Source organism: Pseudomonas sp. LBUM1668, from assembly GCF_059695715.1.
Genome location: NZ_CP166787.1, coordinates 1,602,035 through 2,063,407 on the forward strand (window position 1 = coordinate 1,602,035; position 461,373 = coordinate 2,063,407).

At 58.8% G+C, this 461,373-nt stretch carries 388 protein-coding genes, 5 tRNA genes, 1 other RNA gene, 3 pseudogenes and 1 riboswitch (2 of these 398 only partly in view); of the genes and pseudogenes, 237 read left to right on the forward strand and 160 right to left on the reverse strand.

From position 1 onward, the window contains the following. From scpB to rluB, 3 genes are all read left to right on the forward strand, one after another. A protein-coding gene (gene scpB / locus ACA061_RS07160; protein WP_497300978.1) for an SMC-Scp complex subunit ScpB crosses the window boundary here: on the forward strand, positions 1-964 show its 3' portion. The gene continues 38 nt to the left of window position 1, outside the view; the window shows 964 of its 1,002 coding nt (coding positions 39-1,002); its start codon lies off the left edge, out of view; the stop codon is at positions 962-964. A gap of 106 nt (positions 965-1,070) precedes the next feature. Further along, positions 1,071-1,262, forward strand: coding sequence for a DUF1289 domain-containing protein (locus ACA061_RS07165; protein WP_007919669.1), 192 nt, complete (start codon positions 1,071-1,073; stop codon positions 1,260-1,262). Between the two features lie 154 nt (positions 1,263-1,416). Continuing rightward, the gene (gene rluB / locus ACA061_RS07170) at positions 1,417-2,634 is read left to right on the forward strand and encodes a 23S rRNA pseudouridine(2605) synthase RluB (protein ID WP_150594291.1); all 1,218 of its coding nucleotides are present in this window, start codon (positions 1,417-1,419) and stop codon (positions 2,632-2,634) included. A gap of 232 nt (positions 2,635-2,866) precedes the next feature. Here rluB and ACA061_RS07175 read toward each other — a convergent pair whose 3' ends face one another. Further along, on the reverse strand, positions 2,867-3,832 hold the full coding sequence (locus ACA061_RS07175) for a M29 family metallopeptidase (RefSeq protein WP_497300980.1): 966 nt from the start codon (positions 3,830-3,832) through the stop codon (positions 2,867-2,869). 72 nt (positions 3,833-3,904) lie between these two features. Then, entirely contained in the window at positions 3,905-4,042 is a 138-nt protein-coding gene (locus ACA061_RS07180) for a hypothetical protein (RefSeq protein WP_042558177.1), read from the reverse strand. Between the two features lie 893 nt (positions 4,043-4,935). Between ACA061_RS07180 and ACA061_RS07185 the strand changes: the two genes are divergently transcribed. Beyond that, positions 4,936-6,357, forward strand: coding sequence for an amino acid permease (locus ACA061_RS07185; protein WP_150602958.1), 1,422 nt, complete (start codon positions 4,936-4,938; stop codon positions 6,355-6,357). Here ACA061_RS07185 and ACA061_RS07190 read toward each other — a convergent pair. Next, positions 6,343-6,537, reverse strand: a complete 195-nt coding sequence (locus ACA061_RS07190; RefSeq protein ID WP_497300983.1) for a hypothetical protein — start codon at positions 6,535-6,537, stop codon at positions 6,343-6,345. The genes ACA061_RS07185 and ACA061_RS07190 overlap by 15 nt on opposite strands. Between ACA061_RS07190 and arfB the strand changes: the two genes are divergently transcribed. Continuing rightward, complete coding sequence (gene arfB, locus ACA061_RS07195; protein ID WP_095122751.1) at positions 6,536-6,949, forward strand: alternative ribosome rescue aminoacyl-tRNA hydrolase ArfB; 414 nt, start codon at positions 6,536-6,538, stop codon at positions 6,947-6,949. The two genes, ACA061_RS07190 and arfB, sit on opposite strands and share 2 nt — an antisense overlap. Here arfB and ACA061_RS07200 read toward each other — a convergent pair. The 6 genes from ACA061_RS07200 to phhA form a co-directional block, all read right to left on the reverse strand. After that, positions 6,946-8,145, reverse strand: a complete 1,200-nt coding sequence (locus ACA061_RS07200; RefSeq protein ID WP_497300985.1) for an MFS transporter — start codon at positions 8,143-8,145, stop codon at positions 6,946-6,948. The genes arfB and ACA061_RS07200 overlap by 4 nt on opposite strands. A gap of 102 nt (positions 8,146-8,247) precedes the next feature. Next, on the reverse strand, positions 8,248-8,430 hold the full coding sequence (locus ACA061_RS07205) for a hypothetical protein (protein ID WP_042558181.1): 183 nt from the start codon (positions 8,428-8,430) through the stop codon (positions 8,248-8,250). 72 nt (positions 8,431-8,502) lie between these two features. Beyond that, positions 8,503-8,634 (reverse strand): hypothetical protein, encoded by a 132-nt coding sequence (locus tag ACA061_RS07210; RefSeq protein WP_263480689.1) that lies wholly within the window; start codon positions 8,632-8,634, stop codon positions 8,503-8,505. Between the two features lie 312 nt (positions 8,635-8,946). After that, entirely contained in the window at positions 8,947-10,140 is a 1,194-nt protein-coding gene (locus ACA061_RS07215) for an amino acid aminotransferase (RefSeq protein WP_210700862.1), read from the reverse strand. After that, positions 10,140-10,496 (reverse strand): 4a-hydroxytetrahydrobiopterin dehydratase, encoded by a 357-nt coding sequence (locus tag ACA061_RS07220; protein ID WP_042558183.1) that lies wholly within the window; start codon positions 10,494-10,496, stop codon positions 10,140-10,142. The genes ACA061_RS07215 and ACA061_RS07220 overlap by 1 nt, the downstream gene beginning before the upstream one ends. Before the next feature lie 110 nt (positions 10,497-10,606). After that, positions 10,607-11,398 carry a phenylalanine 4-monooxygenase gene (phhA, locus tag ACA061_RS07225; RefSeq protein ID WP_150602955.1) on the reverse strand — a complete coding sequence of 264 codons (792 nt, stop codon included), beginning with the start codon at positions 11,396-11,398 and terminating at the stop codon, positions 10,607-10,609. 372 nt (positions 11,399-11,770) lie between these two features. On the opposite strand from phhA, the gene ACA061_RS07230 reads away from it, so the two are divergent. The 51 genes and pseudogenes from ACA061_RS07230 (at position 11,771) to flhB (ending at position 69,190) form a co-directional block, all read left to right on the forward strand. Next, positions 11,771-13,333, forward strand: a complete 1,563-nt coding sequence (locus ACA061_RS07230) for a sigma-54-dependent transcriptional regulator (protein ID WP_210553713.1) — start codon at positions 11,771-11,773, stop codon at positions 13,331-13,333. A 275-nt stretch (positions 13,334-13,608) separates the two neighbouring features. After that, positions 13,609-14,349: a flagellar basal body rod protein FlgF gene (locus ACA061_RS07235; RefSeq protein WP_150618486.1), complete on the forward strand. Its 741-nt coding sequence runs from the start codon at positions 13,609-13,611 to the stop codon at positions 14,347-14,349. A 45-nt stretch (positions 14,350-14,394) separates the two neighbouring features. Then, positions 14,395-15,180, forward strand: a complete 786-nt coding sequence (flgG, locus tag ACA061_RS07240; protein ID WP_042558187.1) for a flagellar basal-body rod protein FlgG — start codon at positions 14,395-14,397, stop codon at positions 15,178-15,180. A gap of 52 nt (positions 15,181-15,232) precedes the next feature. Then, positions 15,233-15,928, forward strand: coding sequence for a flagellar basal body L-ring protein FlgH (flgH, locus tag ACA061_RS07245; protein WP_150602952.1), 696 nt, complete (start codon positions 15,233-15,235; stop codon positions 15,926-15,928). A 27-nt stretch (positions 15,929-15,955) separates the two neighbouring features. Continuing rightward, on the forward strand, positions 15,956-17,044 hold the full coding sequence (locus ACA061_RS07250) for a flagellar basal body P-ring protein FlgI (protein ID WP_224450856.1): 1,089 nt from the start codon (positions 15,956-15,958) through the stop codon (positions 17,042-17,044). 11 nt (positions 17,045-17,055) lie between these two features. Next, positions 17,056-18,345, forward strand: a complete 1,290-nt coding sequence (flgJ, locus tag ACA061_RS07255; RefSeq protein ID WP_210553712.1) for a flagellar assembly peptidoglycan hydrolase FlgJ — start codon at positions 17,056-17,058, stop codon at positions 18,343-18,345. Positions 18,346-18,368: 23 nt separating this feature from the next. After that, on the forward strand, positions 18,369-20,414 hold the full coding sequence (gene flgK / locus ACA061_RS07260; RefSeq protein ID WP_210553711.1) for a flagellar hook-associated protein FlgK: 2,046 nt from the start codon (positions 18,369-18,371) through the stop codon (positions 20,412-20,414). Positions 20,415-20,427: 13 nt separating this feature from the next. After that, positions 20,428-21,996, forward strand: a complete 1,569-nt coding sequence (locus tag ACA061_RS07265) for a flagellar hook-associated protein 3 (protein WP_150618489.1) — start codon at positions 20,428-20,430, stop codon at positions 21,994-21,996. A gap of 108 nt (positions 21,997-22,104) precedes the next feature. After that, complete coding sequence (locus ACA061_RS07270; RefSeq protein ID WP_497300990.1) at positions 22,105-25,707, forward strand: glycosyltransferase; 3,603 nt, start codon at positions 22,105-22,107, stop codon at positions 25,705-25,707. A 230-nt stretch (positions 25,708-25,937) separates the two neighbouring features. Next, positions 25,938-28,988, forward strand: a complete 3,051-nt coding sequence (locus tag ACA061_RS07275; protein ID WP_497300992.1) for a beta strand repeat-containing protein — start codon at positions 25,938-25,940, stop codon at positions 28,986-28,988. Positions 28,989-29,272: 284 nt separating this feature from the next. Beyond that, on the forward strand, positions 29,273-30,046 hold the full coding sequence (gene rfbF / locus ACA061_RS07280; RefSeq protein WP_210553709.1) for a glucose-1-phosphate cytidylyltransferase: 774 nt from the start codon (positions 29,273-29,275) through the stop codon (positions 30,044-30,046). After that, on the forward strand, positions 30,028-31,110 hold the full coding sequence (gene rfbG, locus ACA061_RS07285) for a CDP-glucose 4,6-dehydratase (protein WP_150602941.1): 1,083 nt from the start codon (positions 30,028-30,030) through the stop codon (positions 31,108-31,110). Before rfbF ends, rfbG begins: the two co-directional genes overlap by 19 nt. Beyond that, positions 31,107-31,667 carry a dTDP-4-dehydrorhamnose 3,5-epimerase family protein gene (locus tag ACA061_RS07290; protein ID WP_210553708.1) on the forward strand — a complete coding sequence of 187 codons (561 nt, stop codon included), beginning with the start codon at positions 31,107-31,109 and terminating at the stop codon, positions 31,665-31,667. Before rfbG ends, ACA061_RS07290 begins: the two co-directional genes overlap by 4 nt. Continuing rightward, complete coding sequence (locus ACA061_RS07295) at positions 31,664-32,890, forward strand: methyltransferase domain-containing protein (RefSeq protein WP_497300995.1); 1,227 nt, start codon at positions 31,664-31,666, stop codon at positions 32,888-32,890. The genes ACA061_RS07290 and ACA061_RS07295 overlap by 4 nt, the downstream gene beginning before the upstream one ends. Then, a complete protein-coding gene (locus tag ACA061_RS07300) occupies positions 32,887-33,744 on the forward strand; it encodes an NAD-dependent epimerase/dehydratase family protein (RefSeq protein ID WP_497300997.1) in 858 nt (285 codons plus the stop codon). The genes ACA061_RS07295 and ACA061_RS07300 overlap by 4 nt, the downstream gene beginning before the upstream one ends. 64 nt (positions 33,745-33,808) lie before the next feature. Beyond that, positions 33,809-34,543 carry a cephalosporin hydroxylase family protein gene (locus ACA061_RS07305; protein ID WP_150618496.1) on the forward strand — a complete coding sequence of 245 codons (735 nt, stop codon included), beginning with the start codon at positions 33,809-33,811 and terminating at the stop codon, positions 34,541-34,543. A 56-nt stretch (positions 34,544-34,599) separates the two neighbouring features. Further along, positions 34,600-37,515 carry a glycosyltransferase family 2 protein gene (locus tag ACA061_RS07310; protein ID WP_497300999.1) on the forward strand — a complete coding sequence of 972 codons (2,916 nt, stop codon included), beginning with the start codon at positions 34,600-34,602 and terminating at the stop codon, positions 37,513-37,515. A 29-nt stretch (positions 37,516-37,544) separates the two neighbouring features. Further along, positions 37,545-38,546 (forward strand): UDP-N-acetylglucosamine 4,6-dehydratase (inverting), encoded by a 1,002-nt coding sequence (gene pseB, locus ACA061_RS07315; protein WP_210553704.1) that lies wholly within the window; start codon positions 37,545-37,547, stop codon positions 38,544-38,546. Continuing rightward, entirely contained in the window at positions 38,543-39,706 is a 1,164-nt protein-coding gene (gene pseC / locus ACA061_RS07320) for a UDP-4-amino-4,6-dideoxy-N-acetyl-beta-L-altrosamine transaminase (RefSeq protein ID WP_497301002.1), read from the forward strand. The genes pseB and pseC overlap by 4 nt, the downstream gene beginning before the upstream one ends. A 6-nt stretch (positions 39,707-39,712) precedes the next feature. Further along, positions 39,713-40,408 carry a pseudaminic acid cytidylyltransferase gene (gene pseF, locus ACA061_RS07325; RefSeq protein WP_497301004.1) on the forward strand — a complete coding sequence of 232 codons (696 nt, stop codon included), beginning with the start codon at positions 39,713-39,715 and terminating at the stop codon, positions 40,406-40,408. Beyond that, positions 40,405-41,535 (forward strand): annotated as a pseudogene (gene pseG, locus ACA061_RS07330) (UDP-2,4-diacetamido-2,4,6-trideoxy-beta-L-altropyranose hydrolase); the annotation flags it as partial. The gene pseF and the pseudogene pseG, both read left to right, overlap by 4 nt. An 11-nt stretch (positions 41,536-41,546) precedes the next feature. Further along, the gene (gene pseI / locus ACA061_RS07335) at positions 41,547-42,599 is read left to right on the forward strand and encodes a pseudaminic acid synthase (protein ID WP_497301006.1); all 1,053 of its coding nucleotides are present in this window, start codon (positions 41,547-41,549) and stop codon (positions 42,597-42,599) included. Between the two features lie 226 nt (positions 42,600-42,825). Then, a complete protein-coding gene (locus ACA061_RS07340) occupies positions 42,826-43,752 on the forward strand; it encodes a ketoacyl-ACP synthase III (RefSeq protein ID WP_150602930.1) in 927 nt (308 codons plus the stop codon). A gap of 87 nt (positions 43,753-43,839) precedes the next feature. Beyond that, positions 43,840-45,129 (forward strand): motility associated factor glycosyltransferase family protein, encoded by a 1,290-nt coding sequence (locus ACA061_RS07345; protein ID WP_497301008.1) that lies wholly within the window; start codon positions 43,840-43,842, stop codon positions 45,127-45,129. Next, positions 45,126-45,392 (forward strand): hypothetical protein, encoded by a 267-nt coding sequence (locus tag ACA061_RS07350; protein ID WP_497301010.1) that lies wholly within the window; start codon positions 45,126-45,128, stop codon positions 45,390-45,392. Before ACA061_RS07345 ends, ACA061_RS07350 begins: the two co-directional genes overlap by 4 nt. Positions 45,393-45,635: 243 nt before the next feature. Continuing rightward, entirely contained in the window at positions 45,636-46,487 is an 852-nt protein-coding gene (locus ACA061_RS07355; RefSeq protein ID WP_150618503.1) for a flagellin domain-containing protein, read from the forward strand. 73 nt (positions 46,488-46,560) lie between these two features. Continuing rightward, positions 46,561-46,917, forward strand: a complete 357-nt coding sequence (locus ACA061_RS07360) for a flagellar protein FlaG (protein ID WP_042558211.1) — start codon at positions 46,561-46,563, stop codon at positions 46,915-46,917. Between the two features lie 82 nt (positions 46,918-46,999). Beyond that, positions 47,000-48,460: a flagellar filament capping protein FliD gene (gene fliD / locus ACA061_RS07365; RefSeq protein ID WP_150618504.1), complete on the forward strand. Its 1,461-nt coding sequence runs from the start codon at positions 47,000-47,002 to the stop codon at positions 48,458-48,460. Positions 48,461-48,590: 130 nt separating this feature from the next. Then, entirely contained in the window at positions 48,591-48,986 is a 396-nt protein-coding gene (fliS, locus tag ACA061_RS07370; RefSeq protein ID WP_150618505.1) for a flagellar export chaperone FliS, read from the forward strand. A 10-nt stretch (positions 48,987-48,996) separates the two neighbouring features. After that, entirely contained in the window at positions 48,997-49,293 is a 297-nt protein-coding gene (gene fliT / locus ACA061_RS07375) for a flagellar protein FliT (protein ID WP_042558214.1), read from the forward strand. Between the two features lie 172 nt (positions 49,294-49,465). Continuing rightward, on the forward strand, positions 49,466-50,941 hold the full coding sequence (locus ACA061_RS07380; RefSeq protein WP_150602923.1) for a sigma-54 dependent transcriptional regulator: 1,476 nt from the start codon (positions 49,466-49,468) through the stop codon (positions 50,939-50,941). 110 nt (positions 50,942-51,051) lie between these two features. Next, entirely contained in the window at positions 51,052-52,260 is a 1,209-nt protein-coding gene (locus ACA061_RS07385) for a sensor histidine kinase (RefSeq protein WP_150602922.1), read from the forward strand. A 5-nt stretch (positions 52,261-52,265) separates the two neighbouring features. Continuing rightward, a complete protein-coding gene (gene fleR, locus ACA061_RS07390) occupies positions 52,266-53,657 on the forward strand; it encodes a sigma-54-dependent response regulator transcription factor FleR (RefSeq protein ID WP_150618507.1) in 1,392 nt (463 codons plus the stop codon). A gap of 127 nt (positions 53,658-53,784) precedes the next feature. Continuing rightward, positions 53,785-54,114: a flagellar hook-basal body complex protein FliE gene (gene fliE, locus ACA061_RS07395; RefSeq protein WP_150602920.1), complete on the forward strand. Its 330-nt coding sequence runs from the start codon at positions 53,785-53,787 to the stop codon at positions 54,112-54,114. A 15-nt stretch (positions 54,115-54,129) separates the two neighbouring features. Beyond that, positions 54,130-55,917 (forward strand): flagellar basal-body MS-ring/collar protein FliF, encoded by a 1,788-nt coding sequence (gene fliF / locus ACA061_RS07400; RefSeq protein WP_150602919.1) that lies wholly within the window; start codon positions 54,130-54,132, stop codon positions 55,915-55,917. Beyond that, on the forward strand, positions 55,910-56,929 hold the full coding sequence (fliG, locus tag ACA061_RS07405) for a flagellar motor switch protein FliG (protein WP_016984305.1): 1,020 nt from the start codon (positions 55,910-55,912) through the stop codon (positions 56,927-56,929). The genes fliF and fliG overlap by 8 nt, the downstream gene beginning before the upstream one ends. A gap of 4 nt (positions 56,930-56,933) precedes the next feature. Next, the gene (gene fliH, locus ACA061_RS07410) at positions 56,934-57,740 is read left to right on the forward strand and encodes a flagellar assembly protein FliH (protein ID WP_210700847.1); all 807 of its coding nucleotides are present in this window, start codon (positions 56,934-56,936) and stop codon (positions 57,738-57,740) included. Further along, positions 57,730-59,088: a flagellar protein export ATPase FliI gene (gene fliI / locus ACA061_RS07415; protein ID WP_042558221.1), complete on the forward strand. Its 1,359-nt coding sequence runs from the start codon at positions 57,730-57,732 to the stop codon at positions 59,086-59,088. The genes fliH and fliI overlap by 11 nt, the downstream gene beginning before the upstream one ends. Before the next feature lie 6 nt (positions 59,089-59,094). Next, complete coding sequence (gene fliJ / locus ACA061_RS07420; RefSeq protein WP_115147823.1) at positions 59,095-59,544, forward strand: flagellar export protein FliJ; 450 nt, start codon at positions 59,095-59,097, stop codon at positions 59,542-59,544. A 156-nt stretch (positions 59,545-59,700) separates the two neighbouring features. Next, positions 59,701-60,006 carry an STAS domain-containing protein gene (locus tag ACA061_RS07425; protein ID WP_150618510.1) on the forward strand — a complete coding sequence of 102 codons (306 nt, stop codon included), beginning with the start codon at positions 59,701-59,703 and terminating at the stop codon, positions 60,004-60,006. A 5-nt stretch (positions 60,007-60,011) separates the two neighbouring features. Next, entirely contained in the window at positions 60,012-61,715 is a 1,704-nt protein-coding gene (locus tag ACA061_RS07430) for an ATP-binding SpoIIE family protein phosphatase (RefSeq protein ID WP_150618511.1), read from the forward strand. Positions 61,716-61,746: 31 nt separating this feature from the next. Beyond that, positions 61,747-62,094 carry an Hpt domain-containing protein gene (locus ACA061_RS07435; protein WP_497301017.1) on the forward strand — a complete coding sequence of 116 codons (348 nt, stop codon included), beginning with the start codon at positions 61,747-61,749 and terminating at the stop codon, positions 62,092-62,094. Between the two features lie 104 nt (positions 62,095-62,198). Beyond that, on the forward strand, positions 62,199-63,566 hold the full coding sequence (locus ACA061_RS07440) for a flagellar hook-length control protein FliK (protein ID WP_497301019.1): 1,368 nt from the start codon (positions 62,199-62,201) through the stop codon (positions 63,564-63,566). A gap of 225 nt (positions 63,567-63,791) precedes the next feature. Then, on the forward strand, positions 63,792-64,295 hold the full coding sequence (fliL, locus tag ACA061_RS07445; RefSeq protein ID WP_150602913.1) for a flagellar basal body-associated protein FliL: 504 nt from the start codon (positions 63,792-63,794) through the stop codon (positions 64,293-64,295). Between the two features lie 9 nt (positions 64,296-64,304). Then, entirely contained in the window at positions 64,305-65,273 is a 969-nt protein-coding gene (gene fliM / locus ACA061_RS07450; protein ID WP_007920032.1) for a flagellar motor switch protein FliM, read from the forward strand. A gap of 55 nt (positions 65,274-65,328) precedes the next feature. Continuing rightward, positions 65,329-65,778 carry a flagellar motor switch protein FliN gene (gene fliN, locus ACA061_RS07455; RefSeq protein ID WP_042558227.1) on the forward strand — a complete coding sequence of 150 codons (450 nt, stop codon included), beginning with the start codon at positions 65,329-65,331 and terminating at the stop codon, positions 65,776-65,778. After that, positions 65,779-66,234, forward strand: a complete 456-nt coding sequence (gene fliO, locus ACA061_RS07460; protein ID WP_150602912.1) for a flagellar biosynthetic protein FliO — start codon at positions 65,779-65,781, stop codon at positions 66,232-66,234. Further along, positions 66,234-66,992 (forward strand): flagellar type III secretion system pore protein FliP, encoded by a 759-nt coding sequence (gene fliP, locus ACA061_RS07465; protein WP_016984314.1) that lies wholly within the window; start codon positions 66,234-66,236, stop codon positions 66,990-66,992. The genes fliO and fliP overlap by 1 nt, the downstream gene beginning before the upstream one ends. After that, positions 66,989-67,258, forward strand: coding sequence for a flagellar biosynthesis protein FliQ (gene fliQ, locus ACA061_RS07470; RefSeq protein WP_042558229.1), 270 nt, complete (start codon positions 66,989-66,991; stop codon positions 67,256-67,258). Before fliP ends, fliQ begins: the two co-directional genes overlap by 4 nt. A gap of 3 nt (positions 67,259-67,261) precedes the next feature. Beyond that, on the forward strand, positions 67,262-68,047 hold the full coding sequence (gene fliR, locus ACA061_RS07475) for a flagellar biosynthetic protein FliR (protein WP_103305378.1): 786 nt from the start codon (positions 67,262-67,264) through the stop codon (positions 68,045-68,047). Positions 68,048-68,050: 3 nt separating this feature from the next. After that, positions 68,051-69,190 carry a flagellar biosynthesis protein FlhB gene (gene flhB / locus ACA061_RS07480; RefSeq protein ID WP_150618514.1) on the forward strand — a complete coding sequence of 380 codons (1,140 nt, stop codon included), beginning with the start codon at positions 68,051-68,053 and terminating at the stop codon, positions 69,188-69,190. A gap of 250 nt (positions 69,191-69,440) precedes the next feature. On the opposite strand, the gene ACA061_RS07485 is transcribed toward flhB, so the two are convergent. From ACA061_RS07485 to ACA061_RS07495, 3 genes are all read right to left on the reverse strand, one after another. After that, the gene (locus ACA061_RS07485; RefSeq protein ID WP_497301023.1) at positions 69,441-69,800 is read right to left on the reverse strand and encodes a DUF6124 family protein; all 360 of its coding nucleotides are present in this window, start codon (positions 69,798-69,800) and stop codon (positions 69,441-69,443) included. 506 nt (positions 69,801-70,306) lie between these two features. Then, the gene (locus tag ACA061_RS07490) at positions 70,307-70,600 is read right to left on the reverse strand and encodes a hypothetical protein (RefSeq protein WP_497301025.1); all 294 of its coding nucleotides are present in this window, start codon (positions 70,598-70,600) and stop codon (positions 70,307-70,309) included. 17 nt (positions 70,601-70,617) lie between these two features. Further along, a complete protein-coding gene (locus ACA061_RS07495; protein ID WP_497301027.1) occupies positions 70,618-73,788 on the reverse strand; it encodes an Ig-like domain-containing protein in 3,171 nt (1,056 codons plus the stop codon). Positions 73,789-74,018: 230 nt separating this feature from the next. Here ACA061_RS07495 and flhA point away from each other — a divergent pair, with 230 nt between their 5' ends. The 14 genes from flhA to ACA061_RS07565 all read left to right on the forward strand — a co-directional run bounded on the left by flhA (position 74,019) and on the right by ACA061_RS07565 (position 88,509). Continuing rightward, positions 74,019-76,148, forward strand: coding sequence for a flagellar biosynthesis protein FlhA (flhA, locus tag ACA061_RS07500; protein ID WP_150601170.1), 2,130 nt, complete (start codon positions 74,019-74,021; stop codon positions 76,146-76,148). An 11-nt stretch (positions 76,149-76,159) separates the two neighbouring features. Continuing rightward, on the forward strand, positions 76,160-77,500 hold the full coding sequence (gene flhF, locus ACA061_RS07505) for a flagellar biosynthesis GTPase FlhF (protein ID WP_047300277.1): 1,341 nt from the start codon (positions 76,160-76,162) through the stop codon (positions 77,498-77,500). 116 nt (positions 77,501-77,616) lie between these two features. Continuing rightward, entirely contained in the window at positions 77,617-78,447 is an 831-nt protein-coding gene (gene fleN / locus ACA061_RS07510; RefSeq protein WP_016771060.1) for a flagellar synthesis regulator FleN, read from the forward strand. After that, positions 78,444-79,184, forward strand: coding sequence for an RNA polymerase sigma factor FliA (gene fliA / locus ACA061_RS07515; RefSeq protein ID WP_007920004.1), 741 nt, complete (start codon positions 78,444-78,446; stop codon positions 79,182-79,184). Before fleN ends, fliA begins: the two co-directional genes overlap by 4 nt. 167 nt (positions 79,185-79,351) lie before the next feature. After that, positions 79,352-79,723 (forward strand): chemotaxis response regulator CheY, encoded by a 372-nt coding sequence (locus ACA061_RS07520; protein ID WP_008072643.1) that lies wholly within the window; start codon positions 79,352-79,354, stop codon positions 79,721-79,723. A 22-nt stretch (positions 79,724-79,745) separates the two neighbouring features. After that, on the forward strand, positions 79,746-80,534 hold the full coding sequence (locus tag ACA061_RS07525) for a protein phosphatase CheZ (RefSeq protein ID WP_497301029.1): 789 nt from the start codon (positions 79,746-79,748) through the stop codon (positions 80,532-80,534). Positions 80,535-80,571: 37 nt separating this feature from the next. Further along, positions 80,572-82,809: a chemotaxis protein CheA gene (locus ACA061_RS07530; protein ID WP_150618518.1), complete on the forward strand. Its 2,238-nt coding sequence runs from the start codon at positions 80,572-80,574 to the stop codon at positions 82,807-82,809. A 49-nt stretch (positions 82,810-82,858) separates the two neighbouring features. Next, the gene (locus tag ACA061_RS07535) at positions 82,859-84,010 is read left to right on the forward strand and encodes a protein-glutamate methylesterase/protein-glutamine glutaminase (RefSeq protein ID WP_210553691.1); all 1,152 of its coding nucleotides are present in this window, start codon (positions 82,859-82,861) and stop codon (positions 84,008-84,010) included. Beyond that, positions 84,010-84,750, forward strand: a complete 741-nt coding sequence (locus tag ACA061_RS07540; protein ID WP_150601175.1) for a flagellar motor protein — start codon at positions 84,010-84,012, stop codon at positions 84,748-84,750. Before ACA061_RS07535 ends, ACA061_RS07540 begins: the two co-directional genes overlap by 1 nt. A 15-nt stretch (positions 84,751-84,765) precedes the next feature. Further along, a complete protein-coding gene (gene motD / locus ACA061_RS07545) occupies positions 84,766-85,656 on the forward strand; it encodes a flagellar motor protein MotD (RefSeq protein WP_150601176.1) in 891 nt (296 codons plus the stop codon). A gap of 43 nt (positions 85,657-85,699) precedes the next feature. Further along, entirely contained in the window at positions 85,700-86,488 is a 789-nt protein-coding gene (locus ACA061_RS07550) for a ParA family protein (RefSeq protein WP_150601177.1), read from the forward strand. Between the two features lie 117 nt (positions 86,489-86,605). Then, positions 86,606-87,556 (forward strand): CheW domain-containing protein, encoded by a 951-nt coding sequence (locus ACA061_RS07555; RefSeq protein ID WP_497301032.1) that lies wholly within the window; start codon positions 86,606-86,608, stop codon positions 87,554-87,556. A gap of 74 nt (positions 87,557-87,630) precedes the next feature. Then, positions 87,631-88,116 carry a chemotaxis protein CheW gene (locus ACA061_RS07560; RefSeq protein ID WP_108226832.1) on the forward strand — a complete coding sequence of 162 codons (486 nt, stop codon included), beginning with the start codon at positions 87,631-87,633 and terminating at the stop codon, positions 88,114-88,116. Continuing rightward, positions 88,117-88,509 (forward strand): DUF2802 domain-containing protein, encoded by a 393-nt coding sequence (locus tag ACA061_RS07565; RefSeq protein WP_497301034.1) that lies wholly within the window; start codon positions 88,117-88,119, stop codon positions 88,507-88,509. Between the two features lie 101 nt (positions 88,510-88,610). Here the strand turns inward: ACA061_RS07565 and ACA061_RS07570 are convergent, their stop codons facing one another. Together ACA061_RS07570 and fliK are read right to left on the reverse strand one after the other, a co-directional pair. Beyond that, positions 88,611-88,940 carry an EscU/YscU/HrcU family type III secretion system export apparatus switch protein gene (locus tag ACA061_RS07570; RefSeq protein WP_047300283.1) on the reverse strand — a complete coding sequence of 110 codons (330 nt, stop codon included), beginning with the start codon at positions 88,938-88,940 and terminating at the stop codon, positions 88,611-88,613. Next, entirely contained in the window at positions 88,937-90,511 is a 1,575-nt protein-coding gene (gene fliK, locus ACA061_RS07575; protein ID WP_497301036.1) for a flagellar hook-length control protein FliK, read from the reverse strand. Before fliK ends, ACA061_RS07570 begins: the two co-directional genes overlap by 4 nt. Positions 90,512-90,708: 197 nt before the next feature. Here fliK and ccmA point away from each other — a divergent pair, with 197 nt between their 5' ends. From ccmA to ACA061_RS07635, 12 genes are all read left to right on the forward strand, one after another. Further along, positions 90,709-91,344 (forward strand): cytochrome c biogenesis heme-transporting ATPase CcmA, encoded by a 636-nt coding sequence (ccmA, locus tag ACA061_RS07580; RefSeq protein ID WP_497301038.1) that lies wholly within the window; start codon positions 90,709-90,711, stop codon positions 91,342-91,344. Beyond that, positions 91,341-92,009 (forward strand): heme exporter protein CcmB, encoded by a 669-nt coding sequence (gene ccmB / locus ACA061_RS07585; protein WP_007919970.1) that lies wholly within the window; start codon positions 91,341-91,343, stop codon positions 92,007-92,009. Before ccmA ends, ccmB begins: the two co-directional genes overlap by 4 nt. A gap of 97 nt (positions 92,010-92,106) precedes the next feature. Further along, complete coding sequence (locus ACA061_RS07590; protein WP_150601182.1) at positions 92,107-92,862, forward strand: heme ABC transporter permease; 756 nt, start codon at positions 92,107-92,109, stop codon at positions 92,860-92,862. Continuing rightward, complete coding sequence (gene ccmD, locus ACA061_RS07595; RefSeq protein WP_007959239.1) at positions 92,859-93,035, forward strand: heme exporter protein CcmD; 177 nt, start codon at positions 92,859-92,861, stop codon at positions 93,033-93,035. Before ACA061_RS07590 ends, ccmD begins: the two co-directional genes overlap by 4 nt. Beyond that, on the forward strand, positions 93,032-93,487 hold the full coding sequence (ccmE, locus tag ACA061_RS07600) for a cytochrome c maturation protein CcmE (protein ID WP_150601183.1): 456 nt from the start codon (positions 93,032-93,034) through the stop codon (positions 93,485-93,487). The genes ccmD and ccmE overlap by 4 nt, the downstream gene beginning before the upstream one ends. Before the next feature lie 3 nt (positions 93,488-93,490). Next, a complete protein-coding gene (locus tag ACA061_RS07605) occupies positions 93,491-95,479 on the forward strand; it encodes a heme lyase CcmF/NrfE family subunit (protein WP_150618525.1) in 1,989 nt (662 codons plus the stop codon). Then, positions 95,476-96,012 (forward strand): DsbE family thiol:disulfide interchange protein, encoded by a 537-nt coding sequence (locus tag ACA061_RS07610; protein WP_150594234.1) that lies wholly within the window; start codon positions 95,476-95,478, stop codon positions 96,010-96,012. Before ACA061_RS07605 ends, ACA061_RS07610 begins: the two co-directional genes overlap by 4 nt. Continuing rightward, positions 96,009-96,479 carry a cytochrome c-type biogenesis protein gene (locus ACA061_RS07615; protein ID WP_150601186.1) on the forward strand — a complete coding sequence of 157 codons (471 nt, stop codon included), beginning with the start codon at positions 96,009-96,011 and terminating at the stop codon, positions 96,477-96,479. The genes ACA061_RS07610 and ACA061_RS07615 overlap by 4 nt, the downstream gene beginning before the upstream one ends. Next, a complete protein-coding gene (gene ccmI / locus ACA061_RS07620; protein ID WP_150618526.1) occupies positions 96,476-97,675 on the forward strand; it encodes a c-type cytochrome biogenesis protein CcmI in 1,200 nt (399 codons plus the stop codon). Before ACA061_RS07615 ends, ccmI begins: the two co-directional genes overlap by 4 nt. A 24-nt stretch (positions 97,676-97,699) precedes the next feature. Beyond that, positions 97,700-98,104, forward strand: coding sequence for a hypothetical protein (locus ACA061_RS07625; protein ID WP_150601188.1), 405 nt, complete (start codon positions 97,700-97,702; stop codon positions 98,102-98,104). Between the two features lie 208 nt (positions 98,105-98,312). Further along, the gene (locus ACA061_RS07630; protein ID WP_210553686.1) at positions 98,313-98,525 is read left to right on the forward strand and encodes a type II toxin-antitoxin system HicA family toxin; all 213 of its coding nucleotides are present in this window, start codon (positions 98,313-98,315) and stop codon (positions 98,523-98,525) included. Then, positions 98,525-98,929 carry a type II toxin-antitoxin system HicB family antitoxin gene (locus ACA061_RS07635; protein WP_150601192.1) on the forward strand — a complete coding sequence of 135 codons (405 nt, stop codon included), beginning with the start codon at positions 98,525-98,527 and terminating at the stop codon, positions 98,927-98,929. Before ACA061_RS07630 ends, ACA061_RS07635 begins: the two co-directional genes overlap by 1 nt. A 68-nt stretch (positions 98,930-98,997) precedes the next feature. Here ACA061_RS07635 and ACA061_RS07640 read toward each other — a convergent pair whose 3' ends face one another. The 9 genes from ACA061_RS07640 to gcl form a co-directional block, all read right to left on the reverse strand. Continuing rightward, positions 98,998-100,185 carry an MFS transporter gene (locus ACA061_RS07640; RefSeq protein ID WP_150601193.1) on the reverse strand — a complete coding sequence of 396 codons (1,188 nt, stop codon included), beginning with the start codon at positions 100,183-100,185 and terminating at the stop codon, positions 98,998-99,000. A gap of 462 nt (positions 100,186-100,647) precedes the next feature. Further along, a complete protein-coding gene (locus ACA061_RS07645) occupies positions 100,648-101,646 on the reverse strand; it encodes a sulfate ABC transporter substrate-binding protein (protein WP_042558269.1) in 999 nt (332 codons plus the stop codon). Positions 101,647-101,822: 176 nt separating this feature from the next. Then, complete coding sequence (locus ACA061_RS07650; RefSeq protein WP_497301043.1) at positions 101,823-102,647, reverse strand: ion transporter; 825 nt, start codon at positions 102,645-102,647, stop codon at positions 101,823-101,825. A gap of 21 nt (positions 102,648-102,668) precedes the next feature. Further along, positions 102,669-103,583 (reverse strand): urea transporter, encoded by a 915-nt coding sequence (locus ACA061_RS07655; RefSeq protein ID WP_150618432.1) that lies wholly within the window; start codon positions 103,581-103,583, stop codon positions 102,669-102,671. Between the two features lie 230 nt (positions 103,584-103,813). After that, a complete protein-coding gene (pyk, locus tag ACA061_RS07660; protein WP_042558272.1) occupies positions 103,814-105,229 on the reverse strand; it encodes a pyruvate kinase in 1,416 nt (471 codons plus the stop codon). Next, positions 105,226-106,500 carry a glycerate kinase type-2 family protein gene (locus ACA061_RS07665; protein ID WP_497301046.1) on the reverse strand — a complete coding sequence of 425 codons (1,275 nt, stop codon included), beginning with the start codon at positions 106,498-106,500 and terminating at the stop codon, positions 105,226-105,228. The genes pyk and ACA061_RS07665 overlap by 4 nt, the downstream gene beginning before the upstream one ends. Positions 106,501-106,670: 170 nt before the next feature. Further along, the gene (locus ACA061_RS07670) at positions 106,671-107,564 is read right to left on the reverse strand and encodes a 2-hydroxy-3-oxopropionate reductase (RefSeq protein ID WP_497301048.1); all 894 of its coding nucleotides are present in this window, start codon (positions 107,562-107,564) and stop codon (positions 106,671-106,673) included. Positions 107,565-107,696: 132 nt separating this feature from the next. Further along, on the reverse strand, positions 107,697-108,479 hold the full coding sequence (gene hyi, locus ACA061_RS07675; RefSeq protein WP_150618434.1) for a hydroxypyruvate isomerase: 783 nt from the start codon (positions 108,477-108,479) through the stop codon (positions 107,697-107,699). 141 nt (positions 108,480-108,620) lie between these two features. Continuing rightward, complete coding sequence (gene gcl / locus ACA061_RS07680; RefSeq protein ID WP_150618435.1) at positions 108,621-110,396, reverse strand: glyoxylate carboligase; 1,776 nt, start codon at positions 110,394-110,396, stop codon at positions 108,621-108,623. A gap of 269 nt (positions 110,397-110,665) precedes the next feature. Between gcl and ACA061_RS07685 the strand changes: the two genes are divergently transcribed. After that, positions 110,666-111,106, forward strand: a complete 441-nt coding sequence (locus ACA061_RS07685; protein WP_210553682.1) for a GlcG/HbpS family heme-binding protein — start codon at positions 110,666-110,668, stop codon at positions 111,104-111,106. A 209-nt stretch (positions 111,107-111,315) separates the two neighbouring features. Then, positions 111,316-111,774 (forward strand): REP-associated tyrosine transposase, encoded by a 459-nt coding sequence (locus tag ACA061_RS07690; RefSeq protein ID WP_210553681.1) that lies wholly within the window; start codon positions 111,316-111,318, stop codon positions 111,772-111,774. 102 nt (positions 111,775-111,876) lie between these two features. Here ACA061_RS07690 and ACA061_RS07695 read toward each other — a convergent pair whose 3' ends face one another. Continuing rightward, positions 111,877-112,482 carry a TetR/AcrR family transcriptional regulator gene (locus ACA061_RS07695; protein ID WP_042558279.1) on the reverse strand — a complete coding sequence of 202 codons (606 nt, stop codon included), beginning with the start codon at positions 112,480-112,482 and terminating at the stop codon, positions 111,877-111,879. A 135-nt stretch (positions 112,483-112,617) separates the two neighbouring features. On the opposite strand from ACA061_RS07695, the gene ACA061_RS07700 reads away from it, so the two are divergent. Continuing rightward, positions 112,618-113,532 (forward strand): DUF808 domain-containing protein, encoded by a 915-nt coding sequence (locus ACA061_RS07700; RefSeq protein WP_210553680.1) that lies wholly within the window; start codon positions 112,618-112,620, stop codon positions 113,530-113,532. 137 nt (positions 113,533-113,669) lie between these two features. Here ACA061_RS07700 and ACA061_RS07705 read toward each other — a convergent pair whose 3' ends face one another. Beyond that, the gene (locus ACA061_RS07705; protein WP_150601202.1) at positions 113,670-114,458 is read right to left on the reverse strand and encodes an MlaA family lipoprotein; all 789 of its coding nucleotides are present in this window, start codon (positions 114,456-114,458) and stop codon (positions 113,670-113,672) included. After that, positions 114,451-115,749, reverse strand: coding sequence for a serine/threonine protein kinase (locus ACA061_RS07710; RefSeq protein ID WP_150601203.1), 1,299 nt, complete (start codon positions 115,747-115,749; stop codon positions 114,451-114,453). Before ACA061_RS07710 ends, ACA061_RS07705 begins: the two co-directional genes overlap by 8 nt. A gap of 224 nt (positions 115,750-115,973) precedes the next feature. Between ACA061_RS07710 and ACA061_RS07715 the strand changes: the two genes are divergently transcribed. Further along, positions 115,974-116,342: a hypothetical protein gene (locus tag ACA061_RS07715; RefSeq protein ID WP_150601204.1), complete on the forward strand. Its 369-nt coding sequence runs from the start codon at positions 115,974-115,976 to the stop codon at positions 116,340-116,342. 122 nt (positions 116,343-116,464) lie between these two features. On the opposite strand, the gene ACA061_RS07720 is transcribed toward ACA061_RS07715, so the two are convergent. Continuing rightward, entirely contained in the window at positions 116,465-118,060 is a 1,596-nt protein-coding gene (locus ACA061_RS07720) for a glycoside hydrolase family 17 protein (protein ID WP_497301052.1), read from the reverse strand. A 287-nt stretch (positions 118,061-118,347) separates the two neighbouring features. Here ACA061_RS07720 and ACA061_RS07725 point away from each other — a divergent pair, with 287 nt between their 5' ends. From ACA061_RS07725 to ACA061_RS07735, 3 genes are all read left to right on the forward strand, one after another. After that, positions 118,348-119,199, forward strand: coding sequence for a glycine betaine ABC transporter substrate-binding protein (locus tag ACA061_RS07725; protein WP_150601207.1), 852 nt, complete (start codon positions 118,348-118,350; stop codon positions 119,197-119,199). A 248-nt stretch (positions 119,200-119,447) separates the two neighbouring features. Beyond that, entirely contained in the window at positions 119,448-119,759 is a 312-nt protein-coding gene (locus ACA061_RS07730; RefSeq protein ID WP_042558286.1) for a DUF485 domain-containing protein, read from the forward strand. Next, positions 119,756-121,414 carry a cation acetate symporter gene (locus ACA061_RS07735; RefSeq protein WP_150601208.1) on the forward strand — a complete coding sequence of 553 codons (1,659 nt, stop codon included), beginning with the start codon at positions 119,756-119,758 and terminating at the stop codon, positions 121,412-121,414. The genes ACA061_RS07730 and ACA061_RS07735 overlap by 4 nt, the downstream gene beginning before the upstream one ends. 974 nt (positions 121,415-122,388) lie before the next feature. Here the strand turns inward: ACA061_RS07735 and gltA are convergent. Continuing rightward, entirely contained in the window at positions 122,389-123,678 is a 1,290-nt protein-coding gene (gene gltA / locus ACA061_RS07740) for a citrate synthase (RefSeq protein WP_150594210.1), read from the reverse strand. A 362-nt stretch (positions 123,679-124,040) separates the two neighbouring features. On the opposite strand from gltA, the gene sdhC reads away from it, so the two are divergent. The 12 genes from sdhC to ACA061_RS07800 all read left to right on the forward strand — a co-directional run bounded on the left by sdhC (position 124,041) and on the right by ACA061_RS07800 (position 138,602). Next, the gene (gene sdhC, locus ACA061_RS07745; protein WP_150601209.1) at positions 124,041-124,415 is read left to right on the forward strand and encodes a succinate dehydrogenase, cytochrome b556 subunit; all 375 of its coding nucleotides are present in this window, start codon (positions 124,041-124,043) and stop codon (positions 124,413-124,415) included. Continuing rightward, entirely contained in the window at positions 124,409-124,777 is a 369-nt protein-coding gene (sdhD, locus tag ACA061_RS07750; protein ID WP_007977503.1) for a succinate dehydrogenase, hydrophobic membrane anchor protein, read from the forward strand. Before sdhC ends, sdhD begins: the two co-directional genes overlap by 7 nt. A gap of 3 nt (positions 124,778-124,780) precedes the next feature. Next, positions 124,781-126,553, forward strand: coding sequence for a succinate dehydrogenase flavoprotein subunit (gene sdhA, locus ACA061_RS07755; RefSeq protein ID WP_150601210.1), 1,773 nt, complete (start codon positions 124,781-124,783; stop codon positions 126,551-126,553). A gap of 11 nt (positions 126,554-126,564) precedes the next feature. Next, positions 126,565-127,269 carry a succinate dehydrogenase iron-sulfur subunit gene (locus ACA061_RS07760; protein WP_150601211.1) on the forward strand — a complete coding sequence of 235 codons (705 nt, stop codon included), beginning with the start codon at positions 126,565-126,567 and terminating at the stop codon, positions 127,267-127,269. A 251-nt stretch (positions 127,270-127,520) separates the two neighbouring features. Next, on the forward strand, positions 127,521-130,352 hold the full coding sequence (locus ACA061_RS07765; protein WP_150601212.1) for a 2-oxoglutarate dehydrogenase E1 component: 2,832 nt from the start codon (positions 127,521-127,523) through the stop codon (positions 130,350-130,352). Between the two features lie 42 nt (positions 130,353-130,394). Beyond that, complete coding sequence (odhB, locus tag ACA061_RS07770) at positions 130,395-131,621, forward strand: 2-oxoglutarate dehydrogenase complex dihydrolipoyllysine-residue succinyltransferase (protein ID WP_150618444.1); 1,227 nt, start codon at positions 130,395-130,397, stop codon at positions 131,619-131,621. Positions 131,622-131,718: 97 nt separating this feature from the next. After that, the gene (gene lpdA / locus ACA061_RS07775) at positions 131,719-133,155 is read left to right on the forward strand and encodes a dihydrolipoyl dehydrogenase (RefSeq protein ID WP_129391073.1); all 1,437 of its coding nucleotides are present in this window, start codon (positions 131,719-131,721) and stop codon (positions 133,153-133,155) included. Positions 133,156-133,338: 183 nt separating this feature from the next. Continuing rightward, positions 133,339-134,505, forward strand: a complete 1,167-nt coding sequence (sucC, locus tag ACA061_RS07780) for an ADP-forming succinate--CoA ligase subunit beta (protein ID WP_007919879.1) — start codon at positions 133,339-133,341, stop codon at positions 134,503-134,505. Further along, positions 134,505-135,386 carry a succinate--CoA ligase subunit alpha gene (sucD, locus tag ACA061_RS07785; protein WP_042558294.1) on the forward strand — a complete coding sequence of 294 codons (882 nt, stop codon included), beginning with the start codon at positions 134,505-134,507 and terminating at the stop codon, positions 135,384-135,386. The genes sucC and sucD overlap by 1 nt, the downstream gene beginning before the upstream one ends. A gap of 503 nt (positions 135,387-135,889) precedes the next feature. Further along, positions 135,890-137,203 carry a branched-chain amino acid transport system II carrier protein gene (brnQ, locus tag ACA061_RS07790; RefSeq protein WP_150601214.1) on the forward strand — a complete coding sequence of 438 codons (1,314 nt, stop codon included), beginning with the start codon at positions 135,890-135,892 and terminating at the stop codon, positions 137,201-137,203. A gap of 260 nt (positions 137,204-137,463) precedes the next feature. Continuing rightward, positions 137,464-138,204 carry a DUF599 domain-containing protein gene (locus tag ACA061_RS07795; RefSeq protein ID WP_150618445.1) on the forward strand — a complete coding sequence of 247 codons (741 nt, stop codon included), beginning with the start codon at positions 137,464-137,466 and terminating at the stop codon, positions 138,202-138,204. After that, positions 138,201-138,602 (forward strand): MAPEG family protein, encoded by a 402-nt coding sequence (locus ACA061_RS07800; protein WP_150601216.1) that lies wholly within the window; start codon positions 138,201-138,203, stop codon positions 138,600-138,602. Before ACA061_RS07795 ends, ACA061_RS07800 begins: the two co-directional genes overlap by 4 nt. A 77-nt stretch (positions 138,603-138,679) precedes the next feature. On the opposite strand, the gene ACA061_RS07805 is transcribed toward ACA061_RS07800, so the two are convergent. Beyond that, complete coding sequence (locus ACA061_RS07805) at positions 138,680-138,916, reverse strand: hypothetical protein (protein ID WP_007959016.1); 237 nt, start codon at positions 138,914-138,916, stop codon at positions 138,680-138,682. Positions 138,917-139,074: 158 nt separating this feature from the next. Here ACA061_RS07805 and ACA061_RS07810 point away from each other — a divergent pair, with 158 nt between their 5' ends. From ACA061_RS07810 to ACA061_RS07825, 4 genes are all read left to right on the forward strand, one after another. After that, on the forward strand, positions 139,075-139,551 hold the full coding sequence (locus tag ACA061_RS07810) for a PaaI family thioesterase (protein ID WP_210553677.1): 477 nt from the start codon (positions 139,075-139,077) through the stop codon (positions 139,549-139,551). Next, positions 139,548-140,000: a PaaI family thioesterase gene (locus tag ACA061_RS07815; protein ID WP_497301059.1), complete on the forward strand. Its 453-nt coding sequence runs from the start codon at positions 139,548-139,550 to the stop codon at positions 139,998-140,000. The genes ACA061_RS07810 and ACA061_RS07815 overlap by 4 nt, the downstream gene beginning before the upstream one ends. A gap of 82 nt (positions 140,001-140,082) precedes the next feature. Then, positions 140,083-141,987, forward strand: a complete 1,905-nt coding sequence (htpG, locus tag ACA061_RS07820; protein ID WP_150618448.1) for a molecular chaperone HtpG — start codon at positions 140,083-140,085, stop codon at positions 141,985-141,987. Positions 141,988-142,055: 68 nt separating this feature from the next. Further along, on the forward strand, positions 142,056-142,784 hold the full coding sequence (locus ACA061_RS07825; protein WP_150618449.1) for a dienelactone hydrolase family protein: 729 nt from the start codon (positions 142,056-142,058) through the stop codon (positions 142,782-142,784). A gap of 93 nt (positions 142,785-142,877) precedes the next feature. Here ACA061_RS07825 and ACA061_RS07830 read toward each other — a convergent pair whose 3' ends face one another. Then, positions 142,878-143,744 carry a pirin family protein gene (locus ACA061_RS07830; RefSeq protein ID WP_150601221.1) on the reverse strand — a complete coding sequence of 289 codons (867 nt, stop codon included), beginning with the start codon at positions 143,742-143,744 and terminating at the stop codon, positions 142,878-142,880. A 61-nt stretch (positions 143,745-143,805) separates the two neighbouring features. Next, the gene (locus ACA061_RS07835) at positions 143,806-144,222 is read right to left on the reverse strand and encodes an OsmC family protein (protein ID WP_042558302.1); all 417 of its coding nucleotides are present in this window, start codon (positions 144,220-144,222) and stop codon (positions 143,806-143,808) included. A gap of 127 nt (positions 144,223-144,349) precedes the next feature. Between ACA061_RS07835 and ACA061_RS07840 the strand changes: the two genes are divergently transcribed. Both ACA061_RS07840 and ACA061_RS07845 read left to right on the forward strand, forming a co-directional pair. Continuing rightward, a complete protein-coding gene (locus ACA061_RS07840) occupies positions 144,350-145,396 on the forward strand; it encodes an amidohydrolase family protein (RefSeq protein ID WP_497301062.1) in 1,047 nt (348 codons plus the stop codon). Between the two features lie 137 nt (positions 145,397-145,533). After that, positions 145,534-147,159 (forward strand): methyl-accepting chemotaxis protein, encoded by a 1,626-nt coding sequence (locus ACA061_RS07845; RefSeq protein WP_150618451.1) that lies wholly within the window; start codon positions 145,534-145,536, stop codon positions 147,157-147,159. Between the two features lie 183 nt (positions 147,160-147,342). Here the strand turns inward: ACA061_RS07845 and ACA061_RS07850 are convergent, their stop codons facing one another. From ACA061_RS07850 to purM, 3 genes are read right to left on the reverse strand one after another with little or no spacing between them, the layout of a single operon-like run. After that, complete coding sequence (locus ACA061_RS07850) at positions 147,343-148,056, reverse strand: DUF3108 domain-containing protein (RefSeq protein ID WP_042558305.1); 714 nt, start codon at positions 148,054-148,056, stop codon at positions 147,343-147,345. A gap of 8 nt (positions 148,057-148,064) precedes the next feature. Further along, positions 148,065-148,715 carry a phosphoribosylglycinamide formyltransferase gene (purN, locus tag ACA061_RS07855; RefSeq protein ID WP_210553673.1) on the reverse strand — a complete coding sequence of 217 codons (651 nt, stop codon included), beginning with the start codon at positions 148,713-148,715 and terminating at the stop codon, positions 148,065-148,067. Then, positions 148,715-149,773 carry a phosphoribosylformylglycinamidine cyclo-ligase gene (gene purM / locus ACA061_RS07860; RefSeq protein WP_497301065.1) on the reverse strand — a complete coding sequence of 353 codons (1,059 nt, stop codon included), beginning with the start codon at positions 149,771-149,773 and terminating at the stop codon, positions 148,715-148,717. The genes purN and purM overlap by 1 nt, the downstream gene beginning before the upstream one ends. Positions 149,774-150,142: 369 nt before the next feature. Between purM and ACA061_RS07865 the strand changes: the two genes are divergently transcribed. The 5 genes from ACA061_RS07865 to ACA061_RS07885 all read left to right on the forward strand — a co-directional run bounded on the left by ACA061_RS07865 (position 150,143) and on the right by ACA061_RS07885 (position 154,833). Further along, complete coding sequence (locus ACA061_RS07865; protein WP_497301067.1) at positions 150,143-151,201, forward strand: DUF2066 domain-containing protein; 1,059 nt, start codon at positions 150,143-150,145, stop codon at positions 151,199-151,201. Between the two features lie 34 nt (positions 151,202-151,235). Further along, positions 151,236-152,309 (forward strand): AI-2E family transporter, encoded by a 1,074-nt coding sequence (locus tag ACA061_RS07870; protein ID WP_497301069.1) that lies wholly within the window; start codon positions 151,236-151,238, stop codon positions 152,307-152,309. A 218-nt stretch (positions 152,310-152,527) separates the two neighbouring features. Then, a complete protein-coding gene (gene hda, locus ACA061_RS07875; RefSeq protein WP_150601228.1) occupies positions 152,528-153,232 on the forward strand; it encodes a DnaA regulatory inactivator Hda in 705 nt (234 codons plus the stop codon). A gap of 226 nt (positions 153,233-153,458) precedes the next feature. After that, positions 153,459-154,076 carry a C40 family peptidase gene (locus ACA061_RS07880; protein ID WP_150601229.1) on the forward strand — a complete coding sequence of 206 codons (618 nt, stop codon included), beginning with the start codon at positions 153,459-153,461 and terminating at the stop codon, positions 154,074-154,076. Positions 154,077-154,296: 220 nt separating this feature from the next. Next, positions 154,297-154,833, forward strand: a complete 537-nt coding sequence (locus ACA061_RS07885; RefSeq protein WP_150601230.1) for a C40 family peptidase — start codon at positions 154,297-154,299, stop codon at positions 154,831-154,833. Positions 154,834-154,968: 135 nt separating this feature from the next. Here ACA061_RS07885 and ACA061_RS07890 read toward each other — a convergent pair whose 3' ends face one another. Further along, positions 154,969-156,282 carry a PQQ-dependent sugar dehydrogenase gene (locus tag ACA061_RS07890; RefSeq protein WP_497301072.1) on the reverse strand — a complete coding sequence of 438 codons (1,314 nt, stop codon included), beginning with the start codon at positions 156,280-156,282 and terminating at the stop codon, positions 154,969-154,971. Positions 156,283-156,348: 66 nt separating this feature from the next. Next, positions 156,349-156,933, reverse strand: a complete 585-nt coding sequence (locus tag ACA061_RS07895; RefSeq protein WP_150601232.1) for a hypothetical protein — start codon at positions 156,931-156,933, stop codon at positions 156,349-156,351. A 163-nt stretch (positions 156,934-157,096) separates the two neighbouring features. Further along, a riboswitch (cobalamin riboswitch) is annotated at positions 157,097-157,322 on the forward strand. Positions 157,323-157,403: 81 nt separating this feature from the next. Between ACA061_RS07895 and cobO the strand changes: the two genes are divergently transcribed. The 14 genes from cobO to ACA061_RS07965 all read left to right on the forward strand — a co-directional run bounded on the left by cobO (position 157,404) and on the right by ACA061_RS07965 (position 169,002). Further along, positions 157,404-158,015, forward strand: coding sequence for a cob(I)yrinic acid a,c-diamide adenosyltransferase (gene cobO, locus ACA061_RS07900; RefSeq protein WP_047300314.1), 612 nt, complete (start codon positions 157,404-157,406; stop codon positions 158,013-158,015). Beyond that, the gene (locus ACA061_RS07905) at positions 158,012-159,475 is read left to right on the forward strand and encodes a cobyrinic acid a,c-diamide synthase CobB (protein ID WP_497301075.1); all 1,464 of its coding nucleotides are present in this window, start codon (positions 158,012-158,014) and stop codon (positions 159,473-159,475) included. Before cobO ends, ACA061_RS07905 begins: the two co-directional genes overlap by 4 nt. Further along, complete coding sequence (bluB, locus tag ACA061_RS07910) at positions 159,472-160,122, forward strand: 5,6-dimethylbenzimidazole synthase (protein ID WP_150601234.1); 651 nt, start codon at positions 159,472-159,474, stop codon at positions 160,120-160,122. The genes ACA061_RS07905 and bluB overlap by 4 nt, the downstream gene beginning before the upstream one ends. Next, positions 160,119-161,027 (forward strand): adenosylcobinamide-phosphate synthase CbiB, encoded by a 909-nt coding sequence (gene cbiB, locus ACA061_RS07915; protein WP_150601235.1) that lies wholly within the window; start codon positions 160,119-160,121, stop codon positions 161,025-161,027. The genes bluB and cbiB overlap by 4 nt, the downstream gene beginning before the upstream one ends. After that, a complete protein-coding gene (gene cobD / locus ACA061_RS07920) occupies positions 161,020-162,012 on the forward strand; it encodes a threonine-phosphate decarboxylase CobD (protein ID WP_497301078.1) in 993 nt (330 codons plus the stop codon). The genes cbiB and cobD overlap by 8 nt, the downstream gene beginning before the upstream one ends. Further along, on the forward strand, positions 162,009-163,460 hold the full coding sequence (locus tag ACA061_RS07925; protein WP_497301080.1) for a cobyric acid synthase: 1,452 nt from the start codon (positions 162,009-162,011) through the stop codon (positions 163,458-163,460). The genes cobD and ACA061_RS07925 overlap by 4 nt, the downstream gene beginning before the upstream one ends. Before the next feature lie 138 nt (positions 163,461-163,598). Beyond that, positions 163,599-164,120 carry a bifunctional adenosylcobinamide kinase/adenosylcobinamide-phosphate guanylyltransferase gene (gene cobU, locus ACA061_RS07930; RefSeq protein WP_497301082.1) on the forward strand — a complete coding sequence of 174 codons (522 nt, stop codon included), beginning with the start codon at positions 163,599-163,601 and terminating at the stop codon, positions 164,118-164,120. Beyond that, positions 164,117-165,172, forward strand: coding sequence for a nicotinate-nucleotide--dimethylbenzimidazole phosphoribosyltransferase (cobT, locus tag ACA061_RS07935; protein ID WP_497301084.1), 1,056 nt, complete (start codon positions 164,117-164,119; stop codon positions 165,170-165,172). The genes cobU and cobT overlap by 4 nt, the downstream gene beginning before the upstream one ends. Next, positions 165,169-165,744, forward strand: coding sequence for an alpha-ribazole phosphatase family protein (gene cobC, locus ACA061_RS07940; RefSeq protein WP_497301086.1), 576 nt, complete (start codon positions 165,169-165,171; stop codon positions 165,742-165,744). The genes cobT and cobC overlap by 4 nt, the downstream gene beginning before the upstream one ends. 1 nt (position 165,745) lies before the next feature. Beyond that, on the forward strand, positions 165,746-166,477 hold the full coding sequence (locus ACA061_RS07945) for an adenosylcobinamide-GDP ribazoletransferase (RefSeq protein WP_210553662.1): 732 nt from the start codon (positions 165,746-165,748) through the stop codon (positions 166,475-166,477). Between the two features lie 124 nt (positions 166,478-166,601). Further along, positions 166,602-167,006, forward strand: coding sequence for a MarR family winged helix-turn-helix transcriptional regulator (locus tag ACA061_RS07950; protein WP_042558324.1), 405 nt, complete (start codon positions 166,602-166,604; stop codon positions 167,004-167,006). 52 nt (positions 167,007-167,058) lie between these two features. After that, a complete protein-coding gene (locus tag ACA061_RS07955; RefSeq protein WP_150601242.1) occupies positions 167,059-168,267 on the forward strand; it encodes an MFS transporter in 1,209 nt (402 codons plus the stop codon). Continuing rightward, the gene (locus tag ACA061_RS07960; protein WP_263480683.1) at positions 168,264-168,386 is read left to right on the forward strand and encodes a hypothetical protein; all 123 of its coding nucleotides are present in this window, start codon (positions 168,264-168,266) and stop codon (positions 168,384-168,386) included. Before ACA061_RS07955 ends, ACA061_RS07960 begins: the two co-directional genes overlap by 4 nt. Before the next feature lie 55 nt (positions 168,387-168,441). Then, positions 168,442-169,002, forward strand: a complete 561-nt coding sequence (locus ACA061_RS07965) for a glutathione peroxidase (RefSeq protein WP_150601243.1) — start codon at positions 168,442-168,444, stop codon at positions 169,000-169,002. Positions 169,003-169,196: 194 nt separating this feature from the next. On the opposite strand, the gene ACA061_RS07970 is transcribed toward ACA061_RS07965, so the two are convergent. The 3 genes from ACA061_RS07970 to ACA061_RS07980 form a co-directional block, all read right to left on the reverse strand. Next, the gene (locus ACA061_RS07970) at positions 169,197-170,468 is read right to left on the reverse strand and encodes an OmpP1/FadL family transporter (RefSeq protein ID WP_150601244.1); all 1,272 of its coding nucleotides are present in this window, start codon (positions 170,466-170,468) and stop codon (positions 169,197-169,199) included. Between the two features lie 146 nt (positions 170,469-170,614). Then, entirely contained in the window at positions 170,615-171,097 is a 483-nt protein-coding gene (locus ACA061_RS07975) for a hypothetical protein (protein ID WP_150618464.1), read from the reverse strand. A 267-nt stretch (positions 171,098-171,364) separates the two neighbouring features. Then, positions 171,365-171,589: a hypothetical protein gene (locus tag ACA061_RS07980; protein ID WP_042558329.1), complete on the reverse strand. Its 225-nt coding sequence runs from the start codon at positions 171,587-171,589 to the stop codon at positions 171,365-171,367. A gap of 1,037 nt (positions 171,590-172,626) precedes the next feature. Between ACA061_RS07980 and ACA061_RS07985 the strand changes: the two genes are divergently transcribed. After that, the gene (locus ACA061_RS07985; protein WP_150618466.1) at positions 172,627-172,950 is read left to right on the forward strand and encodes an SEL1-like repeat protein; all 324 of its coding nucleotides are present in this window, start codon (positions 172,627-172,629) and stop codon (positions 172,948-172,950) included. Positions 172,951-173,125: 175 nt separating this feature from the next. Further along, on the forward strand, positions 173,126-174,490 hold the full coding sequence (locus ACA061_RS07990) for a DNA recombination protein RmuC (protein ID WP_162184597.1): 1,365 nt from the start codon (positions 173,126-173,128) through the stop codon (positions 174,488-174,490). 76 nt (positions 174,491-174,566) lie between these two features. Here ACA061_RS07990 and ACA061_RS07995 read toward each other — a convergent pair whose 3' ends face one another. Together ACA061_RS07995 and ACA061_RS08000 are read right to left on the reverse strand one after the other, a co-directional pair. Beyond that, positions 174,567-178,037 (reverse strand): hybrid sensor histidine kinase/response regulator, encoded by a 3,471-nt coding sequence (locus ACA061_RS07995; protein WP_497301090.1) that lies wholly within the window; start codon positions 178,035-178,037, stop codon positions 174,567-174,569. Positions 178,038-178,339: 302 nt separating this feature from the next. Next, positions 178,340-178,882 (reverse strand): TetR/AcrR family transcriptional regulator, encoded by a 543-nt coding sequence (locus tag ACA061_RS08000; protein WP_042558333.1) that lies wholly within the window; start codon positions 178,880-178,882, stop codon positions 178,340-178,342. A gap of 91 nt (positions 178,883-178,973) precedes the next feature. Here ACA061_RS08000 and ACA061_RS08005 point away from each other — a divergent pair, with 91 nt between their 5' ends. The 4 genes from ACA061_RS08005 (at position 178,974) to ACA061_RS08020 (ending at position 183,781) form a co-directional block, all read left to right on the forward strand. Then, positions 178,974-180,173 (forward strand): MFS transporter, encoded by a 1,200-nt coding sequence (locus tag ACA061_RS08005; protein WP_150618469.1) that lies wholly within the window; start codon positions 178,974-178,976, stop codon positions 180,171-180,173. A gap of 52 nt (positions 180,174-180,225) precedes the next feature. Beyond that, complete coding sequence (locus tag ACA061_RS08010) at positions 180,226-180,537, forward strand: cupin domain-containing protein (protein ID WP_210553659.1); 312 nt, start codon at positions 180,226-180,228, stop codon at positions 180,535-180,537. A 118-nt stretch (positions 180,538-180,655) separates the two neighbouring features. Next, the gene (locus tag ACA061_RS08015; RefSeq protein WP_210553658.1) at positions 180,656-181,807 is read left to right on the forward strand and encodes a TDT family transporter; all 1,152 of its coding nucleotides are present in this window, start codon (positions 180,656-180,658) and stop codon (positions 181,805-181,807) included. A 99-nt stretch (positions 181,808-181,906) separates the two neighbouring features. Then, positions 181,907-183,781 carry an MFS transporter gene (locus ACA061_RS08020; RefSeq protein WP_497301093.1) on the forward strand — a complete coding sequence of 625 codons (1,875 nt, stop codon included), beginning with the start codon at positions 181,907-181,909 and terminating at the stop codon, positions 183,779-183,781. A 122-nt stretch (positions 183,782-183,903) separates the two neighbouring features. On the opposite strand, the gene sugE is transcribed toward ACA061_RS08020, so the two are convergent. The 3 genes from sugE to rdgC all read right to left on the reverse strand — a co-directional run bounded on the left by sugE (position 183,904) and on the right by rdgC (position 186,377). After that, the gene (gene sugE, locus ACA061_RS08025) at positions 183,904-184,218 is read right to left on the reverse strand and encodes a quaternary ammonium compound efflux SMR transporter SugE (RefSeq protein ID WP_095191834.1); all 315 of its coding nucleotides are present in this window, start codon (positions 184,216-184,218) and stop codon (positions 183,904-183,906) included. 118 nt (positions 184,219-184,336) lie between these two features. Next, positions 184,337-185,302, reverse strand: coding sequence for a bile acid:sodium symporter family protein (locus tag ACA061_RS08030; RefSeq protein ID WP_210700812.1), 966 nt, complete (start codon positions 185,300-185,302; stop codon positions 184,337-184,339). Positions 185,303-185,456: 154 nt separating this feature from the next. Then, a complete protein-coding gene (gene rdgC, locus ACA061_RS08035) occupies positions 185,457-186,377 on the reverse strand; it encodes a recombination-associated protein RdgC (RefSeq protein WP_042558339.1) in 921 nt (306 codons plus the stop codon). A gap of 159 nt (positions 186,378-186,536) precedes the next feature. Here rdgC and ACA061_RS08040 point away from each other — a divergent pair. From ACA061_RS08040 to ACA061_RS08060, 5 genes are all read left to right on the forward strand, one after another. Then, a tRNA-Val gene (locus ACA061_RS08040) sits at positions 186,537-186,612 on the forward strand. Between the two features lie 19 nt (positions 186,613-186,631). Further along, positions 186,632-186,708: transfer RNA gene (locus tag ACA061_RS08045), tRNA-Asp, on the forward strand. A 191-nt stretch (positions 186,709-186,899) separates the two neighbouring features. Next, positions 186,900-186,975: transfer RNA gene (locus ACA061_RS08050), tRNA-Val, on the forward strand. 19 nt (positions 186,976-186,994) lie between these two features. After that, positions 186,995-187,071, forward strand: a tRNA-Asp gene (locus tag ACA061_RS08055). 207 nt (positions 187,072-187,278) lie between these two features. Next, positions 187,279-188,640 (forward strand): hypothetical protein, encoded by a 1,362-nt coding sequence (locus ACA061_RS08060; protein WP_497301095.1) that lies wholly within the window; start codon positions 187,279-187,281, stop codon positions 188,638-188,640. Here the strand turns inward: ACA061_RS08060 and ACA061_RS08065 are convergent. Both ACA061_RS08065 and ACA061_RS08070 read right to left on the reverse strand, forming a co-directional pair. Next, positions 188,579-189,769, reverse strand: coding sequence for a catalase family protein (locus tag ACA061_RS08065; protein WP_497301097.1), 1,191 nt, complete (start codon positions 189,767-189,769; stop codon positions 188,579-188,581). The genes ACA061_RS08060 and ACA061_RS08065 overlap by 62 nt on opposite strands. Then, a complete protein-coding gene (locus ACA061_RS08070) occupies positions 189,766-191,574 on the reverse strand; it encodes a di-heme-cytochrome C peroxidase (RefSeq protein WP_497301099.1) in 1,809 nt (602 codons plus the stop codon). Before ACA061_RS08070 ends, ACA061_RS08065 begins: the two co-directional genes overlap by 4 nt. 270 nt (positions 191,575-191,844) lie before the next feature. Here ACA061_RS08070 and bamJ point away from each other — a divergent pair, with 270 nt between their 5' ends. The 8 genes from bamJ (at position 191,845) to ACA061_RS08110 (ending at position 200,447) form a co-directional block, all read left to right on the forward strand. After that, positions 191,845-192,561 carry a BamJ family beta-barrel-assembly machinery protein gene (gene bamJ, locus ACA061_RS08075; RefSeq protein ID WP_042558398.1) on the forward strand — a complete coding sequence of 239 codons (717 nt, stop codon included), beginning with the start codon at positions 191,845-191,847 and terminating at the stop codon, positions 192,559-192,561. 294 nt (positions 192,562-192,855) lie between these two features. Next, positions 192,856-193,311, forward strand: a complete 456-nt coding sequence (locus tag ACA061_RS08080) for a YkvA family protein (protein ID WP_150618477.1) — start codon at positions 192,856-192,858, stop codon at positions 193,309-193,311. 112 nt (positions 193,312-193,423) lie between these two features. After that, the gene (locus ACA061_RS08085; RefSeq protein WP_042558400.1) at positions 193,424-193,765 is read left to right on the forward strand and encodes a helix-turn-helix domain-containing protein; all 342 of its coding nucleotides are present in this window, start codon (positions 193,424-193,426) and stop codon (positions 193,763-193,765) included. After that, positions 193,762-194,133 carry a hypothetical protein gene (locus ACA061_RS08090; protein WP_003223109.1) on the forward strand — a complete coding sequence of 124 codons (372 nt, stop codon included), beginning with the start codon at positions 193,762-193,764 and terminating at the stop codon, positions 194,131-194,133. Before ACA061_RS08085 ends, ACA061_RS08090 begins: the two co-directional genes overlap by 4 nt. Beyond that, positions 194,134-194,541 carry an SEL1-like repeat protein gene (locus ACA061_RS08095; RefSeq protein WP_497301102.1) on the forward strand — a complete coding sequence of 136 codons (408 nt, stop codon included), beginning with the start codon at positions 194,134-194,136 and terminating at the stop codon, positions 194,539-194,541. A gap of 233 nt (positions 194,542-194,774) precedes the next feature. Continuing rightward, positions 194,775-199,559, forward strand: a complete 4,785-nt coding sequence (locus ACA061_RS08100; RefSeq protein WP_497301104.1) for an RHS repeat-associated core domain-containing protein — start codon at positions 194,775-194,777, stop codon at positions 199,557-199,559. Beyond that, a complete protein-coding gene (locus ACA061_RS08105) occupies positions 199,556-199,927 on the forward strand; it encodes a hypothetical protein (protein WP_497301106.1) in 372 nt (123 codons plus the stop codon). The genes ACA061_RS08100 and ACA061_RS08105 overlap by 4 nt, the downstream gene beginning before the upstream one ends. After that, the gene (locus tag ACA061_RS08110) at positions 199,920-200,447 is read left to right on the forward strand and encodes a hypothetical protein (RefSeq protein ID WP_497301107.1); all 528 of its coding nucleotides are present in this window, start codon (positions 199,920-199,922) and stop codon (positions 200,445-200,447) included. Before ACA061_RS08105 ends, ACA061_RS08110 begins: the two co-directional genes overlap by 8 nt. 73 nt (positions 200,448-200,520) lie before the next feature. Here ACA061_RS08110 and ACA061_RS08115 read toward each other — a convergent pair. Continuing rightward, positions 200,521-202,310: pseudogene (locus ACA061_RS08115) on the reverse strand (bifunctional diguanylate cyclase/phosphodiesterase). Between the two features lie 134 nt (positions 202,311-202,444). Next, the gene (locus tag ACA061_RS08120) at positions 202,445-204,529 is read right to left on the reverse strand and encodes a carboxy terminal-processing peptidase (RefSeq protein ID WP_191627742.1); all 2,085 of its coding nucleotides are present in this window, start codon (positions 204,527-204,529) and stop codon (positions 202,445-202,447) included. 138 nt (positions 204,530-204,667) lie between these two features. Between ACA061_RS08120 and ACA061_RS08125 the strand changes: the two genes are divergently transcribed. After that, positions 204,668-205,630: a zinc-binding dehydrogenase gene (locus tag ACA061_RS08125; RefSeq protein WP_497301108.1), complete on the forward strand. Its 963-nt coding sequence runs from the start codon at positions 204,668-204,670 to the stop codon at positions 205,628-205,630. 96 nt (positions 205,631-205,726) lie between these two features. Here the strand turns inward: ACA061_RS08125 and ACA061_RS08130 are convergent, their stop codons facing one another. From ACA061_RS08130 to ACA061_RS08155, 6 genes are all read right to left on the reverse strand, one after another. Then, a complete protein-coding gene (locus ACA061_RS08130) occupies positions 205,727-206,380 on the reverse strand; it encodes an HAD family hydrolase (RefSeq protein WP_150618533.1) in 654 nt (217 codons plus the stop codon). Between the two features lie 34 nt (positions 206,381-206,414). Continuing rightward, positions 206,415-207,404 (reverse strand): ABC transporter ATP-binding protein, encoded by a 990-nt coding sequence (locus ACA061_RS08135; protein WP_150601267.1) that lies wholly within the window; start codon positions 207,402-207,404, stop codon positions 206,415-206,417. Next, on the reverse strand, positions 207,401-208,201 hold the full coding sequence (locus tag ACA061_RS08140; RefSeq protein ID WP_150595597.1) for an ABC transporter permease: 801 nt from the start codon (positions 208,199-208,201) through the stop codon (positions 207,401-207,403). Before ACA061_RS08140 ends, ACA061_RS08135 begins: the two co-directional genes overlap by 4 nt. Continuing rightward, the gene (locus ACA061_RS08145) at positions 208,188-209,024 is read right to left on the reverse strand and encodes an ABC transporter permease (RefSeq protein WP_162184598.1); all 837 of its coding nucleotides are present in this window, start codon (positions 209,022-209,024) and stop codon (positions 208,188-208,190) included. Before ACA061_RS08145 ends, ACA061_RS08140 begins: the two co-directional genes overlap by 14 nt. Positions 209,025-209,029: 5 nt before the next feature. Then, positions 209,030-209,836, reverse strand: a complete 807-nt coding sequence (locus tag ACA061_RS08150; protein WP_210553645.1) for an alkaline phosphatase family protein — start codon at positions 209,834-209,836, stop codon at positions 209,030-209,032. Between the two features lie 133 nt (positions 209,837-209,969). Further along, the gene (locus ACA061_RS08155) at positions 209,970-211,037 is read right to left on the reverse strand and encodes an ABC transporter substrate-binding protein (RefSeq protein WP_150601271.1); all 1,068 of its coding nucleotides are present in this window, start codon (positions 211,035-211,037) and stop codon (positions 209,970-209,972) included. Positions 211,038-211,387: 350 nt separating this feature from the next. Between ACA061_RS08155 and ACA061_RS08160 the strand changes: the two genes are divergently transcribed. Further along, positions 211,388-212,101, forward strand: coding sequence for a UTRA domain-containing protein (locus tag ACA061_RS08160; protein ID WP_047300343.1), 714 nt, complete (start codon positions 211,388-211,390; stop codon positions 212,099-212,101). Between the two features lie 495 nt (positions 212,102-212,596). Here ACA061_RS08160 and ACA061_RS08165 read toward each other — a convergent pair whose 3' ends face one another. The 8 genes from ACA061_RS08165 to minC all read right to left on the reverse strand — a co-directional run bounded on the left by ACA061_RS08165 (position 212,597) and on the right by minC (position 220,821). Then, a complete protein-coding gene (locus ACA061_RS08165; protein WP_497301109.1) occupies positions 212,597-213,931 on the reverse strand; it encodes an amidohydrolase in 1,335 nt (444 codons plus the stop codon). A 66-nt stretch (positions 213,932-213,997) separates the two neighbouring features. Next, positions 213,998-216,151: a mechanosensitive ion channel family protein gene (locus ACA061_RS08170; protein ID WP_150618537.1), complete on the reverse strand. Its 2,154-nt coding sequence runs from the start codon at positions 216,149-216,151 to the stop codon at positions 213,998-214,000. A gap of 77 nt (positions 216,152-216,228) precedes the next feature. Beyond that, complete coding sequence (locus ACA061_RS08175) at positions 216,229-216,405, reverse strand: hypothetical protein (protein WP_191627743.1); 177 nt, start codon at positions 216,403-216,405, stop codon at positions 216,229-216,231. Positions 216,406-216,572: 167 nt separating this feature from the next. After that, positions 216,573-217,862 (reverse strand): M18 family aminopeptidase, encoded by a 1,290-nt coding sequence (locus ACA061_RS08180; protein WP_497301111.1) that lies wholly within the window; start codon positions 217,860-217,862, stop codon positions 216,573-216,575. Between the two features lie 171 nt (positions 217,863-218,033). Beyond that, complete coding sequence (locus tag ACA061_RS08185) at positions 218,034-218,669, reverse strand: RluA family pseudouridine synthase (RefSeq protein WP_016982865.1); 636 nt, start codon at positions 218,667-218,669, stop codon at positions 218,034-218,036. Between the two features lie 178 nt (positions 218,670-218,847). Further along, complete coding sequence (gene minE, locus ACA061_RS08190; protein ID WP_003223146.1) at positions 218,848-219,102, reverse strand: cell division topological specificity factor MinE; 255 nt, start codon at positions 219,100-219,102, stop codon at positions 218,848-218,850. Further along, the gene (gene minD / locus ACA061_RS08195; protein ID WP_042558418.1) at positions 219,102-219,914 is read right to left on the reverse strand and encodes a septum site-determining protein MinD; all 813 of its coding nucleotides are present in this window, start codon (positions 219,912-219,914) and stop codon (positions 219,102-219,104) included. Before minD ends, minE begins: the two co-directional genes overlap by 1 nt. A gap of 169 nt (positions 219,915-220,083) precedes the next feature. Continuing rightward, complete coding sequence (minC, locus tag ACA061_RS08200; protein ID WP_210702102.1) at positions 220,084-220,821, reverse strand: septum site-determining protein MinC; 738 nt, start codon at positions 220,819-220,821, stop codon at positions 220,084-220,086. A gap of 117 nt (positions 220,822-220,938) precedes the next feature. Between minC and ACA061_RS08205 the strand changes: the two genes are divergently transcribed. After that, the gene (locus tag ACA061_RS08205) at positions 220,939-221,871 is read left to right on the forward strand and encodes a lipid A biosynthesis lauroyl acyltransferase (protein WP_042558420.1); all 933 of its coding nucleotides are present in this window, start codon (positions 220,939-220,941) and stop codon (positions 221,869-221,871) included. 35 nt (positions 221,872-221,906) lie between these two features. After that, the gene (locus ACA061_RS08210) at positions 221,907-223,079 is read left to right on the forward strand and encodes a patatin-like phospholipase family protein (protein ID WP_150618538.1); all 1,173 of its coding nucleotides are present in this window, start codon (positions 221,907-221,909) and stop codon (positions 223,077-223,079) included. 201 nt (positions 223,080-223,280) lie between these two features. Here ACA061_RS08210 and ACA061_RS08215 read toward each other — a convergent pair whose 3' ends face one another. The 8 genes from ACA061_RS08215 to puuE all read right to left on the reverse strand — a co-directional run bounded on the left by ACA061_RS08215 (position 223,281) and on the right by puuE (position 231,581). Next, positions 223,281-224,066, reverse strand: coding sequence for an outer membrane protein OmpK (locus tag ACA061_RS08215; RefSeq protein WP_150601278.1), 786 nt, complete (start codon positions 224,064-224,066; stop codon positions 223,281-223,283). 373 nt (positions 224,067-224,439) lie between these two features. Further along, a complete protein-coding gene (locus ACA061_RS08220; RefSeq protein ID WP_150618539.1) occupies positions 224,440-225,225 on the reverse strand; it encodes an outer membrane protein OmpK in 786 nt (261 codons plus the stop codon). A gap of 160 nt (positions 225,226-225,385) precedes the next feature. Continuing rightward, positions 225,386-226,744 (reverse strand): nucleobase:cation symporter-2 family protein, encoded by a 1,359-nt coding sequence (locus tag ACA061_RS08225; RefSeq protein ID WP_150618541.1) that lies wholly within the window; start codon positions 226,742-226,744, stop codon positions 225,386-225,388. 298 nt (positions 226,745-227,042) lie between these two features. Beyond that, positions 227,043-228,356: a urate hydroxylase PuuD gene (locus tag ACA061_RS08230; protein ID WP_047300351.1), complete on the reverse strand. Its 1,314-nt coding sequence runs from the start codon at positions 228,354-228,356 to the stop codon at positions 227,043-227,045. Positions 228,357-228,406: 50 nt separating this feature from the next. Next, positions 228,407-228,910 carry an ureidoglycolate lyase gene (locus ACA061_RS08235; protein ID WP_034151759.1) on the reverse strand — a complete coding sequence of 168 codons (504 nt, stop codon included), beginning with the start codon at positions 228,908-228,910 and terminating at the stop codon, positions 228,407-228,409. A 147-nt stretch (positions 228,911-229,057) separates the two neighbouring features. Further along, positions 229,058-230,053, reverse strand: a complete 996-nt coding sequence (gene alc, locus ACA061_RS08240) for an allantoicase (RefSeq protein ID WP_042558426.1) — start codon at positions 230,051-230,053, stop codon at positions 229,058-229,060. Positions 230,054-230,142: 89 nt separating this feature from the next. Then, the gene (uraD, locus tag ACA061_RS08245; RefSeq protein ID WP_497301113.1) at positions 230,143-230,658 is read right to left on the reverse strand and encodes a 2-oxo-4-hydroxy-4-carboxy-5-ureidoimidazoline decarboxylase; all 516 of its coding nucleotides are present in this window, start codon (positions 230,656-230,658) and stop codon (positions 230,143-230,145) included. Continuing rightward, positions 230,655-231,581 (reverse strand): allantoinase PuuE, encoded by a 927-nt coding sequence (puuE, locus tag ACA061_RS08250; RefSeq protein WP_497301115.1) that lies wholly within the window; start codon positions 231,579-231,581, stop codon positions 230,655-230,657. The genes uraD and puuE overlap by 4 nt, the downstream gene beginning before the upstream one ends. A 442-nt stretch (positions 231,582-232,023) precedes the next feature. On the opposite strand from puuE, the gene uraH reads away from it, so the two are divergent. After that, positions 232,024-232,377 carry a hydroxyisourate hydrolase gene (gene uraH, locus ACA061_RS08255; protein ID WP_497301117.1) on the forward strand — a complete coding sequence of 118 codons (354 nt, stop codon included), beginning with the start codon at positions 232,024-232,026 and terminating at the stop codon, positions 232,375-232,377. Between the two features lie 142 nt (positions 232,378-232,519). Here uraH and ACA061_RS08260 read toward each other — a convergent pair whose 3' ends face one another. The 9 genes from ACA061_RS08260 to ACA061_RS08300 form a co-directional block, all read right to left on the reverse strand. Continuing rightward, positions 232,520-236,047 (reverse strand): calcium-binding protein, encoded by a 3,528-nt coding sequence (locus ACA061_RS08260; protein WP_497301118.1) that lies wholly within the window; start codon positions 236,045-236,047, stop codon positions 232,520-232,522. 317 nt (positions 236,048-236,364) lie between these two features. Continuing rightward, on the reverse strand, positions 236,365-238,227 hold the full coding sequence (locus ACA061_RS08265; protein ID WP_497301120.1) for a hypothetical protein: 1,863 nt from the start codon (positions 238,225-238,227) through the stop codon (positions 236,365-236,367). Positions 238,228-238,279: 52 nt separating this feature from the next. After that, a complete protein-coding gene (locus ACA061_RS08270) occupies positions 238,280-239,974 on the reverse strand; it encodes a hypothetical protein (protein WP_210553635.1) in 1,695 nt (564 codons plus the stop codon). A gap of 287 nt (positions 239,975-240,261) precedes the next feature. Further along, the gene (locus ACA061_RS08275) at positions 240,262-241,695 is read right to left on the reverse strand and encodes a hypothetical protein (protein WP_497301122.1); all 1,434 of its coding nucleotides are present in this window, start codon (positions 241,693-241,695) and stop codon (positions 240,262-240,264) included. A gap of 570 nt (positions 241,696-242,265) precedes the next feature. Next, positions 242,266-243,816: a hypothetical protein gene (locus ACA061_RS08280; protein ID WP_210553633.1), complete on the reverse strand. Its 1,551-nt coding sequence runs from the start codon at positions 243,814-243,816 to the stop codon at positions 242,266-242,268. 241 nt (positions 243,817-244,057) lie between these two features. Beyond that, positions 244,058-245,977 carry a hypothetical protein gene (locus ACA061_RS08285; RefSeq protein WP_497301124.1) on the reverse strand — a complete coding sequence of 640 codons (1,920 nt, stop codon included), beginning with the start codon at positions 245,975-245,977 and terminating at the stop codon, positions 244,058-244,060. A 497-nt stretch (positions 245,978-246,474) separates the two neighbouring features. After that, positions 246,475-247,107, reverse strand: coding sequence for a LysE family translocator (locus ACA061_RS08290; protein WP_150618550.1), 633 nt, complete (start codon positions 247,105-247,107; stop codon positions 246,475-246,477). A gap of 89 nt (positions 247,108-247,196) precedes the next feature. Beyond that, positions 247,197-248,546 carry an NCS2 family permease gene (locus ACA061_RS08295; RefSeq protein ID WP_042558436.1) on the reverse strand — a complete coding sequence of 450 codons (1,350 nt, stop codon included), beginning with the start codon at positions 248,544-248,546 and terminating at the stop codon, positions 247,197-247,199. A gap of 317 nt (positions 248,547-248,863) precedes the next feature. Then, positions 248,864-249,310 carry a MarR family winged helix-turn-helix transcriptional regulator gene (locus ACA061_RS08300; protein WP_210702094.1) on the reverse strand — a complete coding sequence of 149 codons (447 nt, stop codon included), beginning with the start codon at positions 249,308-249,310 and terminating at the stop codon, positions 248,864-248,866. 82 nt (positions 249,311-249,392) lie between these two features. Between ACA061_RS08300 and ACA061_RS08305 the strand changes: the two genes are divergently transcribed. Next, positions 249,393-250,559: an aminotransferase-like domain-containing protein gene (locus ACA061_RS08305; RefSeq protein ID WP_497301126.1), complete on the forward strand. Its 1,167-nt coding sequence runs from the start codon at positions 249,393-249,395 to the stop codon at positions 250,557-250,559. A gap of 165 nt (positions 250,560-250,724) precedes the next feature. Here the strand turns inward: ACA061_RS08305 and ACA061_RS08310 are convergent, their stop codons facing one another. From ACA061_RS08310 to ACA061_RS08350, 9 genes are all read right to left on the reverse strand, one after another. Further along, entirely contained in the window at positions 250,725-251,096 is a 372-nt protein-coding gene (locus ACA061_RS08310) for a glutathione S-transferase N-terminal domain-containing protein (RefSeq protein WP_150618553.1), read from the reverse strand. Between the two features lie 103 nt (positions 251,097-251,199). After that, on the reverse strand, positions 251,200-251,745 hold the full coding sequence (gene folE, locus ACA061_RS08315) for a GTP cyclohydrolase I FolE (RefSeq protein ID WP_010456659.1): 546 nt from the start codon (positions 251,743-251,745) through the stop codon (positions 251,200-251,202). Between the two features lie 22 nt (positions 251,746-251,767). After that, the gene (locus ACA061_RS08320) at positions 251,768-252,922 is read right to left on the reverse strand and encodes a tyrosine-type recombinase/integrase (RefSeq protein ID WP_497301914.1); all 1,155 of its coding nucleotides are present in this window, start codon (positions 252,920-252,922) and stop codon (positions 251,768-251,770) included. Next, a complete protein-coding gene (locus tag ACA061_RS08325) occupies positions 252,817-253,458 on the reverse strand; it encodes a hypothetical protein (RefSeq protein WP_497301127.1) in 642 nt (213 codons plus the stop codon). The genes ACA061_RS08320 and ACA061_RS08325 overlap by 106 nt, the downstream gene beginning before the upstream one ends. Then, positions 253,455-253,877 carry a hypothetical protein gene (locus ACA061_RS08330; protein WP_497301128.1) on the reverse strand — a complete coding sequence of 141 codons (423 nt, stop codon included), beginning with the start codon at positions 253,875-253,877 and terminating at the stop codon, positions 253,455-253,457. Before ACA061_RS08330 ends, ACA061_RS08325 begins: the two co-directional genes overlap by 4 nt. Before the next feature lie 19 nt (positions 253,878-253,896). Further along, a complete protein-coding gene (locus ACA061_RS08335; RefSeq protein ID WP_075948748.1) occupies positions 253,897-254,253 on the reverse strand; it encodes a pyocin activator PrtN family protein in 357 nt (118 codons plus the stop codon). Between the two features lie 158 nt (positions 254,254-254,411). Then, positions 254,412-254,693 carry a phage antirepressor KilAC domain-containing protein gene (locus ACA061_RS08340; RefSeq protein WP_497301129.1) on the reverse strand — a complete coding sequence of 94 codons (282 nt, stop codon included), beginning with the start codon at positions 254,691-254,693 and terminating at the stop codon, positions 254,412-254,414. A 10-nt stretch (positions 254,694-254,703) separates the two neighbouring features. Then, positions 254,704-255,294 carry a hypothetical protein gene (locus ACA061_RS08345; RefSeq protein ID WP_497301131.1) on the reverse strand — a complete coding sequence of 197 codons (591 nt, stop codon included), beginning with the start codon at positions 255,292-255,294 and terminating at the stop codon, positions 254,704-254,706. A 253-nt stretch (positions 255,295-255,547) separates the two neighbouring features. Next, entirely contained in the window at positions 255,548-256,297 is a 750-nt protein-coding gene (locus tag ACA061_RS08350) for an XRE family transcriptional regulator (protein ID WP_497301132.1), read from the reverse strand. A gap of 100 nt (positions 256,298-256,397) precedes the next feature. Here ACA061_RS08350 and ACA061_RS08355 point away from each other — a divergent pair, with 100 nt between their 5' ends. The 7 genes from ACA061_RS08355 (at position 256,398) to ACA061_RS08385 (ending at position 262,038) form a co-directional block, all read left to right on the forward strand. Then, positions 256,398-256,622 (forward strand): helix-turn-helix transcriptional regulator, encoded by a 225-nt coding sequence (locus tag ACA061_RS08355; RefSeq protein WP_045123078.1) that lies wholly within the window; start codon positions 256,398-256,400, stop codon positions 256,620-256,622. A 319-nt stretch (positions 256,623-256,941) separates the two neighbouring features. After that, the gene (locus ACA061_RS08360) at positions 256,942-257,460 is read left to right on the forward strand and encodes a phage regulatory CII family protein (RefSeq protein ID WP_009049401.1); all 519 of its coding nucleotides are present in this window, start codon (positions 256,942-256,944) and stop codon (positions 257,458-257,460) included. Then, complete coding sequence (locus ACA061_RS08365; RefSeq protein WP_116254822.1) at positions 257,453-257,677, forward strand: TraR/DksA family transcriptional regulator; 225 nt, start codon at positions 257,453-257,455, stop codon at positions 257,675-257,677. The genes ACA061_RS08360 and ACA061_RS08365 overlap by 8 nt, the downstream gene beginning before the upstream one ends. Then, positions 257,667-259,886: a VapE domain-containing protein gene (locus ACA061_RS08370; RefSeq protein WP_497301135.1), complete on the forward strand. Its 2,220-nt coding sequence runs from the start codon at positions 257,667-257,669 to the stop codon at positions 259,884-259,886. The genes ACA061_RS08365 and ACA061_RS08370 overlap by 11 nt, the downstream gene beginning before the upstream one ends. After that, positions 259,879-260,238 carry a PA0613 family protein gene (locus ACA061_RS08375; RefSeq protein ID WP_134023329.1) on the forward strand — a complete coding sequence of 120 codons (360 nt, stop codon included), beginning with the start codon at positions 259,879-259,881 and terminating at the stop codon, positions 260,236-260,238. The genes ACA061_RS08370 and ACA061_RS08375 overlap by 8 nt, the downstream gene beginning before the upstream one ends. Before the next feature lie 536 nt (positions 260,239-260,774). Beyond that, complete coding sequence (locus ACA061_RS08380; RefSeq protein WP_497301136.1) at positions 260,775-261,107, forward strand: phage holin family protein; 333 nt, start codon at positions 260,775-260,777, stop codon at positions 261,105-261,107. Between the two features lie 328 nt (positions 261,108-261,435). After that, on the forward strand, positions 261,436-262,038 hold the full coding sequence (locus ACA061_RS08385) for a terminase small subunit (protein ID WP_497301137.1): 603 nt from the start codon (positions 261,436-261,438) through the stop codon (positions 262,036-262,038). A 58-nt stretch (positions 262,039-262,096) separates the two neighbouring features. Here ACA061_RS08385 and ACA061_RS08390 read toward each other — a convergent pair whose 3' ends face one another. Further along, positions 262,097-262,966, reverse strand: coding sequence for an HNH endonuclease (locus ACA061_RS08390; protein WP_497301138.1), 870 nt, complete (start codon positions 262,964-262,966; stop codon positions 262,097-262,099). 793 nt (positions 262,967-263,759) lie between these two features. Here ACA061_RS08390 and ACA061_RS08395 point away from each other — a divergent pair. Next, positions 263,760-264,713: a hypothetical protein gene (locus ACA061_RS08395; protein ID WP_497301140.1), complete on the forward strand. Its 954-nt coding sequence runs from the start codon at positions 263,760-263,762 to the stop codon at positions 264,711-264,713. A gap of 430 nt (positions 264,714-265,143) precedes the next feature. Further along, on the forward strand, positions 265,144-265,773 hold the full coding sequence (locus ACA061_RS08400) for a hypothetical protein (protein ID WP_497301142.1): 630 nt from the start codon (positions 265,144-265,146) through the stop codon (positions 265,771-265,773). 391 nt (positions 265,774-266,164) lie between these two features. Here the strand turns inward: ACA061_RS08400 and ACA061_RS08405 are convergent, their stop codons facing one another. The 4 genes from ACA061_RS08405 to ACA061_RS08420 form a co-directional block, all read right to left on the reverse strand. Continuing rightward, on the reverse strand, positions 266,165-271,039 hold the full coding sequence (locus ACA061_RS08405; protein ID WP_497301143.1) for an RHS repeat-associated core domain-containing protein: 4,875 nt from the start codon (positions 271,037-271,039) through the stop codon (positions 266,165-266,167). Further along, positions 271,039-271,776: a DUF4123 domain-containing protein gene (locus ACA061_RS08410; RefSeq protein ID WP_497301144.1), complete on the reverse strand. Its 738-nt coding sequence runs from the start codon at positions 271,774-271,776 to the stop codon at positions 271,039-271,041. Before ACA061_RS08410 ends, ACA061_RS08405 begins: the two co-directional genes overlap by 1 nt. Beyond that, positions 271,766-273,808, reverse strand: a complete 2,043-nt coding sequence (locus ACA061_RS08415; protein WP_497301145.1) for a type VI secretion system Vgr family protein — start codon at positions 273,806-273,808, stop codon at positions 271,766-271,768. The genes ACA061_RS08410 and ACA061_RS08415 overlap by 11 nt, the downstream gene beginning before the upstream one ends. 134 nt (positions 273,809-273,942) lie before the next feature. Beyond that, positions 273,943-274,458 (reverse strand): Hcp family type VI secretion system effector, encoded by a 516-nt coding sequence (locus tag ACA061_RS08420; RefSeq protein ID WP_034154636.1) that lies wholly within the window; start codon positions 274,456-274,458, stop codon positions 273,943-273,945. Between the two features lie 557 nt (positions 274,459-275,015). Here ACA061_RS08420 and ACA061_RS08425 point away from each other — a divergent pair. The 3 genes from ACA061_RS08425 to ACA061_RS08435 all read left to right on the forward strand — a co-directional run bounded on the left by ACA061_RS08425 (position 275,016) and on the right by ACA061_RS08435 (position 286,436). Next, the gene (locus tag ACA061_RS08425; RefSeq protein WP_497301147.1) at positions 275,016-278,828 is read left to right on the forward strand and encodes an SIR2 family protein; all 3,813 of its coding nucleotides are present in this window, start codon (positions 275,016-275,018) and stop codon (positions 278,826-278,828) included. Between the two features lie 175 nt (positions 278,829-279,003). Continuing rightward, a complete protein-coding gene (locus tag ACA061_RS08430) occupies positions 279,004-280,047 on the forward strand; it encodes a hypothetical protein (protein ID WP_497301148.1) in 1,044 nt (347 codons plus the stop codon). A 341-nt stretch (positions 280,048-280,388) separates the two neighbouring features. Beyond that, on the forward strand, positions 280,389-286,436 hold the full coding sequence (locus ACA061_RS08435) for an ATP-binding protein (RefSeq protein WP_497301149.1): 6,048 nt from the start codon (positions 280,389-280,391) through the stop codon (positions 286,434-286,436). A gap of 771 nt (positions 286,437-287,207) precedes the next feature. Here the strand turns inward: ACA061_RS08435 and ACA061_RS08440 are convergent. Both ACA061_RS08440 and ACA061_RS08445 read right to left on the reverse strand, forming a co-directional pair. Continuing rightward, on the reverse strand, positions 287,208-287,459 hold the full coding sequence (locus tag ACA061_RS08440) for a hypothetical protein (protein ID WP_497301150.1): 252 nt from the start codon (positions 287,457-287,459) through the stop codon (positions 287,208-287,210). A 10-nt stretch (positions 287,460-287,469) separates the two neighbouring features. Further along, positions 287,470-288,141, reverse strand: coding sequence for a hypothetical protein (locus tag ACA061_RS08445; protein WP_497301151.1), 672 nt, complete (start codon positions 288,139-288,141; stop codon positions 287,470-287,472). A gap of 359 nt (positions 288,142-288,500) precedes the next feature. Here ACA061_RS08445 and ACA061_RS08450 point away from each other — a divergent pair, with 359 nt between their 5' ends. After that, on the forward strand, positions 288,501-288,764 hold the full coding sequence (locus tag ACA061_RS08450) for a CopG family ribbon-helix-helix protein (RefSeq protein ID WP_497301153.1): 264 nt from the start codon (positions 288,501-288,503) through the stop codon (positions 288,762-288,764). Continuing rightward, positions 288,727-289,017 (forward strand): type II toxin-antitoxin system RelE/ParE family toxin, encoded by a 291-nt coding sequence (locus tag ACA061_RS08455; protein WP_497301155.1) that lies wholly within the window; start codon positions 288,727-288,729, stop codon positions 289,015-289,017. Before ACA061_RS08450 ends, ACA061_RS08455 begins: the two co-directional genes overlap by 38 nt. Positions 289,018-289,244: 227 nt before the next feature. Here the strand turns inward: ACA061_RS08455 and ACA061_RS08460 are convergent, their stop codons facing one another. The 6 genes from ACA061_RS08460 to ACA061_RS08485 form a co-directional block, all read right to left on the reverse strand. Then, complete coding sequence (locus tag ACA061_RS08460) at positions 289,245-289,463, reverse strand: hypothetical protein (protein ID WP_497301157.1); 219 nt, start codon at positions 289,461-289,463, stop codon at positions 289,245-289,247. A gap of 393 nt (positions 289,464-289,856) precedes the next feature. Further along, on the reverse strand, positions 289,857-291,527 hold the full coding sequence (locus ACA061_RS08465) for a tetratricopeptide repeat protein (protein WP_497301158.1): 1,671 nt from the start codon (positions 291,525-291,527) through the stop codon (positions 289,857-289,859). 213 nt (positions 291,528-291,740) lie between these two features. Continuing rightward, entirely contained in the window at positions 291,741-293,291 is a 1,551-nt protein-coding gene (gene gapS1, locus ACA061_RS08470; RefSeq protein WP_497301160.1) for a GapS1 family protein, read from the reverse strand. Between the two features lie 413 nt (positions 293,292-293,704). Next, positions 293,705-294,262, reverse strand: a complete 558-nt coding sequence (locus ACA061_RS08475; protein ID WP_150618554.1) for a Smr/MutS family protein — start codon at positions 294,260-294,262, stop codon at positions 293,705-293,707. 73 nt (positions 294,263-294,335) lie between these two features. Further along, complete coding sequence (locus tag ACA061_RS08480; protein ID WP_042558444.1) at positions 294,336-294,656, reverse strand: hypothetical protein; 321 nt, start codon at positions 294,654-294,656, stop codon at positions 294,336-294,338. Between the two features lie 130 nt (positions 294,657-294,786). Further along, the gene (locus ACA061_RS08485; protein WP_053118675.1) at positions 294,787-295,377 is read right to left on the reverse strand and encodes a cysteine hydrolase family protein; all 591 of its coding nucleotides are present in this window, start codon (positions 295,375-295,377) and stop codon (positions 294,787-294,789) included. Between the two features lie 239 nt (positions 295,378-295,616). On the opposite strand from ACA061_RS08485, the gene prmB reads away from it, so the two are divergent. Then, positions 295,617-296,525, forward strand: coding sequence for a 50S ribosomal protein L3 N(5)-glutamine methyltransferase (gene prmB, locus ACA061_RS08490; protein WP_150618555.1), 909 nt, complete (start codon positions 295,617-295,619; stop codon positions 296,523-296,525). Positions 296,526-296,608: 83 nt separating this feature from the next. Here the strand turns inward: prmB and ACA061_RS08495 are convergent, their stop codons facing one another. Then, a complete protein-coding gene (locus ACA061_RS08495; RefSeq protein WP_150618556.1) occupies positions 296,609-297,400 on the reverse strand; it encodes a hypothetical protein in 792 nt (263 codons plus the stop codon). Between the two features lie 131 nt (positions 297,401-297,531). After that, positions 297,532-298,485, reverse strand: coding sequence for an alpha/beta hydrolase (locus tag ACA061_RS08500; RefSeq protein ID WP_210702091.1), 954 nt, complete (start codon positions 298,483-298,485; stop codon positions 297,532-297,534). Between the two features lie 130 nt (positions 298,486-298,615). Between ACA061_RS08500 and aroC the strand changes: the two genes are divergently transcribed. The 5 genes from aroC to mtnC all read left to right on the forward strand — a co-directional run bounded on the left by aroC (position 298,616) and on the right by mtnC (position 302,838). Next, complete coding sequence (aroC, locus tag ACA061_RS08505) at positions 298,616-299,707, forward strand: chorismate synthase (protein ID WP_210553627.1); 1,092 nt, start codon at positions 298,616-298,618, stop codon at positions 299,705-299,707. A gap of 34 nt (positions 299,708-299,741) precedes the next feature. Next, complete coding sequence (locus ACA061_RS08510) at positions 299,742-300,887, forward strand: MFS transporter (protein WP_150618559.1); 1,146 nt, start codon at positions 299,742-299,744, stop codon at positions 300,885-300,887. Further along, positions 300,884-301,510: a methylthioribulose 1-phosphate dehydratase gene (locus tag ACA061_RS08515; protein WP_150649604.1), complete on the forward strand. Its 627-nt coding sequence runs from the start codon at positions 300,884-300,886 to the stop codon at positions 301,508-301,510. Before ACA061_RS08510 ends, ACA061_RS08515 begins: the two co-directional genes overlap by 4 nt. Positions 301,511-301,604: 94 nt before the next feature. After that, complete coding sequence (locus ACA061_RS08520; RefSeq protein WP_150601299.1) at positions 301,605-302,150, forward strand: 1,2-dihydroxy-3-keto-5-methylthiopentene dioxygenase; 546 nt, start codon at positions 301,605-301,607, stop codon at positions 302,148-302,150. A gap of 4 nt (positions 302,151-302,154) precedes the next feature. Continuing rightward, positions 302,155-302,838: an acireductone synthase gene (mtnC, locus tag ACA061_RS08525; RefSeq protein ID WP_497301162.1), complete on the forward strand. Its 684-nt coding sequence runs from the start codon at positions 302,155-302,157 to the stop codon at positions 302,836-302,838. Between the two features lie 172 nt (positions 302,839-303,010). Here mtnC and ACA061_RS08530 read toward each other — a convergent pair whose 3' ends face one another. Beyond that, the gene (locus tag ACA061_RS08530; protein ID WP_150601301.1) at positions 303,011-303,289 is read right to left on the reverse strand and encodes a DUF3509 domain-containing protein; all 279 of its coding nucleotides are present in this window, start codon (positions 303,287-303,289) and stop codon (positions 303,011-303,013) included. A 383-nt stretch (positions 303,290-303,672) separates the two neighbouring features. On the opposite strand from ACA061_RS08530, the gene ACA061_RS08535 reads away from it, so the two are divergent. From ACA061_RS08535 to ACA061_RS08580, 10 genes are all read left to right on the forward strand, one after another. Next, positions 303,673-305,511, forward strand: a complete 1,839-nt coding sequence (locus tag ACA061_RS08535) for a long-chain-acyl-CoA synthetase (protein ID WP_497301163.1) — start codon at positions 303,673-303,675, stop codon at positions 305,509-305,511. 96 nt (positions 305,512-305,607) lie between these two features. After that, the gene (locus ACA061_RS08540) at positions 305,608-306,126 is read left to right on the forward strand and encodes an ankyrin repeat domain-containing protein (protein WP_150618585.1); all 519 of its coding nucleotides are present in this window, start codon (positions 305,608-305,610) and stop codon (positions 306,124-306,126) included. A 152-nt stretch (positions 306,127-306,278) separates the two neighbouring features. Next, entirely contained in the window at positions 306,279-306,809 is a 531-nt protein-coding gene (locus ACA061_RS08545; protein ID WP_150618584.1) for a hypothetical protein, read from the forward strand. Between the two features lie 71 nt (positions 306,810-306,880). Beyond that, positions 306,881-307,072, forward strand: a complete 192-nt coding sequence (locus ACA061_RS08550; RefSeq protein WP_150601305.1) for a PLDc N-terminal domain-containing protein — start codon at positions 306,881-306,883, stop codon at positions 307,070-307,072. Between the two features lie 218 nt (positions 307,073-307,290). Then, positions 307,291-308,166, forward strand: coding sequence for a polyamine aminopropyltransferase (gene speE, locus ACA061_RS08555; RefSeq protein ID WP_497301165.1), 876 nt, complete (start codon positions 307,291-307,293; stop codon positions 308,164-308,166). Positions 308,167-308,370: 204 nt separating this feature from the next. Further along, the gene (locus ACA061_RS08560) at positions 308,371-308,604 is read left to right on the forward strand and encodes a hypothetical protein (RefSeq protein WP_150601307.1); all 234 of its coding nucleotides are present in this window, start codon (positions 308,371-308,373) and stop codon (positions 308,602-308,604) included. Positions 308,605-308,814: 210 nt separating this feature from the next. Beyond that, entirely contained in the window at positions 308,815-309,162 is a 348-nt protein-coding gene (locus ACA061_RS08565) for a ribonuclease E inhibitor RraB (protein ID WP_042558460.1), read from the forward strand. A 539-nt stretch (positions 309,163-309,701) separates the two neighbouring features. Next, positions 309,702-311,111, forward strand: a complete 1,410-nt coding sequence (locus ACA061_RS08570) for a circularly permuted type 2 ATP-grasp protein (RefSeq protein WP_497301166.1) — start codon at positions 309,702-309,704, stop codon at positions 311,109-311,111. Between the two features lie 12 nt (positions 311,112-311,123). Next, positions 311,124-312,074, forward strand: a complete 951-nt coding sequence (locus ACA061_RS08575) for an alpha-E domain-containing protein (protein WP_007914063.1) — start codon at positions 311,124-311,126, stop codon at positions 312,072-312,074. Continuing rightward, the gene (locus ACA061_RS08580; protein ID WP_150601309.1) at positions 312,071-312,874 is read left to right on the forward strand and encodes a transglutaminase family protein; all 804 of its coding nucleotides are present in this window, start codon (positions 312,071-312,073) and stop codon (positions 312,872-312,874) included. Before ACA061_RS08575 ends, ACA061_RS08580 begins: the two co-directional genes overlap by 4 nt. Positions 312,875-312,991: 117 nt before the next feature. Here the strand turns inward: ACA061_RS08580 and ACA061_RS08585 are convergent, their stop codons facing one another. Further along, positions 312,992-313,813 (reverse strand): c-type cytochrome, encoded by an 822-nt coding sequence (locus tag ACA061_RS08585; protein ID WP_497301167.1) that lies wholly within the window; start codon positions 313,811-313,813, stop codon positions 312,992-312,994. A 585-nt stretch (positions 313,814-314,398) separates the two neighbouring features. Between ACA061_RS08585 and ACA061_RS08590 the strand changes: the two genes are divergently transcribed. The 3 genes from ACA061_RS08590 to ACA061_RS08600 all read left to right on the forward strand — a co-directional run bounded on the left by ACA061_RS08590 (position 314,399) and on the right by ACA061_RS08600 (position 318,588). Further along, positions 314,399-315,604, forward strand: a complete 1,206-nt coding sequence (locus tag ACA061_RS08590) for an acetyl-CoA C-acetyltransferase (RefSeq protein ID WP_150618579.1) — start codon at positions 314,399-314,401, stop codon at positions 315,602-315,604. A gap of 24 nt (positions 315,605-315,628) precedes the next feature. Beyond that, positions 315,629-317,773, forward strand: coding sequence for a 3-hydroxyacyl-CoA dehydrogenase NAD-binding domain-containing protein (locus tag ACA061_RS08595; RefSeq protein ID WP_497301168.1), 2,145 nt, complete (start codon positions 315,629-315,631; stop codon positions 317,771-317,773). A 92-nt stretch (positions 317,774-317,865) separates the two neighbouring features. Then, positions 317,866-318,588: an amidotransferase gene (locus ACA061_RS08600; RefSeq protein ID WP_150618577.1), complete on the forward strand. Its 723-nt coding sequence runs from the start codon at positions 317,866-317,868 to the stop codon at positions 318,586-318,588. A 105-nt stretch (positions 318,589-318,693) separates the two neighbouring features. Here ACA061_RS08600 and ACA061_RS08605 read toward each other — a convergent pair whose 3' ends face one another. From ACA061_RS08605 to ACA061_RS08615, 3 genes are all read right to left on the reverse strand, one after another. Next, positions 318,694-319,665 (reverse strand): magnesium and cobalt transport protein CorA, encoded by a 972-nt coding sequence (locus ACA061_RS08605; protein ID WP_150601314.1) that lies wholly within the window; start codon positions 319,663-319,665, stop codon positions 318,694-318,696. A gap of 133 nt (positions 319,666-319,798) precedes the next feature. Next, positions 319,799-320,521 (reverse strand): lysophospholipid acyltransferase family protein, encoded by a 723-nt coding sequence (locus tag ACA061_RS08610; protein WP_150618576.1) that lies wholly within the window; start codon positions 320,519-320,521, stop codon positions 319,799-319,801. A gap of 215 nt (positions 320,522-320,736) precedes the next feature. Further along, positions 320,737-321,426 (reverse strand): crotonase/enoyl-CoA hydratase family protein, encoded by a 690-nt coding sequence (locus ACA061_RS08615; RefSeq protein ID WP_042558469.1) that lies wholly within the window; start codon positions 321,424-321,426, stop codon positions 320,737-320,739. Between the two features lie 295 nt (positions 321,427-321,721). Between ACA061_RS08615 and ACA061_RS08620 the strand changes: the two genes are divergently transcribed. The 7 genes from ACA061_RS08620 to ACA061_RS08650 all read left to right on the forward strand — a co-directional run bounded on the left by ACA061_RS08620 (position 321,722) and on the right by ACA061_RS08650 (position 324,421). Then, positions 321,722-321,811 (forward strand) — tRNA-Ser (locus ACA061_RS08620). 153 nt (positions 321,812-321,964) lie between these two features. Beyond that, complete coding sequence (locus ACA061_RS08625; RefSeq protein ID WP_047300625.1) at positions 321,965-322,285, forward strand: YbjQ family protein; 321 nt, start codon at positions 321,965-321,967, stop codon at positions 322,283-322,285. A gap of 163 nt (positions 322,286-322,448) precedes the next feature. Next, complete coding sequence (locus ACA061_RS08630) at positions 322,449-322,634, forward strand: hypothetical protein (RefSeq protein WP_150601316.1); 186 nt, start codon at positions 322,449-322,451, stop codon at positions 322,632-322,634. Positions 322,635-322,961: 327 nt separating this feature from the next. After that, positions 322,962-323,333, forward strand: coding sequence for a glycine zipper domain-containing protein (locus tag ACA061_RS08635; RefSeq protein WP_497301169.1), 372 nt, complete (start codon positions 322,962-322,964; stop codon positions 323,331-323,333). A 137-nt stretch (positions 323,334-323,470) separates the two neighbouring features. After that, positions 323,471-323,896 (forward strand): glycine zipper domain-containing protein, encoded by a 426-nt coding sequence (locus tag ACA061_RS08640; protein WP_150601317.1) that lies wholly within the window; start codon positions 323,471-323,473, stop codon positions 323,894-323,896. Positions 323,897-324,019: 123 nt separating this feature from the next. Beyond that, on the forward strand, positions 324,020-324,190 hold the full coding sequence (locus tag ACA061_RS08645; protein WP_210702085.1) for a hypothetical protein: 171 nt from the start codon (positions 324,020-324,022) through the stop codon (positions 324,188-324,190). An 87-nt stretch (positions 324,191-324,277) separates the two neighbouring features. Then, positions 324,278-324,421, forward strand: a complete 144-nt coding sequence (locus tag ACA061_RS08650; RefSeq protein ID WP_497301170.1) for a hypothetical protein — start codon at positions 324,278-324,280, stop codon at positions 324,419-324,421. Between the two features lie 7 nt (positions 324,422-324,428). Here the strand turns inward: ACA061_RS08650 and ACA061_RS08655 are convergent, their stop codons facing one another. Both ACA061_RS08655 and ACA061_RS08660 read right to left on the reverse strand, forming a co-directional pair. After that, complete coding sequence (locus tag ACA061_RS08655) at positions 324,429-324,734, reverse strand: contact-dependent growth inhibition system immunity protein (RefSeq protein ID WP_497301171.1); 306 nt, start codon at positions 324,732-324,734, stop codon at positions 324,429-324,431. A 121-nt stretch (positions 324,735-324,855) separates the two neighbouring features. Then, positions 324,856-325,284, reverse strand: a complete 429-nt coding sequence (locus ACA061_RS08660) for a DUF6896 domain-containing protein (RefSeq protein WP_497301172.1) — start codon at positions 325,282-325,284, stop codon at positions 324,856-324,858. 395 nt (positions 325,285-325,679) lie between these two features. Here ACA061_RS08660 and ACA061_RS08665 point away from each other — a divergent pair. After that, a pseudogene (locus ACA061_RS08665) lies at positions 325,680-325,929 on the forward strand (diguanylate phosphodiesterase); the annotation flags it as partial. Positions 325,930-325,979: 50 nt separating this feature from the next. Here the strand turns inward: ACA061_RS08665 and ACA061_RS08670 are convergent. Continuing rightward, complete coding sequence (locus ACA061_RS08670; RefSeq protein ID WP_497301173.1) at positions 325,980-326,390, reverse strand: hypothetical protein; 411 nt, start codon at positions 326,388-326,390, stop codon at positions 325,980-325,982. A 7-nt stretch (positions 326,391-326,397) separates the two neighbouring features. Continuing rightward, positions 326,398-331,284 (reverse strand): RHS repeat-associated core domain-containing protein, encoded by a 4,887-nt coding sequence (locus tag ACA061_RS08675; RefSeq protein ID WP_497301174.1) that lies wholly within the window; start codon positions 331,282-331,284, stop codon positions 326,398-326,400. 246 nt (positions 331,285-331,530) lie between these two features. Between ACA061_RS08675 and ACA061_RS08680 the strand changes: the two genes are divergently transcribed. Next, a complete protein-coding gene (locus ACA061_RS08680; protein WP_150616756.1) occupies positions 331,531-332,226 on the forward strand; it encodes an HAD-IA family hydrolase in 696 nt (231 codons plus the stop codon). 84 nt (positions 332,227-332,310) lie between these two features. On the opposite strand, the gene ACA061_RS08685 is transcribed toward ACA061_RS08680, so the two are convergent. Beyond that, positions 332,311-333,057, reverse strand: a complete 747-nt coding sequence (locus tag ACA061_RS08685) for a 3-oxoacyl-ACP reductase family protein (protein WP_150616755.1) — start codon at positions 333,055-333,057, stop codon at positions 332,311-332,313. 127 nt (positions 333,058-333,184) lie between these two features. Between ACA061_RS08685 and ACA061_RS08690 the strand changes: the two genes are divergently transcribed. Then, positions 333,185-334,108 (forward strand): LysR family transcriptional regulator, encoded by a 924-nt coding sequence (locus ACA061_RS08690; protein WP_210701525.1) that lies wholly within the window; start codon positions 333,185-333,187, stop codon positions 334,106-334,108. A 132-nt stretch (positions 334,109-334,240) separates the two neighbouring features. On the opposite strand, the gene ACA061_RS08695 is transcribed toward ACA061_RS08690, so the two are convergent. The 3 genes from ACA061_RS08695 to ACA061_RS08705 all read right to left on the reverse strand — a co-directional run bounded on the left by ACA061_RS08695 (position 334,241) and on the right by ACA061_RS08705 (position 337,872). Next, positions 334,241-334,969 (reverse strand): aspartate/glutamate racemase family protein, encoded by a 729-nt coding sequence (locus ACA061_RS08695; RefSeq protein WP_150601325.1) that lies wholly within the window; start codon positions 334,967-334,969, stop codon positions 334,241-334,243. A 52-nt stretch (positions 334,970-335,021) separates the two neighbouring features. Then, positions 335,022-336,560 (reverse strand): NCS1 family nucleobase:cation symporter-1, encoded by a 1,539-nt coding sequence (locus ACA061_RS08700; RefSeq protein WP_497301176.1) that lies wholly within the window; start codon positions 336,558-336,560, stop codon positions 335,022-335,024. Between the two features lie 577 nt (positions 336,561-337,137). Further along, entirely contained in the window at positions 337,138-337,872 is a 735-nt protein-coding gene (locus ACA061_RS08705; RefSeq protein ID WP_150616752.1) for a phosphoadenylyl-sulfate reductase, read from the reverse strand. Between the two features lie 164 nt (positions 337,873-338,036). Here ACA061_RS08705 and thrH point away from each other — a divergent pair, with 164 nt between their 5' ends. Then, on the forward strand, positions 338,037-338,654 hold the full coding sequence (gene thrH / locus ACA061_RS08710) for a bifunctional phosphoserine phosphatase/homoserine phosphotransferase ThrH (RefSeq protein WP_150601328.1): 618 nt from the start codon (positions 338,037-338,039) through the stop codon (positions 338,652-338,654). Positions 338,655-338,751: 97 nt separating this feature from the next. Here the strand turns inward: thrH and pabB are convergent, their stop codons facing one another. The 4 genes from pabB to rloA form a co-directional block, all read right to left on the reverse strand. Further along, on the reverse strand, positions 338,752-340,095 hold the full coding sequence (gene pabB, locus ACA061_RS08715; RefSeq protein ID WP_497301177.1) for an aminodeoxychorismate synthase component I: 1,344 nt from the start codon (positions 340,093-340,095) through the stop codon (positions 338,752-338,754). Between the two features lie 212 nt (positions 340,096-340,307). Then, positions 340,308-341,294 (reverse strand): alpha-L-glutamate ligase-like protein, encoded by a 987-nt coding sequence (locus ACA061_RS08720; protein ID WP_150601330.1) that lies wholly within the window; start codon positions 341,292-341,294, stop codon positions 340,308-340,310. Beyond that, entirely contained in the window at positions 341,294-342,829 is a 1,536-nt protein-coding gene (gene rloB, locus ACA061_RS08725; protein WP_150601331.1) for an osmotic stress tolerance membrane protein RloB, read from the reverse strand. Before rloB ends, ACA061_RS08720 begins: the two co-directional genes overlap by 1 nt. A gap of 5 nt (positions 342,830-342,834) precedes the next feature. Then, positions 342,835-343,371, reverse strand: coding sequence for a retropepsin-like aspartic peptidase RloA (rloA, locus tag ACA061_RS08730; protein WP_016983749.1), 537 nt, complete (start codon positions 343,369-343,371; stop codon positions 342,835-342,837). Positions 343,372-343,728: 357 nt separating this feature from the next. Between rloA and ACA061_RS08735 the strand changes: the two genes are divergently transcribed. The 6 genes from ACA061_RS08735 (at position 343,729) to prpD (ending at position 352,317) form a co-directional block, all read left to right on the forward strand. Beyond that, complete coding sequence (locus ACA061_RS08735; protein WP_181818557.1) at positions 343,729-344,451, forward strand: GntR family transcriptional regulator; 723 nt, start codon at positions 343,729-343,731, stop codon at positions 344,449-344,451. Beyond that, complete coding sequence (prpB, locus tag ACA061_RS08740) at positions 344,448-345,338, forward strand: methylisocitrate lyase (protein ID WP_150601332.1); 891 nt, start codon at positions 344,448-344,450, stop codon at positions 345,336-345,338. The genes ACA061_RS08735 and prpB overlap by 4 nt, the downstream gene beginning before the upstream one ends. Before the next feature lie 136 nt (positions 345,339-345,474). After that, positions 345,475-346,602, forward strand: a complete 1,128-nt coding sequence (gene prpC, locus ACA061_RS08745; protein ID WP_150601333.1) for a bifunctional 2-methylcitrate synthase/citrate synthase — start codon at positions 345,475-345,477, stop codon at positions 346,600-346,602. A gap of 198 nt (positions 346,603-346,800) precedes the next feature. After that, positions 346,801-349,395, forward strand: a complete 2,595-nt coding sequence (gene acnD, locus ACA061_RS08750; RefSeq protein ID WP_497301178.1) for a Fe/S-dependent 2-methylisocitrate dehydratase AcnD — start codon at positions 346,801-346,803, stop codon at positions 349,393-349,395. Positions 349,396-349,449: 54 nt separating this feature from the next. Further along, on the forward strand, positions 349,450-350,640 hold the full coding sequence (gene prpF / locus ACA061_RS08755) for a 2-methylaconitate cis-trans isomerase PrpF (RefSeq protein WP_497301179.1): 1,191 nt from the start codon (positions 349,450-349,452) through the stop codon (positions 350,638-350,640). A gap of 192 nt (positions 350,641-350,832) precedes the next feature. Then, positions 350,833-352,317, forward strand: coding sequence for a 2-methylcitrate dehydratase (prpD, locus tag ACA061_RS08760; protein ID WP_497301180.1), 1,485 nt, complete (start codon positions 350,833-350,835; stop codon positions 352,315-352,317). Between the two features lie 90 nt (positions 352,318-352,407). Here the strand turns inward: prpD and ACA061_RS08765 are convergent, their stop codons facing one another. Further along, entirely contained in the window at positions 352,408-353,322 is a 915-nt protein-coding gene (locus ACA061_RS08765; protein WP_210701775.1) for a DMT family transporter, read from the reverse strand. A 113-nt stretch (positions 353,323-353,435) separates the two neighbouring features. Here ACA061_RS08765 and ACA061_RS08770 point away from each other — a divergent pair, with 113 nt between their 5' ends. Further along, positions 353,436-354,851 (forward strand): aminotransferase-like domain-containing protein, encoded by a 1,416-nt coding sequence (locus ACA061_RS08770; RefSeq protein WP_497301181.1) that lies wholly within the window; start codon positions 353,436-353,438, stop codon positions 354,849-354,851. Positions 354,852-354,944: 93 nt separating this feature from the next. Here the strand turns inward: ACA061_RS08770 and ppsR are convergent, their stop codons facing one another. Next, positions 354,945-355,763, reverse strand: a complete 819-nt coding sequence (ppsR, locus tag ACA061_RS08775; protein WP_042558495.1) for a posphoenolpyruvate synthetase regulatory kinase/phosphorylase PpsR — start codon at positions 355,761-355,763, stop codon at positions 354,945-354,947. A gap of 174 nt (positions 355,764-355,937) precedes the next feature. Between ppsR and ppsA the strand changes: the two genes are divergently transcribed. The 8 genes from ppsA (at position 355,938) to ACA061_RS08815 (ending at position 364,187) form a co-directional block, all read left to right on the forward strand. Beyond that, a complete protein-coding gene (gene ppsA / locus ACA061_RS08780; RefSeq protein WP_150594597.1) occupies positions 355,938-358,313 on the forward strand; it encodes a phosphoenolpyruvate synthase in 2,376 nt (791 codons plus the stop codon). 185 nt (positions 358,314-358,498) lie between these two features. Beyond that, positions 358,499-359,488, forward strand: a complete 990-nt coding sequence (locus tag ACA061_RS08785) for an alpha/beta fold hydrolase (protein ID WP_210553606.1) — start codon at positions 358,499-358,501, stop codon at positions 359,486-359,488. Between the two features lie 229 nt (positions 359,489-359,717). Beyond that, on the forward strand, positions 359,718-360,209 hold the full coding sequence (rraA, locus tag ACA061_RS08790) for a ribonuclease E activity regulator RraA (RefSeq protein WP_100847899.1): 492 nt from the start codon (positions 359,718-359,720) through the stop codon (positions 360,207-360,209). 21 nt (positions 360,210-360,230) lie between these two features. Further along, the gene (cmaX, locus tag ACA061_RS08795) at positions 360,231-361,226 is read left to right on the forward strand and encodes a divalent cation transporter CmaX (protein ID WP_497301182.1); all 996 of its coding nucleotides are present in this window, start codon (positions 360,231-360,233) and stop codon (positions 361,224-361,226) included. 63 nt (positions 361,227-361,289) lie between these two features. Further along, positions 361,290-361,538: a hypothetical protein gene (locus ACA061_RS08800; RefSeq protein WP_008076827.1), complete on the forward strand. Its 249-nt coding sequence runs from the start codon at positions 361,290-361,292 to the stop codon at positions 361,536-361,538. Between the two features lie 2 nt (positions 361,539-361,540). Beyond that, entirely contained in the window at positions 361,541-362,365 is an 825-nt protein-coding gene (locus ACA061_RS08805) for a mechanosensitive ion channel family protein (protein ID WP_008048604.1), read from the forward strand. Between the two features lie 89 nt (positions 362,366-362,454). Beyond that, on the forward strand, positions 362,455-363,045 hold the full coding sequence (sigX, locus tag ACA061_RS08810) for an RNA polymerase sigma factor SigX (RefSeq protein ID WP_150601341.1): 591 nt from the start codon (positions 362,455-362,457) through the stop codon (positions 363,043-363,045). Positions 363,046-363,152: 107 nt separating this feature from the next. Next, complete coding sequence (locus tag ACA061_RS08815; protein ID WP_150601342.1) at positions 363,153-364,187, forward strand: OmpA family protein; 1,035 nt, start codon at positions 363,153-363,155, stop codon at positions 364,185-364,187. Positions 364,188-364,261: 74 nt separating this feature from the next. On the opposite strand, the gene cobA is transcribed toward ACA061_RS08815, so the two are convergent. The 8 genes from cobA to ACA061_RS08855 all read right to left on the reverse strand — a co-directional run bounded on the left by cobA (position 364,262) and on the right by ACA061_RS08855 (position 375,924). Then, complete coding sequence (cobA, locus tag ACA061_RS08820) at positions 364,262-365,029, reverse strand: uroporphyrinogen-III C-methyltransferase (protein ID WP_497301184.1); 768 nt, start codon at positions 365,027-365,029, stop codon at positions 364,262-364,264. 14 nt (positions 365,030-365,043) lie between these two features. Beyond that, a complete protein-coding gene (locus ACA061_RS08825; RefSeq protein ID WP_497301185.1) occupies positions 365,044-367,758 on the reverse strand; it encodes a nitrate reductase in 2,715 nt (904 codons plus the stop codon). Beyond that, the gene (gene nirD, locus ACA061_RS08830) at positions 367,758-368,075 is read right to left on the reverse strand and encodes a nitrite reductase small subunit NirD (protein ID WP_042558503.1); all 318 of its coding nucleotides are present in this window, start codon (positions 368,073-368,075) and stop codon (positions 367,758-367,760) included. The genes ACA061_RS08825 and nirD overlap by 1 nt, the downstream gene beginning before the upstream one ends. Further along, positions 368,072-370,525 carry a nitrite reductase large subunit NirB gene (nirB, locus tag ACA061_RS08835; protein WP_150616740.1) on the reverse strand — a complete coding sequence of 818 codons (2,454 nt, stop codon included), beginning with the start codon at positions 370,523-370,525 and terminating at the stop codon, positions 368,072-368,074. Before nirB ends, nirD begins: the two co-directional genes overlap by 4 nt. A gap of 379 nt (positions 370,526-370,904) precedes the next feature. Continuing rightward, a complete protein-coding gene (locus ACA061_RS08840) occupies positions 370,905-372,578 on the reverse strand; it encodes a bifunctional protein-serine/threonine kinase/phosphatase (protein WP_497301187.1) in 1,674 nt (557 codons plus the stop codon). 7 nt (positions 372,579-372,585) lie between these two features. Then, positions 372,586-373,797 (reverse strand): nitrate/nitrite transporter, encoded by a 1,212-nt coding sequence (locus tag ACA061_RS08845; RefSeq protein WP_042558506.1) that lies wholly within the window; start codon positions 373,795-373,797, stop codon positions 372,586-372,588. Positions 373,798-374,121: 324 nt separating this feature from the next. After that, positions 374,122-374,697 (reverse strand): ANTAR domain-containing response regulator, encoded by a 576-nt coding sequence (locus ACA061_RS08850; RefSeq protein WP_042558507.1) that lies wholly within the window; start codon positions 374,695-374,697, stop codon positions 374,122-374,124. A gap of 15 nt (positions 374,698-374,712) precedes the next feature. Then, positions 374,713-375,924 carry a CmpA/NrtA family ABC transporter substrate-binding protein gene (locus ACA061_RS08855; RefSeq protein WP_150601347.1) on the reverse strand — a complete coding sequence of 404 codons (1,212 nt, stop codon included), beginning with the start codon at positions 375,922-375,924 and terminating at the stop codon, positions 374,713-374,715. A 235-nt stretch (positions 375,925-376,159) separates the two neighbouring features. Between ACA061_RS08855 and ACA061_RS08860 the strand changes: the two genes are divergently transcribed. Further along, positions 376,160-377,182, forward strand: a complete 1,023-nt coding sequence (locus ACA061_RS08860) for a quinone-dependent dihydroorotate dehydrogenase (RefSeq protein WP_150616737.1) — start codon at positions 376,160-376,162, stop codon at positions 377,180-377,182. A 264-nt stretch (positions 377,183-377,446) separates the two neighbouring features. On the opposite strand, the gene rmf is transcribed toward ACA061_RS08860, so the two are convergent. After that, complete coding sequence (gene rmf, locus ACA061_RS08865; RefSeq protein WP_003223300.1) at positions 377,447-377,662, reverse strand: ribosome modulation factor; 216 nt, start codon at positions 377,660-377,662, stop codon at positions 377,447-377,449. A gap of 531 nt (positions 377,663-378,193) precedes the next feature. On the opposite strand from rmf, the gene rlmKL reads away from it, so the two are divergent. Both rlmKL and ACA061_RS08875 read left to right on the forward strand, forming a co-directional pair. Then, on the forward strand, positions 378,194-380,464 hold the full coding sequence (gene rlmKL / locus ACA061_RS08870) for a bifunctional 23S rRNA (guanine(2069)-N(7))-methyltransferase RlmK/23S rRNA (guanine(2445)-N(2))-methyltransferase RlmL (RefSeq protein WP_150616736.1): 2,271 nt from the start codon (positions 378,194-378,196) through the stop codon (positions 380,462-380,464). Between the two features lie 147 nt (positions 380,465-380,611). Next, positions 380,612-382,996 carry a sensor domain-containing diguanylate cyclase gene (locus ACA061_RS08875; RefSeq protein ID WP_497301188.1) on the forward strand — a complete coding sequence of 795 codons (2,385 nt, stop codon included), beginning with the start codon at positions 380,612-380,614 and terminating at the stop codon, positions 382,994-382,996. Between the two features lie 92 nt (positions 382,997-383,088). Here the strand turns inward: ACA061_RS08875 and dacB are convergent, their stop codons facing one another. Beyond that, entirely contained in the window at positions 383,089-384,549 is a 1,461-nt protein-coding gene (dacB, locus tag ACA061_RS08880) for a D-alanyl-D-alanine carboxypeptidase/D-alanyl-D-alanine endopeptidase (protein WP_150601351.1), read from the reverse strand. A gap of 234 nt (positions 384,550-384,783) precedes the next feature. Here dacB and ACA061_RS08885 point away from each other — a divergent pair, with 234 nt between their 5' ends. Beyond that, positions 384,784-385,128 (forward strand): YggL family protein, encoded by a 345-nt coding sequence (locus ACA061_RS08885; protein WP_150601352.1) that lies wholly within the window; start codon positions 384,784-384,786, stop codon positions 385,126-385,128. 120 nt (positions 385,129-385,248) lie between these two features. Here ACA061_RS08885 and ACA061_RS08890 read toward each other — a convergent pair whose 3' ends face one another. Continuing rightward, positions 385,249-386,439 carry a benzoate/H(+) symporter BenE family transporter gene (locus ACA061_RS08890; protein ID WP_150601353.1) on the reverse strand — a complete coding sequence of 397 codons (1,191 nt, stop codon included), beginning with the start codon at positions 386,437-386,439 and terminating at the stop codon, positions 385,249-385,251. 341 nt (positions 386,440-386,780) lie between these two features. Here ACA061_RS08890 and ACA061_RS08895 point away from each other — a divergent pair, with 341 nt between their 5' ends. Further along, complete coding sequence (locus tag ACA061_RS08895; protein WP_042558515.1) at positions 386,781-387,545, forward strand: GntR family transcriptional regulator; 765 nt, start codon at positions 386,781-386,783, stop codon at positions 387,543-387,545. Positions 387,546-387,728: 183 nt separating this feature from the next. Here the strand turns inward: ACA061_RS08895 and guaD are convergent, their stop codons facing one another. The 4 genes from guaD to xdhA all read right to left on the reverse strand — a co-directional run bounded on the left by guaD (position 387,729) and on the right by xdhA (position 393,893). Further along, the gene (gene guaD, locus ACA061_RS08900; RefSeq protein ID WP_497301189.1) at positions 387,729-389,033 is read right to left on the reverse strand and encodes a guanine deaminase; all 1,305 of its coding nucleotides are present in this window, start codon (positions 389,031-389,033) and stop codon (positions 387,729-387,731) included. Between the two features lie 13 nt (positions 389,034-389,046). Then, positions 389,047-389,904 carry a xanthine dehydrogenase accessory protein XdhC gene (gene xdhC, locus ACA061_RS08905; protein ID WP_150601355.1) on the reverse strand — a complete coding sequence of 286 codons (858 nt, stop codon included), beginning with the start codon at positions 389,902-389,904 and terminating at the stop codon, positions 389,047-389,049. Positions 389,905-390,046: 142 nt separating this feature from the next. Then, positions 390,047-392,446, reverse strand: coding sequence for a xanthine dehydrogenase molybdopterin binding subunit (gene xdhB, locus ACA061_RS08910; protein ID WP_150616732.1), 2,400 nt, complete (start codon positions 392,444-392,446; stop codon positions 390,047-390,049). Further along, the gene (xdhA, locus tag ACA061_RS08915) at positions 392,439-393,893 is read right to left on the reverse strand and encodes a xanthine dehydrogenase small subunit (protein ID WP_497301191.1); all 1,455 of its coding nucleotides are present in this window, start codon (positions 393,891-393,893) and stop codon (positions 392,439-392,441) included. Before xdhA ends, xdhB begins: the two co-directional genes overlap by 8 nt. Positions 393,894-394,160: 267 nt before the next feature. Here xdhA and ACA061_RS08920 point away from each other — a divergent pair, with 267 nt between their 5' ends. The 6 genes from ACA061_RS08920 (at position 394,161) to ffs (ending at position 403,591) form a co-directional block, all read left to right on the forward strand. After that, positions 394,161-394,820: a GntR family transcriptional regulator gene (locus tag ACA061_RS08920; RefSeq protein ID WP_042558520.1), complete on the forward strand. Its 660-nt coding sequence runs from the start codon at positions 394,161-394,163 to the stop codon at positions 394,818-394,820. Positions 394,821-394,822: 2 nt separating this feature from the next. Next, complete coding sequence (gene smc, locus ACA061_RS08925) at positions 394,823-398,311, forward strand: chromosome segregation protein SMC (protein WP_497301192.1); 3,489 nt, start codon at positions 394,823-394,825, stop codon at positions 398,309-398,311. Positions 398,312-398,570: 259 nt separating this feature from the next. Beyond that, entirely contained in the window at positions 398,571-399,431 is an 861-nt protein-coding gene (gene zipA / locus ACA061_RS08930; protein ID WP_497301193.1) for a cell division protein ZipA, read from the forward strand. Between the two features lie 163 nt (positions 399,432-399,594). Continuing rightward, positions 399,595-401,952: an NAD-dependent DNA ligase LigA gene (gene ligA, locus ACA061_RS08935; protein WP_497301194.1), complete on the forward strand. Its 2,358-nt coding sequence runs from the start codon at positions 399,595-399,597 to the stop codon at positions 401,950-401,952. 187 nt (positions 401,953-402,139) lie between these two features. Further along, positions 402,140-403,306, forward strand: coding sequence for a zinc-binding metallopeptidase family protein (locus tag ACA061_RS08940; protein WP_497301196.1), 1,167 nt, complete (start codon positions 402,140-402,142; stop codon positions 403,304-403,306). 188 nt (positions 403,307-403,494) lie between these two features. Continuing rightward, an RNA gene (gene ffs / locus ACA061_RS08945) (signal recognition particle sRNA small type) lies at positions 403,495-403,591 on the forward strand. Between the two features lie 211 nt (positions 403,592-403,802). Here ffs and ACA061_RS08950 read toward each other — a convergent pair. Next, on the reverse strand, positions 403,803-404,552 hold the full coding sequence (locus ACA061_RS08950; protein ID WP_497301198.1) for a substrate-binding periplasmic protein: 750 nt from the start codon (positions 404,550-404,552) through the stop codon (positions 403,803-403,805). A 145-nt stretch (positions 404,553-404,697) separates the two neighbouring features. Here ACA061_RS08950 and dnaX point away from each other — a divergent pair, with 145 nt between their 5' ends. From dnaX to ACA061_RS08975, 5 genes are all read left to right on the forward strand, one after another. After that, positions 404,698-406,821: a DNA polymerase III subunit gamma/tau gene (gene dnaX / locus ACA061_RS08955; RefSeq protein ID WP_497301199.1), complete on the forward strand. Its 2,124-nt coding sequence runs from the start codon at positions 404,698-404,700 to the stop codon at positions 406,819-406,821. Between the two features lie 68 nt (positions 406,822-406,889). Beyond that, entirely contained in the window at positions 406,890-407,228 is a 339-nt protein-coding gene (locus tag ACA061_RS08960) for a YbaB/EbfC family nucleoid-associated protein (RefSeq protein ID WP_042558527.1), read from the forward strand. 292 nt (positions 407,229-407,520) lie between these two features. Next, a complete protein-coding gene (gene curA / locus ACA061_RS08965) occupies positions 407,521-408,555 on the forward strand; it encodes an NADPH-dependent curcumin/dihydrocurcumin reductase (RefSeq protein WP_150601365.1) in 1,035 nt (344 codons plus the stop codon). Positions 408,556-408,621: 66 nt separating this feature from the next. Then, positions 408,622-409,224, forward strand: coding sequence for a recombination mediator RecR (gene recR, locus ACA061_RS08970; protein ID WP_150601366.1), 603 nt, complete (start codon positions 408,622-408,624; stop codon positions 409,222-409,224). Positions 409,225-409,378: 154 nt separating this feature from the next. Then, positions 409,379-410,527: an acyl-CoA dehydrogenase family protein gene (locus ACA061_RS08975; RefSeq protein ID WP_497301201.1), complete on the forward strand. Its 1,149-nt coding sequence runs from the start codon at positions 409,379-409,381 to the stop codon at positions 410,525-410,527. A 90-nt stretch (positions 410,528-410,617) separates the two neighbouring features. Here the strand turns inward: ACA061_RS08975 and ACA061_RS08980 are convergent, their stop codons facing one another. Both ACA061_RS08980 and fnr read right to left on the reverse strand, forming a co-directional pair. Next, positions 410,618-411,166, reverse strand: coding sequence for an adenine phosphoribosyltransferase (locus ACA061_RS08980; RefSeq protein ID WP_028621413.1), 549 nt, complete (start codon positions 411,164-411,166; stop codon positions 410,618-410,620). Between the two features lie 78 nt (positions 411,167-411,244). Continuing rightward, positions 411,245-411,979 (reverse strand): fumarate/nitrate reduction transcriptional regulator Fnr, encoded by a 735-nt coding sequence (gene fnr, locus ACA061_RS08985; RefSeq protein ID WP_150601368.1) that lies wholly within the window; start codon positions 411,977-411,979, stop codon positions 411,245-411,247. Positions 411,980-412,133: 154 nt separating this feature from the next. On the opposite strand from fnr, the gene ACA061_RS08990 reads away from it, so the two are divergent. Next, positions 412,134-412,616, forward strand: coding sequence for a hypothetical protein (locus tag ACA061_RS08990; RefSeq protein WP_150616722.1), 483 nt, complete (start codon positions 412,134-412,136; stop codon positions 412,614-412,616). Here the strand turns inward: ACA061_RS08990 and hemN are convergent. The 6 genes from hemN to ccoG all read right to left on the reverse strand — a co-directional run bounded on the left by hemN (position 412,613) and on the right by ccoG (position 419,630). Further along, the gene (gene hemN, locus ACA061_RS08995; RefSeq protein WP_497301203.1) at positions 412,613-413,995 is read right to left on the reverse strand and encodes an oxygen-independent coproporphyrinogen III oxidase; all 1,383 of its coding nucleotides are present in this window, start codon (positions 413,993-413,995) and stop codon (positions 412,613-412,615) included. The two genes, ACA061_RS08990 and hemN, sit on opposite strands and share 4 nt — an antisense overlap. A 177-nt stretch (positions 413,996-414,172) precedes the next feature. Further along, positions 414,173-414,856, reverse strand: coding sequence for a sulfite exporter TauE/SafE family protein (locus ACA061_RS09000; RefSeq protein WP_497301204.1), 684 nt, complete (start codon positions 414,854-414,856; stop codon positions 414,173-414,175). After that, entirely contained in the window at positions 414,849-415,061 is a 213-nt protein-coding gene (ccoS, locus tag ACA061_RS09005; RefSeq protein ID WP_042558535.1) for a cbb3-type cytochrome oxidase assembly protein CcoS, read from the reverse strand. The genes ACA061_RS09000 and ccoS overlap by 8 nt, the downstream gene beginning before the upstream one ends. Before the next feature lie 22 nt (positions 415,062-415,083). Continuing rightward, complete coding sequence (locus ACA061_RS09010; RefSeq protein WP_497301205.1) at positions 415,084-417,534, reverse strand: heavy metal translocating P-type ATPase; 2,451 nt, start codon at positions 417,532-417,534, stop codon at positions 415,084-415,086. 129 nt (positions 417,535-417,663) lie between these two features. Continuing rightward, on the reverse strand, positions 417,664-418,203 hold the full coding sequence (locus tag ACA061_RS09015) for a FixH family protein (RefSeq protein WP_150616718.1): 540 nt from the start codon (positions 418,201-418,203) through the stop codon (positions 417,664-417,666). Positions 418,204-418,214: 11 nt separating this feature from the next. Beyond that, on the reverse strand, positions 418,215-419,630 hold the full coding sequence (ccoG, locus tag ACA061_RS09020) for a cytochrome c oxidase accessory protein CcoG (RefSeq protein WP_150616717.1): 1,416 nt from the start codon (positions 419,628-419,630) through the stop codon (positions 418,215-418,217). A 643-nt stretch (positions 419,631-420,273) separates the two neighbouring features. Between ccoG and ACA061_RS09025 the strand changes: the two genes are divergently transcribed. Beyond that, positions 420,274-421,290: a metallophosphoesterase family protein gene (locus ACA061_RS09025; RefSeq protein ID WP_497301206.1), complete on the forward strand. Its 1,017-nt coding sequence runs from the start codon at positions 420,274-420,276 to the stop codon at positions 421,288-421,290. A gap of 74 nt (positions 421,291-421,364) precedes the next feature. On the opposite strand, the gene ccoP (ACA061_RS09030) is transcribed toward ACA061_RS09025, so the two are convergent. From ccoP (ACA061_RS09030) to ccoN (ACA061_RS09065), 8 genes are all read right to left on the reverse strand, one after another. Beyond that, positions 421,365-422,348 carry a cytochrome-c oxidase, cbb3-type subunit III gene (ccoP, locus tag ACA061_RS09030; RefSeq protein WP_150616715.1) on the reverse strand — a complete coding sequence of 328 codons (984 nt, stop codon included), beginning with the start codon at positions 422,346-422,348 and terminating at the stop codon, positions 421,365-421,367. Next, entirely contained in the window at positions 422,345-422,530 is a 186-nt protein-coding gene (locus tag ACA061_RS09035; protein WP_003175465.1) for a CcoQ/FixQ family Cbb3-type cytochrome c oxidase assembly chaperone, read from the reverse strand. The genes ccoP (ACA061_RS09030) and ACA061_RS09035 overlap by 4 nt, the downstream gene beginning before the upstream one ends. Before the next feature lie 5 nt (positions 422,531-422,535). After that, entirely contained in the window at positions 422,536-423,144 is a 609-nt protein-coding gene (gene ccoO / locus ACA061_RS09040; RefSeq protein WP_150601379.1) for a cytochrome-c oxidase, cbb3-type subunit II, read from the reverse strand. Continuing rightward, the gene (gene ccoN / locus ACA061_RS09045) at positions 423,144-424,586 is read right to left on the reverse strand and encodes a cytochrome-c oxidase, cbb3-type subunit I (protein ID WP_042558542.1); all 1,443 of its coding nucleotides are present in this window, start codon (positions 424,584-424,586) and stop codon (positions 423,144-423,146) included. The genes ccoO (ACA061_RS09040) and ccoN (ACA061_RS09045) overlap by 1 nt, the downstream gene beginning before the upstream one ends. 484 nt (positions 424,587-425,070) lie before the next feature. Beyond that, entirely contained in the window at positions 425,071-426,021 is a 951-nt protein-coding gene (gene ccoP / locus ACA061_RS09050; RefSeq protein ID WP_497301207.1) for a cytochrome-c oxidase, cbb3-type subunit III, read from the reverse strand. Continuing rightward, entirely contained in the window at positions 426,018-426,233 is a 216-nt protein-coding gene (locus ACA061_RS09055; protein ID WP_497301208.1) for a cbb3-type cytochrome oxidase subunit 3, read from the reverse strand. Before ACA061_RS09055 ends, ccoP (ACA061_RS09050) begins: the two co-directional genes overlap by 4 nt. Before the next feature lie 3 nt (positions 426,234-426,236). Then, positions 426,237-426,845: a cytochrome-c oxidase, cbb3-type subunit II gene (ccoO, locus tag ACA061_RS09060; protein WP_042558545.1), complete on the reverse strand. Its 609-nt coding sequence runs from the start codon at positions 426,843-426,845 to the stop codon at positions 426,237-426,239. 10 nt (positions 426,846-426,855) lie between these two features. Continuing rightward, complete coding sequence (gene ccoN, locus ACA061_RS09065) at positions 426,856-428,280, reverse strand: cytochrome-c oxidase, cbb3-type subunit I (protein ID WP_150601382.1); 1,425 nt, start codon at positions 428,278-428,280, stop codon at positions 426,856-426,858. A gap of 94 nt (positions 428,281-428,374) precedes the next feature. Here ccoN (ACA061_RS09065) and ACA061_RS09070 point away from each other — a divergent pair, with 94 nt between their 5' ends. Both ACA061_RS09070 and ACA061_RS09075 read left to right on the forward strand, forming a co-directional pair. Then, positions 428,375-429,055 (forward strand): alpha/beta family hydrolase, encoded by a 681-nt coding sequence (locus tag ACA061_RS09070; protein WP_150616710.1) that lies wholly within the window; start codon positions 428,375-428,377, stop codon positions 429,053-429,055. 1,391 nt (positions 429,056-430,446) lie between these two features. Beyond that, on the forward strand, positions 430,447-430,812 hold the full coding sequence (locus ACA061_RS09075; RefSeq protein ID WP_150601384.1) for a DUF6124 family protein: 366 nt from the start codon (positions 430,447-430,449) through the stop codon (positions 430,810-430,812). Between the two features lie 808 nt (positions 430,813-431,620). Here ACA061_RS09075 and ACA061_RS09080 read toward each other — a convergent pair. From ACA061_RS09080 to inhA, 3 genes are all read right to left on the reverse strand, one after another. Further along, positions 431,621-433,186, reverse strand: coding sequence for a methyl-accepting chemotaxis protein (locus tag ACA061_RS09080; protein WP_150601386.1), 1,566 nt, complete (start codon positions 433,184-433,186; stop codon positions 431,621-431,623). A 102-nt stretch (positions 433,187-433,288) separates the two neighbouring features. Next, positions 433,289-434,080 (reverse strand): CPBP family intramembrane glutamic endopeptidase, encoded by a 792-nt coding sequence (locus ACA061_RS09085; RefSeq protein WP_210553581.1) that lies wholly within the window; start codon positions 434,078-434,080, stop codon positions 433,289-433,291. Between the two features lie 177 nt (positions 434,081-434,257). Beyond that, positions 434,258-434,944: an isonitrile hydratase gene (inhA, locus tag ACA061_RS09090; protein ID WP_150616706.1), complete on the reverse strand. Its 687-nt coding sequence runs from the start codon at positions 434,942-434,944 to the stop codon at positions 434,258-434,260. Positions 434,945-435,033: 89 nt separating this feature from the next. On the opposite strand from inhA, the gene ACA061_RS09095 reads away from it, so the two are divergent. After that, positions 435,034-436,029 (forward strand): GlxA family transcriptional regulator, encoded by a 996-nt coding sequence (locus ACA061_RS09095; protein WP_497301211.1) that lies wholly within the window; start codon positions 435,034-435,036, stop codon positions 436,027-436,029. Positions 436,030-436,068: 39 nt separating this feature from the next. Here the strand turns inward: ACA061_RS09095 and ACA061_RS09100 are convergent, their stop codons facing one another. From ACA061_RS09100 to ACA061_RS09110, 3 genes are all read right to left on the reverse strand, one after another. Next, positions 436,069-436,458 carry a hypothetical protein gene (locus tag ACA061_RS09100; protein ID WP_497301212.1) on the reverse strand — a complete coding sequence of 130 codons (390 nt, stop codon included), beginning with the start codon at positions 436,456-436,458 and terminating at the stop codon, positions 436,069-436,071. 379 nt (positions 436,459-436,837) lie between these two features. Next, positions 436,838-438,664: a glycoside hydrolase family 15 protein gene (locus ACA061_RS09105; protein WP_497301213.1), complete on the reverse strand. Its 1,827-nt coding sequence runs from the start codon at positions 438,662-438,664 to the stop codon at positions 436,838-436,840. Further along, positions 438,657-439,457: an SDR family oxidoreductase gene (locus tag ACA061_RS09110; protein ID WP_497301215.1), complete on the reverse strand. Its 801-nt coding sequence runs from the start codon at positions 439,455-439,457 to the stop codon at positions 438,657-438,659. Before ACA061_RS09110 ends, ACA061_RS09105 begins: the two co-directional genes overlap by 8 nt. A gap of 242 nt (positions 439,458-439,699) precedes the next feature. Between ACA061_RS09110 and ACA061_RS09115 the strand changes: the two genes are divergently transcribed. From ACA061_RS09115 to ACA061_RS09140, 6 genes are all read left to right on the forward strand, one after another. Further along, a complete protein-coding gene (locus ACA061_RS09115; protein WP_210701579.1) occupies positions 439,700-440,872 on the forward strand; it encodes an MFS transporter in 1,173 nt (390 codons plus the stop codon). A gap of 71 nt (positions 440,873-440,943) precedes the next feature. After that, positions 440,944-441,684, forward strand: coding sequence for a thioesterase II family protein (locus tag ACA061_RS09120; RefSeq protein ID WP_497301216.1), 741 nt, complete (start codon positions 440,944-440,946; stop codon positions 441,682-441,684). Between the two features lie 39 nt (positions 441,685-441,723). Next, entirely contained in the window at positions 441,724-442,707 is a 984-nt protein-coding gene (locus ACA061_RS09125; protein WP_497301218.1) for a TauD/TfdA family dioxygenase, read from the forward strand. 188 nt (positions 442,708-442,895) lie between these two features. After that, positions 442,896-446,297, forward strand: coding sequence for an amino acid adenylation domain-containing protein (locus tag ACA061_RS09130; RefSeq protein WP_497301220.1), 3,402 nt, complete (start codon positions 442,896-442,898; stop codon positions 446,295-446,297). Then, complete coding sequence (locus ACA061_RS09135) at positions 446,294-454,120, forward strand: amino acid adenylation domain-containing protein (protein WP_497301221.1); 7,827 nt, start codon at positions 446,294-446,296, stop codon at positions 454,118-454,120. The genes ACA061_RS09130 and ACA061_RS09135 overlap by 4 nt, the downstream gene beginning before the upstream one ends. Before the next feature lie 13 nt (positions 454,121-454,133). Further along, positions 454,134-461,373: the 5' portion of a non-ribosomal peptide synthase/polyketide synthase gene (locus ACA061_RS09140; RefSeq protein WP_497301223.1), read on the forward strand. 5,087 nt of this gene lie beyond the right edge of the window; the window shows 7,240 of its 12,327 coding nt (coding positions 1-7,240); the start codon lies at positions 454,134-454,136; its stop codon lies off the right edge, out of view.

Consider the following 461,373-nt stretch of genomic DNA (forward strand, 5'->3'; position numbering starts at 1 on the left):
TGAAGCCTTTCTGTTGGCCTCGGGAAAGCCGCAATCCCTTGAGCGCCTTTTTGAACTGTTCGAAGAAGGCGAACGACCTGAACCGGCAGTCTTCAAGAAAGCCCTGACCCTGTTGGGCAAGTCCTGCGAGGGCCGGGCGTTCGAGCTCAAAGAGGTCTCGTCCGGCTATCGCTTGCAGATCCGCGAGAAGTTTTCGCCGTGGGTCGGGCGCCTGTGGGAAGAGCGGCCGCAGCGTTATTCCCGGGCCTTGCTGGAAACCATCGCGCTGATCGCCTATCGCCAGCCGATCACCCGTGGCGAGATCGAAGATGTACGGGGCGTGGCGGTCAACAGCAACATCGTCAAAACCCTGCTCGAACGCGAATGGATCCGCGTCGTCGGCTACCGCGATGTGCCCGGCAAACCGGCGATGTTCGCCACTACCAAGGGTTTTCTCGATCACTTCAACCTGAAAAATCTGGAAGATCTGCCACCGCTGGCCGAATTGCGCGAGATGGAAGCCGACCCGATCCTCGATTTCGACGATGCCCCGGTGCCGCAAGGCTTGCAGGAACTGGCCGACGCCAGCGCCGAGCCAGAGGAAGAGAAAGAGGAGACCAGTTTCCATACGCTGTTGCTGGAGCTGGACAGCATGGAGGAGGGGATCAAGACCGACTTCGACGATTTGTTGCGTGATGGCGCCGATGTCGAAACGCCGTCGACCGAAGCAGAAACCCAGATCGAGCCCGAGATCAAGCCCGAGATCGCCGAGCCGACGATTGAAGTTGAACTAGAAGAAGAGCCGCAAGCCGAACCTGAAGAGGACATTCTGGGAGTAGCCGAAGCACGGGAAAAACTGCTCGCTGCCGTGGCGGCTCTGGAACAGTCCGCGCCAGAACCCGAACCGGAACTCAGCGAAGAAGAAGCCGAAGCCCGTGCCCTGGCCGAAGCCATCGAAGCCGAACGCCGCGAGTTCGAGGACTGAGGTGAAGCTGAAAAGATCGCAGCCTGCGGCAGCTCCTACAGGGTTACGCATTCCAATGTAGGAGCTGCCGAAGGCTGCGATCTTTTGATCTTTCAAAGGTGCCCTGATGAGCTCAACCAAAGACCCCTGCATCAGCCTCTGCAAATTCACCGACGACATCTGCCTCGGTTGTGGGCGCAGCAAGCGCGAAATCAAGGCCTGGAAGAAACTCGACAAGGACGACAAGCGCACCGTACTGGCCGAAGCCGCGTTGCGCCTGATCAAACTCGGTGGCGCCGGTCGGCGGAAAAAGAAATAACCTTGGCCTGATCGACTAGTCTCTGATGCGCGATGCCGCACATCCGCGTATGATTCGCGACCCTTCGCCGATCCCTTCGGTGAAGAACCCAGATTTTTATGCTTCAGACGCCCAGCTCAGGACGGCTGAACAGACCACACCGGGAGGTGCCCAGATGAGTGACATCAATCAGAAAGACGACCAGGAAATCGGCCCAGCAGGCGAAAAACTGCAGAAAGTCCTCGCCCGTATCGGCGTCGGCTCGCGCCGTGACGTGGAAGCCTGGATCACCCAGGGCCGGATCAAGGTCAATGGCAAAGACGCCACCCTCGGTCTGCGCGTCGACATTCTCGACGCCATCACCATTGATGGCAAAGTGATCAAGCGTGAAGAAGCTGCCGAATCGGTGCGCCGCGTGATCATGTACAACAAACCCGATGGCGAGATCTGCACCCGTGACGACCCGGAAGGACGTCCGACCGTGTTCGACAAGCTGCCGCGTCCGAAAGAAGGGCGCTGGATCAACATCGGTCGTCTCGACATCAACACCACCGGTTTGCTGATGTTCACCACTGATGGTGAGCTGGCCAACCGTCTGATGCACCCGTCCTACGAGATGGACCGCGAGTACGCCGTACGTGTACGCGGTGAAGTCGATGACGAAATGATCGAACGTCTGAAGGCAGGCGTGGTGCTGGAAGACGGTCCGGCCAGGTTCACCGACATCAAGCAGGCGCCGGGTGGCGAAGGCTTCAACCACTGGTATCACTGCGTGGTGATGGAAGGTCGTAACCGTGAGGTTCGTCGTCTGTGGGAATCCCAGGGCCTGGTGGTCAGCCGTCTGAAGCGCGTGCGTTTCGGTCCGGTGTTCCTCAACTCCGATCTGCCGATGGGCCGCTGGCGCGAAATGAGCCAGTACGAAGTCGACATTCTGAGTGCTGAAGTGGGTCTGACACCGGTTGCGATGCCGCAACTGAACGCCAAGAGCAAAGACAAGCTTGAGCGTTTGCAGCGCAAATCGTCGCGCCCGATGGGCAAGACCGAGCGCGTGCGTACGCTGCGTCCAGCCGCTGGCGCTCCGACCGGCCCGCGTCCATCGCGCGAGCCGCACATCGAAGGCGAGCGTCCGGCCCGCAAGCCGGTTGCCCGTGACGGCGAGCGCGCTCCGCGTCCGGCCAACGGTCGCACCGAGCGTGGCGAACGTGGTGCACCTGCCGGTCGTGGCACGCCAGTGGCGGATCGTCCAGCGGACACCACCAACAAGCGTCCGGCCAAGCCTGCACCGAAGCGTCCGGGGATCAAACTGGCCGACGACAAGCCATCGGGCAAGCGTCGCGGCGCACCGGCAGGTTCCGGCCAGCGTCCGGGTTTCGGTCGCAAGAAACCGGAATAAGGCAGCTGTGAGCTTCTAGCGACAAGCTTCAAGCTGAAGCAGAAACGCCAACCGCAGGGTTGGCGTTTTTTTTCGTCTGGCGAAAGGTATGTGGTGCTTTTGAGGGCCTCATCGCTGGCAAGCCAGCTCCCACAGGTTTTTGTTGCGTTGCATAAATCCTGTTAACACCGCAGATCCCTGTGGGAGCTGGCTTGCCAGCGATTAGGCCAATGCAGCCCGATGATTTCCAGGATCAGAACACAAACCGCCCATCAAACACCGGCTTGTCATCCAGCGCCAACACCCCTCCGGAGAAGATCAGGTCCAGGTGATGGCTGCCCTTGGCCCCGCCACCGAGCCCCAGATGCAAGCCACAATGGCGTTCCTCGAACCCGGCGTTGCGCGCATACAGGTCTTTCACGCCTTCGTTGGTGCCAATCCCCAGTTCCTCGATGCGCCGGTTCGACGGATTCGCATCCAGGTATTTGTTGAAGTCATGCTCCAGGCCCGGCACATCCGTGGCGATGCGGCTGATGGTCGAGTTTTCGATCCACAGTTCCAGCGGCGATTCCAGCACGCCGTACTTGCGCGCAAACGGAATGGTGCTGAGGAAGGTGCCCTTGAACTTCACATGGCCGTTGATTTCTTCGCTGTGGGTGGCGATTTCACCGGGGGCCAGGTCGAAGTTGCCGACGCCGTTGATGTCGGTCCACTTCTTGATGCTGCTCAGCGGCGCTTCAAACCGTGAGCCGTGGTCATCGGTAAAGCTCAGCGTGGTGGCATGCGACATGCGCTGGATCAAATGGCTGTTCAGGCCCGCGATGCGTTGCGGGGTAACGCTGAACGTATCGTAAAAATAATCGCCGTAATCCTTGAACAGCAGCGACTTCTTCCAGTTTTGCGCCATGACCGCTTGCAGCGCGCGGACAAACTCCGGGCCGTCGGGGCGCGGGTTGGGCAGGGTGGAAGAGTCGTAGAAGAAAATGTACAGATCGCTGTCGGTAATCGCCGAAGTCAGCGCTGCGGTGCTATCCAGGTCCAGTCGCCGGGCGCTGAAGCTGAAACGCGGATGATCGCCGGCCTGTTCGGCGATCGCGCCGGTCAGGGCTTCGTAATCAGCGGTGTGGCCGAGCAATACCTTCGCCGAGTCGAGGCCGGCGAGGGCTGGATGATGTTCGAGGTAGTAAAGGAAATGCGAGATCGCGCGGGGCTTATCCATGAGTCCTCCCTGACTGACCGTGAAGAAAGTGGCAGGCACGACCGGCCGGATCGTGCCTGCCCGGTGATGTCTTTACAGAGGCCACATCGCCGTGCCGAACGGAACGACCGCGTCGGCTTGCATCATTTCTACGGCGGCCTCGTGGGTCGGTGCTTCAAACCATTCGTCCAGTTGCAGTTCGCTATCCAAGTCTTTTTCCAATGCTTGCATGGTCGATCTCCTAGATGACTTTCACGGTTGTGACTGGCCGGTCGAGTTGGCCGGCAAGACGTGAAGAACCTAGTTCAGGGATTTTTATAATGCAAAAAATCATTCATTTAATTTTTAAATAGACTTTTTATTCTGTTTTTTGACAGCGGTTTTCTTATTTAAAAACAAAAAACTAAAAGGGCGGATTCGTTAGCAAGCTAGCGACCGTCAATTTGCAGACGTCTGACAGAAATTTCTGAATTGGAAACTCTTCGTTACGGACTGTAAATAAATGTTTACGAAAACAGCGATAAAGCCCAGTGAAAGGAGGCTGTTATCAAGGCTGTAAGGAAAACCTGCCGAAGCCCCATCGGTCGCGGGCTGCGCAAGGCTCTGGCGCGCTTGTTTCAGAGGCGTTTGAAGGGTGAGATGCGCCTCATGCCTGCCGTGCAGGTGCATAACAAGAAGGAGGCGCAATGAACGCCGTGACTGATTTCCACTTCTCACCGTGGGACGATTTTTCCACCGTTCCCGTCGATGGCCCGCAAAGGCCTGACTCAATTTTTGCAGCCGCTCGAGCGTCTCGAGGCGGACACACGCAATCCCGGCAACCGACACGCTGATCCAGCGGGGTCTGGCGGCAGGGGGTTAGCGGTGTACAATGCGCCGCGTTTTAACTGTGACCCTCTGCGTAATCGCATGAATCTCAAGGCTATCCGCCTTGTTCACTCCGCCGCGCCACAAGCGTGTCGGGTTCGATTTCGTCACAGATAAAAACAAACAGGTGACGCATGACCGTTGTAAAAAAGCTGAACTCCTGGTGCCTGCGCTGGGGTTTGATCGGGGCTGCCTGAAATCGCAACCTTGCAGCAACGTCTACTGAACATCATCAAACCTTGCGTGAGACCTTTTTCATGAGTGGACAACCCTCGCAATCAGGCGAGCTGAAACGCGGCCTGAAAAATCGACATATTCAACTGATCGCCCTCGGTGGCGCGATCGGTACCGGATTGTTCCTCGGCTCGGCCGGGGTCCTGAAATCCGCCGGCCCGTCGATGATCCTCGGCTACGCCATCTGCGGCTTCATCGCCTTCATGATCATGCGCCAGTTGGGCGAGATGATCGTCGAAGAGCCGGTGGCCGGTTCCTTCAGCCATTTCGCACACAAGTACTGGGGCGGCTTCGCCGGTTTCCTGTCGGGTTGGAACTGCTGGATTCTGTACATTCTGGTGGGCATGTCGGAGCTGACCGCGGTCGGCAAGTACATCCACTACTGGGCGCCGGATATCCCGACCTGGGTGTCCGCTGCCGGTTTCTTCGTGCTGATCAACCTGATCAACCTGGCCAACGTCAAAGTCTTCGGTGAAGCCGAATTCTGGTTCGCGATCATCAAGGTCGTGGCGATTGTCGGCATGATTGCCCTCGGCAGTTACCTGCTGGTCAGCGGCAACGGTGGCCCGCAAGCCTCGGTCAGCAACCTGTGGTCGCACGGTGGTTTCTTCCCCAACGGCGTCAGCGGTCTGGTGATGGCCATGGCGATTATCATGTTCTCGTTCGGCGGCCTGGAAATGCTCGGTTTCACCGCGGCCGAGGCCGACAAGCCGAAAACCGTGATCCCGAAAGCGATCAATCAGGTGATCTACCGGATCCTGATTTTCTACATCGGCGCCCTGGTGATCCTACTGTCGCTGACCCCATGGGACAGTCTGCTGGCAACCCTCAACGCTTCCGGCGATTCCTACAGCGGCAGCCCGTTCGTGCAGGTGTTCTCGATGCTCGGCAGCAACACCGCCGCGCACATCCTCAACTTCGTGGTGCTGACCGCTGCGCTGTCGGTATACAACAGCGGCACCTACTGCAACAGCCGTATGCTCCTGGGCATGGCCGAGCAGGGTGATGCGCCGAAAGCACTGGCGAAAATCGACAAGCGCGGCGTGCCGGTGCGTTCGATTCTGGCCTCCGCGGCGGTAACGCTGGTGGCGGTGCTGCTCAACTACCTGATCCCGCAGCATGCGCTGGAACTGCTGATGTCGCTGGTTGTGGCGACCCTGGTGATCAACTGGGCAATGATCAGCTTCTCGCACTTCAAGTTCCGCCAGCACATGAACAAGACGAAGCAGACACCGTTGTTCAAGGCGCTGTGGTATCCGTACGGCAACTACGTTTGCCTGGCGTTCGTGGTGTTCATTCTCGGCGTGATGCTGTTGATCCCGGGCATTCAGATCTCGGTGTACGCGATTCCGGTGTGGGTCGTGTTCATGTGGGTCTGCTACGTGATCAAGAACAAGCGTGGCGCGCAGCAGGCGCTGCACGCGGCGGGTTCAGCTGCGAAGTAAGCAAGCGGCACAAACAACAAACCCGGCCAATGTGCCGGGTTTTTTGTTGCCTTTGTAGGAGCTGCCGCAGGCTGCGATCTTTTGGCTTTTAATCACCAAGATCAAAAGATCGCAGCCTTCGGCAGCTCCTATAGGGTTGATGGCGTATCCTGCACGCTCTGAATACGGACGCTTTTCCATGCTGGTGATTTCCAACAATGTGCATCTGCCGGATGCCGAGATCGAATTGACGGCCATTCGCGCCCAAGGCGCTGGTGGGCAGAACGTCAACAAGGTCTCCAGTGCCATGCACTTGCGCTTCGACATTACGGCCTCGTCCTTGCCCGAGTTCTACAAGGAACGGTTGCTGGCGCTGCGCGACAGTCGCATCACCAGCGACGGCGTGTTGATCATCAAGGCCCAGCAATACCGCACGCAGGAAGCCAACCGGGCCGATGCGCTAGAGCGTCTGGTGGAGTTGATCCTCAGCGCCACCAAAGTCGAGAAGAAGCGTCGCCCGACCAAGCCGACCCTCGGTTCAAAGAAGCGCCGGCTCGAATCGAAAACCAAGCGCGGCAGCATCAAGGCCGGGCGCGGCAAGGTGGATTTTTAGTCTTCGCGGTATTTCGCGGTGTGCTTGTACAGATACACGCTCAGCGCCAAACCGCTCAGTGAGGCGAGGGCGGCGAACAGGAAGATCGAGGCGAAACCGAAACCGGCAGCAACGGCGCCGGCAATTGGCCCGGTGATCCCCAGCGACAGGTCGATGAACAGCGAGTAGGCGCCGACTGCCGCGCCACGGCTGGAGGCTGGCACCAGATTCACCGCTTCCACGCCCAGCGCCGGGAACACCAACGAGAAACCGAAACCGCTCAATGCCGCCCCCGCCAATGCCCAATGCGCATCGGGCGCCATCCACAGCAGCAACAGTCCCAATGTTTCTACCGACAAACAGGCAATCGCCACGCGGAAGCCGCCGAGGCGATTGATCAGGTTGCCGAACAGCAGCCGCGCGCCGATGAAACTGGCGCCGAACAGGCTCAGGCACAACACCGCGTTGTCCCAATGCTGCGTGGCGTAATACAGGGTGATGAAGGTGGCGATGGTGCCGAAACCGATCGAGCCGAGTGCCAGTCCGCAGCCGTGCGGAAAAACCCGCCCAAGCACATGCATGAACGGCAAGCGCTCACCGGCCACCACCGGGGCGGCGGTTTTCGGCCACGCCAGCAGCAAGCCCAGCGCGGCCAGCAAGATGATGCTTACGCCCATGCTCCACAAACCCAATCGACTGACCAGCCACACGCCTAACGGCGCACCGATGGCGATGGCACCGTAACTGGCGATGCCATTCCACGAGATGACTTTGGCGGTGTTCGCCGCGCCGACGCGGCCGATGCCCCAGCCAATCGAGCCGGAGCCAACCAGGCTTTCCGCGCTGCCCAACACCAGGCGCCCGATCAACAGGCTGATCAGGCTAAGCATCGGCAGGTTTGGCGTCCACGCGGAAATCAGCATGAACACGCCGCTAAGGCCACAACCGGCCAGGCCATACATGACGGCCAGTTTGCTGCCCTTGTTGTCGATGATCTTGCCGGCATACGGGCGGCTGAGCAGGGTAGCGAGGTATTGCACGCTGATCACCAGCCCGGCGACGACCGCGCCAAAACCCAGATCGCTGTGGACATAGCCCGGCAGCACTGCGAGCGGAATGCCAATGTTCAGATAACCGATAAAGGTGAAGAGGACGATGGAAACGACTTGCAGCGTGACCGCCAGGGGGCGCTGGGGCTCGGACATAGAGGACGACATGGGTAAAGATCCACGGGAGCAGCACAATAGATAGGCTGCTCATGATACCGGCGAGAAATAATCTGGGGCGGGAAAAGTAAAACTATTTGCCGGGCGGCGACTTCAGGGTTTGGCAGGAGCAACCAGTTGGGTGGTGACCAGTGCAGCGAGGGCATTTTCTTCGCTGCCGAAACGGGCGAGCAGGGCGGCTTGTTTCTCGGGAGAGAGGCGGCTCCAGATCTCGATCATTTTCTCGGTGGCGCCGATCAGGACAGCGGCTTGGCTTTCGGAGAATTCGTCGGTCATGGCGGGCTCGGTTCAGGCAGTGTGGAAAGCGCATATTAGCGCTTTCCACACGGTCTGTACGGCGGGTGTTGCTTACTCGTCGCTGTCGGCCGGACGGCTTTCAGCTGCTTCTTTGGGCTCGGCCTGTGCGGCGCCGGCTTGTTGCATGGTCGTCTGCTCAGGCTCGTGCAGGCTTGGGAAGGGGAGATTAGGAATCTCGTGCATGGTTGCGCTCCTCGCTAAGTCTGTTGATAGATCTGGTAGATCCGCGCTTTCAGAAAGCCTGCGCAGGATACAGCAGGAAAAATGACAATCAGACTTTTAATTCAATTTATTGCGACAAATGGCCGCAGGGGGGCGGCGGAAAGCAAAAGGCTGCTGCAAAAACACATGTAGGAGCTGCCGCAGGCTGCGATCTTTTGATCTTGTTTTAAAAGCAAGATCAAAAGATCGCAGCCTGCGGCAGCTCCTACATTGGATTGATCGTTCCCAGGCGGAGCGTGGGGACGGTCAGTACAGGGTGTTGCGGTGTCTCGCCTAGTTGCAGACTTCGGCGATGGCCTCGGCCAGCAGCGCCAGGCGTGTCGCATCGATGCCGGCAACGTTGGCCCGACCCGAACTCACCATGTACACACTGTGATGCTCGCGCAGTTGTTTCACCTGCTCCGGCGACAAACCGGTGTAGGAGAACATCCCGCGCTGCACGCCAATGTGTGCAAAACGCTCGCGCAACCCGTGCGGCTCCAGCGCTTCGACCAGGCCGCTGCGCAGCTGCGCAATACGCAAGCGCATGGCTTCCACTTCATCGGCCCAGCGGGCTTTCAGCTCTGGATCGGCGAGGATAGTCGCGACCACAGCTGCACCATGATCCGGCGGCGTCGACCACAGATTGCGGGCGATGTTGGCCAGTTGGCTGCGGATGTCGATGAGCTTGTCAGCGCTTTTCGCGCAGACGATCAGCGCACCGGTACGGTCGCGATACAGGCCGAAGTTTTTCGAGCAGGAACTGGTGATCAACAGCTCAGGCAGTTCAGCGGCGAATAACCGGGTTGACCACGCATCCTGCTCCAGACCATCGCCAAAGCCCTGATAGGCGAAGTCGATCAGCGGCAGCAAATCACGACTGCGCACCACGTCCAGCACACGCTGCCAGTCGTCGTGGCTCAGATCGAACCCGGTCGGGTTGTGGCAGCACGCATGCAGCAACACCACGTCGCCCTTGGGCACATCATTGAGCACCGCGAGCATCGCTTCGACGTCGAGACGGTTGTCGCTGCCCACATAAGGGTAGTGACTGACCTTGACCCCGGCCGCCGCGAAAATGGTTTCGTGGATCGGCCAGGTCGGATTGCTCAGCCATACGCCTTTGCCCGGCAGGCATTGGGCGATGAAGTCGGCAGCCAGACGCAGGGCACCAGTGCCGCCCGGCGTCTGAGTGGCGCCTGCACGCTGTTCGGCGAGCAGTTTCGAGTCGGCGCCAAGCACCAGCTCGTTGATGACCTTGCCGAACAACGGATTGCCGTGGCCACCGATGTAGGTCTTGGTGTCTTGGCTTTCGACCAGCCGCGCCTCGGCGATTTTCACCGCTTCCGGGATCGGCGTCAGGCCTTGGGCGTCCTTGTAGACGCCAACGCCCAGGTCGAATTTGCGCGGGTTAGGGTCCTGCGCATACGCCTCCATCAAACCGAGGATAGGGTCGCCGGGTACCCGGCCGATGGCGTCGAAGTGCATTACTTGCGCCCTTCAGCGGTCTTGGCCACTTCATCCGTGCGCGCAGCCATGATGAAGTCGTTGCGGTGCAGGCCTTTGATCGAGTGGCTCCACCAGGTCACGGTGACTTTGCCCCACTCGGTCAGCAGGCCCGGGTGGTGACCTTCGGCCTCGGAGATCTCGCCGACGGCGTTGGTGAAGGCCAGTGCGTGCTTGAAATTTTTGAACAGGAACAGTTTTTCCAGTTGCATCACGCCATCGCGAACTTCGATGTTCCAGTCAGGGATCTGCTTGATCAGGATCGGCAGTTCTTCGTCGCTGACTTGTGGCGCATCGGCGCGGCAGGCTTCGCAGTGGGCTTGGTTCAAAGTAGACATGGTGGGCTTCCTGAAATCTGGAGGTGTTTTTTTATATTGGCCGTCAATGCCGCCACGCTAAAGCAAAGTGGCGGCAACTGACAGACTCACTTGTCAGCAAAAGTGGCGGGTCACGCCGCTTTCGGTTTTGGCGGAAATTTCGGCGCATGCAGACCCAGCTGCATACCTTGTCTGACCATGGCCATGATGTCTTCATGGGCCACATCGAACAGGCGCTTGAGGTTCGGCAGGACAAAGTACAGCGGTTGCAGGATGTCGATGCGATACGGCGTGCGCATCGCTTCCAGCGGGTCGAATGCCTGATGTTCGGGCTCGTCCGACAGCGAATAAACAGTTTCTTTCGGCGAAGACAGGATGCCGCCGCCGTAGATGCGTTTGCCTTGCGGGGTGTCGACCAGGCCGAACTCGATAGTCATCCAGTACAGGCGCGCAAGATAAACGCGCTCTTCCTTGGTCGCTTGCAGGCCAAGTTTGCCGTAGGTGTGGGTGAACTCGGCGAAATACGGGTTGGTCAGCAGCGGGCAGTGACCAAAAATCTCGTGGAAAATATCCGGCTCTTGCAGGTAGTCCAGTTCTTCGCGGGTGCGAATAAAGGTGGCCACGGGAAATTGTTTGCTGGCGAGCAATTCGAAGAAGGTCTGGAAGGGGATCAGCGCCGGGACGCGGGCGACCTGCCAACCGGTGGTCTCGCCGAGCACCTTGTTGATCTCGCCCAGTTGCGGGATGCGGTCGTGGGGCAGACCGAGTTTTTCGATACCGTCCAGGTACTCCTGGCACGCACGACCCTCGAGCACTTTCAGTTGGCGAGTGATCAGCGTGTTCCACACCGCGTGTTCTTCGGCGGGGTAGTCGATAAAACCTTGCGCATCGGGCTCGCGGGCCACGTATTGCGTCTGCTTCATACTGCTCTCCTGCTAGGGGAATTCGTTCTTGTTATGTCCAGCGATGGACTCAGAATTACCTGAGAGTGTGGCGGTGTGCAGTAGGTTGAATCGTACGGTCGTAGGAAATTTCTGTGGATTTCGTAAAGTATTCGTTACGGTTTTGCGGATATCTCGCAATTACGGCGATTCTCAGGTTTGAAAAGGTCAGCGGCTGTCACATAATCTTGACAACTATCTGCGCGCCTCGACAGAAAGTCTGGCGCCGTCCCCTGTAGGAGTGAGCCTGCTCGCGATAGAGGTGTGTCATTCAAAATCAATGCTGCCTGATGTATCGCCATCGCGAGCAGGCTCACTCCTACAGGTTTCTCATCGTTAATCCGGGCCTTTTATATGCGTATCAAAGTCCACTGCCAGAACCGCATCGGCATCCTGCGCGACATCCTCAACCTGCTGGTGGCGTACGGGATCAACGTCGCGCGCGGCGAGGTCGGTGGTGAGCATGGCAACGCGATCTATCTGCATTGTCCGAACCTGATCAATATCCAGTTCCAGGCGCTGCGGCCGAAATTCGAAGCGATTGCCGGGGTGTTCGGCGTCAAGCGCGTAGGGCTGATGCCGAGCGAGCGCCGGCACATGGAATTGAACGCTTTGCTCGGTGCGCTGGAGTTTCCGGTGCTGTCGATCGACATGGGCGGCTCGATCGTCGCCGCCAACCGCGCGGCGGCACAGTTGCTCGGCGTGCGGGTCGATGAAGTACCGGGGATTCCACTGTCGCGCTATGCCGAAGATTTCGATTTGCCGGAACTGGTGCGGGCGAATAAATCGCGAATCAACGGCATGCGGGTCAAGGTCAAAGGCGATGTGTTTCTGGCCGACATCGCTCCGCTGCAATCGGAACACGACGACAGCGAAGCCATGGCCGGTGCGGTGTTGACCCTGCACCGCGCCGACCGTGTCGGCGAGCGCATCTATAACGTGCGCAAGCAGGAGTTGCGCGGGTTCGACAGCATTTTCCAGAGCTCCAAAGTCATGGCGGCAGTGGTGCGTGAAGCACGGCGGATGGCGCCGCTCGATGCACCTCTATTGATAGAAGGCGAAACCGGCACGGGCAAGGAGTTGCTGGCGCGCGCCTGTCACCTCGCCAGTCCGCGCGGGCAATCGCCGCTGATGGCGCTCAACTGCGCGGGTCTGCCGGAGTCGATGGCCGAGACCGAACTGTTCGGTTATGGCCCCGGTGCTTTTGAAGGTGCGCGCGCCGAAGGCAAGCTGGGTCTGCTGGAATTGACGGCAGGGGGGACGTTGTTTCTCGATGGCGTGGGTGAAATGAGTCCGCGCTTGCAGGTGAAACTGTTGCGCTTTCTGCAGGACGGCTGCTTCCGTCGCGTCGGCAGTGATGAAGAGGTTTATCTGGATGTACGGGTGATTTGCGCGACGCAGGTGGACCTGTCCGAATTGTGCGCGCGGGGCGAGTTTCGCCAGGATCTGTATCACCGCTTGAACGTGCTGTCGCTGCACATTCCACCGCTGCGCGAATGCCTCGACGGTTTGACGCCGCTGGTAGAGCACTTCCTCGATCAGGCCAGTCGGCAGATCGGCTGTCCTCTGCCAAAACTGGCGCCAGCGGCGATGGATCGGCTCAGCCATTACCACTGGCCGGGCAACGTGCGGCAGTTGGAAAACGTGCTGTTCCAGGCCGTTTCGCTGTGTGACGGCGGTACGGTTAAAGCCGAACATATTCGTCTGCCGGATTACGGCGTGCGTCAGCCACTTGGCGATTTTTCGCTGGAGGGCGGGCTGGACGAGATCGTCGGGCGCTTCGAAAAAGCGGTGCTGGAGCGATTGTATTCGGAGCACCCGAGCAGTCGGCAATTGGGCAAGCGACTTGGCGTTTCGCACACGACCATTGCCAATAAATTGCGTGAGTATGAGGTGGGCAAGAACATCGAGTCCTAGGGACAAAAGATCGCAGCGTGCCTCAGCTCCTACATTTGAAATGTAATCCCCCCCTGTAGGAGCTGCGGCACGCTGCGATCTTTTGATCTGTTGCCGCGAAGCGGCACAACACCGCCGGTTTTTCGACTTCGATACATTTCCCCTTTCTCCGCAATCCCCCTCAAGTCCTTTGTTTACCGGGCTTCGCCCTGCCAGAAAAAAGTTGGTCTGCAAATTGCTTATGGCTCAGCAGTACAGCAGTGGGCGGCAAACGTCCGGCATGCAGAGGAAAGAGCGTGGACAAGTACCTTTATGTGGCAATGACCGGCGCGAGCCAAAACGCGCTGGCGCAAAGGGCTCATGCCAACAACCTGGCGAACATTTCCACCAACGGTTTTCAGCGCGACCTGGAGCAGGCGCGTTCGATGCCGGTGTTCGGTGACAGCTTTCCGGCGCGCGCGTTTGCCATGAGCGAGCGGCCCGCCACCGACTTCACTCCGGGCTCGCTGGTGCAGACCGGGCGTGACCTGGACGTCGCCGTGACCGGCAACGGCTGGATCGCCGTGCAGAACCCGAGCGGCGGCGAAAGCTACGTGCGCACCGGCAGCCTCAACGTCGATGCCCTCGGTGTATTGCGCGCCGGCAACGGCATGCCGGTGATGGGCAATGGCGGTCCGATCGCCGTGCCACCCGAGCAGCAGATCGAAGTCGGTGAAGACGGCACCATCAGTATTCGCGCGATGGGCGAAGGCCCGCGTGTGATGGCCGAAGTCGACCGGATCAAACTGGTCAACCCGGACATCAAGAGCATGAATAAAGGCCTCGACGGCTCGATCTACACCAAGGACGGCCAGCCGGCGCAGGCCGATGCCAACGTCAAACTGGTGTCGGGTTTCCTTGAGTCGAGCAACGTCAATGCCGTCGAAGAGATGACCTCGGTGCTGGCCCTGGCCAAGCAGTTCGAGTTGCACATCAAGATGATGAACACCGCCAAAGACGACGACCAGGCCATGGCTCGGGTCTTGCAGATCAGCTAATTATCAGAACGTCGCGCCGTAAAACAGGCGCACGAGGAGAATCGAATGCTTCCGGCTCTATGGGTTGCCAAAACGGGTCTGTCCGCTCAGGACACCAACCTGACCACCATTTCCAACAACCTGGCGAACGTTTCGACCACGGGTTTCAAACGTGACCGCGCCGAGTTCCAGGACTTGCTGTACCAGATCAAACGCCAGCCAGGCGCCCAGTCGACTCAGGACAGCGAACTGCCGTCGGGTCTGCAAGTGGGTACCGGTGTGCGCATCGTCGGCACCCAGAAAAACTTCACCGCCGGCAGCCTGCAAACCACCGAGCAGCCGCTGGACATGGCCATCAACGGTCGCGGTTTCTTCCAGATCCTGCAGCCGGACGGCACCACGTCCTACACCCGTGACGGTACGTTCCACCTCGACTCCAATGGCCAGATCGTCAACGCCAGTGGTTTCGCTCTGGAGCCTGCGATCGTTATCCCGAACGACGCGCAAACCTTCACCGTCGGCAATGACGGCACCGTTTCCGTCACGCTGCCGGGCAACGCCGCCTCGCAAGTGATCGGCAACCTGCAGACCGCTGACTTCATCAACCCGGCCGGTCTGCAAGCCGTGGGCAACAACCTGTTCCTGGAAACCGCCGCTTCCGGCGCGCCGCAGGTCGGTACTCCGGGTCTGGCCGGTTTCGGCACCACGCTGCAGAACACCCTGGAAACGTCCAACGTCAGCACCGTTGAAGAGATGGTCAACATGATCACCACTCAGCGCGCTTACGAGATGAACTCCAAGGTGATCTCCACCGCCGACCAGATGCTCTCGTTCGTAACGCAGAATCTGTAATCAAGTCTATGAGGCGGCCATGAGGTCGCCTGCAACACCGTGAGGTAGGGTCATGAATCGCTTTGTATCTGTTCTGGCATTGAGTGGGGTCGTCTCGCTCGCGGGCTGCGTCGCCCCGACGCCCAAGCCCAATGACCCTTACTACGCTCCGGTGTTGCCGCGCACGCCGTTGCCGGCGGCTGCCAATAATGGCTCGATCTATCAGGCCGGTTTCGAGCAGAACCTGTACAGCGACCGCAAAGCGTTCCGGGTCGGTGACATCATCACCATCACCCTGAACGAGCGCACCCAGGCGAGCAAGAACGCCAACTCGCAGATGGACAAGAACAGCGACAACTCGGTCGGTCTGACCTCGTTGTTCGGTTCCAGTCTGACCACCAACAACCCGATTGGTGGCGGCGACCTGAGCCTGAACGCCGGCTACAGCGCCGACCGCTCGACCAAGGGTGACGCCAAGTCGGGACAGAGCAACAGCCTGACCGGTTCGATCACCGTCACCGTCGCCGACGTTTTGCCTAACGGCATCATCGCTGTGCGCGGCGAGAAGTGGCTGACGCTGAACACTGGCGATGAGCTGGTGCGAATTGCCGGCATGGTCCGCGCCGATGACATCGCTACCGACAACACCGTGTCGTCGACTCGCGTCGCCGATGCACGCATCACCTATTCGGGTACTGGCGCATTTGCCGACACGAGTCAGCCAGGCTGGTTCGACCGCTTCTTCCTCAGCCCGCTGTTCCCTTTCTAGGTGGCTACGTTGAATCTGAAAAGCCTCATGCTGGCCGCGCTGTTGTTGCCGGTGGCCTTCACTGCACACGCCGAACGGTTGAAAGACATCGCCAGTATTTCCGGCGTGCGTTCCAACCAGTTGATCGGCTATGGCCTGGTGGTCGGGCTTAACGGCACCGGTGACCAGACGACACAGACTCCGTTCACCCTGCAGACCTTCAACAACATGCTCTCGCAGTTCGGCATCAAGGTGCCGCCGGGTTCGGGCAACGTGCAGTTGAAGAACGTCGCGGCGGTTTCGATCAGTGCCGATCTGCCGGCGTTCGCCAAGCCGGGTCAGCAGGTCGACATCACCGTTTCGTCGATCGGTAACTCCAAGAGCCTGCGCGGCGGCACACTGTTGCTGACCCCGCTCAAGGGTATCGACGGCAACGTCTACGCCATCGCTCAGGGCAACCTGGTTGTCGGTGGTTTCGACGCCGAAGGTCGTGACGGTTCGAAGATTACCGTCAACGTTCCGTCGGCCGGTCGCATCCCTGGCGGTGCGTCGGTTGAGCGTTCGGTGCCGAGCGGGTTCAACCAAGGCAACAGTCTGACGCTGAACCTCAATCGCTCCGACTTCACCACCGCCAAACGCATCGTCGACAAGATCAACGACATGCTCGGCCCTGGCGTCGCACAAGCCATTGACGGCGGTTCGATTCGCGTGACCGCGCCGCTCGATCCGAGCCAGCGTGTCGACTACCTGTCGATCCTGGAAAACCTCGAAGTCGATCCGGGTCAAGCCGTCGCCAAAGTCATCATCAACTCGCGTACCGGCACCATCGTCATCGGCCAGAACGTGAAGGTTTCGCCAGCCGCCGTGACTCACGGCAGCCTGACCGTGACCATCACCGAAGACCCGATCGTCAGCCAGCCAGGCCCGTTGTCCAACGGCCAGACCGCTGTCGTGCCGCGTTCGCGAGTGAATGCCGAACAGGAAGCCAAACCGATGTTCAAGTTCGGCCCGGGCACCACCCTCGACGAGATCGTTCGTGCGGTGAACCAGGTCGGCGCGGCACCGGGTGACCTGATGGCGATTCTTGAAGCACTGAAGCAGGCCGGCGCGTTGCAAGCCGACCTGATCGTGATCTGAGGACGGCCACTATGGATATGCGCAAAAGCGGTGTGGTCGGCAGCAGCGATTCGGGTTCCTACTCCGACCTCAATCGTCTGAATCAGCTCAAGGTCGGCGACAAGGACAGCGATGCGAACATGCGCAAGGTTGCGCAGGAGTTCGAATCGCTGTTCCTCGGTGAAATGCTCAAGTCGATGCGCTCTGCCACAAATGCGTTGGGCGAAGACAATCCGCTGAACACGCCGGCGGCCAAGCAGTATCAGGAAATGTACGACCAGCAACTGGCCGTTTCCATGTCCCGCGAGGGTGGTGGTATCGGTCTGGCCGACGTGCTGATGCGCCAGATGTCGAAGAACAAACCGATGGCGCCGGGCGAGGCTGAAGCCGCCTCCGCTGCCAAGCAGGAAGCCGCGAAAGCCGCTGCCGCCAATGTCGCCACACCGATTGCTGCCGGCACCGTCGGCACTGGCCCGTTGTCACGCCTCAATGGCGAGCGTCCGCTGTGGGCCTCGCGTTCGGTGCATGCACCGAACACCCAGCTCGCGCACAGCAATGACATGGCGCTGATCAATCAGCGTCGTCTGGCCTTGCCGCCGAAACTGGCTGATCGTTTGCTCGCAGGGCTGGTGCCGTCGGCCACGCCTGCCGCGACAACTCAATTGCCGCAACGCGCCACGACTGCTGCCGTCACTGGCGCAGGCCCGCTGTACAACGGCGACTGGCTGGCGCGTGCCGAGGCCGAGAAAGCCTCAGGCGGCCAGATGCAGGTTTACGGCCGTGCGATGGCGCAGATTCCGCTGGCGCCGGCAAAAAAAGCCTTCAGCTCTGCCGACGAATTCGTCAACACCATGCTGCCGATGGCCAAGGAAGCCGCCGACCGTATCGGTGTCGATCCGCGTTACCTGGTGGCGCAAGCCGCACTGGAAACCGGTTGGGGCAAATCGGTCATGCGCGCGCAGGACGGCAGCAGCAGCCACAACCTGTTCGGTATCAAGGCGAGCAGCAACTGGCAGGGCGATTCGGCCCGGGCAATCACCAGCGAGTTCCGCAATGGCGCGATGGTCAAGGAGACGGCCGAGTTCCGTTCCTACGCCTCGTACAAGGACAGCTTCCACGATCTGGTGACTTTGCTGCAGTCCAATAATCGCTATCAAGAAGTGTTGAAGTCGGCCGATAACCCAGAACAGTTTGTACGCGAGTTGCAGAAGGCCGGTTACGCAACCGACCCGAACTACGCGAGCAAGATTTCGCAGATAGCCAAGCAGATGAACAGTTTTGAAAACTACGCTGCGGCGGGCGTTTCCACCACGCCTTTATAGGCACAAGGTATAAGGTCTGAACCATGAGTTTGCTCAATATCGGGATGTCGGGGCTGTCGGCTAGCCAGTCCTCTTTGGCTACGACAGGCAACAACATTGCCAACGTCGACACCGCCGGTTATTCGCGCCAGCAAACCGTGCAGGGCACTAAATCCTCGCAGCAGTTCGGCAGCGTTTTCATCGGCACGGGCACAACCCTGGCCGACGTGCGCCGGGTCTACAACTCGTACCTGGAAACCCAGTTGCACACCGCGACTTCGCTCAACAGCGAATCGGCGTCGTATCTGGCGCAAGCCAAACCACTGGACGGCACGCTGTCCGACGTCAACACCGGCCTGACCGGTGTGTTGCAGAAATTCTTCACCTCGATGCAGGGTGTATCGACTTCCGCCACCGATGACACTTCCCGTCAATCGGTGCTGACCGGCGCACAGGCGCTGACCGGTCGCTTCAACTCCATCGCCAAGCAGTTGAGCGACCAGAACACCACGATCAACGGCAGCCTGAGCGACATGACCGCCCAGGTGAACAAACTGGCCAACTCGATCGCCGCGCTTAACCAGAAGATCGGTGAGATCTCCACCAGCGGCGGTGCGCCGAACGATCTGCTCGACAGCCGTAATGAGGCCGTGCGCCAGTTGTCCGAGCTGACCGGCGCGCAAGTCGTCGAGCGTGGCACCAGTTTCGATGTGTATGTCGGCAGCGGCCAGCCGCTGGTCATCGGCAACACCACCAACTCACTCAGCACCGTGCCGAGCAAGGATGACCCGACACGCATGGGCATCCAGATGGATCGCGGCTCGAGCACCATCGACATCACTTCGGTGATCAGCGGTGGCGAAATCGGCGGTTTGCTGACTTATCGCAAAGAAGTGCTCGACCCGTCGCTCAACGAGCTGGGGCGTGTAGCGCTGGTCATCGCCGATCAGATCAACAGCCAGCAAGCCCAGGGCATCGACAAGAACGGTGACTTCGGCGCGGCGATTTTCAACAACATCAACAGTGCCGCGCTGATCAGCCAGCGCAGCATTGCGCAGTCGGGTAACAGCGCAGGCTCGGGCAACCTTGACGTCACCATCAAGGACACCGGCAAGCTGACCACCAGCGATTATCAGGTGACGTTCACCAGCGCCACCGATTACACCGTCAAGCGCTCTGACGGTACCGAGATGGGGACGTTCAGCACCAACACGACGCCACCGCCGGTGATCGACGGCTTCAGCCTGGCCCTAAAGGGCGGCGCATTGAGCGCGGGCGACAGCTTCAAAGTGACGCCGACCCGCAACGCGGCAGCGAGCATTCAGACGGTACTGACCGATCCGAAGAAAATCGCGGCAGCGGGTCCGTTGACTGGTGTGGCCAGCGCCAACGGTCTGGGCACTTTTACCCAGCCGACGCTCACCAGCAAGATCGATATCTACAACCCGACTGCCCAGGCTGACATGCAGGCGGCGCTGAAGAATTCGACGCCGGTCAAGCTGGTGTTCGGTGCGGTCTCCGGGGGCAGCCAGTCTTACACTTTCGTGGATGCCAAGGGCGGTCTCATCAGCAGCGGCACTATCGTTCCTGGTCAAGCGAACACGCTGGACCTGAAAGTCGGCATCGTTGATGCCAGCGGCAACCCGGTGCTGGACACCAGCGTTACGCCGAACGTACAGAAAACCTTCTCCATGCAGACCACCGTTGGCGGTACGCCGAAGCCTGGCGAAACCTTCACCATGAACCTGACCGGTGCGGCGTCCTCGGACAACCGCAATGCGCAATCGCTGGTTGGCCTGCAAACTGCGCAGACCGTCGACACCGGTTCGGCGAGCAAAGGCATCAGCCTGACCGACGCCTACAACAAACTCGTGACAAACGTCGGTACCAAGACCGCACAAGGCAAGTCCGACGTTGAAGCCACCACGGCGATCCTGACGCAGGCCGCCGGTGCGCGTGATTCGTTGTCCGGGGTCAACCTGGATGAAGAAACCGGCAACCTGGTCAAATACCAGCAGTACTACACCGCGTCTTCGCAGATCATCAAAGCTGCGCAGGAAACTTTCGCCACGCTGATCAACAGCCTTTAAGGAGTCGTAATTCATGCGCATTTCCACCGCCCAGTATTACGGAACGCAAGCTGCGGACTATCAGCGTAACTTCAACAAGGCGCTGGCCAGCGCCAGCGAGGCGAGCAGCCTGCAACGCATCAACACGGCCGCCGATGATCCGGTCGGTGCCGGTCGTTTGCTGCAGCTTGGTCAGCAGGCCGCGCTGCTTGAGCAGTACACCACCAATATCAGCAGCACCAAGAGTGCGTTGACCGTGCAGGAATCCACGCTGGATGCCATCACCACGGCGTTGAGCCGCGCCAAGGAAATCTCCCTGGCCGCCAACAACGGCACGATCACCGACAAGGATCGCCAGGCTTACGCGTCGGAACTGGGCGAGATCCAGAAACAAGTGCTGGGCCTGATGAACTCCAAGGATGCCGACGGCAACTACCTGTTCTCCGGTTCGAAAACCGACACCGCACCGTATTCGCAAAACACCGACGGCACCTATTCCTACAACGGTGACCAGACCACCATCAATCTGGGCATCGGCGATGGCCTGGCGGTCGGCACCAATACCACCGGTTGGGATGCATTCCAGCAGACCATCAACACCGGTCGCACCAACACCACCATGACCGCACCTGCGGTGGATGACGGTCGCGTTGTATTGTCCAACGGTACCGTTGGCACCGCTGCCACCTATAACTCGACGTTCACCAGTGGTCAGCCGTACACCGTCGCCTTCGTCAGCAGCACGCAGATGAAGATCACCGACGCGCTGGGTAACGACGTCACTGCTGACGCCAGCAAGAACGGCGTGATCAGCAACACCAGCGGTAGCAACCAGAGCTTCAGCTTCCGCGGTGTCGACATGAAGCTGAACCTCAACCTGAAGGCCGGTGATACCAACCCGGATGCGGTCATTGCCGGGCACAGTTTTCAACTGGCGGTGACCCCGGACACGTTCACCACTTCGCGTAGCCCGGGCAACTCTTCGACGGCGGTGATCACCGGTTCCAGCATCACCGATCAGGCGGCCTACACCGCGGCATTCCCGCAGGGTGGGGCGATCCTCAAGTTCACCAGCGCCACTGCGTTCGATCTCTACGCGGCGCCGGTAACCGCTGACAGCAAGCCTGTGTCTTCGGGCACTGTGGCCGGTAGCAACGCGACGGCAGCCGGTGTGACGTTCGCTCTGGGCAGCGCCCCGGCAGCCGGCGATCAATTCTCGATTCAGCCGAATAACCACCAGACTCAGAACGTGCTCGACACCCTGGGTCAGATGATTACCGCGCTGAATACGCCGATCGATGGCGACCCGGTGGCCAAGCAGAAACTGCAGGGCGCCATGGAAGCCGGTATCGGCAACATCGACGCCGCCACCAATCAGATCGGCACTGCTGTCACGTCTATCGGTGCGCGCGGCCAGTCGCTGGATATGCAATCCGCCACCAACGACAGCCTGAGCACGGCGAACACCACGACCCAAGGCTCGATCCGTGATTCGGACCCGGCTGAAGTCATGACCCGCCTGACCTTGCAGCAGACCATGTTGCAGGCCGCGCAACTGGCGTTCAGCAAGATCAGTCAGTTGGGGCTGTTCAACAAGATCTGATCCTCAACGGGCGCATAAACGCCCGTTTACCCTGTCCCTCAGTCATGTTTTTTTGCGGTATCAAGGGCTCGCTTTTCCGGGCGGGCTCGTACCGCCTGTGAGCCCGCCGTGAATTCACTTCCTCTTGTCAGCCTTGTTATTCCTGCCTTCAATTCGCGCTTTTTCGAGCGGGCATTGCGCAGCGCCGTCAGTCAGGGCTATGGCAATCTTGAAATCATTGTGTGCGATGACAGTCGCGGCAGTGAGATCGAAGACATCGTTGCGTCGGTTGTCGAGCAGTCCGGCGTCACCGTGCGTTATGTGCGTAATCCGCACACGTTGGGAATGATCGGCAATCTGAAAGCCTGCCTCGATCAGGCGCAGGGCGAGTTCATCAAGTTCTTGTGTGACGACGATCATCTGTTTGCCAGCTGTATCGAGTATCAGGCTCGCGTGCTGGCCGAACGTGACGAGGTCAATCTGGTGCTGGCCCAGCGTCTGTTCTGGGACGCCGACGACATGGTGCTGCCTTCACGTCTGGAAAATACGCCACTGTCACCAATCAGTGGCTTGTTCAAGGGTGACGACTTGCTGGCAATCTTCGAGGCGTTCCCGGCGAACATCCTCGGTGGTTTCAGCAGTGCCATGTTCCGTCGCACCGATGTTCTGGAGTTGTTGCCGGCGCTGACGCAGCCCGAGCACTGCTTTGTGGCGAGCCTCGATTTCGCGCTGTTTGTGTGTTTGATGCGGCGCGGCAACGTGGTCGTGTCCAACCACGTGTTGAGTGTCGAACGCCTGTATCCCGATCGTCTGAGCGGCCAGCAAGCCATGAAAGACGCGCTCGAAATCGAGCGGCAATGGCTGATGCAAATGCTCAAGGCGCGCAGCGGAGAATCTGCGCCAGCAAAGGGTTGGGTACGTTATGTGCCGTTGCCCAAGGCAGATGATTCGCCACGGGTCTGGGAAGAACTGCCGCTGAGCCGCACGCTCGGCACCAAACAGAGCGCTCAGATATGGGCGGTTGGCAGTAGCAGTCTGAGTTTTTCCGAACTCTATACGCAATGGCTGGAGTGCCGCACGCTCAGTGACGTTCAGCGCAGACTGTTGCCGGACACGCTGGCAGGCTGGCCGTCCACGCCGCGAATCGTGCCCATCGTGGTTGATGATCAGGGCAGTTCTGCAGCGCTGGAACGTACGCTGGAGAGTCTCGCCGCGCAGGTCTATGCGCCCGAGCTGACACTGGTGTTGTCTTCTACTTGCGCTGAGCCGGTACTGGACGGACGTGTATTCCATTTGCCGCTGCAAGACGATCGCCTGCAGCAGATCAATGAATTGCTGCCACAGCTGCAGGGAGCCGACTGGTTTTATCTGCTGCGTTCCGGTGATCGTCTGGTGCCCCCTGCCTTGCTGATGATGGCCGAGCGAATCGCCTTCAACAGCGATTTGCAGTGTCTATACAGCGATGAAGGCAGTTTGCGGGCGGGTGAGTCGGTGGAGCCGGCATTCAAGCCCGACTTCAACCTCGACCTGATGCGCACCTACCCTTATGTCGGTCGCGCCCTGGCGTTCCAGCGTAATGCCTTTGTGGCGCTCGGCGGATTCGATTCGACGTTCACTGAGTTGGCGCCTCACGACCTGTTGTGGCGGATGGTCGAAGATCAGGGCACTCAGGTGGTCGGGCATCTGGCCGAGATTGCCATCGAGTCGACATTCGATTTGGCCGAGTGGCTATCGCTGCCGCAAGTGACTGAAAGCAACCCGCGATTGCTGACGGCCCATCTTGATCGTCTGGGGATCGCCCACGACATGCGTCGCGGCAGCGTCGAGCTGCTCAATCGAGTCGATTACCGGCATGTGAGCCGGCCGTTGGTCTCGATCATCATTTCTACCCGCGACAAGATTTCGGCGCTGCAGCGCTGTGTCGAGAGCCTGCTGGAGAAAACCGCGTACAGCGAGTACGAGCTGTTGCTGGTCGACAACGGCAGCGAGACAGCCGAGGCCCAAGCCTGGCTGGCCGGTATGGCGCAACTGGGCAGCGAGCGAGTGCGGGTGCTGACATACCCGCAGCAAGGCAACGTCGCAGCCTTGCGCAATTTTGCCGTTGCCCAGGCGCGGGGCGAGTACGTGCTGCTACTCAACCCCTTTGCGGTGATCACTCAGGGTGACTGGCTCGATGAGTTGCTCAACCACGCTCAGCGTCCGGAAGTGGGCATCGTCGGTGCCAAGCTGTTCAATCCCGATGGTTATGTCTTGCATGCCGGGCTGGTGCTGGGTTTGCAGGGGCCGGCAGGTGTGCCGTTCTATGGTCAGGCGATGCAGTCCGCCGGGTACATGTTCCGATTGCAAGCGGTTCAGGACCTGAGTGCCGTCGGGGCTGATTGCCTGATGGTGCGCAAGTCGGTGTTCGATGCGGTTGACGGTCTGGATGAGCAGAGTCTGCCGCGCACGCTGCATGAAGTGGACCTGGCCCTGCGCGTCGCCCGGCAAGGTTATCTGGTGGTCTGGACCCCTTACGCGGTGCTGGCGCTCGGGGCGCAACCCGTCGAGTCGGTCATTGATGAAGCCGCAATCTCACATAGCGAGCAGGAAAAAACCTTTTACAAGCGCTGGCTGCCGGTGGTTGCCCGTGACCCGGCCTACAATCCCAACCTGTCGTTGAACGGGGCCACCCGTTCGAGTTTCACGCTCGAGCCGGGCCTGCGCAGTGGTTGGAGTCCTTTCAGCAATAGCTCCTTGCCGAAAATTCTCGGGCTGCCGATCAATGCCTCCGCCGTCGGGCACTATCGTGTCACCCAACCACTGATCGAACTCGAAGCGGCAGGCAGGGTGCAGGGGCAGATTCGCTATAGCGTGAACCTGCCGCCGATTGTTGAAATCGAGCGTCTGTCACCTGATGTGATTGTTCTGCAAGGCCGTTATGCCGAAGCGCCGATCAACGAGATGCCAGTGCTGCGCGACTACTTCAATGCGCGGCGAATCTATGAGCTGGATGACTACGTGATCGATGTTCCCCACCGCAATGCGCATATCCGCAACATGCCGGACAAGCATCAGATGGAGCGTCTGGTTCGCCGTGCGATCGGCATGTGCGATCGCGTCGTCGTCTCGACTCAGCCGTTGGCCAACGCATTGTCGGATATGCATCACGACATTCGTGTAGTGCCCAACATGTTGGCCAAGGAATTCTGGAGTAACCTGCGCAGCCAGCGCCGGACCTCGAAAAAACCTCGCGTCGGCTGGGGCGGCGGTACCAGTCACCATGGTGACCTGGCGGTGATCGCTGATGTCGTGCGCGAACTGGCGGATGAAGTCGACTGGGTATTTTTCGGCATGTGCCCGGACGACCTGCTTCCGTACATGCATGAGTTTCACGGGGTAATCGCCCTCGACGCGTATCCGGCGAAACTGGCCAGCCTCAATCTCGATCTGGCCTTGGCGCCGCTGGAATTCCACATTTTCAACGACTGCAAGAGCAACCTGCGTCTGCTGGAGTACGGCGCCTGCGGTTACCCGGTGATTTGCACCAACACCGAGGCCTACCAAGGCTATCTGCCGTGCACACGGATCAAGACCAACACCACGGACGAATGGCTGCAGGCAATCCGCATGCACCTGGCCGACCCGGACGCCAGCTATCGCATGGGTGACGATTTGCGCGAAGTCGTGCTGCGCGACTACATTTTGCGCGGCGATAACTTGCGTTATTGGGAAAACGGTTGGCTGGCGGATTGATCGATTTGCGTTGGCCACCATGAAGAAAACAGGCGACTTGGCAGTCGCCTGTTTTTTTTTGCTTGTGCGGTTCGTGTTTGCATCAACCTCGATACATTTTTATTACCACAGCTAAAGCTGTAATCGTTTCCTGTCGATATCAACACATTCGGCTCTTTTTGACGTTCGCTGCGACGACGTGATCGCCACGCGAATCGGTACCGGTTTCACAACAAGGCAAGGAAGAAATAATGGCTGTAATAAACGGGACAAACGGCGCGGATACGCTGACGGGTACCAGTGGTGATGATGAGATCAATGGGGGGGCCGGCAATGACATCCTCATTGGCGGCGCCGGTGCGGACAAATTAAATGGCGGTGAGGGGTTCGATACTGTCGATTACTCGGCTTCCTCGGCCGGCATCAACGTCGACATCCGACCAGGCACAGGCCTGGCAGGCGTTGGTGGTGATGCACAGGGAGATACCCTGACCGGTGTTGAAAAAGTCATTGGCTCGGCGTTCAATGACAGTTTCACCACCGACGCTTACCTCTTCGCCACTTACGAGGGCGGCGCCGGGGATGACATCTATTACGTCAATGGCGGCGGCGTGACGGCCATCGAGCAAGTTGGCGGCGGCAACGATGAAGTGCGCGTGACCTACAAAGACCACACACTGGCAGCCAACATCGAACGCCTGACTTACACCGGCACTGGCTCGTTCACTGGCTGGGGCAATGCCCTCGACAACGTCATCACTGGCGGCAGCGGCAACGACGTGTTCTACGGCGGTGGCGGTGCCGACCAGTTCATCGGCGGCGCCGGTCGCGACACCGTGTCGTACCTCGACAGCACGGTTGCCATGAACATCAACCTGAAAACCGGCGTCGTCTCGGGGATCGGCGCGGGCGATACCTACAACGGTATCGAGGTGATCGCTGGCTCCAAGTACAACGACACCTTCGTGGTTGATAGCCGAATCAGTGGCGTCGACGGCGGTGAAGGTTTTGACACCGTCGATTACTCGACGTCGGCTGCAGGCGTTAACGTCGATATCCGTCCGGGCGCTGGTCTGGCAGGTGTCGGTGGCGATTCGCAGGGCATTACCCTGACCGGCGTCGAAAAGGTCATTGGCTCGGCGTTCAATGACAGTTTCACCACCGACGCTTACCTCTTCGCCACTTACGAGGGCGGCGCCGGAGATGACATCTATTACGTCAATGGCGGCGGCGTGACGGCCATCGAGCAAGTGGGCGGCGGCAACGATGAAGTGCGCGTGACCTACAAAGACCACACACTGGCAGCCAACATCGAACGCCTGACTTACACCGGCACTGGCTCGTTCACTGGCTGGGGCAATGCCCTCGACAACGTCATCACTGGCGGCAGCGGCAACGACGTGTTCTACGGCGGTGGCGGTGCCGACCAGTTCATCGGCGGCGCCGGTCGCGACACCGTGTCGTACCTCGACAGCACGGTTGCCATGAACATCAACCTGAAAACCGGCGTCGTCTCGGGAATCGGCGCGGGTGATACGTTCAACGACATTGAAGTGATCGCTGGCTCCAAGTACAACGACACCTTCGTGGTTGATAGCCGAATCAGTGGCGTCGACGGCGGTGAAGGTTTTGACACCGTCGATTACTCGACGTCGGCTGCAGGCGTTAACGTCGATATCCGTCCGGGCGCTGGTCTGGCAGGTGTCGGTGGCGATTCGCAGGGCATTACCCTGACCGGCGTCGAAAAGGTCATTGGCTCGGCGTTCAACGACAGCTTCACCACTGACGCTTACCTTTTTGCCACCTACGAGGGGGGGGCGGGTGACGACACTTACTACGTCAACGGCGGTGGCGTAACCGTTATCGAACAGGCTGGCGGCGGTAACGATGAAGTACGGGTCAGCTACAAGGACCATACGCTCGCGGCCAACGTCGAGCGTCTGACCTACACCGGTACCGGTGCGTTTACGGGCATCGGTAATGCCCTCGACAACATCATCACTGGCGGCAACGGAAACGACGTGCTGTATGGCGGCGGTGGTGCCGACCAGTTCATCGGCGGTGGTGGCCTGGACACCGTGTCTTACGCCGACAGTACCGTAGGCGTCAGTATCAACTGGAAAACCGGGATCAATACCGGGATCGCGCTGGGTGACACCTACAACAGCATCGAAGCGATGCGTGGTTCGAATTTCAACGACGTATTTGTTGGCGGCACCGCTTCCCTGGTGCTCGATGGCGGTACAGGCTTCGATATGGTCAGCTACGAGTCGTCCGACAGTGCGGTCACCATCGACCTGAAAACCAACGTCAACGCCGGTGATGCTGCGGGGGATACCTTCGTCGGGATCGAGCTCTTCCAGGGCAGCAATTTTGCCGACACGTTGTCCGGTACCACGCTCAACGACAACTTCGTCGGTGGCGGTGGCGCCGACGTGATCGACGGCCGTGAAGGGATCGACACAGTCTGGTACGCCAACAGCGCTGCGGCGGTGAACATCAATCTGCAGTCCGGCGTGAATACGGGCGGTGATGCGCAGGGCGATGTGCTGATCAATGTCGAGAGCATTATCGCGACCAACTTCAATGACACGCTGACAGGCAACGCGCTTGCCAACAGTTTTGAAGGTGGTCTGGGTAATGACGTGATTTATGGCGGCGACGGCAACGATGTCATTTACGGTAGCTACAACACCCAGCTCGGACCTTTCGCGGTCGATGTTGCTGCCAGCGGGCCGCAGGCTGACATGCTGTACGGCGGCAATGGTAATGACCGCATCATCAGCACGGGAGATGACCGTGGCACCTTCGCCTATGGTGAGGATGGTTTTGACACGATTTTTGTCGCCAGTGGCACTGCAGTTGGCGGCGCCGGCAATGACGATCTGCTTGGTACGGGTAAGGGCTTTGCCTTGCTCGGTGGTGCCGGCAATGATGATTTGACCTTTGGCGCCTTGTTCACTCCAGTCGGGCAGATGAAAGCCAGTGGCTTTGGCAACGGCGGAGAGGGTGATGACACCTATTACGTCAACACCAACCTGCTGGTGACTATCCGGGATGACGGGCTTAGCACCAATGACACCTTGATCCTGAATAACGTCCGGTCGGCCAGCACGTTGCAGCTGGCGCGGGTGGGTGATGACTTGTACCTCAGCGATGGATATTCCCCGCCGACCGATCCAACCGCCCAAGGGGTAAAACTGCAGGACTGGTTCGCTGGTGGCAACACCATCGAGCACTTCAAAGCGGCCAACGGTGATGTTCTGCCGATCAATGGAGATGGGTTCAGCATGTTTGGCTGATTCATCCGCCTTGTGGCTTTGAAGGTATTTTGAGCTGTAACGAAGGGAGCCCGACCGTGGCAGGTCGGGCTCCCTTTTTTTATCCGGGCGCTCGTCGCTGTCCCCTGTGATGGTATTCGGCGGGTCTGCGAGCTGGCGCGTTTCCTGCAAGTCCCCCTCAAATCGCCATAAAACGAGCGCTCGCGGGCATCCCACCTGCGCCCGAATCGGCAAAAAGGTTAGCCAGTAGGCCGCAAAGCTCAAGAAAGCTGTGTGCAGCCCGGTGACGAACAAGAGGGGAGACGATGAAGGCAGTTATTTTGGCGGGTGGCCTCGGCACGCGCATCAGTGAAGAGTCGCACCTCAAGCCCAAACCGATGATCGAGATCGGTGGCAAGCCAATTCTCTGGCACATCATGAAGCAGTATTCCGCTCACGGAATTCACGACTTCGTGATCTGCCTCGGCTACAAGGGCTACGCGATCAAGGACTTCTTCGCCAACTACTTCCTGCACACCTCCGACGTCACCTTCAACATGCGCGAGAATCGCATGGACGTGCATCAGAATTACAGCGAGCCATGGAGCGTCACGCTCATCGACACCGGCGAAGAAACCATGACCGGTGGCCGTCTCCTGCGCGCCGGTCGTTACCTGCAGGATGAAGAAGCGTTCTGCTTCACCTACGGCGACGGCGTTTCCGATCTGAACATTCGCGAGCTGGTCGATTACCACAAGGCTCACGGTCGCTTGGCGACTGTCACTGCGGTGCAGCCACCGGGTCGATACGGTGCCCTCGAACGCCAAGGCGATCAGGTCCTCGGTTTCACCGAAAAACCTCGTGGCGACGGTGGCTGGATCAATGGCGGTTTCTTTGTACTGTCGCCAAAAGTGTTGCCGTACATCGCGGGTGATCAAACCACTTGGGAGGCCGAGCCGTTGGCCCGCCTGGCCCAGGACGAACAGCTCAAAGCCTTCGAACACGATGGTTTCTGGCAACCCATGGACACCCTGCGCGACAAGAACCATCTCGAAGCGCTGTGGCAGAGCGGGGAGGCCCCATGGAAGCAATGGGCCTGAGTGCGGATTTCTGGCGCGGCAAGCGTGTGCTGGTCACCGGGCACACCGGTTTCAAGGGCAGTTGGCTGACCCTGTGGCTGCAAAGCCTCGGCGCGCAAGTCAGCGGCTTTTCACTGGATCCGTCGACCGAGCCGAGCCTGTTCGAACTGGCGCGGGTGCACGAAGGCATCGATGATCAGCGCGGTGATCTGCGTGATCTCGGTGCCTTGCTCGAAATCATTGCCGATACCGAGCCGGAGATCGTCCTGCACCTGGCCGCCCAGCCGCTGGTGCGCGAAGGCTATCGCGATCCGCTCGGCACTTATTCCAGCAACGTCATGGGTACGCTGAACCTGCTCGAAGCGATTCGTCAGGTCGGCTGCGTACGTGCCTGTGTGCTGGTGACCACCGACAAGGTTTACGCCAACAAGGAATGGCTGTGGCCGTACCGCGAAGACGAAGCCCTCGGTGGCCACGATCCTTACAGCAGCAGCAAGGCCTGTTGCGAACTGTTGGCGCAGTCTTACGCGGCCTCGTTCTTCCCGGCAGACAAGTACGCCGAGCACGGTCTGGCCCTGGCCACGGCGCGTGCCGGCAACGTTTTGGGCGGTGGTGATTTTGCTCCCGAGCGACTGATTCCCGATGTACTCAAAGCCTGGACGGCAGACGAGCCGGTGACCCTGCGTTACCCGCAAGCCGTGCGCCCGTGGCAACACGCGCTGGAACCATTGGCCGGGTATCTGCAACTGGCTGCCGGCCTCTACGAGCAAGGCCCGGAGTACGCCGGTGCGTGGAACTTCGGCCCCGGCGAGGCGGACATGTGCAGCGTCGGCGAAGTGGTCGAATTGCTCGCCAGCCGCTGGCCGCAAGCGCGCGGTCTGCGCATCGAGCCGAGTGAACTGCACGAGGCCGGTCTGCTGCGTCTGGACAGCAGCCGCGCACGCCAACTGCTCGGTTGGCAGCCGCGCTGGACCTTGCAGCAATGCCTGACGCAAACCCTCGACTGGCATTTGGCGTGGCAGAACGGCGACGACATGCGCGCCGTCACCCTCGGCCAACTGAACCTGTACCGAGGCGCGCTGTGAGCGAGTTTTCCTTGCAGGCATTGCCGCTGGCCGGATTGTTCAGCGTGCAGCACAAACGCTTCGAAGATCAGCGCGGGCACTTCGCCCGGTTGTTCTGCGAGGGCAGTCTGAGTGCGTTTGGCAGTGAGTTTCATATCCGTCAGATCAACCATTCATGCACTCGCGAGAAGGGCAGCGTGCGCGGTCTGCATTATCAGAACGCGAATGCGCCGGAAGCCAAACTGATCACCTGCCTGCGCGGCGAAGTGTGGGATGTGGCGGTTGATTTGCGTCCGGACTCGGAAACCTTTTTGCACTGGCACGCCGAGCATCTGAAGGCCGGCGACGGTCGCAGTCTGTTGATTCCGGCCGGGTTCGCCCACGGTTTCCAGACGCTGACCGAAGACGCCGAATTGCTCTACCTGCACAGCGCTGATTACGCGCCGGAGCACGAAGGCGGTCTGTCGGTGAACGATCCACGGCTGGCGATTGCCTGGCCGTTGCCCGTCAATAATCTGTCAGCGCGGGATTCCAGCCATCCCGCGCTCGATCAACACTTTGCTGGAGTGCGTCTATGAATTGCCGTGGGTGCGCCGCACCGCTGAGCCTGCCGCTGATCGACCTCGGCACCTCGCCACCGTCCAACGCCTATGTGCATGCCGATCGGCTGGAACAGGCCGAGCAATGGGTGCCGCTGAAGGTCGCCGTGTGCCAGCAATGCTGGCTCGTGCAGACCGAGGATTACACCTCCGCCGACAGCCTGTTCGACGCCGAGTACGCCTACTTCAGTTCGTTCTCCAGCACCTGGCTAACCCATGCAGAGCGCTATGTGGCCGAGATGGTCGAGCGCTTCGGCCTGACCGCCGACAGCCGCGTGGTCGAAGTCGCTGCCAACGACGGTTACCTGTTGCAGTACGTCGCCGGTCGCGGCATCCCGTGTCTGGGCGTCGAGCCGACCCGCAGTACTGCGCAAGCGGCGCGGGAAAAGGGGCTGGAAATTCGTGAGCTGTTCTTTGGTCGCGACACCGCCGCGCAGCTGAAAAGCGAAGGCTGGGCTGCTGACCTGATGGCCGCCAACAACGTGCTCGCGCATGTGCCGGACATCAACGATTTCCTCGGCGGTTTCGCCTCCTTGCTCAAGCCAACCGGCGTGGCCACGTTCGAATTCCCGCAACTGCTGACGCTGATGGCCGGCGCGCAGTTCGACACGCTGTATCACGAGCATTATTCGTATCTGTCGCTGACGGCCGTGCAAACCCTGTGCGAGCGCAACGGCCTGGAAGTATTCGACGTCAGCCAGTTGAGCACTCACGGCGGATCGCTGCGGGTGTTCGTGCAGCGCAAGGACGATGAGCGTCGCCCGGTGCAACCAGCGGTGCAACAACAGTTGCAGGCTGAACTTGATGCAGGGGTGAAAACGCCCGAGTACTACGCGAGCCTCGCGCCTGCCGCCGAACGGATCAAGCATGAATTGCTGCGCTTTCTGTTGCAGGCCAAGGCTGACGGTAAACGTGTGGTCGGTTACGGCGCGGCAGCGAAGGGCAACACCTTGCTCAACTACGCCGGGGTCAAACCGGACCTGCTCGCTTGGGTGGCCGATGCCAACCCGCACAAACAGGGCAAGTTTCTGCCGGGCAGTCGCATCCCGATTGTTGGGCCGGCGCAGATCGATATCGAAAAACCCGACTACGTGCTGGTGCTGCCATGGAACCTGCTGCACGAAGTCAGTCAGCAATTGGCGCAAGTGCGTCAGTGGGACGGCCGCTTCGTGATCGCCGTGCCTGAGTTGAAAGTGCTGTGAAGGTTCTCGTAACCGGAGCCACGGGCTTCGTCGGTCGGCATCTGGTCGCGGCATTGCTGGTGCGCGGCTGCGCTGTTCGTGCAGTGGCACGCAACGCAGAAACCGCGCAGGGCATGCCGTGGATCAACGATGTCGAGTTCGTCGCAGCGGATATTCACGCTGCCGATCTCGATGTTGCCGCGTTGACCGAAGGCGTCGACGTGCTCGCGCATCTGGCCTGGCCCGGGTTGCCGAACTATCGGGCGTTGTTCCATTTCGAGCACAACCTGATGGCCGATTACCGCTTTATCAAACGTGCGGTCGAGGCGGGGGTGAAGCAGGTGCTGGTCACCGGCACCTGCTTCGAGTACGGCATGCAAAGCGGCCCGCTCAGCGAAAACACCGAGCCACGGCCGAGCAATCCGTACGGTCTGGCCAAGCACACCTTGCACCTGTTTTTGCAGAGTTTTCAGCAAGAGCATCCTTTCACCCTGCAATGGGCGCGGCTGTTTTACCTGCATGGCGAAGGGCAGAACCCCAACAGTCTGTTGGCGGCGCTGGACCGTGCAGTCGATGCCGGTGAGGCGTCGTTCAACATGTCTGCGGGCGAGCAGTTGCGCGACTTTCTGCCGATTGCCACCGCGGCCACTTACCTCGCCGCGATCCTGCATCAACGCGACTTCGACGGCGTGATCAATTGCGCCAGTGGCCAGCCGATTTCAGTAAGAACCCTCGTCGAGCAACGCCTGCGCGAACGCGGCGCTTCGATCGATTTGAACCTGGGGCATTACCCCTACCCGACACACGAACCCATGGCGTTCTGGGCGGTGGTCGACCGTTTGCAAGATCTGCTTGAGGTGCAGCAGAGCAACTGATGTGCCTCGAAGCGAATGCCTTTGGCAGCGTGACTATCAAATGACTTTTCAGTGAGACCGGACAATGAGCGATAACGTAATCAAAGCCTTCGAGGCGGAGTGCCAGGCCGAAGTGATTGCCCAGGGCCAGGACAAGGACCTGAAGGCGTTGGCCCAGGAGTTCTACAACCAGTCGGCCAAACACAAATACACCTACCACTTTTCGTGGATGGGCCGTCCGATCATTCAATTGCCGCAAGACATGATGGCGATGCAGGAGCTGATCTGGCGGATCAAGCCAGACCTGGTGATCGAGTGCGGTATCGCCCACGGCGGTTCGATCATTTACTACGCCTCGCTGCTCGAATTGCAGGGCCACGGCGAAGTGCTGGGCATCGATCGCGACATCCGTGCGCACAACCGTGAGGCCATCGAAAGCCATCAGATGATCAAGCGCATCAGCATGATCGAAGGCTCAAGCCTCGATCCGGCAGTGGTCGAGCAGGTTCGTCAGGCGGCGGCCGGCAAGAAAGTGATCGTGGTGCTCGATTCCAATCACACCCACGACCATGTCCTCGAAGAACTGCGTCTTTACGCACCACTGGTTTCGGCTGACAGCTACTGCGTGGTCATGGACACCGTGGTTGAAGACATGCCGGCCGATGCCTTCCCGGATCGCCCGTGGGGTCCGGGTGACAACCCGAAAACCGCAGTTTGGGCCTACCTGAAAGAGAACCAGGATTTCGAGATCGACCAGCAGATGCAAGACAAGCTGCTGATCACGGTCGCCTCTGACGGTTACCTGCGTCGGGTTCGTTGATCCGTTCCATCATTAAAGTGTTTTTCGGGCGGTTTCGCCGGTAGTGGGGAGAAGTTATGCAAGGCAAGTACGGTTCTGAAAACAAGCTGCCATTGAGCGAGTTGCTGACGGTGGTACTGATCACCCACAACCGCCCGGCTTTTTTGCGTCGAGCGCTGCAGTACTACAGCGGCCTGCCTTGCAAGGTTTTGGTGTTGGACTCTTCTTCCGAGCGCCCGGAAGGTGATTTCTCCGCGGTCGATTATCAGCACCTGCCGCAATTCGCCTACTGGGGGATGCAGGCCAAACTGACCTACGGTGTCGAGCAACTGACGACGCCGTATATGGTGTTCGCGGCTGACGACGATTTCATCCTGCATGAATCGCTGGCCGAGTCTGTCAACTTCCTGGAAGCCAACCGCGACTACGGGCTGTGCCACGGCTACTGCCTGATGTACCTGGCGCTGGCCGGCAGCGTCAGCTACTACCGCCGCGACAAGAAAATCTGCGAGGACTACGCGTCGGAGCGTGCCGAGGATCGTGTTCTCGACTTCATGCACCAGTACGTGCCGCCGTTCTATGGCGTGTGCCGTACCTCGATCATCAAGGACTGGTACGCGGCATTGCCGCCGGGCTCCAGTTTCGAATGGCAGGAAATCGGCCACACCTACTACCTGCTGGCGAACGCCAAGGCGCGCATCCTGCCGATTCCTTATGTCGTGCGCGAGATCAACATCGGTTTCTCCGACCACAACACCGAGGTCTACCACGCGCTGTCGTACACCGACACCAAATCTGTGACCGAGCGCGAAGCCTTCGCCGAATTCCTCGCCTCCTTGCCGACCGGTATCACCGATCTCGACCAGGCGCAGCGCAAGGCGTTGGCCCTGGAAAGCTTCGCGGCCATGACGGACAGCCTGGAATCCGGGCGTGCGTTGACGACCGAGCTGATTTTCGAGTCCGCCTGGAGCAACCTTACCAAGGCACCAGAGCGCAAATTCGGGCCACGCCAATACGTCGAGATGCCTTTCTACAACGAGCGCTTTTTTGACTTGCTGACCCAGTTCGAGTTTTTGCTGCACGCGATGCCGGCCGGTCGCATTCAGCTGGAAAAACTCGAGGGTGTATGGACCCGGCAGGAATACCTGCTGCAGGCACGCAATAACGATACGGCGGAAAGTGTCGTCGACCGGTTGTGGCAGGCCCATGACAGCAACGCGTTCAACCGCGCTGTGCTCAAGCGTCTGTCGGCGCAACTGCAAACCCTCGGCGAAGACGAGCAAGCGCAGAAGATAGCTGAGTGGGATGCTCGTCTGGGGGCAGTGGCGGACACCGATCATTACCCGGTCTTCAGCAAGATGCGCTCGGGCCGTTTGCTCGACTGGCTGGCGGCTCGCAAGCCGGACGCCGAACAGACTGCGTTGATTGCCAGGCATCTGGCGGCGAACAATGGCGGTCCACAATTTGGCATCTTCCTGCTGGATCTGGACAACAACGTCGAGAAGCTGCAAGTGACACTCGACAGCCTCGTCGAAGGTCACAGCAAAGCTTTCAAAATTGTCGTCTTCACCACGGGCGAGCCGCAGAGTGCGACCACCTCACAGAACACCTTGCACTTTGTCCGGGTCACGCCGGGCAGCCTCGTCGACAAACTGAACCTGAGCGCCGCGCAATCTCCATGCGACTGGTTGCTGCTGGCGAACGTGGGTGATGAATTCACACCGAGCGGCCTGTTGCGCGCCGGCCTGGAACTGATGTCGGCCACGGGGCTTCGCGCGGTGGCCACTGATGAAATCCAGCGCACTGAAGAAGGTGCGCTGGTGGACGTGTTCCGCCCTGGCTTCAATCTTGATTTGCTGCAGAGCATCCCGTCGCTGATGGCACGCCATTGGCTTGTGCGCCGCGACGTGCTGCTGGAGGTCGGCGGTTATCAGGCCGACTTCAGCAAAGCGATGGAGTTCGACCTGCTGCTGCGCATCATTGAGCAGGGTGGCCTCGACGGTCTGGCGCATCTCGACGAGCCGTTGTTGATCACACAAGCAGCAGCGCTGGAAGAAAACGCCCACGAGCGTCAGGCGTTGTTGCGCCATCTAGGCAATCGCGGCTACGAGGCCAAAGTGACTTCGGCGGCGCCGGGCACCTGGCAGATTGATTACCGCCACACCGAGCAGCCGATGGTGTCGATCATTCTGCCGGTCATTGATGACTTGCCAGTGATGCGTCGCTGCCTGGAAGGCCTGCTGCTCAGAACCCGCTATAACCGCTATGAAGTACTGGTGGCGGCAAACGCTAATCAGTCGGCAGCGGTCAATGACTGGCTGGGTGCATTGCGCCATCCGAAAGTGAACGTCTTGCGCGCCGATCAAACACTCGGCGAAGTGGCGCTGTATAACGCTGCCAGCGAGCAGGCGCAGGGTGAATACCTGGTGCTGCTGGCCGCTGACGCAGAAGTCGTCAACCCGAACTGGCTCGATTCGTTGCTCAACCATGCCCAGCGTCCGGAAGTCGGGATCGTTGGTGCCAAACTGGTCAGCCGTGACGGGAAAATTGCCCAGGCGGGTTTGATTCTCGGTCTGAACGGTGGCGTCGGTTCGGCGTTCATCGGCGAGAAACACAGTGCTGCGGGTTACATGCAGCGCCTGTCGGTTGAGCAGAACTATTCGGCCGTGTCGAAGGTGTGCCTGATGGTGCGCAAAGAGTTGTTCAATGCGCTCGGTGGTCTGGATGAAGTGACCTTCGCTGATGGCTTCAGTGATGTCGATCTGTGCCTCAAGGTCGGGCAGGCTGGTTACCTCACCGTGTGGACGCCGCTGGTCCAGGTGCTGCACACCGGTGAATTACCGCAAGCCCCTGAGGCGCTGGCCGCATTGCGTGAGAAATGGAGCAGCGCTTTTGCCCAGGATCCGGCTTATAACGCCAACCTGGCCCTGACCGGCAAAGGCTTTACCTTGGCTGAAAACACTTCGATCGATTGGTCGCAGTTGCTGGCTTGAGTCCGTCGGACAGGGAACAGGAATTACACATGTTCAACGGTAAATCGATTTTCATCTCCGGCGGCACGGGCTCGTTCGGGCGCAACTTCATCCGCCGCTTGCTGGAGCAGTACCAGCCCAAGCGCGTGGTGGTGTTCTCTCGTGATGAGCTCAAGCAATACGAAATGCAGCAGACGTTCAACGCGCCGTGCATGCGTTACTTCATCGGTGACGTGCGTGATGCTGACCGTCTGCGTCAGGCCATGCGCGGCATCGATTACGTGGTGCACGCCGCCGCGTTGAAGCAGGTGCCGGCGGCTGAATACAACCCGACCGAATGCATCCGCACCAACGTCAACGGCGCGGAAAACATCATCGCCGCGGCCATCGATAACGGTGTGAAAAAAGTCGTGGCGCTGTCCACCGACAAGGCGGCCAGCCCGATCAACCTGTACGGCGCGACCAAGTTGCTGTCGGACAAATTGTTCGTCGCCGCCAACAATATTGCCGGCGAGCAGGAAACCCGATTTGCCGTGGTGCGCTACGGCAACGTGGCCGGTTCGCGGGGCTCGGTGGTGCCGTTCTTCAGCAAGCTGATCGCCGATGGCGCGCAAGAGCTGCCGATTACCGACGAGCGCATGACACGCTTCTGGATCACCCTCGACCACGGTGTGCAGTTCGTCCTCGACAGCTTCGCGCGGATGCACGGTGGCGAAGTGTTCGTGCCGAAGATTCCGTCGATTCGCATCGTCGATCTGGCCCGTGGCATGGCTGAACATCTGCCGCACAAAAACGTCGGCATTCGTCCCGGCGAAAAACTCCATGAGTTGATGGTGCCGCTGGACGATGCGCGGATGACCATTGAGTTCGAGGATCACTACACCATCCAGCCGTCGATTCGCTTTACCAGCGTCGATGTCGATTTTGCCGTCGACAAACTTGGCGAGCAGGGTCGCGCGGTGAGTGAAGATTTTGAATATCGCTCCGACACCAATCCGCACTTCCTCTCGGTCGGACAGATCGCGGCGCTGCACGCGAAGCTCTCGGTATGATCCCTTACGGTCGGCAGAGTCTCGATCAGTCGGACATTGATGCCGTCGTCGAGGTGTTGCAATCGGACTGGTTGACGCAAGGGCCGACCATCGAGCGCTTCGAGCAGGCTGTGGCCGAGCGTTGCCAGGCCGATTTCGCCGTGGCGGTGTGCAACGCCACGGCGGCGCTGCACATTGCGTGTCTGGCGGCGGGTCTTGGCCCGGGCGACCGCCTGTGGACCACGCCGAATACCTTTCTCGCCTCGGCCAACTGCGGGCGTTACTGCGGCGCTGATGTGGACTTTGTCGACATCGACCCGCTGACCTGGAACCTCGATGCTTACGCGTTGGCGGCGAAACTGGATCAGGCTGAACAGGACGGCAAACTGCCAAAAGTCTTGGTGGCGGTGGCGTTCTCCGGGCAGAGCTGCGACATGCGCAAGATTGCCGAACTCGCCGAGCGCTACAACTTCACCGTGATCGAAGATGCCTCCCACGCGGTCGGCGCTTCTTACGCCGGGCGTCCGGTGGGTTGCGGTGAATTTGCGGCAATGACCGTGTTCAGTTTCCATCCGGTGAAGATCATCACCAGTGCCGAGGGCGGCATGGTCCTGACCAATCGCCCGGCATTGGCCGAGCGCCTGCAACGCCTGCGCAGCCATGGCATGACCCGCGATCCGCAGCAGATGACCGAGCCCAGCCACGGCCCTTGGTACTACCAGCAGATCGAGCTGGGCTTCAATTACCGGATCACCGATCTGCAAGCCGCGCTGGGCTTGTCGCAACTGGGCAGGCTGGACGACTTCATCGCTCGGCGTCGTGAGTTGGCCGCGCGGTACGAGCAGTTGCTGACGTACTTGCCGCTGACGTTACCCAGCGCTCAACCGGACGCGGAATCAGCCTGGCATTTGTATGTGGTGCGCTTGCAGACCGAGCGCATCAGCCTCAGTCACCGTCAGGTGTTCGAGGGCTTGCGCGCGGCCGGGATCGGCGTGAATCTGCACTACATTCCGGTGCATCTGCAGCCTTACTATCAGGCACTGGGTTTTGCCGAGGGCGACTTCCCCCAAGCCGAGCGCTATTACGCCGAAGCGATCAGTCTGCCGATGTTTCCGCTGCTGACCGAGGAGCAGCAGGATTACGTGGTCGAGCAATTACGCCGGCTGCTGATTGAGGAGTAGGACAACGTGAGCAACATCGCAATCATCCCGGCGCGCGGGGGCAGCAAACGCATACCGCGCAAGAACCTGGCGCTGTTCGCTGGCGTGCCGATGATTGTCCGCTCGATTCGCACGGCGCTGGATTCGGGCTTGTTCGATCAGGTTGTCGTCAGCACCGATGACGAAGAAATCGCCGAGATCGCGCGGGCGCACGGGGCTGATGTGCCGTTTTTGCGCCCGGCCGATCTGGCGGATGATTTTACCGGCACCGCCGCAGTGATCGTGCATGCCTTGCAGCAACTGCCAGCCTTTGATTACGCCTGTTGCGTGTACGCCACGGCGCCGTTGTTGCAGGCGCGTTATCTGCGTCAGGGCTTTGAGTTGCTGGCGCAACAGCCGGATAAATCCTTCGCCTTCTCCGTGTGCAACTTCGGTTTCCCGGTGCAACGTGCGCTGACGCTGGACGGGCAGGGCGCGCTTTCGGCGTTGTACCCGGAATTTCGTGAGACCCGTTCGCAGGATCTGCCCGAAGCGTTTCAGGATGCCGGGCAGTTTTATTGGGGGCGCACGGATGCGTGGCTGCGCGGCGAGGTGGTTTATTCTCCCGCCAGCCTGCCAGTAATTCTCCCTCGGCACCTGGTGCAGGACATCGATACGCCTGAAGACTGGAAGCGAGCCGAATACCTTTACGCCGCGCTCAAGGCCGGCGGAGAGTTGCAATGAGAGTCCTGATTCGCGCCGACGCTTCGCCGACCATCGGCAGCGGCCACATCGCCCGCTGCCTGACGCTGGCGCGGGTGCTGCGCAAGCAGGGCAGTCATGTCGCGTTTGCCTGTCGGCAGTTGCCGGGGCATCGACTCGATGCTCTGAGCGCCGAAGGTTTCGAGACTTTTGCGTTGCCCGGTCGCTATCCCGATGAAGACCCGCAGCAGGCCATCGAGTCGATGCTGCCGTGGCAGGCCGACATCGATGCGTTGGATTTGCTGCTGGAAGATCACGCCGAATTCGACTGGATCATTGTCGATCATTACGGCCTCGATCATCACTGGCAGACCGCCGCACGCCGTTGGGCGTCGCGTATTGCGGCTGTCGACGATCTCGCCACTCGGCGCTACAGCGTTGATTTGCTGCTCAATCAGAATTTGTCCGGCCTCAGCGAAAACTACACGCCGTTGTTGCCCGAGGGCTGCCGCACACTGCTCGGCCCGCGCTATGCCATGTTGCGTGAAGAGTTCGACTGCCCGGCGATCGAAATCAAACCCGAAGCCCGGCGAGTGCTGGTGAACTTCGGCGGTTTCGACGCGGCGATGCAGACCCATCACGCGATGTTGGCGTTGGCCGATTTTACTGAACTTGAAGTGGACTTCGTCGCCGGTGTCGACAACCCGGCATGGGCGCAGATGCAGGCACTGGCGCAAACGCGGCCGAACTGGCGTCTGCACAGTTTTGTCAGCGACTTCCATCAACGCATGACCGAGGCCGATCTGTTTATCGGCGCCGGTGGCGGCACCAGTTGGGAACGTGCGGCGTTGGGTTTGCCGACGATCTGTATAGCGGTGTCGAATAACCAGCAGGTCAACGGTGAAGTCATGGCGGCAGCCGGTGCGCACGTGTTCATGGGCGCGCGCGAGCAGGTCAGCGTCGCGCAGTTGCGCGACGCGATTGGTTTTGTCGCCGCTAATTTTTATCTGCGCCAGAGCCTGGCCGAACGTTCCCGGCAAATGGTCGATGGACGCGGTGCATTGCGAGTCGCCGCGGCATTGGCCGATGCTGTGCCCAAGTTAAGTCACGCCACGCTGGACGATGCGCAGTTGCTGCCCGACGGGCTGAACTCCAGTTTGAATAAAAGGGAACACCGTTCATGAGTAGTTTCAAGATTGGCGACCGTCTGATCGGTGCCGACGCGCCGCCGTTCATCATTGCCGAGATGAGCGGCAATCATAACCAGTCGTTGGACGTGGCCCTGCAAATCGTCGAAGCCGCCGCCAAGGCCGGCGCGCACGCCCTGAAACTGCAAACCTACACCGCCCAGACCATGACGCTGGATCTGGCCGAGGGCGAGTTTTTCATCAAAGACCCGGGCAGCCTGTGGGCCGGCACTTCTTTGTACGACTTGTACGAGCAGGCCCACACACCGTGGGAATGGCATGCGCCGATATTCGCTCGCGCCAAGGAGCTGGGGATGCTCGCGTTCTCGACGCCGTTCGATGACACGGCCGTGGATTTTCTAGAAAGCCTCGACGTGCCGGCGTACAAGATCGCCAGTTTTGAAAACACCGACCTGCCGTTGATCCGCCGTGTCGCCGCCACGGGCAAGCCGCTGATCATCTCCACCGGCATGGCCAGCATCGCCGAACTTGATGAAACCGTGCGCGCCGCCCGTGAAGCCGGTTGCAAGGATCTGGTGTTGCTCAAGTGCACCAGCACTTATCCGGCGACTCCGGCAAACAGCAATGTGCGAACGATCCCGCATCTGCGTGAATTGTTCGGTTGCGAGGTGGGGCTGTCCGATCACTCGATGGGTGTTGGCGTCTCGGTGGCGGCCGTGGCGCTCGGCGCGACGGTGGTGGAAAAGCACTTCACCCTCGACCGTTCGGCGGGCGGGGTGGATGCCAGTTTCTCGCTGGAGCCGGCCGAGATGGCCAGCCTGGTGGTGGAAACCGAACGCGCATGGCAAGCGCTCGGCAAGGTGCAATACGGCGCAACCGAAGCCGAACTCAAGTCGGTGGTGTATCGCCGCTCGCTGTACGTGACCGCCGACATGGGGGCAGGTGACCCCTTTACGCGGGACAATCTGCGCGCCATTCGTCCCGGCCTCGGTCTACCGCCCAAGCACACCGATGCCGTCCTCGGGCGCTGCGCTCGCACGCCGATCAAGCGCGGTACGCCGCTGGATTGGTCATTGGTCGAATAACCCAATCTGTAATGGATTCGGCAAAATAGCGTGACCTGCGAGTCATAACGCGCATCTTCACTGTATTGTATTGATCGGGGAGATGGCGCCTGGCCCGTTTTTGGTTCCAGTGATAGCCCTTTGCGCTCCCCTTGGTTGCCCGTCGTGGCAACCATTTTCTGTTTGTCGGCGCCCCTCAAATCCTTGCGAGCGGTGGTCTTGGGCTGTTTTTTATTGGGAAGCCGTAATGATTGGCATAAAAAGCATTGCGAGCTACGTTCCTGTAGCCGGCGTGGACAATTACGCACAAGGTGCAAAATTCGAGAAGGATGAAGAGTTCATCCTTGGCAAGATTGGCTCGGCATTCCTGCCGCGCAAAGACGCTGATCAAGAAACCTCCGATCTGTGCGTGGAAGCAGCCAATGCGCTGTTTGCCAGCAACCCTGGACTGAAGCGTGAATCGATCGATGCCTTGATCGTTGTCACCCAGAACGGTGATGAAGAAGGCTTGCCGCACACTGCTGCGATCGTGCAGGACAAACTAGGTCTGCCGACCAATGTCGCCGCGTTCGATATTTCGTTGGGTTGCTCCGGTTATGTCTATGGCATCTACGCGATCAAGGGTTTCATGGAAGCCGCAGGCCTGAAGAACGGCCTGCTGATCACCGCCGATCCGTATTCAAAAATCGTTGACCCGGAAGACCGCAACACCACCATGCTGTTCGGTGATGCGGCCACTGCGACCTGGATGGGGGAAGATCCGACCTGGGCACTGGGCAAGGCCAAGTTCGGCACCGACGGTTCCGGCGCGCCACACCTGAAAGTCACCGATGGCGTGTTCTTCATGAACGGTCGTCAGGTGTTCAACTTCGCGCTGCTCAAAGTCCCGGCGCATCTGCACGAGTTGCTCGATGATTCCGGTCTCAAGGCCGATGACATCGACGCCTTCTGCATTCACCAAGGCAGTGCGGCGATTGTCGATGCCGTGGCGCGGCGCTTTGAAGGCGAGCCTGAGAAGTTCATCAAGGACATGGTCGAGACCGGCAACACCGTGTCGTCGAGTATTCCGCTGCTGCTGGAAAAACACGTACTCGATTCCGCCTGGCAGCGCGTCGCGCTCAGTGGTTTCGGTGTCGGTCTGTCGTGGGGCTCGGCGATCATCTTCCGCCCCTGAGCCTGATTAAAAACGGCGGATACAAAAATAGCGTTCAAGGTTAACCTTGAACGCTATTTTTTTGCCTGAAACGGAGCGCGAGGCGCCATGAGCGAGTTTTTCCAGGCCAACGCCGAAGTCCTTCAGCGCCGCTGGCCGACGCTGTTCGAGCGCTTGATGGCCGAAGACAGTGCGGCGGTTCAGGTTGAACTGGTGCAGGGGCTCGGTTCGACCCTGAGCGTCAATGGCGTTCAACTCACCAGTCGCCATGACCGTACTCACGAAGCCCGTATTCAGGCAGCCAGCCTGGCGGATAAAGCGCAATTGCATGTCTATGGCACCGGCCTGGGCGATTTGCCTGCGGTGTTGCTGGAGCGCGCGGGGCTTGAGCGGTTGTATGTGCATATCCTTAACGGCGCGTTGTTTGCGTTGGTTCTGCAACTGCTCGACCAGCGGCAATGGCTTGACGACCCTAGGGTGGAATTGATGTATGCCGGCGAGCATGCAGATATCTACACGCCGTTTTTTGCCCTGCCGGCCGAGATGCTGCTGGCTGATGACTTCAACGCGAAGATCCGTGATCGGCTGGTCAGTGAAGTGCACCTGAGCTTCAACAATCGTGAGTTCGATCCGCAGTCGCCGGTCATTCAGCAGCGCTTGCAGGATTGCTTGCCAGTGTTGCTCGGCGATGACGATGTGGCGCAACTGTTTGGCACTTGCGTCGACCGGGAAGTCTACGTGATCGCCACCGGGCCGACCCTGGAGGGGCATTTCGAACGGCTGGCGAAAGTGCGGGCTCAGGCGCAGCGTCCGCTGTTCATTTGTGTCGACACTGCTTATCGACCGCTGCGTGAGCACGGTGTGGTGCCGGATCTGGTGGTGAGCATTGATCAGCTCATCAGCTTCCGTCATCTGCCATTTGAAGAGTCCGACGGTATTCCTCTGGTCTATTTGCCGATGAGCGACCCCGAGGTTTTGCGCGCCTGGAAGGGCAAACGCTACGGCGGCTATTCCGCCAGCCCGGTTTATGCCGCATTGCGCGAGGAATATCCGCGCGGCGAACTGCATGTCGGCGGCAGTGTGATTCACCCGGCGGTGGACCTGGCGGTGAAAATGGGCGCAACGCGTATCACTCTGTTCGGCGCCGACTTCGCCTTCCCGATGAACAAGACCCATGCTGGCTGGAATGACGGTGAGCTTGGGCCGAGTGTGAGCCAGGCGCGGCATTGGGTGCGTGACGGGAATGGCCAGCGCGTCAGCACCCAACTCAACTTCCGTGGCTACTTATGCGTTCTCGAACGCTTCATCGCCGCCCATCCCCAGGTTGAGTTTTTCAATAGCAGCAGAGGGGGCGCGCTGATCGCCGGGGCGCGGTTCAATCAGGAGTTTGTGCAATGACGGCAATGGCGCAATGCATCAACGAGTGCCGTGATTGCGCGGGTCTGTTTCGACTGGGACGTGACGTCGAGGCGGCGCTAAGCATGGTCGACGTCTTCGAGGGGGCGCAGCAGTTGCTGCAGTTCGCGCCTGCGGATGCCCGGCAGAGGTGGGCGCAGGTGCTGACGCAAATGCTCGATTGTCAGGAGCGTCAGGACTGGTTGGGACTGGCTGACTATATGGAGTATGAACTGATCGAGCTGCTGCAAAGTGTGCCGGCCTGAAAGCAAGCAAGCGCGCTGGCCCGCCGGTTTGCGCGCCGGTCGGTTTTATGACGTCATTTTTTCGTGGGTGAAGGGCGGCTAAGCCTTTGTTTTCTCGGGGGTGGCAGGGTGATGGCAAATATTTTTTAAAAAGCCCTCAAGCAACCTGCATTCCCGACGATAACTATTACGAAGGTTCTCTAGGCCATACCCGGCGGTTGCCAGGGCCGGAAGCCGCAGTACCCAACCAACGAGGAATTCGTCATGGCTTTAACAGTAAACACCAACACCACATCGTTGAACGTTCAGAAAAACCTGAACAAAGCTTCCGACGCTCTGTCGACTTCGATGCAGCGCCTGTCTTCCGGCCTGAAAATCAACAGCGCTAAAGACGACGCCGCTGGCCTGCAGATCTCCACCCGTATGCAATCGCAAATCCGCGGTGGCAACCAGGCTATCCAGAACGCCAACGACGGTATCTCCGTTGCTCAGACCGCTGAAGGCGCTCTGCAAGCTACTACCGACATCCTGCAGCGTATGCGTGAACTGGCTGTTAAAGCACGTACCGGCACCAACGGCACTGCTGACCAGAAAGCAACCAACCTTGAATTCGCCGACATGTCCGACGAAATCAGCCGTATCGCTGCTTCCACCAACCTGAACGGCAAAAACCTGCTGGACGGTTCGGCTGGTACTGTGACTCTGCAAGTTGGCGCAAACACCGGTACTGCCAACCACATCGACCTGGTACTGAGCTCCAAGTTCGACGCCGTGAGCCTGTCCGTGGACAAGGCTACTCTGGCTCTGACCGGTACTGACGCTGCTAACGCCGGTGTCAACATCGACGCCGCTATCACTGCAATCGACGCTGCTATCGCTGCGATCGGTGATACCCGTGCCAGCCTGGGTGCTTCGCAAAACCGTCTGACCAGCACCATCTCCAACTTGCAGAACATCGTTGAGAACACCACTGCTGCACAGGGTCGTGTACAAGACACCGACTTCGCCGCAGAAACTGCTAACCTGACCAAGCAGCAAACTCTGCAGCAGGCTTCGACCTCCGTTCTGGCTCAAGCCAACCAACTGCCTTCCGCTGTACTGAAACTGCTTCAGTAATTTCGGAACAAGTTTGGGCGGGGGAGTGCGCTAGTCGTGCTCTCTCGCCTTTTTACGTCAGGAGGTGATGAGCATGGACATGAGCGTGAAGCTTAACCTGTCTTATCCGGCTCCCAAGCCAGTAACGCCGGTTGCTGACAAACCGTCAGAGACGCCTAAAGTTACCAAGGCTGAAGCTCCGGTCGCTGCCAAGAGTCAGGATACGGACGATGCCAAGTTGAAACTGGCAGTGCAGGAGATCGAGAAGTTTGTTCAATCGATCAAGCGCAATCTGGAGTTCTCCATCGATGAGCATTCCGGGAAGGTCATCGTCAAGGTGATCGCAAGCGAGACGGGTGAAATCGTTCGACAGATTCCCTCCGCAGAAGCCCTCAAGCTGGCAGACAGCCTCGCCAACGCAAGTCATGTGTTGTTCGACGCCAAGGCCTGATAGCTGGCATGAATAATGTTTGTACGTTCTCAAGATGCGTGTAGCGGTCAAAAGAATGGCAACAATCTGAAGGGAGATGCACATGGCAAGTCCAATTCTACCGGGTTCCGGACTGGGTTCCGGCCTGGACATCGGGGCTATCGTTACTGCACTGGTCAACGCCGACAAGGCACCAAAGCAGACGCAAATCGATACCGCGACCAAAACCAACACGCTGAAGATTTCCGGTGTCGGTTCGTTGAAGAGCGCGCTGACTGCGTTCCAGACGGCAATGACCAATCTGGGCAGCAAGACCAATCCTGCATTTGCCGGCTTCACCGCGACTTCGGCCAATACCGCCGTTCTGAACGCCACCGCCGATAGCACCGCGGTTTCGGGTAATTACAGTGTTGTCGTGAACCAACTGGCCACCGGCTCGAAAATCGCCAGTGCCTCTTTCGCCGGCGGCGCCGCCAGTGCCATTCCGACTGGTACCTTGAAAATCAGTCAGAATGGCACTGATTACAACGTCGACATCCCGGCCAACGCCACTTTGCAGACTACCCGTGACGCCATCAACAAGGCTCAGGGCGCCAACGGCATCTCCGCCAACATTGTGACCGACAGCACCGGTGCTTCGCGCCTGGTGATCAGTTCGAACAAGACTGGCGAAGGTTCCGACCTCAGCGTCAGCGGTATTGCCGGTCTGGAAATTGATGGTACCCAGCCGCTGGGGACCAGTCCTGCGGCAGGTGCTGCGGGCGCCGTCAACGGCGTTGCGCAAAATGCCAAGTTGACCATCGACGGCCTTCAGGTAACCAGCAAGAGCAACACGGTGACCGGTGCAATCAGTGGTCTGACCCTGAATCTGACAACGGTCAGCGCTGGCACACCGCCGAGCACTCCAACGGTTATTGGCGTGGATGCCAACACCAAAGGGCTGCAGGCATCGATTCAGTCATTTGTCGACGCTTACAACACGTTGAAAACTACCATCGACACCTTGTCCAAGGCGACGCCGGACGAAGATGGCAAGCTGACCGTACAGGCGGCGTTCACTGGCGATGCGATGCCGCGTTCGCTGATTGCCAGTGTTCGTGCCGAGTTGACGGCAACGGGTGCTGGCGGTCCGTTGGCCGTGCTGTCCCAACTGGGTGTGATGACCGACCGCAACACCGGTAACCTGAAGTTTGATACCGCCGCCTTCACCAAAACCATGGATCAGCCAGGCATGACGGGTCAGGTCCAGCAATTGTTCACGGGTACCGACGACACCAATGGTCTGTTGGCACGTATGAGCAAGGCGGTGGATCCGTACCTCAAACCGCCAGCGAATGACAAACTCGGCACCAGTTTGCTTGATCAGCGCATGGCCATCCTCACCAAGAACACACGCACCCTGACCGACCAGCAAGTGGCGTTGGATGTGCGTGTAGCCAACCTGACCAAGGTGTTGACTGCCAAGTACAACGCCATGGACTTGCTGGTAGGGCAGATGAAGGCCACAGCCAGCAACATCACGTCGTTCTTCAGCACGCTGAACGCTCAGCAATCCGCGAAGTAACAGGCGAGCATGACAAAAACCCGGCTACGCTTTATCGGCGTGCGCCGGGTTTTTGTCTTTTTGATCTAAAGTTCTGTGATTCGTTGGCGATACACTGGTTATACGAGTCATTGTGGCAATGAGGTAGAACATGAATCCAATGTTAGCCCTTCGGCAATATCAGAAAGTCGGCGCGCATGCGCAGACGTCCGAAGCGAGCCCGCACCGTCTGGTGCAGATGTTGATGGAGGGTGGCCTGGAGCGCATCGCTCAGGCCAAAGGCGCCATTGAACGCAAGGATATTTCTGCCAAATGCACGGCCATCAGCAAGGCCGTTGGCATCATCGGCGGCTTGTGTGAAGGCCTGGATCTGGAGAATAGTGCCGATTCGGTGGGTGAGCTCAACCAGCTTTACATCTACATGATGAAGCGACTTGCCGAAGCCAACCTCAAGACTGATCCGCGTATTCTCGACGAAGTTGCCGGTTTGCTGCGCACCGTAAAGGAAGGCTGGGACGGCATCGCTCCATCAGGCCCCCAGTTTTAAGGAGATCACCATGAGTCTTGTATTGCAGCGAATTGCCGATACCCGTGAAGCATTGGTCAGTGCCTTGGCCGAGCGCAACTGGGAAGCCATTGGCGAGCTGGATCTGGCTTGCCGTTCCTGCATGGAAGACGTCTTGAGTGAGGCTTCGATGGATGAGGTCGCGTTGCGCGACAACCTTGAGGAGTTGCTCCATGTCTACAAGGAGCTTCTTGAGGTGGCCATGGGTGAGCGGCAAGCGATAGCCAACGAGATGTCGCAGATCACCCAAGCGCAGAAGGCGGCAAAGGTTTACCATCTGTTTGGCTAATTAACCTCCAGTTAATCCAGACATGTGCGCCATAAATTTGACTGTGCACGGTTTTTTGACTTAACTAGTGGCTGTTTTCAGATTTCAGGCGTCTACAGGCACATGGTGTCCTGCAAGCGTGTCGCTTGCCCCATTTTTCGGGCATTGAGTTGACTAGGGAAGTTGCTATTGCATGTGGCGTGAAACCAAAATTCTGCTGATCGATGACGATAGCGTTCGCCGCCGCGACCTGGCGGTGATTCTAAATTTTCTCGGCGAAGAAAATTTACCCTGCGGCAGCCATGACTGGCAGCAGGCAGTCGGCTCTTTGTCGTCTAGTCGTGAGGTCATTTGCGTACTGATCGGGACTGTAAATGCTCCTGGCGCGCTTTTGGGCTTGCTAAAGACACTCTCAACCTGGGATGAGTTCCTTCCGGTTTTGTTAATGGGCGATAATTCTTCCATTGACTTGCCTGAAGACCAGCGTCGCCGAGTGCTTTCGACCCTCGAAATGCCGCCCAGCTACAGCAAATTGCTCGACTCCCTGCACCGTGCCCAGGTCTATCGCGAGATGTACGACCAGGCCCGCGAGCGTGGCCGTCATCGCGAACCCAATCTGTTCCGCAGCCTCGTCGGCACCAGCCGGGCGATTCAGCACGTGCGCCAGATGATGCAGCAAGTGGCCGACACCGACGCCAGCGTGCTGATCCTCGGCGAGTCCGGCACCGGCAAGGAAGTAGTTGCGCGCAACCTGCATTACCACTCCAAGCGCCGCGACGGGCCATTCGTACCTGTCAACTGCGGGGCGATCCCGGCGGAATTGCTGGAAAGCGAACTGTTCGGCCACGAGAAGGGCGCCTTCACTGGCGCCATCACCAGCCGAGCAGGGCGCTTCGAACTGGCCAACGGCGGTACGCTGTTCCTCGACGAAATTGGCGACATGCCGCTGCCGATGCAGGTCAAACTGCTGCGCGTGCTGCAAGAGCGCACCTTCGAACGTGTGGGTAGCAACAAGACCCAGAGCGTCGACGTGCGCATCATCGCCGCGACCCACAAGAATCTCGAAAGCATGATCGAGATCGGCACATTCCGCGAAGATCTCTACTACCGCTTGAACGTGTTCCCGATCGAGATGGCGCCGCTGCGCGAGCGTGTCGAAGACATCCCGCTGCTGATGAACGAACTGATCTCGCGCATGGAACACGAAAAGCGCGGGTCGATCCGTTTCAACTCGGCGGCAATCATGTCGCTGTGCCGTCACGGCTGGCCGGGCAACGTCCGCGAACTGGCCAACCTGGTGGAGCGCATGGCGATCATGCATCCGTACGGGGTGATCGGCGTGGTCGAGTTGCCGAAGAAATTCCGCTACGTCGACGACGAAGACGAGCAATTGGTCGACAGCCTGCGCAGCGATCTCGAAGAGCGCGTGGCAATCAACGGTCATACGCCGGACTTCTCCGCCAATGCCATGTTGCCGCCGGAAGGCCTGGACCTGAAGGACTACCTCGGTGGCCTGGAGCAAGGCCTGATTCAGCAGGCGCTGGACGATGCCAATGGCATTGTGGCACGCGCGGCAGAGCGCTTGCGCATTCGCCGTACCACGCTGGTGGAGAAGATGCGCAAGTACGGCATGAGCCGGCGCGACGGTGACGAACAGGCGGAGGATTGACGCCTGTTTTTCAACTGCTTCATTTATAAGCAGTTTTTTTTAGGCACGGGTATTGCTACATCCCTCGCAACGTTCCGTTTAACTGACGGTCAGCCAAGCGAGAGAGCACAATGCCCCAAGCCGCCCAGATCTCTGCCTCCAATCCCGAGGGGCAACCTTCGTCCGTAGAGCAGGCAAGTCGCCAGGGCCTTGAGCAGGCATTCGAACTGTTTAATCAGATGTCGAGCCAACTGACTGACTCCTACAGCATGCTTGAAGCGCGGGTCACCGAGCTCAAGGGTGAACTGGCTGTGGTCAGTGCCCAGCGCATGCAGGAGCTGGCGGAAAAAGAACGTCTGGCCAACCGTCTGCAAAACCTCCTTGATCTGTTGCCTGGTGGCGTCATCGTGATTGACGGTCATGGCATCGTGCGCGAAGCCAATCCCGCCGCCATCGACTTGCTCGGTCTGCCGCTGGAGGGCGAGTTGTGGCGCCATGTCATCGCTCGCTGCTTCGCCCCGCGTGAAGACGACGGTCACGAAATCTCCTTGAAGAACGGTCGACGCCTGTCGATTGCCACGCGTTCGCTGGATGCCGAGCCTGGGCAATTGGTGTTGCTCAACGACCTGACAGAAACCCGTCATCTGCAAGATCAACTGGCGCGCCACGAACGCCTGTCCTCGCTGGGACGAATGGTGGCCTCGCTGGCTCATCAGATCCGCACGCCATTGTCCGCCGCTTTGCTTTATGCCAGTCATTTGACTGAGCAGGAGCTGCCGGTCGCCACTCAGCAACGTTTTGCCGGGCGCCTTAAAGAGCGCCTGCACGAGCTGGAGCATCAGGTGCGCGACATGTTGGTGTTCGCTCGCGGCGAATTGCCGCTGACGGATCGCCTCACACCCAATGCCTTGATGCAGGCGCTGCAAGCTGCGGCCCTGACCCACGTACAGGACCTGCCGATTCGCTGGCAGTGCGACAGCCATGCCGGCGAGTTGCTGTGCAATCGTGACACGCTGGTCGGCGCGCTTTTGAATCTGATCGAAAACGCGATTCAGGCCAGCGCCGGCGAGGTGCGGCTGAAAGTGCATTGCTACACCCGCGACAACACCCTGCGGCTATGCGTCAGCGATTCCGGCAGCGGAATCGAACCTGCGGTTCTGGCGCGACTCGGCGAGCCATTTTTTACCACGAAGGTCACCGGCACTGGCCTGGGCCTGACCGTGGTCAAAGCGGTGGCGCGAGCCCATCAGGGAGAATTGCAGCTGCGCTCGCGAGTCGGGCGCGGCACGTGCGCGCAGGTGATCCTGCCGCTGTTTTGCGCTGTACAAGGAGCTGAGTAAAAGACATGGGCATCAAGGTGTTGCTGGTTGAGGATGACCGTTCGTTGCGCGAGGCGCTGGCCGATACGCTGCTGTTGGCCGGCCATGATTTTCACGCGGTCGGCAGCGCTGAAGAAGCGTTGACGGCGGTGGCGCGCGAAGCGTTCAGTCTGGTGATCAGCGACGTCAACATGCCCGGTATGGATGGTCATCAATTGCTCTCGCTGCTGCGTGCGCGTCAGCCACAATTGCCGGTGTTGCTGATGACTGCCCACGGCGCCGTCGAGCGTGCCGTCGATGCAATGCGTCAGGGGGCGGCGGATTATCTGGTCAAGCCGTTCGAGCCCAAAGCCTTGCTCGATCTGGTGTCGCGACATGCGCTGGGCAGCATCGGAGCAACTGACGTCGAAGGCCCGATTGCAGTCGAGCCGGCCAGTGCCCAGCTTCTGGAGTTGTCGGCGCGAGTAGCGCGCAGTGATTCCACGGTGCTGATCTCCGGTGAGTCCGGTACCGGCAAGGAAGTGCTGGCGCGCTACATTCACCAGCAATCCCATCGTGCCACTCAACCGTTTATCGCAATCAATTGCGCCGCGATCCCCGACAACATGCTCGAAGCCACGTTGTTCGGTCACGAGAAAGGTTCGTTCACCGGCGCCATTGCTGCGCAGCCGGGCAAGTTTGAGCAGGCGGACGGTGGCACCATTCTGCTCGACGAAATTTCCGAAATGCCTCTCGGCCTGCAAGCCAAGCTGCTGCGAGTGTTGCAAGAGCGTGAAGTCGAACGGGTCGGCGGGCGCAAGCCCATTACCCTGGATATCCGTGTGGTCGCCACGACCAACCGTGATCTGGCTGCAGAAGTGGCGGCGGGGCGTTTCCGTGAAGATCTTTTTTACCGTCTGTCGGTTTTTCCCCTGGCGTGGCGTCCACTTCGCGAGCGCACTGCCGATATCTTGCCGCTGGCTGAGCGGTTGCTGGCCAAACACGTCAATAAAATGAAGCATGCAGCGGCGAAACTTTCGCCTGAGGCGCAAGCGTGTCTGACCGCGTACCCGTGGCCGGGCAACGTGCGTGAGCTGGATAACGCGATTCAGCGTGCATTGATCCTGCAGCAGGGCGGCGTGATCCAGCCGCAGGATTTCTGCCTGGCAGGGCCGGTGATGTTTGCTGCATTGCCTGTGTCAGTGCCGACGCCTGCGGTGATTCGTGAAGTCGAGATCGATGCGGATTCGGCCGGTGCCTTGGGTGATGACCTGCGCCGCCGGGAGTTTCAGATGATCATCGACACCCTGCGCAGCGAGCGCGGCCGCCGCAAGGAAGCGGCGGAAAAACTCGGCATCAGCCCGCGCACCCTGCGCTACAAGCTGGCGCAAATGCGCGATGCCGGGATGGACGTCGAAGGTTATCTGTTCGCCACTTGATCGCTGGCGCAATGTTTGAAAACGCTTTTCTGAAAGGGCCGGCCTTGAGCTGGCACCCTTGTTGCTAATACCTGTGTACCCGCCGAGTGAGTGTCAAAAAATTGCGGGCCGCCCAAGAGAGTAGACCATGAGCCAAGGTATTGAATTCAATCGGTTGATGATGGACATGAAGGCTATGAAAATAGACGCCATGTCTGCGCCGAAATCGACGACCGCTGTCCCTGAACTGTCGGGCAGCAGCTTTTCCGACATGCTCGGTCAGGCGATCAACAAAGTCAGCAATACCCAGCAGGCGTCGACTCAGTTGGCCAATGCTTTTGAAGTGGGCAAAAGCGGCGTCGATCTGACGGACGTGATGATCGCTTCGCAAAAAGCCAGCGTGTCGTTCCAGGCTCTGACCCAGGTGCGCAACAAACTGGTTCAGGCCTATCAAGACATCATGCAGATGCCGGTATAAGGACGAGATTGAGTCATGGCAGAAGCAGTCGCCGATAACGTTCCGGCCAAGGCCACCCCGATAGACGGCAAACCGCCGTTGTTCGGCCTGTCCTTCCTGGAAAACCTCTCCGAGATGACCATGCTGCGTCAGGTGGGCCTGTTGGTCGGCCTGGCTGCGAGCGTGGCGATTGGCTTTGCCGTGGTGCTGTGGTCGCAGCAGCCGGATTACCGTCCGTTGTATGGCAGCCTTGCCGGCCTGGACGCCAAGCAGGTCATGGAAACCCTGGCCGCAGCCGACATCCCTTACAACGTCGAACCGAGCTCCGGTGCCTTGCTGGTCAAGGCCGATGACTTGTCCCGTGCGCGGCTCAAGCTCGCAGCCGCTGGTGTCACTCCCAGCGACGGCAACATCGGTTATGAAATCCTCGACAAGGAACAGGGGCTGGGTACCAGCCAGTTCATGGAAGCGACCCGTTATCGTCGCGGCCTTGAAGGTGAGCTGGCACGAACCATTTCCAGCCTGAATAACGTCAAGGGTGCCCGCGTGCACCTGGCGATTCCGAAGAGTTCGGTATTCGTGCGCGATGAGCGCAAGCCAAGTGCTTCGGTTCTGGTCGAGCTGTATTCCGGTCGTTCGCTGGAGCCGGGTCAGGTAGTGGCGATCATCAATCTGGTGGCGACTTCCGTTCCCGAGTTGAGCAAATCGCAGATCACCGTCGTCGACCAGAAGGGCAACCTGCTCTCTGATCAGGCGGAAAACTCCGAAATGACCATGGCCGGCAAGCAGTTCGATTACAGCCGCCGCATGGAAAGCATGCTGACCCAGCGCGTCCACAACATTCTGCAACCGGTGCTGGGCAACGATCGCTACAAGGCTGAGGTCTCGGCCGATATCGATTTCAACGCTGTCGAGTCGACTGCCGAACAGTTCAACCCGGATCAACCGGCGTTGCGCAGCGAGCAGTCGGTCAACGAACAACGCACCGCCAGCAATGGCCCGCAAGGTGTGCCGGGAGCCTTGAGCAACCAGCCGCCGTCGCCGGCTTCGGCGCCGCAAACCACCGCAGGTGCAGCCGCTCCGGCCGCCATGGTGCAGCCAGGTCAGCCATTGGTTGACGCCAACGGCCAGCAGATCATGGATCCGGCCACCGGCCAGCCGATGCTCGCGCCGTACCCGGCAGACAAGCGTCAACAATCCACCAAGAACTTCGAACTCGATCGTTCCATCAGCCACACCAAACAGCAGCAGGGTCGCCTGAATCGCCTGTCGGTGTCGGTGGTGGTCGACGATCAGGTCAAGGTCAATGCGGCCAACGGTGAAACCACCCGCGCGCCGTGGACCGCCGACGAACTGGGCCGCTTCACGCGTCTGGTGCAAGACGCGGTCGGCTTCGATGCCAGCCGTGGCGACAGCGTCAGCGTGATCAACATGCCGTTCTCCGCCGAGCGCGGTGAAGTGTTTGCCGAAATTCCGTTCTACTCCCAGCCATGGTTCTGGGACATCGTCAAACAAGTGCTGGGTGTGTTGTTCATTCTGGTGCTGGTGTTTGGTGTGCTGCGTCCGGTGCTCAACAACATTACCGGCGGCGGCAAAGGCAAGGAGCTGGCCGGTTTGGGCAGCGACGTGGAACTCGGAGGCATGGGCGGCCTGGACGGCGAACTGTCCAACGACCGCGTGAGCCTCGGTGGTCCGCAGAGCATTCTGTTGCCGAGCCCGAGCGAGGGTTATGACGCGCAACTGAATGCAATCAAGAGCCTGGTGGCTGAAGATCCGGGCCGTGTGGCTCAGGTCGTGAAAGAGTGGATTAACGCAGATGAGTGATAACCGAGCCGCAACCCTCAAGCTGACCAAGGTCGACAAAGCGGCGATTCTGCTGCTGTCCCTGGGTTCGACCGATGCTGCGCAAGTGCTGCGCCACATGGGCCCCAAAGAGGTTCAGCGTGTGGGTGTGGCCATGGCCCAGATGGGCAACGTCCATCGTGAGCAGGTCGAACAGGTCATGAGCGAGTTCGTCGACATCGTCGGCGATCAGACCAGCCTGGGCGTCGGCTCCGACGACTACGTGCGCAAAATGCTCACCCAGGCACTGGGCGAAGACAAGGCCAACGGCCTGATCGACCGCATCCTGCTCGGTGGCAACACCAGCGGCCTCGACAGCCTGAAATGGATGGAGCCGCGCGCCGTTGCCGACGTGATCCGTTACGAACACCCGCAGATTCAAGCGATCGTGGTCGCGTACCTCGACCCGGATCAGGCCGGTGAAGTGCTCGGCAACTTCGACCACAAGGTGCGTCTGGACATCATCCTGCGCGTCTCGTCGTTGAACACTGTGCAACCGGCGGCATTGAAAGAACTCAACCAGATTCTCGAGAAGCAGTTCTCCGGCAACTCGAATGCCTCGCGCACCACCCTCGGTGGCATCAAGCGTGCGGCCGACATCATGAACTTCCTCGACAGCTCGATCGAAGGCCAGCTCATGGACTCGATCCGCGAAGTCGACGAAGACCTGTCCGGTCAGATCGAAGACCTCATGTTCGTGTTCAACAACCTTGCCGATGTCGACGACCGTGGCATTCAGGCGCTGCTGCGCGAAGTGTCCTCCGACGTGCTGGTACTGGCCCTCAAGGGTTCGGACGAAGGCGTCAAAGAGAAGATCTTCAAGAACATGTCCAAACGTGCCGCCGAACTGTTGCGCGACGACCTCGAGGCCAAAGGCCCGGTGCGCGTCAGCGACGTCGAAACCGCGCAGAAGGAAATCCTCACCATCGCCCGCCGTATGGCCGAAGCCGGAGAAATCGTGCTCGGTGGCAAGGGCGGCGAGGAAATGATCTAAGCCCATGGACAAGCACGACGACGATGTGACGGATCTGATCCGTGCCCGCGATGTCCGCGGTTTCGAGTCCTGGGCGATGCCCAGCTTCGATCCGCCAAAACCGGAACCCGAGCCTGAGCCCGAGCCCGAACCGCCGGAAATGGAAGAAGTGCCGCTGGAAGAAGTCCAGCCACTGACCCTGGAAGAACTCGAAAGCATCCGTCAGGAGGCCTATAACGAAGGCTTCGCGACCGGCGAAAAAGAAGGTTTTCACAGCACCACGCTGAAGGTGCGCCAAGAGGCCGAAGTCGCCTTGGCGGCGAAACTGGCCAGCCTTGAGCAATTGATGGCGAACTTGTTCGAGCCCATCGCCGAGCAAGACACGCAGATCGAAAAATCGTTGGTTGATCTCGTTCAGCACATCACCAGACAGGTGATCAAGCGCGAACTGGCCATCGATTCGAGCCAGATCGAACACGTCATGCGCGACGCCCTCAAGCTGTTGCCGCTGGGTGTCGACAATGTCCGTCTGTTCGTCAATCCGCAGGACTTCGAACAGGCCAAAGCCCTGCGCGAACGTCACGAAGAAAGCTGGCGCATTGTCGAAGACGAAGCGTTGATGCCGGGCGGATGCCGGGTTGAGACGGCGCACAGCCGCATCGATGCGAGCATTGAATCGCGTGTGACGCAGGTCATGGACAAACTGTTCGATCAGTTGCACGAACAGGCCCTGCACCCGGCTGAACCGGACTTGGCTCTGGACATTGCCGAAGACGTCAAACCGGCTACCGTGACTGACGAGCCGCTCGCGGACGCCGACGATGCGCCTTGAACGCACCAGTTTCGCCAAGCGCCTGAGCACTTACGCCGAAGCCACCGAAATTGCCGGCGCGCCGATTCTTGAAGGTCGCCTGCTGCGCATGGTCGGCCTCACGCTGGAAGCCGAAGGCCTGCGCGCCGCCATGGGCACGCGCTGCCTGGTGATCAACGACGACAGCTATCACCCCTCGCAGGTGGAAGCGGAAGTCATGGGTTTCTCCGGCAGCAAAGTCTTTCTGATGCCGGTCGGCAGTGTTGCCGGTATTGCGCCGGGCGCCCGCGTGGTGCCGTTGGCCGATACCGGTCGCCTGCCGATGGGCATGAGCATGCTCGGTCGTGTGCTCGATGGCGCTGGTCGTGCGCTGGACGGCAAGGGCGGCATGAAAGCCGAAGACTGGGTACCGATGGACGGCCCGACGATCAACCCGCTCAACCGTGACCCGATCAGCGAACCGCTGGACGTCGGCATCCGTTGCATCAACGGTTTGCTGACGGTCGGTCGTGGCCAGCGTCTGGGGCTGTTCGCCGGTACCGGTGTCGGTAAATCGGTATTGCTGGGCATGATGACGCGCTTCACCGAGGCCGACATTATCGTCGTCGGCCTGATCGGTGAGCGGGGGCGGGAAGTGAAGGAATTCATCGAGCACAGCCTCGGTGAAGAAGGCCTTCAGCGCTCGGTGGTGGTTGCCTCGCCGGCGGACGATGCGCCGCTGATGCGTTTGCGCGCGGCGATGTACTGCACACGTATCGCCGAGTATTTTCGCGACAAGGGCAAGAATGTCCTGTTGCTGATGGATTCGCTGACCCGTTTCGCTCAGGCCCAGCGGGAAATCGCCTTGGCCATCGGCGAGCCGCCTGCGACCAAGGGTTATCCGCCGTCGGTATTCGCCAAACTGCCGAAACTGGTGGAGCGCGCCGGTAATGCGGAGAAGGGCGGGGGTTCGATCACTGCGTTCTACACCGTATTGTCCGAAGGCGATGACCAGCAGGACCCGATTGCCGACTCGGCGCGGGGCGTGCTCGACGGTCACATCGTGCTGTCGCGGCGTCTGGCCGAGGAAGGGCACTACCCGGCCATCGATATCGAAGCGTCGATCAGCCGGGTAATGCCGGCGGTGGTCTCGGCGGAGCATATGCAGCGTGCGCAGTATTTCAAGCAGCTGTGGTCGCGTTATCAGCAGAGTCGCGACCTGATCAGCGTCGGTGCCTACGTTGCCGGTGGCGACCGCGAGACCGACCTGGCGATTTCCCTGCAAGCGCAGTTGGTCAGGTATCAGCGTCAGGGCCTGAACGACAAAATCAACATGGGCGAAAGCCAGGCATATCTCGAAACCCTGTTCGCTCCTGCGGCGGGCGGGTAACCGCTCATGGCCGTCAGCCGAGCCGCGCGCCTGGCGCCGGTGGTAGACATGGCCGAGAAGGCCGAGAAAACCGCCGTGCAGCGCATGGGTTACTTTCAAGGCCAGGTCAAGGTCGCTGAAAGCAAACTCGCCGACCTGAACGCCTTTCGTCTGGATTACTCCGAGCAGTGGATCGTACGCGGCAGCACGGGCGTGAGCGGGCAATGGCTGCTCGGCTTTCAGGGGTTTCTTGCGCAACTCGACACGGCCGTTGATCAGCAGCGCCAGAGCCTGGTCTGGCACCAGAACAATCTCGACAAGGCGCGTGACGAATGGCAGAAGGCGTTCGCCAAGGTCGAAGGCCTGCGCAAACTGGTCCAGCGGTATCGCGAAGAAGCGCAACGCCTGGAAGACAAGCGCGAGCAGAAGTTGCTGGATGAGTTGTCCCAGCGTTTGCCACGGCATGATCCGTTTTAAACAAGATAAAAAGATCGCAGCCTTCGGTAGCGCCTACACTGACCCCTGTAGGAGCTGCGGCACGCTGCGATCTTTTGACTTCGCTCTGCGCCTTGCCCCAACCCTGTCCAAGTGCTAAACCTTGTAGACGTTTGTTAATGACAAGGAAGCCAGTCAATGTCAGTCGTTACAGAAGTCTCTCCCGATGGTCACAAGGCAACGATTTCAGTCAAAGGACGATTCGATTTCGGTCGTCATCAGGAATTTCGCGAGTCCTACGAGCGACTCAATCAAAAGCCTGAGTCCTTCGTCGTCGACCTGAAAGAAGCCACTTACCTCGATAGTTCTGCGCTGGGCATGCTGCTTCTGCTGCGCGATCACGCCGGTGGCGATGAATCCGATATTCGCGTGGTCAACAGCAACTCCGACGTGCGCAAAATCCTCGCCATCTCCAACTTCGACAAACTGTTCGACATCAGTTGACGGCCATGCAGGCCCAAGAGCCGCTGATAATCCTGATCGCCGAAGACAGCGCTGCCGATCGGCTGCTGCTGTCGACCATCGTCCGTCGTCAGGGCCATGAAGTATTGACGGCGGCCAACGGTAGCGAAGCCGTCGAAATCTTCCGTCGCCAGCAACCGAGTCTGGTGCTGATGGACGCGATGATGCCGGTGATGGATGGCTTCGAAGCCGCGCGGCAGATCAAGGCACTGGCCGGGGAAACGTTGGTACCGATCATCTTTCTGACCTCGCTCACCGAAAGTGAAGCGCTGGCTCGCTGTCTGGAGGCTGGCGGCGACGACTTTCTGGCGAAGCCCTACAACCAGGTGATCCTTGCCGCCAAAATCAAGGCGATGGATCGCTTGCGCCGCTTGCAGGCCACGGTGCTGCAACAGCGCGACCTGATCGCCAAACATCACGACTACCTGCTTAATGAGCAACGTGTTGCCAAAGCGGTATTCGATAAGGTCGCGCATTCCGGTTGCTTGAGTGCGCCGAACATCCGCTATCTGCAATCTCCCTACGCGCTGTTCAACGGTGATTTGTTGCTGGCGGCGTACACGCCAGCGGGTGACATGCATGTGCTGCTCGGCGATTTTACCGGGCACGGCTTGCCGGCTGCGGTGGGGGCCATGCCGCTGGCGGAAGTGTTTTATGGCATGACAGCCAAGGGTTACGGCTTGTCCGAAACCCTGCGAGAGATGAATGCCAAGCTCAAACGCATTTTGCCGGTCGACATGTTTTGCTGCGCGACGCTGCTGTCCCTGAGCTTTCAACGGCGCTCGGTCGAGGTGTGGAACGGCGGCATGCCGGACGGCTATCTGCACCGGATTGCCAGTGGCGAACGCATACCGTTGGCCGCACGGCATCTGCCGCTGGGTGTGCTCAGCCCGCAAGCATTTGATGGCGGTACGCAAGTGCATCCGATGGCCGTCGGTGATCGGGTCTTCCTGTTGTCCGACGGGGTGATCGATACCAGCGATGCCAGCGACCAGTTGTTCGGCGTCGAGCGCCTACAGCAAGTATTCGCCGCCAATCGTGAGCCGGATCGGCTGTTCGAGGACATTGAGCGGGCACTGCGGGATTTTCGCGGCGAGGCTCGTGACGATGTCAGCATGGTCGAGGTCAGTCTGCTGGAGCCTGCGCAGGTTAATCCGCCGGCGCCGGTGTATTCGGACAGTGGCCAATTGAGCCCGCTGGACTGGTCGGTGAGCTTCGAATTCCGCGGCGCTACGCTCAGGCGTTACAACCCGTTGCCCTACCTGCTGCAGTTGCTTCTGGAAGTGCACGGCCTGCGCACGCAAAGCGGCGCGTTGTACAGCGTGCTCGCGGAGTTGTATTCCAATGCGTTGGAGCACGGGGTGTTGGGGCTCGATTCCAGCCTCAAGCGCGATGCCGCAGGCTTCGCCCGCTATTATGAACAGCGCAACGCGCGTCTGGAGGTCTTGCAGGACGGCTATGTGCGTGTGCATTTGCAAGTCAGACCGCAAGGCACAGGTGGCTGTCTGGTCATTCGTGTCGACGACAGCGGCAAGGGATTTGATGTGGCGCGGGTGATGGAGCGACCGCTGGACGGTGTCCGTTTGTCGGGGCGTGGTGTCAGCGTAGTCCGTCAATTGGGGCGCAACGCCAGTTGGTCGGACGAAGGTCGTAGTGCTCACGTGGAGTTTTTCTGGGAGGTTGAGGCATAATCGGCGCAATTCTTGATCAAGGAGTGAGCAAGTGGCAGATAAACAAGTTGATCGCGAGGTACTGCATACCTTGCGCGAAGTGATGGAAGACAGTTATCCGGACCTGCTGGATACCTTCCTGAGCGATTCCGAAATCCGTTTGCATGAGCTGCAAAAGACCGCTGATGCCCGGGTTCTTTCGGAGGTTGCTCACAGCTTCAAGGGCAGCGCCAGCAATATGGGGGCTGTTCGACTGGCAGCGCTGTGCCAGGAGCTTGAGTCCGACGCAAAAAACAAGAGCGCGGCAGAAAACGTCAAACTGGTGGCTGAAATCAGCGGCGAATTTGCCAATGTGCGCCCTGTTTACGAAAACGAGCGACAGCACATTCACCTTCACTGACGCCTCCGTTCGGCGCTTTTCTCAAGTGTCGGGCCAATATGGCCCGGCGCTTGCTAATAACTCCATAACTGTACCTTCGATCCCAGTGCAGCGGAGACCGTTTCATGCCTGCGACCCCCAACATTGTTCTTCAGAGCGCCGCCCAGGCCAAGGCTCAGGCCGCGTCTGTCAAAACGTCGGCAATGGCTGCAGACGCCGGGGCCAAGGCTTCAAGCTTCGCTAAAGTGTTCGCCGATCAGGGCTCAGGCAAGCCTGCGGTCACTGCTGACAATTCGGTGAAATCGACGCGCGACAAGGTTGCAGACACCAGCAGCAAAAAGGACGTCGGCACCGATCAGTCTGCCGCTCCCGAGCCGACGGTTGCCGATAGCGGCAAGGCGTTGCCTGCTGATCAAGCGGCATCGAGCGATGACAAGGCTGCCAGCGACGATGGCGCACAGACGCCGGTAGCCGACGCCACTGTCGTTGATGCCCCAGTGGTCGACCCGGCGCTGGATCCGGCGTTGGCTGCCATCGTGCAACCGGCCGTAACGGCGCCCGTGGTAGCGGCTCCAGTGGTTGCAGCGGCCGCACCGGTCCAGGACGAAACCCCGGAAGTTGCCGTGCTGCCGGGTATGGTCAAAGACCCGGCGGCCAGCGCTGACAGCGATTTCGACCCTTCGGCCGATCCGCTCGACTCGTTGCCTGCCGTGCGTATGGCGATGGAGCAGGGTGGTCATATTTCCGCCGCCAGCCAAGCGCAGCCCAAAGCTGCGCCAGCGCAGGTCGACGGTGAATTGACCTCGGCGCAGACTTTTGCCGCAGGCATGGCCAGCATGCTTGACGTGCAGACCGACAAGGACAGCACCAGTCAGGGCGGTGAAAAGGCCTTCAGCGGTCTGCTCGATGATGGCCTCAAAGACCTCAAGTCCGCCACCAGCGATACCCGCGTCGATGACTTCGCTAACCGTCTGGCAGCGCTGACCCAGGCGGCTACACCGAAGACCGCGAACGCTGTGCCGGTCAATCAGCCGATTGCCATGCATCAAAGCGGCTGGACCGAAGAAGTGGTCAACCGCGTCATGTATCTGTCGAGCGTCAATCTGAAGGCGGCGGACATTCAGTTGCAGCCGGCCGAATTGGGTCGTCTGGATATCCGCGTGAACATGGTCCCGGATCAGCAGACCCAAGTGACGTTCATGAGTGCGCACCCGAGTGTGCGTGAGGCGCTCGACGGCCAGATGCATCGCCTGCGTGAGATGTTCAACCAGCAGGGCATGGGCCAGGTCGACGTCAACGTGTCCGACCAGAACCGTGGCTGGCAGGGTCAGCAAGGTCAGGAGCAGGCGCAACAAGGCCAGAGCGGGCGTACCAATGCTGGCGGCGGTCGACTGGATTCGGCGGATGAAGAACTGGCAGCTGCCGCTGTTGCTGAAGCAGCCGTTCAAACCACCAGCGTGATCGGCACCAGCGCTGTCGATTATTACGCCTGATCCGGAATTAACCACAATACCTGTGGGAGCTGGCTTGCCAGCTATAGCGATGGCACATTCGATATCAATGTGTCAGACACATCGCCATCGCTGGCAAGCCAGCTCCCACAGGGTCTTGCGTCGATCAACTGTTCCCTCGGTCCTTCCTTCCAACACTTCTGGCATAACACTTGCTCTTGCCTTGCCGTGCGACTGTGAAAACCCGAATAGTGACGGATTATTGGCATGGCGAAGAGCGAAACAGCAGCAGTAAAAGACCCCGCAACCAAAGGCAAACTCAAGCTGATCATCGTGATCGTGCTGGCGTTGTTGTTGGCCATTGGTGCGTCCGTGGGGGCGACCTGGTTCTTCATGCACAGCGCTCAGAGCAAGCCTGCCGATGCCGCCGAAGCTGCGCCGGTCGGCAAGCAGCCGGCGATTTTTGAGCCGATGGCGCCAGCCTTCGTTGCCAACTACAACCAGAACGGCCGTCAGCGCTACATGCAGGTGAGCATCACCATGCTGGCGCGTAACCAGGCCGATCTGGAAGCGCTGAAAGTGCACATGCCGGTGATCCGCAACAATCTGGTGATGCTCTTCTCCGGTCAGGATTTCGCCACCTTGGCGACCCCGGTCGGCCAGGAAATGTTGCGCCAGAAGGCTACCGCCAGCGTGCAGGAAGTGGCGCAGAAAGAGCTGGGCAAAGTGGTGATCGAACAGTTGCTTTTCACTAATTTCGTACTGCAGTAGGAACACGACATGGCCGTGCAGGATCTGCTGTCCCAGGATGAAATCGATGCGCTGTTGCATGGCGTCGACGATGGTCTGGTACAGACCGATAACGCTGCCGAACCCGGCAGTGTCAAAAGCTACGACCTGACCAGCCAGGATCGCATCGTCCGTGGACGCATGCCGACTCTGGAAATGATCAACGAGCGTTTTGCCCGCTACACCCGCATCAGCATGTTCAACATGCTGCGCCGCTCGGCGGACGTTGCCGTCGGTGGCGTACAGGTGATGAAGTTCGGCGAATACGTGCACTCGTTGTATGTGCCGACCAGTCTCAACCTGGTCAAGATCAAACCCCTGCGCGGCACCGCGCTGTTCATCCTCGACGCCAAACTGGTGTTCAAACTGGTGGACAACTTCTTCGGCGGCGACGGCCGTCACGCCAAGATCGAAGGGCGTGAGTTCACCCCGACCGAACTGCGCGTGGTGCGCATGGTGCTGGAGCAGGCCTTCGTCGATCTGAAAGAAGCGTGGCAGGCGATCATGGAAGTCAATTTCGAGTACATCAACTCGGAAGTGAACCCGGCCATGGCCAACATCGTCGGCCCGAGCGAAGCGATTGTGGTCTCCACCTTCCACATCGAACTCGATGGCGGTGGCGGCGACCTGCACGTGACCATGCCGTACTCGATGATTGAGCCGGTGCGTGAAATGCTCGACGCCGGTTTCCAGTCGGACCTCGACGATCAGGACGAGCGCTGGGTCAACGCCCTGCGCCAGGACGTGCTCGATGTCGACGTACCAATCGGCGCTACCGTTGCTCGTCGCCAGTTGAAACTGCGCGACATCCTGCACATGCAGCCGGGGGATGTGATCCCGGTCGAGATGCCGGACGAAATGATCATGCGCGCCAACGGCGTGCCGGCCTTCAAGGTCAAGATGGGCTCGCACAAAGGCAACCTCGCGTTGCAGGTGATCGAGCCGATCGAGCGTCGCTGAAGCGGCGCTTTCACCCCCCACATTTAGCTGAATTTTTGCCCGCCGAGGACAAATGATGAACGACGATATGAACGCCCAGGACGATCAGGCACTGGCAGACGAATGGGCTGCTGCCCTGGAAGAAACCGGTGACGGTCAATCCGAAATCGACGCACTGCTGGCGGCCGACGCATCCAGCGGCTCGCGTCTGCCGATGGAAGAGTTCGGCAGCGTGCCGAAGAACAACGATCCGGTGACGCTGGACGGCCCGAACCTGGACGTGATCCTCGACATCCCGGTGTCCATCTCGATGGAAGTCGGCAGCACCGACATCAACATCCGCAACCTGCTGCAACTCAACCAGGGTTCGGTGATCGAGCTTGATCGTCTGGCCGGTGAGCCGCTGGACGTGCTGGTCAACGGCACGCTGATCGCCCACGGCGAAGTAGTGGTGGTCAACGAGAAGTTCGGCATCCGCCTGACCGACGTGATCAGCCCAAGCGAACGCATCAAGAAGCTGCGCTGAGTGAAAAGGTTTCTCTGGGCTCTGCTGGCTTTGCCCCTGTGCGTGTTGGCCGCCGAACCGGTTACCGGCAACGCTGCGCCTGCCGCTGCTACCGCGCCGATGGTCAACAGTGGCGTGGCCGGGCAATTGACGCAGTTGGTGTTCGGCCTGCTGCTGGTGTTGGGGTTGATCTTCTTCCTCGCCTGGCTGTTGCGTCGGGTGCAGCAGGCGGGGCCGGCGGGCAAAGGGCAGGTGATCGAGCTGATCGGCTCGCGCGCGCTCGGCCCGCGTGACCGTCTGATGCTGGTGCAGGTCGGCAACGAGCAGATTCTGCTTGGCTTGAGCCCCGGCACCATCACCGCGCTGCACGTGCTCAAAGAGCCGGTCGAGGTGCCAGGCACCAGCGAGAAAGCGACGCCGGAATTCGCCCAGCATCTGCTGAGAATTCTCGGCAAGGATCAGAAGGATAAGAAGTAATGGGTGCGCTACGCATCGTCTTGACGCTGGCCCTGATGCTGGCCGCGCCGCTGGCGTTCGCCGCCGATCCGTTGTCGATCCCGGCGATCACGCTGGGCACCAACGCCGACGGCGCGCAGGAATATTCGGTCAGTCTGCAGATCCTGCTGATCATGACCGCGCTGAGTTTTATTCCGGCGGCGGTCATCCTGATGACCAGTTTCACGCGGATCATCATCGTCTTCTCGATCCTGCGTCAGGCCCTCGGCTTGCAGCAGACGCCGTCGAACCAGATCCTCACCGGCATGGCGCTGTTCCTGACGATGTTCATCATGGCGCCGGTGTTCGACCGGGTGAACAAGGATGCGCTGCAGCCGTATCTGGCGGAAACACTCACCGCCCAGCAAGCGGTGGAAAAGGCTCAGGTGCCGATTAAGGACTTCATGCTCGCGCAGACGCGCACCAGCGATCTTGAGCTGTTCATGCGCCTGTCCAAGCGCACAGACATCGCTACCCCGGATCAAGCGCCGCTGACCATTCTGGTGCCGGCGTTCGTCACGTCCGAGCTGAAAACGGCGTTCCAGATCGGCTTCATGATCTTCATTCCCTTCCTGATCATCGACCTCGTCGTGGCCAGTGTGCTGATGGCGATGGGTATGATGATGCTCTCGCCGCTGATCATCTCGCTGCCGTTCAAGATCATGCTGTTCGTGCTGGTGGATGGCTGGGCGCTGATTATCGGCACCCTGGCCAGCAGTTTCGGAGGTGTCTCGCCATGACGCCGGAAGTCGCGGTCGATATCTTTCGTGAGGCGCTGTGGCTGACCACACTGATGGTCGCGATTCTGGTGGTGCCGAGCCTGTTGGTGGGCTTGCTGGTGGCGATGTTTCAGGCGGCCACGCAGATCAACGAACAGACGTTGAGCTTTCTGCCGCGTCTGCTGGTGATGCTGGTGACCCTGATTGTCGGCGGTCCGTGGATCGTGCAGACGTTCATGGAATACATCATCGAGTTGTACAAAAACATCCCGATGGTCATCGGCTAAGCCATGCAATCGCTGCTTCAGCTGACCGACACCCAGATCAGTTCCTGGGTGGCGACGTTCATGTTGCCGCTGTTTCGGGTCGCGTCGATGCTGATGGTCATGCCGGTATTCGGCACGACCCTCATCCCGCGGCGCGTGCGACTGTATTTCGCCGTCGCGATCACCGTGGTGATTGTCCCCGGCCTGCCGCCGATGCCGGCAGTGAGTCCGCTCGATCTCAGTGGCTTGCTGCTGATTGCCGAGCAGATTCTGGTCGGCGCGGTGCTCGGGTTTTCCCTGCAACTGTTTTTCCAGGCGTTTGCCGTGGCCGGGCAGATTGTCGCGATCCAGATGGGCATGGGCTTCGCCTCGATGGTCGACCCGGCCAACGGCGTTTCGGTGGCGGTGATCGGGCAGTTTTTCACCATGCTCGTGACGTTGTTGTTCCTGTCGATGAACGGCCATCTGGTGGTGTTCGAAGTCCTCACTGAAAGCTTCACCACGCTGCCGGTCGGCAGTGGGCTGATGACCGCGCATTATTGGGAGTTGGCCGGCAAACTCGGCTGGGTCCTGGGGGCGGCGTTGCTGCTGGTGCTGCCGGCAGTGACCGCGTTGCTGGTGGTTAACATCGCCTTTGGCGTAATGACCCGCGCCGCGCCGCAACTGAACATTTTTTCCATCGGTTTTCCGCTGACGCTGGTGCTCGGGCTGTTCATCGTCTGGGTCGGGCTGGCAGACATTCTCAATCAGTATCAGCCGCTGGCCACCGAGGCCTTGCAGTTGCTACGCGAACTGGCACGGGCGCGCTGAGTCATGGCAGAGAGCGAAAGCGGTCAGGACAAAACAGAAGACCCCACGGAGAAACGTAAAAAGGATTCCCGTGAGAAGGGCGAGATTGCCCGCTCGAAAGAGCTCAACACCCTCGCTGTAATGATGGCTGGTTCCGGCGCGCTGTTGGTGTTCGGCGGCATGCTTGCCGAAGACCTGATGGACCTGATGCGCCTGAACTTCACGCTGTCACGCGAAGTGATCATGGACCAGGGCTCCATGGGGGCGTTTCTCTTGCAGTCAGGGAAAATCGCCTTGGTGGCGATTCAGCCGATCATGATCACTCTGCTGTTGGCCGCACTGATCGGACCGATTTCCCTCGGAGGCTGGCTATTCGCGGCTGGCTCCATGGCGCCCAAGTTCAGCCGGATGAACCCGGCGGCGGGCCTGAAGCGGATGTTCTCGATGAAAGCCATCATCGAACTGCTCAAGGCGCTGGCCAAGTTTTCGATCACCCTGTCCGTGGCCCTGATGGTGTTGGCTGCGGACGTCGATGACTTGCTGCGTATTGCCCATGAACCGCTCGAGCTGGCGATCATTCACAGTGTGGTACTGGTCGGCTGGAGCACGCTGTGGCTCGCCTGCGGTCTGATCATCATCGCTGCGGTCGATGTCCCGGTGCAGATCTGGGAGAGCATGAAAAAGCTCAAAATGACCAAGCAGGAAGTGCGCGACGAACACAAGGATCAGGAAGGTCGGCCTGAAGTCAAACAGCGCATCCGCCAGACCCAGCGCGAGATGTCCCAGCGGCGCATGATGGCGGCAATTCCCGACGCCGACGTGGTCATCACCAACCCGACCCACTACGCCGTGGCGCTGAAATACGATTCGGAGAAGGGCGGCGCGCCGATGCTGATCGCCAAGGGCAGCGACTTCCTGGCGCTGAAGATCCGCGAAATCGCCGTGGCCAACAACGTCATGCTGCTTGAATCGCCAGGGTTGGCCCGGTCGATCTACTACTCCACCGAACTCGATCAGGAAATCCCTGGCGGGTTGTATCTGGCCGTTGCCCAGGTATTGGCCTACGTCTACCAGATCCGCCAATACCGCGCGGGCAAGGGCAAGCGTCCGGATCCGCTCAAGGATGATTTGCCGATTCCTCCGGACTTGCGGCGCGATTCCTGACATTACCGTGATGAAACAAAAAAACCGCCGTCCCGATTGAACGGGACGGCGGTTTTTTTATGTCAGGCCAAATGCCAATCCAACATTCACAGAGGTCATTGTGGCGAGGGGATTTATCCCCGTTGGGCTGCGCAGCAGCCCCTAAAAACTGAGCGTGCGGTATTCCTGATGTACCGAAGTTTGAGGTTTTACGACTGCTGCGCAGCCGAACGGGGATAAATCCCCTCGCCACATGGGATCTGCGTGGGGATTAGTTTGGCAACTCCAGATTATCCAGCACGCGATTCACCGCCAGCTCGCCGAGCATGATCAATTGCGCAATCCCCAACAGCGTCCTGCGCTGCGACGCTGGCAAGAGGCGGGCGAAGTCAGTGGCGATGGTTTTGGCTGAGGCGAGTGTTTCGCAGGCGTCGACCAGCAGTTCCTCGTTTTTGAAGTCTGCGGTAACGGCGTACATCCTGCGGATTTTGCGTGGCGGTGGGGTGGAGTCGGGTGGGCAGAGGTAGTGATCGAGCGCGCGGTCGGCGGCTTCGTTGAGTTTTTTGGAATCGAGGGATTCGTAGGGGGAGGTGGGGTCGGTTTCGGGCGGGTTGGGTGTTGGTTTGATCATGGTGAAGCTCCTTTGAGGTGGAGCCGCCAAATCCTGTCGCTAAACAGGAGGGTGGCGGCTGTACGCAGGTTAGCGAACCGGTCAAAGGCACCCGGCAGACCCGAAGGTCTCCCGCATACAGCCACCATGACGAAATCGCGAAAATACAGATCCGCAACGAAGCCTGGAACGCTGATGCACCTTTGACTTGAGTTCGAGTCGCTAAACCCGATCGCTGATTCGTCAGCGACCGATCCACGATAGAGATCCGGCCCAAGGCGCACAAGCCGGCGGATTCTGGCGTAGCTGTAGGCAAAGGCGCAAGACTTCGTAGCCTGGAACCCGTGTCTGCAAGTGTCTTTTAAACGTCCTCGTTTAGAAGCAACAGACTGCCACCAGCTGCATGCGATGAATGGCGGGAACGTCTCAGACGAAGACGATCTCGTAGGGCAAGCCCCTTCGCTCCAGAATCACCGGCGGCAGCATCGGAGCATGCGGATGGCCGGCTCGTCTGGAGTCGGCTGGCGTCAACTTCGCCAGCCACTGGCGGAATGATTGCGAGCGGGCACGATACAGCGACGATCATCAGCTGCACGTCGAATGATAATTCGTTGAAGGTGGATACGGTTTGATGGCGTGCTGAAACGACAAAACCCGCCGTCCCGATCAAAGGGGCGGCGGGTTTTTTTATTTGAAGACAAATATTCTCCTGTAGGGGCTGCCGAAAGCTGCGATTTTTTCATCTTGCCCGTCAAATACAGCCTCAGAAGATGCAGGCTCGTTTCACTCGTCAGCTCTAACGTCAGCCCGAGCACATCCATTAATGCTCGTAAATTTGCTAGCTCAACTCAAAAAATATTACCCCTTGAACACTTGAATATGGGCTTCGGCCAGTGAAGGTTTTACTAATATTGTTGTACACTAGCGTCAATCCACCAATTACTTCTCGCTGGCACCAAACTGTGTAATCACTCCCTTTCGCAAATTCGAAAAACGGCTTTTTCCAGCAGAGTTCAAGTGCGGCTAAAATTTCCGGATCGTATGGCGCGCGATGTACTTTCAGTATTTCTAAGTAGTCGGAGTGATTTGCTGGCCCCCCCCCACTTACCCAAGGATGATAGACATTCGAAACGGCAACTAAATACGTTGCTGTCGCGTTGTTTTGATCGGTCACGATAATATTTGCGTTGCCATTTCTAAGGCCGGTTACTTTGCCGGTCTGGCTGTTCACTTCAGCGATAAGCGGGAATGTCGAGCTGTAACGGTATCCTGGTGTTCCTCCCTGAGCTTGGCGTGTTCCTGTGTTTCCTGGAAAGTCCACGCCATTAAGTTCGCCTCTATGTAAGGAGCCAGGAGTTTGAGTATTTAACCTTACTCCGTCCAGTCGCATAATAGTAGTATCAATCGTCAAGGGGATTTTCAACTTTACGTTATAAGCTCTGAGAGGGAAGTTTATCGCCGTCTTTTCATCATTGTTCTTATCCAGTGCAGCCTTGAAAACCAATTTGAGTTCACTGCCATCTTTCAACTCTTTCAGATAACTATAGGGCGCAGTGACCGTGTGGTAACCAGCAGTTAACCAGCTTTCATGAACCTGGTTGCTCGCGCCGGTCAGTAGTGTGTGGTTATGAGCTGCTCCCTGTGTATTGGTGCCTTGCAAATAAAGCCATACTGGCTGCCCCAGCGCTATGTGAGGCCATGCATCGACGCGGACGCTGGCACCGCCGGTCACATTCTCTATCACCAACTCAGGTCCTTCACCGCCGTTCGCTGCCTGCAACAGCCGTGGTTGTTTCAGGTGACCGACCGCCAGGGCTCCTACGTTGAGCAGAAAGGATGCCGAAGGTTTCGATGTGCTGCCATTGCGAATTACGTTGTAGTGCACCGTGACTGCCTTGCCCAGGTTGTAAGCCACCACCTTGTTGTCCAGTTCAATGGATTTCGCTCCCACCGTACCGACCTGCACAGGAGGAGTGGTGTGAGAACCACCCGCGGGCGTGCCGGCGGCCCCCGTCCACGTTACGCTGATCATGTCGGTGGCCAGCATACCGGGGTACTGGGGGATGATCGCCGTCAGCGTGTCCTTGGCCGCGATGGGGTTCAGGCTGTCTCCAATAGCTTCCTTGATGTCGGGCGCTTCCAGCTCCAGCGCCACGCCGACATGAAACTCCAGCGCATTGGAATAACTCGTCCCTCCCGCCGCCCGTTTGATGGAGTAAGACGCCGACACCATCCCGTCTTCATTGCCCTTGATCCATTTCGCGTCGATGTTGAACGAAATCGGCCGGCCGGCGGTGAATGAGCTCAGCGTGACCGAGTCGCTGTGCCCCCCGGTTTTTGTGCCGAACCATTGGTAGGTCGCTACGTCGCCTATGGCCGTGTCCGTGTATTCCACGGTGAGGGTGGTGCCGTTGGTGTCGGGGGGCAGGACGCCGTCGACGACGCCGTCCACTTTTGGTTCTGGCAACTCCAGGCGCGGCTCGCCGATTTGCAGGATCTCGGCGTGGATCGATTCGCGGATGGCGTGGGTCTGGTTGATCCGGTTCATCGTGCCGAGCACCGAGTCGTCGATGAGCACCCGGTAGTACAACTCCAGCTGGCCGCCGGTGATCGGGGGCAGGTGCTCCGAACCACGGATGTTCATAAACAGCGGCTGTTTGGCCGTGACGTCGCCTTGGGTGATTGAGCGCAGCAACAGATCGGGCAGGTAGGGGGTCAAGTCCGGGCGGGTGCCGAGCCAGAACAGCTGGATCGCCTGACCTTCGGCGAAGGAGTCGTCGAACGGAATTTTGATGCGCACCGTTGCCAACTCCGGATCGAGCGCACCCGACACCGCATCCAGCGCAACTGGCGCCGCGAGCCGCTGCAACTCGCCGATGACGCTGATGAACCGGGTCTTGGATCGCAGGTCGGGGGAGCCATCGGCCTTTTTCACCCGGTAGGACATCGCGAGCAGGGACTGGGCCATTAGCCGCAGTAAAGCGTTTGGCACCGGCATCAGGTGAACGCTTGGCAAGTTGAACAACGGCTCGCCCGTTATCTCGATATCGATCGGGGCGCCCTCCATCGGAGTGCACCTGAGTCGCAATATGATGATGTCGCCCTCTTTGAATTTGTCGAGGTCAAAGGCCACGATCTGCGCATTGCTGTGGGTACCCTTCAGGTCCTTGACATCCAACACGTTGTTCACGGCTCTTTCGTGCAGCGGCGCCACCAATCGGGTTGCGTCGGTGGTGACCACCACGCGTTGCGCAAAGCTCCAGTCCGTGGAGCGGTTGTCCACCAGGTCGTAGACCTCGAAGGCCACCGCCAGACCCGTCTGATCGGAGTCTTCGGCCTTAAGGATGATGTCCTTGTCGATGTGAACGATGATCTCGTCTTTGCCCTCGGCCTGTTCATGGGTCAGCCGATCACTGAGCACAAAGACGCCACCCCAGGACACCTGGATCTGATCACCGGTTGCCGCGTTCGGATAAGGTGGCAAGCCGTCATCGTTGCCGATGGTGATCGGCACGCCGGCGGCGACGTTGTCCTTGTCAATGCCGCCTTGGATGATGTCCTTCGGGATGCTCATGATCAGCTCCGAATGGCCCGGCCCTTCGGTTTCGTCATGGCCGCCGGGGCGGGTGAGTTTGATCAGAACGTCCATTACCTCCGAAGGCTCGGCGCCCTGGTTGAGGCGGGTGACGGTGTAGGAAATGGTGTGCGTCCCTTCGGTGAGGCGTGCCGAAGGCACGAACATCTGCAGTTCTTTATCGACCTCGTCCTTGTCGATGGTGACTTGCCGGACCTGATCGCCGCCCATAATGATCGTCAGTTTGTCGCCAACCCCCATCAAGCTCCACGGCCCGGCCCGGCACAACAAGCCCTGGCGGGGAAAGTTATCAAGCGCAGCGGCCCGGTTGATCCCCCATACCATCGGCCTCAGGGACACCGGGCCGGTGCGGCCGGGGATGTCGAGTTCCTTGTGGACCAGGGTGCTGTTGTCGGGCATTTGAGGGGTGGACATGGGCGGGAACTCCGGTCGGGTAGGTGACGGAGTGATTGAACGCGGGTTGGGGGATTTTCACACCTGTCAGATCTGACAGGTGTTTGCCATTTTCCGACCAGCGGCCGTCCGTCGCGCAGCCAAAAAACAAAAGTTTAAAGCCTGCGTAGAAGTTGGAAAGCTTCTTGCAGTACCCGCCGTGAGCCCGCTCTGGGCGTCAAAAGTTTGCTTTAAAGGAACGGGGAAAACCGGTGGATCGCTCTCAGTTACTCAACAGTGCTCGCTCAAACGTTGCCGACCTCAGTCGAGGCAATCTGGGCGTGCCGTTGTTGCTGCTGGTCATGTTGGCAATGATGATGTTGCCGATTCCGCCGTTCCTGCTGGACGTGTTTTTCACCTTCAACATTGCCTTGTCCATCGTCGTGCTGCTGGTGTGCGTTTACGCCCTGCGCCCACTGGATTTTGCGGTGTTCCCGACCATTCTGCTGGTAGCAACGCTGATGCGCCTGGCGCTGAACGTGGCGTCGACGCGGGTGGTGATGCTCCACGGTCAGGATGGCCACGCTGCCGCCGGTAAGGTGATCCAGGCCTTCGGTGAGGTGGTGATCGGCGGTAACTACGTGGTCGGTATCGTGGTTTTCGCCATTTTGATGATCATCAACTTTGTCGTGGTGACCAAGGGTGCCGGGCGGATTTCCGAGGTGAGCGCGCGTTTCACCCTCGATGCGATGCCCGGCAAACAAATGGCAATCGACGCCGACCTCAACGCCGGTCTGATCGACCAGAATCAGGCCAAGTCGCGTCGTCAGGAAGTCGCCCAAGAGGCCGAGTTCTACGGTTCGATGGACGGTGCGAGCAAGTTCGTCCGTGGTGACGCCATTGCCGGCCTGCTGATTCTGTTCATCAACCTCATCGGCGGCATGGCCGTCGGTATCTTTCAGCACGGCATGACCTTTGGCGATGCCGGTCGGGTTTACGCCTTGCTGACCATCGGTGACGGTTTGGTGGCGCAATTGCCATCACTGTTGTTATCGACAGCGGCGGCGATCATGGTGACCCGTGCTTCCGGTTCGGAAGACATGGGCAAGCAGATCAACCGTCAGATGTTCGCCTCGCCGAAAGCGCTGGCAGTGGCTGCGGGTTTGATGGCGGTCATGGGCCTGGTGCCGGGCATGCCGCACTTCTCGTTCCTGAGCATGGCCGCACTGGCTGGCTTCGGTGCTTACCTGTTCTGGAAAAAACAGAACGTGGCCAAAGTCGTCGCGCTGGAAGAGGTCAAGCGTCAGCAGGAACTGCTGCCATCGCCGGCCCGCGCCATGGAAACCAAAGAGCTGGGCTGGGACGACGTGACGCCGATCGACATGATCGGCCTGGAAGTCGGCTATCGCCTGATCCCGTTGGTGGATCGCAATCAGGGCGGGCAATTGCTGGCGCGGATTAAGGGCGTGCGCAAGAAGCTCTCGCAGGATCTGGGCTTCCTGATGCCCACTGTGCATATTCGTGACAACCTCGATCTGGCGCCGAGCGCGTATCGCCTGACCTTGATGGGGGTGATCCTGGCTGAGGCCGAGATCTACCCGGATCGCGAACTGGCGATCAACCCCGGCCAGGTCTACGGCGCGCTCAACGGTATCAACGCCAAAGATCCGGCTTTCGGTCTGGAAGCGGTATGGATCGAAATCAGCCAGCGCGCGCAGGCGCAATCGCTGGGCTATACCGTTGTGGATGCGAGCACCGTGGTCGCGACGCACTTGAATCAGATTCTGTACAAGCACTCCAGCGAGCTGATCGGCCACGAGGAAGTGCAGCAACTCATGCAATTGCTGGCCAAAAGCTCGCCAAAACTGGCGGAAGAGCTGGTGCCGGGCGTGGTGTCGTTGTCGCAGTTGCTCAAGGTGCTGCAAGCGTTGCTGGCCGAACATGTGCCGGTACGCGATATCCGCAGCATTGCCGAAGCCATCGCCAACAACGCCGCGAAGAGTCAAGATACCGCCGCGTTGGTGGCCGCTGTGCGGGTCGGCGTATCTCGCGCAATCGTCCAAAGCATTGTAGGCACTGAGTCTGAGCTGCCAGTTATCACTCTGGAGCCAAGGTTGGAACAGATATTGCTCAATAGTCTGCAGAAGGCAGGACAAGGCTCGGAAGAGGGCGTTCTGCTGGAGCCAAGCATGGCCGAGAAGCTGCAACGTTCGCTGATCGAAGCGGCGCAGCGGCAGGAAATGCAAGGTCAGCCGGTGATCCTCTTGGTAGCCGGCCCGATCCGCGCGATGCTCTCGCGCTTTGGCCGCCTGGCAGTCCCTGGATTGCACGTGCTGGCCTACCAGGAAATACCGGACAACAAGCAAGTGACGATCGTTGCGACAGTAGGGCCCAACGGCTGAGGTAGTGGTTTATGCAAGTTAAGCGTTTTTTCGCCGCCGATATGCGTCAGGCCATGAAGCTGGTTCGTGATGAGCTGGGCGCTGATGCCGCCATCATTGGCAACCGCCGCATTGCCGGCGGCGTCGAACTGACGGCGGCGCTGGATTACAAGTTGTCGGCGCTGGCGCCACGGGTTCCGAACATGGAACTCGAAGACGAGCTGCGCAAGACCCAGTCGCGCATCGTCACCGCTCAGGCCGAATTGAGCCTGCGTGGCGAGGCCGACGGCGACACCAATCGCCAGTTGTTCGCCGGTTTGCCAATGACCGCCGGCCTGCCGCTGACCGCTGCCGAACCGTTGAGCGAGCCGACTTATGCGGCCCCGGCGCGTCCGGCCCCGGCACCTGCGCAATCGTCCGGCGGGATTGATCCGCGCGCACTGGACTCGATGCGTTTTGAATTGAACAGCCTGCGCGAGCTGATGGAAGTTCAGCTCGGCACCCTCGCCTGGAATCAGCTGCAGGGCAGCCGCCCAGCGCAAGCCAACCTGTATCGCCGTCTGCAACGGATTGGCCTGTCCGGCCCGTTGTCGCGCGACCTGCTGGCGATGATCACGGATATCGAAGAACCGCGTCAGGCCTGGCGCATGCTGCTGGCGCACCTGGCGCGGATGATTGCCGTACCGGAAGTCGAGCCGCTGGAAGAGGGCGGTGTGATTGCCATGGTCGGCCCTGCCGGCATGGGCAAGACCACCACGCTGGCCAAGCTTGCTGCCCGTTACGTGCTCAAGTACGGCGCGCAGAATGTCGCGCTGGTGAGCATGGACAGCTTCCGCATCGGCGCGCAGGAACAACTGAAGACCCTGGGCCGGATTCTCAACGTGCCGGTAACGCACGTCGATCCGGGTCAGTCGTTGGTGCAGGCCCTGGACCCGCTGCTGCGCAAACGCGTGGTGCTGATCGATACCGCCGGCCTGCAGGCCAGCGATCCGGCACTGCGCATGCAGCTCGAAAGTCTGGCCGGGCGTGGCATCCGTTCAAAAAATTATCTCGTGCTGGCAACCACCAGCCAGAAACAGGTTCTAACCGCCGCTTATCACAGTTACAAGCGTTGCGGGCTCGCCGGGTGCATCCTGACTAAACTGGATGAAACGGCCAGCCTTGGCGAAGTGTTGAGCCTGGCGATCAGTCATGAATTGCCGGTCGCGTATCTGACCGATGGCCCACGGATTCCGGATGATTTGCATCTGCCGCGCCGTCATCAACTGGTCAGCCGCGCCGTCAGCGTGCAAATGCAGGAAGAACCCAGCGAAGAAGCCATGGCTGACATGTTCGCTGATATCTATCACAGCCCGACCAAGCAGGTAGGCTGAGGTAATCATGAACCGTTTTTGTACCTACATCGATGGTCTGCCATGCATTGTTCCGTTTGTGAACGCGCAGCCAGTAATGTGGCCTCCGTCTATGCAAGACAAGGTAAAGAAATAACATGGGCAGCATGCATCCCGTACAGGTGATCGCGGTGACCGGCGGCAAAGGTGGCGTCGGCAAGACTAACGTGTCAGTGAACTTGTCTCTGGCGCTGGCAGAGCTTGGCCGTCGGGTCATGCTGCTGGACGCCGATCTGGGGCTGGCGAACGTCGACGTTCTGTTGGGCCTGACGCCCAAACGCACCTTGGCCGACGTGATCGAAGGCCGCTGCGAATTGCGCGACGTGCTGTTGCAAGGCCCGGGCGGAATTCGCATCGTGCCTGCCGCATCGGGCACTCAGAGCATGGTGCATCTGAGCCCGGCTCAGCATGCCGGTCTGATTCAGGCGTTCAGCGACATCGGCGACAATCTCGACGTACTGGTGATCGACACCGCTGCGGGTATTGGTGACTCGGTAGTCAGTTTCGTACGCGCCGCGCAAGAAGTGTTGCTGGTGGTCTGCGACGAGCCGACTTCGATCACTGACGCTTACGCGCTGATCAAGTTGCTCAACCGCGATTACGGCATGAACCGCTTCCGCGTCCTGGCCAACATGGCGCAGAGCCCGCAGGAAGGGCGCAACCTGTTCGCCAAGTTGACCAAGGTCACGGATCGCTTCCTTGACGTGGCCCTACAATACGTCGGCGCCGTGCCTTACGACGAAAGCGTGCGCAAGGCCGTGCAGAAACAACGTGCGGTCTACGAAGCCTTTCCGCGCTCCAAGTGCGCTCTGGCGTTCAAGGCAATTGCACAGAAGGTCGATACCTGGCCGCTGCCTGCCAACCCGCGCGGCCACCTTGAATTCTTCGTCGAGCGCCTCGTGCAGCAAACGGCAGGGCCTGTCATATGACCGCAAGCGGTATGAACTACTACAAGAAGTCGGCACGTGATGCGCAGTACGAGTTGATCGAGCGTTACGCGCCACTGGTCAAACGCATTGCCTATCACTTGCTGGCACGGTTGCCGGCGAGTGTGCAGGTCGAAGACCTGATCCAGGCCGGGATGATCGGCCTGCTCGAAGTCTCGACCAAATATGACGCCAGCAAAGGCGCCAGTTTCGAAACGTACGCGGGCATTCGAATCCGCGGCGCGATGCTCGACGAAGTGCGCAAAGGGGACTGGGCGCCACGCTCGGTTCACCGCAATACCCGTATGGTCAGCGACGCAATTCGCTCGATTGAAGCTAAAACCGGCCGTGATGCTAAAGATCACGAAGTTGCGGCCGAACTCCAATTGAGTCTCGATGATTATTACGGGATTTTGAATGACACCTTGGGCAGCCGCCTGTTCAGTTTCGACGACCTGTTGCAGGACGGCGAACACGAAGGGCTGCACGAGGATGGCGCGAGTGCTCATCTTGAGCCGTCACGCGATCTGGAAGATGAACGCTTCCAGGCAGCGCTGGCGGACGCGATTGCCAATTTGCCGGAGCGTGAGCGACTGGTGTTGGCGCTGTACTACGACGAAGAGCTGAACCTCAAGGAGATCGGTGAAGTCCTTGGCGTCAGTGAGTCGCGGGTCAGCCAGTTACACAGCCAGTGCGCGGCCCGTTTGCGGGGGCGTTTGGGGGAGTGGCGAGCGCGCTGAAGGCAGTGTGGGGACACTGCGAACGAGGCTGGTGCGGTGATGAACGGCACCGGTCTTGCTCTGTTGTGCTCCAGACAGTCTTTGAGTGTTACGCCGGATTGAATGAAATGGCGCGTCCAGGTGCTGGGCGCGTTTAAGACTGCTTGGAGGTCGAATTGGACAAGAACATGAAAATCCTCATCGTTGATGACTTCTCAACGATGCGGCGGATCATCAAGAACCTGCTGCGCGATCTGGGGTTCACCAACACCGTCGAGGCTGACGATGGCATTACCGCCATTCCGGTTCTCAACAGCGGCAGCATCGACTTTCTGGTAACGGACTGGAACATGCCGGGCATGACCGGTATCGACCTGCTGCGTCACGTGCGCGCCGATGAAAAACTCAAGCACCTGCCAGTGCTGATGGTGACCGCTGAAGCCAAGCGCGAACAGATCATTGAAGCAGCCCAGGCCGGTGTAAACGGCTATGTGGTGAAACCCTTCACGGCCCAGGCGTTGAAAGACAAAATCGAGAAGATTTTCGAACGCATCGGTTGAGAAACTGCGCCACGGGGGAGCTATGGACCACAACGAATCTTCACAGGGCGATTTTGAATCGACCCTGAAAAAACATGCGGTCGAACTGGTCGAAAGCCTTGAAAAGGGCAGGTTCGGCGACGCTGTGCAATTGATCCATGAGCTCAATCAGACCCGTGACCGTGGCCTGTACCAGGAAGTTGGCAAGCTCACACGTGAACTGCACAGTGCGATCGTCAATTTCCAGATTGATCCGAACATGCCGCAGGCCGAGGAAGTGTCGCAAATTACCGACGCCACCGAACGCCTGGGCTATGTGGTCAAGCTGACGGAAGCCGCGGCCAACCGCACCATGGATCTGGTGGAAAACGCCACGCCGGTGGTCAATGGTCTGGCTGAGGAAGCCCAGTCCTTGAGTACCGATTGGGGTCGTTTCATGCGTCGTGAGGTCGGAGCTGAAGAGTTCCGCGAACTGGCGCGCCGGGTCGACGGTTTTCTGTCACGCAGCACCACGGGCAACCGTGCGGTGTCGAGCAATCTGAACGACATCCTGCTGGCTCAGGATTATCAGGACCTCACCGGTCAGGTGATCAAGCGTGTGACCCAACTGGTCACCGAAGTCGAAAGCAATTTGCTCAAACTCGTGCTCATGGCCAGTCAGGTGGACCGCTTTGCGGGCATCGAACATGACCGTGCGGCGATGCTCGCTGAAAAAGATCCACAAAAACATCTCTCGCAGGGTGAAGGTCCGCAGATTCATGCCGATAAACGAGAAGACGTTGTGTCCGGTCAGGACGATGTGGACGATTTGCTATCCAGCCTTGGATTTTGAAGTTTAGGTTTTTAGACCTGTTAGGAGCACCCCCTTAATGAGCTTCGGCGCCGATGAAGAGATCCTTCAGGATTTCCTGGTTGAGGCCGGCGAGATTCTTGAGCAGCTGTCAGAACAATTGGTCGAGCTGGAAAGCCGCCCGGATGATGCTGATCTGCTCAACGCAATTTTTCGCGGTTTCCACACTGTAAAAGGGGGCGCCGGCTTCCTTCAGCTCAATGAGCTGGTTGAGTGCTGTCACATCGCCGAAAACGTGTTCGACATCCTGCGAAAGGGTGAGCGTCGCGTTGATTCAGAACTGATGGACGTTGTGCTCGAAGCACTGGATGCGGTGAACGGCATGTTCACCGAAGTGCGCGAGCGCAGCCCGATTACGGCGGCTACGCCTGAACTGCTGGCCGCTTTGGCGCGCCTGGCCGAGCCGCAAGCGGCTGATGCCGTCGCGGTTGAAGAAGTCGTCGAGGCACCGGTTGCCGAAAGCGATTCGGGCGACATCACCGATAACGAATTTGAACAGTTGCTGGACTCGCTAAACGCCGTCAAGGCGCAGGCCGAAGCCCCGGCGGCTGCCGCTGCGCCTGCTGCAACCGAAGCGGCCAGCGATGAAATCACCGATGCCGAGTTCGAGTCGTTGCTCGATCAACTGCACGGCAAAGGCCAGTTCGCGGTTGATGCTGTGGCCCCAGCGGCGGCGGCCCCTGCGGCCCCGGCCAAGGGCGACAGCTCGGACATCACCGACGACGAATTCGAAGCACTGCTCGATCAGTTGCACGGCAAGGGCAACTTTGCCGTTGATGCGCTGGAATCGGCCATTGCCGCGGTGCCTGCGCCTGCTGCTCCGGCGGCGGCTGCGGCCGGTAGCGACCTGATCAGCGATCACGAATTCGAATCGCTGCTCGACGAATTGCACGGCAAAGGCAAGTTCACTGAAGTGGGTACCGCGTCTGCCGGCAGCACTGCCGCCGTCGCCACGCCTGCCGCCAAGGCCCCCGCCGCAGCGCCCAAGCCTGCGCCGAAAGCCGAATCGCCAAAACCTGCGGCCGCTGCTGCACCGGCTCCGGCCCGTGCGCCAGCCGCGCCACCGCCGGAAAAACCGGCCAGCGAAGCCGAAACCACCGTGCGGGTCGACACTGCGCGTCTCGACGAAATCATGAACATGGTCGGCGAGCTGGTGCTGGTGCGTAACCGTCTGGTGCGCCTGGGTCTTAACAGCGGCGACGAAGCCATGCAAAAGGCTGTGTCGAACCTCGACGTGGTCACGGCTGACTTGCAGACCGCGGTGATGAAAACGCGGATGCAGCCGATCAAGAAAGTCTTCGGGCGCTTCCCGCGTCTGGTTCGCGACCTGGCTCGTCAGCTCAAGAAAGAAATCAACCTGGAACTGGTCGGCGAAGAAACCGACCTCGACAAAAACCTTGTCGAGGCCCTGGCCGATCCGCTGGTCCACTTGGTGCGCAACGCGGTCGACCACGGCATCGAGTCGCCGGAAGAACGCGAAGCTTCGGGCAAGGCCCGTGGCGGCAAAGTGGTGCTGGCCGCCGAGCAGGAAGGCGATCACATCCTGCTGTCGATTTCCGATGACGGCAAAGGCATGGACCCGAACGTCCTGCGCGCCATCGCGGTAAAACGCGGTGTGATGGACAAGGATGCAGCCGATCGCCTGAGCGATACCGAGTGCTACAACCTGATCTTCGCCCCTGGGTTCTCGACCAAGACCGAGATCTCCGACGTGTCCGGCCGCGGTGTCGGCATGGACGTGGTGAAGACCAAGATTTCCCAGCTCAACGGTTCGATCAACATCTACTCGACCAAGGGCCAGGGCTCGAAGATCGTCATCAAGGTGCCGTTGACCCTGGCGATCATGCCGACGCTGATGGTCATGCTGGGCAATCAGGCGTTTGCGTTCCCGCTGGTCAACGTCAACGAAATCTTCCACCTCGACCTGTCGACCACCAACGTCGTCGACGGTCAGGAAGTGGTGATCGTGCGGGACAAGGCCTTGCCATTGTTCTACCTCAAGCGCTGGCTGGTCAGCTCCGCCGCTCACGAAGAGCAGCGCGAAGGCCATGTGGTGATCCTTTCGGTGGGCACTCAGCGGATCGGCTTCGTCGTCGATCAACTGGTCGGCCAGGAAGAAGTGGTCATCAAGCCATTGGGCAAAATGCTTCAGGGCACTCCGGGCATGTCCGGCGCCACCATCACTGGTGACGGCCGTATCGCGCTGATCCTTGATGTTCCGAGCATGCTCAAGCGTTACGCCGCACGGCGTATTTGAATCCGGGGCGGCGGGGCGATAGCGTCCCGCTGCACCTAATGGAGTGTTTATGGCAGTCAAAGTCCTGGTGGTGGACGATTCGGGTTTTTTCCGCCGCCGCGTCTCGGAAATTCTTTCAGCGGATCCGAGCATCCAGGTTGTCGGTACGGCAACCAACGGTAAAGAGGCGATCGATCAGGCCATGGCGCTCAAGCCTGACGTGATCACCATGGACTACGAGATGCCCATGATGGACGGCATCACGGCAGTGCGGCACATCATGCAGCGCTGCCCGACCCCGGTGTTGATGTTCTCCTCGCTGACCCACGAAGGCGCCCGGGTAACCCTGGATGCGCTGGACGCTGGCGCGGTGGATTTCCTGCCGAAGAATTTCGAAGACATCTCGCGTAACCCCGAGAAGGTCAAGCAACTGCTGTGCGAAAAGGTGCATAGCATCTCGCGCAGTAATCGTCGTTTCAGCGCTTACAGCACACCTGCGCCTGTTGCTGCTCCAGCCCCTGCACCGACACCGGCCCCGGCCGCATCGAGTTACAGCAGCCACAGCAGCCACACCAGCAGCGCACCGGTACGCCCGGCACCTGCTCCGGCACCGACGCGCGCGCCGGTTGCCAGTGCTTCGTCGCCGGCACCGAAACGCAAGGCCTACAAACTGGTCGCCATCGGTACTTCGACTGGCGGCCCGGTTGCCCTGCAACGCGTGCTGACGCAGTTGCCGGCGAATTTCCCGGCGCCGATCGTGCTGATCCAGCACATGCCGGCGGCGTTCACCAAAGCCTTTGCCGAACGTCTGGACAAGCTCTGCCGCATCAGCGTCAAGGAAGCCGAGGATGGCGACATCCTGCGTCCTGGCCTGGCGCTGTTGGCACCCGGCGGCAAGCAAATGATGATCGACGGCCGTGGCGCGGTGAAAATCCTGCCGGGCGACGAGCGTCTGAACTACAAGCCGTGCGTGGACATCACCTTCGGTTCTGCAGCCAAGTCGTACGGCGACAAAGTTCTGGCGGTCGTGCTGACCGGCATGGGCGCCGACGGCCGTGAAGGCGCGCGCCTGCTCAAGCAGGGCGGCAGTTCGGTATGGGCGCAGGACGAAGCAAGCTGCGTGATCTACGGCATGCCGATGGCCATCGTCAAAGCCGACCTCGCTGATGCGGTGTACGGTCTGGACGACATCGGCAAGCACATCGTCGAGGCGTGTATCTGATGGATGTTCTAAGCCTTATCGGGATCATCATGGCGTTCGTCGCCATCATCGGCGGCAACTACCTGGAAGGTGGTCACCTCGGTGCGCTGGCCAACGGCCCGGCGGCACTGATCGTACTGGGCGGCACCATCGGTGCCGCGCTGCTGCAATCGCCGATGAGCGCGTTCAAACGCGCAATGCAGATCCTCGCCTGGATCTTCTTTCCGCCACGCGTGGACCTGGCTGGCGGCATCGACCGCGTGGTCAACTGGAGCCTCACCGCGCGCAAGGAAGGCTTGCTCGGGCTGGAAGGGGTGGCTGACGCCGAACCTGACAACTACTCGCGCAAAGGCCTGCAACTGCTGGTCGATGGCGCCGAGCCGGAAGCGATCCGCAGCATCCTCGAAGTGGATTTCTACACCCAGGAAGCGCGCGATATCGAAGCCTCCAAAGTCTTTGAAAGCATGGGCGGCTACGCGCCAACCATCGGCATCATCGGCGCGGTGATGGGCCTGATCCACGTGATGGGCAACCTCGCCGACCCGACGCAACTGGGCAGCGGCATTGCCGTGGCGTTCGTTGCGACGATCTATGGTGTGGCCAGTGCCAACCTGATCCTGTTGCCGGTGGCGGCCAAACTGAAGTCCATCGCGTTGCGGCAGTCGCGTTATCGCGAAATGTTGTTGGAAGGGATCCTGTCGATCGCCGAAGGTGAAAACCCGCGTTCTATCGAGCTGAAGCTTCAGGGCTTCATGGATTGATGGGGGTAATGGACTATGGCTCGTCGCAGGCATCAGGAAGAACACGTTAATCACGAGCGCTGGCTCGTGTCCTACGCCGACTTCATTACGCTGCTGTTCGCTTTCTTCGTGGTGATGTACTCGATCTCGTCGATCAACGAAGGCAAGTACAAGGAAATTTCCGAAGCGCTGGTCGGGGTCTTCACCGACTCCGACCGCGCGCTCAAGCCGATTCCGATTGGCGACGAGCGACCGAAGACCGTGACCCCGGCCAAGCCGCTGGTCAAGGACGCCGAACAGATTGACGCCGGTATCGCCGGCGGCAGTGATCCGCTGAAAAGCATTGCCGACGACATCAGTGCCGCGTTCGGTGACCTGATCAGCTCCAATCAGATGACTGTGCGCGGCAATGAGTTGTGGGTCGAGATCGAACTCAACTCCAGCCTGTTGTTCGGCAGCGGTGACGCCATGCCGAGCGACATCGCCTTCAACATCATCGACAAGGTTGCCGCGATCCTCAAACCGTTCGACAACCCGATCCACGTCGAAGGTTTTACCGACGACCAGCCGATCCGCACCGCGCAGTACCCGACCAACTGGGAGCTGTCCTCGGCGCGCTCGGCGAGCATCGTGCGCATGCTTGCGATGCAGGGCGTCAACCCTGGCCGGCTGGCCTCGGTGGGCTACGGCGAATTCCAGCCAGTGGCGAATAACGCTACCGCCGAAGGCCGGGGAAAAAACCGTCGCGTGGTGCTGGTGGTGTCGCGCAATCTGGATGTGCGCCGCAGCCTGACGGGTACCGGAACCGCTCATGCGCAACCGGATGCCGCACTGAAGCGCGCTGGCACACAAACTGCACCGACCCCGGTCAAGACGCCGGGACGCGAGAGTGCCGTCAATTCTCCGTCACCCGCATTAATACGCTGAGCCATGTCTCGGCCGAGCATCTCGGTCGGGAGGAACGAACTGAATGAGAGTCTGGGCAGTCGCCAATCAAAAGGGTGGGGTCGGTAAAACCACCTCTTCCATCGCTTTAGCCGGATTGCTGGCCGAGGCGGGCAAGCGCGTGGTCGTGGTCGATCTCGACCCGCACGGCTCGATGACCAGCTATTTCGGCTATGACCCCGACAGCCTGGAACACAGCAACTACGACCTGTTCCTGCACAAGGGCAGCGTGCCGCAAGGCTTGCCCGGGCAGTTGCTGCTGTCGACCAGTGACGAACGCATTTCCCTGCTGCCCTCGAGCACCGCACTGGCGACGCTTGAGCGCCAGTCGCCGGGGCAAAGTGGCTTGGGGCTGGTGATCGCCAAGAGTCTGGCGCAGTTGTGGCAGGACTTTGATTACGCCGTCATCGACAGCCCGCCGTTGCTCGGCGTGCTGATGGTCAACGCCCTCGCGGCGAGCCAGCAACTGGTGATCCCGGTGCAAACCGAACACCTGGCCGTCAAAGGACTGGAGCGCATGGTCAACACGCTGGCGATGATCAACCGCTCGCGCAAACAGGCGCTGCCTTTCAGCATCGTGCCGACGTTGTTCGACCGTCGTACGCAGGCCTCGATGCATACCTTGCGCGTGCTGCGCGACAAATTTCCCGACGATATCTGGCAGGGTTATATCCCGGTCGATACGCGTCTGCGCGACGCCAGCCGCGCGGGTGTCACGCCATCGCAATTCGACGGCAAGAGCCGTGGCGTGCTGGCTTACCGCGCGCTGCTCAAGCATCTGTTGGCGCAACAACTTGTTGCGCAGGTGGCTTGAGATGATTTTGCCCTGTGTAGGAGCTGCCGCAGGCTGCGATCTTTTGATCTGGCTTTGCAGCGCTTCTGAAAAGATCCAAAGATCGCAGCGTTCCGCAGCTCCTACAGGGGGTTGTGTATGAATCGGCCGGTGAAGTTGACCTCCAAGCCGCAGATGGCGTTGCAGTCCTATCTGGACAGCTTGTTGGAGGAGATCCCGGACGAGTTGCCGGTGCAGGTCGCCTCGCAGCCTGAGGTTATTGAAAGCGCCGAAGCGCTGGATGAGTTCCAGGCGGCGGTGCTTGAAGAGCAGGCGCGCGATGCCGAGAAAGCGGCAAGGCCTGTTGCGCCGGTGGCTGCGCCCGCCCCGGTGGTCAGGGCGCCCGTGGTATTGCTCGAAACGGCTGAACCTGTGCGCGTCGTGTCGACCCTCGCGCCGCTTCTGCAAACGCAGTTGCTGCAAGCTGTGCCTGAACCCGTCGAGCCAGAGCCAGAGCCAGAAGCGCCAGCGGCCGAACCGGTTGTTCAAGCGCTCGTCACGCCGCTGGTGGAAGTGCATCTGCCGCCAAGCAACACACCGCCGCCGGTCGACACCGACGGCCGCCCGGCCTGGGCCTCCGAAGCTTTCGAATGCCTGCTGTTCGATGTCGCCGGGTTGACCCTGGCGGTGCCACTGGTCTGCCTGGGTTCGATCTACTCGCTGGCCGGTCACGAGCTGACGCCGCTGTTCGGTCAGCCGGAATGGTTCCTCGGGATTCTGCCGAGCCAGGCCGGCAACCTGAAAGTATTGGACACCGCGCGCTGGGTCATGCCGGATCGCTATCGCGATGACTTCCGTCAGGGCTTGCAGTACGTGATTTCGGTACAAGGTTACGAGTGGGGCCTGGCGGTGCATCAGGTCAGTCGTTCGTTGCGTCTTGATCCGAATGAAATCAAATGGAGAAGTCACCGGGGTCAGCGGCCATGGCTTGCCGGCACCGTGATTGAACACATGTGCGCCTTGCTCGATGTTGCCGCACTGGCCGAGTTGATCGCCAGCGGCGGGGCAAAGCACATGCCCGGCAGTAAGCCGAACCACAAACCGACATAACAGACAGTACCGGCTTCGATATGCCGGAAAACGAAACATAAACCGCCACACGCGGTACTTCGAGGGGCTAGGGTATGAACGACAAGGCGACGGCGGCAAAGGGTTCTGAAGATCCGATCCTGCAATGGGTAACCTTCAAGCTGGACAACGAAACCTACGGCATCAACGTGATGCGCGTTCAGGAAGTGCTGCGCTACACCGAGATCGCTCCGGTGCCGGGTGCGCCGAGCTACGTGCTGGGCATCATCAACCTGCGCGGTAACGTGGTCACTGTGATCGACACCCGTCAGCGCTTCGGCCTGAACAGCGGCGAGATCAGCGACAACACCCGTATCGTCATCATCGAAGCCGACAAGCAAGTCGTCGGCATCATGGTCGACAGCGTGGCCGAAGTGGTTTATCTGCGTCAGTCGGAAATCGAAACGGCGCCAAACGTCGGCAACGAAGAGTCGGCCAAGTTCATCCAGGGCGTGTGCAACAAGAACAACGAGTTGCTGATCCTGGTCGAGCTGGACAAGATGATGAGCGAAGAAGAATGGTCGGACCTGGAGAACATCTGATTGATTCTCGAAGTTGCGGTCATTGTCCTGTTCCTCTTCTGGGCAGGCACGCTGGCAATGTTTGTGTCGTACATCAAGGCGCAAAAAGTGATTGCTGCACAACAGGCTCAGGGCGATGCGCTGCGTGATCAGCGCATCAAGGAGCTGGCCAAGCGTGTTGACGATTATCAGAACGGCAATGTGCACATGGGCGAAGCCCTGCACGAACTGCGTGCGGTAGTCGGTCCGTTGCCGGACAAAATCGTTCAGCTGGAACAGCGCGACCCGTCCAGCCTGTCGTTCGCCCAAGCGGCGAAACTGGTGGGGATGGGCGCGAGCGTTGATGAGCTGACTCAGTCCTGTGGCTTGACCCAGGCTGAAGCGGAGTTGATGCGTAAGCTACACAAGAACTGAAGCAAGCAAGATCAAAAGATCGCAGCCTTCGGCAGCTCCTGCACGGAATTCGCATTTCCCTGTAGGCGCTGCCGAAGGCTGCGATCTTTTGCTTTTAAGGCTTAATAATCATCCCCGCGCTCGGTGATGTCCTTCTCGACCATCGGCGCATCCGGGTCGTGTCCCTCGGGGAATTTCCCCTTCAGATTCCATGCAAACGCGATGATCTCGGCGATGGTGCGGTAGAGCTCTTCGGGAATGCTGTCGCCCAATTCCATTCGTGCCAACAGTCGCACCAGCTCGGCGTTCTCATAGATCGGCACTTCACAGTCGCGGGCGATCCGCAGGATTTCTTCGGCCAGTTCGTCATCACCTTTGGCGGTGAGCGTCGGGGCGTGGTTGCCGTCGTATTTGAGGGCGATGGCCTGGCGTGGAGCGGTGGCGTCATTCATGCGGTTTCATCAACCCAGCGGTGGTCGAGACGGGTTTGATTGCCTTGTGGCGGGGTGCCGTGGTGGCAGTCGATATCGCCAACGTTTAGCCCACGATCGAGCAGGCGCTGGCGCAGCGCGAACAGATTGTTTTCGATCAGATCGGCGGTGTACGGCCGTTCGGCCCACAGCTGGCCCGACAGACTGCCGGCGATCAGTTGCGCCTGAATCTGCATCGGCCCGAGCGGTTCCATGTCGAACGCCAGGTCGACGCGCCACAGTTGTTGTTTGGGCTCGCGTTCGTCGCGGCGCTCGTTCGGTTGCGGTTCTTTCTCCGGCGCTTCTTCGCGTTGAAACTTGACCTGCAACGGCACGATGTCTTGCAGGTTGCGCATGGGGATTTCCAGCTGCCAAGTGCTGAGCAGCCGCCCATCGTCGGTGACGCCAGTCTGTTCCAGGCTCGACAACTGATGGCTTTGCAAGCGCGATACGGCAGCAGCGGCGAGGCGCAGCAAATGCTCCAGATCACCTTCGCCGTCCTGGCTTTGCAGCAAGCGGTCGGGCAGCGGGAAACTGCTTGGCAGCGGTTTGGCGCTGACCTGGCCGAGCATGCCGAGGGCGTTGCGTACGAAACTCGGCATCGCCTGCGCGAGGGTGTTGGCGGCGATGATGGCGTTGAAACTGGTGCTGCTCGGCAGGCCCGGGGTCAGTTGTGCGATCAGCTTGAGCAGATCGGCTTTCATGTCCGGGGCCAGCGTCGGGATTTGTCCGGTCAGCAGTTTGGCTTCCAGAAACATGCCGCTGTTGGCTAATGCCTGTGCGACGCCTTTGGCGGTGCTCAGTTGTTGCACGTTTGGCAGGCTGGCGAGCAGGCGATCTACCGCAGCGCGCAAATCCGTCGACGTTTGATCGGTGTCGGCTGGCAGGTTTTGCAGCGCGTTCAGCAAACCGGTCAACGAAGCCTGACGACTTTGCTGGCCGAGCAACTGCTGGCTCACCGCTAATTGCTCCTGACGGTTGCTCAGCGGCAGGAATTTCAACGTTTGCGAATCTTCGACCAGCGCCGAGAGCAGGGTGCCGATGCGCAGTGGCTGTGGGCTTTCGATGGTCAATGTGCTGCCACTCAAGGCGGTATTGAGCAGGCTGACCATCGAACGAAACACCGTCGCTTGCCCCGGCGTTTGCGGGAGCACCTGAGAGGTCAGCACTTTGCCTTGCAGCAAGGTGCCCACGGGCAGTTGCGCGGTATCGATGCGGGTGAGGGTGGCAACGCTGCTGGCAATGGCCTGTTGCACGGTAATCGCCAGATTCCCCGCCGACGGCTGGGTGATCGCCAGACTGGTGCCTTGCGCCAGCGGTAGATTGCTGGTCGCTTGCACGGTGGTCTGGCGGCCGCTGTCCAGCGTTACCTTGAGCAGCAGTTCAAACGTCTGATCCGCCTGCTTGAGCGACAACACCTCAGCCTTGGCGCTCTGGCCGGTCCCGATCAAGCCTTCGACCGGTGTCAGCAGCTTGAGCAACTCACCGACCTGCGGGCGAACGGTCGCCGGGGTGGTCGTCGGGAGCGGGAGGATGTTCATTTCGCCTGTCATACGCGGACACAACCTGAGGAAATTGCACTCTTGAGAGTAAGGCACGACATGTATAATGCCGCCCGTCTTGCGCTTCGTTCAAAAAACATAGCAATTGTTTGACGCAGCTCTCTAGATCGAGCCGTCATTGCATTTATGCTGCATCTCTTTAACGGCCGTACCAGAGCCGACTTGAACCGTATAAGGCCCGTGATCCCTTGACCAGTCCTGTCCTGCAAACCGTTGCCCTCGCGTGTGAACGTGATCTGAGGCTGCTCTTCGAAAATCTCGAATTGCGACTCGTCAGCGGCGATATGGTGCAGATCAGCGGCCCTAACGGCAGCGGTAAAACCAGTTTGCTGCGTTTGCTGGCCGGTCTGATGCAGCCGACCGAAGGTCAGGTCCTGCTCAATGGTCTGCCATTGACCGGACAGCGCAGTGAACTGGCGCGCAATCTGTTGTGGATCGGCCATGCCGCCGGGATCAAGGACTTGCTGAGCCCGGAAGAGAACCTGTCGTGGCTCTGCGCCCTGCATCATCCCGCCGAACGCGACGCCATCTGGCAAGCCTTGGCAGCAGTAGGATTGCGCGGATTCGAAGATGTTCCCTGCCACAGTCTGTCCGCCGGTCAACAACGCCGCGTGGCGCTGGCGCGACTGTATCTCGATAGCCCGCCGCTGTGGATTCTCGATGAGCCATTTACCGCCCTCGACAAGCAGGGCGTGGCGCAACTCGAAGAGCATCTGGCCGGACACTGCGAGCGCGGCGGTCTGGTGGTGTTGACCACGCACCACACCCTGACCCGGACGCCTTCGGGTTATCGCGACATCGATTTGGGGAGCTGGGCAGTATGAGCGTGTTCGGCCTGCTGGTTGCCCGTGAATCACGACTGCTGTTTCGCCGCCCGGCGGAGCTGGCCAATCCACTGATTTTCTTTGCCATCGTCATCGCTTTGTTCCCGCTGGCCGTCGGCCCGGAAACTCAAGTGTTGCAAAACCTGTCCCCGGGGTTAGTCTGGGTGGCGGCGCTTTTGTCGGTGCTGCTCTCGCTGGACGGGCTTTTCCGCAGTGATTTCGAAGATGGCTCCCTTGAACAGTGGGTCCTTTCGTCGCACCCGCTGCCACTTCTGGTCTTGGCCAAGGTGCTGGCACACTGGCTCTTTTCCGGTCTGGCGCTGGTTTTGCTCTCACCCTTGCTGGCGTTGATGCTCGGTTTGCCTGCTGCCTGTCTGCCGGTATTGCTGCTGTCGTTGCTGCTGGGTACGCCGGTGCTGAGCTTGCTCGGCGCGGTGGGCGCGGCGTTGACGGTGGGTTTGAAGCGTGGCGGCCTGTTGCTGGCGCTGCTGATTCTGCCGTTGTACATCCCGGTGTTGATCCTCGGCAGTGGCGCCTTGCAGGCAGCCTTGCAAGGCATGCCGGCGACCGGTTATCTGCTGTGGCTTGGGAGCCTGACCGCCCTGGCGATAACCCTGACACCCTTTGCAATAGCGGCTGGCCTGAAGATCAGCGTCGGCGAATAATAATGAGGTCTGGTTAAAAATTAACCGCTTTTTTTCAAGAAAGGCATGACCCAAATGCCAGCTCACACCGATGAGCGGCACCCGTGATGGATACAGTATGAACTGGACCTGGTTTCACAAGCTCGGCTCGCCCAAGTGGTTCTACGGCATCAGCAGCAAGTTCTTGCCGTGGTTGAGCATTGCAGCGTTGCTGCTGATTGGTGTCGGCGTTGTCTGGGGCCTGGCCTTTGCGCCGCCGGATTATCAGCAAGGCAACAGCTTTCGCATCATCTACATTCACGTGCCCGCCGCGATGCTCGCTCAGTCGATCTACGTGATGTTGGCGGTGTGCGGTGTGGTCGGGCTGGTGTGGAAGATGAAACTGGCCGACGTCGCCCTGCAATGCGCCGCACCGATTGGCGCGTGGATGACTGCCGTGGCGCTGGTCACCGGGGCGATCTGGGGCAAACCGACGTGGGGCTCGTGGTGGGTCTGGGATGCGCGCCTGACTTCGATGCTGATTCTGCTGTTCCTGTATTTCGGCCTGATCGCGCTGGGCAATGCCATCAGCAACCGCGACAGCGCCGCCAAGGCCTGCGCGGTGTTGGCCATCGTCGGCGTGATCAACATCCCGATCATCAAATACTCGGTGGAGTGGTGGAACACCCTGCACCAAGGCGCGACTTTCACCCTCACCGAAAAACCGGCGATGCCCGTCGAAATGTGGCTGCCGCTGCTGCTGACGGTGTTGGGTTTCTACTGCTTCTTCGGCACCGTGCTGTTGCTGCGCATGCGCCTTGAAGTGCTCAAGCGCGAAGCCCGCGCCAGTTGGGTGAAAGAAGAAGTGCAGAACAGTCTGGAGGTCGCGCGATGAGTTTTGCTTCATTCGGCGACTTCCTCGCCATGGGCCATCATGGCCTGTATGTCTGGTCGGCCTACGGCATCTGTCTGGCGGTACTGGTCCTCAACGTCGCGGCGCCCATTGCCGCCCGCAAGCGCTATCTGCAACAAGAGGCGCGTCGTCTGCGCCGGGAGAACGGCAAGTGAATCCGCTGCGTAAAAAGCGTCTGATCATCATTCTGGCAATTCTGGTCGGGGTCGGCGCGGCTGTCGGCCTGGCCTTGAGCGCGCTGCAGGAAAACATCAACCTGTTTTACACGCCAACCCAGATTGCCAACGGCGAAGCACCACAGGGCACGCGTATTCGCGCCGGCGGCATGGTCGAGGCCGGCTCCCTGCAGCGCTCCCCGGATTCGCTGGACGTCAGATTCGTCGTCACCGATTTCAAGAAATCCGTGACCATCACCTATCGCGGCATCCTTCCGGACCTGTTCCGCGAAGGGCAGGGCATTGTCGCCCTGGGCAAGATCAACGCCGACGGTGTCGTCGTCGCCGATGAAGTGCTGGCCAAGCATGACGAGAAGTACATGCCGCCGGAAGTGACCAAAGCGTTGAAAGACAGCGGTCAATCCGCTCCGACCCCAGTGAAGGAGGGTTGATTGATGACTTCCGGTATTTTTATTCCCGAGCTCGGCCATCTGGCGATGATTCTGGCGCTGTGTTTTGCGCTGGTGCAGGCCGTGGTGCCATTGGTCGGTGCCTGGCGCGGTGACCGCTTCTGGATGAGTCTGGCCCAGCCGGCCGCGTGGGGGCAGTTCGCGTTTTTGCTGTTCGCTTTCGGCTGCCTGACCTACGCGTTCATGGCCGATGACTTCTCCGTCGCCTATGTGGCCAACAACTCCAACAGCGCGTTGCCGTGGTATTACAAATTCAGCGCGGTGTGGGGCGCCCACGAAGGCTCGTTGTTGCTGTGGGCATTGATCCTCGGCGGCTGGACGTTCGCCGTGTCGGTGTTCTCGCGCCAGTTGCCGCAAGTCATGCTCGCCCGCGTCCTGGCAGTGATGGGCATGATCAGCACCGGTTTCCTGCTGTTCCTGATCCTCACGTCCAACCCGTTCAAACGCATCCTGCCGCAAATGCCCAGCGATGGCGCCGACCTGAATCCCTTGTTGCAAGACATCGGCCTGATCGTGCATCCGCCGATGTTGTACATGGGTTATGTCGGATTCTCGGTGGCGTTCGCGTTCGCCATCGCGGCATTGATGGGCGGTCGTCTTGATGCGGCGTGGGCGCGTTGGTCGCGTCCTTGGACGATTGTGGCCTGGGCCTTCCTCGGTATCGGTATCACCCTCGGTTCGTGGTGGGCTTACTACGAACTCGGCTGGGGCGGCTGGTGGTTCTGGGACCCGGTGGAAAACGCCTCGTTCATGCCATGGCTGGTCGGCACCGCGCTGATTCACTCGCTGGCGGTTACCGAGAAACGTGGCGTGTTTAAAAGCTGGACGGTGTTGCTGGCGATTGCCGCTTTCTCGCTGAGCCTGCTCGGTACGTTCCTGGTGCGTTCCGGTGTGCTGACTTCGGTGCACGCATTTGCGTCCGACCCGGAGCGCGGCGTGTTCATCCTGATCTTCCTGCTGTTTGTCGTCGGTGGTTCGCTGACTCTGTTTGCATTGCGCGCGCCGGTCGTAAAAAGCCAGGTCGGCTTCAACCTGTGGTCGCGGGAAACCCTGCTGCTGGGCAACAACCTGGTATTGGTCGTGGCGGCGTCGATGATCCTGCTCGGCACCTTGTACCCGCTGATTCTCGATGCCTTGAGCGGCGCCAAACTGTCGGTCGGGCCGCCGTACTTCAACGCGCTGTTCATTCCGTTGATGGCGCTGTTGATGATAGTGATGGCGGTGGGCATGCTCGTGCGCTGGAAAGACACTCCGGTGAAATGGCTGTTGAACATGCTGGCCCCCGTGCTGCTCGGCAGCGTTGCTTTGGCCGTCATCGCCGGTATTGCTTACGGCGATTTCAACTGGGCGGTGATCGCCACCTTCCTGCTCGCCGCGTGGGTATTGCTGGCCGGTGTGCGCGACATCTTCGACAAGACCCGCCACAAAGGCCTGATCAAGGGCCTGCCAACCCTGACTCGCAGCTACTGGGGCATGCAGATCGCTCACCTCGGTATCGCCGTTTGCGCGTTGGGCGTGGTGTTGTCGAGCCAGAACAGTGCCGAGCGCGACCTGCGTCTGGCACCGGGCGAGTCGATGGATCTGGGCGGTTACCAGTTTGTGTTCGAAGGCGCCAAGCACTTCGAAGGGCCGAACTTCACGTCCGACAAGGGCACAATCCGGGTGATCCGTGACGGCAAGGAAATCAGCGTGCTGCACCCTGAGAAGCGTCTATACACCGTGCAGAACTCGGTGATGACCGAAGCCGGGATTGACGCCGGTTTCACCCGTGACCTCTACGTCGCATTGGGTGAACCGCTGGAAAACGGCGCGTGGGCGGTGCGCGTACACGTCAAACCGTTCGTGCGCTGGATCTGGTTCGGCGGCTTGCTGACCGGTTTCGGCGGGTTGCTGGCGGCGATGGATCGACGCTACCGAGTCAAGGTTAAAGCCCGTGTGCGTGAAGCGCTGGGCATGGAAGGAGCGGCTGCATGAGACGTTGGTTGATGCTGGTGCCACTGGCGATTTTTCTGCTGGTGGCGGTATTCCTTTATCGCGGTCTGTACCTTGATCCGGCGGAACTGCCGTCGGCGATGATCAACAAGCCATTCCCGGAGTTTTCCCTGCCAAATGTGCAGGGCGACAAGACTTTGACCAAGGCTGACATTCTCGGCAAACCCGCGCTGGTCAACGTCTGGGGCACCTGGTGCATTTCCTGCCGGGTCGAGCACCCGGTGCTGAACAAATTGGCCGAGCGCGGTGTGGTGATCTACGGCATCAACTACAAGGACACCAACGCCGATGCCTTGAAGTGGCTGGCCGAGTTCCACAATCCTTATCAGCTCGACATCCGTGACGACGAAGGCTCGCTGGGCTTGAACCTCGGTGTTTATGGTGCGCCGGAAACCTTTTTCATCGACGCCAAGGGCATTATTCGCGACAAGTACGTCGGTGTGATCGACGAGCAGGTCTGGCGCGAAAAACTCGCGGCGAAGTACCAGGCGCTGGTCGATGAGGCCAAGCCATGAAGCGCTTTTTAGCTGCCCTGGTGCTGGGCTTGAGTCTGGTCGGCGTGGCTCACGCGGCCATCGACACTTACGAGTTCGCCAAAGAAGGCGACCGCGAGCGTTTCCGCGAACTGACCAAGGAACTGCGCTGCCCCAAGTGCCAGAATCAGGACATCGCCGACTCCAATGCCCCGATTGCCGCCGACCTGCGCAAAGAGATTTTCCGCATGCTGGGCGAGGGCAAGGACAATCAGCAGATCATCGACTTCATGGTCGACCGCTACGGTGATTTCGTCCGCTACAAACCTGCACTGAACGCCAAGACCGCGCTGCTGTGGTTTGGCCCGGCCGGTCTGCTGCTCGGTGGTTTTGTGGTGATCGCGGTGATCGTCCGCCGCCGTCGCGGACAACGCGCCGAGACACCGCAATCGCTGTCTGCCGAAGAACGTCAGCGCCTCGACCAACTGTTGGATAAAAACCAAGAATGATTGATTTCTGGCTTGCCGCAGGGCTGTTGCTTCTGGTCGCCCTGAGTTTTCTGCTGATCCCGGTGTTGCGTGAACGTCGCGCCCAGCGTGAAGAGGATCGTACTGCCCTGAACGTCGCGCTCTATCAGGAACGCGTTGCCGAGTTGCAAACGCAACAGGCCGAGGGCGTACTCGATGCCGCGCAAATGGACAGCGGCCGCGCTGAAGCCGCGCGTGAGCTGCTCGCCGATACCGAAGGCGTTACCGCGCCGCGGGTGTCCCGACTGGGCAAGCCGTTGCCGCTGCTGGCTGCCGTGTTGGTGCCGGTATTGGGCCTGGCGCTGTACTTGCACTTCGGCGCCGCCGACAAGGTTGAACTGACCCGCGAATTCGCCCAGGCGCCGCAGTCGATGGAAGAGATGACCCAGCGTCTGGAGCGCGCCGTTGCGGCGCAACCGGATTCCGCTGAAGGCCTCTACTTCCTCGGCCGTACCTACATGGCTCAGGAGCGTCCGGCGGACGCGGCGAAGATGTTCGAGCGCGCCGCCAACCTCGCCGGTCGCCAACCTGAGTTGCTTGGTCAGTGGGCGCAGGCACAGTATTTTGCCGACGGTAAAAAGTGGTCTGACAAGATTCAGGCCCTGACCGACGAAGCGCTGAAGGCTGACCCGAAAGAAGTCACCAGCCTCGGCCTGCTGGGCATCGCCGCGTTCGAAGGCGAGCGTTATCAGCAAGCCATCGATTACTGGAACCGTTTGCTGGCGCAACTGCCGCCGGACGACAAATCCCGGGCCGCACTGCAAGGCGGGATCGAACGAGCAGCCGAGCGTCTTAAGGCCAGTGGCGGCACAGTCGCTGAGGCCACAGCGCCGAAAGCTGCTTTGTTGAAAGTCAGCGTCGAACTGGCCAGCGAACTCAAAGGCAAGGTGCAGCCGGGCGACAGCGTGTTCATTTTCGCCCGCGCTACGTCTGGTCCGCCGGCGCCATTGGCGGCCAAGCGTCTGACCGTCGCTGATCTGCCGGTGACTGTCGAACTGGGCGATGCCGATGCAATGATGCCGCAGTTGAAACTGTCGAACTTCCCTGAAGTCCAACTGGTTGCGCGCGTCTCCCGTGCAGGCAAACCGACTGCTGGTGAATGGGTCGGTCGCAGCGGGCCTCTGCCCAGCAGCACCACCGCGCCGCAAAAACTGACCATCGACCGCCCGGATAAATAACCGGAACCACAGGAAAGCACCGACATGCACACCATCGCCCGAATCACAGTCCTCACACTGGCCCTGGGCTTGAGTGCATGTGCGGTGCAACGACCGGAACCGACCACCAACCTGCCGCCGATTCCGCCCTCACAGCCAAGCCCGACCCCGTCGACTTCGCCGGCCCCAGGCAAAAGCATCCCGGCCAAACCGGCAAAACCCGTCCCGCGCACCTCGGCCAGCTTCGCCCCACCACCGGGCGGCAACAGCCACTGGGATCAGAAACTCGGCGTCTACGTCCTGGACGATCAGACCAACACCTTCTATCGCCAGCGCACCTACTACCGCTGGAACAACGGCTGGAGCCGCGCGGTCAGCCCCAACGGCCCATGGGAAGACACCAACATCCACGGCGTGCCGCCGGGGTTGGGCAAGAAATTCGGGCAGTAAATGAAAACGGCGATCCTCGGATCGCCGTTTTGCTGTGTGCCTGTTGGGTTCACACAGAAATTGCTCAAGGAAGTGCTGCGCAAAGCTCAGGGTTTTGCGGTTCCAATCACACCCTGTAAAACAACCAGACGTCGCACTGCCACTTTCTGTGCTTGAGTAAAGATAACTCTAGAGTTATTTTTAACGGGCCTTGGCAAGGAGGCGATTGGTGCAAAGCAGGTTATTGATCAAGGAGCTGGAGGAAGCAGGTTGGACGCTGGATCGTGTCACCGGCAGTCATCACATCTTCAGGCACCGTTACAACCCGAACACGATTCCCGTCCCGCATCCGAAAAAGGATTTGCCATTGGGAACGGTCAAAAGCATCAGGAGGCGTGCCGGGTTGGACAACCCGCCAGCCAGCTATGAAGGAGATCCATAATGCAATATCCAATCTGCATCGAGTGGGGCGATGAGAGCACCGCCATTGGTATTCAGATCCCCGATATTCCTGGCGCCGTAACGGCCGGGGATACCTTTGAAGATGCCTACAACGCGGCAGTTGAGATCGCGCACATCATGCTGCAAGAGATTGTGGCGGATGGGCATTCGGTTCCGCTGCCAACCTCGGCGGCGGCACATCGCAATAATCCGGAATTTGCCGAGATGGGCTGGGGCATGCTTGAGCTGGATATCTCGCCGTATCTGGGCAAGACCGAAAAGGTCAATGTGACGCTGCCCGGTTACGTGATCCAGCGAATCGACCGTTATGTGCGCGAGCACAACGTCAAAAGCCGCTCCTCGTTTCTGGCGGATGCGGCGATGGAAAAATTGGTTCGGTATTGACGACAACGCCCCCACAGGGTCAGTGCTTAACCTGTGGGGGCGAGTCTGCTGGCGATATTTTTAGCGTGTCAGGCAGCTGCCAGTGAGCGCTTTTCGGAAACACTCAAAAACCGCAACAACGCCAGCAACGGAAACACACTGCCGACAATCACGATCCACAACCAGCCACCATGCTCATACACCGCGCTGGCCACCGACGAGCCGAAAGCGCCGCCGATGAAGATGCTGGTCATGTACAGCGCGTTCAGACGACCACGGCTTTTGGCGTCCAGCGAGTACACCGCACGTTGGCCGAGCACCATGTTCATCTGCACGCAGAAGTCGAGGACGACGCCGGTCACGGCCAGGCCGATGACGCTGTAGGCCGGGTGTATGAAGGCGGGCAGGAAGCTCAGACTGGCGAACAGCATGGCCAGCAAGGACGCGATGCGTGTGTGGCCGGCATCGGCCAGGCGGCCGCTGATTGGCGCGGCGATGGCACCGATGGCGCCGACCAAGGCGAAGATCGCGATCTCGGTTTGCGACAGGCCATGATTGCGCGCCAGTTCCAGCGGCACTGCGGTCCAGAACAGACTGAACGCGGCGAACATGCAGCCTTGGTAAAACGCACGCTGACGCAGCACCGGTTGTTGGCGCAGCAGTGTCCACAGCGACCCGAGCAGTTGCCCGTAGGTGGCGCTGTGATCCGGTTGGCGCTTGGGGACTGTCAGCGCCAACACCACGCTGATCGCCGCCATCAACGCCGCCGCGATCATGAACATTGCCCGCCAGCCCAGGTGGTCAGCGACCACGCTCGACACCGGCCGCGCTAACAGGATGCCCAGCAGCAAGCCGCCCATGATCCCGCCGACCACTCGGCCTCGGGATTCTTCCGGTGCCAGATGTGCGGCCAGCGGAATCAGAATCTGCACCGACACCGAACTGAAGCCCACCAGCAACGAGATCAGCAGAAACAGGTTGGGCTGATCGGTGAACGCCGCAGCCAGCAGGCTCGCAATCGCCACGACGGTGGTGATGATCATCAACCGACGGTTTTCCAGCAGGTCCGCCAATGGCACCAGAAAGAACAGGCCCAGCGCGTAGCCGATCTGCGTCAGCGAGACGATGAAGCTGGCCATGGTGTCGGTCAGACCGATGTCTGGCGCGATCAGGCCGATGATCGGCTGCGCGTAGTAGATGTTGGCAACGATGGCGCCGCAGCAGAATGCGAACAGCAGCACCATGCCTCGGGTCATTGCGTGAGTCGTGGCGGTCATAGGGTTTCTCGATCCAGCGAAAGGAATGCGGTGAGGCTATGGGACAAACCGGGCGGGCAGAAGACGCCTTGGGTTGATATCAGTTATCAAGGTGCGCGATGTTGGGGTGTTTCAGCGTGTCATCCTGGGTGGACCTTGCGTCCGACCGATGAGCGTCGATGATACATTCACTTACATCTGTTCGATAGCGTGCTTATGATCACAAGCTCCCCCCTCACCCTAGCCCTCTCCCGAGGGAGAGGGAGCTGATTGGGGGATGCTTGAGAAATACGCCGACCTGAACGAGCGTGACCGAATCCATAATCGCCACAATCTTTCAGGTCGACGCATGACGCAAAACAACGCGGTCGGCCCCCTCTCCCTCCGGGCGGTCCGACGTTTCGGGAGGGTTGGGGTGAGGGTGAATTCTGGCCACAAAAAAGGCGACCTGCCGAGGTCGCCTTTTTCATCACCGCTTAAACCTTACTGCCCCGTGTAAATCTGATCAAAAACCCCACCATCATTAAAGTGCGTTTTTTGCACGGTGCGCCAGTCGCCAAAAGTCTTCTCCACCGAGAGGAAATCAACTTTCGGGAAACGATCGGTGTACTTCGCCAGCACCGCCGGATCACGCGGACGCAGGTAGTTGGCGGCAGCAATTTCCTGGCCTTGTGGCGACCACAGGTACTTCAGATATTCATCAGCGGCCGCACGCGAGCCTTTCTTGTCGACGACTTTGTCGACCACCGAAACCGGTGGCTCGGCCTCGGCGGAGACACTTGGGTAGACGACTTCAAACTGATCCCGACCAAATTCGCGAGCGATCATTTCGGCTTCATTCTCGAAGGTTACCAGCACGTCGCCGATCTGGTTGGTCATGAACGTGGTGGTGGCGGCGCGGCCACCGGTATCGAGCACTGGCGCTTGCTTGAACAGTTTGCCGACGAAGTCCTTGGCCTTGTTCTCGTCACCGCCGTTCTTCAGCACATAGCCCCATGCCGACAGGTAGGTGTAGCGACCGTTGCCCGACGTTTTCGGGTTCGGCACGATCACCTGTACGCCGTCCTTGAGCAGATCCGGCCAGTCTTTCAGGGCTTTCGGGTTGCCTTTGCGGACGATGAACACGGTGGCGGAAGTGAACGGCGCGCTGTTGTTTGGCAGGCGCGTGACCCAGTTCTCCGGCACCAGCTTGCCGTTGTCGGCGAGGGCATTGATGTCGGTCGCCATGTTCATGGTGATGACGTCAGCTGGCAAGCCATCGATGACCGACCGCGCCTGCTTGCTCGAACCGCCGAAGGACATCTGCACGGTGATGTTTTCGTTGTGCTCGGCTTGCCAGTGTTTCTGGAACGCAGTGTTGTAGTCCTTGTAGAAATCGCGCATCACGTCGTATGAAACGTTGAGCAGGGTCGGTGCGGCTTGAGCCACGCTGCCGAACGCGAGACCAGCGGCGAGAAGTGAGGCGCCAAAGAGTTTTTTCACTGCGCATTCCTTGTTGTTTATGTATGTAGGAGCTGCCGAAGGCCTGCGATCTTTTGATCTTATAAACAAACATCAAAAGATCGCAGCCTTCGGCAGCTCCTACAGGGAGTGATGTTTAATTGCCACTGACTATAACGGGCAGCGCATAGTCCTTTAAAGATTAAAAAGCTCTTTGCTTATTCCAATTTTTTGAACAGTGCATTGCCACATCGCGAGCAAAAAGCGGCGCCATGTTCGTGGCTGTTCTTTTTGCACACCGGGCAATCATGTTGCAGCTGTTCGCCGCGCATGGCGTTGGCCAGCTCGGCGGTGAAAATCCCGGTGGGCACGGCGATGATCGAGTAACCGGTGATCATCACCAGCGACGAAATCACCTGACCCAGCGGCGTTTTCGGCACGATGTCGCCAAAACCCACGGTGGTCAGCGTCACGATAGCCCAATAGATGCCTTTGGGAATGCTGGTGAAGCCGTGCTCCGGGCCTTCGATCACGTACATCAACGTACCGAACACCGTCACCAGCGTGCAGACACTGACCAAAAACACCACGATTTTCTGTTTGCTGCCGCGCAGCGCCGACATCAAGTAGTTGGCTTGCTTGAGGTACGGGCTGAGCTTTAGCACGCGGAAAATCCGCAGCATGCGGATGATGCGAATAATCAGCAGATACTGCGCATCGCTGTAATACAGCGCGAGAATGCCCGGCACGATCGCCAGCAAATCCACCAACCCGTAAAAACTGAAGGCATAGCGCAGCGGCTTGGGCGAACAGTAAAGACGCAGGATGTACTCACCGAGAAAGATGATCGTGAAACCCCACTCGATGTAGGCCAGCACGTTGGCGTAGTTCTGGTGAATGCTGTCGATGCTGTCGAGCATCACGATCACCAGGCTGGCGAGGATGATCAACAGCAAAATGCCGTCGAAGCGCCGCCCGGCGAGGGTGTCGCTCTGGAAAATCATGACGTAAAGCCGTTCACGCCAGTTGCTGCTGCTGTCCATGAATAATGCCTGAATCAAAGATCAGCGCAGCCTAGGTTGATTCTCCCCTTGAGCGCAAGGCGTGCTGTCGACGTTGGCTTTGCCAAGCATCTGGATACCGGCGCGGATCAGCCAGCAGGCCAGGATGAACGGCGCGGTCAATGTGGCCAGCCCCATGGCGGCGAACAGCGGTGTGATCAGCAATGCCAGGACGATGCCGAGCAAGGGCAACCACGGTTGTTCGCGTTGAGCACTGAAGGCGAGGGCGGCGAGTACGGCGTTGTAGCTGCCCAGGCCCAGCAGCGCGGAACCGGTTTCGTGGTGCAGCAAACTGGACGCGAGACCGATTGCAGAAGCCAGCAGTGCCCAGGCAAAAGCGCGGCGATCAGCGATCAGCAAACCGATGGCAATCAACACCCCGGCCAATGGATGCCCGAGGAACATCACCTGACCGAGCCCTTTGAACTCGGCAGCGAGCAGATTGAGCAGGTTCATCTCGACGTGAGCCATCGGCGCCGACGGTTCGGCGAACAGCAGTAACACCCAACTCATGGCCACGAACGGCGAGGTGTAGGCCGGTATGGATCGGTTGCGGTACACATGTTTGAGCCATTGTTGCGTGAGCATCGCGCTTAAGCCGCCGGCGGCAAGAATCAGCGGCGGCAGCAGCGGTGACCAAGGGAAATAGAGGCTCAGCAACAAGCCGAGCAGAACACCGTTGTAACTGAACAACCCGGCCTGGCGATCAGCCTTGGCGTAGTTGCGCCGTTGCGCAGTCAACAATCCGGCGACGGCGCCCAGCAGCGCACCGGCGAACAGCACAGGCGCGGTCAGCAGGATCGCCAGCAGACACAGCAGGCCGCACAGTGGATGGCGCTGGAGAAATATCTGACTGAAACCGTTGAGCAAAGCCTCGGCCCAGTCGGGGCAGTGGGTATTGAAATGTCTGGCAGGCATGTCGAAAAAATCTGGGCAGTTGGAAAATCAAAAGGTCTTGCGAGTAACTGTGGCGAGGGGATTTATCCCCGATGGGCTGCGAAGCAGCCCCTAGTCGGTGAATGCGGTTTTTCTGTGAAAACCGTCGGCCCCCAAAAGCGATGACTGCTGCGCAGCCAGTCGGGGATAAATCCCCTCACCACAGGTTTTTGTACTTACATCGAAACTGTTGTTAAGAGCAGAAGTGTTGCTTAGATCAATGTTTCGATCCGCAGCGAGTTCGTCGACCCCGGCTGCCCAAACGGCACGCCCGCGGTAATCAGCAGCGTGTCGCCACGCTCAGCCATACCCTGCGCTTGAGCGATTTCCAGCGCTGTCGAACACACCTCATCGACCTGACGCAGGCGATCGTTGACCACCGAGTGAATGCCCCATGCCACGCTCAAACGGCGCGCGGTCTGCAGGTTCGGCGTCAGGTTGAGGATCGGTGCTTTCGGCCGTTCCCGCGATGCACGCAGGCTCGATGCGCCCGACTCGCTGTAGTTGACCAAAACGGCTACCGGCAACACGTTGCTGATGCGCCGGATCGCGCAGCTGATTGCATCGGAAACGGTGGCCTCAGCCTTCGGCCGACTGACGTCCAGTTGCGTCTGATAATCCGGACCGTTTTCAACCTGGCGGATTATCTTGCTCATCATCTGCACGGCTTCCAGCGGGTACTCGCCGGACGCGGTTTCCGCCGACAGCATCACCGCATCGGCGCCTTCGGCCACGGCGTTGGCGACGTCGGTGACTTCGGCGCGAGTCGGGGCAGGGGAGAAGCGCATCGACTCGAGCATTTGCGTCGCGACGACGACAGGTTTGCCGAGTTCGCGGCAGGTGGTGATGATGTTTTTCTGAATCTGCGGCACGCTCTCGGCCGGCACTTCCACGCCAAGATCACCGCGAGCCACCATGATCGCGTCGCTCAGTTCGGCGATTTCACGCAGTTGCTCAACCGCCGACGGCTTCTCGATTTTCGCCATCAAAAACGCCTTGTCGCCGATCAGCGCGCGGGCTTCGAGAATGTCTTGCGGGCGCTGCACAAACGACAGCGCGACCCAATCCACACCCAGTTCCAGGCCGAAGCTCAGATCGCGGCGATCCTTGGCGGTCAACGGGCTGAGTTCGAGCACCGCTTGTGGCACGTTCACACCTTTGCGATCCGACAGTTCGCCGCCATTGAGCACGGTGGTGTCGATCGCGTCGGCGTATTTGGTCACCACGCGCAGGCGCAGTTTGCCGTCGTCGAGCAGCAGATCCATGCCCGCTTCCAGCGCTTCGATAATCTCCGGATGGGGCAGATTGACCCGGCGCTCATCGCCCGGTGTCGCGTCCAGATCGAGACGGAATGCCTGACCGCGATGCAACTGCACCTTGCCGTCAGCGAATTTGCCGACGCGCAGTTTCGGCCCTTGCAGGTCCATCAGAATGCCCAGCGGATAGTTGAGCTGGCGCTCGACTTCGCGGATCCACTGATAGCGCTTGGCGTGGTCGGCGTGATCACCGTGGCTGAAGTTGAGGCGGAAGATATTGACCCCGGCCTCGACCAGTTCGCGGATAGCGTCAATGCCATCGACCGCAGGCCCGAGGGTGGCGAGGATTTTGACCTTTTTATCAGGCGTCATGATTTAGAGTTCTCAAGGATCAGGATGGCGCGGAAGTCGTTGACGTTGGTGCGGGTCGGCTCGGTGACGATCAGCGCATCGAGTGCCTGGAAGTAGCCGTAGCCGTTGTTGTTATCCAGCTCGTCGCTGGCGCTCAGGCCAAGGGCGGCGGCGCGGGCGTAGCTGTCCGGGGTCATGATGGCGCCGGCGTTGTCTTCCGAGCCGTCGATGCCGTCAGTGTCACCGGCCAAGGCGTAGACGCCGGGCTGGCCCTTTAGGCTGTCGGTCAGGCTCAGGAGGAATTCGGCATTGCGGCCGCCACGGCCATTGCCGCGCACGGTCACGGTGGTTTCGCCGCCGGAGAGAATCACGCACGGCGCCGCCAATGGCTGGCCGTGATTGATGATCTGGCGGGCGATGCCGGCGTGGACTTTCGCCACTTCGCGCGACTCACCTTCCAGGTCGCCGAGGATCAGCGTGCTGAAACCGGCCTGACGGCATTTCACCGCGGCGGCATCCAGCGATTGCTGCGGACGGGCGATCAACTGGAAATGACTGCGCGCCAGGCTCGGGTCGCCGGGTTTGACGGTTTCCGACTCGGGGCTTTGCAGCCAGGTGCGTACCGACGCCGGGATCTCGATGCCGTAGCGTTTGATGATCGCCAGCGCTTCGGCTGACGTGCTCGGGTCGGCCACGGTCGGGCCGGAAGCGATGACCGTGGCGAGGTCGCCTGGTACATCGGAAATCGCATAGGTGTAAACAGTTGCCGGCCAGCAGGCCTTGCCGAGGCGGCCGCCCTTGATCGCCGAGAGGTGCTTGCGCACGCAGTTCATCTCGCCGATGGTCGCGCCGGATTTGAGCAGGGCTTTGTTGATCGACTGCTTGTCGGCGAGCGTGATGCCTGCGGCTGGCAGGGCGAGCAGGGCAGAGCCGCCACCGGACAGCAGGAAGATCACGCGGTCGTCTTCGCTCAGGTTGCTGACCAGTTCCAGCACGCGTTTGGCTACGGCCAGACCGGCGGCGTCGGGCACCGGATGCGCGGCCTCGACCACTTCGATTTTTTCGCACGGGGCGCCGTGACCGTAACGGGTCACAACCAGGCCTGTGACTTCACCTTCCCAGCAGCGCTCGACCACTTGCGCCATGGCAGCGGCGGCTTTGCCGGCGCCGATGACGATCACCCGACCGGTGCGGTCGGCTGGCAGATGGGCTTCGAGGACTTGCTGCGGATGAGCCGCGTCGATGGCTGTGGCAAACAGCTCGCGCAGCAGTTGTTGCGGATCGACCGACATGGCGGGCTCCCGGAATTCTTGTTATTGGGATAAAGCGACAACGGTGTAGCGACGCGGTCCTTGTGGGAGCTGGCTTGCCAGCGATTCAGGCGCCGCGGTCATTCAGGCAGACCGAGTTGATGCCATCGCGGGCAAGCCCGCTCCCACAGGGAGCGAGTCATAGGCGCAGATTATTTCTTGTCGCGAATCGAGAAGTTGGCCATGTGTTCCAGACCCTTGATCAGCGCCGAGTGGTCCCAGTTGCTGCCACCGATGGCCGCGCAGGTGCTGAACACTTGCTGGGCGTTGGCGGTGTTCGGCAGGTTGATGTTCAGCTCCTTGGCGCCTTGCAGGGCCAGGTTCAGGTCCTTCTGGTGCAGGCTGATGCGGAAGCCTGGATCGAAGGTGCCTTTGATCATGCGCTCGCCGTGCACTTCGAGAATCTTGGACGAGGCGAAACCACCCATCAGCGCTTCACGCACCTTGGCTGGATCCGCACCGTTTTTCGAAGCGAACAGCAGTGCTTCGGCGACAGCCTGAATGTTCAGGGCAACGATGATCTGGTTGGCAACCTTGGCGGTCTGACCGTCGCCATTGCCACCGACCAGGGTGATGTTCTTGCCCATGGCCTGGAACAGCGGCAATGCGCGTTCAAAGGCATCGGCGTCGCCACCGATCATGATGCTCAGGGTCGCGGCTTTGGCGCCGACTTCACCGCCGGACACTGGTGCGTCGAGGTATTGCGCGCCTTTCTCGTTGATCTTCGCCGCGAAAGCCTTGGTGGCGGTCGGCGAGATCGAGCTCATGTCGATGACGATTTTGCCTTTGCTGATGCCGGCCGCAACACCGTCGGCGCGGAACAGCACGTCATCGACCTGCGGGGTATCCGGGACCATGACGATGATGAATTCAGCTTCCTGCGCGACTTCGCGCGGGTTGGCCAGAGCGACGGCGCCAGCGGCAACCAGGTCGGCAGGTGCGGCGTCGTGATGCGCCGACAGGAACAGGCTGTGACCGGCTTTCTGCAGGTTCGCCGCCATTGGGTGGCCCATGATGCCGGTGCCGATAAATCCGATTTTAGCCATGAGAAAATCCTCTTGTTTTTGTCTTGCCCCCTGTAGGAGTTACCGCAGGCTGCGATCTTTTGATGTTGCTTTTGAAGATCAAGATCAACAGATCGCAGCCTGCGGCAGCTCCTACAGGGGTGATGTGTTTGATTAGATTGCGTTGTGGGTTTTTAACCAGCCCAGACCCGCTTCAGTAGTGGTCAGCGGCTTGTACTCGCAGCCCACCCAACCCTGATATCCGATGCGGTCGAGGTGTTCGAACAGGAAGCGATAGTTGATCTCGCCAGTGCCCGGCTCGTTACGCCCCGGGTTGTCCGCGAGCTGCACATGGTTGATCTCGCCCAGGTGCGATTGCAGGGTGCGGGCCAGATCGCCTTCCATGATTTGCATGTGATAGATGTCGTATTGCAGGAACAGATTGGCGCTGCCGACCTGTTCGCGAATCGACAGGGCTTGCGCCGTGTTGTTCAGGTAGAAGCCCGGAATGTCACGGGTGTTGATGGCTTCCATCACCAGTTTGATGCCCGCCGCTTGCAGCTTGTCGGCGGCGTACTTGAGGTTGGCGACAAAGGTCTTTTCAACGGTGGCATCGTCAACTCCCTGCGGACGGATACCGGCCAGGCAGTTGATCTGGGTGTTGCCCAGCACTTGTGCGTAAGCAATCGCCAGATCGACCCCGGCGCGGAACTCTTCAACCCGGTCCGGCAGGCACGCGATACCGCGCTCGCCCTTGGCCCAGTCACCGGCCGGCAGGTTGAACAGCACTTGGGTCAGGCCGTTGGCGTCGAGCCTGGTCTTGATTTCGGCAGAGCTGAAGTCGTACGGGAACAGGTATTCAACACCACTGAAACCAGCCTTGGCGGCGGCGTCGAAACGGGCAAGGAAATCCTGTTCGGTGAACAGCATGGACAGGTTGGCTGCGAAACGCGGCATGGTGGTCTCCCGTTGCAAATTAATGTTGATGGCCCGTGTAGGAGCTGCCGCAGGCTGCGATCTTTTGATCTCGATCTTCAAAACCCAAGATCAAAAGATCGCAGCCTGCGGCAGCTCCTACAGAGGCATCAAACCTGCGGATCAATCAAGCATCGAAATCGCCGTTGGCGCATCGTTGCCGACCAGCGCCAGGTCTTCGAATTCGTTGACGGCGTTGATCTCGGTACCCATGGAGATGTTGGTCACACGCTCCAGAATGATCTCGACGATCACCGGCACCTTGAACTCTTCGATCATCTGTTCGGCCTTGCGCAGGGCAGGGGCGATTTCCGATGGTTCGAACACACGCAGTGCCTTGCAACCGAGGCCTTCGGCGACTGCGACGTGGTCAACACCGTAACCGTTGAGTTCCGGCGCGTTCAAGTTGTCGAAGGACAGTTGCACGCAGTAGTCCATTTCAAACCCGCGCTGTGCCTGACGAATCAGGCCCAGGTACGAGTTGTTCACCACGACGTGGATGTAAGGCAGTTTGAACTGAGCGCCGACCGCCAGTTCTTCGATCATGAACTGGAAATCATAGTCCCCCGACAGGGCCACGACTTTACGGCTCGGATCGGCCTTGACCACGCCCAGTGCTGCCGGAATGGTCCAGCCCAACGGACCTGCCTGGCCGCAGTTGATCCAGTGACGCGGCTTGTAGACGTGCAGGAACTGCGCGCCGGCAATCTGCGACAGACCAATGGTGCTGACGTAGCAGGTGTCTTTGCCGAACACCTGGTTCATCTCTTCATACACGCGCTGCGGTTTGACCGGCACGTTGTCGAAGTGGGTCTTGCGGTGCAGGCTGGCTTTGCGCTGCTGGCAATCCTGCAGCCAGGCACTGCGGTTTTTCAGCTTGCCCGCGGCTTGCCACTCACGGGCGACTTCGATGAACACGGTCAGCGCGGCAGCGGCGTCGGACACGATGCCCAGGTCCGGTGTGAATACACGGCCGATCTGCGTGCCTTCGATGTCGACGTGAATGAACTTGCGACCTTCGGTGTAGACGTCAACCGAACCGGTGTGACGGTTGGCCCAACGGTTACCGATACCCAGCACCACGTCGGATTTGAGCATGGTGGCGTTGCCGTAGCGGTGCGAAGTCTGCAGACCCACCATACCGACCATCAACGGGTGATCGTCAGGGATGGTGCCCCAGCCCATCAGGGTCGGGATGACCGGGATGCCGGTCAGTTCAGCGAACTCGACCAAAAGATCACTGGCGTCGGCGTTGATGATGCCACCACCGGCCACCAGCAATGGACGCTCGGCCTGGTCAAGCAGGGCCAAAGCCTTCTCGACCTGAACGCGGGTAGCGGTCGGCTTGGCCAGTGGAAGTGGCTGGTAAGCGTCGATATCGAATTCGATTTCGGCCATCTGCACGTCGAACGGCAGGTCGATCAGCACTGGGCCTGGACGGCCGGAGCGCATTTCAAAGAACGCTTTCTGGAACGCGTAAGGCACTTGGCCCGGTTCCAGCACAGTGGTTGCCCACTTGGTGACTGGCTTGACGATGCTGGTGATGTCGACAGCCTGGAAGTCTTCCTTGTGCATACGGGCGCGGGGTGCCTGGCCGGTAATGCAGAGGATTGGAATCGAGTCGGCCGAGGCGCTGTAGAGCCCGGTGACCATGTCGGTACCGGCAGGGCCGGAAGTCCCGATGCACACGCCGATGTTGCCGGCCTTGGTGCGGGTGTAGCCCTCGGCCATGTGCGAGGCGCCTTCAACGTGGCGAGCAAGGACGTGATCGATGCCACCGACTTTCTGCAAGGCGGAGTACAGCGGGTTGATGGCAGCGCCCGGAATGCCAAAAGCGGTATCAACCCCTTCACGGCGCATCACCAGAACGGCGGCTTCGATTGCTCTCATTTTGCTCATGGTTTTGTGCCTCTTTACGTTTTGTAATTGTATACAAGTGGCTTTGCGCAGAGTGTATTCACGGCGGACGGCGCAGGTCAATCCATTTTCTCAAGCGACTGTTTCATTCGTCGGAAGCCGGTTCTGCTGTGGCTTTTCGTCGCATGTGGCGCTTTTCGAGAATTATTGTATACAAAAAAATAACTCATTGTGTTCTATTTGTTTGCATCGGACTGCGGCATTCAAGCGCAGCTCCACGACTTTCCCTATAACAAAATGAGGACGGCACCATGAGCGCTTTAACCTTGAAAGTCGCAGTCAACCTGGTCAACGAAGCCATCAACGCAGGGCGGGGCATCAATGCCGCGCCGTTGACCATCGCGGTACTCGATACGGGCGGGCACTTGATCGCCCTGCAACGCGAAGACGGCGCCAGCCTGCTGCGCCCGCAGATCGCCATCGGCAAAGCCTGGGGCGCGATTGCGCTGGGCAAGGGTTCACGCCTGCTGGCAGTGGATGCTCAACAACGCCCGGCGTTCTTCGCGGCACTCAACAGCATGGGCCAGGGCAGCGTCGTGCCGGCACCGGGTGGAGTGTTGATCCGCGATCAGGCGGGGGAGGTGTTGGGTGCGATCGGCATTAGCGGCGACCTGTCGGATGTTGATGAACAGGTGGCGATCAAAGCGGTGCAGGCGCTGGATTTGAAGGCGGATGCGGGGGTGGTTGCTTGATTGGTGATGACTGATTAACCGCTATCGCGAGCAGGCTCACTCCTACAGGGTTTGTGGTCGGATACAAAATGTCTGAACACTCAAACCCCCTGTAGGAGTGAGCCTGCTCGCGATTGCAATCTCCTGGACACATCCGGCCAACAGTTTGCTCAACCTACCTGAATCCACAGAACTAGTCTTCCTCTGACATTGTCACGGGAGGCAAAGGAATGCCGGATCTACCTGCTGCACACCGATTACGAGCCGGGCGCTATGGCGAAGCCAATCGTATCTACCTGTTGACCACAAACACACTGAACCGGGCACCGGTTTTCAAGGAATTTGCCTTGGGCAGGCTGGTCGTCGATCAATTTCGAAATGCGCAGAATCTCGGCTTGGCAAACTCACTGGCGTGGGTGGTCATGCCGGATCATTTTCATTGGTTGATTGAATTGCAGCAGGGCTCTTTGAGCGAATTGATGCAGAAGACCAAATCGATGAGTACCAAAGCGGTCAAGCAGCGTACCGGGCGAAATATCAGTCTCTGGCAGAGAGGGTTCCATGATCGGGCGCTACGGCGGGAAGAGGATCTGGTGAAGATGGCGAGATATGTCGTGGCCAATCCATTGCGGGCAGGATTGGTTGAGAAGCTAGGCGACTATCCGTTGTGGGATGCCATTTGGGTTTGAACCGGCACCGAGTCGCCTTGATCGCGAGCAGGCTCACTCCTACAGGTGAATGCATTCCAAATGTAGGAGTGAGCCTGCTCGCGATAGCCGCATCGCGGTGTCTCAGTCCGGCTCACACCCCTTCAACACCAACCGAATAATCGTCTGCGCCGCCGCTTCATAATCGGCTTCATCCAGCTTGTCCTTGCCGGTGATCGCCGAGATCTGCCAGTCGAAGTCGGCGTAGGTCTGGGTCGCGGCCCAGATGCTGAACATCAGGTGGTTGGGGTCGATCGGGGCGATCTGGCCGCGGTCGATCCAGGTCTGGATGCAGTCGATGTTGTGCTTGGCCTGGCCGTTGAGCTGCTCGACCAGGTCGGCGCTCAGGTGCGGGGCGCCGTGCATGATTTCGCTGGCGAATACCTTGGAGGCGAAGGGCAGGTCGCGCGAGATGCGAATCTTCGAGCGGATGTAGCCGCTGAGCACTTCGCTCGGCACGCCGTCCGCGTTGAACGGAGTCGAAGCCTGCAAGATCGGCACGATGATGCTTTCCAACACCTCGCGGTAGAGGTTTTCCTTGGATTTGAAGTAGTAGTAGACGTTGGGCTTGGGCAATCCTGCCTTCGCGGCGATGTCGCTGGTTTTGGTCGCAGCGAAGCCCTTGTCGGCAAACTCCTCACTGGCAGCACGCAGGATCAGTTCTTTGTTGCGCTCGCGGATTGTGCTCATAAACCCGGTGGTTCCTTGCCTGTTCTGGCGGTTGCGCATGGTAGCACCGGCCTCGCGCAGCGCTCAACAATGCCCCATGTGGCCTGCGGTCGCGTTATGCTTCGCAACATTCATACATAGAAGGAAACAGGATTCATGGCAGGAAGCAGTTTGCTGGTGCTGATTGACGATATCGCCGCCGTTCTGGATGACGTTGCGTTGATGACCAAAATGGCCGCCAAGAAGACCGCCGGGGTGCTCGGCGATGATTTGGCGCTCAACGCCCAGCAGGTCTCCGGCGTGCGCGCCGAGCGGGAAATTCCCGTGGTGTGGGCGGTGGCCAAGGGTTCGTTCCTCAACAAACTGATTCTGGTGCCGTCGGCGCTGGCGATCAGTGCGTTCGTGCCGTGGCTGGTCACGCCGCTGTTGATGGTCGGTGGTGCGTATCTGTGTTTCGAAGGTTTCGAAAAGCTCGCGCACAAATTTCTGCACAGCAAGGCTGAAGATGACGCGGATCATGCGCAACTGAGCGCAGCCGTTGCCGATCCGGAAACTGATCTGGTGGCGTTCGAGAAGGACAAAATCAAAGGCGCGATCCGCACCGACTTCATCCTTTCGGCAGAAATCATCGCCATCACTCTGGGTGCCGTGGCCGGCGCCCCGCTGACCCAGCAAGTGATCGTACTGTCCGGCATCGCCATCGTCATGACCGTCGGTGTTTATGGCCTGGTGGCCGGCATCGTCAAGCTCGACGACCTCGGTCTGTGGCTGACCCAGAAGCCTGGGCAAATGGCCAAAAAAATCGGCAACGGCATTCTGGTCGCCGCGCCCTACATGATGAAGGCCTTGTCGGTGATCGGCACGGCGGCGATGTTCCTGGTCGGCGGCGGCATCCTGACCCACGGCGTGCCGGTGGTTCACCACTGGATTGAAGGCATTGGCGCAGCGGCGGGCAGCGCGGGGTTTGTGGTGCCGGTGTTGCTCAATGGCGTAGCGGGGATTATTGCCGGTGCGGTGGTGCTGGCGGTTGTGTCGGTAGTCGGCAAGATCTGGAAAGCTGTGAAAGGCTAAAAAGATCGCAGCCTGCGGCAGCTCCTACAGGGTGTACATCCTCCCAATGTAGGAGCTGCCGCAGGCTGCGATCCTTTGATCTTCATGAAAAAGGCCATTCGACTCGCATCGAATGGCCTTTTTTGTACCTGCCGAATCTACTCGGCAATCTGCAACTTGCGCGACTCGGTGTACACGTAGCGCACTTTCTCGTACTCGAACGGTGAGTTCAGCTGACCGTAGCGGAAGCCGGTCTGGTAGCGCTTGTCCACCGCGCGCAGGGCCCAGACTTCCGGGTGGTTGGAGCTGACTTCCGAGACGTTGAGGAAGTTGATCGCCGATTCGGCGGTGTAGTCCACGGCCAGGCCTGCGGTGTCGCGGATGTTCGACGGGCCGAAGATTGGCAGCACGAAGTAGGCGCCGCCCGGTACGCCGTAGAAGCCCAGAGTCTGACCGAAGTCTTCGCTCTGGCGTGGCAGGCCCATGGCGGTGGCCGGGTCCCAAAGGCCGGCGATGCCGATCGTGGTGTTGAGCAACAGCCGCGCGGTGGTTTCCATCGAGCGCTGGCCTTTGAACTGCAGCAGGCTGTTGACCAGGTTCGGCACATCGCCAAGGTTGTTGAAGAAGTTGCTCACTCCGGTGCGCAGGAAGCTTGGCGTGACGTAACGATAGCCATCGACTACAGGCAGAAACACCCACTGGTCGAAGCGATAGTTGAAGTGGTAAACCCGACGGTTCCACGACTCAAGCGGGTCATAGACGGCCAGCGCATTGAGCGTCGAACGTTCGAATTCACGCTGGTCCAGGCCCGGGTTGAATTTGAGTTTGGTCAGCGGTTCCTTGAAGCCGTCGCTGTCGACCACCACCGGTGCATTGGCTTTGCTGTTGTCGGCCTGGGCCACGCCTGCACAGAGGAACGCTGCTACCAGCAGGAGATATTTAGCCACGGAAGAACTCCAGCATCGCGTCGCTGTTGACGCGGTAGTTAATGTTGCCGCAATGGCCGCCCAGTGGGTAAACGGTCAGGCGATCGCCGAAAGTCTTGCGCAGGAAACCGAGGTCGCCCGGGCCGAGGATCACGTCGTCGGCGTTGTGCATCACGGCGATTTTCGGGCTGTCGTGCAGGTAATCCTTGAGTGCGTACAGGCTGACCTGGTCGATCAGTTGCAGCAGGCTGCCGCCGTCGGTGCGCGCGCGCCACATCGGAATGACCTGTTCGGTCAGGTAGCAATCGAAGTCGCATTGCAGCGCACGCTTGAGGAACGGCGTGAGGCTGGTGCCTTCAGTGATCGGGAATTTCGGCGGGGTGATCAGGCCGCGACGGTTGATCAGGTCCGAGGTAAAGGCAATGTCGGCTGCCGAGAAGCGGAACGACGTGCCGATCAGCATCGCCATCTGCTCGTTGCTCAGATGCTGCTTGGACTGCTGGAAGTCATAAAGCAGGGCGTCATTGAGATCAATGTAGCCTTTCTGCTGGAAGTAGCGGGTCAGCTTGGCCAGCACCAGTTCATAGAAGGTGGTGCTGTTGTTGATGCCTTTAACCTCGGTCTGCACGAGTTTGTCGAGGTTGGTGATCGAGGTGTAGAGATTGACCGGCGGATTGAGCAGCAGGACTTTCTTGAAGTTGAAGCTGCGGCGGGTCTCGTCCAGGTGTGCGACGAATGCGGCATCCAGCGCACCGAGGCTATAACCGGTGAGGTAATAGTCAGTGACCGGCACATTCGGGTTTTGCGCCCGCACGGCCTGCATCACCCGGTACATGTCTTCGGCGTCTTCTTTGGTAATGCCCGGCGTAGCGAAGCGAGACGCAGCGCTGATGAAGTCGAAACTGGTCGGTGAAGACAGCTGCACGACGTGGTAGCCGGCTTTGTAGTAAAGCTTTTTCAGGTATTCATTGAGCGTGCTGTCGAAGCGCGCACCAGTGCCGGCGATCAGGAAGATCAGCGGTGCGGGTTTGTCCTGTTCGGCGATGCGGTAGGTCAGCTTCTTCACCGGCCAGAAGTTGTCCGGCAGGATGAACTCGCGCTCCGGACGCAGGGTGACGCTGCGGTCCGACTGATTGATGTCGTCATCCAGCGGCAGCTCCGGGCGCAAGTCCGGCGGAGTCGTGGCGATGGTCGCCTCGAACGGGTTGGTCAGAGGGTAGCCATAACTGGCGGCGTCGATATCCACCGCCAGTGCGGACGCACTCAAAATAAGGCCGCTGAACAGCGCGGCGAAGCGCAAGGAATGGAGCATGACGAGATCCCTAAGAGGAAGGTGCCGAATGAAGTTCGCAGGCTATGACCACCGGGTTTGCGCCAAAGTGCCATGCCGCGGCACCAAACAGGCAGAATTCGGAGTAATAGTAGCTGGACGATACACTTTGCACTGATTGAATGACTAGTTAACTGTTGTTATTGCTTGCGTATGGTTGGCGGCGGATTAAGCTGGCCGCCGATTTCCGAAGACTGGAGTGCTTAATGTCCCGCCGCTTGCCTGTGATTCTGTTACTCGTTTTGTTGCCATTGTGGCTGGCCGCCAGTTATGGCGCGCGTTATGGCTTCATGGAAGACGGCAAATGGGTGGGGATTTGCGTCGATGAGGCCAGCCGTTGGGAATGTCAGTTGCGAGCTAATCTTGGGTTGATGATTCACTTCAAGGTATTGGGCTGGGCGGCGCTGGGTTGTGCGCTGATCGGTTTTGTCGTGCCGGGGCGGGCAGGGTGGTGGTTGGCGGTGTTGGCGCTGGTGTTCGGGCTGCCGGCACTGGCGTTGTACAACACGACGCTGGCGGTGTTTGCTGTGGTGATTGCCGGATTGCGCCTGGTCAGATCATCCCGCAGCGCCTGATAGTCAGTCATCGCGGGCAAGCCCGCTCCCACAGGGATATGGGGTAACACAATATATGTGCACGACTCAAAAAACTGTGGGAGCTGGCTTGCCAGCGATGAGGCCGGTACAGACGCTGAGGATCAGCGGCTGCGAACCCGCAAGCACCGCCACAACGCCACAACCATCAACCCACTGACCAGCGCCCAGCCCAAAGCCTGCTGATTCTGCATCCCTTCCAGATACAACTGCGGCGCAATGCCGGCTCCGATGATAAACGTCAGCAACGCAATCTCCCGACGCGGCACGCTCACCGGTCGGCACAGATAAACCAGCGCCGGCAGCACAAATGCCATGCTGGCAAAACTGCGATAGCGCGCATCGAAAACCATCTCGAGCATCATCACCGCCGCCGCAAAACCGGCTGCCGCCACTAGCCATCCGGCACGCCGTTCCAGCAGATTGAAGATGCGTTCACGCCAGCCCGTACGAGCGCTCAAGGTCAGCGCGGCATGCGCCAGCACCAACAGATTCAAGGCCGTCAGCAACCCGACCCACAGCCATTCGCTGGCAAAGCGGGTGGTCACAAATGCCAGATCACCCCAGGCGCCTATCGAGCAAGCGGCAAGGGCGCCCAACAGCGGCAGCACCAGTGCCGAGCGCGTATTGCGCACTCGACCACCGAGGAACAGCGTGCCAAGGAAAATTAGCCCGCCGACCGCCAGCCACTGCTTCCAGTGCGGCACGTTCGTCACCGGCCCCGCGAGTATGCCCTTGTCCTGGCGGTCGGCATCGAACAGCCCCCAATACCCGCCAACCGCGCCTTCACTGGCACGCTTCCAGGGCTGATCGAAAGCTTCGATCAGGTTGTAATGCCAGCCTTCTTTCTCGGCCATCGCGACAAAACCACGAATGAACTTTGCTTCGTTGACCCGGCTCGGCAGTGCCGTCTCGCGCTGGCGACCTTCACTCGGCCAGCCGGTTTCGCCAATCATCACGTCCTTGGGCGCGAACTTGTTGCCGAATACCTGGCGCACCTGCGCCACGTGTTGCAGCGCCGCATCGATATTCGACGGATCGTCTTCCCAGTACGGCAGCAAGTGAATGGTCAGGAAATCCACCGCTGGCGCGACTTCCGGATGCTTGAGCCAGAATTCCCAGACATCGGCGTAGGTCACCGGTTGTTTGACCTGACTTTTGACCTTGTTGATCAGTTTCACCAGTTGCCCGCCGGTGACTTCCTTGCGCAGCAACACTTCGTTGCCGACGATCACCGCGCTGACTACGTCCGGGTTGGCGTTGGCCGATGCGATGAGCAGGTCGACTTCCTTCTCGGTGTCTACCGGGTTGCTGTTGACCCAGGCGCCGATCATCAACTTCAGACCATGTTTGCGCGCCAGATCGGGCATTGCTTCAAGGCCGAACATCGAGTAGGTGCGGATGCATTCGAAGCGGGTGGCGAGCAGGGCGAGGTCGGCGTCCATGCGCTCCGGGCGCAACTTGAACGGTACGTCGAATGGTGACTGGTCTTTGTCGAACGGGGTGTAGGAGGCGCATTGCAGCTTGTGCGTCGGCGTCGCGGCGTCCGGCAGGATCACCGGTTTGCCGAGGCCATACCAGAAGCCGCCGAAGGCAAACAGTCCAAGCAGGCAGGCGAAGAGATACGGGAGAAAAGCAAAGCGGGACGTCGCGGACATGGTCAGGCCGAGTGGCTGCAAAGCGACGCATGTTACCTGCATTTATCCGGCGGTTGGTGGCTCGCATGATTTTGACATGCAAAGTTCGGGCGGATTATTTGGCGTCATTTATATCGAAGCGGTTAATGGCCTTCTAATGTCGTTTCTCGTTGCCTTGAGGTCGCAGGCAGAGCAGGTCGCCTCGGGCGTCAGGTTGATGATCGAAAGCGTCAGTACTCCACTGATGTCCGGCCGAGTTTGCGATGAGGCGTGATGGGGGCGCTGTGCACCATAACAATACGTTGACGATGCCCGGCATCCGTCGGGCGCAGCATTTCGGGGAAGTAACGATGAAGATGCGACGACTTTTAAGCGCAGGTGCCGCTCTGGCGCTTGCGATGAGCTCCACTTTCGCCAGCGCTGAAAAACAGACCCTGAACATCGGTTACGTTGACGGCTGGTCCGACAGCGTCGCGACCACCCATGTGGCGGCCGAAGTGATCAAGCAGAAACTCGGCTACGACGTGAAGCTGCAAGCCGTCGCTACCGGGATCATGTGGCAAGGTGTGGCCACCGGCAAACTCGACGCCATGCTCTCGGCCTGGCTGCCAGTGACCCACGGTGATTACTGGACGAAGAACAAGGATCAGGTCGTCGACTACGGCCCGAACTTCAAGGATGCAAAAATCGGCCTGATCGTGCCGGAGTACGTCAAAGCCAAATCCATCGAAGACCTTAAAACCGACGATACCTTCAAGAATCGCATCGTCGGCATCGATGCCGGTTCAGGCGTGATGCTCAAGACCGATCAGGCGATCAAGGATTACGGCCTCGACAAATACTCGCTCAAGGCCAGTTCCGGCGCCGGCATGATCGCCGAACTGACCCGCGCCGAGAAGAAAAACGAATCCATCGCCGTCACCGGTTGGGTGCCGCACTGGATGTTCGCCAAGTGGAAACTGCGCTTCCTCGACGACCCGAAAGGCGTTTACGGTGCAGCTGAAACCGTGAACAGCATCGGCAGCAAAGAGCTTGAAACCAAGGCGCCGGAAGTGGCGAAGTTCCTGAAGAACTTCCAGTGGGCCTCCAAGGACGAAATCGGCGAAGTGATGTTGGCGATCCAGGACGGTACAAAACCTGACGCCGCCGCAAAAGCCTGGGTAGCCAAGCACCCGGAGCGCGTGGCTGACTGGACTAAATAACCTGAAATAGCTTTTTCACCGCGAACCCTGTGGGAGCGGGCTTGCCCGCGATAGCGGTCTGTCAGTTGGCTAATCAGTCGACTGGCATGACGCAATCGCTGGTAAGCCAGCTCCCACAGTTTTTGTGTGTGCTCAAGAATGGCGAATACGTCATGGCGTTCTACTACTAAGGTCGTCTGGAACCTGGCTCGCAGCCGCATACAGTGGATATCGTTCCAACAATAATCTGTGCTGCGAGGATAAAAACAATGAACGACAGCATTTACCTCTCGATTCAAAACAGTCCCCGATTCAAGGAACTGGTTAGCAAGCGAGAAAAGTTCGCCTGGATTCTTTCGGCGATCATGCTTGGGCTTTACTCCGGTTTCATCCTTCTGATTGCTTACGGGCCGCATCTTCTGGGCGCGAAGATCAGTCCTGAGTCCTCCATTACCTGGGGCATCCCGATCGGTGTCGGGCTGATTCTTTCGGCTTTCATCCTGACCGGTATCTACGTAAAGCGCGCCAATGGCGAGTTCGACGACCTGAACAATGCGATTCTCAAGGAGGCTCAGCAATGATCCGGCGTCTACTGGCTCTACTGAGCGTTGCAGCTTTCGCACCGGGTGCCTGGGCGGCTGATGCCTTGACCGGTGCGGTGGCCAAACAGCCGCTGAACATTCCTGCGATCCTGATGTTCGTGGCATTTGTCGGCGCCACTTTGTACATCACCTACTGGGCCTCGAAGAAAAACAACTCCGCGGCCGACTACTATGCGGCGGGCGGCAAGATCACCGGTTTCCAGAACGGTCTGGCGATTGCCGGTGACTACATGTCGGCGGCGTCCTTCCTGGGGATTTCCGCGCTGGTGTTCACCTCCGGCTACGATGGCCTGATCTACTCGATCGGCTTCCTGGTGGGCTGGCCGATCATTCTGTTCCTGATCGCCGAACGCCTGCGTAACCTGGGTAAATACACCTTTGCCGACGTGGCGTCCTACCGCCTCGGGCAAACCCAGATTCGCTCGCTGTCCGCCTGCGGTTCGCTGGTGGTGGTGGCGTTCTACCTGATCGCGCAAATGGTCGGTGCGGGCAAGCTGATCCAGCTGCTGTTCGGTCTGGATTACCACGTAGCGGTGATTCTGGTCGGTGTGCTGATGTGCATGTACGTGCTGTTCGGCGGCATGCTGGCAACCACCTGGGTGCAGATCATCAAGGCTGTGTTGCTGCTGTCCGGTGCATCGTTCATGGCACTGATGGTGATGAAGCACGTCAACTTCGACTTCAACACGCTGTTCTCCGAGGCGATCAAGGTGCACGCCAAAGGCGAAGCGATCATGAGCCCGGGCGGTCTGGTCAAGGATCCGATTTCGGCATTCTCGCTGGGTCTGGCGTTGATGTTCGGTACCGCTGGCCTGCCGCACATCCTCATGCGCTTCTTCACCGTGAGTGATGCAAAAGAAGCCCGTAAGAGCGTGCTGTACGCAACGGGGTTCATTGGCTACTTCTACATCCTGACGTTCATCATCGGCTTCGGCGCGATCCTGCTGGTCAGCACTAACCCGGCCTTCAAAGATGCTGCTGGCGCGCTGTTGGGCGGCAACAACATGGCGGCGGTGCATTTGGCCAACGCGGTCGGCGGTAGCATCTTCCTTGGCTTCATCTCGGCGGTTGCCTTCGCGACCATCCTCGCTGTAGTGGCAGGCCTGACCCTGGCGGGTGCTTCGGCGGTTTCTCACGACCTTTACGCCAGTGTGATCAAGAAGGGCAAGGCGAACGAGAAGGACGAGATTCGCGTTTCGAAGATCACTACGATTGCATTGGCGGTGCTGGCGATTGGTCTGGGCATCCTCTTCGAGAGCCAGAACATTGCGTTCATGGTTGGCCTGGCGTTCTCGATCGCGGCGAGCTGTAACTTCCCGGTACTGCTGCTTTCGATGTACTGGAAGAAGCTGACGACTCGTGGGGCGATGATTGGTGGCTGGTTGGGTCTGGTCAGCGCTGTTGGCCTGATGATTCTCGGCCCGACCATCTGGGTGCAGATTCTGCATCATGAGAAGGCTATCTTCCCTTATGAGTACCCGGCGCTGTTCTCGATGATCATTGCGTTTGTGGGGATCTGGTTCTTCTCGATCACTGACAAGTCGGCGGCTGCGGACCGGGAACGTGCGTTGTTCTTCCCTCAGTTTGTGCGTTCGCAGACGGGGTTGGGGGCGAGTGGGGCGGTTTCGCATTGATCGCTTGATGGTTTTGTAATGTTGTTCTGAATGCCCCGGTTGAGAGATCGGGGCATTTTTTGTGGGCGGTTATCGGGCAGACTGTGTTTTTGGTGTGGGTCGTGTACATATCCGTTGCTGCGGTGACGGCGGCTTAGGGTTCCGCCCTTACGGCGGGTCACTTTTGACAAGCGCCTCAAAAGTAACCAAAAACGCTTGCTCCTACGTACGGCCCGCTCGCTGGGGCTCGGGGTTCCTTCGCTCCGGGATCGATCCGGGCGCAGCGCCTACGGTTTGCTTCGCTGCACCTCCTCTCGCTGTGTTTGGCTTCGCCAAACGGTCGCTGCGCTCCCACGCCCGGATCAATCCCGGAACGAAGCCTTCCGACGTCGCCTTGCAGATCAAAAGCTGCAGCCGAGCTAACGCTCATCCTGTTGAGTGGTGAAAAGCGTGCGGTTGGCTTTTGATTTTCTGTAGGAGTGAGCCTGCTCGCGATGGCGGCCTGACAGCCGACCAATATCTGGCTGGTGCACCCATTCCCAATGTAGGAGCTGCCGAAGGCTGCGATCTTTTGATCTGTTTTTGGCTTTGGCTTTGGCTTTGGCTTTGGCTTTGGCTTTTGATTTTTTGCCCCATCGGCAGGCCGAGCGTAGGTGTTCATCAGGGGGTAGGCGCGCAGCGCCGTGCGGCGCAGCCGCATTCATCGAGAGGAGGTGCAGCGAAGCAAACCGTAGGCGATGCCCCCTGATGGACACCGTAGCGAGGGAACACTGAGCCTCAGCGAAGTGCCGAACGCCGGGGCAAAGCCTTTTGGGTTACCTTTTCGGCGTTTGGAAAAGGTGACTCGCTGTAAGAGCGAAACCGCCAGCGGCAACACCCGCAAAAACGGATATGCCCCCAAACCAAATGCCCCAAAAACGCCACAAACAAAAACGGCCCCTATATAAATAGAGGCCGTTCCCGGTACAACTTAAAACGTTATCGCAAGACAAATCTTATTTGCGGTCTTCCAGCTTGGTAATGTCACGCGACTCGTAGCCGGTGTACAACTGGCGCGGACGGCCAATCTTGTACGGGCTCGAGAGCATTTCTTTCCAGTGGGAGATCCAGCCGACAGTACGTGCCAGCGCAAAAATCACGGTGAACATGCTGGTCGGAATGCCGATCGCCTTGAGGATGATCCCCGAGTAGAAGTCGACGTTCGGGTACAGCGAGCGTTCGATGAAGTACGGGTCGGTCAGGGCGATCTCTTCCAGGCGCATGGCCAGTTGGAGTTGCGGATCGTCGTTGATACCCAGTTCCTTCAATACCTCGTCGCAGGTCTGCTTCATTACAGTCGCGCGAGGATCGCGGTTCTTGTAAACGCGGTGACCGAAGCCCATCAGCTTGAACGGGTCGTTCTTGTCCTTGGCCTTGGCGATGAACTTGTCGATGTTGGACACATCGCCAATCTCGTCAAGCATGGTCAGAACGGCTTCGTTCGCACCGCCGTGGGCAGGGCCCCACAGTGCGGCGATACCAGCGGCGATACAGGCGAACGGGTTGGCACCCGAAGAACCCGCCAGACGCACGGTGGAAGTCGATGCGTTCTGCTCGTGGTCGGCATGGAGGATGAAGATCTTGTCCATGGCCTTGGCGAGCACCGGGCTGATCGGTTTGATCTCGCACGGCGTGTTGAACATCATGTGCAGGAAGTTTTCCGCGTACGTCAGGTCGTTGCGCGGGTACATCATGGGTTGACCCATGGAGTACTTGTAAACCATCGCTGCCAGGGTCGGCATCTTCGCAACCAGACGGATCGCGGAGATTTCGCGATGCTGCGGGTTATTGATGTCCAGGGAGTCGTGGTAGAAGGCCGAGAGGGCGCCGACTACGCCGCACATGACGGCCATTGGGTGGGCGTCGCGACGGAAACCGTTGAAAAAGGTTTTCAGCTGCTCGTGAACCATGGTGTGGTTTTTCACGGTGCTGACGAACTGGGCCTTCTGTTCTGCGGTCGGCAGTTCGCCGTTGAGCAGCAGATAGCAGGTTTCCAGGTAGTCCGACTTTTCAGCCAGCTGTTCGATCGGGTAGCCGCGGTGCAACAGAATGCCGTTGTCGCCGTCGATATAGGTGATCTTCGATTCGCACGAGGCGGTCGACATGAAACCAGGGTCGAAAGTGAAGCGGCCCGTGGCCGTCAGGCCCCGAACATCGATTACATCGGGACCAACGGTGCCGGTTAAAATGGGCAGCTCGACGGGGGCTGCGCCCTCGATGATCAACTGCGCTTTTTTGTCAGCCATGTGGCCTCCTATTTATGCTTGAACCATCAGACAGACCCCCCACGCAGGGCCCGCACCACTATAGTGAGATAAATTCGAATGTCAATTTGCCTAAAGTCTTGCTCCAGAAGGCTTTAAGTGCCCTTTTTCCTCGAAATTGACTGCCATTTACGCCTTTTATACGACTTGTGCAATGCGCTATTTGGGGTAGGTGATTGCGTTGTCATTAGTAGCCTAACTGTCTATACTCGGCCACCGACCGCCAAGGGCTTTTGGGCCTGCTTTATTGGGGGTCGCATCCCTGGGTGGTGGTTACCTGACCAGTGCACTCCCCAACAACTTTGCCCTGATTGTTAGGGGCTCTTCAGTGTGAAAAAAAAGCCGTGAAAAGCCAACGACCTGTAAACCTAGACCTAAGGACCATCAAACTCCCCATCACCGGCGTTACGTCGTTTCTTCACCGTGTTTCCGGCATCATCCTCTTCCTGGGCCTTGGCTTCATGCTTTATGCATTGGGCAAATCCCTGGGTTCCGAGGAAGGTTTTGCCGAGGTGAAGGCATGCTTGACCAGCCCGCTGGCCAAGTTCGTAGCATGGGGCCTCCTGTCCGCTCTGCTGTATCACCTGGTAGCCGGTGTGCGCCACTTGATCATGGACATGGGCATCGGTGAGACGCTGGAAGGCGGCCGCCTGGGCTCGAAAATCATCGTCGCCATTTCCGTGGTGCTGATCGTTCTGGCAGGAGTTTGGATATGGTAACCAGCGTTACGAACCTTTCGCGTTCGGGCCTCTATGACTGGATGGCGCAACGTGTGTCTGCGGTTGTTCTCGCGGCTTATTTCATCTTCCTGATCGGATACCTCGCAGCGAATCCGGGCATTGGCTACGACCAGTGGCACGGCCTGTTCGCCCACAACGGGATGCGTATCTTCAGTCTGCTGGCCCTCGTTGCCCTTGGCGCTCACGCCTGGGTCGGCATGTGGACCATCGCGACCGACTACCTGACGCCAATGGCGCTGGGCAAGTCCGCGACCGCAGTACGTTTCCTTTTCCAGGCAGTATGCGGCGTTGCGATGTTCGCTTACTTCGTCTGGGGTGTGCAGATTCTCTGGGGTATCTGATTCATGGCTAACATTCCAACGATTTCTTTCGACGCCATCATTATTGGTGGTGGCGGTGCTGGCATGCGCGCTGCGCTGCAACTGGCACAGGGCGGTCACAAGACTGCCGTGATCACCAAGGTTTTCCCGACTCGTTCGCACACTGTATCGGCTCAGGGTGGCATCACCTGCGCAATCGCGTCTGCCGATCCGAACGATGACTGGCGCTGGCACATGTACGATACCGTCAAGGGCTCCGACTACATCGGTGACCAGGACGCTATCGAATACATGTGTCAGGAAGGCCCGGCTGCCGTTTACGAGCTGGACCACATGGGCATGCCGTTCTCGCGTACCGAACAGGGCCGCATCTACCAGCGTCCGTTCGGCGGTCAGTCGAAGGATTACGGTAAAGGCGGGCAGGCTGCCCGTACTTGCGCCGCTTCCGACCGTACCGGTCACGCGCTGCTGCACACCCTTTATCAGGGCAACCTGAAAGCCGGTACCACGTTCCTGAACGAGTACTACGCTGTCGACCTGGTGAAAAACGCTCAAGGCGAGTTCGTCGGTGTGATCGCCATCTGCATCGAAACCGGTGAAACCACCTACATCCGCGCCAAGGCTACTGTTCTGGCAACCGGCGGTGCAGGTCGTATCTACGCTTCCACCACCAACGCCCTGATCAACACCGGTGACGGCGTCGGCATGGCTCTGCGTGCTGGCGTGCCGGTACAAGACATTGAAATGTGGCAGTTCCACCCGACCGGCATCGCCGGCGCCGGTGTACTGGTTACCGAAGGTTGCCGTGGTGAAGGTGGATACCTGATCAACAAGCACGGCGAGCGTTTCATGGAGCGTTATGCTCCGAACGCCAAAGACCTTGCCGGTCGTGACGTTGTTGCCCGCTCGATGGTCAAGGAAATCATCGCGGGTAACGGTTGCGGTCCGAATGGCGACCACGTGCTGCTCAAGCTCGATCACCTCGGCGAAGAAGTGCTGCACAGCCGTCTGCCAGGCATCTGCGAGCTGTCGAAGACTTTCGCACACGTTGACCCGGTTGTTGCTCCGGTTCCGGTTGTTCCGACTTGCCACTATATGATGGGCGGTGTTCCGACCAACATTCATGGTCAGGCGATCACCCAGAACGCTGAAGGCGAGGACGAGATCATTCATGGTCTGTTCGCGGTCGGCGAAGTGGCTTGCGTATCGGTTCACGGTGCCAACCGTCTGGGCGGCAACTCGCTGCTCGACCTGGTGGTGTTCGGCCGCGCTGCCGGCCTGCACCTCGAGAAAGCGCTGACCGACGGCATCGAATACGATGACGCTACCGAAGCTGATATCGACGCTGCCCTGTCGCGCCTGAACGCACTGAACAGCCGTACCGATGGCGAAGACGTCGCAACACTGCGTCGCGAGCTGCAAAGCTGCATGCAGAACTACTTCGGCGTGTTCCGTACCGGCGAATACATGCAGAAAGGTATTGCCCAGCTGGCAGACCTGCGCACCCGTATTGCCAACGTGAAAATCAACGATAAGTCGCAAGCGTTCAACACTGCACGTATCGAAGCGCTTGAGCTGCAAAACCTGCTGGAAGTCGCTGAAGCCACTGCCATCGCGGCCGAAGTCCGTAAAGAGTCCCGCGGCGCTCACGCCCGTGAAGACTTCGAAGATCGTGACGACGAAAACTGGCTGTGCCACACCCTGTACTTCCCGGGTGACAAGCGCGTCACCAAGCGTGCCGTGAACTTCTCGCCGAAGACTGTTCCGACTTTTGAACCTAAGATTCGGACTTATTAAGGGTGGCCGCCATGTTGAAAGTCAGCGTTTATCGTTACAACCCTGATCAGGACGCCGCGCCGTTCATGCAGGAATTCCAGGTCGATACCGGTGGTAAAGACCTGATGGTGCTGGATGTGCTGGCCCTGATCAAAGAGCAGGACGAGGGTTTCTCCTATCGTCGCTCTTGCCGTGAAGGTGTTTGCGGTTCCGACGGCATGAACATCAACGGCAAAAACGGCCTGGCGTGCATCACGCCGTTGTCCGCTGTCGTAAAAGGCAACAAGTTGATCGTTCGTCCGCTGCCAGGTTTGCCGGTTATCCGTGACCTGGTTGTCGATATGAGCATCTTCTACAAGCAATACGAGAAGGTTAAGCCATTCCTGCAGAACGACACGCCGGCTCCGGCCATCGAGCGTCTGCAGTCCCCTGAAGAGCGTGAAAAGCTTGACGGTCTGTACGAGTGCATCCTGTGCGCTTGCTGCTCGACCTCTTGCCCGTCCTTCTGGTGGAACCCGGACAAGTTCCTGGGTCCGGCCGCACTGCTGCAAGCTTATCGCTTCCTGGCAGACAGCCGTGACACCAAGACGTCCGAGCGTCTGGCTTCGCTGGATGACCCGTTCAGTGTTTTCCGCTGCCGGGGCATCATGAACTGCGTCAACGTATGTCCGAAAGGCCTGAACCCGACTAAGGCCATCGGTCACATCCGTAACATGCTGCTTTCGAGCGGCGTGTGATTCAGCTGCTGTAACCGCTGCACCGTAGAGGCTGTGGCGCGGGCTTCAACCCGCGTCATGGCTATAACCAGAGCAGCAGCCATAAGCTGCGGCTCTTATTTTGAAGAAATGAGACAAGCAGGGGCATCCGGGCTGGTACCCGGACTATCAGTGTGATCCTAGGTGGCTTGTTTTAGTCGCTGCATTCGGACTTCTGCAAGTTTGCTCGGTGTCGACATCGATGGTGTTCCCCTAACCGAGGGTGACCAAGCATGCAAGAAAGCGTGATGCAGCGCATGTGGAACAGCGCCTACCTTTCAGGTGGAAACGCTGCCTATGTGGAAGAGCTTTATGAGCTCTACCTGCACGACCCTAACGCTGTGCCAGAAGAGTGGCGCACCTACTTTCAGAAGCTGCCTGCCGACGGCGGCTCTGCCACTGATGTTTCGCACTCCACAATTCGCGATCATTTCGTGCTGCTGGCAAAGAACCAGCGCCGCGCTCAACCGGTTTCCGCCGGCAGCGTGAGCAGTGAGCACGAGAAGAAGCAAGTTGAAGTGCTGCGATTGATCCAGGCCTACCGTATGCGTGGCCACCAGGCAGCCCAGCTTGACCCGCTGGGGCTGTGGCAGCGTCCTGCACCTGCAGACCTGTCGATCAATCATTACGGCTTGACCAATGCCGATCTTGATACGACCTTCCGTGCCGGCGACCTGTTCATCGGCAAAGAGGAAGCGAGCCTACGCGAAATTCACGAAGCGTTGCAGCAGACATATTGCCGCACCATCGGCGCTGAATTCACGCACATCACCGATTCCGAGCAGCGTCAGTGGTTCCAGCAGCGTCTGGAAAGCGTGCGCGGCCGTCCAACGTACTCCGCCGACATCAAGAGCCACCTGCTCGAGCGCGTCACCGCCGGCGAAGGTCTGGAAAAATACCTGGGCACCAAATACCCGGGTACCAAGCGTTTCGGTCTGGAAGGCGGCGAAAGCCTGATTCCGATGCTCGACGAACTGATCCAGCGTTCCGGTTCGTATGGCACCAAGGAAGTCGTGATCGGCATGGCCCACCGTGGCCGTCTCAACGTGCTGGTCAACACCTTCGGCAAAAACCCGCGCGAGCTGTTCGACGAGTTCGAAGGCAAGAAGAAGGTCGAGCTGGGTTCCGGTGACGTTAAATACCACCAGGGCTTCTCGTCCAACGTGATGACCACCGGTGGTGAAGTTCACCTGGCCATGGCGTTCAACCCGTCCCACCTGGAAATCGTTTCCCCGGTGGTCGAGGGTTCGGTTCGCGCCCGTCAGGATCGTCGTAACGACCCTACCGGTGAGAAGGTTCTGCCAATCTCCATCCACGGCGACGCGGCATTTGCCGGCCAGGGTGTGGTGATGGAAACCTTCCAGATGTCGCAGACCCGCGGTTTCAAGACCGGCGGTACCGTGCACATCGTGATCAACAACCAGGTTGGTTTCACCATCAGCAACCCGCTGGACTCGCGTTCCACCGAGTACGCGACCGACGTTGCGAAAATGATCCAGGCGCCGATCCTCCATGTGAATGGTGATGATCCGGAAGCCGTATTGTTCGTGACTCAGCTGGCCATCGACTACCGCATGCAGTTCAAGCGTGACGTGGTGATCGACCTAGTCTGCTACCGTCGTCGCGGCCACAACGAAGCTGACGAGCCAAGCGGCACCCAGCCTCTGATGTATCAGCAGATCACCAAACAGCGCACCACCCGTGAGCTGTACGCTGACAGTCTGACCCAGAGCGGTGTGCTCGACGCTGAGCGTGTTCAGGCGAAAGTCGACGAATACCGCAACGCGCTGGACAACGGTCTGCATGTAGTAAAAAGCCTGGTCAAAGAGCCGAACAAAGAGTTGTTCGTGGACTGGCGTCCGTATCTGGGCCACGCCTGGACCGCGCGTCACGACACTCGTTTCGACCTCAAGACCCTGCAGGAACTGTCCGCCAAGCTGCTGGAAATTCCGGATGGCTTCGTGGTTCAGCGCCAGGTCTCGAAAATCTACGAAGACCGTCAGAAGATGCAAGCCGGCGGCCTGCCGATCAACTGGGGTTACGCCGAAACCATGGCGTACGCGACCCTGGCGTTCGAAGGTCACCCGATTCGCATGACCGGTCAGGACATCGGCCGCGGTACGTTCTCGCACCGTCACGCTGTTCTGCACAACCAGAAAGATGCTGGCACTTACATTCCGCTGCAGCACCTGTACGACGGTCAGCCACGTTTTGACCTGTACGACTCGTTCCTGTCGGAAGAAGCCGTTCTGGCGTTCGAATACGGTTACTCGACCACCACGCCGGATGCGCTGGTGATCTGGGAAGCCCAGTTCGGCGACTTCGCCAACGGTGCCCAAGTGGTTATCGACCAGTTCATCACCAGTGGCGAGCACAAGTGGGGCCGTCTGTGCGGTCTGACCATGCTGCTGCCGCACGGTTATGAAGGTCAGGGTCCTGAGCACTCTTCGGCTCGTCTGGAGCGTTACCTGCAGCTGTGCGCCGAGCACAACATTCAGGTAGCGGTACCGACTACGCCGGCTCAGATCTACCACTTGCTGCGTCGTCAGGTGATTCGTCCGCTGCGCAAACCGTTGATCGTCCTGACTCCGAAGTCGCTGCTGCGCCACAAGCTGGCCATCTCGACGCTGGAAGATCTGGCCGAAGGTTCGTTCCAGACCGTGATCCCGGAAATCGATGTACTGGACCCGAAAAAGGTCGAGCGCGTTGTTCTGTGCAGCGGCAAGGTCTACTACGACCTGCTGGAAAAACGCCGTGCCGAAGGCCGTGACGATATCGCCGTCGTGCGTATCGAGCAGCTGTACCCATTCCCTGAGGACGACTTGATTGAAGTCCTGGCTCCTTACACCAACCTCAAACATATCGTTTGGTGTCAGGAAGAGCCGATGAACCAGGGTGCCTGGTACTGCAGCCAGCACCACATGCGCCGCATCGTTGGCAAACACGATAAATCTCTCGTACTCGAGTACGCGGGCCGTGATGCCTCTGCTGCACCTGCTTGTGGTTACGCATCGATGCACGCCGAGCAGCAGGAAAAACTGCTGCAAGCCGCGTTTACCGTTTAACGCCTTCGCGCACCTGAAACCGAATTTAAGGAACTACAGATAATGGCTATCGAGATCAAAGCCCCCACTTTCCCGGAATCGGTTGCCGATGGCACCGTTGCCACCTGGCACAAGCAACCGGGCGACGCCGTCAAGCGTGACGACCTGATCGTCGACATCGAAACTGACAAAGTCGTACTGGAAGTTCTGGCTACCGCCGACGGCGTACTGGGCGCAATCGTCAAGAACGAAGGCGACACCGTTCTGTCCGACGAAGTCCTGGGCTCCATCGAGGCGGGCGGCGCTGCTGCCGCTGCTCCGGCTGCCGCTGCTGCTCCGGCCGCTGCCCAAGCTGCCGCTGCACCTGCTGCCGGCACCGACGAAGACGCTATCGCCGCTCCTGCTGCACGCAAACTGGCTGAAGAAAACGGCATCAACCTGGCGTCCGTCAAAGGCACCGGTAAAGATGGCCGTGTAACCAAGGAAGACGTGGTTGCCGCTGTTGAAGCCAAGAAAGCTGCTCCGGCCGCTGCACCTGCCAAGGCTGCTGCGCCATCGGCTGCTGCTCCTGTGTTCGCCGCTGGCGATCGCGTCGAGAAGCGCGTTCCGATGACCCGCGTTCGTGCCACTGTGGCCAAGCGTCTGGTTGAAGCTCAGTCGAACATGGCGATGCTGACCACTTTCAACGAAGTCGACATGACTGAAGTCATGGCGCTGCGTTCGAAGTACAAGGACCTGTTCGAGAAGTCGCACAACGGCGTACGTCTGGGCTTCATGTCGTTCTTCGTGAAGGCTGCTACCGAAGCGCTGAAACGCTTCCCGGCTGTCAACGCTTCGATCGACGGTGCCGACATCGTTTACCACGGCTATGCCGACGTAGGTGTTGCTGTTTCCAGCGACCGCGGTCTGGTGGTTCCGGTTCTGCGTAACGCCGAACTGATGAGCCTGGCTGAAATCGAAGGCGGCATCGCCACCTTCGGCAAGAAAGCCCGTGACGGCAAACTGTCGATGGACGAGATGACCGGTGGTACCTTCACCATCACCAACGGTGGTACCTTCGGTTCGATGATGTCGACCCCGATCGTCAACCCGCCGCAGGCAGCGATTCTGGGCATGCACAACATCATCCAGCGTCCGATGGCCATCAACGGTCAGGTCGTGATCCGTCCGATGATGTACCTGGCACTGTCCTACGATCACCGTCTGATCGATGGCAAAGAAGCTGTAACCTTCCTGGTGACCATCAAGAACCTGCTGGAAGATCCGGCTCGTCTGTTGCTGGATATCTGATAGAAGCAGTCGCGTGTTGCAGGCGATGTATCGCCGGAAACGGTGGTACGGCCTGCAGCGCGCGGCTTGAAGCTTTTCGCTAAAGAGGATTTTTTGAATGTCGCAGAAATTTGACGTAGTAGTGATCGGTGCCGGCCCTGGCGGTTACGTAGCTGCCATCAAGGCCGCGCAGCTGGGTCTGACCACTGCCTGCATCGAGAAGTACACCGACGCCGAAGGCAAGCAAGCCTTGGGCGGCACCTGCCTGAACGTCGGCTGCATTCCTTCCAAGGCGCTGCTCGACAGCTCCTGGAAATACAAGGAAGCGAAAGAAAGCTTCAACGTTCACGGTATCTCGACCGGCGAAGTCAAAATGGACGTCGCTGCGATGGTTGGCCGCAAGGCTGGCATCGTCAAGAACCTGACCGGCGGCGTTGCGACTCTGTTCAAGGCCAACGGCGTTACTTCGATCCAGGGCCACGGCAAACTGCTGGCCGGCAAGAAAGTCGAAGTCACCAAGCCAGACGGCTCGGTAGAAATCATCGAAGCTGAAAACGTCATCCTCGCGCCAGGTTCGCGTCCGATCGACATTCCACCGGCTCCGGTTGATCAGAACGTCATCGTCGATTCGACTGGCGCGCTGGAATTCCAGACCGTACCCAAGCGTCTGGGCGTTATCGGCGCTGGCGTAATCGGTCTGGAACTGGGTTCGGTTTGGTCGCGTCTGGGTTCGGAAGTGGTTGTCCTGGAAGCTCTGGACACTTTCCTGATGGCAGCGGACACCGCTGTTTCCAAGGAAGCGCTGAAAACCCTGACCAAGCAAGGTCTGGACATCAAGCTGGGCGCTCGCGTGACCGGTTCTAAAGTGAATGGCGACGAAGTCGTTGTGAACTACACCGATGCCAACGGCGAACAGACCATCACTTTCGACAAGCTGATCGTAGCCGTTGGTCGCCGTCCGGTGACCACTGATCTGCTGGCTGCCGACAGCGGCGTGACCCTGGACGAGCGCGGTTTCGTGCACGTTGACGATCACTGCGCCACCACCGTACCGGGCGTTTTCGCCATCGGTGACGTGGTTCGCGGCATGATGCTGGCTCACAAGGCTTCGGAAGAAGGCATCATGGTTGTCGAGCGCATCAAGGGCCACAAAGCCCAGATGAACTATGACCTGATCCCTTCGGTTATTTATACTCACCCGGAAATCGCGTGGGTTGGCAAAACCGAGCAGGCCTTGAAAGCTGAAGGCGTTGAAGTTAACGTCGGCACCTTCCCGTTCGCCGCTTCTGGCCGTGCCATGGCCGCCAACGATACCGGTGGTTTCGTCAAGGTCATCGCGGATGCCAAGACTGACCGCGTATTGGGCGTGCACGTGATTGGTCCGAGCGCTGCAGAACTGGTTCAGCAGGGCGCGATCGGCATGGAATTCGGCACCAGCGCTGAAGACCTGGGCATGATGGTTTTCTCCCATCCGACCCTGTCTGAAGCCTTGCACGAAGCTGCTCTGGCTGTGAATGGCGGCGCCATCCACATTGCCAACCGCAAGAAGCGTTAACAGACAATAAGAAACCACGGCGGTAACGGCCCGTCGTGAGCCTTGCGAGCAAGACTCACCGCGGAATGTCCGCTGGACGCAGTCTTGCGTAGCTCAGCTACGCAAGCAGCAGTCACAGGTGGCGCGGCACTCATCACGAGCGCAGCGCCGAATGCGCAGTACCTAACGAAGACGGTAAAAAGCATGAATCTTCACGAGTATCAGGGTAAGCAGCTGTTCGCTGAATACGGCCTGCCAGTTTCCACTGGTTACGCAGTAGACACCCCAGAAGCAGCAGCAGAAGCTTGCGACAAAATCGGCGGCAGCGAGTGGGTTGTCAAAGCCCAGGTCCACGCCGGTGGTCGCGGTAAAGCGGGCGGCGTCAAGCTGGTTCGCAGCAAAGAAGACGCCAAAGCCTTCGCACAGCAGTGGCTGGGCAAGCGTCTGGTGACTTACCAGACTGACGCCAATGGCCAGCCAGTCACCAAGATCCTGGTTGAATCGTGCACTGATATCGCTAAAGAGCTGTACCTGGGCGCTGTCGTTGACCGTTCGAGCCGTCGCATCGTGTTCATGGCTTCCACCGAAGGTGGCGTGGACATCGAGAAAATCGCTCACGACACTCCAGAAAAAATTCTGAAAGCCACTATCGATCCACTGGTTGGCGCTCAGCCATTCCAGGGTCGCGAGCTGGCATTCCAGTTGGGTCTGGAAGGCAAGCAGGTTGCTCAGTTCGCCAAGATCTTCGTAGGTCTGGCCAAGCTGTTCAAGGATCACGACCTGGCTCTGCTGGAAGTGAACCCGCTGGTGATCAAGGCTGACGGCGATCTGCACTGCCTCGACGCCAAGATCAACATCGACGCCAACGCAATGTACCGTCAGCCTAAGCTGAAGACTTTCCACGATCCGTCGCAAGACGATCCGCGCGAAGCGCACGCTGCCAAGTTCGAACTGAACTACGTAGCGCTGGAAGGCAACATCGGCTGCATGGTCAACGGTGCTGGCCTGGCCATGGGTACCATGGACATCGTCAACCTGCATGGCGGCAAGCCAGCCAACTTCCTCGACGTAGGTGGTGGCGCTACCAAAGAACGCGTAACTGAAGCGTTCAAGATCATTCTGTCCGACACCAACGTCGCTGCAGTACTGGTCAACATCTTCGGCGGCATCGTTCGCTGCGACATGATTGCCGAAGGCATCATCGGCGCTGTGAAAGAAGTCGGCGTGAAAATCCCGGTTGTTGTTCGCCTTGAAGGTAACAACGCTGAGCTGGGCGCTAAAGTACTGGCAGAAAGCGGTTTGAACATCATCGCTGCTACCAGCCTGACCGACGCTGCTCAACAAGTTGTCAAAGCTGCGGAGGGCAAATAATGAGCGTCCTGATCAATAAAGACACCAAAGTTATCTGCCAGGGTATTACCGGTTCGCAAGGTAGTTTCCACACCCAGCAAGCCATCGAATACGGCACCAAGATGGTTGGTGGTGTAACTCCTGGTAAAGGCGGCACCGAGCACCTGGGTCTGCCAGTGTTCAACACCGTGAAAGATGCTGTTGCTCAAACTGGCGCCACCGCCAGCGTGATCTACGTTCCAGCTCCTTTCTGCAAGGACTCGATCCTGGAAGCGGCTTTCGGCGGCATCAAGCTGATCGTCTGCATCACCGAAGGCATTCCTACCCTGGACATGCTGGACGCTAAAGTTAAGTGCGACGAGCTGGGCGTAGTCCTGATCGGCCCTAACTGCCCAGGCGTGATCACCCCAGGCGAATGCAAGATCGGCATCATGCCAGGTCACATTCACTTGCCAGGCAAGGTCGGTATCGTTTCGCGTTCCGGCACCCTGACCTACGAAGCTGTGAAGCAGACTACTGACGCCGGTTTCGGTCAGTCGACTTGCGTCGGCATCGGTGGTGACCCGATCCCGGGTTCGAACTTCATCGACATCCTGAAGCTGTTCCAGGAAGACCCGAAGACCGAAGCGATCGTGATGATCGGTGAGATCGGCGGTTCGGCTGAAGAAGAAGCTGCTGCCTACATCAAGGCACACGTGACCAAGCCGGTTGTTTCCTACATCGCTGGTGTGACTGCTCCTCCGGGCAAGCGCATGGGCCATGCTGGCGCAATCATCTCTGGCGGCAAAGGCACTGCAGACGAGAAGTTTGCTGCCCTGGAAGACGCAGGCGTTAAAACCGTGCGTTCGCTGGCAGACATCGGCAAGGCTTTGTCCGAGCTGACCGGTTGGGCTGTCAAGTAAGCCTCGCGCTTAGCTGACGCTTTACCAGGCAAAGGCCACCTTCGGGTGGCCTTTGTTGTTTCTGGCATATGAGAATCATGAAGGCCTTTGTGGCGAGGGGATTTATCCCCGTTGGGCTGCGAAGCGGCCCCCTTGCTAATGACCGCAGTCAGTCAGGTATCTTCATTGAGATTTTTTGGGGCTGCTGCGCAGCCCAGCGGGGATAAATCCCCTCGCCACAGGTTTCCAGTGGTGAAGCAAGGATTTGGTTTTGAGCCACACATTACTGAGTATGAAAAATAGATACGTAAACGCGACACAGAAACGTCGGGTATCGGATAGTTCGCCCTCAAACAGTGCGTTTGTCAGGCAAATTCGTTAGGCTAGCAGCCATTTTTGCGTCTGCCGCCCACAAGGCATGCACCGCGCGTTACGGGTCAGTCCCATACGGATCGACAGCATTTCCCTAATCCCACAGGGCAATCCCCCTCTAAATTCCGATTCAGTAGTGTGGTATTTCCTTAATGAAAGTTTTGAAAGGTCAGGACATCCTGGCACTTGGTTTTATGACATTTGCCCTGTTTGTTGGGGCCGGTAACATCATCTTCCCGCCTATCGTTGGCTTGCAGGCCGGACCTCATGTCTGGATGGCGGCGCTGGGCTTTTTGATCACCGCGGTCGGTTTGCCGGTGATTACCGTGGTTGCACTGGCCAAGGTCGGTGGCGCGATGGATGCCCTGAGCAGCCCGATCGGCAAAATTGCCGGTGGCGTGCTGGCTGCCGCGTGCTACCTGGCGGTCGGCCCGTTGTTCGCTACCCCGCGTACGGCGACCGTGTCGTTCGAGGTGGGCCTGGCGCCGTTGACCGGCGAGAGCCCGTTGGCGCTGTTCCTCTACAGCTCGGTTTATTTCCTGCTGGTGTTCTTCATCTCGCTGTATCCGGGCCGTTTGCTGGATACCGTTGGGCGCTTCCTCGCGCCGTTGAAGATCATTGCGCTGGCCGTGCTGGGCATCGCTGCCTTCGCCTTGCCGGCCGGTGATATCGGTCACGGCACGCCGGAGTACGTAGCGGCGCCGTTCTCCCAGGGTTTCATCAATGGTTACCTGACCATGGATACCCTCGGCGCACTGGTGTTCGGTATCGTCATCGTTAACGCGATTCGCTCCCGTGGCGTCGAGTCGCCAGCGCTGATCACCCGTTACGCGATCATCGCCGGGCTGATTGCCGGTGTCGGTCTGGCGCTGGTGTATGTCAGCCTGTTCCGTCTCGGTTCGGGTAGCCATGAAGTGGCCGTCGGTGCCACCAACGGCGCGGCGGTATTGCACGCTTATGTGCAACATACCTTCGGCTCGTTGGGCAGCGGTTTCCTTGCGGTGCTGATCTCGCTGGCGTGTCTGGTGACGGCGGTGGGTTTGACCTGCGCCTGTGCCGAGTATTTCAGCCGTGTGCTGCCACTGTCCTACAAGACGCTGGTGATCATCCTGGCGGCGTTCTCGCTGCTGGTGTCCAACCTCGGGCTGACCAAGCTGATTGCGTTCTCGATCCCGGTGCTGACCGCTATCTACCCGCCGTGCATCGTGTTGGTAGCGCTGAGCTTCTGCAAAGACTTCTGGCATGAGCATGGCCGCATCCTCGGCCCGGTGATGCTGGTGTCGTTCCTGTTCGGCCTGATCGACGCGCTGAAAGGTGCCGGTCTCGCCGACGGGCTGCCGTCGCAGCTTTCCAACCTGCCTCTGAGCGAGCAGGGTCTGGCCTGGCTGGTGCCGTGCGTGATGACTCTGGTGGTCGCGGTGGTTTGCGATCGCCTGCTGGGCAAGCGTAGCGAAGCCATTGCCTGACGTCGTCTTCTGACCTGCCACAAGCGGGTCATGAACGCTTAAACAGAAATGCCCCGTATCAATCGATACGGGGCATTTTTTATGGGCATCAGGCAGTGTCTTTTTCCCTGAGCTAACGTCGAAGGGTTGCACAGGTTTTAGGTAGGAGTGAGCCTGCTCGCGATCACGGTGGCACATCCAGAACAGATGTGACTGACAGACCGCTATCGCGAGCAAGCTCACTCCTACAGGTATCGTGTTCACACATCACAAGGAACCGCATGTCGTTCATCCAGGCCAATCTGATCCATCTGCTCGCCGCACTCTGGTTTGTCATCTGCTGGGGCGGCTATACCCGATACGCCAGCTGGAAGGCTCGCGACACCGCGTGTCTGGCCAGCGTGCTGCACTTGTACCGCGAAGACTGGATGCGCCGCATGTTGCTGCGCGACAACCGCATCGCGGACGCCAGCGTGATCGGCAACCTTGAGCGTAACGCCTCGTTCTTCGCTTCCAGCACCCTGATCATCCTCGCCGGTATTCTCACCGTGCTGGGCGCATCCGATCGCGCGGTGTCATTGCTGGCGGATATTCCAATGGTGCAGCAGGCCTCACAAGGCATGTCCGAGATCAAGTTGCTGTGCCTGGCAATGGTATTTGTCTACGCGTTTTTCACGTTCAGTTGGTGCATGCGCCAGTACAACTTTGCGGCGATTCTGGTGGGCTCTGCGCCAATGATCGGTGAGCGCCAAGTCTCGGAGCTGGAGCGCAAAGCCTTCGCTTCGCGAGCGGCGCGAGTGATTTCAATGGCGGCCAACCAGTTCAACTTCGGCCTGCGCTCGTACTACTTCGGCATGAGCATGTTGGCGTGGTTTGTCAGCCCTTGGTTGTTCATGCTGATGAGTGCCGGAGTGGTCGTCGTCTTGTACCGCCGCGAGTTTCATTCCGACGTTCTCGATGTCATGGTCTATACCCCTACAGAGGCGCCCATTCCCGAGGCGAGCAAAGAGGTTGTTTCATGAGTATTCCGTTCTGGTGTGTGTTTATCAGTGCCCTGTTGATTTATATCGCGCGCCTGCCGGTGGGCAAGGCCATGAAAGAGCAGGGCGGTTATAACAACCACTTGCCGCGTCAACAGCAGGCACAGCTGACCGGTTACGGTGCGAGGGCGCTGGCGGCGCACCAGAACAGCATCGAGGCGTTCATATTGTTCGCAGTGGGAGTGCTGATGGCGCACACCACGCAAACGGCGGGATGGCTGATCGATACATTGGCGATCATTTTTGTCATCGCGCGGATCATCTACCTGTGGCTCTACCTGGCTGATAAGCCTGCGTTGCGCAGTCTGGTCTGGCTGGTCGGTTTAGTGTGCTCGTTGTTGCTGATGATTAGTCCGACTTTTAGAACTGTCCTGCTCTAAGGCCGTATTGGCGGTAAATCACAGACAAAAGAAAACCCGCACTTGGCGGGTTTCCTTTTTTCACACCAGAAAGCGAATTACTGCTTTTTGGCGGCTTCTTCTTGTGCAGCTGCGTTCGATTCAGCCTGAGCTTTGGCAGCTTCGGCGTTTTCTTTCGCAGCGTCGTTCACTTTATCCTGAGCTTTGTTCATGTCTTGCTGAGCTTGTTCAGCATGTTGGTTTGCATCTTGAGCTTTGTCCTCGGATTTTTTATCGCAGGCAGCGAGACCGAGGGAAGCGGTCAACATCAAGGCAATAGCTAAAGTCTTACGCATGGGGTGTTTCTCCTTATGGAAAATAACTACTGGCCTTAAGAACTCAGCGCCGAGGGTTAAGTTCCTCATTTGTTTCAGATATATAAGATCTTTTTTCAGTGGAACTTTTACGGTTTTTCCTACTACTGGCAAAAGGCTCTAACGAGAGTAATTATCATATGGCTGAAAACCCCGTTTTTGAGCGTGCGACGCGATTTCTTTCGGCGTTGCGCCACTGCCAGGTCCTTGGGTTGCAAGTGCACAGCGCCTCTGCCGATGGGCTCACGGTGATCCTGCCATACAGCACGAAAATCGTCGGCAACCCGCAGACAGGCGTGATACACGGTGGCGCTATCACTTCGTTGATGGACACTGCATGTGGCATGTCCACCCTATGCGTGCTGCCAGAGTTCGAAGTCTGCCCGACCCTCGATCTGCGCATCGACTACATGCACGCCGCAGAACCCGACAAAGACGTTTACGGCTTCGCCCAGTGCTATCGAGTGACGACCGATGTGATCTTCGCTCGCGGCTTCGCCTACCAGGATGATCCCGAGCAACCGATTGCCCACGTCGTTGGCACTTTCATGCGCATGGGCAAAAACATCAGGGGCACCAAGGGTTTTGGTGGCGCTATCAGGGGGGAGGGCCAATGAGCGACGACCTCAAGCTTCAGTTGCAGCGGGCCCATGCGCAGGGCGACTACGCGCCGCTGCTCAAGTTGATTCCGTACGCCGGGCTGATCGGCATCGAGTGCTCACGCGTGGGCGATGACTTGCTGTTCAAGCTGCCGGCGAACAAGGACAACATTGGTAACCCTTTATTGCCGGCGATTCATGGCGGGGTGATTGCCGGGTTCATGGAACTGGCCGCAGCCCTGCATTTATTGATTTTCACCGGGGCACCGGGCGTGCCGAAGATCATCGATTTTTCCCTCGATTACCTGCGCGCCGGGCAGTTTCGCGACACTTGGGCCAGGTGTCAGGTCTGTCGCCAGGGGCGGCGGGTGGCTAACGTTGCCATCACGGCGTGGCAAAGTACCGAAAGCGAACCGATCGCCACTGCTCGGGCGCACTTCAAAATCGATGAGCCCTTGAAATCCTGAACACTGCCCCAAACTCAGATGACAACCCGCCGCAGACCATTTCGGGTCGCGGCCACTGCCATCTGATTGGAGTTTGATGACCATGAGTGTGGAAACTCAAAAGGAAACCCTGGGCTTCCAGACCGAGGTGAAGCAACTGCTGCACCTCATGATCCATTCGCTGTATTCCAACAAGGAAATCTTCCTTCGCGAATTGATCTCGAACGCCTCTGACGCTGTCGACAAGCTACGCTTCGAAGCCCTGGCCAAGCCTGAGTTGCTCGAAGGTGGCGCAGATCTGAAAATCCGTGTGAGCTTCGACAAGGACGCCAAGACCGTCACCCTCGAAGACAACGGTATCGGCATGAACCGTGACGATGTGATCGCCCACCTGGGGACCATCGCCAAGTCGGGCACCGCCGATTTCATGAAGAATCTGTCGGGCGATCAGAAAAAAGATTCGCACCTGATCGGCCAGTTCGGTGTGGGCTTCTACTCAGCCTTCATCGTTGCCGACAAAGTTGATGTGTACAGCCGTCGCGCCGGAACTGACGCCAGCGAAGGCGTGCACTGGTCGTCGAAAGGCGAGGGCGAGTTCGAAGTCGCCACCATCGAAAAACCAGAACGCGGCACCCGCATCGTCCTGCACCTCAAAGCTGCAGAAGACGAGTTCGCCGATGGCTGGCGTCTGCGCAACATCATCAAGAAGTACTCCGACCACATCGCTTTGCCGATCGAGCTGCCGAAAGAAGTCACGGCTGCCGAAGGCGAAGAGGCGCCAGCGCTCGAGTGGGAAACAGTCAACCGCGCCAGTGCTCTGTGGACCCGTCCGCGCACCGAAGTGAAGGACGAGGAATACCAGGAGTTCTACAAGCACATCGCCCACGATTTCGAGAACCCGCTGGCCTGGAGCCACAACAAGGTTGAAGGCAAACTCGAATACAGCTCGCTGCTGTACGTGCCGGCCCGCGCACCGTTCGATTTGTATCAGCGTGAAGCGCCGAAAGGCCTGAAGCTGTACGTGCAACGCGTGTTCGTGATGGATCAGGCCGAGTCGTTCCTGCCGCTCTATCTTCGCTTCATCAAAGGCGTGGTCGACTCCAACGACCTGTCGCTGAACGTGTCGCGGGAAATTCTGCAGAAAGACCCGATCATCGACTCGATGAAGTCGGCGCTGACCAAGCGTGTGCTCGACATGCTGGAAAAACTGGCGAAGAACGAGCCTGAGCAATACAAGGGCTTCTGGAAGAACTTCGGTCAGGTCATGAAAGAAGGCCCGGCAGAAGACTTCGCCAACAAGGAAAAAATCGCGGGTCTGCTGCGTTTCGCGTCGACCAACGGCGACGAAGGCGAGCAGATTGTCGGTCTGGCCGATTACCTGGCACGCGCCAAGGAAGGTCAGGACAAGATCTACTACCTCACCGGCGAAACCTACGCGCAGGTCAAAAACAGCCCACACCTGGAAGTCTTCCGCAAGAAAGGCATCGAAGTGCTGCTGCTGACCGACCGTATCGACGAGTGGCTGATGAGCTACCTCAGCGACTTCGACGGCAAGTCCTTCGTTGACGTGGCACGCGGTGACTTGGATCTGGGCAACCTGGACTCGGAAGAGGACAAGAAAGCCGCAGAAGAAGTCGCCAAGTCCAAAGAAGGTCTGGTCGAGCGTCTGAAAACCGCGCTGGGCGATTCCGTCGCTGAAGTGCGGGTTTCCCATCGTCTGACCGATTCGCCGGCCATTCTGGCCATCGGCGAACAGGACCTGGGTCTGCAAATGCGTCAGATCCTCGAAGCCAGCGGCCAGAAGGTGCCGGATTCGAAGCCTATCTTCGAATTCAACCCGAGCCACCCGCTGATCGAGAAACTCGACGGCGAGCAGAGCGAAGAGCGTTTCGGCGACCTGTCGCACATCCTCTTCGATCAGGCAGCCCTGGCCGCCGGCGACAGCTTGAAGGATCCGGCCGCTTACGTGCGCCGCCTGAACAAGCTGCTGGTCGAACTGTCGGTTTGATGAAGTTGTAAAAAAACCCGCTTCGGCGGGTTTTTTCATTCTGGTGTTCAAATAATCAGGAGTCAGAAATGAGCCAAGTCACAGTACGTTCCGTGATCTATCAGATTGATGGTCAACCTTATGAAGGTCGGCTTGCATTCGACGCCGAGCACAAAGGCGCGCGTCCGGGTTTGTTGATGGCGCCAAACTGGATGGGCGTCAGCGCTGGCGCTGAAGAAATCGCCAAGTCAGTGGCGGCCAAGGGCTACGTGGTGTTGATCGCTGATGTCTACGGTCAGGCCGTGCGTCCGCAGAACGCTGATCAGGCGGGTGCGGCGATGATGCCGCTCAAGGATGATCGCGCACTGCTGCGCACGCGTATGCAGGCTGCGTTCGAGCAGTTACAGACGCAGGGCGAAGCGGCAGTGGATACTTCGAAACTGGCGGTGTTCGGTTTCTGCTTTGGCGGCTGCTGTGCGCTGGATCTGGCGCGTACCGGTGCGCCGGTGAAAGCGGCAGTGTCGTTCCACGGCACGCTGGATTCACCGAATCCTGCGGATGCGCAGAACATCAAGGGTTCGGTGCTGGTGCTTCACGGCGCGTCCGATCCGTTGGTGCCGAAGGAGCAACTGCCTGCCTTCGAAGACGAGATGAACGCGGCGAAGGTGGATTGGCAATTGCTGAGCTACGGCGGTGCGGTGCACTCATTTACCGACCCGCACGCCAATGTGCCGGGCAAGATGATGTACGACGCGAAGACCGCCAAACGGGCGTTCAAGTCGATGCATGACTTGCTGGATGAAGTGTTCAGCGGCTGATTGTTTCAAGGTCAAAAGATCGCAGCGTTCGGCAGCTCCTACATTGATCCTGTATAGGAGCTGACGAAGGCTGCGATCTTTTGCTTTAACGTCTCAACGCGGTAACTCGATCCGCTCACTTTCCCCCGGCACCGTCGGCCATTCCCCGGCCGCCCATTTACGCCGAGCCTCATCAATCGCTGCCGGATCACTCGCAACAAAATTCCAGTTGATCCGCCTCGGTCCGTCCAGCGGCGCGCCGCCGAACACCACGGCGTGAACATCGCTCTCGGCAAACAGACTCATTTCTTCCCCAACCGGCAACACCACCAGCGCATGCGGTTCGACCGTTTCGCCGTTCAGTTGTGCATCGCCACTCAATACATACAGCGCCCGCTCTTCATGCTCTGTGGGAATCAGCAATGTGGTCGCTGTTTGCATCTTCACTTCGGCATACAACGTAGGAGAAAGCACCGGAACTGGCGATTCCAGACAAAAGCCTGACCCGGCAATCATCCGAATCTGCACGCCGAGGTTATCGCTGACCGGCAAGGTCGCTGCCGGGTGATGGCTGTAATGCCCCGGGCCTTGTTCATGATCCTTGGGCGAGGCCAGCCAGATCTGCAAACCGTGCATCGTGAAACTCTGATCCCACAGCGGCGCCGGCGTGCGTTCAACGTGAGCAATCGCGCTGCCGGCGGTCATCCAGCTGACATCGCCAGCGCTGACTACCTGATCAGAACCGAGGCTGTCCTTGTGCTGGAGTTGGCCTTCAAACAGATAGGTAAGCGTCGACAGACCAATGTGCGGATGCTGTCGGATGTTCATGCCTTTGCCCGTCGGATAAACCGTTTCGAGCATGTGATCAAAAAACACGAAAGGCCCGACGCTGCGGCATTTGGCTGACGGCAACGGGCGAAGAATCGGCTGGCCTTCGACGTCTTCGGCTCGCGGGCGGATGATCAGGGGTTGCGTGTCCATGGTGCATTCCAGGCTGAGCGGGTGATGCCAGAAGCATAACCCGCCGCTGGCATCAGGATGGTTATTGGCTGTCGAAGCCTTGTGGGGCATGGGTTTCGATGCTGACTTCGCTGGTGGTCATGAGCTTGTGGATCGGGCAACGGTCGGCGACTCGCAGCAGTTCCTCGCGCTGGGCGTCGGTGAGCACGCCTTTGAGGGTAAGGGTGACGTGCAGGGCGTATTTGCCTTTCTGTTCTTCACTGTTATCGCGTTTGACCTCGACACCCACGCCGGTCAGCGGGATGTCTTTCTTCTTCGCGTACATCTTCAGGGTCAGGGCCTTGCAGGCGCCGAGTGCGGCGTCGAAGTAATCGTGCGGCTCTGGCGCCGTGCCTTCGCCGCCGGCAGAGGCCGGTACGTCGGCGAACAATTCGTGTTCATCGATCTGGACAGTGTGACGAAAACCTTCAGCGGAGACGGTATTGACGGTAACGGTCATGTGAACCTCACTGGCAGCAGGAAAAGTCGTTCGATCAAAAAGACCTTGCAGTTATAGAGCATTCCCACCGACACGCGTTCCACTTTCCTGCGGGATGAACCCTTGGGGGCAGGGCGGGGTCTAGGCTATGCCTACTTGCCGGAGATTAATTGTGTCCCTGTATCGTTTGAGTCTTGCCTGTTTGCTGGTGCTTGCCGGTAGCGCCAGCGCCCGCGAATACACCTACAGCGATGCGCACCTGCACTACGTGGATTTTTTCCAGGAAACCGCCGGCATGCCGAAATTGCTGACGGCCATGAAGGAAAATTCCATTGAGCATGTGATGATTTCCGGCATTCCCGTGGCGAAAAAGTGGCACGAGGACGAACCGAAGCGCCCGCGCTATTACGCCGGTGATGATGCCGACGCCTATTGGTACAGCGCCACCGACGTGATCGTCGCTGATGCCGTGCAAAAACTGACGCCTGAGCAGCGGCCGTACTTTCATCCGTTCCTGTCAGGCTTCAACCCGAACGACAAGAATTCCGCTGCGCATATTCAGCGCATGCTCGAACTGTATCCGGGGCTGTGGCAAGGCATTGGCGAAGTGTTCACACGGCATGACGACCTGACGGCGCTGACGTCCGGAGACACGCCGCGCGCTAACAACGAGGCGATGACCAAGATTTATCATCTGGCGGCAGAAAACGATCTTCCGGTAATGGTGCATTCCAACATCACCTCCAAGCGTGAGAGAAATCCGCTGTACCTGCAGGAAATCGAACAACCGCTGCGTAATCACCCGCACACGCGGTTCATCTGGGCGCATGCCGGCACAAGTGCGGAAATACATCGGCACCAGACACAACTCGACTTTCTCCTGCCGACCCTCACGCGCATGCTCGAGGCATATCCGAATCTGTTCATTGATCTGTCGTGGAGCATGCTCACGCCGTATCTGCTGGATGACCAGGGCAAGCCACGCCCGGAATGGCTGGCGCTGGTTGAAAAATACCCAGAGCGCTTCATGCTCGGCTCGGATGTTGTAGGGCGATTCAACAAGCTCGGTGAGGAAATGCACAACTTCGCGCCTTTCCTTGATGCGCTTCCCGACGATGTTGCACAAAAGGTCGCTCGCGATAACTTCCTGGCGATATTGCCGCGAACAGCGCTCAAGTCCGGCAAATCGCGCTGAATCGTTAATGCCGAGGGTTAGAAGTATTAAGGCGTTTTGATATCACGTTTTCGTCTTACGCAAATTTCTGCCGGGCCGATACCTTCTAGAGCAACCCGCTGTAGGTTGATGCAGCGCTTCTGGAAGGAACCAAAGCAATGAGTATCCGTAGTCTCAATATTGCCCCGCGCGCCGGCCTCGGTTTTGGCCTGTTGGCGTTGATGGTGTTTGCCCTTGGGGCGTTCGCCCTGCTGCAAATGTCGAACATGCGCGCCCAGTCCGACGAGGTCGACAACAACTGGCTGCCGAGCGTGATGGCGGTCGGCGAGATGAGTCAGGACATGTTGCGCCTGCGCGCGCTGACCATGCGCCTGTTGCTCAATCGTGATCCGCAGGCATTGCAGCAGAATGTCGCCAAGCTCAATGACCTGCTCGGGGTACTGAATGAGGCCCAACAGCGTTATGACGTGCTGATCGTGCTGCCTGAAGAGCGCCAATTGTTTGATCGCTTCAAGGTGGCCGAGCAGCAATATCTGGAGCTTCAGGCGCAGGTCATGCAGTTGTCTGCGCAGAATCGGGTGGAGGAGGCGGCGCGCATTCTCAATGGCGAGATGAGCCCGTTGGCCGATGAAATCGCCGTACTTCTGCGTCAGCTGGTTGAACTGAACAAACACAATGCCAATCTCGCTACCGAGGCCGCGCGGCTGGTGTTCACTCATTCGCGGGTTTGGGTCGGGGTCATGATCGGCGTTACCGCGCTGATCACCATCGGTCTGGCGCTGTTGCTGACGCGCAGCATCGTATTGCCACTGGCGCAGTCCTTAGGTGTGGCGCAAGTGGTGGCCGGCGGAGATCTGACCGGCGACATCAACATCTCTGGCAAGGACGAGCCGGCGCGGTTGCTGCAAGCGCTCAAAAGCATGCAGCACAACCTGCGCGACACGATTCGGCAAATATCCGAGTCGTCCAGTCAGTTGGCTTCAGCGTCGGAAGAGCTGAGTTGCGTCACGGAAGACGCTACGCGTGGGCTGCATCAGCAGAGTCTGGAAATCGAGCAGGCGGCGACAGCGGTAAATCAGATGACCGCCGCGGTGGAGGAGGTGGCCAGCAATGCTGTGGCGACATCCGAGGCCTCGCGCGAATCCGATCGCATTGCCCAGCATGGCCGCCAGCAGGTGCAGCAGACCGTATCGTCAATCGAATCTCTCGCCGAGGACGTGACGGCCAATGCAACCCAGATGGAAGATTTGGCGCAGAAGGTTCATGGCATCAGCAAAGTGCTGGATGTGATCCGCTCGATTGCCGAGCAGACCAATCTGCTGGCGTTGAACGCGGCGATCGAAGCCGCACGGGCTGGCGATGCCGGGCGCGGTTTTGCAGTGGTGGCGGATGAGGTGCGGGCGCTGGCGCATCGCACTCAGCAGTCGACTCAGGAAATCGAGCAGATGATCGGTGGCATTCAGCAAGGTACGGATTCAGCGGTCGATTCGATGCAGCAGAGCAACGTGCGGGCGCGTGCGACGCTGGACCTGGCCAAGTCGGCCGGAACTGCGCTGGAGGAGATTGCCTCGGCGTTCACCTTGATCAACGAGCGCAATCTGGTGATCGCCAGTGCTTCTGAAGAGCAAGCGGCGGTGGCGCGGGAGGTGGATCGCAATTTGATGAATATTCGCGATCTGGCGATGCAGACGTCGGCGGGGGCGAATCAGACCAGTGCGGCGAGCCAGGAGTTGTCGCGATTGGCGGTGGATTTGAACAGCATGGTGGCCAGGTTCTCGGTCTAAATGCACCCTCCCGAAATATCCCTGTAGGAGCTGCGGCACGCTGCGATCTTTTGATCTTGAAAACAGGATCAAAAGATCGCAGCTTCGTTTCACTCGACAGCTCCTACAAGGGGTTGTGTCGTTGCAGAAATCGCAGGCAATAAAAAGCCCCACAATCGCGGGGCTTTTTTACATCGCGTCGGATCAGCTGCCTTTCACAGCCTTGCCGTTGACCGTACCGTCCTGGAGCATGATGTTGTACTCCTTGCCGTCGGTTTCAACTTGTTGCAAGCGAACCAGCAGGTAATCCCAGTCCTTGGCAAACCAAAGGACGGTGATGCGCTTGCTTTGTGTCGGGTCGCGTACGCGCTCGACCTTGATCGCATCGATCTTGCCTGCCTTGGTGTCGACTTTTTCCGAGCCAAGCACGCGGAAGTCATAGGTATCGATTTCGCCGTCATCGACCACTTGGTAGCTCATGGTCTTCTTGCCGGCGGCAACATCATGTTGCAGTGCCAGCTGATAAGTCGATTTGTCGACCATGCCACGGTTCAGCGGGATTTTCACCGCATCGCCACGGTCGGTGCCGGTGACCAGTTTGTTGGTCCAGTCGAAGTCCAGATCAGCCTTCTTGGCCTTGCCCAGACCGCCACGTTCGAAGTGGTAGGACTGCGGCAGCAGCGTGTCTTTGTCCAGGGTCAGGGTGCTGGTCTCAGTGAGGCTGGCGATCATCATCGACGCCTTGAAGCTGAGCGTCCAGACGCCTTTGGCATCCTTGGACAGGCTGCGTTCGGCAGTGCCGCTCATCGGCAGCTGTTTCCAGTCGGCGGTGTAGCTGGCGGAGAACGGTTGAAGGTCTGCCGCCTGCGCGAAAGGCAGGGCGAGCAGTGCGCAAGCAAATAGCAGGGCGCGACGCATAATATCTCCTAGTGTCGAATCAAATGGCCGCTGGCCGCGAGTAACTGGCCGTCCAGTGAAGCACCTGCGTCCCCGAGTGCAAGCCTGCCTTCGGCAAACCAGCGTACAGCCATGGGGTAGATCAAGTGTTCCTGAGCATGCACTCGCTGCGCCAGACTCTGCGGCGTGTCGTGCAACTCTACCGGTATTACTGCCTGTACGACCAGTGGTCCGCCATCGAGTTCCTCGGTGACGAAGTGGACGGAGCAGCCGTGCTCGGTGTCGCCGGCCTCCAGCGCGCGCTGATGGGTGTGTAACCCTTTGTATTTGGGCAGCAGCGAAGGATGGATGTTGAGCAGGCGACCCTGATAGTGGCGAACGAAGTCAGCGCTGAGAATACGCATGAAACCGGCCAGTACCACGAGTTTGGGATTGAATTCGTCGATCAGTTCGATCAGGGCAGCATCGAAGGCCTCGCGACCTTCGAAAGCCTTGTGATCCAGCGAGCGGGTGGCGATACCCGCGTCACTGGCGCGTTGCAGGCCGTAGGCGTCGGCGCGGTTGGAAATCACCGCAGCGATGCGGACCGGGCTTTCGCCGGTCCGCGTGCTGTCGATCAAGGCCTGCAAGTTACTGCCGGTGCCGGACAACAGCACCACGACATCACAGGTTGCGGACATTAATGAGCCTTAAGGTTCTTCAGTTCGACCTGAGCAGCGCCTTCGGCAGCGACTGCGATCTGACCGATGACCCAAGGCTGTTCGCCAGCGTCACGCAAGGTGTTCAGGGCAACTTCAACGTGCTCCTGAGCGACGCAGATGACCATGCCGACGCCGCAGTTCAGAACGCGGTGCATCTCGGTCTCGTCAACGTTGCCTTTCTCTTGCAGCCAGTCGAAGACGGCCGGGCGATTCCAGCTGGCGACGTCGACCACGGCCTGAGCGCCTTTTGGCAGAACGCGCGGGATGTTGTCGAGCAGGCCGCCACCAGTGATGTGGGCCATGGCTTTGACTGCACCGGTGTCTTTGATCAGCTTGAGCAGCGGCTTCACGTAGATGCGGGTTGGGGCCATCAGCAGGTCGGTCAGCGGTTTGCCGCCGAGCTGGATGTTTTCGATGTCGGAACCGGACACTTCGATGATCTTGCGGATCAGCGAGTAGCCATTGGAGTGCGGGCCGGACGAAGGCAGGGCGATCAGCGCGTCACCGGTGGCGACTTTCGAGCCGTCGATGATTTCGGCTTTTTCCACGACGCCGACGCAGAAGCCGGCCAGGTCGTAGTCTTCGCCTTCGTACATGCCAGGCATTTCAGCGGTTTCGCCGCCAACCAGCGAGCAACCGGACAGTTCGCAGCCGGCGCCGATGCCGGTCACAACCTGGGCAGCGGTCTCGACGTTGAGTTTGCCGGTGGCGTAGTAATCGAGGAAGAACAGCGGCTCGGCGCCGCACACCACCAGGTCGTTGACGCACATGGCGACCAGGTCGATGCCGATGGTGTCGTGCTTGTTCAGGTTCAGGGCCAGGCGCAGCTTGGTGCCGACGCCGTCAGTGCCGGAAACCAGTACTGGCTGCTTGTAGCCGGCCGGGATTTCGCAGAGGGCGCCGAAACCGCCCAGGCCGCCCATGACTTCCGGACGCGCAGTGCGCTTGGCGACGCTCTTGATGCGTTCGACCAATGCTTCACCGGCGTCGATGTCTACACCGGCGTCCTTGTAGCTCAGGGAGGGTTGCTTGCTCATGATCCAGGCCTTTAGGGGGGATTCAGGGGTAACGACCGAGTTCAGCGGGGCGCCGAAGTCGATGGGGCGATAGCCTCACGCGAGTTTCGAGGTGCCCGGCTGTTGCCGGTCTGCGAAGGCGCGCGATTTTATCAGGCTTGAGGGGCAGCGGCCATCCTCGTACCGACGGGCAGGGCCATATCACCCGAAATTTTTTGCAATTGAGGCGTACGGCTGCCTGTATAAGGTGTGGCAATTAACCGTCTATCGTTATCAATGTGCAAAAACTTACCGCCGCCGTGTGAATGTTTGGTGTTGGCAGATTGTCACAGCCTTGCTAAATCGGTTCACGCGGCCTGTTCCAGCCGCTCCTGTCGACGGGAATTCTCCATGCGTTTTTGTAAATTGTTGTTTGTGGGCTGTTTGTCTGTGGTCAGCCTGGCGAGTCATGCCGAAAACCTCAAAGGCCTTTATCAAGTGCGTGAGCCGGTCCAGGGCCAGGCTCCGGAGGAGCGCGAGCGCGCTACTCAGGCCGCGCTGGATACATTGGTATTGCGCCTGACCGGTGACCCAAAAGCTGCGCAAAATCCGGGGTTGGCAGCCGTTCGCAAGGATCCGCAGCAGATCATCAGTCAGTTCGGTTTTGACGCCGGGCCGCCGGAGGTGCTGAAAGTCGATTTCGATCCGAGCAGTACCGAGCAGGCATTGCGTCGCGCCGGACTGTCCCTGTGGGGCGCCAGTCGGCCGTCGATACTGAGCTGGTGGCTGAACGACTCGGCTGAAGGTTCGAGTCTGGTGGGTGATGGTCAGGCGGCTGCAGCGCCGTTGCGCACAGCCGCTCAGCATCGTGGTTTGCCATTGCGTTTGCCTTTGGCCGATCTGAGTGAACAACTGGTCGCCACGGCGCCGGCACTCGAAGGCACGGATGCCGCGCCTTTGCGCGATGCTTCGGAGCGCTATAACGCTGACGCCTTGCTGGCTGTGCATGCGCGTGAAGAGGGTGGTCAGTGGCAGGCCAAATGGCATTTGTGGCTAGGTGATCAAAAAGAAGCGGGCAGTGTGCAAGGGGCGGATCAGGCAGCCGTTGCGGATGCAGTGATGCTTGCGGTTGCCCAGCGCCTGGCGCCCCGCTTTGCTGCCAAGCCTGGGGCAAGCGGGCAGCAGACCCTGGAAGTGCAGGGCATGAATCTTGAACGTTACGCCGCGTTGTTGCGGTTACTTGAACCGTTTGGCGTGCGTCTGAAAAGCGTTGATGGCGATCGCATCGTCTATCGGGTCAATGGCAGTGCCGATCAGATGCGCGCGCAGTTGTCGCTGGCCAAGTTGCAGGAACTGCCAGCCGAAGCTCCGGCTCCGGTGGCAGCGCCGCAGCCGGCGGTGGCAGGTTCAGCACCGGTCGCGGCTCCGGCCCCGACACCTGCAGCGCCGTCATTGCGGTTTCGCTGGTAAGTCTTTCCTTATATAGAAGCAGTAGGAGTGGTACATGGCCGATACGCGGCGTTGGTTTTGGCTCGGTGGGGTAGTCCTGCTTTGCGTGTTTGTGTGGTTATTGCACTCGATCCTCACGCCGTTTCTGGTGGCGCTGTTGTTGGCGTATCTGTTCGATCCGCTGGTGGATCGCCTGGAGAAGCTCGGTTTGTCGCGCACCTGGGGCGTTATCGCGGTGTTCACTTTGTTCACGCTGATCGTCACCGCGCTGATGCTGGTGTTGGTGCCGATGCTCGCCAAACAGCTGCTGCGCCTGTACGAACTGATGCCGCAGATGCTCGACTGGTTGCAACACTCGGCGGTGCCGTGGGCGCAATCGAAGCTGGGGCTGTCTGACGGCTTCTGGAAATTCGACAAGGTCAAAGCAGCGATCAGTGAGCACATGGGCCAGACCACCGACATTGTCGGCGTGGTGCTGAGCCAGGCGACGGCTTCGAGTCTGGCGCTGATCGGCTGGCTGGCCAATCTGGTGCTGATCCCGGTGGTGAGTTTCTACTTGCTGCGCGACTGGGACTTGATGATGGCCAAGATCCGCAGCCTGTTGCCGCGCGATCGTGAGCCAACCATCGTCGCGCTGGCCGGTGAATGCCATGAAGTGCTGGGTGCATTCGTGCGCGGTCAGTTGCTGGTGATGGTGGCGTTGGGGGTGATTTACGCCGCGGGGCTGATGATTGTTGGCCTGGAGCTGGGGCTGTTGATTGGTCTGATCGCGGGGCTGGCGGCGATCGTGCCGTATATGGGCTTTGTGATCGGCATCGGTGCGGCGTTGGTTGCCGGTTTGTTCCAGTTCGGTGGTGATCTGTATCCGATGGTCGGGATCGTCGCCGTGTTCATGGTCGGTCAGGCCCTGGAAGGCATGGTGTTGACCCCGTTGTTGGTGGGCGATCGGATCGGCCTGCATCCGGTGGCGGTGATCTTCGCGATCCTGGCCGGCGGCGAGCTGTTTGGCTTCACGGGTGTGTTGCTGGCGCTGCCGGTGGCGGCGGTGATCATGGTGCTGTTGCGTCATATGCACGATTTGTACAAGGACTCTGACATTTATAGTGGCGCTGACGAGCCGGAGCTGTAGTGGCGAGGGGCGACCCGGCGAATAGCCGGGTTGGCCCGTGTCTTGCGGGGAATGCTGGATCGAATGCGTCAGAGAAACTGTCATAAAACCAGTGTGTTAACGCAAACCTTTGATTTTGCTTGGACTCTGTCGCATTGTGCGCTCAGCTTCACGGGTATAAACTTCGCCAACTTTACACAGAGGCCACTAACGGTTCCTTTGAGAACTGTTCAGTCAGCATGAAACCGATTCAGCTGCCCCTAGGTGTGCGTCTGCGTGACGACGCCACCTTCATCAACTACTACCCAGGCGCCAATGCCGCTGCACTCGGCTATGTCGAGCGCCTATGCGAAGCCGACGCCGGCTGGACGGAAAGCCTGATCTATCTGTGGGGCAAACACGGCGTAGGGCGTACGCATTTGTTGCAGGCTGCTTGCCTGCGTTTCGAACAGATGGGTGAACCGGCGGTGTATCTGCCGCTGGCCGAGTTGATGGATCGCGGCACCGAAATTCTCGACAACCTTGAACAGTACGAACTGGTTTGCCTGGATGACTTGCAGGTGATTGCCGGCAAGGCTGATTGGGAAGAGGCGATGTTTCATCTGTTCAATCGTCTGCGTGACAGCGGTCGGCGCTTGCTGATCGCCGCGTCCACCTCGCCACGCGAACTGCCGGTCAAACTGGCGGACTTGAAATCACGCCTGACGCTGGCGCTGATTTTCCAGATGCGCCCACTCTCCGATGAAGACAAATTGCGTGCCCTGCAATTGCGCGCATCGCGTCGTGGTCTGCATCTGACAGATGAAGTCGGGCATTTCATTTTGACTCGCGGCACTCGCAGCATGAGCGCGCTGTTCGAACTGCTGGAGCAACTCGATCAGGCCTCTTTGCAGGCTCAGCGCAAGCTGACAATTCCCTTCCTGAAAGAAACGCTCGGTTGGTAGCCAACCCTTGAAAATTGCGGCATGCAGCACGCTTCGGCATATTGCAGGCGCCAGAAAATCCGCTTTTCTGCACAGTGTGCAGACCGCGTATCGGTTCAAATGGGCTTAAGCGCTTAGATGTAAACGAGAAACCGAGAAGTCACAAAAAGATCGATTGAATTTGCAAATGAGGATGATAGCGGGCATAGTCTCGGCTTCTTTACAACTATCAGCCACGGTCGTGCCCATGCTAAAGCGCTTCGCACCCCTCGTGCCTCTCGCACTCGTCACCCTGTTGTACGGTTGCGCTGCTCATTCTCCAGTTCAAGAGCAGCCACAACAGGTTAAAAATTCTGCTACTGCCCAGTCTTCCGTTATTTACCAGGAAGAGCTGGACACCGAAAAAGAACTGTCGGATTTCAACGGCAACAAGCCTTACCAGCTGCCAGTTCTGGCCGACAGTATTCTCGAACGCGGCATGTCCCTGATCGGTACCCGTTACCGCTTCGGCGGTACCTCTGAAGCCGGTTTCGATTGCAGCGGTTTCATCGGCTACCTGTTCCGCGAAGAAGCTGGCATGAACCTGCCACGCTCCACTCGCGAAATGATCAATGTGGATGCGCCGCTGGTGTCGCGCAAAAACCTTGAGCCGGGCGATCTGCTGTTCTTCGCCACCAATGGTCGTCGTGGACGTGTCAGTCACGCCGGGATCTACCTGGGTGACAACCAGTTCATTCACTCCAGCAGTCGTCGCAGCGGCGGTGTTCGCATCGACAGCCTGGGTGACAGCTACTGGAGCAAGACCTTCATCGAAGCGAAACGCGCTCTGGCTAACGCTCCAACCGTAGTCACTGCTCGCAAGTAACTCCCCGATGTCGCTGCGTTCGCGGCGACAATCAGGCTCCCGGCAACGGAGTAGACCTATACTTTACAAGGTGAAGTTAAAGTCTTACTTGAAGTTTGCCGCGTAGCCGCTAGAATCCTGAATCTATATTGATGGCAAACCGCCTGCGTGCTGACGCAGGCGGTTTTGTTTTCTGTCCCTCCGGCAGAAAAAGCCGCAGCCAGATCAGGATGTTCTGCTTATGACCATGTCGGCCCGCCTCACATTGATCTTTTTCGCAGCGCTGCTCAGCGCCTGCGCCAGCCGTACGCCGCCACCAGCACCCGTGGTGCGCGCTCCGGTGGTATTCGGCCCCTCGCAATCATTCTCGCCCGCTGCTGAAGACGTGCTGTTCCGCGCGCTCGGTCTGGTTGGCACGCCTTATCGCTGGGGCGGCAATACACCGGACTCGGGATTTGATTGCAGCGGGCTGATCGGTTTTGTTTACCGTGATGCGGCGGGTATTTTGCTGCCAAGAACCACGCGCGACCTGATCGTCATGCAGGCGCCGAATGTGGGTAAGGAAGGTTTGCAGACAGGTGATCTGATCTTCTTCGCCACCAATGGCGGTTCGCAGGTCAGTCATGCGGGGATTTATGTCGGGGAAGGGCGCTTCGTACATGCGCCGGCAACCGGCGGCACGGTGAAGCTCGACAGCCTGTCCAAGGCTTATTGGCAGAAGGCTTATCTGAGTGCGAAGCGGGTGTTGCAGCCGGAGCATCTGGCGCGTAACCCGTAATTGAGGTCGACGCTGATCCCTGTGGGAGCGGGCTTGCCCGCGATGGCGGTGGATCAGTCAAAGAATGCTCTGGCTGAAGAGGCCTCATCGCGGGCAAGCCCGCTCCCACAGGTGATGTGTGCAGCGTTAGTGTATTTACTTCGCTGAAGACACCCGCCACACCTTGTTCCCCACATCATCAGCCACCAGCAAGTCACCTTGCTGGTCGATCACCACGCCCACCGGGCGACCCAGTGCGTTCTCGTCCTTGTCGAGGAAACCGCTCAGCACATCCACCGGCTGGCCCGTCGGTTTGCCTGCCGCGAAGGGTACGAAAATCACTTTATAACCACTGTGCGGCTTGCGGTTCCAGGAGCCGTGCTGGCCGATGAATGCGCCTTCCTTGAATTGCGCTGGCAGCTTGTTGCCCTCGGCGAACGTCAGACCCAGCGAAGCGGTGTGCGGGCCAACGGCGTAGTCCGGCGCAATGGCTTTGGCGACCAGGTCGGGGTTCTGCGGTTCGACGCGCACATCGACGTGCTGGCCGTAATAACTGAACGGCCAACCATAGAAGCCACCGTCCTTGACCGAGGTGATGTAGTCCGGCACCAGATCGCTGCCGATTTCGTCGCGCTCGTTGACCGCGGTCCACAACGCGCCACTGGTGGGCTCCCACGCGAGGCCGTTGGGGTTGCGGATGCCCGATGCGAAGATGCGGTGATTGCCGGTTGCGCGGTCCACTTCCCAGATCGCTGCGCGGCCTTCCTCTTTATCCAGACCGTTTTCGCCGACATTACTGTTCGAGCCGACTGTGACGTACAGCTTGCTGCCGTCCTTGCTGGCGATGACGTTCTTGGTCCAGTGATGGTTGAGCGTGCCGCCAGGCAGATCGACAACCTTGATCGGCTGCGTCTTGATTTCGGTCGCGCCGGGTTCGTAGTTGAAGCGCAGCAGGCGATCGGTGTCGGCGACGTACAGGTCGTTGCCGACCAGTGTCATACCGAACGGTGAATTGAGATTCTGCAGGAATACCGTGCGCGTTTCGGCCACGCCATCATGGTCGGCATCGCGCAGTAGAGTAATGCGATTGGGGCTTGGTACGCCGGCGCCGGCCTTGCCCATGACTTTTTCCATGACCCAGCCGCGCACGCCTTTGCTGTCATCAGGTTTGGGCGGTGCGTTGGTTTCTGCTACCAGTACATCGCCATTGGGCAACACATAGAGCCAGCGCGGATGATCGAGGCCTTCGGCAAACGCGGCGACTTGTGTGCCTGCCGCAGCGGTCGGTTTACCGCCCGCGGGCCAGCCGACCGCCGGGGCGATATTCACCGTCGGGATCAGGGTTTTGTTAGGTTCGGGCAGTTTCGGTGACGGGCCGGTGCCGTCGATGACCTGCAGGCTGGACGATTCACCACAGGCGGCGAGCCCTCCGGCGAGGGCGATGACGAAAACGAGCTGGGGCTTGCGCATTGCTGATCTTCCCTATGAATGCATTCCTAGTCATAGAGGAGCGCGCAAGCCCGATGGTTCAACTGCTCAGCCGCGGGCTTCTTTGAACAGCACGGCAATGCCCGGGTGATAGTTGCCGGCTTCATTGCGCAATTTGCGATAGGCGTAGGGGAAATACCAGGCGACGGCGCAGGTGTGTTCCTTTTGCAGGTCGTCGACCATGTCCTGCAATTCTTCCGGGCTGGCGCTGTGCTGGGCTTTTTGCGGGGCGACAAACAGGCAGCCGAGTTTGAGGTCGCTGGCGTAGCTGAGGCGTTTGGCGTCGTTGGTGATATCCAGCAGGGGTTGAGTCAGGTTGAGGTTGTTGACGCGTGGCCAGCGTTGCGTGGCCTGGATAAAAGCGCGGTCTTCGGCACCCGCCAGGAACAGATCGGCGCGGGCGTTGCGCTCGCCTTCCTCGTTCTGCTTGCGGGTGGCGGTGTCGCGCAACGTCACCAACTCCGCCATCCAGGCGGCCGCACAGAGCAATCCGAGATTGGCTTTCTCGTCATGCCAGTAGGGCGTGTCACTGTCGCCGCGCACGGCGTTGTAGCGGTCGATACAGTCAAACCAGCGTTCTAGCACCGGGCGCAGGAATTCCAGGCGCGGATTGCTGATGATCATGCCTTGCATCGTAATCATCCTTATTGTTGTGGTGTGCTTTTGCGGCAAAAGCATGGCTCTTTGATATCATTTGTTTCAGCGTGGCACAAGATTGGCGTCGGATAATTGATCGGCGGCAGTTATTCGCCCGATGACCCCCTCTTTAATTGACGCTCCACCCCCAACCCTCTAACCTTCGCGGCTTGTTTCAGGTGCTCTGTGACCTGCGTCGACAGAGTGAAACAGGGAAGCCGGTGAGGGTTGTCTTCAAGCGAAGAACAACCACGATCCCGGCGCTGCCCCCGCAACGGTAAATGAGTGAAAACTGCGTCTTGTGCCACTGCTTAACAGCGGGAAGGCGCGCAGTCAGGCGAACGCCGCTCATGAGCCCGGAGACCGGCCTGATCCATCCAGCGGCATCACGGTGGGCGATGCCAGGCTTTTTGCCGTCTATTCTTGTGCCTGCCCGCCGTTATCCAGCCTCAACGGAGAGCTCCCCCATGACTGATTCCCCCGAGCGTGACGAACGCCATCTGGCGCGTATGCAGCGCAAAAAAGCCGTGATCGATGAACGCATCGCCAACTCGCCCGACGAGTGCGGCCTGGTGCTGGTGCTGACCGGCAACGGCAAAGGCAAAAGCAGCTCGGCGTTTGGCATGCTCGCCCGCGCAATGGGCCACGGCATGCAGTGCGGCGTGGTGCAGTTCATCAAGGGCCGTAACAGCACCGGTGAAGAGCTGTTCTTCCGCCGCTTTCCCGAGCAGGTGCGTTTTCATGTGATGGGCGAGGGCTTCACCTGGGAAACCCAGGATCGCCAACGCGACATCGCCGCCGCCGAAGCTGCATGGGCGGTGTCGCGCGAGTTGCTGCGTGATCCGTCGATCGGTCTGGTGGTGCTCGATGAATTGAACATCGCCCTCAAGCACGGCTACCTCGATCTCGATCAGGTGCTGAGCGATTTGCAGGCGCGTCCGCCGATGCAGCACGTGATCGTCACGGGTCGCGGGGCCAAGCCGGAAATGATTGAGATGGGCGACACGGTCACCGAAATGGGCATGCTCAAACACGCCTTCCAGGCTGGTATCAAAGCGCAGAAAGGCGTCGAACTTTGAATCAGCCACGTCACTGCCCGGCGGTACTGATCGCCGCGCCGGCCTCCGGTCAGGGCAAGACCACCGTCACCGCCGCGCTCGCTCGTTTGCATCGCAATCAGGGGCGCAAGGTGCGCGTGTTCAAGTGCGGCCCGGATTTCCTCGACCCAATGATTCTCGAGCGCGCCAGCGGAGCGCCGGTTTATCAATTGGACATGTGGATGGTCGGCGAGCAGGAAAGTCGTCGTCTGTTGTGGGAAGCCGCCGCCGAAGCCGATCTGATTTTGATCGAAGGCGTGATGGGCCTGTTTGACGGCACACCGTCGAGCGCTGACCTGGCGCGGCATTTCGGCGTGCCGGTACTCGGTGTGATCGACGGCACCGCGATGGCGCAGACCTTTGGCGCATTGGCGCTGGGCCTGGCGCGTTATCAGCCGGACTTGCCGTTTGCGGGCGTGCTGGCCAATCGCGTCGGCACTTTGCGTCACGCGCAACTGCTTGAAGGCAGCCTCACCGAGGGTTTGCGTTGGTACGGCGCGCTGTCCCGCGAGACCGGGATCGAGTTGCCCAGCCGTCATCTAGGTCTGGTGCAGGCCAGCGAACTGAACGACCTGGATATTCGCCTCGACGCCGCCGCCGAAGCGATTGCCAGCAGTTGCGAGGTAGCGCTGCCACCGGCCGTGGAGTTCGCGGCGCCGGAAGTGATCGCTGCCGAACCGCTATTGCAAGGTGTGCGAATCGCTATCGCCCATGATGAGGCGTTTGCCTTCACCTACGGCGCCAGCCTCGATTTGCTGCGGGCGATGGGTGCCGAGTTGAGCTTCTTCTCGCCGATCCGCGACACGCAATTGCCTGAGGCGGACAGTCTGTATCTGCCGGGCGGCTACCCGGAATTGCACCACGTGGCGTTGTCGCAGAACACTGCGATGCTCGACGCGATCCGCGCGCACCATGCGGCGGGCAAACCATTGCTGGCCGAGTGTGGCGGCATGCTTTATCTGCTTGATTCGCTGACTGACGTTGAAGGCACCTGCGCCGAACTGGTCGGTTTGCTTAAGGGCGATGCGGTCATGCAAAAGCGTCTGGCGGCGTTGGCGCTGCAAGCGGTTGATCTGCCGGAGGGCTCGCTGCGCGGGCACACGTATCATCACTCCCTGACGACGACTGAATTGACCCCGATTGCTCGCGGGCTGAGTCCGAATGGCGGGCGTGGGGCTGAGGCGGTTTACAGGGAAGGGCGGATGACGGCTTCTTATGTGCACTTTTATTTTCCGTCGAATCCTGAGGCTATCGCTGCACTGTTTGCGCCTCAACTTGAGGCCGCCATCGCTGGCAAGCCAGCTCCCACAGTGGGCGGTGTAGTGCCTGAAGAATCGCAATCCCATGGGGTAACTGGCAAGCCAGCTCCAAAAGGGAGCGGTGGAATGCCTGAAGAAACCCGATCCCCTGTGGGAGCTGGCTTGCCAGCGATGGGGCCATGACAGACAACGCATTCTCCGAAGCCGAACGCGCAGCGGTCTACAAAGCCATCGCCGAACGCCGCGACATGCGCCACTTCACCGGTGGCACCGTCGCGCCCGAGCTGCTGCGCCGCCTGCTCGAAGCCGCGCATCAGGCCCCGAGCGTCGGCCTGATGCAGCCGTGGCGCTTTATTCGTATCAGCGACCGAGCCCTGCGCGGGCAAATCCAGAACCTCGTTGAAGAAGAACGTATCCGCACCGCCGAAGCCCTCGGCGAACGCAGTGATGAGTTCATGACCCTCAAGGTCGAAGGCATCAATGATTGCGCCGAAGTATTGGTCGCCGCGTTGATGGACGATCGCGAAAAACACATCTTCGGTCGCCGCACGTTGCCGGAAATGGACATGGCCTCGCTGTCCTGTGCGATCCAGAACCTGTGGCTGGCGTCCCGCGCCGAAGGTCTGGGCATGGGCTGGGTCTCGCTGTTCGAGCCGCAGGCGCTGGCCGATCTGTTGAAACTGCCGGAAGGCGCCAAACCTCTGGCCGTTTTGTGCCTGGGCCCGGTCAAGGAATTCTATCCGGCGCCGATGCTGGTACTCGAAGGGTGGGCGCAGGCGCGTCCGCTCAATGAGTTGCTGTACGAAAATTATTGGGGAGTGAGTCAATGAGTGTGGCGTTGTTGAGTGTCGCCGCGGTTGCGCTGGATGCGCTGCTGGGTGAACCGAAACGCTGGCATCCGCTGGTGGCGTTCGGCAATTTTGCCGGGCGCATCGAGCAACGTTTCAACGCCGGGGGGCGCGGCTGGCGCAGTCATGGCGTCACCGCGTGGGTGATCGCGGTGCTGCCGCTGACGTTGCTCGCCACCGCATTTTCCTGGGCGCCGTATGTTGGCTGGATCGTCGAGATTCTCGCGCTGTATTGCGCTCTCGGCATGCGCAGCCTCGGCGAGCATGTCGAGCCCGTGGCCAAGGCGTTGCGCGCCGATGATCTGGATGAGGCGCGCAAGCGTGTCGGCTATCTGGTCAGCCGCCAGACCAGCGAACTCGACAGCACGGCGGTTGCCCGTGCCGCCACCGAGTCGGTGCTGGAAAACGGCAGCGATGCGGTGTTTGCCGCGTTGTTCTGGTTTGCCGTGGCCGGCGCGCCGGGCGTGGTGCTTTATCGCTTGAGCAACACGCTTGATGCGATGTGGGGTTATCGCAACGAACGTTTCGAGCGATTTGGCTGGTGTGCGGCAAAAATCGACGACGTCCTCAATTACATTCCCGCGCGCCTTGTGGCGTTGACCTACGCGCTGCTGGGCAAAACCCGACTGGCCTTGAAGTGCTGGCGTACACAGGCGCCAAAATGGGACAGCCCCAACGCCGGCCCGGTAATGGCGGCGGGTGCCGGTGCGCTGGGTGTGGAGCTGGGCGGCCCGGCGATCTATCACGGCGAACTGCATGAACGTCCGCAACTCGGCGAGGGCTTACCTGCCGATGCCGATTCAATCGACCGTGGCTGGCAATTGGTCCAGCGCGGGGTATGGTTATGGCTGCTGATTCTCTGCGTGGGGGCTGAATTCTATGCTTGAGCACGGTGGCCGACTGCGCAAGGCTGCACTCGATTACGGCATCGCCGAAGCGGATTGGCTGGATCTTTCCAGCGGTCTGGCGCCGTGGCCGTTCCCGATCCCGGAGATCCCACTGCGAGCCTGGGCGCGCTTGCCGGAAACCGACGATGGCCTGGAACAGGCTGCGTGTGATTACTACGGTGCGGCGCAGGTGCTGCCGGTGGCCGGTTCGCAAATGGCCATTCAGTTGCTGCCGCGTTTGCGTCGGGCCGGCAAGGTCGGCGTGTTGTCGCCATGTTATGCCGAGCACGCGGAGGCCTGGCGCCGCAGCGGTTACATCGTGCGCGAAGTGCTGGAGCAGGAAGTCGAGTTCTTTATCGACAGCCTCGACGTACTGGTGGTGGTCAATCCGAACAATCCCACCGGCCTGAGCCTGACCCCGGCGCGCCTGCTCGACTGGCATGCGCGACTGGCGCAGCGCGGCGGCTGGCTGGTGGTCGATGAAGCGTTCATGGACAACACGCCACAATTGAGTCTGGCCGCGCACACGCATTTGGTGGGCCTGGTCGTACTGCGTTCGTTTGGCAAATTCTTCGGTCTGGCCGGCGTGCGACTGGGCTTTGTGCTGGCCGATCGCAAGTTGCTCAAACTGCTCGCCGAGCAGGTCGGGCCGTGGGCGGTCAGCGGGCCGACCCGGGTGCTCGGCCAGGCGTGTCTGCAAGACACCGAAGGGCATGCACGCCAGCGGATACGCAGCGATGAAGCCAGTGAGCGGCTGGCCGCGTTGCTGGCGCGTCACGGCTTCAAACCCCAGGGCGGTTGCGCGCTGTTTCAATGGTTGATCACCGATCAGGCGCAAGTGCTGCACGAATTCATGGCCCGACGCGGCATCCTCCTGCGCCTCTTCACACACAACAGCAGTTTGCGTTTCGGCCTGCCTGCCGATGCCGCTCAAGAGTTGCGCCTCGAACAAGCGCTGCAAGCGTTCGCCAAGGAAACCCGATGACAACCCTGATGGTGCAAGGCACCACTTCCGACGCCGGTAAAAGCACACTGGTGACGGCACTCTGCCGCTGGGCCACCCGTCAGGGTGTAGCGGTGGTGCCGTTCAAACCGCAGAACATGGCGCTCAACAGCGCAGTGACGGCTGATGGTGGCGAGATCGGTCGCGCGCAAGCGGTGCAGGCGCAAGCGGCGAATCTTCAACCGCACACCGACATGAATCCGGTGCTGCTCAAGCCGAACAGCGACACCGGCGCGCAAGTGATCATCCATGGCCGCGCCGTCACCAGCATGAACGCTGTCGCCTATCACGACTACAAAGCCATCGCGATGCAAGCCGTGCTGGCCTCCCACGATCGCCTCAGCGCTGCGTATCCGCTGGTGATGGTCGAAGGCGCAGGCTCGCCGGCGGAGATCAATTTGCGCGCCGGCGACATCGCCAACATGGGTTTTGCCGAGGCCGTGGATTGCCCGGTGCTGCTGATTGCCGACATCAATCGCGGCGGCGTTTTTGCCCACTTGGTCGGCACGCTGGAGCTGCTGTCGCCGAGCGAACAGGCGCGGGTCAAAGGCTTCATCATCAACCGTTTTCGCGGCGACATTGCGTTGCTGCAACCGGGCCTCGACTGGCTGGAACAGCGCACCGGCAAACCGGTGGTCGGCGTGCTCCCTTACGTAATGGATCTGCACCTTGAGGCCGAGGACGGCATCGATCAGCGCCAGACCGACAAGGCCGAACACGTGCTGAAAGTCGTGGTGCCGGTGCTGCCGCGCATCAGCAACCACACCGATTTCGATCCGCTGCGTTTGCATCCACAGGTCGATCTGCATTTTGTCGGCCCGGGACAGGCGATTCCGCCAGCCGATCTGATCATTCTGCCGGGCTCGAAAAGTGTACGCAGTGATCTGGCGTATCTACGGGCCAATGGCTGGGACGCAGCGATCAGTCGCCATTTGCGTTACGGCGGCAAAGTGCTGGGTATTTGTGGCGGTCTGCAAATGCTCGGCGAGCACGTGCACGATCCGCTGGGTCTTGAGGGTGCGCCCGGTTCCAGTGCCGGTTTGGGTTTGCTCGCCTTTGAAACGCAGCTCGAAGCCGAGAAGCAATTGCGCAACGTGCGCGGTCGTCTCGCGCTGGAAGATGCCGAAGTCAGCGGCTACGAAATTCATGCTGGCATCACCACCGGGCCGGCACTGGAGAACGCGGCGGTGCGGCTGGATGACGGTCGTTGTGACGGCGCGCAGAGTGCTGATGGTCAGGTCTTCGGCACTTATCTGCATGGCTTGTTCGAATCGCCGGCAGCCAGTTCGGCGTTGCTGCGCTGGGCCGGGTTGAGCGATGTGCAAACGGTGGATTACCACGGGTTGCGTGAGCGCGATATCGAGCGTTTGGCGGATCTGGTGGAGAAGCATCTGGATACCGGGTTGTTGCGTCAGCTCTGTGGGATTTGAGGTGAATTTAATGGCCTCATCGCTGGCAAGCCAGCTCCCACAGGGGGCTGAGGTGATCCGGCTACCGCGATCACTGTGGGAGCTGGCTTGCCAGCGATGGGGCCGGTTGCCTCAACAGATAATTTTCAGGATGTCCCTATGCTCCAACTGATCCTCGGCGGCGCCCGCTCCGGCAAAAGTCGTCTGGCCGAAAAACTCGCCACTGACAGCGCATTGGCCGTCACCTACATCGCCACCAGCCAGCCGCTGGACGGTGAAATGAGCGAGCGCGTCGCCCATCACCGCGCGCGCCGTCCCGTCGAATGGGCACTCATCGAAGAGCCGCTGGAACTCGCCCGCATCCTGCGTGAAAACGCCAGCGTCGAGCGCTGCCTGTTGGTCGATTGCCTGACCCTGTGGCTGACCAATCTGCTGATGCTCGAAGACGCCACACGCCTCGCCGCCGAACGCGAAGCCCTGCTGGACTGCCTGGCGTCACTGCCGGGCGAAATCATTTTTGTCAGCAACGAGACCGGAATGGGTGTCGTGCCGCTGGGCGAATTGACTCGCCGCTATGTCGATGAAGCCGGTTGGCTGCATCAAGCCCTGGCTGAGCGCTGTCAGCGTGTCGTGCTGACCGTCGCCGGCTTGCCCCTGACTCTGAAAGGACCTGCGTTATGACTCAAGCCTGGTGGCTCAATCCGTGTAAAGCGGTGCATGCCGATATCGTTGAACAAGCAGCGGCACGGCAGCAGCAACTGACCAAACCGGCCGGTTCGCTGGGACGTCTTGAGTCGGTGGCGGTGCAACTGGCCGGCCTGCAAGGGCAGGTCAAACCGACGCTTGCGCAGGTCTGGATTGCGATTTTTGCCGGTGACCACGGTGTGGTCGCTGAAGGCGTGTCGGCATTCCCGCAGGAAGTCACCGGGCAGATGTTGCTCAACTTCGTCAGCGGTGGCGCGGCGATCAGCGTGCTCGCGCGTCAACTCAATGCGCAGCTGGAAGTGGTGGATCTGGGCACGGTGACGCCGTCGCTGAACCTGCCGGGTGTGCGCCACTTGAACATCGGCCCGGGCACGGCGAATTTTGCCAAGGGCGCGGCGATGACTCAGGCCCAGGGCGAATTGGCGTTACAGGCCGGTCGCGACAGTGCACTGCGAGCGAAAGCTGCCGGCACTCAGCTGTTCATCGGCGGCGAAATGGGCATCGGCAACACCACGGCAGCCAGTGCGCTGGCCTGTGCCTTGCTCGACTGTCCGGTGGCCCATCTGACCGGCCCCGGCACTGGCCTGAATGCAGAAGGCGTCAGCCATAAAGCGCATGTGATCGAGCGCGCCCTAGCGCTGCACGCGGCCCAGCGCGGTGATGCATTGCAGACGCTGTTCAACCTGGGCGGTTTCGAAATCGCCGCGCTGGTCGGCGCGTATCTGGCCTGTGCGCAGGAAGGTGTTGCGGTGCTGGTCGACGGCTTTATCTGCACAGTCGCTGCGCTTGTCGCGGTGCGTTTGAATCCGGCCTCTCGCGATTGGCTGCTGTTCGGCCATCGCGGGGCCGAGCCGGGCCATCGTCACGTGTTGGAAACCCTGAGCGCCGAACCGCTGCTCGAACTGGGTCTGCGCCTGGGCGAGGGCAGTGGTGCGGCGTTGGCGGTGCCGTTGTTGCGTCTGGCGTGTGATCTGCACGGGCAGATGGCAACGTTCGCGGAAGCGGCGGTGGCGGATCGTCCGGCATGATTTTGCGACTTGATCTGCTGCGCCATGGTGAAACCGAACTCGGCGGTGGTTTGCGCGGCAGCCTCGACGATGCACTCACCGAAAAAGGTTGGGCGCAAATGCGCGAAGCGGTGATCGCAGGCGGGCCGTGGGATCGCTTGGTCAGTTCGCCGTTGCAGCGCTGTGCGCGGTTCGCCGCTGAGTTGGGTGAGCAGCTGAATCTGCCGGTGCATCTGGAAAAGGATCTGCAAGAGCTGCATTTCGGCGCGTGGGAGGGGCAGAGCGCGGCGGCGCTGATGGAGACGGATGCCGAGGAGCTAGGGCTGTTCTGGGCCGATCCGTATGCATTTACGCCACCGCAGGGCGAGGCGGTCAGCGATTTTTCCGCGCGGGTGCTGGCGGCCGTTGCGCGCCTGGAAACGGAATACTCCGGTGAGCGGGTGTTGCTGATCAGTCATGGCGGTGTCATGCGCCTGCTGCTGGCGCGGGCGCGGGGATTGCCGCGTGAACAATTGCTCAATGTCGAAGTTGCGCACGGTGCGCTGTTTTCGCTGAGCGTCGAAGCCGATGGGTCGCTCAAGGAAGGTCGCTGATATGTTGCCGCTGTGGATCGCCCTGCAATTTCTCAGCAGTCTGCCGATTCGTCTGCCGGGGATGCCGGAGCCCGAACAGCTCGGGCGTTCGCTGTTGTTCTATCCGCTGGTAGGGTTGTTGTTCGGCGTGATTCTGTGGGGGCTGAACCTGGTGTTGGCGGGCGCGCCGCTGCTGTTGCATGCGGCATTGCTGTTGACGATTTGGGTATTGCTCAGCGGCGCATTGCACCTTGATGGTCTGGCGGACAGCGCCGATGCCTGGCTCGGTGGCTTCGGTGATCGCGAACGTACCCTGACGATCATGAAAGATCCGCGCAGCGGGCCGATTGCGGTGGTGACGCTGGTGCTGGTGTTGCTGCTCAAGTTTGCCGCATTGCTGGCGCTGATCGAGCAGCAGCAAGGCTTGGTTTTGATCATCACGCCGCTGCTTGGGCGGGCGGCGTTACTGGGGTTGTTTCTGACCACGCCGTATGTGCGCAAGGGTGGGTTGGGGCAGGCGCTGGCCGATCATCTGCCGCGCAAGGCAGGTTGGTGGGTGCTTGCGGGCAGCGCGCTGGCCTGTGTGGCGATTGCCGGGTTCCAGGCAATTATTGCGCTGCTGGTAGCGGTCGGCGTGTTTGTCTGGCTGCGGCATGTGATGATGCGGCGGTTGGGCGGCACGACCGGCGATACGGCCGGGGCGTTGCTGGAATTGCTGGAGATGGCGGTGCTGGTTGGAATCGTGCTGCTTTAACGTCAAAAGATCGCAGCCTTCGGCAGCTCCTACAGGGTAAGCATCCCAATGTAGGAGCTGCCGAAGGCTGCGATCTTTTGATCTATAACTTGATTTAACACAGTCGCGGGTATATACACGCATCATGCTTCCTTCTCAGTGTTTGTGCACCAACCTGCGTCGCGCCGCTCGTGGCGTCAGCAGGCATTACGACGGCGCTCTCGATGGCTTCGGGATCAACGTTGCCCAGTATTCTTTGCTGTGCAATCTGCAGCGTCTGGATCAGCCGAGCATCTCCGAACTCGCCGAAGCCATGGGCCTGGATCGCAGCACCCTCGGGCGCAATCTGCGGGTGCTGGAAGGCGAAGGGCTGGTGGCGCTGGCCGAGGGTGAAGATATGCGCAACCGCATCGTCTGCCTCACCGAAACCGGCGCGCAACGACTGGCAGCAGCCTTGCCGGCCTGGGAAGCGGCGCAACAGCGATTGATTGATCGTCTGGGTGCCGAGAAGCGTGAAACCTTGCTGAAGTTGCTCGACGAACTGGCTTGATGCCAGTTTTTTCGAGCTCAAGCGGGTATATACCCGCGACTGGAGAATAATAATGACATCGATGTGGCGTACGTGCGGTTGGGTGTTGCTGGGAAGTGCGTTGATCCTGGCGTTGTCATTGGGCGTGCGACACGGCTTTGGCCTGTTCCTGTCACCGATGAGCGCGCAGTTCGGCTGGGGCCGTGAGGTATTCGCCTTCGCCATTGCCTTGCAGAACCTGATCTGGGGTCTGGCGCAGCCGTTCACCGGCGCGCTGGCCGACCGTTTTGGCGCGGCGAAAGTGGTGCTGGTTGGCGGTGTGCTCTACGCCGTGGGTCTGGTGTGCATGGGCTTGTCCGATTCGGCGGTGACATTGTCGTTGAGCGCCGGCCTGTTGATCGGCATCGGCCTGTCCGGCACTTCGTTCTCGGTGATCCTCGGCGTGGTCGGGCGGGCCGTGCCGCCGGAGAAACGCAGCATGGGCATGGGCATCGCCAGTGCCGCCGGGTCGTTCGGCCAGTTCGCCATGTTGCCGGGCACGCTCGGGCTGATTGGCTGGCTCGGCTGGTCGGCCGCGTTGCTCGTGTTGGGCCTGTTGGTGGCGATGATTGTGCCGCTGGTGAGCATGCTCAAGGACAAGCCGCTGCCGGTACTGGGCCATGAGCAAACATTGTCTGAAGCGCTGCGCGAAGCCTGCTCGCATTCGGGATTCTGGCTGTTGGCGCTCGGTTTCTTCGTCTGCGGGTTTCAGGTGGTGTTTATCGGCGTGCATTTGCCGGCGTATCTGGTCGATCAACATCTGCCGGCCACCGTCGGCACTACGGTGCTGGCGTTGATCGGGCTGTTCAATATCTTCGGCACGTACACGGCCGGATGGTTGGGTGGGCGAATGTCCAAACCGCGTTTGCTGACCGCGCTGTACCTGATGCGGGCGGTGGTGATCGTGCTGTTCCTGTGGCTGCCGGTGACGACCACGACGGCCTATCTGTTCGGCATGGCCATGGGCTTCCTGTGGCTGTCGACGGTGCCCTTGACCAACGGCACGGTGGCGACCTTGTTCGGCGTGCGAAATCTGTCCATGCTCGGTGGCATCGTGTTCCTGTTCCATCAGCTCGGCTCGTTCCTCGGCGGCTGGCTGGGCGGGGTGGTGTATGACCGTACCGGGAGTTATGACTTGATCTGGCAAGTGGCGGTGCTTCTGAGTGTGCTGGCGGCGGCTTTGAACTGGCCGGTGCGCGAGCGTCCGGTCGAACGTCTGCAACCCGGTACGAGCGCCGCATGAGCCGTTTCTGGCCGCGAATCGTCATTACGGCACTGGCTGCTGCATTGTTGGCGCTGGTGTGGTGGGGCTGGCATCAGGGCGGCCTGGCCTTGATGCAATTAGGCATGAGCATTTGCTAGAGGCGGGCTTGGCGAGTAACGTCGAAGGCTGATGACTTGCTCAAGGATGCTCGACATGTTGATGCGCTGGTGTGCTGTTCCCGCGTTGCTGATGGCGTTGACTGGCCTGGCCCAGGCGGCTGAATGTCCGGAATTATTGCAAGGCTCGCTGCCCAAGTTGCGCGCCAAGGAATCCATCGATCTGTGCAAGCAATACGCGGACAAACCGCTGGTGGTGATCAACACCGCCAGCTTCTGCGGTTTTGCGCCGCAATTCGAAGGCCTTGAAGCACTCAATCAGCGCTACAAGGCGCAGGGGCTGGAGATGCTCGGCGTGCCTTCCAATGACTTCAAGCAGGAGTCCAAGGACAGCGTCGAGACTGCCAAGGTCTGCTACGCCAATTACGGCGTGACGTTTGCCATGACCGAGCCACAGAAAGTCCGCGGCGATGATGCCACGCATATGTTTCAGGTGCTGGCCGCACAGAGCAGCGCGCCGAAGTGGAATTTCTACAAATACGTGGTGGATCGCCAAGGCAAGGTGATCGCCAACTTCTCCAGCCTGACCAAACCGGATGATCCGGAGTTTATTGCTGCGATTGAGAAGGCCATTGCCTCAAAGCCGCTGAAACCCTAAAACTCAGGGCGTTTGCGCTTTCGCTGTAGGAGCTGCGGCACGCTGCGATCTTTTGATCTTTAACAGCAGGATCAAAAGATCGCAGCGTGCCGCAGCTCCTACAGGGGTTAACAAGTCAGGCACAAAAAAGCCCCGCTTTCTGCAAAGAGAGCGGGGCTTTTTAGTGGGCGAGGGGTTAGCCTCGCCCTATAGCATCAGAAGCGGTAGGTAGCGCCGACACCGAAACCGTTTGCCGAGTTTTCATACTTGGCGTTGTAAGTCTGGCCACGCGCGTTTTCGTTGCGAACGTTGACCGACTCTTCCTTCAGGTACGAATAAGCGACGTCGATGGTCAGGTCTTCGGTCGGGCTCCAGCCGGCACCAACGCTGAAGATGGTCCGGTCGCCGGTCGGGATGCGTGGCGAACGGTCGACGTTGTTGGTCGGCGACTGGTCGAAGGTCAGACCGGTGCGCAGCACCCATTCCTTGTTCAACTGGTACGAGGTACCGATGGCGTAAGCCCAGGAGTCGTGCCAGTTCTGGTCTTCGTTGATTTCGCCGAACTGACCGGCCAATGCAGGCTGAACGCCGGAGTTCTCGACGGTGATTTTATCCAGCTGACTCCAGCGGGTGAAAGTCGAACCGGCGTAAACAGTCCACTGATCGTTGATCGCTTGAGTGACGGACAGATCCACCGACTCAGGCGTGGTGATCTTCAGCGAAGCGTCGTACTTCTGGCTGGAACTCAGACCGGCCAGGCCCAGTACGCCGTAGTTGACCTTGGTGTCGCCTTCGAGCTTGTAGTCGACTTTCGAGTGGTAGGTCAGGCCCACGCGGGTGGAGTCCGTCGCTTGTACCAATACACCGATGTTGTAGCCCAGCGCGGTGTCGTCACCCTTGATCTTGACCTTGCCATCGGGGAAGGCCTGGGTGATAGACAGGTTGGATTCCAGCTTGCCGTCGATACGGTTGATGGTCGGACCGAAACCGATCGACACCTTGTCGTTGAAGGCGTAGCTGATGGTCGGCTGGAAGGTGATGACTTGCACTTCCGACTTGCTGCCGAAATAACGGCCGGCGAAGTTGTTTTCGTAGTCGGTGATCAGGCCGAACGGCACATAAACGCCGAAACCGAATGCCCAGTGATCGTCGATTGGCTTGACGTAGTAGCCCATAGGTACGGCGGTGAAGGGCACCATGTCGCCTTTGTTGCTCCCACCATTCGGGCTGGAGCTGGCGTTGCTGATATCGGTCGATGCGTCGAGGAATGCAGCGCCGCCGGTGATTTGTTCGCGCTTGATGCGCGACATGCCGGCAGGGTTGCCATAAACAGTGCTTGCGTCGTCGGCAGAAGAAGATCGCCCGGCGTACCCAGTCCCCATCCCGCTAATGCTGTGTTCGTTGATGGCAAAGCCAGCGGCGAAAATCTGCGTGGATGCCAAGGTAACGGCAAGGCTAAGGGTGGTTTTGAGCATTACTTTTTTCATTATTAGAACTCCTGGTGATCACCGGGGCGAAAATTACCAACATTTTCGTCCCAGCGCTATAGCCTGTATGCCTTGAGTTAGAGCGGTTTTGTAGGACAATCCGACCAAATTCGCGACCTGTTACACGATCTTGCGGAACTGGACGGTCAGCAAGCGACCTGATTCACCGGTGAAACACACGTCTGCCAGGCACAGGTGAAATCGCGCAGACGACCCTGAGGCTGGAAGGTCTGACGCCAGATACGCGCCATACCGAGCAAGTCGGTCGGGTCGGGGAGGGTAGGGTTTTGTTCTTCGACCAGCAGCCAGGCGATAGCTGTGGCGTAACGCAGGTTGACGGTCAATTCCAGGTGCGGTCCGCTGAGAAATGCGTGTTGGCTGGCGAGTCCGCGAACCAGGCTGGCGCGCTCCGGATCAAGCGCCAGGTAGTCATCCCACAGTGCTTGATGGCGGTGCTCGGCAATGCAGTAGAGGCCGTGCCCGCGGCGGTCATGCAGGGCGGAGCCGAGGGCGGACTGGCTGGCGGCGATGCCCAGCAACAGGGATTCGGCAGTTGCGCAGTGACGTCCCAGATAAATCAGCGTGGGGCGGATCACGTAGCGGCACAGTTCGCTGGCAGCGATACCCATAAAGCCCTCGGATCTTGTTATTGGGCGGCGATACCTGAAGGGGCCTTGGCAGCGGTGGATCGGCTCAGGCTCGCCGGAAGCGGATCACGCCGCTTGAGTTGAAGTGTAGTGTCATATTCGCGACGTAAAGGCCTGTTTTTAAAATATTTCCGGCTGCACGTTATAACCGTTATATCCAATGGTGCTTAAGCGCCAAGGCTCAAAAGTGAAACATCAGGCAATAAAAAGCCCCGCGTTTTAAGCGAGGCTTTTGCTTCTTGCAGTCTCTCAGGCAACAAGTGCCTGACGAGTACGATCAATGACAGCCTGCAGCGGTTCGGCGCTGGAGTACTGATCGGGATACAGACGCTCACTGTGGCGGGCGATCCCGTGTTCATTGACCAGTGTGAAGCTGAAGCAGCCTTTGCGAGCGGCCATGATCAGGCAGTTCATTGGAGCAAAGGCGTTGGTTAGGGCGCGAATGGCGTCCTGAGTGTGGATTTGAGTCGACATAGTTATTAGGTGTTCCTACAAATGACACGGATAAGAACCGTGCAACGTTAAAACGTTCCAGTAACGTCGACCACCATTGGTCGAACGAAGAACCCGACTGGAACAAAGCAGCCAGTTTGAAGCGCTGATGAGTTGGCGCGCTTGGGCTGGCAGGTAGGTACTTAGGAGGACAGGCAACACATCAAGGGCAAAGGTTCTGGGCCCGGGGTGAAGATCCTGATCAATTTGCAGGTTGGTTCGGTCAGAGTAAATGGCCTTCGCAACACCCTTTGCATGATTCAAAGGCTGTGTTGTCGCAAGATTTACCTGGAAACCATCGAGAGGTCGTACCCGCTTTTTCGGTAAGGCTTCTTGATAGAAGGCTCTCCGTTGGGGATATGTTCGACCGGGATTGACTTTCAGCTTGGTACTAACGCCGCGGATAGTAACGGATCGAAAATGGTAAAGCAAACCCTGCGCCAAAAAAGATTGTGTTCAACAGGAAAATCACAGGGTGGCATTGCCGGCCTCATCGTGAGCAGGCTCACTTCTACAGGTAGCGCAGCCATTGTGGGGGCGAGCTTGCTCGCGAAGGCCCTGATCAGGTAACAAATGAAAACGCCAGGTTGACCATTCGTCGCCACAAAACCGTGCGCGGTTCCCGTCGAGAAGCCGTTTATCCCCAGCCTGAAGCGCAAAACGACCCGAAAAAGCGCATCGATATAACCGGGTAACAGGTACTTGTGCACATTAGTTGCACAGGCTGTAACGGCACTGTCATATCAAACCTGACTCTCGTGGCTGCCTGTATCGAAAGTTTAAGTCAATGAAAAACATCGCTTTTTTTTGTTGGTGAAAAAATCGTCAGTTTGACTGCGGGCCCCATTCCATAAGGCTTTGCGAGGGTTGGAGGGCGGTTGTCCACTGACTTATCCACAGCTTCTGTGGATTGTCCCGAGCGCTTGCTCTAGGACGGGCGTGCCGGGTTTTTTTTCGACTTTACCTGTAAGAAAAAGAGAGTAGAGTGGCGCGCCTTCCGATCTGTCCCACAGTGCTTTATGAAGTTTCGCTCAGTATCAGACCCTGTTACCTCACAAACCCCTCATGTTATCCCGCCCAAGCGATTTTCCGTGCGCGTGGCCGAATGGCTGCTCGACAGTCCGCGCCTGAGCGAAAGCCACAATGCCAAGCACCTTGCCGGCCGCCTGCTCAAGCAACCGGCGCGCGAAGGTGTGGTCGCCGCGCAAAGCCGTCTCGGCCAGTTGATGTGTCGCGAGTGTGGTAATGCGCGGGATCGCCGCATCGGTCAGGACCTGCTGCGTCAGGCTGCTCGTGCTGGCGATCATCGTGCCCAAGTCGAACTCGGTCTGCTCGAAGACTGAGCTGTCCAAGTTCTGACACCTTGGTTACCCTTCAGGCTTTAACCGATCGGCAGGAGTCGCTATGGCTATGGACTTGACCAGCGTATTGCTCGGTCTCGCAGGCGCTGGGCTGCCGTTGTTGGCTTTGGCCTGGCAACTGCAACGTCGGGCAAGCAACGGGCAAGCGCAGGTGGCGTTGCTGGAAGAGCGGTTGGCCATGGCGCAACTGGCGCAGGACGGGCTCAACGCGCAACTGGATGCCGGCCGTGATGAAATCGCCGACCTCGGCCAGGCCAACGCCGCCAAGCAAGCAGAACTGGCAGCCCTGCGCCGCGAAGTCGAGCTGTTGCAGATAGAACGTGACGACGCCCGTGACGCTTCCCACGCCTGGAACCTTGAGCGCGCCAACAAGGAAGCCGAACTGCGCCGTCTCGATGCTCAGGCGGCTTCGCTGAACGCCGAACTGCGCGAACAGCAGGAAAGCCATCAACAGCGCCTCGACGATCTGCAAGGTTCGCGTGATGAATTGCGGGCGCAGTTCGCTGAACTGGCGGGCAAGATCTTCGACGAGCGTGAGCAGCGCTTTGCCGAAACCAGCCAACAACGACTCGGTCAGTTGCTCGATCCGTTGAAAGAACGCATTCAATCCTTCGAAAAACGTGTGGAAGAAAGCTATCAGGCCGAGGCCCGCGAACGCTTTTCGCTGGCCAAGGAACTGGAGCGTCTGCAAGCGCTCAATCTGCGTTTGAGTGACGAAGCCACCAACCTGACCCGTGCCCTGAAAGGCCAGAAAACCCAAGGTAATTGGGGCGAGTTGATTCTCGAACGCGTGCTGGAACACGCAGGCCTGGAGAAGGGCCGCGAGTATCAGACGCAGGTCAATCTCAAAGGCCCGGATGGCGAGCGTTTCCAGCCAGATGTGGTCATTTATCTGCCGGGCGACAAACAGGTGGTGGTCGACTCCAAGGTCAGTCTGACGGCGTATCAGCAATACGTCGCGGCCGAGGACGACACCCTCGGGCAGATCGCGATCAAGCAGCACGTGCTGTCCCTGCGCAATCACGTCAAAGGCCTGGCCGGCAAGGATTACAAACGGCTTGAGGGCCTGCACAGCCTCGATTTCGTTTTGCTTTTCGTGCCGATCGAAGCCGCGTTTTCGGCGGCATTGCAGGCCGAGCCGTCGCTGTTTCAGGAGGCGTTCGACCGCAACATCGTGATCGTCAGCCCAACCACGTTGCTGGCGACATTGCGCGTCATCGACAGCCTGTGGAAGCAAGAGCGCCAGAGCCAGAACGCCCGCGAAATCGCCGAGCGCGCCGGGTGGCTTTACGACAAGTTCGTGTTGTTCATTCAGGATCTGGACGAAGTCGGCAATCGTCTGCAACAACTGGACAAAGCCTACAGCTCGGCGCGCAATAAACTGACAGAAGGGCGCGGCAACCTGGTCAGCCGCAGTGAGCAGCTCAAACTGTTGGGGGCACGGGCGAGCAAAAGTTTGCCGGCGGACTTGCTGGAGCGGGCTATGACGGATGTTGATGGGTTGGTTGAGTTGCCTGAATAAAGATCAAAAGATCGCAGCCTCCGGCAGCTCCATGAACTTCGGTGTAGGAGCTGCCGAAGGCTGCGATCTTTTGCTTTTAAAGCGGTAGATACCGACTCAACAACGCCCGCAACGCCGCCGGTTTCACCGGTTTCGCCAGATAATCCAGCCCCGCCGCATGCACCTGCGCAATCATCTCCGGGCGCCCGTCGGCGCTGATCACCACGCCTGGTACGGGCTCGCCAAGACGCGTGCGCAACCACGCCATCAACTCGGTGCCGGTATCGCCGTGATCCAGGTGATAGTCGACCAGCGCCAGTTGTGGCCTTACTCCGTCATTCAGCAACGCCGCGCATTCCTCGCGATTGCGCGCTGTCCAGACCTGGCAGCCCCAGCGGCTTAGCAGGCTGTTCATGCCGATCAGAATGCTGTCTTCATTGTCGATGCACAGCACCTGCGCACCGTTCGGCAACTTGCCGTTCAATTCGACAGCGGCACTGGCCGGTACGGTTTGCGTGCGCGCATACGGCACCGTAACGCTGAACACACTGCCGCGCCCCGGCCACGAGCGCACGCGTAAGGTATGGCCGAGCACGCGACACAGACCATCAGCAATTGCCAGCCCAAGCCCCAGGCCTTTTTCGGCGCGCGTCTGATGGCTGTCGAGACGTTTGAATTCCTCGAAAATTACCTGCTGCTTGTCTTCCGGAATGCCCGGTCCGCGATCCCATACTTCCAGGCACAACTTCCCGCCGCGCCGACGTACACCGAGTAGGACCGGGCCTTTGGCATAGCGGAAAGCGTTGGTCAGGAAGTTTTGCAGAATCCGCCGCAGCAACTTGATGTCGCTGTCGATGCGCATGTGGCTGCCACGCACACGGAAGGTCAGACCTTGCTCCTGGGCCAGCGCCTTGAACTCGGCGCCGAGAATGTCGAACAGTTCATTCACCGCAAAGGACTTGCGATCGGGATTGATCTTGCCGTTTTCCAGGCGGGAAATGTCCAGCAAATCGCTGATCAGATCCTCGGCCGAGCGCAACGAACTGTCGAGATGCTGCACCAGTTTCTGCGCCTCGCTGCTCAAGCCGTCGTCTTGATGGGAGAGGGCGGCGGAGAACAGTCGCGCGGCGTTCAACGGCTGCATCAAGTCATGGCTGACCGCCGCGAGAAAGCGGGTTTTCGATTGGTTGGCGGTTTCGGCGGTGCCCTTGGCTTCGGTCAGCGCGACGTTGAGTTGCGACAGTTCCTGGGTTCGCTCGCTGACCCGTTGTTCCAGGCCTTCGTTGGCCTCGGTCAGCGCCTGTTCGGCTTCACGGAACGCGGTGATGTCGGTGAAACTCATGACGAAGCCGCCACCGGGCATCGGATTGCCGATCAGCTCGATCACCCGGCCGTTGGGGAACAGGCGTTCGGAGGTGTGCGCGCGGCCCTGACGCATCCAGTGTAAACGGCGCGCGACATGCACTTCTGCCTCGCCGGGTCCACACAAGCCACGCTCGGCGTTGTAGCGAATGATGTCGGCGATTGGCCGGCCGACGCTGATCAAGCCGTCCGGGTAGTTGAACAACTCCAGATAACGTCGGTTCCAGGCGACAAGCTTCAGCGACTGGTCGACCACGCTGATGCCTTGGGTAATGTTTTCAATCGCGCCTTGCAGCAGCGCGCGGTTGAATTGCAGGACTTCCGAGGCTTCGTCAGCGATTCGGACTACGTCCTCCAACTGCATTTCCCGACCTTCGATGGCGGCTTTTACCACCGCTCGCGTCGAAGAAGCGCCAAGCACACCGGCCAGCAAGCGTTCGGTATGGGCGATCCATTCGCCGTCGGCATTTTGGTTCGGGTTGAAAGCCTTGCCTTGGCGGTAGGCGAATCGAATGAAGCTTTGACGGGCGCGCTCCTCACCGACAAACCGCGCCGCCAGTTGCAGCAGATCGTCGATCTGCACCGACAGCATCGACCGCGCATTCGGTCGGGCGCTGATCTCCTGGCCGATGAAACGCCCAGCCTGCCAGTGCTCCGACACCCGCGTGCGGGACAGCACCGAGACCCACGCAAACAGCGTGAAGTTACCGGCCAGCGACAACACCACGCCTTGGGTCAACGGACTGATCGGCAGGTTCAGCGGATTACTGTGCAGCCACGCCAGCCCCGGGAAACTGCTCAGCGACCAGCCGAGACTGTGAGCGGCAATCGGCAAAACCAGCGTGTAAAACCACAGGAAGGTGCCGGCGGCGAGCCCGGCAAACACGCCGCGTCGGTTGGCCTGTTTCCAGTACAGCGCGCCGAGCATGGCCGGCGCCAGTTGGGTCACGGCGGCGAAGGCAATCTGGCCGATGGTTGCCAGGCTCGCCGTCGAACCGAGCAGGCGATAGCTGACGTACGCCAATAGCAGAATCACCACAATGCTCACGCGGCGCACCGACAGCATCCACTGGCGGAACACCTCAAACGGGCGCTCGGCGTTATTGCGCCGCAGCAGCCACGGCAACAGCATATCGTTGGAGACCATGGTCGACAGCGCCACGCTGGCGACAATGACCATGCCGGTGGCCGCCGATGCGCCGCCAATAAACGCCAGCATCGCCAGCGCCGGATGGGCCTGCGCCAGCGGCAGACTGATCACGAACGAGTCGGGTAATACGTCGCTCGGCAGCATCATCTGACCGGCCAGAGCGATCGGGACTACAAACAGTGCAGCCAGCGCGAGGTACGCCGGGAACACCCATTTGGCCAGGCGCAGATCCTGCGGATCAATGTTCTCGACCACCGTGACGTGAAACTGCCGTGGCAGACAGATGATCGCCATCATCGCCACGCCTGTCTGTACCACCATCGACGGCCAATTAATGGTTTCTTTCCAGTACTCCTCGAGGCGCGGGGCGAGCATGGCTTGATTGAACAGGTCGTCGAAACCGTCGTAGAGGCCATAGGTGACGAACGCGCCGACGGCGAGAAAGGCGAACAGCTTGACCAGCGACTCAAAGGCAATCGCCAGCACCATGCCGCGGTGGTGCTCGGTGGCGTCGAGGTTGCGTGTGCCGAAGACGATGGTGAACAGCGCCAGCACCAGTGACACGATCAACGCGGTGTCCTGGGCGCGCGTGCCCATCGCGTCCGCACCGGCGCCGATCAACAGGTTCACACCGAGGACGATGCCCTTGAGTTGCAGGGCGATGTAGGGGAGGACGCCGACCAGGCAGATCAGCGCGACGACGACCGCCAGCGATTGCGATTTGCCGTAGCGCGCAGCGATGAAGTCAGCGATGGAGGTAATGTTCTCCTGTTTGCTGATCATCACCATTTTCTGCAGGACCCACGGCGCGCCGACCAACAGCAGGATCGGCCCGAGGTAAATCGGCAGGAATGACCACAACTGTTCAGCCGCCTGGCCGACCGCGCCGAAGAATGTCCAGCTGGTGCAATACACCGCCAGCGACAGGCTGTAGACCCACGCGCGCACTCGCGGCGGCAACGGCGTGCTGCGACGGTCGCCGTAGAAGGCGATGGCGAACATGATGGCCATATAGGCCAGGGCGACGGCGGCGATCAGCCCGGTGGACAACGACATGCAACACTCCCGACTAAAGACTCCCCGGCACTCCTGCCCGGGCGGACAGTCTCGCATGCGCGCGGCGGTTAGTCAGTGTCGACCAAGGTCGAGGCGTGGCGGGGTGTCGCAGGAATGGAACCGGGCGGTTCTGCGGTGACCGTTAAGGTCTCATCGCGAGCAGGCACCGCAAGATTCAGTGCCTGAATCGGAAATCCTGTAGGAGCTGTCGAGTGAAACGAGGCTGCGATCTTTTGATCCTGTTTTTAAGGATCAGGATCAAAAGATCGCAGCGTGCCGCAGCTCCCACAGGGATGTCGGTGTCAGTCCTGCTGCAACGCGATATCAATCAACCGATGCAATTCATCCACCTCCAGCGCCGCCGCTGAAAACAGAATCCTGAACACGACCGGCGCCACCACCTGATTGATCAACCGATCGACACTGGGCGCCGCCTCATCGGGATGACGCTCGATAATGGTCTGCAACTGTGCCCCGATGATCGCCACGCAATACCCCGGCGTGGCGCTCGCCTGCACGTCGCGCATCATGTTGCGCCCAGGCTCGGAGCTCATCTCGTCGAGGTATTGCTCGGCCCATGCGCGGATGTCGCTGCGCAGGCTGCCGGTTTCTGCGGGCTCGCTGTCGGGGCGCATGCGGGCGAGGGCGACGTCGGCCAGCAATGCCGCCAGATCGCCCCAGCGCCGATAGATCGTCGACGGCGTAACGCCCGCCCGCGCCGCAATCTGCGGAACGGTCACGGTCGAGCGCTCCTGCTCTTGCAGCAGTGCGCGGACTGCCGAATGTATCGACTCTTGCACCCGGGCACTGCGACCGCCGGGGCGTAAACCTTCTTTAATAGCCATGCGTCAGACCTTAACACAAAGAATTTGCTTTAAGCGTTGGGCGGTAGCACACTCCGCAAAAGCAAAAAATTAGCTTTTGCGGAGTGTGCACATGATTAGCCCCCAGTCTCGATTAGCGTCCAACCGTCCCAGCCTGTGGTTTCTGGCGGTCACCTTACTCAGTTTTCTCGCCGCTTCCACCGCGCCGACGCCGCTGTACCACCTGTATCAGGATCAACTGCACTTCTCGGCAGCGGTGCTGACCCTGATTTTCGGCGTCTACGCCCTGAGTCTGTTGGCGGCGCTGTTAACCGTCGGTTCGCTCTCCGATCATCTGGGACGCAAACCGGTGATCTTCACCGCCGTGTTGCTCAATGCACTGGCGATGTTGCTGTTCATCAGCGCCGACAGCGTGACGTGGTTGATCAGCGCGCGCGTGCTGCAAGGCTTCGCCACCGGCATGGCGACAGCGGTCCTCAGCGCCACATTGCTCGACATCGACCGTCAGCAAGGGCCGTTGATCAACAGCGTCGCGCCATTGCTGGGCATGGCGCTGGGCGGCATGGGTTGTGGCTTGTTGGCCGAATTCGCGCCGGCGCCGTTGCAACTGACCTATTGGTTACTGCTCGCGCTGTTCGTGGGGCAGGCACTGTATGTATGGCGGCTGCCCGAAAGCGTCACCCCGCAAGCGGGCGCATGGGCGTCGTTGCGACCGACACTGCATGTGCCGGTTCAGGCCCGCGCAACGCTATGGCGAGTCCTGCCGCTGAATACCGCGACCTGGGCGCTCGGAGGTTTTTACGCATCGCTTGCACCGTCGCTGGTGCGCACCGCCACTGGGTCCACTTCCAACCTGATCGGCGGCGCAACCGTCGCGGCATTGACCGTGACCGGGGCACTGATGATCTTCACCCTGCGCAATCGTCCTGCCACGCGCGCTTTGCAACTGGGCGCAAGCTTGCTGCCGATCGGGCTGGTGCTGATTCTGCTCGGCGTGCACAGCGCCAGCCTGTCGCTGTTCTTCCTCGGCACACTGGTGGCCGGTTGTGGTTTCGGTGCCGGATTTCTCGGCGCGGTGCGCAGCCTCGTACCGCTGGCCTTGCCCCATGAACGGGCCGGGTTGATGTCGGCGTTTTATGTGCTGAGTTATCTGGCGTTTTGCTTGCCGGCGCTATTGGCAGGGCATTTCACCCATCGCCTGGGGCTGCTCGCGACGACCGATGTGTATGGCGCGGTGCTGATCGTGCTGGCAGTGGCGGCGCTGTTGCTAAGCCTGCGCGTTCGACCGGCCAAGGTGTGCGGCGCTCCATAACCACCGCGCTTTCGGTTAGCCTTGCGCAGCCATTCTGCCAACGGATCGACTCATGAAGATTATTCGCAGCAAAACCTTCACCGCCGAGCGCGCCTGGGGTGCCTTGGACATCGCCAACATGAACGGCATCACCACGCGCCTGCACTGGACTGATCAGCCGTATAAATGGCACGTCAACGATGGCGAGGAAGTGTTCGTGGTGCTCGATGGGCGGGTGCAGATGCGCTATCGCGAAAATGGTGAGGAAGAGCAAGTCATGCTCGAAGTCGGTGACATCTTTTACGCCTCGGTCGGCACCGAACACGTTGCCCATCCGCAGGGTGTGGCGCGGATTTTGGTGATCGAGAGCGAAGGTAGCGTTTGACTGTTTATCTGGCTCATTATCGATAAAGCAGATAACAGTTAGAGATATTACCCGTTATATAGATATTCGATTCGGATCTACCATGGACTCAACCTCACCAGAGGAAGAGGAATCCATGATGATTTGCACCAATAGCACCAAACCCGGCTTAAAGCCGCTCAGCCAACTTCAGCACCCGCGTGAAGTGATCCGCCAATTCACGCCGAACTGGTTTGCCGCAACCATGGGTACCGGAGTGCTGGCACTGGCCTTGGCGAATTTGCCGGTCGCGATCCCCGGTTTACACGCTGTGGCTGAAGGGCTGTGGCTGTTCAACATTCTGTTGTTCAGCTTGTTTACCGTTGCCTACGCCGCCCGCTGGATTCTGTTCTTCGACGAGGCGCGGCGGATTTTCGGGCATTCAACCGTGTCGATGTTCTTCGGCACCATTCCCATGGGCCTGGCGACGATCATCAACGGCTTTCTGCTGTTCGGGCTACCGCGTTGGGGCGAGGGTGTGATCCAGCTTGCCGAAGTGCTGTGGTGGCTCGATGTGGCGATGTCGCTGGCCTGCGGCGTGTTGATCCCCTACATGATGTTTACCCGTCAGGAGCACAGCATCGACCAGATGACAGCCGTTTGGCTGTTGCCGGTGGTCGCAGCAGAAGTCGCGGCGGCCAGTGGTGGTCTGCTTGCACCGCACCTGACCGATGCCCACTCGCAACTGGTGGTGTTGACCACAAGCTACGTGCTCTGGGCATTTTCCCTACCGGTGGCGTTCAGCATTCTGACCATCCTGTTGCTGCGCATGGCCCTGCACAAACTGCCCCACGAAAACATGGCCGCATCGAGCTGGCTGGCACTCGGGCCAATCGGCACCGGTGCCCTGGGCATGTTGTTGATGGGCGCTGAAGCACCGGCGATTTTCGCTGCCAATGGAATGCCGGGCGTTGGCGAAATCGCTTCTGGCCTTGGTCTGGTGGCCGGAATCACGCTGTGGGGTTTCGGGCTGTGGTGGATGCTGATGGCGTTGCTGATCACCGTTCGCTATCTGCGTGACGGCATTCCGTTCAACCTCGGCTGGTGGGGTTTCACCTTCCCGTTGGGCGTGTATTCGCTGGCGACCCTTAAACTCGCCAGTACGCTGAACCTCGGCTTTTTCAGCGTGGTCGGCTGCATGCTGGTGGCGTTGTTGGCGGTGATGTGGCTGATTGTCGGCAAGCGCACCGTGCAGGGCGCGTGGCGCGGCGAGCTGTTTGTCTCGCCGTGCATTGCAGGTTTGAAGAAATAACCTGAAAAGTTTAGGTAAGGTGTGGCCTGGATCGCGGATCGGGATTCCAATAAGCAGTATCCAGGCCTCTCTACCTTAAACATCAGGGAAACACGGAAGATGAGTCACCCCTCACAGTTCAACCTGCTGCGCACCCGGCGCTTCCTGCCGTTCTTCATCACGCAGTCGCTCGGCGCGTTCAACGACAACGTGTTCAAGCAGTCGCTGATCCTCGCCATTCTCTATCGGCTGACCATCGAAGGTGACCGTTCGATCTGGGTCAACCTGTGTGCGTTGCTGTTTATTCTGCCGTTCTTCCTGTTTTCGGCGCTGGCCGGGCAGTTCGGCGAGAAATTCGCCAAGGACGCGTTGATCCGTCTGATCAAACTGGCGGAAATCGCCATCATGGCTGTGGGATCCGTCGGTTTCCTCTTCGATCATCTGTCGCTGATGCTGGTGGCATTGTTCGCTATGGGCACTCACTCGGCGCTGTTCGGGCCGGTGAAATATTCGATCCTGCCGCAGGCCTTGCGTGAAGAAGAACTGGTCGGCGGTAATGGTCTGGTGGAGATGGGCACGTTCCTGGCGATTCTGGCCGGCACCATCGGCGCCGGGGTAATCATGTCGTCGACCCACTACGCGCCGCTGGTGTCGATCGCCATCGTCGGCATTGCAGTGCTGGGTTATCTGGCCAGCCGCAGCATTCCCCGCGCGGCGGCTTCATCCCCGGATATGCGCCTGGACTGGAACATCTTCAGTCAGTCTTGGGCTACTTTGAAACTTGGCTTGGGCCAGACGCCGGCGGTGTCGCGCTCGATAGTCGGCAACTCGTGGTTCTGGTTTGTCGGGGCGATTTATCTGACGCAGATCCCGGCCTACGCCAAGGAGTGGATGCACGGCGACGAAACCGTGGTCACCTTGATCCTTACCGTGTTCTCGGTCGGGATCGCGCTGGGTTCGATGCTCTGCGAGAAGCTTTCCGGGCGCAAAGTCGAGATCGGTCTGGTGCCGTTTGGTTCGTTCGGTCTGACCGTGTTCGGCCTGCTGCTGTGGTGGCATTCCGGCGGAATTCCCGACAGTGTCACTGGCCATAGCTGGATTGAAGTGCTGAGTTTCGGCCACACCTGGGCTGTGCTGTTCGACATTCTCGGCCTCGGCGTTTTCGGTGGTTTCTATATCGTGCCGTTGTATGCGTTGATCCAGTCGCGCACTGCCGAGAACGAGCGGGCGCGGGTGATCGCAGCGAACAACATTCTCAACGCACTGTTTATGGTTATTTCGGCCATCGTGTCGATCATGCTGCTGAGTGTGGTCGAGCTGTCGATCCCGCAACTGTTCCTCGTGGTGTCGCTGCTCAACATCGGCGTCAATGCCTACATCTTCAAGATCGTCCCCGAGTTCAGCATGCGTTTCATGATCTGGCTGCTCAGCCACTCAATGTACCGCGTCGAACATCGCAACCTGGACGCGATTCCGGATGAAGGCGCGGCGTTACTGGTGTGCAATCACGTTTCGTTCGTCGATGCGTTGCTGATCGGCGGCGCAGTGCGTAGGCCGATTCGCTTCGTCATGTACTACAAAATCTACAACTTGCCGGTGTTGAACTTTATCTTTCGCACGGCCGGGACGATTCCGATTGCCGGCCGCAACGAAGACATCCAGATCTACGAAAAGGCCTTCAGTCGTATCGCTCAATATCTGAAGGACGGTGAGCTGGTGTGCATCTTCCCTGAGGGCAAGTTGACGACCGATGGCGAGATCAATGAGTTCAAGGGCGGGCTGACGCGGATTCTGGAAGAGACACCGGTGCCGGTGATTCCGCTGGCGTTGCAGGGGTTGTGGGGGAGTTTCTTCAGTCGCGATCCGAACAAAGGCGTGTTTCGGCGGTTGTGGTCGCGGGTGACGCTGGTGGCGGGTTCTGCTGTTGCGGTGGAAGCGGCTGAGCCGGTGAAGTTGCAGGGGTTGGTGGGGGAGTTGCGTGGCACCGTTAGATAATCGGTGATTGTGCTGGCCTCATCGCTGGCAAGCCAGCTCCCACAGGGAGCTTCGGTGAACACCGGTTTTGTGTACACCAACGAAACTGTGGGAGCTGGCTTGCCAGCGATGGGGCCAGCGGCCTAAGCGCTGACCTTGAGCCCGATCAAACCCGTGATGATCAACGCCACACTGGCCAGCCGAATCAGCGCCATCGACTCACCAAACAGAATGATCCCGGCAATCACCGTGCCCACGGCACCGACGCCCGTCCAGATCGCATAGGCCGTGCCCAGCGGCAATTCCTTCATGGCAAGGCCCAGCAAGCCAAGGCTGATGGCCATGGCTGCAATGGTCAGTGCCGTGGGGAGTGGACGGCTGAAGCCATCGGTGTACTTGAGGCCGACGGCCCAGCCGACTTCGAACAGGCCGGCGAAAAACAGAATGATCCAGGACATGAAAGACCTCCATCGATTGACGGGGTCGTCCCCAGATTAAAACTCGATCGAGCCGCAGGGTCGTCCCCGCGTTGCGCAACATATTGACGAGCATTAACCCGGGGATCAAGTTCTGACGTCAGTCAGCCGCCTGTCGGGCCAACGTTTCGCGATCGTCCTTCTCGCTCATTCGCCGGAAATACGTCGACAGCAGCGCCCCGGAAATATTGTGCCAAACGCTGAACAACGCGCTCGGTACCGCCGCCAGTGGCGAAAAGTGTGCACTGGCCAGCGCGGCGCCCAATCCCGAATTCTGCATACCCACTTCCAGTGCCAGCGATTTGCGCTGCGCCAGCGGCAAGTTGAACAAACGCCCGGTGAAATAGCCCAGCAAGTAACCGAAGCTGTTATGCAGCATCACCACCGCCATGATCAACACACCGGATTCGGCGATCTTCGCCTGACTGGCCGCCACTACGGCGGTGACGATGATCACGATGCTCACCACCGACACCAGCGGCAAAACATCCACCGCATGACGAACCTTGTCGCCCAGCAAACGTTGCGCAACCACGCCAAGAACAATCGGCAACAGCACCACTTGCAGGATCGACCAGAACAGCTCCATGAACGACACCGGCAACCACGCCGAGGCCAGCAGCCAGATCAGCGCCGGGGTCAGCAGCGGAGCGAGGAGGGTGGTGACGGCGGCGATGGCCACCGACAACGCCAGATCACCGCGGGCCAGCCAGGTCATCACATTGGACGACGTGCCGCTCGGACAGCAACCGACCAGAATCACGCCGACGGCGATCTCCGGTGGCAGATGAAAAATCTGGCAGAGCAACCACGCCATGCCCGGCATGATCACGAAATGTGCGACCACGCCCAGCGCCACACGCCAGGGTTGGCGGGCGACGGCGGCGAAGTCATCAAGTTTGAGAGTCAGGCCCATGCCGAACATCACCAGCCCGAGCAGCGGCACGATCGCGCTTTTCAGGCCGAGGAACCACGCCGGTTGCAGGAAGGCCACAACGGCGAAAATCAGAACCCAGTAAGCGAAGGTGTTGCCGACAAAGCGGCTGAGTGCAGCCAGTGCGCGCATGGCTTGTTCCTTGTTATGTGAAAGCGTTAGGAAGCTAAGCATACGTCGCCAGCAAAAAGATCGCAGCCTCCGGCAGCTCCTACAGGAAAAATGCATTCCAGTTGTAGGAGCTGCCGAAGGCTGCGATCTTTTAAGCTTTCACACAAAAGGCAGGTCAGATCCCCTGCGGAGTCTCTTCGCCACCCAACGCTTCAACCAGCGCCGGCAGGAAGTCGCCGAATGTCAGCATCATCAGTGTGAAGCTCGCATCCAGCTGGCCGAGGGCCTCTTCGCCGCCGTCCTGTTCCGCCTGATCCTGCAACAGATCTTCGAACTTCAGGCGTTTGACGGTCATCTTGTCGTCGAGCATGAACGACAACTTGTCCTGCCAGGCCAGCGACAGTTGAGTAACGACTTTGCCGGTGCTCAGGTGCAGCTGGATTTCTTCGCTGGTCAGGTCCTGACGCTTGCAACGCACGATACCGCCGTCTTCGTGGGTGTCGCGCAGTTCGCATTCGTCCAGCACATAGAAGTCGTCGGCGGCTTTCTGCGTGGTGACCCATTCGGTCATGGTCGCGGTTGGCGACATTTTTACGGTCAACGGGCGAACGGGCAGGGTGCCGATCACTTCTCGCAGGGTCGACAGCAGGTCTTCGGCGCGTTTCGGGCTGGCCGAGTTGACCAGGATCAGACCCTGTTTCGGTGCAATGGCAGCGAAGGTCGACGAGCGACGGATAAAGGCGCGCGGCAGGAAGGCCTGGATGATTTCATCCTTGATCTGATCGCGTTCCTTCTTATAGACCTTGCGCATCTGCTCGGCTTCGATCTCTTCGACCTTTTCCTTGACCGCATCGCGTACGACGCTGCCCGGCAGAATGCGTTCTTCTTTACGCGCAGAGATCAGCAGGAAATCACCGCTGACGTGCACCAGTGGAGCATCTTCGCCTTTGCCGAACGGCGCGACGAAACCGTAGGTGGTCAACTCCTGGCTTGCACATGGACGCGCCAGTTTGGTGGCCAGTGCAGTTTCCAGCGCCTCGGCATCGACAGGCAGGTCTTGGGTCAGGCGATAGATAAGCAGGTTTTTGAACCACATGGGGTGAGTCTCTCCTTTATACAAAGGGGGGCATTATTGTCTTCGCCGTGGCATAGGCCAACCCTTCTCTAAGCCTTTGGAAGGCCTCGGAAAATTATTTAAAAAAGTGCTTGCCAGAGGTGGGGTCGCTCCGTAGAATGCGCGCCACACCGAAGCGAAGGGTGATTAGCTCAGCTGGGAGAGCGTCTGCCTTACAAGCAGAATGTCGGCGGTTCGATCCCGTCATCACCCACCATTCGTTTCATGTGTTACGCGCAGCGGTAGTTCAGTCGGTTAGAATACCGGCCTGTCACGCCGGGGGTCGCGGGTTCGAGTCCCGTCCGCTGCGCCATATTCGGTAACCTGGAACGCTGAACGCCAGGTCACCACGGAAAAACCCGCCAAGGCGGGTTTTTTTCTGCTCCAAGGTTGTACCCGCGGGATGTGTCGTTTCACCGGTTTTCGGATTTATTTGAAAAAATATTCAATTAAATCAACACGTTACGAAAGCTTGTGGCATAATGCGTCCCGTAACGAAGCGAAGGGTGATTAGCTCAGCTGGGAGAGCGTCTGCCTTACAAGCAGAATGTCGGCGGTTCGATCCCGTCATCACCCACCATTCGTTTCAAGCGTTTCGCGCAGCGGTAGTTCAGTCGGTTAGAATACCGGCCTGTCACGCCGGGGGTCGCGGGTTCGAGTCCCGTCCGCTGCGCCATATTCGGTAATCTGGAACACTGAACGCCAGATCACCACAGAAAGCCCGCCTAGTGCGGGCTTTTTGCTGTCTGGCGTTTGAGTATTTTTCGCTGCGTATATCTATGTAGTGCCTGCCAGCCAAGCCGCTTTCGGACAATGGGCAACGATGTTCATGACTCATTTCGCGTCATGACTCCGTTCAATAGCCTACCGAGAGACTGACCCTATGCCTGAAAGCACTGCTGTAGAAACCCCCAAATGTCCGTTGAACAAAAAAAACCTCCTTGCGCAAAATCCGGCGTTCCGGACGTCGGACGACGCTGCCGCGTATTTGCATCGATTGGAGTTCGAATCCAATACCGAGGTGCGCTGGTACATTCTGAAAAATGAGCAGGGACAATACGTTTGTAAAGAGTTTGCTAAACCCTTAACAGAAACATGGCCTCCATCTACCATTTTCAAAAGTCCGCCCGGTCATTCGATCGAGGCAAGTTTTCATCGGAATGTACCCCTCTCGCCCAACACGTTTAATACTCTTGAGGAAGAAAGTACTCGCAACGAATTCTTCAGGATTTACGATGTGTGGCTTGTTACACACTCCGAGCGCCGGTGTTCCAAGTGTTACGTGTCGTCAGATGGCGGTCTCCTCTCATACACATCCACCTCATCGGCATACGAAGAAGAGCTCACTCCCATCATCAGCAACGGCGCTAACGGACTACCTCAGCTGTTTCGGGCAAAGTATGAGAAAGGTTGGCTACCGGCCAGTATCTGGATCCTGTTGGCAATAGCCGCGGGTGAAGTCGCCACGGTCGTAAAAGGTGATAAGTGGGTTCACCGGGGGGAACTGACGCCAGACTGGAACTGGGACGATGAAATCGATCCGGAGCAGGAAGCTGATAAGCCACTCGTCGAACTCATGCCTGTTTGCGGGCCTATCCTCAAGGATGTCACGGGCGTCGCGAATTACCTGCGAATGCAGCAAAAGTCTTGCTCGTCTTCCGGACAAGCCGTCGGCATCGTTCTCAAACACAAGAACCGTGACGAGTATCTTGTAACCGCTGGCGAATTCACCGATTACGCCAGTTTCGATCGTGCGGTGATCTTCCCCAAGGATGTCCATGGCAATCCACTGCTTCCTGATGGCTTCCAGGTAGATGGCTTTTATCACTCGAGCAATCCATTGCCCCTGGACCGTTTACCCCCGCAGGATGTTGATCTCTACAAAAACTTTTTCTCGCCCGCCGACCTGAAAGTCGGGCTGCAACGACTGAACGCAGCACCCCATCAACAACTGTATCTGATCACCCCCGACGGTGCGGTTCTGAGCTTTTCCTTTCCCAACGTGCTCATCAGGCGACTGATCGCCGAAATGTCGGAGGACTTTGAGGAGGATCTGATCGAGGGGGTGACGACCCCGCGGATGTTTGTCGACAAAGTCGTATACGCAGGAGAGTTGGATGTTCTCTTGCCAAGCAAGACCTGGCCGACTGTCGGCCAAGTCTTCCCATCGGCCCCCAGGGAGGCTAAATGCCGTCACTCGGCAGGAAAGATCCTTCGACATTGCGCTGATGACGGTAGTCGCTGACTGCTTCGTACACCGCTTTGCGCAACCGATTGATCCCGCCGATAGGCCGATGCGCTTCAATTCCGAACCACGGATTGAACGACAGGTTATCGCAGGCCAGATTCAGCGCCGGGTTATCGAAATCCTGCGGTGGCAGGGTGATCCGCGCGACCGTTTCGAAGGGCGAATCCTGTTCGCGCCATTCGATGCTGGTGTCCTCGATCGGCATGTAATCATGGGTATCCTGACGCTGAATCTGCAGCACGAAGCAGGCGGGTACGCGATCTGTCGACAGCTGTTGATTCAACGCGCTGCGCAGAAAGTTCGGCAGGTCGTGATTCTGTTCAGGCAACTTGTAAGCGGGGCAGTTATCCGGATCGGGTGCTACACGAAACTTTGCATTCGCCTCACCGAATTTGTAGGGCGAAACCGAGAAGTATGTGGTCGCCGTCGGGCTATCCGGCGGCGGCGACAATGTTGCCAGCGCAATAAACAAATGGCGGATATGCCAGGTGCGGGGATCCCACCCGGGGAAAAACGCCATGACCTTTTTGCCGTCAGCCTGCGCGGCCACATTCTGACGGTACTCGGCGACATCGCTGACAAAGAAGTTCGGGTGGCTGAACATCACGAAGTCTTGTTCATGTTGCTGCTGGCGGTTGTCGAGCAACTGTTTGCCGGGAACGTCGAACAGTTTGATCGCCATGCCTCGGGCATCGCGCATGCTGTCGAACTGCGGATAGGCGTTGCCGTTGGACAAGCGAATCATCGCCTGCCAGGTTTTACCCGGCTCGCTGAACACGCCTTGGCGCAATGACTGAGTCAGTTCAGGCAAAACCTTCACTTCAGCTTTTACGCAACCATGTGCCTTGGCGTGAGCATCGCGCAGATAGCGTGTGCCTTCGCGGTGTTGATCGACAATGCGCACGGCCGTCTGGATCACGTCCTGAGTCATGCCTGCTTCACTGGCCGGGACCTGCTCCAGTGCCGACACCGGGCCACGATGCTGCCAGGCGAACCATGCCGTGGCGACGGCCCAGCCGAGCACGCCGATGGCGAGCAGGATCAGCAGGGTTTTGCCCAGCAAACGGCCTAGCCATAACCAGATTCGGGCCAGTACCGGCAGTTCTTTTTCAAAGGTCGAAATCATGGCAATTGCGCCTCCAATGGGCCGCCGAGAACTTTCAGATATTCCAGCAATGCCCAGCGCTCCTCAGGTTGCAGCAGTCGGCCGATGACGCCATTGCCACGTTCGCCGGCGCGGAACTCATGACCGCTGTTGCGATTGCCGCTGATGCGCGTATCGAAAAGGAAACCGTTGGTGAAGGCTTCGGTGCGATAGCCCAGGTGCCGCGGGTCGTATTCGAAGGTGCCTTTATAGAAGGTGGTAGCCCGCTCATCCTGCGGCGACAGCAACTGATAAAGGTTTGGCACTGAGCCGTTATGCAGAAACGGTGCAGTGGCCCAGACGCCGGCCAATGGACGCGCCTTGTAGGCGAGCTTTTCGCGCACGCCGATGGGCAGACCGAAACCGTCGAGGCGGGGTTTCTCTTCAGGGCTGACGTTTGCCTCGCGATAGGCACGGTTTTCGACGAATGCGGTGACGTACGCCAGGCCTTTGGCTACCGACAACTGGCTCAGATCCAGCGGCTCTTTGGGCGAGGGATGCAGTTTCACGTCCATTTTTTCCAGCTCCTGCAGATTCCATTGCAGGGCTGTCAGGTCGAAACGGTGACTGGCTACGTTGTTGGCCGCGTTCGGATCGGTGCCGATCACCGCGACGGGCAACATGTGCAAATGCTGCACCCAGCGGTCGCCTTCCTGAGTCTTGCGCGGGACGTGGCAACTGGCGCAGTTTTCGGCAAACAGCGTACGGCCCTTGCCGGCCAGCGGCTTGTCGACGGTACCGAACAAGTCTTCGGGCCAGGTGGGTGGTTGCAGGCGTTGCAGGGTTTCTTCGATTTTATGCAGGTCGCGCACGCGCACGCTGGAGGCGTAGCGATCATCGCCTTGCAGCGGCTGGCCGTTGGCATCGAAGAAATTCAGAGTCGCGCCGACGCCCAAAGCCTCGCCAATATTGCGCGCCATCGGTTGTTGCGCCGAACCGTTCCACTGCACCCAGTCGAACGTCCACATGTCCCACAGTTGCGGGTAGTCCACTGGCGCGTTGGCCACTCGATAGTTGGCGGGGGAAATGGCGTCGCCGAATGTCGCGTTGGCAATTCGCCCGAATGCATCGGTACGGCCCGGGCCTTCCTCGGTTGGGTAGAGGCCGCGGTGAGTGTCGTTCCAGGCAACTTTCACGAAGGTGTCCAGCGAGGCTTTGAAATCCTTGCGCAGCTGTTCGTGGCGAGCGTCGTAGTCATCGTCCAGAACACTTCGGGCGAAGCGTTCGAATTTCCACGGGTTGTAGTAAGTCGAGGTCAGACTGGCGACCAATGCCTGTCCGAAACTGCCACCGCGTAATGTAGGAACGCTGGAAGGCAAGACATGCTGTGCCGTACCGCCGTCGATGCGCACAGCCTGACCGTTGAATCGCAGTTCACCGGTGTGGCAAGCCGCGCAAGTTATGTCCAGATATTGTTCGGAGTTGCCAGGGTTCTGGTGTCGTGCGAAACCGACCGGAAGGTTGCCGGGGTTGTTTGACGTGGCTTTCTGCTGCGGATCAATCAAAAAACCAAAGCGCGCGAGGTATTCCGGGGAGGCGAAACGCTGCTGCGAGAATGGCAGCTCCAATGCCTGGAACCATTCATAGCGCAGCCCTTTGACCTGTGTGCCTTGGGGCGTGAAGTAATAGGTCTGCCGCTCCTGTTCAGTCCACTGATTCAGGTAATGCACCTGTTGGGCGGGGATATAAACCGGCAATTTCGGGTTGGCGACGTAGTACAAAACCACCGCCAGGACGAGTCCCAGCAGGAGCGCGATCAGGGTCAGCACACGGAGTAAGAGGCGCAAGTTAAACATCCTTGTCAAATTGTTGCGCTGTTATGCCTGAGCCTGACCTTATGCGGCAAGTGGCCATTACGCCAGATGTTGGAGCAAGGAGAGTCGGTCGTTGTCGGCGGCAGATGACAGAAGCTTCATCGTGTCTGCGCCCCAATGCGTTTTAATCCCTGAACTTATCGGAAGTTTCCTGCTCTCATGCCGGTAGCCATTGGTCGTGGCGGCCTGATAAGCTCGCGGCTTTACTCGATTGCCCTTTCGGCGCATGAACAAGGAAATAGCATGAAACAGCATCGGTTGGCGGCGGCGGTAGCCCTGGTTAGCCTGGTACTTGCGGGTTGTGATTCGCAGACCAGCGTAGAGCTGAAAACCCCGGCGCAAAAAGCTTCCTACGGTATCGGCCTGAACATGGGCAAGAGCCTTGCTCAGGAAGGCATGGATGATCTGGACTCCAAAGCGGTAGCCCAGGGCATCGAAGATGCCGTCGGCAAGAAAGAACAGAAGCTGAAAGATGAAGAGCTGGTCGAAGCTTTCGCCGCGCTGCAAAAGCGTGCCGAAGAGCGCATGGCCAAGATGAGCGAAGAGTCGGCATCCGCCGGCAAGAAATTCCTCGAAGAAAACGGCAAGAAGGCGGGTGTGACTACCACCGCTTCCGGTCTGCAATACGAAGTGGTCAAGAAAGCCGACGGCGCACAGCCCAAGCCTACCGACGTAGTGACCGTTCACTACACTGGCAAGCTGACCAATGGCACCGTATTCGACAGCTCCGTCGAGCGCGGCAGCCCGATCGATCTGCCGGTGAGCGGCGTGATTCCGGGTTGGGTTGAAGGTCTGCAACTGATGCACGTTGGCGAGAAGTACAAACTGTACATCCCTAGCGATCTGGCTTACGGCGCGCAATCGCCAAGCCCGGCAATCCCGGCCAACTCGGTTCTGGTCTTCGACCTGGAACTGCTGGCCATCAAGGATCCAGCCAAAGAAGACGCCGCTGCCAAGTAACCGGTAACGGCTTCGACAACAACGCCTCGCTTATGCGGGGCGTTGTTGCATCTGGACCTTGACAAGGGTAAACAGAGCGAACCGATGCCGGTCAGAAGAGTCATAGCCTTTAAGGCTGCCCGCACTAGACGCCCTGAGCCGCCAAGTCAATGAAATATTGGGGTTTTTTATGTGAGTAAAAAACGCCCGATCTGAGCGCAGCCCTTATAAAACGGGGCTCTCAGCGCGCAAATGCAGCTCTGTTCACAAGGTTATCCACAATTTGTGTGGATAACATTTCAACGGGAGGAATAGATGAAAGCTCCGTGGAATTTCGCTCGATTCCTGCCTCTGGCTGGCCGTCTGCTGGCTCGCGGTCGTCTGCCGACCTTGCTGTTCGCCGTGGCCAGCAAAGGCGCCGCGCAAGGTAATCGGCTCGGCAAGCTCAAGGATGATCTGCGTTTGCTGCAGGCATTGTGTCTGGCTTACTGGCGCGGTGATTATCGGGCGATCAGTGGCAAAGCCCTGGTGTCAGTAGTCGCGGGCCTGATGTACTTCCTCAGTCCGGTCGACGCGATTCCGGATTTCATCCCGGTATTCGGCATGCTCGATGACATCGCTGTCCTCGCCTGGTTGATGAAAGTCCTCGACGATGAACTCAATGCCTTCCGGCTCTGGCGCAATCGTCAGCATCCGGAAAAACTCGCGGTCGCCGAACGCTTGCCCGATACCCCCGAACAACTTCAGCTCCAGGGTCCGAAAAAGCCCTGATTCAACCAGCCTGCGCACAGATAGATACCCCTCGCGACCTTGGCCGCTGTTAGGATTACACTTCTAGGGAAAAGCGCCGACTCGCTAAGTGTTGTTGTCCTACGGGGTAGACATGGATATTCAGATAATTGCACGCGATGGCGAGCCCGAATACGCGGTTCTGCCTTGGGCTCAGTATCAGGCTCTATTGAAAGCAGCAGGCATCAAAGAAGCACCGTCGCAGCAGGCTCCAGAGCCGCTCGCGGCAACACCGGACCCGATTCTTCCAGGTCTGGATCAACTCCGCAGTTTGCGCGAAGGGAAGGGCATCGCCATCGAGGCGCTGGCCCGCACGGTAGGCATCAGCCCGTCATATCTGGCCATGATCGAAAGTGGCGAGCGTCTGCCAGACGCCGCGATTCGTCGTAGCCTCGCTTGGGAGCTGACGGTGCCAGGGTGGAGGGATGAATCGTGAGCGTACGCATCAGTCGTCAACATTGGGATGGATTACTTGGGGAGCTGGATCAGGCGCGCCGCCAGCGTCATCTATTGACCTACCGCGCGTTACTTGAACGGCTGCAATTGCCGACACCGGCGATGCAAACCTTGACCGCCGCGCTTGAGCATCTGGCCGCGCTGGATGCCAAGGCCGAGCAGCCGTTGCGCAGTTCGCTGGTTATCAGCCAGGGCGCGAGTCGTTTGCCACGCACCGGGTTTTTTGAATGTGTCGAACGTCTGGGGCGGTTTTCCGGGCCGTCCGATGGCGTTGCCGCAGCGTCCTGGCATGCATCGGAAGTGGTCAGGGTTTTCGAATATGAATACCCGGAATCAGCGGAGGCCTGAGTGTTTTTACGACTCAAGGCGCGGGCCAGTTATTGGCTGGCTCGCAGGCTGTTTCACTGGTCATGGTTTGTGCGCCAGCCTCGCGGGTGGCGCTGGCTTGAAGGTCAGTTTGCGCGCATGGCCAACCTCGGCGATGTCGGCGCGCAAAGCTTCTATGGCCACATCCTGACCTTTCGCGGTGTGGGGCTGGGAGCGCGTGAAGAAGGCGTGCGCCTGTTGCGGTTGGCGGCTCTGGCCGGCGATGGCAAAGCGGCCTATCAAGTCGGCATGATCAGTCTCGCGGGTACAGCGAGCAAAGCGCCAGACCCTGACGAAGCCGCGCGCTGGTGGGGTATGGCCGCCAAGGCCGGGCACCCGTTGGCCGAGCTTAAATTGAAAGAGCTGGGTGCTGGAGATTCAACGCAGTAAATCCAGTTGTGTCGTCCGATAAACGGGGCGTGAGGGAAACCTCACGCCCCGTTTGCGTTTTGTTGTCCGTTTAGGTTTTTGCTGTTTTGCAGATAAGTCCTACAGTCATCGCCTACTTGCCTGACTTCTTTTCTGACTGATCCCCCGCACAGTTCCCGCGCCTAATTTTTGCGCGAGGGAACGCTCATGTTCGACCCGGTCATTCAGTTCATCTCGCACAGCCGCGTGCGTTGATGGAAGCCATCACCCGCATCGAGCAAGCGCTCGACAGCTTTCCAGACACCCTCAGTCTTTACCGCGAACAGCTCAAGCATTGGGCCAGCCGCACAGCCGACACCGTCAGCCACGCCGCGGATCTGCCGTCGCTGGTAGGCATGGAGCGGTTGATCCGCTTCGGTGAAAACAGTACCGCCGTCAGCAGCAGCGACAACGAATTCTTCTCCAATGTCGTCCAGTGCCCGAAGGGCGGATTGATGCTGATCGAGAGCAAGTTCGAATCGGTCTACGACATCCCGTTGGGCAATATCGTGGTCGATGTGGTGGCGATGGATGGCGGCGAATCGACGCCCGTCACCCTCGATGCCAAAGGCAAAGGTGTATTCGAAGGCACACCGGGCAAGTTCTATCGCGTGCATGTGCACAGTGAAGTCAGTGAGGATCAGGTCGAGGAGCTATTCAAGTCCTACGACGGCTTGAGCGGTGAACTGGATGGCTGGTTGCGCAACGAATGGCAGGGGTTCAAGCCGCAGTGGTCGCAGTCGGTGGCGACGGCGGCAGGCAACGGCATGTTGGCCGGTAGTTGGGCGGCGATCGAAGGGGTGTGGGACAGCATTGGAATGCTGTCGGACATTCTCAAGGATCCGGGCAAGTTTGCGGAGCAGTTGGGCAGTGGCGCGACTGACCTGATCAATCTGGCTAAAACGGCTCCTGAGGTCATGGAGCAGCTTCAGTTGCTGGTCAGTGACGAGGCCGCGCTGTGTTTGCTGTTACGTACCGCCAGCCTTTGGCTGGAGATGCTCCCACCCAGTGAAGTCGCCGGCAAAACCGCAGAAGCGGTGTCGATGGTGATGGTGCAGGTGCTGATCGATGTGCTGATCGCCGTCGCACTGACGTTCGCGAGTGGCGGCGGCGGAATCGCTTATCTGACGCTACGGCTGGCAGGTCACGCGGTTCAACTGCTGTCGGCGCTGGTGCGGTTGGTGAAGGCGATGTTCGGCATCGTCAGCGGCTTCATCAAGTACGTTGATCAATACAAGACCGTTGCCGCGCGCGGGATCGCCGCCAGCGTGAAAAAAGGCCGGATGCAATTGCGCTGGAATGCCAAGCGCAACGCCTCGTTGAAGCAAAACGAACACCACGACGATTCCCCGGATCAGGCAAAAAACCCCAATGGCGACAGCGCCGATTGCGTGCCACTCACCTGCAGAGACGGCTGCCCGGTTTCGATGGTTACCGGTGAGGAACTGCTGACTCTGACCGATGGCGTGCTCGACGGTTTGTTGCCATTCGAGTTCACAAGGCTGTATCGCACCAGTGCCGCCGAAATCGACCTCGGGCTGGGGTTTGGCTGGAGCCATTCGCTGGCGCATCGGCTGGAGTTCGATGGCGATGGTGTTGTCTGGGTTGACCATGAGAACCGGCGTACGCGGTTTCCGTTGCCGAGTGTTGAGCGGCCGGCGATTCATAACAGTTTGTCGCGAGCGGCGATCTTTCTCGGGGATGAACCGGAGGAATTGATCCTCGCGCTGGCGGGGGACGCGGCGCGATTTTATCACTTTCGCGCCGGGCGGCTGACGGCGATCAGTGATGCGTATGGCAATCGTCTGCGCGTTGTTCGCGATCGGCAGGATCGGGTTCAGCGTCTGGACAACGGCGCGGGTCGGGCGCTGTTGTTGCGGTATGACCGGGCGCATCTGATCGCGGTTGATTACCAGCGCTTTGACTCGGCGCTGAACCTTGCCGAGCCTTGGCACACCGAACACACCCTCGTCAGTTACCGCTACGACGCCTATCAGCATCTGGTCGAGGCGCGTAACGCGGTCGGCGACAGCGAGCGTTACGACTACGACGATCAGCACGTCATCCTCCAGCGCCAACTCACGGGCGGCGCGAGCTTCTTCTGGGAGTGGGAACGGTCAGGAAAATCGGCACGTTGCGTCAGGCACTGGGCGTCGTTCTCGCAAATGGACACGCGTTATGTCTGGCATGACGACGGCAGCGTCGTCGTGCATCACGTCGATGGCACCGAAGAAACCTACGTCCACGATGACCGCGCACGACTGGTGCGCAAGGTCGAGGCCGACGGCGGTGAACACCTCAAGGCCTACGACGCTGCGGGCCGTTTGGTCGCCGAGCAGGATCCCTTAGGCGCCGTCACCGAATACCGCTACGACGATGTCGGACGGCTGATCGCGCTGCTTCCGCCAGACGATGAACCAACGTCCTACGAATACCGCAACGGTTTCCTGCACAGCCGCTCACGTGGCGACGCGGTATGGACCTACCGGCGCAATGCTCAGGGCGATGTCACTGAGGCGGTCGATCCTGATGGTCAGGTCAGCCATTACCACTACGACGCTCGCGGGCAGTTGCTGTCGATCCGTTACCCGGACACCAGTCGACACGTGTTTGTCTGGAACCCCCTCGGCCAGTTGGTTGAAGAAACCCTGCCTGATGGTGGTGTGCGACGTTTTTCCTACGATGCGCTAGGGCGGCGGAGCACGACTCAGGACGAACATGGCGCGATCACGCGTCAGCACTGGGATGCCGTTGGCCGACTGATCCAGACGACTTCTCCGACAGGCGCCACCCGCGCCTACAGCTATGGCGCCTACAACCAGGTTACTGCCGAGCGCGACGAACTCGGGCGCATCACCCGTTTCGAGTATGACGACGACCTGCACCTGGTCTCGCGCCGGATCAACCCCGACGGCACGCGGGTGCAGTACCGCTACGACCATGCGCAGTTGCTGATCACCGAAATCGAAAACGAGTCCGGCGAAAAGTATCGGCTGGACTACACGCCGACCGGACTGATCCGACAGGAAACCGGCTTCGACGGGCGGCGTACAGGCTATGCCTATGACCTCAACGGTCATCTGCTGGAAAAGACCGAATTCGGCGATGACGGCTCGGTGTTGGTCACGGGCTATGAGCGCGATGCGGCCGGGCGCCTGCTGGTCAAGACCTTGCCTGACGGGGTCAAGGTCATCTATCAGTACGACCGCCTCGGTCGGCTGACTGGCGTCGACGACGGTCAGAAACATCCGTTGGCCTTCGAATACGACCTGCAAGACCGGCTGATCACCGAGCACCAAGGCTGGGGCACGCTGCGTTACGCCTACGACGCCTGCGGCCAGCTCAAGCGCATGCGCCTGCCGGACAACAGCAAGCTCGATTATCAGTACGCCAAGGGCGGCGCACTGACCGCCATCCACCTCAACGGCGCGCCGCTGACGCAACACGTCTATCAGTCGGGCTGCGAACAACAACGTCAGCAAGGCTTGCTGCTCAGCGAATATGCCTACGACGATCAGGGCCGCCTGCTCGCCCACGCCGTAGGCCATCAGCACGATTCGCTGTACCGTCGCGATTATGCCTACAGCGCCAACGGCAATCTGGAGCACATTGCCGACACCCGTCACGGCCAGCGTACCTACGGCTACGACGCCCTCAATCGCCTGATCCGCGTACGCCACTCACGCGACGAACTGCCGGAATTCTTCGCCCACGACCCGGCCGGCAACCTGCTCATGCAGGACCGCCCCGGCCCCACGCAGATCAAGGGCAACCGCCTGCTGATGCAGGGCGATCGCCACTACGACTACGACGCCTTCGGCAACCTGATCCGCGAACGCCGCGGCACCGCGCAGAAACTCGTCACCGAATACCGCTACGACTGCCAGCACCGCCTCATCGGCCTGACCCGTCCCGACGGCAAAACCGCGACCTACCAGTACGACGCCTTCGGCCGGCGCATCCGCAAAACCGTCGACGGCGAAAAAACCGAGTTCTTCTGGCAAGGCGACCACCTCGTCGCCGAAAGCAGCAACACCCAGCACCGCAGCTACGTCTACGAACCCGGCACCTTCCGCCCGCTGGCGCTGCTCGACGGCAAAGGCCCGAAAAAGGCCTGCCCGTTCTACTACCAACTCGACCACCTCGGCACCCCGCAAGAACTCACCGACTACAGCGGCGAAATCGTCTGGTCGGCGCAATACGACGCCTACGGCAAAGTCGCTGCGATCACCCTCGCCGGCGAGGAATACCTGGATCAACCGCTGCGCTTTCAGGGGCAGTATTTCGACGCGGAAAGCGGCCTGCACTACAACCGGCACCGGTACTACGACCCACGACTTGGACGGTATCTGACGCCGGACCCGATCAAATTGGCGGGTGGGATTAATCAGTACCAGTACGTGCCGAATCCGACGGGGTGGGTGGATCCGTTGGGGTTGACGTCGAATTGTCCGCCGCCGAAGAAACCGGGTTGTGAGATGCCGGGAGGGATTGGTGGGGCTAAGGTTGATGAGGGTGAACCAGCGCTGCCGAAGATGACGGCGGAGCAGCGTAGGGCGAGGATTGATGAGTTGGCAGAGGAGAATGCTTATCGGCGTTTGGATGAAATGGAGAAAGCTACGCAAGGCGCACACTTCATGGAGAAACATGGCAAGCAGACCACGCTGGCTTCTCAGCGGGAGCGTTCAATCACGGGAAGAAACCCAACAACTGGAGATATTGAGGTTTACACCAACGGGAGACGAGCGGGGCAGCCAAAAATACCCAGTGCGGCCACTCATTTTTTTAGCAATCGAGACCAATTGAACGCCATACATCGTGCTCAGCTTATTTTCAGGCGAAATGGGCAACTGGCGTCGAAGGAACCGATGAATATGGGCAAGATTGTTGGTGAAGGTTACAAAAGGGGCGGATTGGTTTACGGGCGGCAAACACACGCGGTAGTGATCCTTGATAGAGCAGGTATGCCGATAACCTCTTATACGGAGTTTCTGGAATGAAACGTAAGCCTGAATATTTTGTTTTGCGCGGTCTGCTTTTTCTATTTGATATAGAGAATACTCACGACGATGCTCGGGAAAAGATCATTGTTTCAAAGAATGTTAATGATGAAGATGAGCTCGCTGAGCTATTTGATATTCTCATGAGGCCTGAGTTTCTCTCTTATACATTTGGAGAGCGCGAGTGGTGTATCGACACGTTAAAGCACTATGTGGAAGTCGGTGATAGTTTCGATGCGGTATTTACGAAAATTACAACCTACTTCGATGACGATGTAGAGGATCAGCGCAAATTTATGACGGTTTTGCTTGAATGCTTAGAGAAATATCAGCTGGGAAGTTTAGAGGATGGTAGTGCCAATGATTGAGGTCATTCAAGGTAGATGGTCATTCGACGACTTTAAGCGGTGGACTCGCGGAGAATCAAATGCTGAGCTGTTTGGTGATCTGTATAGTGAAGATCCCGATGCAGTGGATCTAAATATTTTGGGCGAGTGCGGAGATGCAGGCTTGCTTGAATTGATCTCAAATCCAAATTGCAGAGAGCGGCTAAATTTTGCAAACCTGTTGGTTCTTAGTCTTTGTAATATTTTTAGGTCGGGTGGAGGTTTGCCGTTTCAATTTTCAAGATTTCTGGGTATTGAAAGTCGTGAGGCGTATTTTGACGGCGTGATGGAACAGGCAGGGCGAGTGCACGAAAAGTGTAGGGTGATTAATTCTATGAATAGTTCTGGCGATCCTGCCATAAGGTCATTTTATAAGCAGATAATGGATTTTCGACATGACAAGGTGAGTCTTGTGAATGGCTTTTATCTTGATTGTACAGCGCGATTTGATTTGAGACAGTTTCATGATCCTCGAGGAAGTTTTGAAAAAGTGCGTCAGTAGCGATATTGAGGCTATATGCACAAAGTTTTCGCGAGCAAGCTCGCTCCCACAGAGATTTGTGTTGGTGGAGAAATCAGCGTTGGCCGATTAGTTGCGGTGCGTGGACGCCGACGGCGGTGATAGTGTCGAGCAAATGCACGCTATACCCCGGAACATTCTTCGCATGATGCTTCGCCTGCGAAGCCATCTCCGCAAGCTGACTGGCGTCGAGTTGTGCGCAGGCTTCGGGATGCAGGTGCACCACGCCAATGGACAGTGACAGCAACGGAAACTCCTGCCGCACCCCTTGGCGATTCGGGGCGATGAAGCAGCCAGCCTCCAGATGTTCGGGGCGATAGAAGCGTCGGCATTGGCTTTGGAAATCATCCAGCAATTGATTGAGCCTTTTGCGCCAGTCTTCGGGGCCGAGGACGAGGAGGAAATCGTCGCCGCCGATGTGGCCGACGAAGTCGCGGGAGGGGTCGACGCGTTCGTTGAGGCATTGCGCCAGGCACAGCAGGACTTCGTCGCCGCGGCCGTAGCCGTAGATGTCGTTGAAGGGTTTGAAGCTGTCGATGTCGACGTAGCAGATGACGGACTCGCGGCCTTGCTGCAGCAGGCGGGTCAGGCATTGCTGGATCGGCACGTTGCCGGGCAGCAGGGTCAGCGGGTTGGCGTAGCGCGCCTGCTGGATTTTCAGTTCGGTGATCAGTTTCAGCACGTCGATCACCCGGCCGAGGCCGAGGTAGCCGCCGTTGAGGGTGATGATGAAATCTTCTTCGATGCGTTGACGGGCACGGCTGGTGATCAGGCGGCTGACCTGCTGCAGCGACTGACTCATTTCCACGGCGAGGAAGTCGTCGTTCATCAATCGGCTGATCGGTTTGCGCGCGAACAGATCGGTGGCAAACGGCTTGAGCAAGGCATCCGACAGGGAGTGGCGGTGGACGATGCCACACGGCTGACCTTGTTCGTCGAGCACTGCCAGCGAGTTGAGATTGGCCTGGCGGCGGAAGGCTTCCAGCACGGTGGCGGTCGGGTATCGCGAGGTACGGCGGGTTGATCGTTGAGCAGAGCGCTGAGGTCGCTGCCTTCGTCGTTCAGCGCTACGGCGCTGCTGTCGTGTTTGGGCATCAAGGCCCGGGCATCGCGGGGTGGGTGCTCTTGTGGGCGGCCGAGCAAGTAACCCTGCACCAGGTCGACACCCATTTCAGTCAGCACCGCCAGTTCTTCCGGCAGTTCTATACCTTCGGCAATGACCTGCGCCCGTGAGGCTTTGGCGATTTGCAGGATCGACCCGACGAACTCACGCTTCAAGGCATCCTGATGAATTCCGTCGATAAAGTGCCGGTCGATTTTCACGTAATCCGGGCGCAGTTCCGACCACAGGCGCAGGCTCGAATAGCCGGCACCGAGGTCATCCAGTGCAATCGAAAACCCCATCGCCCGATAGTGATGCAGCGCAGTTTGCAGCAACTGGAAATCGTCGATCGGCGTCTGCTCGGTGAGTTCGATTACCACTTGGCTCGGCGGAATGCCGAAGTCCTGCAGCAATTGCAACGTGCGCCCCGGCTGGTGCGCGGCTTCGAGCAAGGATTCCGGCGAGACGTTAAGAAACAGCTTGCCCGGCAGTTGCTGCTCGTTGAAACGGCGGCAAGCGCTTTGGCGGCAGGCGATCTCCAGTTCGCTCAGGCGCCCGGCCTGACGCGCAACGGCGAACAAAGCGATAGGCGAATGCAGCGGGCTGTTGGACGGGCCACGGGTGAGGGCTTCGTAGCCGAGAATGCGGCGCTCGGAGAGACAGATGATCGGCTGAAACAGGCTGTGTAATCCGCTTTGAGTCAGGATCGAGCTCAAGGCACTCAGCTGTTCGGTCGTGGTCATGGCAATCTCTGGCGATAAAAAAAGGACTGGGAGCGCTCTCGATGAAGAGAGTGGCTCCCAGTCCTTTATTGCACGACAGAATGATGACTGTTTGATGACGATCCGGGGATCGTCAGCATTAAATCGCCATCACCTTACTTCTTCGCGACCTGGTTGCTCAGCTTCAGGTAGTCCAGCAGCACGCGCCCGGTTTCGCTCAGGTAAGCGTCGTCTTCTGGTTTGACCTTGTCCGGCTCGGCTGCGGCGAGAGCATCCTCGTCTTCTTTCTTCAGCTCTTTGAGCGGCTCTTCGCCCTTGGCCTTGCGACGGATGTTCTCCATCACCAGTTGCTTGGCATCGATGTCGGCATGCTGGGCACGGCGGTCGGCTTCGTTGAGGCTGACGGTTTTTTCCAGCATCAGTTTCTGCGCCAGGGCCAGCTTGTCACGGATGAACACGAACTCGGCATCCTTGGCGGTGCGCGTGTCATGTTCGGACTTGAGCTGTGCCAGGTACGGTTTGAACGGATCGGCTGCCGGTTTGATCGCCGCGCGGATGGTATCCCACGGCATGGCTTCCGGCAGGGCGCTCTCGCCGATTTCCTTGGTGTCGATCAGCGACGGGTAGTCGATGTCCGGCAGGACGCCCTGATGCTGGGTGCTCTGACCGGAAACCCGGTAGAACTTGGCTAGGGTCAGTTTCAGTTCGCCATGGTTCAGCGGCTGAATGGTCTGCACGGTGCCTTTACCGAAGGTCTGGCCGCCGATGATCAGTGCACGGTGGTAGTCCTGCATGGCGCCGGCGAAGATCTCCGAAGCCGAGGCGGACAGGCGGTTGACCAACAGTGCCATCGGACCTTTGTAGAACGCGCCCGGGTTTTCATCTTCCAGCACGTCGACACGGCCATCAGCATTACGCACCAGCACGGTCGGGCCCTTGTCGATGAACAGGCTGGTCAGCTCGGTGGCTTCCTGCAGGGAACCGCCGCCGTTGTTGCGAAGGTCGATCACCACGCCGTCGACTTTGTCTTTCTGCAGTTCGGTCAGCAGTTTCTTGACGTCACGGGTGGTGCTCTTGTAATCCGGATCACCGGCACGGAACGCCTTGAAGTCGAGGTAGAAGGCTGGAATCTCGATCACGCCGAGTTTGTAATCCTTGCCGTCCTGTTTCAGGTTCAGCACGGATTTTTTCACGGCCTGGTCTTCGAGCTTCACCGCTTCACGGGTAATCGGCACGATCTTGGTGGTCTGGTCGTTCGGTGCATTGCTGGCCGGAATCACTTCCAGGCGCACCACGGTGCCTTTCGGACCGCGGATCAGCTTGACCACTTCGTCCAGACGCCAGCCGACCACGTCGACCATCTCTTTGTTGCCTTGGGCAACACCGATGATCTTGTCGGCCGGAGCCACCATTTTGGTCTTGTCGGCCGGGCCTGCTGGCACCAGACGCACGACTTTCACCTGATCGTTGTCGCTCTGCAACACGGCGCCGATGCCCTCGAGGGACAGGCTCATGTTGATGTCGAAGTTTTCCGCGTTATCCGGCGACAGATAGTTGGTGTGCGGATCGTAGGACATGGCGAAGGTGTTGATGTACGCCTGGAAGATGTCTTCCGGACGGGTCTGATCCAGACGCGACAATTGATTCTTGTAGCGCTTGGTCAGGGTTTCCTGGATCTGCTTGGGCTCTTTGCCGGCGATCTTCATCCGCAGGACTTCGTCCTTGACGCGTTTGCGCCACAGGTCGTCGAGTTCGGCGGTGGATTTGAGCCAAGGTGCGTCCTTGCGATCAATCAGCAAGGTTTCCTTGGTGTTGAAGTCCATCTTGTCGACGCCTTTGTTCAGCTCGGCAAGGGCGAAGTCCAGACGCGATTTGACGCGATCCAGATAGCGCTTGTAGATGGTGAACCCGGCGTTGAGGTCGCCGCTTTTGAGGAAGTCGTCGAACTGGGTCTTCCACTTGTCGAATTCGGCGATGTCGCTGGCCATGAAGTAGCTGCGCGACGGATCCAGCAGCTTGAGGTAGCTGTCGTAGATGATTACCGAGCGCGCATCGTCGAGCGGCGGCTTGCTGTAGTGGTGACGCTTGAGCAACTCGACGACGTTCAGGCTGGCGATCACTTCGTCGCGATCAGGCTGTAACTTGTCCCAGCTGTTGGCTGCGAATGTATTGCCCGACACCGGCAACAGGCCGATACCGATGAAAAGTGCTAGGGCGGTGCTGGGGAGCAAATGCTTCATGCTGATTCGACGCGGGGACAATTGATAACGCATATTAGGCCGTCTTTGAAGTCGCCGGTTCTACAAGAGCCGGTCGCATAATGCAAAAAGCCCGGCGCTACAGCTTCGGGCTCAGTCCAGACTCACTATGGAGGCACTGTGAAGGCATTGCAAGGCGTGGAAGGTCAAGTGGCATGGGTTGAAGAGCCGAGTCCTACATGTGATGTAGGACAAGTTCGCATTCGCGTGGCGGCAGCGGGCCTCAATCGAGCCGATTTATTACAGAAGGCAGGGCTTTATCCTCCTCCGCCAGGTGCCAGCCAAGTACTCGGTCTTGAGTGCTCGGGGGTGATCAGCGAGGTCGGCGCAGGTTCGTCCTGGCAGGTAGGCGACAGGGTTTGCGCCTTGCTGGCCGGGGGCGGGATGGCCGAAGAGGTGGTGGTCGACGGGCGGCATGTGCTGCCGGTTCCGGAAGGTGTTTCGCTGATCGAAGCGGCGGCATTGCCTGAGGTTTACGCAACAGTCTGGCTGAATGTGTTTCAACTTGCGGCGCTCAAACCGGGTGAGAAAGTTCTCTTGCACGCCGGAGCGAGTGGAATCGGTTCAGCCGCCATTCAGCTGTGCAAGGCGTTCGGCAATCCGTGCTGGGTCAGCGTCGGTTCGGCCGAGCGATTGGCCTACTGTGAAAGTCTGGGGGCGCAGGGCGGGGTAGTGCGCACGGATGATCTGGAAAGCTTGCGCGACTTTGGCCCGTTCGACGTCATTCTCGATCCGGTCGGTGGCAATTATTCGGCGCTGAATCTCAAGCTGATGGCGCTGGATGGACGCTGGGTGTTGATCGGTCTGATGGGCGGCCGCGAGGCGAAGCTGGATCTGGCGCAAGTGTTGGCCAAGCGCGTGCAACTGCTCGGCTCGACATTGCGCAGTCGTAACGATCAGTTCAAGGCGGATCTGTTCAGTGACCTGAGCCAGCATGTGTGGCCGCTGTTTGCCGAAGGGCGGTTGAAGCCGCAATTGGCAAAGGCTTTCCCGGTGAAAGATGCGGAGGCGGCGTTTGCGGAGCTGGCGAGCAATACGGTGGAGGGGAAACTGGTTTTGGTGATTGACGACAGCCTTAGCTGAAGAACGGCAAGATCAAAAGATCGCAGCCTTCGGCAGCTCCTACATTGGCAAAGTGAACGCCCTGTAGGAGCTGCCGAAGGCTGCGATCTCTTGCTTTTACTTCCAGATATGAATTGGCCAGCCGGCCTTTTCGGCATGCTCAAGCAACACTGGATCCGGGTTGACCACGTGCGGGAAATCCACCTTCAGTAACAACGGCAGGTCATTGCGTGAGTCGGAATAGAAACTCGCGCCCTCCAGATTTTCTTCTTCGGCATCCAGCCATTCCAGCAAACGGGTGATCTTGCCTTCGCGGTAGGTCAGGGTCCCGACGGTGTGACCGCTGTACACGCCGTGCGCGACTTCCAGTTCGATGCCGAGAATTTCGTCGATGCCCAATCGATCGGCAATCGGCCTGACCAGGTGCGTGCCCGACGCCGAGATCACCAGAATCCGGTCGCCGGCCTTGCGGTGGGCGGCGATGGTTTTGGTCGCGTCGCTGAAGATGATCGGCTCGATGAAGTCTTCCACCCACGGTCCGACCAGGTGCTCTACTTCTTCCGGCGTGCGGCCGATCAACGGCTCGAGGCTGAACTCCATGTAATCTTCCATGCGCAATTTGCCATGGCTGTAGGCATCCATCAGCTCGTTGTTCTTGCGCATGAACGACTCGGGGTCGACCCACCCCAAGCGTCCCATCTGCTCGCTCCAGAGGGTGGCGCAGTCGCCGTGAATCAGGGTTTCGTCCAGATCAAAAATTGCCAGGGCCATCAGTGCGATTCTCTCTTCAACGTCAGCAAAGTCATCAGGCTACCTCACACAGGGCCGTCGGATCGATGGAAAGCGCCAGACGCTGACCGTCGGGATGCAGATCGGCGGCCGAGCGATTGAGCACATCCACTACCAGTTCCACCCCGCGCGCTTCAACGCGATAACGGATGACGTTGCCAAGCAGGCTGTGGCTGCGTATCTGCGCGTCGAGCTCGCCGTTGAGGCTCAACTCGATGGCTTCCGGGCGAATGGCGATGCGGTGATTGATCGGGCGCTGCAACAGCTTTGATGCTTCATCGGCGTCGAGCAGGTTGTAGTTACCGATGAAGCCAGCAGCGAACACATCAACCGGCGCCGTATACAGGGTTTCAGCATCGCCACTTTGTACGATTTTTCCCTGATTCATGAGGAAAATCCGGTCAGACATAGTCAGCGCTTCTTCCTGATCGTGTGTGACGAAGATTGTGGTCAGGCCAAGTTCGCGCTGGATCTGACGAATCTGCTCGCGCAGGTGTTTGCGAATTCGCGCATCAAGCGCCGACAGTGGTTCATCCAGCAACAACAGTCGCGGGCGAGTCACCAGCGAGCGGGCCAAGGCAACGCGCTGGCATTGGCCACCGGACAGTTGATGCGGATAACGGCCGGCGAAGTCGTTCAGTTCAACAAGTTTCAACACCTCGGCAACCCGTTTGTGGCTGTCGTCGGCGTTGACCTTTTGCATGCGCAGGCCGAACGCGACGTTCTGCTCCACGGTCATGTTGGGGAACAGCGCATAGCTCTGGAACACCATGCCGATGCCACGCTTCTGCGGACTGAGCGGCACGATATCGACGCCATCAAGCAATATCTTGCCGCCATCCACCGATGTCAGGCCGGCGATGCAGCGCAGCAGGGTGGATTTACCGCAACCGGAGGGGCCGAGCAGGGTGACGAATTCACCCTTGTTGATTTCGCAGTCGATATCGCTGAATACGGTAGTGCCCGCATAACTTTTCTGCAGATGTTGGACGCTGACATAGCTCATTCGCTTTTGTCCTTGTTCAAGATGTTGGCGATCCAGGTCAGGACCAGCACGAATAAGAAGTAGGAGATAACCAGCGCACTGGTGAAGTGACCGCTGCTGTTGCGCATGTTGTTCAGATAGACCTGCAGGGTTTCGTAGCGGGTGCCGACGAGGATGTTGGCAAACACGAACTCACCGAACAGGAACGAGAACGACAGCAGCAACGCCACCATCAGGCCTTTGCGCAGGTTCGGCAGTACCACCAGAATCGCCGCCTGAAAGGTGCTGGCACCGAGCAGTTGTGCAGCGTCCATCAGGTCGCGCAGGTTGATCGCTTGCAGGTTGTTGGTAATCGCCCGGTACATGAACGGCAGCGCCACGGTGAAGTAGCAACCGATCAGAATCCACGGCGTGCCCACCATCGCCATCGGCCCGGAACCGTAGAGTTGCAACAGGCCCACCGACGACACCACTGGCGGTACCGCAAACGGCAGCAGGATGAGGATGTTCATCAGCGCATCGAGTTTCGGGAAGTGGTAATGCACCACGAACAACAGCGGCAGGATCAACACCACCGACAGCACCAGCGCGCCGACACACACCAGTAGCGACTGGCCGAAGGCGTGGAGGAAGCGCGGGTCGCTCCACAACTGGAGGTACCACTTGAAGGTAAAACCGCTGGGCAGAATGGTCGCTGACCAACTGCTGGCAATCGAGTAGATCAGCGTGCCCACCAGCGGCAGCAAGAGGATGGCGAACAGCAGGTAGACCACGACGCGGTGGTAGACGCCGACCGGGCCGGATTCAACGCGAGACATGGTAGCTCCTCTTCAACAGCAGTTGATGCACGACGGTGACGATGGTCATCAGCGCGACCAGCACCACGGCCAGCGCACTGGCCAGATTCGGATCGAGCGAAATATCGCCGGACACCATCGCGGCAATGCGGATCGGCAGCACGTTGAAGTTACCCGTCGTCAGCGCATACACCGTGGCATAAGCGCCGAGGGCGTTGGCCAGCAGGATCACGAAAGTACCGAGCAGTGCCGGGGTCAGCACCGGCAGGCCGATGTGTCGCCAGAACTGCCAGCCGTTGGCGCCGAGCAGTGCGGCTGACTCGCGCCAGTCTTCGCGCAAGGCGTCGAAGGCCGGGTAGAGCAGCAGCACGCCGAGGGGAATCTGGAAGTAGGTATAAAGGATGATCAGCCCGGTTTTCGAGTACAGGTTGAAGTCCTCGATGATCCCGGCCTGTTTAAGCATGATCGTGATGCTGCCGTTGAAACCGAGCAGGATGATGAAAGCGAAAGCCAGCGGCACACCCGCAAAGTTGCTGGTCATGTTGGCGAAGGCATTCACAAAGTTGCGCAGTTTCGAGTCAACCCGGCGTAGGGAATACGCACCCAGTACCGCAATGATGATGCCGAATACGCTCGACCAGAAACTGATCTCGAGGCTGTACTGGATCGCCTGCAAATAGAATTTTGAACTGAAGATTTTCGTGAAGTTTTCAACGCCCCAACCGAACTCTTCCGATTGCAGGCTGTTGATCATCACCCAGATCAGCGGGGCAATTTCGAAGACGATAAAGAATAAAGCGAAGGGCACCAGGCACAGGGCTGCCAGCCATTTGCCGCGAGTCATTGAGTTCACTTGAGCAGCTCCCGGCACACGGGTTTGTCGTGGGGCACGCCGAGCAGTTCGCAGACCGTGCCGCAGATTTCGGTCTGCTTGGGGGCGGCGTCTGCGTTGAGGCTGAAGGCGTCACCGAGGACGAACAGCGGCACTTGGCGTTCTTCCGGCAGCAGGCCGTTGTGCGAGCGGTCGTTGTTCATGCCATGGTCGGCGGTCACCAGCACCTGGTAACCCGCGTCGAGCCAGCCCTGCAAATAGTCGGCGAGGATGATGTCGGCCGAGCGCGCGCTGTTGCGGTACTGCGAGCTGTCGAGGCCGTGCTTGTGCCCGGCGTCGTCGATGTTCATCGGGTGGATCAGCAGGAAGTTCGGCGCGTGGCGCAGGCGCAGGTTTTCCGCGTCGGCGAACAGGTGCGAATCCGGGTAGTGATCGTTCCAGTAGAAATGCCCGTGCTGGATCGGCAGCGATGGATCGTCGGTGTGACGGTCGCGTGCGGCCACAAATGGCGAGCGGTTGTACAGCTCACTGACCCAGTGATAAGCCGCTGCGGCAGTTTTCAGGCCGGCGTCGCGGGCGTAGTGATAGATGCTGCGCTGATTGGACAGACGCGAGACGTTGTTGTGGACGATGCCGCTGTCGATGGGCGGCACGCCGGTAAGAATGCATTCATAAAGCGGTCGGGACAGGGCCGGCAACTCGCACTCCAACTGATAGAGCGCGGCGCGTCCTGCGCCAACGTAAGCCTGCAGATGCCCCATGGCGTGGCGCGCGACTTCATGGCTGAGGCCGTCGAGCACGACAAGGATGACGTTGTGCTTCATAGGGGCGTTGACTCCGAAAACCAAACTTGAACCGATTGATGTAGGAGCTGCCGCAGGCTGCGATCTTTTGATCTTGCCCTTTAAAAGCCAAATCAAAAGATCGCAGCCTGCGGCAGCTCCTACAGATGAAGGATTACTTCATCTCTACGATGACTTCTTCGTTCCACTTCTGTGGCAGGGCTTTCGAGGTCTTTTCCCAGGCATCGGCGTCCTTGATCGGGGTGACCTTTTTGTACTGCTCGTTCGGCAGCAGTTTGGCCTTCACGTCTTCCGGCAGTTGCAGGTGTTCGGCACGGATCGGACGCGCATTGCCGCGGGCGAGGTTGGTCTGGCCGGCGTCGCTGAAGATGTATTCGCGGGTCAGCTTGGCGGCGTTGGGGTTTTTCGCGTACTTGTTGATGATGGTGGTGTAGCCGGAAATCACCGAACCGTCGGACGGGATCAGTACCACGTAGTCATCCGGGTTGGCCATCTTGGCTTTGTAGCTCAGGCCGTTGAAGTCCCAGACCACGCCGACTTCGATCTCGCCTTTTTCCATGGTGGCGATGGTCGGGTTGGCCATCGACAGACGACCTTGCTTGGCGATGTCTGCGAACAGCAGCAGGGCAGGCTGGATGTTTTTCTCGTCGCCACCGTTGGCCAGTGCTGCGGCGAGAACGCCGTTGGCGGCTTGTGCGGCGGTGCTCACGTCACCGATGGAAACCTTGTATTTGCCGCCCTTGAGGTCAGCCCATTTGGTTGGCACTTCGGAACCGTGCAGCAGCTTCTTGTTGACGATGAAAGCGATGGTGCCGGTATAGGCCAGGGCCCAGTTGCCGTCCTTGTCCTTGGCCCAGTCCGGGATTTGATCCCAGGTGCTTGGCTTGTAGGGTTGCACCACGCCTTGCTTGACCGCGATCGGGCCGAAGGCAGCACCGACGTCGCCGATGTCAGCGCTGGCGTTGTCTTTTTCTGCGGCGAACTTGGCGATTTCCTGGGCCGAGCTCATGTCGGTGTCGATGTGTTTCAGGCCGTAATTCTTGGCAAGGTCTGCCCAGGTGCCTTTCCAGTTGGCCCAGTCATCGGGCATGCCGACGCTGTTGACGGCGCCTTCCGCTTTCGCAGCGGCTTCGAGGGTTTTCAGATCGGTGTCGGCTGCCATGGCGGCGGTGCACATAGCAATGGTCGAGCCTAACAGTGTTGCCAGGAAAAGCTGTTTCATTCCGAAGCTCCTTGGTCGTGTTCAACGCTGCGATTGCGGTTTGTGTTGGTCTAGGTCAGCAATACCTGAGCCAATTTAAGGGGACTGGATGACACTTTGATGTCGGTGGCCTTGCGTCAGGCCTTTTATTTGCCCGGTTTTGGCGGCTGCTCGATAAGCGTAGACCATGCCCAAAGCCGCGGAGGGCAGGGATTTGGCCGATGTATTGCAAGTCGTGAGTGCGACCGTTGAGCAGTTTTGTCATCTCTCGGTCATCTGCACTGCCTAGGCTTGCAGCACATGGAAACGGCGTGATCGTCGTGCAGTCTTGCCCCGAAACAGTGCTGGTCTAGTCCAGATAGGTAACGTTGATGCGCGATGAGGCAACAAAAGCGGTGACAGCGATTGGCCAGGTGTTGCAGGAGCAACTCGACCACGGACTTTTGGCGCCCGGCAGCAAGTTGCCGGCCGAGCGCAAGCTCAGTGAGTTGTTTGGCACGACGCGGATTACTGTGCGTGAGGCGTTATTGCAATTGGAGGCGCAGGGCCAGATTTATCGTGAGGAGCGGCGGGGCTGGTTCGTTTCGCCGCCGCGTCTGGCGTACAACCTGATGCAGCGCAGCCACTTCCACGCGATGGTCAGTGCGCAGGGGCGGGTACCTTCAACCGAGGTTATTTCGGCCCGATTGCAACCGGCTTCGGCGGCGGTGTGTGCGTGGTTGCAACTGCCGGCGTTGTCGAGTGTGATTCAGATTTGTCGGTCGCGGCGGATTGATGGGCGGCTGGTGCTTTATGTTGAGCATTATTTGAATCCGCAGTTTTTTCCGGGGATTCTGGAGTTTGACTTGAATCAGTCGATTACCGAGTTGTATGCGCGGCATTACGATTTGCACTATGGGCGGGTGCGGTTCGAGATTGTGCCTACGTCGTTGTCGGTGGATGCGGCGGCGGCTTTACGGGTGTCGGTGGGGAGTCCGGGGTTGCGGATTGCTCGGGTTAATTATGATCAGCATGAGCGGTTGATTGATTGTGATCTGGAGTTTTGGCGGCATGATGCGATTCATGTTGGGGTTGATGTTGTTTGAGCGCTTTGGGTTTGAGTGAATATCTGGTGCTTCGGGTGGTGCTGATTAGGGTTCCGCCCTTACGGCGGGTCACTTTTTCCAGACGCCGAAAAAGTAACCAAAAAGGCTTGCTCCTGCGTGCGGCCCGCTCGCTGGGGCTCGGGGTTCCTTCGCTCCGGGATTGATCCGGGGGGCATCGCCTACGGTTTGCTTCGCTGCACCTCCTCTCGATGTGTTCGACTTCGTCGAACGGTCGCTGCGCTCCCACCCCCGGATCAATCCCTCCACTCAGCCTTCCGACGTCGCCCGTGGATCAAGATCAAAAGCGGTACTCGAGCTTGCGCTCATTGTGTTGAGTGGGGCGGCATGCGCCGCGAGCGGGGTGTACTCATTTTCTTGTGGGAGCTGGCTTGCCAGCGATGGCGGCCTGACAGCCGACCTGATGCTTCCGGATGTACTCAATCCAATTGTAGGAGTGAGCCTGCTCGCGAAAGCGCCCTCGCATTCACCTCAAGCTTATTTGCCCGCCCCCGCATTGGCATACAAATAATCCGTCGCCAACGAGGCCAGTGTCCTCACCCCCACCACCAACGCTGACTCGTCCACAAAGAATCCCGGATTGTGATTCGGCGCAGCCTTGCTCATGTCTTGATCCCTTGGCGTCACGCCGAGAAACACAAACAGCCCCGGCGCTTCCTTGGCAAAGAACGAGAAGTCTTCCGCGCCCCCCACCAGCGGTGCATTCACCACATCATCCTTGGCCGCCCATTTCAGTGTCGGCAGCATCTTCTCCGTCAGTGCCGGGTTGTTAATGGTCGGGTCGTATTTTTCGATGATGGTGACGTCGGCTTTCGCGCCACCGCTCTCGGCAATTTTCTCGACGGTCTGGCGTACGTCTGCGTGCAGCTTTTGGCGGATGCCATAGTCGTACGAGCGGATGGTGCCGGTCATGTCGACTGATTCGGGGATGATGTTGTAGCGCGTGCCGCCATTGATGGTGCCGATGCTGACGACCGACGGATAAGACGAAATATCGGTGCGGCGGCTGACCACGGTTTGCAGGCCGACGATGGTTTGTGCACCGACGGTGATCGGGTCGATGCCGTCCCATGGGCGGCCGGCGTGGGTTTGTTTGCCGAGGATTTTGATACGCAGGTCGTCGGAGCTGGCGAGGGTGGCGCCAGGGCGGTAGGCGATCTTGCCGGCGGGGATGCCGGCCCAGACGTGCAGGCCGAAGACCGCATCGGGTTTCGGCGATTTCATCACGCCTTCCTCGACCATCATTTTCGCGCCCCAGGTGTTTTTGCCGTCGGGAATGAAGTCGCTTGGGCCCTCTTCGGCCGGCTGGAAGTAGAACACCACGGTGCCGGGCAGAGTGTCGCGCATGGCTGTGAGAATTTTCGCTGTGCTGAGCAGGATTGCGGTGTGGGCGTCGTGGCCGCAAGCGTGCATGACGTCGACTTCTTTGCCGAGGTAGGTGCCTTTGGCTTTGGAGGCGAACGGCAGGTCGGCGACTTCCTTGACTGGCAGGGCGTCCATGTCGGCGCGAAGAGCGACGGTCGGGCCGGGCAGGCCACCCTTGAGGATGGCGACTACGCCGGTGCGGGCGACGCCGGTTTTGACTTCCAGGCCCAGGGCTTTCAGTTGTTTGGCGACCAGTTCCGACGTGCGTTGTTCCGTGTTGCCCAGTTCCGGGTGGGCGTGGATGTCGCGGCGGGTTTCCAGCAGTTCGGGTTCGAGCTGTCTGGCCTGTGCGGCGATCTGTTCACGGGTGCTTTCCATCGTCGCCGCACTGGCGTGGCTGGCGAACAGAGTGAGCAAAACGGCTTGGGCAATACGTGTCAGCTGCATCGGGTTTCTCCATGGTTATTGTTTTTCTGGCTTCCCTGCCTGTGACCCAAGTATCGCTGCGAAGTGCTATTCCTTCGGCTGGCCACCACCGGCGGTGATCACTTGCACGCTCATGCGTGGGGTCGCCAGATCCAGCCCCGCCTCATCCAGGTGCCGTTTGAGCGACAAGTTGAACGCCCGCGAGACTTCCCACTGTTTGATCGGCGCAGTCTTGAACCGCGCGCGGAGGATCGCACTGCCGGACTCGAAGCTTTCCACGCCTTGAATCTCCAGTGGCGACCAGATGTTGCGACGTTGCAGGGGATCGGTGCGCATTTTCTGGCCAACGTCGCGCATCAGTTTGATCGCGTCGTCGATTTCCATGTTGTAGGGCACCGCCACGCGGAAGATCGCGTAGCCGAATTCCCGCGAGTAGTTTTTGATGCTTTTGATTTCGCTGAACGGGATGGTGTGGACGATGCCGTCGATGTCACGCAGACGCACGGTGCGGATGGTCAGGCCTTCGACGGTGCCGAGGTGGCCGCCGACGTCGACGTAGTCGTCGATGGCCAGTGAGTCTTCGATGATGATGAACAGGCCAGTGATCAAGTCCGCGACCAGTGACTGCGCGCCGAAACCGATGGCCAGACCGATCACACCGGCACCGGCCAGCAGTGGCGTGACGTTCATGCCCATGTTCGCCAGGGCGACGATCAGCGCGATGATGAAAATCGTCACGAACAACACGTTGCGGATCAGCGGCATCATGGTTTGTGCGCGGGCGTTGGCCAGGCCTTTGCGTGAGCGGGTGAGGGCGTGGTGCACGGCGGTGTCGGCGAGTATCCAGATCAACCAGGAGAAAATCAGTGTGCCGATCAGGCTGAACAGTTTGACGCTGATGTCATGGCCGTCACCTTCGGCAAAACCGATCAGCGACTGGCCCCAGACGCGCAGGCCGAGTTCGATGAATACCAGCCACACGAACAGGTGCGCGAGGGTATAGAAGAAGTTTTTCAGGCGCTCGGAATAGAGCGCGTGACGTTTCGGCCCGCGTTGCGGTTTGAGTGAGTGACGGCGGACGAGGCCGTTTATCACCATGCACAACACCAACAGCACGGTGCAGATCAGCGACTGGCGCAGCGCGGTGCTGGTGTCGCCGGCGGAGACGAAAGTGGCGAACAGCGAGATGCCGACCAACACCAGCGCCGGCACGTACCAGAAGGTGCCGAGGATTTCGATGGTGTCGCTGAGGGCGCGGCGGGTCAGGCGGCGTGACAGCGGCTGGTTGCGAATCAGGTGCGCAATCGGCCGGCGAAAACGCAGGATGAACAACCCGGTCGACAGCGCAGCGAGGACATTGGCGATGGTCGCGGCGGTGTGCGCCAGATGCACGCCGAGCCCTTCGATCAGTCGCGGGTCGCTCAGGGCTTCACCGAATGCGGCGAAGCTGCCGATCAGCCACAGTGGCCGAAACGCCTGGTGGCGCAGGATGTACAACGCGCGATGGCGGTGCGGGCCGTCGAGCAGGGAAAAGGCGATGACGCAGATTGCCGAGAAGCAGGTGCCGACCACCAGCGCATAGGCCAAGAGCATCGCCAGACTTTTGCCCAGCGACGATGGCAGCGCGTAGCTCATGTAAACGGTGATCACCAGGGCGATCAGCCATGGCCCGAGTTTGCGCAAGGCGAAGCGCAACATGTCGAGGGCCTTGGGGTGTTGCGGCAGTTCTTCGGTGAGGCCGAAGCGCATGCGTACGCGATGACCGAGCCAGATCAGCGCGGCGGCGAGCAGGCTCCAGACCATCAGAATTATGGCGAAGGCAAAGATGATCGGCAGCCATTCGCTGGCCGGCAATATCAGCGCCTTGAACTCATCCTTGGCCAGTTCGAACTCGTTGGACCAGCGCGTCACCGGGCTGTCGGCGCCGGAAAACTGTTTCTCGAAACTGGTCAGTGTGCCGCCAATCAGGCCGAGCACGCCTTGTTCGGGTGAGGCCTGGGCTTTTTTCGTGGCGTCGCGAAGTTTCTTCAGATCGGTCAGCAACTGCGCGCGCTGCTTGTCGTTTTCCAGCGACTTGATGACTTCGTCGAGGGACTGGCCGAGCGGTTCCTGGGCCTCGGGCTGCGCCTTGCTGGTGTTGAGCAGGCCCGGCAGACCGACCGCGTGGGCAGGCGCCACTGGCAGCAACGTCATCAGGCAGATGAGGAAAATACAGGGCAGAGCAAACAGACGAGCAAACACTAGGCGGTCAACCTCGCAAGGGGCGGATTCGCTGAAGTGTACGAGCCCGCCGAAAGCAATGCGAGCCGGGCACAGGTTTATTCGTTGAGTTTGGCGAGGATCTTGTAAATCACGGTGGCGAGGATCGTCAGCATGCCGATCCACATCGCGAACACACCCGCGTTCTTGTCGCGGAAGTTGAAGCCGATGGCCAGCAGGATCATTCCGCACAGGATGGGAATGAGCATGGCGTGGAAAGAGGACATCGAGATCATGGTGACTGCCTTGTCGAAATGAATGATGTAAGTCTAGGCCGCTTTCGGTCACGCGGTGTTGATCAATGTAGGAGCTGCCGCAGGCTGCGATCTTTTGATCTGGTTTTTAAAGATCAAAAGATCGCAGCCTTCGGCAGCTCCTACAGGGGTACGATCGTCGCGCAGGATTACGGCAACTCGCGGCAGGCGTAGAACGCGCTCAGCACTTTGACCAGGTGCGCCAGGTCATGGCTGCCGCACAGTTCGCGGATCGAGTGCATGGCGAACGTCGGCAGGCCGATGTCGACGGTGCGCACGCCCAGGTGGCTGGCGGTGATCGGGCCGATGGTCGAGCCGCAGCCCATGTCGCTGCGCACCACGAAGCTTTGCACCGGTACTTCTTCGGCCATACACAGATGACGGAAGAACCCGGCGGTTTCGCTGTTGGTGGCGTAGCGCTGGTTGCTGTTGACCTTGATCACCGGGCCGGCGTTGAGTTTCGGGCCGTGGTTGGCGTCGTGCTTCTCGGCGTAGTTCGGGTGCACGCCGTGGGCGTTGTCGGCCGAAACAAGCAGGGACTTCTGAATGGTACGGACGAACTCGTCACCTTCGGGCAGCAGACGACGCAGGGTCTGTTCGAGCATCGGGCCGTCGGCACCGCAGGCCGAGCAGGAGCCGACTTCTTCGTGGTCGTTGGCGACCAAGACACAGGTCTCGTCGGTTTCGGCAGTGAGCAGGGCTTGCAGGCCGGCGTAGCACGACAGCAGGTTGTCGAGTCGCGCGCCGGCGATGAAGTCACCGTTCAGGCCAATGACTGCAGCACTTTGCGTGTCGTAGAAACTCAGCTCGTAATCAAGCACGACGTCGGCGTTCAGACCGTGTTCGCGAGCCAGTTGATCGGTGAGCACGGCACGGAAGTCGACACGCTCGTCACCGGCGAACTGCGCAAGAATCGGCGGCAATTCGGTCTGCGCATTGATCGCCCAGCCCATGTTGGCTTCACGGTTAAGGTGAATGGCCAGGTTGGGGATGATCGCGATGGGCGCCTTGAAGTCGATCAACTGGCTTTCGACTTTGCCGTCGCGGCGGAAGGTTACGCGGCCAGCCAGCGAGAGGTCGCGGTCGAACCACGGCGCCAGCAGCGCACCACCGTAGACTTCAACGCCCAGTTGCCAGAAGCCCTGACGTTGCAGTTCCGGTTGCGGCTTGACCCGCAGGCAGGGGCTGTCGGTGTGCGCGCCAACCAGACGGATGCCACCGTGCAGCGGCGAGTTGCGGCCCATTTTGATCGCGACAATCGAGGAGTCATTGCGGGTGATGTAGTAGCGGCCATTGGCCTCGGTGGTCCATGGCTCGCGCTCGTCGAGGCGCACAAAACCGGCAGCCTCCAGACGTTGCACCAGGCTGGCGGTAGCGTGGAACGGGGTAGGGGAGGCCTTGAGGAAGTCGATCAGGCCTTGGTTCAACTCTTCGCGCATAAGAAGCTCCAGACAGCAATGGGCGGGAGTTTAACGCATTGACCAGGGAATTGAATCTGAACCGGATCCTTGTAGGAGCTGCCGCAGGCTGCGATCTTTTGATCTTTTTTTTGATTTACGAAACACAAGATCAAAAGATCGCAGCCTGTGGCAGCTCCTACATGGGGTTTGTCAGAACGGGGCCGGGCACTCGAAGCGCAGGCGTTCGCCGGTTTGCGGATGGGTGAAGCTGAGCATGCTCGCGTGCAGGCACAGGCGTGGCCAGGCGGCGAGCGCTTGCTCGTGTGCGTAGAGACCGTCACCGAGCAGCGGATGACCGATCGACAGCATGTGCACGCGCAACTGGTGCGAACGGCCGGTGATCGGCGTCAGCTCGACGCGACACCAGTCGCCACAACGCTCCAGCACACGCCAGAAGGTCAGCGCATGTTTGCCGAATTCGTGATCGACCACGTGACGTGGCTTGGTTGGCGGATCGTAGCGCAGCGGCAAGTCGATGCTGCCACTGTCCAGTTCTGGCTGACCCCAGGCCAACGCGGTGTAGGCCTTTTCCGTTTCGCGGTCGTGAAACTGGCGCGACAGTTCGCGGTGAGTGTCGGCGTCACGGGCGAGCAGAATGATCCCCGAGGTTTCCCAGTCCAGACGGTGCACGATGCGTGCTTCCGGGTAGCCGTTTTCCTGCAGACGGGTAATCAGGCAGTCCTTGTTGTCGTCGGCGCGGCCGGGAACCGAGAGCAGCAGGGTCGGCTTGTTCACCACCAGTACGGCGGCGTCCTGATGGAGGATGTGGATGTTGGACAACGGCATTAAAACAGCCTCGTAACAAATGCCAACGGCGGCTCAAAACCACTGACAACCCCTGTAGGAGCAGCCGAAGGCTGCGATCTTTTGATCTTCTTAACGACAAGATCAAAAGATCGCAGCCTTCGGCAGGTCCTACACGAGCATCAACAGTCCGAGCCGCCGTGGCGACTGCCGGATCGACTTAACGATCAGGCAGGGTGATGTTGAGTTCCAGAATCGAGCAACTGCCCTGGCTTTCCAGTGCAACATGTACGTCGTCGTTACCGATGTTGACGTACTTGCGGATCACGTCGACCAGTTCCTTTTGCAAGGCTGGCAAATAATCCGGCGTGCTGCGCTGGCCGCGCTCATGCGCCACGATGATCTGTAGACGCTCTTTCGCTACCGAGGCGGTACTTGGCTTTTTGTTGGCACGAAAGAAGTCAAAAAGGTTCATTACCTACCTCCAAACAGGCGCTCGAAGAATCCCTTCTTCGTAACATCGAGGAAACGATGTTCTTTTTCTTTGCCCAGCAGACGATCAACGGCATCGCTGTAGGCCTGACCGGCATCGCTCTGGTCGTCGAGAATAACCGGGACACCCGAGTTGGAAGCCTTCAGGACAGCCTGGGATTCCGGGATGACACCCAGCAGGGTCACTGCCAGAATTTCCTTCACGTCTTCAACACCCAGCATTTCGCCATCACTGACACGCTGCGGGTTGTAACGGGTCAGCAGCAGGTGTTCCTTGATCGGCTCTTCGCCTTGTTCGGCACGACGCGACTTGCTGGCCAACAGGCCGAGCATGCGGTCGGAGTCACGTACCGAGGACACTTCCGGGTTGGTCACGATGATCGCTTCGTCGGCGAAATACATCGCCAGGTGTGCACCTTTCTCGATGCCCGCCGGGGAGTCGCACACCACGAAGTCAAAGTCAGCCTTGAGTTGCATCAGGACTTTTTCCACGCCTTCGACGGTCAGCGCGTCTTTGTCGCGGGTCTGACTGGCGGCCAGTACGTAGAGGTTTTCCAGGCGCTTGTCTTTGATCAGGGCCTGTTGCAGGTTGGCTTCGCCGTTGACCACGTTGACGAAGTCATACACCACGCGGCGCTCGCAACCCATGATCAGGTCAAGGTTACGCAAGCCCACGTCGAAGTCGACGATCACTGTTTTGTGGCCGCGCAGAGCGAGGCCGGTACCGATAGCGGCGCTGGTGGTGGTCTTACCCACACCACCCTTGCCGGATGTAACCACGAGAATCTTGGCCAAGGTGTTTCACCCCTAAGGAAGAAGGACTGTTTAGCCCCTGAAAAACATCTCTTGAAAACTACTGCAGTCGGACAGCCTTGGCTGGAATTTGGCTTTTGGCCTTTTTCCTACTTCGTTTGAGCCGTTTTCGCTACGTTTTAGAGATGCTTGGAAAATGCGGCAGTATCCGTTAAAGCCGAATGATGTTCAACACGTCGCCCGACAGGCTGACCTGTACGCCCGAGCCCCACATGGGGTCGCGACGCAAATCTTCGGAAACCTTGTAATGACCGGCGATGGAGATCAGTTCAGCGCTCAATTGCTGACAGAAAATCCGTGCCTTGGTGTCGCCCTTCACGCCGGCCAGCGCACGGCCACGCATCGGGCCGTATACATGGATGTTGCCATCGGCGAGAAGTTCCGCGCCCGGACTGACCGACGAAACCACAACCAGATCGCCACCCTGGGCATATATCTGTTGGCCACCACGCACTGGCGTAGTGATGACACGGGTCGGTTTGATGGTCGGCTCTGGCGGTTTTTCCGGCTTCTTTTTGACTTCGGGTTCCGGGGCTTCCAGCGGTCGCTCACGGGCGCCGGACGGCGGCAGCACCGGGATGTCGATGGCGATGGCGGCGGCGATGTCTTCGATGCGGCTGGCGCGAATCGCCAGGGTGCGCAGGCCATGTTGACGGCACACGCGCATCAGCCCCGGCAGATCGACGGCGCCTTCGCCGGGCGGCAGTTTGTCCAGCGCCAGGACCAGCGGTGCATTGCTGAAAAAATTGGGCGCCTGTGCGACTTTGGCGGCCAGTTGCCGATCAAGGCTTTCGAGGTCGTTGCGGGACAGCTCCAGCACGGTAATGGCCAGCATGCTGCCCTTCAACTGGAACACGGGATCTTGGTCTGGCGAGTGGATTTGGCTCATATCGGCATACAACGGCTTGTCACTAAAAGTGCCGAGACTTATAACGAGAACGCCCGCGAGCCGCAAGCCGGGTCGAACGATGTAGAATGCGCAGCCACTGTATTTACGGAAGCTTTAATGGATCGCCCGCGTTTTCGAAAAGCATTTCTTGCTCCACGCTTCTGGCCGCTCTGGTGCGGTCTGGGGCTTTTGTGGCTGATCGTGCAGTTGCCGTATCCGGCACTGCTGACCATCGGTCGAGTTTTGGGCGCGTTGATGTATCGCGTGGCCGGCGACCGGCGGCGCATCGCCAAACGCAATCTGGAATTGTGCTTCCCGGAAAAGTCCGCCGCCGAGCGCAAACGCCTGCTCAAGGAAAACTTTGCCTCTACCGGCATCGCCTTTTTTGAAATGGCGATGAGCTGGTGGTGGTCCCGCGAGCGCCTGGCAAAACTGGCGCACATCGAAGGCCTTGAACATTTGCAGCAGGCCCAGCGCGAAGGTAAAGGCGTGATTCTGATGGCGGCGCATTTCACCACTCTGGAAATCGGCGCGGCGCTGCTCGGCCAGCAACACACCATCGACGGCATGTATCGCGAACACAAGAATCCGTTGTTCGATTTTGTTCAGCGTCGTGGGCGCGAGCGGCACAATCTCGATTCGCTGGCGGTGGAGCGCGACGACGTGCGCGGCATGCTCAAGTTGCTGCGCTCAGGCCGGGCGATCTGGTACGCGCCGGATCAGGATTACGGCGCCAAGCAGAGCATCTTCGTGCCGCTGTTCGGCATTCAGGCCGCGACTGTGACCGCGACCAGCAAGTTTGCACGGTTGGGCAAAGCGTTGGTGGTGCCGTTCACTCAGGAGCGTCTGGCCGACGGCAGCGGTTACCGCATGGTGATCCATCCGCCGCTGGAAGGTTTCCCCGGTGAGACCGAAGAGGCCGACTGCATCCGCATCAATCAGTGGGTCGAGAGCGCGCTGCGGGCCTGCCCCGAGCAATACCTGTGGGCGCATCGCCGCTTCAAGAGCCGTCCGCCGGGCGAGCCGAAGTTGTACGCCAAACGCGGTTGATTGACCCATCCCCCTAAGCACCATGGAGTGTTGCGATGAGCCCTGCTGAACCGGTCACAGGTTTGATTCTTTCCGGCGGCGGGGCTCGGGCGGCGTATCAGGTAGGGGTGTTGGCGGCGATTGCAGAGTTGCTGCCATTGGGCGCGGACAATCCCTTTCCAGTGATCGTCGGCACGTCGGCCGGGGCGATCAACGCGGTCAGCCTGGCCAGCGGCGCCACCGATTTTCGCGCCGCCATCGAACGCCTCACACTGTTCTGGCAGGGCTTTCGCAGCCATCGCGTGCTGCGCAGTGACTGGCCTGGCGTGATCCGGCAGGCCAGTCGGTTTGTCAGCCATAGTTTGCTCGGCATCGGTCGACAGATGCCGGTGGCGCTGCTCAACAGTTCGCCGCTGCGTGAACTGCTCAATGAAAAACTGCACCTGCCCGGCATTGCCGAATCCATCGCGCAAAAGCAATTGCGCGCCGTGGCGGTGACCGCATTCGGCTACGAATCGGGGCAGGCGGTGACGTTCTATCAGGGCGGTGGCGTGATCGATGCGTGGCTGCGTCATCGACGCATTGGCGTGCCGACGCAGTTGTCGGTGGAGCATCTGTTGGCCAGTTCGGCGATTCCGTTGCTGTTCGCCCCGGTGAAGATCGGCGAAGAGTATTTCGGCGACGGCGCGGTACGCCAATCGGCGCCGATCAGTCCGGCGCTGCACCTGGGCGCGACTCGCGTGCTGGTGGTGGGCGTCAGCGGCAACCCGCGCGGGGTTGATCCGCAGCAGCCGCTGGAACGCACCTACACCGGTCAGCAGCCGACGCTGGCGCAGATCGGCGGGCACATGCTCAACAGCACGTTCATTGACAGTCTGGAGAGTGACATCGAGTTGCTTGAGCGCTTGAACCAGTTCAGTCACCTGATGCCCGATGGCACGCCGACCCGCGCATTGGGCGTGGCGCCAGTGGAGGTGCTGGTGATTTCGCCAAGTCAGCCGATCGATGAGATCGCGGCGCGGCATCGCCAGGAATTGCCGGCGGCGTTGCGGTTGTTCTTGCGTGGGCCGGGTGCGACAAAGACGAGTGGGGCAGGGGTGTTGAGTTATCTGCTGTTCGAAGCGGGGTATTGCAGCGAGCTGATTGATCTGGGGCGGCGCGATGCGTTGGCCAAGCGTGAGGAGCTATGCCGGTTTCTCGGGCTAACCGAGGCGATGGTTCCGGCCTGAGATCGGTGGTGCGGCCAATCGCTGGCAAGCCAGCTCCCACAGGTTTTGTGTCAGATTCAAATTGTATGAACGACACAAATCCCTGTGAGAGCCAGCCTGCTGGCGATGCTTTAAAGCAAAAGATCGCAGCCATCGGCAGCTCCTACAGAGGAATGCGGTCCCCTGTAGGAGCTGGCGAAGCCTGCGATCTTTTGATCTTTATCAGAAGTGGAACTTCACCAGGAAGTTGGTCACGCTCTGATTGGTCTTGAACGCACCGGTGTCGTCGATGCCGTACTTGTCTTTCCAGTAGTCGTACTCAATACCGACATACAACTGCTTCTCGCCATAACTCAGCGCCTTGCCCAGGTCGTATTTGACCTGTGGGTTGAAGTGCAGGTTGGCGTGGTAGTCGCCTTTGGAGTTGGAATCGTTGTCGGTCACCCAGTCCATATAGCCGTCGATCAGGATGTTCGAATTGCCCACCGGCACGGTGTAGGACCACACCGGTGTGATCTGCCAGACGTTGTCACCGGCGCGCGAGCCTTCGGTGTGACGCTGGTAGAAGTTCAGCTGGAAGTAGTCGAAGCCCGGGATGGCCAGGTCGAAACCCGGACCGATCAGGTACGACTCGGTGTCACCCTCGCCGAACTCGTAAGTCATCGCCAGCAGGACGTCTTTGATCGGGCCGAACTCGATCTTCTGGTCGAGAACCTTGCCCAGCGAGATGCGTGGCTGGAACTCGCCATAGTAGGTGTTCGGACCGTTGTTGAAGTCCTTTTCACCGTTGTAGAAGATCTTGTCGAGGAAGAAGAAGTTGTCCCCGTACTTCCACCCGTCAGCGTGTTCAAAGGTGACGGTCTGCTGGATGCGCGGGTTGACCTGGAAGTCCTTGCCGTAAAGGTAGGTCAGGCTGTTGTCCTGCCATTGCAGGAGGCCTTCGGCCATGGCCTGCCCCCCGGCCAGCAAGGATCCCGCAAGCATCAGGCTGGTGCACATACGTTTCATTCGGTTGCTCCCAAAGTAGGTGTTCCACGTTTATTTTTTTTGATCGGCGCTCTGGTGTGGCGCCTTTTTTCGTTGCTGCAAAAAGTCATCCGATCGGTCAGCTTGTTTGCTGTTAGCAAGAGCTGAGCCAAGGCTTTTCGAAAAGCAAAAAAACGCCCTTCGGCTGCTGAAAAACAGTCGATTGAGCGTGTTTTCGGGATGCCTCGGTACTGGCCGGGGCCGGGATAAGTTGGCTTTTCGGTCAGGAATTAAATCCGGGCTTTTTTTTAGACCGAATTCAAGAGGCCGCGGAGAATACTGACTCCTCGGCCAGCTCTCAAGTGCCCCGCAACAGAGCACCGACGACAGGCATGGGGCACGGTTGCGGGCCATCTCAGAAGTGCACCTTCACCAGCAGGCTGGCGGTGTTCTGATTGGTGTCGAAGTTATGGCTGTTTTCGACGCCGTATTTGTTCTTCCAGTAGCTGTATTCGGTGCCGACATACAGCTGCTTCTGACTCCAGCCCAGGGCTTTGCCCAAGTCATATTTGATCTGCGGATTGATGTGCAGGTTGGCGTGGTAGGTGCCGCGCGAGTTCTCATCGTTGTCGACCACCCAGTCCAGATAACCGTCGATCAACAGGTCGGAATTGCCTACCGGAATGCTGTAGGACCAGCCGGGCGTGATCTGCCAGACGCCATCGCCGGGGCGTGGGCCTTCGGTCTGGCGGCGGAAGATGTTCAGGGTGACGTAATTGAAGCCAGGCACTTTGAGGTCGAAGCCGGGGCCGATCAGGTAGGCCTCGCTTTCACCTTCGCCGTATTCATAGGTCATCGCCAGCAGTACATCCTTGATCGGGCCGAACTCGATTTTCTGGTCGAAGATCTTGCCGAACGAGAAGCGCGGGGTGAATTCACCATAGAACGCGTGCGGGCCTTTGTTCGCGTCTTCTTTGCCGTTGTAGAAGATCTTGTCGACGAACAGAAAGTTGTCGCCGTACTTCCACTTGTCGGCGTGCTCGAAGGTCACCGTCTGCTGGATCGACGGGTTGATCGCGAAATTCTTGCCGTACAGGTAGCTGAGGCTGTTGGTCTGCCAGAGCAATAAATCGCCGGCCATGGCCTGGGATGCGGCGAGCAGGCCGCCGCTCAATAGCAAACTCGATTGCGTGCGAATCATCTGTTGCTCCCTCTTGTTTTTATTTTTAAGGCGCAGAGCTGTCTGACCCCTGTAGGAGTGAGCCTGCTCGCGATGGCGTTGTTTCAGTCAACTGGTGTGTTGAATGTCATACCGCGATCGCGAGCAGGCTCACTGCTACAGGGGTTCTTCGGTGTTGCTGTTAATGCGAGTGCGCGTTGCAGTCGTTGATCGCCGCGCGCTCGGCGCCGCCTAGAATGTTGAACAGCAGGTTCAGCGTCAGCGCGCTGAGCGTTGCCATGGCGATGCCGCTGTGGGTGATAGGGCTCATCCACATCGGCAGGTGTGCGAAAAACTCCGGACGCACCACCGGGATCAGGCCCATGCCGATGCTCACCGCCACCAGCAACTGGTTGCGACGGTCACCGATGTCGGCTTCTTGCAGAATCTTGATCCCGGTCGCAGCGACCATGCCGAACATCGCAATCGCTGCACCGCCGAGTACCGCTGGAGGAATCGACGCCACCAGGAACGCGGCTTTGGGCAGCAGGCTCAAGACGATCAGCAAACCGCCGGCAACGATGGTGACCGAACGGCAGCGCACGCCGGTCATCTGCACCAGGCCGATGTTCTGCGCGAAGGAGGAGTGGGTGAAGGTGTTGAAGAAACCGGCGAAGAACGAGGCGCCCGCATCGCACAGCAAACCGCGACGCAACATGCGCGGGCAGACTTCCTGGCCGGTGATTTTGCCCAGCGCGAGGAACATCCCGGTGGACTCGACGAAGATGATTACCACCACCAGACACATTGAAAGGATCGGGGCGAGTTCGAACTTCGGCATGCCGAAATGCAGCGGAGTGACGAACTGAACCCACGGCGCAGCGGCCATGCCGCTGAGGTCGACCATGCCGATCGCGCCGCAAAGGACGTAACCGAAGCACATGCCGATCAGCACGGAAATGTTCACCCAGAAACCGCGCATGAAGCGGTGGACCAGCAGGATGGTGGCCAGCACCAGTGCGGCAATGGCCAGATAAATAGGTGAGCCGAATTGAGCCGCATCGGCACCGCCACCGGCCCAGTTCACGGCCACGGGGAACAGCGACAAACCGATCGAGGTGATGACGGTGCCCGTCACCAGCGGCGGGAAGAAACGTACGACCTTGGACATGAACGGCGCGATGATCATGCCGAAGAATCCGGCGGCGATTGTTGCACCGAAGATGCCTTGCAGACCGATACCGGGCATGCCGGCCATGGCGACCATGCTGCCGACAGCGGCAAAACTGGCGCCCATCATCACCGGCATGCGAATGCCCATCGGGCCGATACCGAGCGACTGCACGATGGTGGCAATACCGGCGACCAGCAGGTCGGCGTTGATCAGGAAGGCGATTTCTTCACGACTCAGGCCAGCGGCCTGTCCAATGATCAGCGGCACCGCGATGGCACCACCGTACATCAGCAGAACATGTTGCAAACCGACCAGGATCAGTTGCAAAAGGGGCAAACGCTGAATGGCGGGTGCGTCGGGGATGCGCGCTTTGGACAGCTCGGACATGCAACACCTCGGATCTTTTTATTCTTGTGATTAACAGCTGCCGGGTGGCTCACAGCTGTTTCTTTGCATCATTCGTATGTGTGGTCAGAGGAATTTTGTGGCGAGGGGATTTATCCCCGATGGGCTACGAAGTAGCCCCAAAACCTGCAATCGCAATACATCAGGCAGATGGCAATGACAGGTTCTGCGACGGCTGCGCCGCCGATCGGGGATAAATCCCCTCGCCACAGGTAAATCCTCAAGCACAGGCAAATCCCTTCACCTCAAAAGCCTGCTGTTAAGCAGGCTTTTGTGTGGCTTAGTTGGTCTGGGCTCCCTGGGCGATCCATGCACCGATCAGGTCACGTTCCTGCTGGGTCATCTGTGTGATGTTGCCCAGTGGCATGATCTGCGTGGTGATGGCTTGCGCCTGGATGCGCGCCGCGTTCTGGCGAATCTGCTCAGGTGTGTCGAGCATCACACCGGCCGGAGCTGCGCTGAACAACGGGCTGGTCGGCTTGGCCGAGTGACAAACTGTGCAACGCTCTTGAATCACGTTGTGCACTTTGTCGAAGCCTGGGCCGGCGTTGGAGGCTTGCGCTGGTGCTGCTGCAGGTTCGGCAGGTGCAGCAGGTTGCGCCGCTTCAGCCGGTTTCAAGCCACCGCCCACTGCAGTTTCCGGCAATGGCTGGTACTCGATTTTCGCTGGCGCCTTCGCCACTTCGGGGGCGGTGGACATCGGCGCGGGGCCGGTGACGTACGCCAGAGTGATCATGCCAACGGCTGCAACAGGCAAAGTCCAGGCGAACTTGTGGCTGTCGTGACGGGTGTTGAAGTAGTGACGCACCAACACCGCAAACACCGCGATCCCGGCCAGGATCAACCAGTTGTACTGGCTGCCATACGTGCTCGGGAAGTGGTTGCTGATCATGATGAACAGCACCGGCAGGGTGAAGTAGTTGTTGTGACGCGAACGCAGCAAGCCTTTGGCGGGCAGCGCCGGATCCGGCGTGCGGTTCTCGGCAATCGCGGCGACCAGTGCACGTTGCGCCGGCATGATGATGCGGAACACGTTACCGACCATGATGGTGCCGATGATCGCGCCAACGTGCAGGTACGCACCACGACCGCTGAACACTTTACTGAAGCCATACGCCGCGCCGATGATCAGCACGAACAGGATGAAGCCGAGCAGGGCAGGGCGTTTACCCAGCGCCGAGTCGCAAAGGAAGGAGTAGACGAACCAGCCGACGAACAGAGAGCCAATGCCCAGCGCAACGCCTTCAGGGCCGGTCAGGCTGCTGCCCGGTGCCAGCAGGTACAGCGTCGGGTTGTAGTAGAACACCACGCACAGCAGCGCGATCCCCGACAACCAGGTGAAGTAGGCCTCCCATTTGAACCAGTGCAGGTTGTCCGGCATGGTCGGGGGAGCCAGTTTGTATTTTTCCAGGTGATAGATGCCGCCACCGTGGATCGCCCACAGATCACCGGCCAGACCGGTTTTCGGGTTGACGCGGTTGAGGTTGTTCTCCAGCCAGACGAAATAGAACGACGCGCCGATCCAGGCCACGCCAGTAATCATGTGAACCCAGCGCACGCTCAGGTTCAGCCATTCCAACAGATGTGCTTCCACAGTCTTTACCTCTCGCCTGTCACTCTGTTGTCGAGTGATCAGACCTTCTCTTATTGGTGGGGGGCGAGGATCAAACGCTCATCCTCTTTGAAAAAATGCTCATCGCAGTTATTGCCTGTGCCACTGCGATCAACCACCAGGAAGTCATCCCGCTTTTCGATCGTCAGCACCGGATGGTGCCAAACGCCGCGATGGTAATTAATGCCCTGCCTGCCGTTGGTGACGAAGGCGCGGACCAAGCCTGATACAGGTTCATCGCCAACGGGCGCGACCACGATCAGAAAGGGGTTGCCGAGCAGCGGAATGAAAGCCTGGCTGCCCAGCGGATGGCGTTCCAGCATGCAAACGGTCAGCGGCATGTCCTGCGCGTCGGCGCGGAAAATGCTGATGATCGCGTTGTCCTCAGGCTGAGCGGTTTCGACCGTCGCCAGTTTATGGAAGCGCATGGTCGAACCGTTGTTGATCATGAAGTGATCGCTGCCGTCGGTTTCGATCACGTCACCGAAAGGGGCGAAGGCTTCTTTGCTCAGCGGTTCAATCGTCAGTGTGCGCATGCTGTTCTTCTTATCCGAATTCTGTGTTGTTCAACTTGTCAGTGCGTCTTGCGCGATCCCTGTAGGAGCTGGCGAAACCTGCGATCTTTTGATTTTGTTTTTAAGATCAAAAGATCGCAGCCTGCGGCAGCTCCTACAGGCTCAGCATTACTTCGCGACCTTGCCCAGTACGCGCAGGCGACTCACACCACCATCCGGGAACACGTTCAGGCGGATGTGGGTGATCGGGCCCAGAGCCTTGATCTGCTCGACGAAGGTGTGTTCGGCGTGCATTTCCAGTTTCTGGCTTGGCAGCAGATCGCGCCAGAACAGCGACTGGGTTTCGATCTGGCTGTCAGTACCGCCCTTGACGAACGCGCCCTGGATCGAGCAAGTGTCCGGGTAGTTGCCCTTGAAGTGCAGGGTGTCGACGATGATTTTTTCGATCTCGCCCGGGTGGCCCAGTGCGACGATCACCCAGTCATTGCCCGGCGTGCGACGACGTGCAGTTTCCCAGCCGTCGCCCATGTTGATGCCACGGCCCGGGTTGAGGATGTTGCTCATGCGGCCGAAGTGTTCGTCGGAGCAGGCGAGGGCGCGGCCACCGTTAAGGGCTGCTGCCAGGTCGATTTGCTCGTTGTCGCCAACGGCCGACCAGTCACGATGCGGCACACCGTACACGCGCAGACGGGCAACACCACCGTCCGGGTAGATGTTGAAACGCAGGTGGCTGAACGCTTTGTCGTTGCTGATTTCGTGGTAGTGGTGGCTGTTGCCTTGCAGCTCGACGGCCGACAGCACTTCAGTCCACTGAGTGTTTTCATCAGGCTCGCCCGACGCCAGGAAGCACGCTTCCAGAGAGGCCGATGGCGGGTAGTTGCCGGTGAAGAATGAAGTGTCGATGTCCACGCCTTTGATCGAACCCGGTACGCCCAGGCGGATCACGGCGCTGTCGAAGCCTTCGAAGCGCTTGCGGCGCGATTCCCAGCCGTCCATCCACTTGCCGTTGTCATCGAACACGCCCTCCTTCCATACGGCCGGGGTCGGTTGGAACAGACGATTGGCGTCTGCGAACCAGTCATCGGTGACCGAGATGATTTTGGTGCCCAGACGGGCATCGGCCAGGTTGACGAACTTCTCGAAAGGTACGGCGTAAGCTTTCATTCTTCTTGTCTGCCTTTAAATAAGTTGGCTGGGGATGCTTGCAAGACCCTGGGCATTCTCCGCGTTTGACATGCTCGGGTCAGGCTTCGCTAGAGGGTCAGTAAACGGAACAGGGCGATCTTGTTGATCTCCGCCAGCGCGCATTTGAATTCGGTTTCCGCCGAATTGTGAATGCGCGTTTCGAACGCCGCGAGGATCTGATGCCGGTTGCTGCCTTTTACCGCCATGATGAAGGGAAACTTGAACTTGGCTTTGTAGGCGTCGTTCAGCTCGGTGAAGCGCTGGAACTCTTCGGCCGTGCATTGGTGAATACCGGCGCCAGCCTGTTCATTGGTGCTGGCTTCGGTCAGTTCGCCCTGGACGGCGGCTTTGCCGGCCAGGTCCGGGTGAGCGTTGATCAGTGCCAGTTGACTGGTGTGATCGGCGCTCAACAGGATGTCGCTCATGCGCTGGTGCAGGGTTTCGATCTCGTCGATCGAGGCGTCTGCGCCCAGGTCGTAGGCCTTCTCGGCCACCCATGGCGAATGCTCGTAGATGTCGGCGAAGGCTTTGACGAAAGCGTCGCGGCTCAGGGTCGACGGTTGCAGGGTTTGAAAGCGGCTCATTTGGCGGCCTCTTGGTACGGGTGGGTTTCGTGCCAGTGACGTGCGATGTCGACGCGACGGCTGAACCACACCTGTTCATGACTTTTGGCGTATTCGATAAAGCGCTTGAGCGAAGCGATGCGACCCGGACGGCCGATCAGGCGGCAGTGCAGACCGATCGAGAGCATCTTCGGCGCTTCGGCACCTTCGGCGTAAAGCACGTCGAACGCGTCCTTGAGGTATTCGAAGAAATCGTCGCCCTTGTTGAAACCCTGCACTTGCGTGAAGCGCATGTCATTGGTGTCGAGGGTGTACGGGATCACCAGGTGCGGCTTGCCGGTCGGGTTGTTCGGTTCCCAGTAGGGCAGGTCGTCGTCGTAGGTGTCGCAGTCGTAGAGGAAACCACCTTCTTCCATGACCAGACGACGGGTGTTCGGGCCGGTGCGGCCGGTGTACCAGCCCAACGGGCGCTCGCCGGTGAGTTCGGTGAGGATGCGGATGGCTTCGAGCATGTGCTCGCGTTCCTGCGCCTCGTCCATGTACTGGTAGTCGATCCAGCGATAGCCGTGGCTGCAGATCTCGTGACCTGCTTCAACCATTGCACGGATCACGTCCGGGTGGCGCTGGGCGGCCATGGCGACGGCGAAGATGGTCAGCGGAATATCGAATTCCTTGAACAGCTTGAGGATCCGCCAGACGCCGGTGCGGCTGCCATACTCGTAAAGCGATTCCATGCTCATGTTGCGCGCGCCTTGCAGCGGCTGGGCGGCAACCATTTCAGAGAGGAAGGCTTCGGATTCTTTGTCACCGTGCAGAATGTTGCGCTCACCGCCTTCTTCGTAATTGAGCACGAAAGACAGGGCAACGCGGGCATTGCCCGGCCAGTGTGGGTGAGGAGGGTTACTGCCGTAACCGATCAGGTCGCGTGGGTAGTCAGCGCTCACTGCAGTCTTCCTTCTTGTTCATGACTTATTCAAAGTCGGGATTACGTGGCTGCCTGGCGATGAGATTGCAGGCTGGCGTCACAGCGATGGGCTGATTGTATACAACTTTAATCGCACTTTGTAAGCCTGAATTTTCGCATTTTTCACCGACTGTCATCTTTTGCTGCTATTGGCGTGAGCCTGCAAGAAACCTGCCTGACCAGTCAGTTAATGGATGTGAGGTGCAATGTTCAGGCGCTTGAGGGGCAGATTGGGAGAAAAGTCCCGGATGGCGGGGGTGAAGGAAAAAATGTCGTTTTTATTGTGTACAATTTTTTTGAAAAGTGTCTTAATCAATCGCTCGCCGCAGCTTTTCGTGCTCCGAATCGGTGCGGTCTCCTTTTCAACTGACTTCGGGAGGCGCGAAGTCTGACTGCACCATGCAGGCAGGCGCGCAGAATCAATGGGACGTTTGACTACACACGTTTTGGACGCTGCACACGGTTGCCCGGGCAGCTCGATCAAGGTCGAGTTATACCGCGTTGAAGATTCGCAGCTGGAATTGGTCGCCAGCGCGATCACCAACAGCGATGGCCGGGTCGATGCGCCGCTGTTGCAGGGCGATGACTACCGTACCGGGGTTTATCAGGTTCAGTTCCACGCCGGCGATTACTACCGCGCCCGTGGTGTGCAACTGCCGGAGCCGGCGTTTCTGGATGTGGTAGTGCTGCGGTTCGGCATCTCTGCCGAACAGGATCACTACCACGTTCCATTGCTGATCTCGCCTTACAGTTACTCCACGTACCGGGGCAGCTGACCCCCAAGCGGCTGCCCCCACCGGGAAGCGACTGCGCATATAGCTTCTTTGGTCTTTCGCCCGCTCACACTGCGGGCTTTTTTTATTCCTTTGAAGTCGTTATGCGCAAGTCTCCGATGTTGCCAAACGGTCTGGTCAACAATCAGTTATCAGGCAGGGTTATCTTGAACATATCTGGATTCAGATGCGAGCATTGCCCCGTTACTCTTAGCTGCGAATAGTTGATTTCACGCGTTCTGTCGCTGTCCAGAATCCACTTGCGGTTTGCCAGGCTGTACAACAGGTTACCCGCGGTGCCATCGCTCATTTGTATGTTTCGCACTTTCAACTCCTTGTTGGCAATGGGGGCAAAGTCCTCCGGCATAAACGTGCCTGATGGGTCGAGCGGTTCGAAAAACCTGGCGTCCAGACTGTTTATATAGATCCGGTCGAAAGACAAATCCACCGTGTGGATGATGCCTCGGGAGGTGATGACGAAAATCTCGTCAATGAGGTCATCGGCGCCGTATTCCGGCAAGAAAATCGTGGTACTCCCCAGGTACAACTGGTTGTTGACCAGTTCAATCCTGGAATACCAGTGCTTGGTGGTGTCCAGGAACCACGTGGAAGAGTTGTTCAGTCGCGTTTCGGCAGTGGCCATCCCTCCAGGAGTCGAAAGGCGCATGACCCGGCCAACATTAACGTGGACCAGATAGGTTCCCCCCATGCCTTCGAGATTGTCGACGGAAGTCTGTGCGCTGGATAAAGGCATATTTACGCAGGCTGAAACCTGATCCAGCTTAGGTGGTAAGGATTCGGGAAGATTAAAATTGACATCGCTTTTTATTGTTCGCGTTAGCTCCAGATTATGGAGAGTGTCTGTAAGTGCGTAAACCTGGTGTTTGAATTTTGCCTCGACGGAGGCCTCATCGAGGTGCGGCGTGAAGGATTTTCCATCTCTGAACAACAGCATGTATCCGTGAATGGACACTTTGTCTTTGGCCTTTTTCAGTGCCGCATCAAGCGTCGTTGCCGGGTAAAAGCCAGCCCCCAGTATGTGCAACAGGCATTTGTCGAAATAGAAAAGGAAGTCGCATGAGACGTCGAATTTGCCTTCTACGTTGGTCTTGCTCATTTTGAAAACTGCGTGAGCGCTGGTCATCTCGGTACTGTCGTAATCTAGAAAAATACGCGTCCCAAAGTAAGCGCTCGGAGAAGCCCCTGTGAAAAGCTGGACTTTTTTGGCAATTCTCTGGATATACAAGCTGGTGTTCTGGTTAAGCGGTACGTACCAGGCGTCTAATTTTAAAAAGAAGGTGTGTTCCGGTAACCCGGGTTTGAGGATGTCGGCTTGTATGACGACGGGATTGCCTTGTTCAATTTGTTCGGGCAGGTCGGCTTTGAAGTAGCAGTCATCCTGGGTGATAAAGGTCAATTTGTTATTGATCAGGATACGCTTGCCATCGGCTTCTTTATAAACGTCGTTGATGCAGACAGTGCTGCGGTGTCGGTGGAAATCGAATGCCAATGTGAGTACGAGGCTGTTCTCCCTGATTTCCATTTTTTCAATCAGATCCGTTCTCCAGCCTAGCTGGATAAAGCTGTCGTCTACGCCATCCTCGGTAATGCAGATGTCCCCCGATCGCAGCGACACATGGTAAATATCAATGCCGGCCTCTCCAGAGGCCTGTGTCCCTCCATGGAGCAAATGAATCGAGTCATCGCCAGCACCGGCGAGGATTCTGTCGCTTCCCCTGGACTTGATGTCATTGGCTTTATCGGTACCCGTGACAATACTTACACCGTTAGTCAGTGTTTGTACGTTCTCGATACTTTCAAGCGTTGCCCTTAATGGATAACGCTGGCTACTCGAGGATCCCGGAGCTGAATCCGGGAAATGGATATTCAAAGTACCCACAGACAGGTCGATGTCAAATCCCCGGCCTTTCTCGGAAAAAAACTGTTTGCCATCCAGAATCAACGTATCGTTGCCGGCACCACCCCTTAGCGCGGAGGGTTCATTTTTGGTAACGTATCTTGTGATCTCTTCCTGGGATTCATCGAAGATGAAGACATCATCTTTTTCACCGCCAGTGAGATCCTTTTGCCCTTCGCCGTAATAAAAATAGTTGTTTTTTTTCAGTACACCTTTGATGGTGTCTTTACCGTCGCTGATTTTCCATATGACACCTTTGTTTTCCCCAGGGGTACCCAATACCGCACCCGGTGTGGAAGCTGTGACGCCTTCACGAGCATCAATCGTATCGTCGGTACCAACGACTTCTACGGATTCGACGATTCGGCTGGTGGGTAATCCCCAGAAGTTTTTTTCGAATACTCTTGTTCTTGGTCTGATCTCGTGTTTATAGCTCCCGTTAACAACGGCCTCCACGATGTCTTTATGCGTAACGTCGAGCATCTCTCTGGAGGCTGATTCCAGCTCTTGGGCGGTTTCGATTTTGGCTCTGGCAAGCATGTAGCGGCGACTGATTTCTATATCGATCACACCGCCGGGAAGAAAGGAAAACCAACCGGTACGCCAACGCTCCTCAACGGTGAGTTCGATGTAGTCGTCGATATCATCCACGATCCGCACCGCGCCGTAGATTTGCGAGCCGAGAACCATGATGGCGCAGGCGGCCAATCCCAACGGGCCTGCCATCGAAAACCCGGCCATGGCGGCACTGGCGAGTATTAACGTCATGGCGGCACTGGCAATGTTCAAGCCACCGTTGACGTAGTGATCCATGGCTTGCTTGCCGTCCGTATTGCCCGCAGCGGTAAACTCCATGACTGCACTGGCAATATCAAAAGGCACCGTGAATATTGCGCCAATGAGTCCGCCTGCACGGGCGAACCGCAATCCGGCTCTGGTTTTGGCAAAATCCCTCAAGGCACTGTTGCCGGCACTTATCATGTGCTGGCCGACTTTGGTGACGGCGACGTCAGTTACAATCGAGGCAACTTCTGTGCCGATTCCGACGCTGTTGAAGATAATTGCGGTCTCGTCATTGTTTTTTATAGCATCGTTGATACCGCGAACGCCCATGAACAGGCCGAAGAGCTGGAAGCCAACGCTTGCGCCGATCATGGTGTAGTTTTTTAAAACTCCCAGGCCTGCGCCCCCTCGTTTTTTCTGATAGGCCAGTCGCAGATCGAGGTTCTGTGTGGAGTTCAAAATGCGCGTCAGCTTTTCGTGATAACTGCCTGCTTCCACAGTTACATCGGGTTCAACCCTGATCACGGGAGGGCTTTGGCGAGAGCGCATGGTGGACATTTCGAAGAGCATTGTAGGCAGTAAATAGTCATCCCCGAATGCAGAAATCTTCATGCGTTTCTCGATTTCCGGGTAACTGAACTGGAGAGCATTTATGAAAGCGCGACTGGGTGTACGAAAATGCGTGTTGTAACCGTTTAGAGGATTGCCATTGACAGTGGCCCCCAGCGCATCCAGGCCACGGCGAGTTATTGTGTACGGACCAATCTTGAAAGGACCGTATAGATCATCAAGCATCTTCAACTGACCCGGTTTGCGCAGAAGATGAGGTGCCTTGGTGTTGGCTGACTGATCGGCGATGTCAGTGGTGAAGTCCATCGTGGTCGGCGTACGTTCGTTTTTGTGAATGCCCATGTCAGAGACTTTAATGTCGTCTTCCAGTGGGTAGTTCATTTCAGCGGACTGTGTAGACATTTAAACATCCTTGTTCATCGTCGGTGGCGCCGCGGCGCGCTGTGTTCTAGTCAAGAGGTTGCGAGCAATGCACGCTTTATGACGCGCACTAAAATAAACGCTTCTCTCGAATAAGTTTTATAAAGAGTTTTACTAAAGGTACGGTGTGTGAATGGATATTACCCAGCGTCGCTGATTCAGTTCAGCTTGGTGATAACCAAGTTGCTCTGTTCATTGTCTCTGGCGAGGAGCCCGGGGTTCACTTTTTCGGCGCTTTCATTGAATGTGTCCTTGATCATCATCAGCGTTTTCGTTCTTCGGTTGTCCGCAAGTTTTGTTCAGCCTTCACGGATTATGAAAAGGGTCGTCTGGCCCGAAGCGTCTGTTTGAACACCGCCGAGCAGATAAACAAGCCTGTTTGAATCCCGATAAGTGGCTAATGGCTGTTGTTGTGAGCCGATGGCGGTGTCAAACAGCGAATCAGTCGACTCGCTGAGCGGCGTTGCCGATCGATGTAGTCGGCCGTTGGTGATGGGTGGTAGTTGCAACACGAATACGACATCCAGGTTTTCCCGATAGAACAGCAACGCCTCATCACTTGATGACGGGAGTGCTGGACTGACGATGTACCCGTCGGCTTGCAATACCTCACTGAACAACTTGCGCAATTGCGCGATGGTCGGCGTCGTGGCGTACTCATTCCAGAGTCGGGGGAAACGCGCGGGATCAAGCTCCAGGTGTTGCAGACTCTCGCCCGGCGACGAGGCAATCGTCCACGAGGTGGCGTGGCGGGTATCCGGTTCGGCGCTGAGGTCGGGCAACATCATTAGCGGGTCTGCGAGTTTGCCGGGTGTCGGTGGCATGAGATGCCTGGCAGCCCAGTAACGGAACGTCTGGTTCAGTGTCGCCAGACCATGGCCGGTGATGATCTCCGCAGCGTTTGCCTCATTGAACAGGGTTCGAGCGAGAGTGCTTACCGATTGATCCGACAAGTATTTGAAGGTTCTGGAGATGTATTGCGTGATGGGCATCTGGAAGGGGAATTGCGTATCGAGAACAATCCACTGGCCATTCCTGTTAATCGCCCATTTGGGTTGCAACGATGGGTTATCCCGTAGCATCTCTTCGAAGGCGTCGTACAGCGCCGGGGAAAACAGGGGGTGTTGCAGATAGACGAGTTGCGAATCGGCGTTCAGCTCCTGCGGCACCACGCGATAATAGTGCCCGTCTATTTCGATGTGTTGGCCCAGACGCGGCAGCCGTTGTTTGCCCCATTTGCGCCACAGGCCATTAGGTAGATTGCGCGCGTGCTGATCAATCGAAAGCAGGCCTTCAATCAGCGTCTGGTTGGGCGGCAGGTCCTCCATAGGTGTCGCAGGATCATGCCTGTCTTGCGCCAGGCTCTCATGGATCGGATTCTTGTGACGCCAGAGTGGCGTGTCGGGAATGCGTTCAAAGTAGATATCAGGTGAATCGGCTACCTTCGGATAAGCCTGCTGATATTCACCCTCGGCGTTCTTTCGCACCATGACCGTTCCCTTCACGGTATCGACGTAGGTTTTGCGGTGTTTGTCATAACGGATGCCGTCGGGTGTATCCAGTGCCGAAGTAAGCCGGGCTGCGTCGGCGGGCTCAAGATAGGTCGGAAAAACGGTTGCAAGGTAATCAACCACGAGGGTTGCTGACGCGTCTTTCTCGTGTTCCTCCGTCAGCCAATCCGGGCGTTCGAAGTTCCACGTTGCCTGACGTTCTGATTTGGAAAGGAACAGGTCGGGCAGCGTTGGTGTGTTGAGGGGAATCCGATAGCGATTGTCGGGCTGGCGCCTGACATGAATATGGCCGGCATTTTCCACGTGCGCATATAAGTTGCCATCCGGGTCCGTGAACAGGCCGCTTTCCGATCCGAGGGCGCTCAGCAGGTGCGCGTTTTCGGCAGGCCAGGTAAGTGTTCGCAGCACCGAAGCCACTGTTGTCGGTTCGGAAACGGGGATCTCAGTGACCTGTAACGATGATTGGCGCAAACGGTCGTCGTAAAGCGCGTGCGTGATGTCTGCGAATGTTCGTGTGGGTTCCGGCCTTATCAATGGCGGGATATCGATATTCAGCCGACCGCCCTCAGGCACATTGGTTATGGGACGGTTGCTTATTGGGCGGGTATCCGGAAGGAAGATGCCCGGTACCAGTTTTGTAGGTTTGGCCATTAATGTATCTCGATGTCTGAATGTTTGTGGTGAGGCACCGCAGGGGTGCCGCTTAGCCTTCTCTGACGATGAACAGCGTCGGCCCCGAGGCAGAATGTTGGATGCCCCCGAGCAGATAAATGATTTCGTCCCTTGCCAGGTGGGTATTAAGTGCCTCTCTGCCCGCATCACTCAGTCGGGCCTGGAAATCTGCGCGAGTGAGTTCGAAACCGACAGCCGTGGGACGCATAACGGTGTCTGCGGTGATGGGGGGGAATTTCAAAACGAATACCGCACGGACGCCTTCACGGTGAAATATCAATGCAGCTTCGTTCAGCGGCCGTGAAGTCGAGTAGACGACGTATCCGTTGTCTTGCAGCAGCGCGCTGAACAGGTTGCGCAGGCTGGCAGGCGTGGCGGTCGTCTGGTATGCCTGCCATAGCCCGGGAAAACGTTGTGGATCAAAGTCCAGGCGTTGCAATAGATCTGGTCTGGGGGGAGGCAGGGTCAGTCTCCAGCCGGGTGTCACACTGTCGGACTGGATTGGCGTTCTGGGCAACATCACCAACGGATCGGAAAAAACATGCGGCGGTGGTTCGTAGGAGGCTCGGTTCATCCAGTGGCGAAATGTCAACGCCAGCGTCGAAAGTCCCTGGTTGTTAATACCGTCAGGCAAGCTGACGCGGTCGAATAGGGTCCTGGCAATAGCCTGCACCGAATGATCCGAGAGGGTATTGAATGTCCTCGAGACGTATTGAGTCATGGGCATTTCAAACGGTGGCTTATCCAGTACCTTCCACTGATCCACACCTTTCAAGGCCCATTTCGGCTGGTGCGAAGGGGTCTCGCGCAACATCTCTTCGAACGCATCAAAGCGTTTGGGTTTGAACCCGGGATGTTGCAAGTACACAAGTCTGGTCTCGGGGCCCAGGCCCTGATCCACAATCGAATAATGCTTTCCTTGTATTTCAATTGACTCGCCCGACTCGGGTTTTGTGGTCTTTCCCCAGTTTTCCCAATGACGCGTCGACAAGTCCAACGGGCTCGGCGGTGTGGAGAGAAGGTGTTGTGCCAGCGCCTCTGCTCCGGCCTCGCTGTCGGTTTCGCTCGCAAGGCGTGCTCGCTTGCTCGGACCGGCAATGGCGTCCTCCGGGTTAATAGCAAGGTCAGCTTCCGGGTGAGTGCGCTTGGCGGTCATTTCGGCTGGGGTCAATTCACGCCATTTCTGCTTGTCTGGAAGGTATTCGACCCAATCCCCGGTGGGGCTTGCTTCTCTTGAGTTTGTCTGCCGGTAATCGTTCTGTACTTTGCGCACCATGACCATTCTGCCGTCTTCCATTTCGACGTAAGGCTTTTTGCGTTTGTCGTAGCGAATGCCCTCTGGTGAAAGGGGTTTTTGTTTCAGTTGCTCCGCCAGCACGGCATCGAGAATGAACGGGTGTTGTAGACCAAGGCTGGCTGATGCGTCGGCACCTGAAATACGCGAGGCGGTGGACACGCCTTGCGTTGACACTTGCCGTGTCGGGGACGGGCTTTGCAGGTCAGGCATCGGGCTGACGAGCGCGCTGGATTGCTGCCGGGAGGCACCTGACCAAAGACTCGCTGAAGATGTATTGAATGTCGGATCCGCACCCGTACCCTCCATACCGGGGAGAACAGGTCCCAGGTCAACGCGGCTGCCTGCCAGCGAATCCGGCGAGGGTGTTCTGGAGCTCGGCGGTACGCTGGATGAGGACGAGCCAGGAATTTTCTTCGGCGGTGTTGCCATTGCATTACTCCATTGAATTGCTTCGCGTAAGACGCGATTCCAAGGGAGTGATGTTCGCCAACCGGAGGAGGGGGCGTGCGGTATATATGTCTTGCCTGGAAAGCAAACGATTCAAACCATTTCGGTGAAGGTTTTGAAGGGGCTGTCTGGGTGTCAGGCCGTTGTGACAATCCCCGTCTTTTGGGAAAAAATTACGCCGCCACCGCGTATTGCGATGACGACGTAAGGTCTTGAACACGTGCCGGTATTTAACAACCGGAAAACGGCATGAGTAGCCAGGGGAAGGCTCAACCCTCGCGGACGATGAACGGCACTTTCTGATTTGCAGGAGTCATCTCAATGCCACCCACGAGATGAATGGTCTTTCCGTTTTGCAGCATCAGGCTCCAGTCTGTCGTGTGCGACGTGGTCGTGGACGTGTCTGCGACCCTGGATCTCAATGCAGAGAAGGCCTGCTCAGCACCGGGTTCGACCCATCGTTTAAGCGTTCCCTCGACAGGTGCTGAGGGGAGTTTCAAGACAAAAACCACGTCTAGACCTTCCCGTTTGAAGATCAACGCATCCTCGGCGAACATGCGACTGGTGCGATCTACGGTATAGCCGCTGTGTTCCAGAATATTGCTGAACACCGCGCGCACACTTGAGTCTGGCCGATTCAGCTCATTGTTGAACTGTGCATTGACACGATCGGTGTCGAAATCAATGCGATGCAACGCAACGTCAAACTGCGGCGGTAGCGCGAGATCATGGCTGTTCGAACCTGTGCTTGATCTCCTTGGCAGAGTGGGCAGCAGCAGCAAAGGATCAAAAAGTTCTGGCGGTGGCAGGTCTGGGCTGGCTCGGTGCTTCCAGTGATGAAATGTCAAAGCCAGCGTCGAAAGTCCCTCGCTGTCGATCCCGCCTGGCAGGCTGGAGCGGTCGAATACGGTCCTGGCAATGGCCTGCGCCGAATGATCCGAGAAAAGGTTGAATGCGCTCGAGACGTATTGAGTCATGGGCATTTCAAACGGTGGGTGGTTATCCCGTACCCTCCATTGCCCCTCTTGTCTCAAGGCCCATTTCGGCTGACGTGAAGGGTCAACGCGCAACATGTGTTCAAACGCATCAAAGCGTCCGGGTTTGAACTCGGGATGTTGCAAGTACACCAGGTTGGGCTCGGAGCTTCGCTCCTGAGCCACAATCGAATAGTGCTTTCCTCCTATTTCGATTGACTCGTCCGACTCGGGTCTTGTGGTCTTTCCCCAGTTTTCCCACTGACGCAGCGACGAGTCCAACGCGCTCGGCGGCGTGGAGAGAAGACGTTGCACCAGAGCCTGTGTAGTGGCCTCGTTGGTGAGGCGTGCTCGCTTGCTCGGACCGGCCGTGGCGTCCTCCTGGTTGAAAGCAAGGTCAGCTTCCGGGTGAGGGCGCTTGGCGGTCATTTCGGCTGGGGTCAATTCACGCCATTTCTGCTTGTCTGGAAGGTATTTGACCCAATTCCCGGTGGGGCTTGCTTCCCGGGAGTTTGTCTGCCGGAGACCGTCCTGTCCTTTGTGCACCATGACCATGCTGCCGTCTTCCATTTCGACGTAACGCTTGTTGCGTTTGTCGTAACGAAAGCCCTCCGGTGAAAGGGGATATTTTTTCAGTAGCTCCGCCGGCTCGGCATCGAGAAACAACGAGCGTTGTGTAACAGCGCTGGCTGATGCGTCGGTACCTGAAGTACGCGAGGTGGCGGACATGTCTAGCGTTGACACTTGCCGTGTCGGTGAAGGACTTTGCAGGTCAGACATAGGGCTGACGAGAGCGCTGGATTGCTGCCGGGAGGCACCTGGCCGAGGGCTCGCTGAAGATGTTGCGAGTGTCGGATCCGCACTCGCCCCCTCCATACCGGGCAGAACATGTCTGATGTCAACGCGGCTGCCTGCCAGCGGATCCGACGAGGGTGTTCTGGAGCTCGGCGTTACGCTGGATGAGGACGAGCCAGGAATTTTCTTCGGCGGTATTGCCATTGCATTACTCCATTGAATTGCTTCGCGTGAAGCACGGTTTCAAAGGAGTAATGTCCGGCAATGGAGGTGCGAAGGTGCGGTGTATATGTCTTGGTGTGAAATTTTTTCGCCTGTGAATCAGCAGGCCGTGCCTGGTTGCAAGATTTTCATATGTACATGGCAGGAAGTAACTGCCCATTGCGGCGAACAGCTTTTAGTTGTCTGCCACATAGGGAGGATAGTTGGAGCAGCCTTGGAGGCTGCTCCAGCTATATCGCGTTTGGAGAGCGTGGGTAAGTGAGTAACTTCAAGCGGCCGTGGTCACAATTCTCTGATGATGAAAACAGACTGGCGACCGAATACGTCGCGGTGGGCACCACCCTGTAGCCAGACGATTTTGTTAGATGTACTGGCATCCATGAGGGCTTTATACGCAGTGCCGCCAACCCTCGCCCGCAGATCTGGGTCGGCGAGCACCGCCGCACCCGGGGCGGGGGAGCCACCCACTTCAACCGCATTACCGTTAACTTGTGCCAGCTTCAGGTAATAGACCGTGGTGCGCGTCTTTCCCAGGAACACCAGCGTCGACGAATCCAGGGTGGTGAAGGTTGCAACTTTATAGCCGGCGCGCCCGAGCACGCCCCTGACCAGCAATCTCAGGTTGGCCAATGTTGGATCTTGAAGGTAGATCGTCCAATCATCCCGGAAACGCTGCGGGTCAAACGTCAGGCGTTGCAGCGGACCGTTCACCTCGGGCGGCAACAATATCGTGGCTTTGCCGCCACTTTCTACCCGGGGCAACACGGGTAGCATGTCCATCGGTTCCGCGAACCAGGATGCAGCCTCCTGAGGTTTGAGCCGCCACTGGTCAGTCATCCGCTGCAGCTTAAGCAAGCCGGCCGATGTGATCGTGCGGGAGTAGTCGGCGCGCTCGAACAACATTCTGGCGACGGATCGTGCAGTGGAATCCGAAAATTCGCTGAACATCTCCCTGACCGATTCTGTCAGGGGCTGGGTGAATGATTTCTCGCCGACGTGAACTTTCAAAGGGCTCTCGCTACTGCGCCAGACCGGCACGGGTTGAAGGTCCGGGGCCTCGTACAACATGCGTTCAAACGAATCGAAGTGGGTTGGCGAAAAATCCGGATGTTGCAGAAAATACACGCGAGTGGCGTCGTTCGCCTGGGTTCCCACCGGAACGATAGGGTAGTGGTGGCCGTTAAGGGCGAGTGATTCGCCGGTCTCGGGCTTGGCTTTCTTGCCCCAGGCTATCCATTCGTCTATGAACCGCCACATTTTCTGCCCGGGAATCTGCTCGACCATTCGGCCCGTCGGGATGAGGCTTTGAGGGGATCTGTGTTGATAGCTTCCGTCGGGGTGACGATGAACCATGATGGTGCCCTCGATCGTGTCGACGTAGGGACGGCTGGCCCGGTCGTAACGGACACCCTGCGCCGAGTTCTCGCTTGGTGTCAGGGTGTCTGCCAAAAATGTCGGTAGGAACTCGAGAGCCTCGGGCATTGTGACTGTGCGCGTTACGCCAGCCCCGGGCATTGCGACAGTGCGCGGTACGTCTGCATCGAGTAAACCTTGTAAAGGGAGCCAATTGGCATCCCAACGGGCTTCACCGTCGATTTTTCTGAAGGTGTACGCTACTCCCGGCGATGTCACCATCGGACTTTGGTATTCGCCATCTGCGCGGCGCACGACGCACATGTAATCTTCGCCGCCGACGAACGCGTAAATCATGCCGTCAAAAGCTTCGAACAGACCGCTGTTGCCCGACACGGGGCGCAGTTCGTGGATTTTGTCCTTTGGCCAATTAGAGGCCTTGATGGCGGCCAGTATTCGATCCTGTGGCGAATACAGCATGGGCGTTACGACCATGGCCGATTGCGAGCCAGTGCCGCTTGAAGAGGATGAAGTCGGCTGTACGACGGATGTCGAGCTGTGGCCTGGAGTAGCCCTCCCAACGTGAGTGGCTGTGATCGGATCGGTAGGTAATTCCGCACCCGCCACTGGCCGTGAGGCAGAAGAGGAGGGGGGGGTCGTGGATGCGCTGGTTTTCTTGGGTAGCTTCATGGATCTGTTCCTGAATAAAGGGGTGATGTCATCAGCGCTCTCTGATGATGAAGACCGAGTCGGGTTTCGAATCGACGTTGAGAACGCCACCCAGCAGCCAGATCAACTGGTTTTTCGCATCGGCCGCCACCACCGCGTCGTAGGCTGGCTTGCCAATGCAGGCGGGCAGCAAGGGGTCAAAAAGCTCGGTGCCGGGATAGGTATAAAGGGTGATGCCATTGCCCTCGACCGCCGCCAGTTTCAAGATGAACACATCAGCTGTCGCCAGACTGCGGAATACCAAAGTGGGTGGTTGATGCTGAGGTGTCAGCCGGAAGACGTCATAACCGGCACGCACCAGCAGACCACCGGTCAATTGCCTCAAGGCCTTGCTGGAAGGGCTTCTGAGGTAGAAATTCCAGTCTTCGGGAAAAAGCTTCGGATCAAAGTTCAGGCGATGCAACGGTGCCTCCGCCTGGGCGTTGAGCGTCAGGTAGGTCGTTCCGTTCCGTTCGATTCGCGGGGCCTCGTGCAACATGAGCATTGGGTCGCCGAGTAGCGGGACGCCAGAGGTGGCTTTGGGATTCAAGCTCCAATGGGCCAGGACCTGACGGATATTGTTGAGGCCCGTGGAAGTGATTTGCGGTGAATTATCAGCGCGCTCGAACAAGGTTTTGGCGACCGACAGCGCCGTTCCCTCGGAGAATTCGGTGAAACGCTCGGCGACGGACCGCGACAACGGTTTACGAAAAAGCTTGTGCGCCGGTGGAACTTCCATGGAGTGGTTGCTTTTCGGAAAGACGGCAACCGGCTGAAGTTCAGGCGTGTCGCGCATTACGCGCTCGAAATCATCGAAGCGGCTGATCGGAGAATTTGGGTTTTGCAAGAAGTTCATCCCCGCCAATTCATCGGGAGCTGAACCCGGCGGCAAAACCGTGTAATCAAATCCGCCAAGCTTGACCGATGGGCCAGTCGGGAGGTCGTTGTAATGTACCCACTGCATCCAGTGATAAGGACTTTCAACGGTCGTTTGGGGAAAGAGCTGCGCCGTATTCGAGGCTTCCATCGGGTCGGATGACTCGCCAGCCTGTTCCAGCCTCGGTCGTTTCACCTGGGTGGCCGAAGTGTCAGCGTCCATGTCGGGCGACTCATGGATATACAGCCGCGGACTTTCCGGAGATGGAGGCCGTTCCGGAATTCGTCGCCACAGAACGGTGCCGGGGATTCGCTCAACTAACGGACCCGATGCGACCCGCTCATTGACGTCGCTGGCCTGATAATCACCGTCGTCATTTTTGCGTATCAGCACCGTACCTTCGCCATCAATATCAGCGTAGGTTCTGCCCAGTTTATCGTGACGAATACCGTCCAGCGGGCTTGCGGGTTCCAGCAGGTTCGCCAGTTCGGGAAGTAAAAATTTGAATGGTTGTGCGCTTGTGTCCAGCGGCGTCTGTACAGGTTTCTTCACCCAGCCTGGACGTTCGATGTACCAGTAGGGTTCACCGGCGATCCTGGCAAGAATCGGCCCCGGCACCCCGGGTGCGAACGGGAAGGGAACCTGATACTCGCCCTGGCTGGTACGCTCGACTACTGTTTTGCCCAGACCCTTTATATCGGCAATCAACGTGCCATCGGTTACGACGAATAACCCTGTGTTTCTCCCGAACGGCATCAGCTCGCCGACACGGTCTTGCGGCCACATGATCATGTTAAGCGCGGACTTGACTATCGGGGGGGTAGCCGGCCTGACCGATCCCGGAATTTCAGTCACGATAATCTCGGACTGCGGGGGATGTTGAAACGGATGCTCAGTGCTGGCGCGTCGGCCAGCATCGGGACCAGAGACATTTCCAGGTAGATCTGATACCTGGTTACGGGGGCGGTTGGCGGCGGCCGAGTTGTCTTCGGTTCTGATTAAGCTTGAGGTGCCGTCTTTGTTGGATGTATTGATTTTCTTCGTCGGCTTTAACATTAATACACTTCGAATTGATGAATTATTATTGGGCGGTAATAAGGATTAATATTTTTACACTGAGGGCGACTGACGTTTTGCAACGGTCGTGCATCAGGTTTATTGGACTCGGTAGCTGCAAAATCACCTGGGCACAGTGAAACGCGGGCCAAGGCCAGGCACTAATGGCAGTGAAAAGAGGGCGGGGAAGGGGCGGCGAAAAAACAATAGTTCAACGCCGGGATGTTGGCATGAATTTCGATAACGCGGATTTGCAGATGCTGGGCCATATAGAACTTCCTTGTTCTGGTATTGGTTGTCAGTTGTGCAGGAATATAGAGAGGGATTTTGGTTGGTGTATATCGAAGTGTTGTTACGTGGTGTTGCGGCGTGCATCGAATTGAATAGAGTTACTTCATGATTCAGTTGAATTGATTTTTGTCAGCGTTTGTAACTGCTGTAGTTCGTTAAACAGTATTAACAGCAGTTACAACCCCGTCGCTCAATCGTCGTCTTTCTCAGGAATGGCTGCTGAGCAAGGACGCCGCGCCTGCGCCGCCAAACAACCCGGCGCTGATCCGGTTGAACCAGCTCTGACCTTTGCCGCTGCGCAAATAACGGGCTGCACCATGGGCGCTCAGGCCGTAGGCGAGTTTGCATAGCAGATCGAGGAGGGTCCAGGTTGCAATCATTACCAGCAACTGCGGCAGAAATGCTTGCTCGGCGCTGAGGAATTGCGGCAAAAACGCGGCGAAGAAGAGGATGTCTTTCGGGTTGCTGGCACCCAATACAAACGCACGGCCGAACAGTGCGCGAAAGCGTGGCACCGGCGCCGCTTGCGGTACTTCGGCGGCCACTGATGGCTGGCGCGATTGCTGCCAGCTCTGCCAGGCGAGGTAGAACAGGTACAGGGCACCGACGATTTTCAGCGCGCTGAACAGTTGTTCCGAAGCCAGGAGCAGTGCGCCCAGACCCAGCGCGGAAGCGCTGAGCAAACAGATCGAGGCAATCACGCCGCCAAGAAACGCCGGGTACGAACGGCGCAAACCGTAATTCAGGCTGTTGCTGATCATCAGCAACGACAGTGGTCCCGGAATAAGGATCACCACCAGCGCAGCGCCGCTGAACAGCAGCCAGGTTTCCAGACTCATCACGTTCTCCTTTTTTAGTTGTACTCAAGAATGTGCAAAAGCCCCACCCGCAAGGGTGAGGCCGTTTTGAAGCTTGAACCGCGTGCCGCTTACAGGAAGATGAACTTGGCGAAGAAGATCGCGCAGAGCACCCACAGGCTGACGGAAATTTCCTTGAATTTGCCGGTGCCGGCCTTCAGCGCCACATAAGTGATGAAGCCCAGCGCAATACCATCGGCGACCGAAAACGTCAGCGGCATCATGATCGCGGTGACGATGGCGGGAATGGCGTCGGTGGCTTCGTCCCACTCGATGTGGGCCATGCTGCCCATCATCAGCATTGCAACGTAGATCAGTGCACCGGCGGTGGCGTAGGCGGGAATCATGCCGGCCAGCGGTGCAAAAAACATCGCCGCTATAAATAGCACACCTACGGTGACGGCGGTAAGACCAGTCCGACCACCAGCGGCCACGCCAGCGGCACTTTCCACATAACTGGTGACGGGCGGAACACCGACTACGGCTCCGAACACACTGGAAGCACTGTCGGCTTTCATGGCGCGGGAGAGGTTTTCGATGCGACCGTCCGCGTTCACCAGATTGGCACGCTGGGCAACGCCCATCAGAGTGCCGGCGGTGTCGAACATGTGCACGAAGAGGAACGCGAGGACCACGCTGATCATGCTGACGTTGAATACGCCGGCCACATTCATCGCCATCCAGGTCGGTGCCAGGCTTGGCGGTGCCGACATGATGCCTTGATAGTGCACGAGGCCCAGGCCCCAACCGGCCAGGGTGACGGTGATGATGCTGATGAGGATCGCGCCAAATACGCGGTGGTAGCTGAGAATTGCGATCATCAGGAAGCAGACCGCGGCGAGCAGTGGGCCAGCTTCATGCAGAGAGCCCAGTTTGAGCAGAGTCGCCGGGCTATCGACGACGATGCCAGCGGTTTTCAAACCGATCAGCCCGAGAAACAAACCGACACCGGCGCCCATCGCATGGCGCAGGCTGACCGGAATGCTGTTGAGCAGCCATTCGCGGATCCGCGAGAAGGTCAGAATCATGAACAACACACCCGAGACAAACACCGCACCGAGCGCGGTTTCCCAGTTGTAGCCCATGGTGCCAACCACGGTGTAGGTGAAGAACGCGTTGAGGCCCATGCCCGGCGCCAGACCCACCGGCCAGTTCGCGTACAGGCCCATCAACAGGCAGCCCAGTGCGGCGGCGATACAGGTGGCGACGAAGGCGGCCCCGTGGTCAATCCCGGCATCGGCCATGATGTTGGGGTTGACGAAGATGATGTAAGCCATGGTGATGAAGGTTGTCAGACCGGCAATCAGCTCGGTCTTCACCGTGGTGCCATGCAAGCTGAGTTTAAACAGGCGCTCAAGCAAGCCATTGCGTAACGGCGGCGAGAGATCCAGCGTCGATGCTTCGGATTTGCGGCTTTCCACAGCGAGTACTCCTCAAGAGTTTTATTGTTATTTCCAGGGCCGGACCCATGAGGGGTGGCAGCGGCCCTTTGAGGCATACGCGAATTTGTTGACCATGCGGTCAGGAACTCGCACGCTGTGGATTATGCTTTTGTGTACAAATAAAGCAAATATTGTTTTCTGTTTTGTTTACGAAATGTCCGTCAATAGGGATATATCGCCCTTGCTAGCCTCATCGCTGGCAAGCCAGCTCCCACAGTGTTTATTTGTGGATCCGAATTCTGTGGTCAGCTCATAACCCCGTGGGAGCTGGCTTGCCAGCGATGAGGCCAGAGCATTCAATCAAAAGTCGCCTGACTGTCCCCCAACGCCAGATTCACCGCCAACCAACCATTCACCGCCACCTCCCCAGCCTCGGCAAACACCCGCTCCAGCAATTTCACCTGTTCACGCCGCAACACCTGTTCAAACTTTGCCCCTTCCGCAGTCAACGCCAGCAGTCGCTTACGCTTATCCGTCTCTGACGCGACGCTGTCCACCAGATGCATTTCCTGCAATTGCCGCAACGGCATGTTCAGCGCCTGCTTGCTCACGCCCAGCAAGGCCAGCAACTCCTTGACGCTCAGATTCGGGTAGCGGGCGATGAAAAACACAATGCGCTGATGCACCCGTGACAAACCTCGGCGCTCGAGCATTTCGTCAGCCTTGGCGGTGAACGCCTGATAACCGAAGAAAAACGCTTCCATGGCCTGCTGCTGACTGCTGGGGTTTTTAAGGTCAATCATGTTGACGTACTCGCTCAAGCTGTCGTAATTTCAGTCAACAAGTTTGACTCATTTTTCACACGCCTTGCTACCGGTGACCTCCATGGCTTTTTCCGAACGTGTCTCGCGCCTTAAAAGTTCTCTGATCCGTGAAATCCTCGCCGCGGCACAGCGCCCGGAAGTGATGTCGTTTGCCGGTGGCCTGCCCGCCGAAGCCATGTTGCCGAAAGTCGAATGGGCCGACATGCCCCTGTCGCTCGGTCAGTACGGTATGAGCGAGGGCGAGCCAGCATTGCGTGAAGCCTTGGCAGCAGAGGCGAGGGCGCTGGGGTTGGCCTGCGAGGCGAGTCAGGTGCTGGTGGTCAGCGGCTCTCAGCAAACGCTGGATCTGGCGGCAAAGCTGTACATCGACAAAGGCACCGAGATTCTGCTGGAGGCGCCGACTTACCTGGCGGCATTGCAGATCTTCCAGCTATTCGGAGCTGATTGCCTGACTGTGCAGCAGGAGGCCGACGGCCCGAACCTGGCGCAACTGCGCATTCGCCTGGAACAGCATCGTCCGGCGTTCATCTACCTGATCCCGACGTTCCAGAACCCGTCTGCCGTGCGCTACAGCGAGGCCAAGCGCGCAGCCGTCGCCGCTCTGCTCGACGAATTCGGCGTGACCCTGATCGAAGACGAACCGTACCGCGAACTGACGTTCGATGGCGGCAGCGCCAAGCCGATCACCGCACGCCTGAAGAAATCCAGCTGGATCTACACCGGCACCGTGTCGAAAACCCTTCTGCCGGGTTTGCGTGTCGGCTACCTGATCGCCAGCCCGGATCTGTTCCCGCATCTGCTCAAGCTCAAGCAATCAGCGGACCTGCACACCAATCGCATCGGCCAGTGGCAGGCGTTGCAGTGGATCGGCAGCGAAAAATATCAGCAGCACTTAACTGAATTGCGCGGCTTCTATCGTGAGCGTCGCGATGGCTTTCAAGCGGCACTGCAAATGCACTTTGCCGATCTGGCCGACTGGAACGTGCCACAGGGTGGGCTGTTTTTCTGGCTGACGTTGAAACAGCCGCTGGACACGCGAACGTTGCTCAACGAAGCCTTGGCCAATGATGTGGCGTTCATGCCGGGCGAGCCGTTCTTTCCCGATCCGGACAACCATCATGGGCATTTGCGTTTGAATTTCAGCCACATCGACCCGGCGCGACTGGATGAAGGGCTGAAGCGATTGGCGGCGGTGGTGCGCCAGGCGCAAATGGAAAAAGCGGCTTGAAAACAAATAAACCGGCTCGAGGGCCGGTTTATTTTTGTCTGGGACTTGCGGTGTCTTTACTGGCCTCATCGCTGGCAAGCCAGCTCCCACAGTGATCTGTGGCGTTCACAGAACCTGTGGGAGCTGGCTTGCCAGCGATGAGGACATCAGCAACACCACAATCCATCAGACCGCAGCAAACCGCTTGTCCAGATAATCAATAATCACCTTGGACTCATACATCCAGGTCGTCTGCCCATTCTCTTCAATGCGCAGGCACGGCACCTTGATCCGGCCGCCCTGTTCCAGCAGCGTCTGACGATCCTGCTCGTTGTTCTTCGCATCCTTCAGCGCCACCGGCACGTTCAAACGACGCAGGGTACGGCGGGTTTTTACACAGAACGGGCAGGCGTGGAACTGATACAGGGTCAGGTCTTTGGCAGCCGTATCGACTTGCGCCTGAGCAGCGGCGGGGCGCTGTTTCTTGCCCGGACGGGTGATGAAGTCGACGAAAATAACCAGTTGGCCGAGGCCGACACGAAGCGCTTTGACGAACACGTTGAAAGCCTCACGGTGCACATTGAGAAAGGCGCGCAGCTTACCCGATTTTTCACGGGCGAAAAAAAACCGGCGATCAACGCCGGTTTTTTTGTGTGACGAGTTACTTGATCAGGCTGAGGAATTCGCTGCGGGTCGCAGCGTTTTCCCGGAACTCACCGAGCATCACCGAAGTGATCATCGACGAATTCTGCTTCTCGACACCGCGCATCATCATGCACATGTGCTTGGCCTCGATCACCACGGCAACGCCCAGCGCACCGGTAACTTGCTGCACCGCGTCGGCGATCTGGCGGCTGAGGTTTTCCTGAATCTGCAGGCGACGGGCGTACATGTCGACGATCCGCGCGACTTTCGACAGGCCCAGCACTTTGCCGCTCGGGATATACGCGACGTGAGCCTTGCCGATAAACGGCAGCAGGTGGTGTTCGCACAACGAATACAACTCGATGTCCTTGACCAGCACCATTTCGCTGTTGTCGGAGCTGAACAGGGCACCGTTGGTGACCTCTTCAAGCGTCTGTTCGTAACCGCGGCAGAGGTACTGCATGGCTTTGGCGGCACGCTTTGGCGTGTCGAGCAGGCCCTCGCGGGAGACGTCCTCGCCCAATTGGCCGAGAATCGCGGTGTAGTTCTGTTCCAGTGTCACAGGGGCTGATTCCATAAGGGTTTCAGAGGGGTACTGTTTCTGCCTGTACCAATTTTGTACCAATCAAGCTGTTTTCGAGCTTCCCGAGCTCACCCCAGTCAGTGCTGGAGTTTATCCATCGGGCGTAGGTCGATAGCAACATCTGAACGCTATGACCGAGCTGAGTGGCAATAAACGCAGGGTTCATACCCGCCATGAGACACATGGTAGCGTATGTGTGTCGGCAGTTGTATTGCCGACGGGCGCGAATGCCCAATTCAATCAATGCAGCCTGGAAGTGTTTGTCGGTCACGCTCGATTGTTGGATGAACTCGAAGTTCTTGGTGGGCGGGAACACATAGGTCGATTCGGTGCGTTTGCGCCGGCTTGGCAAAGCACGTTGCTTTGCCAACAGTTCGGCCTGCTCGATGGCGTGCAGTGCTCGGCTGTTGAGCATGACCTGACGTCCGGTGCGGGTTTTGGTTCGCTCCTCGATCTTGTAATCCGCGACGATCCGACACACGTTCACCAGTCGCTTTTCCTTGTCGACCTCTTCCCAGCGCAGCGCCGCGATCTCGCTGGGGCGCATGCCGGTGTAGAAGGCGAACTCGAAGTAGGCCGCGTAGATCCGCATCGAATGGGTCAGCGTTTTATATAGGTGATCAATGATCTGGTTGGCCTCGCTAACCGTGAACGGATCGATGGGTTTCTTGGCCTTTACCGGCAGCTCGATGGACTCCACCGGGTTACGGTTGATCAGGCCATCTTTTACTGCGGTACCGAACACCGTGGTCAGGCGCTGAATCGCCGCGCGCTTTACACCCGGCGTCGGCCATTCTGTATTAGCTACTACCTTGCGCAGCATCACTGACGTGATGCTGTCGATGGGCAGCATTGCCAAGTACGGCATCCAATACAGATTGAGCGAGCCGAGGTAGTTTTTGCGTGTCCCGGCCACGATCTCGCGGCTGTTGAGCCACTCCTGGGCATACTCCCCGAAACGGGGAGTCGCTGAGTAGGTGGCATAAGTGGAGTTGGGGAACAGCTCAGCGTATCGCTGATCATCCAGCACGCCATGCTTGATCAGGCTGGTTACGTTAGCGCGTAAGTCGGCGGCAGCCTTAATCCCCTTCGGCGTTTGGGGATAGGGGAGGGTTTCGCAACGGCGTTGCCCGTTCCAGGTGAAGCGAATGCGGATGGACTGTCCAGCAAATTCAACTCCGGTGGGCAATCCCATTGGCTCTCGAGCCATGCTTCGTATCTCCTTAGACTGTAATAAATGCGGCTATCGATGCTGTTCCAAACCCCTTTGGGAATGACGCCTCGGGCGCGCTTGCCTTGCAATGCCCGGCGCGTGGTACCGACCAGTTCGGCCATCTTGTCTTCTGGAATCTTGTCGAGGTGATAGGTCGGCAGCGATGGTTCTGCCGCCTCATCACACTGCGTATCCCCCTCGGCAAGCTGCGCGGGCGAGCGTTTCTGAGCGTTCAGCGTTGCATTGGGAGGCGCTGCCCGGCGCAGCTTTTGGTGTGGGGTAAATGCCTCGGTAGCGGCTTGAGGAAAAGCATTAATGCCTGCTGCTGCGCAGCAGAGGCTTTTAATTTCGTGGGTATCGACTCGCGTGTCGTCGAAGAGCAAAGCAGTCGACATTCGTGCTCGCACGCGAGATTGTTCGCCGCATTGCTCTGAGATCCGATAATGAGTTGGTCCGAAGTAGGAGAGCGGGCCGTTCATGCTGCTTCTCCTTCACTTGCTGCGTGCAGAGAGCAAGCCATGGCGAGAGCTAGTTGGCGCAAGGCTCTGGTTTCGCGTTCCAGTTTTTTTTTCCTGGTACGGAGTGCGGCGAATGTCTCGGCTGCGATCCTGAGCTTCTCGGCGATATCCAGCAGTATTTGACGCTCTAATTCGCCGAGGCGCGGATCCTTATCCTGTTGCTTGCATCGCTGTACCAGGCGCTGATGGTCTGGCTGGAAGAAGTCGAGCTTTGCTCGTAGTTCACGAATGGGCTTGACGCTTTCGGCGCGCTGAATTTCGTCTCTTTCTTTTAGTCCTGCAGATTTTCCGTCGATGTGGCCCATCTTGTAACCAGCCCAAATAAGTAGTCCGGCGAAAGCGATCAGGGTGATGAGTGCGCAAATTTGAATTGCTGTCATGTTATGTGCTCCTCGTAAGTCATTGGCTGGTGGTGACAACCGTCAATGGTGTGGGTGCCGTTTGGCGTTGGCCGTCCTGCTGTCGCTGCATATCTTCATCAGCCTTGTAGGCGCGGATGTCGATCAGCGAGGCAACGTGGCGGATGTGCGCGTACTTCAGCGCCTTGCGGCTGGTGTCCAGCGTGGTGATCGGGAGCTGGATCCGGCCGCTGTTGATTTCTGTCACGAACGACTGCTCGTTGAGATTGCGAAAGTACTGCTCGCGGATTTTTTCCAGCGGGATCAGGACGTCACCAAAGATTCGATAGAGCAGTTCAACGGTGGCCGATTCGGGCGCCGGATGCAGGCGAAGCGGATTCTGTGCAGCGTTACTCATGGCCTTGTCGAGCCTCCTTGCGTTGCTGTCGTGCCGGGTGGTTCCAAGCGTTCAGGCAGTGGCGTTTAGTTAGCTCGCGCAGATGTTCGGGCACTTCGAGGAGCGCGGCGTTTCGCTCCTGGCGTGTGTGCATGGCAACGATCTGGCGGGCGTACTCCCTAGGCCACGTCACGGCGGTCTGCCGGGATGGCGGGTAGATCGATGTCTAACTGGTCGGCCAGCCAGCGAATGCCGGCTTGCATGACGCGGGTCGACTGGCTGTACTGCATTCCGCATTTTTCGTCATACCAGGGGCTGTCCTTGACCCGCAGATACGCTTTGTCGCGCTTCGGGTCCGCCGGCAGGTTTCCCTTGAGCAAACCTTTTTCCCGCATGAGAGCGATCAGTTTCGGGCGAGTGAGGCCGAGTTGTGCGGCTGCTTGGGCTAGAGTGCGTTCCATATCGTCCTCTTCATGCCGCATGCGCAGCAGGAGTGGCCGCTGCAGCAAGGTGGTTGATGGACTCGATGAGCCTTGCGTAGATCTCGGCGTCGGGTTCGTACAAGGTGAAGCAGCGCGTATGCGGACTCTTGTTGCCGATGCTCAAGATGGCGGTGACGCCGCGGCGTGTTTGAGTGCGATGCAGCGCCACATGCAGAGGAAGTTCAAAACCCATGTCGAGGCTCAGCACGCCCCCGGTGTGCACCAGTTCGAACACACGCTGCTTGTCCAGGACATCAAAATGGCCGTATTGACGATCGGCATGCGGGAGATGCACCAGGTCGCTGGAGTTGCTCGCGTCGAACGGACCGTTGGCAATCTCTTCAATAAAGCCGGCCAGTTTGAGGTGCATCTTCTTGTCGTTCTGCAGGGTCAGCGTGTGGCGTTCGCTGCCCAGCTCCACGACAAAAGTGCTTTCCACTGCGCCGCGCTCAACCTTGAGACGGAATGCCTGGCATTCACGCTTCTGTGCTGTGCGCAGGACGTGGTTGAAGGTCTCGGTCAGGTTGACCTGGGCGTTTAGCAACTGCAGGGTGCGGTTGTCGATTTTGTACTTGGTCATGCCGCGTGCCCTCCACCGTTTGGATCGATAGGAGAGGGCTGGCAGGACTTGGAAACAAGCTTGGGTTTGCTGTTATGAATGACGACCATACAGCCCGTGGCGAGCTGCAGCTGTTCGATCAGTTTGCGATTGCTGACGCATGCCGGATGGACATGCAAGGTTGCGGTGGTACGCATTGGTATTGCCTCGCTCTGTGGTAAAGAGTGAGGCGAATATCACGCAATGTGCTTGTTTGTGTCAACACAAAATGTGATTAAATTAGCGCGGCACTGTGTAGAAAGCGTGATGACTTCAATATTCCGCCTACGAGATGGATTTCCTCCACCTCTTGTTCTGCAATGTGAAGAGTTTCGTAATCGGTATTGACGCTATCCAACCGGTACATTCCGTCTCGGAGATAAATAAACTCTTTGATCATCGCTTTGCCGAAGGACGTTCGAACCATGACCTCGTCACCGCTACTGAAGCGTTTGTTCGGCTCTATAAGAACGAACTCCCCATTTTTTATGCGGGGCATCAGGCTATCGCCCATGACTCTTATGCCATAGGCATCTGGGTCATCGCTATGAATGTTTAGGTAGCCTTCACCTTGCCCTGGGGGCGGTTCTACCGTGTTGAAGAAGCCCTGATTCCCAAGCTGCGCGTTTGATAGCACAGGCACCTTCCCATCCTTAGCCCAGCCTACAAGGCTGCTAACAGGTTGGTCTTTGTCTTTCGATCTTCCGTAGTCCCTCACAAGACGGTCTTCAGACCGAATCCGACCTTGAATGGCGTCTGAGTACGACTCAACGTCGGAACGATTTTTTCCTGCTACCAAGTCTGGAAAAGATACTCCCAGTGCTGTCGCTATCTTTTGCAAGTCGTGGAGATTGGGCTGACGAGCCCCTTTCTCGTAATTGCCTATCCGAGACTGGGATTCCCAACCGCAAGCGAAAGCAAGGGCTTGTTGGCTCATGCCCTTGGCTTTGCGGTATTGCTTAATACGTTCGCCGAGTGTGTTCATGTGCTTTTTTTACCACGCTCTGAAATTATTTATCATCACTTTGCGTGTTGAAATGTCTGCGATTCGTGATTAAGATGGCTCCGGCTAATTGGAGGGCATCATGAATCTGATCGCTGAACATCGAGAGAAAGCTGGAATCAAGCAAAAGGAACTCGTCGTAGCTCTTGGATGGACTCAGGCACGTATAAGCAATTACGAAGCAGGACGTCGAATCGCAGGGCTTACTGAGTGCAGAGCCATAGTCAGAGCGCTCAATAAGTTAGGAGCGCCGTGCAGTCTTGATGACGTATTTCCTCCGGAAATGGAAGAGTCCCAAGCCGCATAGAAAAAAGGCGACCCAAGGGTCGCCCAGTTTCTCCGGATAGCATCACCACAATGCTATCGGGTCGCGATGTCAGTAGGTGCGCACACCACATGCCGCCGACTTTCATCGCGTTTCCAAGGCATGGAAGCCTTGGTGTTGCTGCCGTTCTTACCACAGAGCTGGCAGCTGTTGCGCCAGGGGTGAACAACGGATTGTTCGCCCCGGCACGGTGCCGGTTATCCCCTGCAAGGGTTCCCGGCGTTTGGGCCATACCAAGCCACGCGGCAAATGTATCACCAACTTCTGTCGCGCGGCACTGGCAACTTTTAGGATTAATGCCATGAGCCGAATTGCTCTCAGTTCTCTGGAACGGGCGCAGCGGGAAATCCTGCCGCTCGATTTAGCGCTGTACCACGCCGCTCGCGATTACCCGGGCGGCGCTGCTGCCATTGCAGCCACCACTGGCCGTAACCCGACCACGCTGCAGCACAAATTGTCGCCGACCCATCCGAGCCACTCCATCAATATTCAGGAGTTTGGTGAGATCCTCGAACTGACCAAGGATCGCCGCATTCTCGATGCGGTGCATGCGCTGGTCGGTGACACGATCTGGCAGGAGCTGGCCGACACCTACACCAACGACATGCCCGAGACCCTGACCACGGGGATCGCCGAATACTTCCGCCAGGTCGCTGATCTGGCCGAGACCTGGGCCAAGAGCATCGGCGACGGTGTGGTGACTGATCAGGAACTGGCAGCGATTCGCCTGCAGGTGTTCCGGGGCATTCAAGGGCTGCTGGGTTTGTTCAACCGCGCCACCTACGTCAACCAGACGACGCGAGGTGCCGACCGTGGCTGACATCGCCGATTTCGCCAACGATCTGGTGCAGGAACGCATCGATCAGGCCATGGCGGCGCGCAGCGCTGCCAAAGCCGAAAGCGCTGCTCATTCCTTGCTGTTCTGTGAAGCCTGCGACGACCCGATCCCGGAAGCGCGTCGCCTGGCCTCACCGGGTTGCTCGCAGTGCATCAGCTGCCAATCCCTCTCTGAGCGGGGGATTCAGCATGCTCGATGAAGTGTTGGGGCAATTCGCCGATTACGGTCTGGAGCCAGCGCAACCGCTGGTGTTCGGCAAGCTGACCCGCTGCAAGACTTCGCAGGACAAGGGCAAGGAAAAGAACGGCTGGTACGTGGTTCACGAGCAGCGCACGGAGAAGGGCGATACGCTGATCTTCGGCGCCTTCGGTGACTGGCGTTCGGGCGAGACACAGAAGATCAAGGTCAAGGCCGGTCGCATGTCCTCCGAAGAGCGTGAAGTGATGCGCGCCCGCCAGGAAGAAGCCAAGCGCCGCGCCGCCGAAATCGCGAGTAACGCTGCGCGGCGGGCCGCGAAAAGGGCGCAGGGTTTGTTCGAGCGCATGCCGACCACCGGCCGCAGCGACTACCTGGACCGTAAGCAGATCGTTGGTATCAAAGTGCGTTACGCGCCGCGCACCGGTGCGGTATTGGTGCCGATGAACAATGCCCGTGATCAGATCATGGGCCTTCAGGTGATCTTCCCAAACAAGCAGGAAGACACCGGCCGCGACAAATCCTACTGGCCTTACGGGATGGCGAAGGAGGGTACTTTTCACCTGCTCGGCCCGCATCCGGTACCGGGCGAACCGGTGCTGGTGTGTGAGGGCTACGCCACCGGCGCCAGCCTGCACATGGCGACGTCGCTCGCCGTAGCGGTAGCATTCGATGCGGGCAACCTGCTGGCCGTGTGCAAGGTCATGCGCGAGCGCTTCGCCGGCTGCCCGCTGATCATCTGCCGCGATGACGACTGGAAGACCACCAAGCCTAACGGCGATGCGTGGAACCCGGGTGAGGAGAAGGCCAGCAACGCCGCGTTGATCGTTGGTGCACAGGTGGTTGCGCCGATCTTCTCAATTGAGCGTCACGACAAGTGGACCGACTTCAACGATCTGCACGTCGCCGAAGGTTTGGACGCGGTTCGCCGACAAGTGCTTGCTGTGGTCCGCCCACCCGCTGCCGGTGGCTGGAAAGATCAGCTGGCTCGCAGTGAGAGCGGCGCCTTGATCGCGCACATGCAGAACGTCGAACTGATCCTCGCTAACGACGAGCGCTGGGCCGGCGTGATCAGTTACTGCGCCTTCAGTTCGAAGATCGTCAAGCTGCGTGCGGCGCCTTATGGCGGTGGTACCGGCGAGTGGGCCGACATCGATGATGTGCGCGTTATGAAGTGGCTCGCGCAGCAGTACAACCTGCGTGTGAAGTCCTCGCACGTGATCGAAGCCGTCAGCGTCGTGGCCCACGACCACGCCTTTCACCCGGTGCGCGAGTACCTGAAGAAACTGGAATGGGATCGTGTGCCGCGCCTGGAGCGTTGGCTGACCGATGTGATGGGGGTGAAGACAACCGACTACACCTCCAAGGTCGGCAAACGCTGGATGATCTCGGCCGTGGCGCGGGTGATGAAGCCCGGCTGCAAGGCGGATTCGGTGATGATCCTCGAAGGCGTACAAGGCGCCGGTAAGTCGACCGCCATGAGCGTGCTCGGCGGTGAGTGGTTCATGGATACACCGTTTGCTCTCGGTGACAAGGACGGCTTTCAGGCGATCCGCGGCAAGTGGATCGTCGAGCTGGGCGAACTGGACAGCTTCAACAAGGCCGAGAGCACCAAGGCCAAGCAGTTCTTCTCGGCGTCGACCGACACCTACCGCGAAAGCTATGGCCGCAGAACGCTGGACGTGCCACGCCAGTGTGTTTTCGTCGGTACCACCAACCAGGACGAGTACCTCAAGGACGCCACCGGCAACCGTCGTTATTGGCCGGTGGCCTGTACCAAGGTCGATGTGCCGTTGCTGCGCGAGATTCGCGACCAGCTGTGGGCCGAAGCGGTGTTCTGCTTCGAGGCCGGCGACCTTTGGTGGGTCACGCGAGAAGAAGCACCGATGTTCAGCGAGGAGCAGGACGAACGTTTTGTGGTGGACGAATGGGAGACGCCCATCCTGACCTGGCTCGAAGAGTCGCAGATCGGCGAGACCACCACCGGCAGCGAGGTAATGAGTCAAGCACTCAAGCTCGACCCAGGGCATTGGGGCAAGCCCGAGCAGATGCGCGTCGGCGCAATCCTGCACCGGCTCGGCTGGCGACGCTTCCGTCTGGGTGCGTTGAACAAGAGCGGTCAGCGGCCATGGGCGTACAAGAAGCCCGAGCACTGGGGCAGGGCGTCTGCGCTGCAACGGGACGAGTTCGAGGAGCCCTGCTTCGATGATTAAGGCAATCGATATGGCCCTCAAGCAATGGGCGCAGGAGCTGCACAGCGACGAGGTAGCTGCCGGTTACTCGGGCGGCAACATGGTCGCCATGATGATGGAGAGCGGTGGCCAGCTGGTGCGCGGCAGGCGCGGGAGCAGGGTGCCGCTCGAGGCGTCTTTGGACATTGAGCGCATCGTCAAGAAACGCCTCGATCCCGAGCTGATGACGGTGGTGCAGGTGCATTACTTCCAGCCAGACGCGCCCTTGGCGGCACGTCTGACGCGCAGTGGCTGCACGCGCAACGTCTACTACCAGCGTCTGCACGACGCCCACATCGTGGTCGAGCACTTCCTCCTGGGGGAGGCGGCTTGATCGTGGGCACTCCTTTGGCTCACGCCGTCCCACCGACCTGCGTCCGTCCTACTGCTTTTGCAGTCATGGGACGGGCGCAGGCCCCGTCGTTGTTGGACTGTCCCACCGTCCCACCTCTTTTGTTTCCCACCCGTGTATGCGTAGCGGGCACAGGTACGCGCGTTCACGCGCACGCGTGCTTTTTAAATTTCTCTCTATACACGAGAAAAGAGAAAGAAAAGTAGGACGGTGGGGCAACGCCCCAATCTGCGGGGCTTTCAGACGTCCCACCTTGTTTTAGAGAAGTGGGACGTATGGGACGCCGCTAAAACAACAGAAGCAAAAGCCAGCCGGGTTGAGATATTCACCGACATTCGCCAGCCGTTCACCGGACGTAAGCCACACATTCACCGGATGGCATTAAAACGGCCTTGCTGCCACCAGAATCGAGCTGTAAAAAGGGGCCATCTTCGATGGGTGCGACCGCAAAGCGCGGCAGGCCACCCACCACCTGACCCGGCCATAGCGCCGGGTCTTTTTGTTTAAGGGGCAGGGCAATGACGAACGAACAACAGGCACTGGCAGAGATGCCGATCTGGTTGGTGATTGCCCTGTCGTTGGTTGGCGGCGTGTCCGGCGAGATGTGGCGCGCTGACAAGGACGGGACAAGAGGCTGGGCGTTACTGCGCCGCCTCGCACTTCGGTCCGGTGCCTGCATCGTCTGCGGCGTATCAGCGATGATGTTGCTGTTCGGCGCGGGCCTGTCGATCTGGACAGCAGGCGCCCTCGGTTGCCTGACCGCAATGGCCGGCGCCGATGTCGCGATCGGCTTGTACGAACGCTGGGTAGCCAAGCGGCTGGACCTGAGCGAGGCCGAGCCGAAGGCATGAGCCGGGCAGGCCGGGTAGGGCGCCGTTTTTTCCGGGTCCTCCCTGAGGGCCGCCCCCTACACGGGTTATCGAACTCGCGGAATCTCTCTAGCTGAAACCTTTGCAGGGATGTCCGTCTTTCCAAACGGATGGGGCAGGGCATGGCACTCGGATGCAGGCTCGACCGACCAGATCGGCAGAAAACCGCCGGGGACCCTGGAGACTTTCAAAGGACACGGGGTCGGAAACCCGCGGGATCATGTTAGTGGGAGGCCCGCCAGCTTACTGAAATTTCAATCCATTGAAATCTTGAAAGGATTCATTGAAAAGCCGCTGAAAAGGAGGGCTTATGACCGCAGCCACGTACCTATCCAAGAGCGCCTTCGCCGCACGCATCGGCCGGTCGCCGAGTTACATCACCTGGCTGAAGGAAAACGGTCGACTGGTCCTGTCCCCCAATGGCAAGCAGGTCGACGTTATGGCCACCGAAGCATTGATCCGCGATACCGCTGATCCGAGCAAGGCTGCCGTCGCTGCTCGCCACCAACAGGAGCGGCTTCAGCGTGATGTGTACAGCCACGTCGCTGCACAATCCGAGTCGACTAACATGGCTGCGCCGCCGCCCGCTGATCCAGCTCATGGGCAGACTCCAGACTTTCAGAAAGCAAGAGCGCATCGCGAGCATTACCTGGCGCGGATGGCTGAGATGGAGTTTCGCAAGGCACAGGGTGAGCTGGTAGAAATCAGCTTTGTACAAAAAGCCGCTTTTGAAACTGCACGTTCACTCAACCACTCGCTGATGAGTCTCTCGCCGCAGTTGGCACCGCAGTTGGCTGCACTGTCTGATCCATGGGAAGTCGAACGACAGCTGACTGCTGCACTACGTCAGCGGCTCAACGAAGCAGCTCAAGTGTCCAGTGACGACTTCGGATTCGCATTGAGCGAAGTCTAACGATATGTGTGCTGATTTGAGGTCACTCGATTGACATCGTGCTCGTGTGCCAATGACCTCATATTTTAGTGCTCATTCTGAATTCCAGAGCTGCTTGACTTGGATGGTCTGACACGTTTTCGGGAAGGGTCAGGAGTCTTTGATCCAGCGAAGCATACTCACTACATTTCCGAAGGCGTTCCGAGATCTGAATCGACAAATTCGTTGGCTCGATCCAAATCAGTCCCAGATCGAACAGCGTATGAATGTCAGCTCGTAGGAGCAGCCCGTTCGAGATCACATCCGTCTGATCACCCTGGTAGGGGTGGATATGCGCGGCCTCAAGCGCGGGTTCAACTTCGCACCCCGTTATGGCACACGTACTTTTGTAGGCTTTCAGCAACATGGTCCTAAAACGAGTCTGGCCTCGTCGCTGAACGATTGAGGCGAAAGTCCGCTCGCGTGAGTCTTTGACGTCTGTAGGATCGAATGCACCTTGACTGCCCAGCTTCAGTTCCATTTCATTCAGATCGACGTCGTAGCTATCGGCGCCTTCGCGTTTTAAAACGAATGAGGTAGGTTTAGAGCCAGAAGCGTCTTCGTAGCAAAAAGCTCCTTCGTATCGGAAACCCGCGCCGGAGTACTCTGTTCTCGACCGACGATGGAAGACCAACAACTCCAACCCCAGTTGCTTATGCTGGAAAATGAGATGGTCAGTGCGTCCCTTGGATTGACCTTCCATGCGCAGCGTGTCATCCGTAAGGGTATCAACGTACTGGGTTCGGTCAGGTGTCTTCTGTTCAGTCACAAACAACCAAACCGAATCGTATCCCTTGGGCCGAAAGATACCGGTTTTGAGGGTGGCGTCTTTGATTCCGAAAAGCTGGCTGAGATCGTTTCTTGTGTAAATCGCGCCGGGCGTTAGTCGCGCTGATGACAGGTTTTCCATTGGGCGTTCGGCTCCGTTGATGATCATAAAAGCAAATGTGCTGGTCCTTTTAACCTCGGACGTTGAGTCTACATTTGCTTACGGTATACCTACGACCCATGCACATTAAACAGGGCCGTCTGGGTCAAACGCATGAGCGCTCTCCAACTGTCGTACGAGCCTGAACTGGGCCCACATTCATGATTCAAAAATGCTTTGTTCGGTGTTGGAAGCGGAGGGGGATGTGGATTAGCTGTGCCGCGAGGTATGGATATCGGCGGTCTTGGTGCATGAAAACGAATGAGTAGTGAGCATGTCGCGTCTCATGTGCGAACTAGGATACTCTTCTCGCACTCGCTTACATGAATCAGCAACTGTCTGCAGCGGCCCTAGGGATATTGCCAAGCCATAATTACAGGAGTTCAAAATTGAATAGACGTTCGCGTGAGGCGCCCGCAAGACAGAAGAGTGTCCGGAAGATAACGTTAGTGACGTTCACACTCGTTGTTTTGATTGCGGTGGTTGCTGTCTCAGCAATCGTTCAAAATCGAGGGTTACGTGTTGAGGTGACTCCCAAACAGATAGGCTTAACGTTGCAACCAGCGGCGCAACCCAGCCCCTCTTTGTCCACTTACACTCCCTCCTCACCCATCGTTACTGGACCTGGTGCGCATGTCGTAACTGAAGCCAAAGGACCGAACAAGTCTCAGGCTGCTGGTACCACTCCGAACAGCGGGATGTCCACCCACGGTGCGGCCTCACCAATCGTGACCGGGGAAGGCGCGGTGGTTAAATCCACTGTCGATACACGACCATGATGAAGGAAAAAGTTTGCTGGGCGGTGATGATGATTTCGGTGCTTGCGTTGCCTCAGTTTGCTCTGGCGCAATCTCAGAATATGCAAACCACTGGACCGTGCTCGTCGATCGTTACTGGTGCGGGTGCATCCGTTAGCAGCACGTGCATTGGCATCACGAAAGAAGTGTTGAAGCGTCTTAGCGAAACCACAGCCGTGAGCAAGGGCCGCGGGCTTATTGTTAAAGAGGCTTGGCTCAGTCCTACTGTGATGTTCGGACAAACCAGCGATGGGCAAAAAGTAAATGAGCAGGTCTATATCACAGTCCGTGTCACCAACATTACGGCGGCGCCAATGCTCCTGACGGCAGCTAAATGGGAGATTGTGCAGGCGAGGAACTTGTCGAAGGGCGGCGCGTCATTCTTCTCCAAGAATTTGTTATGGCCCGTGATTTCGATGAGCAAGCCGATCAAAATCGATGCTGGAGAGCAGGTTGATGTCGAGTTCGCCGAGGGACTTGAACTGAATGGGATGGCGAGCCGCATTCGTAAGAACCGAGATATAGACACTGCTTATACGTTGCCTGCGAACCCAATGCGGATCAACGGCGACCGATACGTCAATTGGTTCGCTGAGCAGATGGGCCTGCTGTACGGCGAAAAAGCCCAGTTGCGGCTCACGCTTTATGAGGGCGACTACAAAGCTGCCGCCAGCGTTCTAGTGCCACTTAGCCAGGGCGTGGACTTTTACTACCATGGAGAGGCGGTAGACCAAAAAGGCAACGTTCAGTACGCGCCTCGCCTGGCTTACGATGCCTTTCTGGGTCAGTACCTAGAAATGCGCGAAAAGATGGAGCCAGGCTTTCGTATAAACACTCCGCCAACGAGGGTGATCGAGGTGATACCCGATCCTAACGTTAGGGGTAAGCAAAGGTATCGGGATCTCGGAGTTCAAGAGCAGCCGGAGGAGTAACGTGCTGCGTTGGAGTTTAGGGATAAAGCTTTCTGGAGAATTTCAACAGCAGCGTTAAGTCTGGTTGCCCAGACTTAACGCTGAAACGATGGGTGATAGTCGGCTCATCTTCATGAAATTCCATTCAGAAAACTCCTTTCGCCCAACGTGTCGTGAAACCTTCTAAGGAAATCGATAACCGCATCGTCAGTGCCCCCGCGCTTCTAGTCGCTTGACTCTACAACCTCAGTAGGAGCACGAGACTCATTTCTTTTTTTGGTTACCTTGCGGCGTTCGTTAGAATTCCAGTAATCTACTAATAGGCACATTCGGTAGGTGCCCGCCGTCCACTTTCAGCAAAGCAATAGCGCTATCGTGATTTCACCCGTTTCATACAAACCCTGTATTGGGTTCTCGTAGTGGACAACAGGCCCAGCCCTTGGAGGCTGATATGCAACACGCCCTTACTTTCGCTGACGTACAAAGCGTCAAGCGCCTCGCGAAGCAACTCAAACAAGCGCATCCAGAACTGCCGCACGGTAAGCGATTAGACCTTGCCGCGGCGGAGCTTCTCGGTGTTCGCAATTATAAAGAGCTGAACAGCCGGTTTCAGGCAGTGATTGATCAGTACCTGGATTCACCAAGTGGTCCGAACGCTGTCGCACATTGCCTTTACTGTGATTTCCGATTTGCTGCTGATCTTAGAAGCGATCAGAAGGAGCATCGCGAGATTCATGAGCGGATCATGGAGGTTCACGAGATCACTGGCTATCGCCCAGGAACTTACGTGGAGCGAGAAACCTTGAAAAAGGATGGCCACTCCAAGGCGCGCAGTGCCGATCTCTTGGAAGATCGTATTGAGGGTGCGCTGCTAGTTTTGCGCGGATGGTTTGATCGTTCATACAACAATACTATCGAAGCAGGACAATGGCGTAAGCACCCTTCCTTCGAGGTATACGTGGCCATGATGGTCCCGTATATGGAAGAGCTTTTTCCTGAATTGGCTCCCTCTCTTTCGCAGCGCTACGGTCGTACTCCTGGCGTGATTGCACGCGGCCAGACCAACTGGGCGCTGCGATAGTAAAAAAATAAGGCCCAGCTTCGGCTGGGCTTTTTACAGGTCAGGTCTCGACGACAGGGCTATCAACACTCGCCAGGCTCCCGTTATTGGATGGCTGCTGGAGGCTGCACCACTGCTTGATAGCTACTTCCGCTCCATACGCGGCAGTTCTTAGCACCGAGCGCGCTTCACCCATACATGTATAAAAGGTCGTCGATCAGCTCTAGCTCCTGCTGTGTGTACTGGACTTTGTTGTACCGTCTAATGTCCTCAAGCACACCTCTGATCGGAACTTGACGCGAAGGGTCCTGAACGATTTCGATCAAATGGTCGTAATCGGGATCTCTTCCCTTGAGATATTTTTCAATCAGTTCTTTGAGCGCTACGCGCGCCTCTAGATCGGTTAGCACTGTTACTTCTCCGGCAAAATCGTGACTTCATCTGCTTTGATGATGGTGGTGGTACCCGGTTTCGGAATAAGTTGTCGCGCACCACCCGTACCGTAGCCAGGGTACGCTTTTGTGAAGGGTTCCAGGTTCGGACCTTTACCACCAAGCTCATATGGCACTGTAACGGTTGGCACGCCGTCCTTATAGAGTTGCAGCGTGTCGAACTTTAATCGCAGGCGACCATCACTCCATGCAGGGTCAGGGTCAGCAGGAGTGATGTGCTTCGGCGCCCTCATTTGCAATGCTTCCGTAGCCGCGTCTCCAGTCTCAAATTTATCGAACCCGAAATACGACAGTCGTGCGTCGCCTGTGTTGATCGTGTTCTGCGCGTGAGTATTTACGGTTCCGTCTGCGTCCTTGTATCCCATGTATCGATATGCCGTCGAAGGTAAGGTCGAGTCCGGTCCGGATGGGCCAACATAAAAATCGGGCTTCGACTCGACGACCGCCGGCGGGGTGACGTCTCCAGTCTTTACGCTGGAGTCTGCAAGGGTAGGGGTAGTGCTTGGAGAAGATGATCCTCCAGGCTTGGGGCAGTTCGCAGCGGGCTTCAGTGGTGCCTTTTTCGCAACACCAGAAACCGCTTTAGTTATCGCCCTGAACATTAAGCCGAGCGGGTCCACCCAGCCGGTAGGGTTTGGTGCGTACTGGTAGTTGTTTAGGCCACCTGCAAGCTTGACCGGGTCTGGGGTTAGAAACCTTCCTGTGCTCGGGCTGTAGTAGCGATGGCGGTTATAATGAAGCCCTGTCTCTGTATCGAAATACTGGCCTTGAAACCGCAGCGGGTTATCGATCTCCGAGACATCCAGCGCAGCCAGGTTGCCGTAAGCTCGATACTTGGCCGACCACATAATCGCGCCGCTGTAATCGGTGAGCTCTTGCGGCGTGCCCAAGTGATCGAGCTGATAATAGAACGGCGCGGCTTTCAGTGGGCCTTCACCGTCGAGCATCGCCAAAGGGCGGAAGCTGTCCGGCTCATAGACATAAGTGCGATATCGATTTTCACTACTCTCGACAATCAGCCGTTCGCCTTGCCAGAGGAATTCGGTGGTGTGGCCATCGACTGTTTTCTCGATACGGCGACCGAAGGCATCGTACTTGTAGGTCGCGATACTGCCACCGGGTAGGCTGACGCCGATCAAGCGATGCTGGCAGTCATAGCGGTATTCGGTGACTAGCTTCTGCCCGGTACCTCGGCGCTCGCGAATCAGGTTTCCGTAGGCGTCGTAGTCGTAGTGACGGTCGCCCTGCATGAGCAGCCGGTTGCCTTGGACGTTCGCAAGGTTGGCGGTGCCTTCGTTATTCTGGCCCAGCAGATTGCCGGCTGGGTCGTGCGCGAAGCTCTCCGGTGTTGCACCCCGAACGTTGATCAGGCGATCCAGTGGATCGTAGTGAAAGTTGCGTGCACCTTTAAGGCTGTCATTGATGCCTGCGAGGTTACCTGCTGCGTCGTAGTTATATCGGCGCTGCAGCACGATGCTGTCGCGTTGGCTAACGTTGTGCGCCTGCAGTCGACCCTGATCGTCGTATTGATACTGACTCAACAGCAAGCCTTGTTGACGTTGCTGTTCACGACCAGCCTTGAACTGATGAGATGTCAGGCGAGAACCGTTGAGGTCAATGCTACTGAGATTGCCCCCGGGCAACCGGCGATAGTCGAGCTTGCTACCGTCCGGTAGACGGTAATGTTTGAGTTGGCCGACGCTGTCGTATTCGTAGCGCAGGGTGCCCCAACCCTGGTGCTCGGTAATCAGCCGATCGTGGGAGTCGTATTCATAAGCCAGTGGCCAGTGACCGTCATCGACATTGACCAGGCGACCGAGCGCGTCATAGCTGTAGTGAATTTCCTCACCATCAGCCAGTGTTTTCACGAGCAGGCGGCCAGCGGAGTCACGCTGATATTCGGTGATCAGTTCGCTACCGTCGTCGCCGTACTCAGTTTTCTTCAGTAGGTTGCCATTCAGGTCGTATTCGTAGGCAGTACGGCGACCATCAAATCCAGTTTCCTGCTGTATGAGCCCGTTTGAGTAATAGTCGAGCTGATAATGTTCGCCGCGCTCGTTTTCGATCTCAGTCAGCAGCAGGCGTGAGTTGTCGTAGCGATAGCGCAGCTCACTGCCGTCCGGGTTAATGCGGCGGCTGACAAGTTGCAGATTGTCGGCGTATTCGTAGCGTGTGATACGGCCTAGTTCATCGCGCTCGGCTGTGACCTTGCCGTAGGCGTTATAGGTATAAGTGCGGGTCGCACCGCCAGGCTGTGTGGTCTGCGTCAAGCGGCCAGCCGCATCCCATTGGTAATGGGTGATCGAGCCGTGTTCGTCCTGGCGGGTGATTTGACGACCCAGTGCGTCGTAGCGGTATTTACGACGACCACCATCGGGCAATGCTTCTTCGAGCAATTGACCCAGTCCATTCCAGGCGAGCTGATGCCGTCCGCCGTCTGGATGAACGATCTCTAGCACACGACCTTTGGCATCGTAGCTGTAGTGTGTTTCGTTGCCGTCAGGATCTGTCTGGCGGGTGATATCGCCTTGGCTATTTCGCTGGTATTTCCAGCTCGCTTTACCTCGGTGAATCTCACTCACAAAGCCATGTCGATATTCGTAGAACGTCGGCGCATCTTCAGGAGGAATAACAACGGCAAGCAGGCCGGCATCGTTGTAACGGTATTCGGTAATTGCTCCGAGAGGATCCTTTTCTGCAATCAGCCGACCTTTGTCGTCATAGGCCTTCTGAGTCTCAGCGCCGTCCGCAGCGGTCTCGCTGATGAGTCGAGCATTTTCGTCATGCACGTAAACTTGCTCGCTACCATCAGCGTTTGTAACGGTAACCTTGCCGGCATCGTCCCAAGCGTACTGCGAGTCCATCTGCGAAAAACTGGCCCAGTGACGGATGCTGCGTGACGATTTGCCTTCGTTTTCCCACTCCCAGAAAAAGCTCGCACCACCGGCCAGTTGTCGTTCCAAAATGACGTGATGGTCGTTGTAACGGTAGTGTTCAGTTTCACCGGCAGCATTGGTGGCGCTGATGAGCTGGCCTTGCGCGTTGTACCGATAGGTCACCAGCGTTTGAACGGTGATCCATGGCTCCTGTCGTTGACCCTGATCCGTGTACTCAGCACGGCGCTGCTGATAATCCACGGCAACGATATGACGGTCTTCGTGGCGGACTAAAAGGGAGCGTCCGGCGTTGTTGTCGATGCGTTGGATTCGGTCAGCGAAGTCGTAACTCAGCTGTAACTGGTTGTTGTACGCGTCACTGATGGTGATCAAGCGGCCCGCACGGAAATGATAAAAGCGCGGATTCTGCCCGGCCTGCGTCAGGATGAGTTCGCCTGGTGTCGATCCCAGGTAGATGGCCGCTTTCGACAGGCTGTTGATAATAACGGGGCGTTGCTGCGTCGGCATGGGAAAACGAGTGGTTCGGTTTTCGTTATCCGTCCACACGACGCCCTCATCATCCAGATCCAGTCGATGAGAAAGAGCGTGGCTCCATCCAAACCCAAGGCGGCTGTCGATCTCGACCGCACTGGTGCGATAAAGGCGCGTCCACTCAAACGGTAGCAGGCCATCGAGTTGGCCATCGGTGAGAGTCAGTAATTCTTCGCCCGTGACCATCGAGACCGGGCAGCCATTGGTGCAGGTGTCTTGCGCCGGCGCCGCACTCTTGTCGTCAGGATTCTTCGATTGTTTCGAGGCGTCATCAGGGCGCTTGCCGTGTTCAACGGTCGTGTTACGTTTGCCATCAAAACGTAGCTGCGCGACTCCTTTTTCTACTCGCGTCGCTACTCCACGAGCGGCGACCGCGACGTATTTACCGACGTAACCCATGAAGCCCTTGATGATGCTGAATAACGACTTCACGAATCCGGTGACAGCTTTGACGATGATCTGGCCGTACTTCGCTAAACGTGCGGCCAGATAAAATAGCCCGGCGCCTTCGGCTGCGACGGTCAATACGACCGAAATTACGATGTCGATGAGAATTCCGATGACGGCTGCAGATGTCATCTTCGCCGTTTGCCCAGCCGCCTGCGTGGGTGGCAATGCTGAAACCCAGATAGAAGCGCAATGCACTATCAAGAACAGCGCGGCCTCGTCGCTGGCAAGCAACATGGCCTGTTTCATCACATCTGGCGCCTCTTTGGCCAGCTTGATCAGTTCCTCTGCACCGGCCCCTAAATCCTCTGCGAACTTTTTAGGGTTTTGAAGGATGTCCAAGGCCTTTGAGATGCCATCCCAAACGCCTTTGATAGCTTCCCATCCACCTTCGAGAATGCCGACCCCAATTGCCATCGCTTTGGCTGACGCACTCTGATTCGACCACTGCGGTTTGAAGCCTGCCCATTCTTTGCGCAGGAATCCTTCGAGATCGGCAGCTAAGCCGTCGTAGGATTTGAACAGCGTGTCGATCTGCGCAGGCGTCACCTGATCGTGGACGTGGATTTTATAGGATTTTCCAGGCTGTCCCTGAAAACTGCCTTTACCCTGTTTGTCCAAGGTAATCGTCGACTTGGCGCCCCCGTCCACGGCAATGATATCGACTTTGATATCGCCGACAGGAATGTCGAAAACCGATTCGAATTTGCTCTCAATCAGCAGTGGCCCTACAAGCGGGCACTTGGCGACGTATGAAAAATCACCATCAGTCATGCTGACAGACTTGCTGGAGTCACCGGCCTTGATCACGCGCTCCATACCAAGCAGGGAGGGCATGTCAGCTGCTCGGCTGGCTTTGTCAGCAAGCTGTGCGTACCAGCTCTTGGTTTCCTCGCGGTACAGCTTGAGGCTGTTTTTGAAAGAGTCCAATTGGGTTTCGATAGTGGCAACGCGATCCATCAGCCTTGCTCCAGAATCAGGTGGTTTAACAGCGCTTCTTTAAGGTTTTTCGGCGCATCCGGACGGCGCACGAAACGGCTGACTTTCAGCTTCAGGTTGTTCTCTGGCCAAGCGTTGTAAATGTCCGGACGTTCTTCTTCGAGCCATTGCAGGAGATTGCCAATCAGTGTCGAAGAGTTTTCCTTGGTCAAACTGTCCAGCAACGGCTTCGGCACCTCCCACCACGGCCAGTCCCGCACCTTCGGCACAACCCGCGTGCCCACTTCCAGCGTCTGCCCATTAATCAAATACCGCTCAAACACCGGCAGCACTTCCCCAGCCTTCTCCCCAAGCCCCCGCAGAATCGGATAAATATGCCGGCCATCCCAAAACCGGAAAAACACCTCGGTGCCATCCGGCATTTTCACCTGCGTCAGGCTGCGCAGATGTTCGAACACTTCGTTCGGCTCTGAACGCGACACCGCCAGCCAGCCCCAGTCGAGGGCGTCGGTTTCGGCGATCCATGGCAGGAAGGCGGAGTTGGCTTTGAGTTCGGTGAGGTAGGGCATCACCGGTTGCCAGGTGGAGTAGGGCGTGCCGCCCCAGATCGGGATGAGCTGGGCGGTGGGTTCGGTGAGGTACAGGGTTTTCAGGGCGTCGGCGTCGCTGGCCGCGCTGATGATCAGGTACAACCGCTCGCCACTTTGCAGCGGCTGTTGCGCCAGCCAGTCCTTGGGGGTGATTCGTTCAGATGGCACAGGCACCTGCCTTGCATTTTTCGCATTCTTCGCAGAACGGCGCGTTACGTTTGAGGGTGTTGATCTGCGCCGGGGTCAGGACTTGGCCAGCCTTGTCTGCATCCGCCTGTTTCAACACGCCGGGCATCAACGGCGCAGCACCAGTGCCGCTGCCCGGGCTGCCGCCGGAGTTCATGTTGATCACTGGCCCGCTCATGGTTACACCGCCGGCGTCGATCTTGATGAAGCTGCCGCCGCCGATCAGCGTGAGTTCCGCACCAGCCTCCATCACCACTTTCATGCCGCTGCTCAGGTGGATTTCCTGGCCGGCGTCGATGAATTGGCCGGTGCCGATCTTGATGTGCTGGTTCACGCCGACGGTGAGGTGGTCGTTGGCGCGGGTTTCGACTTTGCGGTCGGCGTAAACGGTGTGGTGTTCTTCGGCCTTGAATTCGCTGTAGCTGTTTTTCTCGACAGTGTCATGACGTTCGTTGCCGACGCGGATTTTCTGGTCGTGCTCGATGTTCTCGTCCCAGTCGCGCTGGGCGTGCAGGTAGATTTGTTCCTGGCCTTTTTTGTCTTCGATGCGCAGTTCGTTGTAGCCGCCACCGCCCATCGAACTCAGGGTTTTGAAGGTGCTGCGGGTCTTGTTCGCCGGCAGTGGATAGGGGACAGTGTTTTCCTTGTGGTACAGGCAGCCGCTGATCAGCGGTTGGTCGGGATCGCCTTCAAGGAAGGTGACCAGCACTTCCATGCCGATGCGCGGGATGGCGATGCCGCCGTACTGGGCGCCGGCCCAGGCGCTGGAGACGCGCAGCCAGCAGCTGGTCTTGTCGTCGGCCTGACCTTCGCGGTCCCAATGGAACTGGACTTTCACCCGGCCGTATTCGTCGCAGTGGATTTCTTCGCCTTTCGGGCCGGTAACTACGGCGCTCTGGCTGCCGAGGATGCGCGGTTTCGGGTGGCGCAGCGGCGGGCGGTTGGGCACGTCCCACGGCGTGGCCTGGAAGCGGTTGCGGTAGCCCTGATGGAAATCGTCTTTCAGCGCGGTGGTGTCGCTGGTCACCGACTCCTCAAGCACTTGCGGCTGCTTGCCTTCGTGCAGGACTTCGGTGAGCAGCCACAGGTCGTTCCATTTGGCTTTCGGGTGTTCGGTCAGGGCGAGGAAGTGGCCGCTGACCAGCAGTGGCTGATCACTCTTGCCTTCGGCGAGCTGGAAGTCGCTGCGGTGGCGTTCGAGAGCGCGTTTGGCCAGGTGCTTGCCGCGCTCGCGGTCGATGAAGCGGCCCGGGTAATCGTAGTCTTCGAGGTCTGGCAGGGCGTCGCCACGGTTTTCGCTTTCCAGGGTCAGACGCGGTTTTTCGAAGTCGTAGTCGCGGCGGGTGGTGCGGCTGGTGCGGGTTTCCAGACGCAGGTCGAAACGCTTGATCACCGGGTTGCTGGCGACCATGCCGGAGTCTTGCTGATAGGGCACAGGCGCCAGTTTCGGGAACACCGTCTGGTCGTCGCCGAACACCAACTTATGCGCGTTGGCGCTGTGCTGGAAGTGGTAGTGAATGCCTTCCTCTTCGCACAGGCGCTGGATGAAGTGCAGATCCGACTCGTCGTATTGCACGCAGTAGATGCGCTCGGGATAGATCGAACCGGTCTTGAATTCGTAGGCGTTGCTCTGGATGCCGTGTTCTTCGAGGACCATACCGATGATTTTCGGCACGCTGAGGTTCTGGAAGATGCGCTGGTTGATGCGGTGCGCCAGATACGCCAGTTGTGGGCGCAGCGTCACCGAATAACGGGTCAGACGCTTGCCGGAATCGCCTTGCGCGGCGCGGTAGATCTGGCCATGAATGCCGCTGCCGTCAGGCGACAGCTGCAGAAAGGCCGGTTTGTGCAGCAGGGTTTCGAGGTCCAGCGACGGCTGCTCACTGACCAGCTCCACCTCGAAGACAAAAGGCTGGCTGATGGCTTCCCGGCCTTGCAGGGTAAACACCTGAAAGTCGGCGGAAAGCCCTTCGATGGTCAGGGCAAAGTGGGTTTCATTGGCCGGCGCGAACATCCCTTGTTCCTCGTGCTGTACAGCGGCGCCCGTCGACGACCGCAAAAAAGCGGCTCAACGTACGCGAAATTCTGGAGGGGCGTAAACAACATCGACCAGCAGAGCTGGCCGATGCGTGTAACGGTCAGCCGTAATTAAACGACTGGAGCACGCCAGTCATCTGAACCCGAAGTACCGGATACTTCGTGGGTCCAGGTGATTTTGCGGTAGGTGAACTGCACTTCTTCCAGGTGGGTGAAGTGCGCGTTGCCTGGATCCTGGCAGTTGTGCATTTTGTTGTTGATGGCGACGATGATCGCGTCTTCCAGTTTGGTGGTGTAGTAGTGCTCTTGGGTGCCTTGAGCCGAAGTGCGGTACCACTGGATAACGATTTCGCTCATGCGCTCGCCGGAAGTCAGAGCGGCTTGCAGCAGAGGCGAAGCCTTGTCGTAGACCTTGGTGATCACAACTGGCTTGTGAACGCGCTGACCGGTTGGCTGACCGGATTGCGGGTCACGCGGGATGATCACGTCGTGGCTGAAAGCCTGGACCATGACCTGGTCTTCGTGGCCTTCCTGGTAGGTGTTGCCAACGGAGTCGGCGGTGAAAGCGCCGGCAGTGATCAGGCCTTGTTTTTCGCCGGTAACCGACATGTACGCTGGTGTTGCCATGGGGTGCTCTCCTTGCGGATAAATTGAGGGTGCCCGGAGGCGAAATCGCCCGGTGGGTGGCTGACACCTATCAAGGAGCGTGCCAGGTTTGCTGAAGTGCCCGGCTGGCGGGGACGCCACGGTGCTCGGTGATCATTCGGGGCGATTTTCAGCGGGAAAGTCGGGAGAAAGTGCGCAAGAAGTTGCGCAGTGCTGCGCAACTTCTTGCGCACTTGGCTGCAGGCCTTGCAGCGCCTGGCCTGCAGAGCATTTACCCCCTGAAATATTACGACCTACTGCGCAACTTCTTGCGCAGTATGGCGTTAAGCCATGATCAGCGTATGTATCGTTCTAGAGTCCAGAGCAATGTGAGGAGCTGGCTGCTTTCGGCCAAAAGCGGTCCCTTGCCGGTACCCTTCAGACCAAATATTAGCTATGAACATTAGTACATGGGTTGGAGACGGCAGTCACTGTCGATGCACGCCTATACTGTGCGACTCAGTATCTGTAGTCCTACCGTCGAAAGCGTATTTGCGGCTCCGGTATGACAACTTTTAACGCATTGATGAATTGACCTTATGAGATTCCATCCCGATGGCCCTTCGATACCAGATATCCTCCTGGAGCGCTGTGATGCTGGCCGCGTCGTATTTCTGTGCGGTGCTGGAGTTTCGTTACCATCTGGAATGCCTACTTTCGTCGGTCTTACTCGGCACGTCATTGAATTTTTTGACCCGCCAGCCGATTCAGAAATTATGGCCGCGTTTCGGCCATGGCTGGATGATCAATCTGCTGCGAATGTCCCACTCGACCAAATTTTCAACCTCCTCCACCTTGAATACGGTAAGGATGAAGTTAACGCTCTGGTCACGGAGCGGCTAAGTGCTCCTCTACAGATCAAAGATGTTGGACGTGAACACGATCTGATTAAGCGGATTTCTTCAAGTCAAAACGGCGTGCCACAGATTGTCACGACGAACTTCGACCGATTGTTCGAGGTCGGGCATGTGGGGGGGCATCTGGTCTGGCACGTGCCACCTGCTTTTCCCGACCTGAACTTCGGATCGAAAATTGAGGGGATCACGTATCTTCACGGGCGACTGGTGGAGGCAGCCTCTGAAGCTCATCCCTACGTGCTTAGCAGCGCGGACTTCGGACGTGCATACCTCTCAGAAGGATGGGCTACCAACTTCATCAGGCACCTCCTAGAACGACATACCGTCGTTTTAGTCGGCTATCAGGCAGAAGACCCGCCCGTCAAATATCTTCTTCAGGGCCTTAACCATGACGGCCAGTATGATCGATCTCGACTCTATGCCTTTGACCGTGGGCTTCCTGAGGACATCGAAGCCAAATGGCGTGACCGAGGGGTTACAGCCATAGCCTATTCCGATCACCCGGACTTGTGGACGAGCATGGAAGCTTGGGCAGAGCGAGCCGATGATCCTCGTAGATGGCGTGCATCCGTAATCGCTCAATCCCAGCAGGATCCGAAAGTCCTTGCCCCTCATGTGCGCGGCCAAGTTGCTCATGCCCTTCGCACGGTACAGGGCGCCAGATTATTCTCGGAAGCTGATCCGACTCCGCATCCTGAATGGGTATGTGTGATGGATGCGTATGTGCGATCGGCTGAACGAGTACGTGACTATGGCGTTGATGCAGAGACCTTTGACCCTTTGGTCGCATACGGACTTGATGACGATCTGAGCAATATCTCTGATGAAGATCGCAAGCAGGGTGTAAGCAACGACAATCTATTAGCTTGGCGGGACGAAGACGACAATCCACACGAGTTTCATCGGCTCGGTGGGCGTCAAGCAGAAGGTTTCGAGGCGACGCCAATAAGGCTTGCTCACCTTATCACCTGGGTCAGCAAGGCCATCGTAAGCCCTGTGCTGGCCTGGTGGGCGATTCGACAGAACGGTCTGCATCCACGACTTCTTCAACAAATCGAGTGGCAATTGGATCACTCAAAAACTCTCGACAAACGAGCGCACCATATCTGGAATCTCATCCTCGAACACCATCGAGATCCTCGCAATCGTCAGTGGGATGGCGAATGGTTTGGCCTGAGGGAACGGATCAGTGTGGAAGGATGGACGGCTAGTGTCCTAAGAGAATTCCGGAAGGTTACGACTCCGCGTTTGGAGATCAAGCGACCGATTGGCCTGGGGCAGTCCAAGCCTCCGTCAGCATCCTGGATGGACATTCACCTCGGCGACCTCGGTCAGTATGAAGTCATGTTTCTTGATAAGCACGACGAAGATTTAGACATCCCCGACGACCTACTACCACAGGTATTTGGCATCCTGCAGGAGCAGCTTACTTTCGCCTCAGGGCTATTGGGGGATATCGAGACCATGTACTTCCGTACACCGACCTGCTATCCGGGACGCGAAGTCGACGGGAAAAAGTACATCACGAAACCCGCGGAGGCGGTGGCTTGGTTTGTTCAACTTTTCGATCAAATGATTGCCAAATGGCCTGTACTTGCAATAGCGCATGCGATGACTTGGCCCGCGACGGAGCGGTACTTTTTCCGAAAGCTCAAGCTTTATGCCTTCAGTAAAGTCGACCTCTTCGAGGCCGACTCGATTGCCGAGCAAGTGTTACTTTTAGATCAAGAAGCTTTTTGGGACATTGATGTGGCCCGAGAGCTGCTTTTTCTGATCGTTGACCGATGGAAAGAATTCTCTGAGACGAGTCGTAATCAACTCATCGACCGCATCTTGACAGGCCCCGGCCAACAGGCCCACTGGTCCGACGAGGAGTTCCATCGGCTGCGAGGCGAGTTCGCGGCTAGATACGCGAGATATCTCGAACTTCAAGGTTGTGAACTTGCAGCTGCTCACAGTGAACGGCTTGCCGTGATGACTGGAGGAATTCCTGATTGGAACGACGGCTGGGCGACTTCAACGGTCATCGAGCACGGCTCGTACACCGGCTGGGTTGACACAGACGAAAAACCAGACGCAGTCTTGGATCTCCCCATAAACGAGGTAGTTCCGAAGGCAAAGGAAGAGTTGAAGCATGATTTTGGCAGCTTTACTGAGAGGCGACCCTTCACTGGCTTGGTAAAAGTCAAACCGCGAAAGGCATTGTCTGCGCTGACGATTGCTGGAAAGGCTGGCGACTATCCTGAGGCACTCTGGTCGTCCATGATCAATGAGTTTCCGGCAGACACCACTGCCAGGCTGAGACGGGTATTCCTGAACCGAGTAGCACATCTCCCACAAGCATTTATCGCCAAACTGAACCATACCTTGGGCCGATGGCTCCAGCAGAACCTGGTGACAATGCTTGAGTTTGATGCTGATCTCGGTTGGCGGGTATACGATCATATCGTCGAAGGCATCTTGAGCGGTGGAGCAGAGGCAGCGAAGAGTGGTCTTGGTAAAACCCACCAAGGTGGAAAACTGATCGAACAGTCTTTGCGCACATATGGCCATGCAATCAATGGCCCGGTCGGCATGTGTACTGAGGCCCTATTAAACGCAGTGCCCAGAGAGCTGCAGGAGGTCGCGGGCTCACTAATTCCAGACCACATCAAGTCTCGAATTGAACGCCTCTTAGCTGCGCGTGGTGAAGGCTCAGATCATGCCGTATCAATATTAAGCAGGATGCTGAACTGGCTCGTGTTTATAGACCCGGTCTGGGCTGAGGAACGATTTGTTCCAATGTTGGCGTTCGAACATCCAGCGTCGGAGCCCGCATGGAACGGTTTTCTTTACAGTAACCAAGTGCCTCGACGATCGTTGCGAGAGATCATCAAACCGCTCCTACTCAACCTATTCCCGTGGGTCGAAGGATTTTCATGGGATCGAGATCTCTCAATCGGAGCTGCGCAATGGCTAGGCTACATGCGCATATTCTACACAAGTGAGACAAGCGGGCTCTCCGAAGGAGAACTTCGTTCAGTCTTTCGAGCTATGTCCGATGACACTCGAAACCGATTCATCTTTTGGTTGGGTCAAGTTGGGCAGAAAAACGAGAACGGCTGGATCAAGCACGTCATTCCTTTAATCAACAAAGACTGGCCCAGAGAACGCCGATACAGAACCTCAAAATCGATGAGAGCTTGGATAGGCTTGCTTGATGACACCGGCGATAGCTTTCCCGCAGTTTACGAAGCGGTAAAGAAATTCTTGGTGGCGGTGGAGACAAATGACCATCCGTTCTACCGGTTCACTCGAGATTTAAAGGATGAAAAGCCGATCACCGTTTTGTTTCCTGAAACAACGCTGGATTTAATCAACAGAGTTACACCCCAGGTTCTCACACGTCCTCCATACGAGTTGCCGAAGGTGCTAGCTCTGATCGCGGAAACCCAACCTGACCTGAAATCAGACTCGCGTTATCTACGCCTTGTCGATCTTGTTGAGCGAAGCTGAATCTTGGTCTTCCAAGTCGAAAACTCAGCGACTCTCCTCGGACTTCCTGGGTACCCGACGACTGTTTTTGACCGCACGAACTCTGGTGAGCCGTCCGCTTTTGGCCGATAACCGCCTCTTGTAATATCTGATATCTTCTAAATAATAAGTTGCGATATGGGAGGGTAGCGTAGTGATGTCATTAGTGACGGTTCGCAGGAGCGGATGGGGGCGACTAGATGAACATGAGCAGCGGGATGAGATTAAGTCTGGAGATTTGGAGTTGTTGGAGCAAGCCATCAGCGTAATTGGGCCTTGGCACTATATGCATGGCGACGTAAAAATTAAAATTGAGTGCGATTTTTCCCCTTTTGTTGAAGCTTACAAAATAAATACTGAATCGCTCAACATGGTGGGGGCAGTTCGTAATTTATCCATAGAGCAAGTTGAATCTGCTTTGTTTCCAGAGTTGGAGTTTGTGGTAAGGGTAACTTTTGAGAGTGGTGCGGACCTCGGTCGACAACAATGGTATGCTAGCTACTTTGTTGAACAGTTCCTATATGATATTTTTTTCGTCCTAAATATTGCTCGCCCAGGTGTATGCGATTTTCTTGGTGTGCGTATCGATGCAGGAAGAGGGTTAGTTAGTGAGTTGCGACTTTCAGCAGATTGTTTTGAGTCAGGATTTAGAAGTTTTCTGACAGGAAGTTCACTGTTCGCGCCTCGAATATTGCCTCTATCATCGGTTGTTTATTGGTACAAGAAGCTCAATGTCGGGGTCAGGCAAAGAGCCGAGTCTGGAGTGGAGAAAGCAATTTTCTCAGTTTTGCATATTTGCTGCGGGACAGATGTAGATGTAGTTTGGATTATTTGGGCCTTTCATGCATTAGAGGCCATTTATGGTACAAAGGTAGGACAGGGGTTCACTAATCTAGTTGAACGGATCTCAGTACTCTTAGAGCTAGATGCTCAGGGCAAAGGAGTATTGAAAAAACGCTTGCGTGAAATGTACGACTACCGAAGTTCTTTTGTGCACGGCGGGTACAGAGTACACCACCCTATGAAAAATGAAATTATGGATCAAAGATTAAACGAGGATTTCAGCGAGCTTTTTGAAATATCGCAATTCGGCTTTAATTTAGTTGTTTTGTCACTGCAAGCCTTGGTGGAGAACGGTTGGTACGGACTGAAAATTAAAGAGGAAATGTCTGGCGTGTTGCCAGATGATTTTTCCGTGTAGAGGGTCTTGAATTTCATCTTCACAGCATGAGTCGCCCAGAATTTGGTAGGGATTCCTGGAGGTCCGCTTTTGGCCGTATCATGCCGATTGGAGCCATTCACGGCAGGCTGCTAACGGCCAGGATTTCCTGACTGAACGGCAGGAATAGGATGATGTTAGTCATTCACGCCCCATCTCGTGAATGACCGCTTCGACTGGGACTGGCCAGGCTTCGTTTCAGAGCAGCGCTCAATAACTTAGCTGCATCTACCGTCTCTTGCTGGACGCCTAGGGTTATGCTGAAGCAGTTTTCTTGGTATCAGTTGGCGTCAACTACTTAATGCATTCACATGGCTCCAAAAATGTCCAAGAAACCGAATCCATCAACCTCTGTAGCTCCTGCAACTGCGCCGGCGGAAGGTGAACGTCGAGCACTCCGTGGATACATTGGCCAGTACGAGCGGGCGGGCGCTGCCATTTATGCCGCGCTCGAGCGCGACGAGCTGCTCTGGATCGGCGTCGCAGACCGCAACGCGGGTATTGCCGACGACTTGGTGCTCGGTTTCGATGGGGTGGTGGTCGGTCACCAGTTCAAGACGTCCAAGTTCCCAGGCACTTTCACTGTTGAGACGCTGTTTACTGGTGCCAACGGCCTGTTGAGGCCCCTGGTTCATGCTTGGCAGTGCCTGCGCAAGGACAACCCGGGAAGCCGGGTCGAGATTCGCCTGGTTGTTAATGACTTTCCGTCGATTACTGACAAGCCAGGCGATGGCACGCCGCCCCACAGCGCGGCATTTCTTGAGCAACTCCAACAGCATCCAAATCGGCCGCTAGCGGATTGGTGCACGCAGGAATGGAGTCGACTGATCAACCACCTGCGCCGTGAAGCCGGCCTGGACGATGACAACTTCGAATTTTTTTTGCACAGCCTCCGTGTGGTGTGCGGAGCTGCGGCGGACTTCATCCAGTCGCACAAATTGAACGCCGAGCAGGCGCGGCAGGCATCCGAGATTGCAAGCGTACTGCCCAAGCTAGTCGCCGATGCCCGCGACAAAGACAGGTGGACGCGTGACGAGCTGCTTCGTGAGCTTGGCTGGCGCGACCCCTCCAAGACGCTGCTCATCCACCGGTTCCCAGTCGGCGCCTATGTTCAGCGCAACCGTGATACTGAGGCCAAGCTGCTAGCCGCGCTGCATGCCGCCGCCCAGGGCTACGTCTCACTCATAGGACCGCCTGGCTCCGGGAAGTCCACTCTCCTGCAGGTTGCGCTGGCCACTGAGGCTAATATCCGGCTCGTTCGCTACTTGGCGTACGTGCCAGGTGCTGCTCAAGGCGTGGGTCGCGGGGAGGCCGACAACTTCCTGACTGACGTCGGCACACAGTTACGCAACAGCGGTTTGGTTGGACTTCGTCTTCGCGACGACTCGCTGCATGAGCGCCGAGAGCAGTTCGGCGTCCTGGTACAGCAGGCTGGTGAACGCTTCGACCGCGACGGGATCCGAACATTCATCGTCGTCGACGGGCTCGACCATGTGCCTCGCGAAGAGCGGCCGACCAATTCGCTTCTGGGCGAGCTGCCTCTTCCCGCTGCCATCCCCAACGGGGTTGTGTTCATCCTCGGCACGCAGCGGCTGGATCTCGCGAATCTGAAGCCCGCAGTAAGAGAGCAAGCGGAGAAAAGCGAGCGACAGGTTCGCATGGGACCTCTCGGCCGCGAGGAGGTCGCCCGGATGGCAGAGGCGCTTGGCCTGCCTGCCGAGATTCCAAGATTGGATCTAAGCAATCTATCGCATGGCCACCCGCTGGCAACGCGCTACTTAATTCATGCGCTGCTGCACGCGGACGAAGCCGGCCGTAAGCACCTTCTCAGCGGTGGGATGCCGTTCGACGGCGATATTGAGACCGTGTACACCGCTGCTTGGCGCGAGATCGCAAGCGATGTCGATGCCATGGACGTGCTGGGCTACATCGCTCGTGCTGAGGCACCTGTGGACCTGCGGCTGCTGGCCACAATGGTCAAGGAGTCCGCGATTGAACGCGCTCTGATCGTTGCACGGCACCTGCTCCGTAGTTCATCCCAGGGGTGGAGCGTCTTCCACAACAGCTTTCGGCTGTTCGTCATCGCTCAACCTCGAACCCGCCTCGGAAGCGTCGATGCCGAATACTCGCAGCGCGTGTACCGCGACCTCGCCCAGTTGGCGAAGAACGCGCCGCCCGAATCGGCGCAGTACTGGCTTGAGTTGCGCTACCGCGCCCGTGCCGGCGACGGTGCCGATGTACTTGCGCTGGCGATGCCCGCTCGCTTCAGGCAGCAACTGGCTGACGGGCGTTCTATCGCCGAGATCCACGCCGATATCCGCCTGGCTCTGCTGGCAGTGCGTGGAACGCACGATGCGACCGCCTTCTCACGGCTGCTGCTGTGTCGTGACGAAGTGGGGCGGCGGGAAACTGCCCTTGAGTACGCCAACCAGCTTCCGCTGGCGATGCTAGCGGTTGGGGACATTGATGCAGCCCTGGCCTTCGTGCAGTACTTCCCCAGCCAGGGCTACGAGATCGTCGACGCCCTGTTAGCGCGAGGGGACTTCGAACGGGCGAAGGAACTGTTTGAAAGCCTCGAGCCACTGTCGCAGCTCCATACGTCCAAGTTCCAGAACCACGGGCACGACCACAACATAACGGAATTCGAGAGGTGGGCAAGGCGCGCCGTCCACTTCCGAGACACCGAGCAGATCCAGATAGCGATTGACCACCTCGCCGCAGAGGGGCTACGCCAGCCCGAAAAGGTGGATCCGCAGACTGTCGCCGCGCTGCAACTGCATCTGAGGAGGGAAGCCGCAGAGGCGATGCTCCTTCAGAAGGTTGGCGCCGATCCACAAGACCTCTGCAGCAAGCTCGGGGTAGCCAACGAAGACAAACCTTCGGTGATGGTTCACGCAGGTCTTGTGGCCAGTCGGCGTGGCGACGTTGCGCAAGCGCTTGCCCTGTTTGATGCTGCCGCCGCCCTTCCTGGCTTCGTAGAGGTACCCAACGGCTACCGACGCCGGATGGCACTAATTGCATTCGAAGCTGACCGTCGTTACCTAGCCGAGGCCCTGTTCGACAAGCTGGTCGCACCGATGATCTCTATGTGCGACGACGAGACGGACCTGGCTGGGCTGGGTAATCTGGTCGGTGCGGTGATGCATCACGCGAGGCTTTGCACGCTGCTCAATAAGCCGCTGCCAAGCGCGATACCGTCGAAGCACACCTTCCTTCATCCGTTTCAGCAGCACGCCTCGACGATAGGCGTGCTTCTAGGTCGCGCCGCCGTCGACAACGCGTCCGTGCCGGCCGGCAGCATCCAGGACGAAGCCCGCATTGCCCTTGGGTACGTCCTACGTCTGACATCAGAAGGCGGCAGCGAGTCATATCGCATCCAGCAGGCCTTCAAAGCGATCCCCATGCTCGTGCCAGCGCTGCTGAGGCTCGGCGCCAAGCGCGGCGAGACTGAGTACCGTGCGGTACTTCGGGAAATTGACGCAGCCATCGCCTCATCGACGCTGGGGGGCACTGCGTACCTGCGACGCAGATTGGCCGTCGATGCGTATAGGGTTGACGGTGACCGGGTGGCGGCCGTCGATCGACTCAACGCACTCGTGGCGGAGCTTCAGGAGAGCACGCCGAGCGAGCAGATCGACGGGTTGGCCGATCTGGCCATCGCGTTGGCTGCGGTCGGGGACTTAGAGCGGGCCAAACAGTTGCTGGCGACGGTTCCCGAGCAATGCCTTGGCTACGCGTTGGCCCCCAAGAAAGACCCGCAGTACGCAATCTGGCGAGACATCCTGGTCCTTGCGAACGCCGCTGACCCGGAGAACCGTGTCAAGCGAGTATCGACCTTAATGCGCCAGGTCGGCGGCATGACCGAAACGGAAGGGTCGTCGGCCGCGCATCGTTTGACGATGCCGCTAATCGAGGAAGCGACGCAGGTCGGACCTCGCTTCGGCTTCGAGGTGTCAAAGACACTGGCGGATTGGAATCTGATTGGCTGGCCGAACCGTGTTGACCTGCTCATGACGGGGATGGTGCGGCGAAGCCCTGAACTCGTCTTGGCTTGCGCGACGGTCTGGTGCGGTCTGTGTCTGCCGTTCTACATGGAACCGTACTACCGGGACCCGCACCACGTCGGTGACTTCATCGACATCGCCGCCGACGCCGCGGGGCCTATACAGATTGAACCGCTCGCGCGGATGTTTTTGGCGGTGATCGAGGTAGCCAGCAGGGCACACGAGAGGGTCGGACTGCTCCAGCGCCTTCGCACCGCTGCCGGAAGATATGGGTTTTCATCTGCCGAGCTCGACGCCGCCGTAGCCCGTTGGACGTCAGAAGCGCCGGAACCTCGACACTCGTATACGCCAAGCAAGTACGACTCGGAGACCACTCTCGAGCAGCTTGAGCGCGCGTTTGAATCGGATGGCGACGAACTGAACTACAACGCCCCGTACCGTTTCAGAGATCTGGCCGAGACGGCCCCGCTTCATATGGCGCGGAGGATATTTGAGCGCTGGCAGGTCTTGCAGGACGACGCGCGCTGCCGCTTCCTGATGGTTAAAAGGTTGGCTGCGGCGGGGGAGGTCGAGTACGCCAAGAAGCTGATGCAAGGCTACGAGTCAAGCAAGGACCCCTGGAGTTCCTGGAGCCAGTGGATGGGTGGCGGTAAGTTCTTCTACTTTGAGGCGAAGAAGCTCTTGCAGGGACCATCCACATGCCCAGCCGCCTTCGAGAACATTGTCGATTCAGTAACGGCGGGCCAGGAGAACACCCAGTCACTGCTGACAGAGCTGGATTCGATACTGCCGGTAATCAGCGCGACGCCGGATTGGCCGGCCATCTGGTCGCTACTTGAGGAGCAGATGGCCTGCACTCGCGAGTTCCAGCTGGGGCGACCCTTCCAGCCGAGCGAGCTACCGCTCAGCGACACGGAACTTTTGGAGGATCTGCTGCACTTTGCCTATCGGCTGCCCGTTGCAGAAGTTCAGCGACACGCACGCAATTGCACGTTGAGCCTGGCAAGGCAAGCCGGACTCGGCCAAGCTTTGTTCAAGTCCCTTATGCGGCGACTTATAGCCGGCGAATTAGATGCCCCCTTGCATGCGCTCGGAACTCTGCTGGCTGCTGACAGCGCGGACCTTGCCCCCGAGTTGGGCAGCGCCGTGGCTGCGTTGGTCAGTCACCGTGACATTGCGGTGGCAGAGTCAGCCGCGCTCTTGTCGCATCGGTGGAGGCAGGCTGTCCCCTTGGACGCGATACCACTGCCGCTTTTCTATCGCCTTGAACTCGAGCACGCGCCAGAGGGTGACCAGGCATTCACGGACGAAAGAACTGGTGCAATGCGCGTCGAGTCGCCGCTTGGCTGGACCGAGATGTTGCGCTCGACGGCACGTCACATCGCGAAGGCGGCAGGCATTGAGGAGATGACAGTCCGCCGACGCGCGGCGATGTTCATCCAGGATTGGGGTGGACTTGAGGCATTCGGGCCCTCTGGCACCAAAAGGCTTGAGACTCAGCTTCGCGTGCTCGACATGCAGATCACTTACCTGAAGCCCCACGCCTACATTGCCCTTGCCGCACTTCGCCACGTCGCAGGAGAACTGCGGCTGGCCGGCAAATTGAAAGGCAGCGACATGCTCACGCTTTTGGAACGTTTGGGCTGCCCGCTTCCGCCTCGACCGCTGAAGCTCCCACGAGGGCGCCCCGAGTGGATCCGAATGCCGCTGTTGAACCGAAGTGCGGGTTGGTCCGAGCGAGAACGGAAGTGGATTGACGAAGTCGACGGTGACGTTGCCCCCTTCCCAGCAGACAGCCACGGCCAAGTCGTGGCCGAAGTATCCCGCTTCAAGATTCGCAAGCCACGGCTGTCGGAGCACCTGCTCTACCGCTTTAGAGCACCCTCGGCAGAGATTGACAGTGAAGACTTCGATGACGGCTATGCCAGGCTGCCCATCGCTGTTTGGCTAGGCCAGTACGTCGCATTTGACAATGATCTGGCGCCAACGCTGGTAAGGAGAGTTGCTTGCTCGGTGGACATAGGCTTTGACGCAGCGGCCTATTCGTTCGTTTTGTGCCCGAATTGGGTGAAGCGGCTTCGCTGGAGCGCGCATGACGAGGAGGCCAGCGTCTTCCTCGACCCGAGCGGCGCTGTGGTCGCAAGGCTCTACTGGTGGCGTGATGCGGGCCCGGTTGATATCGCTGCGGAGTCTCTGTGGGGCGAGGGTTGCTACCTCGTTCTGACGTCAGCAGGCATCGCACAGGTCACCGCTGCCCGTGGGAAGCCGGACTTGGATATCAGCGTGTTCGCAAGCAGGCAGATCATTCAACCGAGCAGCTACGGGCAGTCTCTCTTGAAGACGGCGAAGAACGGCTACTCAATCTAAGCCATGAAGATTCAGCGGCGATGCCAAGCGATAGGGGCCATGCTGGCTCGAGCTGGCTATCCCGTAGGGCTGCTTCCGGCCTGTGGCCAGCGTTCGTAGTACCCTAATGATCGATCGCTCCTCCTGCGAAGCATCCATCGGACTTTCCAAATCGAGCTTCTGCTTTGGGTCGATTTGAGCCGATTACGACTGGCTGCTATTGGCCGACAGCAGCCTATTGCTCCACTGCAAGCATGTCGATTGCATCAAATCTGTCAGTTGAAATTGAAGGGAGGAGGGCGATCTAAAGGTAGGGTTGTGGAAATGACCGAAAAGATGCGGAAACGATCCAGAGACGAAATAGGAAATTCCGGAATGCCAGAAACGACAAAGCCCTGAATAACCAGGGCTTTGTCGTACATAAGATGGCGGAGGCGATGGGATTCGAACTCCTGGACCTGTTACAGTCGACGGTTTTCAAGACTGTCGACGGGCGAGAATCAAATACTCCGTCACATCTTCGAACAGTCTCAGTTTCTTGGACGTAGATGTAGATCCTCAGTCAATATAAGAGCGGATAGCTTTCACAACTCAACACTGAAACCCTGAAGACCGACGTTTTCGGCAAAGCGCCTCACAGCCGTCAAGCTGGCCCAAGTGCGCAGTCGCTCACGCCGTGAGCGCACCGCCCTCAGCGTGCACCGCTGCCGCCCACCTTGGCCACCAGGTAGCCACGCCCCGCGTGTTGTTCGACCAAGGCGCGCAATACGTCTTCGTGAATGCCTTCGCCGATCATCTATTCAGTTCCCGCTGACGCGCCTGTACAGCGCGGTCGAATATCAGATACAGCCCTTCGATGGCCCCGAGGTTGAGTGCTTTCACCGTTTCAATGCCCAGGGTGAAACCTTCGGCTCGGTCGGCGGCGTGCAGCGTGTCGGCCAGGGGGCTTGCCTGGACGATGCCAGCGAGCAACTTCAGCGCTTGCGCATGCACAGAACGCGGCAGGTCAAGTGCCGCAAATTCGTCGTGGTCAATCATTGCCATTGCCACCCATTCAGGGCCCCGGTTCCTCAAGCGCCAAGTCGTACTGCTCGACGTCGATCAGCAGCCAGCCGCCGGTGGGTTGGTTAGACCCGTCGATCATGAGCCCCTGCACCATTGTTCCATGCGGCAGCATCACCCGCAGCGCGTTGGCCTCCTTGGGGCCTTGCAGGTAATGCTGCAATTCAACGCGGACGCGACCGGAGTCCACATTAATGAGGCGCACCGGGCATTCGAGACTGGTTAGCTCGGCCGGCTCCCGCCCCAGATAGCGGGCCAACACGGTAACGGCGGCCAGACCTTGATAAACGCACAGGGGCATCCCTTCAAAAAATGAGCGGCTGCAGCAAGCCAAACGGTAGGAGAATGGTAGACCCGTCCTGGTACGTCTGATTTCCACGGCGCATAAAAAGGGTCCCCACGCCTGCGCCAGGAGTGGGGGCCGATTCAACATAAACGGCGATCTGTTCATTGGATGACAAAAGCCGCCATCAGACGTACGCGCCGTCCGCACTTCTGACATATACAAACCGATAGACGGTGATTTCGGTCGGCACTTCGCATTGAATTCCTTTTTTTTTTGGACGATCCATTGGTCATTGAGGAGCATGTTTATGAAGTGTATGTGCTGGATTTGTTGGGAAAATGCGGAACGTCGTTCTCTCGCAGGCGACTGGGTGAACATCGAATGTCACGCCTGCGGCCGCTATTTCATCAGCAGGCAACTGATGCGAGATAACGCAGGCAAGATTCTTGACGTGAAAGCAATGAGATACCTCATTGCTAACGCGGTAGCTGCCGGAGTAGCGCCCACCGTAAGCTACGGAACGGCTCGATTCGTGGAAGCCCGTAAGCACTCGGTATGACCGTGTGGGTACGAATGGCGGTGCTCCCCTCGCACCGTTCTAGTCTTCGGATAGCGCTTCGGTAAACCGCCTCGGCCGGCTATTCGGCTTTGTTGACATAGTTATTATTTAAGTGGACACTGTCTACAAGTAAACACAACCGAATACAACGTATACAAGCCGTCCTGGAGCGATTATTATGGCCTCGCCTGTCCTGTCTTTTCGTGTCGAATCCGAGCTTATCAACCAGCTTGATCAACTCGCCGAAGCAACTGATCGGGATCGCCAATATCACCTCAAGCGTGCGCTAGCACGTTATGTTGAGTCGGAATCTTGGCATTTTCGAGCTGTAGCTGAAGGCATTGCTGATGCAGAGGCAGGCAACCTAGTCGACTTGGATGCCGTGAAGGCTAAGTGGGTGGCCCGTGCCGAAAATCGCATTAACGAGCAAAGCGGACAGTGATCTCGACGGTATCTATGAGCATTACGCACCGTTGCTGGGTGCTGAAGTGTCAGAAGGCATCGTGTTTCATATCATCGATGCTTTGACTATGCTTGAGACCTTCCCGCAAATGGGTAAGGCCTCGGATATTCCAGATTGCCGGGAGCTGATAATCTCGAAATATCCCTATCGAGGGATTTATACGCTCAAGGGCGCGACGATCAGGATCTACCGAATCCTACATCAGCATGCCGAACGCCCTGAAGACTGGTGATAGATACCAAAAAAAACCGCCGTTGAGGCGGGATTTTTTTGTGTTCGATTTGTGTTTGGCTCAGCCCCAGACACTACAGCTCTTGGACCTCATCAGCTCCATGTAACTGCATAATGACTCCCTATTGGCATACGCTGCTCCGGTTTGGCGCAGCAGGGTCTTTTCTACTCGTTCCTTTGGCCAACGCCCACAGCAATCGATTCAGAAAAAGTATAACGGAGCATTTCCTAGCACTCGCGCAATCGCATGATCGCGTCAGTAATCGCTCTTGCGTTTTTGTCTAGAGTTTCCAGCGCTATAACGGCGTTATCAGCGACATCGTCTGCGCCCGCCCCAGAAATCCAATGGGTGATTTCTTCGATCGCTGCGCCTAACGCGTGCTGGTTGTGCAATAGCAACGTCAATGCGTCCGCAGTTGTGACGTTAGAGTCTGAGTTGTTTGGCATGCGCATCATCCTTGATCGAAAGTTCGTAAGCCTTGTTCGGGCGTCCAGGTCAGATTAGCCCAATCGCTTTTCCATGCGGCTTGTTTTGCGCACCAAATTCGCGCATCTGTCCCAGAGCTGTTCAATATGACCTTTTTTCAGACGACAAAAACCACAAAGCTACAACTTTCCCCCATGAAAATCAGTAGCTTGCGTTTACGCAGTGTGGCGGTGAAGGAGACATTCGAACTCCCAGCCAAGCGAACAGGCGAAGTATGTATCCCTTACAGGCGCGGCCTCTCATCCGGGCAGCTTCATGGGACACTTCTTGTTTGCTGCTTAGAAATTGCTACAACGCAACGCTGCTGTGAGCCTCTAGCCAATCAGCGCAGGGAACAGGCGGATTGGACGAATTCAATCGAACGCCGGTCTAGAAGTGCTATCTCCTGCCGCTTCGAATCTTGCAAAACTCGAATCGAGTAGCTGCCGGAAAGCATCATCGATCTCACCAAGAGGGTGAACTTGCAGGTCTGCAAGCGTGGCCTCAAAGATTTCTCGTCCGCCTAAATCCATCGAACGCTCTAATAGAGAAGTGACTACTTCCTCTGATTTGTTTTGGAGGTGACTGCAGTACGCGAGGTTGCCCAATATGATTGAAGAGTGAGGTCTTATTTTAGAGGCATCAGTAAAATAATTGAATGCATTTTCCAACTGCGTAATGCGGACGGCTGTATTTTGCCATTGCGCTTTGGCTCGGCAGAGAAGGCTAAATCCTTTACTGTTAATGCCAACAGCAAAAGCATCTTTTACTTCAATTGAGTCGTCATGCCCAAACGTATTTATAAATTTTTCATAAGCGCTGTCAAATTTTTCAAATTCGCGTTGAGTGTCAAATGATTTGGCGGAGTTTATAAGTGCGTAAGCGGCCAAATATCTAATTTTGGGATCGTCGTGCGTCTTGTATTTTTCGAATACCTCTTCGTAAAGAGGTAGAGCGTCGTTTAGGCGGTTCAGTTTGTCTAGGCTTATGGCTTTGTTATAGCAGGCCTCGATGAAATACCCAACTAAGTCAGCTCGCTTTTCATTTTTTTGGAAGAAATGCAACATTTCTTCGCAAGTTTTAAGTGCTCTATCGTATTTTTCTAAGTGACCGAAGCTAACAGCCTTCGCGTTTAATGCTTTAGAAATTTGTATGTGGGCATCGGCTGTTGGGGATTTTTCCAACAATTCGATGACATCGTCGAATAATTGAATTGCCTCTGCGTAGCGCTTTAACTGACTTAAAACATTGCCGGCGTTGAGTAGAGCTTGAGCTTTTTCTTGAAGGGTAGCGGAAGCCATGTTTGCAGCGTTAGACCAAAGGCTAACTGCTCTTTCTTTATCGCCTCTTTGAAACGCGTCAAAGGCTAGGTAGTTCCAGTCCTGATAGTCAAAGTCATTTTCTGCTTTGTTTTTTGTTGCTTGCGCTGCGACTGTGAGAGCTGGCTCAGCAATGAAAGGCTTTTCCTCGCTCGATTTCTGCGTATCGCTGAGAGAGGTCTGGAGTTTTTGCATCGCTTGCTCAACAAGGTCGTGATTTGTCTTGAGCATATCCATATGAGAATTAAAGCTTGATTCGGCTTGGCTCTCCAGCGATCGTAGTGTGACCTGTAGGGTGTCGATGCGCGCTTGTAAATCATCGGTATGCGTTTTGAACCAATCATTCGCGGTTTTTTTTGCTTCAGATTGAGCTTCTTTTTTTGCCTTGTTTTGAACGGAAAAATAGCCAGCTAAACCGCCCAAAGCTAAAACTATTCCTAGCCCGCTGAGGAGTGTATTCAAAATATTTAGACTCTGATCTATATGAGAGTTTTGGCTTTCAAGTCGTTTGTCCTGGCTGTCAATTCGCGTTGATAAAATCAGAATATCTTTTTGTAACGCTCCTTTCGTTGCTTCAAGACGTAAGGATGTTGTTTCTTTTAAGTGAGATAGCTCCTTGTCTTCCGGTTTGTTTGCAGCCATCGCATGGTTTGCGAAAGTTAAGGAGGTTGAGAAGCTTAGGGCCGCTAGGGAATAAGAGAATATAGTTGATCTGCGCTTTGGCATTGAAGCCTACTCCCTGTGACTTAAGTTGTAACTAAGGTTATTGTCTGCTGTGACGAATGAAGCTCTCAGCAATGGGTAAAAGCTGTTGGATCGTGATTACGTTGCGGGACACACCCACTTAAGCAAGGCATCTTTCATGGAATCCATCCTTGAGAAGCGATGCGGAGATCATCGTGTGCATAGACCAGAAACGGTAAGGCTTGTGGCCACAAATTACGAACGAAAAGCATTTATCAGCCCATCAATTATCGGTACGAATTTTTCTGCATGAGGAGATGGCATGTCGACGCTTTCAGGCCAGTCTGCAAGGTGTTGAGCAAACATAAACTTACGCGTTATTGGACTGCTGTCTGCTGATTCGGCGCGTTTAAGTGCATCGAGAAGGCCTATTCTTTTTTCTTTGACTAACTGGAGCAACTTTTCTAGTTCTTCTATGGTTAGAAAAAACATTCGATGTGGCGGTATGCGTAAATGTGGGGGGTAAAAGTCTAAAATTCGATTTAGCGCATCTTCTCCAATGGCGCTTCCTAAGCTAATCCCATTGCCTATATACAGTTCTTTATAAGTAACCACAATTAGGTAGTTTTCTGTTCGTGCTTTAACAATCGGGTCAAGGTTGGTTGCTTCAGCAATTTGTTTGTTAGTGGCATGTACCTGATCAACAGCTTTTATTAATGAGCTCGTAGTGGCGCCCCGCACTACTTCCTTCAAGTGTGTGGCTTTCCCGCGAGTCGCCATTTCGACCGCTTTCGCCTCAATATAAATATTTGCATCTCCGTCAACGATTAAGAAGTCAACAACCTTGCCCTTACTCCCAAGCTTGTTTTTGAGGGCTTTCTCATCGGAATAATTCAAATTCGAGGATGCGATCAATCGCCCGATATAAGCTTCAAAACGGCGACCAAAATGTAATCTAAATTTTTCATGGTCTGCTTTTTTTAGGGTGTCAAAAATGAAGTGTCCTAGGTTGCTAGTAAGTATTTGAGGGTAAACACAGCAGTAGTTATCAGAACTTCTAATTAGAGGAAATTCTAAAAAAGGAGTCTCCTCAAGAAATTCTGTAACCCGACGCCTCTTTGAGTCTGATGCGCGTAGCTTGCCGGGCAAATCACCTATGTTTATCGATATATTCCTTAGAAATGCATCCACATCTTGAGGGGCAATCTCATGCTCGATTGGCGCGAAGAAATCCCGCTTAAAAACAGGAGGTGAGTCTTCGTCCATAAAGTGGCTCATGAGGCATAAGGATATTTTTACAAAAGACGCAAGTGGTAGGCCAGCGACTTTAAGAAACGCTGTCTGAAAAAAATGATCAAAGCTGACATCCAAAAATAGTTCATTTTGACGCGCAACTGCATCCAAGTTTATAGATTGCTGATACAGGAACTGTTGAGCAGCTACGGCTCGAAAAAAAAGAGTTAGGTCTTCAAATTGACTAGGTTTTCTGCCGACCCACGATAATTTGTAAACCCTATTCAAAAGGCGATCAAACTGGGCTTCATTTATTTTTGGTCGACCTCTTCGAACTACCTCTTCATCCATGAACGCCCATTTGAGCAGAACTAGGTGAATCCAAGGCTGCTTTCTGATTTGATCCACCTGTTTTGCTTCTGGGCGAAAAAGGACGCCCAAGGAGGCTGACAGAACGCTAAGAGGCTCATACAAACGCAATGTGTTTCGCACTGGTTTATATAGGCGATAGAACTCTTCATCGGTTATAGGCTTCGCGTTTACAGTGCTATTTGGTTCTTCCTTTGCCTGCACGATCTGTCCTCACATTGTCGCGTCTGATGGTCAAAAAATGTCGATCCGCTTCTCAAGATAACAAAAGTCATCTCGTGGGTATTTTTTTGCCGAAAGCTGCTGCTGAAAGCTTTGCTAGATTGGTCCTCACCAAAGTAAAAGCCCCGCATCATCGTTGACGATTCGGGGCATTTAAGTTGTTTATTGATCACAGATTCCGTACCAATTTCTGTACCATTCACTGCGCCTTGGCATCGGATGCCTGGTTGTTCTGAGGGCTAACCTCTTGATTTCATTGCCCCTGACAACTTACGGAATACCCCGAAACATGGCGGTGTAATTCTGTTCCAAGGACATGAAACTACCTGTGGGGATTTTCGCAAAGGGCAAGGGTACGGTGGCGGACACGCCCCTGCAAGTTCGGTGTGACGCGATTATTCGTCGCGGCCTTCCATCATGGTGCGTTTGAGCATCACGTAAACCGCGCCGGCGCCACCATGTTTGGCCTGACATGAGCAGAAACCCAGCACTTGCGCGTGCTGGCGCAACCAGGTGTTGACGTGGCTTTTGATCATTGGCCGCTTGCCGTCCAGCCGCACAGCCTTGCCGTGGGTGACGCGCACGCAGCGGATTTCGAATTTGGTCGCTTCGGCGAGGAACGCCCAGAGGGTTTCCCGGGCCTTTTCCACGTTCATGCCGTGCAGGTCGAGGCTGCCTTCGAACGGGATCTGCCCGACCTTGAGCTTGCGCATCTGACTTTCCTGAACCCCGTCGCGAGCCCACATCAGCTCGTCTTCCGGGCCGACGTCGATCACGAACTGATCCGACAGACCGTCAACGGTAGCTTGGTCGGTGCGCACGGTGGCCGATTGGCGCAGCTTGGCGATCTGGGCGCGGTCAGTCTTGGGTTTGCCGGTGTCGGCGCGATCGTGCTTGATCGGCTTGACGCCGCGCAGCTCGTTTTTGAACAGGGAAAAATCGTCGTCTTGCATGTCAGCCTCCGCGAAGGGCGGCCAGTTTACCCAAGTCGAAACAAAACGGCCCGGCAAAAAGCCAGGCCGTCGATCAGTCGTGTTTTTTCATCAGGTGCGGGGACATGTTCAGTTCCCGCGATTGCCGTGCGCGACGGCGGCAGCGACGCCATAGGGCGACACCGAAATACAGAAACAGCAAACCGACCGCCAGAATAATCGCCGAGCCCATGGGCGTGGCGTTCAAGTCACCGAGCGCCGGCGGGCGTCCCAGCAGGCTGGCAGCACCGGCCATCGCCAGCAGCACGCCAAACGTCGCCAGAATGGCGGCGAATGCTGCGCCGAAGCGAAAACGCCAGTTGCTTTGGCCTTTGGGCCGCAAGCGGCGTGCGTCAAATCCATCGGATAACTTCATTCCGACCTTCCTCAATGGTATCGGCCCTTCGACCGGGAGTTGACCGGGTTGTTCCTGAGGCTATGGCATTTGCGGCAAATGAGAGGCTTTTGCGGATGAGCGGCGGCATGAGCCGCTCATCAAGCGGCGATCAGATCAGGTCTTGAGTCAAAGCGAGCGTGGCGAAGTTGTCGGCCATGATCGCCATTTCCGCCTCCTGTACGAGTTCGGCGCTGAGTACACGGCCCTTGAACGGCAAGTCACGGGTGGCGCAAGCGTCTTCAACCAGGGTACAGCGGAAACCCAGGTTCTTCGCTGCGCGCACGGTGGTGCTGACGCTGGAATGGCTCATGAAGCCGCAAACGATCAGGTCCAGCGAGCCGAGGTTTTGCAGGCGATCGAGCAATTCAGTGCCGTGAAACGCGCTCGGCAGCAGTTTGCCGATGATGGTTTCATCACCTTGCGGCTCAAGGCCGGGGATGAATTCGCCGCGTTCACCTTGCGGGTCGAACAGGCCACCGACGGTGCCGAGGTGACGCACGTGCACAATCGGCCGACCGGCTGCACGGGCTGCGGCAACCACTTGTTTGATGTTTGCGACGGCCGCGTCCATGCCGCTCAGGGCCAGCGGGCCACTGAGATATTCTTTCTGGGCATCGATGATGACCACGGTCGCATGGCTCAGTGTGGCCGCTGCGTAACCGCGACCGCTGAGTTGAAACATCGTTTTTGGAACGGACATTCTGGGGCTCCTTGGGGTGGGGCTTTTGCGGCATTGTCCTCTGGCTGAGCGGTTCTGTGAATCGCTACCATCGTAGGCACCGTCGTTATTGGCCTGCAGCCTTGTCAAGTTACACGTTCTGTTCAATAGCGGATAAGAAAAACAGAACAGTCCTACGGTCGGCCCGGTGTTTTTCCTGCGTCGTCGTAGCGCGTTTTGGCTGGTAGAATCGCCAGTCGTTTTTTCTGGAGTTCTGCCCCGTGATCACTTCCCGACTTCGTACCCTGCGCGACCATATCCGTTGGGCCGTCAGCCGCTTCCATGGGGAGGATCTGTTTTTCGGCCATGGCACCGACAATGCGTGGGACGAAGCCCGCCAGTTGGTGCTGGGGGCTCTGCACCTGCCGTGGGAAATCGCCGATAGCTATCTGGATTGCGCGCTGGAAGACGATGAGCTGGTTAATCTGCAACGCCTGCTCAAACGCCGCATCGAAGAGCGCATTCCAACGGCTTATCTGTTGGGTGAAGCGTGGTTCTGCGGCATGTCGTTCATTGTCGATGAGCGTGTGTTGATTCCGCGTTCGCCGATTGGCGAGCTGATCGAAAACCGTTTTGCGCCTTGGATCGGCGATGAACCTGCGCGAATTCTTGACCTGTGCACCGGCTCCGGTTGCATCGGTATCGCCTGCGCTTACGAGTTCCAGAACGCTGAAGTCGTGCTGGCGGACCTGTCGTTCGAAGCGCTGGAAGTGGCCAATCAGAATATCGAACGCCATGGCGTCGATGAGCGCGTGTACACCGTGCAGGGCGATGGCTTTGATGGATTGCCGGGTCAGCGTTTCGACCTGATCGTGTCGAACCCGCCTTACGTGGATGCCGAAGATTTCGCCGACATGCCGGACGAATATCAACACGAACCGGAGTTGGGTCTGGCCTGCGGTGATGACGGTCTGAACCTGGTGCGACGGATGCTCGCCGAAGCGGCGGATCATCTGACCGAGAAGGGTTTGCTGATTGTTGAAGTCGGCAATAGCCAGGTGCACGTTGATGCGCTGTACCCGGAAGTCGATTTTGCCTGGCTTGAGTTCCAGCGCGGCGGGCATGGCGTGTTCATGCTGACCGCAGAGCAGTGCCGCGATCATCAGGCGCTGTTCGCGTCACGCGTATAACCCTTTAAAAGCAAAAGATCGCAGCCTTCGGCAGGTGTACACCATCCCCGTGTAGGAGCTGCCGCAGGCTGCGATCTTTTGATCTACCGGTGTGTCGCAATCCAGATCAACAACCCCGCCTGAAACACCGCGAACGCCACCAGACACGTAATGGTGAACCGCAGCCCAGCGTCTTCGCGCTTGAACTTGCTGACCTTGTCTTCCTGCTTTTTGAGCTTCACTTCCTGCTCGGCCAGATTCTGCTCAGCCTGCTGAAGCATCTGCGCCGCTTCAAGAATTTCGACGACTTGCAGCTTTTCGCTGTTCCAGTCACCCAGCAAGTCACCGACCTGCACTTCCTTGACGCTGCCCTTCAAATGCTGCGCATCGGCGTACGCCACATCAAAACCATGCACGCGCAGGAAATGATCGCGACGCAGGCGAGTGTCCTCGTTCAACGCGTCCTTGTTGTTCAAGTCCATGCCGTCGACGGTGTAGGTGGGCCAGCGTTTTTTCGCCCAGTTGATGCCTTGCGCAGCGACGAAACGGCCGATGCCACGGTTCAACGGTTCGATCTGCAAGCCGCTGTCCGGGCCGAAATGCACACGTTTGGTGGTGTGATTGACCCACACATCGAGCAGATTCTGTTCTTTGCGCACGCGCTGGCCAGGCAACTTGATCGCCATGCGCATCAGGCTTTGTTCTTTGCTGTTGCGTTCGGCGTAACCGAACTCGACAAAGCGCAGCGGCCGGCCACCGGTGTTGCGGTCGGTCTGCAAGGGGGCCAGGCGGAGCATCTTGTGGTGCTCGGCGTGGACATCCGCCCACGGCAGCTCGACCGCTGGCGGTGCGTCTTTTTCAGCGGTGGTGTCGGGTGAAGTCTGCGTATCAGTCATAACGGCGAGATCCTGTCCAAGCCCTGCTTGTCACCAGCTATTGCGCTGGCGACAAAGGCTTATCGGCCGTTTTCTTCAGGACTGGAGGGGGATCAGGCGGGAAAACTGCCTGAAACGCCCCCAGTTGAGGCTTAACGGGTGCGAAGTCCGTCAATAAACTCGATGATTTGCGCACCAAGCTCCGCAGCCAGCGGCAAGTTTGGATCCTTGTAGGAGGCCAATTGCCGCTTCATGTCGTTATGCACGATGCGCAGCACATGGTTCATGCCTTCGATCACCACCAGTTCGGCATCGGGTTTGGCAGCCTTGAGCAATTTCGCGTCTTCGGTACCGACCTGCATGTCATTGCTGCCCTGGACAATCAGCGCCGGCATTGGCAATTGTGCGAACGCTTTAGCGGGATCCTGACGGAATAGCGAAATCAGATACGGCTGCACGCTCGGACGGAATATCACTTGCAGCTGCGCCGGTACGTTGTCATCGACGTGACCGGCCTTGAGGCTGTCGAGCAGTTCATTGCTGCGCAGCATCAGCGGCGGCGGCAGGCTGCGGGCCAGTTGCTCGCGGATCACCTGATCGACCGGCCGGGCACTGCCGGACAAGGAAATCACGGCGGCCGCGTCTACTTTTGGCGCAGCGAGGGTGGCGATCAGCGCGCCTTCACTGTGACCGAGCAGAATCAGTTGACCGAAACGCGGATCAGCCTTGAGCTTTTGTCCCCACGCCACCGCGTCGGCCGCGTAGGCCTCGACAGACAGATTGCGCTCATCCGGCGTCGCCGCCAGGCTCGCAGCCACGCCGCGCTTGTCGTAACGCACGCTGGCGATGTTGTGTTTGGCCAAGACCCAGGCCAGCCGTTTGAGGCTGTCGTTGCGGCCGCCGTCAGGGTTGTTTCCGTCACGATCCGTAGGACCTGAGCCAGAAATGATCAGGACAACCGGCACAGGCTTGTCGGATTTTGGCAGCAACAGCGAGCCGAAAAGTTCGCCGCTGCCGGTGTCCAGAGACATCGGGCGCTGTAGGACAGTCGCCTGGGCAAAGCCAGTAAAGAGGGTAAGACTCAAGATCAGAACTCGCAGCATCATCACGCCATCATTCGCCAAGGTGCCGGTTGGACTCACCAGCACCACTAAGGTTCGAGGATGAACTACTGGGTTAGCCTGCGTATACTGGCGCGCATCAAGAATTCGGGTTTGATTTCACGGAGCGTCCTGCATGTCCGGCAATACCTACGGCAAGTTGTTCACTGTCACCACCGCTGGCGAAAGTCATGGTCCGGCGTTGGTCGCCATTGTCGACGGCTGCCCGCCGGGCCTGGAGATTTGTGTCGCAGACCTGCAACGCGACCTCGATCGCCGCAAGCCCGGCACCAGCCGCCACACCACCCAGCGCCAAGAGCCCGACGAAGTCGAAATCCTTTCCGGCGTGTTCGAGGGGCGCACCACCGGTTGCTCGATTGGCCTGCTGATCCGCAACACCGACCAGAAGTCCAAGGACTACTCGGCGATCAAGGATCTGTTCCGCCCGGCTCACGCCGACTACACCTATCACCACAAATACGGCGAGCGCGACTACCGTGGCGGTGGCCGCAGCTCGGCGCGCGAGACCGCGATGCGTGTGGCGGCGGGTGCGATTGCGAAGAGATTCCTCGCCACCCAGGGCATCGTCATTCGTGGCTATATGAGCCAGCTCGGCCCGATCGAAATCCCGTTCAAGACCTGGGATTCGGTTGAAGAGAACGCCTTCTTCAGCCCTGACCCGGACAAAGTCCCCGAGCTGGAAGCCTACATGGACCAGTTGCGTCGTGATCAGGATTCGGTCGGAGCGAAAATCACCGTGGTCGCCGAAGGCGTGATGCCGGGACTGGGCGAGCCGATTTTTGATCGTCTCGACGCCGAACTGGCCCATGCGCTGATGAGCATCAACGCGGTCAAAGGCGTGGAAATCGGCGCCGGTTTCGCCTGCGTTGCCCAGCGCGGCACCGAGCATCGTGATGAAATGACCCCGGAAGGTTTCCTCAGCAACAACGCTGGCGGCATTCTCGGCGGTATCTCGTCCGGTCAGCCGATCGTTGCGCATCTGGCACTCAAGCCAACATCGAGCATCACCACCCCGGGCCGTTCGATTGATGTCGATGGCAACCCGGTCGATGTGATCACCAAGGGCCGTCACGACCCTTGCGTGGGTATCCGCGCCACGCCGATTGCCGAGGCGATGATGGCCATCGTGCTGATGGATCACCTGTTGCGTCACCGTGGGCAGAACGCCGATGTGCGCGTAAACACGCCGGTGCTGGGTCAGCTCTGATGGCAGATATCAAAGCCGCTGCGGCTTGAAGGGCGTGGCGGCGCTTCCTTACTGGCGGCTGTCCAGTTTTTATCTGTTCTATTTCGCCTTGCTCGGTTCGACGGCGCCGTTTCTGGCGCTGTACTTCGATCATCTCGGGTTCAGCGCCGCGCGCATCGGCGAACTGGTGGCAATCCCGATGTTGATGCGCTGTGTGGCGCCAAACATCTGGGGCTGGCTGGGTGATTACACCGGCAAACGTCTGGCCATCGTGCGCTTCGGCGCGGTGTGCACGTTGCTGACCTTCTCGTTGATTTTCGTCAGCAAGAGCTACGCCTGGCTGGCGATGGTCATGGCTTTGCACGCGTTCTTCTGGCACGCGGTGTTGCCGCAGTTCGAAGTCATCACACTGGCGCATTTACAGGGCCAGACCTCGCGTTACAGCCAGATCCGCCTGTGGGGCTCGATTGGTTTCATCATCACCGTGGTCGCTTTGGGGCGTCTGTTCGAATGGCTCAGTCTTGACATCTACCCAGCGGCGCTGGTGTTGATCATGGCCGGCATCGTCCTCAGCAGTTTGTGGGTGCCGAACGCGCAACCGGCGCAGGGTAACCGACCGGGCGGGGAGGGCTTTCTCAAACAATTGCGCAGCCCTGGCGTGCTCGCGTTTTACGGCTGCGTGGCGCTGATGCAAATGAGCCACGGCCCGTATTACACCTTTTTGACGCTGCACCTGGAAAAACTCGGTTACACACGAGGCGTGATCGGCATGCTCTGGGCGGTCGGTGTAGTCGCTGAAGTACTGATGTTCATGGCCATGAGCCGGATTCTGGCGCGGTTCTCAGTACGCCGGGTGCTGCTGGCCAGTTTTCTGTTGGCGGCCCTGCGCTGGTTACTGCTAGGTTCGTTCGCCGAGTTTCTCTGGGTTCTGCTGTTTGCGCAGGTTCTGCATGCGGCGACTTTCGGCAGTTTTCACGCCGCTGCCATCCAGTTCGTGCAACGTAGCTTCGGTGCGCGTCAACAGGGGCAGGGCCAGGCGCTGTATGCGGCACTGGCCGGCACCGGCGGTGCGCTGGGCGCGTTGTATTCCGGCTACAGCTGGAATGCCCTCGGGGCGACATTGACCTTTAGTATTGCCAGTCTCGCGGCGCTCGCGGCTGCCGTTATCATTGCCACACGGATGCAAGAGGACAGGCCATGAGCCTTACGCGTGAACAACTCGCCCAGCAAATCGTCGACGCCGGGCGTTTCCTTTATGGTCGCGGCTGGTCACCGGCCACCAGCAGCAATTATTCGACGCGCCTGTCGGCCAGCGAAGCGTTGTTAACCGTGTCCGGCAAGCACAAGGGTCAGTTGGGACTGGACGATGTGCTTGCCACCGACCTGTCCGGTAACAGCCTGGAGCCGGGCAAAAAACCGTCCGCCGAAACCTTGCTGCACACCCAGCTCTACAGCTGGCGCCCGGAGATCGGTGCGGTGCTGCACACTCATTCGGTCAATGCCACGGTGCTGTCGCGCCTGACCCCGCAAGACTTTATCGAGTTCGAAGACTACGAACTGCAAAAAGCCTTCAGCGGCATCTCGACCCATGAATCCCGGGTGCGCGTGCCGATTTTCGACAACGATCAGGACATTGCGCGCCTCGCTGCCAAGGTGCAGCCTTGGCTCGACGCCCATCCCGATTGCGTCGGTTATCTGATTCGCGGTCACGGCCTCTACACCTGGGGTGCGCAGATGAGCGATGCACTGCGCCAGATCGAAGCCTTTGAATTCCTGTTTGAATGCGAGTTGAAAACCCGCAGCGTCATGAACCGCCAAGGCTGACTTCACCCGAAGTCGCCCATTTGCCTGATGAAATGCTGTGCCCGACCGGTCTGTAAGAACCGGACGGCAAGGCCGATACCGAGGAATTGCCCCAATGAGCAGCCTGTCCGTCTATCACGTTTCCAGCCCTGAAATTCCGAACAAGGTGCTGACCCATCTCGAAGACATCGCCTCGACTCTGGCCGAGCAGGGCGTGCGCTTCGACCGCTGGCAAGCCACCGCGAAGATCCAGCCCGGCGCCACGCAGGAAGAGGTGATCAGCGCTTATAAAGAGCAGATCGACAAACTGATGACCGAGCGCGGTTACATCACCGTCGACGTCATCAGCCTCAACAGCGACCATCCGCAAAAAGCCGAACTGCGTGCCAAGTTCCTCGAAGAACACCGCCACGGCGAAGACGAAGTCAGATTTTTCGTCGCCGGCCGTGGGCTGTTTACTCTGCACATCGACGATTACGTCTACGCCGTACTCTGCGAGAAGAATGACCTGATCTCGGTACCCGCCGGCACCAAGCACTGGTTCGACATGGGCGAGCATCCGCACTTTGTCGCGATTCGCCTGTTCAACAACCCGGACGGCTGGGTTGCCAATTTCACCGGCGAAGACATCGCCGGTCGCTTCCCGCGTCTGGAGGACTGAGCCCATGTCGATCAAAGTCATCCTCACCGACATCGAAGGCACCACCAGCGCGGTCAGTTTCGTCTTCGACGTGCTGTTTCCGTACGCGGCCAAACACCTGCCGGAATTCGTGCGCCAGAACGCTGAGCGTGCCGATGTCGCGGAGCAACTCGACGCCGTACGCCGTGACAGCAATGAGCCGCAGGCCGATGTTGAGCGGGTTGTTGAAATCCTTTTGAGCTGGATTGCCGAAGACCGCAAAGCCACGCCGCTCAAAGCGTTGCAGGGCATGGTCTGGGAGCAGGGTTATCAGGCCGGGCAGTTGAAAGGGCATGTTTACCCGGATGCCGTTGAAGCACTTCAACGCTGGCACGCGGCCGGTTATCAACTGTTTGTGTACTCGTCGGGCTCGATCCAGGCGCAGAAGCTGATCTTCGGCTGCTCGGAAGCGGGTGATCTGACGCCGCTGTTCAGCGGCTATTTCGACACCACGTCGGGACCGAAACGTGAGACGCAGTCTTACACGAACATTCAACAGGCAATTGCGGTTGAGCCTGCGCAGATTCTGTTTCTGTCGGACATCGTCGAAGAGCTCGATGCCGCTCAGTCTGCCGGTATGCAGACCTGCGGTCTGGCCCGCGAAGGCGGGGAGTTGGCGGGTCACGTAACCGTCGACAGCTTCACCGGAATCGAACCGGAAGCGTTCTGACGTCTACGCAAAACACTGTGGGAGCCGCGGCACGCTGCGATCTTTTGATCTTGTTCTTAAAAAAATCAAAAGATCGCAGCGTTCCGCAGCTCCTGGATAAATCTGAGCACAAAAAAACAGGCCGTGAAGCGAAAGCTCCACGGCCTGTTTTGTTTAACGAGTTCTTAAGCAGTTACAGCGAGTGATAAGTCGGCAGGGCAAAACGCTGCTGGCTCTGCAGCATCGCAATCTGCGGCAACTCGCTGGCCTGTTCGGCCAGGTCACGACGAATCGCACTGATCGCCCACGACAGTTGGTCGCCGGCATGCAGTTGCTGATACGTCAGTGCACGTTTGAACACTTTGCCGTCGGCACTACGCAGCGTCAGCAAAATCCCGCCATCGGGACGCGGCGAGGTGGTGACGTCGAAGTTGGAGAATAGGGAGGTAAATTTCTCTTGAATCAGGCTCATGTTTTCAGCTCCGTATGCACTTGAATGGCAAGCATGCAAAGGAGGTTGCAGTGATTGTGCCAGCATCGGATAAAAATAAAACTGTTATAAATCAATGGCTTAAGAACAAGATGATTTTCTGGTGTCGTGCAAACTGCATGAATGGCCATCGTGCATCCTGCATTTTGCGGGATCGTTCAGGAATTAACGGAACCAATCGAGCTTTTCTGAATCATCGACATCGCCACCGCCCGGGCGGATACAAAACATTGCAAAAACCGCGTGTACAGCCCGAGAAGCGCTGACGTACTTTCAGTCTCGACCCTCGCTCGAATGCGTCGGTCGCATCAGCCCGACAATAAAAAAACATCGGCCACCACGCGAAGGTCGAACGGGGAGCTTCCATGAGTCACGCGCCAAGCGACACGATTACCTGGGGCATGATGCTCCGCAAGCTGCCGATGATTGCCAAGGCCATTCCCCGAGTGGTCAAGGGCATGAAGGTCGCCAACGTCACGGATCCGACCCAAAGCTGTGGCCTTGGCTGGACGTTCGAACAAGCGACTCTGCGCAACCCCGATGGCCCGGCGTTGTTGCAGGGAGAGGTGGCGCTGAGTTATTCACAGGTCAACCAGTGGGCCAATCGCATCGCCCACTATCTGAGCGAGCAAGGCATCGGCAAGGGCGATGTGGTCGCGGTTTTTATCGAGAATCGCCCGGAGTTGCTGGTGACGATTCTGGCACTGGCCAAGGTCGGTGCCGTCAGCGCGTTGCTCAATACTTCGCTGACCCGTGACACGCTGATTCACAGCGTGAATCTGGTGGCGCCGGTGGCGATTGTGGTCGGCGAAGAACTGCTGCCGGCGTTCGCAGCGGTGCGCGATCAGGTCTCGATCGCAGCGCAGCGCAGCTGGTTTGTCGCCGATCAGGACACCAGCAACCACCCGGGCATTGCCCCCGAAGGCTACGTCAACCTGATCAGCGCCAGTGTCGATGCTTCCAGTGAAAATCCGCCAAGCAGCCAACAGGTATTTTTCGACGACCCGTGTTTCTACATTTACACCTCCGGCACCACCGGCCTGCCCAAGGCCGGGGTGTTCAAGCACGGTCGCTGGATGCGCAGTTCGACCAGCTTCGGCATGATCGCGCTGAACATGCGCCCCGACGATGTCGTCTACTGCACCTTGCCGCTGTACCACGCCACGGGTTTGTGTGTGTGCTGGGGCTCGGCGATCAACGGCGCATCGGGTTTTGCGATACGCCGTAAATTCAGCGCCAGTCAGTTCTGGAGCGACGTGCGCCGCTATCGCGCGACCACCATTGGTTACGTCGGCGAGTTGTGCCGCTATCTGGTCGATCAACCGGCCAGCGCCGACGACAACCGTCACGGCGTGCGCAAGATGATCGGCAACGGCCTGCGCCCCGGCGCCTGGGCCGAGTTCAAGACCCGCTTTGCCGTCGAGCACATCTGCGAGCTGTACGCGGCGAGCGACGGCAATATCGGATTCACCAACATTCTCAACTTCGACAACACCATCGGTTTTTCGCTGATGGCCTGGGAGCTGGTGGCTTACGACCATGACAGCGGCCAGCCGATCCGCAGTGCTGACGGTTTCATGCGCAAGGTCGGCAAGGGCGAGCAGGGCTTGCTGCTGGCGCGGATCGACGAGAAGGCGCCACTGGACGGTTATACCGATCCGCAGAAGACCGCCAAGGTTGTGCTGCACGATGTGTTTAGCAAAGGCGATCGCTTTTTCAACACCGGCGACCTGCTGCGCAACATCGGTTTCGGTCATGCCCAGTTTGTTGATCGCCTCGGCGACACCTATCGCTGGAAGGGCGAAAACGTCTCGACCACTGAAGTCGAAAACCTGCTGCTGCAACATCCGCATATTTGCGAAGCAGTGGCGTACGGGGTGGAAATTCTCAATACCAACGGCCGCGCGGGAATGGCGGCGATTACCCCGGCTGAATCCCTCGCGACACTGGATTTCGCCGAGTTGCTGGCATTCGCCCGGCAACGTCTGCCGGCCTATGCGGTGCCGTTGTTTTTGCGGGTGAAGGTAAAAATGGAAACCACCGGCACTTTCAAATATCAGAAAACCCGCCTGAAAAATGAAGGCTTCGACCCCGGCCAGACAGGCGACGATCCGATATTCGCCTGGCTACCCGGCACGCAAACCTATGTGCAGGTGACCGATGAAGTGTTGGCTGAAATTCATCAGGGCAAATACCGCTATTGATTCTGGCTATGGGTAAATTTCAGAAAAAGGGGGTGACAGCCATCGTCGCGCTCGGGAAACTGTCGGCTTTCCGATTGACCGAAGTGGAGTTGCCCCATGTCCGACCAAAGCCGCCAGATGACCCCTGAAGAAGCTGCCGAATTCTCCGAGCAGGTTTTCAACAAGGCGCGCGACGGTGATGCGCTGATGCTCGATCGACTGGTCAGCGCCGGTTTGCCGGTGAACCTGAAAAACAGCAAGGGCGATACCTTGCTGATGCTTGCCAGCTATTACGGCCATGTCGACGCAGTGCAAGTGCTGCTTAAACACAAGGCTGATCCCGAGATGCGCAATGCCAACGGCCAGAGTCCGATTGCCGGCGCGGCGTTCAAAGGTGATCTGGCAGTGGTCAAGGCGTTGGTAGAGGCGGGCGCGGAAATCGAAGGCTCGTCCTTTGATGGCCGGACTGCACTGATGATGGCGGCGATGTTCAACCGTGTTGAGATCGTTGACTACCTGATCAGCAAGGGCGCCGACCCGAAAGCCAAGGATGCCAATGGCGTTACAGCGGTCGATGCGGCGCGGACCATGGGTGCGGTTGACACTACGGCGCAGCTGGAGAAATTGCTGGCCTGACGGGCCTCAAAAGATCGCAGCCTTCGGCAGCTCCTACACAGATCACCGGCGATGCGCGCAATCATGTAGGCGCTGCCGAAGGCTGCGATCTTTTGCTTTGTGCGCTATCCTCCGCGCCCTCAAAATCCATCTTCGCCACAGGATCCGCCCTCATGAAAGCCGCACTCGTCGAACTCATCAGCAAAATCAGCTCCGGCTGTATGGGCGAGGACGAGATCCTGAAAGTGGCGGACGAAGCTGCCCAGGCCTACGCCGATGCCGGCGCTTTTCTGGCGGCCAACCCGGACATCAACTACGACGACACTTTCCCGATCGCATTGGGCGAGTGGGTTGTGGTCGGCAGCCTGCCGGAAACCGTGTTGTTCCAGGCTGACACCTACGTCGACCTGTTCGCTCAGATCGTCGCCTCGTTCGGCCCGACCGTGGACTTCAACCTCAAGCCCAAGCAACTGGCCAAAACCGAAGCGCTGACTGCGCTCAACCGCATTCAGGTGCAGATGAGCAGCCTGAACAAGGAAAATGGCGGTTACACGCTGATGAACTTCAGCCAGTTGCTCGACGACGAGCTGCAAGTGGTGCTGGTCTACGGCAACGACGTGCCGCGAGTCCTCGAGTTGTGCGCGCAAGTCGGCATTGCCGCTGCGCCTTCTCTGGAAGCCTTGAAGGTCGCCGTTCACGTTTGAGCACAATAAAAGGGAACCCTGCACGCGACCGTCTATCCTAAAAGTGCATGCCACTATTCTGGAGCGACACCATGGGTTCCACGTTCAACGGTCTGATTGGCCTGATCATTCTTGCCCTCGATATCTGGGCCATCATCAATGTGCTGAAAAGCGGCGTCTCCACCGGGATGAAAATCGTCTGGGTGCTGCTGATCATCCTCCTGCCAGTGCTGGGCCTGATCATCTGGGCGATTGCCGGGCCACGGGGCAGCGTGCGGATCTGACGCACTACCCTGTAGGAGCTGCCGAAGGCTGCGATCTTTTGATGTTGTTTTTTAAAATCAGGATCAAAAGATCGCAGCCTTCGGCAGCTCCTACAGGGGCTTGTGTTCAGCCGATGAAGTGAGGTTCGACCTGTCATCTTCGGCAACGTAGAATGCGCGCCTTTCCCGGGCAATCGTCTCCACGAGCAACGCCCGTGCATTCATCGGAGCACTTGACCATGACCGTCACCAAAACCAGCGAGTACCTGGAAACCCTCTACGAAGGTTACGGCCAGCGTTTTCGCATGGAAAAACTGCTGCATGAAGTGCGCACCGAACACCAGCACCTGGTGATCTTCCAGAACCCGCGCATGGGCCGGGTGATGGCACTGGACGGCGTGATCCAGACCACCGAAGCCGATGAATTCATCTACCACGAAATGCTCACCCACGTACCGATCCTCGCCCATGGCGCCGCCAAGCGCGTGCTGATCATCGGTGGTGGTGACGGTGGCATGCTGCGCGAAGTGACCAAGCATGCGGGCGTCGAGCACATCACCATGGTCGAGATCGACGGCACCGTGGTCGAGATGTGCAAAGAGTTTCTGCCGGAGCATTCCAAGGGCGCCTACGACGATCCACGGCTGAATCTGGTGATTGATGACGGGATGCGCTTCGTCGCCACGACCACCGAAAAATTCGACGTGATCATTTCCGACTCTACCGACCCGATCGGCCCGGGCGAAGTGCTGTTCTCGGAAAACTTCTATCAGGCCTGCCATCGCTGCCTGAACGAAGGCGGCATCCTCGTGACCCAGAACGGCACGCCGTTCATGCAGATCGAAGAAGTCAAAACCACCGCCGGTCGCCTGCGCAGCCTGTTCCCGGACTGGCATTTCTATCAAGCGGCGGTGCCGACCTACATCGGCGGTTCGATGACCTTCGCCTGGGGCTCGACCAACCCGGCATACCGCAAGCTGAGCCGTGAAACCCTGCAACAGCGTTTCATCGGCAGCAGCATCGTCACCCGCTACTACAACCCGGAAATCCACATCGGCGCGTTTGCAATGCCGCAGTACGTATTGCAGGCGATCAACAAGCCAAGCAACGACTAAACATCATGGTGCGCCTGTAGGAGCTGCCGCAGGCTGCGATCTTTTGATCTTGTTTCTGAAAGTCAAAAGATCGCAGCCTGCGGCAGCTCCGACAGTAAATTTTTTATTTTCATCCTCGCGCGCTGCATTCCTTTTGAACGATCAATCCCTCTAAAAGTCGAGATAGAGGTAAGCCCATTTGCGGGTTTGATCGAGGAGGCACCGATGCAAAAGTGGAAAGTCACTTTCGTGGACGATCATGGTGAAGTTGTCGATGAGGTGTTCGAGCGTGCGGAATGCCCAAGCGATGACGAAGCCGCTCGACTGATCAAGGCGCGGCTCCTGCCCGTTGCTGCCGAACTGGATCTGAACGATCTAGAAGGGCGCACCGCCGATGCCGGCGTGAAAAACCTGAAAACCCAGAACGCCATCGAAATCCGCAGCATCACTCCAATCTGAATACTTCCTGTCACTTGAAGCACCAGGCCTTGGCAGCGGCTCTATCTTGGGGCTACTCTGCAAGCGAGATCAGCGAATGGATCGCTAAGGTCTGGTCTTGTCAGCTACATGCTTGTTTCCCGCAGCAACCACGTTGCAGTAGTACTTTGGCCAGTAAGGCCCGGGGCGGGAATACGGAAAGTCTATCCATCTATCCGAGGGGGACGATTCATGAGCACAGCCTATCAAGAAGACATCAGCAGCAATGTTCTGCGCCGCATGAAAGAAGGCGGTTTCGATTTTTCCCGATTCCATCCCATCGAGTTCTACGCGATTTTCCCGGACGAGGAGCGGGCGCGCAGGGCAGCAGGAAAATTTCGCGGTGAATCCATCAATGCCCAGGTCAGCGCGCGCGACGACGGCGCGTGGTCTCTGGAATTAAGCAAAGTGATGTACGCAACCTATGACGATATTGGCGATTTCGAGCAGGGCTTTTCTGCCGTGGTCGAGCCGTTGGGCGGCATCATCGAGGGCTGGGGCGTGAAGCAGGAGGTGCGCAGTCGCTACCGTCTGAACTGATCTCTTGAAATAAATAACTGTTCAGCAACGGCTGACCTTTGGGTCGGCCGTTTTCGTTTCTGAAAATCAAAAGATCGCAACCTTCGGCAGCGCCTACCCCAATCACCTGTAGGGGCTGCCGAAGGCTGCGATCTTTTGCTTTTGCTTTCAAAACGTTTCAAGCAGGCAAAAAAAAGCCACCGCAGAGGGTGGCTAAAAGGGAAGACCGATAAGGAGAGGAAACCGGTCAGGGTCAAGGCTTTGCGGGCTGCGTTGGCAGTGCGGATCAGTGGGGCTGAAGAATTCTGCGTAGAAGTTTTTTCAGCGAATGCGCGGATTATCCGCAGCCAGCCGCAAGCAGTGAAATCAACTCTGACTATGCTGGTGATAGGCGATGCAGTGCGTCGCAATGAAGCGGGGGCGATCAGGTGGGGGCATTTGCCGCACAGGAATGGTGCGGTGCCTGCGACGTGAATATCCAACCAATTGATATCAAAGCGTTTATGCCGATGGCACGGGCCTTGCGAAGGCCTGTAGGTCCGGGTGACAAGGAGTACGGCATGATCCGCACCTATTTTGATGAGATGTACGATGCCGGCGGCCTGGTTCGCCCGCATTACCGGGAATTTGCCCGTTGGCTGGCCGATACGCCTGATGAGCTGCTGGCGCAACGGCGCCGCGAGGCCGATCTGCTGTTCCATCGCGCCGGGATTACTTTCACGCTCTATGGGGACGAGCAGGGCACAGAGCGCCTGATTCCTTTCGACACCATTCCGCGCAGCATTCCCTCCAGCGAATGGCGGATCGTCGAGCGCGGCTGCATCCAGCGGGTCAAGGCGTTGAACATGTTCCTCGCCGATCTCTACCACGAGCAGCGCATCATCAAGGCCGGGATCATTCCCGCCGAGCAAGTGCTGGCCAACGAGCAGTATCAGTTGGCGATGCAGGGTCTGGATCTGCACCGCGATATCTATTCGCACATCTCTGGCGTCGATCTGGTGCGTGATGGCGACGGCACCTATTACGTGCTCGAAGACAATTTGCGCACTCCGAGCGGCGTGAGCTACATGCTCGAAGACCGCAAAATGATGATGCGTCTGTTCCCGGAACTGTTCGCCGCCCAGCGCATCGCGCCGATCGACCATTATCCGAACCTGTTGCTCGACACCCTGAAAAGCTCCAGCCCCATCGATAACCCAAGCGTGGTGGTGCTGACGCCGGGGCGCTTCAACAGTGCGTTTTTCGAGCATGCGTTTCTGGCGCGAGAGATGGGTGTTGAACTGGTGGAAGGCGCGGACCTGTTCGTGCGTGACGACAAGGTCTTCATGCGCACCACCGACGGCCCGAAAGCCGTGGACGTAATCTACCGCCGCCTCGACGATGCGTTCCTCGATCCGCTGGCGTTCAATCCGGACTCGATGCTCGGTGTGCCGGGGCTGCTGTCGTCCTACCGCTCCGGCAATGTGGTGCTGGCGAACGCCATCGGTACCGGCGTGGCGGATGACAAATCGGTCTATCCGTTTGTCACCGACATGATCCGCTTCTATCTCGATGAAGAACCGATCCTGAAAAATGTGCCGACCTGGCAATGCCGCAATCCGTCTGAACTCTCCCACGTGCTGGCCAATCTTCCAGATCTGGTGGTCAAGGAAACCCAGGGCTCCGGCGGTTACGGGATGTTGGTGGGGCCGGCGTCGACGAAAGCGGAAATTGACGCCTTTCGCGAGCGGATCAAAGCCAAACCTCACGCGTATATCGCACAACCGACGCTGTCACTGTCGACCTGCCCGACCTTTGTCGAAAACGGCATTGCGCCACGTCATATCGACTTGCGCCCGTTTGTCTTGTCGGGGCGCGAAACCCGGGTCGTACCCGGTGGTTTGACCCGTGTCGCGCTGCGTGAAGGCTCTCTGGTGGTGAATTCCTCCCAGGGCGGCGGAACCAAGGACACCTGGGTGGTCGAGGATTGAAGGAAGCTTGCCATGTTAAGTAGAACTGCCTCGGATCTTTATTGGATGTCGCGTTACCTGGAGCGGGCGGAAAACCTCGCACGGATGCTCGACATCAGTTACTCGCTGTCGCTGATGCCGCAGGACGGTCGCGGCGACGGCTTGCACGAGCTGGCGATGCCGTTGCTGATCACCGGCACGCTTGACGATTATCTGGAGCGTCACGGTGCGCTGCATGCCGAACGTCTGCTGCACTTCTTCGCCCTTGATGCGGCCAATCCGGCGAGCATCTACAGCTGCCTCGGCGCGGCGCGGGCCAGTGCTCATGCGGTGCGTGGGCGCATCACTGCCGACATGTGGGAAAACATCAACGCCACGTGGCTGGAGATTCGCGGGATCGCCGAGCAGGGCCTGAGCCGCTACGGCATGAGCCGTTTCTGCGAGTGGATCAAGGAGCGTTCGCACCTGTTTCGCGGTGCGTCCTACGGCACGATCATGCGTAACGATGCGTTTCGTTTTATTCGTCTGGGCACCTTTATCGAGCGCGCGGACAACACGTTGCGGCTGCTCGATGCGCGCTACGAAATGGCCGGTGATCAGGCCGAAGCCGTCAGCGACGGCACTGCCCACGCGTATTACCAGTGGAGTGCGTTGCTGCGAGCGTTGTCATCATTCGAGGCTTACACCGAAATCTATCGTGACGCCCCGGGTGCCCGGCATGTCGCCGAGCTGCTGCTGTTGCGTGCTGACGTACCGCGTTCGCTGCGCGCCTGTACCGAGGAGATCGACCAGATTCTCGCGCAGTTGCCGGGTGCCAACGGGCGACCGGCGCAACGCCTGGCGGCAGAAATGGACGCGCGTCTGCGCTACACCGGCATCAACGAAATTCTCGAGGAAGGCCTTCACGCCTGGCTGACCGAATTCATCCCGCTGGTGCGCCAGTTGGGTAACGCCATTCACAGTTCCTACCTGGAGGCTGCATGAGACTTTCGATTAGCCACGAGACCACCTATCACTACGAGGATCAGGTGCGGGCGAGCATCCAGTACCTGCGGCTGACCCCGCACGACAGCGAGCGTCAGCACGTGCTGAGCTGGCAGCTCGACCTGCCGCGCCCGGTGCGCGCGCAACTCGATCCGTTCGGCAACATTCTGCATGTGCTGACCATGGACGAGCCGCATGAGGCGATCATCATCGGTGCACGTGGTCAGGTTGATATCGACGAATTGCGCGAGGCCGAACACGAGAGCCAGTCGGCGCTGCCGTTTCTGCGCTTCACCCGGTTGACCGAGGCTGACGAGGCGCTAAGGGCGTTCGCGGCGAAGTCCTGCAAGCAACGCCGTGACCGAACGGCGCTCATCGATTTGATGCACGGTCTGAACCAGCATATGACGTATACGCCGGGTTCAACTGAAGTCGACACCAGCGCCATCGAGGCCTTCGCCGGACGTGCCGGGGTTTGTCAGGATCACACTCATGCGTTTCTGGCGTGCGCACGCAGTCTTGGGATTCCTTCGCGATATGTCTCGGGGTATCTGTACAGCGAAGATTGCGAACACCTGGCAAGTCATGCCTGGGCCGAAGCCTGGCTGGATGACGCCTGGTACAGTTTCGACGTAACGAACCAACTGGCGCGGCCGGAGCGACACCTGAAACTGGCGGTGGGCCTGGATTATCTGGACGCCTGCCCGGTACGCGGTATGCGCCGGGGCGGCGGGTGCGAGCAAATGCATGCGAAGGTGTTCGTTTCGCCGACCCCAATCATCTCAGTCCAACAACAGTAGGATTCACACAAATCCCCTGTAGGAGCTGCGGCACGCTGCGATCTTTTGATTCTGTTTTAAAGATCAAAAGATCGCAGCGTGCCGCAGCTCTTACAGGGTTTTGTGCGGAACAGTTGATCAGTGCTTAGCCTTGCGCCCCACCATGTGTTTCAGATAACCCACTAACATCTGCAAATCCCCCTCCGGCAGCACATCCGCCGAAAACCCCGGCATCTTCGCCTGCGGCCACTGGCGCAAACTCTGCGGATCACGGATGTAATGCTTCAAGAAATCCGCGCCGAAATACTCGGTCGGGTTATACGGAATATTCAGATCCGGCCCAAACTGCGCATCCCCCGCGCCGTTCAAGCGATGGCAGGCCAGGCAGTTCTTCTGAAACAGCGCGAAACCCTGATTCACCGGATCATCTGCTTTCAGCGCAGGGTCCGGCAACAGGGCAGGGAAGCGCTCAGCCACGGGTGCCATGCGCTTGATGCTGGCCACTTCAAAGGGCCATTGCTCGGGGCTGATGTTGCCGGCCTGCGGATCGGTCCACACCAGATAGAACGGCCCGGCGCTGTGCTTGCCCGCCGACAATGGTGGCCACGGATGCGCGGGGTCTTCAATCGCCAGCCAGGCCCGCGCGCCTTGGGTGTTGAGCAACGGCGCAGCTGCCAACTCGGCTGCAAAGCCATCCAGCGCCACCGCTTGCAGATGATCCTCAGGTTTGATTCCGCCCAGCAACGCCGCCACGGGCACGGCCCGATAAGTCATGTCCTTCTTGTAGGACACGTCGTTTTTTACCGTGAGGGTTTGCACCTGAGGATGCTTGAGCAGCTCCTCGGTCTGCCAGATGCGGCTGTTTGCGCCCAGCTGTAAATCCAGCTGTGCGGCAGACAAGGGCATGCTGAGCAGCAAGGCCCCAAACACAATGAGCGCTTTCAAATGATCGCCGTCCATGTCGTGGAAAGTGCGCAGATTGGCACAGCCACGCTGGCCCGGGTAGCGAGCCAGTCACATTTTACAGGGGCGATAACCAGCATCTGCCGCTCGATTCAGCCGATGACCTTGGTCAGATTCGGCAAAATCAACAACAGCGTCGTGGCGAAAAGAATGAGCCCTGCTTGACGAACTTTCGGTTGTTTGAACATGGCTTGACCGCCTTTATTGTTATTTCCTGATGCCTGCCTGCATATCCATGACGGCAAGCGATGCACTTCCTGTTAAAGAACGCCTGCCTCGGCAAAACCCGACGACCATGACGTACATGTCTTACCTTAGGGCCCGCGTCACGCTTGGCTTAGATCCATTTCATATGGACTTCCAGCTGTTAGCGATTAAAAAGGCATGAGGCGTATTGCCAGCTCCGTCGCCGCCCGCTTGCTAGACAACTCGCTGACCTGAACCGGTTCACCCGATACCCGATGACCGTCCGTCTGAGCGTGTGCGTCAACACCATTGAGCGCTGTGGTCATTGAATACTTGAGTGCGCGAGCCAAGAGTGGGAGCACAAGAATTCACTCACCGCACAGGTTCGAGGACGTCATGACCCAAGCTTTGATTTTCGATGCGTTACGCACACCGCGCGGCAAAGGCAAGGCCGATGGTGCCCTGCACAGCGTCAAACCGGTGAACCTGGTGGCCGGGTTGCTGACTGCATTGCAACAGCGCACGGCGCTGGACACCAGCCAGGTCGATGATGTGGTGCTGGGCTGCGTCACACCGATTGGCGATCAAGGCTCGGACATCGCCAAAACCGCCGTGCAAGTGGCCGATTGGGACGTCAGCGTGGCTGGCGTGCAGATCAACCGTTTCTGCGCCTCGGGTCTGGAAGCGGTGAACCTCGGCGCGATGAAAGTGCGTTCGGGATTCGAGGACCTGGTGGTGGTCGGCGGCGTCGAATCGATGTCACGCGTGCCGATGGGCAGCGACGGCGGCGCCTGGGCGCTCGACCCGCAAACCAATTTGCACGGCCACTTCACCCCACAAGGTGTCGGCGCCGACCTGATCGCCACCCTCGAAGGCTTCAGCCGTCAGGACGTCGATGCCTACGCGCTGCACTCGCAACAGAAAGCCGCACGGGCGCGGGCCGATGGCTCGTTCAACAAGTCACTGGTGCCGGTGCAGGATCAGAACGGCATCATCCTGCTCGATCACGATGAATTCATTCGTGCCGAGTCGACCCTGGAAGGGCTTGGCAAGCTCAAGCCGAGTTTCGAAATGATGGGCCAGATGGGTTTCGACGCGACGGCGCTGCGGGTTTACAGCCATGTCGAACGGATCAACCACGTCCATACACCCGGCAACAGTTCCGGGATCGTCGATGGCGCGGCGCTGATGCTGATCGGTTCCGAAGCCAAGGGCCGGGCGCTGGGCTTGCAGCCACGGGCGCGGATTGTCGCCACGGCGGTGACCAGCACCGATCCAACCATCATGCTCACGGGCCCCGCGCCGGCCACTCGCAAGGCACTGGCCAAGGCCGGCCTGCGCGTGGAAGACATCGACCTGTTCGAGGTCAACGAAGCGTTTGCTTCGGTGGTGTTGAAGTTCATCAAGGACATGGCCGTCGATCCGGACAAGGTCAACGTCAACGGCGGTTCCATCGCCATGGGCCATCCGCTCGGCGCCACCGGATGCGCGATCCTCGGCACCTTGCTCGATGAACTGGAAACCCGGCGCCTGCGCTATGGCCTGGCGACGCTGTGCGTCGGCGGCGGCATGGGCATTGCCACCATCATCGAACGCCTCTGAGCCCCGAATTCAAGGAACCTTGTTATGAGCGAAGCCATTCGTTACGAAAAAGGTCAGGACGGCATTGTCGTCCTCACCATCGACATGCCGGGCCAGAGCGCCAATACCATGAACGCCGTGTACCGCGAGGCAATGGCCGCCTGCGTTGCCCGGCTTGTGGCTGAAAAAGAAAGCATTGCCGGCGTCATCATCACGTCGGCGAAGAAAACCTTCTTCGCCGGCGGCGACCTTAATGAGCTGATCAAGGTCGGCAAGCCTGAAGCCAAAGCCTTCTACGACATGGTGCTGACCCTCAAAGGGCAATTGCGCACCCTGGAAACCCTCGGTAAGCCGGTGGTCGCGGCCATCAACGGCGCGGCGCTCGGCGGCGGATGGGAAATTTGTCTGGCGTGTCATCACCGGATCGCACTGGACGATGCGTCGGTGCAACTTGGTCTGCCGGAGGTGACCCTCGGCTTGTTGCCGGGTGGCGGCGGGGTGGTGCGCATGGTGCGCATGCTCGGCATCGAGAAGGCGCTGCCGTATTTGCTCGAAGGCAAAAAGGTCCGTCCGCAACAGGCTTTGCAGGCCGGATTGATCGATGAGTTGGCGGCTGATCGCGATGAGCTGCTGGCCAATGCGCGTGCCTGGATCGCTGCCAATCCTACGGCGGTGCAACGTTGGGATGTGAAGGGTTATCAGATTCCTGGCGGCACGCCGTCGAATCCGAAAGTCGCGCAGATGTTGGCGATTGCGCCGTCGATCCTGCGCACCAAGACCCAAGGCACGCTGCCGGCGCCGGAGAAAATTCTGTGTGCGGCGGTGGAAGGCGCGCAGGTGGATTTCGACACGGCGCACTTGATTGAAACCCGCTACTTCACAGAATTGACCACCGGCCAGATCTCGAAAAACCTGATCGGCACGTTCTGGTTTCAACTCAACGAAATCAACGCAGGAGGCTCGCGGCCGCAGGGCTTTGCGCCGTTCGTTACGCGTAAGGTCGGCGTGCTCGGCGCCGGGATGATGGGCGCGGGGATCGCTTTTGTCAGCGCCTCGGCGGGTATCGAGGTGGTGCTCAAGGACATCAACCTTGCTGCTGCCGAAAAGGGCAAAGCGCATTCGGCGGCGCTGCTCGACAAGAAAGTCGCCCGTGGTCAGATGGATACTGCGCAGCGGGACGCAGTGCTGGCGCGGATTCATACCAGCGACAACGATGCTGACCTGTCCGGTTGCGATTTGATCATCGAGGCGGTTTTTGAAGATCGTGAACTCAAGGCGAGGGTCTCTTCGGCGGCGCAGAAAGTGGTCGGCGCCGACGCTGTGATTGCCTCCAACACGTCGACCTTGCCGATCACCGGGCTGGCGACGGCGGTACCGGATCAAAGCAAATTCATCGGCCTGCATTTCTTCAGCCCGGTGGAAAAAATGCCGTTGGTGGAAATCATCAAAGGCGCGCAAACCAGCGACGAAACCCTCGCTCGCGGGTTTGATTTCGTCCTGCAAATCAAGAAAACCCCGATCGTCGTCAACGACAGTCGCGGCTTTTTCACCTCGCGGGTGTTCGGCACGTTCACCAATGAAGGCATTGCCATGCTCGGTGAAGGCGTGAGCGCGCCGATGATCGAGACCGAAGCGCGCAAGGCCGGGATGCCAGTCGGGCCTCTGGCGATCTCCGACGAAGTTTCCCTCAGCCTGATGAGCCATATCCGCAAGCAAACCGCCAAGGACCTACAAGCAGAAGGGAAACCGCTGATTGAACACCCGGCGTTTGCCGTGATTGACTTGCTGCTCAACGAATACAAGCGCCCGGGCAAAGCCGCAGGTGGCGGTTTCTACGAGTATCCGGCTGGCGGCCAGAAACATTTGTGGCCTGAACTGAAAACGTGTTTCGAGAAAGCTGACGGGCAGATTTCTCCGAAGGATGTGCGCGACCGCTTGCTGTTTGTGCAGGCCATCGAAACCGTGCGCTGTGTGGAGGAGGGCGTGCTGACCTCGACGGCGGATGCCAACGTCGGCTCGATCTTCGGTATCGGTTTTGCGGCATGGACCGGCGGTGCGTTGCAGTACATCAACCAGTATGGAGTAAAGGATTTCGTCGCCCGCGCGCAGTATTTGGCCGAACAGTATGGCGAGCGTTTCGCACCGCCGGCGCTGCTGCTGGATAAAGCGGCAAAAGGTGAGATGTTCTAAGGGCGACGAGCATTCCGGGGCTTGCCTTGCCAGGGTGTTTCAGGGCAGGCTCTGGGGTGTTCATTATTCCCATCACGTGTCAGGTATTTTTTATGTCGCTACGCATCTGCATCCTGGAAACCGACATCCTGCGTCCAGAACTGGTCGATCAATATCAGGGTTACGGGCAGATGTTCCAGCGCCTGTTCTCGCAGCAACCGATTGCCGCCGAGTTCACGGTGTACAACGTGATGCAGGGCGAATACCCGAGTGACGACCTGACGTTCGATGCGTATCTGGTCACTGGCAGCAAGGCCGATTCTTTCGGCACCGACCCGTGGATCGAGACCCTCAGGGAATACTTGCTGACCCGCTACGAGCGTGGCGACAAGCTGCTCGGCGTGTGCTTCGGTCATCAACTGCTGGCGCTGTTGCTGGGCGGCAAGAGTGAACGTGCCACGCAAGGCTGGGGCGTCGGCACCCATAACTACAAACTGGCGGCCAAGGCGCCGTGGATGAGCCCGGTGCGTGAAGAGCTGACACTGCTGATCAGCCATCAGGATCAGGTCACCGCACTACCGGAAAACGCCACGGTCATCGCTTCCAGTGATTTCTGCCCGTTCGCGGCTTATCACATCAATGACCAAGTGCTGTGCTTCCAGGGGCATCCGGAATTCATTCACGACTACTCGCGCGCGTTGTTGGATCTGCGTCAGGAAGCCTTGGGTACACAGATTTACAGCACGGGCGTGGCCAGCCTGGAGCAAGAGCACCATGGTGCTACGGTCGCGGAATGGATGATGCGGTTTGTGGCGCACAAGCCAGCAACTGTTTAACAGCAGATCAAAAGATCGCAGCCTGCGGCAGCTCCTACATTGGGATCAGGTACACCTGTAGGAGTTGCCGAAGGCTCGGGCCGCGATCGGACGATCTTTTGGCTTTTACAACCATCCGGACTTCTTGAAACTCGCCCACAAACTCACACAACCCACCGTGATAAAACTCAGCACGCCAAAATAGCCGTAATGCCAGGTGAGCTCCGGCATGTTCTGGAAATTCATCCCGTAAATCCCCGCCACTGCCGTCGGAAACGCCAGAATCGCCGCCCATGCGGCAAACTTGCGCTGCACCACGCTCTGCCGTGACGCTTCCAGCAACACTCCAATCTCGATGGTCTGGCTTGCAATGTCTGCCAGTGTCGTCAGGTCTTCCATCTGCCGTGTTACATGGATCTGCACATCGCGGAAATACGGGCGCATGTTCTTGTCGATGAACGGGAAGCTCAGTTTTTGCAGTTCCTCACTGATCTCCACCATCGGCGCCGCATAGCGGCGCAGACGCACGACATCACGGCGCAATCCGTGCAACTTCTGAATGTCGTGCTCGTTCAACGCACTGCACAGGACGTTACGCTCCAGCTCATCAATCTCGGCGTGGATCGCTTCGCCCACGGGCTGATAGTTTTCGATGACAAAGTCGAGCAGCGCATAAAGTACGAAATCTTCCCCATGCTCCAGCAACAGCGGACGCGCCTCACAACGTTGGCGGACATGGGCGTAGGACGCCGAGTGACCGTTGCGTGCGGTAATGATGTAGCCCTTGCCGGCGAAGATATGGGTTTCGATGAACTGCAGAATCCCGTGTTCACGAATGGGCGAGTAGGTGACGATAAACAAAGCGTCGCCAAAGGTTTCCAGCTTCGGTCGGCTATGTTTTTCCAGGGCATCTTCGATGGCCAATTCGTGCAGGTTGAATTGGCGCTGCAGATTGGAAAGTTCCTGAGCGTCCGGCTCTTCAAGGCCGATCCACACAAAGTGACCGGGCTTTTCAGCCCAGGCCGCGCCTTCATCCAGGGAAATATTGGTGACTTTCTTACCCGCGCTGTACACCGCAGCAGCAACAACTCGACCCATGGTGGTGATTCACTTCTTCTTGGCAGATGACAGGGAAACAAGGCTTCAGCTTAGCCGTGTCGCTGCTTGAGAGTCAGTGAAATCTGCACAGTTCACCCGGCAAAAGAAAACCCGCACAGGGCGGGTTTGTTTTTCAGGCGGCTTGTAGTTGCCGATCCATCGCTTCGATGCATTCGCGCATCTGCTCGCGGCACTGCTCGATAAGCATGGGCATGTCGTCCATGGTCAGCCCGGCAGTGGGAATTGCCGGCAGCGAGCGTATGAGGATTTTCCCGCTGCGCCAGCGGTTCAGGCGCATGTGCTTGACGTAGCTGCTGACACATACCGGAACGATCGGCACACCGGCAGCAATCGCCATCTGGAACGCGCCTTTTTTGAAGGGCAGCAGCTCTTCGCCGAGGTTGCGCGTGCCTTCGGGAAACACCCAGATCGAGGTCTTTTCGTTCTGCAACGTATTCGTGGTGGTAACCATCGACTGGCGGGCTTTCTGCGCGTTCCCGCGGTCGATCAACACATTGCCGGCTAGCCAGAACAGTTGCCCGAACAACGGCACCCATTTCAGGCTCTTCTTGCCGATGCACACGGTACGGCGCGGCACGACATTGCCGAACACGAACAGATCATAATTGGACTGGTGGTTGGCGATGATCACGCAACTGTCGGGCTTGTTTATCAACCCGCTGACATCGGTCTTCACGCGCAGACGCAAAATGCACATCGCTGGCAGAGCGTAGAGGCGGGCGCACAGACGGCTGTTGTCCGGATTGAATGGACGGCACAGACCGAGGACAACTCCAAGCACACCCGCCAGAATAAAGTGCAGGCCCATCAACAACATACGAAACACGAACAGCATTTTCAGGCCCCACCGGGACAAAAGGTGGCGCAGTGTACGGATGTGCACTGTTTTCGGCAATTGCCACTATAGAGTCCGGAGAAAGCCGATGTTTAAGCGCATGTTTCCAAGCCGGTCGTCAGACGCGTCCTAGAGCAGCCACGGCATGTTCAACCGAGCGTGTAAGAAAAAGCCCGACACGACGGTCGGGCTTTTCTTTATCGCGTGAGCCGGGTTTAACCCAGATGCTCCTGATCCTGGATGATCGCGTTATCCAGGGTTTCCAGCAGCGCCTTGCGCACCTTCAGTTTGGTGTTCTTGTGCGCGGTCATGTTGATCTTCTTCAATTGACGTGCGGCGGCGAGGGCGGCGCCTTGCAACTCTTCTGCCGACACTACCTTGTCGAGGAAACCGGCATCCACAGCACTTTGCGGATCGAACATCTCACCGTTGATCACCGAACGGTGGAACGCCGAGCGACGCAGGCGATCACGGGCCAGTTCGATACCGGCGTGGTGCATGGTCATGCCGATCTGCACTTCGTTCAGGCCAATGCTGAACGGGCCATCGACACCGATGCGGTAATCGGCAGACAACAGAATGAACGCGCCTTTGGCCACGGCATGACCCGGGCAAGCAACGATCACCGGGAACGGGTGAGAAAGCAGACGACGGGCCAAAGTCGACCCCGCGGTGACCAGCGCCACGGCTTCTTTCGGGCCGGCGGTCATCACCTTCAGATCATAGCCGCCGGACAAAATGCCTGGCTGACCGGTGATGATCACGATGGCACGATCAGTCACTGCCTGATCCAGCGCCGCGTTGAACGCTGCAATCACGTCCGGGGAAATGGCATTGACCTTGCCGTTACTCAAGGTCAGGGTCGCGATACCGTCTTCGAGGTGGTAGGAAATCAACTCACTCATGACGCTATTCCTTGTAAGAAAGATGGGCAGACGTTACCCACCACCGCAGGCCAGGTAAAGCGCCGTGACTGACCCGCCGGTCACCGTTTCCCGGTGTAGCCAGCGCGGTGAGCCATTCTGCTTCTATATAGAAGGAGCGCCCTCACCGGAGATTGGCCGGTTTGCCATGGCTCGTCGGCGGGGAAATCCACTTTTTCTCTTAACCGCATGAAAATTCTGAAAAAAAGTTTGCCATCGGAAAAGCTTTCGACTACATTAGCGCGCCTCGACAGACAGAACATGTTTGAAGAGATACGGTGAAGTGTCCGAGTGGCTTAAGGAGCACGCCTGGAAAGTGTGTATACAGGAAACTGTATCGAGAGTTCGAATCTCTCCTTCACCGCCATATTCAGTAAACACAAACCCCTGATTTTCTTAGAGAAAATCGGGGGTTTGTGGTTTTTGGTGTCTGGAATTTGCCGACGTGTGCGATGTGGTCGGCTGATTCTGGTTTGAGCATTACAATCGCGGCTTTATTGCCAGTAAAAGGACGACGTTCATGATCATCTCCACCACTCACGCCATCGAAGGCCGGCAGATCACCGCGTATCTGGACATTGTCAGTGCCGAGTCGGTGCAAGGCGTCAACGTGATCCGTGACATGTTCGCCGGTATGCGCGACTTTTTTGGGGGACGGTCGCAAACACTGGAGCGGGCATTGAAAGAAGCGCGGATTCAGGCAACGGACGAGATCAAGGAACGAGCGCGTGCCTTGCAGGCAGATGCGGTGGTCGGACTGGATTTCGAGATCAGCATGCCGGCGGGCAAGGGCGGCATGGTTGTGGTGTTTGTGACGGGAACAGCGGTGAAGCTGCGCTGAGCGGGCCGCCGCGGCGTTGGATTTTAGCGGGCCATTCGTCGGGCGTTGGTCAATCTGAATCACAAGTCCGGTAATGACCGGCTAGTCTCAAAATCCTGAGGGGTCGATATTTTTCAGGCGAGAGGGTTTTGCCGGTGTCGACCTGTTACGAAGGGGAGAGGGCATGACTGCACCGTATATCGAAGACGATGGCGCTGAATTTTCCTTCAACAACTGCGTACGCTGCGGACAGAGCGAGTACCAGTCGGGCTTTGGTGAAGACACGATTCAGAACGCCAAGATCAAATCCGCAGCGCCGAAAGGGCCGAAGGCGAAATTCCTTCCCAAGGTGGCGCGGGCCAGAAAATAAGCTTTCTCGACATAAACCCCGTCATTGAACGGGGTTTTTTTACGTCAGATCGGTGGCTTCCGAAACGTTCTGCGAATGGTTTAAAGATCTCGGTTTTTTTTCACAAACTTTTCACGTAGTCCGGATTAAGGTGAAGCCATCCGTTAGAAAGCAAGTCTCCAGCCCGTCTCCCCAGCGGGCTTTTTTTTGCCTGTCGTAAAACCTTTTCCAGAATCGCGGTCAAATCGGCGCCAAGTGCTCGCTGCGCTTTGGTTTCGTCTGGACTTTTGCCCTTTGGCGACATTAAATCCCGACCCTTTTTGTATCTCTGTTTTTGAGGTTTTCGTCATGCGTTTAGCACTCCCTGCTTTGGTTCTTGGCCTTTTCGTGGCTCAAGGTGCAATGGCTGCCGGCGACGGCACTGCGGCATTGGGCGGTGGTCTGGGTGGCGCGCTGGGTAATGTGGTCGGCCAGAAAATGGGCGGCAGCACCGGTGCCGCGATTGGCGCGGGCGTAGCAGGCGCAGCGGGCAGTGCGGTGGCGGCACGCAAGGGCAGCCGGACCAAAGCGGCCATTGGCGGCGGTGTCGGCGCGGCCGGCGGTTCGGTGATTGGCAACAGCCTCGGCGGCAGAAATGGCGCTACCATCGGTGCTGGTCTGGGTGGTGCCGCGGGCGGCGCGGTGGGCAGCAACCTGTCCAAAGGCCACAAGCGTCACTGAGAGTGATTGCGTGTCAGAAAAAGCCCGACTCGATGTCGGGCTTTTTCGTTGCTGAACGTTTTTCCCGCAAACGCCTCCAATGGGTTATAAGCCCTTGTACGGGCGGACTGTCCCGCTTCGGGAACTGTGAGGTTCAAATGCGATTGTCATTATCTGCACTGTTTTTCGGATTGCTGGTTGCTCAAGGCGCTATGGCTGCCGGCGACGGCACGGCCGCCGTCGGTGGCGGCCTGGGTGGTGCATTGGGCAACGTGGTCGGTGGACAACTCGGTGGTAGCACTGGCGCCGCAGTGGGTGCAGGTTTGGGCGGCGCTGCGGGCAGTGCCGTCGGCGCGGATAAACGCAGTCGCACCGAAGCCGCGATTGGCGGCGGCCTCGGCGCCGCTGGCGGATCAGTGATCGGCAACAGCATGGGCGGCTCGACCGGTTCGGCCATCGGTGCAGGCTTGGGTGGCGCGGCAGGTGGCGCGGTCGGCAACAACCTGGGTGACGATGGCGGTAAGTCTCATTCCGGCGGTGGCGGTCATAAACACAAGAACAAGCATAAGAACAAACATCATTAATTGATGTTTAAACAGAAACCCGGCCATGTGCCGGGTTTTTCGTTTCTGCTCACCGGACTCGGGAACGATTGGCGGCAGGGCGTTTCGAACGTCATACACTCCCCCGAATTCCCGAGGTATGCCATGACTCCCGAAACTGAAGGCAAGGAAGAAAAAGGTCCAAGTGGGCTGCCTTTCATCAACGATCCGGGGAATGAAGATCCGGGGTCGGTGATGGGTGATGCGAAGGTGCCGTTGAATGATTCGGATGATGCGCTGGATGATGAGTATGACGAGGAGGAGGATGAGCAGTGATCCGGCCTACGCTGGGACGAATGTGGTGTTGACGTGAATCTGGAATTTTCAGGGCCTGTTTTTTTCAGGCCCCTTGAGAGGTGTGAAATGAGTGATGATCTGAAGAGCGACGAGGTCGATGACACGCCGGAGTATCCGTTGCCTTCGCCTACGGATCCGCTGGGGCGGGATGATTTGCCGTTGGAGGATGAGGAGGGCGATGAGTTGGGTGAAGATGCTCCAAAAGACTAATGATTGGTCAATTACTTCTTTTTTTCAGTAAAAGATTAATGTGTGCCAGCCATTCGGCCCCATTTGGCCATTCATGCCAATAGCAGTAACAACATCCTATTTCCTTCAATAAGAAGTTTCGTAAGTCAGGCTCTGTAATATTCATAGTCAGGAGCGCCGCAATTTCCTTCGCTACATTTAGGAGTACGGCTGCTTCGGAATCTGCAATGAACGACTTGATAATGTCATCTGCCAAATCGGACTCACACATCCAGCCTTCATGGAAATATGCGCCGAGGAATTGAAAAAGCTCAGGGAAGGAATCATTTGTCATTTACGATGCCTTGGGCGGTGAGTATGACGCGAGGATGAGTGCTGAGGTTTTTTTGTAGTGGGTTGAGCGTTTGGATTTGTTTTTAAGGGCCTGAGTCAACAGGCCCTTTTTGTGTTCGTGTCTAATCGGTTTCTTTTGAGTCAGTCAATACATACAGGTTGCTGACGGCTGACATTTTTTTGATTTTTTTTAGCTTTATATATTCTTCGAGTTCTTTTTTAATGATTTCTTCGTCGCAATATTTTTTATGTTTGGATGGTCTTTCACGGGCAAAGTTGTATAAGCGCCAAGTATCAAACCCATTAATCTCACCGTTAGGGCCATAGTCAAAATCTACGCTTCCTGTCGATAAATTGATGCGGCAGCCAATACCATGCAATTCATATTTAACGCCTCGAGTGACTTTTCTGCATCGCTTTATTGCCTTGGTGCGCCAAAGCCTTCGAATGTCTCGAGTGCCAAATTTGCACTCAAATATCGCCGTGCTGGAGTCCACCATGGAGATGAAGTCATTTATCAGGATTTCCAAAGTTTCATTTTGATTGCTCATCTTCTTCTCCGATGCTCCAATCTGTCTAAACCTACGTTGTTTGCTGACTCTATTACCTCTTCAATACTATTTAGAGTTCTGTCGTACTTTAAGAGATCGGTTGTGAGCCTAATGGTCACATTTGTCGAAGTTTGCCGTGCAGCTGCTGCGCGATGGTGTCCGTCCAGAATATATAGGTTGCCGTCATGTTCTATGACGTCGATGGGGACTTCTGAGTCGTATCCGTTGCGCATTTTGATTTTATAATCCTCGACTGTCTTGGTTGAAGTCTTTCCCTCTATTGTATGTACTCGCTTCAAAGTTTTTGGATCTATATTGTGAGCAATGGCCGGTAGGTTCGGCTCACCCTCATCTACCTTAGCGCCACTTACATCAATCGGCACCTTACAACCCGGCTTAACCGGAGATGCTTTATTGCGCCGAATCGTCAGGGTGTGCGGCAGGAGTTTCCGCTGCTGTCACTATCGATCGGCGTGGTGCATCTGCATCCTGAAACTTGCGCACAACACGACGCCAGCCAGCTCGCGGAGATGGCTTTGCAGGCTAAGCATCATGCGAAGAATGTTCCGGGGGTATAGCGTGCATTTGCTGGACACCACCACCACCTTCGGCCTCCACACCCTGCAACTAATCGGCCAACGCTGATTATTCGAACAAACTCAAAACTTTTAGCCAGTTTATGCCAATTTAAATATTTACCAATTTAATTGATCTTCAAGACTAGCCTTTCGCAAATCATCTTCCCATACGATCGTAGCCAACCTAAATATATCCTCAAAAAAAACTCTGAAACTTAGCATCTCATCCCAGCCATCCGGGAATGAAGAGTACGCCTCCGGATCATATTTAAAAAACGATTCAAAATCATAATCCGCTTCATTTAAGGCATTTTCTAGTGACTTATAAATCAAATATTTATGTCGATACGACTTCCTTGTAGGTAAGCAGTAATCAAGTATTATTCTTTCCCTATCAGCGGAATCATTGGGATCAAGCTTTTCCAGCCTTTCCCCTAAAGTTTCTTCTCGATCATAAATATCGACGCCCGCCAAAAAAAAAGCGGGAGTAGGGTTAAATGGCTGACCGGTATCTGGATCTATAAACATTGCTAGCCTACTTAATAGGGTAAAGCGTGAATGGAACACCTGTTTCTTTATCAAATTTCATTTCAAATCTATTCATTTTAATTAGCTTGGGATTCTGAACAGATTTTGAGTTCGGTATGTACCCCTCTCCCGCCCCCGGAAGATCCATCCTCACAATGTCTGCCAATTGAGCATCTTTTCCCGTGAACCGTGGCAGGCCATTTTCAACTCGCGTAGTCCCAAGAGTATAGGCCTCCAGCATTAGTTCGAAACTATGAAACCTCGAACTTGGATTTCCCTGTCTGTTTTTCGGTGTTTTCCCTGTTATTGGATTCGTACCATCAATAGCTCGCTGCTTCCACTTGGCATTTGAAATCTCTGGATCATGCTTTCCAACCATATGCATGCCCTGACTGTCGTTCAATCTTATAATCTCTTTCTTGGCTTTCTCTTCGGCTGTGAGCTCTGGAGCCGGCAGCGCAGGCTCACCCTCATCTACCTTAGCGCCACTTACATCAACCGGCACCTTACAACCCGGCTTACCCGGTGGAGGACAATTCGAACTCAACCCCAACGGATCCACCCACCCCGTCGGATTCGGCACGTACTGGTACTGATTAATCCCACCCGCCAATTTGATCGGGTCCGGCGTCAGATACCGTCCAAGTCGTGGGTCGTAGTACCGGTGCCGGTTGTAGTGCAGGCCGCTTTCCGCGTCGAAATACTGCCCCTGAAAGCGCAGCGGTTGATCCAGGTATTCCTCGCCAGCCAGAGTGATCGCGGCGACTTTGCCGTAGGCGTCGTATTGCGCCGACCAGACGATTTCGCCGCTGTAGTCGGTGAGTTCTTGCGGGGTGCCGAGGTGGTCGAGTTGGTAGTAGAACGGGCAGGCCTTTTTCGGACCTTTGCCGTCGAGCAGCGCCAGCGGGCGGAAGGTGCCGGGTTCGTAGACGTAGCTGCGGTGCTGGGTGTTGCTGCTTTCGGCGACGAGGTGGTCGCCTTGCCAGAAGAACTCGGTTTTTTCGCCGTCGACGGTTTTGCGGATGCGCCGGCCGAAGGCGTCGTACTGGTAGGTCGCGGTTTTGCCGTCGGGACGGGTCAGGCCGATGAGGCGGTGCTGGCAGTCGTAGCGGTATTCGGTGACGAGTTTCTGCGCGGTGCCGCGGCGTTCGCGGATCAGGTTGCCGAAGGCGTCGTAGTCGTAGTGGCGATCGCCCTGCATCAGCAGGCGGTTGCCCTTGATCTGTGTGGGGCCGGGGCGGTCCTGCATGAGCAGGTTGCCGGCCGGGTCGTGGGCGAAGGATTCCGGCAGTTCGTCACGTGAGTGGCGTACGCGGATCAGCCGATTGAGGGCGTCGTAGCCGTAGGTGCGCTGGCCGTGGCGAGTGTCGGCGATGTGCTCCAGATTGCCGTTGGCGCTGTAGGCATAATCGCGGCGGTACAGCGAATCGTGCTGATGGCCTACGGCGTGGGCGAGCAGGCGGCCCTGATCGTCGTAGGCATATTCGCTGAGCAGCAAGCCTTGCTGACGTTGTTGTTCGCGGCCCGACTGATAGACGTGTTGCGTCAGCGGCGCGCCGTTGAGGTGGATGGCGGTCAGCGCGCCGCCCTTGGCGTACTGATAATCGAGCTTACTGTTGTCCGGCAGGCGCATGCGTTTGAGCTGGCCGCAGGCGTCGTAGGCGTAACGCAGCGTGCCCCAGCCTTGGTGCTCGGTGATCAGCCGGTCTTGCAGGTCGTATTCGAAGGCCAACGGATGTTTCTGACCGTCGTCGACGCCAGTCAGCCGACCGAGGCGGTCGTACTGATAGATGACCTTGATCCCGTCAGGCAAGGTCTTGACCAGCAGGCGCCCGGCCGTATCGCGCTCATAGCCCGTGACCAACACCGAGCCGTCATCGCCGAATTCGGTCTTTTCCAGCAGATGACCGTTGAGGTCATAGGCATACCCTGTACGCCGCCCGTCGAAGCCGGTTTCCTGTCGGATCAGTCCGGTCGGCGTGTAGTCCAGTCGATACTTTTCGCCGGACTCGTTTTCAATTTCGGTGAGCAGCAGTTGCGCATGGTCGTAGCGGTACTGCACCCGCGTGCCGTCGGGGTTGATCCGGCGCGAAACCAGGTGCAGGTCATCGTCATACTCGAAACGAGTGATACGCCCGAGTTCGTCGCGCTCGGCAGTAACCTGGTTGTAGGCGCCGTAGCTGTAGGCGCGGGTGGCGCCTGTCGGAGAAGTCGTCTGGATCAGTCGGCCAACGGCATCCCAGTGCTGACGCGTGATCGCGCCATGTTCGTCCTGAGTCGTGCTCCGCCGCCCTAGCGCATCGTAGGAAAAACGTCGCACACCACCATCGGGCAGGGTTTCTTCAACCAACTGGCCGAGGGGGTTCCAGACAAACACGTGTCGACTGGTGTCCGGGTAACGGATCGACAGCAACTGCCCGCGAGCGTCGTAGTAGTAATGGCTGACCTGACCATCGGGATCAACCGCCTCAGTGACATCGCCCTGAGCATTGCGCCGATAGGTCCATACCGCGTCGCCACGTGAGCGGCTGTGCAGGAAACCGTTGCGGTACTCGTAGGACGTTGGCACATCGTCTGGCGGAAGCAGCGCGATCAGCCGTCCGACATCGTCGTAGCGGTATTCGGTGACCGCGCCTAAGGGATCCTGCTCGGCGACCAAACGGCCCGCAGCGTCGTAGGTCTTGAGGTGTTCACCGCCGTCGGCCCCGACCTTGCGCACCAGCCGTGCGCGGTCGTCGTGGACGTAGGTTTCTTCGGTGCCATCGACGTGATGCACGACGACGCTGCCGTCGTCATTCCAGACGTAGCGCGTGTCCATCTGCGAGAACGACGCCCAATGCCGCACGCAACGTGCCGATTTCCCTGACCGTTCCCACTCCCAGAAGAAACTCGCGCCGCCCGTGAGTTGGCGCTGGAGAATGACGTGCTGATCGTCGTAGTCGTAACGCTCGCTGTCGCCGACCGCGTTACGCGCTTCGACCAAGTGCTGATAGGCGTCGTAGCGGTAACTGACGAGGGTTTGCTCAGTTGTCCATTCAGCCTGCTGAAAAGTCTGATAATCGACGGCCACCAAATGCTGGCGGTCATACCGCAACAACAGCGCCCGACCCGCGCCGTTGTCCAGACGCTGAACCCGATCCTGCCGATCCCGAACAATGCGCAGACGATTGCCATACGCATCGCTGATCGCCGTCAGCCGCCCGGCGCGAAAGTGATAAAACCGCGCCGCATCCCCCGCCAGCGCGAGGATCAGTTCTTCCGGTTCATCCCCGAGAAAGATCGCCGCTCGCGACAGACTGTTATGAATCGCCGGCCGCTCAACGCTCGGCAACGGAAACCGCGTACGCCGGTTTTCATGGTCAACCCAGACAACACAATCGCCATCGAACTCCAGTCGATGCGCCAGCGAATGACTCCAGCCAAATCCCAGCCCGAGGTCGATCTCGGCGGCACTGGTGCGATAAAGCCTTGTGAACTCAAATGGCAACAAACCATCAAGCACGCCATCGCTCAGAGTCAGCAGTTCCTCACCGGTAACCATCGACACCGGGCAGCCGTTGGTGCAGGTCTGCGGCACACAATCGGCGCTGTCGCCGTTGGGGTTTGTTGCTTGGTCGGACGCGTCATCGTGAGGCTCATGGCGCTCCATCCGGCTCATGCCATGCGACTTGTCCCGCGCGAGGGGCGCCGGATTCGGCACCGTCAAAACCACGGAATCGGCCTGACGAATGTTCAGTGGAATCGACGGCGTCGGTTTCAGCTCAACGTCACGCACATTGAGCACCAGCGGTTTCAAAGCGCCGGCATGGCGAGTCAAATCAGGCGAGGAATTCAGTTCAGCCAGGCGCAAAGCAGAAGCCGCCAGCCATTCCCGCGCGCGCGGCGATTTGATTTTCGCCAGCACTTTGCTGCTCAAACGCAGCTGCACGCCAATGCCGCCAGAGACGCGCATCAACAAGAAACTGATCAACAATTCGACACGGACTTCTGCGACCACTTCCGCCACGTATTGCGGCGGCAGCATCTTCAGCCAACTGGTGAACGCCGCCAGATGAATGAACAAAAGCGGCTCGTCGCTGAGCATCAACAGGCCGTTGGCTATCGCCTCGTGGGAAGCCTGCAGCAAACCGTCCAGCTCAATGTCGCTCAGATAATCCAGCAGCTTTTCGCTATTGGCCTGCAAGTCGGCGAGCAGGGCGAATAGTTGTTTGATGTCATCCCAGACGCCGTGCAAGGCATTGTCGAAGCCGCGCCAATCGGCCTGTTGCAGTTGACCGAAACGCTCGCGGAATCCGGCGCTGGAAAACTCCGTCCAAAGCGGCTGAAACCCTGCCCATTCACCACGCAACCAGTCTTCCAGGCCACTGATGACACTTTCATAAGAGGCATACAGCGCCCGGACATGCCGGGTAGAAACATCAGGAAAGAAGGTGATGCGATAACGCTGGCCCCGGTCGCAATCGCTCACCTCCAGAATGCCGCTCGGGCCGATTTCATAACGTTGCGGTTCGCCGAAGGACAACACGCCGCCGACGTCGGCAATCACCGGTTCGAGTGTCAGCGGGGTGTTGCCGATCGGTACAAAGCGAGCGGCTTCAAACATGTGCACCAGGGTCAAGGGGCCGCTGGCCGGGCACATGAACACTGAAGAACTGATGGGTTTACGGCTGTTGACGGGCGCGCTGAGGTTGACGTCGTTGCCGACTTTGAACACCTGCTCGATGTCCAGCGCCGAGCCCATCCAGAACTGTTCGGCCCAGGCTTCGTAGTTGTTCAGGCACAGGCGAAACTCCCGGATCAGGGTTTCAAAGTCCGGGTGCTCAGGATTAAGGGCGGCAACCACCAGCAGGCCGATGCTGTTGTTCAGGGGCAGAAGCCGATTGGGTGGAAGCATTCGCAGTCACTCGCGCATGTGAATAAAGGTGCGCGGACTTTGCGGGGGATCAAAAAGGAAAGAAGTCGGGAAGGTAGGCAATATCTGTAGGGCGTTTCGCTATTTGCCTGCGATCAGTTCATCGCTTGAGAAGATATTGCCCGTTGCTCAATGTCGGCCGTGCTCGTTATGCTGCTGAACCCATTAATCAGATCCGAGCAGCGGCGCTACCCGCCGCCTGGGATGTCTTTGATAACGGATCCGATGATGAATGCACCGCTGAAGGCGTTCGGCCCGATCAAGGCCGTGATTTTCGATATGGACGGTTTGCTGCTGGACACCGAAGGCATTTACACCGAGGTCACCTCGATGATTGCCGAGCGTTACGGGCGCACCTTCGACTGGAGCGTCAAGCAGAACATCATTGGCCGCGGTGCCAACGATCTGGCGAACTACGTGGTGCAAGCGCTGGATCTGCCGATCACAGCCGAAGAGTTTCTGGTGATCCGTGAGCCGTTGATGCGCGAGCGTTTTCCCAAGGCCCAGGCGATGCCGGGAGCCGAAGAACTGGTTCGTCACCTCAAAGCCCACAACATTCCAATCGCCGTGGGCACCAGTTCGTCACGACAGTCGTTCGGTCAGAAAACCACGTTGCACCGCGAGTGGTTTGCGCTGTTTGATTTCATTGTCACGGCGGACGATCCGGAAGTCGGCGCAGCCAAACCCGCGCCGGATATTTTCCTCACCGCGGCCCGTCGTCTCGGGGTCGCTCCTGAAGATTGTCTGGTGTTCGAGGATTCGCCGTTTGGGGTTACCGCAGCGAAAGCGGCGGGCATGACGGCCATCGCCATTCCCGACGCCGCCATGGCCGATGAAAAATACGCCCACGCCGACGGGATTCTTCGTACGTTGAAGGCGTTTACGCCAAGTGCCTGCGGTTTGCCGGCGCTGGAATGGGCTTGATCGAGCGGTAACACGATCAACCAAAAAACGCCGCCCCTCCGTTAAAGGAAGGGCGGCGTTTTTCGTACAGTCGATTGAGAAATATCAGGCGCCGAAGCCACCGTCGATGGTCAGGCTGGCACCGGTGATGTAACCGGCTTCCGGGCCCACCAGGTAGGCGACGAAGCTGGCGATTTCATCGGCGGTGCCGTAACGACCTACAGCCATGAGCGGGATCAGGCTTTCGGCGAAGTCACCGTGCGCCGGGTTCATGTCGGTGTCGACCGGGCCGGGCTGCACGTTGTTGATGGTGATGCCGCGTGGACCGAGATCGCGGGCAAGGCCTTTGGTCAGACCCACCAGTGCCGATTTGCTCATTGCGTAAACACCGCCGCCGCCGAAGGGCATGCGGTCGGCGTTAGTGCTGCCGATGTTGATGATGCGTGAGCCTTCGCCCATGTGCTTGGCCGCCTCCTGCGAGGCGATGAATACGCTGCGTACGTTGATCGCGAGGGTTTGGTCGAAGTCTTCCAGCTTGAAGTCTTCCAGTGGTGCGATGGCCAGCACACCGGCATTGTTGACCAGAATGTCCAGACGTCCAAAGGCTTCGACGGTGCTGCTGACCGCATGGCGGATGGCGGCGGCATCGGCACTGTCGGCCTTGATCGCGAGGGCTTTGCCACCGTTGGCGGTGATGCTGTTCTGCAACTCTTCGGCTTTGGCGGTGGAGCTCACGTAGGTGAAGGCTACTGCAGCGCCTTCAGCGGCCAGACGTTTGACGATAGCGGCGCCGATGCCACGGGAACCGCCTTGAATCAGAGCGACTTTGCCGCTGAGGTGTTGAGTGGTCATGTTCGATCTCCAGACTGTTCAAGGCGGGACTGCCTTGTTGTTGGAGCCGAGTATCGACCTCTGACCGACAGCCGTGTAGACACTGCTTGCTATAGTCTGTGTAAACCAGAAGTTTATAGTGGTCCCTATGGAAACCTTCAGCAGTATCGAATGCTTTGTCCGCAGTGCCGAAGTCGGCAGCTTTGCCGAAGCCGCACGGCGATTGAGCCTGACCCCGGCGGCGGTCGGCAAAAGTGTGGCGAAACTCGAGGCACGGCTCGGTGTGCGGTTGTTTCAGCGCAGCACTCGCAGCCTTACGCTGACAGAAGCGGGGCAGCTGTTTTTGAGCGAGGTCAGCGCCAGCCTGACCACGATCCAGAACGCGGTGTCCAATCTCGCCAGCGCCGGAGGGCAACCAGCAGGCACTTTGAAAGTCAGCATGGGCACGGTGTTTGGCCGTCTCTATATCGTGCCATTGCTGGGTGAGTTTCTGCGGCGATTCCCGGCGATCAACCCGGACTGGCATTTCGATAACCGTCAGGTTGATCTGATTGCTCAGGGTTTCGATGCTGCCATTGGTGGCGGTTTCGAGCTGCCCCAAGGCGTGGTCGCGCGGCGACTGACGCCCGCGCATCGAGTCTTGGTGGCCTCTAGCGATTACCTGAAAGCAAATGCTCCGATCACCGAGCCGGACGATCTCAAGCAACACGACGGGATTTTGATCCGCTCCCCGCAAACCGGACGTGTGCGTTCCTGGCATCTGACGCACCGCACTCGACAGCACAGCCCGCTGACACTCAAGGCACGAATGACCATGAGCGATTCGGAGGCTGCCTGCGCCACAGCTGCGCAAGGCCTGGGGATTGCACTGGTGAGCATGCCGTTTGCGGTGGGTTATCTGGAGGCGGGCACATTGCAGCGTGTGTTGCCGGATTGGTTTGTCGATGACGGCAACATCTCGATCTACTACGCCGAGCACAAATTGTTGCCGGGCAAGACTCGGGCGTTTGTCGATTTTGTGATTGAGCAGTTTTTGGAGCAGGGGTTGGTGCAGCGGTTTAGTGCTGTTTGAGCAAGGCTTGGGACCGAGTTGCGGCCATCGCGGGCAAGCCACGCTCCCACAGGTTTCGCGTCGTACGCAAAGTGTGTGAGCAACGCAGAACCTGTGGGAGCGTGGCTTGCCCGCGATGAACGATAACGCGGATTACCGTGCAAACCGCCCCGGCCAGCCAATAATCGTCTTCGGCCGCGGCGTCGCATAAGTCCGCACTTTCGACGTCGACAACCGCAAACGCACCAGCGATTCCGCAACCATCACCGCCGCCGTCACGCCATCCACCACCGGCACGCCCGTGCGCCGGCGAATCTGTTCATCAAGCCCGGCCATCCCGCCGCAACCCAGGCAGATCACCTCGGCCTTGTCCTGCGTCACCGCCAACTCAGCCTGATGGACGATTGCTTCCAGCGCGCGTTGCGGTTCGTGTTCCAGCTCCAGAACGGCCAAGCCACTAGCCCGCACTGACGCGCAGCGATCCCACAGCCCGGACAGTTTCAGTCGATCCTCGATCAACGGCACGGTGCGATCCAGCGTGGTCACCACCGAATAGGCATGGCCGAGAAACATCGCGGTGCTGGCCGCCGCATCGGTGATGTCCACCACCGGCACGTTGAGCAATTCCTGCAAACCTTCGCGACCGTGTTCGCCGTAACCGGCCTGAATCACCGCGTCGAACGGTTGGTCGTAGGCCATCACCCGGTCCATCACGGCGATGGCCGCCAGATAGCTTTCGAAATTGCCTTCAATCGAGTCGGCGCCGAAGTAGGGCGTCAGGCCGACGATTTCCGTACCGGGTGACGCGACAGCCTGCGCCGAGCGGGCAATGGCATCGGTGATGGATTCGGTGGTGTTGACGTTGACCACGAGAATGCGCATGGAGAGTCCTTATAGCGGGCAGTTTGCGGCCCGAAGTGCGGGCCGCGAGGAGTTAATGGCAGACGTTGTCGACAGCGATGCATTCGCCGCTGACGTCGGCGTAGTCAGGCTGGCGTTTGGCGATGATCAGATAGAGCAATCCGGCGATCCCGGCACCAATCAGCCAGGAGAACGGCGAAACACTCTGGAAACCCGGTACCAGCGCCAGGACGATGGCGATCAGCGCGGCAGGAATAAACGCCGCCACTGCACGGAAATTGACGCCGTGGCTGTAGTAATAAGCGCCGTTGGGATCTTCGCTATAGAGCTGCGGGACATTGATCCGGCCTTTGCGGATCAGCCAGTAGTCGACCATGATCACGCCGTACAACGGCCCGAGCAGGGCGCCGAGACCGGAGAGGAAATACACGATCACCAACGGACTGTTGTAGAGATTCCACGGCAGGATCAACACGGCGATGGCCGCGCTGATCAGCCCGGCGCGGCGGAAGGTCAGGTACTTCGGCGCCAGGTTACTGAGCACAAATGCCGGGGCGACGAAGTTGGCCATGATGTTCACCGCCACGGTGACGATCAGGAAGGCCAGGCAACCGAGGACCAGAAAGAAGGTATTGGGAATCGAGGCGATGATTTCGGTCGGGCTCTCGATGATCCGGCCGTTGATCTGAAACTGCGCGCCGCACAGCAGGACGGTAATCGCGGCGAACACCAGAATGTTCACCGGCAAACCCCAGAAATTTCCTACCTTGATGGTCTTCCGGCACGGCGAGGAACGAGCGAAGTCGCAGAAATTGAGAATCAGCGTGCCATAGATCGCCAGCCACAACGCGCCGCCGGCAAAGATGTTGCGCCACATCTCACCACCGGTCAGCGGGTCGCGAGTCGACCAGGCGATGGTCGCGTTGGCCTGCGTGTACATCCAGGCGGCGAGGGCCGCGACGGTCACCAGAATCACCGGCCCGGCAAACGCTTCATAGCGGCGGACCATTTCCATGCCGTAGGCGAGGATCGCCAGTTGCACGAGCCAGATCACCACGAAACACACCCAACCCAACGTCGACAGCCCGAGGATCGAATTGTGGTCGTACTCGGCGAATCCGGGATGAACCGCCGTGAGCAAGACGCGAAATACCACCGATGCCAGATACGTCTGAATGCCGAACCAGGCGATGGCGATAACAGCACGGATCAACGCAGGAATTTGCGCCCCGTGGATGCCGAAACTGATCCGGCTGATGACCGGAAACGGCACGCCGGTTTTCTGCCCCATGTACCCGGACAGGTTCATGAAGAAATACACCAGCGCCGCGCCGATCCCCAGCGACAGCAGAATCTGCCAGCCACCCAAGCCCAAGGCATACAGGCCAATGGCGAACGAGTAGTTGGCGATGTTGTGCACATCGTTGGTCCACAACGCGAAGATGCTGTATTTGCCCCAGCGTCGCCCCTCGGCCTTGGTCGGTGCCAGGTCGCTGTTGTGCAAGCGGGGGCTCAGTTGCAGGGGGTCGACCAGTCCGTCGTGGGGGGAGGGGTGATCGAGTGCAGAGGCGGGCAGATTCAGCGCGATGTTATTGGAGAGACTTGTACGCATTCCGGCAGGCTCCTGATGTTCAAGGCCGCGATGACTGTGCATAAGCCGTCAGGCTCGACAAATCTTCGTCGCGGCAGTGAAACCATCACAGGTTAGGGGCATCTGCAGCCTGTACGGGATAGGGCGCTTCAGGCTTGCGGATCGAAAGTGTGTTTATGTTTTGCAGTTTTGTATACAAAACATGTATGCACCAAAGCCAGATTTGTGCCAGTTACCCACATATGAAATGCGCGTCTCATTTCGAAAAGTTATCGAAGATCCTTAAGTCGTTGAAAATAATTGGTTAAAAATTGACCGATTGAACAGGTATTTATTTTTTGCGAGGAATTTTGGCGGACGCCAGAGAGAAGGGAGTCGTAGAGCGCGTGTAACTTTTCAGGGCGCAGAAACAAAAAAGTGCACACATAAATGGCACCGATGGTGACATTTGTGTGTACACGTTTTTAGAGTCGCTACAAATCCCTGTAGGAGTGAGCCTGCTCGCGATAGCGGTGTACCAGTCGATGAATTTTTTGGCTGATACACCGCTATCGCGAGCAGGCTCACTCCTACAAGGGAAAATCAGCGTGGCAGGAATTTACGCCTTGCTGATGATATTCCCCGCATGCAACCCGCATTCCTTCTGGGTCGCTTCTTCCCACCACCAGCGGCCTTCGCGCTCGTGCTGGTTCGGCAGGACAGGGCGGGTGCAAGGCTCGCAACCGATGCTGATAAAACCGCGTTCATGCAGGCTGTTGTACGGCAGCTCAAGCATGCGGATGTAGCCCCAGATCTCTTCGCTGGTCATCTGTGCCAGTGGGTTGAATTTGTACAGGGTACGTTCCGGTGTCGAGAATGCGCTGTCGATTTCCATCACGGCCACGGCACTGCGCGTGCCCGGGCTCTGGTCGCGGCGCTGGCCGGTGGCCCAGGCTTTGACGTCGGAGAGTTTGCGCCGCAGCGGCTCGATCTTGCGGATGCCGCAGCATTCGCCATGGCCGTCCTTGTAGAAACTGAACAGGCCTTTTTCCTTCACGAACGGTTCCAGTTTCGTGTAGTCCGGCGAGACGATTTCGATGTCGATCTTGTAGTGCTCGCGCACTTGCTCGATGAAGCGATAGGTTTCCGGGTGCAGGCGGCCGGTGTCGAGGCTGAACACTTTGACGTTCTTGTTCAGCTTCCAGGCCATGTCCACCAGCACCACATCCTCGGCGCCGCTGAAAGATATCCACAACTCATCGCCAAACTCGGCGAACGCGAGTTTCAGGATGTCCTGAGCGGATTTGTTGGCATAGGTCGTGGCGAGTTCCACGACATCGAACGTTGGGCTCATCAGGGCGGCTTCCTACAGGTCGGTGGCGCTGGGCGCTCTATATGGCGGCGATGGTAACAAAAAAGCTGCGCGAGTTGGCGCGTGCTGTGCGTTGCACGGCCGTGGTGGAGCCGCTAGAGTTCGGCCTCGCTCGACTCAATAATCAATACAAACGGGAGTGTCTTGTGGAAATTGCTTGCCTGGATCTTGAAGGGGTGTTGGTGCCGGAAATCTGGATCGCTTTCGCCGAAAAAACCGGAATCGAATCCCTCAAGGCCACCACCCGGGACATTCCCGATTACGACGTGTTGATGAAGCAGCGCCTGCGCATCCTCGATGAACACGGCCTGAAGCTCTCGGACATCCAGGAAGTGATCGCCACGCTGAAGCCGCTGGACGGCGCGGTGGAGTTCGTCAACTGGCTGCGCGAGCGCTTCCAGGTGGTGATTCTGTCAGACACTTTCTACGAGTTTTCCCAGCCTCTGATGCGCCAGTTGGGCTTTCCGACGTTGCTTTGCCATCGTCTGATTACCGATGAAACAGGGCGGGTGACCAGCTATCAGTTGCGTCAGAAGGATCCCAAGCGTCAGTCGGTGCTGGCCTTCAAGAGCCTGTATTACCGGGTGATTGCGGCGGGTGATTCGTACAACGACACGACGATGCTGGGCGAGGCGGATGCGGGGATTCTGTTCCATGCGCCGGACAATGTGATCCGCGAGTTCCCGCAGTTTCCGGCGGTGCACACGTTTGCTGAACTGAAACAGGAATTCCTCAAGGCCTCGAATCGCGAACTGTCCCTGTAAACCCAATCCCTGTAGGAGCTGCCGCAGGCTGCGATCTTGGCTTTTTAAGATCAAAAGATCGCAGCCTGCGGCAGCTCCTACAGGGGGGTTGTGGTGTTCAGAGGTTCTGCAGGGTTTCGAGGAGGATTTTCACTTTGGTAATCGACTCCTGATACTCCGCCTGCCAGTGCGAATCGGCAACAATCCCGCCGCCGCCCCAGCAGCACACCTGCCCATCCTTGACCAACAGACTGCGAATCGCGATGGAGCTGTCCATCTCGCCGCGCACATCCAGATACAGCAACGACCCGCAATACAAGCCGCGGCGGGTTGGCTCCAGTTCGTCGATGATCTGCATCGCACGAATCTTCGGCGCGCCGGTGATCGAGCCGCCGGGGAAGCTGCCGGCGATCAGGTCTAACGCGTCGCGATCCTGCGCCAGTTCACCGGTCACGCTGCTGACCAGATGATGGACGTTGGGATAACTCTCCAGACTGAACAGCTCCGGCACCCGCACCGAACCGATGCGGCAGGTGCGCCCCAGATCGTTGCGCAGCAGATCGACGATCATCAGGTTTTCCGCGCGGTCCTTGGGACTTGCCAGCAGTTCGGCGGCATTGGCGGCGTCTTCGGCCGGCGTCAGACCGCGTGGGCGGGTGCCTTTGATCGGACGGGTTTCCACCTGACCCTGGCTGACTTTGACGAAGCGTTCCGGCGACAGGCTTAACACCGCACCACCGTCCGGCAAGCTCTGGAACCCGGAAAACGGCGTCGGGCAGGCTTCGCGCAGGGCGCAATAGGCCAGCCATGGATCGCCCTGGCAGGTAGCGCGGAATCGTTGGGCGAAGTTGACCTGATAGCAGTCACCGGCCTGAATGTACTGCTGGATGCGTTCGAAGGCCTGGCGGTAATCGTCTGCCGAGAGGTCGGCGCTCATCGGATTGTTCAGTTTGAACGGGGCCAGCGAGTCAGCGGGCAGTTGAGTGAACAACGCAATCAGGCGCTGCTTTTCGCTGTCGACGATGGACGGGTGGAAAACCAGTTGGCTGGTAGCGGTCTGGTGATCGCTGATCAGCGCCCAGGCATATAGGCCAAATCGTGCGTCGGGCAATTGCAGATCATCTCGCGCCTGACTTGGCAGGTGTTCCAGATGTCGACCGAAGTCGTAGCTCAGGTAACCGATCAGCCCCCCGGCGAACGGCAGTTCATGCGTAGCGGGCAATTGCGCCTCACCCAAACGGCTCAGGTTATCGCGCAGACGTTGCAGGAAAAGGCTGCCGCTTTCGTCCGGCATGACGGCCAGTTGTTCCAGCGGCCAGGCGCTGAGCAAGTCATACCGGCCACGCTCGGCACTCGGCCGACCGCTGTCGAGCAGCACAGCGCCGGGGGCGTTGCGGATTGCCGCAAAGTAGTCGGCGGGATTGGCGCGGTAGGGGAGCGGGTGTACGGAGCAGGTCAACATGGGCGGGGCAGATCGGCCGTTGAAGCGGGGTGGGGATTGTAGTCCTCTGGGGAGCTTGCTCCTAGAGGGATGTCGGGGAATGGTAGATTGGCGGCAAGATTGACTCGTGCGGTGGCAGGGAGTCCGCTATCGCGAGCAGGCTCACTCCTACATTGGAATGCGTTCCCCTGTAGGAGTGAGCCTGCTCGCGATGGCCGCGACTCGGTTTCGGCTCAGCCCTCTACCGCAGGAATATGCCCAAACATTTCCTGAGTAAACGCCACCCGCTCTTCAACCGACTCAGTCACCCCGCGCGCCTTCAATTCTTCCAGTCGCGCTTCCACCGCATGGGTACGCAACGTCAGGCCGCAATCATTGGCGATCTGGATATTCAGCCCCGGCCGCGCATTCAGCTCGAGAATCAGCGGGCCCTTTTCCTGATCCAGCACCATGTCCACGCCGATGTAACCCAAGCCACACAGCTCATAACAACCGGCAGCGAGCTTCATGAAACCGTCCCAATAGGGCAGTTGCACGCCGTCTACTGCGTTGGTGGTGTCCGGGTGTTTGGTGATGATGTTGTTCAGCCAGGTACCGCGCAGGGTCAGGCCTGTCGCCAGATCCACGCCGACGCCGATGGCGCCTTGGTGCAGGTTGGCCTTGCCGCCGGATTGACGGGTCGGCAGGCGCAACATCGCCATTACCGGATACCCCATCAACACAATGATGCGGATGTCCGGCACGCCTTCATAACTGATGCTCTTGAAGATCTGGTCCGGGGTCACGCGGTATTCGATCAGCGCGCGATCACGGTGGCCGCCCAGCGAGTACAGGCCGGTGAGGATGCTCGAGATGTGATGCTCGAGCTCTTCGTGGGCGAGGATCTTGCCCGAGACCGTGCGATAGCGGCCCTCGAAACGGTCGGCGATGACGATGATGCCGTCGCCGCCAGCGCCTTGTGCCGGCTTGATCACGAAGTCGCTGCGCCCGCCGATGATCTCGCCGAGTTTGTCGATTTCCTTCTCGGTGGAGATCACGCCATACAACTCCGGCACGTGAATGCCGGCCTCGATGGCGCGCTCCTTGGTGATGATCTTGTCATCGACGATCGGGTACAGACTGCGCTTGTTGTACTTGAGCACGTAGTCGGCGTTACGCCGATTGATGCCCATGATGCCCCGGGCTTCCAGGGCCTTCCAGGTCTTCCAGAAACCGAACATCAGCTGTCAGCCTTCTTCAGGAACGCCTTGAAACGCACCAGTTCGGTCAGGCGGTAACCGCGATAACGACCCATCGCCAGCATGAAGCCCACCAGAATCAGCAGGATCGCCGGGAAGGTGAACACGAAGTAGACCAGCTCTGGCACGGTCATGATCAGGTGCGCCAGAGACGCTGCGAACAAGGTGCCGATCGCAACTTTCATCGCATGGCTGGCACCGCGTTCTTCCCAGGTGATCGACAGGCGTTCGATGGTCATGGTCAGAATCACCATCGGGAACAGTGCTACGGACAAGCCGCGTTCCAGACCCAGTTTGTGGCTGAACAGACTGATTGCCGCGATCAACACCACGACAAACGTCAGCACCACCGACAGGCGCGGCAGCATTTGCAGCTTCAGGTGTTCCAGATACGAGCGTAACGACAAGCCCAGCGCGGTAATCACGGTAAACAGCAGGATGCCAAACCCGAGCTGCGTTTCACGGAAGGCGAGGGCGATCAGCACCGGGGTAAACGTGCCGAGTGTCTGCAAGCCGATCAGGTTGCGCAGGATCAGGATCACCAGCACGCCGATCGGGATCATCACCATGATCATGAAGGTCTGCTGGGTTTGCAGCGGCAGGCCGTACAGCGAGTATTCGAGGAAGTTGGCGTCAGTGTTTTCGTCAGTCAGCTTTGCCAGACGAATCGCGTTCATCTCGCTGTTGTTCAGGCTGAAGGTCACGTTGGCTTTCTTGCCGCCGTCGACGGTGATCAGGTTTTCATCGCCGGTCCACCACAGCAGACGGTCGGTCGGCAGGCCCTGTTCGCCGGTTTCCGGATTGAAGTACAGCCAGTCCGTGCCGTTGAAGCTGCGCAGCCACAGTTCAGGCGTTTGCGGCTGATCGGCGACGAGGCGGATGGTGTGGACTTTTTCCACCGGGACGTGGGCGATGGACAGCAGCAGCTCGACGATCTTGGCTTTGTGCGGCGTCGATGGATCGCCAGCCAGCAGCAGTTTGACGTTGTCGTCGTTGACGTTGTTGACGCGCTTGATCGCTTCGCCGATGAAGGTTTCAACGTCGGCCGAGTGCTGGCGAATCGGTGCGAGCAGCGATTCGGCGGCGATTTTTTCCGGGCCTTCGATGACCATGCTGTCGCGGAAGGTCGGGCCTTTGGTCTTGGTTTTTTCTGCGGTGTAACGCTTGGTCAGTACCAGACGGTAATAAAGGGTCTGATTGCCCTTGGCGCGTCGCGCCGACCAGGTCACTTTGCGGTTGCCGTCGACGCGGTTCACCGACACGCCGTAGTTATTGGAGATGAAGCTCTCGTTGAGGCTGACGTAATCGCGGCTCAGCGGCGGCACGAACATCTGGATCTTCACCGGGTCTTTGGTGCTGGCGACGAACTCGACTTTGGCGTCGATGTTCCACAAGTCGTCGGTGGCGTCTTCGGTCACCGGGATGCCGAGTACGAAAATCTGATAGGCCGTAACCGAAACGCCCAGGAGCACCAGAATGGTGATCAGGATTTTCAGGTGGAAGGTTAGAGAACGCATGGAAATTACTCGGCGGTATGAGCGGCGATGGTGCAAGCGGGTTTGCCTGCAGCGTATTTAAGACTGGGGTCGACCAGCGCGTCGAAGCGTTTCAGCGCTTCGGAACCGATCAAAAGCGGGTATTGGAACGCACTTCGGTCGGTCAGGTTCACTTCGATGCTGCGCATTGCCGAACCCATGCAGATATCCAGTTCGATCACCGGGCGCGCGGTGTACTTTTTGCCTTCTTCCGGGTCGTAGTCGCCGGCGCGGCGCTTGATCTTGCTGACGCGGGCCAGCGGACGTTCGATCGGGTGCGAATGCGCGGCGTCGATCGCCAGGTAGAAACGTACCCAGGATTCACCATTGCGCTTGAAGCGTTTGATGTCGCGGGCACTCAGCGAGGCGGTTTTAGCGCCGGTATCGAGTTTGGCCGCGACTTCCAGATTGATGCCGTCAAGCGAAGCGTATTCGTTGAGGCCATACACGGTTTTTTCCCCCGCGGCGGCAAGGCCGGGCAGGCAAAACAGGGCGAAGAATGTGGGAAAAGGCTTGAGTCTCATAAATCCTGGTGCGCAGCGTTCCGTTTTCGGTTCAGGTGCCTGGCAAAACTTGCGCAGGTCCCTTCGTGTGCCTTTCAGCTTTTTATGACAAGCCGTACAAATGGCCAGCAAATGCGGGCGGCATTCTAGCACGGTGGGTTTATGGCGCCAGCGCTTGGGCCGGTCTATAAAAGATCAAAAGATCGCAGCCTTCGGCAGCTCCTGCATTGGATTTGCGTGCGCCCTGTAGGAGCTGCCGAAGGCTGCGATCTTTTCCGGTTATTAGACGATTGTCGACAATACCTATTTATCCTTTGACTGATTCGGCCGAATTCGCTAGTTTTTGCCGCATTGGATTTCAAGGTGTCGACAATCATGCTGGATCAACTCGATCCCCCGGTCATCAGCGGCGACGATTCCGAGACGCTCTCGGAAAACGTCTTTCGACGCATTCAGGCGGCTATCGTCAGAGGTGAGATTGCTCCGGGCAGCAAGATCTCCGAGCCTGAGCTGGCACGCACCTATGGCATCAGCCGTGGGCCGTTGCGTGAGGCGATCCACCGTCTGGAAGGTCAGCGCCTGCTGGTGCGCGTGCCGCACGTCGGTGCGCGAGTGGTATCGCTGAGCCATGCCGAATTGCTGGAACTCTACGAAATCCGTGAATCCCTCGAAGGCATGGCGTGCCGTCTGGCGGCTGAACGCATGAGCGTCGAAGAAATCGATGAGCTGCGTCGGGTGCTGGAAACCCACGAGCGCGATGCGGCATTTCAGGCAGGCGTCGGTTACTACCAGCAGGAAGGCGATTTCGACTTCCACTACCGCATCATCCAGGGCAGCGGTAACCGCACGCTGACGCAGATGCTCTGCGGCGAGCTCTATCAACTGGTGCGCATGTACCGCATCCAGTTCTCGACCACGCCGAACCGCCCGCGCCAGGCCTTCGCCGAACACCACCGGATTCTCGATGCCATCGCCGACCGTGACGGCGAACTCGCGGAATTGTTGATGCGCCGTCATATCGGCGCCTCGAAACGCAACATCGCCCGTCATTACCAGGACGGCGCCCACAATAAGACAGCCACTGAACGAGGTGAGTCATGAGTTCCAACCCGAACACTCCAGGCCAGCGTTTCCGCGATGCGGTCGCCAGCGAGCACCCTTTGCAGGTGGTCGGTGCGATCAACGCCAACCACGCGCTGTTGGCCAAACGAGCCGGTTTCAAGGCGATCTACTTGTCCGGTGGCGGGGTGGCCGCAGGTTCCCTCGGCGTGCCGGATCTGGGCATCACCGGTCTGGATGACGTGCTCACCGACGTACGGCGCATCACCGACGTCTGCGACTTGCCGCTTTTGGTGGATGTCGACACCGGTTTCGGTTCTTCGGCCTTCAACGTGGCGCGTACCGTCAAATCGATGATCAAGTTCGGCGCGGCGGCGATCCACATCGAAGACCAGGTCGGCGCCAAGCGCTGCGGCCATCGTCCGAATAAAGAGATCGTCAGCCAGCAGGAAATGGTCGACCGCATCAAGGCTGCCGTCGATGCCCGTACTGACGACAGCTTCGTGATCATGGCGCGTACCGATGCGCTGGCCGTTGAAGGTCTGGAGTCTGCTCTGGATCGCGCCGCGGCGTGCATCGAGGCCGGCGCCGACATGATCTTCCCGGAAGCCATCACCGAGCTTGAGATGTACAAGCTGTTCGCCAACCGCGTGAAAGCGCCGATTCTGGCCAACATCACCGAGTTCGGCGCAACGCCGCTGTACACCACCGAGCAACTGGCCGGCGCCGATGTGTCGCTGGTGCTGTATCCGCTGTCGGCGTTCCGCGCGATGAACAAGGCTGCGGAAAATGTCTACACCGCGATCCGCCGCGACGGCACGCAGCAGAATGTCATCGACACCATGCAGACTCGCATGGAGCTCTACGATCGCATCGATTACCACACGTTCGAGCAGAAGCTCGATGCGTTGTTTGCGGCGAAAAAATGAAGATCAAAATATCGCAACCTCGTTTCACTCGATAGCTCCTACATGGATCTTTGTAGGAGCTGCCGCAGGCTGCGATCTTTTACAAACAACACCGAAATTGCAGATTCCCTAACAAATTCAAAAATTGGAGACAGCAATGGCCGAAGCAAAAGTACTCAGTGGCGCCGGGCTCCGGGGCCAGGTTGCCGGGCAAACCGCACTGTCCACCGTAGGCCAGGCCGGTGCCGGGCTGACCTATCGCGGCTACGACGTGCGCGAACTGGCAGCCGATGCGCAATTTGAAGAAGTGGCGTACCTGCTGCTGTACGGCGAACTGCCGACCCAGGCCGAGCTCGACGCTTATCAAGTCAAACTGAGCAAGCTGCGCGACCTGCCGCAAGCGCTGAAAGAAGTGCTGGAGCGCATCCCCGCCGACGCCCACCCGATGGACGTGATGCGCACCGGTTGCTCGTTCCTTGGCAACATCGAACCGGAGAAGGACTTCTCCGAGCAGCAGGACAAGACTGACCGTCTGCTGGCCGCGTTCCCGGCGATCATGTGCTACTGGTATCGCTTCAGCCACGATGGCAAACGCATCAACTGCGTGACCGATGAACAATCCATCGGCGGCCACTTCCTGCACTTGCTGCACGACAAGAAGCCGAGCGAACTGCACGTCAAAGTGATGAACGTGTCGCTGATTCTCTACGCCGAACACGAATTCAACGCCTCGACCTTCACCGCCCGCGTTTGCGCGTCGACCCTGTCCGATCTGTATTCCTGCGTCACTGCGGCCATCGGTTCGTTGCGCGGCCCGCTGCACGGCGGCGCCAACGAAGCGGCGATGGAAATGATCGAACGCTTCTCAACGCCCGAAGACGCGATCAAAGGCACCCTCGGCATGCTCGAGCGCAAAGACAAGATCATGGGCTTCGGCCACGCTATCTATAAGGACAGCGATCCGCGCAACGAGGTGATCAAGGGTTGGGCGAAAAAGCTCTCTGATGAAGTCGGTGACAAGGTGCTGTTCGCGGTTTCCGAAGCCATCGACAAGACCATGTGGGAGCAGAAGAAACTGTTCCCGAACGCCGACTTCTACCATGCCTCGGCGTACCACTTCATGGGCATCCCGACCAAGCTGTTCACACCGATCTTCGTCTGCTCGCGCCTGACCGGCTGGGCCGCGCACGTGTTCGAACAGCGTGCCAACAACCGCATCATCCGTCCAAGCGCCGAATACGTCGGCGTAGAACAGCGCAAGTTCGTGCCAATCGAACGTCGCTGAATGGTGAGCTGACCCCGACCTTGAGCCACACCGAAAACCCTGTAGGAGCTGCCGAAGGCTGCGATCTTTTGATTTTGAGTTTTAGAAGCAAGATCAAAGGATCGCAGCCTTCGGCAGCTCCTACAGGGGATCGGGGTCGGTTCAGGGTTGGTGTCAGCCCCCACCCTTTGAAACTCCCGTGACCCGAGTCCTGACCCGATGAACACAGAATTTCGCAAGAACCTGCCCGGCACTCCGCTGGATTACTTCGACGTCCGTGCGGCTGTCGATGCGATCCAGCCCGGCGCCTACGACACCCTGCCGTACACCTCGCGCGTGCTGGCGGAAAACCTTGTGCGTCGCTGCGACCCGGCCACGCTGACCGAATCCCTGAAGCAATTCATCGAGCGCAAGCGCGACCTCGATTTCCCTTGGTTCCCGGCGCGGGTTGTCTGCCATGACATTCTCGGTCAGACCGCACTGGTCGATCTCGCCGGTCTGCGTGACGCGATTGCCTCGCAGGGTGGTGATCCGGCGCAAGTCAATCCGGTGGTGCCGACGCAACTGATCGTCGACCACTCGCTGGCGGTCGAGGCGGGGGGCTTTGATGCGCAGGCGTTCGAGAAGAATCGCGCCATCGAAGATCGTCGCAATGAAGACCGTTTTCACTTCATCAACTGGACCAAAAAAGCCTTCAAGAATGTTGATGTGATCCCGCCGGGCAACGGCATCATGCACCAGATCAACCTGGAGAAAATGTCTCCGGTGATTCAGGTGCGTGACGGCGTGGCGTTCCCCGACACTTGCGTCGGTACCGACAGCCACACCCCGCACGTCGATGCGCTGGGCGTGATCGCCATCGGCGTCGGCGGCCTCGAAGCCGAGAGCGTAATGCTCGGCCGCGCCTCGTGGATGCGCCTGCCAGAAAGCGTCGGGGTCGAACTGACCGGCAAGCTGCAACCGGGCATCACCGCCACCGACATGGTGCTGGCGCTGACTGAATACCTGCGCAAGCAGAAAGTCGTCGGCGCGTGGCTGGAGTTCTTCGGTGAAGGCGCTGCCGCGCTGACCCTCGGCGACCGCGCAACCATCTCCAACATGGCCCCGGAATACGGCGCCACCGCGGCGATGTTCTACATCGACCAGCAGACCATCGACTACCTCAAACTCACCGGACGTGAAGATCAGCAAGTGCAGCTTGTCGAGCACTACGCCAAGACCACCGGTCTGTGGGCCGACAGCCTCAAAGGCGCGCAATACGAGCGCGGCCTGACCTTCGACTTGTCGTCGGTGGTGCGCAACATGGCCGGGCCGAGCAACCCGCACGCTCGCGTTGCGACTTCGGATCTGGCGGCCAAAGGTATTTCCGGTCAGTGGGATGACGTGCCGGGGCAAATGCCCGATGGTGCGGTGATCATCGCCGCCATCACCAGTTGCACCAACACCAGCAATCCGCGCAACGTGATTGCCGCCGGCCTGATCGCGCGCAATGCCAACCGACTCGGATTGACGCGCAAACCGTGGGTCAAATCCTCGCTGGCGCCGGGTTCGAAAACCGTGGCGCTGTACCTCGACGAAGCGGGGCTGACCACCGAACTGGAACAACTCGGTTTCGGCGTCGTGGCGTTTGCCTGCACCACGTGCAACGGCATGTCCGGCGCACTGGACCCGGTGATCCAGCAGGAAATCATCGACCGCGATCTGTATGCGACTGCCGTGCTCTCGGGCAACCGCAACTTCGACGGCCGCATCCACCCGTACGCCAAGCAGGCCTTCCTTGCATCGCCGCCCTTGGTGGTCGCGTATGCCATCGCCGGGACCATCCGTTTCGACATCGAGAAGGATGTCTTGGGCGTGGTCGACGGCAAGGAAATTCGCCTCAAGGACATCTGGCCGAGCGACGAAGAAATCGACGCCGTGGTGAAGTCTTCGGTCAAGCCTGAGCAGTTCCGTCAGGTCTACATCCCGATGTTCGCCATCCATGAAGACACCGGCCCGAAAGTCACGCCGCTGTATGACTGGCGCGAGATGAGCACCTACATTCGCCGTCCGCCGTATTGGGAAGGCGCGCTGGCCGGCGCGCGTCCGCTCAAGGGCATGCGCCCGCTGGCGGTGCTGCCGGACAACATCACCACCGATCACCTGTCGCCGTCGAACGCGATCATGCTCGACAGCGCCGCCGGCGAATACCTGGCGAAAATGGGCTTGCCGGAAGAGGACTTCAACTCCTACGCCACCCACCGTGGCGACCACTTGACCGCCCAGCGCGCGACGTTCGCCAACCCGAAACTGTTCAACGAAATGGTCTTGGAAAACGGCAAGGTCAAGCAGGGTTCGCTGGCCCGTGTCGAGCCGGAAGGCAAAGTCATGCGCATGTGGGAAGCCATCGAAACCTATATGGAACGCAAGCAGCCGCTGATCATCATCGCCGGCGCCGATTACGGTCAGGGTTCGTCCCGCGACTGGGCGGCCAAAGGCGTGCGTCTGGCGGGTGTCGAGGCAATTGCCGCGGAAGGTTTCGAGCGTATCCATCGCACCAACCTGGTGGGCATGGGCGTGTTGCCGCTGGAGTTCAAGGCGGGCACCGACCGTCACACCCTGGCCATCGACGGCAGCGAAACCTACGACGTGATTGGCGAGCGCAAACCGCGCGCCGACCTGACGCTGGTGATCCATCGCAAGAATGGCGAGCGCGTCGACGTGCCGGTGACCTGCCGCCTCGATACCGCTGAAGAAGTGTCGATCTACGAGGCCGGCGGCGTGTTGCAACGCTTCGCGCAGGACTTCCTCGAAGAGTCGGCGGTTGCCGTTTAAATCATCGGATGTGGGCATGGGACTTCAAGTCCCATGCCCTCGTTAAGGAGCACCATGGTTCACGTTCCGCAAATCAAGATTCCCGCCACCTACATGCGCGGCGGTACCAGCAAAGGCGTGTTCTTCAGCCTGAAAGATTTGCCTGAAGCGGCGCAGGTTCCAGGCCCCGCCCGCGACGCCTTGCTGCTACGCGTGATCGGCAGCCCCGACCCGTACGACAAGCAAATCGACGGCATGGGCGGCGCCACTTCAAGCACCAGCAAAACCGTGATCCTGTCGAAAAGCACTAAGGCGGATCACGACGTCGATTACCTGTTTGGCCAGGTCTCCATCGACAAGCCGTTCGTGGACTGGAGCGGCAACTGCGGCAATCTGTCGGCGGCGGTCGGTTCGTTTGCGATCAGCAACGGCCTGGTCGACGCCAGCCGCATTCCGCACAACGGTATCGCCGTGGTGCGCGTGTGGCAGGCCAATATCGGCAAAACCATCATCGCCCACGTGCCGATCACCAACGGTGAAGTGCAGGAAACCGGTGATTTCGAACTCGACGGCGTGACCTTTCCAGCGGCCGAAGTGCAGGTGGAGTTCATGGAACCGGCGGCAGAAGAAGAGGGCGGTGGTGGCTCGATGTTCCCCACCGGCAACCTGATCGATGAGCTGGAAGTGCCGGGTGTTGGCACGTTCAAGGCGACCATGATCAATGCGGGCATTCCGACGATTTTCGTCAACGCCGAAGACATCGGTTACACCGGCACCGAACTGCAAAGTGCGATCAACAGCGACCCGAAAGCCTTGCAGATGTTCGAGACCATCCGCGCTTATGGCGCTTTGCGCATGGGCCTGATCTCGAGTCTTGATGAAGCGGACAAGCGCCAACACACGCCGAAAGTCGCGTTCGTCGCCAAGCCTGCGGATTACGTGGCATCCAGTGGTAAAGCGATTGCTGCCGGTGACGTTGATTTGCTGGTGCGTGCGTTATCGATGGGCAAATTGCACCACGCCATGATGGGCACGGCTGCGGTGGCAATCGGCACTGCGGCGGCCATTCCCGGGACGCTGGTGAACCTTGCGGCGGGTGGCGTTGAGCGCAGCGCCGTGCGTTTCGGCCATCCTTCCGGCACGTTGCGCGTGGGCGCCGAGGCCAGTCTGGAAAACGGTGAGTGGGTGGTAAAAAAAGCCATCATGAGCCGCAGTGCGCGCGTCCTGATGGAAGGCTATGTGCGCGTCCCTGGTGATTCTTTCTAAACGACAACTTCCCCTGTAGGAGCTGCCGAAGGCTCGGGCCGCGATCGGACGATCTTTTGATCTGGTTCTTAAAGGAAAGATCAAAAGATCGCAGCCTTCGGCAGCTCCTACATGGGGGTCGCATTTCAATTCTAAAAGTCCATTGCCTGAACCGAGGTCCCATCAACGAACCACTTAAAGAGTGAATCGAACATGAGCGCCAACGTCGACCTGAACAACCGCCCCGACTACGACCGTGTCCTGCAGGACATCGCCGACTACGTTCTGACCTTCAAAGTTGAATCCACCGAAGCCCTGAACACCGCCCGCCACTGCCTGATGGACACGCTGGGTTGCGGTCTGCTGGCGCTGCGTTTTCCCGAATGCACCAAGCACCTTGGCCCCATCGTCGAAGGCACCGTCGTGCCGTTTGGCGCTCGAGTGCCGGGCACCAGCTATCGCCTTGATCCGGTGAAAGCAGCGTGGGATATCGGTTGTATCGTGCGCTGGCTCGACTACAACGACACCTGGCTCGCCGCCGAGTGGGGGCATCCGTCGGACAACCTCGGCGCAATTCTCGCGGTGGCCGATCACCTCTCGCAGAAGCGCTTGGCCAACGCTGAAGCAGCGCTGACGATTCGCGATGTGCTGGAAGCGATGATCATGGCTCATGAGATTCAGGGCGTCATTGCTCTGGAAAACTCCTTCAACCGCGTAGGGCTTGATCACGTCATTCTGGTCAAAGTCGCCTCGACCGCCGTGACCGCCAAACTGATGGGCGCCAATCGTGAGCAGATGTTGTCGGCGCTGTCCCATGCATTCGCCGACGGTCAGGCGCTGCGCACCTACCGTCATGCACCGAATGCTGGCTCGCGAAAATCCTGGGCAGCGGGGGATGCGTCCAGCCGTGGCGTGCGTCTGGCCGACATCGCCATGCGCGGCGAAATGGGCATTCCCGGAGTGTTGAGTGCCAAGCAGTGGGGCTTCTACGACGTACTGTTCAGCCACACCAACAGCGATCTGGCGTTGAAGCCGGAAGACAAACGCGCCTTCGCTTTCTCACGGCCATTCGGCAGTTATGTGATGGAAAACGTCCTGTTCAAGATCAGCTTTCCCGCCGAGTTCCACGCGCAAACCGCGTGTGAAGCCGCGGTGACGCTACATCCGCAAGTGCGCAATCGACTGCACGAAATCGAGCGAATCGTCATCACCACCCACGAATCGGCGATCCGCATCATTTCCAAGGTAGGGCCGCTGGCCAACGCTGCCGACCGCGATCACTGCATTCAATACATGACCGCTGTGCCGTTGGCCTTCGGCAATCTGGTCGCCGAGCAATACGAGGACGATTTCCACAAAGCGCATCCGATCATCGATGTGCTGCGCGAGAAAATGCTTATTGTCGAAGAGCCGCGTTTCACCCGCGAATACCTCGAGGCCGACAAGCGCTCGATTGCCAACGCCGTGCAGGTGTTTTTCAAGGACGGCACCAGCACCGACAACGTCGTGGTGGAATACCCGATCGGCCATCGCCGCCGCCGTGCGCAGGGCATTCCTTTGCTGGAAGACAAGTTCAAGGCGAACCTGGCAACACGCTTCACCGGCCAGCGCAGCGCCGAGATCTTCGCGCTGTGCAAAGATCAGTCGCGGCTGGAAGCCACTCCCGTAAACCGCTTCGTAGACCTTTTCGCGATCTGACGCAAACCCTGTAGGAGCTGCCGCAGGCTGCGATCTTTTGACTTTGATTGTAAAAAAACAAGATCAAAAAATCGCAGCCTGCGGCAGCTCCTACACGGACGATTTGCGCCATTTTTCGATGGGCAGTTTGGTGATCGCAAAACCACCCAACAAAATCGCCGAATAGATCATCAGTTCCCGGGACAGGGTTTGCCCTTCGTACCAGGCGCCGATGATCACGGCAAACACCGGGAAAATGATAAACACGAACGACAGAATGATCGGGCTCAGGCGTTTAAGCAGCAAAAAATAAACGATGAAACCACCCACCGACGCTACCAGCCCGAGATAGAGCAGGGCAGCCCATGAGCGCGCGGTCACGTCCTGGAAGCTCGGCGCTTCGAAGCCCAAGCCGACAATAAATAACATTAGCCCGGCGATGCCGATCGGCAGCGTGTTGTAGGTGATCACGCTGATGGCGCTGCCGTGCTTTTTCGTCACTACGTAGCACAACGCATGCATGACCGCTGCGCAGAGAATCGCCAGCACACCAAGCCATTCCGCCTGATCCAGATGCAAGCCTTGGCTGCGAATGATCATGAACAAACTGGCGAAGCCGATGGCGATGCCGAGCATTTGCGACGGATAGATTTTCTCGCGCAGAAACACCGCCGAAAACAGCAGGATAAACACCGGCATGCAACTGAACAGCAGCGCCGTCAGGCCAGACGACACGTGCATCTCGCCATAGTTGAGCAGGTAGTAGGGCAGGCTGAAATACGACAGCGTGACGAACACAAAAAACCAGCGACTTTGGCGCGGAAACAGCAGGGGTTCCTTGCGCAACACCGCGAAGCTGAGGAACAGCGGGAAGGCAATCAGAAAGCGCAGGCCAGCGGCGGTGAGTGGAGGCACGCTTTCCACGGCAATCTTGATCCCCAGCCATGTGGTGCCCCAGCTCAGGCAAACGATGAGAAACAGGCTGCTGGTGATCAATCCGGCAAGCCAGGGTTTGCTGATGTTCATCGGTGAGCTGATGGCGGTCGACATGTTGGGTGCTCCGAACGGGGAATTGACCTCACCACTGAAAAGGTCTATTCCTGATTGAACCTGTTTTCAATACGCTATTCGGGGCGAGAATGAGTGTCAAAGCAAGTATTGCCATGGTGTCAATCCTGCGTGACGGCCTCGCCCATGGCGCAGGTGTCAAGTACAAACGCTTGGCCGATGCGGTCGAAAAGGCCATCGGCGAGGGCGTTATCGAGGCAGGCAGCAAGCTGCCACCGCACAGGCTGTTGGCCGATAGTCTTGGCGTCACCATCGGCACCATCAGTCGTGCTTACGGTGAGCTTGAGCGTGTCGGATTAGTCGTTGCCCGCGTAGGAGACGGCACCTATGTGCGTCAGCGCGGGATGGAACGGCCGCAGGACAAAGGCTTTCGCAATGTCAGCGACGAGCCGCCAGCGTGTTTCGACATGAGTCGCAACCAGCCGATCCCCGGCCAGGAGGCAGCGTTCATGCGCGAATGTATGGTCGAGCTGGCCAATGATCCGGGCCTGTTACAGCAATTGACCGGGTATACCGCCGAAAGCGGATTGGCCAGGCATCGGGTGGCGGGGGCGGTGTGGTTGCGCCACGGGAATTTCGTGCCGCACGCCGATCAGGTGCTGTGCGTCAACGGTGGTCAGCACGGTTTGCTGTGTGCCTTGATGGCTTTGCTCAAGGCCGGCGACACGGTCGTGACCGAGCATTTGTCCTACCCCGGATTGATCAGCGTCGCACGTCAACTCGGGATAAAACTCATCGGCGCCGCGATGGATGACGAAGGACTGTTGCCGTCGGCGCTGGAGGATATTTGCCGTCAGCATCGGGTAGCGGCGGTGTATTGCACACCAACGATCCAGAATCCTACAGCCGCCGTGATGTCGATCCCACGGCGCGAGGCGATTGCCGAGGTGTGCCGCCAGCACAATCTGCTGATTATCGAAGACGAAGCCCATGCTGTGCTCGACCGCCAGCGCCCGCTGCCATTGAGTTATTACGCTCCTGAGCGCTCGGTGTTGATCGGTAGTTTGAGCAAGGCTGTTTCCGCCGGGTTGCGAGTCGGTTATCTGCACGCGCCGCAAGCGTTGATCGGGCGCATCAGTTCAGCCATTCGTGCGACGTGCTGGATGGCTAATCCGCTGTCGATGGAGGTGGCGAGCCTGTGGATCGAAAACGGCATGGCCGAACGCTTGCTGGATGAGCAGATCACGGAAATTGGCCGCCGCAAGGCGTTGGTTGCGGGCGTAATGGACGGCTTGAGCTACAAGACGCACAGCTACAGTCCGCACTTTTGGGTAGAGGTGCCGGCGTTGTGGCGAGCGTCGCAGATTGCTGCAGAGTTGAAAGAAAACAACTATCTGGTGGCGACCGCTGAGGCGTTTGCGGTGGGGCATGCGGCGGTGCCGCAGTTTATTCGGGTGAGTGTGTGTAATACGGTGGGGGATGACAGCATGTTGCTCGCAGGCTTTGAGGCTCTGAAGCACGCCTTGACGGAACACAATCCTGTGTAGGAGCTGCCGAAGGCTGCGATCTTTTGATGTTGATGTTTAAAACAAGATCAACAGATCGCAGCCTTCGGCAGCTCCTACAGGGGGCATGCGGGGTTACTTGAACCGCCGCTCCACCCCTTTCTCCACCAGAATCTTCGCCGAAATCTCTTCCACCGAAAAATGTGTGGAGTTGATGTTCGGGATGTTTTCACGGCGAAACAGGTTTTCCACTTCGCGCACTTCGAATTCGCACTGGGCATAGCTCGAATAGCGGCTGTTGGGTTTGCGCTCGTTGCGGATCGCGGTGAGGCGGTCCGGGTCGATGGTCAGGCCGAACAGCTTGTGCTGATGGGCGCGCAGGGCGGGCGGCAGTTGCAGGCGCTCCATGTCGTCTTCGGTCAGCGGGTAGTTGGCCGCGCGGATACCAAATTGCATGGCCATGTACAGACACGTCGGCGTCTTACCACATCGCGACACGCCCACTAGAATCAGATCGGCCTTGTCGTAATAGTGCGTGCGGGCGCCGTCATCGTTGTCGAGGGCGAAGTTCACCGCCTCGATCCGCTCCATGTAATTGGAGTTGTGCCCGATCGAATGCGACTTGCCGACGGTGTAGGAAGAATGCTCGGTCAGTTCCTGCTCAAGCGGGGCGAGGAAGGTCGAGAAAATGTCGATCATGAAACCATTGGACGTTGCGAGAATCTCACGAATGTCCTGATTGACGATGGTGTCGAAGATAATCGGGCGAAAGCCGTCGGTTTCGGCGGCTTTATTGATTTGTTGTACCATGGCCCGCGCTTTATCCACGCTGTCGATGTACGGTCGCGTGAATTTGCTGAAGGTAATGTTTTCGAACTGCGCCAGGAGGCTTTGACCCAGGGTTTCGGCAGTAATGCCGGTGCCATCGGAGATAAAGAAAGCAGATCGTTTCATTTGCACCTTGGGCCTTAAGCTAATAACGAATCTTGGATATGATAGGCGCGATTTGCCGGCCGCCATTGGCCAGCATTCTCACTTATTTTCCAGGTCCAGGCCATACAACCGGCCAACGCTCCCCCGAGCAGCCGGTTTCTGAGCTTTTCCAACACAGTTAGTGGAGAGATCACCTTGGTAGAGTACGTAGTTTCCCTCGATAAGCTCGGCAAACACGATGTTGAGCATGTGGGGGGCAAGAACGCATCCCTGGGCGAGATGATCAGCAACCTGGCGGGTGCCGGTGTGTCGGTCCCCGGCGGCTTTGCCACCACCGCTCAGGCCTATCGCGACTTCCTCGAACTGAGTGGCCTCAACGACCAGATCCACCAGGCCCTCGACGCGCTCGACGTTGATGATGTCAACGCACTGGCCAAGACCGGCGCGCAGATCCGTCAATGGATCATGGACGCCGAATTCCCGGAAAAACTCAACGCCGAGATCCGCACCGCGTTCGCCACGCTGTCGGCCGGCAACCCTGACATGGCCGTTGCCGTGCGTTCTTCCGCCACCGCCGAAGACTTGCCGGACGCATCCTTCGCCGGTCAGCAGGAAACTTTCCTGAACATCCGTGGCGTGGAAAACGTTATCCGCGCTGCCAAAGAGGTGTTCGCCTCGCTGTTCAACGACCGTGCGATCTCCTACCGCGTGCATCAGGGCTTCGACCACAAACTGGTCGCCCTGTCTGCCGGCGTGCAGCGCATGGTGCGTTCGGAAACCGGTACTGCCGGCGTGATGTTCACCCTCGATACCGAATCCGGTTTCCGTGACGTGGTGTTCATCACCGGCGCCTACGGTCTGGGCGAAACCGTCGTACAAGGCGCGGTCAACCCGGACGAATTCTATGTCCACAAGGGCACGCTGGAGGCCGGTCGTCCGGCGATCCTGCGTCGCAACCTGGGCAGCAAAGCCATCAAGATGATCTACGGCGAAGTCGCCACGGCCGGCAAGTCGGTCAAGACCATCGACGTCGACAAGGCTGATCGCGCGCGTTTCTGCCTGTCCGATGCTGAAGTCAGCGAGCTGGCCAAGCAGGCGATGATCATCGAGAAGCACTACCAGTGCCCGATGGACATCGAGTGGGCCAAGGACGGTGACGACGGCAAGCTGTACATCGTGCAGGCCCGTCCGGAAACCGTGAAAAGCCGCACCCAGGCCAACGTCATGGAACGTTACCTGTTGAAAGAAACCGGCACCGTACTGGTTGAAGGTCGCGCCATCGGCCAGCGCATCGGCGCCGGTAAAGTGCGGATCATCAAGGACGTGTCCGAGATGGACAAAGTCCAGCCGGGCGACGTACTGGTTTCCGACATGACCGACCCGGACTGGGAACCGGTAATGAAGCGCGCCAGCGCCATCGTGACCAACCGGGGCGGGCGTACCTGCCACGCGGCGATCATCGCCCGTGAGCTGGGCATTCCGGCCGTTGTCGGTTGCGGCAACGCCACCCAGTTGCTGAAAGATGGCCAGGGCGTAACCGTGTCCTGCGCTGAAGGCGACACCGGTTACATCTTCGAAGGTGAACTGGGCTTCGACATCAAGAAGAACTCCGTGGACGCCATGCCTGATCTGCCGTTCAAGATCATGATGAACGTCGGCAACCCGGACCGCGCCTTCGACTTCGCGCAACTGCCGAACGCCGGTGTGGGCCTGGCCCGTCTGGAATTCATCATCAACCGCATGATCGGGGTGCACCCTAAAGCGCTGCTGAACTACGACGGTCTGCCGCAGGAAATCAAGGACAGCGTCGACAAGCGTATTGCCGGCTACGATGATCCGGTTGGCTTCTATGTCGACAAACTGGTCGAAGGCATCAGCACCCTGGCAGCAGCGTTTACGCCGAAAAAAGTCATCGTGCGTCTGTCGGACTTCAAGTCCAACGAATACGCCAACCTGATCGGCGGCAAGCTCTACGAGCCGGAAGAAGAAAACCCGATGCTGGGCTTCCGCGGCGCTTCGCGTTACATCAGCGAATCGTTCCGCGATTGCTTTGAACTCGAATGCCGCGCGCTGAAGCGTGTGCGCAACGAGATGGGCCTGACCAACGTCGAAATCATGGTGCCGTTCGTGCGTACCCTCGGCGAAGCCAGTCAGGTTGTTGATCTGCTCGCAGAGAACGGCCTGAAACGCGGCGAAAACGGTCTGCGCGTGATCATGATGTGCGAATTGCCATCCAACGCGATTCTGGCTGAAGAGTTCCTCGAATTCTTCGACGGTTTCTCGATCGGTTCCAACGACCTGACTCAGCTGACGCTGGGTCTGGACCGTGACTCCGGGATCATCGCGCACCTGTTCGACGAGCGTAATCCGGCCGTCAAGAAGCTGCTGTCGAACGCGATTCAGGCGTGCAACAAGGCTGGCAAATACATCGGCATCTGCGGTCAGGGCCCATCCGATCACCCGGATCTGGCGCGCTGGCTGATGGAGCAGGGCATCGAAAGCGTGTCGCTGAACCCGGACACCGTGCTGGAAACCTGGTTCTTCCTCGCGGAAGGCCAAGCGCAGGCTTGATGGTTATGTGAACGGGCCGCTCTACTGTAGGAGCGAGCCTGCTCGCGAAGACGGACTGACATTCAACATCGATGTCGACAGATGTACCGCTTTCGCGAGCAAGCTCGCTCCCACAAGGGGTAAGGCTTTGAGATTGAAGTAGGGCGAGCGCCTCCGGATGCCGCCCTTTTTTGTGCAAGAGCATTATGCAAAGCAGCAGTAACCTATTTCCTGTCGCCCTGATCAGCGCCGAGCGGCGCGGCGATCTGAGCGAAGACGTTTATCGTCTGAAACCCGGCAACAGCCCGGACTGGTCCGTAGAAATCGCCGTCACCCGTTTGGGCATGGCCGATGAACCGGCGGTGCGCGGTGTGCCGGTCATTCTGTTGCACGGCAGTTTTTCCAACCGACGCTTCTGGTTCTCGCCCAAAGGTCTGGGGCTCGGCGCTTATCTGGCACGGCTGGGCTTCGACGTGTGGATCCCGGAGATGCGCGGTCACGGCTTATCGCAGCGCAACGAGGAATACCGCAGGAACCGTGTCGCCGACTACGCCAGGTACGATTTGCCGGCAATCGCCGCATTCGTGCGTGAGCAGAGTGGGCAGGTGCCGCACTGGATTGGCCATTCGCTGGGCGGCATTACCCTGGCGGCGGCTCTCGGTGGCGAGTATCTGGGCGAACCTGCCGTAGCGTCGGCAGCGTTTTTTGGCACTCAGGTCAGCCGTACTTACTGGCCGCTGAAGATTCCGCCGGTTGAATGGAGCGGTCGCTTCATTCTCAAGCGTTTCGCGCAGTTGTCGGGCTCACGCCTCAAGCGCGGACCGGAAGATGAGCCCATTGGCCTGGCCATCGAGAGCATGCGCTGGTACGGCCTGTTCGGCCGGTTTGGTGACAAGGACAAAGACTGGTGGGCCGGTCTGGCTGATGTTCAGGTGCCGGTGCTGGCGGTAAGTGCGGCGGGGGATCATCAGGATCCTGCGTGGGCTTGTCGCAAACTGTTCGAGCAGATGGGTTCTGAGCACAAACAGTTCATCAATCTGGGGCGCGAACAGGGCTTCAACGATAATTTCGGCCATGTCGAAATGTTGGTGAGCAAGGCTGCACAGACGCAGGTATGGCCACTGGTGGCACGCTGGTTGAACGATCAGCACACGCCGTTACTGGGTGAGAAGCCGGATCTGGCGGCAGCGGTCTGAGTCGCGAGGCGCTGAAAAAAGGCCATTTCGTTCGGGTCGGCTTGCGGCTAAGATATGACGCATTGTGCGGTTCTGGTCACTTTTAGTGGCTGATTTGCTATTACGTTTCAGCGTTTGTTCAGGTTCGTTCAGCGACCCTTGCATGAACTAAGGTAAACAGCGACTGCCGGAACTCGTCTCACAAGAGTGCGTCATCCTTGATCGTCTTCCTTTTTACAGGAGTTTTTCGATGAACCATTACCTCACGCCTGACCTGTGCGACGCCTATCCGGAACTGGTCCAGGTGCTGGAACCGATGTTCAGCAATTTCGGCGGCCGTGATTCATTCGGCGGCGAAATCGTGACCATCAAATGCTTCGAAGACAACTCGCGGGTCAAGGAGCAGGTCGAGCTCAAAGGGAATGGCAAGGTACTGGTGGTCGACGGTGGTGGTTCGCTGCGTCATGCCCTGCTGGGGGACATGCTGGCCGAGAAAGCCGCGAAAAACGGTTGGGAAGGGCTGGTGATCTACGGTTGCATCCGCGACGTCGATATCATCGCGCAGACCGATCTGGGCGTGCAGGCCCTTGCTAGCCACCCGAGGAAGTCCAACAGGCGCGGGCTCGGCGACCTTGACGTTCCAGTAACTTTCGCCGGTGTGACGTTCCACCCGGGCCACTACATTTATGCGGACAACAACGGCGTGATCATCTCGCCGAGCCCGCTGAAGATGCCTGAATAAGCTTTTGACAAAGGGATGAGGATGTTCGAGGAAGAAAACGCGCAATGGGGGCTGGTGCATGCCCTGGTGCTGGACGGTAAAGGCGGTGCGCGTTCGATAGCCCGGACTGAGCTCGACGATTTGCAGCTACAGGCCCATGAAAGCCTGTGGCTGCACTGGGATCGCAGTCATCCGCAGACCCAGACCTGGCTGCGCAAATCCAGTGGCCTGAACGAATTCACCTGCGACTTGCTGCTGGAAGAGAACACTCGACCGCGCCTGTTGCCGTTGCCGGATTCCGAGTTGCTGCTGTTTTTGCGCGGCGTGAACCTCAATCCGGGTGCCGAACCGGAAGACATGGTTTCGGTGCGGATTTTTGCCTCTGCCCAGCGTGTTATCTCCCTGCGTTTGCGTCCGTTGCGGGCCACGGATGAACTGCTGACGATTCTGGCAGAGGGCAAAGGCCCGAAAACGTCCTCTGAGCTGATCCTTTATCTGGCGCAATTCCTCACTAACAAGGTGCAGGATCTGGTCACTTGCCTCTCGGAAATCGCCGATGAGGAAGAAGAAAAGATGGATACCGACGAACGGTATACCCCGGAGCACGGATCGATTTTGCACATCCGTCGAAGGGCGGCCGGACTGAAGCGGTTTCTCGCTCCACAACGGGATATTTTCGGCCAGATGACGCGGATAAAACTGCCGTGGTTTGTCGATGATGATGCCGATTACTGGAACGAATTGAACAACAGCCTGACCCGCTATCTGGAAGAACTCGAATTGACCCGAGAGCGCGTGGGGCTTGTCCTGGAGGCAGAAGACCGGCGTTTGAGCGTGCGCATGAATCGCACGATGTACCGCTTCGGCATCATCACCTGCATCTTTTTACCAATGAGTTTTATCACCGGTCTGCTGGGTATAAATGTGGGCGGAATTCCGTTCGCGAGCAGCCCTTATGGTTTCCTGATCGCCTGCTTGACGGTGCTTGCCATGGCCTTCGGCCAATGGTGGTTATTCCGTCGTTTGCGCTGGGTCTGAACATGGCGCATGTGACCCGACCAAATCTGCCCGCGTCTTTCACAGACATCACGAGAGGTGCGTATGCACGATCCGTTTGAACAGTCTTTGCGCGACATGCTCAACGCCTCGCCGTCCAGCCGTGACGACGATGCGTGCCTGGGCCGCGTACTCAAAACCGCCAACCGTCAGGTCGGCGCCGGCGATCTGTTCAGCCTGCTGGGCCGCTGGCTGCCCGCGCTGATGATCGCCCTGAATAACGGATCGGCCCACGTCTCGCCGGTTTCCCGTCTTCGTAAACCTACCGCTCGCACTGCTGATAAGGCTGATTGAATATGGAACTTGATCTCTGGACTCAGAGCCTCGTCACTGCAATGACTGCGTTGTGGACCAAAGTCGCCAACTTCATCCCGAACCTGTTCGGCGCACTGGTGGTGCTGCTGTTGGGTTTCGTCGTGGCCAAGCTGCTCGATACCTTGCTGTCCAAACTGCTCGCCAAATTGGGCCTTGATCGCCTGATGGGCGGCACCGGGCTGACCAAGTTGCTGTCGCGCGCAGGGCTTCAGGTTCCGATCTCGACACTGATCGGCAAGATCGTTTACTGGTTCGTTCTGCTTATTTTTCTGGTTTCTGCAGCAGAATCCCTTGGCCTTGAGAGAGTTTCAGCTACGCTCGATATGCTGGCGCTGTATTTGCCGAAAGTATTTGGCGCAGCCCTGGTGTTGCTGGTGGGTGTTTTGCTCGCGCAATTGGCCAATGGGCTGGTGCGTGGGGCGGCAGAAGGCGTAGGCCTGGACTACGCTTCGGGGCTGGGGCGAATCGCTCAGGGGCTGGTGATCATCATCAGCATCTCGGTCGCGATCAGTCAGCTTGAGGTCAAGACCGACCTGCTGAACCATGTGATTGTCATTGTATTGATTACCGTTGGTCTGGCGGTTGCGCTGGCCATGGGGTTGGGAAGCCGGGAAATTGCCGGTCAGATTCTTGCGGGAATCTATGTGCGTGAGTTGTACCAGGTTGGGCAACAAGTGCGTGTTGGCGAGGTCGAAGGTCAGATCGAAGAGATCGGCACGGTTAAAACCACATTGCTGACCGATGAGGGTGAGCTAGTCTCTCTTTCCAATCGGATCCTGCTGGAACAGCATGTGAGTAGCCGCTAATCCGGCAAACCCTGCTAATGTATGCCGCCGCGAAAGCCAGCCGAAGCTGGTTGCGGCGGACATTGACCTGACTGTCGGCACGACTTGTTTTGAATAAAGCCCAAACGTTATCTACGCGCTACGACCCCCGCGAGCTCTCTGATGAGGAGTTGGTCGCGCGCTCGCATACCGAGCTGTTTCACGTGACGCGCGCCTATGAAGAACTGATGCGGCGTTACCAGCGAACATTATTTAACGTCTGCGCGAGATATCTTGGGAACGATCGCGATGCAGACGATGTCTGTCAGGAAGTGATGTTGAAGGTGTTGTATGGCCTGAAGAATTTCGAGGGGAAATCGAAGTTCAAAACCTGGCTGTACAGCATCACTTACAACGAATGCATCACGCAGTATCGGAAGGAACGGCGAAAGCGTCGCTTGATGGACGCATTGAGTCTTGACCCCCTCGAGGAAGCGTCCGAAGAAAAGACGCCAAAACCCGAGGACAAGGGCGGGCTTGATCGCTGGCTGGTGTATGTGAACCCGATTGACCGCGAAATTCTGGTGCTACGATTTGTCGCAGAGCTTGAATTTCAGGAAATCGCAGACATCATGCACATGGGTTTGAGTGCTACAAAAATGCGGTACAAACGCGCTCTAGATAAATTGCGTGAGAAATTTGCAGGCATTGCTGAAACTTAGTTCAGCGCAAATATCTCTTACGTGTAGGCAAGTTCTGATAGACTTGCCGCCGAGTTGTCCCCCGGTTTGCGGGACTGCTTCACAATCACCAGATGGGGATTTAACGGATGAAACTGAAAAACACCTTGGGCTTGGCCATTGGTTCTCTTATTGCTGCCACTTCGTTCGGCGCTCTGGCACAAGGCCAAGGCGCAGTTGAAATCGAAGGCTTCGCTAAGAAAGAACAATTCGACAGCGCTCGTAACTTCAAGAACAACGGCAACCTGTTCGGCGGCTCGATCGGTTACTTCCTGACCGACGACGTTGAACTGCGTCTGGGCTACGACGAAGTGCACAACGTACGTGCCGACGACGGCAAGAACGTAAAAGGCGCTAACACCGCTCTGGACGCTCTGTACCACTTCAACAACCCGGGCGACATGCTGCGTCCGTACGTTTCGGCCGGTTTCTCTGACCAGAGCATCGACCAGAACGGTTCGAACGGTCGTAACCGTTCCACCTTCGCCAACGTTGGCGGCGGTGCCAAGCTGTACTTCACTGACAACTTCTACGCCCGTGCTGGCGTTGAAGCTCAGTACAACATCGACCAGGGCGACACCGAGTGGGCTCCAAGCGTCGGTATCGGTGTGAACTTCGGTGGCGGCTCCAAGCCTGCTGCTGCTCCAGTTCCAGCACCAGCTGAAGTCTGCTCCGACAGCGACAACGATGGCGTTTGCGACAACGTTGACAAGTGCCCAGACACCCCAGCCAACGTAACTGTTGACGCTGATGGCTGCCCGGCAGTTGCTGAAGTTGTTCGTGTTGAGCTGGACGTTAAATTTGACTTCGACAAATCTGTTGTTAAAACCAACAGCTACGGCGATATCAAAAACCTGGCTGACTTCATGAAGCAGTACCCATCCACCACCACTACTGTTGAAGGTCACACTGACTCCGTCGGTCCTGACGCTTACAACCAGAAACTGTCCGAGCGTCGTGCAAACGCCGTTAAGCAAGTTCTGACCAACCAGTACGGTGTTGAATCGTCCCGCGTTCAGTCTGTTGGCTACGGCGAATCCCGCCCAGTTGCTGACAACAAAACTGACGCTGGCCGCGCTGTAAACCGTCGCGTAGAAGCGCAGGTTGAAGCTCAAGCTAAGTAATTAGCTGCCGCTCTGAGAAAAGCCCGGCTTAGGCCGGGCTTTTCTTTGTCTGCGATTTGGTAAAGCGCCAGCACTTACAAGGCGTGTGCACTCCCAATGTAGGAGCTGCCGAAGGCTGCGATCTTTTGATCTTCTGCAACAGCAGCGACAGCACCAATCACCAGAATCGCCGGGCTCTTCAATTCAAAGACGCCGGCATCTTCTTCCATCGCCATCAAATCACTTCGGCACTCGCGCTGATGTGGCAGAGAGGCGTTTTCGATCATCGCTACCGGCGTATCCTTCGCCATCCCGCCCGCCAACAATTGCTCACGAATCTCGCCAAGCTTGGCCACACCCATGTAGATCACCAGCGTCGTTCCGCCTTGCGCCAGTGCCTGCCAGTTCAATTGGCTGTCATCCTGCGTATGCGCCGTCACCAGCGTCACGCCGCGCGCGACACCGCGCAGGGTCAGGGGGATATCGCACTGCGTCGCACCGGCCAGCCCGGCAGTGATGCCGTTGACCAGCTCGACCTCGACACTACGCTCGCGTAACCACTGAGCCTCTTCACCGCCACGACCGAAGATGCACGGATCACCGCCCTTGAGCCGCACCACGCATTTGCCGTGACGGGCGTAGCGCAACATCAGACGATGGATGAAGGCCTGCGGCGTCGAGCGGCAGCCACCGCGCTTGCCCACCGCAATGATTCGCGCGGCGGGGCAGTGTTCCAGCACGGCGTCGTTGACCAGGTCATCAATCAGCACGACATCGGCCTCACGCAAGGCGCGCACCGCTTTGAGGGTCAACAGTTCCGGATCACCAGGGCCTGCGCCCACCAACCAGACTTTCGCATTCATGGTGTCTTCCCTCATCAAATGACGGCAACCGGCTGCACGTTGGCAGCCAGCAAGCGCTTTATTTCCGGGACGCATGAGCCGCATTGCGTGCCGCATCCCAGTTGATTTTTCAAACCCTGCAGGTCAAGTCCTTGGCCAATACCCGCGCAGACTGCGTTGAAGCTGACGTTATTGCAGTTACACAAGGTTTTATCGCGACTGACCTGCGCCCCGGCGTTGCCCGGCGGCGCGCTCATTGGCGCCAGCAGCCAGCGTCGCAGTTGTTCATCCGCGCGACCTTCCAGCCACAAACCTTGCAGCCAGTGTTGTGCGAGGGTTTCGCCAGCCAGGCGAATCGCGGTAATCCGGCCGTTCTCAATGCGTACACGTTTGCCGATGGCCCGGCGCGGGTCGTCATAGGCCAATACAGGGCCGTCGATCAGCGACAGACATTGGTCGATCTCACCCAGCAACTGCGGGTCCGGTGCCGCGCCGCTGGCAGCGCGTATCAGCAATGCCGGACGTTCACGTCCGACGAGGCTCAGACTCACGTAGGAAAACGCCTCGCACAGTGGTCGTAGCGTCTCGAAGTGCCGTTGAACGTCACCCTCGATCAGTGCGAAGAGTTGCCACGGCAGATTGACCGGTTCCAGGCGCACACCGCTGTGCTTGAGTTCCGGTTGCCTGGACAACGGGTCGAAGGCTGGCTGCGTCAAGCTATTCACGCCGCCCTTGAGAAAACGATCGCCCCAGTGCATCGGCAAAAAAGCCTGGCCCGGACGCACACCGTCATCGCTACCCACCGCGACAATCACGGCGCCGCGACGACTTTTAAGATTGACCAGATCGCCTGACTGCAAACGGTGCCGGCGCAGTTCGTCCGGGTGCAGGCTCAATACCGCTTCGCTGACATGGCCGAACAGTTGCGCCGCCGTGCCGGTGCGGCTCATGCCGTGCCATTGATCGCGCAGGCGGCCGGTGATCAGCGTCAGCGGGAAGCGCGCATCACGCTGCTCCTTGGCGGCGCGGTAAGGGTCGGCAATGAACTGCGCGCGGCCATTCGCTGTAGGAAAAATACCGTCGCTGTACAACCGTGCTGTACCTTGCCGGGCGCCGGCGGGGAAGGGCCACTGTTGCGGCCCGATCTGGTCGATCAGTGCATGACTGATCCCGGAAAGATCCAGATCACGCCCGCGGGTGAGCAATTTGAACTCATCAAACAGCTGCGAAGGTTGATCGAAGGTAAACAGGCTCGGTCGTTGCGGGCGCAGACGTTTCTCCAGACGCTGTGCGAAATCCACCGTAATCGCCCAGTCTGGCCGTGCTTCACCCGGTGCGAGAATGGCTTTGCGTACGTGGGAAATGCGTCGCTCGGAATTGGTCACCGAACCTTCCTTCTCGCCCCAACTGGCGGCGGGCAGTAACAGGTCGGCGAATGCAGCGGTTTCAGTGGTGCGGAAGGCTTCCTGCAACACCACGAACGGACACGCCTCCAGCGCTGCGCGCACAGAGTGTTGATCCGGCATCGATTGCGCAGGGTTGGTGCAGGCTATCCACAACGCCTTTATCTTGCCGCTGCGCACCTGTTCGAACAGTTCGATAGCACTGAGCCCGGTGTTTTCCGGCAACCGATCAACGCCCCAGTAAGCCGCGACTTCAGCGCGGTGCTCGGGGTTGGCCGCGTCACGATGGCCGGGCAGCAGATTGGACAGACTGCCGGTTTCCCGCCCGCCCATGGCATTTGGCTGACCGGTGAGAGAGAAAGGTCCTGCACCCGGACGACCGATTTGCCCTGTGGCCAGGTGCAGATTGATCAATGCGCTGTTTTTTGCGCTGCCGGCGGTGGACTGGTTCAAACCCATGCACCACAGCGACAGAAAGCTCGGCGCAGTCCCCACCCATTCAGCGCATTGCTGCAGTTGCTCGACACTGATCCCGCACAGCTGCGACACCATCTGTGGCGAGTAATCGCGCACCAGACTTTTCAGCTCGGCCAGACCTTCGGTGTGGGCGGTAATGAAGTCGCGGTCGATCCATTCTTCCCACAACAGCAGGTGCAAAATCCCATGGAACAACGCGACATCGGTGCCAGGCAGAATCGCCAGATGCAGGTCGGCCAGATCGCAGGTGTCGGTGCGCCGTGGGTCGATAACGATGACTTTCATCTGCGGACGGCGCGATTTGGCCTCTTCGAGCCGACGAAAAAGTACCGGATGGGCGTAGGCCATGTTACTGCCGACGATCATCACGCAGTCACTGAGTTCCAGATCTTCGTAGCTGCACGGCGGTGCGTCGGCGCCGAGACTGCGTTTGTAGCCGACCACGGCTGAAGACATGCACAGGCGTGAATTGCTGTCGATGTTGTTGGTGCCGACCAGCGCCCGCGCCAGTTTGTTGAAGGCGTAATAATCCTCGGTCAGCAGCTGTCCGGAAATGTAGAACGCGACGCTATCCGGGCCGTGTTCGGCGATGGTTTCGGCGAACACATTTACCGCATGGTCCAGCGCCGTGTCCCAGTCGGTGCGGCTGCGCGCGAGGCCTTTGCCCAGGCGCAGTTCCGGGTATAACGCTCGGGCTGCGAGGTCGCCGGTCAGGTGCAGGGTCGAGCCTTTGCTACAGAGCTTGCCGAAGTTGGCCGGATGCGCCGGATCGCCACTGACGCCGAGGATGCGCTCGCCGTCATGTTCGATCAGTACGCCGCAGCCGACCCCGCAATAACAGCAGGTCGAGGCGGTCGTCTGGCGGTTCATCAGATAGCGTCCCGCAAGGCCAATTGCACACGGCCATTTTCAACCCGCGCCGCGTGATGGTGGGCGCATCCGATATCAGGCGCCTGGGCTTCACCGGATTGCAGGTCGATCTGCCAGTTGTGCAGCGGGCAGGCCACACGTTTGCCGTAAATCAAACCTTGTGACAGCGGACCGCCCTTGTGGGGGCAGCGGTCGTCGAGGGCGAAAACTTCGTCGTCACTTGTACGAAAAATCGCGATGTCACCTTTGGGTCCGGCAATGATCCGCGAACCGAGGGTATTGATCTCTTCCAGGGCACAGATATCGAGCCAGTTCATGCCGGCACCTCCAGGATTTTCACAGGGATCACGTCGAATTCTTTCTTCAGTTGCGGCTGCGCCAGGCGCTCTTTCCACGGGTCCTGCTCAAACGACAGGGAGAACTGCAGGCGCTCGTTCAAAGCTTTGCGACGTTCCGGGTCTTCAAGCACGGCTTTCTTAATGTGCTCCATGCCGACCCGTTGCAGGTAGTGCACGGTGCGTTCGAGGTAGAAGGCTTCTTCGCGATAGAGCTGCAAAAACGCGCCGTTGTATTCGCGGACTTCTTCGGCAGTTTTCAGCTTGACGAAGAATTCGGCGACTTCAGTTTTGATCCCGCCGTTGCCACCGATGTACATCTCCCATCCGGAATCGACGCCGATGATTCCTACGTCTTTGATCCCCGCTTCCGAGCAGTTGCGTGGGCATCCGGAAACCGCCAGCTTCACTTTGTGCGGCGACCACATGTTGAACAGGTCATGTTCAAGCTCGATGCCCAATTGCGTCGAATTCTGCGTGCCGAAGCGGCAGAACTCGCTGCCGACACAGGTTTTCACCGTGCGAATCGATTTGCCGTAGGCGTGGCCGGAGGGCATGTCGAGATCTTTCCAGACACCGGGCAAGTCCTGTTTCTTGATGCCCAGCAGGTCGATGCGCTGACCACCGGTGACCTTGACCATCGGCACGTTGTACTTGTCGGCGACGTCGGCAATTCGGCGCAATTCCGAAGGGTTGGTCACTCCGCCCCACATCCGTGGTACCACCGAGTAGGTGCCATCTTTCTGAATGTTGGCGTGGGCGCGCTCGTTGATCAGGCGCGATTGCGGATCGTCCTTGGCTTCGCCCGGCCACGTGGAAATCAGGTAGTAGTTGAGCGCCGGCCGGCACGTCGCGCAGCCGTTTGGTGTGCGCCAGTTGAGGTAGCTCATGGTGCCGGCGATGGTCAGTAGATGTTGCTCGCGGATCGCCTGGCGGATCTGGCCATGATTGAGGTCGCTGCAACCGCAGATGGCTTTTTCGCTTTTCGGTTTGACGTCTGCCGCGCCGCCGACGGTGTTGATCAGGATCTGCTCGACCAACCCTGCGCATGAGCCGCAGGAACTGGCCGCTTTGGTGTGTTTCTTCACCTCATCGACGCTGAACAGGCCGTGTTCCTGAATGGCTTTGACGATGGTGCCCTTGCACACGCCGTTGCAGCCGCAGACTTCGGCGGTGTCGGCCATGACCATGGCTTTGTCCTGGCCCTGATGTCCTACGTCGCCGAGGGCGTTTTCGCCGAACATCAAGTGATCGCGGATCTCGCCGATGGCGTGATTCTCACGGATTTGTCGGAAATACCAACCGCCATCTGCCGTATCGCCATACAGACAGGCGCCGACCAAAACGTCATCCTTGATCACCAGTTTTTTGTACACCCCGCCGATCGGGTCGGAGAGGGTGATGGTTTCGGTGCCTTCGCCGCCCATGAAGTCGCCGGCGGAAAACAGGTCGATGCCGGTGACCTTCAGTTTGGTCGACGTGACCGAACCCTGATAACGGGCGAAACCCAACTGCGCGAGGTGGTTGGCGCAGACTTTGGCTTGTTCGAACAACGGTGCGACCAGGCCATAAGCGATACCGCGATGGCTGGCGCATTCGCCGATGGCATAGATGCGCGGGTCGTAGGTTTGCAGGGTGTCGTTGACCAGAATGCCGCGATTGCACGGGATGCCGGCCTTTTCCGCGAGTTCTGTGTTGGGGCGGATGCCGGCGGCCATGACCACCAGATCGGCGGGGATGATGTCGCCGTTCTTGAATTGCACCGAACCGACCCGACCGTTACCGGCGTCGTGCAGGGCCTGGGTCTGTTCGCACAGACGGAAATGCAGGCCACGGGATTCGAGAGCGCTTTGCAGGAGTTGGCCGCTGGTCTTGTCCAGTTGCCGCTCCAGCAGCCACTCACCGAGGTGCACGACGGTGACGTGCATGCCGCGCAGCATCAGGCCGTTGGCGGCTTCGAGGCCGAGCAGGCCGCCGCCGATCACGACGGCGTGCTTGTGGGTTTTTGCGGTGTCGATCATTGCCTGGGTGTCGGCGATGTCGCGGTAACCGATCACGCCGTGCAAGGTGTTGCCGGGAATTGGCAGGATGAACGGCGTCGAGCCGGTGGCAATCAGCAGACGGTCGTACTCGGCTTCAGTGCCGTCCTCGGCAATCACCCGGCGCTTGACCCGGTCGATTTCCACCACTTTGCGGTTGAGCAGCAGCTTGATGTTGTTTTCCAGGTACCAGTCGAGGTCGTTGAGCACGATCTCTTCGAAAGTTTGCTCACCGGCCAGCACCGGCGACAACAGGATGCGGTTGTAATTGGTGTGCGGCTCGGCGCCGAAGACCGTGATGTCGTACAGCTCGTTGCTCAGCTTGAGCAGTTCTTCGAGGGTGCGGACGCCGGCCATGCCATTGCCGATCATCACCAGTTTGAGTTTTTTCATCAGGTTCTCCGGGGAGCTGCGGCTGGCCTCTTGTGGGCTTCAGGCCTTGCTCGAGAAATTTTGCGCAAACAAAAAAAAGGCGTCCCGCTAGTTGCCTAGCGAGGACGCCTTTGTCCTGGTCCCGTTCTCTCGGGGAGCACAACCTTCGTCGTTGAAGGTTGGGCTTTATGTGTGTGTTGAAAGGATTAATGCAGTGGTTGTGCCAAGTATTCCCAATCCCGTGATTACGGGACTTTTCTGCCAGGAATGGAATTTTTCTGCACTGTCTGGAGGCGTGTTGCGCGATTTTGAGGCGCAAAGTCAAAAGATCGCAGCCTTCGGCAGCTCCTACACGGGAATCGTGCACATCCTGTAGGAGCTGCCGAAGGCTGCGATCTTTTCAAGGCTGATGAAACAACAAAACCAGCAGCACCAGATTCCCCAACAACGCCACCAGTGCCATCGTCCGCCAGACCTTTACCGGCTCACGCTCCAGCAGTGGTCTGGGGCGTACGCTCAAACTGCGCCGCTCGCCTTGTTCCAGCACCAACAACCATTCTTCCGCCGTTTCAAAACGCTGTTGCGGATCGGCAGCAACACCGCGCTCCAGGCTCTGCGCCAACCACTCCGGCAGATCGGGGCGGTAGCGACTGGCACTGACCGGTAAGCCAAATCGCGGCCGTTGAAAGGCTTCGATCTCGCCATAGGGAAAATGCCCCGTGAGCAGGAAATACAAGGTCACGCCCAGCGCATACAGGTCCTGTTGAGCGCCGGGCGGGTCACCGCGAAAGGCTTCCGGGGCGATATAACTTGGGGTTCCCGGTAACGTCGAAACAGCGTCTTCGGACAGGCCGGGGCAATAGGCCAGACCAAAATCCAGCAGGCGCAATTCCCCATCGTCACCCAGCAGCAAATTCTCCGGTTTGATATCCCGGTGCAGAATCTGCCGTCGATGCAGCAGGCCCACTGCACGCAGCAGCCGCTCAGCCAGTTCCTGCCACTGCGCCAATGGCAACGGGCCGCTTCGCTGGAAAAGCTGCGCCAGGGTCGTCCCCGAATATTCCCGCATCACGTAGTACAAATGCTGACGCTGAAGGCACCCATGGACTTCAGGAAAATGCCGACCGGCCACGCGTTTCAGAAACCATTCCTCCGAAAGAAGCGCTTGCCCGGTCTGTGGATCATCGGCCAGTCGTGCGGGCAGGGTTTTCAGCAACCATGGCTGACCTTGGTCGTCGCGCACGCGATAGAGCAGTGATTGCTGACTCTGGCTGACAACTTCTTGCACTTGCCAGCCTTCGAAGGATTGCCCGGATTTCAGAGGCGGGGGCAACGGCCATTGCTGCAAATGCATCAGTGCATCGCCGATGCTCGCTTCACCGACGGCATCGATCTGCACCAGCAAGGCGCTGGCGTTGTCCTGGCTGCCGGCAAGATGCGCGGCGTTCACCAGTGTGTTTGCCGCGTTGTTCAGGTCTGGCTGGTCGCGCAGGATCGCCGCAATGGCGGTATCGCCCAAGGTCGACCACACGCCGTCGCTGAGCAGCACGAAACACTCGCCCGTGCGTAATTCGCCGTCGAGAAAATCCAGCACCAGATGCTGATCAAGCCCTAACGCACGCTTGAGCACATGCTGCATGCCCGGCTGCTCCCAGACATGATCGTTGGATATCCGCTGCAAGCTGTCGGCATGCCAGCGATAAACCCGGCAATCGCCTACATGGGCCAGGGTAAAGCGCCTACCGCGCATGACCAAAGCGCTGACAGTGGTGAGCAACGGTTGCCCACCGCCGTTGGCCTGCAACCAGCGATTTTGTGCCAGCAGCAGGCGATCCAGTGCCTGGGCCACGCTCCAGGTTTCCGGGGTGGCGTAGTAGTCGAGGGCCAAGGCTTGCAAGGTCGAGCGCGCAGCCAGTCCGCCATCGGCGCACTGGCTGACACCGTCAGCGATGGCGAACAGGTAACCCTTGCTCGCCGCCAGCGCCGGTGCTGGCGTGACTAGACGCAGGGCGTCCTGATTCTCCGCGCGCGGGCCGGTGGCGCTGGCTTCGGCGAAACTCAGTTGCAGGGCCATTCAGTCCTCAGACTCGAGCCGCAGTCACGGCAGCCGAACCCCAGGTGGTTCTCCAGCGACGTTTGACGCCGTGCAGGCCAAACCACGCCAGCACGCCAAGGCTTGCGAACAACCACAGGGCCAGTTGATAGCTGCCGGTGCTTTGTTTGATCGCGCCCATGCCTGCCGCCAGCGCGAAACCGCCGATGCCGCCAGCCATGCCAATCAACCCGGTCATCACGCCGATCTCAAGACGAAAACGCTGCGGCACCAGTTGGAAAACCGCCCCGTTGCCTGCCCCCAAACCGAGCATGGTGCAGACGAAAAGTGCCAGCGCCGCGTAGGAACTTGGCAGATTGAAGCCGACCGCTGCGATGCAGATAGCCGCCACGGTGTACATCGCCAACAAGGTGCGAATGCCGCCGAAACGATCCGCCAGCGCACCTCCCAATGGCCGCATCAGGCTGCCACCGAACACACAGGCAGCGGTGTAGTAGCCGGCGGTGACCGGGCTCAAGCCGTACTGATCGTTGAAGTAGCCGGGCAGGGCGCTGGCCAGGCCGATGAAGCCGCCGAAGGTGACGCTGTAGAAAAACATGAACCACCAACTGTCGCGGTCACCGAGGGCTTTGAAGTAGTCGGCCATGGACTTGGCTTTCGGACGTTGCGGGGCGTTTTTTGCCATCCAGGCGAACAGCACCAGCGTGAGGATCAATGGAATCACTGCGAAGCCGAAGACGTTGCTCCAGCCGAAGGATGCGGCCAGTACCGGCGCGAGCAGTGCAGCGAACACGGTGCCCGAGTTGCCCGCGCCGGCAATGCCCATGGCTTTGCCTTGATGCTCAGGCGGGTACCACTGCGATGCCAGCGGCAGCGCTACGGCGAACGAAGCGCCGGCCATGCCGAGGAACAGACCGAGGATCAGCGCCTGTTCGTAACTGTGAATACCGAGTTTCCAGGCGCCGAACAGCGCGCAGATGACGATGACCTGGCCGATCAGCCCGGCGGTTTTCGGCGACAACCGATCCGCCAGCATGCCCATCGCGAAGCGCAGTACGGCGCCGGCAAGGATTGGCGTGGCGACGACCAGCCCGCGCTGTTGCGTGGTCAGGTGCAGGTCGGCGGCAATCTGCACCGCCAGCGGGCCGAGCAGGTACCAGACCATGAAACTCAGGTCGAAGTAGAGGAAGGCCGCGAACAGGGTCGGGGTATGGCCGGATTTCCAGAAGCTTTTATTCATCGCGCACCTCAGCTGTAAAGAGTCTCGAGAAGGAGTCATGAGTCAGCAAAGTGGGGCGCCGCCACGGCCGCACCACCGGCCCCGGGCTGTGGGGCCAAAACGCAAAAACGCCGCTACCTGATTCGCCGGGAGGGGCGAGCGGGTCAGCGACGTCTTTGTCGTAGGTGGGGCAACCGCCGTTGGTTACCTGTATGGAATGCTTAGCGAGATTTGTGCCAAGGCTTAAAGATCGCTGCCTCGTTGCACTCGAAAGCTCCTACAGGGGGAGCATCGAACTCCTGTAGGAGCGGCCGAAGGCTGCGATCTTTTGATCTTGCTGGTTATTCAGCCGAGTAATTCACTCATGGCAATAATCTGCTCCGCCACCTGAATCAGCTTCTGCTGGCGGCTCATGGCCTGGCGCCGCATCAGGGTGTAGGCCTCTTCCTCATTGCAGTCCTTCATCTTCATCAACAGTCCCTTGGCCAGTTCGATGCGCTTGCGCTCCGCCAGTTGCTGGTCGCGGGCGTGCAACTGCGCACGCAACGCCTGATCACTTTCAAAGCGCGCCATTGCCACATCGAGAATCGGCTGCAAGCGTTGTGCGTGAATGCCTTCGACGATGTAGGCACTGACCCCTGACTTGATCGCCTGACGCATCACGCCGGGGTCATGTTCGTCGGTAAACATCACGATCGGGCGTGGCTGGTCGCGGCTGACCAGCACCACTTGCTCCATTACATCGCGGCTCGGTGACTCGGTATCGATCAGGATGACGTCCGGGCGCACCGTTTCGACGCGTGCGGGCAGGTCGATGGTCAGGCCAGACTCGTCAATTACCTCGAAACCGGCCTCGGTCAGCGCGGCTTTCAGGCGTCCGACTTTTTTCGCTGTGTCGTTGATCAGCAGAATGCGCAGCATGTTGGCGGTCTCCTGTCAGCGGCGGGCGAGAAGGGGAGCGTCGTCGCTCAGAGCGTGCAGCTTGAAGCTGCGCGCATAACCGGCCGGATCGCTGCCGTCCCAGACCTTGCCGTCGAGCAACTGACTGCTGCGCATGTCCGTGCCCCACGCGGCAACACCAACCGCGGTCGCCGCGTCGCGATAGAGGCCCAATTGCTGGACCTGACGCGCCACGGCGAGGTAATCCGGGTCTTCGCGCAGCAAACCCCAGCGGCGGAACTGGGTCATGAACCACATGCCGTCGGAGAGATAAGGCAGATTGACTTCGCCATTGCCGTGAAAGCGCAAGGCGTGAGGGTCCTGCCAGCGATTACCGAGGCCGTCGGCGTAGTCGCCGAGAAAGCGCGGTTCGATGCACGAAACCGGCGCGTCGAGATAATCCGGGGCGCTGAGCAATTGCGCGGTGCTGCGGCGATTTTCCGGGCTTTCTTCGATGAATCGGCTGGCTTCGAGGATCGCCATCACCAGCGCGCGCGCGGTGTTCGGGTATTGCTCGACGAAGGCGCGGGTGCAGCCGAGGACTTTTTCCGGGTGATCGGGCCAGATGGTCTGGCTGGTGGCCAGCGTAAAGCCGAGATCCTGCTGCACCGCGCTGGCGGCCCACGGTTCGCCGACGCAAAAGCCGTCGATTCGTCCCGCTTGCAGGTGCGCAACCATTTGCGGCGGCGGCACCACCACGCTGTCGACATCCTGTAACGGATGAATGCCCTGGCTCGCCAGCCAGTAATAAAGCCACATCGCGTGTGTGCCGGTCGGGAAGGTCTGGGCGAAAGTCAGTTTTGCGCGGGATTGGTGCACGTGGCGATCCAGCGCTTCAGGACTGCTCACGCCGAGGCTTTGCAGGCCGTGGGACAGGTTGAGGCTCTGACCGTTTTGGTTGAGGCCCATCAACACGGCCATGTCGGTGGATGCGACGCCGCCGATGCCCAAATGCACGGCGTAGATCAAACCGTACAGGCTGTGGGCGGCATCGAGTTCGCCGCTGACCAGTTTGTCGCGCAAGTTGGCCCATGAAGTCTGGCGCTTGAGGTTCAGGGTCAGGCCATAAGGTTGAGCGAAACCCTGAGTGGCGGCCACCACCACCGAGGCGCAATCGCTCAGGGCCATGAAACCAAGGTTGATCGCAGTCTTTTCCGGAGCATCGCTGCCGTTGACCCAGGCCAGCGGCCCGACGGAGGGTTCATTCATCGCATGCACCTGCAAAAGCCGCCTTCAAAAAAAACGCCGCCACCGGTTTTGCGCAGGCAAAACCCCATGACGACGCCATTGTCCCGGCCCGTACGCCGTCATTGGCGAGCGGGCTGATGGCAAGAAGGGTGCAAGGCATATGCCAGTCGCGTCGATTTGCGCGTGCGCCTCGCGCGGTGGGTCGATGCCCGGCTATAATCGCCGCCTCTTTTCGCCGCCCGAGTCATCGCCGCCCATGTACACCCTGGCCCGTCAGCTGTTGTTCAAACTTTCCCCGGAAACCTCCCACGATCTGTCGCTGGATCTGATCGGCGCGGGTGGGCGTTTGGGCCTCAACGGTCTGCTGTGCAAGGCGCCAGCGAAGGTGCCGGTGACGGTCATGGGCCTGGAGTTCCCCAACCCGGTGGGTCTGGCGGCGGGTCTGGACAAGAACGGCGCGGCCATCGATGGCTTCGCGCAGTTGGGTTTCGGTTTTGTCGAAATCGGCACCGTGACCCCGCGTCCACAACCGGGCAACCCGAAACCACGGATCTTCCGCCTGCCGGAAGCCGAGGCGATCATCAATCGCATGGGCTTCAACAATCTGGGTGTGGATAACCTGCTGACGCGGGTAGCCGCGGCCAAATACAAGGGCGTGCTGGGCATCAACATCGGCAAGAACTTCGATACCCCGGTTGAACGCGCGGTTGACGATTACCTGATCTGCCTGGACAAAGTCTACGCCCACGCCAGTTACATCACCGTCAACGTCAGCTCGCCGAACACCCCGGGCCTGCGCAGCTTGCAGTTCGGCGATTCGCTCAAGCAGTTGCTGGCTGACCTGGCCACTCGTCGCGCCGAACTGGCGCTGCGCCATGGCAAGCATGTGCCGCTGGCGATCAAGATTGCCCCGGACATGACCGACGAAGAAACCGCGCAGGTCGCGCAAGCGCTGATCGAAACCGGGATGGACGCGGTCATTGCCACCAACACCACGCTGAGCCGTGTAGGCGTTGAAGGCATGGAGCACGGTGACGAGGCGGGCGGCCTGTCCGGTGCGCCAGTGCGGGACAAGAGCACCCACACCGTGAAAGTGCTGGCGGCTGAGTTGGGTGGGCGTTTGCCGATCATTGCGGCGGGCGGGATTACTGAAGGCAAGCATGCTGCTGAGAAGATCACTGCGGGTGCCAGTCTGGTGCAGATTTACTCGGGCTTCATCTATAAAGGCCCGGCGCTGATTCGTGAATCCGTCGACGCCATCGCCGCCCTGCGCAAATAACCCAGGCTGTCCCGGTCAATGTAGGAGCTGCCGAAGGCTGCGATCTTTTGATCTTGATGTTGATTTTAAAAAAACAGGATCAAAAGATCGCAGCCTGCGGCAGCTCCTACAGGGGTAGTCGGCAGACATTCGAAAGGCAAATCGACCGGGCATAAAAAAGGGCTCCTCGAAGGAGCCCCTGGGCCGTAGCCCGCCGTCCGGGAAGGACGTGCGTGGTTAATGCGTTACAAATTCAGATTGTCGTGTCGGAATAAATGCCCTGTGTCAGCCGACGGCGTGAAGTTCGTTGAGTCTGTGGATTCCCGCAGTGCCGGTCATACCGTCCCAGTTGTCGCCGCGTCCTTCTCGCCAGCCGTTAATCCAGGCTTGGCGTACCGACGGTAGAGTAAATGGGCAAAGCTCACGGGATTTGCCACCAACGCCATATTGATATCCGCGCAAAAATGCTCTTTCCAACGGATCACGCTTAAGTCTTCTCATAGGGTGTTTCCCTCACTTGTTGACTGTATGTGTCGCGTTGACCTCAACCGAGGTCTGGCAGAAAAACTCTGCCGGGGGCGGCTCGCTGCCGGCGTGGCGAGCCAAGGTGTTGACGCCGTTGCGACGTCAACCTGTGGTCATTTCTAACCAATGAGTCACACCGATGGAATGACCGTTTTGTCATAAGGACGTAACGAAAAGGGTGCTACGGCAATAAGTAACTGCGTATTTGTTCAATGATTATTGAGCAAACCCCGGTATGATCGGCACCGCGCTGCATGATGGGGTTAATCCTTTAGTGAGAATGACCCACGTTTACACTGGGGTACTATTCGACGAAGGGTTGTTTTGAGTCATTTTGTTGCTTCAACATTTTTCTCTGTCCTTGCATCTAAGCTCTTTTAACCCGAGCAGCAGGGATGGGACGGCACACCTTCGTGCCACGCGGGCGTTCTTTTAGAAAAGCGCCTGATTGAAAACCGGATCGGCAATGCGTTGTCGGTTCACATAGCCAAAGGCTCTGGAAATACCATGTCCGACCAATTCGAACTCTTCCTCACTTGCCCCAAAGGCCTTGAAGGCCTGCTCATCGAGGAAGCCGTCGGGCTTGGCCTTGAAGAAGCCCGCGAGCACACTTCCGCCGTGCGTGGCATGGCGACCATGGAAACCGCTTATCGCCTGTGCCTGTGGTCGCGCCTGGCCAACCGCGTGCTGCTGGTGCTCAAGCGCTTCCCGATGAAGGACGCCGAAGACCTGTATCACGGCGTGCTCGACGTCGAGTGGCAAGACCACATGCTCAGCGATGGCACCCTGGCCGTTGAGTTCAGCGGCCACGGCTCGGGCATCGACAACACTCACTTCGGCGCCTTGAAGGTCAAGGACGCCATCGTCGACAAGCTGCGTACCCCGCAGGGCGACCGTCCGTCGATTGACAAGCTCAATCCGGATCTGCGCATTCACCTGCGCCTGGATCGCGGCGAAGCGATTCTCTCCCTCGACCTCTCCGGCCACAGCCTGCACCAGCGCGGCTACCGCTTGCAGCAAGGTGCAGCGCCGTTGAAGGAAAACCTCGCAGCAGCAATCCTGATCCGTTCCGGCTGGCCGCGCATTGCTGCCGATGGCGGCGCGCTGGCTGACCCGATGTGCGGTGTTGGTACGTTCCTCGTCGAAGCGGGGATGATCGCCGCCGATATGGCGCCGAACCTGCGTCGTGAGCAGTGGGGCTTCACCGCATGGCTGGGCCACGTGCCGGCGCTGTGGAAAAAACTTCACGAAGAAGCGACCGAACGTGCCGCCGCCGGTCTGGCCAAGCCGCCGCTGTGGATTCGTGGTTACGAAGCTGACCCACGCCTGATTCAGCCGGGCCGCAACAACGTTGAACGTGCCGGCCTGAGCGAGTGGATCAAGATCTACCAGGGCGAAGTGGCGACGTTCGAGCCGCGTCCGGATCAGAACCAGAAAGGTCTGGTGATCTGCAACCCACCGTACGGCGAGCGTCTGGGTGACGAAGCCAGCCTGCTTTATCTCTACCAGAACCTCGGCGAGCGTCTGCGTCAGGCCTGCCTGAACTGGGAAGCGGCGGTGTTCACCGGTGCGCCGGATCTGGGCAAGCGCATGGGCATCCGCAGCCACAAACAGTATTCGTTCTGGAACGGCGCACTGCCGTGCAAGCTGCTGCTGATCAAAGTCACCCCGGATCAGTTCGTCACTGGCGAGCGTCGCACCCCGGAACAGCGTCAGGTCGAGCGTGAGCAAGCGGCTTACGACCAGACGCCGGACGAGCCACAAGAGCGCAAATTCAACAAGAACGGCAACCCGATCAAACCCGTGCCTGCACCGGCGCCGGTGGTCGAGCAGGCGCGCTTGAGCGAAGGCGGGCAGATGTTTGCCAACCGTCTGCAAAAAAACCTCAAGGCACTGGGCAAGTGGGTCAAGCGCGAAGGCATCGATTGCTACCGCGTTTACGATGCGGACATGCCGGAATACGCGATGGCCATCGACCTGTACCACGACTGGGTGCACGTTCAGGAGTACGCCGCGCCGAAATCGATCGACCCGCAAAAGGCTTCGATCCGCATGTTCGATGCGTTGGCAGCGATTCCGCAGGCGCTGAACATCGACAAGAGTCGCGTGGTGGTCAAACGTCGCGAGCGCCAGAGTGGCACCAAGCAGTACGAACGTCAGGCTGCGCAGGGCAAGTTCAATGAAGTGACCGAGGGCGGCGTAAAGTTGCTGGTCAACCTCACCGACTACCTCGACACCGGGCTGTTCCTGGATCACCGGGCGATGCGCCTGCGCATTCAGAAGGAGGCGGCCGGCAAGCGCTTCCTCAATCTGTATTGCTACACCGCGACCGCCAGTGTGCACGCGGCCAAGGGCGGTGCGCGCAGCACCACCAGCGTCGACCTGTCGAAAACCTACCTCGACTGGGCGCGCCGCAACCTGTCGCTGAACGGCTTCTCGGACAAGAACCGTCTGGAGCAGGGCGACGTGATGGCGTGGCTGGAAAGTTGCCGCGAAGAGTACGACCTGATCTTCATTGATCCGCCGACCTTCTCCAACTCCAAGCGCATGGAAGGCATTTTCGACGTGCAGCGTGATCAGGTGCAGTTGATCGACCTGGCCATGGCCCGCCTGTCGCCGGGCGGCGTGTTGTATTTCTCCAACAACTTCCGCAAGTTCCAGCTGGAAGAGAACCTCGCCGAGCGTTACGCGGTTGAGGAAATCAGCGCGCAGACCATTGATCCGGATTTCGCGCGTAACACCAAGATTCACCGCGCCTGGAAAATCACGGCTCGTTGACGCTTCAAACGATTGGATCCACAGAGCCTTGATTTTTAAAGGCTCTTGGATCTGATCAACGCTAGCCAAATTGATGGCTAATAGCTATAAACTCACTCATGGCCAATGGGGGTTTCCCCCGCAATGCTGACGTAGTGAGTTGCCCTTATGTCGTTGCACCCCGTGCGTCCGAAGATCCTGGGTTTCATCAGCGAAGACGTCTCGGCCTGGCTGGTCGCGATGCTGGTATTGCTCGCCGGCGGGATACTCACGGGGCTGCTTGCCTGGGCCACTTATAGTCAGTTTGAGCAACAACTGCGTCAGCGCTTTCAGTTGCTGGCCAATGAGCGTTACAGCCGCATCGAAGAGCGATTTCAGGACCAGGAGCAACGCCTCGACAGCCTGCGCCGCTTCTTCACCAATTCCCGATCGGTGTCTCGCACCGAGTTCGATGGTTACACCCGACCCTTATTACTGCGTACCCAGGCCTATTCGTTTGCCCTCAGGGTCAGTGCTGCCGAGCGCGCCGAATTTGAGCAGAGCGTGCGTGAGGAAGGCCTGAGCACGTTTACGATTCGCGAACTTAATGAGCAGGGCGAGTTGCAACTGGCGGGCGCCCGAGATGAATACGTGCCGGTGTTATACAGCCAGACCCAAAGCCGTCTGGGCTCGCCGCTGGGCTACGATTTGCTCGCGCAACCGCTGCGCCGCGACGCCCTGCAGCGTGCCGATGAGCTGCGTAATCTGGTCGTTTCGCAACCGATGCATCTGGTCAGTGTCGAGCCAGCCTATGCCCGCGGGGTCTTGCTGATGGCGCCAGTCATTCGCGAGGGCCAGCAAAAGCCTTTCGGCTATGTGATGGCAGTGATCAGCATGCGCCAGTTGCTGGCAGACGGTTTGCCGGACGCGTTCCATGACTACCTTTCGGTGCGCATTCTCGACCTGTCGATCCCTGATCAGCGCGAGGTGCTCTACGAATCGAGCAACGATCCGGCACCCAGTGCGCTGGCCACGACGCGGCTGGTACGCATGGCCGATCACGACTATCAGGTTGATATTCTGCCGAGCGACGCGTTCATGCAGGCCAACCACTCGTCGGTGGGCAGTGTGCTGGTTCTCGGTGGATTGCTCAGCCTGCTGCTGAGCGCGTTGCTCTATGTGCTGGTCAGCCAGCGCCAGCGTGCCTTGCATCTGGTCGAGCAGCGCACGCAAGAGTTGCACGACAGCGAACAGGAACTGCGCGGCACTCACGGGCAGTTGCGCGGCGTGCTGAATGCCGCAACGCAGGTGGCAATCATCGCCACCGATCTGCGCGGGGTGATCAGCACGTTCAACCCCGGCGCCGAACAGATGCTGGGCTACCGCAGCGACGAAGTGGTCGGCCGAATGACCCTGGAAAACCTGCATTTTCCGCGCGAACTGATGGCCCGCGCCGCGGAATTGAGTGCGCGTTACGGTAAAACGATTCCGACCTGTCAGGCGATGCTGGTCGAGGGCGGCGAAGTCGGCGGGCACGAGGCGCGCGAGTGGACGCTGATCTGCCATGACGGCACTCATCTGCCGGTGAACATGCTCGCCACCCCTGTGCTTGATGAGCAGGGCCTGTGGGTCGGGCATCTGGCGATCTGTATCGACATCACCGAGCGCAAGCGTGTGCACGAGGCGCTGGCGGCGCGTGATGTACTGTTGAAAAAGCTCAGCGCTCACGTGCCCGGCGGCATTTACCAGTTCAAGATGGAATTCGACGGTCGTTTCAGTGTGATCTACGCCAGCGACGGCATCCGCGAGATCTACGAACTCGAACCGGATGTGCTGCTGCTCGATGCCGAGGCAATTTTTTCCCGTATCTATCCGCAGGATGTGATCCGCGTGCGCGCCTCGATTCGGGCATCAGCGCACAACCTCAGCCCATGGCGCGAGGAATATCGCGTGCAGTTGCCTGCACGCGGTCTGCGCTGGGTACGCGGCGAGGCGACGCCGGAGGAGCTGCCGGGTGGTGGCGTGCTGTGGCATGGCTACATCTCGGACATTTCCGATTTGAAGCGCGTGGAGGAGGAACTGCGGGCGCTGTCGATCACGGATTCGTTGACCGGTATCCACAACCGTCGCTATTTCCAGGAGCGCCTGACCACCGAAATGGCCCGGGTGGAGCGCGGCGGCGGTGAGCTGTCGGTGATCATGCTCGACATCGACCATTTCAAACGGATCAACGACCAGTACGGCCATGCCGTAGGCGACCGCGTGCTGCAAGCCGTGTGCGAGCGCATCGGCCATCGCTTGCGCCGCACGGATGTGTTCTGTCGCTTGGGTGGCGAGGAATTCATGGTGCTCTGCCCGGACATCGACGGCGAACACGCGCACATGCTCGCCATGGAATTGTGGCAAGGGTTGCGCAGTGCGCCGGTTGATGTGGTCGGCGTGGTGACCGCCAGTTTCGGTATCGCCAGTTGGCGACCGGGGGAGGGCGCTGATTCGCTGCTGCTGCGCGCGGATTCAGGGGTGTACATGGCGAAGCAGCGCGGTCGGGATCGGGTTGAGCGGCAGATGAATTGATTGGGTGAAACGAAAAGATCGCAGCCTTCGGCAGCTCCTACGGGGTTTCGCATTCACCTGTAGGAGCTGCCGAAGGCTGCGATCTTTTGCTTTTAAAGGACGGAAGCAGTCTGCGGCAGCTTCGGCTGGCGATACAGATCCAGCAGCACCTGATCCAGCACCGACGATGCACCAAACGGCGCTTTGTCGTTGAGGATCGCCACCACCGCCCACGTGTTGCCGTTGACGTCGCGGCTGAAACCGGCAATCGCGCGCACGGTGTTCAGGGTGCCGGTCTTGACGTGGGCTTCGCCGCGCATGGCGGTGGTCTTCAGGCGTTTGCGCATGGTGCCGTCGGTGCCTGCAATCGGCAGTGAGCTGATGTATTCGGCGGCATACGGGCTGTGCCACGCGGCTTGCAGCATGTTGGCCATCTCACGGGCGCTGACCCGTTCGGCACGGGACAGGCCGGAACCGTTCTCCATCACCAGGTGCGGTGCGGTAATGCCTTTTTTCGCCAGCCACTGACGGACCACGCGCTGCGCTGCCCTGGCGTCGTCACCGTCGGCGTCGTTGCGGAATTTCTGGCCCAGGCTCAGGAACAGCTGCTGAGCCATGGTGTTGTTACTGTATTTGTTGATGTCGCGGATGATTTCCGCCAGATCCGGCGAGAATGCGCGCGCCAGCAGTTTGGCGTTGCTTGGGGTCGGCGCGAGACGGTCCCGGCCCTGAATGCTGCCACCCAGCTCCTTCCAGATCGCGCGAACGGCACCCGCGGTGTAAGTCGCGTGGTCGAGCAGCGACAGGTAGGTCTGCGAGCTGCAACCTTCACCCAACTGGCCGCCCACCGTCACGGTCACGCTGCCATCGGGTTGTGGCACCGGGTTGTAGCGCACGCCGCCAGTGCATTGCTTGGAAGGGAGAGCCTTGACCGTGTTTTCGATGCGGATGCTGGCGATCGGCGGTTCCACCGAGATCAACACTCGGCCACCGTCATTGCGGGCGACGAAGCGCAGGGCCTTGAGGTTGACCAGCAGCGAGTCGGGTTTGACCAGAAACGGTTTGTTCTCGTCATTGCCGTCATCGTTGAATTCCGGCAGTTGTGGCTGCACGAAGAAATTGCGGTCCAGCACCAGATCGCCAGTGATCTGTGTGACGCCATTGGCACGCAGATCGCGCATCAACAGCCAGAGTTTTTCCATGTTCAGCTTCGGATCGCCGCCACCTTTGAGGTAGAGGTTACCGTTGAGGATGCCGCCGCTCAGGGTGCCATCGGTGTAGAACTCGGTTTTCCACTGGTGGTTGGGGCCGAGCATTTCCAGCGCTGCATAGGTGGTCACCAGTTTCATGGTCGAGGCCGGGTTGACCGACACATCGGCGTTGAACACGGTGGCTGTGCCTGGGCCGTCGAGCGGAACCATCACCAGTGAAAGGGCGTTAGGCTGCAGTTTGCTCGCCTTGAGGGCCTTTTCGACGTTGGGGGTGAGGGCGGTATTGACTGGGGCAGCAGAGACAGGCAGGGCCAGAGGAAGAAAAAGGCCGGCGAAAAATAGTGGACGCAACGATTTGATCATATGAAATAAAACCCTGCAAAAGAGGGGGAGAAAAACGAGGACATGGATGAAAAAGTCCTCAGTGGTCACGAAAGTGTCGGCATTATGCCCCAAGGTGTAACCGCTTGTGCCGTCCCCGGGGTGGCTAATCAGTGATTTTTTTACAGGCGGTCGGCCATAGTGTCCAGAGAGTCGGGCAAATGACGTCTTAAACTGGTAAAGTGCCGGCCGTTATTACTTAAGAGGATTGTTCCAATGGCGACTAACCGTTCCCAGCGTCTGCGCAAAAAACTGTGCGTTGATGAATTTCAAGAGCTGGGTTTCGAACTGAACCTGGACTTCAAAGAAGACTTGTCCGAAGAAGCCATTGACGCTTTCCTCGAAGCCTTCATCAAAGAAGCCATGGAAGCCAATGGTCTGGGTTATGTTGGCGGCGACGACTTCGGTCTGGTATGCCTGCAGAAGCGTGGCTCGGTCAACGAAGAGCAGCGCGCTGCTGTTGAAGCCTGGCTGAAAACCCGTAGCGAACTGACTGAAGCAACCGTCAGCCCGCTGCTGGACGTCTGGTATCCGGAAAAGCCGATCAACGCGGCTAAGTGATACTGAAAAAAACGGCGACCTGAGGGTCGCCGTTTTTTTTCGTGGATCAAAAGATCGCAGCTCCTACAGGATTTACACATAGCCCGTGCAGGAGCTGCCGAAGGCTGCGATCTTTTGATCTTACGCTTTACGCCAATTCAAAATCAGCAGCGTCACAACCCCCGCAACAATCCCCCAAAACGCCGAACCGATGGAAAACAGCGTCAGCCCCGATGCCGTCACCATAAACGTGATCAGCGCCGCTTCGCGTTCCTTCACTTCAGCCATCGCGATGCTCAAGCCATTGATGATCGAGCCAAACAGCGCCAGGGCGGCAATCGACAGCACCAGTTCCTTCGGCAGCGCGGCAAACAACGCCGCCAAAGTTGCGCCGAACACTCCGGCGATCCCGTAGAAAATCCCGCACCACACTGCTGCGGTGTAGCGTTTGTTGCGATCTTCATGGGCGTGCGGCCCGGTGCAGATAGCCGCGCTGATGGCGGCGAGGTTGATGCCGTGTGAACCGAACGGCGCCAGTAATAACGAAGCGATACCGGTGGTGGTGATCAGCGGCGAGGCCGGGACGGTGTAGCCGTCGGCGCGCAGCACGGCAATGCCGGGCATATTCTGCGAAGTCATGGCCACGACGAACAGCGGAATGCCGATGCTGATGGTGGCCGCCAACGAAAAGTGCGGCGTGGTCCACACCGGCGTTGCCACCTCCAGATGAAAACCGCTGAAGTCCAGCAGTCCCATGAAGCCCGACAGCGCGGTGCCGATCAGCAGTGCGGCGAGCACGGCATAGCGGGGCGACAGGCGTTTGACCAGCAGATAGGTGAAGAACATGCCCAATACCAGGCCGGTGCGGTGTTGCGCGGCGACGAAGATTTCGCTGCCGATCTTGAACAGAATCCCCGCCAGCAAGGCTGCCGCCAGTGAGGCCGGGATCTTCTTCATCAACCGTTCAAAACTACCGGTCAGCCCGCAGATCGTCACCAGCACCGCGCAGGTAATGTAGGCGCCGATGGCTTCGCCGTAGCTCACGCCGCCAAGACTGGTGATCAACAGCGCCGCGCCGGGTGTCGACCAGGCAATGGTGATTGGCGTGCGATAGCGCAGTGACAGGCCGATCGAGCACACCGCCATGCCAATCGAAATCGCCCAGATCCACGAAGAAATCTGCCCGCTGGTCAGGCCCGCCGCTTGCCCTGCCTGGAACATCAGCACCAGGGAGCTGGTGTAACCGGTCATCATCGCAATGAAACCGGCGACGATGGCGGAAGGCGATGTGTCCGCGATGGGGCGCAGTTGCGTGTGCGTGGCGTCGTTCATGACGGCGGTGTTCCTTATATCGATGACATTATTTCCCTGTAGGAGCTGCCGAAGGCTGCGATCTTTTGATCTTGCTTCTACAAAACAACATCAAAAGATCGCAGCCTTCGGCAGCTCCTACATGAGCAGATCGCGTTTGGGCGGCGGATTCTGTGATGAAGCCTAAACTTAAAAGTAACGGATCGTTGCAATACAGCGGTGGTCACAAACAGCCGTACAGTCGTGTTGCCACCATTCATTGTGTACAATCGCGCTGTTTTTTACGCGATACTTGCCAGCGACCTACTGTGCCGTATTACAGTCACGGTCTATTCGCCGCAGTTCTCCCGACTCGAGTGCCCATGAACGAACAGTTGCAACCCCTCAAGAAACAACCGCGAGCAGGCAAAGCCGGCCGCAGCGGGACCCAGGACGATATTGTCTACGCGCACATCTTCGAGGCCATCCTCGAACAGCGTCTGGCGCCCGGCACCAAGTTGAGCGAAGAAGCGCTGGGGGAAATCTTTGGGGTCAGCCGCACCATCATTCGCCGTGCGCTGTCGCGTCTGGCCCATGAAGGTGTGGTGCTGTTGCGGCCGAACCGTGGCGCCGTCGTTGCCAGCCCGAGCGTGGAAGAAGCGCGTCAGGTGTTCATGGCCCGCCGCTTGGTCGAGCGCGCGATCACTGAACTGGCCGTGCTACACGCCACCGCCGAACAGATCGCCGAATTGCGCCAAATGGTCAACGACGAGCGCGACAGCTTCTCGCGCGGTGATCGCGGCGCCGGTATTCGTCTGTCGGGTGAGTTCCACCTGAAACTGGCGGAAGCGGCGAAGAACGCGCCGCTGGTCAGCTTCCAGCGCAGCCTGGTCTCGCAGACCTCGCTGATCATCGCTCAGTATGAAAGCGGTAACCGCTCGCACTGTTCCTACGACGAACACACCCAACTGATCGACGCCATTGAAGCGCGTAACGGTGAGTTGGCGGTGGATCTGATGATGCATCACATGGATCACATCGACAGCAAACTCAATCTCGATGAGGAAGGCGCGTCGGATGATCTGCATGCGGTGTTCTCGCATTTGTTGCAGACCAAAAAGCCGGGGCGTCCAGCGGCCAAGCTCTGAGCTGATACCGAGTCGGCCCCAATCGCTGGCAAGCCAGCTCCCACAGGTTTCTCGGTGTATCGCAGATTTGGTGAACCCCACAAAACCCTGTGGGAGCTGGCTTGCCAGCGATAGCAATCTGACAGGCAATAAAAATCCCCCGGACTGAAAAGTACCGGGGGATTTTTTTGTGCCTGTGAAAACTTAGCGTTGATGCACCAGCGCACCCGCCGCATACGTCTGCTGCACCGTCCGGTCATCTCCCAGCGTCATCAACACAAACAACGTCTCGGCAATGTTATTCGCCTGTTTCAAGCGATAGCTCAGCAACGGCGTGGCGTTGTAATCCAGCACCAGGAAGTCAGCGTCGCTGCCCGGTTGCAGGTTGCCGATCTTGTCTTCCAGACGCAGCGCCCGCGCGCCACCCAAGGTCGCCAGATACAACGACTTGAACGGACTCAAACGCGCGCCCTGCAGTTGCATCACTTTGTAAGCTTCGTTCAGTGTTTGCAGCAACGAGAAACTGGTGCCGCCGCCAACGTCAGTGCCCAGGCCCACGTTCAACTTGTGCTTTTCGGCCATCGGCAGATTGAACAAGCCGCTGCCGAGGAAGAGGTTCGACGTCGGGCAGAACGAAACGGCCGAGCCGGTTTGCGCCAGCCGCGCACATTCGTCGTCGCACAGGTGCACGCCGTGGGCGAATACCGAGCGCTCGCCGAGCAGCTTGTAGTGATCGTAAACGTCCAGGTAGCCCTTGCGCTCCGGGAACAGTTCCTTGACCCACTCGATTTCCTTGAGGTTCTCGCTGATGTGGGTCTGCATGTACAGATCCGGATATTCGGTCAGCAATTGCCCGGCGAGCGTCAGTTGCTCCGGGGTGCTGGTCGGCGCGAAACGCGGGGTGACCGCATAGTGCAGGCGACCCTTGCCGTGCCAGCGCTCGATCAGCGCCTTGCTCTCGACGTAGCTGGATTCAGCGGTGTCGGTGAGATAGTCCGGCGCGTTGCGGTCCATCATCACTTTGCCGGCGATCATCCGCAGATCGAGTTTCTCGGCCGCTTCAAAGAATGAGTTCACCGACTGCGGATGAACGCTGCCGAACACCAGCGCCGTGGTGGTGCCGTTGCGCAGCAGTTCCTTGACGAAAATGTCAGCGACTTCATCGGCGTGCGCCTTGTCGCCGAACTGGCTTTCGCACGGGAAGGTGTAAGTGTTGAGCCAGTCGAGCAGTTGCTCGCCGTAGGCGCCGACCATGCCGGTTTGTGGCAGGTGGATGTGGGTGTCGATAAAGCCCGGGGTGATCAGGGCGTCCTGATAGTGATTGATATCGATGTCCGCCGGCAGCGTCGGCAGCAATTCACTGGCGTGGCCGATGGCGCTGATCTTGCCGCCATCGACCACCAGCAGGCCGTCCTCGAAATATTCGTAGGAGGCTTCGATGCCGACTTCGGCAGGGTCGGCAATGCTGTGCAGGATGGCGGCGCGGTAGGCTTTGCGAGTCAGAGGCATGAGGGTTCTCTAATCAGTTTGAGGCTTTGAGTTTGGTGGCCGGACTGCGGCGCGAAAGGGGCAGCAGTTTGGCAATCGGTTCGGCGCTGGCTGTGTGCTGGCCGAAATTGGCGTTATAGGTGGCGATGATTTCGCCGGCGATGGAGATGGCGATTTCCACGGGCAACTTGCCTTTGACTTCGCCAATACCCATCGGGCAGCGCATGCGTTGCACGACGCTGGCGTCGAAGCCGCGGTCACGCAGACGGTGTTCGAACTTGGCGCGTTTGGTCTTCGAGCCGATCAGGCCGAACCAGGTGAAATCGTTGCGCTTGAGGATGGCGGCGGTGAGTTCCAGATCCAATTGATGATTGTGGGTCATGACGATGCAATAACTGCCGGCGGGCAGGTCATCGATTTCATCCACAGGCTCTTCGGCGACGATTTTACGGACGCCGTGGGGAATCTGCGCGGGGAATTCTTCTTCCCGGGAATCGATCCAGCGCACCCGGCAGGGCAGGCTGGCGAGCAGCGGCACCAAGGCGCGACCGACATGGCCGGCGCCAAACACGGCGATCTGCGCCTGCACCTGGCCCATCGGTTCGAACAGCAACACCGTGGCGCCACCGCAGCACTGACCCAGACTGGCACCGAGGCTGAAGCGCTCCAGATGAGTATCCTGCTTGCCGCTGGCGAGCATCTCACGGGCGATCTGCATGGCTTTGTATTCCAGGTGCCCGCCACCGATGGTGTCGAAGATCTGGCGGGCGCTGACGACCATTTTCGAGCCGGCATTGCGTGGCGTCGAGCCGAGCTCTTCGATGATCGTCACCAGCACACAGGGCTCACCCTGGTTCTGCAGGTCGGCGAGGGCGTCGATCCAGTTGTACATATCCACCTCGACATCTTTGTTATCTGTTCGGGCCTCATCGCTGGCAAGCCAGCTCCCACAGGATTTACGGTGTGACGCCTATCGGTTAAACACCACAAAACCCTGTGGGAGCTGGCTTGCCAGCGATGGCCGCGCCTCGGTCTTAAAGCGAAGCCAACTCGGTTTCAGCTTCGACGGCTTTCACAGCCTTAAGCTGCCGCATCTGCTCACACCCCCACAACACCCGCTCCGGGGTCGCCGGGGCGTCGATCTTCGGCTGATGCTTGTAGTCACCGAGGCTCGCCACCGCATCCTTGATCGCACACCACGCGGCAATGCCGAGCATGAATGGCGGCTCACCAACGGCCTTGGAGTGGAACACGGTGTCTTCCGGGTTCTTGCGGTTTTCTACCAGTTTCACTCGCAGATCCAGCGGCATGTCCGCCACGGCCGGGATCTTGTAACTGGCCGGGCCGTTGGTCATCAGCTTGCCTTTGTTGTTCCAGACAAGCTCTTCCATGGTCAGCCAGCCCATGCCCTGGACAAAACCGCCTTCAACCTGACCGATGTCGATGGACGGGTTCAGCGAAGCGCCGACGTCGTGGAGAATGTCGGTACGCAGCATCTTGTATTCGCCGGTCAGGGTGTCGACGATCACCTCGCAGCACGCCGCGCCGAAGGCGAAATAATAGAACGGACGGCCACGCGCCTGGCTGCGGTCGTAGTAGATTTTCGGGGTCTTGTAGAAGCCTGTGCTCGACAGCGACACCTGATTGAAATACGCCTGCTGGATCAGCGCTTCAAAGGTCAGAATGTGGTCGCGAACACGTACGTGGCCGTTATGGAATTCGACGTCTTCCTCGCTGACTTTGAAGTGCCGTGCGGCGAACTCAACCAAGCGTTGCTTGATGATCTCGGCGGCATTCTGGGCGGCTTTACCATTGAGGTCAGCGCCGCTGGAAGCAGCGGTTGGCGAGGTGTTTGGCACCTTGTCGGTATTGGTCGCGGTGATCTGCACGCGATCGATTTCGACCTGGAACACTTCAGCCACAACCTGCGCGACTTTGGTGTTCAGGCCCTGGCCCATTTCGGTGCCGCCATGGTTCAGGTGGATGCTGCCGTCGGTGTAGATGTGGATCAAGGCGCCTGCCTGGTTCAAGAAACTCGCGGTGAAGGAAATACCGAATTTCACCGGGGTCAGCGCCAGGCCTTTTTTCAGGATCGGGCTGTTGGCGTTGTAGCGACGGATCGCTTCGCGGCGCTCGTAATACTGGCTGCTTTCTTCCAGTTCCGCGGTCATTTCCTCGAGCATGTTGTGCTCGACGGTCTGGTAGTAATGGGTGACGTTGCGCTCGGTCTTGCCGTAGTAGTTGGCCTTGCGCACCGCGAGTGGGTCTAGGTTCAGGTGACGGGCAATCGCGTCCATCACTTCTTCGATCGCGACCATCCCTTGCGGCCCGCCGAAGCCGCGATAAGCGGTGTTCGAGGCGGTGTTGGTCTTGCAGCGGTGACCGTTGATGGTCGCATCGCCCAGGTAATACGAGTTGTCCGAATGGAACATCGCGCGGTCGACAATCGACGCCGACAAATCCGGCGAGTAGCCGCAGTTGCCGGCCAGTTCCATGTTGATCCCGTGCAGGCGCCCGGTGCTGTCGAAGCCGACGTCGTATTCGACATAGAACGGGTGACGCTTGCCGGTCATCAGCATGTCTTCGACGCGCGGCAGGCGCATTTTGGTCGGCTGGCCGGTGAGATGCGCAACCACTGCGCACAGGCACGCGGGGCTTGCCGCCTGAGTTTCCTTGCCACCGAAACCACCGCCCATGCGGCGCATGTCGACGACGATTTTGTTCATGGAGACGTCGAGCACTTCAGCGACCAGTTTCTGCACTTCGGTCGGGTTCTGCGTCGAGCAGTAAACGATCATGCCGCCGTCTTCGGTAGGCATCACCGAGGAGATTTGCGTCTCCAGGTAGAAGTGTTCCTGACCGCCGATGTGCAGCGTGCCTTGAATGCGATGATCGGCCGTCGCCAGTGCGGAGACCGAATCGCCGCGCTGGTGGGTGTGGCTGTCGAGGACGAAGTGGCGCTTGCGCAGCGCTTCGACCACATCCAGCACTGGCTCGAGGTCTTCGTATTCGATGATTGCGGCCATCGCAGCCTTGCGTGCAGTTTCCAGATCTTTCGCCGCCACGGCGAGCACCGGTTGCCCGACAAACTGCACGTCGTCGATGGCCAGCAACGGGTCGCCCGGCATCAGCGGGCCGATGTCTTTCAGGCCCGGGACGTCTTCGTGGGTGATGGCGATGCGTACGCCTTCGAAGGCATAACAAGGCTTGGTATCGATGCTGATGATCTTCGCGTGAGCGCGGTCCGACAGGCGTGCGTACAGGTGCAGCTGATTGGGAAATTCCAGGCGATCATCGATGTACTGCGCTTCACCGGACACATGTTTGGCGGCGCTGTCGTGCTTGACGCTGCGGCCGACACCGGTGGTCAGGTCCTGGGCGAACAATTCGGCCAGCTCAGCCTGGGTCTTCTCTACGGCGTGATGGTTAGACATAAGCGGTCACCCGAGTCTCGATGTGCGGTGTTTGCAGTTCGATGAAGTATTTACGCAGCAGGTTCTGCGCGCTGAGCAGGCGATATTCCTTGCTGGCGCGGAAGTCCGAGAGCGGCGTGAAGTCTTCGGCCAGGGCAGCGCAGGCGCGTTCGATCACAGCGTTGTTGAATGGCTGACCAACCAAAACCGCTTCGCAATGCGCGGCACGTTTCGGGATCGCGGCCATGCCGCCGAAGGCGACGCGGGCATCGTTGATCACACCGTTTTCGATGCGCAAATTGAATGCGGCGCAGACGGCGGAGATGTCGTCGTCCAGACGCTTCGAGACTTTATAGGCGCGGAACAACTGCTCGGCGCTGGCACGCGGGACGATGATCTTCTCGATGAATTCGCTTTCCTGACGCGCAGTGACGCGGTAATCGATGAAGTAGTCTTCCAGGTTCAGGGTGCGCCGGGTTTCGCCTTTGCACAGCACGATCTGCGCGCCGAGGGCGATCAGCAGGGGCGGCGAGTCACCGATCGGCGAGGCGTTGCCGATGTTGCCGCCGAGGGTGCCCTGATTGCGGATTTGCAGGGAAGCGAAGCGATGCAGCAGTTCGCCGAAGTCCGGATACTCTGCGTTCAACGCTTCGTAGCAGTCGGAGAGGCTGGTGGCGGCGCCGATTTCGATGCGGTCATCGAAACTGTCGATGCGCTTCATTTCGGCGACGTTGCCGACGTAGATCATCACCGGCAGCGTGCGGTGGAACTGGGTGACTTCCAGCGCCAGGTCGGTGCCGCCCGCCAGCAGGCGTGCTTGTGGGTAAGCATCGTAGAGATCGGCCAGATCGGCGACGGTCAGCGGCACCAGGCAGCGCTTGTCGCCGCTGTTGAGTTCGCCGATATCGGTGGGGGCAATGGCTTTGAGGCGGGCGATGGTGTCCGCTTCGCGGGCGTCGAACTGATCCGGTTGCTTGGCGCAGCACGACTGCTCGGCAGCGGCCAGAATCGGCCGGTAGCCGGTGCAACGGCAGAGGTTGCCGGCCAGCGCTTCGTGGGCCTTGGCGTTATCCGGCGCATCGCTGTTCTTTTGCAGCGCGAACAGCGACATGACGAAACCGGGGGTGCAGAAACCGCACTGCGAACCGTGGCACTCGACCATGGCTTTCTGCACGCTGTGCAGTTCGCCTTTGTGCTTGAGGTCTTCAACGCTGATCAATTGCTTGCCGTGCAAGGACGAAACGAACGTCAGACACGAGTTGAGGCTGCGATAGCGAATATGTTCGCGGCCAGCGTCATCCGTCTGCAACTCGCCGACCACGACGGTGCAGGCGCCGCAGTCACCGCTGGCGCAACCTTCTTTGGTGCCGGATTTGCCGACGTGTTCACGCAGATAATTGAGCACAGTCAGATTCGGGTCCAGGGCGTGCTCGCTACGGAGTTCCTGGTTAAGTAAAAACTGGATCACGGAAGGCCTCGCAGACTCATTATTGTTGTTAAGCGACTTGAGCCGAATTTAGCAGCTCTGACTTTTCGGTCAATGGTTTTCTGACTTAAAGGTCAAGAAAATCCATTTCGTCGATCTACAACCTGTCTATTCAGTATTGACCCTCATCGAGTCCCCTGCCTTTTTGCGGGAATCGTGCCAAAAACCGCTGAGTGGGCACTCCGCCATGACCTTGCATTTGCGCTACACTGCGCCGCTTGTGCAGATCGATAGAATTTGAAGGACACCATGACGTTCAAGGCCCCGGACAGCCTCGCCGAGCAAATCGCTCACCACCTCGCCGAACGCATCATTCGTGGCGAAATGAAGCCGGGAGAGCGCATCCAGGAACAAAAGGTCACGCTGGCGCTCAACGTCAGCCGCGGTTCGGTCCGCGAAGCCTTGCTGATCCTCGAGCGCCGCCACCTGATCGCGATCCTGCCGCGCCGTGGCGCGCATGTCACCGAGCTGACGGCGCACAAGGTGCAGAGCCTGTGCACGCTGATGAGCGAGTTGTACATCCTGCTCGGCAACTCGGTGGCCAATGGCTGGCAGGTCCAGTCGGACATGGCGCCGTTCGTGCAGATCCAGCAGCGCCTGACCGCCAGCTACGAGCGTCAGGACATCCGCACGTTCGTCGATGACAGTTTCAACGTCATGCGCGCCGCCTATCCGTTCGCCAACAACCCGTACCTGCAAGAAACTGTCGAGAACCTGCAACCGGCCATGAGCCGTGCGTACTTCCTCGCCCTCGAACAGCGCAAGGCCGAAATGAGTGAGTTCCTCGAACTGTTCGAGCGCTTGCTGGCTGCCGTGCTCGCCCGCGATTTGCCGCAGATCCGCATCGTGCTGACGGCTTACGCCCAGCGCAGCTGCGATCTGGTGGTGTCTGCCCTGACGGTCGCCTAAGCGTGCGGCTCAAGTGCATCAAACTGGCGGGATTCAAATCCTTCGTTGACCCGACCACGGTGAACTTCCCCAGTAACATGGCGGCGGTCGTCGGGCCGAACGGTTGCGGCAAGTCGAACATCATCGACGCCGTACGCTGGGTGATGGGCGAAAGTTCGGCGAAAAACCTGCGTGGCGAGTCGATGACCGACGTCATCTTCAACGGTTCGACCAGCCGCAAACCGGTGAGTCAGGCGAGTATCGAACTGGTATTCGACAACTCCGACGGCACGCTGCTGGGCGAATACGCGGCTTACGCGGAGATTTCGATTCGCCGCAAAGTGACCCGCGACAGCCAGACCACTTATTACCTCAACGGCACCAAATGCCGTCGTCGTGACATCACCGATATTTTCCTCGGCACCGGTCTGGGCCCGCGCAGCTACTCGATTATCGAGCAGGGGATGATCTCCAAGCTGATCGAGTCCAAGCCTGAAGACCTGCGTAACTTCATCGAAGAAGCGGCGGGGATCTCCAAGTACAAGGAGCGCCGGCGCGAGACCGAAAACCGCATCCGCCGCACCCATGAAAACCTCGCCCGTCTGACCGACCTGCGCGATGAGCTCGAACGTCAGCTCGAACGCTTGCACCGTCAGGCCGAGTCCGCCAAGAAGTATCAGGAATTCAAAGCCGAGGAGCGTCAGCTCAAGGCACAACTGTCGGCCCTGCGCTGGCAGGATTTGAACGATCAGGTGGGGCAGCGCGAGTCGATCATCGGCACCCAGGAGATCAGTTTCGAAGCGCTGGTCGCCGAGCAACGTAACGCCGATGCGGCGATTGAACGCTTGCGCGACGGGCATCACGACCTGTCCGAGCGCTTCAATCTGGTGCAGGGGCGTTTCTATTCGGTCGGTGGCGACATCGCCCGGGTCGAGCAGAGCATTCAGCACGGCCAGCAACGTTTGCGTCAGTTGCAGGACGACTTGAAAGAAGCCGAGCGCGCGCGACTGGAAACCGAGTCGCATCTGGGCCACGACCGCACGTTGCTGCTGACCCTCGGCGAAGAGCTGGACATGCTCACCCCCGAGCAGGAAATCACCAGCGCTGCCGCCGAAGAAGCCGCCGCTGCACTCGAAGATTCCGAAAGCGTCATGCACGGCTGGCAGGAGCAGTGGGACACCTTCAACCTCACCGCTGCCGAACCGCGGCGTCAGGCCGAAGTGCAGCAGTCGCGCATTCAGCAGCTCGAAACCAGCATGGAGCGCCTGGCCGATCGCCAAAAGCGCCTCGGCGAAGAGCGCGCGTTGCTCTCGGCGGACCCCGAAGACGCGGCGATCATGGAACTCAACGAGCAACTCGCCGAGTCCGAAGCGACCCTTGAAGATTTGCAGACCAGCGAAGAAGCCCAGGTCGAAAAGCTTGAGCAACTGCGTCAGGAATTGCAGCAAGCACTGACCGCGCAGCAGCAGGCGCAGGGCGATTTGCAGCGTCTCAATGGTCGCCTTGCCTCCCTTGAAGCCTTGCAGCAAGCGGCGCTCGATCCGGGCACTGGCACCGCCGAATGGCTGAAGGAACACAACCTCGCCGAGCGCCCGCGTCTGGCCGAAGGCCTGAAGGTCGAGGCCGGTTGGGAGCTGGCGGTAGAAACCGTGCTCGGCGCCGATCTGCAAGCGGTGCTGGTCGATGATTTCAGCGGTTTCGATTTGTCCGGTTTTACTCAGGGCGATTTGCGCCTGCTCAGCCCTGGCACCGACGGTGTTCGTGTGGCGGGCAGTCTGCTGGACAAAGTCGAGGCGCAGATCGATCTGTCGCCGTGGCTCGGTCAGGTCAAACCGGTCGACAGTCTGGAGCAGGCATTGGCCATGCGCGGCCAGTTGAGCGCCGGGCAAAGCCTGATCAGCCGCGACGGCTATTGGGTCGGCCGGCACTTTCTGCGCGTACGACGGGCCAGCGAAGCCGAAAGCGGCATGCTCGCCCGTGGCCAGGAAATCGAAGCGCTGCACCTTGAGCGCGAAGAGCGCGAAGCCACGGTCGAAGCCATGGAAAACCGTTTGCAAACCCTGCGCGCGCAGCAGCGTCAGCAGGAAAACGGTCGTGAACATCTACGGCGTTTGCTGCAAGACGAAGCGCGTCAGCAAGGTGAACTGAAAGCGCAATTGTCCGCCGGTAAAGCCAAGGCCGAGCAGCTGACATTGCGTCGTACTCGTCTGGATGAAGAACTGGTCGAACTCGGCGAACAACGTGCGCTGGAGCACGAACACATCGGCGAAGCGCGCATGCATTTACAGGAAGCCCTCGATGCGATGGCGCTGGACACCGAGCAGCGCGAGTTGCTGCTGGCCCAGCGCGACAGCCTGCGCGAACGCCTCGACCGCGTGCGTCAGGAAGCGCGGCAGCACAAGGATCACGCGCACCAACTGGCCGTGCGTCTCGGCTCGCTGCGCGCGCAGCACGACTCCACGCGCCAGGCGTTGGAGCGTCTGGAAATGCAGTCCGAGCGTCTGACCGAAAAGCGTGAACAGCTGAGTCTGAATCTGGAGGCGGGCGAAGCACCGCTGGAAGAACTGCGCCTGAAACTCGAAGAGCTGCTCGACAAGCGCATGACCGTCGATGAAGAACTCAAGACTGCGCAGATCGCGCTCGAAGATGCCGACCGCGAACTGCGCGACGCAGAAAAGCGCCGCACGCAAGCCGAGCAGCAATCGCAACTGATCCGTGGTCAGCTCGAACAGCAACGCATGGAGTGGCAGGCCCTGACCGTGCGCCGCAAGGCCCTGCAGGATCAACTGCTCGAAGACGGCTACGATCTCAACGGCGTGCTTGCCACATTGACGGCGCAAGCCAGTGAACGCGAAGCCGAAGAAGAACTCGAACGGATCAACGCGCGGATTCAGCGTCTGGGCGCGATCAACCTCGCGGCCATCGACGAATACACGCAACAATCCGAGCGTAAACGTTATCTGGATGCGCAGGACGCCGATCTGGTCGAAGCGCTGGAAACCCTGGAAAACGTTATCCGCAAGATCGACAAGGAAACCCGTAACCGTTTCAAGGATACCTTTGATCAGATCAATGGCGGATTACAGGCGCTTTTCCCAAAAGTTTTCGGTGGTGGACGCGCGTATTTGGAACTGACGGGCGAAGATCTACTCGATACAGGGGTGACGATCATGGCGCAGCCGCCAGGGAAGAAGAACAGCACCATCCATTTGCTCTCCGGCGGGGAAAAAGCCCTGACCGCGCTGGCACTGGTTTTTGCGATCTTCAAGTTGAACCCGGCGCCGTTCTGCATGCTCGATGAGGTTGACGCGCCGCTGGATGACGCTAACGTTGGACGCTACGCACGCTTGGTCAAAGAGATGTCGCAGACCGTGCAATTCATCTATATCACCCACAACAAGATCGCCATGGAAATGGCCGAACAGTTGATGGGCGTGACGATGCATGAACCGGGTTGTTCGCGACTGGTCGCGGTGGATGTCGAGGAGGCAATGGCGATGGTGGATGCCTGATTCGGCATCTTGTGGGAAAGGTATTAGGGGTTTGTAGGACTTTTTTACCGGGCTCGACTTGCTGGCCAATCGACATATTCGCGCAAGCCGATGAGACAGACGGTGTAAAGTTGTCTATGGTCGTGCTAGTTTAATGTCAATTTTTCGTATACGTGGGCAAAACGCCTGTCAGAACATAGAGTTGGCGCCACGTTTTAAAGCGGTTTGCACAGTGTAAACCCCTTATTTTTCAGCATTTTTTATAGAGGCACGGGATTACATGGAAATCGGTCTGCGCGAGTGGCTGATCGTCATCGGCATCATTGTGATAGCCGGTATTCTTTTCGATGGCTGGCGCCGGATGCGCGGCGGCAAGGGAAAACTGAAATTCCGTCTTGATCGAAGTTTGTCCAACCTGCCGGACGAGGACACCAGCCCAGAGCTGTTGGGCCCGGCCCGCGTACTGGACACACACAAGGAACCGCAACTGGACGAGCACGATCTGCCGTCGGTGAGCATGCCGGCCCGCGAAGCACGCGAGCCTCGCGAATCCGGCGCCAAACGTGGCAAGCGCGGCAGCAACGGTCCGGCCCAGGGCGACCTGAACCTCGATCTGGATCTGGACGGCGGCCCGAGCTTCAGCAGCCGTGACGACTTCGTAGAAGACGCCAAGCCAGCGCCTGCTATGGTCGAAAAGGATCAACCGCAAGCCGAAGAAGTTCTGGTGATCAGTGTGATCTGCCGCGACGCCGCCGGCTTCAAAGGCCCGGCGCTGTTGCAGAACATTCTGGAAAGCGGTCTGCGTTTTGGCGAGATGGATATTTTCCACCGTCACGAAAGCATGGCCGGCAACGGTGAAGTGCTGTTCTCCATGGCCAACGCGGTCAAGCCGGGCATCTTTGATCTGGACGATATCGACCATTTCAGCACCCCGGCGGTGAGCTTCTTCCTCGGCCTGCCAGGCCCGCGTCATCCGAAGCAAGCCTTCGACGTGATGGTGGCCGCAGCCCGCAAGCTGTCGCAGGAATTGAACGGCGAGCTGAAAGATGACCAGCGCAGCGTTCTGACCGCGCAGACCATCGAGCATTACCGTCAGCGCATCGTCGAATTCGAGCGCCGCGCCCTGACCCACAAGCGTTAAGGCTGAAGATCAAAAGATCGCAGCCTCGTTTCACTCGACAGCTCCTACAGGGTTTTTGATTTCTGTAGGAGCTGCCGAAGGCTGCGATCTTTTGAATCCGCCGCGAATGATGTATTGAAATGGAGCAGCCTCGGCTGCTCTTTTGCTTTATGAGAGAACACCCATGACCGCCGCCAAAAACCGCATTCTAGAGCTGCGCGCTGAACTCGATCAGCACAACTACCGTTATCACGTCCTCGATGAGCCGAGCATTCCGGACGCCGAGTACGACCGGTTGTTTCATGAGCTCAAGGCGCTGGAAGCGGCCAACCCCGACCTGATCACCAGCGATTCGCCGACCCAGCGCGTCGGCAGCGTGGCGCTCACCGCGTTCACGCAGGTGCGTCACGAAGTGCCGATGCTCAGCCTCGGCAACGCGTTTGAAGAAACCGATATGCGCGAGTTCGACCGTCGGGTGACCGAAGGTCTGGATCTGCCGGCCGGCGATCTGTTCGGCGGCAGTTCGGTGGTGGAATACAGCTGCGAGCCAAAGCTCGATGGCCTGGCGGTCAGCCTGCTGTATCAAAATGGCGTACTGGTGCGCGGCGCTACGCGCGGTGACGGCACCACTGGCGAAGACATCAGCGTCAACGTGCGCACGGTGCGCAATATCCCACTGAAGCTGCACGGCGAAGGCTGGCCGGCGACCCTGGAAGTGCGTGGTGAAGTGTTCATGTCCAAGGCCGGTTTCGAGCGCCTCAACGCCTCGCAACTGGAAGTCGGCGGCAAGACCTTCGCCAACCCGCGTAACGCGGCGGCCGGTAGTCTGCGTCAGCTTGACTCAAAGATCACCGCCAACCGTCCGCTGGAATTCTGCTGCTACGGCATTGGTCAGGTCTCTCACGATATTTCCGACACGCACATCGGCAACCTCAAGCAGTTGCAGAAGTGGGGCATGCCGATCAGTCATGAACTGAAACTGGCCAAAGGCATTGGCGAATGCCTGGATTACTACCGCGACATCGGCGCACGGCGTAACTCGCTGACCTACGAAATCGACGGCGTGGTGTTCAAGGTCAACAGCATTGCCGATCAGCGTGAGCTGGGTTTCCGCGCTCGCGAACCACGTTGGGCGATCGCGCATAAATTCCCGGCTATGGAAGAACTCACCGAGTTGCTCGACGTGGAATTCCAGGTTGGCCGCACCGGCGCTGTCACCCCGGTGGCGCGTCTGAAACCAGTCAAGGTTGCGGGCGTCACCGTGGCCAATGCCACGCTGCACAACATGGATGAAGTCGCACGACTGGGCCTGATGATCGGCGACACCGTGATCATCCGCCGCGCCGGTGACGTGATTCCGCAAGTGGTGCAAGTGGTCACCGAACGCCGTCCGGAAAATGCGCGGCCGGTGGCGATCCCGGAAAACTGCCCGGTCTGTGGTTCACACGTCGAGCGCACGCAACTGATCAAGCGCAGCAAGGGCAAGGAAACCGTCAGTGAGGGCGCAGTGTATCGCTGCGTCGGGCGGCTGGCCTGTGGCGCACAACTGAAACAGGCGATCATTCACTTCGTCTCACGTCGTGCGATGGACATCGAAGGCCTGGGCGACAAGAGCGTCGAGCAATTGGTCGACGAAGGTCTGGTCAGCTCACCGGCGGATCTTTACGCATTGAAGTTCGATGACATCGTCGATCTGGAAGGCTTCGCCGAAGTCTCCAGCAACAAACTGCTGGCAGCCATCGCCGACAGCAAGACGCCGGGGCTGGCGCGCTTCATCTACGCGCTGGGCATTCCCGATGTAGGCGAAGAGACCGCCAAGGTGCTCGCACGCTCGCTCGGTTCGCTGGAACGCGTGCAGCAAGCCTTGCCGCAAGTGCTGACCTACCTGCCGGATGTGGGTCTGGAAGTGGCACACGAGATTCACAGCTTCTTTGAAGATGCGCATAACCAACAGGTGATCAGCGAATTGCTGGGCCATGGTTTGCAGATTCAGGATCAAGGCGAGTTGGGCGCCGAGTTCGCCGCCAGCACCACGCTAGGTGGCTTTCTCGACAAGCTGCACATCCCCTCGGTCGGCCCGGGCGGGGCGCAAAAACTGGCGGACAAGTTCGGTTCGCTGGAAGCCGTGATGAACGCCGACTGGCTGGACATGCGTCAGGCGTTGCCGGAGAAGCAGGCGAACTCCGTGCGTGAATTCTTTGCACTGCCGGAGCATCGTCAGCTTGCCGAGGCTTCCGAGAAGCAACTGCGTGATTTCGGCATGCACTGGCAGAGCGAGAAGAAAGTCGTCGAAGGCTTGCCGCTGTCCGGCGAGACCTGGGTGCTGACCGGCAAGGTCGAGTTGATGAGCCGCGATGTCGCTAAAGATCACCTCGAAAGCCTGGGCGCGAAAGTCGCTGGTTCGGTCTCGGCGAAAACTCATTGCGTGGTCGCAGGCCCCGGCGCCGGTTCCAAGCTGACCAAGGCCAATGAGCTGGGCGTGAAAGTGATGGATGAAGAAACCTTTATCGCCTTCCTCAAAACCCACGGCGTCGCCGTTTAAGATCAAAAGATCGCAGCCTGCGGCAGCTCCTACAGGATGAGTGTTGCGCCACGCTGATGTGGATGCGCATTGATCCTCTGTAGGAGCTGCCGCAGGCTACGATCTTTTGATTTATCCCCAGCAAAGCGCGGGAACGATGTTGTCATGGCAATGATCTAGTCTTGGCAAGCCCCAGGGAGAGATCGCCATGTACCGCTTTTTCGAGCAGCTCAGTTCTCGCATCGTCGCGCCGTTCATGGCCGAGTCCTCACGCAACAGCAAAGTCTGGCCGTGCCGTTGCGGTCAGTCGCTGTTCTTTCGCAACAGCCAATGTCTGGCCTGCAACGCTTTGCTCGGTTATCAACCCGAAGCGAGTCGCCTGACCTCGCTGCAACCTGGATCGCAGGAGGGCACCTGCACACTGGACGCCGACCCTGATGCCGGCTTGTTTCGCCGCTGCGCCAACCTCGACACCGCCGCTGCGTGCAACTGGCTGCTGCCGTTCAACGGTCACGACGAACTGTGTATCGCCTGCAACCTCAATCGCACCATCCCCGACCTGTCCATCCCGGAAAACCCCGAGCGCTGGCGCAAAGTCGAAATCGCCAAGCGTCGCTTGGTCGCGCAACTGATCACCCTCGGCTTGCAGGTCATCCCGAAAACCGTGGATGAGGACACCGGGCTGGCCTTTGACTTCATCGGCGTCGACCTCGAAGGCAATGCGCCCATGACCGGCCACGCCAACGGCCTGATCACCCTCGACATCAAAGAAGCCGAAGACGCCCACCGCGAGCAGGTGAGGGCGCAGATGCACGAACCGTATCGCACGCTGCTCGGGCATTTTCGGCATGAGGTCGGGCACTATTACTGGGATCGACTGGTCGCCAATGGCCCGTGGCTCGACTCTTTTCGCAACCTGTTCGGCGACGAGCGCGCCAGCTACGCCGAGGCGCTCGACCGCCACTATCAGCAGGGCGCGCCGCTGGACTGGCCGCAGCACTACGTCAGCGCCTACGCGACCATGCATCCATGGGAGGACTGGGCGGAAACCTGGGCGCATTACCTGCACATGATGGACGCCGTCGACACCGCGCTGGGTTTCGGCATGAGCGCGCGCGAGATGGACTTCGACTATCAGCCTTTTCCGACTAGTACGTTGTACGACCCGGAACACCCCGGTGGGGAGGCGTTCCTGTCATTCGTCAACGCGTGGATCGAACTGGCAGGCATGCTCAATGAACTGTCACGCAGCATGGGGCAGCCGGATTTCTATCCGTTCGTGTTGCCGGCGCCGGCGATTGCCAAGCTGCATTTCATTCATCTGGTCATTCAGCAGGCGGGCGGCAGGGCGGATGAAGTATTAGCCGCGCAATAAGATCAAAAGATCGCAGCCTTCGGCAGCTCCTACATGAGGCGCATACCCCTGTAGGAGCTGCCGAAGGCTGCGATCTTTATGTCCTTGAACAGACTCATGTTTTTTTATCCACCCGAACGGTTGTAACTTCGTCTCAGATAGGTACAATGGCGCGGCTCGCCGACAGGCAAGCGTCGTTATGGTGACCCCATCGGTCCCCCCGCAACGATTACCCGTGAACCTGGTCAGATCCGGAAGGAAGCAGCCACAACGGGAACATTGTGTGCCGGGGTGTGGCTGGTGGGGTTACCACCTTAACGAACAATCGAACGCTTCAACCGAACTGCATGGGTTTCGCCCACTGCGGTTTTTTTGTGCCTGGGATTTATCAAATCAGCAAAAATCCCCGTTGTTGACGGGGGACCCTGTGGGAGCTGGCTTGCCAGCGATAGCGGTGGTGCAGATTCATTTATTTGACTGATATTCCGCCATCGCTGGCAAGCCAGCTCCCACAGGGTTATGGGGTGTTTTCGGGTTTGCCGGTGTACAGCCGGATAATCTCATCAATCTCCCCCGACATTTTCATCCGCAACAACGTGCGCAATATCCTCTGCACTGGCACGTTCGGATCATTCCTCACATAGCAACCGACATGCTGTTCCTGCAGCACCGCCACACCTTGCAGTTGCTGCTCCGGCGTCAGGCGTTGGTTGAACCAGTCCAGCGTCCACTGGTTGCTCACGGCGTAGCGATAACGCCCGGCCAACAGTTTTTCCAGCACCTGTTCCTGATTGCGCGCGTCTTCGCGTTGCAGTTGATCGGCATCGAACAGCGGTTGCAGGGTAGGGTAGGTGTAACCGAGTACGGTGCCGATCGACTGGCGGGGCAGGTCAGCCGGATCGAGTGTGTTCGGCAAACCCTGGCGGCTGATCAGCAAATCACGCTGAAACAACAGCGGCAGGCTCCAGATGTAATCCCCGGACTGATTCGGCAGCCACGACTGAGCGGCATAGCAACGCACATCAATCTCGCCGTGCTCCATGGCGCTTTGTACTCGGGCGCGGGGCAGGACGCTGAACTGCGCTGGCACGCCGACCTGAGTGGCCAGGCTGAGCATGATGTCGTAGAGGATGCCTTGTGTCGGTCGGCCGCGTTCGTATTGCACCATCGGCATCGCCCAGCTGTCGGGCATGGCGAAGCGCAACGGGGTTTGCGCTGCCGTCACATTCAGGCTGATCCCCAGCAGTGCCCCCACGGCCCAACGCATAAACGCTCCGGTAATTCCCGATCCCGAGCCGATAAAAGCCTCTGCTGATGCAGCTTAGCCATATTAGAGAAGGACACCGGATGCAATTTTGCCCTTGCTCCGCTAGCATTAGCCGCTTCAGCTTCCTTCGTTGCGACGGTTTTCGATGAGTTATCAGGTTCTTGCACGTAAATGGCGTCCGCGCTCGTTCCGCGAAATGGTCGGCCAGACCCATGTGCTCAAGGCTCTGATCAATGCCTTGGACAGCCAGCGGCTGCACCACGCGTACCTGTTCACCGGTACGCGGGGGGTGGGTAAAACCACGATTGCGCGGATCATTGCCAAATGCCTGAACTGTGAGACAGGTATCACTTCCAGCCCGTGTGGCGAATGTTCGGTGTGCCGCGAAATCGATGAAGGCCGTTTTGTCGACCTGATCGAGATCGACGCCGCCAGCCGCACCAAGGTCGAAGACACCCGCGAGCTGCTCGATAACGTGCAGTACGCGCCGAGCCGTGGGCGCTTCAAGGTCTACCTGATCGACGAAGTGCACATGCTCTCCAGCCATTCCTTCAATGCGCTGCTCAAAACCCTCGAAGAACCGCCGCCGTACGTCAAGTTCATTCTGGCGACCACCGACCCGCAGAAACTTCCGGCAACGATTCTTTCGCGCTGCCTGCAGTTCTCGCTGAAGAACATGACGCCTGAGCGCGTGGTCGAGCATTTGACCCACGTCCTCAGTGCCGAAAACGTGCCGTTCGAAGACGACGCGCTGTGGCTGCTGGGTCGCGCCGCTGATGGCTCGATGCGTGATGCCATGAGCCTGACCGACCAGGCCATCGCGTTCGGCGAAGGCAAGGTTATGGCCACCGACGTGCGGGCGATGCTCGGCACGCTGGATCACGGCCAGGTCTACGACGTGCTGCACTCGTTGATCGAGGGCGATGCCAAGGCGTTGCTCGAAGGCGTGCGTCACCTGGCGGAGCAGGGTCCGGACTGGAACGGCGTGCTTTCGGAAATTCTCAATGTGTTGCACCGCGTGGCCATCGCTCAGGCGTTGCCGGATGGTGTCGATAACGGCCATGGCGACCGTGATCGGGTGTTGGCATTGGCGCAGGCGTTGCCGGCCGAAGACGTGCAGTTCTATTACCAGATGGGCCTGATCGGGCGCCGCGATTTGCCGCTGGCACCCGACCCGCGTGGCGGCTTCGAAATGGTCTTGCTGCGGATGCTGGCCTTCAGGCCCGCAGACACCGCGGACGCCCCGAGGCAACCGCTAAAGCCAGTGGGGATCAGCCAGGCCACAGTTGATTCCGCAAACTCCGTGGCTGCCGCGCCTAAACCTGCGCCGGTGGTCGCTGCGACTGTTGCGCCAACGCCAACGCCAGTGGCTGCACCTGCACCTGCGCCTGCGCCAGTGCCGGCTCCAGCGCCAGTCGCCGCACCGGCTCCCGAGCCTGTGGTTGCAGCTGAGCCGGAGCCTGCGCCGGAACCTGAACCCGAGCCAGTCGCTGTCGAAGCTGTCATCGATCTGCCCTGGAACGATCCGGTAGAACCTGAGCCCGAGCCGGTGCAGCAACCTGCCGTCGAGCCCATGCTGGAAACCGCCGCTGAGCAGCCTGATCTGCCGCCGATGCCGCTGCCGACCCCCGACAGCGTCGTCCCTGACGCGCCAGAGTGGGCCGCCGCGCCGATCCCTGAGCCGAGCGTTGCCGAAGTCGATGCCGCCACACCGGGCATGGACGCGGACGATGAGCCGCCGCTGGATGAGGATTACATCGAGCCGGACATCGATTCGGCCTACAGTTACCTCGACGAACTGGCCAGCGAACACGCCGCAGAGCCGGCTCCGGAACCCGAGCCAGAGCCCGCCGCGATGCCGGCCACAGGTCTGGCGTTGCAGTGGCTGGAGTTGTTCCCTAAATTGCCGATCTCCGGCATGACTGGCAGCATCGCCGCCAACTGCACATTGATCGCGGTCGATGGCGACCATTGGTTGCTGCACCTGGACCCGGCGCACAGTGCTCTGTTCAACGCCACTCAACAGCGTCGTCTCAACGATGCGTTGAACCAGTACCATGGCCGCACGCTGGGCCTGACCATCGAACTGATCAAGCCTGAGCAGGAAACCCCGGCACAGGCTGCCTCGCGTCGGCGCGTCAACCGTCAGCGCGAAGCTGAAGAATCGATCCACGGTGATCCGTTCATCCAGCAGATGGTTCAGCAGTTCGGCGCGGTCGTGCGAAGCGATACTATTGAACCTGTCGACGCTCTGGTCGCTCAGGGCTAATAACTGAAGGCGTTCGGTGTTAATCGCCGGGCGCTGTTTTTGATCCAAGTACTTTTGAGGTGATTCCCATGATGAAAGGTGGCATGGCCGGCCTGATGAAGCAGGCGCAGCAGATGCAGGAAAAAATGGCCAAGATGCAGGAAGAACTGGCCAACGCCGAAGTCACCGGTAAAGCCGGTGGCGATATGGTCACCGTGGTGATGACCGGTCGTCACGACGTGAAAAGCGTGAGCATCGACCCAAGTCTGGTTGAAGGCCTGAGCGAAGACGACAAGGAAATGCTCGAGGCCGTTGTTGCCGCCGCCGTCAACGACGCCGTGCGCAAGATCGAAGCCAACAGCCAGGAAAAAATGGGCGGCATGACTGCCGGCATGAACCTGCCAGCGGGTATGAAACTGCCATTCTGATTCGCCATCCGGCGGCAGATGAGCTACACAAAATGCCAGGCATTGCGCCTGGCATTTTTGTTTCTGGCAGATTTCAACGTGTGTAACAAAATCTTTGCCAGGCCAGGCTCCTGTAGGAGCTGTCGAGTGAAACGAGGCTGCGATCTTTTGATTCGGGCTTTTAAAATCAAAAGATCGCAGCGTGCCGCAACTCCTACATGGATAGTGTGCAGCGACGAAACATCGAACCCGCCACGGCCACAAAGGTCTGCTCCCTATACCCCGGAATTCATCATTCAAAGGAGACGCTGACATGTCCGACCCTCTGACCCTCAACCAGCGCTTTGTGCTGGCCTCGCGCCCGGTTGGCGCGCCGACCCCCGAGAACTTTCGCCTGGAGCGCGAAGCCCTGCCGGATCTTGAAGATGGCCAGGTGTTGCTGAAAACCCTGTACCTGTCGCTCGATCCCTACATGCGCGGGCGCATGAGTGACGCTCCGTCCTACGCCGCCCCGGTACAAATCGGTGAAGTGATGACCGGTGGCGCTGTCAGCCGAATCGAGCGTTCGCGTCATCCGAAATTCCATGAAGGTGATCTGGTCGTCGGTGCCACCGGTTGGCAAAGCCACAGCATCAGCGACGGGCGCGACATCATGCCGATCCCGTCCGGGCTGCCGAGCCCGTCGATGGCCCTTGGGGTGCTGGGCATGCCCGGCATGACCGCGTACATGGGCCTGATGGACATCGGGCAGCCGAAAGAAGGCGAAACTCTGGTGGTGGCTGCCGCTTCCGGCGCTGTAGGCTCGGTTGTCGGCCAGGTGGCGAAGATCAAAGGTCTGCGCACGGTCGGCGTGGCGGGTGGCGCCGAGAAGTGCAGATACGTGGTCGAGGAATTGGGCTTCGACGCTTGCATCGATCACAAGGCTGCGGATTTCGCCGAGCAACTGGCCAAGGCCTGTCCCGATGGCATCGACATCTATTACGAAAACGTCGGTGGTCATGTTTTCGATGCCGTGGTGCCGCTGCTCAATCCCAAGGCGCGTATTCCGCTGTGCGGCCTGATTGCCGGTTACAACGCCCACGAAGCACCGCAAGGCCCGGATCGTTTGCCGATGCTGCAACGCACGTTGCTGACCAAGCGTGTGCGGATTCAAGGTTTCATCGTGTTCGATGACTACGGCGATCGTCAGCCGGAGTTCATCAGCCACATGGTGCCGTGGGTGCGCGACGGCAAGGTCAAATTCCGTGAAGACGTGGTGGAAGGCCTGGAGCAGGCGCCCGAGGCGTTTATCGGTCTGCTGGAAGGACGCAACTTCGGCAAACTGGTCGTGCGGGTTGCCCAGGACTGAGTATTTGACGCTGGCCAGAGGCGCGGGTATAAACCGCGTCTCGTTGTTTTGTCGGACTTTTTACCCATGAGCTTCAGCCCTTTGATTCGCCAACTGATCGACTCCCTGCGAATTCTGCCGGGTGTAGGTCAGAAAACCGCCCAGCGCATGGCGCTGCAGTTGCTCGAACGTGACCGCAGCGGCGGTACGCGCCTGGCCCAGGCGCTGAGCCAGGCCATGGAAGGGGTGGGGCATTGCCGCCAGTGCCGTACGCTGACCGAAGACGATCTGTGCCCGCAGTGCGCCGATACCCGCCGCGACGACACGTTGCTGTGCGTGGTTGAGGGACCGATGGATGTTTACGCGGTCGAGCAAACCGGATTCCGTGGGCGTTACTTCGTGCTCAAGGGGCATTTGTCGCCGCTGGACGGCCTCGGGCCTGAGGCCATCGGCATTCCGCAATTGATCACGCGGATTGAAGAGGCGGGTACGTTTACCGAAGTCATCCTGGCCACCAACCCGACGGTGGAAGGTGAAGCGACGGCGCATTACATCGCTCAGTTGCTCAACAACAAAGGCCTGATCGCTTCGCGAATTGCCCACGGTGTACCACTGGGTGGCGAGCTGGAGCTGGTGGACGGCGGCACGCTGGCGCATTCGTTTGCCGGGCGTAAACCGATCGCTCTCTGAAAAAAGCAAAAGATCGCAGCCTTCGGCAGCTCCTACAGGGGAATGCATTTCAACTGTAGGAGCTGCCGAAGGCTGCGATCTTTTGATCTTCTGCATCTTGAAAACCAAGCAAGCGCTCGGTTAACGTCAGCGAACTCTTCGATGGAGTTCGCCCATGCCTGCCTTTCAGGAATACTTCGACCCCAGCCACCAAATGGTCCGCGACAGCGTCAGACGTTTCGTCGAGCGCGAGGTCCTGCCGGATATTGATGCGTGGGAAGAAGCCGAAAGCTTCCCCCGTGAGCTGTACTTGAAAGCGGGTGCCGCCGGCATCCTCGGCATTGGCTACCCCGAAGCACTGGGCGGCAGCCACGAAGGCGATCTGTTCGCCAAGGTTGCCGCCAGTGAAGAGCTGATGCGCTGCGGCTCTGGCGGCCTGGTGGCCGGGCTGGGTTCGCTGGATATCGGCCTGCCGCCCATCGTCAAATGGGCGCGACCTGAAGTGCGCGATCGCGTTGTGCCGCAAGTGCTCAGCGGCCACAAGATCAGCGCGCTGGCCGTCACCGAGCCCGGCGGCGGCTCCGATGTCGCCAACCTGCAAACCCGCGCCGTGCGCGACGGCGACTTCTACCGCGTCAGCGGCAGCAAGACCTTTATCACCAGCGGCGTTCGCGCCGACTTCTATACCGTCGCGGTGCGTACTGGCGCGCCGGGTTTTGGCGGCATCAGCCTGCTGCTCATCGAGAGGGGCACGCCGGGGTTCACCGTTGGCCGGCAGTTGAAGAAAATGGGCTGGTGGGCGTCGGACACGGCTGAATTGTTCTTCGACGATTGCCGGGTGCCTGTAGGAAACCTGATCGGCGCTGAGAACATGGGCTTCGCCTGCATCATGGGCAACTTTCAGAGCGAACGGCTGGCGTTGGCACTGATGGCCAATATGACCGCGCAGCTTGCGCTTGAGCAGAGCCTGAAGTGGGCACGCGAGCGTGAAGCGTTTGGTAAGCCGATCGGCAAGTTTCAAGTGATCAAGCATCGCCTCGCCGAAATGGCCACGGCGCTGGAAGTGTCGCGCGAGTTCACCTACCGGCAAGCGGCGAAAATGGCGGCGGGGCAGAGTGTGATCAAGGAGATTTCCATGGCCAAGAATTTTGCCACGGACACCTCGGACCGAATCACCACCGAGGCCGTGCAGATACTCGGCGGGTTGGGTTACATGCGTGAAAGTCTGGTGGAGCGGCTGTACCGGGATAACCGCCTCTTGTCGATCGGCGGCGGGACGCGGGAGGTGATGAACGAGATCATCAGTAAGCAGATGGGGCTTTAGAAGCAAAAGATCGCAGCCTTCGGCAGCTCCTACAGGGAAATGCACATTTCAATGTAGGAGCTGCCGAAGGCTGCGATCTTTTGATCTTTATTACTTGTCAGTCAAAGCAAACTGCGTCAGGCAGAACGTCGGAATTCCCATATCCTGCAGACGCTGCGAACCGTTCAGCTCCGGCAGATCAATAATCGCTGCCGCCTCGTGTACTCGTGCGCCCATGCGGCGAATCAGGTTGGCCGCCGCAATCAGCGTGCCGCCAGTCGCGATCAAATCATCGAACATCACCACCGAGTCGCCTTCACACAGGCTGTCGGCGTGCACTTCCAGGAAAGCTTCGCCGTACTCGGTCGCGTAACCTTCAGCCAGTACGTCGGCCGGCAGTTTGCCCTGCTTGCGGAACAGCACCAGCGGCTTGTTCAACTGATAGGCCAATACCGAACCGATCAGAAAGCCGCGAGCATCCATCGCGCCGATATGCGTGAAGTCGGCTTCGACGTAGCGGTGAGCGAAGCTGTCCATCACCAGGCGCAGGGCCGTTGGCGACTGGAACAGCGGGGTGATGTCGCGAAAGATCACGCCCGGTTTCGGGAAGTCGATCACGGGGCGGATCAGGGATTTGATGTCGAAGGAGTCGAAGACCATCGTCGAGGTGTCCTGGCAGGGCTGCAAACGGCGCAGTATACCCGCGGCTGAATCGATTCGCTCGGCCGCGGGTCGAGATCAGCCTTCCAGCGAACCGCCAGCCAGAGCGCAGAGCTGGATCGGGTCGAGAATGTGGATCTCTTTGCCTTCGGCTGCGATCAGTTGGTTTTGCTGGAAGCGGGTGAATACGCGGGACACGGTTTCCACCGCCAGGCCCAGGTAGTTGCCGATTTCATTGCGCGACATGCTCAGGCGGAACTGATTGGCCGAGAACCCGCGAGCGCGGAAGCGTGCCGACAGGTTGACCAGGAAAGTCGCGATGCGCTCATCGGCGGTTTTCTTCGATAGCAGCAACATCATTTGCTGGTCGTCGCGGATCTCGCGGCTCATCACGCGCATCAACTGGCGGCGCAGCTGCGGCAGTTGCAGGGCCAGTTCGTCGAGGCGTTCGAAAGGGATTTCGCAAACCGAAGTGGTTTCCAGTGCCTGAGCGGAGACCGGGTGTTTCTCGGTGTCCATGCCGGACAGGCCGACCAGTTCGCTCGGCAGGTGGAAACCGGTGAGTTGTTCTTCGCCGGCATCGCTCAGGCTGAAGGTTTTCAGGGCGCCGGAGCGTACTGCATAAACGGAATCAAACGTGTCGCCCTGGCGGAACAGGAACTCACCCTTTTTCAACGGGCGGCCGCGTTTCACGATTTCGTCCAGCGCTTCCATGTCTTCCAGATTCAGAGAAAGTGGCAGGCAGAGGGGGGCCAGGCTGCAATCCTTGCAATGGGCCTGGGTGTGAGCGCGCAGTTTGACTGGCTCGGACATTTCTTCAATCCTTGTGGGAAAACACACATAAGCCGTAAGGGTAACTCACGGGAGGACGTTCAGGCCAGTTTATGGCGAGTTTGTCCCACGGGCGTAAAGCCGCAGGGCAATTGGCCGATAAACTGTTATCAGAGCTTTGGAAGGAACCGGTTCAATGGCTGCCATTGGTACGCTGGGCCCCGCTAGCAGCGGTGTTGAGGCATTGTCGGAAACGTTTAAAAACGCCGACGGCAAAGACCGCGACGCCGACTCGACTACACAGGCAACCCCGACCTTGGTCGAAGGCGTCAAAGTGTCGCTGTCCGGTGCTTCAATCGAGCGATCGGCCGGTTCCGGTGGCGATAATCGCGACATCGAAGAGAGCGGCTTGCCCGAGAACATTCAGCAACTGCTGAAGATGATTCGTAAATTGCAAAAACAGATCGCCGAGAAAAAGGCGCTTATCGAAAAGATCATGGCCGACAAGCGCCTTTCCAACGAAGAAAAGATCATCAAGGTTGGCGCGCTGCGCGGCGCCATTGCCGCGTTGAACACCGGTCTCATCACCGCCAATCTGGCTTTGTCCAAAGTGGTGGGGCAGTCGGGTCTGACGTCTGATCAGAACCTGAAAGTGGGTTCGCTGTTGATGAAAAACTAAATTACCCGCGAAAAGCGCTGGCGATTCTGCTGTTCAAGGTAGGCGTCGAACACCATGCACACCGAGCGCACCAGCAGTCGTCCGGCTGGCAATACTTTGATTTGCTCGCGATCAAGGGTGATCAAGCCATCCTTGGCCATCTCTTGCAGTTGAGGCCACAGAGCGCCGAAGTAACCTTGAAAATCGATGTTGAACTGTTGCTCGATCTCGGCGAAGTCCAGGCTGAAATTGCAGATCAGTTGCTGAATCACCGCCCGCCGCAACCGATCATCGGCATTGCACACCAGGCCCCGACTGGTCGCCAGTTGCGCTGAGGCGAGGGTGTTCTGGTATTCGTTGAGGTCGCTGCTGTTCTGGCAGTACAGGTCGCCTATCTGGCTGATCGCCGACACGCCCAATCCCACCAGATCGCAATGACCATGGGTGGTGTAGCCCTGGAAGTTGCGCTGTAAGGTGTGTTCTTCCTGAGCGATCGCCAGTTCGTCGTCGGGCAGGGCGAAGTGGTCCATGCCGATATAGCGATAACCGGCGGCGGTCAGTTGTTCGATGGTGCGCTGGAGCATTTCCAGTTTTTGCGCGGGGCTCGGCAGGTCATGGCCGTTGATCCGCCGCTGCGGCATGAAGCGTTCCGGCAAGTGCGCGTAGTTGAACACCGAGAGCCGATCCGGTTGCAGGCTGATGACTTCTTCCACTGTGCGGGCGAAGTTCTCCGGGGTTTGTTTGGGCAAGCCGTAAATCAGATCGATGTTGATCGAGCGAAATTGCAGCGTGCGCGCGGCGTCGATCACCGCGCGGGTTTCTTCCAGACTTTGTAGGCGATTGACCGCTCGCTGCACCACCGGGTCGAGGTCTTGCAGGCCGATGCTGACCCGGTTGAAGCCCAGTTCGCGGAGCAGGCCCATGGTCGACCAGTCGGCTTCACGCGGGTCGATTTCGATGCCGTAATCGCCGGAGTCATCGTCCAGAAGATTGAAGTGCTTGCGCAGATGCGCCATCAGTTGGCGCAGTTCGTCGTGGCTGAGAAAGGTCGGCGTACCGCCGCCAAAGTGCAGTTGCTCGACTTTCTGCGCCGGGTCGAGGTGGCAGCCGATCAGCTGGATTTCCTGCTCGAGCCGTTGCAGATACGGCAGGGCGCGGCCGCGATCCTTGGTGATGACCTTGTTGCAGGCGCAGTAGTAGCAAATGTTCGCGCAGAACGGCACATGCACGTACAACGAGAGCGGGCGCTGGGCTTTACGGCTGTCGCGCAGGGCATGGAACAGGTCGAACGTACCGACCTGACTGTTGAATTGCACGGCCGTCGGATACGAGGTGTAACGCGGCCCCGCCAAGTCGTAGCGGCGGATCAAATCGGTGTCCCAACGAATGGCGTCGAGCATGCGGGCATTCCCCCGGATAGGCTGGCAGTGTGGCGAGTCTATCGGGGTGCGGCGATGGGGCTGTTGATTTGCATCAACAGCATAAGATCAAAAGATCGCAGCCTGCGGCAGCTCCTACAGGGGGACACATTCCAATGTAGGAGCTGCCGAAGGCTGCGATCTTTTGATCTTGTGCTTTTAATGCCCCATCAACCAATGCTGATGCGGGCCGGGCAATGTCCAGATCCCGAACAGAATCACCAGCAAACCCCCCGTCATCCGCACGCTGCGCTTGCGCAACAGCGCCGTCACCCGTTCGGCGGCGAGGCCGGTGGCCAGCAACACCGGCCACGTACCGAGCCCGAATGCGAGCATCAGCAACGCACTGTCCAGCGCATTGCCCTGGCTCGCTGACCACAGCAACGTGCTGTAAACCAGTCCGCACGGCAGCCAGCCCCACAGTGCGCCAAGCAGCAAGGCGCGGGGCAAGCTCGACACCGGCAGCAAACGGTTGGCCACTGGCTGAATGTAGCGCCACAAACCGCGCCCCAGGCTTTCGATGCGGGTCAGACCGCTCCACCAGCCTGCCAGGTACAGGCCCATGGCAATCAGCAGCACGCCGGCCAGTACACGCATGAATAACGCGGCCGGGCTGTTGGCCACCGCCCACCCGGCGAGGCCGATCAGCAATCCGGCCGTGGCATAGCTGAGAATGCGCCCAAGGTTATACGCCAGCAGCAAGCGAAAGCGACGACTGCGTTGTTCCTTGGGGATCGCCAGGGTCAGTGCGCCCATCAAGCCGCCGCACATCCCCAGGCAATGGCCGCCGCCGAGCAATCCGAGGATCAGCGCCGACACCAGCAGTGGCGCCAGCTCAAGCATGAGGAGGGGCCTTGTCGTCCGGTTTCTGCGCGCGGGCTTCGTCCACCGCTGCGGTGTGGTTCGGGTCCTGATCATCGAACAGGATGCTGTGGGCCGGACCGTCGAGGTCGTCGTACTGGCCGCTGTCCACCGCCCAGAAGAAGATGTACACGGCGATGGCCACGATCAGCAGGGCGGCCGGGATCATCACGTAGAGAGCTGGCATCTGTACTCCATGCCCGCGCGGCTCAGGCCGGCAGCGGACGGGTTTCTGATCGGGCGCAGGCGTGCGGCGAACTCGGCAGGCGAGTCAGGCGCAGGGCGTTGAGCACCACGGTCAACGAACTGATCGACATGCCGACCGCGGCCCACACCGGGGTGATCCAGCCGAGGGCGGCGAACGGCAGCATGAGGCCATTGTACAGCGCGGCCCACAGCAGGTTCTCGATGATTACCCGACGGGTGCGCCGCGCCAGCGTGAAGGCTTGCACCAACGCATCGAGGCGATTGGACAGCAGCACTGCATCCGCGCTGGTCTTGGCCAGATCGGTGGCCGAGCCCATGGCCACGCTGATGTCGGCGGCGGCCAGCACCGGCACATCGTTGACGCCGTCGCCGAGCATCAGCACTTTGCGACCTTCCTTGTGCAACTGTTGCAACACTTGCAGCTTGTCATCCGGGCGTAAACCGCCGCGGGCCTCATCAATGCCCAGTTCGGCGGCGACGCTGGCGACCATCGGCGAACTGTCGCCGGACAGCAACAACGTGCGCCAGCCACGCGCCTTGCACGCGGCGAGCAGGGCGGGCGCATCGTCGCGCAGACGATCGTCGAGCACGAACCACGCCAGTGGCCCGGAACCATCACCGAGCAGCAGCCATTGGCCTGGCTCATCCGGCATCGCCGGGATAGCCGCGGCACTGAGGGCGCAGACAAATTCAGCCTGGCCGATACGCAAACGTTGCTCGCCGACAACGCCTTCGAGGCCAAGCCCCGGCGTGCTATGGACGTCTTCAGCGGCCAACGGTGCACGGCCGAACGCACGGGCAATCGGGTGTTCCGAACGGTTTTCCAGCGCGGCGGCGAGGCTCAGGCATTGGTCGCTGTCGAGTGCGCCCAGAGGACGGATCGAGCGCAGCACCAGGCGACCTTCGGTGAGCGTGCCAGTCTTGTCGAAAATCACCGTGTCGATCTGATTCAAGCCCTCCAGCACATGGCCGCGCGTCAGCAGCAGGCCGAGTTTGTGCAGGGTGCCGGTGGCAGCGGTGAGCGCCGTGGGTGTCGCCAGTGACAGCGCGCAAGGGCAGGTTGCGACCAGCATGGCAAGGACGATCCAGAACGCCCGCGACGAATCCAGCTCCCACCACAACAGGCCGATGACGGCCGCAGCGATCAGTGACAACAGTAAAAACCATTGCGCGGCGCGATCGGCGATTTCCGCCAGTCGCGGCTTTTCGGCCTGAGCGCGATCCAGCAGACGAACGATGGCTGACAGCCGGGTGTCTTGCCCCAAGGCCAGCACTTGCACGGTCAGCGCGCCTTCGACGTTCAGTGTGCCGGCAGTGACCGCATCGCCCGGTGCACGCGGTTGCGGCAGGTATTCACCCGTCAGCAGTGATTCGTCGATGCTCGACTGGCCGTCAAGAATCTTCCCGTCCGCCGGCAGGATCGATCCGGGTTGCACCAGAATTCGCTCGCCCACCCGCAACTCGCTGAGGAGGATGCGCTCGCTCTGGCCGGTCTCATCGAGACGCAGGCACGAGGCTGGCAACAGGTTGACGAGCTGTGCGGTGGCGGCCGCAGTGCGTTCCCGGGCGCGACGTTCCAGATAGCGTCCGGCGAGCAGGAACAGCGCAAACATGCCGACCGCATCGAAATACAACTCGCCGACGCCGGTGATCGAGGTCCAGATTCCGGCGATATAGGCGCTGCCGATCGCCAGTGAAACCGAGACATCCATGGTCAGATGCCGCGTACGCAAATCACGCATGGCGCCCTTGAAAAACGGCGCGCAACTGTAGAACACGATCGGCGTGGTCAGGAACAACGCGACCCAGCGCAGGATGGTGTGCAGCTCGGGGCTGAGGTCGATGTTGAATTCCGGCCAGGTGGCCATGGTCGCCATCATCGCCTGAAACCACAGCAGCCCGGCCACGCCGAGTTGGCGCAGGGCCAGACGGTTTTCGCTGGCCAGTTGCTCGCTGGCGCGGTCAGCCTGATACGGATGCGCGGCGTAACCGATGTGGCGCAGTTCAGCGAGGATCTGGCTGAGCGGTAACTGCCCATCGGCCCAGCTCACGTGCAGGCGATGGTTGGACAGGTTCAATCGCGCCTCGGCCACGGCGGGCAGCGTGCGCAGGTGTTTCTCGATCAGCCAGCCACAGGCGGCGCAACTGATGCCTTCCATCAACAGAGTGGTTTCGGCCAGGTCGCCTTCGTGGCGGACGAAAGGTTTTTGCACGTCGGCACGGTCGTACAGTGCCAGTTCATCGACCAGTTGCACCGGCAGCGCTTCGGGGTTGGCCGAGGCTTCGCTGCGATGCTGATAGTAGCTTTCGAGCCCGCCGGCAACGATGGCTTCAGCCACGGCCTGACAGCCAGGGCAGCAGAATTCGCGGGGCTCCCCGAGTACGACAGCGGTAAAGCGGCTGCCGGACGGAACGGGCAGGGCGCAGTGGTAGCAGGGGAGTGGGGTGGTCATCGGATATTCACTAATACTGCTGAATCATTACCGCCTCTGTAGGAGCCGCCGCAGGCTGCGATCTTTTGACCTTGCTTTAAAAACAAAATCAAAAGATCGCAGCCTGCGGCAGCTCCTACAGGGAACGGTTTATTTTTTCAGGTCTTCCGCGCCCTGCAGTGGTTCATCACCCAGCAGCAGATCCTTGTCGTGGCTGACCAGTTCTTCCTCGAACATCCGCCAGATGTGCTCGTCCTGCGTGCCCAGCAACTCCACAAAGCGGCGACCTTCGACTTTATCGTTCAACTGGCCGATGTAACGGCCCGATTCAGTTTCGCTGCGGGTCAGGACAATCTTGCGATCCTTCTCCGGCTGAGTCGGCGAGATCAGATTCAGCTCGAGGGTTTTCGGTTGGCTGTCGCCGCTCAAACGCAGATTGACTTCGCCGGTCACGTCATCCAGTTGCACCGCCGCGCGCATGTTCAGGGTCTGGGCCAGCAACTCGCGGTCCAGCGAACGGTTGATGCCTTTGCCGGCCTCGTAGTAGTTGTCGTTGACCAGGTTGTCCGGGTTGTTCACCGCGATGGTCACCATGGACAGGGTCAGCGTCACCGAACAGGCCAGAATCGCGATGATGATCCATGGCCAGAGGTGCTTGTACCAAGGGCTTGCGGCGTTTGCTGCGGGCATGTTCAGTTCTCTCAACGAATTTGTGGGCCGATGAATCGGCTCTTGGCTTCAACGTGGACGCTGTCGTCATCGGCATCCTTGAGGATGAATTTCACCTCGTTGGTGCTCGACGGCAATTGTTCCGGCGCGCTCGACAGTTCGACCGGCATGGTAAAGATATCCCCGGCGGCGACCTTGATCTCGCGTTTGCCTTGCAGGCGCAGATCCGGCAGACCACTGGCTTGCAGCAGATAGGTGTGGTCGCGCTGATCCTTGTTCATGATCTTCAGGCTGTAGACGTTTTCGATCCGGCCCTCGGCGTTCTCGCGGTACAGCACACGGTCCTTGCTGACGTCGAAACCGACCAGCGAGCGCATGAAAAACGCGGCCGCCAACAGGCTGATCATCGCCAGCAACACCACGGCATAGCCGATCAGGCGTGGCCGCAGTTTATGGGTTTTCTGGCCGGACAGGTTGTGTTCGGTTGTATAGCTGATCAGGCCGCGCGGGTAATCCATCTTGTCCATGATGCTGTCGCAGGCGTCGATGCACGCGGCGCAGCCGATGCACTCGATCTGCAGGCCGTCGCGGATGTCGATGCCGGTCGGGCAGACCTGGACGCACATGGTGCAATCGATGCAGTCGCCCAGGCCCATGGCCTTGTAATCGACGCCTTTCTTGCGCGGGCCACGGCTTTCACCACGGCGCGGGTCGTAGGAAACGATCAGCGTGTCTTTGTCGAACATCACGCTCTGGAAGCGTGCGTACGGGCACATGTAGATACACACCTGCTCGCGCAGCCAACCGGCGTTGCCATAGGTGGCGAGGGTGAAGAAACCGACCCAGAAATACGACCAGCCATCGGCTTGCCCTGTGAAGAATTCGAACACCAGTTCGCGGATCGGCGAGAAGTAGCCGACAAAGGTCATGCCGGTGACGAAACCGATCAGCAGCCACAGCGAGTGTTTGGCGAGTTTGCGCAGAAACTTGTTGCCGCTCATCGGCGCCTTGTCGAGCTTTATGCGTTGGTTGCGGTCGCCTTCGGTGACTTTCTCGCACCACATGAAAATCCACGTCCAGACACTTTGCGGACAGGTGTAGCCACACCAGACGCGCCCGGCATAAACGGTGATGAAAAACAGCCCGAACGCGGCGACGATCAAAATTCCCGACAGCAGGATGAAATCCTGCGGCCAGAAGGTCGCGCCGAAAATGAAGAACTTGCGTTCCGGCAGGTTCCACCACACGGCCTGATGGCCGCCCCAGTTCAGCCACACCGTACCGAAATACAGCAGGAACAGACCGGCGCCGCCCATCATCCGCAGATTGCGGAACAGACCGGTGAAAGCACGGGTGTAGATTTTTTCTCGAGAGGCGTAAAGATCAACGCTGTTGTTCGCGTTTTTACTCGGTGGCGTGACGTCGTGTACCGGAATCTGGTTACTCATCATTGCATCCCACGGCAGTGGAAAAATGCCTCGGTCGATACGTGCCAACCGGGGTCAGAAAGGGCGTTGCAGTGGCGCAATGATACGCCTGTCACGCCGATGAACGGGTGCGACCTTTGGTCGCGTTGGGGAAAAAATCTGGATGGTGTAGCGAATGCGAAAAAGCCTGATGCAGGTCAATTGACTATAGACGAATCCTTTGGACCGCCGTCCGCTCTTTCAACCGAAGCGCAGCGAAAGATGCTGCCGACGCGGGGCAGGGATGTGTGCCTCTTCACCCTCCATTTGGACGGCTTCGTTATCGGCGGGAAGGGTTGGGTCGGATACATTGTTTTGTTCGTTCAAGTTGAACATTCTTGTTTTATAAAACCGATAGTAGATTGAGTGTTGCTGTCGTCGCTGTTGAGCACTATCGGCTAACGCAGTACTGGTCTGATGTAATGATGTTGCCATGTGTGAGTCGGGTTTTTTAAAGTTATTTATTATCAGTCAGTGCAATGGCTTTGGTCGAAAAAACAGTTGGGAAATATCATCTTTTAATTGTCCTGCTTGTGGGGGTTGATTTGGTTTCTATCTGGAATAAATTGCACTGGCAGCACTGCGGTGCTGAATAACTTAACTTTAAAGATTTTAAGAGTGCTCTATGTCCTTTATAAAAAACATCAGGCTGCTTTATGGCCTGCTTTTGAGTATTGCCGCATTAACGGTCAATGCCTCAGCAATTACGCTGCCTGATCACATTGTATTTACGTCGGATCCACAGTTTCCCTGGACCGAAAATTCGGATACCGGCGTCGATGAGTCCGCTTCCGAGCGTGACAAGCGCTCGCGCTGGCTGATCGAAACTCAATACTCGGACGTTGCCAGTTTCAGAAAATACTTCAGTGTTGATCCGAACCATATTCCGGTCATGATCAATGGTGACATGACCGCTTTCGGTCATGGCGGTGAGCGTCGCACTACCCGGTCGATTCTGGATAACAAGTTGAGCGGCATTTACGATTATGGTTTGGGTAATCATGATTATGAAAACAATATCAATGATTGCAGTTTTCCAGAGAATAACTGTGCGGCAGGCAGTATCAATGATCTGAAGGAGCGCTATTGGGGGAAAGTGAGTATGGACCTGGCGGCGCGCAGTGAGAGTGGCGCCAAAGTGTTTTATGGAAGTCTTGCTTATTCGAAAACATTTGGCGATGTCCATCTGGTTCAGTTGAATAATGAACCCACGTACTCGGTGAAGTTTGTCTCGGGGTTTCCTCTGTTTCGCGTTAATTTCGAAATTACTGATGCCCTGGACTGGCTGGAGCGAGACCTGCAAAAGGCCCAGAGTCAGGGCAAGATCATTTTGCTTAATATGCACAAACCGGATCGCTGGCAGGGCGACGATCAAAAAATTGCCCGATTCAGGGCAATGGTCGAACGCTATCAGGTGACTGCCGTATTTGCCGGTCACTACCATAATGATCCGGGGGGTTATACGAGTTGGAGAACCCGCGAATATTTTGGCGATGTGCCCGTTTTCCTGAGCGGTGGGGCGTCAAATCAGACTTACTTGATCGCGAGCTTCGCCGCGGATCGAAAGTCGATCAACGTGCATCAGGTAACCGGCAACAGCTGGCCATCACGCAAGGTCATCGCCACTGTTCCGGTTCGCTGAATGTATTCATGGACTGAAACCAAAACGGCCCCGTCAAATGACGGGGCCGTTTTTTATTGCTTCAGGCGTTGGCCTTACTCGGCCTTCGCTTCCGCTGCTTTCTCACCGTGCGACAGGCTGTAAACATAAGCCGCCAGCAGGTGAACCTTGTCGTTGCCTTGCAGCTGTTCTTGCGCAGGCATCTGGCCTTGGCGACCGTAACGGATGGTCTGCTGCAACTGCGCGAAGCTCGAACCGTAGATGAACGCGCCCGGGTGGGTCAGGTCAGGTGCGCCCATTGCTGGCGTACCTTTACCGGCCGGACCGTGGCAAGCCACGCAGTTGGCGGCGAACAGTTTCTGGCCATTGGCAACGTCTGCCTTGGCGCCTTCCGGCAGCTTGCGACCATCGAGGTTGGTGACCACGAACGCGGCCACGTCAGCCACGCCTTGCTCGCCAATCACTTCAGCCCACGCCGGCATGACCGCGTGACGGCCGCCCATGATGGTGGTCTTGATGGTTTCCGCTTCGCCGCCCCAGCGCCAGTCGGCGTCGGTCAGGTTAGGAAAACCGTAGGCGCCCTTGGCGTCGGAACCGTGGCACACCGAGCAGTTGGAGGCGAACAGGCGGCCCCCCATCTTCAGCGCTTGCGGGTCCTTGGCCACTTCTTCGATTGGCATGGCAGCGAACTTGGCGAAGATCGGACCGAACCTGGCGTCCGAGCGAGCCATTTCCTTTTCCCACTCGTGCACGCCTGTCCAGCCGGTCTGGCCGTTGGCGAATGCAGTCTGTTTTTCGGTATCGAGGTAGTTGTAGCCCGGCAGCAGGCCTTTCCAGTTACCCAGGCCCGGGTACAGCACCAGATAACCCAGCGCGAAGATGATGGTGCCCACGAACAGCATGAACCACCATTTCGGCAGCGGGTTGTCGTATTCCTCGATCCCGTCGAACGAGTGGCCGACCGTCTCGTCCGTCTGCTCGCTGCGTTGGCCCTTGCGGGTCGACAGCAACAGCCAGGTCAGGGCGAAGATGGTGCCAAGACTGAGGACTGTGACGTACAGACTCCAGAATGTAGTCATTCTTTGTTACTCCTAGAAGCTTGCTCGACGTGCTTGATGGCTTCGGGATCATCCGCAAAAGGCAGCAAGGTCGCGTCTTCAAACTCCGACTTGCGCTTGGGGCTGAACACCCACAACGCCAGACCGATAAAGGCCACCATCACAACAACGGTGCCCAGGCCACGAATCATCCCGATATCCATCTAATTCACCGTTTGCTTTTGATGATGGTGCCCAGGCCTTGCAGATAGGCCACCAGCGCGTCCATTTCGGTCTTGCCCTTCACGGCATCCTGAGCACCGGCGATGTCTTCATCGGTGTAAGGAACGCCGAGCGTACGCAGGACCTCCATTTTCTTGGCAGTTTCCTTGCCGTCGAGCTTGTTTTCCACGAGGAACGGGTAAGCCGGCATTTTCGACTCAGGCACCACGTTGCGCGGGTTGTATAAGTGCGCACGTTGCCAGTCATCGGAGTAGCGACCGCCGACACGGGCCAGGTCCGGGCCGGTGCGCTTGGAGCCCCAAAGGAACGGGTGGTCCCAGACGCTTTCACCGGCAACCGAGTAGTGACCGTAGCGTTCGGTTTCGGCGCGGAACGGACGGATCATCTGCGAGTGGCAGCCGACACAGCCGTTAGCGATGTAGACGTCGCGGCCTTCCAGTTCCAGGGCCGGACGCGGCTTCATGCCCTCGACCGGCTTGTTGGTAACGTCCTGGAAAAACAGCGGAACGATCTGGGTCAGGCCACCGATGCTGACGGCGATGACCATGAAGAAAGCCAGCAGGCCAATATTCTTCTCGACAGCTTCATGCTTCATCAGTGAGCTCCAACGACAGCGATCTGGGCAGCGGCTTCGGCTTCAGCCGGGTTCGAGGCGCGCACGGTGCGCCAGACGTTGTAAGCCATCAGCAGCATGCCGCTGGCGAAGAACGCACCGCCAAGAGCGCGGACGATAAAGCCCGGGTGGCTGGCTTGCAGCGCTTCGACGAACGAGTAGGTGAGGGTGCCGTCATCGTTGATTGCGCGCCACATCAGACCCTGGGTGATGCCGTTGACCCACATCGAAGCGATGTAGAGCACGGTACCGATGGTCGCGAGCCAGAAGTGCGCGTTGATCAGGCCGACACTGTGCATCTGCGCACGACCGAACAGTTTCGGAATCATGTGGTAGATCGCGCCGATCGAGATCATTGCCACCCAGCCCAGAGCGCCGGCGTGTACGTGGCCGATGGTCCAGTCGGTGTAGTGCGAGAGCGAGTTGACGGTCTTGATCGCCATCATCGGCCCTTCGAAGGTCGACATGCCGTAGAACGCCAGCGAGACCACCAGGAAGCGCAGGATCGGGTCGGTGCGCAGCTTATGCCAGGCGCCCGAGAGGGTCATCATGCCGTTGATCATGCCGCCCCAGCTTGGCGCCAGCAGGATGATCGACATCGCCATGCCCAGCGATTGTGCCCAATCCGGCAGCGCGGTGTAGTGCAAGTGGTGCGGGCCGGCCCAGATGTACAGGGTGATCAGTGCCCAGAAGTGCACGATCGACAGGCGATAAGAGTAAATCGGACGTTCGGCCTGTTTCGGCACGAAGTAATACATCATCCCCAGGAAGCCGGTGGTCAGGAAGAAACCCACGGCGTTGTGGCCGTACCACCACTGGATCATCGCGTCGGTCGCGCCCGAGTAGGCGGAGTAGGACTTGAACAGATTCACCGGCAGGGAAGCGTGGTTGACGATGTGCAGCATTGCGGTCACGACAATGAAAGCACCGTAGAACCAGTTACCGACATAGATGTGTTTGGTTTTGCGCTTGGTGATGGTGCCGAAGAACACCAGACCGTAGGTGACCCAGACAATGGCCAGCAAAATGGCGATCGGCCATTCCAGTTCCGCGTATTCCTTGGTGGTGGTGTAACCCAGCGGCAAGGTAATGATCGCGCCGACGATCACCGCTTGCCAGCCCCAGAAGGTGAAGGCGGCGAGGCTGTCGGAAATCAGTCGCGTCTGGCAGGTTCGCTGCACGACATAGTAGGAAGTGGCGAAGAGTGCACAACCACCGAAGGCAAAAATCACCAGGTTTGTGTGCAACGGGCGCAGGCGTCCAAAGCTCGTCCACGGCAGACCGAAGTTCAATTCCGGCCAGACCAGTTGCGAGGCGATGAAAACACCGAGCCCCATGCCAAGGATCCCCCAGACCACCGTCATGATGGCGAACTGGCGGACTACCTTATAGTTATAAGCAGTCGGACTGATTGCTGTGCTCATTCTAAGGTTCCACGGTTTGGGTATTTTATTAGGATGTAATTCGGCCGCAAGTATGGGCAAAGCAGGGGGTCATTGCAACGCGCCATGACCTGGGTCAATGCTTTCCAACGCTGATTCTGCGGCCTTTCCATGCGCCGCGTAAGGACAAAATCAGCCTCGGACAAAATGTCGCAGCGGATGAAAAAAGCGAGGGGTTCAGGTCGCTTGTAACGAGGTGTGTTCAAACACTCCGTTCGGCTGACAGAAGGCAATCGGCTCGACAGCCGGTATCTACCGGCGTTTGCGGCGACATCAGTCAGCCATTTCGCAGAACACAGCGGTTAGGGTCGACCTGGAACCGGCGCGAACCAGTCCTCATCGAGCAAGCGTAGACCCGAATCGGGGGAACCGAAAGGCGAGGGTGTGAAGGGTGCGACAATGCGTCGCAAAGGGGCAGGAAACTGCCGCACCGTAATCGGTGCGGCAAAGGTGTACGCAATGCAGTTTATTTATTGTCTTCAGTAATAAGTTTTTCTGTGCTCAATCCATTGCTCAAGCTGTACACATAAGCTGCGAGCAATTGCACCTTGTCATTACCCAGTAGCTCCGTTTGCGCGGGCATATGGCCCTGACGACCGTGGCGAATGGTCTGTTCAAGCTGAGTGAGGCTGGTGCCATAGATAAACCCGGCCGGGTGCGTCAGATTCGGCGCGCCCATGGCTTCAGTGCCCTTGCCGGTTGCCCCGTGACACGCCACGCAAGTGGTGCTGAAGGCTTGCTGTCCGGCTTGCAGATCAGCCTTGCTGTCGGCGGGCAATGGCAAGCCAGCCAATTCGTGACGAACATACGCTGCAACGTTCTTCACGCCAGCTTCGCCCAACACCTCGCCCCAGGCCGGCATTGCTGCCACCCGGCCACCCATGATGGTGGTCTTGATCGTGTCGGCATCGCCGCCCCAGCGCCAGTCGCTGTCAGCGAGGTTAGGGAAGCCGAACGCGCCCTTGGCGTCGGAGCCGTGGCACACCGAGCAGTTGGACGCGAACAGACGGCCACCCATTTTCAGCGCTTGCGGATCCTTCGCCACTTCTTCCACCGGCATGGCGGCGAACTTGGCGAAGATCGGGCCGAATTTGGCGTCAGCCTTGTTCATCTCCTTTTCCCACTCGTGCACGCCGGTCCAGCCATCCTCGTAACCCGGCAGGATGCCTTTCCAGTTGCCCAGACCCGGATAAAGAATCAGGTAACCCACGGAAAACACCAAGGTGCCGGCGAACAGCATGAACCACCACTGCGGCAGCGGGTTGTCGTATTCCTCGATGCCGTCAAAGCTGTGGCCCATGGTCTGGTCGACGCTGCCCTTGGTCTCGCCCCGGCGGGTGCCGATCAGCAGCCACGTCAGGCCGATCAGGCTGCCGATGGTCAGTACGCAGATCCACGTACTCCAGAAGGTGGTCATGGCCGGGTACTCCTTGGTTCAGGTGCTTGGGTTGTTTCAGATGCTGGGGTAGTGTCGGGTTGCGGTTCGTCGGCGAACGGCAGCAGGCGCGCTTCGGCGAATTCCGGATTGCGCTTGCCGTTGAACACCCACAGGGTCAAGCCAACGAAGGCGACGAACACCACAACGGTGCCTAAGCCACGAATCAGTCCTGCACTCATTTCAACGACCATGGCTCACCTCTTGCTCTTGATTGCAGTGCCGAGCACTTGCAGGTAGGAGATGAGCGCGTCCATTTCGGTCTTGTCCTTGAGGCTGGCCACCGCGCCGCTGATGTCGTCGTCGGTGTACGGCACGCCGAGGGTGCGCATGGTCTTGAGCTTGGTTTCGGTGTGGCTGCTGTCGACCGCTTGCGTGACCAGCCACGGGTAGGCCGGCATTTTCGATTCCGGGACAACGTTGCGCGGGTTGTACAAATGCGCGCGGTGCCAGTCATCCGAGTAACGCGCGCCGACCCGTGCCAGATCCGGCCCGGTGCGTTTCGAGCCCCACAGGAACGGGTGATCCCAAACGCTTTCCCCGGCCACCGAGTAGTGCCCGTAACGCTCGGTTTCAGCCCGGAACGGCCGGATCATCTGTGAGTGACACTGGACGCAGCCTTCGCGGATATAGATATCGCGACCTTCCAGTTGCAGCGCCGTGTAGGGCTTCATGCCCTCCACCGGTTTGTTGGTGACGTCCTGGAAGAACAGCGGGACGATCTGGGTCAGACCGCCGATGCTCACGGCGAACACCATCAACAGCATCAGCAGGCCGACGTTCTTTTCAATCGTTTCGTGTTTCATGGCGGACTCCTCAGGCCATCTGCGCGGCGGCAACGACGTCAGCAGGCTGCGAGGCCCGCACCGTGCGCCAGGTGTTGTAAGCCATCAGGAACATGCCGCTGAGGAAGATCGCCCCGCCAACCAGCCGCACGACGAAGCCTGGGTGGCTGGCCACCAGGGTTTCGACGAAGGAGTAGGTCAGCGTGCCGTCCTCGTTGACCGCGCGCCACATCAGGCCCTGAGCGATGCCGTTGACCCACATCGAAGCGATGTAGAGCACGGTGCCGATGGTGGCGAGCCAGAAGTGCGCGTTGATCAGGCCGACGCTGTGCATCTGCGCCTTGCCGAAGATTTTCGGGATCATGTGGTACAGCGCACCGATGGAAATCATCGCCACCCAACCGAGAGCGCCGGCGTGTACGTGGCCGATGGTCCAGTCGGTGTAGTGGGAGAGGGCGTTGACAGTCTTGATCGCCATCATCGGACCTTCGAAGGTCGACATGCCGTAGAACGCCAGCGACACCACGAGGAAGCGCAGGATCGGGTCGCTGCGCAACTTATGCCAGGCGCCCGAGAGGGTCATCATGCCGTTGATCATGCCGCCCCAGCTCGGTGCCAGCAGAATCAGCGACATCACCATGCCCAGCGACTGTGCCCAGTCTGGTAGAGCGGTGTAGTGCAAGTGGTGTGGGCCAGCCCAGATGTAGAGGGTGATCAGTGCCCAGAAATGCACGATCGACAGGCGATACGAATACACCGGACGCTCGGCCTGTTTCGGCACGAAGTAATACATCATCCCGAGGAAACCGGCGGTGAGGAAAAAGCCTACGGCGTTGTGGCCGTACCACCATTGCACCATCGCGTCGGTGGCGCCGGAGTACAGCGAGTAGGACTTGGTAAAACTGACCGGAATTTCCAGGTTGTTGACGATGTGCAAAATCGCCACGGTGATGATGAACGCGCCGAAGAACCAGTTGCCCACATAAATGTGTTTGGTCTTGCGCTGCATGATCGTGCCGAAGAACACGACCGCGTAGGCGACCCAGACAATGGTGATCAGGATGTCGATCGGCCATTCGAGTTCAGCGTATTCCTTGGAGCTGGTGTAGCCCAATGGCAGACTGATCGCCGCCAACAGGATCACCAGTTGCCAGCCCCAGAAGCAGAATGCGGCAATCTTTGGCGCAAACAGTTGGGTCTGGCAGGTGCGTTGTACCGAGTAGAACGAACTGGCGAACAGCGCGCAGCCGCCGAACGCGAAGATCACCGCGTTGGTGTGCAGTGGGCGCAGACGGCCGAAACTGGTCCAGGGTAAATCGAAGTTGAGCTCGGGCCAGACCAATTGGGCCGCGAGAAAAACCCCGAGCCCCATGCCGACGATGCCCCACACCACCGTCATAATGGCGAATTGGCGGACCACCTTGTAGTTGTAGGCGGTACTGATAGAAGTGTTCATGGTTCCCCATCCACGGTTCAGCCGAAGTGACCGCGCGCAAAAGAGCCGCAAATCCTTCGCCTGGAGTTATAGGCAGACTAAAAGCGAGGCAAGCATGAACAAACAGCACAAGGCCAGTATTGACGGGGATCAATGGGCGCAGTGCGTGCTCGATCATGGATGGCTGTGGGATGCCGCCAGTGGTGAGGCTTCGGCGACGTTGATCCTCGCGCATGGGGCGGGGGCGCCGATGGACAGTGAGTGGATGAACGACATGGCTGGGCGCCTTGCTGCACTTGGGGTGAACGTGTTGCGGTTTGAGTTTCCTTATATGGCGCAGCGGCGGGTTGATGGGGTGAAGCGGCCGCCGAATCCTGCTGCCAAATTGCAGGAAGTTTGGCGTGAGGTGTTTGCTGAAGTGCGACGTCATGTCACTGGGGTTTTGGCCATTGGCGGGAAGTCGATGGGCGGGCGGATGGCGAGTCTGGTGGCGGATGAGTTGGGGGCTGATGCGCTGGTGTGTTTGGGGTATCCGTTTTATGCGGTGGGGAAGCCGGAGAAGCCTCGGGTTGAGCATTTGGCTGGGTTGCAGACGCGGACGTTGATTGTTCAGGGGGAGCGGGATGCGCTTGGCAATCTTGCGGCGGTTGAGGGGTATTCGTTAGCGTCGGGGATTGAGGTGTTTTGGTTGGGGGCGGGGGATCATGATTTGAAGCCGTTGAAGGTTTCGGGATTTACCCATGAGCAGCATTTGGCCAGTGCCGCGCAGAAAGTATCCGAATTTCTCAAGGGGTGACCGGGATTCTGAACTTCATGGAGATCGGCTCCCTTCCCCCTCGCCCCTTGGAGGAGAGGGCTGGGGTGAGGGAGATGGATATTAGCTGCGACACAGTTTTCGTTTTGGGTACATATCCATTGCTGCGGTAACGGCCGCTTAGGGTTCCGCCCTTACGGCGGGTCACTTTTTACAAACGCCTAAAAAGTAACCAAAAACGCTTGCTCCTACGTGCGGCCCGCTCGCTGAGGCTCGGGGTCCCTTCGCTCCGGAATTGATCCGGGCGCAGCGTCTCCGGTTTGCTGCGCTGCACCTCCTCTCGCTGTGTTTGGCTTCGCCAAACGGTCGCTGCGCTCCCACCCCCGGATCAATCCCTCCACTCAGCCTTCCGACGTCGCCCGTGGATCAAGATCAAGAGCGGCAGCCGAGCTTGCGCTCATCCTTTGAGTGGGGCGGCATGCGCCGCGTGCGGGTGGTACATATCATCCCTGTAGGAGCTGCCGAAGGCTGCGATCTTTTGATCTTGCTGTTGCTTTTTGTGGGAGTGAGCCTGCTCGCGATGACGGTCTGACATCCAACCAATCCCTTACTGAACACTCAATCCATTGTGGGAGCTGGCTTGCCAGCGATGGCGGCCTGACAGCCGACCAATCCCTTACTGACGCACCCAATCCAAATGTAGGAGCGAGCCTGCTCGCGATGACGGTCTGACATCCAACCAATCTCTAACTGAACACACTCAATCCCTTGTGGGAGCTGGCTTGCCAGCGATGGCGGCCTGACAGCCGACCAATCCCTTACTGACGCACCCAATCCAAATGTAGGAGCGAGCCTGCTCGCGATGACGGTCTGACATCCAGCCAATCTCTAACTGAACACACTCAATCCCTTGTGGGAGCTGGCTTGCCAGCGATGGCGGCCTGACAGCCGACCAATCCCTTACTGACGCACCCGATCCAACTGTAAGAGCGAGCCTGCTCGCGAAAGCGGCCTCAAAAACAACATCAATACAACAGGGGAATTTCCAGTTTTCTCTATCAGTAAACGCAATCCTGCAAGCACGTTTAAATCACACAACCCGTTACGCCATCGGGCCTACAACTCCTTGCGCCGTTACCTACGCGTACGCCAGAATCCGCCGGCTTACACGGCTATGGGGCGGGCGGTATCGTTTCCTTGTCACTGAAAATCAGTGATCGGGTTTGGTAGCCCGCTTTAAATTGTCGTTGTCGCGACACCTTCGATGCTGTCTCCTTTTTTGAGATATGGCTTTGTATGGTGGGCATGCGTGGGGCTCCTCTGTGAGCGCCGGGTTACCCAATTTGCCCGGTCTACCAACCCACGTATGGCCGCCACCCGCCGTTTGGTAGCGAGGGTGATGGCTCCCGTTTTTTCAAATTGGAGCTTTATCTATGTTCAAAATCACACCAAACCCACCACCCACAGATCCTATCCCCCACGACCCAGCGCTTAGCCCGCAAAAGATCAAAGAAGCAACCGATCGCGCCCTCGATTACTACCTCAAGCCCGACGACCTGGCGGCTCCGCCAACCTCGCCCAAGTTTCGCCCCGTCTTTCTCGTCGACCCCACCCTGGATGACGAAACCCTGCTCGTCGAAGCCTGCGAGTCGCTGTCTTACGCCCATGCCATGGCCGGTAACATCGCCCACTCAATCGGCGGCCCGGAGCGCAAACCGCTGCTGGCGCTGCAACAGGTGATCATGCTCAACGAACTGTTGGTCAATCGACTGCTGGATAAGCTGAAGTTGCCTCAGTAATTTCGCTGGCTGTTATGGCCTCATCGCGAGCAGGCTCACTCCTACAAGGGATTGTCGTTGGACACAAAAGCTGTGGTCACCGCAGATCCCTGTAGGAGTGAGCCTGCTCGCGATGACGGTCTGCCAGATGCCATTAATTTCACATAGGCAATAAAAAGCCCGGACAGCTTTCGCCGTCCGGGCTTTGAAGATCAAAAGATCGCAGCCTGCGGCAGCTCCTACATTGGAATGCATGTTCCTGTAGGAGCTGCCGAAGGCTGCGATCTTTTTGATTTACTGGGTAATGGGTAGCCTGCCAGTGATCACAAATTTATCGAACACTTTCTGACCATCGCGCGCAGCTTGTCGAACATCAAGGAATGTCAGCTCATCACGAACTTTCTGTTTTGCGGGTTTTCGGGCGGGGGTTGTATTCATGCTGGCCGGTCTGTGTGATTGGGTAGCGACCGGCAAACAATAGAACCTGGCCTCAACGAGCACCAGTCGGCGCATTCTGGGCGAGTTGTAGGCAGTGTCTGCATTGCTTGAGTGAGCTCGTCGTCGGCAGAGGAGGCCTCATCGCGAGCAGGCTCACTCCTACAAGGGATTGTCGTTGGACACAAAAGCTGTGGTCACCGCAGATCCCCTGTAGGAGTGAGCCTGCTCGCGATGGCGGTCTTCCAGATGCCATTGATTTCACATAGGCAACAAAAAACCCGGAAGCTTTCGCCGTCCGGGCTTTCAAGATCAAAAGATCGCAGCCTTCGGCAGCTCCTACATTGGAATGCATGTTCCTGTAGGAGCTGCCGCAGGCTGCGATCTTTTGCTTTTAGCGGTTAAACCGCTCCACCAACGAGTACTGCGTATTCGCCGTCTTGGTCAGCTCTTCACTCAGCAACGCCGAGTTATGCGCCTGTTCCGACGTCTGATCCGCCAACTCCGAAATATTGCTGATGTTGCGGCTGATCTCTTCAGCCACCGCACTTTGCTCTTCCGTCGCCGCAGCGATCTGCGTGGTCATGTCGGTGATATTAGCCACCGCTTCGCTGATCCCGACCAGTGCCTGATCCGCTTCCAGCACCCGCGCCACACCTTCTTCGGCCTGGCGATGCCCGGCTTCCATGGTTTGCACAGCGCTCGAAGCAGTCTGCTGCAGCTTGGCGATCAGGGCGTGAATCTGCCCGGTCGATTCGCTGGTGCGTTGCGCCAGTTGACGAACTTCGTCCGCCACGACGGCAAAACCACGGCCCATTTCGCCGGCACGGGCCGCTTCGATGGCGGCGTTGAGCGCGAGCAGGTTGGTCTGGTCGGCGATGCCTTTGATCACATCGACCACGCCGCCGATTTCGTCGCTGTCTTTCGCCAGTTGGGTGACGGTCAGACCGGTTTCACCCACAACAACCGACAAGCGCTGAATGGCTTCGCGGGTTTCGCCGGCGATGTCGCGTCCGCGACCGGTCAGGCGATTGGCTTCCTGAGTGGCATCGGCGGTGCGTTGTACGTGGCTGGCCACTTCCTGCGTGGTCGCGGCCATCTGGTTGACGGCGGTGGCGACTTGTTCGGTTTCCACGCGCTGGCGTTCCAGGCCGGTCGAGCTGCTGTGTGCCAGAGCGTCGGACTGCTTGGCCTGATCGGTCAGGTGCTCGGCAGTGTCCTGCAGTCGGGTCAGGCAGGTTTTCAGACGGGCTTCCTGACTGAGGATCGCCATTTCCAGACGCGCCTGAGAGCCACGGCTGTCGGTGTACATCTGCGCGATCAGCGGGTCGGACGTGGTCTGTTCGGCCAGACGCAGCAAGCGCTTGAGGCCTCGCTGCTGCCATTGCAGACCCAATAGGCCGAGTGGAACCGACAGACCAGCGGCGAGGGCAAAGCCCCACTGCGAGTTCAGGGTTGCGCCGATGACGAAGCTCAGTTGGCTGACCAGAATGAACGGCAGCCAGTCTTGCAGCACCGGCAGCCATTTATCGCTGGAAGGAATCGCCGACTTGCCCTGGTTGATGCGTTGGTAAAGCGCTTCGGCACGGCGGATCTGTTCGGCGGTGGGTTTGATCCGCACCGACTCGTAACCGACCACCTGATTGCCGTCGAACACCGGTGTTACATAGGCGTTAACCCAGTAATGGTCACCGGTCTTGCAGCGATTCTTGACAATGCCCATCCATGGCAAGCCTTGTTTCAGTGTGCCCCACATGTGCGAAAACACCGCAGCCGGGACGTCGGGGTGACGGACCAGGTTGTGCGGCGCACGGATCAGTTCCTCACGCGAAAACCCGCTGATCTCGACGAAAGCGTCGTTGCAGTAGGTGATCACGCCCTTGGCGTCGGTTGTGGAAATCAACCGTTGCTGAGCCGGGAAAGTCCGTTCGCGTTGTGTAGTGGGCTGGTTGTTACGCATGGTTGTTCAATCCGCAAGGCTTTGAAAGGTTGTCGGCGCTGTCAGGAAATTATTGAATTTTTCTTTCAGTAATCAGCACGGCGTCGCAAAACGCGGCTTGCCTCAACCGGCCAGCATCGGATAGGTGAACAAGCCAAAATGCAGCACATTCAGCCCGAAGTGTGTGGCGATCGCCGCCCCGAGTCCGCCGAAACGGTAGGCCAGACCATAGCCGACACCCGCCAGTCCCGCCAGTAACACCCAAGTCCAGCCCGCACCGACATGCGCCAGCGCGAACAGTGACGAGGCGAGCAGCAGCGCGAGGTTTTCGCCATACGGCAGGTGTTTGAAGCGTCGGCTGAAACCGCCTTGTATATAGCCGCGAAACAGCGCTTCCTCGACCAGCGTCACCAGCAGCAGATTGTTCAGCACCCACAGCCACGCCTGATCTGGCCATTTCGGTGCCCAGGCGATAACGCCCAGCAACAACGCACCGCCGAGAGCGAGGATCGCGCTTAACGTCAAGGCGAGGGCGGTCGCGTACACGGTCAGGCGCAATGAGCGCCGCGCGACAATCCACGGGCAGACCAGCAACAGCCAAAAGCCAACCAGTGGTTTGTCCTGATTCAGGTACATCGAAAAGCGCACAGCGTTATCAGTGAAACGCTGCGGATCAATAGCGCGGCCGTTGTAAAAACCCGGCAACCAATGCATCGCCAACGCCAAAGTCATCACGATGAACAGGCCGTGGCCGAGGTAGCGTGCGAACGGCACTTGTTGCTGGCGTACCGCGTACCCGGCGAACAGCAGCAGGCCGACGGAAATCAGTGCCAGCCAGCCGAGTTGGCCGTAGCTGAGCGCCAATCCGTAGCCGAGGCTGAGCAGCGCCAGATAAAGCCAAGGCAAAGCCTTCATCGAAAGTCCCTGTGAAAATGGGTGGAAGGGCTTTCTACACGGCTGGGCGGCGGAAAGCAAAAGTCAAAAGATCGCAGCCTCCGGCAGCTCCTACAAGGATCGCATTCGCCGCCAATTGCGCGGATAAACGCCGGATCTGTAGGAGCTGCCGCAGGCTGCGATCTTTTGATCTTGCCTTTAAAGCAGGTTGAGTTTCGCCGCAGCACGCTCAGTAATTTCCGTGCGCAGTTTCAACGATGGCGCCGCTCGCAACCGGGCCTCATCGACGATTGCACTCGGCGCTGAATCCGGCGAGCCTGAGTTAAATGGCGGCGCCGGCGCATACTCAAGTTGCAACTGCACCAACTGCGCCGTGTCGGCATCAACCAGCTCAGCCGCCAGCACCAAGGCAAAATCGATCCCTGCGGTAATCCCGCCGCCAGTAAACAGATTGCCGTCACGCACCACCCGATCCTTTACCGCAATCGCCCCCAGCGTCGGCAGCAAGTCGTGATAAGCCCAATGTGTCGTCGCGCGTTTGCCATTTAACAGACCCGCCGCGCCGAGCACCAGCGAGCCGGTGCACACCGAAGTCACGTAACGCGCCTGCGCGGCCTGGCGTTTAATGAAAGCCAGCGTCTGCTCATCCTCCATCAACGGCCCGACGCCACCGCCACCGGGCACACAGATCACATCCAGATCAGGACAGTCCTCGAAGGTCGTGGTCGGTTTCAGCAGCAGACCGGTGCTGGCCGTGACCGGCATCAGATCCTTCCAGATCAAATGCACCTGCACACCCGGCAACGACGCGAGCACGTCATAAGGACCGGTCAGGTCGAGTTGTTGAACCTGCGGAAACAACAGAAAACCGATCTGCAACGTCATGGGGTTTTTCTCCATTGAGGGGGTGGACGGCTTCACTGTAGGCGCGTAGGTTCTGGCGCATACGCCAATCACCCCACGAATTACGCCAAATGCCCAAAGCCATTCACGTACTCGCGTTTGCCAACATGCAGATCCTCGACGTCACCGGCCCGTTGCAAGTGTTTGCTTCGGCCAATGACCTCTGTCGTCAACGCGGCCTGCCGACGCCTTATGCGCCAAGTGTGATCGCCAGCGAAGGCGGAGCGGTGATGTCGTCCGCGGGGCTGGCGGTGCTTGCCGAACCGCTACCTCAAGAGGCCAGCGATACGCTGATCATCGCCGGCGGCTGGGGCATTTATCCGGCGGCGGAAGATCTGCCCCTTGTGGATTGGGTGCGCCAACATGCAGCGAAATGTCGGCGCGTGGCTTCGGTGTGTACCGGCGCATTTCTGTTGGCGGCCAGCGGCTGGCTCGACGGTCGACGCGTCGTCACTCACTGGACGCGTTGCGAGCAACTGGCGCAGCAGCATCCGAAGTTGCAGGTCGAGGCCAATCCGATCTTCATCAACGACGGCCCGGTCTGGACTTCGGCGGGCGTCACTGCCGGCATCGACCTGGCACTGGCGATGGTCGAGCAAGACCTCGGCAGCGACATCGCCCTGGACGTCGCCCGCCATCTGGTGGTGTTCCTCAAACGCCCGGGCGGGCAGTCACAGTTCAGCGTGACTTTGTCACTGCAAAGTCAGGGCAATCGTTTCGATGATCTGCACGCATGGATTGCCGAAAACCTGACCTGCGATCTCGGCATCCCGACCCTGGCCGAACAGGCTGGCATGAGTGAACGCAGCTTCGTCCGCCATTACCGCGCCGACACCGGCCAGACCCCGGCGCGTGCGATCGAACTGATCCGCGTTGAAACGGCTCGACGCTTGCTCAGTGATACGGGACTGCCGGTGAAGCGCATCGCTGCCAATTGCGGGTTTGGTAGTGAGGAAACATTGCGCCGGAGTTTTCTGCGGGCGATAGGGGTGACGCCGCAGGCGTATCGGGAGCGGTTTTCGGTCAGCGCTGCAACAATCAACACTGAAGTCATCGCGCGATGCTGAACCTGTGGCGAGGGAGCGAGCTCCTTTGCCACAGATGATTCAGGCCTCAACTTCCGCCACCTGATTAAAATACTTCGTCCGATCCGGCGTAAACGTCACCACCATTTTTGTCCGCGAACACGTCAACGAACGCTCCTCAGCCAAATTGATGTCCAGATCTTCCCCACGCAACCCTTGCCACTGCGCGAGGTATTTCAGTGAGCCGTATTTTTCGTTTTTCTTCAGGCTGCGGCTAACGCCACCTTTCCAGCCGAGGACGGGCAGTTCGTTGGCGAGGCAGCGTTGGGCGAGGTCGGGGAAACGGGCGGCGCGCTGGCGGCCGATTTCCCAGCATTTGATCAGGCCTTTATCGGCGGCTTCCCAGAGCTGGGTGCGGGTCAGGCCGGTGCGTAGGGCGCTGTCGATGTTGCGCTGGACGTGCTGGGACATTCTGTTTCCTTGAATTCGGGTTTTGTTGGACAGCTCCGCTGTGCCCGTTGCGGTGGATGGTAGGGGCGGATGTAACAGCTGGCAACAAGGTATTTCGGGGTGTAAGTGCAAGTTGCGGGGGAGGGAGGGAACAGGGGGTGTTTAATGTTTGTAGGCACGAAGTTGCATTCTTTGTGGCGAGGGGATTTATCCCCGTTCGGCTGCGCAGCAGTCGCAAAGCCAGTGAATGCGGTAGTTCTTGAGTATTGAGTTTGCAGATTTAGAGGCCGCTTCGTAGCCCAACGGGGATAGATCCCCTCACCACAGGGGATTGCCGCGTGTAGGACCTGCTTTGATTGGAGCAGGCGTGCGGGATATTTCCGACAGACTCCGGCGACTTTTACGGCTGCCACTCACTCTTTTCCCCACTCAACCGCCGATCGAGAAAACTCGCCGCACTGATCAACGCCAGATGCGTCAGTGCCTGCGGTGTATTGCCCAGATGCCGCCCATGGCTGTCGAATTCCTCGGCGTACAGCCCCAGCGGATTGGCGTAACGCAGCAGCTGTTCGAACTCCAGATGGGCCTTTTCCACCTGGCCGGCGCGGGCCAGGCATTCGACGTACCAGAACGAGCACGCGGCGAATGCGCCTTCGGTCCCGGCCAGACCATCAATGCCTGCCTCTTCGTTGCGATAGCGATAAACCATGCCGTCGCGCACCAAACTCTTTTCGATGGCCTCAAGTGTCGATAGCCAGCGTGGATCCTTGGCGCTGACGAAACGCACCAGCGGCATCAACAGCATCGAGCCGTCGAGTGCGGTGCCGCCCTTGTACTGGACGAAGTGCCCGCGCTCTTCATCCCAGAAGTTGTCCCAGATGTCGGCGTAGATCGCCTGGCGGGTCTGGTCCCATTGGGCGAACGGTGCCGGCAACGAGCGCTTCGAGGCGAGGCGAATCGCTCGGTCCAGCGCCACCCAGCACATCAGCCGTGAGTGCAAAAAGTGATGCTGCTCACCGCGCATTTCCCAAATGCCTACATCCTTGGTCTGCCATGTCTCACACACCTGGTCGACAACTTCGCGCACATGTTTCCAGCCTTCGTGGGAAATGGCGTCGCCGTACTTGTTGACCAGGTACACCGCGTCCATCAGTTCGCCGAAGATATCCAGCTGAATCTGGTCATACGCGCCGTTGCCGATGCGCACCGGTTTCGCGCCGCCATGCCCCGACAGATGCGCAAGTTCGGTTTCCGGCAGTTCCTGTTGACCGTCGATGGCATACAGAATGTTCAGTTTCATCGGCTGGCCGCAGCAATCACTGACCCGTCCGCGCAGCCAGCCCATGTAGGCGTTGGCTTCGCTGACGAACCCCAGGCGCATGAACGCATAAACGGTAAACGAGGCATCGCGGATCCAGGTGTAGCGGTAATCCCAGTTACGCTCGCCGCCCGGGGTTTCCGGCAGGCCGAAAGTGGCGGCGGCGAGGATCGCGCCGTGTTTGCGTGAGGTCAGCAGCTTGAGCGCGAGCGCCGAGCGGTTGACCATTTCGCGCCAGCGTCCGCGGTAGATCGACTGGCCGATCCAGTCGCGCCAGAACTTCAGCGTGCGTTCCATACAGAAATCGCCGGCGCCCTCGACGAAACGCGGATCGTCGGTCGCACCGAGCATGAACCCGGCCGTCTGATCCTGTTTCAGCGTGAAGCGTGCGACAGCTGCGTCTGCGTCAATCTGCATCGGCTGATCCGACGCCAGACGCAGCGTCGGTTGTCCGGTTGCGCTGAACAGGACATCTTGCTGATCCGCCTGCGCGCGCGTGTCGGCGCGGGCGTAGTCGTGGCGCACGGCGCAGCGCAGGTGGAACGTTGCCTCGCCACTGACCACGCGCACGCGGCGCATCAGCAGCGGCAGGTCATCTTCGCTGTCGCCCACTGGCAGCATGTCTGTGATTTCCACCACTGCGTAGTCACTGAGCCAGCGGGTTTGCAGGACATTGGTGTCGGGCAGGTAAATCTGCTCACGTCGCGCATCGGGCAAGTCTGGTGCGAGTTGGAAAATCCCCGCGTCGGGTGTGTCCAGCAACGAGCAAAAGATCGACGGACTGTCGAACTCCGGCCAGCAGAAAAAATCCACGCTGCCCTTGTCGTTGACCAGCGCTGCACTGCGCATGTCGCCGATGATGCCGTGGGCGTCGATCGGGCTTTGTCGTTCTTGATGATGATCAGCCATTGCCGCGAAACTCCGGATAGAGACTCATGCCGCCGTCGATGAACAGGGTGGTGCCGACGATGTAATCGGCGGCGTCGGAGGCGAGGAAAACCACGGCGTTGGCGACGTCATCGACGTCGCCGATGCGCCCATAGGGAATCAGATCAAGCAGCTTTTCAGCCGCTGCACCTTCGGTGGCTTTTTCATTAATGGCCGTACGAATCGCCCCCGGCGCAATGCCGTTGATGCGAATGCGCTGATGGCTGACTTCCTGCGCGAGGGTCTGCATCAACTGATCGACACCACCCTTGGACGCGGCGTAATTGACGTGCCCGGCCCACGGAATGCGCTGATGCACCGAGCTCATGTGAATAATCTTGCCGGCGGCGCGGGACACACCCTCGCGAACGCCCTGACGATTGAAGATCCGCAATGCAGCGCGGGCGCAGAGGAACTGGCCGGTGAGGTTGACGCCGATCACTGCGTTCCAGTCTTCCAGGGTCATGTCCACCGCTGCGGCGTCTTTTTGCAGTCCGGAATTGGCCACCAGAATGTCCAGTGCGCCGAAGGCGTCGAGGGTCTGGGCGAACAGCCGTTCGACCTCGTCTTCCTTTGATACATCGGCGCCGATGGCCAGCGCCTGACCGCCGTCCGCGATGATTTGTCGGGCGAGGGCTTCGGCGGGTTCGGCCTGGCGGTTGTAGTTGATGACCACTGCAGCGCCAGCGGCGGCCAGGGCTTTGGCGGCCGCGTGGCCGATGCCGGAGCTGGCGCCGGTGATGAGTGCAACTTGTCTGGCTAGGGAGATCTGCATGCAAAGGCGCGCCTTGTGTGAGGGCCTATTTAGCTGACCGACGGCCAGCCTTGAGAGTTCAGCCAGAAGATCAAAAGATCGCAGCGTGCCGCAGCTCCTACAGATGATCACATTCACCTGTAGGAGCTGCGGCACGCTGCGATCTTTTGATCTTCTGGCCCTTCACATTCCACCAACAATTCCCCGCTTCCACACCCTTCATCCATATGGCAACTTGGCCGCCCCTGACGAGGCTGTGACCGATGGCAAATCCCTACCGCGAATTATTCAATGCCCCCGGCGCCCGCAATTTTGTGTTGGCGGGGATGATCGCGCGCATGCCGATTTCCATGACCGGCATCGGTGTGATCACCATGCTTTCGCAGCTGTACGGCGGGTACGCGTTGGCCGGTGCAGTGGCGGCGACGTTTGCCTTGGCCACGGCGTTTTGCGCGCCGCAGGTGTCACGGCTGGTCGACCGGTTTGGCCAGGGACGGATTCTGCCGCTGTCGGCGTTGATCGGCGGCGGGGCGCTGCTGATGTTGCTGCTGTGCACGCGTCTGCAGGCGCCGACCTGGACGCTGTTCATCTTCGCCGCGCTGGCCGGTTGCATGCCGAGCATGTCGGCGATGGTGCGGGCGCGCTGGACTGAAATCTATCGTGGCCAGCCACAATTGCAGACGGCGTATGCGCTGGAGTCGGTGCTTGACGAGGTCTGTTTTATCGTCGGCCCGCCGCTGTCGGTGGGGTTGTGCGTTGCAGTGTTTCCCGAGGCTGGACCGTTGGCAGCACTGTTGGCGCTGACGATTGGCGTGACTGCATTTGTCGCGCAGCGCAGCACCGAACCACCCGTGCACCCGCATGCGTCCGGGCATCATGCCTCGATCATTCGCTCGACCGACATTCAATGGCTGCTGGCATTGATGATCGCCATGGGCATCATCGTCGGTGTGATCGATGTGGTCAGCGTCGCGTTCGCTCAGCAACAAGGGCAACCGGCGGCGGCGAGTATTGTGCTGTCGGTGTATGCGATCGGCTCCTGTCTGGCCGGAATTGCGTTCGGCGCGATGCGTTCGAAACTGCCGTTGCCGCGACTGTTTCTGTACGGCGGAGTGGCGACAGCAGTGACCACGTTGCCGCTGTTGCTGGCGAGCAATATTTTTGGCTTGTCGGTAGCGGTTTTCATTGCCGGGCTGTTCTTCTCGCCGACGCTGATTGTGGCGATGGCGTTGATCGAGCGCATCGTGCCACCGGCCAAACTCACCGAAGGGCTGACCTGGCTGGTGACCGGTTTGAGTATTGGCGTGGCGGTAGGCGCCGCCGGGTCGGGTTGGCTGGTGGATGCGTTTGGCGCCCGCAGCGGATTCTGGCTGGCGATTGCGGCGGGGGCGGTGGTGTTGGGCTCTGCGGTGCAGAGCTTCCGGCATTTGAAGTGATCGATCCGCGGACTAATTCCAGTCAGGCCTCATACGTTCTCTTTTACAGATAACCCATTGAGGTAAACGCGGTGACAAAGCTGACACTGCTGTGCCTGCCCTATTCGGGCGCCAGCGCCATGGTTTACAGCCGCTGGCGGCGCCAATTGCCGTCGTGGATGCAACTGCAGCCGGTGGAATTGCCCGGGCGCGGCGCCCGTTACGACGAACCCCTGCAAATCGATATGCGTGAGCTTGCCCGGCAACTGGCCCGTGAGTACAAACCCGGTTTGCAGGCCCCCTATGCGCTGTTCGGGCATAGCCTCGGCGCACTGCTGGCTTGTGAAATGGCTCACGCCTTTCGCGAACTTGGCGTTGCTGAGCCGGTGGCGCTGTTTGCTTCCGGAACCGCGGCGCCAAGCATGCGCAGCGATTACGACCGAGGTTTCGCCGAGCCGCGCAGTGACGAAGAACTGATCGAGCAGTTGCGCGCCTTTCAAGGCACCAGCGAAGAAGTGCTCGCCAATCAGGAACTCATGAGCCTGACGCTGCCGGTGCTGCGTGCCGACTTCATGATGTGCGGGCGTTTCACTCCGATCGACCGACCGCTGCTCAGTTGCCCCGTGCACGTATTGGGTGGCAAGGAAGACCGGGCGACCACCGAACAATTGATCGGCTGGAGCAAAGAGACCCAGGGCAGTTTCTCGGTGGACATGATGACCGGAGGGCACTTCTTTATTCATGAACACGAGGCCCGGGTCATCCGCACGATCAAGACCCATCTGGAAGTCCATCACCGGCGCCATGCGCAATCGGTGGCGCCCGCGTATTAACGCGCGGCTCTCCTATCAAATGATTACTGGAGGCCAGTCATGGCTGTTGCTGTGGGATTTTCCGTTCGGCCGCTGTTGCCGCATCGGGGGCGCTTGCCGCTATTGGTGGAAGCGACCGATCCGGACACCGACCTGTTGGCGGTGTTCGACGAATTGAAAGTGTTGGTCGACGAACATTTGTTGCGCGACGGTGGGTTGCTGTTCCGCGGATTTCGCCTGGACGGGGCCGAGCCGTTTCGTCAGTTCGCGGCCAGCTTCGGTCATCCGCTGTTGAATTACGAGTTCGGTTCCACGCCGCGCACCAACGTGACGCAAGGGGTTTACACCTCCACCGAATACCCGGCGCACCAGAGTATTCCGCTGCACAACGAGCAGGCCTACTCCCGCGACTGGCCGATGAAGATCTGGTTCTACAGCATGATCGCGGCGAAGTCCGGTGGCGAAACACCGATTGCCGACAGTCGCGAAGTCTATCGGCGTATTCCGCTGGCGATCCGTGAGCGCTTCGTCAGCAAAGGCCTGATGTATGTGCGCAACTTCGGCAACGGGCTGGATGTGGCCTGGGAAGATGTGTTCAACACCGACGACCGCGATGTCGTCGAAGCTTACTGCAAAGCCCACGGCATCCTCTGCGAGTGGAAGGATGACGGTGAGTTGCGCACCCGCCAGACCTGTCAGGCGGTGGCGGTGCATCCGGTGACCGGCGACCACGTCTGGTTCAATCAGGCGCATCTGTTCCACATTTCCAACCTGCAAGCGGAAGTGCGTGAAAGCCTGTTGGACATCGTCGACGAAGAAGACTTGCCGCGTAACGTTTATTACGGCGATGGCTCTCCTATCGAAGATGAAGTCCTGGCTCAGATTCGCGCGGTACTCGACGAGTGCGCGATCAGCTTCCCTTGGCAGGAGGGTGATGTGCTGATGCTCGACAACATGCTGTCGGCTCACGCCCGTTCCCCGTTCGAAGGCCCGCGCAAAGTTATTGTCGCCATGGCCGAGGGGCATGCGATGGACGTGCGCTGAACGATCCGGTGGTTTGCTTGAATAAATGCCGAAGCCGTTCCTGTAGCGGCTTCGGCATTTGTGCGTCTGGCGCAGGTTGCCGCTGGGCCGGTATTGCGCCGGGTTGCTAAATCATTGCGTTTGTCATTCGTTCTTGTTGATACGACCGGGCCTCCTGGTCACGCCGCCGATCAGCAAGGACCCCATGCATGAATGCCGCAGACGCACAGAAACTAGCCCGCCGTTTTATCGAATTGCCGCAGGACAAACGACGTTTGTTTCTCGCCGGCATGGCTCGCGAAGGCATTGATTTTGCGCAGCTGCCCATGACGGCCTGTGAGGGAATCGCCGAGCGCGAAGGGCTGTCTTACGCGCAGCAGCGGATGTGGTTTCTCTGGCAGTTGGACCCGCAAAGTGCCGCCTATAACCTGCCGATGGCGGTACGCCTGAACGGCGCGTTGCAGGTGCAGGCCCTGGAGCAGGCGTTCAGCCTGCTGGTGGCGCGGCACGAATGCCTGCGCACCACCTTCGGTCAGGCCGGCGAACGTGCCTTCCAGCGTGTGGCCGAGCCGCAGGCATTGCAACTACCGCTCACCGATTTGAGCCGCGTGCCCGAGGCGCAGCGCTGGCCGCTGGTGCAACAGCACATGATGGCCGAGGCCACGCAAGCGTTCGACCTGGAACACGGCCCGCTGTTGAGCCTGCGGCTGTTGCGTCTGGCCGAGCAGGAACACGTGCTGCTGCTGACCTTGCACCACATCATTGCCGACGGCTGGTCGATGAACATTCTCATCGATGAGTTCATGCGCACCTACGACGCCCTCGTTGCGGGGCGCGAGCCGTCGTTGCCGGCGCTGATTGTGCATTACCGCGATTATGCGCTGTGGCAGCGCAGCTGGCTGGAGGCGGGTGAGCGCGAGCGGCAACTGGATTACTGGCGCACACAGCTGGGCGACGAGCATCCCGTATTGGAATTGCCGACCGACCGCGCCTATCCGGCACAATCGAGTCATCAGGGCGCGCGTCTGGAAACGGTGATTGATGCCGCGCTGCGCCAAGAACTGAAAAGCCTTGCCCAGCGTCAGGGCGTGACCCTGTTCGTGGTACTGCTGGCCGCGTTCAAGACCTTGCTGCATCGCTACAGTGGCCAGACCGACATTCGCGTCGGCGGTCTGATTGCCAACCGCACCCGCAGCGAAACCGAAGGCCTGATCGGCTTCTTCGTCAACACGCAGATTCTGCGCAGCGAAGTCACCGCGCAAACCCGCTTCGCCGAGCTGTTGCAGCGCCTGCGCGAGGCTGCGCTAGGCGCCCAGGTCCATCAGGAGCTACCGTTCGACGCCCTGATCGAAGCCCTGCAACCGGCGCGCAGTCAGAGCCATAATCCGCTGTTCCAGGTGATGTTCAACCACCAGCCGCTGGTGACTGACTTGCAGCACGTGCAGCTTGAGTCCGGTTTGCAGGTGGACTATCTGAGCGAAGCGCAATTGGCCGGCAGCGGTCGGCAACACGCGGCCACCAGCGACCTGATGCTCGACACCCGCGAGGAGGGCGAGCAACTGTTCGCCGCCTTCACCTACGCCACCGATATCTTCGATGCCGCGACCATCGCCGCAATGGCCGGGCATTGGCGCAACATTCTTATGTCCGTCTGCCACGACCCGCAGCAATTCGTCGGCGACGTCGCGCTCCTGGCAGATACCGAGCGTAAACAGCTGATTCAGACCACTGCGTCGGAACCTGATTTCGCCAGCGTGCAAACCCTGTTTGAAGCGCAAGTGGTGCGCACGCCGCAGGCTGCGGCGGTGATTCTGGCGAGCGAACCGTCGCCGTCACTCACCTATGCCGAGTTGAACACCCGCAGCAACCGTCTGGCGCATCAGTTGCGTGCGCGGGGTGTCGGCCCTGACGTGCTGGTCGGCGTCGCGTTAGGGCGCTCGCTGGAACTGGCGGTGGCGTTGCTGGCGGTGCTCAAGTCCGGCGGCTCCTATGTGCCGCTGGATCCGCAAACCCCGGCCGAACGCCTGCGCCATGTGCTGGATGACAGCGGCCTGAAACTGCTGCTGACCGACAGCGTCAGCCTCGCCAGCCTGCCGCCCCTCGACGGTGTCGATTGCCTGTGCCTGGAGCAACTGGCCGACAGTGACGACGTCGACAATCTGTCGGTGACGGTCGCAGCGCAAAACCTCGCCTACGTGATCTACACCTCCGGTTCCACCGGGCGGCCGAAAGGTGTCGCGGTCAGCCACGGTGCGCTGAGTGAGTTCATCGCCCGCGCCATCAGTTACAGCGACCTGCGCGAAGGTGACCGCGTCCTGCAGTTCGCCACCAGCAGTTTCGATGGCTTCGTCGAGCAGTTTTTCCCACCGCTGTGCCATGGCGCTGGCGTGGTGCTACGCGATGCACAGCTGTGGGACAGCGCGACGTTGCATCGAGTGATAGTCGATCACGGCATCACTTTGGCCGATTTGCCGGCCGCGTACTGGTATTGGCTGGTGCAGGAATACGCCGCTAATCCACCGGCCGATTTCGGTGCGTTGCGCCAGATTCACGTCGGTGGTGAGGCCATGGCGGTGGACGGTTTGCGTCTGTGGCAACAGGCCGGTTTGGGCCATGTGCGTTTGCTCAATACCTACGGCCCGACCGAAGCCACGGTGGTCTCGACGATTCATGACTGCACGGCACTGACGGCGGACGCTGTGTCGTGGCGCGGCATTCCCATCGGCCAAGGTCTGGATGACCGTCGCCTGTACGTGCTCGATGATCATTTGAACCTGCTGCCGCAAGGCGCGGTGGGCGAGTTTTACATCGGCGGCCCGGGCCTCGCCCGTGGTTATCACCGTCAGCCGATGCTCAGTGCCGAGCGCTTTATCGCCGACCCGTTCGCCGCTGGCCAACGCCTGTACCGCACCGGTGACCGTGCGCGACTGCGTGCCGATGGTGCGCTGGAGTACGTCGGCCGGGTCGATCATCAAGTGAAGATTCGCGGTTTCCGCATCGAACTGGGCGAAATCGAATCGCGCCTGCAGCAGTGCTCAGGGGTTCGCGAAGCGGTGGTGCTGGCAGTGCCGCTCAGCGGTGGCCAGCAACTGGTGGCGTACGTGGTCTGCGATCGGGCCGTATTGGAAAGCGCCGCCACTCAGTCGGCGTTCCGCCAGCAAATACGCGCCGCGCTGCAAGCCCATCTGCCGGACTACATGGTGCCGGGGCACTTGCTGTTGTTGCCGAATCTGCCGCTGACGCCAAGCGGCAAGCTCGACCGCAAGGCGTTGCCGGCACCGGATCCGAGCCAACTGCAAGGCGACTATCGCGCACCGCAAACGGACACCGAACAGCAACTGGCGCAGATCTGGGCAGAGGTCCTGCAAGTGTCGCGGGTCGGTCTGGATGATCACTTCTTTGAGCTGGGCGGCCACTCGCTGCTGGCCGCACAAGTGATTGCGCGTATCAAAAGTCAATCGGGCGTGGTGTTGCCGCTACGCAGCCTGTTCGAAAAACCGTTGCTGGCTGATCTGGCGGCGGTGCTCGCGCAACTGGCTGACAGTGCAACGGACGACGACTGGTCCGACATGGATCAGTTCATGAATGCTTTGGAAGGAGAAGAAGTATGAGCGGCACTATGGCGGAGCGCATCGCGAAAAGGTTCGTCGGCTTGCCGCTGGAGCAGCGTCGGCTGTTTCTGGCCAAACTGCGCGAGGACGGCAAGGATTTCAGCCTGTTGCCACTGCCAGTCAGCCGTCACGAAGTCACGCCGATTCCGTTGTCGTTCGCGCAGCAGCGCTTGTTGTTTCTCTGGCAGCTGGAACCACAAAGCGCCGCGTACAACATGGCGGCCGGCCTGCGTCTGAACGGGCGTCTGGACGAAGCGGCGCTGCAACGCTCCTTCGATTTTCTGGTGGCGCGCCATGAAGTGCTGCGCACGGTGTTCCAGACCGACGGCGATCAGCCGCATCAGGTGATTCTCGATCAACAACCGATTGCGCTGGAACGCATCGACCTCACGGCGCTGCCTGCTTCTGAGCGCGAGCCTGCCTTGGCGCAACAGGTGCAAACCGTCACGGCGCGGCCGTTCGATTTGCGCCACGGGCCGTTGCTTCGAGCCAGTCTGTTTGCCTTGGCTGACGAAGAGTTCGTGCTCGTGGTGAGCATGCACCACATCGTCTCCGACGGTTGGTCGATGGACGTGATGGTCAAGGAGTTCGTGCAGTGCTATCAGGCGTTCAGCCTGGAGCGCGAGCCGCAATTGCCGGCACTGGCGTTGCAATACGCCGACTATGCGATCTGGCAGCGGCGCTGGCTGGAAGCCGGCGAGGGCGAGCGCCAACTCGATTACTGGCGCCAGCAGCTGGGCGAGGAACATCCGCTACTGGAAGTGGCGCCGGACTTCGCCCGACCCCTGACACAGAGCTTCGAAGGCCAGACTCTGAGCTTTGACTTTGGTGCGGACCTGTCGCGGCAACTCAACGCGTTTGCCCGCAGTCAGGGCATCAGTCTGTTCATGCTGGTGCTGGCGGGTTTTTCGCTGTTTGTGTCGCGACACGCCGGGCAGCGCGACATTCGTGTCGGTGTGCCGAATGCCAACCGTGGACGTGCCGAAGTCGAAGGGCTGATCGGCTTCTTCGTCAACACTCAGGTGCTGCGTTGCGAGGTGGATGAGCGCGGCAGTTTCACGGATCTACTGGCGCGGGTGCGTGAAGCATCGTTCGGCGCCCAGGCGCATCAGGAGCTGCCGTTCGAACAACTGGTGGACGAGTTGGTCGCTGAGCGAACCCTGGGCCACAACCCGCTGTTTCAGGTCAAGTTCAACCAGAACGTCGGCATGCAGAAGCAGCGTGCGATGGCCCTGCCCGGATTGAGCGTGGCGGAGTATCCGCTGGACAAGGACGGCACCCACTTCGATCTGGCGCTGGACATCACCGACGACGGCACGCTGATTCACGGTCAGATGACTTATGCCAGCGACCTCTATCGCGCGCAGACTGTTGCCGGTTTCGTGCCGGCCTTGCTCGGTCTGTTCAGTGAATTGCTGAAAACGCCGCAAGCGCCGCTGCACAGCGTCGCGCTGATCTCACCTGTGGCACTGCCAACAGTTGCCGAGCCGGCACTGTCGGTGTTGCAGCACTGGGATCGTGAAGTCGCCCGCCAGCCTGAAGGGGCGGCTGCCCGCGATTTGAATCAAGTCTTGAGTTATCGGACGCTGGATCAGGCGGCCAATCGCCTGGCCCATCATTTGCGCGCCCAAGGCGTGCGCGACGGCCAACCGGTGGCAGTGCTGATGGAGCGTTCGCTGGATTGGCTGACCTGTGTGCTGGCGATCTTCAAGGCTGGCGCGGTGTACATGCCGCTGGACGTCAAGGCGCCGGACGCACGCTTGCAGCAGATGCTCGGTGCTGCCAACGCGCGGATACTGTTATGCGCCGAAGGCGATGCACGTGTTTGCGGGCTGGCGGTTGACGGCTGTCAGGGTATCGCGTTTACACCGCAGCAGTGGCAGTCAATGGCGGGCACCTGTCCAGCCGTGACGTTGTGCGCTCAATCGCCGGCGTACGTCATCCACACCTCCGGTTCCACCGGACAACCCAAAGGTGTGCTGGTCAGCCACGGTGCGCTGGCCAGCTATGTGCGCGGTGTGCTGGAGCGTCTGGCGCCGGCACCGGACGCCAGCATGGCGCTCGTCTCCACCATCGCGGCGGACCTAGGTTTTACCGTGCTGTTCGGGGCGCTGTGCTCCGGGCGGCTGCTGCATGTATTGCCGGAGGAACTGGGCTTCGATCCGGATCGCTTTGCCGAGTACATGGCCACGCATCAAGTGGGCATGCTGAAAATCGTCCCGGGCCATCTGAGCGCTTTGTTGCAGGCCTCAGGGGCTGCTGACGTATTGCCGGAACACGCGCTGATCGTCGGCGGTGAGGCGTGTGCGCCGGCACTGGTGGAGCGCGTGCGTCAGCTTAAACCGGGCTGCCGCGTCATCAACCACTATGGACCGAGCGAAACCACGGTGGGCGTGTTGGCCCATGAAGTCGGTGATCTGACCCTGACGCGCGGCGTACCGGTCGGTAGCGCATTGGCCGGAGCTCACGTTTATGTGCTCGACGACGTACTGAACAACGTTGCCGATCAGGTAGCCGGCGAGCTGTACATCGGTGGTGACAGCGTGGCGCTGGGTTATCTGAACCAGCCGGGGCTGACCGCAGAGCGTTTCCTCCCGGATCCGTTCGGCGCGCCGGGTGCAAGGGTTTACCGCAGCGGTGACCGCGTACGTCGCAATCGTCAGCAATCGATGGAATTCATCGGCCGCGCCGACGATCAGGTCAAGGTGCGCGGTTATCGCGTGGAGCCGGCGGAGGTCGCGCGCGTGCTGCTCGGGCTCGACGGTGTCAGTGAGGCGGCGGTGCTGGCGCTGCCACTGGATGACGATCCGGCGCGGCTGCAACTGGTGGCGTGGTGCGTGCCGGCGGCGAGTCTGACATTGCAGGCGCAGGCGCTGCGCGAGCAACTGCAAGCGTGTTTGCCCGATTACATGGTGCCGGCGCAGATCGTCCTGCTGGAGCAACTGCCGCTGACGGCCAACGGCAAACTCGACAAACGTGCCTTACCGGTGCCGGGGGTGATCACTCAGCATTTCGTCGCGCCGGTGGGTGAGATCGAAGAGAAGCTGGCGGCGATCTGGGCTGATGTGCTGAAGCTTGAGCGCGTCGGCAGCACCGATAACTTTTTCGAGCTGGGCGGTGATTCCATCCTCAGTCTGCAAATCATTGCTCGGGCCAAGCGCCAGGGCATCAAGTTGAGCCCCAAGCAACTGTTCGAAAAACAGACGGTCGGCCAGTTGGCTGCTGTGGCCAAACTGATCGAAGCCAAACCAGCGGTTGCCAGCGCGCAGCCGGCGCGTGGGCCGCTGCCATTGCTGCCGATTCAGGCGCGCTTCTTCGAGACCGAGATTGCCCGGCGTCAGCACTGGAACCAGTCAGTGATGTTGCAGCCGACTACCACTCTTGACGCCAATCACCTGCGCACCGCGCTGACGGCGCTGGTTGAACAGCATGACGCGCTGGCGCTGAATTTCCAGGCGTCGGGCGATACGTGGCAGGTACTGCCGCAGACCCAGCGTGACCCGGAGTTGTTGTGGGTGCGCGAACTGGACAGTCTGGCGTCGTTGCCGGCCCTTGCCGATGAGGCCCAGCGAAGTCTGGATCTGCAACAGGGGCGTTTGCTGCGCGCCGTGCTGGTGAACCTGCCGGACGCCGAGCAACGTTTGTTGCTGGTCATCCATCACCTTGTGGTGGATGGCGTGTCGTGGCGCATTCTGCTGGAAGATCTGCAGCACGCTTATACCGCGCTCGCCACCGGTACCGCGATGGTCTTGCCGGGCAAAAGCACTTCGCTGCACAGCTGGGCTGAACACCTGCAGCGTTATGCGCAGAGCGAGGCGCTGGTTGCTGAGAGCGAATACTGGCGCATAACCCTGGAGGCGGGTGACGCGCAACTGCCACAGGATTTCCCGCAAGAGCGTCAGACCCGTGGACAAGCGGCCCGGGCCAGTTCGCGCCTGAGCCAGGCGCTGACTCACAAGCTGCTCAAAGTCGCCCCTGCTGCCTATCGCACACAAATCAACGACCTGCTGCTGACCGCGCTGGCGCGGGTGTTGTGCGACTGGAGCGAACAGCCTTCGGTATTGGTGCAACTTGAAGGGCACGGTCGCGAAGACTTGTTCGATGAAGTCGATCTGAGTCGCACGGTCGGTTGGTTCAGCAGCCTGTTCCCGGTACGTCTGACCCCCCAAGCGCAGCCGGGCGCATCTCTTTGCGCGATCAAGGAGCAATTGCGTGCGGTGCCGGGCAAAGGCATCGGTTACGGCGTGCTGCGCTATTTGACCCGATCCGCCGAATTGCAGGGGCTGGCTCAGCCACGGGTGACATTCAACTATCTGGGCCAGTTCGACGGTGCGTTCAATGCCGACGAAGGCGCCTTGTTTATTCCGGCAGGTGAAAGCACCGGGGCCAATCAGGACGCCGCGGCGCCGCTGGGCAACTGGCTGAGCGTCGATGGTCAGGTGTACGGCGGTGAACTGGAACTGACCTGGACTTTTGGCACGGGCATGTACCGTGCCGAAACCATCGAAGCCCTGGCCGAGGCCTATCGTCGTGAGCTGGAGCGTTTGATCGAGCATTGCTGCGACAGTGGTGAGGCCGGTGTAACACCGTCGGACTTCAGTCTGGCGAGCCTGACCCAGGCACAGCTGTCGGCACTGCCGATCCCGGCCCGCGACATCGTCGACCTCTACCCGTTGTCGCCGATGCAGCAGGGCATTCTGTTCCACAGCGTCAACGATCCGGACAGCCCGGCCTACACCAACCAACTGCGTGTCGATGTACAGAATCTGGACACCGAGCGTTTCCGTCAGGCCTGGCAGCAAACCGTCGACGCCCACGAAATCCTGCGCACGGCTTTCGTCTGGCCGCAAGATGCCGCCGCTGCGGTGCAAGTGGTTCGCCAGAGTGCGCAGATGCCATGGCGCTTGCAGGACTGGCGTGGTCGCGATGACCTCGGTACGGCGCTGGATCAACTGGCCAGCGACGACCTCGCCAGCGGTTTCGATCTGACCGCCGCGCCGCTGTTGCGGGTGACGCTGGTGCGCACGGACGACTCGACGCATCACTTGATCTACACCTGCCACCACATCCTCATGGACGGTTGGAGTACCTCGCAGTTGTTCGGTGAAGTGCTGCAGCGTTATGCCCGCATAACCCCGGCGGTCGGGCAGGGACGCTATCGCGACTACATTGAATGGCTCAGCCAGCGCGATCAGCAGGCCAGCCGCGAATTCTGGACGACGGCCCTGGCTGACCTTGAAGAGCCGACGCGTCTGGCCAATGCCGTGTCTGGCGGGCAGCGCAGTGCCAGTGGTTACGCCGATCACGAGCATGTGTTCAGTGAGCAACTGACGGCTGATTTGAACCGTTTCGCCCGCGAGCAGAAAGTCACCCTCAACACTCTGGTGCAAGCCGCGTGGCTGGTGCTGTTGCAGCGCTATACCGGTCAGGACAACGTCGCGTTCGGCGCGACCGTGGCCGGGCGTCCGACCGACTTGCCGGGCGTCGAGCAGCAGATCGGTCTGTTCATCAATACCTTGCCGGTGGTGGCAGCGCCGTCCGCCGACATCGTCGTCAGCCAGTGGCTGCAACAGGTGCAGAGCCTCAATCTGGCGCTGCGCGAGCACGAACACACGCCGCTCTACGATATCCAGCGTTGGGCGGGAGCGGGTAATGGGGCGTTGTTCGACAGCATTCTGGTGTTCGAGAACTACCCGATGGCCGAAGCCCTGCAACAAGGTCCGGCCACCGGCCTGACGTTCTCGGCGATTCGCCGTCAGGAGCAGACCAACTACCCGTTGACGCTGGTAGCGGTCACCGGTCGCGAGCTGAGTCTGGGGGTCAGTTACGATCAGGCCAGTTTCGAGGTACAGGCGATCAGTGCCTTGAGCGCGCAGCTTGAAAGCCTGCTGAGGCAATTCCTCGCCGATGCCACGCAACCGTTGGGAACCCTGGAATTGCTCGCAGAGCCCGAGCGTCAATATGCGATCGATTGGGGGCGGGCCGATGTCAAGGCGCTGGATTCACGCAGCGTGCTGGAACACATCGCCGCACAAGTGCAGCGGCAACCGCAGGCGGACGCCATTGTGTTCGCCGAGCAACGGATCGATTACCAAGGCCTCGATGTCCGGGCCAATCGCTTGGCGCACAAGCTGCAAGCACTGGGGGTCGGGCCAGAAGTGCGCGTGGGGGTGTGCATGCGTCGCACACCGGACATGCTCGTGGCCTTGTTGGCAATTCTCAAGGCCGGTGGCGCTTATGTGCCGCTAGACCCGGATTATCCACAGGAACGTTTGCTGCACATGCTCGATGACAGCCGCGCCGCGGTGCTGCTCACCGAGCCGGCGGCGCAGACGATGTTGCCCGCAGCGCTGAGCGCACAGGTGCCGCTGGTGGAAGAAAGCGCGCTGAGCGAATTCCCGTCCACGGCTCCGCTGGCGAAAGTGTCGGCGCAGAATCTGGCGTACGTCATCTACACCTCCGGTTCCACCGGCAAACCGAAAGGCGTGGCCATCACCCATGGCAACCTCTCGGCGCTGATTCAGTGGTCGGCCGGGGTCTATTGCGAGGAGCAGCTGCGCGGCGTGCTGGCCTCGACGTCGATCTGCTTTGACCTGTCGGTCTGGGAGATCTTCGTCACCCTCGCTTGCGGTGGTTGCCTTGTGCTGGCGGACAACGCGCTGGCGCTGGCCGATTTGCCGGCCCGCGAGCAGGTCACGTTGATCAACACAGTGCCTTCGGCAATTGCCGCATTGCAACGCGCCGGGCAGATTCCAGATTCGGTCACCACGATCAATCTGGCTGGCGAACCGCTCAAGCAAAATCTGGTGGACAGTTTGTACGCAAGTACATCGGTCAAGCAGGTCTACGACCTCTACGGGCCGTCAGAGGACACCACTTACTCGACCTTCACCCTGCGTACCGCGCAAGGGCAGGCCAACATCGGCCGGCCGCTGGAAAACACCGTGGCTTATCTGCTCGACAGCCAGTTGCAGGTGCTGCCGAACGGCGTGGCCGCCGAGCTGTATCTGGGCGGTGCCGGGGTGACCCGTGGTTATCTGATGCGCGCGGCACTGACCGCCGAACGCTTTGTGCCGAACCCGTACGCCAGCAACGGCGAACGGCTCTACCGCACCGGCGACCTGGTGCGCCAGGGCAGTGATGACAACATCGAGTACATCGGTCGGGCCGACCATCAGGTGAAGATTCGCGGCTTCCGTATCGAACTCAGCGAAATCGAAGCGCGGCTATTGGAGCAGGACGATATCCGCGAAGCGGTGGTGCTCGCTCAGGACGGTGCCGCCGGCAAACACCTGCATGCCTACGTCGTGGCGGCGCAGGCGGTGACGGATCAGCACGCATTGACGGAACGCTTGCGCAACGCGCTGGCCAGCCGCTTGCCGGCGCACATGGTGCCGGGACACTTGCACCTGATCGAAGCCATCCCGCTGACCCCGAACGGCAAGCTGGATCGCAAGGCCTTGATGGCGTTGGGCGACAGCCCGACACAGCAGCACTATCAGGCGCCGCAGACCGATTTGCAGTGGGAGGTGGCGACGGTCTGGCAAGAGGTGCTGGAGGTCGAACAGGTGGGCCTGGCCGACAACTTCTTCCAGCTCGGCGGGCACTCGTTGCTGGCCACGCTGGTGGTGACCCGGATCAAGGAGCGTCTGGGCGACAAGGTGCCGCTCAAAGAGCTGTTCGAAACCGACACCCTCAAGGCGTTCTGTGCGCGGATCGAGGCCTTGCGCGTCGAAATGTCGCCCGTTCAGGATGAATTGGCTAAATCCCTGGAGGCCCTCAAACGTCTATCCCTCGATGATCTGGAAAAACTGATTTCTTGAGAGGGAAAAACGCGTGCAAGAGTTAATCGAGTCGGTAGGACAACTTTCGGCTAAGCAAAGAAAGGCTCTGGCGGTTCTGCTCAAGCAGAAAGGCGTCAACCTCTTTGACATTGCCCCGGTTTTCAAGCGCACGGCTGAAGAGCCGCTGTTGCTGTCCTACGCTCAGCAACGCCAGTGGTTTCTCTGGCAGTGGGCGCCGCACAGCGCGGCCTACAACATTCCGACGGCCCTGCGTTTGCAGGGGCCGCTGGATGTTACTGCGCTGGAGCGCAGCGTCCAGGCGCTGATCGAACGACACGAAACCTTGCGCACGGTGTTCACTCAGGAAACCGGGCAACCCTTGCAAGTGATCCTGCCCGCAGGACCCTTTGCACTGGAGATCCATCAACTGAGCGCTGCGCTGGCGAACGACCCTGAGGCTTCAATTCAGGCGTTCGTGCAGACCCAGAGCCAGAAAACTTTCGACCTGGAGCACGGCCCGCTGTTGCGCGCGGCCTTGCTGCAAGTCACCCCGCATGATCATGTACTGGTGCTGACCCTGCACCACATCGTGTCCGATGGCTGGTCGCTGCAAGTGATGATCGAAGAGCTGGTGCAGCTTTACGCTGGCTTCAATCTCGGTCACGACGCCGGTCTGCCGGCATTGCCGATTCAATACGCCGACTACGCCTTGTGGCAGCGGCAGTGGATGGAGGCCGGTGAGCAGGAACGGCAACTGGCGTACTGGCAGGAGAAGCTGGGCGGCGAGCAACCGGTGCTGGAACTGCCGATGGATCGCCCGCGCTCCATCGAGCAAAGCTTCGCCGGCGCCAGCCATAACCTGATTCTCGACCCGACGCTGAGCAACGCGCTCAAGGCCTTTGCGCGCAAGGAAAATGTCACGCTGTTCGTCTTGCTGCTGGCCTCGTTCCAGGCTTTGTTGCACCGTTACAGCGGGCAGGCCGACATTCGTGTCGGTGTGCCGGTGGCCAACCGTGGGCGGGTCGAAATCGAGCGTCTGATCGGCTTCTTCGTCAACACTCAGGTGCTCAAGGCCGACATCGACGGGCAACTGCCGTTTGTCGAGCTGCTGCGTCAGGTCAAGCAAACCGCACAAGAAGCGCAAGCCCATCAGGACTTGCCGTTCGAGCAACTGGTCGAAGCGCTGGAGCCGGGCCGCAGCTTGAGCCACAGTCCTTTGTTCCAGGTGATGTTCAACCACCAGGCCGAACGCCGCGCGAGCGTCGAGACGCGTCTGAACGGCTTGAGCATCGAGCCACTGGAATGGCAGAGCCAGACCGCGCAATTCGACCTGACCCTCAACACCACCGAACAGGCGCATGGCATCGAAGCCGTGCTCAAGTACGCCACCGATCTGTTCGACGCGGCAACCATCGAGCGTCTGGCGCAACACTGGACCGCACTGTTGCAGGCCATCGTCGCCGAGCCGACGCAGCGCATCGGCCAGTTGCCGATACTCGATGGCAGCCAGCAGCAACAATTGCTCGCACAGTGGAACCCGGCGTTGGTCGAGCAAACGGTCGAGCAATGCATTCACCAAACCATCGAAGCCCAGGCCGAACGTCATCCCGATGCGGTGGCCGTAACCTGCGACGGGCAACGCCTGACCTACGCAGAACTCAATCGCCGCGCCAACCAGTGGGCGCATGTGCTGATCGCGCGTGGCGTCGGCCCGGACGTGCGCGTCGGTGTCGCCGTTGAGCGTTCGCTGGACATGATCGTCGCCATCCTCGCGGTGCTCAAGGCCGGAGGTGCCTATGTGCCGCTGGACCCGGGTTACCCGGATGATCGCCTGAGCCACATGATCGAAGACAGCGGCATCGAGTTGCTGCTGACCCAAGAGCATCTGCTGGCGCAACTGCCGGTTCCGCAAGGGCTGGCGTGCCTCGATCTGAATCAAACGCCAGAACATGGCAACGACACCAGCCCGGTGTGCCTGACTACGCCGGATAATCTGGCCTACGTCATTTACACCTCCGGCTCCACCGGCAAACCGAAGGGCGCGCTGCTGCCGCACAGCAACGTCATGCGCCTGTTCAGCGCCACCGAACACTGGTTCGATTTCGGTCCACAGGACAGCTGGACACTGTTCCATTCCTACGCCTTCGATTTCTCGGTGTGGGAGATCTTCGGTGCGCTGCTCTATGGCGGCAAACTGGTGGTGGTGCCCCACGACGTCAGCCGCTCCCCGGAGGATTTCTACACCCTGCTGTGCGACGAAAATGTCACCGTCCTGAACCAGACGCCGTCGGCGTTCAAGCCGTTGATGCAGGTGGCCAGCGAGTCGACACGCGATAACGCGCTGCGTTATGTGGTGTTCGGTGGCGAGGCACTGGAAGTGCAGAGCATGCGCCCGTGGTTCGAGCGTTTCGGCGACTGTGCCCCCACGCTGATCAACATGTACGGCATCACCGAAACCACCGTGCACGTGACTTACCGGGCGTTGTCGCTGGCCGACTTGCAGCATAGCCACAGCAGCCCGATCGGCGAACCGATTGTCGACCTGTCGTGGTACTTGCTCGACAACTCGCTGAACCTGGTGCCGCAAGGCTGCATCGGCGAGTTGTACATCGCCGGCGCCGGTCTGGCCCGTGGTTACCTGAATCAGGCGGGAATGACTGCTACGCGGTTCGTGCCGGATCCGTTCAATCCGCAGGCGGGTGAGCGTCTGTATCGCACCGGTGACCTCGCGCGGTTGCGCGGCGACGGTGTGATCGAATACATCGGCCGTATCGACCATCAGGTGAAGATCCGCGGCTTTCGTATCGAACTCGGGGAAATCGAAGCGCAACTGCTCAAGCACCCCGAAGTGCGCGAGGCGGTGGTGCTGGCGGTCGATGGCCTCAGCGGTCAGCAACTGGCGACCTGGATTGTCGCCAACGAGGCGCTGGACGCCGAAGGGCAGGGCGCGCTGCGCGAATCGATCAAGGTTCACCTGCGCCAATCCCTGCCGGATTACATGGTTCCGGTCAGTTGGGCGTTCCTTGAACGTCTGCCGCTGACGGCCAACGGCAAACTCGATCGCAAGCAACTGCCACAGCCCGACGTGGCCCAGGTGCAGGAAGCGTACGCGGCACCGCGCAACGAACTGGAACAGCGTCTGGCCGAGATCTGGCAGGACGTGTTGAAGGTCGAGCGGATCGGCCTCAACGACAACTTCTTTGAGCTGGGCGGCGACTCGATCATTTCGATTCAGGTGGTCAGCCGCGCCCGTCAGGCGGGCATTCGTTTCACCCCCAAGGACATTTTCCAGCACCAGACCGTGCAGCGTCTGGCCACCGTCGCGCAACAAAGCGATACGGTGCAGACCCAGCAGGGCGAGGTGCTGGGCGACGCGGTCCTGACGCCGATCCAGCATTACTTCTTCAACAGCGACATCCCGGCGCGGCATCACTGGAACCAGTCGATCCTGTTGACTCCGGCCACCGCGCTGCAAGCGGCACCGCTTGCGCAGGCGTTGCAGCATCTGCATCGGCACCATGACGCCCTGCGCCTGCGTTATCGCCAATCCAGCGATGGCTGGCAACAGAGCCATGCGCCTGCGGAGCAAGCGCAAGCGTTGCTGCGCACCTTTACGCTGGACGACAGCGCGGCATTGCCGGCCTTGTGCCTGGACTTGCAACGCAGCCTCGATTTGCTCGATGGCCCGCTGATTCGCGCGGCGCTGGTCGATTTGCCGGACGCCAGCCAGCGCTTGCTGCTGGTGATCCATCACCTGGTGGTCGATGGTGTGTCGTGGCGGATCCTGCTGGAAGATCTGCAAACCGCGTATCAACAACTGAGCACCGAGCAAGCCGTGCGTCTGCCGGCCAAGACCAGCGCGTTCAAGGAGTGGGGCAAGCGTCTGCAGGAGCATGCCCGCAGCGCTGAGCTGGAAAGCGAACTGGATTACTGGCGCGGGCAGCTGCGCGATGTGTCGGTCGAACTGCCGCTGGACAACCCGCAGGGCCAGTTGAGCAACCGTTTCGAACGCAGTGTCGATACGCGTCTGGACGCCGAACGCACCCGTCAGTTGCTGCAACAGGCGCCAGCGGTTTATCGCACCCAGGTCAACGACTTGTTGCTGACCGCGCTCGCCCGGGTCTTGTGCCAGTGGACCCACACCGACAGCGCACTGGTGCAGCTTGAGGGGCACGGTCGTGAAGACCTGTTCGACGACGTCGACCTGAGCCGCACGGTGGGTTGGTTCACCAGCATGTTCCCGGTGCGCCTGACCCCCGACGTCAATCTCGAAGCGTCGATCAAGGGCATCAAGGAGCAACTGCGCGCGATCCCCAATAAAGGCATCGGCTATGGCTTGCTCCGTCACTTGGGCAGCCCCGAGGCGCAAGCTTCCCTGAACCCATTGGCGCAACCGAAGGTGACGTTCAACTACCTCGGCCAGTTCGACAACAACTTCGACGCCGACGCCCTGTGGGTGCCGGCCACCGAAGACAAGGGCGCCGGCCAGGACGAAAACGCGCCGATGGCCAACTGGCTGACCATCGACGGCCGGGTCTATCAGGGCCAACTGAGCCTGACCTGGACCTACAGCAGCGATGTTTTTGAAGAGGCCACCATCAACGCGCTGGCCCGCGCGTATGAAGTGGCGCTGGGCGAGTTGATCGACCATTGCCTGAGCCACCCGAGCGGTGGTTTGACGCCGTCCGACGTGCCACTGGCGGGGTTGTCCCAAGCGCATCTGGACAGCCTGCCGATCGCTGCTCAGCGCATCGAGGACATTTATCCGCTGGCGCCAATGCAGCAGGGCATTCTGTTCCACAGCCTGTACGACGCCGATGCCAGCGCCTATGTCTATCAGATGCTGCTGGACATCGACGGCCTCGACGTGGCTCGCTTCCAGCAAGCCTGGCAGCGCGTAGTGGATCGCCATGAAGTGCTGCGCGCCGGTTTTATCTGGGGCCGCGACGGCCTCGATGCGCCGCTGCAAGTGATCAACCGGCAGTTGACCCTGGAAATGCCGGAAGTCGATGTGCGCGGTGTGACGGATCTGCCGGCCGTGCTCGAAGCGCGGGCGCAGGCCGACCGTGAGCGCGGTTTCGATCTGCAGAACCCTCCTCTGTTGCGCCTGTGCCTGCTACGTACTGCCGATGACCGTCATCGTCTGATTTTCACCTGCCACCACATCCTCATGGATGGCTGGAGCAACTCGCGGATGTTCGGCGAGGTATTGCAGGATTACGCCGGTCACCCGGTGCCGAGTGCACAGGGTCGTTACCGCGACTTCCTGGTCTGGCTGCAAGGTCAGGACAAGGCCGGCGCAGAGGATTTCTGGCGCGGGCAACTGGCTGAACTGGACGAGCCGACCCGTTTGGCCTCGGCCTGCCATGGACGTACCGTGCCGGGGCCGGGCAAGCAAATGCATCGTCTGCATTTCGACGAAGTCTTTACTCAGCGCCTGAACAGTTTCTCCCGTCAGCAGCAAGTGACCCTCAACAGCCTGGTGCAAGCGGCGTGGTTGCTGGTGCTGCAACGCTACACCGGCCAGGCCACCGTTGCGTTTGGCGCAACCGTGTCCGGGCGCCCGGTTGATTTGCCGGGCATCGAGCAGCAACTGGGTCTTTTCATCAACACCTTGCCGGTGATCGCCAGCCCGCAGGCCACGGTCAGCGTCGGCGACTGGGTGCGCAGTGTGCAGGACAAGAACCTGTTGCTGCGTGACTTCGAGCAGACGCCGTTGCAGGACATCCAGCGTCTGGCGCAACTGAGCGGCGAAGCGCTGTTCGACACTTTGCTGGTGTTTGAAAACTATCCGGTGTCCGAAGCATTGGAAGCCAATCCCGGTGGCCTGCGTTTCGCAGGTTTAGAACACCGCGAGCAAACCAACTACGGCCTGACCCTGATCGCCGGGGCCAGCGACGTGTTGAATCTGGACTTCAATTACCTCACCGAGCACTTCGCCGAGTGCAGCGTGCAGGGGCTGGCGGCGCATATGCAAGAAGTGCTGCGTCAGTTCCTTGAGGCGCCGCAACGGCCGTTGGGCGAGATCGGCCTGCTGTCGGTCGCTGAACGCCAGACACTGGCGCAGTGGAACGACAATCACGCCACGTATCCGGCTGAACGTCTGATCCCGCAAAGCTTCGAAGCCCGCGTGCAAATGCATCCGCACGCACAGGCCCTGAGTCACGCCGGCGTGGCCCTGAGCTACGCCGAACTCAATCAGCGCGCTAACCAGTTGGCGCGTCATCTGCAGGTGCTCGGGGTCGGCCCCGAAATCCGCGTGGGCGTGGCGATGCCGCGTTCGGCGGAACTGGTGATCGCCCTGATGGCGGTGCTCAAGGCCGGTGGCACCTATGTGCCGCTGGACCCGGATTATCCGGCTGATCGCGTGGCCTACATGCTCGACGACAGCCAGGCAAAAGTCCTGCTGACGCAACAGTCGCTGCTGGCGCAATTGCCGCAGACCGACGCCGAAGTGGTACTGGTCGAGGCGGGCGGTCAGGCGTTTGCCGAGTTGTCTTCGGACAATCTGCCGGCGCAGGGCGACTCCGCCAATCTGGCGTACGTGATCTACACCTCCGGTTCCACCGGTAAACCGAAAGGCGTGGCCATCGCTCATCGCAATGTGCAGGCGCTGATTCACTGGTCCGCCGATGTCTACAGCGAAGACGATCTGCAAGGTGTACTGGCCTCGACGTCGGTGTGTTTCGACCTGTCGGTGTGGGAGATTTTCGTCACCCTGGCGCGTGGCGGTTCGATCGTCATGGCGCGTAATGCGCTGGAGCTACCGGACTTGCCGGAGCGTGATCAGGTACGCCTGATCAACACCGTGCCGTCGGCGATTGCCGCACTGCAACGCATCGGGCAGATTCCGCAGGGTGTGCGCATCATCAACCTCGCTGGCGAGCCGCTGAAGCAGAGTCTGGTCGATACCCTTTACCGCGAAACCTCGGTGGCTCACGTCTACGACCTGTACGGACCTTCGGAAGACACGACCTATTCGACCTGGACTCGCCGCGAGGCCGGTGGTCAGGCGAACATCGGTCGGCCGTTGGTCAACACCACGGCGTATATGCTCGACGGCCAATTGCAGCCAGCGCCGATTGGAGTGGCGGCCGAGCTGTATCTGGCTGGCGATGGCATCACCCGTGGCTACCTGTTCCGCCCGGGCCTGACCGCCGAACGTTTCGTGCCGAACCCGCTGTCGAAAACCGGCGAGCGCATGTATCGCACCGGCGACCTGACCCGCTTCACTGACGACGGCCGTATCGAATATGTCGGGCGCATCGACCATCAGGTGAAGGTGCGCGGGT

What these genes read in the sequence shown, in the direction of transcription:
- ACA061_RS07165 (WP_007919669.1), top strand. Translation starts at nt 1,071, where the DNA reads ATGAGCTCAACCAAAGACCCCTGCATCAGCCTCTGCAAATTCACCGAC.
- rluB (WP_150594291.1), top strand. Translation starts at nt 1,417, where the DNA reads ATGAGTGACATCAATCAGAAAGACGACCAGGAAATCGGCCCAGCAGGC.
- ACA061_RS07175 (WP_497300980.1), bottom strand. Translation starts at nt 3,832, where the DNA reads ATGGATAAGCCCCGCGCGATCTCGCATTTCCTTTACTACCTCGAACAT.
- ACA061_RS07180 (WP_042558177.1), bottom strand. Translation starts at nt 4,042, where the DNA reads ATGCAAGCATTGGAAAAAGACTTGGATAGCGAACTGCAACTGGACGAA.
- ACA061_RS07185 (WP_150602958.1), top strand. Translation starts at nt 4,936, where the DNA reads ATGAGTGGACAACCCTCGCAATCAGGCGAGCTGAAACGCGGCCTGAAA.
- arfB (WP_095122751.1), top strand. Translation starts at nt 6,536, where the DNA reads ATGCTGGTGATTTCCAACAATGTGCATCTGCCGGATGCCGAGATCGAA.
- ACA061_RS07190 (WP_497300983.1), bottom strand. Translation starts at nt 6,537, where the DNA reads ATGGAAAAGCGTCCGTATTCAGAGCGTGCAGGATACGCCATCAACCCT.
- ACA061_RS07200 (WP_497300985.1), bottom strand. Translation starts at nt 8,145, where the DNA reads ATGTCGTCCTCTATGTCCGAGCCCCAGCGCCCCCTGGCGGTCACGCTG.
- ACA061_RS07205 (WP_042558181.1), bottom strand. Translation starts at nt 8,430, where the DNA reads ATGACCGACGAATTCTCCGAAAGCCAAGCCGCTGTCCTGATCGGCGCC.
- ACA061_RS07210 (WP_263480689.1), bottom strand. Translation starts at nt 8,634, where the DNA reads ATGCACGAGATTCCTAATCTCCCCTTCCCAAGCCTGCACGAGCCTGAG.
- ACA061_RS07215 (WP_210700862.1), bottom strand. Translation starts at nt 10,140, where the DNA reads ATGCACTTCGACGCCATCGGCCGGGTACCCGGCGACCCTATCCTCGGT.
- ACA061_RS07220 (WP_042558183.1), bottom strand. Translation starts at nt 10,496, where the DNA reads ATGTCTACTTTGAACCAAGCCCACTGCGAAGCCTGCCGCGCCGATGCG.
- phhA (WP_150602955.1), bottom strand. Translation starts at nt 11,398, where the DNA reads ATGAAGCAGACGCAATACGTGGCCCGCGAGCCCGATGCGCAAGGTTTT.
- ACA061_RS07230 (WP_210553713.1), top strand. Translation starts at nt 11,771, where the DNA reads ATGCGTATCAAAGTCCACTGCCAGAACCGCATCGGCATCCTGCGCGAC.
- flgG (WP_042558187.1), top strand. Translation starts at nt 14,395, where the DNA reads ATGCTTCCGGCTCTATGGGTTGCCAAAACGGGTCTGTCCGCTCAGGAC.
- flgH (WP_150602952.1), top strand. Translation starts at nt 15,233, where the DNA reads ATGAATCGCTTTGTATCTGTTCTGGCATTGAGTGGGGTCGTCTCGCTC.
- ACA061_RS07250 (WP_224450856.1), top strand. Translation starts at nt 15,956, where the DNA reads ATGCTGGCCGCGCTGTTGTTGCCGGTGGCCTTCACTGCACACGCCGAA.
- flgJ (WP_210553712.1), top strand. Translation starts at nt 17,056, where the DNA reads ATGGATATGCGCAAAAGCGGTGTGGTCGGCAGCAGCGATTCGGGTTCC.
- flgK (WP_210553711.1), top strand. Translation starts at nt 18,369, where the DNA reads ATGAGTTTGCTCAATATCGGGATGTCGGGGCTGTCGGCTAGCCAGTCC.
- ACA061_RS07265 (WP_150618489.1), top strand. Translation starts at nt 20,428, where the DNA reads ATGCGCATTTCCACCGCCCAGTATTACGGAACGCAAGCTGCGGACTAT.
- ACA061_RS07275 (WP_497300992.1), top strand. Translation starts at nt 25,938, where the DNA reads ATGGCTGTAATAAACGGGACAAACGGCGCGGATACGCTGACGGGTACC.
- rfbF (WP_210553709.1), top strand. Translation starts at nt 29,273, where the DNA reads ATGAAGGCAGTTATTTTGGCGGGTGGCCTCGGCACGCGCATCAGTGAA.
- rfbG (WP_150602941.1), top strand. Translation starts at nt 30,028, where the DNA reads ATGGAAGCAATGGGCCTGAGTGCGGATTTCTGGCGCGGCAAGCGTGTG.
- ACA061_RS07295 (WP_497300995.1), top strand. Translation starts at nt 31,664, where the DNA reads ATGAATTGCCGTGGGTGCGCCGCACCGCTGAGCCTGCCGCTGATCGAC.
- ACA061_RS07305 (WP_150618496.1), top strand. Translation starts at nt 33,809, where the DNA reads ATGAGCGATAACGTAATCAAAGCCTTCGAGGCGGAGTGCCAGGCCGAA.
- ACA061_RS07310 (WP_497300999.1), top strand. Translation starts at nt 34,600, where the DNA reads ATGCAAGGCAAGTACGGTTCTGAAAACAAGCTGCCATTGAGCGAGTTG.
- pseB (WP_210553704.1), top strand. Translation starts at nt 37,545, where the DNA reads ATGTTCAACGGTAAATCGATTTTCATCTCCGGCGGCACGGGCTCGTTC.
- pseC (WP_497301002.1), top strand. Translation starts at nt 38,543, where the DNA reads ATGATCCCTTACGGTCGGCAGAGTCTCGATCAGTCGGACATTGATGCC.
- pseI (WP_497301006.1), top strand. Translation starts at nt 41,547, where the DNA reads ATGAGTAGTTTCAAGATTGGCGACCGTCTGATCGGTGCCGACGCGCCG.
- ACA061_RS07340 (WP_150602930.1), top strand. Translation starts at nt 42,826, where the DNA reads ATGATTGGCATAAAAAGCATTGCGAGCTACGTTCCTGTAGCCGGCGTG.
- ACA061_RS07345 (WP_497301008.1), top strand. Translation starts at nt 43,840, where the DNA reads ATGAGCGAGTTTTTCCAGGCCAACGCCGAAGTCCTTCAGCGCCGCTGG.
- ACA061_RS07350 (WP_497301010.1), top strand. Translation starts at nt 45,126, where the DNA reads ATGACGGCAATGGCGCAATGCATCAACGAGTGCCGTGATTGCGCGGGT.
- ACA061_RS07355 (WP_150618503.1), top strand. Translation starts at nt 45,636, where the DNA reads ATGGCTTTAACAGTAAACACCAACACCACATCGTTGAACGTTCAGAAA.
- ACA061_RS07360 (WP_042558211.1), top strand. Translation starts at nt 46,561, where the DNA reads ATGGACATGAGCGTGAAGCTTAACCTGTCTTATCCGGCTCCCAAGCCA.
- fliD (WP_150618504.1), top strand. Translation starts at nt 47,000, where the DNA reads ATGGCAAGTCCAATTCTACCGGGTTCCGGACTGGGTTCCGGCCTGGAC.
- fliS (WP_150618505.1), top strand. Translation starts at nt 48,591, where the DNA reads ATGAATCCAATGTTAGCCCTTCGGCAATATCAGAAAGTCGGCGCGCAT.
- fliT (WP_042558214.1), top strand. Translation starts at nt 48,997, where the DNA reads ATGAGTCTTGTATTGCAGCGAATTGCCGATACCCGTGAAGCATTGGTC.
- ACA061_RS07380 (WP_150602923.1), top strand. Translation starts at nt 49,466, where the DNA reads ATGTGGCGTGAAACCAAAATTCTGCTGATCGATGACGATAGCGTTCGC.
- ACA061_RS07385 (WP_150602922.1), top strand. Translation starts at nt 51,052, where the DNA reads ATGCCCCAAGCCGCCCAGATCTCTGCCTCCAATCCCGAGGGGCAACCT.
- fleR (WP_150618507.1), top strand. Translation starts at nt 52,266, where the DNA reads ATGGGCATCAAGGTGTTGCTGGTTGAGGATGACCGTTCGTTGCGCGAG.
- fliE (WP_150602920.1), top strand. Translation starts at nt 53,785, where the DNA reads ATGAGCCAAGGTATTGAATTCAATCGGTTGATGATGGACATGAAGGCT.
- fliF (WP_150602919.1), top strand. Translation starts at nt 54,130, where the DNA reads ATGGCAGAAGCAGTCGCCGATAACGTTCCGGCCAAGGCCACCCCGATA.
- fliG (WP_016984305.1), top strand. Translation starts at nt 55,910, where the DNA reads ATGAGTGATAACCGAGCCGCAACCCTCAAGCTGACCAAGGTCGACAAA.
- fliH (WP_210700847.1), top strand. Translation starts at nt 56,934, where the DNA reads ATGGACAAGCACGACGACGATGTGACGGATCTGATCCGTGCCCGCGAT.
- fliI (WP_042558221.1), top strand. Translation starts at nt 57,730, where the DNA reads ATGCGCCTTGAACGCACCAGTTTCGCCAAGCGCCTGAGCACTTACGCC.
- fliJ (WP_115147823.1), top strand. Translation starts at nt 59,095, where the DNA reads ATGGCCGTCAGCCGAGCCGCGCGCCTGGCGCCGGTGGTAGACATGGCC.
- ACA061_RS07425 (WP_150618510.1), top strand. Translation starts at nt 59,701, where the DNA reads ATGTCAGTCGTTACAGAAGTCTCTCCCGATGGTCACAAGGCAACGATT.
- ACA061_RS07430 (WP_150618511.1), top strand. Translation starts at nt 60,012, where the DNA reads ATGCAGGCCCAAGAGCCGCTGATAATCCTGATCGCCGAAGACAGCGCT.
- ACA061_RS07440 (WP_497301019.1), top strand. Translation starts at nt 62,199, where the DNA reads ATGCCTGCGACCCCCAACATTGTTCTTCAGAGCGCCGCCCAGGCCAAG.
- fliL (WP_150602913.1), top strand. Translation starts at nt 63,792, where the DNA reads ATGGCGAAGAGCGAAACAGCAGCAGTAAAAGACCCCGCAACCAAAGGC.
- fliM (WP_007920032.1), top strand. Translation starts at nt 64,305, where the DNA reads ATGGCCGTGCAGGATCTGCTGTCCCAGGATGAAATCGATGCGCTGTTG.
- fliN (WP_042558227.1), top strand. Translation starts at nt 65,329, where the DNA reads ATGAACGACGATATGAACGCCCAGGACGATCAGGCACTGGCAGACGAA.
- fliP (WP_016984314.1), top strand. Translation starts at nt 66,234, where the DNA reads ATGGGTGCGCTACGCATCGTCTTGACGCTGGCCCTGATGCTGGCCGCG.
- fliQ (WP_042558229.1), top strand. Translation starts at nt 66,989, where the DNA reads ATGACGCCGGAAGTCGCGGTCGATATCTTTCGTGAGGCGCTGTGGCTG.
- fliR (WP_103305378.1), top strand. Translation starts at nt 67,262, where the DNA reads ATGCAATCGCTGCTTCAGCTGACCGACACCCAGATCAGTTCCTGGGTG.
- flhB (WP_150618514.1), top strand. Translation starts at nt 68,051, where the DNA reads ATGGCAGAGAGCGAAAGCGGTCAGGACAAAACAGAAGACCCCACGGAG.
- ACA061_RS07485 (WP_497301023.1), bottom strand. Translation starts at nt 69,800, where the DNA reads ATGATCAAACCAACACCCAACCCGCCCGAAACCGACCCCACCTCCCCC.
- ACA061_RS07490 (WP_497301025.1), bottom strand. Translation starts at nt 70,600, where the DNA reads ATGGATGTGCTCGGGCTGACGTTAGAGCTGACGAGTGAAACGAGCCTG.
- ACA061_RS07495 (WP_497301027.1), bottom strand. Translation starts at nt 73,788, where the DNA reads ATGTCCACCCCTCAAATGCCCGACAACAGCACCCTGGTCCACAAGGAA.
- flhF (WP_047300277.1), top strand. Translation starts at nt 76,160, where the DNA reads ATGCAAGTTAAGCGTTTTTTCGCCGCCGATATGCGTCAGGCCATGAAG.
- fleN (WP_016771060.1), top strand. Translation starts at nt 77,617, where the DNA reads ATGGGCAGCATGCATCCCGTACAGGTGATCGCGGTGACCGGCGGCAAA.
- fliA (WP_007920004.1), top strand. Translation starts at nt 78,444, where the DNA reads ATGACCGCAAGCGGTATGAACTACTACAAGAAGTCGGCACGTGATGCG.
- ACA061_RS07520 (WP_008072643.1), top strand. Translation starts at nt 79,352, where the DNA reads ATGAAAATCCTCATCGTTGATGACTTCTCAACGATGCGGCGGATCATC.
- ACA061_RS07525 (WP_497301029.1), top strand. Translation starts at nt 79,746, where the DNA reads ATGGACCACAACGAATCTTCACAGGGCGATTTTGAATCGACCCTGAAA.
- ACA061_RS07530 (WP_150618518.1), top strand. Translation starts at nt 80,572, where the DNA reads ATGAGCTTCGGCGCCGATGAAGAGATCCTTCAGGATTTCCTGGTTGAG.
- ACA061_RS07535 (WP_210553691.1), top strand. Translation starts at nt 82,859, where the DNA reads ATGGCAGTCAAAGTCCTGGTGGTGGACGATTCGGGTTTTTTCCGCCGC.
- ACA061_RS07540 (WP_150601175.1), top strand. Translation starts at nt 84,010, where the DNA reads ATGGATGTTCTAAGCCTTATCGGGATCATCATGGCGTTCGTCGCCATC.
- motD (WP_150601176.1), top strand. Translation starts at nt 84,766, where the DNA reads ATGGCTCGTCGCAGGCATCAGGAAGAACACGTTAATCACGAGCGCTGG.
- ACA061_RS07550 (WP_150601177.1), top strand. Translation starts at nt 85,700, where the DNA reads ATGAGAGTCTGGGCAGTCGCCAATCAAAAGGGTGGGGTCGGTAAAACC.
- ACA061_RS07555 (WP_497301032.1), top strand. Translation starts at nt 86,606, where the DNA reads ATGAATCGGCCGGTGAAGTTGACCTCCAAGCCGCAGATGGCGTTGCAG.
- ACA061_RS07560 (WP_108226832.1), top strand. Translation starts at nt 87,631, where the DNA reads ATGAACGACAAGGCGACGGCGGCAAAGGGTTCTGAAGATCCGATCCTG.
- ACA061_RS07570 (WP_047300283.1), bottom strand. Translation starts at nt 88,940, where the DNA reads ATGAATGACGCCACCGCTCCACGCCAGGCCATCGCCCTCAAATACGAC.
- fliK (WP_497301036.1), bottom strand. Translation starts at nt 90,511, where the DNA reads ATGACAGGCGAAATGAACATCCTCCCGCTCCCGACGACCACCCCGGCG.
- ccmB (WP_007919970.1), top strand. Translation starts at nt 91,341, where the DNA reads ATGAGCGTGTTCGGCCTGCTGGTTGCCCGTGAATCACGACTGCTGTTT.
- ACA061_RS07590 (WP_150601182.1), top strand. Translation starts at nt 92,107, where the DNA reads ATGAACTGGACCTGGTTTCACAAGCTCGGCTCGCCCAAGTGGTTCTAC.
- ccmD (WP_007959239.1), top strand. Translation starts at nt 92,859, where the DNA reads ATGAGTTTTGCTTCATTCGGCGACTTCCTCGCCATGGGCCATCATGGC.
- ACA061_RS07605 (WP_150618525.1), top strand. Translation starts at nt 93,491, where the DNA reads ATGACTTCCGGTATTTTTATTCCCGAGCTCGGCCATCTGGCGATGATT.
- ACA061_RS07610 (WP_150594234.1), top strand. Translation starts at nt 95,476, where the DNA reads ATGAGACGTTGGTTGATGCTGGTGCCACTGGCGATTTTTCTGCTGGTG.
- ACA061_RS07615 (WP_150601186.1), top strand. Translation starts at nt 96,009, where the DNA reads ATGAAGCGCTTTTTAGCTGCCCTGGTGCTGGGCTTGAGTCTGGTCGGC.
- ccmI (WP_150618526.1), top strand. Translation starts at nt 96,476, where the DNA reads ATGATTGATTTCTGGCTTGCCGCAGGGCTGTTGCTTCTGGTCGCCCTG.
- ACA061_RS07625 (WP_150601188.1), top strand. Translation starts at nt 97,700, where the DNA reads ATGCACACCATCGCCCGAATCACAGTCCTCACACTGGCCCTGGGCTTG.
- ACA061_RS07635 (WP_150601192.1), top strand. Translation starts at nt 98,525, where the DNA reads ATGCAATATCCAATCTGCATCGAGTGGGGCGATGAGAGCACCGCCATT.
- ACA061_RS07640 (WP_150601193.1), bottom strand. Translation starts at nt 100,185, where the DNA reads ATGACCGCCACGACTCACGCAATGACCCGAGGCATGGTGCTGCTGTTC.
- ACA061_RS07650 (WP_497301043.1), bottom strand. Translation starts at nt 102,647, where the DNA reads ATGGACAGCAGCAGCAACTGGCGTGAACGGCTTTACGTCATGATTTTC.
- ACA061_RS07655 (WP_150618432.1), bottom strand. Translation starts at nt 103,583, where the DNA reads ATGCCTGCCAGACATTTCAATACCCACTGCCCCGACTGGGCCGAGGCT.
- pyk (WP_042558272.1), bottom strand. Translation starts at nt 105,229, where the DNA reads ATGACGCCTGATAAAAAGGTCAAAATCCTCGCCACCCTCGGGCCTGCG.
- ACA061_RS07665 (WP_497301046.1), bottom strand. Translation starts at nt 106,500, where the DNA reads ATGTCGGTCGATCCGCAACAACTGCTGCGCGAGCTGTTTGCCACAGCC.
- ACA061_RS07670 (WP_497301048.1), bottom strand. Translation starts at nt 107,564, where the DNA reads ATGGCTAAAATCGGATTTATCGGCACCGGCATCATGGGCCACCCAATG.
- hyi (WP_150618434.1), bottom strand. Translation starts at nt 108,479, where the DNA reads ATGCCGCGTTTCGCAGCCAACCTGTCCATGCTGTTCACCGAACAGGAT.
- gcl (WP_150618435.1), bottom strand. Translation starts at nt 110,396, where the DNA reads ATGAGCAAAATGAGAGCAATCGAAGCCGCCGTTCTGGTGATGCGCCGT.
- ACA061_RS07685 (WP_210553682.1), top strand. Translation starts at nt 110,666, where the DNA reads ATGAGCGCTTTAACCTTGAAAGTCGCAGTCAACCTGGTCAACGAAGCC.
- ACA061_RS07690 (WP_210553681.1), top strand. Translation starts at nt 111,316, where the DNA reads ATGCCGGATCTACCTGCTGCACACCGATTACGAGCCGGGCGCTATGGC.
- ACA061_RS07695 (WP_042558279.1), bottom strand. Translation starts at nt 112,482, where the DNA reads ATGAGCACAATCCGCGAGCGCAACAAAGAACTGATCCTGCGTGCTGCC.
- ACA061_RS07700 (WP_210553680.1), top strand. Translation starts at nt 112,618, where the DNA reads ATGGCAGGAAGCAGTTTGCTGGTGCTGATTGACGATATCGCCGCCGTT.
- ACA061_RS07710 (WP_150601203.1), bottom strand. Translation starts at nt 115,749, where the DNA reads ATGCTCCATTCCTTGCGCTTCGCCGCGCTGTTCAGCGGCCTTATTTTG.
- ACA061_RS07715 (WP_150601204.1), top strand. Translation starts at nt 115,974, where the DNA reads ATGTCCCGCCGCTTGCCTGTGATTCTGTTACTCGTTTTGTTGCCATTG.
- ACA061_RS07720 (WP_497301052.1), bottom strand. Translation starts at nt 118,060, where the DNA reads ATGCAGGTAACATGCGTCGCTTTGCAGCCACTCGGCCTGACCATGTCC.
- ACA061_RS07725 (WP_150601207.1), top strand. Translation starts at nt 118,348, where the DNA reads ATGAAGATGCGACGACTTTTAAGCGCAGGTGCCGCTCTGGCGCTTGCG.
- ACA061_RS07730 (WP_042558286.1), top strand. Translation starts at nt 119,448, where the DNA reads ATGAACGACAGCATTTACCTCTCGATTCAAAACAGTCCCCGATTCAAG.
- ACA061_RS07735 (WP_150601208.1), top strand. Translation starts at nt 119,756, where the DNA reads ATGATCCGGCGTCTACTGGCTCTACTGAGCGTTGCAGCTTTCGCACCG.
- gltA (WP_150594210.1), bottom strand. Translation starts at nt 123,678, where the DNA reads ATGGCTGACAAAAAAGCGCAGTTGATCATCGAGGGCGCAGCCCCCGTC.
- sdhD (WP_007977503.1), top strand. Translation starts at nt 124,409, where the DNA reads ATGGTAACCAGCGTTACGAACCTTTCGCGTTCGGGCCTCTATGACTGG.
- sdhA (WP_150601210.1), top strand. Translation starts at nt 124,781, where the DNA reads ATGGCTAACATTCCAACGATTTCTTTCGACGCCATCATTATTGGTGGT.
- ACA061_RS07760 (WP_150601211.1), top strand. Translation starts at nt 126,565, where the DNA reads ATGTTGAAAGTCAGCGTTTATCGTTACAACCCTGATCAGGACGCCGCG.
- ACA061_RS07765 (WP_150601212.1), top strand. Translation starts at nt 127,521, where the DNA reads ATGCAAGAAAGCGTGATGCAGCGCATGTGGAACAGCGCCTACCTTTCA.
- odhB (WP_150618444.1), top strand. Translation starts at nt 130,395, where the DNA reads ATGGCTATCGAGATCAAAGCCCCCACTTTCCCGGAATCGGTTGCCGAT.
- lpdA (WP_129391073.1), top strand. Translation starts at nt 131,719, where the DNA reads ATGTCGCAGAAATTTGACGTAGTAGTGATCGGTGCCGGCCCTGGCGGT.
- sucC (WP_007919879.1), top strand. Translation starts at nt 133,339, where the DNA reads ATGAATCTTCACGAGTATCAGGGTAAGCAGCTGTTCGCTGAATACGGC.
- sucD (WP_042558294.1), top strand. Translation starts at nt 134,505, where the DNA reads ATGAGCGTCCTGATCAATAAAGACACCAAAGTTATCTGCCAGGGTATT.
- brnQ (WP_150601214.1), top strand. Translation starts at nt 135,890, where the DNA reads ATGAAAGTTTTGAAAGGTCAGGACATCCTGGCACTTGGTTTTATGACA.
- ACA061_RS07795 (WP_150618445.1), top strand. Translation starts at nt 137,464, where the DNA reads ATGTCGTTCATCCAGGCCAATCTGATCCATCTGCTCGCCGCACTCTGG.
- ACA061_RS07800 (WP_150601216.1), top strand. Translation starts at nt 138,201, where the DNA reads ATGAGTATTCCGTTCTGGTGTGTGTTTATCAGTGCCCTGTTGATTTAT.
- ACA061_RS07805 (WP_007959016.1), bottom strand. Translation starts at nt 138,916, where the DNA reads ATGCGTAAGACTTTAGCTATTGCCTTGATGTTGACCGCTTCCCTCGGT.
- ACA061_RS07810 (WP_210553677.1), top strand. Translation starts at nt 139,075, where the DNA reads ATGGCTGAAAACCCCGTTTTTGAGCGTGCGACGCGATTTCTTTCGGCG.
- ACA061_RS07815 (WP_497301059.1), top strand. Translation starts at nt 139,548, where the DNA reads ATGAGCGACGACCTCAAGCTTCAGTTGCAGCGGGCCCATGCGCAGGGC.
- htpG (WP_150618448.1), top strand. Translation starts at nt 140,083, where the DNA reads ATGAGTGTGGAAACTCAAAAGGAAACCCTGGGCTTCCAGACCGAGGTG.
- ACA061_RS07825 (WP_150618449.1), top strand. Translation starts at nt 142,056, where the DNA reads ATGAGCCAAGTCACAGTACGTTCCGTGATCTATCAGATTGATGGTCAA.
- ACA061_RS07830 (WP_150601221.1), bottom strand. Translation starts at nt 143,744, where the DNA reads ATGGACACGCAACCCCTGATCATCCGCCCGCGAGCCGAAGACGTCGAA.
- ACA061_RS07835 (WP_042558302.1), bottom strand. Translation starts at nt 144,222, where the DNA reads ATGACCGTTACCGTCAATACCGTCTCCGCTGAAGGTTTTCGTCACACT.
- ACA061_RS07840 (WP_497301062.1), top strand. Translation starts at nt 144,350, where the DNA reads ATGCCTACTTGCCGGAGATTAATTGTGTCCCTGTATCGTTTGAGTCTT.
- ACA061_RS07845 (WP_150618451.1), top strand. Translation starts at nt 145,534, where the DNA reads ATGAGTATCCGTAGTCTCAATATTGCCCCGCGCGCCGGCCTCGGTTTT.
- ACA061_RS07850 (WP_042558305.1), bottom strand. Translation starts at nt 148,056, where the DNA reads ATGCGTCGCGCCCTGCTATTTGCTTGCGCACTGCTCGCCCTGCCTTTC.
- purN (WP_210553673.1), bottom strand. Translation starts at nt 148,715, where the DNA reads ATGTCCGCAACCTGTGATGTCGTGGTGCTGTTGTCCGGCACCGGCAGT.
- purM (WP_497301065.1), bottom strand. Translation starts at nt 149,773, where the DNA reads ATGAGCAAGCAACCCTCCCTGAGCTACAAGGACGCCGGTGTAGACATC.
- ACA061_RS07865 (WP_497301067.1), top strand. Translation starts at nt 150,143, where the DNA reads ATGCGTTTTTGTAAATTGTTGTTTGTGGGCTGTTTGTCTGTGGTCAGC.
- ACA061_RS07870 (WP_497301069.1), top strand. Translation starts at nt 151,236, where the DNA reads ATGGCCGATACGCGGCGTTGGTTTTGGCTCGGTGGGGTAGTCCTGCTT.
- hda (WP_150601228.1), top strand. Translation starts at nt 152,528, where the DNA reads ATGAAACCGATTCAGCTGCCCCTAGGTGTGCGTCTGCGTGACGACGCC.
- ACA061_RS07880 (WP_150601229.1), top strand. Translation starts at nt 153,459, where the DNA reads ATGCTAAAGCGCTTCGCACCCCTCGTGCCTCTCGCACTCGTCACCCTG.
- ACA061_RS07885 (WP_150601230.1), top strand. Translation starts at nt 154,297, where the DNA reads ATGACCATGTCGGCCCGCCTCACATTGATCTTTTTCGCAGCGCTGCTC.
- ACA061_RS07890 (WP_497301072.1), bottom strand. Translation starts at nt 156,282, where the DNA reads ATGCGCAAGCCCCAGCTCGTTTTCGTCATCGCCCTCGCCGGAGGGCTC.
- ACA061_RS07895 (WP_150601232.1), bottom strand. Translation starts at nt 156,933, where the DNA reads ATGCAAGGCATGATCATCAGCAATCCGCGCCTGGAATTCCTGCGCCCG.
- cobO (WP_047300314.1), top strand. Translation starts at nt 157,404, where the DNA reads ATGACTGATTCCCCCGAGCGTGACGAACGCCATCTGGCGCGTATGCAG.
- bluB (WP_150601234.1), top strand. Translation starts at nt 159,472, where the DNA reads ATGACAGACAACGCATTCTCCGAAGCCGAACGCGCAGCGGTCTACAAA.
- cbiB (WP_150601235.1), top strand. Translation starts at nt 160,119, where the DNA reads ATGAGTGTGGCGTTGTTGAGTGTCGCCGCGGTTGCGCTGGATGCGCTG.
- cobD (WP_497301078.1), top strand. Translation starts at nt 161,020, where the DNA reads ATGCTTGAGCACGGTGGCCGACTGCGCAAGGCTGCACTCGATTACGGC.
- ACA061_RS07925 (WP_497301080.1), top strand. Translation starts at nt 162,009, where the DNA reads ATGACAACCCTGATGGTGCAAGGCACCACTTCCGACGCCGGTAAAAGC.
- cobU (WP_497301082.1), top strand. Translation starts at nt 163,599, where the DNA reads ATGCTCCAACTGATCCTCGGCGGCGCCCGCTCCGGCAAAAGTCGTCTG.
- cobT (WP_497301084.1), top strand. Translation starts at nt 164,117, where the DNA reads ATGACTCAAGCCTGGTGGCTCAATCCGTGTAAAGCGGTGCATGCCGAT.
- cobC (WP_497301086.1), top strand. Translation starts at nt 165,169, where the DNA reads ATGATTTTGCGACTTGATCTGCTGCGCCATGGTGAAACCGAACTCGGC.
- ACA061_RS07945 (WP_210553662.1), top strand. Translation starts at nt 165,746, where the DNA reads ATGTTGCCGCTGTGGATCGCCCTGCAATTTCTCAGCAGTCTGCCGATT.
- ACA061_RS07950 (WP_042558324.1), top strand. Translation starts at nt 166,602, where the DNA reads ATGCTTCCTTCTCAGTGTTTGTGCACCAACCTGCGTCGCGCCGCTCGT.
- ACA061_RS07955 (WP_150601242.1), top strand. Translation starts at nt 167,059, where the DNA reads ATGACATCGATGTGGCGTACGTGCGGTTGGGTGTTGCTGGGAAGTGCG.
- ACA061_RS07960 (WP_263480683.1), top strand. Translation starts at nt 168,264, where the DNA reads ATGAGCCGTTTCTGGCCGCGAATCGTCATTACGGCACTGGCTGCTGCA.
- ACA061_RS07965 (WP_150601243.1), top strand. Translation starts at nt 168,442, where the DNA reads ATGTTGATGCGCTGGTGTGCTGTTCCCGCGTTGCTGATGGCGTTGACT.
- ACA061_RS07970 (WP_150601244.1), bottom strand. Translation starts at nt 170,468, where the DNA reads ATGAAAAAAGTAATGCTCAAAACCACCCTTAGCCTTGCCGTTACCTTG.
- ACA061_RS07975 (WP_150618464.1), bottom strand. Translation starts at nt 171,097, where the DNA reads ATGGGTATCGCTGCCAGCGAACTGTGCCGCTACGTGATCCGCCCCACG.
- ACA061_RS07980 (WP_042558329.1), bottom strand. Translation starts at nt 171,589, where the DNA reads ATGTCGACTCAAATCCACACTCAGGACGCCATTCGCGCCCTAACCAAC.
- ACA061_RS07985 (WP_150618466.1), top strand. Translation starts at nt 172,627, where the DNA reads ATGAAGTTTCGCTCAGTATCAGACCCTGTTACCTCACAAACCCCTCAT.
- ACA061_RS07995 (WP_497301090.1), bottom strand. Translation starts at nt 178,037, where the DNA reads ATGTCGTTGTCCACCGGGCTGATCGCCGCCGTCGCCCTGGCCTATATG.
- ACA061_RS08000 (WP_042558333.1), bottom strand. Translation starts at nt 178,882, where the DNA reads ATGGCTATTAAAGAAGGTTTACGCCCCGGCGGTCGCAGTGCCCGGGTG.
- ACA061_RS08005 (WP_150618469.1), top strand. Translation starts at nt 178,974, where the DNA reads ATGATTAGCCCCCAGTCTCGATTAGCGTCCAACCGTCCCAGCCTGTGG.
- ACA061_RS08010 (WP_210553659.1), top strand. Translation starts at nt 180,226, where the DNA reads ATGAAGATTATTCGCAGCAAAACCTTCACCGCCGAGCGCGCCTGGGGT.
- ACA061_RS08015 (WP_210553658.1), top strand. Translation starts at nt 180,656, where the DNA reads ATGATTTGCACCAATAGCACCAAACCCGGCTTAAAGCCGCTCAGCCAA.
- ACA061_RS08020 (WP_497301093.1), top strand. Translation starts at nt 181,907, where the DNA reads ATGAGTCACCCCTCACAGTTCAACCTGCTGCGCACCCGGCGCTTCCTG.
- sugE (WP_095191834.1), bottom strand. Translation starts at nt 184,218, where the DNA reads ATGTCCTGGATCATTCTGTTTTTCGCCGGCCTGTTCGAAGTCGGCTGG.
- ACA061_RS08030 (WP_210700812.1), bottom strand. Translation starts at nt 185,302, where the DNA reads ATGCGCGCACTGGCTGCACTCAGCCGCTTTGTCGGCAACACCTTCGCT.
- rdgC (WP_042558339.1), bottom strand. Translation starts at nt 186,377, where the DNA reads ATGTGGTTCAAAAACCTGCTTATCTATCGCCTGACCCAAGACCTGCCT.
- ACA061_RS08060 (WP_497301095.1), top strand. Translation starts at nt 187,279, where the DNA reads ATGCCTGAAAGCACTGCTGTAGAAACCCCCAAATGTCCGTTGAACAAA.
- ACA061_RS08065 (WP_497301097.1), bottom strand. Translation starts at nt 189,769, where the DNA reads ATGATTTCGACCTTTGAAAAAGAACTGCCGGTACTGGCCCGAATCTGG.
- bamJ (WP_042558398.1), top strand. Translation starts at nt 191,845, where the DNA reads ATGAAACAGCATCGGTTGGCGGCGGCGGTAGCCCTGGTTAGCCTGGTA.
- ACA061_RS08080 (WP_150618477.1), top strand. Translation starts at nt 192,856, where the DNA reads ATGAAAGCTCCGTGGAATTTCGCTCGATTCCTGCCTCTGGCTGGCCGT.
- ACA061_RS08085 (WP_042558400.1), top strand. Translation starts at nt 193,424, where the DNA reads ATGGATATTCAGATAATTGCACGCGATGGCGAGCCCGAATACGCGGTT.
- ACA061_RS08100 (WP_497301104.1), top strand. Translation starts at nt 194,775, where the DNA reads ATGGAAGCCATCACCCGCATCGAGCAAGCGCTCGACAGCTTTCCAGAC.
- ACA061_RS08105 (WP_497301106.1), top strand. Translation starts at nt 199,556, where the DNA reads ATGAAACGTAAGCCTGAATATTTTGTTTTGCGCGGTCTGCTTTTTCTA.
- ACA061_RS08110 (WP_497301107.1), top strand. Translation starts at nt 199,920, where the DNA reads ATGATTGAGGTCATTCAAGGTAGATGGTCATTCGACGACTTTAAGCGG.
- ACA061_RS08120 (WP_191627742.1), bottom strand. Translation starts at nt 204,529, where the DNA reads ATGAAGCATTTGCTCCCCAGCACCGCCCTAGCACTTTTCATCGGTATC.
- ACA061_RS08130 (WP_150618533.1), bottom strand. Translation starts at nt 206,380, where the DNA reads ATGGCCCTGGCAATTTTTGATCTGGACGAAACCCTGATTCACGGCGAC.
- ACA061_RS08135 (WP_150601267.1), bottom strand. Translation starts at nt 207,404, where the DNA reads ATGAGCTATGTCAGCGTCCAACATCTGCAGAAAAGTTATGCGGGCACT.
- ACA061_RS08140 (WP_150595597.1), bottom strand. Translation starts at nt 208,201, where the DNA reads ATGTCTCGCGTTGAATCCGGCCCGGTCGGCGTCTACCACCGCGTCGTG.
- ACA061_RS08145 (WP_162184598.1), bottom strand. Translation starts at nt 209,024, where the DNA reads ATGACTCGCGGCAAATGGCTGGCAGCCCTGTGCCTGGTGCCCTTCGCT.
- ACA061_RS08150 (WP_210553645.1), bottom strand. Translation starts at nt 209,836, where the DNA reads ATGAAGCACAACGTCATCCTTGTCGTGCTCGACGGCCTCAGCCATGAA.
- ACA061_RS08155 (WP_150601271.1), bottom strand. Translation starts at nt 211,037, where the DNA reads ATGAAACAGCTTTTCCTGGCAACACTGTTAGGCTCGACCATTGCTATG.
- ACA061_RS08160 (WP_047300343.1), top strand. Translation starts at nt 211,388, where the DNA reads ATGCGCGATGAGGCAACAAAAGCGGTGACAGCGATTGGCCAGGTGTTG.
- ACA061_RS08165 (WP_497301109.1), bottom strand. Translation starts at nt 213,931, where the DNA reads ATGCAGCTGACACGTATTGCCCAAGCCGTTTTGCTCACTCTGTTCGCC.
- ACA061_RS08175 (WP_191627743.1), bottom strand. Translation starts at nt 216,405, where the DNA reads ATGATCTCGATGTCCTCTTTCCACGCCATGCTCATTCCCATCCTGTGC.
- ACA061_RS08180 (WP_497301111.1), bottom strand. Translation starts at nt 217,862, where the DNA reads ATGCGCGAAGAGTTGAACCAAGGCCTGATCGACTTCCTCAAGGCCTCC.
- ACA061_RS08185 (WP_016982865.1), bottom strand. Translation starts at nt 218,669, where the DNA reads ATGCCGTTGTCCAACATCCACATCCTCCATCAGGACGCCGCCGTACTG.
- minE (WP_003223146.1), bottom strand. Translation starts at nt 219,102, where the DNA reads ATGAACCTTTTTGACTTCTTTCGTGCCAACAAAAAGCCAAGTACCGCC.
- minC (WP_210702102.1), bottom strand. Translation starts at nt 220,821, where the DNA reads ATGAGCCAAATCCACTCGCCAGACCAAGATCCCGTGTTCCAGTTGAAG.
- ACA061_RS08205 (WP_042558420.1), top strand. Translation starts at nt 220,939, where the DNA reads ATGGATCGCCCGCGTTTTCGAAAAGCATTTCTTGCTCCACGCTTCTGG.
- ACA061_RS08210 (WP_150618538.1), top strand. Translation starts at nt 221,907, where the DNA reads ATGAGCCCTGCTGAACCGGTCACAGGTTTGATTCTTTCCGGCGGCGGG.
- ACA061_RS08215 (WP_150601278.1), bottom strand. Translation starts at nt 224,066, where the DNA reads ATGAAACGTATGTGCACCAGCCTGATGCTTGCGGGATCCTTGCTGGCC.
- ACA061_RS08220 (WP_150618539.1), bottom strand. Translation starts at nt 225,225, where the DNA reads ATGATTCGCACGCAATCGAGTTTGCTATTGAGCGGCGGCCTGCTCGCC.
- ACA061_RS08225 (WP_150618541.1), bottom strand. Translation starts at nt 226,744, where the DNA reads ATGTCCGAGCTGTCCAAAGCGCGCATCCCCGACGCACCCGCCATTCAG.
- ACA061_RS08235 (WP_034151759.1), bottom strand. Translation starts at nt 228,910, where the DNA reads ATGCGCACACTGACGATTGAACCGCTGAGCAAAGAAGCCTTCGCCCCT.
- alc (WP_042558426.1), bottom strand. Translation starts at nt 230,053, where the DNA reads ATGAAAGCTTACGCCGTACCTTTCGAGAAGTTCGTCAACCTGGCCGAT.
- uraD (WP_497301113.1), bottom strand. Translation starts at nt 230,658, where the DNA reads ATGAGCCGCTTTCAAACCCTGCAACCGTCGACCCTGAGCCGCGACGCT.
- uraH (WP_497301117.1), top strand. Translation starts at nt 232,024, where the DNA reads ATGGGACGTTTGACTACACACGTTTTGGACGCTGCACACGGTTGCCCG.
- ACA061_RS08260 (WP_497301118.1), bottom strand. Translation starts at nt 236,047, where the DNA reads ATGTCTACACAGTCCGCTGAAATGAACTACCCACTGGAAGACGACATT.
- ACA061_RS08265 (WP_497301120.1), bottom strand. Translation starts at nt 238,227, where the DNA reads ATGGCCAAACCTACAAAACTGGTACCGGGCATCTTCCTTCCGGATACC.
- ACA061_RS08270 (WP_210553635.1), bottom strand. Translation starts at nt 239,974, where the DNA reads ATGGCAACACCGCCGAAGAAAATTCCTGGCTCGTCCTCATCCAGCGTA.
- ACA061_RS08275 (WP_497301122.1), bottom strand. Translation starts at nt 241,695, where the DNA reads ATGTCCGCCACCTCGCGTACTTCAGGTACCGACGCATCAGCCAGCGCT.
- ACA061_RS08280 (WP_210553633.1), bottom strand. Translation starts at nt 243,816, where the DNA reads ATGCTGTATTCGCCACAGGATCGAATACTGGCCGCCATCAAGGCCTCT.
- ACA061_RS08285 (WP_497301124.1), bottom strand. Translation starts at nt 245,977, where the DNA reads ATGTTAAAGCCGACGAAGAAAATCAATACATCCAACAAAGACGGCACC.
- ACA061_RS08290 (WP_150618550.1), bottom strand. Translation starts at nt 247,107, where the DNA reads ATGAGTCTGGAAACCTGGCTGCTGTTCAGCGGCGCTGCGCTGGTGGTG.
- ACA061_RS08300 (WP_210702094.1), bottom strand. Translation starts at nt 249,310, where the DNA reads ATGATTGACCTTAAAAACCCCAGCAGTCAGCAGCAGGCCATGGAAGCG.
- ACA061_RS08305 (WP_497301126.1), top strand. Translation starts at nt 249,393, where the DNA reads ATGGCTTTTTCCGAACGTGTCTCGCGCCTTAAAAGTTCTCTGATCCGT.
- ACA061_RS08325 (WP_497301127.1), bottom strand. Translation starts at nt 253,458, where the DNA reads ATGAACGGCCCGCTCTCCTACTTCGGACCAACTCATTATCGGATCTCA.
- ACA061_RS08330 (WP_497301128.1), bottom strand. Translation starts at nt 253,877, where the DNA reads ATGACAGCAATTCAAATTTGCGCACTCATCACCCTGATCGCTTTCGCC.
- ACA061_RS08335 (WP_075948748.1), bottom strand. Translation starts at nt 254,253, where the DNA reads ATGAGTAACGCTGCACAGAATCCGCTTCGCCTGCATCCGGCGCCCGAA.
- ACA061_RS08340 (WP_497301129.1), bottom strand. Translation starts at nt 254,693, where the DNA reads ATGGAACGCACTCTAGCCCAAGCAGCCGCACAACTCGGCCTCACTCGC.
- ACA061_RS08345 (WP_497301131.1), bottom strand. Translation starts at nt 255,294, where the DNA reads ATGACCAAGTACAAAATCGACAACCGCACCCTGCAGTTGCTAAACGCC.
- ACA061_RS08350 (WP_497301132.1), bottom strand. Translation starts at nt 256,297, where the DNA reads ATGAACACACTCGGCGAACGTATTAAGCAATACCGCAAAGCCAAGGGC.
- ACA061_RS08355 (WP_045123078.1), top strand. Translation starts at nt 256,398, where the DNA reads ATGAATCTGATCGCTGAACATCGAGAGAAAGCTGGAATCAAGCAAAAG.
- ACA061_RS08360 (WP_009049401.1), top strand. Translation starts at nt 256,942, where the DNA reads ATGAGCCGAATTGCTCTCAGTTCTCTGGAACGGGCGCAGCGGGAAATC.
- ACA061_RS08370 (WP_497301135.1), top strand. Translation starts at nt 257,667, where the DNA reads ATGCTCGATGAAGTGTTGGGGCAATTCGCCGATTACGGTCTGGAGCCA.
- ACA061_RS08375 (WP_134023329.1), top strand. Translation starts at nt 259,879, where the DNA reads ATGATTAAGGCAATCGATATGGCCCTCAAGCAATGGGCGCAGGAGCTG.
- ACA061_RS08380 (WP_497301136.1), top strand. Translation starts at nt 260,775, where the DNA reads ATGACGAACGAACAACAGGCACTGGCAGAGATGCCGATCTGGTTGGTG.
- ACA061_RS08385 (WP_497301137.1), top strand. Translation starts at nt 261,436, where the DNA reads ATGACCGCAGCCACGTACCTATCCAAGAGCGCCTTCGCCGCACGCATC.
- ACA061_RS08390 (WP_497301138.1), bottom strand. Translation starts at nt 262,966, where the DNA reads ATGGAAAACCTGTCATCAGCGCGACTAACGCCCGGCGCGATTTACACA.
- ACA061_RS08395 (WP_497301140.1), top strand. Translation starts at nt 263,760, where the DNA reads ATGATGAAGGAAAAAGTTTGCTGGGCGGTGATGATGATTTCGGTGCTT.
- ACA061_RS08400 (WP_497301142.1), top strand. Translation starts at nt 265,144, where the DNA reads ATGCAACACGCCCTTACTTTCGCTGACGTACAAAGCGTCAAGCGCCTC.
- ACA061_RS08405 (WP_497301143.1), bottom strand. Translation starts at nt 271,039, where the DNA reads ATGGATCGCGTTGCCACTATCGAAACCCAATTGGACTCTTTCAAAAAC.
- ACA061_RS08415 (WP_497301145.1), bottom strand. Translation starts at nt 273,808, where the DNA reads ATGTTCGCGCCGGCCAATGAAACCCACTTTGCCCTGACCATCGAAGGG.
- ACA061_RS08420 (WP_034154636.1), bottom strand. Translation starts at nt 274,458, where the DNA reads ATGGCAACACCAGCGTACATGTCGGTTACCGGCGAAAAACAAGGCCTG.
- ACA061_RS08425 (WP_497301147.1), top strand. Translation starts at nt 275,016, where the DNA reads ATGAGATTCCATCCCGATGGCCCTTCGATACCAGATATCCTCCTGGAG.
- ACA061_RS08430 (WP_497301148.1), top strand. Translation starts at nt 279,004, where the DNA reads ATGTCATTAGTGACGGTTCGCAGGAGCGGATGGGGGCGACTAGATGAA.
- ACA061_RS08435 (WP_497301149.1), top strand. Translation starts at nt 280,389, where the DNA reads ATGTCCAAGAAACCGAATCCATCAACCTCTGTAGCTCCTGCAACTGCG.
- ACA061_RS08440 (WP_497301150.1), bottom strand. Translation starts at nt 287,459, where the DNA reads ATGGCAATGATTGACCACGACGAATTTGCGGCACTTGACCTGCCGCGT.
- ACA061_RS08445 (WP_497301151.1), bottom strand. Translation starts at nt 288,141, where the DNA reads ATGTTCACCCAGTCGCCTGCGAGAGAACGACGTTCCGCATTTTCCCAA.
- ACA061_RS08450 (WP_497301153.1), top strand. Translation starts at nt 288,501, where the DNA reads ATGGCCTCGCCTGTCCTGTCTTTTCGTGTCGAATCCGAGCTTATCAAC.
- ACA061_RS08460 (WP_497301157.1), bottom strand. Translation starts at nt 289,463, where the DNA reads ATGCCAAACAACTCAGACTCTAACGTCACAACTGCGGACGCATTGACG.
- ACA061_RS08465 (WP_497301158.1), bottom strand. Translation starts at nt 291,527, where the DNA reads ATGCCAAAGCGCAGATCAACTATATTCTCTTATTCCCTAGCGGCCCTA.
- ACA061_RS08475 (WP_150618554.1), bottom strand. Translation starts at nt 294,262, where the DNA reads ATGCAAGACGACGATTTTTCCCTGTTCAAAAACGAGCTGCGCGGCGTC.
- ACA061_RS08480 (WP_042558444.1), bottom strand. Translation starts at nt 294,656, where the DNA reads ATGAAGTTATCCGATGGATTTGACGCACGCCGCTTGCGGCCCAAAGGC.
- ACA061_RS08485 (WP_053118675.1), bottom strand. Translation starts at nt 295,377, where the DNA reads ATGTCCGTTCCAAAAACGATGTTTCAACTCAGCGGTCGCGGTTACGCA.
- ACA061_RS08495 (WP_150618556.1), bottom strand. Translation starts at nt 297,400, where the DNA reads ATGACTGATACGCAGACTTCACCCGACACCACCGCTGAAAAAGACGCA.
- ACA061_RS08500 (WP_210702091.1), bottom strand. Translation starts at nt 298,485, where the DNA reads ATGATGCTGCGAGTTCTGATCTTGAGTCTTACCCTCTTTACTGGCTTT.
- aroC (WP_210553627.1), top strand. Translation starts at nt 298,616, where the DNA reads ATGTCCGGCAATACCTACGGCAAGTTGTTCACTGTCACCACCGCTGGC.
- ACA061_RS08515 (WP_150649604.1), top strand. Translation starts at nt 300,884, where the DNA reads ATGAGCCTTACGCGTGAACAACTCGCCCAGCAAATCGTCGACGCCGGG.
- ACA061_RS08520 (WP_150601299.1), top strand. Translation starts at nt 301,605, where the DNA reads ATGAGCAGCCTGTCCGTCTATCACGTTTCCAGCCCTGAAATTCCGAAC.
- mtnC (WP_497301162.1), top strand. Translation starts at nt 302,155, where the DNA reads ATGTCGATCAAAGTCATCCTCACCGACATCGAAGGCACCACCAGCGCG.
- ACA061_RS08530 (WP_150601301.1), bottom strand. Translation starts at nt 303,289, where the DNA reads ATGAGCCTGATTCAAGAGAAATTTACCTCCCTATTCTCCAACTTCGAC.
- ACA061_RS08535 (WP_497301163.1), top strand. Translation starts at nt 303,673, where the DNA reads ATGAGTCACGCGCCAAGCGACACGATTACCTGGGGCATGATGCTCCGC.
- ACA061_RS08540 (WP_150618585.1), top strand. Translation starts at nt 305,608, where the DNA reads ATGTCCGACCAAAGCCGCCAGATGACCCCTGAAGAAGCTGCCGAATTC.
- ACA061_RS08545 (WP_150618584.1), top strand. Translation starts at nt 306,279, where the DNA reads ATGAAAGCCGCACTCGTCGAACTCATCAGCAAAATCAGCTCCGGCTGT.
- ACA061_RS08550 (WP_150601305.1), top strand. Translation starts at nt 306,881, where the DNA reads ATGGGTTCCACGTTCAACGGTCTGATTGGCCTGATCATTCTTGCCCTC.
- speE (WP_497301165.1), top strand. Translation starts at nt 307,291, where the DNA reads ATGACCGTCACCAAAACCAGCGAGTACCTGGAAACCCTCTACGAAGGT.
- ACA061_RS08560 (WP_150601307.1), top strand. Translation starts at nt 308,371, where the DNA reads ATGCAAAAGTGGAAAGTCACTTTCGTGGACGATCATGGTGAAGTTGTC.
- ACA061_RS08565 (WP_042558460.1), top strand. Translation starts at nt 308,815, where the DNA reads ATGAGCACAGCCTATCAAGAAGACATCAGCAGCAATGTTCTGCGCCGC.
- ACA061_RS08570 (WP_497301166.1), top strand. Translation starts at nt 309,702, where the DNA reads ATGATCCGCACCTATTTTGATGAGATGTACGATGCCGGCGGCCTGGTT.
- ACA061_RS08575 (WP_007914063.1), top strand. Translation starts at nt 311,124, where the DNA reads ATGTTAAGTAGAACTGCCTCGGATCTTTATTGGATGTCGCGTTACCTG.
- ACA061_RS08580 (WP_150601309.1), top strand. Translation starts at nt 312,071, where the DNA reads ATGAGACTTTCGATTAGCCACGAGACCACCTATCACTACGAGGATCAG.
- ACA061_RS08585 (WP_497301167.1), bottom strand. Translation starts at nt 313,813, where the DNA reads ATGGACGGCGATCATTTGAAAGCGCTCATTGTGTTTGGGGCCTTGCTG.
- ACA061_RS08590 (WP_150618579.1), top strand. Translation starts at nt 314,399, where the DNA reads ATGACCCAAGCTTTGATTTTCGATGCGTTACGCACACCGCGCGGCAAA.
- ACA061_RS08595 (WP_497301168.1), top strand. Translation starts at nt 315,629, where the DNA reads ATGAGCGAAGCCATTCGTTACGAAAAAGGTCAGGACGGCATTGTCGTC.
- ACA061_RS08600 (WP_150618577.1), top strand. Translation starts at nt 317,866, where the DNA reads ATGTCGCTACGCATCTGCATCCTGGAAACCGACATCCTGCGTCCAGAA.
- ACA061_RS08605 (WP_150601314.1), bottom strand. Translation starts at nt 319,665, where the DNA reads ATGGGTCGAGTTGTTGCTGCTGCGGTGTACAGCGCGGGTAAGAAAGTC.
- ACA061_RS08610 (WP_150618576.1), bottom strand. Translation starts at nt 320,521, where the DNA reads ATGCTGTTCGTGTTTCGTATGTTGTTGATGGGCCTGCACTTTATTCTG.
- ACA061_RS08615 (WP_042558469.1), bottom strand. Translation starts at nt 321,426, where the DNA reads ATGAGTGAGTTGATTTCCTACCACCTCGAAGACGGTATCGCGACCCTG.
- ACA061_RS08625 (WP_047300625.1), top strand. Translation starts at nt 321,965, where the DNA reads ATGATCATCTCCACCACTCACGCCATCGAAGGCCGGCAGATCACCGCG.
- ACA061_RS08630 (WP_150601316.1), top strand. Translation starts at nt 322,449, where the DNA reads ATGACTGCACCGTATATCGAAGACGATGGCGCTGAATTTTCCTTCAAC.
- ACA061_RS08635 (WP_497301169.1), top strand. Translation starts at nt 322,962, where the DNA reads ATGCGTTTAGCACTCCCTGCTTTGGTTCTTGGCCTTTTCGTGGCTCAA.
- ACA061_RS08640 (WP_150601317.1), top strand. Translation starts at nt 323,471, where the DNA reads ATGCGATTGTCATTATCTGCACTGTTTTTCGGATTGCTGGTTGCTCAA.
- ACA061_RS08645 (WP_210702085.1), top strand. Translation starts at nt 324,020, where the DNA reads ATGACTCCCGAAACTGAAGGCAAGGAAGAAAAAGGTCCAAGTGGGCTG.
- ACA061_RS08650 (WP_497301170.1), top strand. Translation starts at nt 324,278, where the DNA reads ATGAGTGATGATCTGAAGAGCGACGAGGTCGATGACACGCCGGAGTAT.
- ACA061_RS08655 (WP_497301171.1), bottom strand. Translation starts at nt 324,734, where the DNA reads ATGACAAATGATTCCTTCCCTGAGCTTTTTCAATTCCTCGGCGCATAT.
- ACA061_RS08660 (WP_497301172.1), bottom strand. Translation starts at nt 325,284, where the DNA reads ATGAGCAATCAAAATGAAACTTTGGAAATCCTGATAAATGACTTCATC.
- ACA061_RS08670 (WP_497301173.1), bottom strand. Translation starts at nt 326,390, where the DNA reads ATGTTTATAGATCCAGATACCGGTCAGCCATTTAACCCTACTCCCGCT.
- ACA061_RS08675 (WP_497301174.1), bottom strand. Translation starts at nt 331,284, where the DNA reads ATGCTTCCACCCAATCGGCTTCTGCCCCTGAACAACAGCATCGGCCTG.
- ACA061_RS08680 (WP_150616756.1), top strand. Translation starts at nt 331,531, where the DNA reads ATGAATGCACCGCTGAAGGCGTTCGGCCCGATCAAGGCCGTGATTTTC.
- ACA061_RS08685 (WP_150616755.1), bottom strand. Translation starts at nt 333,057, where the DNA reads ATGACCACTCAACACCTCAGCGGCAAAGTCGCTCTGATTCAAGGCGGT.
- ACA061_RS08690 (WP_210701525.1), top strand. Translation starts at nt 333,185, where the DNA reads ATGGAAACCTTCAGCAGTATCGAATGCTTTGTCCGCAGTGCCGAAGTC.
- ACA061_RS08695 (WP_150601325.1), bottom strand. Translation starts at nt 334,969, where the DNA reads ATGCGCATTCTCGTGGTCAACGTCAACACCACCGAATCCATCACCGAT.
- ACA061_RS08700 (WP_497301176.1), bottom strand. Translation starts at nt 336,560, where the DNA reads ATGCGTACAAGTCTCTCCAATAACATCGCGCTGAATCTGCCCGCCTCT.
- ACA061_RS08705 (WP_150616752.1), bottom strand. Translation starts at nt 337,872, where the DNA reads ATGAGCCCAACGTTCGATGTCGTGGAACTCGCCACGACCTATGCCAAC.
- pabB (WP_497301177.1), bottom strand. Translation starts at nt 340,095, where the DNA reads ATGTTGACCTGCTCCGTACACCCGCTCCCCTACCGCGCCAATCCCGCC.
- ACA061_RS08720 (WP_150601330.1), bottom strand. Translation starts at nt 341,294, where the DNA reads ATGTTCGGTTTCTGGAAGACCTGGAAGGCCCTGGAAGCCCGGGGCATC.
- rloB (WP_150601331.1), bottom strand. Translation starts at nt 342,829, where the DNA reads ATGCGTTCTCTAACCTTCCACCTGAAAATCCTGATCACCATTCTGGTG.
- rloA (WP_016983749.1), bottom strand. Translation starts at nt 343,371, where the DNA reads ATGAGACTCAAGCCTTTTCCCACATTCTTCGCCCTGTTTTGCCTGCCC.
- prpB (WP_150601332.1), top strand. Translation starts at nt 344,448, where the DNA reads ATGAGTTCCAACCCGAACACTCCAGGCCAGCGTTTCCGCGATGCGGTC.
- prpC (WP_150601333.1), top strand. Translation starts at nt 345,475, where the DNA reads ATGGCCGAAGCAAAAGTACTCAGTGGCGCCGGGCTCCGGGGCCAGGTT.
- acnD (WP_497301178.1), top strand. Translation starts at nt 346,801, where the DNA reads ATGAACACAGAATTTCGCAAGAACCTGCCCGGCACTCCGCTGGATTAC.
- prpF (WP_497301179.1), top strand. Translation starts at nt 349,450, where the DNA reads ATGGTTCACGTTCCGCAAATCAAGATTCCCGCCACCTACATGCGCGGC.
- prpD (WP_497301180.1), top strand. Translation starts at nt 350,833, where the DNA reads ATGAGCGCCAACGTCGACCTGAACAACCGCCCCGACTACGACCGTGTC.
- ACA061_RS08765 (WP_210701775.1), bottom strand. Translation starts at nt 353,322, where the DNA reads ATGAACATCAGCAAACCCTGGCTTGCCGGATTGATCACCAGCAGCCTG.
- ACA061_RS08770 (WP_497301181.1), top strand. Translation starts at nt 353,436, where the DNA reads ATGAGTGTCAAAGCAAGTATTGCCATGGTGTCAATCCTGCGTGACGGC.
- ppsR (WP_042558495.1), bottom strand. Translation starts at nt 355,763, where the DNA reads ATGAAACGATCTGCTTTCTTTATCTCCGATGGCACCGGCATTACTGCC.
- ACA061_RS08785 (WP_210553606.1), top strand. Translation starts at nt 358,499, where the DNA reads ATGCAAAGCAGCAGTAACCTATTTCCTGTCGCCCTGATCAGCGCCGAG.
- rraA (WP_100847899.1), top strand. Translation starts at nt 359,718, where the DNA reads ATGAACCATTACCTCACGCCTGACCTGTGCGACGCCTATCCGGAACTG.
- cmaX (WP_497301182.1), top strand. Translation starts at nt 360,231, where the DNA reads ATGTTCGAGGAAGAAAACGCGCAATGGGGGCTGGTGCATGCCCTGGTG.
- ACA061_RS08800 (WP_008076827.1), top strand. Translation starts at nt 361,290, where the DNA reads ATGCACGATCCGTTTGAACAGTCTTTGCGCGACATGCTCAACGCCTCG.
- ACA061_RS08805 (WP_008048604.1), top strand. Translation starts at nt 361,541, where the DNA reads ATGGAACTTGATCTCTGGACTCAGAGCCTCGTCACTGCAATGACTGCG.
- ACA061_RS08815 (WP_150601342.1), top strand. Translation starts at nt 363,153, where the DNA reads ATGAAACTGAAAAACACCTTGGGCTTGGCCATTGGTTCTCTTATTGCT.
- cobA (WP_497301184.1), bottom strand. Translation starts at nt 365,029, where the DNA reads ATGAATGCGAAAGTCTGGTTGGTGGGCGCAGGCCCTGGTGATCCGGAA.
- ACA061_RS08825 (WP_497301185.1), bottom strand. Translation starts at nt 367,758, where the DNA reads ATGAACCGCCAGACGACCGCCTCGACCTGCTGTTATTGCGGGGTCGGC.
- nirD (WP_042558503.1), bottom strand. Translation starts at nt 368,075, where the DNA reads ATGAACTGGCTCGATATCTGTGCCCTGGAAGAGATCAATACCCTCGGT.
- nirB (WP_150616740.1), bottom strand. Translation starts at nt 370,525, where the DNA reads ATGAAAAAACTCAAACTGGTGATGATCGGCAATGGCATGGCCGGCGTC.
- ACA061_RS08840 (WP_497301187.1), bottom strand. Translation starts at nt 372,578, where the DNA reads ATGGCCCTGCAACTGAGTTTCGCCGAAGCCAGCGCCACCGGCCCGCGC.
- ACA061_RS08845 (WP_042558506.1), bottom strand. Translation starts at nt 373,797, where the DNA reads ATGAATAAAAGCTTCTGGAAATCCGGCCATACCCCGACCCTGTTCGCG.
- ACA061_RS08850 (WP_042558507.1), bottom strand. Translation starts at nt 374,697, where the DNA reads ATGCTGCGCATTCTGCTGATCAACGACACAGCGAAAAAAGTCGGACGC.
- ACA061_RS08855 (WP_150601347.1), bottom strand. Translation starts at nt 375,924, where the DNA reads ATGAATGAACCCTCCGTCGGGCCGCTGGCCTGGGTCAACGGCAGCGAT.
- ACA061_RS08860 (WP_150616737.1), top strand. Translation starts at nt 376,160, where the DNA reads ATGTACACCCTGGCCCGTCAGCTGTTGTTCAAACTTTCCCCGGAAACC.
- rmf (WP_003223300.1), bottom strand. Translation starts at nt 377,662, where the DNA reads ATGAGAAGACTTAAGCGTGATCCGTTGGAAAGAGCATTTTTGCGCGGA.
- rlmKL (WP_150616736.1), top strand. Translation starts at nt 378,194, where the DNA reads ATGTCCGACCAATTCGAACTCTTCCTCACTTGCCCCAAAGGCCTTGAA.
- ACA061_RS08875 (WP_497301188.1), top strand. Translation starts at nt 380,612, where the DNA reads ATGTCGTTGCACCCCGTGCGTCCGAAGATCCTGGGTTTCATCAGCGAA.
- dacB (WP_150601351.1), bottom strand. Translation starts at nt 384,549, where the DNA reads ATGATCAAATCGTTGCGTCCACTATTTTTCGCCGGCCTTTTTCTTCCT.
- ACA061_RS08885 (WP_150601352.1), top strand. Translation starts at nt 384,784, where the DNA reads ATGGCGACTAACCGTTCCCAGCGTCTGCGCAAAAAACTGTGCGTTGAT.
- ACA061_RS08890 (WP_150601353.1), bottom strand. Translation starts at nt 386,439, where the DNA reads ATGAACGACGCCACGCACACGCAACTGCGCCCCATCGCGGACACATCG.
- ACA061_RS08895 (WP_042558515.1), top strand. Translation starts at nt 386,781, where the DNA reads ATGAACGAACAGTTGCAACCCCTCAAGAAACAACCGCGAGCAGGCAAA.
- guaD (WP_497301189.1), bottom strand. Translation starts at nt 389,033, where the DNA reads ATGCCTCTGACTCGCAAAGCCTACCGCGCCGCCATCCTGCACAGCATT.
- xdhC (WP_150601355.1), bottom strand. Translation starts at nt 389,904, where the DNA reads ATGTACAACTGGATCGACGCCCTCGCCGACCTGCAGAACCAGGGTGAG.
- xdhB (WP_150616732.1), bottom strand. Translation starts at nt 392,446, where the DNA reads ATGTCTAACCATCACGCCGTAGAGAAGACCCAGGCTGAGCTGGCCGAA.
- ACA061_RS08920 (WP_042558520.1), top strand. Translation starts at nt 394,161, where the DNA reads ATGACGTTCAAGGCCCCGGACAGCCTCGCCGAGCAAATCGCTCACCAC.
- zipA (WP_497301193.1), top strand. Translation starts at nt 398,571, where the DNA reads ATGGAAATCGGTCTGCGCGAGTGGCTGATCGTCATCGGCATCATTGTG.
- ligA (WP_497301194.1), top strand. Translation starts at nt 399,595, where the DNA reads ATGACCGCCGCCAAAAACCGCATTCTAGAGCTGCGCGCTGAACTCGAT.
- ACA061_RS08940 (WP_497301196.1), top strand. Translation starts at nt 402,140, where the DNA reads ATGTACCGCTTTTTCGAGCAGCTCAGTTCTCGCATCGTCGCGCCGTTC.
- ACA061_RS08950 (WP_497301198.1), bottom strand. Translation starts at nt 404,552, where the DNA reads ATGCGTTGGGCCGTGGGGGCACTGCTGGGGATCAGCCTGAATGTGACG.
- dnaX (WP_497301199.1), top strand. Translation starts at nt 404,698, where the DNA reads ATGAGTTATCAGGTTCTTGCACGTAAATGGCGTCCGCGCTCGTTCCGC.
- ACA061_RS08960 (WP_042558527.1), top strand. Translation starts at nt 406,890, where the DNA reads ATGATGAAAGGTGGCATGGCCGGCCTGATGAAGCAGGCGCAGCAGATG.
- curA (WP_150601365.1), top strand. Translation starts at nt 407,521, where the DNA reads ATGTCCGACCCTCTGACCCTCAACCAGCGCTTTGTGCTGGCCTCGCGC.
- recR (WP_150601366.1), top strand. Translation starts at nt 408,622, where the DNA reads ATGAGCTTCAGCCCTTTGATTCGCCAACTGATCGACTCCCTGCGAATT.
- ACA061_RS08975 (WP_497301201.1), top strand. Translation starts at nt 409,379, where the DNA reads ATGCCTGCCTTTCAGGAATACTTCGACCCCAGCCACCAAATGGTCCGC.
- ACA061_RS08980 (WP_028621413.1), bottom strand. Translation starts at nt 411,166, where the DNA reads ATGGTCTTCGACTCCTTCGACATCAAATCCCTGATCCGCCCCGTGATC.
- fnr (WP_150601368.1), bottom strand. Translation starts at nt 411,979, where the DNA reads ATGTCCGAGCCAGTCAAACTGCGCGCTCACACCCAGGCCCATTGCAAG.
- ACA061_RS08990 (WP_150616722.1), top strand. Translation starts at nt 412,134, where the DNA reads ATGGCTGCCATTGGTACGCTGGGCCCCGCTAGCAGCGGTGTTGAGGCA.
- hemN (WP_497301203.1), bottom strand. Translation starts at nt 413,995, where the DNA reads ATGCTCGACGCCATTCGTTGGGACACCGATTTGATCCGCCGCTACGAC.
- ACA061_RS09000 (WP_497301204.1), bottom strand. Translation starts at nt 414,856, where the DNA reads ATGCTTGAGCTGGCGCCACTGCTGGTGTCGGCGCTGATCCTCGGATTG.
- ccoS (WP_042558535.1), bottom strand. Translation starts at nt 415,061, where the DNA reads ATGCCAGCTCTCTACGTGATGATCCCGGCCGCCCTGCTGATCGTGGCC.
- ACA061_RS09010 (WP_497301205.1), bottom strand. Translation starts at nt 417,534, where the DNA reads ATGACCACCCCACTCCCCTGCTACCACTGCGCCCTGCCCGTTCCGTCC.
- ACA061_RS09015 (WP_150616718.1), bottom strand. Translation starts at nt 418,203, where the DNA reads ATGCCCGCAGCAAACGCCGCAAGCCCTTGGTACAAGCACCTCTGGCCA.
- ccoG (WP_150616717.1), bottom strand. Translation starts at nt 419,630, where the DNA reads ATGAGTAACCAGATTCCGGTACACGACGTCACGCCACCGAGTAAAAAC.
- ACA061_RS09025 (WP_497301206.1), top strand. Translation starts at nt 420,274, where the DNA reads ATGTCCTTTATAAAAAACATCAGGCTGCTTTATGGCCTGCTTTTGAGT.
- ccoP (WP_150616715.1), bottom strand. Translation starts at nt 422,348, where the DNA reads ATGACTACATTCTGGAGTCTGTACGTCACAGTCCTCAGTCTTGGCACC.
- ACA061_RS09035 (WP_003175465.1), bottom strand. Translation starts at nt 422,530, where the DNA reads ATGGATATCGGGATGATTCGTGGCCTGGGCACCGTTGTTGTGATGGTG.
- ccoO (WP_150601379.1), bottom strand. Translation starts at nt 423,144, where the DNA reads ATGAAGCATGAAGCTGTCGAGAAGAATATTGGCCTGCTGGCTTTCTTC.
- ccoN (WP_042558542.1), bottom strand. Translation starts at nt 424,586, where the DNA reads ATGAGCACAGCAATCAGTCCGACTGCTTATAACTATAAGGTAGTCCGC.
- ccoP (WP_497301207.1), bottom strand. Translation starts at nt 426,021, where the DNA reads ATGACCACCTTCTGGAGTACGTGGATCTGCGTACTGACCATCGGCAGC.
- ACA061_RS09055 (WP_497301208.1), bottom strand. Translation starts at nt 426,233, where the DNA reads ATGGTCGTTGAAATGAGTGCAGGACTGATTCGTGGCTTAGGCACCGTT.
- ccoO (WP_042558545.1), bottom strand. Translation starts at nt 426,845, where the DNA reads ATGAAACACGAAACGATTGAAAAGAACGTCGGCCTGCTGATGCTGTTG.
- ccoN (WP_150601382.1), bottom strand. Translation starts at nt 428,280, where the DNA reads ATGAACACTTCTATCAGTACCGCCTACAACTACAAGGTGGTCCGCCAA.
- ACA061_RS09070 (WP_150616710.1), top strand. Translation starts at nt 428,375, where the DNA reads ATGAACAAACAGCACAAGGCCAGTATTGACGGGGATCAATGGGCGCAG.
- ACA061_RS09075 (WP_150601384.1), top strand. Translation starts at nt 430,447, where the DNA reads ATGTTCAAAATCACACCAAACCCACCACCCACAGATCCTATCCCCCAC.
- ACA061_RS09080 (WP_150601386.1), bottom strand. Translation starts at nt 433,186, where the DNA reads ATGCGTAACAACCAGCCCACTACACAACGCGAACGGACTTTCCCGGCT.
- ACA061_RS09085 (WP_210553581.1), bottom strand. Translation starts at nt 434,080, where the DNA reads ATGAAGGCTTTGCCTTGGCTTTATCTGGCGCTGCTCAGCCTCGGCTAC.
- inhA (WP_150616706.1), bottom strand. Translation starts at nt 434,944, where the DNA reads ATGACGTTGCAGATCGGTTTTCTGTTGTTTCCGCAGGTTCAACAACTC.
- ACA061_RS09095 (WP_497301211.1), top strand. Translation starts at nt 435,034, where the DNA reads ATGCCCAAAGCCATTCACGTACTCGCGTTTGCCAACATGCAGATCCTC.
- ACA061_RS09100 (WP_497301212.1), bottom strand. Translation starts at nt 436,458, where the DNA reads ATGTCCCAGCACGTCCAGCGCAACATCGACAGCGCCCTACGCACCGGC.
- ACA061_RS09105 (WP_497301213.1), bottom strand. Translation starts at nt 438,664, where the DNA reads ATGGCTGATCATCATCAAGAACGACAAAGCCCGATCGACGCCCACGGC.
- ACA061_RS09110 (WP_497301215.1), bottom strand. Translation starts at nt 439,457, where the DNA reads ATGCAGATCTCCCTAGCCAGACAAGTTGCACTCATCACCGGCGCCAGC.
- ACA061_RS09115 (WP_210701579.1), top strand. Translation starts at nt 439,700, where the DNA reads ATGGCAAATCCCTACCGCGAATTATTCAATGCCCCCGGCGCCCGCAAT.
- ACA061_RS09125 (WP_497301218.1), top strand. Translation starts at nt 441,724, where the DNA reads ATGGCTGTTGCTGTGGGATTTTCCGTTCGGCCGCTGTTGCCGCATCGG.
- ACA061_RS09130 (WP_497301220.1), top strand. Translation starts at nt 442,896, where the DNA reads ATGAATGCCGCAGACGCACAGAAACTAGCCCGCCGTTTTATCGAATTG.
- ACA061_RS09135 (WP_497301221.1), top strand. Translation starts at nt 446,294, where the DNA reads ATGAGCGGCACTATGGCGGAGCGCATCGCGAAAAGGTTCGTCGGCTTG.